This window comes from Bacillus sp. m3-13 (assembly GCF_000175075.1).
In the GTDB taxonomy this organism is placed as follows: Bacteria; Bacillota; Bacilli; order Bacillales; family Bacillaceae_I; genus Sutcliffiella_A; species Sutcliffiella_A horikoshii_C.
This window is the reverse complement of record NZ_ACPC01000019.1, coordinates 115,344-576,716: the sequence shown is the minus strand read 5'-3', so window position 1 is coordinate 576,716 and position 461,373 is coordinate 115,344. Positions and strand designations below refer to the sequence as shown.

Here is a 461,373-nt window from a genome sequence, read left to right as displayed (position 1 = left end):
ATTCCAACGGGTAGGATAGAAGTGGAACAATTAACGTTACATGTTCAGGAGAAAGGAATAGGACAAAAAAGAGCAGAAAAGAAATGGGCAGTACATAAAGGGAATAGAAGGGAACAAAAATAACATTAAGAAGTGGACTCCAGAAAGAAAACTGATAAAAATGATGAAGAAGTAAAGGCAAAGAGGCAACTTGAGCAATCATGGAGACGATAAATAGTTGAGCAATTCCATTTTGCATTTTTTGAAGGATACCAGAAGCTAATAGCAAGGACAGGCTGACAGAAAAGGAGAGCTGAAAACCAATATGATAAAGGTAATATGGGTTTAGAAGCAAAATAAAGATGCACGCCAAACCAATTGTATCGATAGAGAAGACCTTCTTTTTCAAAAGCATTAAGGTGAGTGCCACCCCTGTCATCGTTGCTGCTCTCATCACAGAAGGAGCACCTCCTGCAAGTAAGACATAAAAAGGCAATAGGCCGATTAATATTACATTCATCCACTGCCTTGTTAAACCGATCCTTATTCCTATGTAAAATGTCGCCGCAGTGATGATTCCGACATGCAGCCCGGATATTGCCAACAGATGCACAAGCCCCAACTGCTGATAAGCATCCAGAATGTCCTCGTCAAGCTTGCTCCGATCGCCAAAAATTAAAGAGATCATAAAACTTGAAGTTGGCTGATCTACATACTGATTGATTAAATTTATTCCTTGTTGTCTGTATTGTTTTATGGATGTTAAGAAGGTTGTTTCGGATGGGGAGAGGCATGCTTCTGGAAGTGAATTCAGCGAAAATATCCAGTGGATTTTCTGTTCATATAAATAGTTTTTGTAGTCAAAAGCGTGAGGGTTGCTTGCTTGTTGAGGTTGTTTTAAGCTTCCTGACCAATTACAGCTGTCGCCAAGCGTTAGTTCTCTAAGCTGAAGTGCTTCTGCTTCTAACTTCATATAATATTCCACCATTAACACTTCATTTTGCAGGCTTTTTATTTGGAAGCTTGCCTTATTTCCATCTATGATTACGGGAGAATGAACAGTGGCTGAAAATTGAGATTCACTTTCATGATGCAAGGAGACATTATTATTTTCTACATACGTCATATAGCCGTAGAAGCCTGCTGTGAAGAGAATGGTTAGGTAAAACAACTTTCGTGATTTGTCGTTTAGACTGTAAATCATATAAAGATACAACAGAGAAAGGGTGAGCAGCCCCCAATGGAAGTTCGACCTGGAGACTGCAACGCCCAAACAGCATGCAATAGCTAAATAGGCATAAAAGCCTGTCATAGGTTTCACCGCACGCTATCCTTTTTTACTGAATAAATCGGTAGAACGCTCGTACCAGCTCTTTATTTCTTCATCACTTGCACCAGACTCCTCCAGCCTTTCAATCAGACTGTTTATGAATCCTATTTTCTCAGGGTCATTCAAACTAACTGCCATTTCGTCCAATTCCACCTGTTCCACTCTCACATCGGCTTGCTCAAACATTTCCAAAGCATATGGATGGTTCTTGTATTCCATTGCGTAGTAAACGGTTTTGATCCCCGCCTGAATGATGGCTTTACAACAGTGCAGGCAGGGAAAATGTGTGACATAAATTTCTGCACCAGTTGTAGGTACACCAAACTTAGAGCATTGAAGCAACGCATTCATTTCTGCATGAATGGTGCGTACACAATGGTTGTCAATGACATAGCATCCTTCATCGATGCAATGAACACCACCTGCTATGGAGCCGTTATACCCACCTGCGATAATTCGTTTGTCGCGGACAATGGTAGCTCCAACGGCAAGTCTTGTACATGTACTGCGTAATGCAAGCAAATGGCTTTGTGCCATAAAATATTGATCCCATGAGATTCTCGTCGTCATCCATCTGTCCTCCAGTTTCTAAAACATTTACAATACCTCTAGTGTATCGGCTATCCTTTCATTTCGTCAATTCAATTAGCAACCGTTATTTCATTTCTTAATTTTTCAAAAGACTTTTGACCGATGCCAGTAACCTGCATGATATCTTCTTCTTTCTTAAACAGCCCATTTTCGTTTCTATAATCCACAATCGCTTTAGCTTTTGAAGGACCAAATTCCAGTTAAGCTTGTCAGCTCATCCACAGATGCTGTATTAATATTGACTAGCCCGCCAGAGTTTCCAGTAAGATCGTTTTCATTTGTCACTGGTTGCTGAACTACTTCATCAATCACTTCGCCCTCCTTTGGAACAATAATCACCATTTCATCGGCTAACAAACGCAGCCAAGTTCACCTTATCTGAGTCAGCTCCCTCCATAAATCCTCCTGCTTTTTCTTACCGCATCGATAATCCTATCCCCTATTTTCATTCGATAAAACGCCGGGCTGCATGACATGACCTTTTATATCAATAAGAACTTCTTGAGCGGCAACCTCTACTTCCTCAAGTTCTTCTATTTCTTCAGAGCTGTTTCCTCCCACTTCCTCCCCTTGCACTTCCTCGATAAAGCTTATCTGCTGCATGGAAGAGTCAGATTTACTTTCATTCAGACTAGACCAGCCAAGGACGGAGATCAGCGTTAATACGCTGATAGATACCAATACTTTCATTTTATGGACAGACCATATTTCTTTCATTGATTTCACCTTCTATTCATATTAGTAAGCCTGAAAACATATAGTGTATGAGAAACTTTTTTGGATGGAGGAGGGAATAAACATGAAGATTGGAATGATCGGCACAGGCAACATGGGGAGAATCTTGGTTGAATCATTTGTCGACTCGAAGGCAGTACCTCCTGAAAATATCACCATAACTAATCGCTCAATAGAAAAGGCGTTTAAAATACAAAGTAAATACCATGATCTACATGTTGCAGAGACTGCCGAAGAGGTGGTTAGAGCTTCTGATATTATTTTTTTATGTGTAAAGCCATTGGATATTCACCCCCTTTTAACAAAGATAAATAAAAACCTTACGTCTGATAAATGTGTCATTTCCATCACAAGCCCAGTTTCTGTCATACAACTTCAAACTTTGGTCACGTGCCAAGTGGCTAGAATTATCCCGAGCATTACCAACCGTGCACTAGCGGGAGTCACTTTAGTCACATTCGGAGATAATGTGGAGGAGCACTACCGAGAATTCCTGCTTTCCATTTGTTCGAAAATCTCTACACCGATTCATATTAAGGAAAACGTTACGAGAGTTGCCTCTGATATAGTGAGCTGCGGACCTGCATTTTTCAGCTATATTTTACAAAGGTTCATAGACGGAGCGGTAAGTGAGACGGCCATTTCCAAAGAACAGGCGACAGATTTGGCAAGCCAGATGATCATCGGCATGGGGAAATTAATTGAAAAGGATATTTATACATTACAGACTTTGCAAGAAAAGGTATGTGTTAAGGGTGGTGTCACCGGAGAAGGTATCAAGGTGTTAGAAAACGAGCTTGGTGATGTGTTCCATCATGTTATACAGAAGACGCATGAGAAGTTTGATGAAGATATTACAGAGGTTAAAAAACAGTTTCACTAATAAAGGTATTCGCTATTACTCGACAAAATCCTTTAAGTTTTTATAAATTTCTTCACCAAAAAGGCGCCCTATTAAAGGACGCCTATTTTTGTGCAACAAAGAACACTCTTTCTGCGTGGTCAGCCATATGGTCGGTTGAATAATCGCCAGTTATGGACTTGACGGAAAACCCTGCTTCTTCTAACCACTTTTTATATGTTTCCACATCGAAAGTCCGTTGGAAATGCAGTTCGTCAAAACGCAAATAGCGGTCTGTTTCTTCTTCTTTTACAAAAAAGGATAGCTCATGTTCCACACTATTTGGATGCTCTCCAGGAAAGCTGTTCCAAATATAAGATACATCTTCTTCGACACTTGTAAAAGTATTGTTCATAAACACTTGTGTCATTTTATAAAGGGAGTGAACATCAAAAAGCAGCAGTCCGTCCTTTTTCAGCTGGTTGAAAGCGGATTTAAAGGTGTTTTTTACGTCTTCTTCTGACTCCAAATAATTTAACGAGTCACAGAAAATCGTGATACAATCCACACCCTTAAAGCCTTCAAGTTCTGCCATATTTTGCTCATAAAAAGGAATGGAAAGTCCTGAAGCTGAAGCTTTTTCATGAGCAATGGCCAACATACTTTCCGAAAGGTCAACACCTGACACTTCCCATCCTGCTTGAGCAAAACGAATAGCAAGTTCTCCTGTCCCACAACCAACATCTACGACAGAAAAGCGATCAGAATCATCAGCCATATACCTTTGTTTAACGGTTTGGACAAAGGAGACCCACTCGTCGTAAGGAACGTCCTGCATTAATCGATCATAAATATAGGCAAATTGACCGTATGCCATGTTACGTTAACTCAAGTTGAATATCTTCACGAGGAGCGTCTCCCCAAAGACGTTCAAGATTGTAATAGCCACGCTCATCTTTATGGAACACATGGGCAACGACATCTCCAAGGTCCACAAGGATCCATCGAGCTTCATCAAAGCCTTCCATTCTGCGTACATGTTGACCGTTTTCTTCTGCCACTTCTTTAATCGCACGAGCAATAGCCTGGACTTGTTTGTCTGAGTTACCGTGGCAAATCAAGAAATAATCTGAAACAAGGGAAATCCCCTGCATATTTAATGCAACCAATTCTTCTGCACGTTTATCATCTGCAGCCTTTGCTGCGAGCTGTAATAGTTCGTTTGACATTTATGTTAACTTCCTTTCTTTTACCTTCATAGTCATATCGTTATAAGCATGGAATGTATCTGGGTAGACTGGTTGATTACGCGTTAATAAGTATGTAATTGTATTCTTCATAGCCTGGATAACGGCAATATCAAGCGAGGACTTAGCAGATTCCCTAACTTGTTCAACTCCTGGAAAGTCCCGCCCAGGTTCGATATAATCGGCTACATACAAAACCTTATCCAACGTACTCATGTTTATTTTACCCGAAGTATGGCAGCGTATCGCTTCAAGAACTTCGTCATCTGAAATCCCAGCTTCTTTTTCCACAAGATACGCACCAACAGGGGCATGCCATAGTTCATCATGAAACTGCAACAAATCCTGCGGCATCTTTTGATCGATGATAATCCTGCGCATTTCCCCTTTATCGCGAAACTTGGCGTAATCATGGAAAATGGCAGCAAGCTCTGCTTTGTCTTTATCAACGCCATATCGCTCCGCAAGTTCTATCGCAGCTTCCATGACTCCGATTGTATGAACATAACGCCGCTCTGTTAATTGCTCTTTCACCAGTCTTAACGCTTTTTCTCTATTCATATAGGCGTTTCTCCTCTATGATTTCTTTTACCTTATCAGGCACTAGGTATTGAGAAGTCCATCCCTCTTGCACACGCTTCCTTATTAAGGTCGAACTAATGTCCATTTGAGGGGTTTCCACCTCTAGCACTGGGTATTCTGATGAGAAAGTATAGCCAGGGCGTTTTACCCCAATAAATGTGATGATTTGAAGCAGTTTTTCTATGTTGTGCCATTTAGGCAGGTATTCCACCATATCTGCCCCTATTATAAAATAGAAGCGGGTATCGGGATACTTTTTTGCTAATAACAACATTGTATCATATGTATAGGAGGGACCCTCCCTTTGAAGCTCAATGGTTTCCACCCGGAAGCTGCTATTTGACCTAACAGCAGCTTCAATCATTTTAACCCTAATGGGCGTCGGAGTTACGGATTTATTTTGCTTATGGGGAGGAATATGATTTGGCATAAACCAGATTTCATCTAATGACAGCTTCTGCCGTACATCGTTTGCAATCAGAAGATGACCGACATGTGGTGGATCAAATGTTCCGCCGATTATGCCCACTTTATTCATGATGATCCCTCCATCCATTTATCTTGGTAAGACGATTTGTTTATTTTCTTTCGATTCTTTATAAAGTATGATTGTACTTCCGATAACTTGTACTAGTTCAGCCTTCGTACCTGCAACAAGTTCTTGAGCCACATCTTTACGGTCTTCATCACAGTTTTGCAACACACTGACCTTCAATAGCTCTCTTACTTCTAAAGCTTCTGAAATCTGCTTTGTCATATTCTCATTTACTCCGCCTTTTCCTACTTGAAAAATTGGATCAAGATGATGTGCCTCTGCTCGTAAAAATCTCTTTTGTTTACCTGTTAACATGTTTTTCCTCCTAGATGTTCTTCTACTAATTTTTTCATTCTAACTGTATCTGGGAACTTCCCTGTCCAGATTTCAAATGCTAAAGCTGCCTGATAGGCAAACATATGAATCCCATTTTGAGTAATAGCACCGATCGCTTTTGCTTCTTGCAATAACTTCGTTTCTATCGGGTTATAAATGATATCAGTAAATACTGCATGTTGTTTAATCGATTTTAATGGCAACGGAATGTCATTGATCTTCGGGTACATTCCCACCGAAGTGGTCTGAACTACCACATCATAACGTTGGATCTCCCTTGCGGCTTGATCGACAGTTATACTTCGTGTAATCCGCTCCAATGAGAATTCTCTAATTAAATCCTCTGCCTTGGATACGGTCCGATTACAAATATCGATTTGCACCCCTTTTTCCAATGCCAATGTATACAATATGGCCCTGGCAGCCCCACCGGCACCGATAATAAGTACATGCTTATCCTTAAGCTTCACCACTTCTTTTAAAGCCTCAACGAATCCTCTGCCGTCAGTATTGTAACCGATGAGCTCGCCATCTCTATTTACCACCGTGTTAACAGCGCCAATTTGAAGAGCAGCATCGTCTACACTATCTAACAATGGAATAATCGCTTCTTTATGAGGAATGGTTACATTGAAGCCATTGATACCAAGGACACGCATACCAGCTACCGCCGTCTCTAACTGATCAGGTTCCACATGAAATGCATGATAATGTGCGTCCATCCCATTTTGAAGAAAGGCATCATTATGGATGAGTGGAGACATCGAATGTGCAATGGGAGACCCGATTACTCCGTAAAGACTCTTCATCAGCCTTTCCCCCCTTTTAGATCAACGATTTTCTAACCATGACTCCTACGCCTTTAGGTACGTGAGCCACTACTTTAATTCCAGGCTCATTGATTGTTACCCAGCCAAGTCCTGAGAAAACAATATCGGTTTTCTCTTCTTTAATTGTAAACTCATGTGCGACCAGTTCAGGGAATGATTCTACAACGTCTTGTCCAGGTGGCTGCAGTAAATCACCTAAGTGTTCTTTATAAACATTGTCAGCATTTTCAAGCTTTGTACGATGGATATAAAGATCATTGGAAACGTAGCATGTAAAAGAATTACGCCCGCCTTTTACATAATCAAATCGTGCCAATCCGCCAAAGAATAACGTTTGACCTTCATTTAATTGAAAGATCTTTGGTTTGATTTCTTTTTTAGGCGAAATAACTTTAAGTTCCGTTTTATCTATAAAATGCGCCATTTGATGACGATTGATAATCCCAGGTGTATCAAACAATGATGCGCCATTATCCAATGGAATGTCAATCATATCAAGCGTCGTACCAGGGAACTGGGATGTTGTGATGACATCTTCTTCACCAGAGAACTCTCGAATAATACGGTTAATGAAAGTCGATTTTCCCACGTTTGTACAGCCAACCACATATACATCCTTGCCGTCGCGATAATCTTCAATAGCCTGAGCCAATTCTTTCACACCAGTTCCTTTATCCGCACTGATCAGAAAAACATCCTCTGGTTTCAAGCCAAGCTCTTTTGCTGCTTGTTTCATCCAATTGATTACTTTATTAGGCTTTACTGACTTTGGCAGCAAGTCTACTTTGTTACCAACGAGCAATACCTTGTTATTCCCGACAAAACGGTGTAAGCCCGGCAACCAACTACCGTCAAAATCAAAAATGTCAACAATCTTTACCACTAGGCCTTGGGTCTGGCCAATTGAATTTAATATACGGATAAAGTCATCATCTGTTAGGGAAACATCTTGTATTTCATTGTAATGCTTCAGGCGAAAGCACCTTTTACAGATAACCGCTTCCTTATTTAATGAGGAAGGTGGCGCATAACCCAAACCTTCTGGGTTTTCTGTCTGAATAGCGACTCCACACCCGTAACATACTATTTGTTCTTCCATATTCGTTAATCCTCCCAATTGATCATACCTTTTCGTTTCATCCACGATAGGATTCGTCTTTCTACACGTCGATTGAACTTTGTAATAAAACCGTCCGTTTGAGCAACAGGAACAACAAGGATTGTATGTAACCCAATCCGATTGCCTCCGAGCACGTCTGTTAGAAGTTGGTCTCCAATCACTACCACTTCTTCTTTTTGAAGTTTCATATCTTTCAACGCTCTTCGAAACGCACGTCGCATTGGCTTTCTTGCTCCATAAATATAATTGATACCAAGCGGGTCGGAAAACATCTTCACTCTTTTTAACTTTATTATTGGAAACAATCGTCACTAAGATGCCTACCTCTTGCATTTCTTTTAAACCATTCAATCAATGCAGGAGTCGCTTCCGGTCGATCCCATTCGACAAGCGTATTGTCTAGATCTGTAATGATCCCTTTGATTCCCTTTTCTTTCAAATCCATTGGCTTTTATTTCAAACACGCTCTTTACGTGTTGCGCAGGCAGAAAATATTTAATCATTTAATCACCCTCAATTTGTTTCTATAGTTGGAATTGTTAACATATTTAAATGAACGTTTCACGGTCAAAATTAACACTTTTACCATCTTACCTAAATATCTTCTCCGTGTTAAGCATAATATTGATATTTCTAGTGTTAGCATGCTTCTATTTTCTAATAAAAAGTAACGAAAATAAAAAATTTTTCGACAATTTCTCATCACTTTCAACACCTGTGGATAAACTTATCTACAATATACATTATGCCCTGTAACGTTTACTGGTAATTATAAACAATATACCCACATGTTATCCACTGTTAACTGTGGATAACAGAACGGTTGTTCTAAAAAAAAATACGTGGTAGAGTAATCGTACAACCTAACAGAACTTACAATTATATGCGCAACATATAGAGAAAAGACCTAACCATAAAACATAATGCATACAATCATACATAGTGACGTAATAATAGGAGGTGTAGGGCAGAGGCCAATCTGATGAGAAAACTTTCCGATGAACTTTTACTAGAATCCTATCACAAAGCGACCGAATTAAAATTAAGCACAGATTTTATTCTACTGATCGAATTAGAAATTAAACGCCGTTCCCTAAGCTACAAAATAAAAGCAACATCCTAAAAGAGCCAGTCATCTGGCTCTTTTTTGTATTAATAAGTTTCTAGCTGTTGATTGGAGCAAAAGGCGAAGACTCCAACGGGGGAGTAGCGACATTGTTGAGACCCCTGAAGCCGTTGTGAGGAGGCTCAAGGTCGCCCCACGGAAAGCGAAGCCATTTGCGGAAATCAACAGCGGTATAAAAAGAAAGAAAGCTAGTGCTCTCACTAGCTTAGCCAAGTACCGATTCTTTGACCGACCTTTACCTCTTCCTTCTCTTTCAATGTATCCTCCATCATAAAACCGTCTTTCTCAAACAACAAAATAACCGTGGAGCCAAAAGAGAAATACGCCATTTCTTCCCCTTTTACAAGTTGCTCACTTTCATGCGTCAACTCAATACTATTAACAAACATCGCCCCAACTTTCACCACCACCACGTGTTTCCCGTTATGTTCGATTTCCGTTAACCTGCGATAGTTTTTGGCAAGCGGTTCCTTTCCATACTTTAATCCCATTTGATTAACAGGATAGGATTTCCCACCTAGTGTCCACTGTTTTGTAACCTTCCCGGAAATAGGTGTATGAATTTTATGATAGTGGCTTGGACTTAAATAAAGGACCATATAGGAACCACCCATATATTTTTTTGCTAATTCCGGATCTGAAAGCATTTCCCCAACAGAATAATCGATTCCTTTTGCTCTCAGTTGAAGAGAATCGGTAATTGCCCCTTTCTTTTCAATGACGGCATCAACTGGGCTTACTACTGAGTTTTTCCCAGAATCTATCGGCCTAACATGAGGCTTTAAGTTTCGGATGAAGAATTGTTGCAGAGTAGGGAACGTATCCATCTTTTCCTGCATTTCCTCTATATTAATATTGTATACCTTGGCAAACGACGGGATAAACCGCTTGCTAAGTTTCGAACTGGCAAAATGCTTAACAGCCATGGAAGAGAACTTATGATTGGTCAATTCTATAGCAAGTCTGTATATACTTTTCAACAAATTGCATTCCTCCTAGCTAATATTTCTTCTATATAAACGAGATAATCTGTTGTGTGTGATAGTCTACTAAACTCCATGAGTGATATTATAACATTTCAACATAAGAAAAGGCATCCCCATATTCAGGAATGCCTCTGCTTCTACCTATTTGCTTGTAAGTTGTAAAAACTCTTCCACATCTTCAAGCGATTTTTTGACAGCTTTTTCCCAGAAGTCTCTTTGTGTCAAGTCGACACCTAAATGCTTCATCGCTAATTCTTCCACTGTCATGGATGCTGTATCTTTTAATAGTGCAATGTATTTTTCTTCATAATTCGTTCCTTCTTCTAATGCTTGGGAATAGATGCCCAATGAGAACAAATATCCAAACGTATAAGGGAAGTTATAAAAAGGAACTTGTGTAATAAAGAAGTGCATTTTGGATGCCCAGAATGTTGGATCGTACTCCCCTAGTGCGTCACAATATGCTTCTTTTTGCGCTTCTACCATCAGTTCGTTTAACTTTTCCACACTGACTAGTCCATTTTTGCGTTCTTCATAGAATCTTGTCTCGAAAAGGAAACGAGCATGTATATTCATGTAAAATGCAACACTGCGTTGGATCTTGTCTTCTAGAAGAGAGATTTTTTCTTGCTCATCCTTCGCATATTTAACAGCAGCGTCCGCAACAATCATTTCTGCAAACGTGGACGCTGTTTCTGCCACATTGCTTGCGTAAAAACGGTTCAAAGTCGGAACTCCATGCATAGCATGCTGGTGGAAAGCGTGTCCTAATTCATGTGCCAAAGTGGATACATTTGACAGGGTGCCAGAGTACGTCATGAAAATTCTTGATTGACCGGACACTGGGAAACTCGTGCAGAACCCACCAGGTCGCTTCCCTGCTCTGTCTTCTGCCTCAATCCAGCTGTCTTCAAATGATTTCTTTGTAAATTCCGTTAGTTCTGGACCGAACTTGGAGAACTGTTCAATGATGAAATCAGCGCCTTCCTGATAGGAAAGGATGGTTTCTTCTGCAGAAAGAGGGGCAGAAACATCATACATATTCAATTTTTCGAGTCCTAAAAGCTCCGCTTTGCGTTCTAGGTACTTTTTCAATGTGCCTTTATGGTCGGTGATCACTTGCCACATCGTATCTAATGTTTCTTGTTTCATTCTATTATTCTCAAGCGGTTCCTTTAGCACAGAGTCCCAGCCTCTTTGTTCATATACTTGCAGGCGGAATCCTGCAAGATGGTTCAAAGCAGCGGCGATGGTTTCTGCCTGGCCTTCCCACGCTCTTTTCCATGCATCCGAAACTTTCTTTCGAACACTGCGATCACCATTTGAAAAACGATTATGTGCTTGGCCGACAGATAGCTCTTTCACTTCTCCGTTTTCCTCAACCGGTATCTTAATAGTACCAACGATGGAGTTGTATAATTTCCCCCAAGCATGATAACCGTCAACAGCTAACGAAGTTACCAGCTTCTCTTGTGCTGCAGGTAATTTGTCACTAGCTCTTCTTCTTCTCTCATTTAAAACATATTCTAATGGTTGGAACACTTCTCTTTGAATAAGACTTTCCCATGTCGCTTCATCCACTTCAACTAGCTTCTCATCCAATGCACCTAGCTGAACCTGTAACTTGGCATGCAATTGTGCTACTTTACCTTGAAGTTGAGAAGCAGCTTTATCCTTCACGTCCTGTGCAAGCAAACAGCTGATAAACGCGGAAGCTTGTACTACTTTCTTAACGACATTTTCATAAGAAACCAAGATTTCCTCAAGATTATCAGTCGAGAATGATTCTATTTGCTTTTCAAACTCACCAAGTTCTGTTTGTATTTCTGTTAAATATGTATGGAATTCTTCTGAATTGCTTCCTCCTTGGAAAAATACATCTAAATCCCAAGTTTCACTGTATGTTTTTGTTGTCACGTTGTAATTCCCCCTTTTAGCATTATGAATCTATTATATACGAAGAGTGTAAATATTTCTACAATTCCAAACTATTTGGTTTACGTAATTTTCGCATCTCGAAATTTATTTGCCATCACTCAAAAAAAGCCTATGCCAAAAAGCATAAGCTTATCTGTATAAGTGGTTTTTGCAATAATAAGCGCCGCCAATAAGCAACAAGATAAACAAAATTACTAGAAGCCCATATAACCATCCACCATAATATCCAGGTCCATATGGCCCAGGATAAGGAGGAGGACAACACCCAAAACCTCCAGGGTACCCGTACATACCAACAACCCCCTTCTCAAACTAGGTATCTACACTACTACCATATGCACATCCCACAAAAGAGACAGGGCAAACGCGGAGAAAACCCCAATTAATTTCGGGAAAGTTCATTATAATTGTGTTACAGGTATATTAAAATCCTGTGTGGGGGTCAGACCCCCCACAGGATTTTCCCCCTTGATGTCGAAACCCCCTGGCAGGTTTGGTAGCCAAGGGGTTCGCTTGTTTTATTGTTTTTTCTTTTCCTTTTCGGCTCGGTAGAATTCGTGGAACATTTTCATGAGCGCACGCTTTTCAATCCGTGATACATAGCTTCTGGAAATGCCTAGTTCTTTTGCTATTTCGCGTTGCGTCTTTTCATCTTTAAGATCAAGTCCAAATCGGCCGACAATTACCTCTCGTTCCCTTTCATCCAGCACATCAATGTATACCTTTATCTTTTCCAATTCCATATTTAGCTGGATGGTATCGATGACATCCTCAGATTCGGATTTCAGCACATCTATTAAACTGATTTCGTTCCCTTCCTTATCTTGACCAATGGGATCGTGTAAAGAAACATCTTTTTTCGTTTTCTTAAGCGCCCTTAAATGCATCAGTATTTCATTCTCAATACAACGAGCAGCATAGGTTGCTAGCTTCGTCCCCTTTCCGGAGTGGAAGCTTTCAATTGCTTTAATCAACCCAATCGTCCCGATCGAAATCAGATCTTCTGAATCTTCTCCTGTATTCTCGAACTTTTTCACAATATGCGCCACAAGTCTCAGGTTATGCTCAATAAGTAGATTCCTTGCCTCTTCATTCCCTTCTGCCATCAATTTCAGGTATTTCGCTTCATCCCCTGATGACAATGGTTGTGGAAATGCATTGTTCTTGACGTAAGAAACTAGGAAAACAAGTTCTTTGATTAAGTATCCTACCGATGCTAATATGCTTGACACACTTTCACCTCCATAGAAATGCTTAGGCAAGAGCCTAGTAATAATTCTTATGTAGGAAAAGGCATTCATGTGCAAGTACACTTCAAAATTAATCCAAATAAAAATGTCATATCAACTCGTCATCAAAATGTTATATTTATGTTACAATTCTGACGATTAATGGTACAATTTCATTTAGAAGAACAAATGTTCAATTAATAGAAAAAAGACCTCCCCAGTAATTAGGGAGATCTTAATACTTAATATAAGGATACTTTTTCAACTTGGAAGGTATAGTACCTTTGCCGACTTTCACCACACTGTACTCTTGAAACAATGTTTCAAACCACCTAGAAACTTCTGCATATGTTTTATTCTTGTAATCTACAAGCTGGGCAACACGGTAACGCCTACGCGCCTTTTGCTCACGATCAACAACGATAAACCAAAAGCATGTAAGCTCAAAAGTGTTTGTACTAGCAGCTGACATGGTATCATCCTTCCTTTGTTAAATTATTTATTAATGTAGAGGTGGTAGCTCATTCGTTTTGTAATCATCAGAAGGACCTGCATGGGAAGTAACTGCATTTGCACCAAACAAAGTTAAGGAAACTACTAGAAACGTTAAGATAAACTTCTTCATTATCATTACCTCTTTCTACTTTTTATTTGGATTACTATTAAGCTATCTTTAATAAGTATTTTACACTATATTGAAAATTCGTATTTTCCTCAATATTGAATGTTATACCCAAAAAATCTATGGTTTCCTTCTGTTTTCTTTGATTTTCAATTCAAATTATAACTCTAGGAATATTTTATTAGTTAGGATGTGATATATTGTGGATTTTTCTTTAATCGGGAAAGAGATAAAAGTCCTGCGGTCTGCACTAAACTTATCACAAGCTGAGTTAAGTGAAGGAATCTGTACACAGTCACAGATCAGTAAGATCGAGAAAGGGGAAGTATTTCCTCTTGCTAATACCTTATATTATATAGCAGAAAGACTTGGAGTGGATATAAATTATTTTTATGATTTAGCAACCAACCCACAATTGTCCTATGTAAAAGAGGTTTTCACTCAGGTACGCGAGTTATTAAATCGTAGTCAATTTGAAGAAATTTCAATAATAGTTGAAAATGAAAGAAAAAATCCCCTGTTTGTTAATAATAGAAATAATAAGCAATTCCTCCTATGGACTGAAGGAATATGTGAATATCACTTAAAAAAGAATAAACGAGAAGCATTAAAGCTCATGCAGAGTGCTTTGGATCTGACAAAAATGACCTCAAAACTATTAGGTGAGAGAGAGATAGAAATTTTAAACAGCATGGCAATTGTTCATTTCGAGACAAAAAATTGTGAAGAAGCCCTAAGAATTTTCAACCTTGCAATTAATAGTTATATGAAAATCCCTTACCATCATGATCCTACTATAAAAACAAGAATTCTTTACAATAAGGCTAAAACATTAACAAGATTAAATAAACTTGAAGAGTCTAATGACACATGTAAACTTGCGGTTAAGTGGTGTGTAAAACAGAATAGTCTATATGGCTTAGGGAACTTATATTATCATATTGGTTATAATTACAGTCTATTAAGCCATAACGACATAGCCATCGAATATTACAATAAATCCATTCAAATCTTCATGATCCAAGAGAACAAGGTTTTCGTCAAGCACATTAAAGAAAAAATAGATGAACTATCTGTCTTAATTGACTAACAAAAAAACTAGGCCTTGCAGCCTAGTTTTTTCGTGTCTATTCCCCCAACAACCCTTTCTTCTCCAAAAACTCTTTGGCGGCTTCATATGTGGTCTTTCCTTCAACGGTTACCTGGTAGTTCATGTCACGCATTTCGTCATCATTTATTTGGTTTTCCAATTGATTTAGGATTTCTTCTAGTTCTGGATGCTCATCAAGGGTTTCTTTTCTGAGCAATGCCGCTCCTTGATATGGAGGGAAAAGGTTTTTGTCATCTTCCAACACTCGTAAATCAAATTGCTTGATTTCTGCATCTGTGGAGTAGGCGTCCACTAGGTTTACATCTCCATTTTCCACTGCCTGATAGCGCAATTTTGCTTGCATGGTGGTCAGGTTAGGGAACGTGATGCCGTACACTTCTTGAATGCCTAGATATCCGTCTTGACGGTCGGAGAACTCTAGGGTGAATCCTGCCTTTATTTCATTTTTTGCACCGTTCAGATCAGAGATAGTATTTATGTCGTTTTGTTCAGCGAAATCTACCGGGATAGCTAGAGCATATGTGTTATTAAAGCCCATTGGTTGCAAATAAACCAGCTCATCTTGTTCCATCAAACCTTTTTTGGCCTGTTCGAAGACTTCCTCATCATCAATGCTGACGGGTTCTTCTTCCAGTAAGGTGACAATGGCTGTTCCAGAATACTCCGGATAGATGTCGATGTCTTTATTCTTCAGCGCTCGGTACACAAAGCTGGTATTCCCGAGTGACGGACGTAATTCCACTCGAAGATCTGTCTCTTCTTCAATCAAGAGTTTATACATGTTGATGATAATATCAGGCTCTGCGCCTATTTTCCCACTGATAACTAGATCCGCTTCTGTTGCTTTCATCACTGCAAAAGGAGATAGGAAAAGTAGGACCACGACAATTCCAATGATGAGTGCTTTCTTTCCAGATCCTTTTCTTGCAGCCGTTTCAATCATACGTAAAATGATATCAAATAAGATGGCAAGAAGGGCTGCAGGAATTGCTCCTAGCAAAATCAACGCATTGTCGTTTCGGTCAATCCCTAAAAGAATGAGGCTACCTAATCCTCCCGCTCCTATTAAAGCCACAATGGTTGCGGTACCGATAATCAAGACCATGGCTGTTCGTATACCTGCCATGATAACCGGCAACGCAAGCGGGAGCTCCACACGAAATAATCTTTTCATCGAAGTCATTCCCATTGCTTTCGCCGCTTCACGCAAGGATGGATCTACTTCTTTTATTCCTGTATAGGTATTTCTTAATATTGGAAGTAATGCATAAAGAAATAGTGCAATGACAGCCGGAACGAATCCAATTCCTACAAGAGGAATTAACAGTCCTAGTAACGCAAGGGATGGAATGGTTTGCATGACAGCCGTTATTCCAATTATAGGCTCAGCAATTCGTTCTTTTCTCGTTAATAGCACACCAAGTGGAACAGATATAAAGACTGCTATCGCCAGTGCGATGACTGATATTTGAATATGTTCTAATAGGGCTGTCCAAAGTTGATCGCCGCGGGCTGCATATAGTTCTTGAAGGAATGTCATTATACAAGCCCCCCTTCTCCACTTTGCTCATGAAGAAAGTGAAGGACATCTTTTCGGGATAGAACGCCTAACGGTTGATTTGCTTGCATGACCGTAACAGCCTCTTCTTCTGCCAAGATGGCAAGAAGTTCGCCAATTGTCAATTTACTTTCCACTTCTGGGAAAGGCGTAACAGGAGAATCCATCTTTAATTTCTCTAATAATTCCTCAATCGTTTTCTGAAGAACACTGCGTCTATTTCCAATAAAACTCTTCACAAAATCGTCCTTAGGGTTATTTACAAACTCTTCTGGAGTTCCTACTTGTACTGCCTCCCCATCTTTCATCAGACAAATGCGGTCGCCAAGCGTTAATGCTTCATTCATATCATGGGTGACAAACACGATTGTTTTTTGGATTTTCTTTTTTAAACTCAGAAAATCTTGTTGCAACTGCTCTCTGCTAAGCGGATCAAGCGCACTAAATGGCTCGTCCATTAGAATGATAGGAGGATTGGCAGCTAAAGCTCTAGCTACTCCAACTCTTTGCTGTTGACCTCCTGATAATTCAGATGGCTTTCGTTTTTTATACGTAGACGGCTCTAAACCAACAAGATCGAGCAATTCGTCTACTCTTTTGGAGATATCGCCTTTTTTCCAGGATTTTAGCTCTGGAACGATGGATATGTTCTCCTCGATTGTCATATGTGGAAACAGTGCAATTTGCTGGAGAACATAGCCAATATTCCAGCGAAGTTCATGGATATTATGGTCAGAGATACTCTTCCCATCAATAAGGATATCCCCATTTGATACATTATGTAATCGATTGATCATTTTTAATGTAGTTGTTTTTCCACATCCACTCGGTCCTATCAGAACAAAGAATTCTCCCTCTTTTATTTCGAGATTAAAGGATTGGACGGCGGTCGTTCCGTCTTCATATGTTTTTGTTACATCTTGAAAGGTTATCAAAACCTTCTCACTCCCCATACAATTATTATTTCTCTACAGTATTTCCTAAAAGCACAAACTATAAATACCCCACTTTCAACTGTGTCAAACTTTGTTTTAAAAAACACCGTATTTGCATGGTATAATGAGTAATACTTTTTGCATGCGAAGGAGACATCCATGAAAATAAAATTTTATAGTTGGGTTTTGATTCTTGTTTTACTATTGGCAGGTTGTTCTTTAGATGAAGGCTCTGCCCCTGTAACCGAGAATGATCCACCTAAGACAGAACAAGAGCAGGTCGAACCACAACAAGTAGATGAGGAAGATTCAGCAGAGAATAATACAGAAATCTTTGAAAAAGAGGACACCGAATATGAAAGGGCAGAGGTTCCTCTCGTTCGTGTCATAGACGGTGATACGATAAAAGTGATAATTAATAATAAAGAAGAGAATATCCGGTTTTTACTTGTAGATACTCCAGAAACGAATCACCCTAGAATGGACAGTCCCCAGCCGTTTGGTCACGACGCGAAGAACTTCATGGAAGAGTTCATGGAAGGCGGTAAAGTAGAAATAGAACTGGATGTAAGCGAACGCGACCACTATGGACGAATTTTAGCCTATGTATATGTGAATGGTGTGTCAGCACAGGAGGAGCTTCTAAAGCGCGGGTTGGCACGAGTAGCTTATATTTTCCCACCTAACACCCGCTATGTAGATACTTATCAAGCTATTCAAGAGAAGGCTCAAGCAGAAGCTATAGGCATTTGGAGTGTGGAGAACTATGCGCAGGAAGATGGCTTTTACCCTGAATTTGTGGAGGATCCTGAGCTTAAAGCTACCGCCGAGGAAAATCCTGTTACAGACAATTGCACGGTAAAAGGTAATATCAGCTCAAGCGGAGAAAAAATCTATCACGTGGAAACCGGAGCCTACTATGACCGCACCATTCCAGAAGAGTGCTTCAACACCGAAGAAGAAGCAGAAACAGCCGGATACCGGAAGTCTATGAGATAAGATGCTACGGTGAAAGTAGTCCCTTGTTGATTGGAGTGGAAGGTGCGCAGACGCCCGCGGGCAAACGAAGCGCCTGGAACGGAAATCAACAAATTAAAAGAAGAGGAACCTTCGAGGGCTCCTCTTCTTATTGTTCATCCTGCTCTTGTAACAACTTCTTCAACTTTCTCGCTCTCAAAACAAAAAACATTGCTCCACCAAGTAAAACAACAGTGGCACCCATCATCGTAAAGATCTGCAAAGCTTCTTTCCCTGCATGCTGAAAAGCAACTCCTATATATAAAAACACACTGACGGTCGTTAATATTATGGCATATCTAGTATAATCCTGAATCTTCGCTTCTAAAACCTTCGTATTCATCTAGATTCCCCCCATCTATTATTCACTTTAACATAGATTCCTAGGTTTGCCGGTATGTAATTTCTTCCTTACGGTGAAGAAAGTAGCTAGCTATTGCCGTATTATTCCTGTACGGCGACCATATTCCCTATTACACACCATTAACTATATAGGCACTTCCTATCAATATACTTTTTTTCGCCCACTAAACTTTTTTCCTTAAGTATATCCCGTTATAATGGAACAATAAATTGTGAGCGAGGAGGAACTAAATGAAGAAATTAGTCACAGCCTTTTGCCTTTTAACCTTTCTTACAGCCTGTTCCTCTGGAAGCGAGAGCACAGAGGAAATCATCATTGTCGATAATCCAAGCACTTCTAACAATACCGAAGAAAATGTAAAAGATGGCACTCTTTATACCAAGAAGGATGAAAACGAAGACGAAAAAAATAACGAATGACCACGAAAAAGCCTTCTGCAGCTAAACAGAAGGCTTTTTCCTTTTCTTAAAATTGATAGATTGCGGAATACTTTTCTTCTAAGTATCTCACCAGATACTTTGCATCCAGTTCTTCTCCTGTCACTTTCACAATCAATTCGTTTGGAGAATAAAGTTTTCCATATTGATGGATATTCTCCCTTAACCACCCGCGGATAGACATGAAGTCACCGTGCTCGATTTTGTCATAGAAATCTGGCATTTCCTTGATAAACGTATAAAGGATTTGCGCTGCGTAAAGATTGCCCAATGAATAAGAAGGGAAATAGCCGAACCCACCAAAGGACCAGTGCACATCCTGAAGGACACCGAGCGTGTCAGTTGGTGGTGTAATACCCAGGTATTCCTCTATCTTTTCATTCCAGACCTTTGGAAGATCCTTCACTTCATAATCCCCGGCAAATAAACCTTTTTCGATTTCATAGCGAATCATGATATGAAGATTATATGTCAGCTCATCTGCTTCCACCCTAATGAAAGATGGATCGACCCTGTTTGTAGCAGCATAGAAATCTTCGAGTGAAACCTTTTGCAGCTGTTCAGGAAAATGTTCTTGTAAATCTTTATAAAAGTAAGTCCAAAATTCCTTACTGCGCCCCACCATGTTTTCTAAGAAACGGGATTGAGATTCATGGATACCAAAGGATGTCCCACGACGGATCACTCTTCCTTCAAATGCAGGATTAACTCCCTGTTCATACATTCCGTGTCCTGCCTCATGGATGGTGCCAAAAATGGCAGAACGGACATTTTCTTTTAAGTAACGGGTCGTGATACGAACGTCGCCCGTATTGACAGAAGAAGCAAAAGGGTGCACCGTTTCGTCTAAGCGACCACCTTCCATATCAAAACCGATTAAAGGCAGAATATATTGATTGAATTTCTTTTGAGCTTCTATATCATATTCCTGTGCGAAAATATCCTCACGCGGTTGGGACTGTGAAGCTTTTATTTTTTCTAAGAGCTCTACACTTTTTTCTCGAAGCTCTTTAAACAATGGATCTAGTTTTTCAACGGTCAATCCCGGCTCAAACTCATTTAACATCGCATTGTATGGGTGCCCTTCATAACCATAATATTCACCAAACTTTTTCTTGAACGCCAATACTTGTTCCAGTACAGGTGCGTAAGAGGCGAAGTCATTCTTCTCACGCGCTTCTTCCCATGCCTCATTCGCATCATTAACAAGAATGACATATTCTTGATACTCTTCTGCCGGGATTTTGATGGACTTGTCATAGTTCTTTTTCCTCTCGGCCACACACGCCTTTGTCGCTTCATCCAACTGCTCCCATACCTTCTCTTCTGTCAAGAAAGTAAGCAACTCTCCCATTTCACCTGAGATTGCCAGCTTGAAAGCTTCTGTCGACAATGTTCCTCTAGCTTTTCCAAACAAGGAACGTCCTTTTTTAGGAGCTTTCGTTTTAGAATCCCAGCTAAGAAGACCCAACACATCATTATAATGGCAAAGCTTCTCATCCAATCTATTGAAGGCATCCACTTTTTCTTGAACATTCTTTTCTAATACAGGTACTGTAGACATGATAATCCTCCTAGTAAAAATAGTATGAAAATTATGTATTATTCTTATATTATATCAGATTTCCCCCAGAACGCTAAGCAACTGCTACAAAAAAAAGCCCTATAAGAGTTGTTCTCTCATAGGACCTTTATTCTTGAATTAACCTTCAATTGCCTGCTTCAAATCAGCAATAAGATCTTCTACATCTTCAATACCGACGGAAATACGAACTAAACCATCCACAATTCCGAGTTCTGCACGTCGCTCAGCCGGAATGGATGCATGTGTCATTCGTGCAGGAACTGAAATTAAACTTTCCACTGCTCCTAGGCTTTCCGCTAACGTGAAGTATTTAATTCTTGCTAACAGCTGATCCGCTTTCTCGGCACTTCCGATGTCAAAGGACACCATGCCACCAAAACCGCCTGCTTGTTGCTTGGCAACCTCATGGTTCGGATGGTCTTCCAATCCAGGATAATATACTTTTCCAACAAAAGGATGGCTTTCTAGGAAATCAACGATGCGGCGAGTGTTCTTTTCCGTCGCCTCCATACGAAGCCCAAGCGTCTTGATTCCTCGCATTAATAGCCATGAATCTTGCGGCCCTAAGATGCCTCCCGTTGAGTTTTGAACGAAATGCAACTCTTCTGCCAGTTTCTCTGTATTAACAACAACAAGACCTGCCACCACATCACTGTGACCACCAATGTATTTTGTCGCACTGTGAAGGACGATGTCTGCACCAAGGTTGATTGGCGTCTGCCAATATGGTGTACTGAATGTGTTATCAACGATTGTTAAGAGATTATGCTTTTTCGCAACTAAACTCGCTTTTTGAATATCAGTCACTTTTAACAATGGGTTCGTCGGTGTTTCAATGAAAAGCGCCTTCGTATTTTCTTGAATGGCTGCCTCAATATTTTCCACCTTGCTAGTATCCACAAATGTGGAGCTGATTCCCATTCTGTTTAACACCTTCGTCATGACTCGGTATGTTCCGCCGTACACATCATCCGTTAAAACAACATGATCTCCACTGTCAAACAACATCATAACCGCCGTAATGGCCGCCATCCCAGAACCAAAAGCAAATCCTGCTTTTCCGTTCTCCAAGTCTTTTATCAATTCTTCCAACGCATGACGTGTAGGGTTACCCGTTCTAGAGTACTCATACCCTTTGAAATTCCCTACACTCTCTTGTTTATATGTGCTTACTTGATAGATTGGTGTAGAAACGGCACCTGTATGTGGGTCACCGAAGATTCCACCATGTATCAGTTTAGTTTTCTTATGCATATCAAATTCCTCCTTCATAAATCTTTTTGCTTAAATAGCGTTCGCTGCTATCGGCAAAAATCATCACAATGTTGGTTCCCGGTTGGGCTGTTTTTGCTTCTTCCAAAGCCGCATGCAGTGCAGCACCTGAAGAACTTCCTACCAACAGACCTTCTTTTTGTGCCAATTCCTTGACGCGGTCAAATGCATCCACATCATATACCGTGTGGATAGCGTTGAAATATGTCTTATCCATATAGCCTGGTAAGAACTCCATCCCAATGCCTTCTGTTTTATGCGGGCCAGACTCGCCGCCGTTTAAGATAGATCCCTCTGGTTCCACGATGACCGTTTTCACATCAGGATTCTTTTCTTTTAAAAACTTGGCAGTTCCCATGAAGGTTCCACCTGTTCCCGCTCCGGCTACAAACACATCTACCTGTCCATCCAACTGCTCCCAAAGCTCAGGACCCAGTGTTTTGTAATAGGTTTCTGGATTGGCAGGGTTTCCGAACTGCTGAGGACAATAAGAATTAGGAATCTCCTCGTTAAGCTCTTTGGCTTTTTGAATTGCCCCCTTCATTCCAAGCGGCGTTGGAGTGTGAACAATCGTAGCACCAAGTGCCTTCATCAGCTCCTGTTTTTCCACACTGAACTTCTCCGGCATACATACCATTACCTTGTAGCTAGTACCTACTGCAGCAAGCGCAAGTCCGATGCCAGTATTGCCCGCTGTTGGTTCTATGATGATTCCGCCTTCTTTCAGCTTGCCGGATCGAACCGCATCTTCGAGTAACTCTTTCCCCAAACGGTCTTTTATACTTCCGCCCGGATTATAAAACTCAAGCTTTGCAAAGAGGCGCACCCCTTCTGGCACCTCAAAATTACTCAATTCCACGACAGGTGTATTGCCAATCAAGCCATGGACATTTTTAAAAACGTTCATCCTTTATCCCCCCGCAGACATTCCTTCTGTGTGTTAAGCGTTTCTTAACTCACTTAGCATATTTTCAATTAACATGGAAGAATGCAATGCTGCTTTGCTTAAGAATTGATCGAAACTGATGTTGGACTCTTTCCCTGCGATATCAGACAGTGCACGTATTACCACAAACGGCACCTCAAACGCATGGCATACCTGTGCAATTGCCGCCGCTTCCATTTCCGCAGCCTGCAGTTCAGGCATCTTTTCACGAACCGCTTCCACACGGACCGGATCATTCATAAAGGAATCTCCTGTTGCGATAAGTCCTTCCACAACCTGCATCCCGCTCACATTTTCAGCCGCTTTTTTCGCTACCGCCATAAGCTTTGCATCTGCTTCAAATGCTGCCGGCAAACCCGGAACTTGTCCGTATTCATATCCAAAAGCCGTCACATCCACATCATGGTGACGAACTTCCGTAGAAATAACAACATCTCCAACATTCAAGGATGGCGAAAACCCACCAGCGGATCCAGTATTAATAACTACTTCCGGCTTGAAGCGTTCTAAAAGTAAAGACGTACTAAGTGCCGCATTTACTTTCCCAATTCCTGATTTAGATAAAATGACATCAACGCCATTCAATGTACCTGTATAATATTCACAACCTGCAACAGTTGTTGTTTCCATACCTTCAATCTTTTCACGCATGATGGTTACTTCTTCTTCCATTGCTCCGATAATTGCTACTTTCATTATGAGAATCCCTCTTTTCATAAAATTAGTGGACGGATCGACTCACTTTTTCAAAAAGAGAGAATGTGATTGCCCGCCTACTATTGTTTTGTCGCTTCCATTACCCAGACAAAATGGTTAAAACGCTGGTACTCCACTTCAAAGCCATGCTTTTCAAAAATATCAGTGAGTACACTTATCGTTGTATAGTATTCCGTTTTCAAGTCGTTTGCCAAATTCAAAAACGTATGCTTTTCTGCCTGTTCAATTGTCGCTCTGTACGCATCATCATTTTCAAAGACCGTATCAGCAAATACTATTTTACCACCTTTATCAAGCAACTTTCCATAGTACGCCACCGCTTCTTCTTTTTCACCATCTGTCAAATGATGAAACGCATAGGTACTTACAATGGATTGAACCTGATCTGCCGGTTCAGGAAAGCTCAAAAAGTCCCCATCCTCGATACTGACGGTCTGTGGTAGCTTTTCTGCCGCCTTTTCCCTCATTGTTTTAGAAGGCTCAATGGCATACACTTTTTTACCTTGTTTCAGCAGCTCGGCTGTGAGATTCCCTGTCCCCACTCCAAATTCAACGACAGGACTTAAAGCTTTAGAGGCTACATCTTTCAAAATATCATCATAGCCACGAAAAACCTCTGCATATTCCTGGTCCTTGCCACTTACCGTCGCATCATAATAGTTTGCCCAGTCATTAAACAGTTCGACGAATTCACGTCCCATTAATGATCACTCCACTTATAATTTATATAATTCCTATCAGTATAGTATGCTTTAATAAAATAACTGTTCTCAATCTAACACATCTTTCTATTTTCTTCAATGAAAATGTTTGGTAGGATATACATGGGACCCTTACAGGATAAGGGTGAGAGCGGTTGCAAACGTTCTGATTTTTCTGTAAAATAAACCCGATGAAAGGACTGGGAATTATTAATGAGGAACTTTGAATTTAGCTTATTAGAAGATAAAGTAGAGTTTTTTGAAGCGCTTGACTTGAAAACGTTAGAAAAGAAAATAAATGAACAGATTGATCATAACCGCGCCATCATGCTCGGCGTCCACTCCGTATCTCATCAAATGCATGTAGATGAGGAAGGCAGACGGTTTTACAGTGCTGTGGTGCATTTTAGGTTGAAGGGGAAATGATAGGGTTGTGTGAGACGCTCGGGAGGGGGCGTTTTTTTGTTTTGTTACAAGTGGTTTGGTGGAGGTTTCATAGAAAGTATCTCCTATTTTTAAAGCTGCCCTCAAATTTTAACCCCATAGAAACTAAATACTTAGATGTAATAGAAGCAGAATGTAATTTAAGATAACTCCTTAGCTCCTTGTTACTGATCGTCTCTCCAATTAAAAGCTTGTAATCTCTAATCGCCTCTATATGTGCATCCTTAGAATAGGCGCTGCACCTCAGACACCCCCAAACTCCCCTTCCCCTTAGCATTGGGGCATATGAACACTTTACGCAAATTACACCTGTTATCAGTTCATTAAAAGCAACTTCATAATGGTTAAGGAGTTGAAAATGGTCTGGTGTGTGCTTTTTTATTAGTGTCCTGGAGAGTTTATAGAGGTCTTTGTTACTTAACAGGATGTTCCTTTTAGAGATATTTTCATCTATCTCTTTCAGGCGATTTGGCAAATTAGTATGGAAGGTGACTTTTCTAGTGATGGAAGGAGTGGATTTTTAAGTGCGGCATTATTGTGGGTGAGTAGGTGAGTACTATTAACCTTGCAATAGGCATAGGTGGAAAACCATTCTTCTCTAACCAAAGGGATAGTTGATGGCGTTGTCTAGAAATCTGTGAGATAGAATCTCCTAGCTTTTCAACATCTGCGCTACCTGGCAAGTGTCTTAAAAGCTGGTTAGCACTTTCATCAAACTCCAACTTTCCAGACATATATTTTGAATCAAGGATTATACAGTGAGTTGGAGCCAACAACAAACTGTCAATTTGAAAATACCTGCCTTTTGGATCTTCTAGCCTGAGACTATTCAGAATTAGATAGTTGTCATTTGGCAAAAAGGTTAAGAAATAATCTAGAGCCTCTTCCCCTTTATGTCCGTATGATAATTTATCGTACTCTTGCTCTAAAATTGGATACTTTGGGTGATTTTTAGGAACTCTTCGCATCCCCGCTTCGTGGGTCATTAATTTATGAGACTTTTCTCGTTTCTTTTTAATCATTTTAGTCCTCCTTTTTTGTCGATTCTTGTTATTTCTCTTTGTGAAGGGTTGTTTCCTGCAGAAAAGTGGGTATTTTTTCGAAAGTTTAGTTTCACGCTTCATGCAAGAAATCCCCTCCTGAAAAATACTGTCGGAAAAGGCCTATTTACTGTCCAAGTCACATCAAATACAAGCGGAAAATCACCAAATACTGTCCAAGACTATTAAAATACTGTCCAAACTAAGTCAAATACATGCCAATTGACAAATCTCCTAAAATTTCGACAAACATATGGTTTTTCGGTAATCTGATCAGAACCCAAAGTCCAAACCCCTCAGTTACCTATTTCCAAAACCCCACCCCAGAACCTCATGCCAACCAGCCTCCCCCCCACCATAAGCCCTTCAACACTTCAATCCCTTGACCTTCCCCAAAGCCTCACACGAACCCCTAGCCCACAACAAAAAAGACCCACCCCAATGGGATAGGTCCGCACCACTATTTAATTCACACACTTTACAACGACTTAACCTGCTCCACCTTTGTTGGTTTCCAACCTTTGTTGGTCACCCACTCCAGATAGACTTTGAAGTTCTCACCGGTGGTTTTGTTTTTGATTGACGCTACAGATGAGTGCTCACTGCCGCCATTGCCTAAGAAAATCAATGTGTAGTCGCTGCTGCTCAAACGGGTAGCTGCTTCCACGGCTTTTAACTTTTCATCCCAATCCACATGGCCTTCGTCATAGACGGATGTATGTGGCTCAGATTGAGAAGTTCCAACAGGTCCCCAGCCTGGGTTAGTCATTGTTTTGATGACATTAGGGTCATCGGAGTTTTCCGAAACCTCTGTTTCGGAATCGTCCGCTTCGTTGGACTCTTCTTCTTTTTCCTCTTCTTTATCTTTTTCTTTATCTTTTTCTTTATCTTTTTCTTTATCTTTTTCTTCTTCCGCGTCTTTCTCTGCGGATTCTTCCGCTTCCTCAGATTCTGCTTCTTCCTCGTCAGTAGGAGCAGCTTCTTCGGATTCTTGTTCTGCTTCGTTCTCTTCTGTTTCACTTAATTCCTGTTCCCCTGTAGCCAGCTGATTTTCGTTATCTGTAGCTGGGTCATTCTTTCCAAAGAACAAGGAAGAAGCAAGAACGACGATAAATATGAATACAACACCAATCAGGATGTTCAAAATCATGTTTGTTTTTTTGCGTTTGGTTGTTCGGCCGTAACGTGAGCCACCTTTGTTAAAGTCTAAAGACACGACAGTCCCTCCTAGTCAAAGCCATATATAGTATAATTACAATAGCTTATTGTACCATCAATACTATAAAAAGCACAGTGAAAAGGATTGCCATTATCTTTCTTGGTTTTCCCAATTGTATATTTCTTGGACCATTTTTGAGTACACCGATGAGACATTGTTCTCATCGACAACATCTAATTCCACCATAACCATGGCATATTTAGGACTTTGGATTGGAAAATAACCTGCAAACCACCTATTCAATAATTCCGGACCGTCCTCTGTAAATTTTCCTGTCTGAGCTGTACCACTTTTCCCGGCAACTTCATAAGAGAGGCCTTTCATTCTCCATCCGGTCCCAGTATCGCCTTCCACTACTTCTCTTAAAAGATGTTGAAGCTGCATGACCGTGTAAGATGAAAGCTTGTCAACATCTCTTTCGTGCTCAGGAAATGTAAACAAGGTCGTCCCGTTTTTGTATAGGATGTCACTGACCAATTTAACTTCTTTCGACTCTCCCCCACGCGCTATCGTTGCCATCATATTCGCCACGGCAAGTGGGGTTACTTTGACATCTTTTTGTCCAATCGATGTCTGCGCTACAGCGAGCGGCACTCCTTTATCTTCAGCGTTCTCCCAGACCACATTCGCTTTTTCACGGGGAATCTGCACAAAGTCATCAAAACCAAACATATCCCCCTTCCAACCAACAGTTCCTGTTAGCCCAAGCATCCCAGCATACTTATCCAATGCGTCTTTATCTTTTTGCGCCAATTGCTTTCCAATCTCGCCAAACGTATAGTTACAACTTTGGGCAAAGCTTGTTTCGAGATTGATCGTACCCATACGCTTCTTTTCATCCTCGAGGAGATTCCCCCTAATATCCAAATCACAGTTAAACACCATTTCATTATCCACCACGTTCTCCTCGATTGCCGCTGCCGTTACGACCGTTTTGAAAACAGAACCTGGAAAATGCGGTTCTAGCATGAAGTTATGTGCACCCGCTCCCTTTGAAGGGTTCTCATGGTCCAAGGATGGTTTGGACACCATCGCGATCACTTCATTGGTTTCAATGTCAATGACGACCAGCCCACCCTTTTTCACTTGATATTCTTTAAGGGTTTTCTCCGCCAGTTGCTGGATATTCCGGTCAAGGGTCGTTTGGACAGTAAGAGGGTAATAAGGATTGGATGGTGACATATACCGAACATCGATTCCGAATAATGGACCGCCAAAACGGTCAACATGGTAAAGCAATTTTGTTGAGCCTTCCGGTAAAATAATTTCATCGAACGCTTCTTCCAACCCAGATACTCCAATCGGAGTATGTGGGGAATAGTTTTCTTTCTCGACTTTATCGGCATAACGTTTCATAAATGTATCAACATCTTCCCCAGTCAAACCTATGACGTGCTCTGCTATTTTCTCATCAAGTTCAAACTGACGATACAAGGCGACAATTCCAGGATAATCAAGCTCGTTAATTTGTTCCATTTTCTCATCTGTTAAACTTTCCGATAAAACGACTGGTTTATCCGCATCAACAAGCAGTCTGTCAATCTCAGATGCATTCATCTGCAAGATGCCAGCGAGCTCTTCTTTCGGCCAATCAAGCCCGTTCAAGAAAGGAAATAAGATGACACTTGGAAAATAGTCATGTGTTAATGGCAAGCCATTCCGATCAATGAATCTTCCGCGGCCTTCGTCAATCACTAGAGACTGTGTTCGTTGTTTGACGCTTGCTTCAATCAAGTTTATATGTTGGTCTGTGAAAGATTCTGTGCTGATGAGCTGCACTTGAACAAGCCTTCCGACAAGCAGGCTTAAGAGCAGTACGACACAGATTCCGAGTTTATTAATTCTCCCTTTTATTAACCGTTGCATAAAAAACACCTCATCAACATTGTTGACGAGGTGCGATCTTTTTAATCAAGTCGGCTGTTTTCTATAGAAACTGATGTTACCGCCTTGTAAGGTTGACCGTTTCTTTTCGCTTCAGTCACTCGCTTTCCGCGGGGCGGTGCTTGAGCCTCCTCACAACGCTTCAGGGGTCTCAAGTCTACCGCTACCTCCCGCCGGATTCGAGTGCCTTTCACTACAATCCACTCTTCCATCTATCTTTTAGATTGCAAGTATCTTTCATAAACAGCCTTGCTTATTTTACGGAAACAATCTTCACGTTCATTTCTCCGCCTGGAGTTTGGATGGTTACTTCATCGTTTACGCGTTTGCCCATTAGGGAGCTTCCCATTGGAGATTCGTTGGAGATGTTGCCTTCGAACGGATCCGCTTCGGCGCTACCTACGATGGTGTACGTTTCTTCTTCTCCGTCTGGCAGCTCAACAAACGTTACTGTTTTACCAAGTCCGACTGCATCTGTATCCTTGTCTTCTTGGATGATTTTTGCATTGCGGACCATTTGCTCAAGAAGCGTGATGCGTCCTTCTACGAATGCTTGCTCTTCTTTTGCAGAATCGTACTCAGAGTTCTCAGAAAGGTCCCCGAAGCTACGTGCTATCTTAATACGCTCTACCACTTCTTTACGTCTAACAGATTTCAGGTTTTCTAATTCTTGCACAAGCTTGTCTTTCCCTGCTTGTGTCATTGGATATACTTTCTCTTGTGCCATGACTTTTCACTCCTTCTAGTAATTGCATTCCCCAATTTACGTTGTATCTTTATGGCAATAAAGTTCAAAGCCTATGTAAATGTGGAAAAAGATGTACCCATTAAATGGAATACATCGTCGCTCCTTCCACAATTGGAAAATTCTCTAGCTTCTCATATGTTATTACAAAATCTCTTTTTGTTCAAGAATTGTTTGAATTTTTGTTACCATCAGGTCGATAGCAACATGATTTTGTCCACCTTCAGGGATGATGATATCTGCATATCGCTTCGTTGGTTCAATGAACTGATTGTGCATTGGACGAACAACCGTCACATATTGTTCGATGACAGAATCAATCGTACGTCCGCGTTCTTTAATGTCACGCAGCATGCGGCGGATGATACGCAAGTCTGCATCAGTATCCACAAATAGCTTTATATCCATTAAGTTACGCAAACGTTCGTCTTCTAATACCAAAATTCCTTCCACAATGATAACATCTTTCGGTTCTACTTCAATGACTTGTGTAGATCTTGTATGAAGGGTGTAATCATAGACAGGCTTATTGACGTTATCATAGTTTAATAAATGCTGAATGTGGTCAATCAATAAATCGTTATCGAATGCCAAAGGATGGTCATAATTTGTTTTTAATCTTTCCTCCATTGGCACATCTGTCTGGTCTTTATAGTAATAATCTTGCTCAAGCATTAGGATAGACTTTTCTGTAAAATGATCAAAGATAGCTTTTGTTACACTCGTTTTCCCTGAGCCAGATCCTCCGGCTACACCGATTACGATCGGTTTTTTCCCCATGGTATTACTGCCCCTTTCGCATCATGTTGTTCGGATAAATCGGCTTTTCCACTTTAAATTTCACGATTTGTAATGGATGGCGGGCAGCATCTAGTTCATTGCCTTTTTCATCCCAAACCTTCTCTATTTTTTGTGTGAAGTTTTCAATTTCCGGACCAAAAAATTCCACTTCATCGCCTGGTCTAAAAAAGTTTCGTTGTTGTAAGGTCACCATTTGAGTTTCCTTATCATAATCAAGCACCAATCCAACGAAGTCGAAGTCTGTCTTCTTGCTATGGTTGCCAAACATTTGCTCTTTATACCCCGGAACACCTTCAAAGAAAGCAGGTGCCGTCTCGCGGTTTGCACATTTATCAAGCTCTTCCAACCATTCTTGTTGAATCGTGAAGTTCTCAGGATCGGCACAATAAGCGTCGATTACTTTGCGGTACACACTTACTACTGTTGCTACATAGTGAATGGATTTCATGCGGCCTTCAATTTTCAAGCTATCGATTCCAAGTTCAATCATTCTAGGGATCGATTCAATAAGCTTTAAATCTTTCGGACTCATCGCAAATGGTGCATCACCTTCTGCAAAAAGTGCCTTTTCTTCTCCGCCATCCAATTCATACAAGTCATAATCCCAACGGCAAGACTGGCAGCAGCCTCCACGGTTAGAATCTCGTGCGGTCATATGATTACTTAGCGTACAGCGTCCAGAGTAAGCGATACACATGGCACCGTGAATGAAGGTCTCAATTTCGATGTCCACTTTCTCTTTCATCTCACGGATTTCTTCCGCGCTTGTTTCACGAGCAAGAACAACACGCTCCAAGCCTTCCTCTTTCCAAAACTGAACTGCTTTCCAGTTGGACAAGGATTGTTGTGTACTTAAGTGAACTTCAAGCTTAGGTGCCACTCTTCTGCATGTTTCAATGATGAGCGGGTCAGCAACGATGATTCCATGAACTCCTGCGCCTTCAATGCCGCGAAGGTAATCATCCAACCCGTCCATGTTTTCATTGTGAGCAAAAATATTGGTGGTAACGTAGATACGCGCGCCAAATTTTTCAGCAAATTGAACACCTTCTGCCATTTCTTCAAAGGTGAAATTTCCAGCATTAGAACGAAGTCCGTATTCTTGACCACCGATGAAAACAGCATCTGCACCATATTGAACAGCTATTTTTAATTTCTCTAGGTTTCCTGCCGGTGCAAGTAGTTCTGGTTTTTTAACAATTACCCGTTTTCCGTCAACTATCTTAGAAATCTTATCATTTACATAGGTTGTCATAAATGGCTACCTCCTTTTCACATTAATAGACTGTTTCTTTAAAGAAGAACCCTGTGTCGAGTGGACGGTGGTCTTGTTGAAGTTCTTCCATTTCATTTAACAGTTCCTCTTTGATATCTTCATAGGCTTCTCTGTCATCTGCACAAAGGTCTATTGCTTTTCTATATCTCTTTGTTACTTCAACGATATATTCCGGTGTTTGAAGTACACCGTCAATTTTAAAGCTGTCCACTTCTGCATCCATCATTTCTTCGAGTTCGTCAATGATGCACATGTCATTTGGACTCATGATATGGGTGCCATTTTCATCTTCATAGACAGGATATTTATTGCTTCGTTCCTTGTCATGGAGAAGCATGGCGCGTTCCTTGCCTTTTTCCACTTCCATTTGTTTGCCCTGGTATTCAAAATAATGCCCAAGCAATGAACGTTTGGATTGGAACATACAGGTCATGCCGTGCACTTGTACTTCTATTTCCACTTCTGCGTTTTCTTTGATCTCCACAATGGCATCCATGTTGAGCTCGCGGGCCAATACCGCACGTTTGGAGCCTTTTCTGCCCCAATAATTACAGGTGTAGTAGTTGGTTGCTGTGGTCTCTGTATTCCAATGCAGCGGCATGTTTGGAGCAACTTCTTTTGCTGCCATTAATACAGCCGGATCTCCGAAGATAACCGAATCTGCACCTGCTTCATTCAAGAATTGAAGATAGTCGGACAATTCGTCCACTTTTTCATTATGGAAAAGGGCATTCATTGCCACATATACTTTTTTCCCGTTCTCATGAGCAAGATCAATGGCTGCCTTTACTTCGTCCTTTTTGAATTCTCCAGCCAAGCGCAAGCCGTAGCGCTCTTCTCCGATAACAAATGCATCTGCACCCGCGTCTATTAAGTCTCTTAAATTCGTTAAGTCTAGCGGTGTCACTAATAACTCTGGTTTTTTCAACGTTCTTCACCTCTTTTTTTACTGATTGCGATCCCATCACCAACAGGCAAGATCGTGGTGATATAGTCTGGGTGTTCCATCAACCATCTATTGTATCGGTCAATCTTTTTGACCAGGTTTCTGATTCTTTTTGGTTCAATCCATTCGTGGTCCTCTGCTACCATCCCCCGAAAGAGGACGTTATCGGTGATGATGATACCCATTTCGTTTAACAGGGTTTCATACATCGTAAAGAACCGTTCGTATTGCCCTTTTGCTGCATCAACAAAAATGAAATCAAACGGTGCTTCTTTTTCCACTTGATCGAGCACTTCCAATGCGTCCCCGAATATCAAATGGATTCTATCTTGGAGCCCGGCTTGTTCTATATGTGATTTTGCTTGCAGGTATCTATGTTCGTCACGCTCTATGGTTACGATGGTCGCTTCAGGTAAAGCTTGTGCCATTCTGATAGCGGAGTATCCGATAGCTGCGCCTATTTCCAGAATTCTTTTTGGTGCGGAAAGCCTTAGGAGCTGAAGAAGTGTTTCCATTCCGACCAGGTCCATAATTGGGACATTTTCTACTTCAGCAAGCTTTTCCATGTTGCTGACTAGTTCATTCCTTTGGGGAGTGAGTGTATTTAAGTAGGATATTACTTTATTTTCATTGGCTTCCAACGGTGGACGCCTCCTTTAATCTTGCTAAAAACAAAGAAAATAGAGGTGACCTCAACGGAGGAACCCTCTTTTTACGTTAAAACATTTTAGTTCAAAACAACTCGATATATTTTACCACAAAAAAATAGGGAATGCGAATTAATTTCGCACTTCCCTATCAGACTTATCCGTTGTCCTGACTTGTGATATGTTCATTTTTATCAATGTTGTGTTCTTCTAACGTTTCGTTGAATAACACTTTACCATCTGGTGTTGCCAAGAAGTAGTAATACTCTGTTTCAGCAGGATTCAATGCAGCTTGAATGGATGTAAGACCGGCATTGGCGATAGGTCCCGGTGGCAGACCTTGGTTCTTATACGTATTGTAAGGTGAGTCCACTTCAAGATGCTCATATAATGTCCGCTCTTTATGTTCACCAAGCGCATATAACACAGTTGGATCTGTTTGAAGCGGCATTCCTACGTCAAGACGATTATAGAATACACTTGAAATGTAATCACGGTCTGTTTGCACAGTTGCTTCTGCTTCTATCAAACTTGCCATCGTCAGCAATTCATGTGGAGTTAAATCCATATTGCCCATCCCTATTCTTACTTCGTCATCTTGTAGAATCTCATCAGTCTTTTGAAGCATGATATCAATAACTTCTTCCGCTGTCGGATTTTCTACATAGAAAGGATAGGTTGCAGGGAATAGATAGCCTTCCAAAGCATACTTAACATCTTCATCGAACATTTCATCTGTAATAACTTTTGGATATTTCTCCCTCATCTTTTCGAGGAAATCCTTGTCATTTGCTTTTTCGAGGAATTCTTTTTCCGAAAGCCCCATTCTATTTTCCAGGATGACAGCAATTTGCTCCAATTGACGACCTTCAGGAATGGTAATCTGGAAGAGGACTTCCTGTTGAACTTTACCTTCTTTTAAGAAACCTATGATCTCATCAAGGTTCATGGAAGGACTTAGCTCGTATTCTCCCGCCATAAATCCTGATTCATTTTTAAACTTTACATAGTATCGGAATACTTTACCATTATTAATGATACCATTTTCCTCTAAAATACGACCGATGGATGTCGGAGAGGATCCTATAGGAATTTCCACTTTTTCTGTTTTGGTATCTTCTTCATTCACAGGCTGCAATGCATTTTTTATATAAAAATAACCGCCGCCAATAATACCAGTCAGGGCTAGCATAAGTAAGACAAATACTGTAAAGACAATGCGGCGCACAATCTTTGCTTCAAAATGTTTTTCTTTCAATTTTTCTTGAATATAGTCTTTGTTATTTTTTTCAGACAAAAAAATACCCCCTCTCGTACAACTAACAATTATACAACAAATTCATTAATTTTTTGACAAAAAAGCATGTATTTTCTCTTTTCCGACACATTCCCACATCATATTTTACCATTTTTTTCGCATTAATCATTACTTTTTTCCTAAATATTTTGAATTTATTAGGGTGAATGACATACAGTCATTTAGTAGTTTTACCATTTTCATTCAGAATAAAGGGTATGGTAAAATAAAATTGGAGGTAGATTATGAAACTTACACTGTACACTGACTACTCATTACGAGTTCTATTATATTTAGCAAGTGCGCCTGAAAACAACAAACTAATCCAAATAAAAGAAATAGCAGAAGCTTATGGCATTTCGAAAAATCATCTTATGAAGGTTACCTTTCATCTTGGAAAGTTAGGTTATGTGGAAACAATCCGCGGCCGTAATGGGGGATTATTGTTAGCCAAGGAACCAAAGGAATTGAATATTGGTGAATTGGTAAGGCAAACGGAGGAAGACTTTCATATTGTTGAGTGTTTTCAAGATCATGCGTCTTGTGTCATATCGCCACACTGTAAGTTAAAAGGCGTATTATATCAGGCGACACAGGCGTTCATATCTGTCTTGGATCAATACACTTTAGCTGATCTGATAACAAACAAAGAGCAATTGACCACTCTATTGTTTACAGATGAAAAAAACATGGACAAAAATAAAGAGAGCAAACAGGAGTAACCTGCTTGCTCTCTTTTTTCTTACTCTTCTTCTTCAGCCAAGAAAGTGTTTAACATTTCTTCAATCATGTCCCACTCTTCATCCGTTTCAACCGGTTGAAGGTCGCCACCTTCTTCTGATTCGCTAGGAACGAAGCTTGATGCATGGATTTCGATGTCATCCTGGTCATCATTTTCTGCACCTACTGGGTAATAAAGTACATAGGACTTTCCAAATTCCTCAGAATCAAATGTGAAAAGCACCTCACATAATTGCTCATTCCCGTTTTCGTCTACTACTGTAATATTTTGTTCTCCGTGTTCCATTATGCTCACCTCTAATTTATTGTTGGCTGTCAAGATATCCTTGTAAAATGACAACGGCAGCCATCTTGTCTATTACTTGCTTTCTTTTTTTTCTACTTACGTCAGCAGAAAGCAGAATCCTTTCTGCTGCTACAGTAGAAAGCCTTTCATCCCAATAGATGACCGGAAGTCCCGTTTTAGCAGTCAGCATTTCACCATAATGCTTGCTGGCTTCGCCGCGGGGACCGATAGAACCGTTCATATTCTTTGGTAAGCCAACTACGACTTTTTCAGGCTTATATTCAGCGATGATCTGCTTCAATCGCTTAAACCCTAAATTTTTTATTGCTTCATCAATTTTTATCGTTTCCAACCCCTGTGCTGTCCATCCCATTTCATCACTGATGGCAACACCGACTGTTTTGGAACCGACGTCTAAGCCCAAAATGCGCATGTACTACTCCTTGCGGTGCTGTTCTAGGTAAGACTTCACTAATTCTTCAATTAGCTCGTCCCTTTCAATTTTCCGAATAAGCGTTCTTGCTTCTTTATGACGCGGAATGTATGCTGGGTCTCCAGATAGCAAGTAACCGACAATCTGGTTGATAGGGTTGTACCCTTTTTCCTGCAACGCCTCATAAACTGTTATTAATACGTCATCCACATTAGCTTCCAATGCATCTTCCGGAAAGTTAAACTTCATTGTTTTGTCAAAGGAGCTCATCATTTGCACCTCTCTCTTAGACTTCTTTTTTTCTATCTGCTTGTCAATTGTTACCTTTATTGTACACCAAATGTCGGCAATGTTAAACGGATTTTATCCAATCTTCAACAGATTGTAATGCAGAATCGACTTGTTCCGGGTTTTTTCCGCCTGCTTGAGCCATGTCAGGACGACCTCCGCCGCCGCCCCCGCAACGTGTAGCCACTTCTTTTACAACCTTGCCGGCATGGTAACCTTTTTCAATTAGATCTTTTGTTACCCCTGCAGAAATATTCACTTTACCATCTTGGACGCTTGCAAGTACTATGATACCAGAACCAAGCTTATTTTTTAAATCATCCACCATCGTACGCAGATTATTCATGTCTGTACCTGCTACCTTGCTCACTAGCATTGTTACGCCATTAACGTCTTTCGCTTTGGAAGATAGGCTGGATGCTTCAATGTTTCCAAGCTTCGAAGCCAAGGATTGGTTTTCTCTTTGCAGTTCTTTCATATCTGATAAAAGAACATCGATTCTTGTTCCAACTTCCTGTGGTTTCGTTTTCAGCTTCGCCGCTGCATCTTTTAACAGTTGTACTTGATCATTCAGTAAACGGTAAGCCCCTTCACCTGTGACAGCTTCCATACGGCGTGTTCCTGCTCCTATTCCAGATTCAGAAACAATCTTGAATAAACCGATTTCAGATGTATTTGGAACATGGCAACCACCGCATAGCTCAAGGCTGTATTCTCCAACTTGGACAACACGGACAATATCTCCGTACTTTTCACCGAACAATGCCATTGCACCCATTGCTTTTGCTTCTGAGATGGATTTGTTTTCAATGACAACATTGATGCTAGCCCAGATCTTTTCATTAACAATCGCTTCGATTTTCTCGATTTCCTCTTGTGTCACTTGACCAAAATGAGAGAAGTCAAAGCGAAGACGATCTGCCGTCACTTGTGATCCCGCTTGGTTTACATGAGTCCCAAGCACGTCTTTTAATGCTTGATGCAAAATATGTGTAGCTGTGTGATTTTTAATAATTTGTGCACGGTTTTTCGCATGTACTTCTGCTTTAACGGCCTGTTCTCTATTTAACACGCCTTCTTCCACTACGATGGTATGAAGGTTTTGGCCGTTTGGAGCTTTTTGAACATCCTTTACAAATCCTCTGCCAGATTCGGTTACGATGTAGCCGTGGTCAGCAATCTGGCCACCGCTTTCCGCGTAAAAAGGTGTTTCCGCCAAAATTACTTGAACCTCATCACCTGTTACAGCTGAATCTGCTAGCTCGCCGTTTTTAACAATGATAGATAAAGTCGTTTCTGCAGTAAGCTGGTCATATCCGACGAAACTGCTTTCTGTACGGATTTCCCCAAGGACACCTGATTGAACTTGCATGGAATTAGAGTCTTGACGCGCGGAACGAGCACGATCACGTTGCATTTCCATTTCCTTTTCGAAACCTTCGTGATCAAGCGTCATACCCTGTTCTTCCACATACTCTTCTGTCAGTTCAACAGGGAAGCCATACGTATCATACAGTCGGAATGCGTCTGAACCAGAAACCACCGTACTTCCATCTTCTTTAGCCTTTGCGATGACAGTGGAAAGGATCGCCAACCCGTCATTCAGTGTTTCATGGAAACGCTCTTCTTCGGTTTTCACTACACGCTGAATGAAGTCTTGTTTTTCTTTTACCTCTGGGTAGAAATCAACCATGATTTCCGCTACAACCGGCACTAGCTCATACATGAAAGGACGGTTGATCCCAAGTTGTTTTGCGTAACGAACAGCTCTTCTTAATAGACGGCGAAGTACATAGCCACGTCCTTCATTAGAAGGCAGCGCACCATCACCAACTGCAAATGTCACGGTACGGATATGGTCAGCGATTACTTTAAATGCCGTATCTTTTTCTACGTTTGTGCGGTATTTTTCACCTGACACATTTTCAGTCGCTTCGATAATAGGAATAAAAAGATCAGTATCAAAGTTTGTTGGTACGTCTTGGATAACAGATACCATACGCTCAAGACCCATACCTGTATCAATATTTTTCTTTGGAAGCGGTGTGTATGTATGGTCTGGGTTGTGATTGAACTCAGAAAATACAAGATTCCAAATTTCAAGGTAGCGTTCGTTCTCTCCACCTGGATATAGTTCTGGATCATTCAGGTCATTTCCATAGCTTTCACCACGGTCATAGAAAATTTCTGTGTTTGGTCCACTTGGGCCTTCTCCAATATCCCAGAAGTTACCCTCTAGGCGGATAATTCTTTCCGCAGGAACGCCAATTACTTCATTCCAGTACTTGTATGCTTCTTCGTCTTCTGGATGAATGGTTACGGATAGCTTTTCCGCTTCAAAGCCAATCCATTTTTCGCTCGTAAGGAATTCCCAAGCCCAGTCGATCGCTTCTTTTTTGAAGTACTCTCCAATGGAGAAGTTACCGAGCATTTCAAAGAATGTATGGTGGCGTGCTGTTTTTCCTACGTTCTCAATATCATTGGTACGGATGGATTTTTGTGCATTGCAAATACGGGGATTTGCTGGGATGACACGGCCATCGAAGTATTTTTTTAGGGTTGCCACGCCACTGTTGATCCATAATAGGGATGGGTCTTCGTGTGGGACAAGGGATGCGCTAGGTTCAACAGCATGTCCTTTTTCTTTGAAGAAGTCTAGGAACATTTGTCTTACTTGAGCAGATGTTAAATGTTTCATTTGATTTTCCTCCTTTTGGTGTTACTGATTAAACTCCTGTTTCCCTTCGTTCCAGGTGGTCAACAGGGAAATTTGAAGAAAACAAAAAACTCCCGTCCCTAATAACAGGGACGAGAGTGTTCTCGCGTTACCACCCTGATTATGACAGAATGGTTCTGTCATCTCTCAGATTGCTTTAACGGTGCAAACCGGCAGGATTTCACCCTGCTCTCCGGATTAGCTTTCCATTACCCTTCACCCTGGAATCCTTTCAGCCGTGGAATTCCTCTCTTTTCAGGATGGTCTGTAATGTACTCAGATCCTTCTTTGAATTGGTTTATGTAGCTAGTATGTTTCGATTATATGCAACAGAAAGACCGTTGTCAATGTTTGATGAAATGAGCAGTAAGATGAGTTAAAGTAACCTTCAGCACAGCGAATACAGGTACTGCCAAAATCAATCCTACCACCCCTGCGACCTCTCCTCCAATTAATAGAGCCAAAATGATGAATACCGGGTGAATATGAAGGCTTTTGCCCACGATTAATGGCGATAAAATGTTCCCTTCTATAAATTGCAGACCAAAAATAATGACGATTACCAATAGTACCATCTTCACAGAAATAGTCGCAGCGATGATAACTGCCGGAAAAGCTCCGATAATCGGTCCAAAATAAGGGATGATGTTCGTGATTCCTATGATCACACCAAGCACGAGTGGGTATTTCATGCCAGTCAGCCAGAGACTTGCGGTTGCAAGTATGCCAATAATCAAACATACCGTCAACTGTCCTCTTATATAGCTACCTAGTGAGATGTCTACGTCCTTCAAAAAGGCAATTCCCGGTTCCCTCCATTTTCGAGGGGTCAAGTACCAGATTGTTTTTTTTACTTTGATCATAATCCTTCAAAAGGTAAAACACTATGAAAGGAATGACAATCAATATAAAAAAGGAGTTTAATACCCCTTTTAATCCGGCTACAACTTTTGTCAAGAGATTGGAGAGCATTGCTTCAAATTCATTAAAGGTTTGATCTACTCTATCGTGGATTCCGTCCGGCCAACTAGAAGTGGAACTATGAATTTGCTTGATCCAACCGCTATATGTTTGAGACAGTCGCGGGAAGTTTTCTGAAAGCTCCCAAAGCTGGTCAATGATGACAGGTATCCCTTTATAAGCTATGAGACCGATTCCACCAAAAAATAAGAGGTAGATGATTAAGATAGCAATTGGTCTAGGCATCCCTCGGTTGTGAGTGTATTCTACAACGGGATGCAGCAGGTATGTAATGAAAATACTGATGAAAAATGGGATGCTGATGATGAAGATAACCTTCAAAACAGGCGCCCACAATGGACTCAGTTTCATGAAAACATACAAAATGATCATAACGAGTAGAAGTGTACCTAGGCGTAACAGCCATTTCTTCTGATTTTCCAAGAGAAACGCCTCCTACTCGTTATTCTCTATTTAGTTAAAGGTATTTATACGTTATTTTACTTCAACTCAGAAATAGAATCGGCCACCGTTTTCATAATAAATTGCAGGTCTTCATCACTGATGGACAGAGGTGGTGAAAGAGTAAGGACATTATTAAATCCAGCCACGGTCGCTCCGTTTTTCCCAACTATTAAGCCCCTCTTTTTACATGAGGCAATGACTCCATTAATCTTGTCTATTTCAATCGGCTCTTTTGTTTCCTTGTTTTTAACAAGTTCCAATCCTATTAACAGCCCTTTTCCCCGGACATCTCCAACAAAGGGATGATCGGAAAGGCGGGATTTGAGTTCGCTTAATAATATTGCCCCTTTTTCTGCAGAACGCTCTATCAGCTTTTCATTTTCCATGATTTCAAGGTTTTTTAATGCCAAGGCACATGATGCCGGACTACCCCCAAAAGTATTCACATGGCGCAGGTAGTCGTATTCCTCAGATCCTTTGAATTTATCATAGATTTCTTTTTTCACTGCAGTGGCCGAAAGCGGCAGATAGGCACTTGTAATGCCTTTGGCCATGGTGATGATGTCTGGTTTTACGCCATAATTCATGAATCCAAATGGCTTTCCAGTTCTTCCAAAGCCGCAAATCACTTCATCTACAATTAAGAGGGCACCATGCTTTTTACAGATTTCAGAGACTGCTCCCATGTAGCTATCTGGTGGAGTAAGGATTCCTCCGCCTGTAATAATTGGTTCCATGATCATTGCTGCAATGGTCTCGCTTAGCTCCCACGTCATCACTTGATCCACGTCTTTTACGCATCTCATCTTCATGGGATCTTCTGTTTGCGCATCTTCCATTCTATATGTGTCGGGAGGCGGGATGTGTACAAACCCTGGTGCTAGTGGTTCATATTTATATTTTCGTTGCGCCTGGCCTGTTGCTGCTAATGAACCCATGGTGTTTCCGTGATAAGAACGGTATCTGGATACAATTTTATAGCGGTTGCTCTCGCCACGCTGAGCATGATATTGTCTTGCAATTTTAAAGGCTGTTTCATTTGCTTCCGATCCGCTGTTGGAAAAGAAAATGACATATTCTTCTCCAAGCCACTCGTTAAGTTTTTCAGCAAGTTTTATTGCCGGGACGTGACTTTGTGTTAGTGGAAAATAAGCGAGTTCTTTCAGCTGTTCGTACGCCGCTTCTGCAAGTTCCGTTCTGCCATAGCCGACGTTGACACACCAAAGCCCTGACATCCCATCCAAATAGCGGTTGCCTTCGATATCAGTGATCCAAGCGCCTTTTGCTTCTTTTACTACCATGGTGGAGGAGGGACTATAGGGTTTCATGGAATGCCATAGATAGCGGTCGTCTTGAGCCAATAAATTTTGTTCTTGCGTTTGATTTATTTTAGCCAACGGAAACACCCTTTCTATCTTCATTACACCGCTGGTGATTTCCGCAAATGGCTTCGCTTTCCGCGGGGCGACCTTGAGGCTCCTCGGTTGCCTGCGGGGTCTCAACATTGTCGCTACTCCCCCGCTGGAGTCTAGCCTTTTGCTCCAATCACCAGCTAGAAAACTTTTCTATACTCTACACCTTATTTTAAAAATCGTATCTTGATGTGATCATTTTTTTACGGGTGAAGAAGTTGACGCCGTCTTTTCCGTTTACATGAAGGTCGCCGTAAAACGAATCTTTCCAGCCGGAGAATGGGAAAAATGCCATGGTTGCAGGAACTCCTACATTGACACCGATCATTCCAGCATCCGCTTCTTCCCTGAACTGCCTTACCGCCTTGGCATCTTTTGTGTAGATGGTTGCCCCATTGCCGAATCGGGATTTCTCGATATGAGCAAGTGCCTCGTCAAGGTCTTTTGCACGCAAGAGACTGAGAACGGGTGCGAAAATCTCTTCCTTGGCAATCGTCATTTCAGGGGTCACATGATCAAAGATGGTTGGCCCAAGATAATTGCCCTCTGGCATTTCATCCATTTCTTTCCGCCCATCGCGAATCAGAGATGCTCCTTCGGAAACGCCCTGTTTAATATAGCCTAGTACTTTTTCTCTGTGGCTTTCCCTAATAACCGGTGTCAGCAATACGTCTTCATCCATACCATTTCCGATTGTCAGGGAATTTGATTTGTTTTTCAGCTCTTCCACAAATGAATCGTTATCACCGACCACCACTACTGCACTGCATGCCATGCAACGCTGCCCTGCACTTCCAAATGCAGAGGTTAAAATATGTTGAGCAGCTTTTTCTATGTTGGCATCCGGCATGACGACATGGTGGTTTTTCGCACCAGATAATGCTTGAACCCGCTTCCCATTTTTGGCGGCAGTCTCATACACATATTTTGCAACTGGCTGGGAGCCTACAAAGGATATAGCTTTAACATCCTCATGATCTAGCAAACCATTTACTACATCATGTGCACCGTGGACAATATTCAACACTCCGTCTGGCGCTCCTGCTTCTGTAAACAGCTCGACTAATCGATTGGCAAGCATCGGGGTCCGTTCTGAAGGCTTCAAGACAAACGTATTACCGCAAGCGATGGCGAGCGGGAACATCCAAAGCGGAACCATCATTGGAAAGTTAAAAGGCGTTATTCCGCCGACAACTCCCAGCGGATATCTGTACATGCTAGAATCAATATCTTCCGCAATATTGGATAAGGTCTCCCCCATCATCAATGTTGGTGCACCAGCTGCAAACTCTACACACTCCAACCCTCTCTGCACTTCTCCATGTGCTTCTTTGAACGCTTTTCCGTTTTCAAGAACAATCAACTTTGCCAGTTCGTCATGATTTTTTGTTAATAGGTGATGATAGGCATACATGATGCGTGCACGTTTAGGTACAGGCATATCCTTCCATGTTTTAAATGCCAGCTTAGCTGCCTTTACTGCCTCCTCAACATCTTCTTTGGTAGATATCGGCACCTTTGCCAAACATTCTTTTGTTGCGGGGTTGATGACTTCCATCCTTTCAGAACCTTTTGAATCCACCCATTTTCCATCTATGAAATTTTGCAATACCCTTGTGTCTTTTGAAGTAATTGTCATAATATTGTCCTCCTCATTCGTTAATAGAATATTTAGAACTTATGACTATTATCTGACAAAATAGAAAGGCTTTCATTAGACAAAATGTAAAATGGATAAGGTTTCGTTCCTGACATTTTGGCAGAAAAAAAGTTGGTCCCTTCAGGAAACCAACTTTGTCAACATTTTAAAGACTATATGTTTTACTATCTCCGTCTAGATACGAATTGGTTGTGTTCAAATATTCATATACCATCACCATGAACTCAATCACAAGCCTCTTTTCAGAAGTCATGAAGTCCTCCCCAAGTAAGCTTTCAAGTTTTTGAATCCGATGATAGAGAGTCTGCCTAACAATATAGAGCTTACTTGCCGTCTCTTTTTTTGAACCATTGCAGGAGAGATAAATCTTCAATGTCTCAAGAAGCTTCCCATTATGCTTTTGATCATAAATTATGACTGGCTCCAAATATTCCATCACAAAATCACGAAGATCATGATGTTTTTGCATGAACGAAATCAAGCGGTAAATATGAAGGTCCTCAAAAAAGGAGAAATATTCATCCTTCAACAGTTGCTCCTGAATTTGCATAGCTTCCCATGAAGACTGATAACTTTTGGAAAGTTGATCAAGAGGCAGAACATATTTCCCGACAGCAAAGCGGAGAGAATAATTGCCTTTGGAGTCCTTCTGTTTGCCGAGAATGTTGGCTACTCCTTCAGAAAGCCTTTCCTTCCAGCCTTTTTCCTCTCTTCTGTTAATCAAAATGACCGTTAGCGTATTTTTCATTTCTGTAAAGAACACAGAGAAACCTTGTTGTTCAAAGATGGAGCGAAATAAAAGGGTTAAATAGGTTTTGTCCAGCGCCGGGGCGTGTTGGTTTTTCTTTTTACAAAGAAGTACCACTCCGCCTTTATGAAGAACAGCCTCATTGCGACCAAGGAAATCCCGGATGGATTCTTTGCTCTGTCCACCTTCAAGCCAACTGCGAAGCCACTCGCTTTCTTCAAGTCTTCTTTTCTCCTCCACATACAACCCTCTTAAAATATGCTGAGCAAGCGCGGTGATAGTTCGATCTAATAGTAAATGATCAAACTCGCTCAATACGCGGTCGTGAGAAAGAATATGAATGACCCCATGTTGCTTGTCCATTACCTGAACAGACTCCCTCAAGTACCTTTCTGTTAAAAGATCAGCATTCATCGAGCATACGATTTTTTTCCGCTCGTGAATAGGAACGTCCGGTATGAAGAACCTTTCTCCTGATTTATTTTCGTATATAATTTGAGTTTCCAAATGTTCTTGTAGATAATGTAGTATTTGCATTTCATGGGTAATGGTCAATAGTTTCTTGTTCAACGTTTGAGAGTAACTTTCGAGTTGAGAGATCATTTGATATTGCTGGTTAATCAACACAGAATGAATATCTTGCGTAATATCTACAAATGACACTTCCTGATGAAAGAGAATGAGAGGGAATGCTTGTGCATTAGCTAAGTAAATAATTTCCTGTGGGATGGAGGGGATGTAGGCACCTTTTTCAATACATAATCCGGCAGCCTGACAGTTTATTAGCTGCTGAACAAACGACTTAAATTTCTCCATATTATTTCCAAAAGAAACCCCAGTGGATAAAATTAGTTCTTGTCCATTCAACAACTTCTCTATATTGGAGATTTCCACGACATGCACCCATTTTACTTGACGGTGGATGCCTTGTTTCCCTGCAACTACCTCGGATTTTTCAAATTGTTTCCGCTTCATGATCTCCTGTAGGGACAACATGGTTTTCATATATTCACCTCTTTTTCTATAATGGTTGCTACCTTTATGTATGACTAGGTCCTAAAACGATAATTTAATTATAACGTAATCAAGGGTGTTATTTAATTAAATATTCTGACAAAAATACACAAAAGATGACATGTTGGCCTTTTCTCCACATGTCATCTTTTGTCTCTTAATTATTTATCGGAAAATATAACTGAATTTCTTGGACCATTTCTTGAAATTCACCTTCATCATTAAAGTCGCTTGAATCCCAGTTTTCCAAAATCCAATTGACAAGTTCTTCAGGTGAATTAAAAAACTCGCCACTAGAATCTGCTTTGCGGATGGTGAACCTGTTGTTGTCTTCATCAATTGTTACCTCGCAAGGGTAGGCGCTCTCTTTGCATTTCAATTGATATTCCATATATAGAATACTCCTTTCACGATGCAGTTTACATGATTTTATTCGCAGCAAGATCAAACTATGAAGGTTTCGTTAATTTTCTTGCCGTTGTTGCTTAATCAATAGGGAGGCAAAGTACTTCCTGGAATCTGCATGCTTAATGTGTAGGGTCTCTTCATGGGAAATCTCTTTCTTGCCATCGTTTCGTTCTAGAACAAGAAAGGAGCCTTCTAAGTTCTCTTCTACATCTTTAATACGAAACCCTTTATTTATGAAAAAATCTATCTTTTCTTTTTCTGCTATATATTGTTGATAATCGCTCAAATTATATTCCTCCTAACAGGTTAACTTGAAAGTTCTTTTGGTTCGTCATAAGCTTCCGCTTCGTCCACGATAACCCAGTCTCTTCCAACTGTAATTCCAAGATACTTCTCATCATCAGGATCCTCAATTTCAGCCTGCTGATATTTTTTAAAGTACCAATACTTTGCAAGAATATAATATAGACCCCCACCCACTACAAAACCGACTATAAACGAATAGTTTGCAAGATAGTATGCTGCCGCTCCTCCTACAAACCAAGAAATAAATCCTGCTAGATTAAAGCCTTTTGTGTATTTGAACTGACCATCGTTTTCATAAAGGTCATGCACGTTCACGCGGCGTTTCCTCAATAGATAGTAGTCCGCAAACAAAATCCCTACGATTGCTGAAAGAATTCCACCAACAATCAATAAAACCGGAATTAATATTCCAAAAAGGTTCCAAGGTTGAACAACAGATCCTACTATCCCAGCGATGACAACACCAGCCCAAAACGGAACTTTTGGACCTCCAACATTGGAAAAAATGGTTGCAGCCGGAATAAGGTTGGCTGAAGCATTGGTAGACCATTGGGCAAAAATAATCATTAATAAAAGAACCCCTAGAACAATTCCACTGGCTGCCTCCTGCAACGCGACAACAGGATCATAGTTTGATACAGCGATATAAGAAACTCCTCCGATTGCTACCATGAATGTTTGTGTAATCGGCAAGGCAATGACGCTTCCTACAATGCTGGATTTGTTCCGTTTTAACCAGTTTCGTTCATACTTAGGTGCTTTAATGAAACGCGAGATAGATGGAATATCTGCTGCCAATGTTGCCCAGAATCCCATGTTACTGAATATGACGATCAAGAAAGCCGTTACGGCAGCTCCTCCTGTTACCGGGCTTTCGATCCACGACCATACTTCCCTGCCTTGATCCAGTGCTCTATCAGATAGAGTGGTGTACATCCAGGCAGAAATGATGATTATGATTGGTGCTGCAAGATCAGCAAAGCGCTCAACCGCTTTAATGCCAAGTGCGGTATTAAGTAGTTGAACAGCTGCAAAAATGAGAAAACACACAAACCAGTTATCAAACTCTGTTAATGTAAAAAGGATGGCATTCATTGCCGTGGCACCAAAGTAGGTGTTGATACCAAACCAGAAAGATGCCGCCAAGCCACGGATGATAGAAGGGATATGTGTCCCTATCGTTCCAAATGGCGCCCGCATGTAAACCGGGAAGGAGAGTCCGTGTTCGATTCCTATGTCTCCTGTAATGGTCATGAACAATCCGATGGCTATACTTCCGATGATGGTAGCAACGATTACCCAACCGAGCGATAAGCTTTGTACGCCGGCTCCTCCGATTGCGAAAGCAGCGAGTACGACTGCCATCCCGACCCACATGACTGCAAATCCGACTGTGCCTATTTTTCGGTTTGCGTGAGAGATTGGGAGTAGGTCTGGCGATTTTAAATAACTTTCATTCTTTTTCATCAAAACACCCCATTTTATAATATTTAAGGTATCCTTTAACTCTTGCAGATCTACATTCCGGGTGATTGCTTTCCGCAGGGCGTGTGCTTGAGCCTCACTTCGTTGATGGCCAGTGAAAAAGTCTTTGATGTTAGATTTTGTTAAGCCACCGCTGTTGATTTCCGCAAACGGCTTCGCTTTCCACGGGGCGACCTTGAGCCTCCTCGGGCTACGCGCTGCGGGGTCTCAACATTGTCGCTACTCCCCCGTAGGAGTCTCCGCCAATTGCTCCAATCAACAGCTATTAATTATCCAAAAGATAGGTTATTGGGTTTTTCAGTGGCCTCCTTCGTTGCGGGATATCAACCTACCGCTACCTCCCGCCGGAGTCTCTCACCCTGCACTCCGAACTGCAAGGGACTAACGCTTACTTTTGATATAACAAATGCTTGACCTAGTGTGATTGTGTAGGTCAAGCATACGGAGGTTGGTTGAATAAAATTGTTAGGTTTGTTGGGTTAGATGGACAAGGTCTCGTTCTGTTTCAGTTGGGATGCTGCTCCATATCTATTGCGTTTAATATATTGCCCGCTTCCGGCTTTTCCGACAAACTGCTTATCGCGAACGACAAACTCACCTCGCACGAGAACAGAAACAGGTTCACCGGTAATTTTCATTCCTTCAAATGCATTATAATCGACAGCCATATGGTGGGTGGATGCGGATATCACCCTTTCATAGTTTGGGTCAAAAATGACGATATCTGCATCAGCTCCAACGGAAATGGTTCCTTTTTTCGGAAACATTCCGAAAAGCTTTGCAACTCTTGTGGAAACAATGTCGACGAACTGATTGATGGATATCCGCCCTTTTTTCACACCTTCTGAAAACAGAATGCTGACTCTGTCTTCGATCATAGGTCCTCCATTTGGTATTTTTGTAAAGTCACCTTTTCCTAGCGTTTTTTGCCCTTCAAAGTCAAACGAGCATTGATCAGAGCCAAGCGTCTGAAGCTGACCGCTTTTTAAGGCATTCCATAACACTTCTTGATGCCATTTATCACGCAATGGCGGGGACCAGACATATTTGGCACCTTCAAAGTTCGGTTTTTCTAAATAGCTTTTATCAAGAGCCAGATATTGCGGACAGGTTTCTCCCCAAATTTCCACTCCTTTGTTTCTTGCTTCGGCAATCTTTTCTACCGCTTCCGCACAGGACACATGAACCACATAAAGCTGAGAATCTGCAAGCGAAGTAAGTTGGGCAGCCCTTCCAGTCGCTTCCCCTTCCACCTCAGGAGGCCTTGTTAAGGCATGGTAAATTGGGTCTGTATTTCCGTTTTCCAATGCTTCCTTTGTTAAGTAATCAATAACATCTCCATTTTCAGCGTGAACCATAACAAGAGCACCAAGGTCCTTCGCCGCCTTTAACGTACGAAAGAGGGTTGCATCATCTGCTTGAAACACATTTTTATATGCCATAAATACTTTAAACGACGTGATGCCTTCTTTTTCAATAACTTGTGGTAGTTCCTTCATGACAGCTTCATTCATCTCACCGATCATCAAATGAAAGCTATAGTCGATAACCGCTTTGTCCTTTGACTTGGCATGCCATGTTTTAATCGCATCCTGAAGCGGTCGGCCCTTTTCTGTCAGACAAAAATCAATGATGGATGTCGTTCCTCCAAAAGCTGCTGCCATTGTTCCACTTTCAAAATCATCTTTTGTAACAGTTCCCCCAAAGGGCATATCCAAGTGTGTATGGGGATCAATCGCACCAGGAAAGATATAACAACCTTTTGCATCAATCACTTCCGCATCAGCTGAGGAAAGATTGAGCCCGATAGAAGAGATTGTTTCCCCGTCAATTAAAATATCTGCTTCATATTGGTCGCTTGCTGTCACAATGATTCCGTTCTTTATTAGTTTTTTGGCTGCCATTTGTTCTATTCCCCCTTATTTAACCGTATCCACTTCGCATTGTTTCAATAAACCAAGAGCAGATTGCCTGTCATTCCATGTCATTGGTGGTTGTTCATGTGGAAGCTCCACCATGGTGATAGCATCTTCCACCGGACAGACAATAGAGCAAAGGTTACACCCTACACAATCTTCTTCTCTTACTTGCAAATAAGACTTTCCTGAGGAATTCTTCAACATATCAATACACTGATGGGAAGTATCTTCACAGGCGATATGGCATTTATTGCAGTTAATACAGGTATCCTGGTTGATTCTTGCGACGATTTTGTAGTTCAGATCAAGATTGCCCCAGTCCGAATATTTGGGTACAGATTTCCCTACAAGGTCCATGACCCTGGCAATTCCTTTTTCATCTAAGTAATTGTTGAGCCCATCCAACATGTCTTCTACAATTCGAAATCCATGATGCATAGCTGCGGTACAAATTTGAACACCAGTTGCCCCCATTAGCATAAACTCCACCGCATTTTGCCAGTTAGAGACGCCGCCCATTCCGGAGATTGGAACATTTATTCTAGGGTTTCTTGCACATTCCCCTACCATATTAAGTGCAATTGGTTTTACAGCTGGCCCGCAATACCCGCCATGGGCTCCTTTACCGCCCACATGAGGTATCGTGTTCCAACTATCAAGATCCACACCAGCAAGACTGTTAATCGTATTGATCATACTGACAGCATCTGCTCCTCCTCTTACTGCTGCCTCTGCCGTCACGGTGATGTCGGTGATGTTTGGTGTCAATTTAACGATGACAGGTGTATTTGCTGCTTCTTTTGCCCAATAGGTTTGCTTTTCGACAAGGTCCGGAACCTGACCGGATGCAGAACCCATTCCCCTTTCAGCCATTCCATGCGGACAGCCGAAGTTCAACTCAAGTCCATCCACCCCAACGGCTTCCACCTTTTTCACAATTTCATGCCATTTTTCTTGCTTTGGTTCTACCATCAAAGAGGCAATGACCGCTCGATCTGGAAACTTCTTTTTGGTTTCTTCTATTTCTCTTAAGTTCACTTCTAAAGGTCTGTCGGTAATGAGCTCAATATTGTTGAAACCCGCTACTCTCTGTCCATTAAAACTGACAGCCGCAAACCGAGAAGACACATTAATAATCGGGTCTCCAAGCGTCTTCCACACTGCACCTCCCCACCCTGCTTCAAAAGCACGCTGCACCTGATATCCGGAATTAGTTGGCGGTGCTGATGCAAGCCAGAATGGATTGGGTGCTTTAATTCCTGCTAAATTTATTGATAGATCTGCCAAATGCTTTCCCCCTCACACTTTTTTTCAGGCCGTCTCCACTTTGTTTTTTACCAATTTTTCATACAGAGCATACGCCGTAAGTTTTCCTTGTTCCGCAGCAGTTACGACCATTGCCTCCCTTTGGCCCTTACCGAACACGACATCGCCACAGGCAAATATTTTATCATTGGAGGTTTGATGGGTATGTTTATCTATCTTCACTACTCCATCGTCGTGAATAAGTCCGAATCGTTCAATAAGGTTGGTATATCTCGTCTGACCGATTGCCTTGATGACAGCGTCTACTTGCAGTATGTGTTCGGAACCTTCCACTTTCACCGGTCTTCTTCTGCCATCAGCACCTGGGGCTCCAAGTTCCATCCTTATGCATTCAATGGCTGCGACTTCGCCTTTTTCGTTTCCGATAATTTTACTTGGCGCTGTAAGCCAGCGGAATTCTACTCCATCTTGTTTTGCAAACTCATACTCAAAGTCATAAGCAGTCATCTCTTCTTGCGTCCTGCGATAAAGAATTTTTACATTTTCTGCACCAAGCCGGACTGAACAGGTCGCACCATCGATGGCAGTATTTCCAGCACCAATGACCACGACATTTTTCCCTTTGAATTTATCTGTAATGCTATTGGTTTTTGTTTCTTTTACAAAATCAATGGCATCATATACTCCACTCAGATCTTCTCCATCAATTCCAAGCATCGGAACACTGGCCATGCCGACAGCTAAAATAACACCATCATATTGAGTCAGAATATCATCTACTGATATGTCCACTCCCACTTTTGTATTAGTTCGTATCTCCACATCTAAGCTTTTAACCTGTTCCACTTCCCAAAAAGAAACACTTTTAGGTAGGCGGAAGGAGACAATTCCATACGTATTCAGGCCTCCTGCTTCTTTCTCTGCTTCAAATATGGTGACTTGGAATCCAAGTAGAGCCAGTTCACGAGCTGCAGAAAGCCCAGCTGGCCCCCCACCGACAATCGCTACTTTTTTTCCGTTGGATTTCCCTTTTTGGAAAAGAACCTGCTCGTTTCGAATGGCCCAGTCAGTTGCATAGCGTTGAAGATCGCCTATTACAATTGGTTTTGTATGATGATTAAGAACGCATGCCCCTTCACACAACTCCTCCGTCGGGCATACCCTCGAACAGCTTGCTCCGACAGGATTGGCACTCATAATCGTTTTGGCGGAACCTTTTAAGTTACCTGAAGCAATTTTTTTGATAAAAGAAGGAATATCAATACTTGTCGGGCACGCTACAATACAAGGTGCATCGTAGCAATATAAACAGCGGTTAGCCTCCTCCAACGCTTCCCGATCTGTTAGACCAGGTTTTGCTTCCATAAAATTCACCGTTAAATCTTCTAAATCGATTCGTTTCATTGCCCCTTTCACATACCCACTCCCCTTTATCCAAATCTCGCAAGAAAAAAAGGCAACTCATATCGACGGATGTGCCCAATATTAACTACTGGAATCAGGTTCACAAACTGCGAATGAATTACCTCTTGGCCTTTACGGCAAAAGTGCGGTCATTTCTTCATATGTCTCCGGTCTTCTGTCACGGTAAAATTGCCACACATCTCTCACTTCACGGATTAATTTTTTGTTCATTTCCCCAATGATTACTTCGTCTTGATCTCTGCTTCCGATGGAAACAAACGATCCTCTTGGGTCAACCAGATAGGACTGTCCATAAAACTCGCCCATTTTCCATGGACCTTCCACCCCAACCCTGTTGATGGCACCGACATAATAGCCATTTGCCACTGCATGTGCAGGTTGCTCCAATTTCCATAAGTATTCTGAGAGACCGGCCACTGTAGCGGAAGGGTTAAAGACGATTTCAGCACCTTTTAAACCAAGCAGTCTTGCACCCTCAGGAAAATGTCTGTCATAGCATATGTACACACCAACTTTTGCATATGCTGTATCAAAAATCGGATATCCAAGGTTGCCCGGTTTGAAATAAAATTTTTCCCAGAAGCCGTGGCCTTGATCTCCTACCCCAACTTGAGGAATATGTTGTTTACGGTATTTTCCGAGATACTTGCCATCTGCATCAATTACTGCTGCCGTGTTGTAATACGTGGCAATGCCTTCTCGCTCATAGATTGGAAGGACTATTACTACACCAAGCTCCTTTGCAAGGTCTTGGAATAGTTTTGTTGTAGGACCATTCGGTATTTCCTCGGCAGCCTCGTACCACTTCGCATTCTGTTCACTGCAAAAGTATGGACCATAAAAGATTTCTTGAAGACAGATAATCTGCGCACCCTTTGCTTTTGCTTCTCTAACAAGGTTGATATGCTTTTCAATGGCCGCCTTTTTATGGACCGCTACAGCCTCCGAGCCATCCACATCATTTGATGCTTGAATTAATCCTATCATCACTTTATCGGACATATAAGAACCCCCTTTTGATGATTGCGCGAAAAATAAATTGTTAGAATAATTAGAACTTTATGTATATTCTACTGTCTTTAGGCTTGTATTTCACTATACATAATGTCAAATGATAAAAGGTGAGGACTGTCCAAAGTGTAAAACGGCAGTAGTGGGAGGCGTGCAGACGTCAGCGGGAGACTTCTCATTACCGTTTTTTCTCGTCACTGAGATTTTCATCACCTCTATGAGGACATCTCTTCTCCTTTTTTCTCGTCACTGAGGTCTTCATCACCTCTATGATATGCTCCCTTTTAAGTAGACAGATTAAAAAACAAAAATCTGTTTCCGTTAAGGGGAGTATTTATTATGTCAAAAAAAGATAACTCTTTCGATATCAAAATCAACGTCATACGGGCTTGGGAAAATCGAACTCACACTATTACAGATTTAGCCCATATAAATAACGTTAGTCCATCCACAATATATAATTGGATCGATAGATATGAGAGTCTGGGGGAGAACGGTTTATACCCTATCTCGAATGAATATTCTAAGGAATTTAAGCTTAAGGTAGTCCAGGAATACCTTAAGGGGGGGTACTCTCAAAAAGAACTTGTTAGGAAGTATGAAATTTCAGGTAAATCTGTCCTCCAGAAATGGATTAAGAATTATAATAGTCATAGAGAACTAAAGGATACTTCAAAAGGAAGGAAGTTCACTATGACTAACAAAAGAAAAACTACCTTAAATGAACGAATAGAGATTGTGCACTATTATCTAGAGAACGGCTTGGATTTTCATAAGGCAGCTGAGACCTTTCAGGTCTCTTACCAACAAGTATATCAATGGGTAAAAAAGTATGAGAATGGTGGCGAAGAAGCCCTCCAAGATAAACGTGGGCGGAAGAAGGAAGAAGTGGAACTTTCTCCTGAACAGAAAATACAGCGAGAGATGCAGAGGCTTGAAAGGGAAAATGAACGATTGCGAGCAGAGAACGCATTTCTAAAAAAGTTAGAGGAGATCGAAAGGAGGCAAAAATAAGTCAGATACGCCATGAGGCGATATACATAGCTATTCAGGAACTGGAACGGGAAGAAGGGTTTTTTATCGTGATGCTCTGTGACATCGCGGAGATTGCCCGGTCTGCCTATTACAAATGGTTGAAGCGGGAGCCTTCCAAACGGGAACGGGAAAGTGAAAAGTTAATGAAAGAGATTACTACATTATTCGTAAAAGTGAAGGGGATTTTTGGTTATCGAAGTGTAACCATGACTTTGAATCGAAGGTTAGGAACATCTTATAACCATAAACGAATCTATAGATTAATGCGTGTTTTAGGCATTCAAAGCATTATTAGAAGAAAAAAGAGCCGTTACAAAAAAGTGACCCCTAATCATATTGCCCAAAACCTGTTAAACCGGGAATTTCAAGCGGAAAAGCCAAATGAAAAGTGGGTGACGGACGTTACAGAGTTTAAGTTCGGTAAAGCTACAAAGGCTTATTTAAGTGCCATTCGAGATTTATATGATGGGGCTATTATTAGTTATGTTATAGGACTTAAAAATAACAATCAGCTAGTGTTTAAAACCTTGGATCAAGCAACTGCCATGTTGAATGGCGAACAGCCGCTTTTACACAGTGATCGAGGGTTTCAATATACCCACCTCGAATTCAAAAGAAAAATTGATAAGGCAAACATGACTCATAGTATGTCCCGAGTCGGGCGGTGTATTGATATTGGTCCGATAGAGTCTTTTTGGGGGACATTGAAATGCGAGATGTATTATTTGGAGAAATATGAAACGTTTGAGGATCTCGAAGAGTCAATTGATGAGTACATTCATTTTTATAATCATGACCGCTATCAAAAACGATTAAACGGCCTTAGCCCTTTAGAATACAGGGCTAAGACAGCTTAGTCTTGTTTTATTATTTCAAGTGTCTACTTGACAGGGGGCAGTTCACTATGAGGACATCTCTTCTCCTTTTTTCTCGTCACTGAGGTCTTCATCACCTCTATGAGGACATCTCTTCTCCTTTTTTCTCGTCACTGAGATTTTCATCACCTCTATGAGGACATCTCTTCTCCTTTTTTCTCGTCACTGAGGTCTTCATCACCTTTATGAGGACATCTCTTCTCCTTTTTTCTCGTCACTGCTTCATCACCTCTATGAATAAGACCTCTCTACTCCTTTTTCCTCATCACTGAGGTCTTCATCACAACAATCTAGAATTACCCTAACGTTTATACCGCAATTCGATTATTTTATAATTTCATAAACAATAAAAAAACCCGCTCCTTAAAAGGAACGGGCTCACACATTAAGAAAACAATTTCTTTGCTTGCTTTCTCATTTTCTTCATATTACGTTTGGAAGTCATATCTCCCAAAAAGTTTTGCACATCATTATTTCGGCTAAGTCGAGTGGCAGCGGCTCCAAGGCCAATCATTAACAAGGATGTCATAGCTCTGTTCATGCGACTCACTCCCAAGTTTTAGTTACATACTAATTTGTCGATCGTCTTCATGAAACAAATCATCCAAAGAGCTCAACGTTCCATCCTCTTCCACCTGATGAGTATGGACCATTCCTTTGGATACGGAAAGCTCAATAAAACAACCCCAACAATAATACTGATTCACACCGATTTTACCGATATCTTTACTTTTGCAATTAGGACAACAAAAGACCATCATTGACACCTCGCGTTAGGATAGTACAGAAACGACGACGGTATCCTTTCCGATGATAAGATCTGAAGGATTCTTAACAATCTTCTTTCCTTCCGACAAATCTGCGAAGAAACCGTCCGTTACCTCATATCCTACGATTGTGCCCGTTTCCTCTTCAAAATATACATCATCTAACAGCCCAAGCTTATCCCCTTCTCCTGTTATAAAAGACTTTCCTTTTATACCGTGAAAGTGGTGATAATATACTTGTCCGTCCTTTTTGGCAATGGGTGTAAGAGCGTGTTCTCCCACCATGATTCCTTCTTCACCAAAAGAATGAATGTATTCAAAGGGTAGAAACTTGGCGCGATGGAACAGCCCTTTTCCATCGATGATCAGTCCTTTGATTTGCCCTGGTTCTTCAATGCAAAGATCTTTTACCCGGCCAATCTTATTCCCTGATGCCATATCGTAAATTAGCATCCCAATCACTCGAGAAAATGTTCTCAAAGAATCCACCTCTTTTCGAACATTACTAGCTTTTGTCTGATTGGTTCCCCTGATACCGCGAAAGGTTTTCCATTTTAAAATAGGTGTTTAAATTCAAAAACAGGCCAATTTACTCCACCTTTGACCAAGCAGTATTTCGTAAGCCGAATAGTATGTATAGAATTCAATGGAAGGAGGTGAAAATATATGCCTAAATATTATTATTACTACAAAAATGAACACAAAATGGTTATAGAAGATGACGCAGCAGAATTCGACTACAAAAAGCATGATAAAAAGGACCATTGTGACAAGCATGATAAGAAGCATGACAAGAAAGACCATTGTGACAAGCATGACAAAAAAGACCACAAGAAGGATCATTCAAAGTTAGTGGAATTTGCTTATCAAACATTTGATTCCATTACAGAACTACCGTTACCTCTAACATTCCCTCTAAGTACCCAACCACAAGTCGTTGCTACAGCCACTCTAAAGGATGTTGAAAAAGGGAATGTCGTATGGCTAAATGGTCTTTACCATGTGAACAACAACTCGGCAGAATTTGCAGATGTTTTTACAAGAATTTATCGGGGGAACATCTCTCCGGCAAATCTAATTTACCAAAGCATTGTAGAAATTGACGCATCAGGAAACGATGACGCAACAGAATCAGTTACTCAGTTTGTGGATGTGGTTCCTGCTGATGCAAAGGATGTGACCTATTATCTGACAGCTCAAAAAGGTCAGGGGTCTGATGACTTAAGTGTCTTTGCCTATGGCCCGATTACTTTTACTGCTGCAGAAATCAAACAGTAAGATAAACACTGTTTAACCGAAAGAAGCTTGCCCATTGGTGGACAAGCTTCTTTCCCATTGGTATTTACCTCTTTGATTACATACATTATTCTTCATCCATAAAGTCATATGGACTGACGTTTTCCATGCCGATGTTGGCGTCTTTCCAGAAAGGGACCTCTTGAAGAACAGGATCAATGACTTCATCATCTGGCAAAGCTTCAGACTGCTTCATTTGAAGTCTGTCTTTTTAACGATGTTTGCCTTGCCATCTCATCCGCGCGTTGCACGCCAAGCTTTAATGCTTCTTCTTCGCCGCAAAGAATTAAAAAACGCTTAGCGCGTGTCACAGCAGTATACAGTAGATTTCGGCGCAACATTCTGTAATAGCTTTTTACTACAGGCAACACCACAATCGGGAATTCACTTCCCTGGGACTTATGTATGGAACAACAATATGCGTGAGTTATTTGTCCAAGATCCTGCTTGGTATAAGTAACTTCATTGCCATCAAAAGATACGATGACCATGTCCTGTTTTTCGGTATTTTCCTTCGCGTAAAAGATGGAAACCACTTCACCGATGTCACCGTTGAAGACATGACTTTCCGGTTGATTGACAAGCTGAAGCACTTTATCTCCTGTCCGGTATACAACATTGCCAAAACTTAATTCACGACGCTGGTCACTTTTGGGATTGAAAAGTTCTTGGAGCATTTCATTAAGTTTATCTATCCCAGCTGTTCCTCTGTACATAGGTGCGAGCACTTGAATATCGCGTGCGGTATAACCTTTACTTTGCGCATTTGCACATACTTTTTTCACTACATCCAATATTTGCGACTGTCCGCATTTGATAAAAGAACGGTCCTTCTGTCCAGATGAAATGTCTGTTGGCAATGCACCATCCTTCATATCGTGGGCCAACTCAATGATTGAGGAACCATCTGCCTGTCTGTAGATATCGGTCAATTGGACGGTCGGAATCACTTTGGACGCGAGTAAGTCTTTTAATACTTGACCTGGACCAACGGAAGGAAGTTGATCTTCATCTCCCACTAATACAACTTGGATATCATCTGGAAGAGATTTAAACAGTTGATTGGCAAGCCAAATATCAACCATCGAAACCTCATCAACAATCAAAAGCTTACCTGGTATGGGGTTTTCTTCGTCATGCTGAAACCCTTCCGAACCATTCCAACCGAGTAGCCTATGTATAGTCAAAGAAGGCAGCCCAGTTGCTTCGCTCATGCGTTTGGCAGCACGGCCTGTTGGGGCGACAAGCATAATCGGAAAAGGATCATCCTTGCTGTAATCATTAGGTTCCAATGAACAACCATGAAGGTCTGCGTATAGTTCTACGATTCCCTTAATAACAGTCGTTTTACCTGTCCCCGGCCCTCCTGTTAAAAGAAGCATCGGAGTCATTAATGCTTGATGAATGGCTTCTTTTTGAGAAGGTGCATACTGTACCTTCAATCTGTCTTCTAATTCACCTAATGCAAGGAGGAATTCTGACTCAGGGAACTGGTCGGCATATTGGGTCTGCTCCAATACCCTTTTGATATTGGTAACCACACCTTGCTCTGAAAAATAGAGGCTAGGTAAATATACTTTCCCTTCTTCTGCTTTAAGCTTTCCTTCTTCCGTCAGTTGCATAATTTCCCGAGAAATGTCAGACTCTGCTACAAGGCCATGCTGCTTTTCATTTAAAAGTCTGACGACCGCTTCTGTAAGTTGTTCCTCAAGCACATAACAGTGACCTTCCTGCATAGAATGCTGTTCGAGCATATACAGGCAGCCTGCTCTGATGCGGTCAGGATGATTTCCGGATATTCCGAAATGATTTCCAAGCTCATCTGCTCTGGCAAAGCCAATACCCTCTACTGTTTCCACCAGCTCGTACGGATTTTTTTGAAGGGTTTCAATTGTCTGATCTTTATAAGCTTGATAAATTTTCATGGACAACTGCGGGCCAAAACCAAACTGGGACAGGGCAATCATGACCTGCTCCAACCCTTGATGTTCCATCAAAGTGTCATATAGCAGTTTGGCTTTATCGCCGGCAAGCTTTGGAATGGAGTCCAGTACAGAGGGGTTCTCAAGTATTTTGGAGATGGCATTTTCACCAAGTGCATCTGCAATTTTCTCGGCAGTTTTTCTTCCGATACCTGAAAACAGGTCGCTTGAAAGATATTGGACAATACCGTGTCGTGTTTGAGGAATGTCCTTCCGAAAGTGCTCTACATGAAATTGAAGGCCAAACCTGGGATGTTCCTTCATTTGTCCAAAAAATATGTAAGTCTCGTCTTCATGAATGCGAGGGAAATAACCAGTAACGACCGCTTCTTTTTCATCATACGCAACATTCGTCTCCGTCACTCTGATCCGCACCACTGAATACATATTGGATTCATTATGGAAGATGGTGACGAGATGCGATCCTTTAATAAACTTTTCATGTTCCTCGATCAAATCGAGGGAGGATTGCTGCTTTTGGTCCTTCATGGGATTTCCCTCCGTTCCCTAGTTTTCTTCTGTGAGAATTTTTTTCGCATGGGCCGCCAACATATGATCTGCCTGTACGTCCAATGCCTTATCCAAATTCTCCAATGCTTTTTCCCTGTTTTCTTGATATGCATATGCAACGCCTAAATTATAATAAGCATCCGCATGCATTGGATCTTCTTCTACTACCGTTTCAAACTCCGCTGTCGCTTCTTTAATAAGCCCTAGTCCAGCTAAACACAGACCGTATTGGAATCTTGCTTCTGCATCTTCAGGCTTTAATTCGACTGCACGTTGAAAATATGGAAGGGCAAGCTTTGGCTGATCAAATTGCAATAGAGTCATCCCCAGCATGAAAAAGATATCACTGTCATTAACACCTTTCTTCATCGCAAGTTCAAACTGATCTTTTGCTGCATTCCATTTTTCAAGCTGGTAATAGACATTACCAAGACCGTAGTGCGCTGTTCCGATGCTGTCGTCTTTTTCTAACGCACGTTCGAAAAACTTCATGGCTTTTTCTAGCTCCCCGACAGCACTTAATACATTTCCAAAATTCACATATGCTACCGCATTCTCCGGATTCTCTTCAATTTCTTTTGAAAAAGCGGCAAGTGCCTCTTCGTATTTTCCTTCTTGAAGGTATTGAATACCTAATGCATTATTATCTTTCATTTGTACGAACACCTCATCCATTTCATCAGTCTTTTTAGTATATCATAGAGAAAACCTCCATTCCTTATGGAATCGAGGTTTTCACTTTTATCCTACATACCAAAGTTTTTCGTTGTTTTTGAACACATGATCAATCGTTCCCCCACCTAGACATTCATCACCATTATAAAATACAACAGCTTGTCCAGGAGTAATCGCTCGAACCGGCTCATCAAAAATAACCTTCACTTTGTTATCTTCTAAATGCTGTATCGTCACCTTGTTATCTGCTTGACGATAACGGAATTTAGCCGTGCATACTGTACCATCCGCTGGCGGGTTGTTAGAAACCCAGCTGATATCTGTAGCAGTGATGGAATCTGAGTATAATAATTCGTTATGGAAGCTTTGTCCCACATAAAGGACATTCTTTTCTAGATCTTTTCCGATAACAAACCACGGATCCCCGCTTCCTCCGATTCCAAGCCCGTGACGCTGACCGATTGTATAATACATTAATCCGTCGTGCTTCCCTTTCACTTCCCCGTCCATTGTCAACATGTTTCCAGGTTGCGCTGGGAGATAACCGCTCAGGAATTCTTTGAAATTGCGTTCTCCGATAAAGCAGATTCCCGTGCTATCTTTTTTTGTTGCTGTTGCAAGACCTGCACGTTTGGCAATTTCACGTACTTCGGATTTTTCAATATTGCCAATTGGGAACATTACTTTAGACAGTTGCTCTTGTCCCAATTGATTCAAGAAATAGGTTTGGTCTTTGTTTTCATCAAGACCCCGAAGCATTTTGTATTCGCCATCGCGGAATTCCACTTGTGCATAGTGGCCTGTTGCCAAATAGTCTGCGCCTAGATCCAATGCATGCTCAAGGAAAGCCTTGAATTTGATTTCTTTGTTACACATAACGTCAGGATTTGGTGTACGTCCTGCTTTGTATTCATCTAAGAAATATTGGAATACTTTGTCCCAGTATTGTTTTTCGAAATTGACCGCGTAATAAGGGATTCCGATTTGGTTGCAAACACGGATGACATCGTTGTAGTCTTCCGTTGCGGTGCATACTCCAAATTCATCAGTGTCGTCCCAGTTTTTCATGAAAATACCGATTACATCGTAGCCTTGTTCTTTGAGAAGAAGGGCTGCTACGGATGAATCTACTCCACCAGACATTCCTATTACTACACGGGTATCTTTTGGTGCTTTAGTCATCTTGTTCACCCCGTATTTTTATTTGTTTCTTGTTAGTCTTTTTACGACTTTGGCTGTTTCTTTGGCTGCGTATGAGATGTCTTCTAGTGTGTTTCCCAGTCCGAAGCTGAAGCGGATGGAGGAAGCAATTTTGTCTGAGTCTTTTCCGAACATGGCAACAAGGACATGGGACGGGTCGATGGATCCTGCTGTGCAAGCAGATCCGCTAGAGACTGCGATACCTGCCAAATCCATGTTGACCAATAAGGACTCAACATTCGTTCCTGGAAAATAAACATTCAGCACATGTGGCAATGTTTCTGATCCGCTGTTAATCTGAAACGTAACATCTTCTTCCTGCCAAATTTGAAGCATCGTGTCTTTAAAATTCTTATACAATGCCACTTTTTCTTTTGCTTGCTCCATGCTTAATTCAATCGCTGTTTTCAATCCGACGATTCCAGCGACATTTTCTGTACCTGCCCTGCGTTTCCGTTCTTGTTCGCCGCCATATGTCAAGGTAGTGAAGGAGGCTCCCGCTCTTGCATATAAGAAGCCAACTCCCTTAGGCCCATTGATTTTATGGGAAGACATAGAGAGAAAATCAATGCCTAGTTCCTCCACATTGATTGGCAGAAGTCCGAAAGCTTGTACAGCATCCGTATGAAAATATGCTTGATGTTCTTGAACGATTCCCCCAATTTCCTTGATAGGCTGAACAGTTCCTACCTCATTATTGCCATACATGATGGTGACAAGAATGGTTTGGTCTGTAAGTGCATCCTTTAAATCAGCCAGTTTAATCTGACCGTGTTCATCAACAGGCAAATAGGTTACTTCGAAGCCTTCTTTTTCTAGTTGTTCACATGTATGAAGGACAGCATGGTGCTCTATCTGCGTTGTAATGATATGATTCCCACGTGATTTATTGGCGCGAGCAACCCCGATAATGGCTAAGTTGTCCGCTTCTGTCCCGCCGCTTGTAAAAATGATTTCTGTTTCTTTCGCACCGATGGAATTGGCTGCAACGTGTCTTGCTTCATCCACGAGATGCCTTGTTTTTCTACCAAATCCATGGATGCTTGAAGGATTTCCGAAATCCTCTCTCATAACAGGAAGCATACTATCGAGGACAGCTGGATGCATGGGGGAGGTTGCTGCATGATCTAAATAAATCTGTTTCAATTAGGACGCCTCCTTTCTAACTAATTACTATTCCTTGTTCTACTCCTTAGATGTAGAACATATATGCTTCTTGATCTCCGCCTTCATAATTGGCCAAATCATCAAGTGTTGTACTATCCAATACGTCTTTAACCGCATCACGGATTCTGATCCACAGCTCACGTTTTGCTGGTTCCTCATCTTCAATCACTTCAACCGGACTGATTGGTCCTTCTAGTACACGAATGATATCTCCAGCTGTAATTTTCTCAGGTTCATCTGCTAAAATATAACCACCATATGCGCCTCTTATACTTTTTACGAGCCCTGCATTACGAAGAGGTGCAATTAATTGCTCCAAATAATGCTCAGAGAGGTCATGTGTTTGTGCGATCGTTTTTAACGAAAGTGGACCTTCCCCCACATTTTTTGCAAGTTCAATCATGATGGTCAATCCGTATCGCCCTTTAGTTGAAATTTTCATCCACGAACACCTCTACTTTTTCTATTCTGATTCTATATTTGAAAGGTTACCTTTTTTTCTTTTTTATGTTGAATTTTATCAAGTAATGAGTCCGTTGCCCTTTGACAGGCAGGCAGCGTCAGGCCGACGATGCTCCCGATGGTAAGACTGAATAGAATGGTACCGATAAAGACAGGTCCACCTAAAAGCCAACCTAAACATAATACTACTAATTCCATTCCTAATCTAATATATTGCACTTTCCATCCTGTCACTTCCGTTAAGGCAATCATCAAGCTATCCCTTGGCCCTGCACCACATCGAGAGGAAATGTATACACCTATTCCGATCCCTATCACCAATACACCTATTAAGAGCATGGTCAGCTTTAAAATAAACAGGTCTGGTGTGTGTAACTGTGGGATCATCATATACAAATCAATGAAGATGCCGACCATCAGCATATTCAAAAAGGCACCTAATGGAGGAAGCTTTTTTGTAATCATGGAAGAGATCATCAAAATAAAAAAGCCCACAATGATGGACCAGGTACCAATCGTCAATCCGATTTGGTAGAAAAGTCCGATATGAAAGACATCCCATGGCGCACTGCCCAAGTCAGCACGTATCATTAAAACAATGCCAAAGGCCATAATCAACAGTCCGATAAAATAGATGGCCCATTTTGCCATAAACAACATTCTGCCTATACTCCGCTCTCCTTGCATGCAGCCTCTACCCTTCTGTCTTTACTCGTTTCTGTCTCTGATTTAAATCTATCCTATTATAGCATAATTTCAAAGGATTTACATTTTGTCTGTTTTGTTTTAATGCATGTTGATAATTGTGGTACAGTGGGTATGGGACACTAGATGTCATTGTATGCAGGAAGGTGTTTAGATGAACAATAAACCATTGGCCTTTCGTATGAGGCCACGCACAATAGATGAAATGGTGGGTCAGGAGCATCTTGTAGGAGACGGCAAAATCATTCAAAGAATGGTAAAAGCAAAACACCTCTCCTCTATGATTCTTTATGGACCACCTGGTATAGGAAAAACGTCCATCGCCACTGCTATTGCTGGCAGTACACAATATGCATTCCGGACATTGAATGCGGTGGTACACAATAAAAAGGATATGGAAATAGTAGCAGAAGAAGCGAAGATGTCAGGCAAGGTCATTCTTATTCTGGATGAAGTTCACCGACTTGATAAAGCGAAACAGGACTTTCTGTTGCCTCACCTTGAAAATGGACGGATTGTTCTGATTGGGGCTACCACAAGCAACCCTTACCATGCCATCAATCCTGCCATTCGGAGCAGATGCCAGATTTTCGAACTGCATCCTTTATCAGTAGCGGAAATCAAACATGTCATCATGCAAGCGTTAGAAGATAAGGAACGAGGTTTTGGCGATTATCAAGTCGATCTTGCTGAAAGAGCCATGGAGCACTTTGCAAATGGGTGCGGTGGGGATGTTCGTTCTGCGTTAAATGCATTGGAACTTGCGGTACTATCCACTACTCCAAATGAAGATGGAAAAATAGTGATTGGCGTTGAAACGGCTGAAGAGTGCCTGCAAAAGAAAAGCTTCTATCATGACAAAGACGGGGATGGTCATTATGACGTACTGTCCGCGTTCCAAAAGTCCATTCGAGGCAGTGACGTGGATGCCGCTCTGCATTATTTAGGACGCTTGATTGAAGCAGGCGACCTTGTGAGCATTGGCAGACGATTGCTTGTGATCGCCTATGAGGATATCAGCCTGGCCAATCCACAAGCAGGTGCACGGACCCTTTCTGCCATTGAAGCTGCAGAAAGACTAGGGTTTCCTGAAGCACGCATTCCTTTAGCTAATGCCGTTATTGAACTTTGCCTGTCTCCTAAGTCCAACTCCGCCTATAAAGCGTTAGACGAAGCATTGGCTGACATCAGAAAAGGACTTGTCGGCGAAGTTCCTGCCCATTTGAAGGACGCACACTATAAAGGTGCCTCCGCACTTGGCCGAGGCGTTGAATATAAATATCCACATGACTACCCAAGCGGATGGGTAGCTCAGCAATACTTGCCTGACAAACTGAAGCACAAATCCTATTATAAGCCCAAAGATACTAGCAAATTCGAAACAGCCCTTGGGCAAATATATGAAAAAACGAAGAAGAAAAGATAAGGGGAAGCGTTTCTCCTTATTTTTTTATGTTAATCTAGTAAACTTTCGTATACTCTTTCGCTTTTCTGGAAAAGATGGTAGAAAACGACCGTTTTAAGGAGTGGATTTTAAATGAAAGTTAGACAAGATGCATGGTCTCACGAAGATGATCTATTACTTGCAGAGACTGTTTTACGATACATAAGAGATGGTGGCACCCAGCTTGCTGCCTTTGAAGAAGTCGGAGATGCACTAAATCGCACATCAGCTGCATGTGGATTCAGGTGGAATGCAGAAGTGAGGAAAAAGTATGAACCTGCCGTCGCCATTGCCAAGAAGCAACGAAAAGAGAAAAAGCGAGCGCAAGAAAAGGTAGCAAAAATGCAACAAAAAGGCGAGTCATCTTCAACTAAGAAAGCTGTCAATCAACCATTGGAGATGGAATGGCTACCTGCACCTGCACCAAAAGTTGCTTCTGACGAAAAAGTCAGCCTGCCATTTGAATATGATATGGAAGATGAAGAGTACGCACCACTTCCAGTGCGTAATGCAACAACGACTTTTTCAGCTCCGTCGACTGCGTCTACTATTACCCTTGACGATTGCATTCACTTTTTGCAAAACTTCCAACAAAACCAGAATTCCGATTATCGTTTGCAGTTGGAAAGTGATAGGCTTCAAAAAGAAAATCAATTGTTGAAGCAAAAAAATCAATCTCTTGAAAAGCAGCTTAAGAATTTAGAAGAACAACAAGTTGCGATAAACGAAGACTATGAAATGCTCGTCCAAATCATGGACCGTGCCAGAAGATTGACCGGCAGCAGCATGCAGGATGAAGTGATGTAAAACTGAAAAGAAGGCCCCGTCTACGATTGACGAGGCCTTCTTTTTTATTATTGTTGTCCACCGACACGCTGGATTTTTACATCTTTCAATATATCATTGATGACATATCCACCAAGGATAAGTCCCGCTACAGATGGGACAAATGCATTGGAGGAAGGTGGCATTTTTGCTTTACGAATTTGTGCATTATCATTACCGACCGTTTTACGAATATCCTCACGAATGACAATTGGACTCTCATCAGAGAATACTACTTTGATGCCTTTGTGAATCCCTTCTTTACGAAGGCGAGTTCGGATGACTTTTGCGATAGGATCTGTATGAGTTTTGGAGATGTCCGCCATTTTGAAACGGGTTGGATCCATCTTATTTGCCGCTCCCATACTGGAAACCATCGGAATTTTGCGCTTTAGACACTCTTTCATTAAGTGAATTTTATAGGAAATTGTATCTGATGCATCAATAACATAATCGAGGCCATAGCTGAAGAACTCTTCGTACGTTTCTTCTGTGTAGAACATTTTTAGTGCTATTACTTCACAATCAGGATTGATGTCCTGAATTCGTGCTTTCATCAGATCAGCTTTTGGTTGACCCACTGTGGACATAAGTGCATGAATCTGACGGTTAACATTTGTAATATCGACATCATCTTTATCCACTAAAATAAGGCGGCCGACACCCGAACGTGCTAATGCTTCTGCTGAAAAAGATCCTACTCCGCCTATTCCTAATACTGCAACCGTGCTATTTTTAAGGGTTTCTAGACCTTCTTTACCTATTGCCAATTCGTTTCGTGAAAATTGGTGTAACACTGCATATCAACTCCATTTATCGCTTGTTTCATTTTTAATGTCTTTTAAAGATTGTACCCGAAATCGAATATAACATACTTTGGGTGAAAAGCAAGTAGTCGGATAGGAATTTTTCTTTTTTACGAATTGGGTTTCAATGCCTTATAATGAAGGGAATAGTAACTGAATATTATTTTTTTATTGAAAGCGGGGAGTTTGTATTGAAAAATCTATTAAAGGCCTTATCTTACTTCTTAGTTATTGGCAGTGGTTTAGTAACAATCTTTCGCTTGAACAAAACGAATAAACAGTTAATGGTACGGGAAACAACTTCATTTCAGGTGAGACAGACGCTTGAAGCGATTGCAGCGACGTTGCAGAAGACACAAGAAAGTGAGCGATCTACCCCGGCAGAAAGCAAGCAGCAAACGTTGGAGCTTGCTGAAAGTGGGGATTCGAGCGTGATGACTTCGGAATTGGAAGTTGAGGAAAATAGTCAAGAAGCTCCCCAGGAAAAACCTTTAATAAAAGCTAACAAGAATGCTCGTGGCGAATACATTTATCATGTTCCGGGCGGTGTTTTCTATAATCGGACGACTCCGGTGGAATGGTTTCATACGGAGGAAGAGGCGCAGGCAAAGGGCTACCGGAAGTCTGCGAGGTAAGGGTTAATTATGATACAACCTTCATTTTGTGTGAGGGTTGTTTTTTTTGTGTTCATTGAGGCATGCGAAGGTGAAATGAGGACAATGTTGGCCGGTTTTCACCTCCTCTAGGAGTCATACGCCACCTACGAGGACAATGTTGGCGTAGTTTCACCTTCTCAGGGAGTCGTACGATGCCAACGGGGACAATGTTGGCCGGTTTTCAACTTCTCAGGGAGTCATACGGCACCTACGAGGACAATGTTGACGCAATTTCACCTCCGCAGGGAGTCGTACGCTACCTACGAGGACAATGTTGATAGTTTTACACCTTCTCAGGGAGTCATACAATAAGTTTTAAGATCACTACAAAAAAACCGGCATCCCGCAATAATGCGAAATACCGGTTTTTGATCCGTATGTAGGCAAGTCCCAATCGTGCCGTCGTCAATGCCTTCGTTTTGATCCCCGCTCACAGCAGGTGGGTGCTCTGTTTCATGCATATAGTAAGTCCTCACGAGGAAGGCATGTACGCAGCAACGAAAACTCTGAGCTCCCGTATAATCTATTGTTCGGTCAAAACAATAGGTTATACGACGAACACATCAGGACTTGCGACTTCTTGAAGTAATCTTAACACACGGGAGTATATATTTTCAACTCTCACCGTATAGGAAAATCTACTCTTTTTTGACAGCTAACGACAAATGTAACTCGTCTAATTGCCCACCGGCAACTGGACTTGGTGCTTCTGTCAGGATGCAGCTTGCGCTTGCCGTTTTAGGGAATGCAATGGTGTCACGAAGATTCGTTCTTCCTGCCAACAACATAACCAAACGGTCCAAACCAAGCGCGATCCCACCATGTGGAGGAGTTCCATATTCAAATGCTTCTAAAAGGAAACCGAATTGCTCTGTTGCCTCTTCTTTACTGAAACCAAGTACTGCAAACATTTTTTCTTGTATATCACGTTCGTAAATACGCAATGAACCTCCGCCTAGCTCATAACCGTTCAATACTAAATCGTAAGCTTGAGCACGAACTTCACTTGGGTTTGTTTCCAGTAATGGAAGGTCTTCGCGAACAGGCATCGTGAATGGATGGTGAGCAGCAAAGTAGCGGCCTGCTTCTTCATCGTACTCAAGTAACGGCCAGTCCGTTACCCATAAGAAGTTGAACTTGCTTTCGTCAATCAGACCAAGTTCTTTTCCAAGTTTCATGCGAAGAGCACCTAGAGCATCTGCAACAACAGATTTTTTATCTGCCACAAATAGAATCAAGTCCCCTTCTGTAGCATCTAAAGATTGAATGAATCCTTGTTGTTCTTCTTCATTGAAGAATTTTGCGATAGGTCCTTTCAATCCTTCTGCTTCTACTTTTAACCAAGCTAGACCTTTTGCTCCGTAAACAGCAACAAATTCAGTCAAGGCATCAATGTCTTTACGGGAGTATTTGCTTGCCGCACCTTTTACATTAATGGCTTTTACTTGACCGCCATTATTAACGGCTGCGCTAAATACTTTAAATCCGCAGTCAGCTACCTGCTCGGACAGATCCACAAGTTCCATTTCAAAGCGAGTGTCTGGCTTGTCTGAGCCGTATCTGTTCATGGCATCCTGATATGTGATACGAGGGAACGTTTCTGGTACATCCACACTCTTTGTATTTTTCATGACCATTCTCATCATGTCTTCCATCATGCCGATGATCTCTTCTTGTGATAAGAAAGAAGTCTCAATGTCGACTTGTGTGAATTCAGGCTGTCTATCTGCCCGAAGGTCTTCGTCACGGAAGCAACGAGCGATTTGATAGTAGCGCTCTACACCGGAAACCATCAAAAGTTGCTTGAAGATTTGCGGAGACTGTGGCAACGCGTAAAATTCACCCGGGTGTACACGGCTTGGTACTAGATAGTCGCGTGCACCTTCTGGCGTGCTTTTAGTTAAAATAGGTGTTTCCACTTCCATGAATTGCTGGTCATTCAGGAATTCACGGATGGAACGTGTTACGTCATGACGCATTTTCAATGTGTCAAACATAACCGGACGACGAAGGTCCAAGTATCGGTATTTCAAACGAATATCTTCATTTACTTCTGTCTTACTGTCCAATACGAATGGTGGTGTTTTCGCAGCATTCAAGACTTCAATCGCCTCTGCCTGCACTTCGATTGCACCTGTTTTCAGGTTAGGGTTTACTGTTGCCTCATCACGCGCAACCACTTTCCCTTTAATATATAAAACGTACTCGTTACGTACATTTTCTGCTGTTTTTAAAGCTTCTGCGGACACGTCTGGATTGAAGACAATCTGCACAAGTCCTGTACGGTCACGAAGGTCTAAGAAGATAAGCCCTCCAAGGTCACGGCGCTTTTGCACCCAGCCTTTTAACTCAATTGTTTCTCCGATGGATGATTGTGGGACTTCGCCACAGTTATATGTTCTACCTTGCATCATTTATCTCTCCCCACTTTTCTTTGCTGTTATGAATGCTACTGCATCTTCAAATGCAACTTCCTGTTGTTCGCCTGTTTCCATTTCTTTGATAGAAACGACGCCTTTTTCTAACTCGTCATCACCAAATACGATGGTGTATTTTGCTTGCAGGCGGTCAGCTGCTTTGAACTGAGCTTTCATTTTTTTATCCTGATAATCTTTTTCCGCTACAATTCCTGCTTTTCTAAGGTCGAAAAGTAGCTTTACTGCTGTTTCTTTCGCTTTATCCCCAAGCGCGACCACATAACAATCGATGGAATCTTCGAATGGAAACTTTACATTTTCTGCTTCCATAGCAGATATTAGACGCTCAATGCTTAGTGCAAATCCGATACCAGGTGTTTCCGGCCCTCCAATTTCTTGGACAAGTCCGTTGTAGCGTCCTCCACCACATAGGGTTGTGATCGCACCGAAACCTTCTGACGTGCTCATGATCTCAAATGCTGTGTGATAATAGTAATCAAGTCCGCGTACCAAGTTTGGATCGATTTCATATTGGATGCCTAGAGCGGAAAGATAAGCTACCACTTTATCAAAATAAGCTTTGGATTCTTCATTCAAGTAATCTAGGATAGACGGTGCGGTTGCCATCAATTCGTGATCACGGTCTTTCTTGCAATCAAGGATTCTGAGAGGATTTTTCTCTAGACGCCCTTGGCAATCACCGCAGAACTCGTTGATTCTCGGTTGGAAGTGATTGATCAACGCATCTCTGTGTGCTTGACGGCTTTCCTTGTCCCCTAAGCTGTTGATGACAACTTTTAAATTATTGAGCCCTAAGCTTTTATATAATTCCACTGCCAAAGCAATTACTTCTGCATCAATGGAAGGGTCATTACTTCCTAGTGCTTCGATTCCGAATTGTACAAACTGGCGGAATCGCCCTGCCTGTGGACGTTCATAACGGAACATCTGGCCGATATAGTAGAGTTTTGTCGGTTGGGTTGGTGATCCGAACATTTTGTTGTTCACATAGGAACGTGCAACGGCAGCTGTTCCTTCCGGGCGAAGAGTAAGGCTTCTGCCCCCTCGGTCTTCAAATGTGTACATCTCCTTCTGCACCACATCCGTCGTATCCCCTACACCTCTTAAAAACAACTCCGTGCTCTCAAAAATCGGCGTCCGGATCTCCTTATAATTATATAACTCACAAATCTCCTTCGCCTTCGCCTCAATATACTGCCACTTCTCCACCGTACCAGGTAAAATATCCTGCGTACCACGAGGTATCTGAATCGCCATTTACGGTTCCTCCTTATAAAGGGGTCAGACCCCTCTTTCGTTATTTAAAGTGGTAAAGAGGGGTCTGACCCTCTCTACGTTAATTCATTACATCAATAAAGCATTTTACCTATTTTTACATATAAAAAACTCCCGTCCCTTGTTTATTTACTAAACAAGGGACGGGAGTTGTATGTCCCGTGGTGCCACCCTAATTGAAGTAGTTTGAAGGTTAAGCATGTTAATTGAGATGCTTTGTGCCTTTGGTTACTTCCACTCAAGCAGTTAACGCCTGCAACGTCCATCTCCTAGTAGGGCATTTTCAAGGCTTGCGGCTTTAACCCAGCGGCAAACGAGTGAAAGGATGCTTTTTCAGAGCGGATCCTACGGAGTGTTCATTCATTGAGTCATCAAGGGGAAATGCTTTCAGCCCAGGGCATTTCTTCTCTTTCCATGTGGTTCTCAACTACTGTTCTCCATCATCGGTATCTTGTATTTTAGTCCATTAACGCGACTAGTTGTTATGTAAGATACTTGCTAGTATATATACTTTCAAATCTAATTGTCAAGGCTTTATTGAATTCGATTCAATTGTTTTTTTAACGACTTCACATCACGCATCGTAATTCCGAACTCTGATGCCAGTTCCACGTAGGTGGAATCCTTCTCTTTTTCAATGAAATCATGAAAACTTACCCCAAATACATCTCTACTTCCATATGCACGATTATGTTTATCACTAAATTTCATCTTTTTACGCTCCTTTTTTGCTACACTAGTATCTATCCTGTCCCTTTTTTGCCTGTTTCTTTCAAAAATAGCAGGAATTTTTTTCACTTTTGTAGAAAAAGAAAGTTTGAACAAAAAATAAGGAGGACTAAATTTGGGTCACAAAGTACATATTTTTCTTATTGCCCTTTTATTATTTTCTACCATTTTTTCTTTTTTAGTATCCTTCCACCGTGCAGGCTAATAGAACGGTCGTTGTGGCAACCGATGTATTGAACGTGAGGGAGACCCCGGATGCAAATGGCATCATCATTTCGAAAGTGCAACGAGGTGAATCCTACCCTGTTGTAGAGAGCCAGGGTGAATGGCTGAAAATACAAGTCACTTCCTCAAAGGCCGGATGGGTTGCTTCCTTCCTTGTCACCGAAAGCAGCGAGGGTGCCCGTTCCACAGCATCTAGATCAAGCGATGGGGCCAATGTACAAGTTCTGACCGATGACCTTCGTGTTCGCTCAGGACCTGGTACAAACTTTTCTGTAGTCGGTTTTCTTCATGCAAGCGCGACATCCGTGCAATACTTGGAGGAAAATGAAAACTGGGTAAAAGTTCATTCCGACGGAGTAGAAGGTTGGGTCGCCAAGGAGTTTGTGACGATTCTGGCCAAAAAGAAGGAAGAGCAACAGGCTGAAACAGAAGAGTCAACCGAAGAAACCGAAGGACAAAGTGCCACAATCACAACTGACGGATTGAATATCAGGAGTGAACCGTCCACACAAAGCGAAGTGCTGGGTACTTTATCAAGTGGTCAGCAAGTAGAGGTTCTTGCAATCCGTGGAGAATGGTTGAATATTTCTTTTAACGGGACAGTCGGCTGGGTACATAGTGATTATGCGAATATTAGCCAATCCCCATCTGGTTCTGGAACTCATGGCTCAGGTTCAGACTCACCAAAAACGGAAGCAACCATCAAAGTGGCAGGTCTGAATGTAAGAAATGAACCGACACTGAATGGAAAAGTATTGGAGCAACTACCACAGGGTACAACTGTCAGCATTATCAGTGAGAGAAACAACTGGTGTGAAATAGAATATGACAATGGAAAAACAGGCTGGATCGCTGGATGGTTTCTTGAAAAAAGCGGTGTTTCAAGTCCTACTCCATCCCAAAGCAGTGATGGAACCATTGTAATTGTTGATGATGCCACTAATATCAGAAGTGCACCTTCCACCGATTCCAAAGTGATATTGCGTGCAGACGAAGGGGAAGAATTCTCCATTGTAGCTGTGGAAGACAACTGGTATAAAATAAAGCTGCATGACGGATCAGAAGGCTTTGTTGCCGGCTGGATAGTCGCAACGAAAGGAAACGCCACCAGCATAAAAAGAGCTGGTGCGGAACAATATTTATCTAATAAGGTAATAGTCATCGACCCTGGTCATGGCGGCAGAGATGTCGGAGCTATCGGTGCACAAGGAACCTTCGAAAAGGATTTAACCCTTAGAACTTCCCTTCTACTGCAAGACAAATTGAAAGCTGCAGGTGCAACAGTCTACATGACTAGAATGTCCGATACATCAGTCCCATTGCAAACAAGACCGCAAATGGCGAACTATCATGGCGCAGACGCTTTCCTGAGTCTCCATTATGATAGTATTGATGATACGAGTGTAACCGGAACCACTACATACTATTATGGCCACTCTGATAAGGACTTGGCAGACAGTGTGCATTCCTCTCTTGTACAATTTACAAATTTACGAGACAGAGAAGTACGCCAAGAAAACTACTTAGTATTGAGAGAAAGCATGCAACCTTCCCTGCTTTTAGAACTTGGGTATATCAGTAACCGCGGAGAAGAAATAACCGTCCTTTCAGGAGATTTCCAGGAACGGGCATCCACTGCAATATATCAGGGATTGGCTCAGTATTTTAGAGGGAATTAGCTAGATAAAAAGAATGAAGAGGACCTAAGAAGCTTAGGGTCCTCTTTTTGTTGATTATGAGTCCACAAAAAAAGCCAGCCACACACCTCCTAATAAAGGTATGCAACCCGCTCAAAAAATCATTTACTTTCCACAATTAATGTAACCGGTCCGTCATTGACGAAATCCACGTCCATCATGGCACCGAATCGACCAGTCTCAACCGTTATACCTTTTCCGCGCAACTCTTCGTTAAACGCTTCATAGATAGTTTCTGCGTGGTCAGGCCTTGCCGCGCTCATGAAATTAGGACGGCGGCCCTTGCGGCAATCGCCATATAAGGTGAATTGAGAGACAGACAGAATCTGACCCTTCACATCAAGCAAGGAAAGGTTCATTTTATCCTCTTCGTCTTCAAAAATACGGAGGTTGGCCACTTTTTCAGCAACATAAGCGGCATCTTCCGCAGTATCTTCATGTGTAACACCAACGAGCAGCATTAATCCACGATCGATTTTCCCCACTACATCACCAGCCACACGCACTTCCGCTCTCTTCGCTCTCTGTAATACAACTCTCATGTCAAAAGAACCTCTCTTACTGCATTATTCTACGTACAGCATAAATATCGGAAATCTGTTTGATACGCTCAACAACTTTATGCAAATGGTTGATATTATGAATCGCAATAGCCATATGGATCGTTGCCATTTTATTTCGATCAGAACGGCCGGAAACTGCTGTAATATCAGTCTTCGTCTCGTTAACCGCCTGCAACACTTCATTCAACAGGCCTCTGCGGTCGTAGCCTGTTATTTCTATTTCCACATTGTACTCGCGGTTGTCTTTCACATCGCTTTCCCAGTCCACATCAATAAGACGGTCGTTCGTGCCTTCCGCTTCAACGTTGGCACAGTCTGCACGGTGAACGGACACACCACGTCCTCTTGTGATGAAACCTACAATCTCATCCCCAGGAACAGGATTACAACACTTAGAAAGGCGAACAAGCAAGCTGTCTATTCCTTGCACGACCACACCTGCGTCTTTACGTTTTTTGACTGGTGCTGTTTTCTTTTTCTCGGCATTTTCCGTGATATCTGTGATTTGTTGTTCTTTATCACGCTGACGACGCTGCCTTTCAGTCAAACGGTTTGCCACTTGAAGCGCAGTGATTCCGTTATAGCCGACTGCGGCAAACATATCATCTGCTGTCATAAAGTTGAACTTTTCCGAAACACGGTTAATGTTTTCCGAATTCAAGATTTCCTTCAGGTCAAAGTCCATTCCCTTAATCTCTTTTTCAACAAGGTCACGGCCTTTTTCCACATTTTCCTCACGGCGTTGTTTCTTGAAAAACTGACGGATTCTATTCTTCGCCTGGGAAGTTTGAGCAAGTTTCAACCAATCCTGACTTGGTCCGTAGGAATGCTTGGAAGTCAGAATCTCAATGATATCACCAGTTTTCAATTTATAATCCAATGTAACCATCTTGCCGTTCACTTTGGCACCGATCGTTTTATTTCCGATCTCAGAGTGAATACGATAAGAGAAATCAATCGGCACAGAACCGCTAGGAAGTTCAATAACATCGCCTTTAGGTGTAAAAACGAACACCATATCAGAGAACAGGTCAATTTTTAAAGACTCCATGAATTCTTCAGCATTTGTGGCATCATTTTGCCACTCGAGTATTTCGCGGAACCATGTTAATTTTTCTTCAAAAGATGCACGATCATCGGCTTCTTTGTCCTCTTTATACGCCCAGTGTGCAGCAATTCCGTACTCTGCTATCTGATGCATGTCGCTTGTACGGATTTGCACTTCCAAAGGATCTCCCTTTGGTCCGATCACAGTTGTATGCAGGGACTGGTACATATTAGGTTTTGGCATGGCAATATAATCTTTAAAGCGCCCAGGCATCGGTTTCCAGCATGTGTGAATGATTCCAAGAACGGCATAACAGTCCTTAATGCTGTTCACGATGATGCGGACAGCTAATAAATCATAAATCTCACTAAACTGCTTGTTCTGTTTAGCCATTTTACGATAGATGCTATAAATATGCTTTGGACGACCAGAAAGCTCAGCAGTGATTTCTACTTCTTCAAGACGGTCGTTTACCTCATTCATCACTTCAGAAATATACTCTTCACGCTCTGCTCGTTTTCGTTTCATCAGGTTAACGATTCGGTAGTATTGTTGTGGATTCAAATAACGTAATGCTGTATCTTCAAGCTCCCACTTAATTTTACTGATTCCCAATCGATGGGCAAGTGGCGCAAAAATTTCAAGGGTTTCGTTTGAAATCCGGCGTTGTTTTTCTTGAGGAAGATGCTTCAATGTCCTCATATTATGAAGTCGGTCTGCAAGCTTAATTAAAATGACGCGGATATCCTGAGCCATCGCCACAAACATTTTTCGATGGTTTTCCGCTTGTTGCTCTTCTTGGGACTTGTACTTAATTTTACCGAGTTTCGTCACACCGTCCACAAGCATCGCCACTTCGGCATTAAAGGCTTCCTTGATCTCCTCCAAGGTAACGGACGTATCTTCCACTACATCATGAAGAAACCCAGCCGCAATGGTGGATGGATCTAGATCAAGGTCCACAAGGATTCCTGCGACCTGTATTGGATGTATGATATAAGGCTCACCGGATTTTCGATACTGTTCTGCATGAGCGTTTTTCGCAAACTCATACGCTCTTTCCAAAAAGGCAATGTCCTCACCTTTTAGATAGCGCCTCGCATTATCTATCACCTGGTCTGCAGTTAATACTTGCTCATTTGCCATATTTCTACTCACCTTTTTGACTTTCTTTTTTATTTTCTAAAACAATTCTATTAAATACGCTCAAGCGTCAATTGTAGTCATTTCAATTATCTTATCATTATGGACAGAAATCTTTCGTTCTTTACTTGAATAGAACAAAAAAGTATATTGTTTTTATTATCGTGAAATTTTATGTAGATGTAAAGAGATTATGAGAGAAAAATAAAGATTTGTCGACAGATTTTTCAGGAATTGGTGTAAAAAATATACTTTTCTAATAAAAGCAGTCTTTTTACCTATCATTTCATTTTATTTATGTTAACAGGAAATAGTACTAGGCCCTTATCATTATATATGAAAAAAACTAGAGCAATCCGTTTGCCCTAGTTCTTTTTTAAATATTAGTATTTCATTAATGTAAGAATATCGAATCCGTCTAGTTTGCTGCGTCCATCCAAGTAGGATAGCTCGATAAGGAATGCAATACCTGCAACTACTCCGCCCAGCTCTTCAACAAGCTTGATTGTTGCTTCGATTGTACCACCTGTAGCAAGTAGATCATCTGTAATCAACACGCGTTGACCAGGCTTGATTGCATCTCTATGGATAGTCAGTACATCTTTACCGTACTCCAAACCGTATTCCACACGAGCTACTTCACGTGGAAGCTTTCCTTCTTTACGAACCGGCGCAAAGCCAACTCCTAAAGAATACGCTACCGGACAACCGATGATAAATCCACGTGCTTCCGGTCCAACAATTAGATCTACTTCTTTATCTCGAGCATATTCAACGATTTGGTCTGTTGCATAACGGTATGCATCACCATTGTCCATTAACGTTGTAATATCCTTGAACTGTATACCAGGTTTTGGCCAATCAGGAACGATTGTTACGAATTTCTTTAAATCCATCTTCTATTTTCCTCCTATGAATGAACAGTGCATTGCTTGGTTAGATGCTGATCAAACCACACTTTTAATTGTTTATATGAAGAATATAAAAACAAGTTTTCAAGCATCACTTGCTGTTGCTTTTTACGATAAGTTGGAGACTCTTCAAAGTCCCTTTTTTTCGCTGCATGGTTTAATGCGATAAAACCCTTGTCTATTGTAACAAATTCTAAGTCAAAAAACACCTGTGATATGAAATCCACTGTTTCTTTTGACCAGCCGCGGTGTTTGGCAATATCTTCTGCATGTTTCTTAAGGTCAAAGGAACCCTTTTTAGCAAGTAATGCGTAAAACCATTTGAAGTGTTCTCTTGTCGGAATGGTAGAAAAGAAATGATTCTCCTTTTGATAAAAGGACGCATAGATTCGCTCAGGTGTACTGGTTTGTAATAAAGTGGACAGGTGCTCTTCCTCAGATGGAATATCAAGGATTACAACATACTTCCCTGTCAAATCCATATCAGCATTCTCTGTAAACATACTTGCATATGGTCGTAACTCATCATGGAGATTTATTTCTTCCAAAGTATTTTCATTAAAATATAGGATGTCGAGTTTTGCCTTATCTATTCCATTTAATGTCTGATTCAGTTGTTTAATCGAACGGATATCAAAAAGCTGCCAATCTGTCACTCTGATATCTTTCAGAAAAAGTTGAGGCTTGCGGAAATTGTTCCATTCATTGATAGAGAGTTCCCCCAACACATCAAGAGAAGCCCCTGGGGAGACGTGATGATACGTTTCTCCAAAGCCAAAGCCTACACAATCTAGTGAACTGCCTTCTTGTTCAATAACTAGTTTCAGATGGTTGCTTTTGTTTCCGATCTGGCGAATTTGCTGCGGCAATACATCTTTGACCAGCACTTTCGGTTTCGGATTGGCCACACCGAATGGGGCAAGCATTTCCAACTGCTCTATGGTAGCAAGTGTTACTTCTCCCACCGTGCATTCGATATCCACTTCCGTTATGGGAGTAAAATCCTCTTTTGTCAGAATTTCTAACGCCTTTTGATTCATTCTTTGTCTGAGCTCATTTACATCTTCTATTTTCAATGTCATTCCGGCTGCCATTGGATGTCCTCCAAAATGAGGCAAAATATCCCGGCATTCCGAAAGGTTTTCAAAGAGATCAAAGCCGACGATGGAACGGGCAGACCCTTTTGCCAACCCTTTATCTTCATCAAGGCTTAGTACGATAGTCGGTCTGTAAAAGCGGTCCACAAGGCGTGATGCGACAATCCCAATCACTCCTGCATTCCAATTGTTGCCCTCCACAATAATGAAACCATTATCTTCCGGCGGGTATTTCTCTTCCACCTGTTGAATGGCTTCTTCGGTAATTTGGGTCACAATTTGCTGTCTCTCTTTGTTGTAACTTTCCATTTCCTCCGCAAGCATTTTGGCTTCTTCCTGATCATTTGTCATAAGAAGATGAACCGCCGGGTCTGCATTATCCAGTCGTCCTACCGCATTGATTCTCGGTCCGATCGAAAACCCTACAGTTTCTTCTGTTACCGTATGCAATTCCACTCCGCATTTTTGAAGTAGCGCCTTCAGTCCGACCCGTGTGGTCTGTTGCATCTTTTTGATACCTTTAGACGCTAGTAATCTATTCTCGCCGACTAACGGGACTAAATCAGCAATGGTACCGATGGCCGCCACATCTAGAAGGTGCTCCGGATTTTTCCCTAGAAGTGCATGCGCTACCTTGTAGGCAACCCCAACACCAGCCAGATCATCAAATGGATAGGAGCATGTTTCTTTTTTAGGGTGGATGATTGCATAAGCATCAGGCAATTCGGGGCCTGGCTCATGATGATCGGTGATGATAAGATCTAAACCTAGTTCTTTCGCCACTTTAGCCTCATAGAGGGCGGAGATTCCAGTGTCGACTGTGATAATGACAGAATATCCGTTTTCTTTTGCTTGTTTGAAGGCATTTTCATTTGGTCCGTATCCTTCTGTAAAGCGGTTTGGGATATAAAAATCGACAAGTGCGCCAACTTCTTGTAACGCAGTCACCATGACGGTGGTAGAGCTGACTCCATCTGCGTCATAGTCGCCAAACACAAGGATCTTCTCTTCCTTTGCAATCGCTTGATTTACTCTTTCTACAAGCTTGTCCATATCTTCCATTAAAAAAGGATCATGAAACTCTTGATCATTTGTATATAAAAATTCTTTTGCTGCATCTATCGTGTCAAACCCTCTGTTTACCAAAAGGGAAGCAATAAGAGGGGCAATATCCAAAGATTCTGCTAGTTGATCAACCAGCTCTTTATTCGATTCACTTACATTCCATCTCGATTTAGAAGCTAACACACAAATTCCTCCCTTAGCCTATCTAATTATACAAGAGAGTCGTTGTTGCTTCAATGGGTGTAAAAAAGGGTACAAAGGGTACCTGACCCCAAAAACCAACAACCTAAGTACTTACCACACACATTGATGGGGTCTGGTACCGCCCTTAAGCTCTTAGTCTCTCATCACCGTCTGTCCGTGTATATTTTTGCAAATGTCCAAAGATTTTCCAAAATTGACCGAAGTTTTTCGAAAGTTGACCGAAGATTCCGCTTAATTGACCATAGTTTTTGAAAAGTTGACCGAACCAAAATTTCAATTGGCCGAACCCCCTACCATTCTTGACCGAACCTCGCCTCAAAATGTCCGAACCCTCAAAAATTTCAACAAAAATTGACCGAACCAACAATATAAATGTCCGAACCAAATTTCCACAACAAAAAAAGGCGTGTTTTTTAAGAAAAACACACCTTTTTTGCAAACCCCCAGGTACCTGACCCCAAAAACAAACACACTATGTAACTTACCACACACACTGCTGGGGTCTGGTACCGCACTTAAGCTCTTCTACCACACTCAACAAAAAAACACAGGCCCACTACCGCGACCTGCGTCTCTCCCCAACTGAACCTAACGTATTTTCCTTATCCTTAACCACCGGGTCCCCTGCAGCTGTTTCCCCAGAAACACCAGCATGCTTCTGCTGCATCTGCCGTTTAACTTTGATCACCTGGTAAATCCCGATAGACCCGGCAATCACAATACCCATCAAAGTCGAAAATAAAATGACTAACACCAACGGCCATTCCGCTGTACCAAATAAATAGTTCACCTCAACCGGCGCTACATTCAATACCGCAAAAATAGCGACTACGATTGTGAAAAGAACACCTGCTAAAAGATACCATTGTGTTTTCAATTTTAACTCCCCCTTCTGAAATTATTCAGAGTATGGATTGATATGCACAAACACATCCTGAACTTCTCTATTTTCAACGAGTTTCGCCTTTACGTTTTTACCTATTTTATGACCATCTTCCACCGTAATGTATGGATCAACGGAAATTTTTAAATCAATGATGACATAGTGGCCATGTTCCCTTGCATGCAGACTGTCAATTTTCATGACACCTGGCACAGTTAAAACAACCTCACGAAATTCTTCTGTGTCTTCCTCGTGCATGACATGGTCCATCGTATTGTGAATGGATTCCGAACCAAGCTGCCAAGATATCCTTATAATCATAAGAGCTACGACAATTCCAGCAACAGGATCAAGATATACGAGCCAGTCAACACCGATATACCCTCCCAAGACAGCACCGGCAATACCTATTAGAGCTGCGATGGAGGAGAAGACATCTGATCTATGTTCATATGCATTGACGATGATGGCGTCACTCTTTATTCTTTTTCCCAAATTATACTTATATCGAAACATTATTTCTTTAACGATGATGGAAAAGACAACTACATAAATGGCTAAAGCTTTTGGTGCCTGGATTGGTTCAAAGAAAGCCTGAAAAGACGATTTACCAATTTCAAACCCGACAATTAATAAAAGAACTGCGACAATAATGGCAGCAATATTCTCCGCCTTGCCGTGTCCATATGGATGATCTTCATCAGGTGGTTGCTTAGCTGCTCTTAAACCTATGTATACTGCCAAAGATCCTGCAACATCAGATGCAGAGTGAACCGCGTCCGCAACAAGTGCCCGACTGTTGGCAACTACTCCAGCCCAAGCTTTTAATCCGGCCAACACAATGTTACCGACCACCCCGACCAATGCTGCAAATTCGGCCTTCTTAAATCGCTCATTATGTTCCATTACGACACCCCTTTGCATTCTCTACTTTCTATTGTACCCGAAATAAGGCAAATCCTTCTAAAAAACATAGAAATAAAAATGTCACAGCGCATGTATCTTACGCTGTGACAAATCTCCTTATACTTCTGGCTCCGGATCTTCTACAGAAGCTTTTTTAGGTCTACTAATTTGTTTGTATTTCCATTTCATCCATAGCTGTGCTGCAATGAATAAAGAAGAATACGTACCGACAATCAACCCTACCAATAACGCGATGGAGAAGTTGGTAATCGATTCACTGCCGAAAATAAGCAAAGCAAGGACTGCAATGACTACCGTTCCAACCGTATTAAGGGATCTGACAAAAGTTTGCTGCAAGCTTTTATTTACGATTTCTTCAAGGTCTTCATATGTTTTAACCCGCTTTTTCTTTTTCAGATTCTCACGGATTCGGTCAAACGTAACTATTGTATCATTGATCGAGTAACCCACAATGGTCAACAGGGCTGCAATGAAGGTGATATCCACTTCCAGCCTTGTTAAACTGAAGAACGCAACAATAAAGAAAGCGTCATGGAACAATGCCACGATGGCAGCAAGTGCAAACATCCATTCAAATCGGATAGTTACATAGATAATGATTCCGACAGCAGCTATCAGAATGGCAAAGAAAGCATTCCTTGCAAGTTCTTGACCAACAGTTGGAGAAACCGTGCTAACACTTGGTTCAGAGCCGTATTTATTTTGCACATACTCTTTAACTTCCGCTATCTCTGTTTGTGAAAAATCATCCACATATCTTGCAACGGCAATTTCATTATCATTTCCTGCAAGAACCACATCTTTTGGTTCTAAACCAATGGAAGCCAGTTCTTCTGTAATTTCCTCAGCTGTCAGGCTTGTCTCACTTAATATCTCTACCCTTGTTCCACTAGCAAAATCAATTCCAAGGTTCAAGCGGAAGACAGCAAGCACTATAATCCCGACAACTATCAAAGCACCTGAAAGCATGAAGAACTTTTTACGATGCTTCATGAAATCCCAATTGTCAAATCGGTTAGGTGGTTCCGTATTTTCATCCGTCATATTGATATCAAGGATATCTTCTTTTTTCACACCGAATAGATGTGGTTTATTATTCATAAATCTGCTGTTCACCCACAGGCCGAGCAATAGTCTTGAACCAAAAACAGCGGTAATGAAGCTCAATAGGATACTCACAATCAACATCGTCGCAAATCCTTTAACAGAGCTTGTTCCATAAACGAACATAACACCTGCTGCAAGGAGCGTTGTCAAGTTGGCATCCAAAATGGTTGAAAACGAGTTTCTGCTTCCTGCACGGAAAGCGGACATGGCAGATCTGCCAAGTTTTAGTTCTTCTTTAATACGTTCATAGGTAATAATATTGGCGTCAACTGCCATACCTACACCAAGTATCAACGCGGCAATACCAGGCAACGTAAGTACCCCATTCATCAATTCAAACACTAGTAGAATCAAGAAAATATACGTACTTAATGTGATAACCGCCACAAGGCCTGGCAAACGGTAGTATACAAGCATAAAAATCAAGATAGCACTAATTCCGATAATTCCTGCAAGAACCGTTTTCTGGAGTGCAGTTTCTCCGAATTTTGCACCTACAGACGTGGAATAGATTTCTTCCAATTCAACAGGTAAGGACCCTGCTTTCAATAGCTCGGCAAGCTCTTTAGCAGATTCAATGGAAAAGTTCCCTGTAATCTGCACGTTTGTTTCATTTAATACCTGTGTTACCTGGGCTGCGGAAAGATATTTAGGATCCTCTTTTCCAGCTTCGGCTTCATAAGAATCCACACCTTCTTCAAAATCCAACCAAATAACCATCAGGTTGCGCCCAACACCCATATCGCGGACCTGACGGGTAATATCGGCAAATTCAGAAGCAGAACGAAGCGTCAGAGCCACACTTGGAGCGTTGTTTTGGTCAAAGGACTGACTTGCTCCCCCTTCTGCTAGGGCTGAACCATCCATTAGTAACTTGTCATCCACATCACGGAAGGATAATTTTGCTTCTGTGGATAGAAGTTCCCTTGCCTTGGACTGGTCTTCCACTCCGGCAAGCTGGACACGAATACGATCATCGCCCTCGATTTGGATGTTCGGTTCACTAACACCTAAAACGTTGACACGCTTATTTAGAGCACTGACCGTACTAACAAGCAAATCACGATCCACTTCACTATTTTCATTGATAGGTTTTACTTCATAGAGGACCTCAAAGCCCCCTTGAAGATCAAGACCAAGTTTAATATCTTTTGTAATTGGATTCGTAAACACTCCAATTGTGCTTCCAATTAGAATAAGAAGTAAAAAGAATGCTACTATCCGTCCTCTTTTGACCATTCGTGAAAAATCCTCCTTCTGCACTTACAATCGATGAAATGTCTTCCGTTTTATGGACACTTGGCTTCTTACATGCTTCACGTAAAATTATGTAAAATAGTTAATTAAAGCCGTTGCAATGCCATCATGTACCATTATGATTCATCCATTAATGCCTGTCAATTTTTGCTGAAAATTTAATCTTTTTGTGACGTGAAATAGTTTGGTGCTTTATACGCTTCGATGGTGACGTAACTCATATAGTCGGTGATCGATAAGCTATACACATCATTGACCAGTTCAAACAGTCTTTTGGTTTCGGGGCGCTTCCATTTCTTTTTAGTCAAGCACTCCCACAATTCATCCTCAGATACGGTGTCATAGCCGAAAAGCTGAAATTCCTCCAGCTTGCTCTGCAAAATTGGACCCAGGTCGTACCGGAAAAGGTCATAAGCATGTTCATTGGTTTCTTTTTTCATTGTTGATTGAACCCCCATTCAATTCACTCTCTCATTATAATGCTTATTTCTAATAACCTTCTTTCCTTTCCTAGCACCTTGATAATACTTGTCATGCTTGGCCCACTCTTTTGCATATAGATAATTGTATATGATAAGTCAGTAATTGAGAAGGCAGGGAATGGCATGACAAAGCAAACATTTTTAAGAGGGACCTTAATTTTAATTATTGCCGGTTTGATCACAAGGGTGTTAGGGTTTGTCAACCGGATAGTGGTAGCCAGGTTTATCGGGGAAGAAGGCGTGGGACTTTACATGATGGCCGTTCCTACACTTGTACTGACGATAACCATTACCCAACTAGGTTTGCCTGTTGCCATTTCCAAATTGGTAGCAGAGGCGGAAGCCCAAGGGAATCATAGGAAGATCAAAAAGATTTTGGTCGTATCCCTTGCCACGACTGGAGCACTAAGCATTATCTTCACTCCCGCCATGATTCTCCTCGCTCCTTACTTATCCAATAATCTATTTACAGATCCAAGAACCTATTACCCATTGATGGCTATTGCACCTGTCGTTCCGATTATCGCCATCTCTTCTGTCCTACGCGGCTATTTCCAAGGAAGGCAGAATATGAAACCATCCGCCATTTCACAGGTCATTGAACAGGTGGTCAGGATTTCCTTAGTTGCCGCTTGTACAAAAGCATTGCTCCCATACGGAATCGAATATGCAGCAGCAGGCGCCATGCTTTCCGCAGTTGTTGGAGAACTGATGTCCTTGCTTTACATGCTCTTTGTTTTTAAAAATAAAAAATCTTTCCGTTTGCGTCGAAAGTTCTTTAACTATGTTGGCGAAGGAAAAGAGACATTCCGTGATTTGATGCGGATCGCCCTTCCAACTACGGGAAGCCGGATGATTGGTTCAGTTGCTTGGTTTTTCGAACCTATCGTCGTTGCCCAAAGCTTAGCTATTGCCGGTGTGGCAACTGCAATGGCCACCAAGCAGTATGGAGAGCTAGTAGGGTTTGCACTTCCATTGATGATGTTGCCGTCCTTTATTACTTATTCCTTATCCACTGCCCTCGTTCCTGCCATAAGTGAAGCAGCTGCGAAAAAAAACAGCATTCTTATTGAACATCGCCTTCAACAAGCTTTAAGGCTTTCCTTTGTCACAGGCGGACTGGCAGTGGTACTTCTTTTCGTATATGCGGAGCCTATCATGTTATTAATGTATGGTAGCAGCAAAGCGGCCATCTATATAAAAGTCATGGCCCCATTCTTTTTGTTCTATTATTTCCAGGGACCACTGCAGGCCACTTTGCAGGCATTAGACCTAGCAAAAGCAGCTATGATTAATAGCTTCATTGGTGCCGCAGTGAAAACAGCTGTGATCTTTGTTTTGGCGAGTAAGCCTGCTTTTGGGATTATGGGAGCGGCACTTGGAATTGTGATTGGAATGATGCTTGTTACCTTGTTGCATATGGCAACCATCATGAAAGCCCTAAACTACTCGCTGTATATCCGTGATTATGTAAAAAGTTTCATTACCATGGGGATTTGTGTCATAGCAGGAATGTGGATGGTCGACCATTTCCTGCTGGGTCTTGGGGTTGGGCAACGTAGCGGATTAATGATCATTTTGACATGCCTTCTGTATCTCGTTCTATTATTAGTCTTTGGATTAGTAAAAAGAGAAGAACTTGCAAGGCTGCCTTTCTTGAAAAAGTGGCTGGCGAGGTAGTGGGGTTTACCGTTTGGGGTGTCTGGAACTCTCAATTTCAGACACCCCCTTCCTTTATTCATCCATTAAATCGATAAAAAACACTCCATTATCATAGCTGCAATAGGAAATCTTTTGGATATCCTTGTAACCGAGTAATCTTAGTTGTTGCCTAAGCCAAAGGTTGGTTTTACCGATTCGTTTTAAATGATCTTCTTGAATGACTCCGTCCATCACAAGCGGAAGGTTCATGGAATCCTCTTCATCCGCAGGAGTCCCCTCTTCCTTCTTTTTCTCAAATACCGATAGTTTTCCTGAAGGTTCAAGAATGGCAAATTCTACATCAGCTACATTCTTCACGTTCTTTTCCCTTAGCTGGACAAGTAGGTCATCAAAGTTATATCGTTGTTTTTTCATTGCCTCTTCATCTATTTTCCCATTATTTATGATCACACTAGGTTTTCCATCAATCAGATCTCTGAAACGTTGGCTTTTTAGTGATACAAAGGCAAGCATTATTTGAATCCCCATTAACAAAAACATGGGAAGCAGCGAATGAATCAGTGGGTCTTTCGGATTTTCGATGGCCATGACAGCCATTTCGGCAATCATGATAAAGACGACCAAGTCCAAGACACTCAATTCCCCTATTTCTCTTTTTCCCATCACACGGAAGATGAAAAGAATAAGGAAATATAGAAAAATCGTTCTGGCGATAATCAACACGTATTCCTCCATCACACCCACCTCTTCCAAAAAAGACAATAATATCTTTAGCTTTCTCCCAAAAAATATTTATATTCTATTATGTCTTTCTTGTGAATATGCTTGTATTACTTAGCATGTACTAAGAAAGGGGAAAAGTACCTATGGAATCAAAACGACTTGGTTTAGCTATCATGTATGGCTTGATTACCGTTTTTATGTTGGCAATTGTCATCAGCTTTATATTTTCCTTGCTTTTAAGGTTCACTTCTCTTCAAGAAACTAGTGTGGCATGGATTATTGTGACATTATCATTTATTACGTTGTTTATCGGTGGGTTTATTTCTGGTGGGCGTGGAAAAGAAAAAGGGTGGCTGCTTGGCGGAGCAACAGGCGGCGCCTACACATTGGTCATTTTTCTTTTTCAGTATTTAGGAAATGACGCCTTGTTCAACATGCAGCAAATGTTGTTCCACCTTGGATTTATCGGAATTGCCGCTCTTGGGGGGATAATTGGAGTGAATGTTAGCGGGGGTTATACTTCAAAAGCCTAATAAAAAAGAGCATGAACCCATAAGGGAACATGCTCTTTATTCATTAGTCTTGAACTACATCTCTAACCGCTTGACGGTCGTATGTAAGACGAGATCCGTCACCTGCTTTGATGACAATTTTGTCCTCATCCAATGCATCCACGATACCGTGTAATCCACCGATTGTAACAACTTTGTCCCCTTTTTGCAGGCTAGTCTGCATTTCACGAACTTGCTTTTGACGCTTTTGTTGTGGGCGAATTAACAAGAAGTAGAAAATAGCAAACATTAATACTAAAGGTAAAATAGCACCAGCCATTCCTTCCATGTTGTAACGCCTCCTTTCTCATCAGTCATGTATGGGAAGAGATTTTAGAAGTTCTTTGCATTCGGTTTATTGAATCCATATTTCTCAAAAAACTCTTCTTTGAAGTCCCCCAGACGATCTTCGCGGATCGCTTGTCTGACATCCTCCATTAATTTTACCAGAAAATAAAGGTTATGGTAAGTTGTTAGCCTAATTCCCAAAGTTTCGTCACATTTGATTAGGTGACGGATGTAAGCTCTGGAATAATTTGTGCAAGTATAGCAGTCGCACTCTGGATCAAGCGGTCCAAAGTCACGTGCAAACTTCGCATTTTTGACAACCAATCGCCCTTCACTTGTCATTAATGTCCCATTTCGGGCAATTCTAGTCGGCAATACGCAGTCAAACATATCTATCCCGCGAATCGCTCCATCAATTAGGGAATCAGGAGATCCAACACCCATCAGGTAACGCGGTTTGTCTGTAGGTAACCAAGGCGTCGTGAATTCAAGCGTGCGGTTCATGACATCTTTAGGCTCTCCTACAGATAAGCCCCCAACTGCATATCCAGGGAAGTCCATAGATACTAGGTCTTGTGCACTTAACTTACGAAGGTCCTCATATTCCCCACCTTGAACGATACCGAACAGGCCTTGGTCTTGTGGACGTTGATGTGCTTCTAAGCAACGTTCAGCCCAGCGTGACGTACGTTCCACTGATTTTTTCATATATTCATGTGTTGCTGGATACGGCGGACACTCGTCAAATGCCATCATGATGTCAGAGCCAAGGTCATTTTGGATGTGCATCGCTTTTTCAGGTGAAAGGAAAAGCTTGTCTCCGTTCATATGGTTGCGGAAGTGTACTCCTTCTTCTTCTATTTTACGAAGGTCGCTGAGACTGAATACTTGGAATCCGCCTGAGTCGGTAAGAATGGCGCGATCCCAGTTCATGAATTTGTGGAGCCCGCCTGCTTCTTTGACGATTTCGTTTCCTGGACGCAGCCATAGGTGGTAGGTGTTGCTCAGGATGATTCCTGCTCCCATTGCTTTGACGTCTTCTGGTGACATTGTTTTTACTGTGGCAAGTGTACCTACAGGCATGAATACTGGTGTTTCAAAGCTTCCGTGTGGTGTGTGGACGATTCCAAGGCGTGCGCCTGTTTGTTTACATGTTTTGATTAGTTCGTATCTGATTGCTGTCATTGTATTCTCCTTAGGATTTCTATAAAGCATTTCATTGATTTGGCTTACTCCTGTAGATTTACGATCCGGGTGTTCGCTTTCCGCGGGCGGTCCGGAAGCCTCCTCACTTCGTTGGATGCCACTGAGAAAGTATGTGAATTATGCCGTTGTTTAGACACTGCTGTGGATTTCCGCAAATGGCTTCGCTTTCCTAAGGGCGCTGCTGGAGCCTCCTCGGCAAGCCTGCGGGGTCTCCACCTAGCGCTATCTCCCTCAGGAGTCTCCGCCTTTTTCTCCAATCCACAGCTAGAAATCACTCTGTACAAAATATTTCAGTTTTTCAGTGGCTTCTTTCAGTTCGGGTTATTTCCTGCCCTTTCCTTCCCCAGACGAAGAAAAGCTGTTAGCATTTTCGAGGAGTCTCACACCCTGCACTTCAATCTACAGGGGGCCTTTATTACAAAGAAACAGTCTTTTTCATTTTTATAAAATCAGCATGGCGTCGCCGAAGCTGAAGAAGCGGTAGCGTTCTTTGACGGCTTCTTCGTAGGCGTGCATGACGTTTTCGCGGCCGGCAAGTGCGCTGACAAGCATGATTAGGGTTGATTTTGGCAGGTGGAAGTTTGTAATCATGCCGTCAATGGCCGAAAAGTTGTAACCTGGGTATATGAATATGTTTGTCCAACCGCTCGCCTCTTTAAACTCACCATGATCTCGTGCAATCGTCTCTAGTGTTCGTGTGGAAGTGGTGCCGACTGTGATGATTCTTCCGCCATTGCTGCGAACTTCATTTAAAAGTCTTGCCGTGCCTTCTGACATCTGGTAAAACTCTGCATGCATATCGTGTTCTTCCACGGAATCCACGCTCACAGGGCGGAATGTTCCAAGTCCAACATGAAGGGTAATGAAAGCAGTATGTACGCCTTTATCCTTCAGTGCGTCAAGCAGTTCTTCTGTAAAATGGAGACCGGCAGTCGGAGCCGCAGCAGAACCAGTTTCTCTTGCAAAGACGGTTTGATAGCGGTCGCGGTCTTCTAGTTGTTCTTTTATATATGGAGGAAGTGGCATTTCTCCCAAACTATCTAACACTTCATAAAAAATGCCTTCATAGCGGAAATCAAGTTTTCTGCCGCCATGCTCGCTTTCGCCGGTGCAAATGGCAGTTAAACGGCCATCACCAAAAGAGACCACCGTGCCTTCTTTAACACGTTTGGCAGGCTTGATGAGCGTTTCCCATGTATCGCCTTCCAATTGTTTCAGTAATAGTACTTCAATTTTTGCTCCTGTTTCACTTTTGACACCAAAGAGTCTGGCTGGCAATACTCTTGTATCGTTCAAAACGAGGCAATCGCCTTCTTTTACGTAGTCGAGTATGGAACGGAAAGTAGGTTCGTGTGTTAGGTTGCCTGTTTTTTTGTTTAGTACCATTAGGCGTGATGCTTCTCGTTGTTCTAGTGGTGTTTGTGCGATTAGTTCTTCTGGTAAGTGGAAATCAAATAAATCTATCTTCATAGTGTCACCTTTTCTTGTTTGCTTTCTTAGAGTCTGGTTGACTCCTGTATCCTTGCGTTCCAGGTGTTCGCTTATCCAGAGGACGGGGCTCGCGCCTCCTCACTTCGTTGTAAGCCACTGAAAATATCACTAATTTAATATATTGTTATGACACCGCTGTTGATTCCCGCAAAGGGCTTCGCTTTCCTAGGGGCACTGCTGGAGCCTCCTCGGCAAACCTGCGGGGTCTCCACCTAGCGCTATCTCCCTCAGGAGTCTTCGCCTTTTGCTCCAATCAACAGCTAGAGATTACAGGCACATGATATTTCAGTTTCTCAGTGGCTTCCTTTGTTGTGTGCTCTCAACCAACTGTTACTCCCCCGCTGGAGTCTCACACCTTGCACTCCAGTCTACAGGTGGAATCTATTTTATCTAAATCGGCCGATGAAATAAAATATTAGACTAAGTACGATGCTGATGATGATGGAGGTTACGATTGGGAAGAAGAATGTTACGTTCCCTTTTTTGACGACGATGTCTCCTGGGATTTTTCCGACTACCTGCCAGAGGAATCCTACGATTAAAAGTACTGCTCCAACTACCATCAGCATTTTAGGCAGTTCCATTATTGTTTGGCACCTCCATATTGAAATGGCGGTACACCAAGTCTGTCACTACCCGACCTCGTGGAGTCCGTTGCAAAAATCCAATCTGAAGAAGGTATGGTTCATACACATCTTCAATGGTATGAGATTCTTCCCCGATGGTTGCTGCAATCGTATCCACGCCAACCGGACCACCACGGAATTTTTCAATGATGCCCATCAAGAGTTTATGGTCGATATGATCTAACCCAAGTTTATCAACCTGCAAGCGATCTAACGCCTCTTTTGCAAGCGAAGCACTAATCGTATCTTTTCCTAAAACTTGGGCAAAATCCCTCACCCTGCGTAATAGTCGATTGGCGATACGAGGGGTTCCCCTTGCTCTTCTGCTTATCTCTGTGGCTGCGTCTAGTTCTAGTCCAATCTCCAGGATTTGTGCAGTGCGCAGACAGATTTCTGTTAATTGCTCTTCGTTATAATATTCCAGCCTGCTGAGAACCCCAAAGCGGTCCCTTAAGGGTGCCGTCAATAAGCCCACTCTTGTGGTAGCCCCAACAAGCGTGAAAGGAGGAAGATCCAGACGTACAGACTTTGAAGTTGGTCCTTTTCCTATCACGATATCTAAACAGTAGTCCTCCATAGCAGGATAAAGAACTTCTTCTATGGACCGATGAAGACGGTGAATTTCATCGATAAAAAGAACATCACCCGGCTCTAAGGCAGACAAAATGGCTGCAAGATCTCCTGGCCGCTCAATGGCAGGTCCTGCTGTGGTTCGAAGCTGAACCCCCATCTCATTGGCTATGATGGCGGCAAGCGTCGTTTTCCCGAGTCCTGGAGGGCCGTAAAGCAAAACATGATCCAATGTTTCCTGGCGCATTTTTGCCGCTTGGATGAATACTTCCAGGTTTTCCTTCACTTTATCCTGGCCAATGTATTGTTGCAGGGTTTGAGGCCGTAAGCTATATTCTAAAGAATGCTCCTCTAAGGTTGCATCCTGCGATACCATGCGATCGTCCATTATGTGGTTCCCCCTTTCTTAAGAATGTGTTTCAAGTCCCATATTATTTTAACAGCAGTTGCAATGCCCTTTTTACATATTGGTCTGTAGATAGGTCTTCCTTTTGCAGGGCAGGAACGATCTTTTTAATTTCCCGTTCACCATATCCTAGTACCTTCAATGCTTCCAACGCTTCTTCCAAAGCCGAGCTGCTTGCTCCCGGGACACTAACTTCCACATCAGGTTGAAACAGATCTGGAAAGGCACTTGGAACAAGATCGTTCAGTTTTCCTTTTAAATCTAGTATGATCTGTCTTGCTGTTTTTTTCCCTACACCAGGGAACTTCACAAGGAATTTTTCATCCTCATTTTCTATCGCATGGACCACCTGTGCGGGCTGACCCGATGCTAAAATGGCAAGTGCTCCTTTTGGACCGATGCCTGTAACGTTCAAAAGCTTCATAAACAAATTTTTATCTTCTCTTGTTTTGAAACCATATAGTGCCAAAATATCTTCCCTGACATGTTGATATGTATAAATGGTCACTTCTTTGTCGCGGTCCACTTGATAGATGAAAGGGTTTGGTGCATTCACCTGATAGCCCACTCCCATCACTTCCACCACAACGTATTCCGGTGACACGTATTCGACAAAACCTCTAATAAAATCGATCAACGTAAAAATACTCCCCTTTTCGTTCAGCTTCTACTCTTCATTTTACCATGAATAGAAGAAACAATCGGCTCAAAAGAAAAAGATAGCATATTTTAGTACAATTGTTAAGGTATTTTGCCTTGTCTTGAATCAACGCGAAAAACAGACCAGCAGAACGCCGGCCTGTTTATTGTTTTTTGGTCGTATAAGGCTTGAAAGTCTCGAGTACCTGTACATATTCATCTTTGGTTCCCACTTTAATTCCACCCTTTAATTGCTCGTGCTGGTGGCTTTCGAGTTTCCCTACATCAATCTGGAAAAAAGATTGAATGATCTTAGATGCCTCTGTCGGCTTTCCTTCATAGATAGTAAGGATCCCCTCTTCTGAAATTCCAAAGTATCCATTGGATTTCAATAGTGGTGATATGTCATCGATGTATTGTTGGAACACAACTTGTTCCCCGTCCAGGTCAATAACTTGCCAGTCTTCGTATTGAGCCCAAAAGTCCTCCATTGCCCACACGGTCTGGTCCACAATCTCCTCACTTACTTCACCATCCAAGTAAATCCGCTCCAACACTACCTTCAATGTTAATGGACCGTTTACTTCAAACGCATCCTCCAATACTTCTTCATCCACATATTCATTCTCATCTGCTGCTCCTTCATAAGCGGCAAACGTATAAAGCAATCCAGATGCGGCAACGAACACAACTACCAGAAGGATCCACTTTTTAAGTATGATGGGTTTCATTGTTACATTGCCCCCTCACATTCTCATTAGTTTTATTTCTATTCCACTATTTAATTCTTCTTATCTTTTTTAGTTTGACCATATTTAGGAATATTAACCATGAGTATAAGGGAAATTTTAAACACAGAAAAAACAGCCCCCAGTTATTAGAGGCTGCTCATGAAAAGTTATCTTGGCATGGTGCGATAAATACCACGCATCGTTTGATCTAGATCTTGCAAATGCCATTCTCCATTACGCAGGTCATTGTCCACACTTCTTACTGTACTGTAAACACTTGCATCAATTGCAACGCGCAACTCTTTATTTTTCAAAAGCGGTTTGACTGCATCGCGCACCTCACGTTTTAGTTGACGGGCATCCTCTGTCCCATTGTCGGGATTTACCGCAACAAGAACATCATCCCCATTGATTAAAACACGGGCATCATCGACTCCATCCACCTTCGAAGCACGTTTTACGATTCGATCTGCCAGTTTTCCATCATAATTGTTGTAATAGGATGGATTCCCAACATTCTCGATTCCGTTAAGATGTCCATGATAATTCTTGTCTGTACGGCTGTAATGTGGAGTATCGTATCCGATATCCATCATACCGCCATTATTACGGTTTGTTGCATTTCTGACTCCATTATCTTTGTTACGTCTTACTCTGTTTTCGTCATAGACAACAGAACGGTCCAAGATTTCATTCAAAGGGCCATCATTATCTTCCAGAAGACGTGCATTGCCTCTTTCTTCTGGTTCGCGACGTGTACGGTCATTGTTTACATAAGGATTGTGTTCGCTTGTATAATACCCAATAGGTCTTGTTTCCTCATAATACCTATTGTCTGTTGCACTTTCCTTTTGGCCGCATCCTGCTAGACCGCCAACTAAAAGTGCCGCAGAGGTTACAGTGAATAGTGACTTCCTCAATGTAAAAACCCCCTAACGAGTCAGTTGAGTACAATAGATGTACTCTCCATTAGGGTGACAAGTTAAGGAATGTTTTATTTTGTCAGTTCTCTCCAAGCTTTTAAAATTTTGGAGGACCGTATGCCAATTGACGTTTATGTTCTGTACGTTTATGCATTCTATCAATGATTTGCTTATCTTGTTCGGGAATTTCCTCACTCTTCAGATAGCTATCAATCATATTGTAAGTTGTACCCATTTCGTTTTCATCTGTTTGGCCTTCCCAAAGTCCTGCACTTGGCGGCTTATTAATGATGCTGTCCGGTACTCCAAGTACTTTCGCCATTTCGCGAACTTCGCCTTTGGTGAAATTCACTAGTGGAACAAGATCTACTCCGCCGTCTCCGTATTTGGTAAAATAGCCAGTATGCCATTCCGCTGCATTATCTGTTCCTACAACCAAATAACCATAGTTGTTGGCCACTGCATAAAGGGTCGTCATACGAAGGCGCGCCCGTGTATTTGCATCACCAAGTCGGGATGTTTCCTCGTTCCATTCGCCTTTTTCCTTTAACTGTTTTTCCATTGCTGAGAAAAGCACAGTATGTGTTTCAGAAAGATCGATAGTCGTATGGGAAATCCCACAACTTTCGATAACCTCTAGCGCGTATTCCTCATCTTTGGGGTCACTTTTACAAGGCATAATGACACCAAGGGAATCTTCAGGGAATGCTCGTTTGATTAGATGGGCGACAACTGCGGAATCGATTCCTCCACTTACTCCAACAATTGCTCCATTCAGTCCAGAATCTTTTACTTTTTCTTGTATCCATTGTACCAACTTGGCAATTTTTTCTTCCATTACGTATTCTTCCCTCCATTTAGCAATATTGATTATTGTATCAGATTGTTGTAATTCGTCAAAAAATGTTTGCGCAATTCCCAAGTAGAAATGAAGTAGGATAGATTGGCAAAGCTGTTTGGCATCCTTTCATCGCCGATTGATTTTGAAAAATGATTCCCTTCTCGTAAAATGTCCATTGGAAAAGAAAGAGCCGTTCTGAACCATGAATGGTCTTTTCCCATATCAATTAGTTTGGAATGAATCTGAAACAAGCTACCACTCCATTTTATAAAAGGTAGAATTCTGCTTGCATATTGAACAAAATCCCATTCCGCACTTCCAACTGAAAGCAGGTCATAATCAATTAAATACACTTTATTATCTGCAGCTCTAATAAAATTATGACTTGCCACATCACCATGAAGAACCACTTCGTCTGATTCCACATAGTCTTTCGCAAGCGAGTTCAAGGAAAGATGACTATAGTATACAATTTCACTAATTACATGAGGGTTAAACCATTTTGTTAATATTGGGCCATGACTTTCGAAAATCCGAAGCCGATTTTGCCATTTTGCAACCGTATTTTCCTTTGGAAGATCATGTGGAAGGTTTGGTAGGATCGTTTTGCTGTGGTGATGAAATTTTTGCAGAGTAAGCAGCCCATCTTCTCGGTCCTTTTCCTTTGAAAAACTGAACTTTCTCTTAGGGGAAATATACTTTAACAGAACCCAAACTATCCCTTGTTCATTAAGAAGGAATGAACCGTCCTTAAATTTCTCGTACATAAGCCCCGTATGAAATCCGCTCTTATGTAAAAGTTGGCTAAAACGGATGATGGAGTCCAGATTACCAGGTTCCGTATAACCCTTTAAAATATACAGACCTTCTTCTGTAAGGATTTTATAGAGATTATGTTTTATTTTAGTGTAGGAATGGATGATGAGCTTTGTTTCTTCTGACAGACGAAAGAAAAGACGATTTCGATTGAAATCGTCTCTAAAGATCAGTTGATCAGTTTTCATCATCAATTTCCGGACCTTCAAAATCTGAACCTTCATTTCGTTCTTCATTTGATACACCGTACCCATAACCTTGAGGGTTATAATAGCCTGGAGCAACAGGGTAACCATAAGGTGCATAACCATAAGGTATATCATTTCGATAACCTTGAGGTGCTCCACAGCCACAATCTCCACCGGAGCTAGCTCCTGCGACTTGCTGCTGTTGCTGGTCACCATCCATTTGTCCGAATCCAGAACCTGGAGATACTGGCCCCATCGGATAACATGGATAGCCTCCCATCGGCATTCCTTGTGGCATCATTTGTGGCATACCCATTCCTTGCATTCCTGGCATCATCTGTGGCATGCCCATTCCTTGCATTCCTGGCATCATCTGTGGCATGCCCATTCCTTGCATCCCTGGCATCATCTGTGGCATACCCATTCCTTGCATTCCATTTTGAGCCATTTGGTCTTGAACACCCATTACTGCACTTTCCATTTCTTCGTTGCTCATGTTCGGCATTTGCCCCATTTGTTGCATTTGTTGCATTTGCTGCATCATTTGCTGTTGCATTTGACCGTAATCCACATCAGGAGATTCTTCACCTTGTTGAACTCCCATTACTTGTGATCCATCCATCCCTTGCATTCCTGGCATCATCCCCGGCATACCCATTCCTTGCATCCCTGGCATCATTCCTTGCATGCCCATTCCTTGCATCCCTGGCATCATTCCTTGCATGCCCATTCCTTGCATTCCTGGCATCATCCCTGGCATACCCATTCCTTGCATCCCTGGCATCATCCCTGGCATGCCCATTCCTGGTCCACCCCAGCCTGGTCCCCATCCATGATGATGGTGATGGTGTTTAGGAGGACATGGAGGGCATAAACCGCTTCCAGGCATTACAGGTGATACAGGATAGCATTCTTCCATTGCTGGTTGTTGCACCCCCATCACTTGTTCCGGACTTTCAGGACTTTCCTCTTTTGGTTTTGGTATGTTCACTGGCATGTTTTCATTAGCCATGCCAAGATTCGGCATATTCACATTTGGCATCTTTATGTTAGGCATTTTCGCATTTGGCATTTTAATGTTCGGCATCTTCGGCATTTTTTCATTAGGCTGCTTGTGAGGAACATTAACCGTCAAATAATTATTTACATCCACTTCAGGAAAATACGGCTTTAATTTGCGGCATTTTCGGTTTGTATGGAGTTTTTTTGAGCTTCTTTTACCGGTTTGCTCTTTAACTGCAGGCTTTTTCGGCATCTCCTTATAAGGATGCTGCGCTTTTGGCGCCTGTACTCCCATTACTTGCTTTGGTGCTTCTTTCGTCACACCCATCACTTGGCTTTCTTTCTTGACAGGTACCCCTGCCATCGGCACTTTTTATTTTCATTCCAGGCATAATCATGTCAGGATTGCTTAGTTGTGAATTCGATTTCTTTAGTTCTTCGAAATTCACATTGTATTTCTGGGCAATCTTCCACAATGTATCCCCTTTTTGGACAATATGGATTTTCAAGGATTTTCCCTCCTTAGCAAAGTCTTTACAGTCTATGAGTTGTGTAGGCATTTTGCCACTATTCTTCAACTCAACTTATGCGTCAAAAGGGAAGTTTATGATAAAAAACATGGACACCGCAGGGGAAAAATAAATTTTTCCTGCAGTGCCCATTTTTAAGATTGACTTAAACACCGCTGTTGATTTCCGCAAAAGGCTTCGCTTTCCGTGGGGCGACCTTGAGCCTCCTCGTTTCACTGCAGGGTCTCAACAATGTCGCTACTCCCCCACTGGAGTCTACGCCTTTTGCTCCAATCAACAGCTAAGAGTTTTATTATTAAACATTTAATATTTGTTGTTATTAAGCATGTTCAAGCATTTTGTTCAGTGCGGATATTGCTTGTTGTGCTACGTCTTGTTCAACTTGGATCCTATTGATAATTTCTCCGTTTTCGATGGATTCAAGCGCCCATAACAGATGTGGAAGATCGATACGGTTCATGGTAAGGCATGGACACATATTCGGATTGAGTGAAACGATTTCCTTGTCAGGGTGTTGTTGGATGATTCTGTTTACCAGGTTCATCTCTGTCCCGATTGCCCATTGACTGCCGGCTTCTGCTTTTTCGATTGTTTCGATGATATATTTTGTGCTTCCAGCCAAATCACTTTTTTGCACCACTTCCCACGTACACTCCGGATGCACAAGAATTTTCATCTCGGGTTTATCGACTCTAAGTTGTTCGATATTGCCAAGTGTGAATTTTTCATGAACAGAACAATGTCCTTTCCAAAGAATCACTTTCACATTGGAAGGATCACCATCATATTCCAGTTCATCTGTTATCGGATTCCAAACTGCCATTCCGTCAAGTGGAACTCCTAAATCATAAGCAGTGTTTCTGCCTAAGTGCTGATCTGGTAAAAATAAGATTCTTTCTTTTTGCGTGAAGGCCCATTCAACCATTTTATGTGCGTTGGAAGAAGTAACAGTGGCCCCTCCCCTTTTTCCGCAAAATGCTTTAATGGCTGCGGTAGAATTCACATAAGTTAATGGCAGCATACTGTCCCCAAAAACCTTTTCAAGCTTTTCCCATGCACGCTCGGTTTGGTGGATATCTGCCATATCCGCCATTGAACAGCCTGCCCTCATATCAGGCAATACGACCACTTGACTTTCCTTAGTCAAAATATCTGCCGTCTCGGCCATAAAATGCACGCCGCAAAATACGATATAGCTTGCTGTCGTCTCTGCTGCCGCTTGAGCAAGCTGCAAAGAATCCCCTGTCGCATCCGCAAATTCAATGACTTCATCTTTTTGATAATGATGGCCGGGAATAAACAGATCCGCTCCAAGCTTCTCTTTTATTTCTCTCACCCTTGCTCTCATCTCATCTGTCGTCATATCACGATATTTAGAAGGCAACAGCCCGTTATCTTTTTTCACTATATCTAGTATGTTCATCCTGTTAAACTCCTTTCGCCCCAACGTTAAAACTGATATCTAATGATTTTGCTGAATGGGTAAGCAATCCTAACGAAATATAATCAACACCAGTGTCCCGGTAGGTGGCGAGATTGGTAAGGGTGATGCCTCCCGAAGCCTCTGTAATAATATGTTTTGGTACATGCTGAATGAATTCTTTTATTTCATCTGGTGTCCGGTTATCAAACATAATGACGTCCGCACCCGCCTCGACAGCTTCCTGCACTTGAGCCAACGATTCCGTTTCCACCTCAATTTTGACCATATGACCGACATTTTCCCGCACACGTTGAACGGCGTTTGTGATGTTCCCCGCAAACTCGATATGGTTATCCTTAATCATCACGCCATCATACAATCCAAATCGGTGATTATAGCCACCTCCACAGGTAACAGCGTATTTTTCCAACATCCTTAATCCCGGAGTTGTTTTTCTTGTATCACAGATTTTTGTATGATTGCTATCAAGTGCTGAAACGGCAGCAGCAGTCAGCGTCGCAATTCCGCTCATGCGCTGTGTCAAATTCAGTGTCACTCTCTCTGCACCAAGTAACGCCCTCATTGTCCCTTCAGCTTTTGCAATCTCTTCCCCTTTTTCCAGTCTGTCTCCATCTTTTTTGAAAACAGTCACTTGAATTTCCGGATCGAGTAAACGCATGGCTTCATGGATAATCTGTTCCCCGACAAAAATACCGTTTTCTTTTGCTATAAAAGTTCCGGACCCTGTTTCATTTTCAGCAAACAGTGCTTCAGACGTTAAATCTTTTTCACCGATATCCTCTTTATAAAAATGACGCAGCATCTCTTGCAGCATGATTGTATTCATCGATACCTTTCTCCCTTCTCATTGCACTACCATCCTTTTGAACATGCAAAATCCGGACCTGTCGCCAAGATTCTTTTGCTACTGGAAAATCAGAACGAAAGTGAGCTCCGCGACTTTCCTTACGTTGCAGGGCAGCTTCTGTAATCAGGTAGCATAATTGAAGCATGTGGATGGTCTCTATTTCATCAATTCCTAATATATCTGTAAGTTGGGGCATCGCCTTGCAATATGGTTGGAAGAGTTTGAGCCATTCTTTTAACTCAACTAACCCTTCCTTATGTCGGACAATTCCTGCATGCTTCATCATCATGAGTTGAATTTCTTCTTTTGATGGAAGTGGCACAGCTCTGTACTGAAGTAAATCCTTATCCATTTTTTCAATAGAAGTTTTGTGCCAGAGAACATAATGGCTTTCTTTTAAAAGATGATCTGCAAGTGTCTTAGAGAAAACAATCGTCTCAAGCAATGAGTTGCTTGCTAAACGATTAGCCCCATGCACCCCGTTGCAGGCAGCCTCTCCAACAGCGTACAAGCCTTTTAGCGATGTTTCTCCATGAACATTTGTATAAATACCGCCCATATAAAAGTGAGCTCCCGGCACAACCGGAATGAGATTGGTCTTTAAGTCGATTCCGTTTTTTGTACATAACTTAGTGATAGCAGGAAATCTTGTTTGGAATTGCTTCACCTTGGAGATATTCAGGTAAACCTTTTCCCCTTGGTCAAGTTCTTGAAATATTGCCCGTGACACAACATCTCTCGGTGCGAGGTCTTTAAATGGATGAACATTTTCCATAAACCTGTGAGCTTTTCCATTTTGAAGAAATGCCCCTTCCCCACGGACTGCTTCCGAAACAAGCCCGACCGCTTTTCCGTCTATACAAAGCATCGTTGGGTGAAATTGCATAAATTCTAAATCTGTTAGAGTGGCTCCGGCCTGATACGCAAGCGACAAAGCCATGCCAGTGATACTTTCATTATTGGATGTATAAGGATAAAGAGAGCCCGCTCCACCGGTTGCCAGAATCACTTTATCTGCAAAATAATCGGTCCGTTCCCCATTGGAATTGAAAGTTTGCACCCCGCAGCATTGGTCATTTTGAACATGCAACTTGATAACGGTTTCATGTTCCACCATGAGAACTTTTTCAGACAGCCTCGATTGAAGCCATTCCATTAATTCCTTGCCTGTCTGATCTCCTCCGGCATGAAGAATGCGCCTTTTGGAATGGGCACCTTCCATACCAAGTGAATATTCACCCAAACCGTCCCGATCGAATTGCATTCCATTTTGGATGAATGCTTGCAGCTCGCCTGGTCCACATTTAGTAAGCAGTTCTACCGCATCTTCTTCATTGTGATAACACCCGGCGGCCATAGTATCTTCGTAATGCAATTGCCAAGAATCTGTATGTTCGATGGCACAAGCAACTCCTCCTTGTGCAAGAAAAGAATTATTATCATTTTTACTAGACTTTGTGAAAATAATCACATTCATATGCTCACTTAAATAATTTGCAGTCAACAAAGCGGATAGCCCACTACCGACTACAATGACATCTCGCTGTAAACTAGACACAAAAAAAACCTCCTGTGTATATAAGTGTCTTGACACCTATATTTACATATTTCTATACTAATGACAAGAGATTTTTTACAAGACCGAAAGTTTGCTAGTTTTAGCAGTCTTTTTAGGGGAAGGAGTTTTCAAACATGATCTATCTCGATTACGCAGCTACTACCCCAATGAGCAATGAAGCCTTGGATGCCTACCAGCATGTGGCACGCAATTATTACGGAAACAGCAGCAGTTTACACGACACAGGCACCACCGCATCTGACCTGCTCGAAACCTGCAGAGGCGAGCTTGCAAGGATGATTTCAGGGAAAAAGGAAGGCGTTTATTTTACAAGCGGCGGAAGTGAGGCAAACTTTCTGGCCATACGCACCTTATTGATAGGTTGTGGAGGTAAAGGAAAACACATTATCACCACCTCAACAGAGCATGCGTCCATTCATTCGCTTTGTAAGTCATTAGAAATAGAGGGCTATGAGGTTACCTGGCTGCCTGTGGACTCCAATGGAATCATTGCACTTTCGCAATTAAAAGCAGCTTTACGGGAGGACACTTGCTTAGTTTCTGTCCACCATGCCAATTCTGAGACGGGAATCTTGCAGCCGCTCGAAGCGATCGGTGCACTCCTAAAGGAGAAAAATATCCACTTTCATAGCGATTGTGTCCAGACATTTGGTAAAATACCAATAGACGTGGAGAAGCTCCACCTAACCAGCATCTCGATATCTTCCCATAAAATTTATGGACCAAAGGGTGTCGGGGCGTTATATATCAATCCAAAAGCTTCGTGGAAATCCGTATATGAAGGCGCGAGTCACGAAAAAGGGATGCGTCCCGGTACGATAGACGTCCCAGGAATCGCTTCTTTTCTAACCGCCGCCCAACAAATGGAGTCTTCCATGCAGGATCTAGTAGAAAAATATGAAACGATGCGAATTCATTTTTTAAGATTGATTCAGCAATCTTGGTTGCCTATTGTTGTGGAAGGGGAACACGTTCAAGGACTGCCACATATTATCGGCCTGAGATTATCTGGTCTCGAAGGACAGCATGTAATGCTAGAATGCAATCGAAAAGGCATTGCCATCTCTACAGGAAGCGCGTGTCAGATGGGATCCCAATCCCCTTCAAGAACCATGATTGCCACCGGAAAGACACCCGATGAAGCACGTGAATTCGTGCGCCTTTCATTTGGAAAACAAACCACCATCAAAGACCTTGAACTAGCTGTCGAGGCTCTTAAAGAAATTATAGAAGAACGGATAAAAAGGAGCGGCTAACTTATGACGCAAGAAAAGAAAGTACTTGGAGAAGAACGACGCAATCTCCTTTTGCACTGGCTGCAAACCGAAGATAAACCATTAACCGGCGGAGAGCTGGCAGGACGAACCAATGTAAGCAGACAAGTCATCGTCCAGGACATCTCCCTCTTAAAGGCAAAAAACGAACCGATACTTGCGACTAGCCAAGGGTACGTCTATATGAAACCTTTCGGCGAACAGGTTAAAAAAGAGCGAATCATCGTGTCTTTTCATGAACCCCACCGGACGAAAGAAGAATTATATATTCTCGTTGACCATGGAGTAACAGTCAAGGACGTGCGAATTGAGCATCCTGTTTACGGAGATTTGAACGCGTCAGTCATGGTGTCAAGCCGCGCGGAAGTGGACGCTTTTATCCGCAAAATAAAGCAAACGAATGCTTCATATTTGTCGCAATTGACGGACGGAACGCATTTGCATACGATCGAGGCCGATTCTGAGGAGAAGCTTGATGCAGCGTGTGCGGCGTTGAAGGAAGCTGGGATGGTCGTGGAGTAGGATGTGTGGAGCGGGTCTCTCTGTTACCGTTTGGCCGGGGGCCGGGTGGTTTCCGGCTCTGAGACAGCTTCTCTGTTACCGTTTGGTGGAGCACGAGGAAGTTTCGGGCTTTGAGACGGCCTTTCTGTTACCGTTTGGCGGAGTTCAGAGGAGTTTCGGGCTTTGAGACGACCTCTCTGTTACCGTTTGGCGGAGTTCAGAGGAGTTTCGGGCTTTGAGACGACCTCTCTGTTACCGTTTGGCGGAGTTCGGAGGAGTTTCGGGCTTTGAGACGGCCTCTCTGTTACCGTTTCGTCAAGCTCGTGGCGGTTTCGTAGCGGAGAGACAAGTTTCTATTAGACTTTTCAACCTACTTCTTCCCCGCTTCGGGCGTATAGAACCATTCTATTACACTTTTCAACCTACTTCTTCCCTGCTTCGGGCGTATAGAATGCCCGCCAACAAAAAAGCAAAAAACCTCCCAAAGGTGCCTCTTACTTCAGCACCTCTAGAAGGGTTTTCCAAACAAAACAACATTACCTCAACAAATAACTATTATATCTCCCCAACACTTTCACCGAACACCCCAACGCCTCCAGCTCCTCAATGGCTGGCGGAATCAATGGATGCTCCACTTCCTCATTAATATCAATTATGAAAAAATAGTTACCCAAACCCGTTTTCATTGGGCGGGATTCGATTTTCGACAGGTTCAGCTTTCTCCATGCAAATACAGATAAAACTTGGTGAAGTGCACCTGATTGGTCTGTGGGAAGCGACACCATCAATGTTGTCTTTTCCCCAATATTGTCGTGTTCTTCATTATGTAGCATCACTTTCTCATCACGATGCAGGATAATAAACTTGGTGTGATTGTTATCATAGTCGTGGATATTTTCCTGCAACACACTTAGGTTATACTCTTTTGCTGCAAGCGAATTGGCAATACAAGCTGCCTTTTTAGAAAGTCTGTGATCAGAGATTAGTTTTGCTGCAGCGGCAGTGGAGGAAGTGGTTTCATACACTGCGTTAGGATATTTTTTATGTAAGAATTTATGGCACTGGGCGATTGCGTGGGAATGTGAATAGATCACTTCCAGCTCTCCGCCATTTTTTATATGATCGGGATGCACTAATAAATGTTGGCTAATTGGAATGGTCAGCTCCCCTACAATCGGCAAGGGACAATCGTGAATAAGGTAATCAAGCGTAACATTAACTGACCCTTCAATTGCGTTCTCAAGCGGGACGACCGCCATGTCGACCTTGCCCTCTAATACCGCATCCATGCATTCAGGAATGGTGGAAAATGCTTTTTTAAAAGACTCTGGAAAAAACTTTGTTACTGCCATGTCAGTAAATGTTGCCTTCGGTCCTAAAAATCCAATTCTTGTCATGCTCTCTACTCCCCTATCTCCACTATGCTTCCTTAGGGTTGCACTTGTTCTAAAACTTAAGCACCTGTCCCTAAGATCTCTACTTTATCTACAAATTCTAATCGCTTCAGCATCGAAAGTAAAGCGTTGATATCACCTTTTAATCCAGACATATCAAGCGAAAGGGTCACATTCGCCTTCCCTTGTAGCGGGATAGTCTGGTGAATGGTCAATACGTTACAACCGACCGTTGCTACGGTTGCAAGCAATTGCGATAACGCACCTGTCTGATCTTCCAGGTGAAAAAATAAAGTCATGATTTTTTCTTTTACCATGGTGTGAAACGGAAAAACGGTATCACGATATTTGTAAAAAGCACTGCGGCTGAGGTCTACCTTTTGTACCGCTTCAGCAATAGAATCCACTTTCCCGCGTGCAAGCATTTCTTTTACTTCAATCGACTTTTTCATCGCTTCTGGCAGGACATCCTCCCGCACTAAAAAGAACTTCTCCTCTAACATCGGATCTCTCTCCTTTTTTTCGTATATGTAAAGAAGAGAGGATAAAATGAATTATCCCCTCCGGCAAATCTATTCAACAAATTCGAATTCGTATTTCAGTAGACGCACGATGTCGCCGTCTTTTGCACCGCGAGCACGCAATTCTTCATCTACTCCGAGACCACGCAGCTGACGCGCAAAACGTTTGATGGACTCTTCATGGTTGAAGTTTGTCATGATAAACAGTTTTTCAAGTTTTTCACCTGAAAGTACAAAGGCACCATCCGGATCACGTGTAATCATGAATGGGAGTTCTTCCGCCTCATGCTTGTAAACAACACGTTGCTCAATCGCTTCCTCTTCATATAATGGATATTCCGGAGCTGTTTCAAGCTCGTCTGCCACCGCATATAAAAGGTCACGAAGACCGCTGCGAGTTAGAGCGGAGATAGGGAAGACTTTCACATCTTCGCCAAGCTGCTCCTTGAATATTTCAAGGTTTTCCTCTGCATCAGGCATGTCCATTTTGTTTGCTACAACAAGTTGAGCACGCTCTGTCAGACGCATATTATATTCTTTCAACTCTGCATTAATTGTTAGGTAATCCTCATACGGATCGCGACCTTCCAATCCGCCCATATCGACCACATGGATGATAACTCTTGTACGCTCAATGTGGCGCAGGAATTGATGTCCTAGTCCCACACCTTCATGTGCACCTTGAATCAATCCCGGTAGATCGGCCATAACAAAGCTGCGGCCATCTTCGGTTTCCACTACACCAAGGTTAGGTACGATAGTCGTGAAATGGTATTCAGCAATTTTCGGTTTTGCTGCAGAAACAACGGAAAGAAGGGTTGATTTCCCTACACTTGGGAAGCCAACAAGACCGACGTCTGCTAGCACTTTTAACTCAAGAACCACATAGCGCTCTTGACCAGGTTCCCCGTTCTCAGCAACTTCTGGAGCCGGGTTTCTAGGTGTTGCAAAACGTGAGTTACCACGGCCTCCGCGGCCACCCTTTGCTACAACATACTGCTGACCGTGCTCTGTTAAGTCAGCCAATGTTTCTTTTGTATCGTCATCCATTACGACAGTTCCCGGTGGAACCTTTACAATCATGGCTTCCGAGTTTCTTCCGTGCTGGTTTTTGGACATTCCGTGTTCTCCACGGGTCGCTTTAAAGTGACGTTTGTAACGGAAATCCATCAGTGTGCGCAAGCCTTCTTCTACTTGAAGAATGACGTCCGCTCCTTTTCCGCCATCACCCCCGGCTGGTCCACCATCCGGTACATATTTTTCACGACGAAAGGCAACCATTCCGTTCCCGCCGTCTCCACCTTTTACATAAATCTTGACCTGATCGACAAACATTGATTACTCACTCCGATATGTCAAAAGGTAAAAAATAACCTTTTGCGTTCATTTTTTAAAGCTTGTAAGACACTTGAATGGAACTCTGCTCAGGATGTATTTCTTGTCCAACCACTGAGAAACCATCCGGCTGTGCTTGCAGCCACTCCGTTAAAAAGTTTGTATCTTCTAGTATTCCATTTATATCAAAAAAGAAACGAATTTCCGCTTCTTCTATATGCAAACTTAAAAACAAATGGTTATCTGCTTTTTTGTTTACCGCATTTTCCAAGTCGGTAAACAAAGAAGAAATCCATTTGCACAATAGCTTATCCGCTTTTGACAGATTTACAGGCTCTCCGATTACTTCGTATTCCATCGAAAATAGTCTCGGCTCCCAATGGAACGTAATCAGATATTCCGCAAATGCAGGGGCTTGTAAATTCGTCAAGTTGGATTCGTGATTGGCTTCAAGCACAATCTCCTCTATCAAATTATTCACTCGCTCCAAACGTCCAAGCGACAAATTCGCCTTAATCAACTGAATGCGATTAAGCCAATCATGCCTCGAATGACGCAACACATCCAACGTCCCTCTATTTCTCATAATACCGTACTCCTAGTCCCAACATTAATTCCAATACCTTCTTAACTATGTCGATTATAGCATAAATAAAGAAGAAAAGGGGGTCAGACCCCTAAAGGATTTTAGACCTTTATGTCGAAGGGGAATTGGTTATAATCACTTGCATTAAAAAAACTCTAACCTAAACATAGGCTAGAGTTCCTTTGGAATTATGCTTCTTGAGCAACAGGATATACGCTAACTTGTTTGCGGTCACGGCCTAGGCGCTCGAAACGAACGATTCCGTCAACCTTCGCGAACAATGTATCGTCGCCACCACGTCCAACGTTTGCTCCTGGGTAAATTTTAGTACCGCGTTGACGGTATAAAATAGAACCACCAGAAACTTGTTGACCGTCTGCACGCTTAGCGCCAAGACGCTTGGACTGAGAGTCACGACCGTTTTTAGTAGAACCTACTCCCTTTTTGGAAGCAAAGAACTGAAGATCTAATCTTAACATGTATTCCACCTCCTACTTAGAAATGGTTATATAATTTCCATAGTCACGTTCAATCGTCTCTAAAGACACAACCATACCTTCTAGCAACAGTTGTACTTTCTCATGTGTCGACTCATCCAAGCCGGATGGGACCGAACATTTTAAAAATCCATCTGCCCCTTGCTCAATATCAGGAGTGACCTGACATAATGACATGACCGCGTTCACCGCACCGAAAGATACGGCCGAAACACCAGCACACACAATGTCTGCACCCTTTTTGGCAAAGTTAGCATGTCCAGTTATGGTAAACGATTGGATCAGCTTGTAATCGTCTCGTTTAATTGTAACTTTAATCATCCGATCACCTTTAAATTACAGGTTGATTGCATCAACAGTAACTTTTGTGTAAGGTTGACGATGACCTTGTTTTTTACGGTAGTTTTTCTTCGCTTTGTACTTGAATACAGTAAGCTTCTTCGCACGACCTTGTTTTTCAACTTTAGCCGTTACAGTTGCTCCCGCTACTAGTGGGCTACCGACTTTAACATCGTCGCCACCAACGAAAAGAACCTTGTCGAAAGTTACTACATCTCCAGCAGCACCATCAAGTTTTTCGATGTAGATCGTTTGACCTGCTTCAACCTTGATTTGTTTACCACCTGTTTCAATAATTGCGTACATTCTCTTGCACCTCCTCAATAGACTCAGACTCGCCAGTATCAGGTATATGTAACGAATTCACGCTCATATTTCACGGAACCTGGACTGCGCGGTTGTAGCACGGGTGCTACAAACTAACAAAGAACATCTTAGCATATTCCAAACCCTTATGTCAATAAGGTTTCACAGCGTTTTTACCCTTTCTTTCGCATCCTCGACAGATCCGGCAAAACGTATGTCAAAACGTGGTACTCCGTCTTTTTTTATAAAATAAATCTGAAGACCACATCTTCCTATTATATCAGGCAACCCCATCAGTTTGTCCACCACTTCCGAACTTGCTTCCACAACAACTGCTTCCATATCGCTTCCTTTAAACTCCAACAGTTCCCGCTCTAACTGATAGGTGACGGTGTCCAATGAAAATACCACACCTTTCCCATCGCATGGCGAACACGGCTGCAACAACATCTTCGTCAACGGTTCCCTGACTTTCTTGCGCGTTAACTGCAACAAATTCAATTCCGTAAATCCAATCACTCTGACATGGGAGCGATCTTTCCGAGCCGCATCCTTCACCTTGCGCAACACCTGCTCTCGCTCACCGTCACTCGCCATATCAATGAAATCAACAATAATAATGCCGCCAATCTCCCTTAGACGCAACTGTCTGGCAATCTCGCCTGCAGCCTCTAAGTTGGTTTTCAACACGGTCTCTTGCAGGCCGGTCTTGCCTATGTATTTCCCTGTATTAACATCAATGACCGTCATCGCTTCGGTATGTTCGATAATGATATATCCTCCGCTTGGAAGCCACACAATCCGCTTTAACGCTTTCTCAAGCTCCTGCTCCATCCCTCTTCTTTTAAAGATACCTTCCTTGCCTTGAATAAAAACGAACAGGATAGCCTTTCTTTTTCAACAAACTGCGAAGTACCAGCATCGTCCACCTCTACAAGGCTCACCTCGGCAGGCGGGATTTCCCGAATTATTTTCGATAAAAAAATGATCTTCTTCATGAACAAGGGAAGGGGATCTTGACTGCCGCATCTTGTTTATCCTGCACCTCAAGGAACTGTCGCTGCAACTCCAGAAGTTCCGCTTCTACCACTTCGGAGGCAACATGCTCGCTTGCTGTCCGTAAAATAACCCCTTCATCCGAAGTCAGCCACTCCTGCAAAAGACTGCGCCATTCCTTCCTTTTAGCATCCGACATTTTCTTGGAGATGGCTTTGTACTTACCGTAAGGCTGGTACACAATATGCGTTCCGGGAAACTCAATTAGCCCCGTCAACTTGGCACCCTTCGTTCCCTCACCCTCCTTCACCACTTGCACGAGAATTGCTTCTCCCTGGTGAACAAAATGGGAAATCCCTTTGTGTTCCTTTTCCGCTTTAGAAAGATTGGAGGTTTGATAAGAACATAAATGGTCGCGATGAAGATATCCTGGCTTCTTTTGCCCAAAATCAACAAAAGCGGCTTGCATGCCTGGCAGGACATTCACAACGCGACCAATATAAATATTCCCCTCTATCGGATGCGTTGTCGGCCGATCAATCAACAGCTCGACAATTTTATCATCCTCTTTTATCGCGACTCTTTTTTCCGTCGCCTTCATATCCATAATTAACTCTATCAATGAATTAGCCTCAGCTTTCGAAATGAAGTTTTAGTATGAATACAGGATATCTCCTATATCAATTGTCGTCAACTTCTCCTTGAAATAAGCATGAAGCAGTTCATTTTCATCCAGTGGAGGCTGTTTGTCCTTCCCCTTCATCACAATGATATTGTGCTTGCAGTCTCGCTTAAACTTTTGAAGCACCTGATGAATCTTTTCTTTTTCATCCACGACAATCGGCGTTATGGTAGAAAACGTATTATTCTTCCCGTAATAACGCTCCATCAAAAAACGCATAAAGACAAAGTGCCGCTGCTTCCACTCTGTATATAAGGAAAAAAACAAGAACACGGTGATAATCCATATATTAATGTGCAACGGGTCAATGACCAGATAGGTTGCACAAAAAAGTGCTAGGAAAACAAAAGAAGCTTGCAATGTTCGCTCATGCGCCTGTGCAAATGCAGACGTGCGACTGAACAGCAACCCCATGATTTTCCCTCCGTCCAGAGGCCAGATCGGCAAAAGGTTCACAAGAAAAATCATAATATTAAAAGTAAAGAACATTTCCCACATGCCTGCCGAAAGATAGCCCAGCTTGAAAAGAAGAAAAGCACCTGCTGAAAGCCACACATGTTGCAACGGACCAGCAAGTGTCACAACCAGCTCCTCTTTCAACGGTCGATTTCCATGCTCCTCCATTTCGGCAACCCCTCCAAATGGCAGCAGCAACACTTGTTTGATACGCCAATTATAGTAGGTTGCCGCAACCCCATGGCCCAATTCATGAATAAATACAATAAAGAATAAGATAAGCAACTCCCGGAAATTTGCCGTTAAGATGGCCAATCCGGCGAGAAACCACATCAATGGATGTACATGAATCTTCTGTAATAGCCTCAGCCATTTATTATTCAAATGAGATCACCTGCATTGGATCGATAAATTCATTGTCTTTTTGGATGGCAAAGTAAAACATCCCCTTTGAACCATCCTCAAGCACCGTCGTTTTTCCAAGTACATCCCCTGTTTCAATAAAATCAAACAGCTTCACTTCCACTTCCCCAAGCTGCCCATACCATGTATAACTATCATCAGGGTGCTGAATAATCACCGTCTTGCCTGTATCCTCCCTGTTCCCTACAAACGACACAAACCCACCATTCATCGCCTCTACATTCGAATGAGCCATTGTTTCCACCAGCACACCTTGCCCATTCGCCTCAAAGCTTTCGAAAACTCGTCCAGAAGCCGGGATGACATAATCATCTGCATTGACATTTGGTTGCTCTGTATTTTTCGGCAATGGCAATAATGCCAACGACTTTCCGAATTTGTCCTCATACCAAGAAGTGAACGCTGCAAACTGAAAGCTCTGCTCCATTGTTTCTGAAACAAACTGCCGCGGCTTTTCAAAAGTACCCGTAGGATTTTGAAACATGATTGCCACCACCAGCACCAGAATCGCCGAAGCCAAAATCTTAAACAGGAAAAGCTCCTTGTTGAACAACGGATGCCCCCCACCTCCATCAGGTCCCCCTTCATAAGAGGTGTAACTAGAACCCCCATACCTTTCCTCATCACGCACCAACTGTTGCGTGGACCCTATGTTATTTCGTTTCGGCAACTGATTCTGCCGTTGCCGTCTTCTCTTTGCGGCCCTTCTTCTTATTTCCGCTATCCGATCATTCATACAAACACCCTTCCCGCAAATAGGTTTGTACCATTTTATGACTTGTCCCGGGAGGATATGACGGGGGTGTAAGTTTTTATTGGCAGTTAGCTGACTCTTTATTCATCTTCCTATTAAATCTATCCGGTTCGTCCATATATACCCCGAAAAGTTATCCTCAACTCTCTCCATATCTTCCACTGAATCAAATCCTTCTGAATATCCACCATCACCAGCAACAATAATCACTCTTGTATCCACTTCTTCCATTCTCTGCTGGAATTTTCCTGACCATCCCCATAAAAACGGACCTATCTTTTCAGGAATATGTAGTTGGGTTTTTTCACAGGCTTCAGGTACATAACCTGTCCAGCCGATTGCAATATATGGAATTAGACAGCTTTTGATTGTACCTTTGGACATTACTCTCACATCAGGCATTTTTTCTTTGAAACTAGAGATAGGCTGATCCCCGCCATAAACGGCTAAGCTTTTCATATTAGTTTGAGGATTACTTTTTAAATAATCTGCCAGTAGAACACCTTCTTCTGGGTGGTCGCTCTTTATATGAATTAGCAGTTCCTTATCAGGGAATTCTTCCAGTACTTCCCTAAGCGTTGGAATTAGTCCTACCCCGCTCCCTCGTAAGGGATACGTCTTCCCGTTATCAGCTGTGTAGCCGTACCCTACATCCAATTGACGCAGTTCTTCCATCGTATGTTCCCGGGTCACTCCTTCTCCATCTGTTCTGCACTCCAATGTCCAGTCATGAAAAACTGCGAACTCACCATCTGTTGTAGGATGCACGTCCAATTCCACCACATCTGCTCCAAGTCGGAAAGCTTCTTCCATCGATGAGATCGTGTTTTCAATATAAGAATGTTCTGGCTCATAAATTCTCTCGGCTGTACATGAGTCCCACTTAATTCCGTCCATTGAAAATGTTTGGTGAACACCCCTATGAGCTAAGAGCTTTGGTTCATTATCCTCTTTATCTAAAAAGAGAGAGGTGTTATTGAAGAACATGAAAACAATCAATATTAACATACCTATCGCTATATATTTAAATGCCTTTTTTATTTTTTTCATTCCTTAAGGCTCCTTCCCAAAACAAAACCGCCCCTTTAAAAGAGACGGTCTCAACATTTCCTTAGCGTACACCAAAGAATTTTTTAATTTTAAACATAACTCCCTTGTTCTCATCTTCAAGGGATTGAAGCGGCACGGATTCCCCAAGAATTCGCCTTGCAATGTTGCGATATGCAATGGACGCTCTACTTGTAGTATCCATGACGATTGGTTCACCGCTGTTGGACGCGCGGATGACACTGTCGTCATCTGCTACGATCCCGATGATATCAATTGCCAAGATGGATACAATTTCATCCACATCCAGCATCTCACCGTTCTTCACCATGTGGTTACGGATACGGTTAACGACAAGTCTTGGTGGTTCCATGTTCTCTTCTTTTTCAAGCAGGCCGATAATTCGGTCTGCGTCTCTTACAGAGGAAACTTCAGGTGTGGTCACGACAATGGCTCTGTCTGCGCCTGCGATGGCGTTTTGGAAGCCTTGTTCGATTCCTGCAGGACAATCTATAATAATATAATCATAGTCTTGTTTTAACTCTGCAACTAGTTTCTTCATCTGTTCAGGCTTTACTGCCGACTTGTCACTTGTTTGAGCGGCCGGCAGAAGCTTTAAGCATTCAAAGCGTTTATCATTGATTAAAGCCTGGTGCGTTTTACAACGTCCTTCGATTACGTCCACCAGGTCATAGATAATACGGTTTTCAAGCCCCATGACAACATCAAGGTTTCTTAGCCCAATATCTGTATCTACTAAACATACTCTTTTTCCTTGTAAGGCAAGAGCCGTTCCGATATTTGCAGAAGTTGTTGTCTTGCCGACCCCACCTTTACCAGAAGTAATTACGATAGCCTCTCCCACTTGTTACATTCTCCTTTCAAGCCGTGTTAACATCGGTCTTAGTTGTGAAAGCAATTGTAAGCGGTCTATGACAATTTGATCTGAATCATTTATATAGGCGCACTCCATTTCACTGCTTCCTTCTAGTTGCTCACTTAAATCTGGAGCGCGGTTTATCGTGTTATCGATAGAAAGCAAGGTTGGTTTCATCAAGCTCGCTGCAATGACGGCATCTTTTTTGCCTTGAAGCCCTGCATATGCGCTGCCGCGTAATGCGCCAAGGACAAAGACATTGCCGCCTGCCTTCACTGTTCCACCAGGGTTGACATCGCCGATAAGGAGAAGGTCGCCCTCTACCTCCAGCACTTGTCCTGAACGGATCATCCGAGCAACGGGAACGATTTCTGATTCCTTTTTCCACTGAATGGCCTGTTCTTTTGTGACGACATTGCTTTCGATGTCTTCCACGATAAAGTTTTTCTTGCTTCGTATTACATCTCGCAGTTTTTCTTGCTGCTTATTGGTTAGAAAACGATTCCCGACCTTTAATCGTACTCCAAGGAGCGGGGTTTCGTCTGGATTGCTATTCGACGTTAATTTTGCTTCTATTTCAGCTAAAAGCTCTTGAAATGAGCATGTATCATCGAGATGCAGGGTTAGCCCCTCTTTTGTGCCCTTAATGGTTACATACTGTTGTTTTTGTCTATTCACGACGTTCACCTCAACAAGTATATAATTCGACATCGTCCTTCTATTTCCTTTTTCCTATACTCATAAAATAAAAAAAGATTGCTAGAATTAGTATGTAATGGAAAAGCCCGTCTCTTTAACAGGGATTGGGCTTAATTAAACTTTAAAGATCCTCTAAAACGCATCTGTTGATTTCCACGCCAGGCTTCGCTTTCCGCGGGGCAACCTTGAGCCTCCTCGGCTTCGCCTGCGGGGTCTCAACATTGTCGCTACTCCCCCGCAGGAGTCTCAGCCTTTCGTTCCAATCAACAGCTGGTAATCTCATTTAACATTAAAATCTAATTACGTTAACTCATCTTTCTGCTCGATTGCAAGGCGTTCCATGAACAGTTTGATTGGGAAGAGCAGGAGTAATGCGATGATGGCATTAAAGACGAGTGTTGGTACCATACGTATGGATAGGAATTCGGAATGTGTCAGCTCGGTGGTTCCGATAAGTGAGTGAATACCAAATACGAGATGCTCTGTAATGGAGATGGATACCAGCACCATTAGAAATGAGATCAAGTAGTTTGTATTTACAAAACGTAAAATACTAGACACGATATATACTGATATTCCGAAAGCAAACAAATAGACACCTAGTATTTCAGTGTAGACCACATCATACAAAAAGCCGAAAAGCATCGCGCAGATTAAGCCAACATACGGACTTGTATAGATGGCACACAGTGCGATGACAATGAGCATGTACCGTGGCACAATAATCCAATCTTCATTGAAACTATGCAGTCCAAAGAAATCGACACTCATACTTTCTAGGATAAACAAGAAAAGAAGCAGGGCTGGTAAGACGTATTTTCTCACTCAGAGCCCCCCTCTTCATCTTCAGATGCTTCTTCTTCCGATTCGACTGGTTCATCACCTGATATTAGTGTTCGTTTAACAATCATCACTTGGTTGATGTCATAGAAATCAGCTGCAGGCTTCACATAGGCCATTTGCGTTAATCCATACTCATCTGCTACTACTTCCGTTACTTCCCCAATCATCAATCCTTCAGGGAATACACCACCAAGACCTGAAGATAGGACAGTTTCCCCTTCTTTTACTTCTGCTTGATGAGGAATCCGTTTTAATAACAGGGCACCTTTTTCTTCATCATATCCTTCAATCAATCCGAAGATATCTTCTTCTCCTTGTATGTAGGCAGAGATTCGATTCTTAGGATCCAATGAACTTAACAATTGCACAGTGGAAGTGAAAGCATTGGCCTGTTTGATTTTTCCGATCAGTCCGCCCGATGTGATGACGGCCATGTCTTTTTCCACGCCATTTTGCTTACCCTTATTCACTGTAATCTGTTCGACCCATTGGTCTGGATTTCTTCCGATGACAGTGGCTGGTTTTGGTTCATAATCGCTCAGTGAATCTAGCTCCCCGATCACTTCACGGAATTCTTCATTTTCTTGTTCTAGCTTTTGGACTTTTGTTTCTAAGAGAGCATATTCTTCTAGTCTAGCACGCAGCAGTTTATTCTCTTCATACGTATCCTTTAGATATCCTACATTATCAAAGAAACCCGCGACAACATGTGCGGGTCTATAAAAGATAGATTGGACAAAACCTGTCGAGTCCTTGACGAACTGTTCAGGCCATGTCAAATCGTCCCGTTCTTTTAAAGAGAAACCAATCAATGCCACTAGAAAAGTTAAGCTCACCAACAAAATAATCAACCTTTTATTGAGGAAAAATTGTGGCATGACTTAACACCTACTTAGCGATAATCTCTTGATTTCTTTTTAAACTCATCAATATAATCTAATGCTTTGCCTGTTCCGATAGCAACACAATCCAATGGATTTTCAGCAATAATGACCGGCATTTTTGTTTCTTCACTGATTACTTTATCTAGGTTGCGAAGTAATGCTCCGCCACCTGTAAGGACAATTCCACGGTCCATAATATCAGATGCTAATTCTGGTGGAGTGCGTTCTAATGTTGCTTTTACAGAGTCTACAATGGCAGTTACTGTATCCTTTAACGCTTCTCCCACTTCTTTAGCAGTAATTTCTACCGTTTTTGGCAAGCCTGTTAACAGGTCACGTCCACGGATATCCATTGGTTCAATGCCCTCTGGGTCTCCTGCAGAACCAACTTCAAGCTTTAATGCTTCCGCAGTGCGCTCCCCGATCATCAAGTTGTAGTTTTTACGGATATAAGCGATGATTGCATCATCCATTTCATCCCCGGCAACACGGATAGACTGGCTGGTAACAATTCCACCTAAGGAAATGATCGCAACTTCTGTCGTACCGCCACCGATATCAACGACCATGCTTCCTGTTGGTTCCCAAACTGGAAGATTGGCACCAATTGCTGCTGCAAAAGGCTCTTCGATTGGGTATGCGTCACGCGCACCTGCTTGACGAGTCGCATCGATTACCGCTCTTTCTTCAACCGCTGTGATTCCGGATGGTACACATACCATCACATAAGGCTTGCGGGAGAAGGAGCTTTTGTTTTTTAACGCTTGTTTAATATAATATTTCATCATCGTTGCCGTTGTTTCGTAGTCCGCAATAACTCCGTCTTTCATCGGACGTAATGCGACAACATTCCCCGGCGTACGACCGATCATGTTCTTTGCGTCGTTCCCGACCGCTACAATGGATCTTGTGTCGGTTTGCAGCGCCACAACCGACGGCTCACGCACAACAATCCCTTTTCCTTTAATAAAAACTAATGTATTGGCTGTTCCCAAGTCAATACCAAGATCTCTCGTTCCAAACATATAAGTGTATCTCCCTTTCTGATACTAATGCGTAATAGTGGTAAATGAAAAGTGATTAAACGGACGAAGCATGCCCATATATTTTCATCAACATGTGGATAAAGTTTATTGTAGAAATTTGATGGATTAAGAAGGTTGTCCTTCCAAACTCATGAGTAATATTATAGCGTAGGATGTCAAAAAAGCATAGTACTTACACGTAGCCTTTTTCTTTCAAACTGATGAATTTCTGATCACCGATGATTAAATGGTCCAAAAGCTCTATACCGATAAGCTTTCCACATTCACTCAGTCGTTTCGTCACATCTATGTCCTCACGACTTGGTGCCGGGTCACCTGATGGATGATTATGGATACAAATGAAGGACGCGGCAGACCGCCTGAAAGCTTCCTTGAACACCTCGCGCGGATGGACAATGCTTGCATTCAAGCTCCCAATGAAGACAGTCTGTTGATGAAGAACCTGATTTTTCGTATTTAAGTAGAGGCAGACAAAATGCTCTTGTGATAAAAAGCGCATGTCTTCCATGACAAAATTCGCTGCATCTTCAGGCGATCGTATGACATACCTGTCCTCATATTGCAACCGGTGAATTCTTCTCCCAAGCTCCACCGCTGCCATTAATTGAACAGCCTTTACCTTCCCAATACCCTTTGTATCCGTAATCTCTTCAATAGAAGCATCCTTTAACAATCGTAGCCCTTCAAAGTTAACCAATAACTTGTTTGCAAGCTGCAAGACCGATTCTTCTTTCGAACCTGTACGAAGCAGGATTGCTAGAAGTTCATGGTTGGACAGGCTTTTGGGCCCATCCTGAATCATTCTTTCTCTTGGCCGTTGATCTTCTGGGTAATCTTTAATCATCAGTGCAGTGGTTTTAGTGGACTCCAATTCTTTTTTCCTCCCCTTTGAATAGATGGAGGGTCATGCAACGGCCAATTTATTGAAAACTTTTCAATTCACGAACCGTTCTTGAAAGCGGAAGCCCCACAATAGAAAAGTAATCCCCTTTTATTTCTTTTACAAAAAGAGCTCCTACTTCTTGAATACCATAAGAACCTGCCTTATCCATCGGTTCTCCTGATTGAATGTAGAAATTAATGTCTTCATCTGTCAGTTCCCAAAATGTAACGGATGTCTTTTCATAAAAAGTTACTTCTTTTTCCTGACTGAGAATAGCCACCCCACTGATGACATGGTGTGTGTTTCCACTTAACGTTCGCAATGTGGCTCTTGCCTCATCTTCATTTTCAGGTTTCCCTAGCACTTTATCGCCAAGGACAACAATCGTATCAGAACCGATAACAATAGCGTCTTGATTTTCTTGGAAAACACTCTGAGCTTTTTGATGGGCAAGAGAAGTGGCGATTTCTTCTGGTGTTAATTCTGGGTCAAAGGTTTCTTCAATGTTGCTTACCTTTATTGTAAATGGGAGATGTACTTGTTGGAGAAGTTCCTTTCTTCTGGGGGATCCTGAGGCTAAAATAAGAGGTTTCATGTTTTATCACCTTCCGCTAGTAGTCAAAAATTTTCGAGAGATACAGGTTAATCCTATCATAAAAAATCTTGTAAGAACAAATATCTTATAGCGTTTTGAAAAGATTGTTTTTTGAGCAGAAAAAAAGCCCCAAAATCTGATTTTGAGACTTTCCATTTAAGTTTAACGTTACTTTCCGCTGCAGTCACTTGCTTTCCGCGGGCGGTCCGGGAGCCTCCCGCAGGAGTCAAGTGACTTTCGCTCCAATCCACTTATCTTTTAATATAAAAACGCTGTCGCGTCTAATAGTTTTTGTTGGGCATTCCATAAAGTTTCTGCGCTATTGGATTCTTGGTATGCCTTGATATCTTCGAAAGCACCAGCAAGTGATGTTTTCCATCCTTTTGTTGCGTCCGTTAGGTCTGCCTCTTTAATGGCTGCCACTTTTTCAAAGGAAGCATTTAGGCTTTCCACGGTAGCGCTGTCTAGAGAGCTCCCTTGAAGAAGTTGAGCTGTCGCCACTGTTAATTGACTGTAAAGCACTTGTCCTTCTTGCAATAATAGCGTGTCCTGCTCTGTAAGGGAGTCTATTGTTTTTTCTGATAGAGTCAGTTCTTTTGCAAAAGGTTCAAATCCTTTAGCTTGGACACCCGTTGCAATTTGTTTCATTCCATCCACACTATGCCCTACTGCCATTAAGACAAAAGTTGGTTCAGAGCCAACTGCGACTGCAGGAAAACCGGCAGCTTTCAATCTGTCCATTTCCGCATTGGCGCCGTCCTTTGTGGTAAAAGCACCTGCTTGAAGAACGGATATACTTTGGGCAGGTATCGTAGCAGTTCCATCTCCATTGACTGCAGCAGGGGTCTCTTGTGTGTCAGTTGTTTCTGTTGTTGCCGGGGTTGCTGCTGGTACTGAAGGATTTACTGGTGATTCTGACATGTTCATGACACCAAGAATGAGAAATCCGAGACATGTTCCAATACCAATTGCCATACCAATGGAAACTAACAACTGTTTAGAGAAGGATGGAGGGACTAATTTTTTCTTTTTTCCAAACGGGGCTGGCCGCACTTTGGAACTTTTTCCTTTTTCCTTGTTCATCTGGCGGAGATCTTCAATATAAGAGGGCTTAGTTGAAGTATCTTTACTGGATTTTGTTTTTTCTGGTGTTTCTTCTGGAAGGACCCATTCAAATTCTTCTTCTTTTTTCTCAGCTGCTGCTGCGGATTCATCCACAATAATAATTGGCAGTTCCTCTTCTTTGAGATCTTCCTTTACCGGGATCTCTTTTTGATGAGGTTGGACACTTTCCTTTCTATTCTTTTTCTTCTTTTTGCCGTGGCCGTATGAGCTTTCTTTTCCGTTAATTTTTATTTTCAGCTGGTGATTGTCCACTTTTCCCACCTCCGGGTACATTTGACAATTTTTGTCTTAGTCAGATTTGTTTCATCCTATCATAGGCCATAAAAAAAAGAACAAGACTTTTGTCGTCTTGTTCTAATTCTTTTCCGACACTTTCTTTGAAGGTCTTTTTATTTCGACCATTTCCACGGAAATAATTTAGTCATTGTCGATAAATGGATTTACCCGGTTCCCAGGTTCAGGAACGGATAAAGGCGGAAGTTCCTCGATTAAATCCTCCAACTCTGGATGGTAGAAAGCTGAAAGCGTAACGGAATACGTTAATGGTTGCAGTTCCTGTTCGGTTGAAGTCACTTCCGGCTGACCAGTAAAGCTGACCGATTCAACCTGGGTAATTCTAGTTAAACTCTCCAAAGAAGTTAAAAAAGCAGAGAGGTCTTCATAAGTTTCCGATTCAACAGACAGGTTGACCGACACTTTTTTTAAGCCTTCTGGAAGGTAAGCTTCTTCTTGCACTGTACCTTCTTCTTCATCATGCATCGTCTCATATTCTTCTAGAGTAGTTGTAGCGGGGACAAATTCCCCTTCCCCAAAAGACATATTGAGAATCGTACTTTCAGACAGCACTTCTGCTTTCTCCAATTCCAAGATGAGCTGTTCTAAAAAAGGGGTAACCGGAATCTTACGCTGTAATTCTACTGTTGTATTTCCATTAGCCTGCGCGGTTTCTTCTTGTTGCTCTAACACTTGAATAAGCTGCTCTTCAATTGCTTTTTCTTGTTGAAGCTGTTCAGCCCGAACTTCCTTTGGTGCATAGGATAAATAATAGAAGCCTGCAATTCCTAATACAATGAGGAGCACACAGGTGCTTAGAAGAACATAATGTTTTCGCTCTAGTTCAATCATCATAGTTCTTCGCCTCCATCCTCATCGGTTTCGGTATCAGTCTCTGTCTCCGTACCGTCCTCTGCTTCTTCCCCTTCTAATTCATCCATTGCCTGAAATGCAGCCTTGTCAAAACCAAGTGTGTATTGACCTACATACCTAGGCAATACATTCACTGTCTCTTCGTCCCCGACTTCAACAGTAGAAATAGATGAAAGATCGATAGAATGATATTGAGGAGATTCATTTAAATGATAGAGAAAGTAAGCTGCATCTCTTGATTCGTCAAACTGAACAGAAAGATTTAGAAGCCCTGTTTCATCATAAGAAAAACTTTGAATGAAACCGCGTTCTGGCAACAACCTAATTAGATCTTGCATGACGGGAACCATTTCCAGCGGATACTCCTCTGCCCATGCTACCGTATCTTCCAATCGCTGCGCGGAAGAAGAATTTTGCGGACGGTTCATTGCTTCTTCTTTTGCAATCCGTAATTGCTGCGTCATTTCGAGATCCTGTTCAGCCGTTTCAACATCATTATTTATCATATTAGAAAAAGTAAAAAGAATGATTGCCACAAACAATAGAAAAAAGGCACAAATGCCATACACAAGAGCTGTGGTGATATTTCGTGATTTTCTCTTTGGTAATAAGTCGATATCAACTAGCATCATTGCACCTCTTTTAATGCCAACCCTAAAGAATAGTAGTATTTCGGGTCAACCGTCTCTTGGTCTTGTGTATAAACATCCTGCTCAAACGTATCTACTTTTACTGAAATCTTTTCTCTCAGCTTTGATAATATTAAAGGAAGGTTAGGATGATCGCCATGAAGGAGTATTCGATTAATTTCTTCATTTCCTTGATTCAAGGAGTAACGGAAGAAACTCATGATACGCTCCACTTCGACGATAAAATCCTCTAAAAACACATTGAATTGAACAATATCCCCAGCCCACTCTAACTGCGTATTGCTAACCGATACTTCCCAAACCTTCATATCTTGTGGAAAGGCCACGGTCCTCATAAACACAGGAACATGATTCACGAAGATGCTCAGAGTAATACAGCTCACGTCAAAATGAACGACTAATAAATGATCCTGTTCATTACGCTGACCAAATTCATAATAAAGGCGATACAGACAAAGCGCAGAAACATCTGCTGCAGCCGGCTTAAGTTTACTTTCTTCAAGTAAGTTAGACATCTGTGTTACCACTTCTTCAGGAGATGCAAAGAGCACAAGCTCCGTTTTTTCCGAGCGATGAAGAACATGAACATCAAATACCGGATCCTCAAAAGGTAAGTGAATGGTGGAACCTAACTCCAAATACAAGTGACCAATAATCTCATCATCCATAATGTTAGACGGGATGGTCAATTTTCGAGTGACAACGTATTGATCTGGAACGACAAAACGGACATGCTTGCGTTTCAGTCCCCAGTCTTCCACACATTCCTCTAAAATTAGACGAAATATATTTTCATCGACAATCTTTCCATCACGGACAATATTAGGCGGCAAAAACCGCTCATTTGTGCGTTTAACAGTGAGAGGATCTAAACTTTTCAACTCTACCATTCGAATGACATGGTCACGGATAATAATATTTATGAAGTTGTTTTGCTTTGGTTGCAGAAACGAAAATTCCATCCAGAAAGCTCCTTATGTAAGATGATTTACTAGAAGAGTAAGCTAAAATACCAATGCAGTATCTGTTCCCCTTTAAAATAAGTGATTAGTGCTGCCAGTGCGATAGAAGGTCCAAATGGAAACGGGACACCTCTTTTTACTTTTCCCAACAGCATTCCTATAAGGGCAGCAATCATGCCGATTAGTGAAGATAGAAAGAATGTAAGTATTACTAATTCCCACCCTAAAACAAAACCTAAGACAGCAAACAGCTTCACGTCTCCTCCACCCATACCGCCTTTAGAAATGACGGCAACTAATAATGGAATTAGGAATCCTACAGCCATTCCAATCAGGTGATCAGGTATCGTTTGGAACGGAATAAAGAAGCGTTCAATAATAAAAAGACCTAAGAAAAATAGCAGAATCTTATTTGGGATAATCATATAATGTAAGTCTGATATGACAATGATGATAAGCATCGAAATAAAGGTCCATGCAACAATCAGTTCATAGGTCCATCCCATCAATAAGGGAGCTAGGACAAAAAGCACAGCCGTCAAAAGCTCGAATAATGGATAAATAGGAGACACGGACTTTTGACAGTGCCGACATCTCCCTTTAAGAAATACATATGAAAGGACGGGAACTAAATCTAGCCCCGTCAATGTGGTCTTGCAATTCGTACAATGTGATCTTGGTGTGACTATTGACTCACCCTTTGGAATTCGTAGGCCGACTACGTTGTAGAAGGAGCCTAGGAGGAGGGCGAAAGATAATATTAAAAACAAATGGCTTAATATCAATGTTTATTGCTCCGAATTGTCTTGATTATCTTGGACATTACTTCTAGTAACATTTAAATTATCTTCATCTTCACCAAGTGCAACAGAAACTGTTCTTTCAGTACCTACTAATGTTACTCCTGTGATTTTGCCTTCAGCAACCGTTACAGAACCACTAGCGTAATTTCCACCATCTGGATCTTCAATCTGTTCAATAAAATTTTTCTCTAATAAAGTTGCTAAAGTAATTGTATTATTCCCAACAGATAAAGTGGAATCATCTACAATAGCTAGACGAGCAGAATTTATAAGTTGTTGTGCATTGGCTACATGTGCATCTTTACGTGAATTATCAATAATATTCCCTATACTCGGCACCGCAATCGCAGCAATAATCCCCAAAATAACAACAACAGCAAGTAATTCGATCAATGTTAATCCTTTTTCGTTCCGAAGCATTTTTCTACATTTTTGTAACATCGTAATTTTCCTCCCTAAATGGAAATATGTAGTATATATTTCTACATATAATTCTATTATACTATCTTTCAAATTTCAATAAGATTTTACACGTTTCTACATTTGTATATGGTTAAAAATATCAAACATTGGTACTAGGATAGATGTGACTATAGTCCCAACTATGACAGCAAGCACAACAATCATCAATGGCTCGATTAAACTTTTCAATCTGTCGGTTGCATAATCTACTTCTTTTTCATAGAACTCAGCAATCTTATCTAACATGGAATCCAATGAACCTGTGCTTTCTCCTATGGTAATCATTTGGGTTACCAGTGGCGGAAACGCCCAATGCTCTTTCATTGGACCAGTCAAGGACTCACCTTTTTCTAGTTCTATTTTACTATCAGCAAGCACTTTCGCGATGACTTCGTTTTCGACAATCTTCTCAACAATTGATATTGCCTGTAGTATCGGCACTGAGCTGGAAAACAAGGAACTCAGCGTTCTTGTCAATCTGGCAATGACCGCTTTTTGAAGTAGTGGTCCGAAAATTGGTATACGTAATAGAGCATAGTCAATATAGTATTTTGTTTTTTTTTGTTTATTCATTGCTACCAGCCCGATAACTGCAGCTAGAACAATTAATAGGAACAACCACCAGAAACTTTGCATCCATTCACTCGCCCAGAGGACGAATCTCGTAATCAATGGCAAGTCTGCTCCAAAGTCACTAAACATGGCTACGAATGTTGGCACTACTCCTACAAGTAAAAAGATAACTACGCCAATAGCGATAACCCCGAGCACTAGTGGATAGGTTAATGCTGAGACAATTTTTTGTCTTGTTTCGTTCTGCTTTTCAAACTGGGTTGCAAGGCGGTCTAGGGTATCATCTAAAGCGCCACTCGCTTCTCCTGCTTTAATCATGTTAATGAACATGGAGGAAAAGACTTTTGGATGCTTGGCTGCCGCTTCTGATAGAGGATTCCCTTGTTTCATTTCTTCTTCTACATCAAACAACACCCTCTTCAAGGCCTTGCTGGAGGTTTGCTGCGCAAGAACATTTGTTGCTTCGACTACTGATATACCAGCTCTGATGAGGGTGGAAAATTGACGTAGGAAGATAACAAAGTCACGAAGTTTAACTGGATTTCCTAAAGTGATTTCTTTGGTGAAAATTGACTCTGGAATCTCCTCCAAGTTCATAACTCGGATACCTTTTTCTTTTAGTGCCACAAACGCTTCACGGCGTGAGCTGCTCGTGATGCTTCCTGTTTGCTTGCCGGCAGTATTTCTGCCGGTATAAGTGAACTTAGGCATGATGCATCGACTCCTGTAAAAAGCTTTCGGCTGACAATCTGCTTATGTCACCTTGTTGAATGAGCTTTTTAATGCTCATATCAAGTGTGTGCATCCCCTGTGCCTTGCTTGTCTGCATCACGTTTTGAATTTGATGAATCTTTTCGTTGCGGATAAGATTGGCTACTGCCGGTGTATTGACAAGAATTTCGGTGGCCACTTTTCTTCCCTGTCTATCAATGGTTGGAAACAATCGTTGGGAAATGATTGAAACAAGAACAGATGCAAGTTGAATGCGAATTTGCGCCTGCTGTGGGCCAGGAAACACATCAATAATACGGTCAATCGTGGATGGTGCGCTTGTAGTATGCAAGGTGCCTAATACAAGATGCCCCGTTTCCGCTGCGGTAATGGCTGTTTGTATGGTTTCTAAATCTCGTAATTCTCCGACCAAGATGATATCTGGATCTTGACGCAAGGAAGCACGTAAACCTGATGCAAAACTGTTTGTATCAATACCAACCTCACGCTGATCAATCATACATTGATTATGTCGATGCAAATATTCAATAGGGTCTTCTAGTGTTATGATATGTTTTTTCTGTGATTTGTTCATAAAGTCAATCATGGAAGCCAACGTGGTCGATTTACCGCTTCCTGTCGGGCCGGTTACCAGAATTAATCCTTGAGGCTTATCCATAAGAGTTTGCAGAATGGGTGGCAGTTGAAGCTCTTCCAATGAAGGAACTCTAGTCGGTATGATTCGTATCGCTATTGCTACAGAGTTTCGTTGTCTGTATGCATTTACACGGAAACGCGAGATTCCAGGGACACTATAGGAAAAGTCCAATTCGCCTTTTTCCTCAAAGCGCTCCAACATAAACTCAGGAATCATTTGTTTAGCCAAGGTTTCGGTGTCTTCAGGAGTGAGAGGATCTTCACCGTATCGCTTCAGCTCACCATTAACACGAAAGACAGGTGGCACTCCGACAGAAAGGTGAATGTCTGATGCCTTGAATTCATATGCGGCATGAAGCCATTTATTTATTTTTTCAATCATGGTCAACACCTACTCTGATAAAGCGACACGTAAGATTTCTTCTGTGGTCGTCAGTCCTTTTTTTACTTTTTCAAGGCCGTCATCAATTAGGAAAACAGTATCTATTTCATTTGCCAGATCTCTTATTCTTGAAAAAGGTTCGTTGTTCATAATTAGTTTTTTCATGTCGTCATTAATTACTAACAACTCATGTATTGCTAAACGACCTTTATAACCAGTCATGTTACAAGTTCCGCAGCCTCTCCCTCTGGAAATCATATCAATAGTTAATCCACGTTTCGCAAATATCTCTATCTCTCTTGCCGTAGGTTCCTCTTGTTTAGCACAATCACGGCATACCTTCCTTACGAGACGCTGTGCCAATACCCCATTAATTGAAGAGGCAACAAGGAAAGGTTCAACCTTCATATCTATCAACCTGGTAATGGTGCTGATTGAATCGTTAGTATGTAAGGTACTTAAGACCAAATGACCTGTTAAAGAAGCTCGAATAGCAACCTCTGCCGTTTCACGGTCACGAATTTCCCCTACCATGATGACGTTTGGATCCTGACGTAAAATTGCACGTAAACCTTTAGCAAAGGTCATTCCAACATTCGTATTTACCTGTATCTGATTTATACCTTCCAATTGATATTCCACGGGATCTTCAACCGTGATGATATTTACCTCTTCACTGTTTAAGTTGTTGAGCGCAGCGTATAAAGTAGAGGATTTACCCGAACCTGTAGGTCCAGTAATTAGAATGATTCCTGTCGGTCGATTTATCAGTTCTATGAAACGGTCATAGTTTTTTCCATTAAAACCTAGCTGTGATATATCATTCAAAGTACTGCTCATATCAAGAATCCGCATTACCACTTTTTCTCCAAAAACGGTAGGGAGAGTTGAGACACGTACATCTACAGGGTGAAAGTCTACATTTGTCTTAATACGGCCATCCTGCGGGACACGGTGCTCGGTAATATCCATTTTCCCTAAGATTTTTATTCTGGCAATCAACACATTTTGTGTATGCTTTGGTAAAGTCCTTTCTGTACGAAGAACTCCATCCACTCGATATCTGACAACAACCTTTGTTTCATGAGGGTCAATATGAATATCACTTGCACGTTGCTGGATGGCATTCTGCAATAATTGATTTACAATTCGTACAATAGGAGAATCATCTTCAGACAGGCTCTCCTCTTGTACTACTTTCACTTCCTCAGCGGCATCTAAGCCAATAAACAAATCGTCCATGGAATCAGTGGAATCATAATATTTGGTTATGGAACGTAAGATGTCATCTTTCGTTGCGATTACTGGTTCTACTTCAAATCCAGTGGATAACCTCAAGTCATCTATGGCAAAGAAATCCATCGGATCTGCCATTGCGACAAAAAGCTTATCATGCTCCTTCTTTAATGGAATAAGTAGATTTCTTTTGGCAAATTCCTTGGATATTACATGTATTAGCTTTTCATCAAATGGATAACGATACAGGCTGACATGTGGAATACCAAGCTGAAATTCCAATACCTCAATAAGTTGTTGCTCGGTAATATACCCTTTTTGAAGAAGCACATCTCCCAATTTTTGATCCTTCGTTTTTTCTTTAAGTGTGTTTTGCAGCTGAGCCTCAGTTATTATTCCCGCATCCACCAGGAGATCACCGAGGCGTTTTCTTATCTGAACCATTGTAATAAATCATCCTTTAATCTTATTTTCCTGTTTCCCCACTTGATGAGCCATGCCCAGGATTTGTAGGCGAGGTAGTGCCTGAGTTAGTTCCTCCGCTTTCATTATTAGAACCGGATGACGGCGTAGTATTCCCTGAACCTGCATTTCCTGGGGTGTTCGTTTGATTATTTCCCGGAGTAGCGGAATTGTTATTTGTGTTTGCATTTGATCCTGTATTCGATGAATTATTATTTCCTGCACCTGGGGTAGTAACTGTATTTCCACTAGTACTATTATTGTTTGTTGGTGGCCCTACATTCACAGGAGGTGTAACAATTGGATTGTTTACCACTGTTGGCTGCGATAGGCTATGCTGCTCTACTCTTTGAATAGGAGCATAGAAATCTTCACTATACACAGTAGTTTCTACCACGTTTCCTTCTGTGTCCGTTGCTGTTCTTATAAGCTGTATATATGTTCCGTCACGACCTTGTTCTTTTACATTTTTCCCGTTGCTTGGGAGAGTAGCAGAATACTGAACAATCGTTCTTGGAGCGAGAGCTTTTCTTTCCACCTCGGCTACGGCATATTCATATGAAAGTGGCCCACCACTTAACTCACCAGATATTAAAGAGGTACTTACATTAAAATTAAGTTTATAGTCATTGGGATTTGGATTATTGAAAACAAAATCCATTTTATCTTTTTGTACAAGAACTTCGTACCCTTCAACTGCCCATATAGGCATCTCATTGGAAATATGCCTCTCTGATACAAGGAAATTGGTAGGCCCTATAAGTTCATATACTAATGATCCAAAGATACTTGCTGCTTCATCAGATAGATTAGTATGTTCATTTTTTATCCATTCGTTTACAGAAAAACTTGCATTACCAGGGATAATTAATTCTGTATTGTTAAATGTCTCGGTCAATTCTTTTAAACTGGATATACCTGATAAAGATATTTCTGCAGTCGTGGTTATTTCTTCAGCTACACTTTCTTCTGTCAAATAATTTGCTAGAGAAAAAGTATGGTCTCCTTCTTTTAGTTGGGAAGCAACTTCTTCCATATCTTTCTTTAACAATTCTGAATCTAACGAGGAAAAAATATCATTGCTATGTGTAATAGCTTCAATTTGTTCTAGCAATTTCCCGATAGGTAGTTCTACTTTTATTCCGTTTACTGATCCATTTTCCGCATAATCAATTGTTTCAGGAATTTGATAGATAAATGCATCTTTAGGAAAAGGAAGGAGTTCTCCTGTCCATTCAAGGTAAATGGTATCATTAGAGATCCATTTGCTTTTTGCTTTATTTAGTTTAGCAGCCGCTTCCTCTTTTGAGTGGTTACTTACTTCTTCTGTCGCAATCATCGTCTCTTCTGCGAAAGAAGTATTCTCAGGTAGCCATTTTTCGGCCATTATCCCTCCTAATTGTGAGAATCCGAAGACAAACCCCGTACAACCTATTAGGATAATCAATAATTTTATACTCCGCATCCCGTTCCCCCCGCGTTAAAATTCTCTAGAAAAGATTCATCTAAAAAAATTATTGACCATTTAAAACTTATTATTTGATTTATTTTCATCATAAGGAGAAGTGTTAAGGAATAATGGTAACCGTTGAAGTAGAATTGCAGTTAATAGTAGAAGAAACACCATTAGAATTATACTGTGCCATAAAGTAAGTAGATTAAATATGTATATTCCAATTAAGCTAACTAGTAGTGAGATTCCCGGCAACAACCATTTACCTGTCTTAGTTAACTTTATTGGAACAAAGAAAAATACTAGTAACAACAAGATAAATGATAAAATTGCAAATCCATAATTATAAAGTTCCATAATCTCACCACTTTCTATCTATTTTTACAAAAATTGTAGAACTAAGTAGACTATTGTTATTGTATAATAAAGATAGGTATTTTGAAATAGGAGAATCATAGATGAAAAAACTTTTTAAGGAACAAAAAGGGTTCACTTTATTGGAGGTATTGCTTTCTCTTACAATCCTTTCTGTTGTTGTAATTGGATTGATGAGTTTCTTTCATAACAGTTACAACTATGTGAATGAAAATGAAGATAAGGCCATCGCAACGCAAATTGCCCGCAATGTGATGAACTACGTGGAGAAACAAAATTACAACAAACTTGAAGGTTATTTGTCGTATGAAGCTGATTCAAATGAAAATGTACATATCATCTCTCTTAACAAAGTGTATTGTGATAAAAAAGTTACCATAAAAAAGAACAATGATACTCCAGCAAGTGAATCCACCTCTGACGATATTATCCTTTTTGACAATGTAGACCGCTGCCTGTCCATCTTGAATCCGGTAATTAATAATGAAGTATATTCAGCCAACGCTACTATATCCATCTACTTGATGAAATACAATGATTTTGAAACATTATCTTCTTTATCAAATTTAATCTCTCAAGATGCTCTTAGTATTAGAAATCTTCCTTCAAGTATAAAGGATTTGATTATTCATGACCATGAGAACTTTGGGAATTTGTTACAGACTAATGAATATATTCGTGAACATCTATTAAAAGTTTACGTAGTACTAGAGTGGAAGGATCAAAGAGATGATGTCGTAATTCAAGGGGTACTAAGCCATGAAACTATTAGATGAATGGAAAAAGGAAGATGGTGTAACGTTATTTGAACTGCTAGCTGTCTTAGCAATCAGTGGCATTGTACTTAGCACGGTCTATGGGGTTTTCATTACCGGTATTAATCTATATAAAAAAATTGGCATTGAAAGTCAGATGAAAGAAGAAGCAGATTATATTCTGGCAAACGTATTAAATGAATTTTATGCCTTTTCTCCAGATGATTTGGTCTTTGAACGTGATCAAGAAAAACTTTCACTTTACAATAAAAACGAGCTGGCACTAAACAATAAGGACTTTGTTACCTCAAAAGAAAATGATATTGATAAAGTTCAAAAGGTTGTGCTTCAACTTGTAGATAACGATGATGCAGGGAAGGATATCATTCTTAACACTCACACGTTAGTGGAAGATACATTGTTGGAAAGATCTGTTCAAATTAATAATGATAATTATCTTATCAAAGCGGTTAAAGATGAAGAAGGTGCAGAATTGCCTATTTTTGATTTCCAATGTACTAACCTGGAAAAATCGTCATGTAAAGGTGGCATTATTACCTTTCGATTCATTCTTTCTCATGAAATATTTAGTCAAGAGACGAATAGGTTATATGTTGAACCTATAGAATTTTACAGCAAGTTTGGATATTAACTGTATGAGGTGTTCTGATGAATGAAAAGGGCTCTAGTTTATTAGTAGTTTTAATCACTGTGACTGTTTTTATGATATTGGGTGTTTCTCTCTTGACCGTTGCTCTTGGTGGTACTCTTCGTACACAGGTTCAACTTGATAGATATGAAAATATATACGAAGGTAAAGAACAGCTCGATTTCCTTATTACTACATTTAAAGAACAAGTGGTAGAGATACCACTTAAAGCGGAAGATTTACCTTTTAAATATCAAGAAACCTTAGATAATATTGTAGATGATCTTGAAGATTACCCTAACTTTATTGCAAATGATGTCACTCACCTTTATACAAATCAGCAGCAAGAGCTTTTTACAAGAATCTATGAATTCTCAGTCGTTTATGGAGAAGCACCAAATATCAAAACCGTGAAGAAAAGAGTGGTTCTATCTCCCGCACCAAGTTTTCTAGACTATGCCCTTGGTTCCTACAGTGTCGAAGAAGATGAAGGGCGACTTAATATCCAAGGTTCTCCTAATGTGGATGGTGATGTAATTGCTAATCATTTACTTATAAAGAATGAGGCAGAATTTATAGATTTAAATGGGCCTGGAACTACTTCTACTCCGTTTACCGCTATTAATGGAAAAGTTGATGTGCAAAAAAACATCAAGATCAAGGATACCCATACTGCCATGGAAGAGCTTAATATTCCAGCAGAATGGCTGCCAACAGATAAGTTGCTTCCAGCCTTTTTTTATCAATTGGCTAAGCCTGATGTTTATTCAAGTAATGAAGACTTTGTTCATGTTGATTTCAAACAAACCTATTTAAGAGTTCTCAATGACCAATTATCACTGCCAGAAGCTGTTTTAACCTCAGACCTTGATAACGGTGATTCTTTGCAAACCATTCGAGATAAGGTAGGTGTCTTGGATGAAAGCCCCTCTCCTCCAGGCATGCAAGGAGATAAGTTTCTGCTTGACATGGAAACGATAAATAGTATAAATGGACCAATTGTATACCATCATCCTGTTGCTATAAATAGTGCGGTCGGCCCTATTGTCATAGACAAGGAGATGGTGATTAACGGAGATTTAGACATAACTGCAGCGTTCAATAACTCCGTTTCCATTAAAAAGCCTCTGGTGGTTGTAGGAGATTTAACTATAGACCTGGCAGATACTCCCGTGGATATCAGCGGTACAGTTGTTGTACACGGAGATATAAAAATCAATGGAAATGAAGAAACTGCAGGTATAGGTAGTGAAAATGATACTATTAAATTTGATAGTGTCGTGTATGCCTATGGGGAAAGCTTTATTTCAAATACTAATATCGAAGGGATTGACGATACCAAACAACTCGTTCTTTTCTCAAATGGGCCTTTGACCATTACACGCATTAATGAGTTCAATGACTTCAACATTGAACAAGAAAATGAGAACATATACGACTTGTCTAATGAAAGTACACCGCTTAAAGCTTTCTTCTATACGGAAGACAAAGCAACCTTATACGGTGTTGGATCGATGTTTTATATCCATGGAGGGTTATTCGCAAAGAAGGAACTGACCGTGAATGCAGTGCGAGGAGATATCGGTCGCAGTACGACAATAACTCCTAGGGCTGCCTTTAATCAGGAAGGAATGAAAACACGTTTCCAAGTAGTTCATGACCCAAATGTACTTGTCAGTCAGGTATCAAGATTGCCTGTAGCAGACAGATTAAGAGTGATAGTAGATGATACAACAATAAAATAAACAAAGGAGCTCCTGAATTTCAGGAGCTCCTTTGTTTATTCGTCATTACCATCTATAGTCATTGGGAGGGTTGCTTCCGCTAGAACCTTCTTCTTCTACCATAACTATGGTAGTGGCACTTATGGAACTATCCTCTGCCGAAGTCACTGTTACCATTACAACCCCTTTAGATATACCCTCTCCATGTCCATTCTGTTCAATTGTATAGATGGAAGGGTCACTGGACTGCCAAACAACCTCCACTTTTATCCTTCCACTTAAATGTGGAGGGTTAATTCTCACTTGGCCTTGAAGATTCAAAGGCTGGCCCACTTTAGTAGTGTATAGGGGTTTCTTGAACTCAAGACTATACTCTGGAATTTCTACCACTCTAATGGTTGCCTGTTTCATTAAAGCCTGACCATCCAATGAAGCAGAGATGGTTACCACACCAGGACCTGTTGCAGTTACTTCACCTGCAGAGTCAACGGTAGCTACTTGAGGATTAGAGGTGCTCCAAGTCAAGCTTAAATCATTGGAACCCACTGACGCTTCGAAAATAGTCTCAATTTGTTGTGTTTCACCAATATACATCTCATCCTGATAGTTAAGAGTGAAGTCGCTCACTCCATTATAGTTAAGGATGACTATTTCATCAAAGGGAGTTCTTATAAATCCTCCATCTGCTCGAATTTGAACGAGTGTTTTACCGTATTCCTTTACGGAATAGATATACTCAGACGGATTTATAGTTTGCCAATGAGAATAATTGGATGATCCCGGTTTCTTAAAGCGAACTTCATATTGACTTTGAGTTGAAGATCCAGGAACTATTTTATCAAAATACACTTCTGCTTCCTGATTAAAAGTGTACTCTCCATTATCTCCTACAGATAACTTACTCTCTGAACCTATTAATCTGGTACCAATCACAGGAGTTAACGGGAATTCTCTTGCTACACCATTAGCATATTTTACAACGATTTGATTTTTTCTTTCCCCAAACTCCATGGAATAGATAGGATTAATAATGGAATTATTATTATCATCACGTAGGGTAAGGGAAGCCCACATTTGACCGGTTCCTTTATTATACTTACTTATATTCCCCGCATGATTTCCACGATATTCCACTATAGGATCGATATCCACATCTACTAATTTAATAATCATCTCTATTTTTTCAATTGGCCTGTTTGTAACAGCGACCGTTTTCATTTGATTTTCATTGTCAACAAAAGTGATAGTAGGATCGGGTAAAGGTTGTGCATTAATACTGTGTATTCCTTTTACTTTCAATGACAGCCTTTCGATTTCTTTTGAGAATTCTATTTTCCCTTGGTTAGAGTTATATTGATTGGTACCAAGATTATAGATGATTTCAGTAGAGCCGTCATTCAGTCGATTTTCTATCATACCATCTTTAAGCTCTACCTTTAAACCTGCAGGTAACTTCTGTTTAAGTTGTATGTTTTTCAAGGAACCCTTGCTCCCGTTTGCTAGCTTTCCATACGGTTTGATGGTGTAGTCTATTAAAAAACTGTCCAAGTTTTCATTATCCACATTTGATTTTTGCAATCTGATTATATCATTACTTTTTGGCGCATCACTTGATAAACTCATATTCAGTTCAAATGAAGGAGCAACTTGATCCTGTACAGATACTTTTACTTCCTGAGAATAGGTGTCCCCTGCTGGTTTGCCTTTAATGTCGGTATATTTCCACTTCACTTCAAATAAGTAATCCCCGCGGGCACTGAACTTTAACGGAAGATTAGGTACTGACACTACCCCTGGCGGCTCACCTACATGATATTGAACACGACCGTTAGATGGAGTAACCATTGCGTATGTATGTCCATCCCTATTTTCCACTCTGACTCCAGGAGCTTCTTCAACCGAAACGCTTTCTGGTATTTTGACTTCAATTACAACATTATTTAAAGAAGGTGTATCAATTTCATTCACCAATGCTTCGAATACTTGATTCAGGTCCGTGCCTCCCGCTTCAATGGCCATTGATTCACCATTGCTTGCTTTGCTTGCTAATTTATCCAAATAGTTGATACTTGCCTCACCGAAACCGACAGAGTACAGGGTGATCCCACTTTCAGCACTAGTAATAGTTTCTGCAACCCCAATAGCATGATTTTTAATATATTCTTCTGCGTGACTTGCAAATCTAATTTTTTTCCCTTCATGCTGGAATGTATCAGGAGTTATTTGGTATGTACTATTTTGAAATATAGTAAAATTTCTATCTTCAGCTTCTTTTCGATCTTTTATATGTTCATACTCATAATCAATCCAAAATCCATCCCATCCTCTATTTTTACAGCTGAAGATTTCTCTTAAACTACACTTTCTTTCATATGTTCCCTCTGGCATGTCTTTTGTGTTTAATACGGTAGGTTCTCCATCCGTTAGAAAGATAATAATCTGTTCCCTTGCAGGATCTTTATACTTCATTAATACTTCCTGCGCAGCTTGAAGTGCTGCACTATAATTAGTTCCGCTAGTTTCACTCATCGGAGCAGTAATTTTTTTCGTTACTTCAACTATCTGATTTATATCCGAGGTGAGTTCTTCTTTATTAAATTTCCGAACAACAACATTACTGTTGAATTCTATTATACTAAATCTATCTTTGTTCACTCTTTCTGAATTAGCAGTATTAAAGACGGTTGCTGCTGTCTGCATAGCTTCTTTAGCCCTTTTCCAGTCGTGTAACATTCTTCTTGAGATCAAATCCCATCGACCCCTGACTTATCAAAAACAAACACCACATCTAATGGTTTTCTTGGGTTTTTCAAGTAGCATTCCTTCCCGAAATAATTCAAAAATTCAATGACGTTCTTTGCAACGTTTTGATTCCCTTCTTTTTTGAAGGATCAATTCTTTTCTAGCTGGTTCCACTTTATTTTAAATTCAATGAGAGCTGGTCGTTGTTGGTTGGAGTGGTCGCTGAAACTGAATTCGGTGAAATCGAAGAAAAATAACAACTGCACTATCAGTATACAGACGGTAAAATGTATAATGTATTTCAAAACTCCCCATCCTCCTAGTAACATTTTCCTATATATCTACAATTATAGCAGAATGGTTTCTACAAAATACAACAATTATTATAGATTTTTCTAGATTTCCAAATTATATTTATTTTCCTTGAAACATTTTTAGACCTCGGCCGTTATTGTTGGTGAAAGGGGGGCCAGATGAAACAGTCTATTGATGATATTTTACGAAGAGCATATGCAGGATATTTTCCGGTACCTCCTTTCTTTATGTAGGGAGCATCATCTTGCGGAAGATCTTGTTCAGGAAACTTTTTTGAGGGCGTATTTATATTTGGAGAATTACCGGGGTGAGGATGTGAAGCCTTGGTTGTTCCGAATCGCTCATAATGTATTTATTGATCATTATCGTAAGCATAAGCGGACCATTGTGAAGGAACAAGGCTTTTTCCAACGACTATTTGGCAAAGGGAAAGGAACAGAGCAGGAAGTCCTCTTGAAATCAGAGGTTGCAGAAATCATGGATGCGATTAGCACTCTCAATGAGCAGCAGGCGCAAGCGATCCTACTCTATGATTATAACAGCTTCACTTATAAGGAAGCGGCCGAAGCCCTGGGCGTAACAGATACATATTTTAAAGTGCTGCTTTATCGTGCACGCCAAAAAGTAAGAAGTATTCAAGGAAAGGAGAACGAAATAAATGAATGATGACTTTAAGAAAAAATTAGAACGTTATGATAAAGACGAAATGACACCCGAAGAAAAGGAAGAGTTTGAAAAAGAAATGAGCGCTCAGGAAGAACAGTGGATGAAGCCCACCCTGGAAAAAACGAAGCAAAGGAAAATATTACGGGCAAGCAAATGGAAGGCGAGGATAAATACTGCACTAACAGTTATTCCTCTCTTACTATTGATTGTCATGGTTTCTTCTTTTTTAACAAACTTCTATTATTACGGATTTTCGGATGACTATAGTCGGTCGCAAAAATTAAGTGATGTTATTAATTTTTCACAAGTAATTACGGATCCTTACGCAAACAAGTACACTGCCGATACGAAAGTTGGAATGTTCTTGAATATGAACGCAACAAAGGAACTACGTAAAACAGTAGGGAAAGAATCCTACCCTATCGGGGAAATGGAAGTTAATTTTCTGTTCTCAAAGATGGGTAATGTAGATAAGAAATTTTATGGTAAAGACGACCAACTTCCGGAGATCCATCACCCTTCCTTACTGTCAGAGTACGGTATAGATTCATCCTCTGAATGGGAAAGGCTTGAAATGCTTCCAGAGGGGACTGTTTCCACCGCTTTCGTGACTTTTGATGAGGTTCTTTCGACTGAAAAGGTGTTTGAACATTTTAAAGGAAAAGATTTGGACATACTTTGGTTTCCCGTCGTAACATCTGAGGAAACAGGGGACCTTTATCCAATATCGAACATTGGTTTTCCTAATTATCCTATTTTCCATAGCGATGATTGGAAGCTTATATCCAAAACAGAAGAGAAATCGTTCTTAAGTTCTTCAAGCTCTGAAACTCGTGCCGCACCAAATTATGTGGAAGGCGATACAGAAATGCTGCACAAATACTTTAAAAAGACACTACGTTTCTTAGCTGACTATCAAGAAGAATTCGATGAAATTCAACAGATGCATGGAGACATCCAAATAAAAGAGGCTCTCTCCTACTTAGAAGATGATGGCATCTCCCATCATGGTGTAGTCATTACCGGACCAACAAAGGAAGTACTCTCATTGAAGGAAGAAGAGTGGATAGGAGCGATTCAAGTGGACGAAGTCGCCTTATGGAATTGGAGTAACTAATAAAAAACTCTCGCCAGCAAATTTCCGGCGAGAGTTTTTTATTTTTATGAAGTTTTCCGATATTCCGCTACTTTGTTCCGTCCAGCCTTCTTTGCCCCCACATACATCGCTCTGTCTGCGTGGCGGATCAAGTCAAGCGTGTCCTCGGCATCGTATGGTGCTGTCGCGAACCCTATGCTTGCCGTTACTTTCACCATTTGAGCTCCTTGCGTTTCTCGGATATGCTGCTTCAAAGCAAAGGATCTTGTGGCTAAGTTCACCCTGATGCGTTCGGCGAGTTCAAAGCATTGGCCACGTTCCATATCTGGAAGTAAAATAACGAATTCCTCTCCACCATAACGGGCAACCGTACCTTTATTGCCAACAAGGGCAGTAAGTCTATCAGCAACCTGCATGAGAATCTCGTTGCCACTTTGATGTCCATACACATCGTTTACTTTCTTGAAGTGATCCAAGTCTAGCATGATGAGTGAGAGAGATTTCGAATGACCTTTGTTTAATTTATCGTATTCTTTATCTAATACACTTTCAAAAAAGCGATAGTTGTAAAGTTTGGTTAATGCACAACGTTCACTTTTCTGTTTCGTTTCCTGATAGTGTCGTGCTTTTTCCATTGCCACTCCAAAGTATGAACAAAGGATATCCACAATCATTAATTGGGATTTATCATAAGTCCGCTTGGATGTGCTTGCTAACAATACCAGTCCTTCAATCTTGTGGTTTCTGATAACCGGAACACACATCAAACTCTCAATTTTTGCAGGAAGATGTGATTTGGACATATGCTTCCATTCTTTTTTCGTAAAATAACAGACGCTTTTTCCACGTTTTAGCATATAGGCCAAGAGCTCTTCATCATCAGTATGCAGGATAGCATTCGCCTCCACACTGTTCTCCTTGTCCATGACGCGAAGGACTTTCATGATTTTTTCGCCATTCACATCAATGATCGCAGCATAATCCACCTTAAAGAGCGTCGAAATTTTATCTAAGAAGACATCCAGAACCCCTTGTGTATCAAGTCTTTCCGTCAACTGATGTCCGACATCCGCAGCTTGCTGAAGATAAACATTTACCTTCTGACTGGAATGATAGAGTTGAAGAATGAGAGTTAGGATGACAAACGGTAGTCCAACATACAATAGTGCAACCGGACCGACTTGCTCATATAGCATGTAGAGAATCAGACCTACAGGCAAGACCATAATGCTTGTTACTGCGTCCCACTTGGTGTCAGGTGTGATGAATTTACTTTTACGTTCATAAATTTGCACCTGGATAAAATAAAGGGCTACTGTATTAAGTGTGAAATAAACGAATTCATGTGCAAGAATCGGTGTAATGACACCTATATTTAGAAGTCTCGTATCACCAGGTGTCCCTCCAAGGAGATAAAAGACGAACCCTGCAATTAAGGATATGCCGGAAAACATGAGCATATTGATAGGAATCCTGAGTCTATTGTCACTGTTGAAGCGCATATAAGCCATCAATGCTAGAACGGAGACTAAGGTCACGATCATTTCAATGAATAAACCGAAGGATAAGAGGGCCGCCAAGGAAACACCCTGCGCCAGAAATAATGGTACCTCTCCGACGACGATTGGAATAAGGGCGAGTATGATAGCTAACACCAGAAATCCAACTATGTGCCACATCGGCAAATCTTCTATCACAACAGGAGAAAGCTGATATCCCAGCCACAAAAAGATGGGTACCATGACAACAAAGCTTGTCCAGATTACCGCTTCTTTTTGGCGACTTACTGCTTGAACCACCAAACTTACCCCTCCCTTCTTTATCCTTTTTTCGACAGACTTTTGCAATAATTAAATATTATCAAATTTTCTAACATTTGTCACAATAAAAATAGGATAATTATCCCTCATTTCTTTTCCCTGCTTGATGTGAGTATAGTCCTAATATCAGAAATGAAATATAAAGAACCGGTTATCAGCAGCACAGAATTGCCATCTACCCTTGATATAGCAGTCTGCAACGCTGTTTTCCAATCCTCTTCAAACTCTTTTTCTTGAAGTTCGCTTACCTGAAAAACATCTTCTGCACGGGCTGCCCTCGGAAAATTAAAAGAAGTAAAAATTATTTCATCTGCGATAGGTTCCAATTTTCGCACCATCAGTTCTATTGGTTTATCTTTCAAAGCGCTGAATAAGACAACTACCCTTTTATTAGAAAAATTCATTTTTATCGTATTCACTAATGCGTCAACTGCCTCTTCATTATGGGCGCCATCAAGAATGATAGGCGGTTCTTTTTGAACTAATTCAAATCGACCAGGATGTTCTGCCTTCAGTAACCCCTCTTTTAACACCCGCTCATCATATTCCATGTCCCATTTATCCGTTAAAAGTAAATAAGCCATGATAGCCAATGATGCATTTGCACCCTGATGATCACCCTGCAAAGATAACTCTAGCTCCTCCAAGTTTTTCTTTGCAGATTGAAAAGTAAGCTTCCCTTCTTTTAAACGATAAGAAAATTCTTCTTCCATAAAATAGACCGGACTTTCTTTCATGAAAGCTTCTTTTTGAATGACCTCTTTTGCAGCTGGATTTTGTTCCCCGGAAATAACCGGAACTCCTCTTTTGATGATGCCTGCTTTATGATGGGCTATCTCCTCAACAGACGACCCAAGAAATCCAATATGGTCATGTCCAACGTTCGTGATGATGCTGAGCGCTGGTGTCATTACATTCGTGGAATCCTCTCTCCCGCCAAGTCCCACTTCAATCAACGCGATATCCACCTTTTTCATTGTGGCAAAATAATAAAACGCCATCGCCGTCTGCAGTTCAAATTCCGTTAAGCCGGCTTCTTCTAAACCATGATTATTAAACACGCGGATGATTTCCACCATCTCTTCATCTGTTATAGAAGTTCCATTGACAGATAGTTGGTCATTGATGAAACGATACGCAGGTGAATGGAAAACCCCTACCGCTAGTCCTGTTTCTTTTAATACGCTCTCTAAAAAGCGCAAGGTGGAACCCTTCCCGTTTGTCCCTCCGATATGTACAATCTGTATTTGATCTTGTGGATTAGCCACTTTTTCTAGAAACTGAAGAATCCTGTCCAGACCAAGATTTATTTCATTTTTTATCGAAAAATTCACTTTCTCTTGTAATTCTTTAAATGACAAAAACATATTAATCTCCTTTTTGCTTATCTGTTAGGTTAAAATGAAAAGTATTAATAACTTGAGGTGGAATTATGATTAATAAACTTCCAAATGCCTTCTCGGTTCCAGAAAACATACGGACAGATTTCTCCAAAAATAAGAGTATGCTTGTTAAACGTTCCATCATGTCGCCATTCAGACAATTAAAACTGTATAAAGGAACATCTCCTATCCTAATGGTCATTCCCTCCACTGACATCAACTTGCTGGCTCTCGGGATAACTTTGCAGCAAGTCTCAAATTGTCACTTGATGGTTCTGAAAAGTTTGACTCCAAAGATAGAAAACAAAATACAACGATATATCGCCCAATACAATATCCGAGGATTGATTGGCGTGGAAGAGAAAGAGAACAACGGGTATGAATATATGTTCAACGATCATTTTCATCCCCTCATAAACTATATAACAGAAAAATACATAGACACAACTGTTCCCAATACCATTTCAACGGAAGAAGATTACTGCCTCAAAGAAAATAAACCATCTGTAAAGTTTTTCATCAATAAAAACGATGCAACCTCTTTTTTGCCTGTACTTCTTTCCTTATTAAAAGTGTTGCCAACCCAAATCGAGCATAATCAAGAACCTTGGATTACAGCTACTGTGTCTGATGCCTTTAAGGTTAGCATGATCACCCCTTTTAACCGGTTGGAATTGACAAGGGAAACGAAAGATCAATGGGGACTCAATGAACATGATTATGTTTTTGTTCTGAATCCCATCACAGGTTTTTTTCGTAAATGCATGGTCTATGAAACGAAGAAGAATTTAGGTGCTAATGAAGTCATCCTAAGTTCCGGTGTTAAGAAAAGTTTGTTCGGTTCATCAGCTGTTGAGCCCATTCTTATCCAAAAGGCAGCAAGATTTCCCGTTCATCATATTCAAACACAGAGTGCCAGTGATGTTCAGTTAAATCGAATCGTTGTATCGGAAAGCATGATGAATAAATTGAAGAGTACGGAATCGCCTTATATCGAATTAATGAATCCTCATACCGGAGCATCGTTTGATTTTCATATTTCTCAGTTAGCTCAACAGACAGGTCTATCGGACGATAAAACGATTAAGCTGAACTATATACAAAGACAGTTTTTAGACTACGAGCAGCCACCAGATTTCATTCCTCCCACCGTCTTAAAGGACCTTTGTCTGAATGTGAGTTTGACAGAGTCCGAACAGGTTTTATTAAAAAACACATATGAGGAAGGAAAAGTTTTGGAGAGGATCAGCTATCAAGAATCCCTTCAACTGAAAAAAGCACTGAAAAAGGCTGGATATTATCATACATTTATGTATCCTGTTAACCATTATTATAAGGAAGCTAAGAGGCTATCCGTAAAAAAGCGAATCAAAAACAAACTACTTACTGCTTTTATCGGAAACAAGCAACTTTCCTTAAAGGTAATCAGGCCATATACATCAGATGAAACAAGCAACATCATCCGTTTGACGAAAAGCACCATGACCTTGCTTGGGATTGAAGAGGCCGATACGGTAATCTTATCTTATCGCAATAAAACCGCGAAAGCGCAAGTTTTGGAGATGAACGACCTGGAGTTAATTAAAGAAACAAACATCATGTCTTCTAGCAGCATGATGAATATTTCCGTTGCAGTTCCTTCCACCATCAGGACTCACTTAGGATTGAACAATATCGGCAAAGTCATCCTTGTGGAACGTGATATGACATTTCTTCTGAAGAAAAATTGGAACATTCAATTTGTCCCGATTATCGCGGTCATGTTCACCGTTCTATCCGTTTCCATTTTTACAACATGGACTCGAATCTTACTGCTCTTACTTTTCGTCCCATTATCAATGTATGTTACGCTATCAAGAGTTCGCTATAGCATCTCCAACAAAAAACAGAGTTAATAACCAAAAGGATGGAGCCCTCATGAATTTTAATCTATGGGAAAAAACATTCATTGAAGAAAGCTTTCAAGGCAATCAAGAAGGCTTTCACTATATCCAAGGCGACCTGCCAATTCTCTTATCTGCTCCACACAGCGTTACGCAGCAACGAAATGGAAAAGAGAAACAGGGAGAATTCCTGACAGGCCCAATGGTCATGCACCTTCAGCAACAATTAAACTGTCATGCCATCTTTAAAACGAAAAATCTGATGGATGATGCCAATTACAATCCTAAAAGTACGTATCGTCATTTTATAAAAAAGATAGTCAATGAACATTCCATTAACTTTCTATTGGATTTGCATATTATGGCACCTTCCAGACCTTATAATATCGACCTTGGCACCGGTAGAGGCAAAAACATCAGACACAGTCAAGGTCCAAAGATTGTTAACCATATACAAAAGACTTTGTTAGCCCAGGGCATCCATGATGTACTTATCGATCATATCTTTACCGCAGGCTACCCACACACGGTATCTGCCGATGTTTCAAAAAGCTGCAATATCTTTTGTTTGCAAATAGAAATGAATTGGAAGTTGCTTGAAAACCCTTCCGATTCACTTTACTTTAAAAAGATTCTTAACGCATTGGAGATCATCATTCATTATCTTGCATCAATGGAGGATTATACATGAAACAACTATTATGCTGGATTATCTATAACGGAAACCTCCCTCAGCAAAAATTTATTGAACTAGCTGAGTGGTTTGATAGGGAAGCTAAAAAACATAACATTTCTACTAAGCTCATGAAAAACAATGACCTGTTTCCAAGCGTGACGGATGGGAAGGCAACATTGGAAGGAGTTCATCACAAGCATGAGCTACCAGATTTCGTTTTTTTCCTGGACAAAGACGTGTTACTTGCCCGCCATCTAGAAAAAATGGGCATTCCCGTTTATAACAGTGCTTCCTGCATTGAAATTTGTGATAACAAATCCCTCACATTTCAAACACTTGCAGATCACGGAATACCGATGCCAAAAACTCTTTTAGCACCAATGGTATTTCATGCTCATGAAAATCTTGAGCCCTTTTACCATGCTGCTGAAACTCTAGGCTTTCCACTTGTTTTAAAAGAAGCTTACGGATCATTCGGAATGCAGGTTTTTTTGATTCAAACCATAGAAGAACTGCTCGCGAAAATCAAGGAAATAGGAAATCGACCTTTTCTCATGCAAGAATTCATCTCTTCTAGCAAAGGCAAAGATATCCGTTTAAATGTCGTGGGAGATGAGGTGGTTGCCTCAATGATGCGAATATCGGAAACTGATTTCCGGGCAAACGTGAGTAATGGCGGGAAAATGTTGAAATATGAACCGACGGCACTGGAAAAAAAAATACGCCATTCGAAGCGCGAAACTTGTGGGAGCAGATTTTGCCGGGGTAGATCTCCTATTTGCTGAAGACGGCTCCCCTCTTGTTTGTGAAATTAACTCCAATGCCCATATCAAAAATATCTTTGATTGCACCGGAATCAATGTCGCAACCTATATCGTCCCACATATTTTGAAGAAATGGAAAGAGACCCAAAATGAAAGCTAGAGGCTGGCTTATATATGAAGAAGAACACGCCAAAAAGAATAAAGCATTTATAGAATGGTTTCTTGGATGAAGCTAAAGAGTTAGACATTGAGCTGGATTTCATCTTGCAATCTCGAATCTCTTTTTGGAATCCAAAATAAATGAATTAGTGATATTACTGGACCAAGAATCCGTTGACTCACCAGACTTTGTCATCATGCGAAACATTGATCCACTTTTTTAATGAACAGCTAGAACGAATGCGCATCCCTTGCTACAACTCCCATCACGTTTCCACTATCTGTAACGATAAGGCGAGGACCCATCAATACTTAGCAGGCAAAGGTATATCGATGTTGGATACCTACTTCATGGAAGCTGACGAACTCCTTACAGGAAATCTGCCTCTTCCAATGCCATTTATCATTAAAACGCGGACTGGCAGAGGCGGTGGTGACGTGTTTATGGTGGAAAATATCGAACAACTGGAGGCAGTACATGCCCAACTCTCCGCTCGTTCCATTATCCTTCAACCACTTGCCGGATCACCTGGTAAAGATTTACGAGTGTATATATTAGGGAGTGAGGTCGTTTGGGCTGTGCTTCGCTCAAATAAAAATAGTTTTAAAGCCAACTATACACTTGGTGGACAAGCATCGGCTTATTCGCTGAACGAAACAGAATTGATTGTCGTGAACAAGATTATCGAGCAGTTTGATTTCGGTCTTGTTGGCATTGACTTTTTATTTGATGAAGATGGTCGTCTCCTTTTTAATGAAATAGAGGATGTTGTCGGTTGCCGGACATTATGCGTAACAAGCGACATCAACATTGTAAAAAGATACTTAGAATTTATTTTACAAAAGCTTGGATTGGGAGGGGAACCCACATGACTTTTCTGACCATGAAAGAAGCTGTTCCTTATATCTATTCCTCCTTGCTTAAAGCAAAGCCTTTTCAAAGCATGGAAAATGATGCGGTCACACGAGCACCACATTTAACGAAGGAATTGTTAAGTTGTCTTGACCTTATCCCTTCTAGTGAAAAAGTCATCCTTGTCACCGGAAGTAAGGGAAAAGGCTCCACTTCCCGGATGATGGCAGCAATCCTCCGCAAAATGGGGTTGAAGGTTGGGTTATTTACCTCCCCCCATCTGATTGATTATAACGAGCGAATCCGGGTGAACGGAAAAGCAATTTCAGACGAAATGTTTCTTACTTATTTGAATCAACATGAGCCTATCATTGATAAGATTACAGCTTCTATTGAAAATCCTCAGCATTATCTTGGGCCGACAGGAATCCTGCTATCTGTTGCACTTGCCCATTTTCAATCAGAAGCAACCGACATCAATGTTATTGAAATTGGCCGCGGCGGCACGTACGATGACACGAATGTTTTGGAAAATAAATGGGCTGTTGTGTCTAAAGTTATGCAAGAACATCTAGGGTTCCTTGGGCATTCTTTGGAAGATATTGTCCGGCATAAAGTTGGGATTGTGAAAGAGTCTACGGACCATATAGTGATTGGAAAGCAGTCAGAGGAAACGTTGGAGCTAATGCGTAGTTTGGTTGGTGATACGGCGGCTTTTTTTGGTGATGATTTCTCACCTACGCTCACCTCGGCTAGTTTAAAGGGCAGTACTTTTACTTTACAGACCATGCTTGAGCGGTACGACGACCTATCCCTACCGTTATTAGGATCCTTCCAAGTGGAAAATGCAGCACTTGCGATTCAGGCATGTGAAACAGTTAAAGGGCGCGCGCTCCCGTGTGACTTATTAAAAGAAGCATTATCGGAGTTAAAATGGCCTGGTAGACTTGAAGTAGTTGCTGAGAACCCGACGGTTGTGTTGGACGGTTCCATAAACCGTGTCTCTGCAGCGTATTTAAAAGAGGTGTTGCCACTCGTAAATTCCAAGAAGGTAGTTACTATCATTGCGGTTCCTACTAATAAAGATTACGAGGGAGTCATCAAGGTTTGCAGTGAGTTTTCAGATATACTAGTGGTGACACGTCCTGATAACTCGCATAAGATATTCCCAGATGATGCACTTGCTGTTGCCCGGAAATATCACTCAGATGCCGTGGAAGTGGGGTTGCTATCTGAGGCAGTCGAACTAGTGAGGACTTTTGAGCCTACTCTCATCTTTGTTGTTGGCACTCAGTCAATGATTGGTAGTGCCAAAGAGATATGGAAAGATTCGTTAATGGATATTGGTTAATTGACGCTTCGGCTACCTTTTATGAAGGTCGCTGGAGCTATTTTTAATTTCTGGAGAGGTGTTGGGTTCGTTTTTTTGGAATTCTTTTAGGAGATAGGTTTTGGAAATCAGTGTTGGCAGAGCTTGGACATTTCCCAGACGACCTTCTACATTTCCCAAAGCATCTTCTACCACTTTAGTGAAATCTTCTACCTTAAACGAGCGAGTTTCTACCGTTTAGCCGCCACCTTCGACCATTAATCATTTTTCGACACACTCATCCGTCAACACAGACCGCATTGAACCACCGACATCCCCCGGTCCTCCCAAAAACAAAAAATCCCAAGCAGACATCCCCTTCTAAAAGGACATCCACCCAGGATCTTTCTTACAAAAAGCCTTATCCCTTCAACTCATCAATGCGAGCTTGAACAGCATCACGCTTTTCAACATAATCTTGCTCTTTCGCTTTTTCTTCTTCGATGACATTTGCAGGTGCTTTCGCGATGAAGCCTTGGTTGGAAAGCTTCTTCTGCACGCGCTCTACTTCTTTATCAAGCTTCGCAAGCTCCTTGTTCAGACGAGCAATCTCTTCGTCAATGTTGATCAGGCCTAACAATGGAAGAATCAATTCTGCTCCAGTCACCACTGCTGTCATCGCCTTCTCGCCGCCATCTAATGCAACATCTGTTCCAATCAACAGCTCGCTTGGGTTACAGAAGCGCTCTAGGTAAGAACGGTTGCTCTCAAGCTTCGCGGCAATCTCAGAAGTTTTCGCTTTTACAAGCAATTTAACCTGCTTGCTCATTGGCGTGTTCACTTCTGCGCGAACGTTACGTACGCTGCGGATGATGTCTACTAGTAAACGCATATCCGCTGCCGCTTCCTTGTCTGTCAGTTCATCGCGAACTTCCGGCCATTTTGCAGTCGTAATGGACTCGCCTTCGTGAGGAAGCTGCTGCCAGATCTCCTCTGTGATGAATGGCATGAATGGGTGCAACAGACGCATGGTGTTATCCAATACGTAAGCTAAAATAGAGCGAGTTGTCTTTTTCGCCGCTTCATCTTCGCTGTACAACGGAATCTTCGCCATTTCGATATACCAGTCACAGAAATCATCCCAGATGAAGTTGTATAGGGCACGGCCCACTTCACCGAACTCATATTTTTCAGCAAGTTTCGTTACGGTCTCGATTGTTTCGTTCAAACGAGTGAGGATCCACTTGTCTGCAACGGACTTCTCCCCGCTCAAATCGATATCCTCGAACTTCATGTCGTCCATATTCATTAAAGCAAAACGGGATGCGTTCCAGATCTTGTTGGCAAAATTCCAAGTGGACTCTACTTTTTCATAGCTGAAGCGTAAATCCTGACCTGGTGAGCTTCCAGTAGAAAGGAAATAACGCAGGGAATCCGCTCCGTACTTTTCGATAACTTCCATTGGATCTACACCGTTACCAAGGGATTTACTCATCTTGCGGCCTTGCTCGTCACGAACCAGCCCATGGATGAGAACATCTTTAAATGGACGCTCACCTGTAAATTCTAAGCCTTGGAAAATCATACGGGAAACCCAGAAGAAAATGATATCATACCCAGTTACTAAGGTACTTGTTGGGTAGTAACGTTGGTAGTCCAGTGATTCTGTTTCCGGCCAGCCCATTGTGGAGAACGGCCATAATGCAGAACTGAACCATGTATCAAGTACATCTGTATCTTGCTCCCAATTTTCGATATCTTCTGGTGGGTTATGGTCAACATGGATTTCTCCTGTTTCTTTGTTATACCAAGCCGGAATGCGGTGGCCCCACCATAGCTGACGGGAAATACACCAGTCGCGAATATTTTCCATCCAGCGCATATATGTGTTCTCAAAACGGTTTGGTACGAAATTAACCTTGTCTTCTTCAGATTGAAGGTCAATCGCTTTGTCAGCAAGAGGCTGCATCTTAACGAACCATTGTGTGGAAAGATACGGCTCAACAACCGCTCCGCTTCGCTCACTGTGTCCAACAGAATGCATGTGCTCCTCAATTTTGAAAAGAACGCCACTTTCCTGCAAATCTTTAACAAGCTGCTTACGGCATTCGAAACGATCCATCCCATTGTATTTTCCGGCTTTCTCGTTCATGCTACCGTCTTCATGCATTACTAGGATACGCTCTAAGTTATGACGGTTTCCAATTTCAAAGTCGTTCGGGTCATGTGCTGGCGTAATTTTCACTGCACCGGAACCAAACTCCATGTCTACATAGTCATCGGCAACGATTGGAATTTCACGGCCTGTGATAGGCAGTGTTACCATTTTTCCGATCAAGTGCTTGTAGCGCTCGTCTTCCGGATGAACCGCAACCGCTGTATCTCCAAGCATGGTTTCTGGACGAGTAGTTGCAATTTCAATCGAACCAGAACCATCAGTCAGAGGGTATCTCATATGATAGAAGGCACCTTGAACATCTTGGTGAATAACCTCGATATCAGAAAGAGCCGTTTTAGTTGCAGGATCCCAGTTGATGATGTATTCTCCGCGGTAAATCAGGCCTTTTTTATAAAGCGATACGAACACTTCGTTCACTGCTTTGGATAGTCCTTCGTCCAATGTGAATCGCTCGCGGCTGTAGTCAAGGCCAAGACCTAGCTTGGACCATTGCTCTCGAATATGTTTTGCGTATTCGTCTTTCCACTTCCACGCTTCTTCCATGAATTTTTCACGGCCAAGGTCATAGCGGTTAATTCCTTGATTACGCAGCTTTTCGTCTACTTTCGCTTGTGTTGCGATTCCTGCGTGGTCCATTCCCGGTAACCATAGAACGTCAAAACCTTGCATACGTTTCATGCGTGTGATGATGTCTTGCAGGGTAGTGTCCCATGCGTGGCCAAGGTGAAGGCGGCCTGTTACGTTTGGTGGTGGAATAACGATTGTGTATGGTGTTTTGTCCTGGTCGTTTGTCGCTTCAAAAAAGCGGCCGTCCAGCCAGTATTGATAACGGTTTTTTTCGATTGTTTGTGGATCGTATTTTGTCGGAAGGTTTACTTCATTCATTTCCATCCTTTTTCTCCTCCTAGTTGTTCCAAAATAAAATAAAAAACTCCCTTCATCCATATAAAAGGACGAAAGGAGTTAAGTTTCGCGGTACCACCTTTTTTTACAGGGTGAAAAAGATAGACTTTTCCCTGTACACTCAAATCTGTTAACGGCTCTCCACCGGTTTCAACTACTGAACATAACGCGTTCGCTGAAACTACTCGAGGGCGACCTTCCAATCCGACTTTCCTGAGAAACCTTTCAGCTAATGGTTTCCCTCTCTAAAGGGGTCTGCAATTGTACTCTTCCCTGTCACTGTATTTGATCGTTATCTCATTACCTTACTATGTTACATAAAGGATATGCTAATAGTCAATAAGCTTCTCCAATTTTTTATTAAGTTATGCACAAAATCAAATAATTGTTCCAAATTGGGCACTATTTTCTGCACACAATCATATCTTAGGTATATATACATCGAGAAAAGTGTCTTAAGGAGGTACCCTTATGCGAAAATACAACCCTTATTCCTTGCCGCCATGGTTGAGACAGGTTCGAGGTGTATGCGCGCAATTTATTATTCCTATTTGTGTGTTTCAAGGAATACGTACCATCTTTCTTCCCACAACCTTCGACGTGCTCATTCTTGCCATTTGCATCGTGGTTGCCATTTGCTTTCATTTGGAATGGATCTAGGCGACCTGAAAAGCTGCCTCTTACTTAATGGTGAGGCAGTTTTTATTACGTCTTTCGACACATTATCTATAGCATATTTCCTAAAAATCATCCATAATACTACATAAAGCTAAGAATTTTCTACCAATTTCGACTTTAAAAGGAGACGTACATGATTTCATTTATGCAAAAACCTAAAAAGGTTCCTTATACTGCTGACATGCAGTTTCCGGACAGACAAGCTGTTGTAAGTCATTCAGAAGATGCAGATTTGGCAAGCCGCCTTTACTATATGGGCTTCACAAAGGAACATCTGCAAGCTTTACAAAATGCAAAACCGGTCATATTTGAAATACTAGATGAAGTACTTGAAAAGGTGCTGGAACATTTATATAAACAACCGCCGGTGAAACGGGTTGCCACAAGCAATTCCAGTAAGGAAAGACTTAAGGCAGTTTTTGTTCGCTATTTTCAAAGTCTTTTAAGTGGAAAACTTGATGAAGATTTCTATAAAATGCGGAAAAGAATCGGACAAACTCACAATGGTGTTCATCTGCCGGTTACATGGTTTTTGGCGACCTATTCCGCTATGCAGACCCTTCTGCTTCCAAAAGTAGTGGAGCTGCTTCAGGACAGTCCTAAAGATATGGTGACCACGTTAACTGCACTGACGCATATCATTAACTTAGACTCGCAGCTTGTTGTGGAAGAGTATATCCATGTTCGCATTGATTTGCTTGAGCAGGCAAATGAAGCAAACCGTACGTTGCAGGCGGAGCTTACCAAAATTAGTGAAGAAGTTGCTGGCACCGTGACGGAGACGGAAGAAACTATCCAGACCGTCACACTAAAAGCGGAAGAAGTCTTAAAAGATACCAATCTTACACAAAAAAGCAGCCAAAACCTGTTGCATTTAACCAATGACAATGAAATGCAAATGGAGAAGATGGTAGGGAACTTTGAGGAAGTCATGAAGGAAGTCAGTCAATCATTAGAAGAGATGCACACATTGAAGTCTGTCTCTGAAGAAATCATCACGATGACACAAGGTATTGATAACATTGCCGATCAAACGAACCTTTTGGCACTTAACGCTTCCATCGAAGCAGCCCGCGCCGGTGATGAAGGCCGTGGTTTTGCCGTAGTTGCGAGTGAAGTCCGGAAACTTGCCGAAAGCTCGAAGGAACTTAGCAGCAAAATCAAAGTACTTATCGACAAGAGTGACCAGCAAATCACCAATGTGACAAGCATGATGTCTTCCATGCACAAAGTGACCGCGCAGTCTCAACAGAATATCGTCCAAGTGAAAGGCGGCATTGTCACAGTCAAAATGGAGATGGATAACTACCTCGACCGTTTTAACAAAAACAAAGCAGATCTGGATATCATCGTTAATTCTTTTAAAGAAATTAATCAATCAGCTGTCAGTTTGTCGTTGTTGACGGATACTTTGTTAGAAAAAGCCGTAAATAAGTAATTTGTAAATGTTACACTTACCTGTTGATTTCCGTTTCAGGCGCTTCGCTTTCCACGGGCGGTCCGGGAGCCTCCTCACTTCGTTGCGGGGTCTCCCCTGTCCCTTCCTCCCGTAGGAGTCTGCGCGCCTTCCACTACAATCAACATTGTTACTGCATTTCAATTGGTAACAGTGAACCCAAATAATTATTAAAAAATCATTTATTGATCTTTAAAAAAGTCATAATCAATACTTTTTATAACAAACGTTTCGCTAATATCTACACCAACATTGTGATCAATCATAAGTTTTGCTAATTGTTTTCCGTCAATTAATATTATCTTTTTGCGTCTAAGCGTTCTGCATATTGCTTTGCATTATCTGTAAAGTAAGAAGTGGTGATGAACACCCCTTTTCTCGCACCTTTGCCGTCTAATGCTCCTGAAAAACTTTGTACAACGTCCCTACCAACTGAATTAGTAGCTCCATATCTTTTAGCTTGGACATAAATATTATCAAGACCCAACTTATCTTCTTTAATAACCCCGTCCAACCCCTCGTCATTTGTTCGTTGTGTAACTTTTCCATCACCGTATCCCATAACTGTCAACAACTCAATTACAATATCTTCAAACTTAATCCAATGTACATTGCGGAGTTGTTTTAGTAATGTTTCTGCTAACTCCTGTTTGAGTTCATCCAATTTTTCTTTCACTATAGTAAGTGGGTCAATAACCTTTTCAAGTTCTTCTATTTCTTCTTCAATCTCATTCATATTTTCAGTTAATAATTCAAGATCCTCAGATGTTATTTGATAGGTAAGCTTATTTACTTCTTCAATATAGTTTTCCTTTTTTAGACTATACCTAACACTTCGAACCCTAGATAAAAAGATGATATCAGATGTATTCTCATACTTCATTACTTGTTGTTCATCCGTTAATCGAAAGTGATTTACTAGTTTTTCTGTTATTTCACTTGCTGGGTAGGCTTTTCCATCCTTAATCATATGTAAATAAGGAATCATCATATCCTTAATTGAAGGAATAGATTCTTTAATATTCTTATTCGAACTATTGGAATTAAACTTATCAAACAAATTCTTTTCTTCATTTTTGTTCTTTGGTATTCCTTCATTTGAAAAAAATAGTTTTATTTCAGCCGTGCTTAACCCAGCTTCATTTAGCCTTTTTAATAGCTTCATAATTCTTAATGATTCAGAATTGTACATAACTCTAGTACCTGTTAATTCTTCAGGAATATAGTCCTTAAAATGCTTTACCCACCTTCGACCATTTGCTTCAGACCAGCCTACAATTTCTGACATTTTCTTTTTTGAGTATAATAGTTTATTCAAATTCTTCCCCCCTACTCTAACCAACCTACGGTATAAATACACTAACATGAATATACTGTATCTTATGTAAATTTATCCCTAAACTTCATTTTACTTTAGAACTATTCAAAATCAAACTTATAATTTAGAATCATATAAACTAATTTATATGTAAAAACCCATCCCAGCTTAACTGGTTTGGGCCTCTTTGTTTTTATTTTGCTCTTCAATCTGATTGATCCTGCCTGCTACATATTCAATATTTTTGGCAAGCCAGTAGCTTCCCTGAATTCTTTTCACCAATTCCCGTTCTGAAGGGGCGTTTCTTTGGTTTGGGTTTGGAGGCTGTTGAAACTGCCCTACTGCATGCATAAACGATGCGGGATGCGATAAATAACTTAGTGTAAGATCTTTTTCATATTCTTGCAGACTGAATCCCTTTTGATATTCATAAAACCAGTCAATACAGTCATCGCAAAAAAGTGGATACGTTCTTAAATATCGTTGATAAAAAGAAATGATATCGTTTGCAGGTGCCGCTTGTTTTGCTCTCTCCCAGCTGATAAAATAACCCCTGCCCTCTGAATCTTTTACAAAATGATGAAACGAGACCCTTCCATGGGTCATGGCGACACGATGTTTCTTCGTTTCCTTCACCGTCTCCTGCCAGTTTTCTAGCTTTTGCAGCGAAAATTTCTGGGCAAGCGATATTTCATGGGCGTACGTGCACACTTGAAGTTCAAACGGAGACATATACAGTTTCTTTTCACATACATCCACAAATTTTTCTAAGTCCTGTTGCTCTTTCGTCCATTCCTCTGAAACGCGGTCGTAAAAGGCTGTAATCTCTTCTTCTGGATACTCTTTCTCTTGGACCGTCATGCTATGAAGTTTGGCCAGTTCTTTAAACATCATGCTGTCTTTAAAATCCAGCTCCCGCTCCTCATTATCCTCAATCCACGGCATCAAGTAGTAAGCATCGGAATAACTCTCAATAAAATAATAACCCTGCCTTGTTTGATAGATGGGAACAACCGTCTTGATTCCACGCTGGAAAAGGGAATGAATATTGCGGAACAACGGATATGCCTGCTCTTTCTTAATTCTTTTTAGTGCATACGCACCTTTATTCGTTGCAATCCTCCATACCCCGTTATGTTGTTCTATATATTCAGGTACGATGCCATATTGATATACTAACTCTTCCACGCTTTGCTCATTTGTCTGCATCGCGAAAACTCACTTCCTCTAATATTTTCAGGTAAAAAAGAAGTGAGAAAAGGTCACCCCTTCCTCACTTTCCTCTCGAAGCCGGTTATTGACTCTTAGAGGAAGCCTTTACCGGAATATATAACAATTGTCCTTCATTGATGTGATCATCTGTGGAAAGCCTATTAACCCTGATTAGTTGTTGAATGGATACATCATATCGCTCAGCAATATGGTCCATGGATTCCCCTTGCTGCACAATGCATATTTTCAGCTTGGTGAAATCTTCTCCACCTTCATCCGCAAAGATTTTGGTGAGAGATAGATCATTTTCATCTCGAGGTTCATCGGAATAATCATCATTTTGTTGAGGATCTGCTACTGCTTGTTGTCCCTTCCTTTTATCAAAGAATGAAACAACATTTGATGCTTCTTCCTCTTCTTGGTAGTGGTTTCCTGCATGCAAGGAATGTAGTGGAGCATATGCATCCTCTGCCTTATTTTGATAAATATAGTCGGCAGGATTATATGGCGCTTCTTCCTCTACCGCAGGAGCTTTTCTTGCCTCCACATCAAATGGTGCGTACTCCCCATCCTCATTGTAATTGTATTGCATATTTCTATCTATCTCATCTTGATTGAGGATTTCTTCTTCCTCGTCATCCTCTTCCTCTGTATAGTATTGGTAGGTATCTTCTTCGTACTCATTATCGGAGTTTGCACTGCGATACATTGGTTCGTACTCGAATACTTCTTCCTCTTCTTCTGCTGCTGGTTCTTCTGCTTGAGCTTGTGCTTCTTGCTCGTATTGTGGCGCTAGATTTTGAGAAGCATATGCTTCTTCATGGTCCCGGTTAGGTTCCACTTCATATTCAAACGATTCTTCTGGACTGTCTTGATCCTCTTCCCAGGCAGGTGCGCTTTGTTGATGACCGTAAATACCAGAGATGGACAACTCCGCATCCAATTGCAGGCAGCCACGAGTTGGGACACTGTAGTCAAATGACTCAATGGCCACATAAATATCGTCTAAACTCTGGATCCTGTTCATCGGTATCGTAATATCGACTGGAAAGCGATGGTTCAATACGCAAACGCCATCCTCCCGCTGCTCTACTTCCTGTACAACACGGGCTTGAGGTTGATACTCCTCCTCATCGTCCGCCTCCGCATTCACATGATATTCCCCCGCTAATAATAAAGCTCCACGTATGGAAACATATTGGTCCTGCTCATAAATTTGTATATCAGGATCTAACGCAATGGAGATAAGCTCAGATACTTCCTGTCCCTTTTGAAACCATATAGATTCCTCTACTGAAAACCGCAAGCACGATTGCTGATCTGAAGACAAAGCGGTTCCTCCTTTCACACCTATCAAAAATTTACTATATCAATAAAGATGTATGATGAGATTTGGGAGAATATGAATGGTTGGAAGAAATTTATGAAAGGGGGTAAAAAAAGGGGTCAGACCCCTGCAGGAGATTTGAGGTGTATGTCGAAGGCGGCTTTGAAGTTGGAGGTTGTTAGTAGATTGTATGATTTTTTGTTTGATTTGATGATAGGTTGTTTGGTCTTGGTGGGATTTTGTTTGGGCGTGTGGGGGTTATGTGTAGAAGTTTTGTTTTAAATGGTAGAAGTGAGGTTGGGAAATGTAGAAAGTGGTTTGGGAAATGTATAAGATCTTCCGGAAATTGTAGAAGTTCACATGGGAAATGTACAACCAGCCGATTTCACCATATCATCACCAAAGTAAAACGTAAAAACCCGCCCTTATGCATTTTAACAATGCATAAGAGCGGGCAGAGAAAACAAATCATTATCCCTTAATCGCGGCAAACGATTTTTCAATCGCATCCAATGTCTTTTCAATATCCTCATCCGTATGAGCTGTGGACAAGAACAATCCTTCAAACTGAGAAGGTGGCAAGAATACTCCATTGTTTGCCATTTCGCGGAAAAACTTCGCGAAATAACCTAAATCCGAAGACTTTGCCACATCATAGTTTACAACTTCCTCACTATTAAAGAAGAAACCAATCATGGAACCTGCACGGTTTACAGAAACAGGGACATCATACTTCTCGCCTAGCGCGACGATCCCCTCTTCCAGGCGATCCGCTTTCTTTCCGAATTCTTTATACGTTTCAGGAGTCAGTTGGGCCAAAGTCTCATATCCAGCTGTCATAGCAAGCGGGTTACCAGACAACGTTCCAGCCTGATAAATCGGTCCGCTTGGAGCAATTTGTGCCATGATTTCTGCTTTTCCGCCGTATGCACCAACAGGTAGACCTCCACCGATTACTTTACCAAGACATGTTAAGTCTGGTGTTACGCCGTAATATCCTTGCGCACAATGGTAATCGACGCGGAAACCAGTCATTACCTCATCAAAGATTAGTACTGCGCCATATTCAGTCGTTACCTCACGCAAGCCTTCCAAGAAACCTGGTTGCGGCGGAACCACTCCCATGTTTCCTGCAACAGGCTCCACAATGACACCGGCGATATCGTCTCCAAATTCCTTGAATGCATAACGGATGCTCTCCAGGTCATTGTAAGGCACAGTAATCGTGTTTTGAGCCACACCCTCAGGAACACCAGGGCTGTCTGGTAAACCAAGTGTAGCGACCCCCGAACCGGCTTTAATCAACAGAGAATCACCATGGCCATGGTAGCAGCCTTCAAACTTGATAATCTTGTTGCGGCCTGTGTACCCACGCGCCAAACGAAGTGCACTCATCGTTGCTTCCGTACCGGAGCTTACCATACGGACTACTTCGATGGATGGTACTCTTTCAATGACAAGTTTTGCAAGTTCGTTTTCAATAAGTGTCGGAGCACCAAAGCTTGTCCCTGATTCTGTTACCTTTTTGATTGCTTCCACTACGCGGTCATTGGAGTGCCCGTGAATTAGTGGTCCCCAGGAAAGGACATAATCTATGTATTCGTTACCGTCTACATCGTATATTTTGGAGCCTTTTCCTCGCTCCATGAAGATTGGGTCCATATCTACTGATTTAAAAGCACGCACTGGGCTGTTCACGCCGCCTGGCATCAGCTTGGATGCTTCTATAAAAGCTTCTTTAGATTTTTCATAACTTCTCATTCTTCTATCATCCTTTCTTTTATCTGAAATGGATTACCTATACCGTTCCTTTACGCTACAGGCACTTGCTTTCCGCGGGCGGTCCGGAAGCCTCCTCGGCTGCGGCTGTGGGGTCTTCCCTATCCCTTCCTCCTGCAGGAGTCAAGTGCCTTCCGCTCCAATCCACTCATCCTAGGAAATCAGGTTATTACTTCTCATCCAACCAACGCGCCACGTCTTTTGCGTAGTAAGTGATGATCAAGTCAACACCGGCACGTTTCATGCCAATTAGTTTTTCCATGACAACTTCACGTTCGTTGATCCATCCGTTCATCGCAGCTGCTTTAATCATGGAGTATTCTCCGCTCACATTGTAGGCAACAACTGGTACGTTAAAGTTGTTTTTCACATCACGGATGATGTCCAAGTATGCCAAGGCAGGTTTCACGATCAGGAAGTCCGCTCCTTCAAGCATGTCTGACTCTGCTTCACGAAGTGCTTCTTGACGGTTGGCAGGGTCCATTTGGTATGTTTTTCTGTCTCCGAATTGAGGAGAGCTGTGGGCTGCATCCCGGAAAGGTCCGTAGAATGCGGAAGAGTACTTAACTGCATAGGACATGATTGGAACATCTTCAAAGTCGTTCTCGTCCAACCCTGCACGGATTGCCGCTACAAATCCGTCCATCATGTTTGACGGAGCAATGATGTCCGCTCCTGCACGCGCTTGGCTGACAGCAGTGCGCGCCAGTAAGTCCAACGTAGGATCGTTTAGAATCTTCCCTTCTTCCACAATCCCACAATGCCCGTGGGACGTATATTGGCACAGACATGTGTCTGCTATGACAACAAGTTCTGGGAAATGCACTTTGATTTGTGTGATCGCCTGTTGCACAATTCCGTGTTCATGGTAGGCTTGCGTTCCTACTTCATCTTTTTCTTTCGGCACACCGAAGACGATAACGGATTTAATGCCCAGTTCCGTCACTTCTGCCATTTCTGCATTTAACAGATCCAAAGATAGATGGAAAACGCCTGGCATGGAAGGAACTTCGTTACGGATATTTTCTCCTTCCACCACAAAGATCGGGTAGATAAAATCTTCCTTATGTAAATATGTTTCACGCACAAGTGAGCGCATGTTATCTGAATTTCTTAATCTGCGATGACGATTAAATTGCAAGTCTTTCATATTATGTATCCTCCCTTTTAAAATATTGCAGTATTTCTTCTAGCAGACCGTCCATTGTATACTCTGATGGACTGATTGCCACATGTATTCCCGCCTTTTCGGCAGCAGTTCTTGTTATCGGACCAATGGTTGCTACTGGACCATCTGGCAGTCCGAATAGTTCCAAAAAGTTATGTACAGTAGAAGGGCTGGTAAACGTGTATAGGTCAACCTTTCCCTCTTTTACCCATTTCCATTCCTTTTCCTCTGGTACTCGAATCACGTTTTCATATACGACTATCTGCTTAACATTGTACCCTATTCTACTAAGTTCTTCACGCAAAAGGGGTCGTGCAAGATTGCCCTGTATGAGCATGATAGAACTTACTTTTTCTTTTTTAAAACTCTTTATTAGATCTTCGGCTGAAAAACGTTTCGGTACTAGGTCCACATTAAAACCGAGTGACTCTAATGCTTGTTTTGTTTTTACTCCCACCACCGCAACCTTGTTTGGCAAAGGGCCTTGATAAAGTTCAAAGAAATACTTCACCCCGTTTACACTTGTAAACACAATCCATTCAAAGTCTGCTATATTGAATTCAATATCCGATATGACATCTTCAGAATCAGAAACATGCTGAAATTGAATAAGAGGGACTTCAAGCGAGGTCCCTCCGAGTGCTGCAATCTGCTTGGAAAAATACCTTGCCTGCTCTTTGCTTCTTGTAATAAGAATGCGTTTATCGGCTAAAGGCAAAGTACGATCCATTACTGATCCAGCTCCTTTTTCACATCATCAATTATTTTCTTTCCACCTTGCGCAGTAAGACTCTCGGCAGCTTCCAATCCAACCTTTACAGGATCTGTTCCTGTTATTCTTTCTTTATATAAAACAGAACCGTCTGGAGCCCCTACAAGAACCGTCAACGTGAGGTTGTCATCCTGGCCAACAGAAGCAAATCCCGCAATCGGTACCTGGCATCCGCCCTCCATTTTATGAAGGAAAGCACGCTCGGCGATAACAGCTTTTTCCGTAACAGAATCCGTAAACAACTTAAGTACTTCTAACAAATCTGCGTCATCTTCTCGGCATTCAATGGAAAGAGCACCTTGACCTACAGCCGGCAAACACAGATCTTCATCAAGGAATTCGGTCACAACATCTTTTGACCAGCCCATTCGTGCAAGTCCTGCTGCTGCTAAAATAATTGCATCATAGTCTTCGTTTTGAAGCTTTGCAAGGCGTGTATCAATATTTCCGCGAATCCACTTAATTTCTAAGTCCGGACGTTTTGCAAGGAGCTGTGCACCACGGCGAAGACTGCTTGTTCCCACAATTGAGCCGCTCGGCAGATCAGCAAATTTCACATGATCCTTAGAGATGAACGCATCGCGGTGATCTTCACGGAATGGGATGCATCCGATCGTCAAACCTTCTGGTAAAACAGCGGGCATATCTTTCATACTGTGGACAGCCATGTCAATATCTTTATCTAGCATCGCTTGTTCGATCTCTTTTACAAAAAGACCTTTTCCTCCAACCTTAGATAAGGTTACATCAAGAATTTGGTCTCCCTTTGTTACAATTTCCTTTACTTCAAAATCGAAGGGCGCACCTAATGCCTTCAATTGATCGATGACCCAGTTCGTTTGGGTTAAAGCAAGCTTACTTCTTCTAGAACCTACAATTATTTTTCTCATATTTCCTCCTTACCCAAAGCCAATGGGATTCCTATTTCCTATAAAATCCAAAAATGAAAATTTGATAATCTACCGAACAGGAAAAAGTTGATGAGGACGACTAGAAACGCCGCGATATTCCAACTCGCAATAGCCTTCCCGCTAATTCCTTTGGCAAGTCTTTGATAAAAATAATAACTGTATGCGGTAATGACAATGAAAGAGCCGATCACTTTCATGTCATACCATTGAAATTCGGACAGTTTCACAGACGCCCAAATGCTTCCTAAGATTAACGACAGCAATAACATCGGTACTCCGATTACATTCAATACATAGGACATATGATCAAGTTTCGCCAAATCCTGAATGCGCAATAACCGCTTGCCCCACTTTTTCTCCTTTAACAGCCGATATTGAATGACATATAGCAAGGAAAAAGCGAAGGATAGGGAAAAGGCACCATATGATAGAATCGCCATTGTGATATGTATGATGAGTAACTCAGATACCAACGCTTGTGCGACCACTTGTGATTCATGCTGTATAGGTGTGAATGTGTGCAGTGCCAATACCAGGAATCCTATTACATTTGTAAAGAATACGATGAAATCAACTCGTAAGATTCTATTAATGACAAGGGAAAAGGTAATCAATACCCATGTATAGAAATACATTCCCTCATAAAGCGTCAAAATAGGAAAACGTCCGGTATCAAGCATCCGTAAAAATAAGAAAACCGTTTGCAATACCCATACAATTGCAAGTAACCAGAAGGCTGTTTTATTTGCCTTCTGGTTATGTTGAAGAAAATCAATGAAATATAAGAGTACGCTTAAGGCATAAAGAAGAATCGTTAATTCATACAGCCTTGCGATTGTCATCTCTAGCATAGTTAACAGCCTCTCTTACGACCTGTATGTCGCAGCTTGAGGAAGCGGAATTCCTACCGGTGCAGAGGAACTCTTCTCCTTTTTCACAGTATAGTACTGTGTTTGAACTTCTTGTTGAACCGCCTCTTCAATATTAAAGATTTTAGTGAACAGTTCTAGAGATTCTTTTGCGTCAGATTCGGCTGAAAGTTCTTTCGCTCGTAAAATCGGGTCACGCAGCATCTGATTGATGATGCTTTTCGTATGTTTATTTAAGACCTTAATCTCACGTTCCGATAGATGAGGAAGTTTTCGTTGGATACTTTGCATCGTTTCGGATTGAATATCCAGCGCCTTTTGTCGTAATGCGGAAATGACCGGGACCACACCTAGTGTGTTCAACCAGTACTTAAATTCCACGATTTCCTCTTCTATGAACAGTTCAATCTCATCTGCCGCTTTTTTGCGTTCTGCCAAGTTGGCATTGACGATTCCCTCGAGATCATCAATATCGTATAAGAAGACGCTCTCTAGCTTATCCAGTTCTGGGTCCAAATCTCTTGGAACCGCAATATCCACCATGAAAAGTGGACGCCCTTTTCTCATACGCTCGACATAGGTCATATCGTCTTTAGTTAGAACATAGTCTTTGGCACCGGTAGAAGAGATAAGAATATCCGCTTCTACCAACGCACAGGAAAGTTCCTGCATGGACTTTGCCTGGCCAGCGAAACGATTCGCCAGGTTTGTTGCTTTTTCCAAGGTACGATTGATGACCGTTACCTTTTCTACCCCGTTGCTGTGAAGATTCTGGACGGCGAGTTCTCCCATTTTCCCTGCGCCTAAAATTAATACATGCTTGTTTTTCAAATCCCCGAAAATCTTTTTCGCAAGCTCCACCGCTGCATAGCTGACAGAAACGGCATTAGATCCAATATCTGTTTCAGAATGCGCACGCTTAGCTAAAGTGATAGCTTGTTTAAATAATTGATTGAAAATGGTTCCTACCGTTTTATGTTCTTGTGCGGCAAGAAAACTTGTACGGATTTGGCCTAGGATTTGCGTTTCCCCAAGCACCATGGAATCCAATCCACAGGACACTCGGTACAAATGCTCGATTGCCCCGTCATGTTCATATATGTTCAAGTAAGGAGAAAACTCTTCCTTGTCTAGACCGAACCAATCTGCAAGGAAAGCTTTAATATAATAACGTCCAGTATGCAACTGATCGACTACTGCATAGACTTCCGTACGGTTGCAGGTAGAAACAATGATGTTTTCCAAGATGGACTTTTGGTCCTTCAGAGCTACCATTGCTTTATTCAGATCAGCTGGATTAAATGTCAATTTTTCACGTATTTCAACAGGGGCCGTTTTATAATTAACACCGACTACTATGATATGCACTTGTTCGTACACCCCCACAAAAAATAATATCATCTACTAAAATTATAACATGACTAATGCTAGATACTTTTGTTAAAATGTGAACAAATAGTTTCCAATTAAGTAATTAGGATACATGAAAATATAGCGTTTTCATGGTTTCTCTTAGTTATATATTACAAACATTACAATTCTTTTATTCACCAACTTGTACATTAACAGAATTTCATTGTAGAATCAAGGTTTCAGCCTCGATCTTAAGGAGGAAAATATGAAGAAAAATAGCTTTCTACCTGGTTTGCTTTTATTATTTTTTGGTGCATATTTCCTGTTACAACAATTAAATATTGTGTTGTGGGAAGGGATGTTGCACTGGTCCACCATCCTCGTTATTACAGGAGCTGCACTTTTATTACAAGCTTATAAACAGAGTGACTATCCAAATATCCTTCCCGGCTTTGTTTTGTTGGGGATTGGGTTGCATTTTCAGTTAAAAGACATAGTCGCTGCATGGCCCGATCATTTCGCGATGATTATTTTGATTATTGGGATTGGCTTTATTCTTCGTTCACAAAAGACGAAGGGTGGCATGTTTGAGGGAGTCTTGTTGTGCATTCTTGCCAGTTTCTTTCTTTTCTATGATACATTTATGGAGATGCTGGGTGTTGTAGAGACTGGTGTTGCTAGTTTACATACTTTTTGGCCTGTTTTGTTGATTTTGATTGGTGCGTTTTTTGTTTTTAAGAAGAAATAAGTGAAGACCTACAAGCAATGGAGTGTTATTCCGTTGTTGTAGGTCTTTTTTGTTTCATGGTTATTGTTTTGACGCCGCTGGTGATTTCCGCAAACGGCCAAAAATCATCCCTGTACTCCCTGTTTCCTTTCGCTCCAGGTGTTCGCTTTCCGCGGGACGGTGCTTGAGCCTCCTCACTTCGTTGCGGGGTCTCAAGCTACCTTTATCCCCCCGCCGGAGTCTCACACCTTGCACTCCAGGAAACAGGGGAAATCTGAATCACCAAATTGATTACTGGTTACAGAACTGCTTCTAGGAAGTCTCTTGTTCGTTGGTTTTTTGGGTTGTTGAAGAGGTCCTGTGGGGGGCCTTCTTCGACGATTTTGCCGTCGTGCATATAGATGACACGGTCGGCGACTTCTTGTGCGAATCCCATTTCGTGGGTGACGACCACCATGGTCATGCCTTCTTCTGCGAGTTCTTTCATCGTTTTAAGAACTTCTCCTACCAATTCAGGGTCAAGGGCTGATGTTGGTTCGTCAAACAGCATCACTTCAGGTCTCATGGCAAGGGCACGGGCAATTGCCACACGCTGCTTTTGCCCGCCTGAGAGTTTTTCAGGATAAACATTCTCTTTGTCTGACAAGCCTACTTTTGCCAAAAGGTCGGATGCAATTTTTCTGGCTTCCTCTTTTTTCAGCTTCTCGACCTGGACAGGAGCTTCCATAACATTCTCTAAAACTGTTTTGTGAGGGAAAAGATGAAAATGCTGAAACACCATGCCGACTTTTTGTCGGACTTTATTTAAATTGTCTTTTTCTACGTCCACTTCCTTGCCATCTATGACCACGGTGCCGCTATCCTTCATTTCAAGGAAATTCAAGCAGCGCAGAATCGTACTTTTACCGGATCCGCTGGCACCAATCAGGCAGACAACTTCTTTATTTTTAACAGTCAAAGATATATCTTTTAGTACATGTAGGTCCCCGAACGATTTATTTAAGTTAACAACTTCTATTTTATTACTCATTACCCCTACCTCCTATCTATCACTAGCTGAGAATTTACGTTCTAACAGATTAACAAATATTCCGATCAACCCTACAAGGAATAAGTAGTAAACAGAAACTACCAACAAGTACGTCATATAGTCAAAGCTGTTTGCACCTTGTGTTTGCGCTACATTGAACAGTTCGTAGAAACCGATGAATGCCGCTAAGGATGAATCTTTTAAACAGATGATAAACTGATTTCCAAGTGGTGGCAGCGCCCTTCTGAATGCCTGTGGCAAAATAATTCTTCTCATCGCCAAATTGCGGGTCATACCCAATGAGCGTCCTGCTTCCATTTGTCCTTTGTCAATCGATTGAATAGTTCCACGAAATATCTCGGCAATATAGGCACCATTATGGAAGGCCAGCGCCAATGTGACGGACCAGAATGCAGTGATTCCCATCTGCACCAATCCATAGTAGAAAACAAAGATTTGAACAATCAACGGTGTTCCCCGTACAAGGTATATGTAAGTATTGGCGATCCATTCAAGTACTTTAATCTTGGATATTTTAAGGAAGGCGAAAAATAAGCCTACGAAAAGTGAAATAACAATTGAAATGGCTGTAATTTGAAGGGTTTTTAACATCCCTCTTAAAAACATGTCGTATGAACTGAAAAAAACATCGATAAAATGTGCTAAACTGGGCATACTTTGCTTCACTCCCTTATGCTGTTGTGTGCTATTAATGGTGGATAAAGCTGATAAAAAATGTGTGGTGAGTGAACACCACACATTTCAGAAACAGGATTGATTATTCTAGTTCGGTATTACTCACCCGGGTCTGAAGTAATGTCTTCACCAAAGTACTTTTCACTTATCTCTTTTAATTTTCCGTTATCACGTAAAGTTTCAAGCGCTTCATTAATCGCTTCCAGTAAAGCTTCATTTCCTTTGGCTACTGCCACAGCCTGTTCACTGCGATCCAATAGTTCACGTGCCTCCAGTTCCATTCCGGATCCGATTGCTTCACGACCGGTAACAAAATCTGTTACCACTGCATCATGGCGGCCATTGTTAAGTGCCTCTAACGCAACAACGTCGCTATCATAGTTTACGATATTATCAGATACACCCTCCACTAAATCCGCATAAGTGGATCCTCTGGAAACGGCAATTTCCACTCCCTCTAAATCATCCATTGTTTGGATTTCACTGTCAGGACGTACAAATATCTGGGCCCCAGAATAATAATACGGTGTGGAGAAGTCCACTTCTTTTAATCTCTCTTCCGTTATGGTATGACTCGCAACCGCCGCATCAAAGCGGCCATTCTTTACTCCTTCAACAATACTCGCAAATGTGTACTTTTCCTGCTCTGGTTCCAACCCAAGCTCAGCCGCAATAGCTTCTCCGACTTCAATATCAAAACCGGTCATGTTTCCGGAACCGTCTGTAACACTAAATGGCGCAAATTCTCCTGAAGAAGCAAATATAAACTTGTCTTCCTTTACTAATTCGTACCCTTCACTTGTTGTCGTTTTACCACCGCATGCTGCAAGAATGGTAGACAACAAAAATAACGTGACTAACAATACCCTTTTTTTCAATTTCCAAAATCCCCCTTAGTGTCCATTTTTTTCGTCTCCCTTTTATGTTAACAATTACGGAAAACTACCACAAATAAGCTCAGTAATCATATTTGAGAATTATTCTGTAAATTCTAACTTCAGAAGACCTGACTACCTGTGTATCTTATGTATGCGCGGAATTACTCCTTATACATTCTATTCCCTAATGCTTCACGCTAATAAACATTTTTTTCGAAATTTTTTACACTTTTTAAAAAACAAAAAAATAGATTCCACAGCCCATATCATGTAAGCTATGAAATCTATTCTATTTATTAATTCTTTAATAAAATAAGCATTATTCTTTCTATCACTTCTTCCCCTGTGAGTGTTGTTTCTCCTCCACCTTGGACGAAATTTTCTCTGCCGCCTCCCTTTCCGTTTATGAATGCAAAGACTTCATTGGCAATGAACTTCATATCGAGATCAGACTCGCTTCCCCTGGCCCCAACAAATTGCAGTTTGCCTGTATTTTCCGCTATAAGGAACACGTTGAGGTCCTCTCTAGTAGATACTAATTTTCGTGCCATACTTTGGAGTTCTGCCATTTCCCTATTTTGAAGGACAGATTTTATTATTGACCGACCTGAAACTAATTCGGTTTGAGAAACAAGAGCAGCTGCCTCGTATTCTAGAAGCCTTTCTTTCATGTCTTTTAGCTCTTTTGCCTGTTCTTTACTCTGGCCCAACATTCTTGTGACCGTATCACTCATGCCATTTTGAGGAGCGTTTAATAGGGAGGACAACTCTGATAGTACCTCCTGTTTTTCATGAAGTTGTTTTAACACTCGATTTCCTGCAACAAAGGATACACGGATCATGTTCTTTTGTTTTTCTAAGGATAGAATCTTAAGGGAAGCTACTCCTCCTGTTGAATGAGGGTGTGTTCCTCCACATCCGTTATAGTCAAAATCCGGGATGATGACAAGGCGGATATTTTCCGATACGGACAGCTCATTTCTTAATGGATAGTCTGAGAGTTCTTCCTTTGTGACCCACTTGGCCTCTATCTTGCGGTTTTCAAGAATAATTTTATTTACGAGTGTTTCAGTCTCCAGAATCTCCTGTTCCGTCAACCCTTTGGCATCAAGGTCAATGGTGGATGCTTCTTTCCCCAAGTGAAAACTTTTTGTTTTATAAGAAAATAGCTCTTCAAAAGCTGCTGATAAAAGATGCTGCCCTGCATGTTGCTGCATATGGTCATATCGTCTTTCCCAATTAATGTTGCCTGTGACGTCCTGTGTGGTTTCGGGAAGCGGTTGCTCCAGGTAATGCCTGATTTCACCGTTGATTTCTTGCACCTCGGTGACTTTATGGTCATCCAGTATTCCCGTATCATATGGCTGCCCGCCGCCTTCTGGGTAAAAGGCAGTTTGTTCTAAAACGGCATACCATTTTCCAGATTCGTCTTGTGATTGCTTTGATAATGTGGTGGTGAATGTCTGTATGTAAGGGTCTTGATAAAACAACTTTTCCATCTATATCACTCCTGGTTTTAAACTAAAAAACTGCGTTCAGAGGATTTCTTTCTCTGATTCGCAGTTTAGGTTTTACTTCATTCTTTTTTGCAGCATACCCCAGACTTCATCTTTGCCTTGTCCGGTTTCGGAGGAGAAGAGGATTAATTCGTCTTCTTTATCCATACCGAGGGTTTCTTTAATTACTTTTAAGTGCTTTTGCCATTTCCCTTTAGGGATTTTATCGGCTTTGGTCGCAATGACGACTACTGGAAGCTCATAATGCTTCAGGTACTCATACATCGTGACATCATCTTTGGATGGTGGATGGCGAAGGTCGACTATTTGCAGAACTGCCCGAAGCTGTTCTCTGTTTGTCAAATAGGTTTCCATCATTCTGCCCCATGCATCACGCTCGGATTTCGGGACTTTAGCGAATCCATAACCAGGTACATCGACGAAATGCAACATTTCATTGATTAGATAAAAGTTCAATGTCTGTGTTTTTCCTGGTTTGGAGGAAGTTCTCGCAAGGTTCTTACGGTTGATCATCTTATTGATAAAAGATGACTTTCCTACGTTTGAACGACCCGCCAAGGCGAATTCTGGTAAAAACTCACTAGGATATTGTTCTGGTTTAACGGCACTTATTACTATTTCTGCTTGTGTTACTTTCATTTTTTCTCTCCTGCTAATGCGTGTTCTAACACTTGATCTAAATGTGATACTAAAACAAACGTTAAATCTTTTCGCACACTTTCTGGAATATCATCCAAATCTTTTTCATTCTCTTTAGGTAGTATAACCTTTTTTAAGCCGGCGCGGTGTGCACTCAGTGATTTTTCTTTTAATCCTCCGATAGGAAGCACACGCCCTCTTAACGTTATTTCACCTGTCATTCCAACATCTCTTCTGACCGGTCTGCCTGTTAATGCTGAGATCAGGGCAGTGGCCATCGTAATCCCGGCGGAAGGACCGTCTTTTGGAACTGCACCTTCTGGGACATGTATATGGATATCATTTTTCTCATTGAAATCTGGGTCAATATTCAATTCGTCCGCTCGGGAACGGATAAAACTGAATGCAGCATGAGCAGACTCTTTCATGACATCCCCAAGTTTACCGGTCAACATAAGTTTACCTTTACCTGGTGATAGAGACACTTCAATCGATAACGTATCGCCACCGACGGTTGTATATGCAAGGCCTGTCGCCACACCAACCTGGTCTTCCTCTTCTGCTTGTCCATAACGGAATTTAGGCTTCCCAAGGAAATCAGCAAGGTTTTTATCTGTGATAACGACCCTTTTCTTTTCACCTGAAACGATAAGTTTGGCCGCTTTTCTGCAAATGGAAGCAAGCTGTCTTTCCAAACTACGCACTCCTGCTTCACGGGTATGATGGCGGATGATGGACATTAATGCCTCATCTCTTATTTGAAGCAGGTTCTTCTGTAAACCATGCTCCTTTGCTTGGCGAGGGAGCAGATGATCTTTTCCAATGTTTAACTTTTCTATTTCCGTGTAACCAGCAATTGTGATGATTTCCATTCTGTCTCGTAACGGGCCAGGAATGGTTGCCAGATTGTTTGCAGTTGCAATGAACATGACATTAGAAAGATCATATGGTTCTTCAATATAGTGGTCACTGAAGTTAAAGTTCTGTTCAGGATCTAATACTTCCAATAACGCAGAGGAAGGGTCTCCCCTGAAATCATTGGACATCTTATCGATTTCATCTAAAAGGAAAACCGGGTTAATAGTACCCGCCTTTTTCATCCCTTGGATGATACGCCCAGGCATTGCCCCTACATAAGTTCTTCTATGCCCGCGGATTTCTGATTCGTCGCGAACTCCACCAAGGGAGACGCGGACAAATTTACGATCCAGTGATTTTGCGATCGAACGTGCTAGAGAGGTTTTACCCACACCAGGAGGGCCTGCCAAACAAAGAATTGGGCCTTTTAAGGACTTTGTCAGTTGTTGAACAGCCAGGTATTCCAACACGCGTTCTTTCACTTTTTCCAATCCAAAGTGATCTTCGTTAAGAATTTCTTCCGCTCTGATAATATTCAATTGGTCTTCTGTTGCTTCCGTCCATGGAAGGTTCATTAGCCAGTCAATATAGTTGCGAATAACAGAGCTTTCTGCAGAACTGGATGGAATTTTTTCATAGCGGTCGATTTCCTTTAATGCGGTCTTTTTCACATTTTCCGGCATTCCAATCTTTTCAAGCTTCTCTTTCAGATCCTCAATTTCGCCGCCTTTTCCTTCTTTATCCCCAAGCTCTTTCTGGATTGCTTTCATCTGTTCGCGAAGATAATATTCCTTTTGAGTACGTTCCATGGAACGCTTCACACGCAGACCGATTTTCTTCTCCAGCTGCAGTACTTCTTTTTCATTGTTTACATGCTTGATTACTTTGTTCAAACGCTCTTTCACATCTCGTGTTTCCAGGATATCCTGTTTTTCTTTCATGTTCACAGGCAAGTGAGAAGTAATGATATCAGCCATTCTTCCAGGCTCTGTTATATCTGAAACGGTATGATATGTTTCGATTGTTGTTTTCTTGGAGAGCTTTGTGTATGTATGGAAATAGTCCAGCAAAGTTCTCATCAAGGCTTCATCTTCCGGGTCTTTCTCTTCTGTATCCGGATAGGTCAAAAGTTTGGCTTCCCAGTGTGTATCTTTTTCAATGAACTCTTCTATTTTCGCACGTTCCAGCCCTTCTACCAGGACGCGGACCGTACCATTAGGAAGCTTCAACATTTGTTTTACTTTTGTTAAAGTACCCCAAGTATATAGGTCTTCTTTTGCAGGATTGTCGGTTCCTACTTCTTTCTGTGTAGAAAGAACGACAATATCATCCCCAAGCATTGCTTGTTCTAACGCTTCTATTGACTTTTCCCTTCCGACATCCAAATGTAAAACCATTGTCGGAAAAACCATCAGTCCTCTTAAAGGCAATAATGGAACATGATATTCCTTATTTGTTGCCATGGTAACACCCCCGTACGCTCTTCCTTTATGTATCTTTGTTCAATTCTATCCTAATTAAATTGCCCTGTCTAATTAAAGAGACAGATTAACCTGCAAAAGAAGGGTTGTTCTATTATCTTTTACAAGTTTGCCTTCGTTAATAAAGAAACGGTAGTAAAAATTTTACCTTTTTCAAGACTTGAGTGCAATAAGTAAGCCTTAGTGTATGTAAAACAGGCAGACCGTCACAAGGCCTGCCCACCATTTACATGGATTCTGTTTTGGGAATGCTGATTGGTGCGTTTAAAATGCTTTCTACGTTTGTTTCAGTAATCTTTTCTCTGAGTAAGGTAAGATCGAGAACCTCTTGAAACTCTTTTACCGGAATAACTTCAATGCCGTCAATTTCTTTTATAATCGATTGCATATTATCAGCTGGAATGATGACCCTTTTTGCACCAGCCTGTTTTGCCGCTTTTATTTTCGGAATGACTCCACCAATTGGTTTCACTGTTCCATGGATGCTGATTTCTCCTGTCATGGCGACAAGATTGCTGACTGGAATTTTGAAAATAGCAGAATAGATTCCAGTTGCCATTGCAATCCCTGCAGAAGGTCCGTCAATTGGAATCCCCCCAGGAAAATTGACATGGATATCAAAGTCAGCAGCCGGTACACCAAGCTTTCTCAGTACAGTAATAACGTTCTCAATAGAGCCTTTCGCCATACTCTTTCTGCGAATGGATTTCCCACCTTGGTTGCCCATGCTTTCTTCTTCCACGATACCTGTGATATTGACAGTGCCTTTTTTCTCTTCGGTAGGGATCGCCGTCACTTCTATTTCAAGAAGAGCGCCAGAGTTCGGACCGAATACCGCCAGGCCGTTGACAAGTCCAGGTTGTGCCGCTTCTTTAATTTTGTTTTCGTATTTCGGTGCCAATTGACTAGAGTGTATCACCCACTCAATGTCAGCCACCTTTACAGTATCTCGGTCTTCTGTGATAGCCAGTCCACATGCAATCTGCATCATGTTTACCACTTCTCGTCCGTTTCTTGTATAAGAGGCAAGGAGGGTGATACCTTCTTCTTCGACCAACATATTGATTTTAGAAGCGGCATTTCTAGCCACAGCCTCCAGCTCCTCTTGATCTAATTCACGGAAAAAGACTTCCATACATCTAGATCTTATGGCGGGAGGTATTTCGTTTGGAGTTCTTGTGGTTGCCCCAACAAGACGGAAATCTGCAGGCAGTCCATTTTGGAAAATATCATGAATATGGGTTGGGATCTGGTTATTCTCTTCGCTATAGTATGCGCTGTCTAAGTATACCTTTCTGTCTTCCAACACTTTAAGTAATTTGTTCATTTGAATGGAATGCAACTCACCAATTTCATCAATGAATAGCATTCCACCATGCGCATGGGTTACAGCTCCTTGCTTTGGTTGCGGTATACCAGCTTGCCCCATAGCTCCAGCACCTTGATAAATCGGATCATGCACAGAACCAATTAACGGATCTGCAATTCCTCTTTCATCAAATCTAGCGGTTGTAGCATCTAACTCGATAAAAACGGCAGAACCTCTGAATGGTGACTTTGGGTTCTTTTTTTGCTTCTTCCAGAACAAGTCTTGCTGCAGCAGTTTTCCCTACTCCAGGAGGTCCATAAATGATGACGTGTTGTGGATTCGGCCCACAAATAGCAGCTTTTAAAGCCTTGATTCCATCTTCTTGTCCTACGATTTCTTTAAAGCTTGTTGGTCTAACTTTTTCTGCGAGTGGTTCCGATAAGGAAATACTTCTCATCTTTCTTAGTTGTTCCATTTCCTTTTTTGATTCTTTATCAATGGTTACTTTTTGCGTCCGTTGGTTTTTAAGCAGGTTCCAGAAATAAAGGCCGATGATGACCCCAAAGAAAAGCTGTATAAACAGTGCTATACCCGTGAAAGACATAGAAACCCTCCTGCATTCTTGATGTGATTATATGGTAGTATCTCCGTGGGATTGGGTAATAATCCAACAAAAAATATTTGGATAAAATAGGCTTCACACGAAAAGATTGGAGGGTATAACATAATTTTAGAAAAGGAATATATGAAACCTTTTAAGGGTTTCTTTCGTAAAAAAGGGAAAAGGAGGCAAAAAATATGATAGGACTTACCTTCACACTCCCACTATTTAAACATTCTGCTAAGCCAATACCCATACTTGACTCTCAAGGAAATCAAGTTGCATCTTTCAATCGAACATACAGAAAAAAGTGGGTGGAAGTAGTTTCCAAGCTACCTATCCCTATTCTATCGGAAGGGGTACAAGCGTTCTTTGAAAAAAAAGATTTAATTGGAGTTTCACATAATGGAGAAACGATAAAAGTAGAGGAGCGGCCATTTAAGGAAAACTTGTTTAAACCTAAATGGGATGTTACCCATACTAAAAATTCTGGAGAAGAAGAAACCTACTTTTTTCAAGATATAACTAAAATAAAGACCCATGGCAGGTTTATATACAACAAAAACAATCGTCAATTCACCCTTGAAAAAAATTTAATGGATGGAACCACTTACATAAAAGAAGATGGAGTATTAATAACTGAAATCGCAAGGGTTAGATCCCTCCCAAGTCCAAGCTATATCATAAAATCTAAGGAAATGTGTCAAATCTCTTTATTAGAAATTGCAGTTCTTCATCAAATATGCCATCTTCAATTAAAGGATTAAACAAAAAAGCACTCTCCCTTTAAGGAAAGTGCTTTTTATTTGTAGTTTTTATTTATGCAGAAGTCTTCTCGTCTTGTTTCAACTCAGACCCATCATCTAAAATCAACTTCGGCGCAACATTATCAGCAACCGTTTCAGCTGTAATCACACACTTCTTGATATCCTCACGTGAAGGAAGCTCATACATAACATCAAGCATAATTCCTTCAATGATAGATCTCAATCCACGCGCACCAGTTTTTCTCTCGATTGCTTTCTTCGCAATCTCAGTTAATGCACCTTCTTCAAACTCAAGTTCCACATTATCAAGATCAAGCATCTTTTGATATTGCTTCACAAGTGCATTCTTAGGCTTTGTAAGGATTTCAATTAGCGCATCCTCATCAAGTGGCATTAAGCTTGCTGTTACAGGAAGACGACCAATGAATTCCGGAATTAAACCGAAACGTAGTAGATCTTCCGGCAATACTTTGCCAAGCAATTCTTTTTGCTCTAGATCGTCCGCTTTCGTTTCCGCAGTACCGAAACCGATAACCTTCTTACCTAGACGGCGTTTGATTATTTGCTCGATTCCGTCAAATGCTCCACCGCAAATGAATAGGATGTTCGTTGTATCAATTTGGATGAATTCTTGATGCGGGTGCTTACGTCCACCTTGAGGAGGAACGCTTGCAACAGTACCTTCAAGAATTTTCAATAGCGCTTGCTGTACACCTTCACCAGATACATCACGAGTGATGGACGGATTTTCAGATTTACGCGCTACTTTATCAATTTCATCAATGTAGATGATTCCTTTTTCGGCTTTCTCCACATCATAATCAGCAGCTTGGATCAGCTTTAATAGAATGTTTTCTACATCTTCCCCAACATAACCAGCTTCTGTTAAGGAAGTCGCATCTGCAATCGCAAATGGTACATTCAGAATTCTTGCAAGTGTTTGAGCAAGAAGAGTTTTACCGCTACCAGTTGGTCCGATCATGGCAATATTACTCTTCGCTAGCTCTACATCATCAATCTTACTGTTGGAGTTAATACGCTTATAGTGGTTATAAACCGCTACAGATAAAGATTTCTTCGCAGACTCCTGACCGATAACATATTCGTCTAAAATATCGCGAATTTCTTTTGGTTTTGGAACGTCCTTAAATTCCACTTCTTCCTCTGTACCCAACTCTTCTTCTACGATTTCTGTACAAAGTTCAATACATTCATCACATATGTATACGCCTGGACCTGCTACAAGTTTACGAACTTGATCTTGTGTTTTTCCACAGAAAGAACACTTCAATTGTCCTTTTTCGTCATTAAATTTAAACAAATTGTTTCACCCCTTATCATTTCTCTCTTTTCCCATCCATCGGCTGGTTCCTAAAAAATGAGAAAAACTCATCACTTTTAAAAAATAGTTATGTACTGCATTTTACCACATTTTTGCCTAACATTTCTAATAATAATACTTTGGTTATGTATGGATATTTTAGAAGATGAGTCCGTACTATTGTATCCATGAATTCATTTTACTAACACAGTGATGAATGGAAAAAGCGGAAAACTTTGCTTTTAAAAAGGTCAAAATGGTACAAAACAAGGCACGATCAAGTCGCGCCTTGTCTCTTATACTCTATTATGCAACATCTTTGCTATTTTCTACAAGGAAATCAATTGCTTTTCTGATTTTCAAATCTTCTTTAAGACCTTCAAGGCTTCCTAATGCTTGCTTGATTTGGTCAACAGACATGTTGTACATGCCAGCCATTTTTTCGATTTCTTCGTTTGCTTCTTCATCAGTAACTTCGATGTTTTCAGCTTTAGAGATCGCTTCAAGCGTAAGGTTCATTTTCACACGCTTTTCAGCATCTTCTTTCATTTGAGTACGAAGAGCTTCTTCATCTTGACCGGAGAACTGGAAGTAAAGCTCCATGTTCATACCTTGCATTTGAAGGCGTTGTTCGAATTCACGAACCATGCGGTCTGTTTCAGTTTTCACCATTGCTTCAGGGATTTCCACTTCTGCATTAGCAGCCGCTTTGTCCACTAGCGTGTCGCGTAGGTGGTTGTCAGCTTCAGTTTTCTTCGCTTCTTCTAGGCGAGCTTTTGTTTTTGCTTTAAGCTCTTCAAGCGTTTCAACTTCTTCGTCTACATCTTTCGCGAACTCATCGTCAAGTGCAGGAAGTTCTTTTGTTTTGATTTCGTGTACAGTTACTTTGAAAACTGCAGGCTTACCAGCAAGCTCTTCAGCGTGGTACTCTTCAGGGAAAGAAACTTCTACTTCTTTCTCCGCTCCAGCTGCAAGACCTACTAATTGCTCTTCGAAACCTGGGATGAACGTGTTAGAACCGATTTCTAAAGAATAGTTCTCTGCTTTTCCGCCTTCGAATGCTTCGCCGTTAACGAATCCTTCAAAGTCCATAACAACAGTATCGCCGTTCTCTACAGTTCCTTCTTCTTTCACAGCAAGCTCAGCTTGACGCTCTTGAAGACCTTTCAGATCAGCTTCTACATCTTCGTCCGTAACGTTAGCGTCTAGACGCTCCACTTCTAATCCTTTGTACTCGCCAAGTTTAACTTCAGGCTTCACGATCACTTTAGCAGTGAAAACAAGCTTTTCGTTTTTAGCGATTGTTTCGATGTCGATTTCAGGTTGATCAACAGGCTCGATTCCAGTTTCAACAACTGCGTTAGAGTATGCAGTCGGAAGAATGATATCAAGAGCATCTTGGTATAAAGATTCTACACCAAAACGTTGTTCGAACATTCCACGTGGCATTTTCCCTTTACGGAAACCTGGTACATTTACTTTAGTAACTACTTTTTTGAATGCTGCGTCAAGACCTTTATTAACTGTTTCCGCATCAACTTCAACTGTTAATACGCCTTGATTACCTTCTAACTTTTCCCATTTAGCAGACATAATTTTCCCTCCAACATCTATTTTCAAAAAAGATAATGATTTTCACACTATCTATTCTGATGAACCACACATGGTGGTTGTTGTTTTCTACATTTTTGCTGCAAGTACACAGTCTTAAACACCCCTTGTTACAAGAGGTTAATCTAAGAACCTATATCGTATATACAGTTTACAACCCTTACATTATAACATAATCCCAGATGAGTTCAACACATAGCCTCATAATCGTAAATATGAAAAATCTTCAAGCTTATTGATTTCACGTGTGACTGACTTAACTTCGAGAGTGGAAATGTGGTATTGTGCTGCAAGCTCTTCATCGCTTGCTTCCAAACCAAACAATTCCACCCCGGCATGGTGTAGCCCAGCAGCCCATACTTCCGGTTTATCAGGGGTGAATGGCAAAGGAAACTGAACTGTATGTATTCGGACTAACATCTCTTTTAAGCCTTCAAAAAGAGAGGGATTATCACTTTCCACTGTATCTTCTAGTATAGAAATAATTTTATTTAAGAAAGGATCCTCTTCGCCACTTTTTAAGTTGGATGGAACAATGATGGTTCGTTGACCCATTTTACATACTTCTGTTTCCTTGTCCCAGCCTTGTTCAATCAGAAGGTGAACCAGGAAGGTTTTCAAAACGGGATGCTTGAGTTCATCCTTTAAGTATTTTTCAATTTCAGGAATTAGCGGACGAATGTTGCGGTGCTTCAACGATTGGATAAGTTCATATTGTTTTTGGACATTTCCTTCATGAAGCAAAAATAGTTCATCCTCTTGGTCGTTGTGATCTGGTTCAATTGATTCGTTTTCTTCTGAAGGAAGCATCTTTCTAGCAAACTCTAAAAGCTGATAGAAATTTTGCGCATATTGTGCAGGCAGCTTGTCTTCTTCAAGGATTGCTTCAATGGTCGTTTTGACTTCATCATACTCCTTTAATTGGATAAGAATTGTTATGTATATTTGAAGCACATGAAAATAATCGCCGATATCTTCGCGCAGCATTTTCTTGCAACGATTTCTAGCCTCTGTCAACTGGCCAAGTTCCATGTAGCAAACAACCATGCCAAGCTCCACTTCTGCATAGGCATACTCATTTTCACGGGCTTGCTCAAAAAGCTCCAACGCCTCGGAAAACCTTTTTTCTTTCATGGTCTGCATGGCTTTTTCGAGCAGTCTTTGTTTTAAATTAGGGAACTCTACGATCTTTTTCTCTTTTTTCATATGTAGGTAGCCGTCCTATTTTTATTGTTGTGAAATATTTGAAACAAGTTTATCAATGTTTAGAGGGGAGCACAAGCGAAAGGGTGGAGATTCGGAGCTGAGATAGTTCTATATGACCTTTTGTGTTTTTAGTGAAGAGCTTCGGGTGTATAGACTGCTTCTATTTGACCTTTGGACTTTCTTTCACGGCGCTTCGGGCATATAGACCGCTTCTATTTGACCTTTGGACCTTTTTTCACGGCGCTTCGGGCATATAGACCGCTTCTATTTGACCTTTGGACTTTCTTTCACGGCGCTTCGGGCATATAGACCGCTTCTATTTGACCTTTGGACTTTCTTTCACGGCGCTTCGGGCATATAGACCGCTTCTACTTGACCTTTGGACCTTCTTTCACGACGCTTCGGGCGTATAGACCGCTTCTATTTGACCTTTGGCGCTTCGGGATCATGGACCATTCCTAATCCCTCTATAAAAACTATACAACAAAAAACACCATGCCATCATTTTTATCAACACTCTTTTAGAGGAAGTGTTCATAAAAATGCACATAGTGTTTTTAAATAAGTGGCGTCCCAGGAGGGATTCGAACCCCCGACACACGCCTTAGAAGGGCGTTGCTCTATCCAGCTGAGCTACTGGGACATAATTTAAATTATGTACTCACCGATAAGAAATATTTACTAATTATCATCAGCGACAAGATTTATTATATGAGATATATAAATTAAAGTCAACACTTTTTAAAAAACTTTTCTCAAATAATTTTCACTCACTTATTTCTTTCTATAAAGGGAGGGGAAGTCCCTCCCTTCTGTTACTTTTCAAAAGTATGAGAAGAAAGTTTTTCTCCCTTTTCATTATAGTAATGTACAAAATAACAGGAATCTTTTGCATCCAGTATAGCATATGTTTTATTCCGTGTCATACGGGGAAGTTCAATGCTTCCAGGGTTGATAAAGAGGATCCCATCCAAATATTCCACACCTGCAATATGTGAATGACCGAAACATGCGATATTCGCATTTTCCTCTTCAGCAGCGTATTTTAATGGCAGTAAAGAAGATTTCACTTGATAAAGGTGACCGTGTGTAGCAAAAAGTCGTTGGTTGTCAATTTCCTTGGTTAATTGTTGAGGATAATCATCGTCAAAATCGCAGTTTCCCCTTACTCCATAAAAGCCTTTCATTTCTTCGCTTGTAGAAGGAAGTTCAGAATCACCACAATGGATGAAAAAATCCACTTCCCCTTGATGACGGGCCTTTATTTGCCGTAGCACCTCTGCTTGTCCGTGATTGTCACTAACAATTAAAACTTTCATGCTTCCACTCCTAGTTTTTGCGGGAGAGCATCTCCCACTGATTGGTTAATTGACTGATGGCATTTCCTCTGTGACTGATTTCACTTTTTTCCTCTTTAGATAGTTGGGCCATTGTCCGCTGTTTCTCATTCACATAGAAAATAGGATCATAGCCGAATCCATTCTCCCCTATTGGCTCTTGAGAGATGGTTCCTTCACATGTCCCGCGAACAGTAAACTTTTCTCCTTCAGGATCCACTACCGCAAGGACACATACAAACCGTGCCGTACGCTTTTCATCCGGAACGCCCTTTAATCCATCAAGTACCTTTTGAATATTTTTTCTATCATCCTTTTCCATACCCGCATAACGTGCAGAGTACACACCCGGTTCACCATTTAATGCATCTACCTCCAGGCCAGAATCATCAGCGAGCACAATCTTCCCAAGGTGGGCTGACACTGCCTCTGCCTTCAACAATGCATTTTTTTCAAAAGTTGTACCTGTTTCCTCTACGTCATGTATTTCAGGAAAATCAGCAAGAGATTTCACTTGGAATCCTTTTGGTTCCAAAATCACTTTAAAATCCTTTACCTTTCCAGGGTTATTGGTCGCAATAATTATTTCCTTCATCTTAATTTTCTCCTTTTCCACGAGCATTGATACTTTCTCCCAATGGTCCCAACGCTTTCTTTTGCACTTCTACTAAATGTAAAATACCTTCTTCAGCCATGTCCAACAGTTCATTAAGCTGCTTTCTTGTAAAAGTTGATTCTTCTCCGGTTCCCTGCAGTTCCACGAGATCCAACGAGCCGGTCATGATGACGTTCATATCCACTTGGGCAGTGGAATCTTCTATGTAGTTTAAATCAAGCAAGGCTTGGCCGTCTTTCATCACGCCAACGGATGTCGCTGCTAAAAAATCCGTTACAGGGAGACTTGCTATTCTCTTTGCTTCTACTAGTTTTTGAAAAGCTAGAACCATCGCCACAAAAGCTCCGGTGATAGACGCCGTTCTTGTACCCCCGTCCGCCTGAATGACATCACAGTCGATCCAAATTGTTTTTTCGCCTATTTTATCCAGCTCTACAACCGAACGGAGAGCTCGACCGATTAACCGCTGGATTTCCATTGTTCTGCCGGTGACTTTGCCCTTCGTGGACTCCCGCATGGTTCTTTTTTCGGTTGCCCGTGGAAGCATAGAATACTCTGCAGTGATCCATCCTTTTCCTCCACCGCGCATAAAAGGGGGGACTCTGTCTTCTATCGTGGCAGAACAAATTACTTTCGTGTTGCCAACACTAATTAATACCGATCCTTCAGGATGTGTAATGTAGTCCGTAATGATTTCAATCTCTCTTAATTGATTTTGCTCTCTACCATCTGTTCTTGACATTCTTACTAGCTCCTTTTATCTCCAATAAAAATAAAGAAGAGGCAGCATAGCACCTCTTCTAATCATTCTTCCCTTAGTATAACAAAATTCAGACGTTAAAACCTGCCTGTGTTTACTTTTTCAGGGCGTACGACAGGCTCAGAAATGTTTGTTCCATCCGTTGCCATCAAATCGCCTTCCCCATCAACCGTAATCGCAATGCTTTCAACCCCTGTTTGTTCAGTTAATGTCAAAACCAGTGAATCAACAATGGATTTTGATACAATTCTTCCTTCAAGGCCAAGGATAGCCTCATTGAAGTTCAATACCAGATTTCCATCGGCCAGTACCGGCTCATCCAGAAGGGCCACTTCATTTGACAAATCATTGGTTAAACCGGAAGTATGGGAAGGACCATTGATCAGCGCGTCTACAATTGCGGAAAACTTATCTTTCCCTTCCAAATTTAAACGTGAGGTAACAGGGACATAGTAAGGGTCTCCGTTACTGCTTTCTGCCATAAAGTACAATGTAACAGCACGGGAATTCATTAGATCTACCGCTTCAGCAGTATTAAAATTGATTCCATTTGCTCTGCTCACACCATCGCCAATCGGCGTTTGATTGACTGGCATTACTGTTTGCTCATGCCCGTTGACCATGATTTGCACCTTTTCCACATTTTCAAACTGGGTCAGTGTCCAAGTGATGGCTTGAAGGATTCTTTCTTCATCTGCTTTATCATAATTAGCAAATTCTTTCGAGAAGTCAGCGACAATCGTCCCATCCTCTTTAAGGTTTACGTCCACTTCCGTACCAGCCGGCAGAACGGCTCTAAAACCGTTTGGAAGCAAATCATCCACCGGACCTCCGGCAACTAAGTATTCTAAAGCTTGTTTCGCTACTTCATCTGTTCTTGGAAGTTCTAAGGTTTGCGAAACAACGTATCCATTACTATCAATTAAGTATAATTCTCTTTGTACATTTTCTGTAACTGCTGCTTCTTCCCCATCCGTTTCTTCACCTGTTGTATCCGTTTCTGCACCAGTTTCACTTGCAGCATCATCTACATATGATACATCTTGCGGAATATCCTCTTCTTTGCCCGCTTGCTCGTCACCTCCAAATAATCCGCATCCAGATAACAATACAGAAGAAGCAAGCACGGCAGCAGCAGTCAATTTTACTTTTTTATGAGACATAGGTTTCCCTCCTAAGACGGTTTGTACTACTATGTATACGAGCTATTCCCAAAAATAGACCGAGCTTTGGAAAAAGTTTTGTCCCACAAAATGAACGCAAAAAAACAGGGCGGAAAGCATCCGTCCTGTTTCCTTATTTCTTATATCCCAATCGGATCCAACACAATCGTCTGTACATTTTCAATAGGTTGTTCAAAAAGCTTGCTTGCTATCTTTTCAAAAAGCTCTTTGGAACCTGTTGTGTAAAATTGATGGTTTTCTGTACGCTGTTTTTTATTCAATAGTTTTTTGAAGTTAAGGATAGTACTTACTTCGCGAGCTGTTTCATCACCAGAACTGATCAATTGAATGCCATCCCCCATAACCGCCTGAATCGTAGGGGTTAACAGCGGATAATGCGTGCAGCCAAGAATTAGTGTGTCTATTTTCGACCCTTTAAATAGGTGAAGGGTATCTTCCACTATTTCTTTCGCACGCTCTCCTTCAAATTCGCCACTTTCCACTAATGGAACAAAGTTTGGACACGCCAAGCTTTCTACCTTTACTTCATTGTTAATGGATTTCAATGCATTGGCATATGCACCACTGTTGATGGTCCCTACAGTCCCAATGACACCAACCTGATAATTGGAAGTAACCTTCAAGGCCGTTCTGGCCCCGGGGTCCACTACTCCTATTACAGGGATGTCCAACTGCTCCCGTATCTCATCCAACACGACAGCCGTTGCTGTGTTACAGGCGATAACAAGCATTTTTATATCATGCGTCAATAAATACCTTGTCATCTCCCATGTATAGAGACGAACTTCATCAACAGGCCTAGGTCCATATGGGCAACGCGCTGTATCTCCTAAGTAAATAATGCGCTCTTTTGGCAACTGACGCATAATTTCCTTCGCAACGGTCAACCCGCCAACACCAGAATCAATAACTCCAATTGGTCTTTGCAACTAAATCCCTCATTCTTTCATTTCTAGATGTAATCGTGCTAAACACTTTTCTAACATGAAAATTTCATCTTTGGAATAGTTCTTTAGTATGTTTTGCAAATAGTCCTGACGTTTTTTTACCACTTCTGCAATGATACGCTCTCCTTCTTCTAAAAGGTGAATGCGCACAACACGGCGGTCGTTAGGATCCTTTACACGTTGAACCAATTCATTCTTTTCCATACGGTCCACAAGATCTGTGGTCGTACTGCAAGCTAAATACATTTTTGTGGACAATTCACCGATTGTCATATCTCCACCTTCAAGAAGCCATTGCAGTGCAACAAATTGCGGAGGAGTAATGGTGTAATTGCTTAAAATTTCGCGACCCTTCTTGTTTTACTAAAGTCGCTATGTATCTTAACGATTTCTCAATATCTGCTACCAATTGTGGATCCTGCAATACTGCTTCATTCTGATTCGTCATTCTCGACCCTCTTTCTTCCCTTTTTCTTTTTTATCTGAACATAGATGTCATGTAGTCTGTGTCTAGTATGTTTATTTTCTTATGTTTTCATATAAAAATGCAAGATGTAAAGGCTTATAAACATATTTACCCACATAGAAATACTTGGGTTTATTCAAAGGTAAATAACCGACTACCACTCTTAACTGTTTGGTCAGAAGATAGTCGGCAGTTTAAGTTTAAAGCTCTAATTCTCCCATGCGAAGAAGCTCGACAACTGCTTGGGAACGCCCCTTTACTCCCAGCTTTTGCATAGCATTTGAAATGTGGTTCCGAACTGTCTTTTCACTGATAAACAACTCACCAGCAATCTCTTTGGTTGTCTTATCCTGAACTAACAGCTCAAATACTTCTCTTTCTCTTTTGGTAAGCAATGGCTTTGGTTTGAAACTCTTTCTCCTTCAATAATTGTAACCCTCCTTGCCTTAGCCAGAGCTGAACTAGCGGATGGGTATATATTTAGTCATGGTATAATATGTTAGAAGGAGGGCGGGAGTTACATGTATTTATTCGTATTTTATATTATTTTTTCAATGTTTCTCGGGAAAGAAAGAGATTTCGTTGTTCTTCACTCCATGCTTCCCCTTTTCCAGTGTGCTTATTGAGTTGTACCATACGTCCTCTTCCGACAAAACAAGGCTCTCCATTCCCCTTTCTACCTAAGTAATGCAGATCAACAGAAGATGTTCCTACTTGCTGTGCTTTTACGGATACTTCAAGCTCTTCTCCAAAATAAACCTGCTGCAGGAAATCGCATTGCAGATCGGCTACGACTGGAATGGTATTACTTCCTGCCTGCGTCCAGTCTTGCATAAAGCCGAGACTTTTTAAAAAATTCAATTCTAGCTTCCTCGAAATAGACAAACGGTATGGTGTTGTTAAGGTGACCAAACATATCAGTTTCGGAGAATCTCACTCTCACTCCATGACTGAATGAGAACTCATTCATCCATTGTTGCAAATCTTCTATATAAGCTAGTTTTTTCATAACCTGTTCCTCCTCTAATTAAAAATATTGATGTTCGGTATAACTCCCTGTTTCTTTTCGTTCCAGATGTTCGCTTTCCGCGGGACGATGCTTGAGCCTCCTCACTTCGTTGCGGGGTCTCAACCTACCGTTACTCCCCCGCTGGAGTCTCACACCTTGCACTTCAGTCAAAAGGGGGAACTGCTTTAGTATTATAAAAATTGAAAGAAACAACCTAGTTGATTGTAGTGGAAGGCGCGCAGACTTCCGCGGGAGGAAGGGACAGGGGAGACCCCGCAGGCTTGCCGAGGAGGCTCCCGGACCGCCCGCAGAAAAGCGAAGCGCCTGGAACGGAAATCAACTGTCCTTTAAATCATTCTGAATTTTTAGACATATAGTTTTGTAAAAAAACGCCCCTTTTGCAAAGAGGCGTTCTGTTGGTTGTTTTAAGCTTGGTCGGAACCAAAGAAGTTTCTGAACATTTGAACCGTCGTGTCGCGGTTAAGCGCAGCGATTGAAGTAGTAAGTGGGATACCTTTCGGGCAAGACTGCACACAGTTCTGTGAGTTACCGCAGTTTGCAAGGCCTCCATCTCCCATGATTGCTTCAAGACGCTCAGACTTGTTCATTTCCCCAGTTGGATGCGCGTTGAATAGACGCACTTGGGAAAGTGGTGCAGGACCGATGAACTCGGACTTGCTGTTTACGTTCGGGCAAGCTTCCAAGCAAACCCCACATGTCATACATTTGGAAAGCTCATATGCCCATTGGCGTTTTTTCTCCGGCATACGAGGACCAGGTCCAAGATCGTATGTGCCATCGATTGGAATCCATGCTTTTACCTTTTTCAAGGAATCGAACATGCGGCTTCTATCCACTTGTAGGTCGCGAACAACAGGGAATGTGCTCATCGGCTCAAGTACGATTGGTTGCTCCAATTGGTCCACAAGCGCTGTACAGGATTGACGCGGCTTGCCATTGATGACCATTGAACATGCTCCACATACTTCTTCCAAACAGTTCATATCCCAGTTTACAGGAGTCGTCTCTTTTCCATCTTTATTGACGGGGTTACGACGAACTTCCATAAGCGCAGAGATTACGTTCATGTTCGGGCGGTATGCCAATTCAAAAGTTTCATAGTAAGGGGTTCCCTCGGGACCATCTTGACGCTTCACTTTAAACGTTACAGTTTTAGTTTGTTCAGCCATCATTCTTTACCCCCTTTTTTCTTAGAGTAGTCACGCTTACGCGGTGGAATCAAGCTTACATCTACCTCTTCGTAATGGAACTCAGGTGCAGATTTAGGACCTGTGAATTTCGCCATTGTTGTTTTTAAGAATTCCTCGTCATTACGCTCTGGGAAGTCCGGTTTGTAATGCGCTCCACGACTCTCATTACGGTTGTATGCACCAATTGTGATAACACGAGCCAATTGAAGCATATGTTGCAGCTGACGAGTGAACGCCGCTCCTTGGTTGCTCCATTTTGCCGTATCGTGGATGTTGATATTATCATAACGCTCAAGAAGTTCTTGAATTTTTTCATCCGTTTGCTTCAGCTTGTCGTTGTAACGAACAACTGTTACGTTGTCTGTCATCCACTCTCCAAGCTCTTTATGAAGCACATACGCATTCTCTGTGCCGTTCATTGTCATGATTTTGTTCCACTTTGCTTCTTCTTCTTTTACATAGCGATCGAAAAGAGAAGTGGATAGGGAATCGGTGGATTTTTCTAATCCATTCATGTATTCTACCGCTTTTGGACCAGCTACCATACCACCGTAGATTGCAGATAGTAAGGAGTTCGCTCCAAGACGGTTTGCACCATGCTGAGAATAATCACATTCACCTGCAGCAAATAATCCAGGGATGTTTGTCATTTGGTCATAATCGACCCAGATTCCGCCCATGGAATAGTGAACAGCAGGGAAGATTTTCATTGGTACTTTGCGTGGATCGTCACCCATGAATTTTTCATAGATTTCAATGATACCGCCAAGTTTGACATCCAATTCTTTCGGATCTTTATGAGAAAGATCCAGGTACACCATGTTTTCACCGTTAACACCAAGCTTCTGGTTTACACACACATCGAAGATTTCACGTGTTGCGATGTCACGCGGTACAAGGTTACCGTAAGCTGGGTATTTTTCCTCAAGGAAGTACCAAGGTTTACCGTCTTTATATGTCCAAACACGTCCGCCTTCTCCACGAGCTGACTCACTCATTAGACGAAGCTTGTCATCTCCAGGAATGGCTGTCGGGTGAATCTGAATGAACTCACCGTTTGCATAATAAGCACCTTGCTGATACACAATCGATGCTGCAGAACCTGTGTTGATCACAGAGTTTGTTGATTTACCGAAAATGATACCAGGTCCTCCAGTTGCCATGATTACAGCATCTGCTGGGAATGATACGATCTCCATGCTTGTAAGGTTTTGTGCGACAACTCCGCGGCAAACGCCATCGTCATCGATAACAGAACCCAAGAATTCCCAGCCTTCATATTTTGTAACAAGACCGGATACTTCGTGACGACGAACTTGCTCGTCTAGTGCGTATAGTAACTGCTGACCTGTTGTTGCTCCAGCAAATGCTGTACGGTGATGCTGTGTTCCACCAAAGCGACGGAAGTCTAGTAATCCCTCAGGAGTACGGTTGAACATAACTCCCATACGGTCCAATAGATGGATGATTCCTGGTGCCGCTTCACACATCGCTTTTACAGGAGGTTGATTCGCTAGGAAATCTCCCCCGTATACGGAATCGTCAAAGTGTTCCCATGGAGAATCCCCTTCTCCTTTAGTGTTTACTGCCCCGTTAATTCCACCCTGGGCACAAACTGAGTGAGAACGTTTAACTGGTACTAATGAAAATAGATCAACTGGTACACCGGCTTCAGCGACTTTGATGGTTGCCATCAATCCCGCAAGTCCACCGCCGACCACGATTACTTTTTTACTCATATGTAACTCACTCCTTAATAGTTGCTGTTTAGACGAATGCTAGAATTGCACGTACCCCTACGAAAGATAATGCAAAGAAAATCCCGATTGTTACGTAGGTTGCAATAAGTTGAGAACGAGGAGTTACTGTAATTCCCCAGCTTACACAGAAAGACCAAAGTCCATTTGCAAAGTGGAAGATTGTTGCAATTACCCCAACAATGTAGAACCAGAACATGAACGGACTGGACAGGATGTCTGCCATCATGTTGTAGTTAACTTTCGCACCAAGTGCAGCTGCGATTCTCGTTTCCCATACATGCCATACGATAAAAATTAATGTAACGATTCCTGTAAAGCGCTGAAGCATAAACATCCAGTTACGAACAAATCCATACTTGCTTACATTGTTCTTTGCTGTAAAAGCAATATATAAGCCGTAGATAGCGTGGAATAAGATTGGAAGAAAGATTACAAAAATTTCTAGTGCATAACGGAACGGCAAGCTTTCCATAAAATGTGCCGCTTTGTTGAATGATTCTGGCCCTTTTGTCGCAAAGTGGTTGATCACCAAATGCTGAACCAAGAAAAGACCCACAGGAATGACTCCTAGTAACGAGTGGAGCCTACGAAGTAAAAATTCACGTTCAGTTGCCATCACTTAACCCCCTTTTTCAAGTAAGAAAATAGATTAGATGTTTTGTAAGTTCTGCTTTTCACTATCTATTATAGTAAAAAATCATTGAACTCTCCATCTCGTTTTTTAAACTTTCAATATAATGAAAGCCTTTACAGATATATCGACAAATATGTGACATATTTATTTTACTCCCCTATATGTGTAGCGTCAAGAAAACGCGACCAAAAATTGTACTTTTAAAAATACTTTTACCATTGAATAATTTTCAGAAAAATATAAAAATATATTAATAGAATAAAATACTCCATACGTTTCATTTATTAACCCGATAGGATGGTATATAATGAACAGAGAGAAAGAGGGGAACTAAATGACTGAATCGAACAACCAACAACAAGTGATGGACACACAAATTCAAGTCCCTATCTTCGGGTACGAACTGATTCGCGATATGCTCCTACCTGACCTATTGGGGAAAGATCATACCCAGGTCATCTATTGGGCAGGAAAGCAGCTTGCACGCAAGTTTACCATTGATACTCAAGAGGGAATCGGCCAATTTTTTAAAGAAGCAGGCTGGGGAGAACTTGAGCTATTGGAACAGAACAAGCATGAAGTAAAGTACGTGATCCGCGGGGAAATGGTGACGCGCCGCCTTGACTTGAATAAAGACGCGACTTTCCAGCTTGAAGCAGGATTTCTTGCTGAACAGATCCAACGTCTAAAAGGCAAAACTGCGGAAGCGATTGAAGAACAGAAAAAGAAAAAAGAAATATTGATTACAGTGCAGTGGGATAAGTAATGGTGTTGCTGCCTCCAGGGTGGTTAGCCTGAGCTAGTTTAGTTTAGTTGCTGGGTTTTGGGTTATACTGCCTTACGGGTGGCAATTTAATAGAACATGTCGTTCCTTGTCGAACGGCATGTATTTTTTATTTTTCGGACAGTATTTGGGTGAGTTTGGCTCGTATTTTGCTCCGTTTGGCTCGGATTTCTATTTTACGGACAGTAAATCCCCCGCAGCACGTCCTCCAACAACAAAAAAGCACCCTCTCCACAGGAAAAGGGCACTCCACAAACAAAAACTACTATTCTTTTAGCTTAATACTCTCTCAACAGACTCTTCACCAAGCTTAAATGCCACATGAAGTGCCTCTACAGCTCGAACCATCTCAGCAACATCAACAACAGTAGAAACTTTGATCTCTGATGTGCTGACCATTTTGACATGAATGCCTTCTGTAGCAAGAACTTGGAACATTTCCGCTGCGACCCCGGGATTGGAAACCATACCAGAACCAACGATGGAAACCTTCGCCAAGCCGCTCTCCTGCTCGATACCCGTGAAACCTAAACGGCCTTGATGCTGCTCTAACACTTCAATCGTTTCTTTTACGTCCACTGTTTTAACAGAGAACGAAATATTTGTTGTATCTTTATCCATGCTCGTTTGAATGATAATGTCCACATTCAAACTGTGCTGAGCTAATGTTGTAAAGATGGTGGATAATGTATGTAGTTCATTTGGCAAGCCACATACGGTAATACGGGTGATTTGGTCTTCGAATGCTATTCCTCTGACAACTAGATTTTTTTCCATGGAAACTTCCTCCTCAATGATCGTTCCTTCTTCCTCTTCCATACTGGATCGTACAACCAGTTGCACGCCATAATTTTTTGCAAACTCGACCGCACGCGGGTGAAGTACACCTGCCCCTAAGTTTGCCAGTTCCAGCATTTCATCATAAGCAATTGCCGCAAGCTTTCTTGCCCCTTTTACATAACGAGGGTCTGTTGTGAATACTCCCGTCACATCTGTATAAATATCACACTTCTCCGCCTTCAAAGCAGCAGCCAATGCAACCGCTGTTGTATCCGAACCGCCTCGGCCTAGTGTAGTGATCTCGTTATTAGCAGTTATTCCTTGGAAGCCCGCAACAATGACAATCTTACCGGCATCCAAATAACTTTTTAACAAATCTGTTTCAATATGCGTAATTCTTGCGTTCCCGTGTACAGGCTCTGTGCGGATTCCTGCCTGCCAGCCTGTTAAGGATACTGCTTCATGGCCTCTAACTTGCAATGCCATCGCCAATAGGGAGATGGTGATTTGTTCGCCTGTTGTTAAAAGCATATCCATGTCGCGCTTGCTTGGATGGGGGTTAATTGCATTTGCTAATGTTAGCAATTCGTCTGTTGTTTTACCCATTGCTGATACGACGACAACCACTTTGTTTCCGTTTTCCACTTCACTGATGACTCGACTTGCAACGTGCTGAATTCGTTCAACCGAGCCCACTGATGTTCCTCCGAATTTCTGTACAACAATCGTTGACATGTGCACCATTCCTTTTTCATTGATTAGTCTCATCATAATGTTAGATAGTTCTCAGTACGCATTTAGCCATGGCAGCTTTTTTGGGATATAAAAAAACAGCAATGAGCTAATGTCTCATTGCTGTGATTGGTAAAATAAAGAATCCGTTCACGCGGTGAGATAGCTCTCCAGGCAGCACAAAGACAACCTGACAGTCCTACATTTCTTAAACGCAGAACCAGTAAAAAAAAGAAAAAGAGACTTTTTTTTACTTCGGCGATCCTCCCCTTTCCGTAATCATCTCGGAAGCTCTTTCTTCTCCGATTACATACTTTTGAAGTTCGCACCTCTATCATCACTTCATCGATTTGAAGTGGCACATTATGAAATTAATAGTGATTATATCAGACAATAAGAATCCTTACAACACCTATTCGCGAAGTTTTTTAAAAATTTCTTCAGCTATCGGCTTCGGTATTTTTGCAGCTTGTATTTCTTCCACTGTGGCTTCTTTCATCTTCGAGACAGACCCGAAGTGTTTCATAAGCGCTTTTTTCCTTGTTGCCCCAACCCCTGTGATTTCATCAAGTATTGATTGAAAAACACTCTTACTCCTAATTTGACGATGGAACGTAATCGCAAATCTGTGAACCTCATCTTGGATTCGCTGCAAAAGATAGAACTCTTGACTTGTCCTCTCAAGCGGAACAATCATAGCTTCTTCGCCTGCAAGAAGGTTGCTCGTTCTATGTTTATCATCTTTCGCAAGGCCGACAATCGGAACAAATAAATCCAATTCATTTTCAAGGACGTCCCTTACCGCACTCATATGGCCTTTGGCACCATCGATTACAATCAGGTCGGGTAGCGGTAATGATTCTTTCAACACACGCGTGTACCTTCTTCTGACTACTTCCCTCATGGATTCATAGTCATCAGGTCCTTGGACGCTTTTGGTTTTATATTTACGGTACTCACGTTTCTCAGGTTTCCCGTCGATAAATACCACCATGGCAGAAACAGGATCCGTTCCTTGGATATTCGAGTTATCAAACGCTTCAATGCGATGCGGGGTAATAATCCCCAGTATTTTCCCAAGGTTCTCGACAGCTTTTATCGTTCGGCTTTCATCCCGTTCAATCAAGGAGAACTTTTCTCCCAGGGCCACTTTTGCATTCTTGTTTGCCAAATCCACCAGCTGCTTCTTTTTACCACGTTGCGGCTGAAGGACATTGGTTTGTAAAAGTTCTTGTGCAACCGGCAGGTCAATTTGACTAGGCAGCATCACTTCTTTTGGTACAAAATGATTTTGCTTAGAATAGAACTGCCCGAGGAATGTAAGGAAATCCTCTTCCGGTTCATTATAAATCGGAAACAACGACACATCTCGTTCAATCAGTTTCCCCTGGCGGATGAAAAAGACCTGCACACACATCCATCCCTTGTCAAAAGCAAATCCGAAAACATCCCTGTCGACAAAGTCATTCATCTCCATCTTCTGCTTTTCCATTGTCGCTTCGATGTTAATGATTTGGTCTCGGAATTCTTGTGCCCGTTCAAACTCCAGGTTTTCAGAGGCTTTCATCATTTTTTCGGTAAGCTCGGTTTTGACTTCTTTGTAGCCTCCATTAAGAAAACGGACAATTCCATCGACCATTTGTTTGTTCGTTTCTTCAGATACATGTTCCACACATGGAGCCAGACATTGACCCATGTGATAGTAGAGGCAAACCCTGTCTGGCAGCGTCATGCATTTTCTTGAGCGGATAGATTCGGTCTAAAAGCTTTTTCGTTTCATTTTGCGGCTTGAACATTTGGGTATGGCCCAAAGTATTTCCCTTTTATCCTTTTGCACTTTGCGGGTAATTAATAGACGCGGATGCTTTTCCGCTGTAATTTTAAATAAAAGGATATCGTTTGTCATCTTTCAGCATGACATTGTACTTAGGATTATGTTTTTTTATTAAGATTGAGTTCCAATATCAGCGCTTCTATATTGGAGGACGTCACAATATATTCAAAGTCTACAATTTCATTTACAAGTCGTAGCGTTTTGCCATCGTGGCTTCCTGTAAAATAAGAGCGTACACGATTTTTTAGCACTTTCGCCTTTCCGACATAGATTATTGTTCCTTGACGGTCCTTCATCAGGTAACATCCCGGTTGGTCAGGCAGTATGGCAAGTTTTTCTTTTAATGATTCGTTCAATGTTTTTCCTCCCAACCAAAGATTTTTTTCGTATGTAACTATTATACCTTGTTTCGTACGTATGTTCCATTTGGAAGTTTTAGGATTAGTGGGGGATGATGGGATGGGATTTTGGGAGGGTGTTGGTTGACGGTTTTATTGATATATCGTGATTTTTCTTGATATATTTCATTTTTTCTTGATATATTTCATTTTTTCTCGATATAATCCAAATTTTATTGATAAATTGAGATTTTTCTCGATATCCCCACACTCATTCGCCTATCTATACCTCAAAACACGCAAAAAGCCCGGTCACAGGACCGGGCTTTCCCCAAAACGCATTAAGCGTGCTTGTTTAATAATTCAGCCAAAGCTTCTTTCGGTTGGAAACCTACTGCTTTGTCTACTACTTCACCGTTTTTGATAACAAGTAAAGTTGGGATGCTCATAACGCCGAATTTTCCAGCAGTTTCTTGGTTCTCATCCACATCAACTTTTACGATTTTCACTTTGTCACCCATGTCTTGATCTAATTCTTCAAGAACTGGAGCGATCATTTTACAAGGTCCGCACCATGGTGCCCAGAAATCTGCAAGAACTAGGCCTTCGCCAGTTTCTTGTGTAAAGTTTTGGTCAGTTGCATTTGTAATTGCCATAATAAATTCCTCCTAAGCCTTTTATCTCACAGTTAACAATATATGCTGTTAATGTGTTCTCTGACAGATGGAAAATCTTTCAGAGTTTTACTATAGCTAAAGTATAGCATTTACCACATAGTGTTGCTAATTATTTGCTTCGTTATAGGTTTACCCGTTTTCGGCCATTTTATTTCACATAAGGTTTCTCGTAAGCCGCTAGTGATTTCCGCAAATGGCTTCGCTTTCCGCGGGACGGTGCTTGAGCCTCCTCGCTGCGCTGCGGGGTCTCAAGCTACCGTTACTCCCCCGCAGGAGTCTTCGCCTTTTGCTCCAATCACCAGCTAGGTTATCTTTAATCATCAAAACAGCCAAGCACCTAAGTGCCTGGCTGTGATTTGGACTTAGTTCGTCACCAATAGCTTTTTAAATTCAGCTGTTAGCATTGGTACTACTTCGAACAGGTCACCGACGATACCGTAGTCAGCTACTTTGAAGATGTTTGCTTCTGGGTCTTTGTTGATTGCAACGATTACTTTGGAGTTGGACATACCAGCAAGATGCTGGATAGCTCCGGAAATACCGCATGCAATGTAAAGGTCAGGTGTTACTACTTTACCTGTTTGACCGATTTGCAAGGAGTAATCGCAATAGTCTGCGTCACACGCTCCACGGGAAGCACCTACTGCAGCTCCTAGTACGTCTGCCAATTCTTTTAATGGCTCGAAACCATCTTCAGATTTCACGCCACGCCCGCCAGCTACCACTACTTTCGCTTCGGAAAGATCTACACCTTCCGTTGCTTTGCGAACAACTTCTTTAATGATCGTGCGAAGATCCTTTACATCTACATCTAAGGAAGATACGTCACCTGAACGTGACTCATCTTTTTCAAGAGATGCGATGTTGTTTGGACGTACTGTTGCAAAGATAACGCCATCTGTTACGATTTTCTTTTCAAATGCTTTACCAGAGTAGATTGGTCTTGTAAATACAAGGTTTCCACCAACCTCTTCCACTTCAGTTGCATCAGAAATTAAGCCAGAGTTTAATTTGGACGCCAATTTAGGAGATAAGTCTTTTCCTAAAGCTGTATGGCCAAAAATAATTCCTTCTGGGTTTTCGGATTCAATTACCGCCATTAGTGCTTGGGAGTAGCCATCAGATGTGTACGCTTTCAAGTTTGCGTGTTCAATTGTAACAACACGGTCTGCACCGTAAGCGATTAGTTCTTGAGCAAGTGATCCTACGCCTTCCCCAACTAGTACAGAAACTACTTCTCCACCTTCTGCTACTGTTTTCCCTGCTGCAATTGCTTCAAATGATACATTACGCAATGCGGAATCACGCACTTCTGCTAATGTTAATACTTTTCTTGCCATGTTTGTCTCCTCCTATCCATGTATCTATCTATAAAATCTTCTTAACAACGCTTTTTGATTTCCGCAGCTGGCTTCTCTTTCCGCGGGGCACTTGCTGAGCCTCCTCGGCAAGCCTGCGGGGTCTCACCTAAGCGCTACCTCCCGCCGGAGTCTACGCCATCTGCTCCAATCAAACGCTAAATGTTTATATGACGTATTAAATTACTTTCGCTTCGTTTCTTAGTGCGGAAACTAGTTCTTTAACTTGTGCATCTAGTTCACCTTGAAGCACGCGACCTGCTTCTTTTTTCGGTGGAAGGTAGATTTCCAACGTTTTTGTTTTTGCTTCTACATCGTCTTCATCAAGGTCTAGATCATCTAGTTCTAGTTCTTCAAGAGGCTTTTTCTTTGCCTTCATGATACCTGGAAGAGATGGATAGCGCGGGTCGTTTAAACCTTGTTGTGCTGTTACAAGCAGTGGAAGGGATGTTTCAATAACTTCCGAATCACCTTCTACATCGCGCACGATAGTAGCTTTTCCGCCTTCGATTTCTAGCTTCGTGATAGTTGTCACGTAAGGAATATCCAATAATTCCGCTACACGAGGTCCAACTTGACCTGAACCGCCGTCAATTGCTACGTTACCGCCGATTATCAAGTCTGCATCTTTATCTTTTAAGAATTCCGCCAAAATTTTTGCCGTAGTAAATTGGTCTCCATTTTCTACATCATCTTCCGTGTTGATCAGGACAGCTTTGTCAGCACCCATCGCAAGTGCCGTACGAAGTTCTTTTTCTGCTTCTTCAGACCCTACAGTCACAACTGTTACTTCTCCGCCATGCGTGTCTCTTACTTGAATTGCTTCCTCTACCGCATACTCGTCGTATGGGTTGATAATGAATTCTGCACCATCTTCATTTATGCTGCCATTTGAAACCGTTAGTCTTTCCTCCGTATCAAATGTTCTTTTTAATAAAACAAAAATATTCATCACAGTACCTCCTGTTTAAACATTATTTTTATTAGTAATATTCAGATTTTATATTATAAAAAAATTACTTCCCTTTAAATTCGGGAGCTCTTTTTTCCATAAACGCTGTAATGCCTTCCTTGCCGTCTTCTGAAGTGAAGACTTTACCAAATAATTGTGCCTCTCTGTCTACCCCTTGATAAAATTCTTCATGCTTAGCAAAGCGGGACAATTCAATAACAGAAGCAACCGATATTGGTCCTTTTTGTGCAATTTTTTTCGCCATCTTCAAAGCTTCATCCATTAAAACTTCTTCATCGACGGCTTTATTCGCAAGTCCCCACTGAACTGCTTCTTCCCCAGTTAATGTGTCGCTTGTGAACAGCATTTCAAATGCCTTTGCGGAACCAACCAGTTTAGGCAATCGCTGTGTTCCAGCAAACCCAGGAATTAAGCCCAATTGCAATTCCGGCAGACCAAGCTTGGCTGTTTTTGTTACCAAACGGATATGACAACCCATTGCAAGCTCAAGGCCTCCGCCTAGGGCTGCACCGTGGATGGCTGCGATGATTGGTTTTGGAAAGTTCTCCATTCTTTCAAAAAGATCTTGACCAAATTTCGCAAGCTCTGCAAATTCTTCCCCAGTTTCCACCGTGGTGAATTCTTTAATATCCGCACCAGCCGAGAAGAATCTTCCTTCTCCGTGAAGCAGTACTACTCTTACATCTTCTTGCTTTTCCAGGTCATCCATCATTAATGAAAGCTCTTTCAAAACTGCGGATGACAAAGCATTCGCAGGGGCTTTGTTGATGGTGATGAGTGCAATTCGATCTTCTACTTTCATTTGCAAGAATTCCATTATTAACCCTCCTTATGTAAAGCGGAGAGCTACTTAAGGGGTAGCTCCAAACCCTTTGATTAATAATTCATGTACTCTTGGTGCGATGGATGTCAGCTCGTACTTTTGGTCATTCATAACCCACGTGGTGATTGTTTCATCAATCGTACCGAAAACCATTTGCCTTGCAAGGCGGACATCTAAGTCGGAACGAAGCTCACCGTTCTTTGTACCAGCCAGTAAAATTTCATCCACAACATGTAGATACCCTTTTAGCACCTCGTTAATCTTTAAACGAAGCTCTAAATTGGATTGCCTTAATTCCAACTGCGTAACGATGGCAAGATGGTGGTCTTCAGCAAGCATGGAAAAGTGTTTTTCTATCAACGTTAATAATTTCTCTGTTGATGTCGATTTTCCTGCAATTTCTTGACGAATCTTTTCGACGAAGAGTCCCATTTTCTCCTGAAACAGTGAAATAAGAATGTCTTCCTTATTTTTAAAATAAAGATAGATGGTCCCGTCTGCTACTCCGGCTTGTTTGGCGATCTTGGAAACCTGTGCCTGGTGGTAGCCGTTTTCTGCTATGACGATTACTGCAGCATCTATTATTTGTTTATATTTAGGCTTTTGTTGTTTCAAGCTTTTCGCTCCTTTTTGAAAATGAATGAATAATCATTCATATTTTCATGATACTGTACCATGAATGAACTGTCAATCATTATCTTATCATAATTTTAATGATCGTTACTATACAAAAAAAGAGAGAGAGGTTACTTTCTTCTCCCTCTCTTTAACTATCACTTCGCTATTTTTTGCTTTTCTTCTTCCACTAATGCTCTTCTGAGGATTTTCCCTACGGCAGTTTTTGGAAGTTCATCTCTGAACTCGTAGTATCTTGGGACCTTGTAGGCAGCAAGATGTTTACGGGTATATTGGTCCAATTCTTCTTCTGTCAGCTTGGATCCGGCCTTTTTCACGATATAGGCTTTAACGGTTTCGCCGCGGTAAGCATCTGGAATTCCTGCGACTACTACTTCTTGAATTTCTTCGTGTTCATATAATACTTCCTCAATCTCTCGAGGGTATATATTGAATCCACCGGCAATAATCATATCCTTTTTACGATCCACCACATAGAAATAACCGCGCTCATCCATATAACCTAAGTCTCCGGTCAGGAGCCAGCCATCTCTCAATACAGCTTCGGTCTCTTCTTTTCGGTTCCAGTACCCTTTCATGATTTGTGGACCTCTTACAGCAATTTCTCCAATTTCTCCAGTCGGAGCCAGTTCACCATTTTCCATGGAAAGTATGACGGATTCTGTATTTGGCCAAGGTATCCCGATACTTCCTGACACTCTTTCATCCCAAAGGAAATTGGCATGTGTTACAGGAGAGGCTTCTGAGAGTCCATATCCTTCCACCAGTTTTCCTCCTGTTACACGTTCAAACTGCTCTTGCACCTCAACAGGAAGTGCAGCAGATCCACTGATACAAGAATCTATGGAAGATAAATCATACTTTTTAATATCAGGATGATTTAAAAGGGCAATATAGATGGTCGGTGCCCCAGGAAATAAGGTTGGCTTTTCCTTTTGAATGGCTTTCAATGTGGTTTCAGGGTCAAACTTGGGTAAAAGGACCATTTCAAATGCCTGCATGATAGAAAGGTTCATTACCGCCGTCATCCCGTATACATGGAAGAACGGAAGAATACCAATCACCTTTTCCTGTGCCTTTTTGCATTTATACATCCATTTCACACTCATCATTGTGTTAGAAACAAGATTCATGTGTGTCAACATAACGCCTTTAGGAAAGCCTGTTGTGCCTCCAGTATATTGTAGCAACGCAAGATCTTCGTTAGGGTTGATCGCTACATCAATGGTTTGTGCTTCTGATTGTTTAATGATTTCGGTAAACAAATGGTTTTGTCCACTATGCTCCACCTTCACCACAATTCCGTACTGTTTTTTCTGAACAAAAGGGTAAAGCATGTTTTTAGGGAACGGAAGATAGTCCTTTATTCCCGTTACGATAACATGTTTTAGTTTTGTTAGCGCTTTCACCTTTGACACTCTTGGATATAAAATATCTAGCGTGATGATGATTTCGGAGCCGGAGTCATTGACTTGGTATTCGAGTTCACGTTCCATGTATAGTGGATTGGTTTGCACCACAATTCCGCCCGCTAAAAGAACGCCATAATAGCTGATAACAGCCTGAGGGCAGTTCGGGAGCATGATAGACACTCTGTCGCCTTTTTCAATTCCAAGTCCTTTTAAGTAGTTTGCCAGTTTTAAAGATTGATCATACACTTCTTCAAATGTTAATTTTTTGCCGAGGAAGCTGATAGCCGTTTTGGTTGGATATTCTTCCGCCGCTTGTTTCAAATAAGACTGCAGTGTTCGCTCTTCGAAGTTGATCTCATGAGGTATTTCTTCTGGATAAAGTGATAGCCACGGCTTATTCACTACTTGCTCCATTCCATTCCCTCCTCTTTATCGGCCTGTACTACTACAAAAGGCCCATATCTGTTTGTTATAGTATATCAGCAAATCCATAAAAATTATAACATTTTTTTGATTTTTGCAAAAAATGCTGAAAGATGACATCCTTAGCCAGGAACTTTCAGCTTTATATTCTTTTTAACTCTTTTCTTTTCATAGAATAGATTCGTCAATTTTGGCGCCAAAATGAAAATCAAAATCCCAAGTATCGCTGAGGTCAAGATAAACACACTGCTAAAAACCTTCGCCGCTCCAGTGGCAATAGTTGCAATCACAACGGAAAATTCTCCTCTAGGGGTTAATGAAAAACCAGCTCTCAACGCCACCCTTTTTGTGAGCCCGTACCATCTTCCACCAAGTATTCCGACGAAGATCTTTCCAAGCAAAGCCCATCCAACCAATGTAAACAATAACCCTACATACGGCACTACTTCCCCAAGGTCGATTGTCGTACCGAAATGCATAAAAAAAATAGGCAGCAGCAAATCTCTCACTGGCAAGGTAACCTGCTCTATAGCTTCAGAGCGCTTCGTTTCGGCAAGCATGATACCTGCCAAGAATGCTCCCAATACTTCTGACAGCCCAAGTAACAATGCCAAACCTGCATAACTAAGGGCAATCCCGACTGTTAGCATGATGAAGATATCACTTCCAACCAACCGCTCAAAGAATTTCTCCAAGCGAGTGAAACCGAAGCGACCAATTACCATCGCAACAAGTGTCAACAACAAGATCTTACCCAAAAGAATCATAAAGTCCATCCCTGTTATCCCACTGTCTGAGGCTAATCCAATTAGGACTGCAACAATGATTGGCGCTACAATATCCTCAAAGATGAGGATTGCCAGTATGTATTCGGACTCTGCATTTGCCAATCTTTTCGTACTTTCCAATAGTTTGGCGGAAATCGAAGAGCTTGTAGCATATAGGACCCCTCCTATAATGAAGGAAGTCAGTAGGTCTAGTCCAAAGAATAGACAAATAACTGCTGATATCCCAAAGTTTAAGACAACATCCAATAAGCCTGGTTTCCAGACCTTGATTGCCATTTTCTTTAGTTTTTTCAAGGGGAATTCCAACCCTAGTAAAAAAAACAAAAGAACAATTCCAATTTCACTTGCTGTATACAATAATTCGTTTTCTGAGATGAATGTTCCGATGCCTAGTCCTAAAAATATATATAGTATGACGCCAGGAATTTTTACTTTTCCCCCAACATACCCCATAACAAATAGAACGAGTAGTATGACTCCTATGCTTACAAGTATCGGAGTACTTTCATGCATCAGGTAGCATTCCCTCCCTCGCAAAGCTTGGTGAGTTTTTCAATTTGCGCTTGTTTGCCACAAACCATCAGCACATCCGCTTCATGGAGCTTTACATCAACGTCCGGTACAGCGATGTTATCTTCACCCTTTACAATACCAATAATGGATGCCCCTGTTTTGGTTCTTATTTTCGATTCTCCGATGGATTTTCCAATTAAAGAGGAACCTTTTTTCACTTCAATCCACTCAATGATGATTTGTTTCTTAAATATTTTCATTTTATCCATATCTACAGGTTGATAGATCGCACCCAGCAGCTGAGCCCCAAGTTCCCTTGTTTCGTCTGAGGTCAAGGAAATGGAGAAATCTGCTTCATCTTGATCAGGGTCTTCAAAAAAATACATCTCTCGTTTCCCCGAGTGGTGCACAACCAAAACCACCATATTCCCTTCAGCCGTAACAAATGATAGCTTCTTCCCAATCCCCGGTAGTTCCGTAGTCTTAAATTGCATCTTAAGAACCCCTCCCTTACCACCTATATTCTCTAAAACCACCTATTCTCCCTGCTCAACAATTTATCAGGGGTAAGAAAAACCGCCCCGTCTTTTTTTTTTAAAAAACATTAGTTAGTGGTTAAGCACCGCTGTTCCTTTCCGCAAATGGCTTCGCTTTCCACGGGACGATGCTTGAGCCTCCTCACTGCGCTGTGGGGTCTCAAGCTACCGTTACTCCCCCGCTGGATTCTACGTCATTTGCTCGAATCCACAGCTAAAGTATTTATAAAACGAAATTTTATAAATGTAACTCTATTATTTATATTTTAATAGCTTTTAAATGACCAACTGTATGTGAAATTACCCAGTTGATTGGAGTGGAAGGCGCGCAGACGCCCGTGGGAGGAAGGGACAGGTGAGACCCCGGAAGGCGAAGCCTGAGGAGGGGCTCACGGACCGCCCGCTGGCAAGCGAAGCGCCTGGAACGGAAATCAACCGGATTTTATACTTTCTTATCTTTAAAAAAAGGAAGAATCAGCAATGTGAAACTTGCTTCTTCTTCCTCACTGTTATTTACTCTTTATGCTACTAAAAGATAAAATAATGCCAACTACAATAAACAAAATACAGCATCCTATCAAAACTTTTGCTAATGTTTCCAACGTTTCTACTCCTTATCCAATACTTGCCCCGATAATAAACGATAACCCTACAGAAATGACAAAAGAAAATAAATCCGACGGCCCGATTTCCATTTCGTATTTCCTCGTCAATGTTAAAGCTTGGTGTTAAAAAACTCAAAGATAAAGTAAGCAAACAACAACAAGACAAACCCAGCCGCTCCCCAGCCGATCATCGTCAACAACGAATCATGATCACTGATAGAATACCTGAAAATGTTAGCGATTCCGAGTATTTTCCCGCCTGTTGCCATCGCTACTGCAAAATTTCCATTCTTAATTTCTTCCATGTTTTTATACTTTGTCACTAGTTCAAAAATAAGCCAGAAACAATACAAGACATAGAACCACCACACTAAAATTGGCAGCAGTTCTGACTAAGTCATTTTCCCAAAAAGCAGACATATCAGGCTCCCCTCTTATTTCAGTTCGACTACGGTAACACCAGTGCCACCTTCAGACGCCTCACCAAATCGATAATTCTTGACGGAACGATGATTCTTCAAGTAATTCTGCACCCCAACACGCAATGCTCCTGTTCCTTTACCATGAATGATAGAAACTCGGTGATAGCCTGCTAAAGTTGCGTCGTCTAAGTATTTCTCCACTCTCATGAGTGCATTTTCAAAACGTTCACCACGTAGGTCAAGCTCTATGCTTACATGATAATCTTTCCCTTTGATGGTAGCGAGTGGCTTTGTTTCCACGGGCTTCGGTCTGCTAACATATTGAATGTCTTTCGTTTTCACTTTCATTTTCATGATGCCGATTTGAACTTGCCATTCTTTGTCTCCCGTTTTCTGCACGAGATGCCCTTTTTGATTAAGACTCATCACTTTCACTTCATCACCAGGCTCAAGTGTTTGGTTGCTGACTTCCTGTTTTTTCGTGGCTGCAGATTTTTTAACGGTAGGCACAGCGCCTTCCAATCGTTTTTTCGCATCGATCAATTCATGCTCTTTTACATTGGCGTGCTGTTCCATGCGCATTTTACGCAACTCACGGATAACCTTTTCTGCTTCTTCTTTCGCATCCTCCACCATCTTCTCGGCTTTTTCGGCTGCTTTTTCGTACAATTTATCACGCTGTTCATTTAACTCCTGCATTTGCTGTTCGAGATCTTCATGTAGCTGTTGTGAGGTTTTTCTTATTTTTTCTGCTTCTCTCCATTCTTCTTCCGCTCGTTTTTGAGAAGCTTCCAAAGAAGCAATCATATTCTCCACTTTGTTGCTATCCTCACTGACAAATTCTTTGGCACGGTCAATAACTTCCATACTTAAGCCTAGTCGTTTGGATATTTCAAACGCGTTACTTCTTCCTGGAACCCCGATAAGCAAACGATACGTAGGGCTTAGGGTATCTACATCAAATTCCACACTGGCATTTACCACGCTTTCCCGGTTATAGCCATAAGCCTTCAGCTCAGGATAGTGGGTGGTCGCAATAACACAGGCTCCGCGTTGATAGACTTCATCCAAAATGGATATAGCAAGGGCGGCCCCTTCTTGAGGGTCTGTTCCTGCTCCAAGCTCATCAAATAGAACAAGACTGTCATGATCGACCTTTTTAAGAATATCCACAATATTAACCATATGCGAAGAAAATGTACTTAAACTTTGTTCGATAGACTGCTCATCACCGATATCTGCATAAACTGCGTTGAACACTCCCACTTCTGAGCCGTCTTGAGCGGGTACATGCAACCCGGATTGCGCCATAATTGTTAACAAACCAAGTGTTTTCAACGTTACGGTCTTTCCACCTGTATTCGGACCGGTTATAACGATAGAGGTATAATCTTTTCCAAGTTCAATGGTGTTCGGGACCACCTCATCCTCATTGATCAGAGGATGTCTTGCCTGAACAAGCCTGATATATTTTTCATTATTGATTTCAGGCTTTGTTCCGCGAATATGCTTTCCATACTTTGCTTTAGCAAACATAAAATCTATTTCTGCCAAAATATGAACGTTTTCAAGAAGCTCGCGGGCAACTTCTGCCACATCTGCTGAAAGTTCGGCAAGGATACGATCTATTTCAAGCTTTTCTTTTACCTTCGCTTCTTGCAGGACATTGTTTAGGTCTACCACCTGCTGGGGCTCAATGAACAATGTCGCACCAGATGAAGATTGATCATGAACGATTCCGCCATAAGAACTGCGATATTCTTGTTTTACTGGTATGACATAACGCTCATTACGAATGGTGATGATCGCATCTGACAACATCTTCTGTGCGTTGGAAGAACGGATCATGCTTTCAAGTTTCTCTCGTACCCTAGATTCAGTCGACCTTAATTGCTGACGTATTCCTCGCAGCTTATCACTAGCCCCATCAAGTACTTCTCCGTATTCGTCTATACAATTTTTGATATTGCGTTCAAGTTCAGGATAAATGATTAACTGATCCATATACTCTTTTAAAATAGGAATGGATATATCTTCATCTAATACAGATTCCACAAAACGGTCCAGCTTTCTTGCAGCATAGATGGTTCCCGCTATATCCAATAGTTCGTGGGTGTTCAATGTCCCGCCGATCTCCGCACGTTTAACATGTCCACGGATATCGGTGATTCCTCCAAGGGGAACTTCTCCTTTTAATCGAAGAACAGTTGCTGCCTCGTCTGTTTGCAGCTGTCTTTTTACCACCTCTTCATAATTAGTGGCAGGTGTCAGCTGGGCCACTTTTTCTTTTCCTAAGGAAGAAGCCGAAAAAGTAGCCAATTTATCTTTTACTTTATTAAATTCCAATACCTTTAAAACCCTCGGTTGCACGTTACCATAACTCCCTTCTGTCTTTACATTACGTATGGTGTCGTGTTAAAAATTTCTTTAACTCGTCCAGCGACCATGTATTGATCACATTGTCCTTTTTGATCCAGCCTTTTCTTGCCGCTGCCACTCCCACTTCCATATGTTCGAGCATGTCGATGCTATGGGCATCTGTGTTAATGACAAGCTTCACACCCGCATCCTGTGCAAGTCGAACATAATGACTCGCAAGATCCAAGCGGTTTGGATTGGCATTGAGCTCAAGCGCCGTATCTGTTTCTTTTGCCAGCTGAATCAACATTTCCACGTCCACATCATACCCTTCCCTGCGTCCAATAAGGCGTCCTGTAGGGTGTGCGATAATGTCTACATGATTATTTTCCAATGCTTTTCTTAAGCGGTCCATGATTACTTCTCTCTTTTGCGAAAAGCTTGAATGAATGGATGCGATGACAATGTCCATCTCTTCCAATAACTCGTCATCATAATCAAGAGAGCCGTCCGGTAGAATATCCATTTCCACACCGGATAATATCGTAATATCATCATACTTTTCATTAAGCTTCTTAATTTCTTCCTTTTGCTGTCTAAGACGTTCTGGCGTCAACCCGTTTGCCACTTTCAAATATTGAGAATGGTCCGTTATTGCCATATATTTATACCCTTTTGCACGGTTTGCTTCTATCATCTCTTCCATTGTGTGGGCACCATCACTGTAGGTGGAGTGCATATGAAGATCTCCTTGAATGTCATCCAGTTGCACCAATGGTATCTCCCCATGCTCCAATGCATAATCCACTTCTGTACCATCTTCCCTGATCTCAGGCGGTATGAAAGGCAGGTTAAAATGACGGAAAAAAGCTTCTTCCGTTTTGAAATGCTTCATTTCTCCCGTTTCCACATTTTCCACACCGTACTCACTGATTTTCTCTCCGCGGTCTTTTGCAAGCTGGCGCATACGGACATTATGATCCTTTGAGCCGGTAAAATGATGAAGGGTTGTCGGGAAACTTAATGGCTCGACCATGCGGAAATCAACCGACACATCATAATCATATTTTAGAATGATGGATACTTTTGTATCACCATTGGCGATAATTTCTGTCACTCTATCCATTTTCACAAGCTGCTCTCTTACTTTTGTTGGTTCTGTTGTGGAAATGATAAAGTCCAAGTCCTTAATCGTTTCCCTGTACCTGCGCAAGCTTCCTGCACGGGAGTATTCCTCAATACCATCCACGGTTGCAAGGAATTCTTCTATCTGCTCTGCTATTGGCGTCATGAAAGAAATAGGTAAACGATCTGGACGTTTTCCGACCTCCTCGATTGCAGCAAGGATTTTCTCCTCTGTCTTTTTTCCAAAGCCTGCAAGCGCCTGCACCTTTCCCGCTTCACATGCTTCTTTCAAGCTTGCCATATCTACTACGTTCATCTCTTGATAAAGTTTCGCTATTTTCTTGCCGCCAAGTCCAGGCAGCTTCAATAGAGGAATTAATCCTTCTGGAACTTCTTGTTGAAGCTCTTCTAAAACGGATGACTTTCCTGTTTCCAAAATTTCCCGGATAACAGCTGCCGTTCCTTTTCCAATCCCGCTTAATTTAGTAAAATCCTCTATTTGACTTAAGCTTCTCTCATCATTTTCAAGGGCCAGCGCCGCTTTTCGGAACGCCGAAACTTTAAAGCCGTTCTCGCCCTTCAATTCCATATATGTCGCAATCGTTTCAAGCCATTTCACGATTTGTTTTTTATTCACGTTTCTTCACCTGACCTTATGTAGACTTATCTTATTAAATCATACAAATAATTGAGGCAAATGTACAATCGAACAAACCAAATCAATAAAAAAACAGACCTAAAGAAGGCCTGTTTTTCGTTTGCATTATTGTTTGCTTGCCATATACCCGGACCATAACTCTTGTAGTTTTTCTGAGAATATCGGCGTATTTTCCACAATACCCTTCGCCATGGAAGAATCACTGATAGAGGATTGCACAATTTCCATGGGAACCAATGCTCCTATGTACAAGAAAATAAAGACAATCAAATAAACTTCCACAAATCCTAGCACTGCACCAGCCCAGCTGTTCACCTGCTTTAAAATTGGCAAGTGGGAAAGGAAATCCAGCATCGAACCAATAATTTGTGCCGCAACCCTGGTACCGAAGAAGAGGATGGCAAAAGCAATAGCTCTATAATAAGCTGTGTCCAGGCTGATTGTCTCAAAGAACATGGAAAACTCTGCGTTTCCAAAACTCGGCATCGGCACCCAAAGTTTTAATTTCGGTGCTAAATCAGCATAAAACATATATGCAACCACAAAAGCTGCTATAAAGCCGGAAAGATGGACAATCTGCATAATGAATCCTCTGCGGATCCCAACAATCAGACCCATAATAAATAGAAAGATAATAATTAAGTCTAACATCGTACTCAACCCTTTTTCTTTAATTCTCTCTCAAGCATATCGTATTCGTCTTTTAATTTGATATAATCATGTACAACGTTCACCGCAGTAAGAACCGCCAGTTTACTGATGTCCAGGTGTGAATTTTTACTATTGATTTCTCTCATTTTTTCATCGACAATGGAAGCAACAAGTCGTATGTGACTTATACTTTCCGTACCAACAATCGAGTATTGTTGTCCATATATGTCGACAGTTGTGCGAGTTTTTTGCTCTGACAACGTGTATGCCCCCATTCATTAAAATCCTAATCCTTATAATACCACGAAACTTTCTAAAGTGGAAAAGAAACATGGAAAAATGTAAAAATTTGTAGTAGGAGTGAATTAATTGTCATATCAAGTAATCCAGGTATCTGGAACTATTTTAAACAAAATCGAAAATTTCTATAAAGAACATAAGATAGATAAACTTCCAACAGGGGCTGTTTTCGTCGCCAAATCTCCCACTTGTAATATTACCGCATACAAGTCGGGAAAGGTTTTGTTCCAAGGAAAAGGAGCAGATGAGGAAGCGAATATTTGGAAGGGTTTCGGGGCAACGGCTGCTCCTTCTAAATCTAGCAAAAAGGCAACCACCGTGTCATCATCAGGAAATAAAGTGAAGTCCTCCCTGCCTGCAGGCTTTGCTTCCCTTTCTGTCATCGGTTCTGATGAAGTAGGGACAGGAGATTACTTTGGGCCGATTACGGTTTGTGCCGCTTATGTTAAAAAAGAGCAGATGGCCATGTTGAAAGAACTGGGTGTACAGGATTCAAAAGCATTGAATGATGAAAAGATAGTAAGGATAGCAAAAGCAATCTTACCGCATGTTCCTTATAGTCTATTGGTTTTACATAATGAAAAATATAATGAATTGCAACAGAGTGGTATGAGCCAAGGGAAAATTAAGGCGTTGCTGCATAATAAAGCATTGCAACATGTATTGGATAAGATTGCTCCGGAGAAACCTGATGCGATACTGATTGACCAGTTTGCAGAATCAGGGATCTACTATCGCCATGTCGCTCAGCAGAAGAACATTGTTCGTGAAAATGTCTATTTTCATACAAAAGCGGAAGGCCTTCACCTTTCCGTGGCAGCGGCGTCTATTATCGCTAGGTATTCTTTCTTAAAAGAGATGGATAAGCTAAGCGAACTTGCAGGTATTACAATACCTAAAGGTGCGGGGTCAAAAGTGGATGCTGCAGCTGCAAGGGTGATTGAAAAGCACGGAGAAAGTTTTTTGAACAAGGTGGCGAAAGTCCATTTTGCCAATACGTTGAAGGCAAAAAAGCTGGTCAGATAACTTTACCAATTGAAAGTTCGTTTACAGTTGGTTGTCTTGTGCTATAATTTGTGTATACACATGATTGAAGAAGCCAAAGTGTTGGACGCACTTTGACTTAACAGAGCTCTTTTCTCAAAGATTGTTGCTTACTACTAGTAAAAAGTCGGCACTTTGACTTTTTACTGTACTCTCAAACAAATTATTGCATGATACTTTTCTTGTCCATTCAGGAAAAGAGCACGACAGCAACAATTGTAACGAGGGTGTCAAAAATACGTAATAGCAACAAAGGATGCGAAAAGAACCCAACAGTATAAGTTCCGCAGAAGCACGGCTACTGTGGAGTCGAACGTAATAAGTAACTCACCCGACTGCCTAACAGCGAATTAGAAGTCACGGGTGGGTTATTTTTTTGTCATTTCTTTTATTAGCACGATTACTAGATTTACAAACGCAAAGAGGAATAGTCCTGATGTGAGGAAAAGCTGCATCTCGCTCATACGGTCACCCCCGTTCTCCACAGGGATTCACCGCACCACCCGTTCCTATTATACTGTCCACTCTATTATACCATTCTATCGGAAAAACAGAACATGCGTTCTTATAAATCGTTCAGAATACCTAGTTTTTGTTTGGGAAAAATCTTAGCGTTTACATTAAACAGTTGATCTCCGTTACAGGCGCTTCGCTTTTCTGCGGGCGGTCCGGGAGCCTCCTCGGCTTCGCCTGTGGGGTCTCCCTTGTCCCTTCCTCCCGCGGAAGTCTTCGCGCCTTTCACTGCGATCAACTAGGGGATTGCATTTTCAAATAGAACATAAAAAAGGGATCCCGTTTGGAATCCCTTTTTTGTTTATTTTAGCTTCTTAGTACAGCTTCGAATTTTTCTTCGACTGCTTGAAGTACTTTTGTGTGGACTTTTGTTACTTCTTCGTCTGTTAGTGTGTGTTCTGGGTGGTAGTAACGCAATGCGAAAGCGACTGATTTTTTGGATGAGTCGATTTTGTCTCCTTCATATACATCAAATACCTGAACCTCTTTCAATAAAGAACCACCAGTCGTTTTGATGACTGCTTCTAGTTCACCTGCTGGAGTTTCACGATCCACTACAAGCGCGATATCGCGGCTGATTGATGGGAAACGCGGAATTGCTTCGTATTGGATTTCTCCGATACTTTCTCCAAGAAGTGCTGTTAAGGAAAGCTCGAATACATATGTTTCAGGTAGATCTAGCTCATTTAATTTTTCTGGATGAAGCTGACCAATGAAACCGATGCTTTCTCCGTTCAATAAGATTTCCGCAGTACGTCCTGGGTGCAAGCCGTCTTTTTCAGAGCGAGTGTAAGTAATACCTTCACTCACACCAAGCATGGAGAAAACGCCCTCTAGAATTCCTTTAGCTACAAAGAAATCAACCGCTTTTTTCTCCCCCTGCCATGGGTGTTGCTGCCATAGACCTGTCAGGGCACCAGCAAGGCGTTCTTTTTCTTCAGGCAATACTGCATCATCTTTTCCAATGAACACAGAACCGATTTCATATACAGCATTTGCTTGCAGCGAACGAGCAATATTGTGTTGAAGCGCTTCTAGAAGGTGAGGAACCAAGCTTAGTCGCAATGTGCTTCTTTCTTCACTCATTGGCATGGCAAGGCGGATCGCTTTTCCATCTTCAAGGGCGAATTGCTTTGCGCGCTCATCGCTTGTCAGGGAGTACGTGATATTTTGGATTAATCCTGCACCCTCAAGGTAGCGGCGAACTTTACGACGTTTTGCTTGATAGGCAGTCAACACACCAGGAGTTGCAGCACTTACAGGCAATGTTGTTGGGATGTTGTCATATCCGAAAAGACGTGCAACTTCCTCTACAAGGTCTTCTTCAATTGTGATATCCCCACGACGAGTAGGAACGGTTACGGTGAAGCTTCCATTGTCTTCTGATACGTCAAATTGCAGCTTTGTGAAAATATTTTTCACTTCTGCAGCAGAAATGGAAGTTCCTAAAACAGAGTTTATTTTTTCTACAGTAGTAGTCACAACTGCAGGTTCTACTTTCAATGTGTTCACTTCAACAGAACCGCCGACCACTTCACCGCCAGCATATTCTGCCATAAGGGCAACTGCTCTTTCTGCCGCTTCATGAGTACGGTTAGGATCGATTCCTTTTTCATAGCGGGCACTTGCCTCACTACGAAGACCGTGGTCTTTGGAAGCTTTTCTGACAGTAACTCCATTAAAGTATGCGGACTCCAATAGGATCGTCGTTGTATCAGATTGAACCTCTGAATTCGCTCCCCCCATAACACCAGCAAGTGCAACAGGCTCTGAGCCATTTGTAATAACAAGATGTTCTTCTGTTAATGTACGCTCTGCATCATCAAGCGTCGTGATTTTTTCATCCTTGTGAGCACGGCGGACAAGAATCTCCTTGCTGCCAAGGCGATCATAATCGAATGCATGTAATGGCTGACCGTATTCTAGTAAAATGTAGTTTGTGATATCGACCACATTGTTGTGTGGGCGGATTCCCGCTGCCATCAGACGACCTTGCATCCAAAGTGGTGAAGGTCCGATTTTCACGTTTTTCACTACTTTAGCGACATATAATGGGTTATCTTCAGAAGCATTCACATTAACGGAAATATAATCTGAAGCTATTTCGCTGTTTGCTTCATAATCTGTGGATGGCCATTTTACGTCACGACCAAGGATTGCGCCGACTTCATAAGCCACTCCCAGCATGCTTAGTGCATCAGAACGGTTTGGTGTAAGCCCTAGTTCCATCACTTTGTCATTGCGGTTTAAGTATTCTAGTGCATCTGTCCCAACTTCCACCTCATTCGGGAATACGAAAATCCCTTCAGAGAATTCTTTGGCAACAAGCTTAGAACCTATTCCCAATTCCTGCAGGGAACAGATCATCCCATTGGACTCTTCGCCGCGAAGCTTAGCACGCTTTATTTTAAAATTACCAGGAAGCACTGCCCCAACTGTTGCCACAGCCACTTTTTGGCCTTTGTCTACATTTTTAGCTCCGCAGACAATTTGTACAGTTTCCCCTTTTCCAAGGTCCACTTGACATACGTTCAATTTGTCCGCATTTGGATGCTGTTCCTTTTCTAAAACATGGCCGACTACGACACCGTTGATTCCGTCGTTCAGCACTTCCACGCCTTCTACTTCAATACCGCTTCTTGTAATTTTCTCTGCCAAGTCTTCAGCAGAAATATCATCTATATTTACGTAATCTTTTAACCAATTGTAAGATACTAACATGATTTCCCCTCCTCTTAAACTCGATTGAATTGCTTCACAAAACGTTGATCGTTCGTATAGAAATGGCGGATATCGTCAATGCCGTAACGAAGCATCGCAATGCGCTCAGGTCCCATTCCAAAAGCAAATCCTTGATATTTTTTCGGATCATATCCGGACATTTCAAGCACGCGCGGATGAACCATACCCGCACCTAAAATTTCTATCCAACCAGTTCCTTTACACATGCTGCATCCTTTACCTCCACATTTCGCACATGTCACGTCGATTTCAACGGAAGGCTCTGTGAACGGGAAGAAGCTAGGACGAAGACGGATTTCACGGTCTTCACCGAACATCTTTTTCGCAAAAGTTTCAAGCGTTCCTTTAAGGTCACTCATACTGATGTTTTCATCAATAACAAGTCCTTCGATTTGCGTAAACTGATGGGAGTGAGTCGCATCGTCATCATCACGGCGATAAACTTTACCAGGACAGATGATTTTGATAGGTCCCTTTTCTTGATTCGCTTCCATTGTTCTTGCTTGAACAGGAGACGTTTGCGTTCTTAACAGTATCTCATCAGTAATGTAGAAAGAATCTTGCATATCACGAGCCGGGTGATCCTTCGGCAAGTTTAATGCTTCAAAGTTGTAGTAATCCGTTTCCACTTCTGGTCCTTCTGTGATCGTGTAGCCCATTCCTAAGAACAGGTCTTCGATTTCTTCAATGACTTTTGTTAGAGGGTGTGGGTTTCCAGTTGGTGCTGGACGGCCAGGCAACGTTACATCAATTGTTTCAGATGCAAGCTTCTTCGCTACCTCCGCTTTCTCAAGCTCAGCTTGTTTTGCTTCAATTTTCTCCGCAACATTTCCACGGACAACGTTAGCCAGTGCTCCCATTTTCGGGCGTTCCTCTGCAGAAAGCTTACCCATTCCTTTTAAAATTTCTGTGATGGGACCTTTTTTTCCAAGGTAAGCCACACGGACTTCATTTAGTGCCTTTAAGTCTTGCGCTTGTTCTACCTGCTCAATGGCAAGCGTCTCTAATTCCTTCAATCGTTGTTCCACATCTATTCCTCCTTGGTTCATTTTTGAGTGTGCAAATGATTAGGGTGTTAAGATTTCCAGCTGTTGATTGGAGCAATGGGCGAAGACTCCGGAGGGAGGTAGCGGTAGGTTGAGACCCCGCAACGGAGTGAGGAGGCTCAAGCAGCGCCCCTCGGAAAGCGAAGCCCAGTGCGGAAATCAACAGCGGCGTTTAACAGAGCCTATAAAAAAACAAAAAAACTCGCCCCTCAAAAAGGGACGAGATATTCGCGGTACCACCCTAGTTAACAAAGACAAAAATACTCTTTGTTCGCTCTGTTCCAGATAACGGCTATCTAACCGGTCCACCTTTACAGCAACTTCTGTGGGCTGCTGGTCCAAGTGTCACTCAAGAGGTGAAATCTTCACTCATTCTTCCTTTAAGATGCTTTCAGTCTGCGGCACCTTTTCCCTGATAAGGACTGAAACGAGCTACTTGCCTCTCTCATTGCTTTGTTCAGTATGTAACTATTGTTATATTATATTGAAAACACGTGCTGGATGCAACTCTATCCGCGTAAATAATACATTAAAATTCCCGCTGCAACCCCCACATTCAAGGACTCGCTCTGACCATGAATCGGGATGTACAAGTTCTGATCTGTCATCTCTAAATGTTCCTGAGCCATGCCTTTCCCTTCATTGCCAAGAATAAGCGCGAAGGTATTGGATGATTGGACTTCTTGAAATGGTACACCGTTTTGCAAAGAGGTTCCGTAAACAGGTGTTTGTAGTTCCTTACACTGCTTGATATAGGTTTTAAGATCGCCTCTCGCTATCGGCAGGTGAAATATCGATCCTTGTGTGGAACGGATTACTTTAGAGCTGTAAAGATCTGCGCATCCTTCTCCTAAAATAACCATGTCCATCCCAGCAGCGTCCGCTGTTCTTATCATGGTGCCCACATTTCCCGGATCTTGAACATTATCTAGTAAAAGAATTTTTTGGTTAGGCTGTAATGTAAGGTCGTGTTGCACTGGAATGCGACAAATTGCTGCGACTCCTTGAGGCGTTTCCGTTTCACTGATTTCTTTTAAGACATTCGGAACAGCGTAAATAAGTTCCACATGGTTGAGATCCCATTCGCTCGGTATGGAACGATCTTCAGAAATAATGATTTCTTCCACAAGGTTGTCCACTTTCAAAGCCTCTTCCACCAAGTGGAAGCCTTCAATAATAAATGTTCCGGACTGTTCACGTTCTTTCTTTTTCTGGAGTTTTTTCCACTGTTTCACTTTATTGTTCTTGATGGATTCTATATGTTTCAATGCTTGTTTCTCCTTTTCCGCTACTCAATACTGTTATTATACGCATATTGCACACATAATTAAACCATCTGTTGGACATGCTATGTGTTGATACTATTTTTCCTACGAGGTGATAAGGATGAATTTAAATTTACGTCATGCGATCCGTCAGAATGTGGAAGGAAATTCTCAAGACCAGCTTAGAGAGACAATCTTAGATGCCATCAATAAAGGCGAAGAAAAAATGCTTCCAGGTTTAGGCGTGTTGTTTGAAGTAATTTGGGAGAATTCTTCTGAGCAGGACAAAGCTGAAATGCTCTCAACTTTAGAGGATGGATTGAAATAGTATTGGATGAGGCAGCTCCTTTTTGAGGGGCTGTTTTTTATTTGAGTTTATAGGTTCTCCTATACCTTGAGCCGCAGTGTGTTAGTCCTAGAGAGTAGATAATTTTTGAAGTGGTTGAATTCGTTGTTAACCCTAGAAATTCTTTTAACTCTTGATGGGTGATGTTTGGACCGAATAGAAGTAGATAATCCTCTAAAGTTGCTTTATGGGCTTCTTTATATTTTGTATTACATCCATTACAAAACCATGAACCATTCTGCCTAGTCATTGGAATATTCGAACAACCTGGGCATTGAACTCCTTTTATTATTTCATCTGGGCTTATATCATACCGTTCAAGGATGTTAACATCTTCCTCGCAATGCTGCTTTAATAATTTCCGCGAAATCTTTAGTAATTCTTTTTCAGTAAATATGGACGAGTTGAATTGTTGATTTAGCTCTTCCAGTTTTGAAAAAAGATTATGTGCATGCATGACGGATTGGGAAGCTTTCACTCGTGAGTCTGATCTGATAATGGTTTGAGGATTAGTAAAACAAACAAGGGATTTTATTGGAGGACGTTTCATCTTTTGACTTTCTATAAAAGAATCTAATCTTAATTTCTGTTTTTTTACTTGATCTAGTGGATTATAGAAACCTTCTTCTATGCCATTTAATGTCCGAATAAATTGAGAGAAATGATTTTCAAATGTGACTTGGCCAATGATGTTTTTTATTTCAATGATGAGGAAGTATTTTGAGGTTAAGATAAGGACATCCATTTGGAAGTAGTAATTTGTAGGTGAATGTAACCTTAGTCCTTGCAAGATATAGTAGTTACGCTCATTTAAAAACGATAAATGATACTCCATTGACTGCTCACCTTTGTAGCCTGCCATTCTTTTTGCAAGATCTTGCTCAATTTGAGGTCTTTTGGGGTGATTTTTTATCAATTCTTCTCAACAATGCTTCTAGCTTTTTGATTGTTAACGGTTTTTCTAATGTTTTTATTATCATTTTTCCCTCCAAATAGTTTATTTGAGTTAATATTACCATAATATAACAATGGTGTGCGGAAACTTTACTAGAGTTGGTGCCGTTTGATAGTGAGTTCGTGCGGAAATGGACCAAGTTCGTGCCGAAATTGCTTTAGTTCGTGCCAAAACACATTGAGTTCGTTCCAAAAAGAATTTTTACCTAATTTCTACCAATAAAGAGCCCGATATCCCCTATCTTCGTATATAAAATATAAAAACGAAAGGCCCGCCGCGGCGAGCCTTCCAAAAACCTATCAATCAAACGTCAATCTGCTGACAGTATCAACATCTAACTTCTTAATCACTTCTGCAATCAATTTCACCGCGTTCTCATAGTCATCACGGTGCAACATTGCTGCGTGAGAGTGGATGTAGCGCGTTGCGATGGTGATGGATAGTGCTGGTACACCTTGAGCTGTCAGGTGGATCGCACCGGAATCTGTTCCGCCTCCTGCAACAGAGTCAAACTGATATGGAATTTCCATTTCGTCGGCTACACCTGTTACAAAGTCGCGCAATCCCTTGTGGGAGACCATGGATGCATCATAAAGGATGATTTGTGGGCCTTTCCCCATTTTGCTTAGTGCTTCTTTTTCCGTTACGCCAGGAGTGTCTCCTGCGATACCTACGTCTACGCCGAATCCGATGTCAGGTTGGATCAGGTTTGCAGAAGTTTTCGCACCACGAAGGCCTACTTCCTCTTGAACAGTTCCTACTCCGTACACCACGTTTGGATGGTCTGCGCCTTTTAATTGCTTTAACACGTCAATCGCGATGGCACAACCAATTCGGTTATCCCAAGCTTTTGCAAGCAACATTTTTTCGTTATTCATGACAGTGAATTCAAAGTAAGGGACAACCTGGTCGCCAGGGCGCACTCCCCATTCTTGTGCTTCTTCACGGCTGGATGCGCCGATGTCGATGAACATGTCTTTGATGTCTACCGGCTTTTTGCGTGCTTCTGGAGGCAGGATGTGTGGTGGTTTAGAACCGATCACACCTGTAACGTCGCCCTTAGACGTTACGATTGTTACGCGTTGTGCCAACATTACTTGGGACCACCAGCCGCCAACCGTTTGGAAGCGAAGGAATCCGCGGTCATCGATATGTGTAATCATGAAGCCTACTTCGTCTAAGTGACCCGCTACCATTACTTTTGGTCCGTCTGCTTTCCCGACTTTTTTAGCAATTAAGCTTCCAAGTCCGTCTGTGAATACTTCATCAGCAAATGGCGTTATGTATTTTTTCATTACGTCGCGTGGTTCTTTTTCGTTGCCGGGAATACCCTTGGCATCTGTTAGATCTTTTAACATTGTTAATGTTTCATCTAGCTTTGTCATGTATTTCGACCCCCTTAATAAATATCAATCCACCAATTATTATACAGAAAACTCTTACTAATGTAAAAAGGATTAGTAACCTTGCTGTTGTCTTTCGTGATTCACCTGATTTTTTTCTAAGTATGCCTGCTCTACTTCCTCCCATTCAAAACCTATCATTTCACCCAGTTGAATGTAGGAATCTAGTAATAGATAGTAGTTCTCTTCAGACAAATCTTCTTTAAAAGTAGAGACCAGCTGATAGGCTCTATTAAATTGCGCTGTTAGCGTGGCTTCTTCTTCCGCAAGTCCTCTTGAAGTTTCCGGATCGTCATATCCAAAGGTCAATCCAAGGGATAAAATAAAATGCACCCCGTCCACAAATTCTTCAAGTATTATTCCGCGTTCAGCAGGGGGCTTTACACTCCAAAACTTAAAGCAGCGAGTTTCATTCGCCAATTCCCCTAACTCTACAAGCAAAGCTAATATTTTTTCATCAACCAAATCCTCTTTTCTCAATCCGTGTTGTGATTCAATTTTTGCATCAAGCTCTCTTTGCATGTCGTATAAACGTCGTAAATTCAAAAATATCGCCTTCTTTTTAAAAAATTTTATAAAAAATGAAACTTTATGATACCTACACCCGTATATAAGGTATTTTATAATACAAACTGTATTTTTGCGAAGGAGTAGCAAATATGTTTATGATTCTCATTCGTCTTGCTTTACTTGCACTTTTTGCTTTTATTATTTATTCCATTTTTAAGTATCTCCTGAATCCAAAAAGGAAGCTTGAGATTGCGCATGAACAAAAGAATTTTTACCTTCTTGATCAAAAAAGTAATGTACGGAAGAATTTTCTCCTGACCTATAAAGGGGTCATGTTTGAAGGGGAAAAATATTTGGGGACGACAGACAGGGCTTTTGAGGTCATTTCCATTTTCATCTGGCCGAAGAATCCCGAAAAGTTGCAAGGATTGAATAAGCATGACTTTGAATTTATTCAAAAAGAGGTACGAAAGCAATACCCGAATGCTTTGATTGATTGGAAAAGTCCCATAAAAGAGTTTTTAAAAGAGGAAAGAGGTTAACGCTAAGTGGCGTTAACCTCTTTTATAATTCTTTTCTTTATGAAAAAATTGTTCCCATTTCATGACGACGACTTTTTGTCTCATTACTAGCATGAGTATTAGAAGTCCTATAAGCACAGCAACCATGGCAGTTGGAGAAAATTCTGTGATAAATTGGCCAAAGACGGTATAGATGATAGCGAGAGGAATATTAGTCAGGAGAGAAGCTTTTGCATAGTTAGAAAAGCTTTTTGTCGTTTCAATCAAGCAGAGAGAAAGTAAGTGGAAATGGATGAATGGGATCAGACGCATGACAGTTATCTGTCCAACCGAAAAGTTTGCCCGGTTGCCAAAGAGCCTTTCTTTCATTCTTAAAACTTTCCCGAATATGCTAGGAAACTGCTGGTATAAGAAGTAGAAAAATAAACTGGATAATGTTAAGCCTGCCACAGAGTAGATACTCCCGATTACCCCGCCGAACAAGGCTCCACCAGCAATGCAGATGATGACTACCGGAATAAACAAAACTTGTCTTAATATATGGAAAAGAATAAAACCTAGAGAAGCCAGCCACCAATGACTTTCAATCACGACAAAGAGTACGTTCATTTTTTCGTCCATTTTGGCTTGCCTCCTAGTATTAATATTAAAGCTTATTCAACTATCAATATTTTATGTTAACTTATCAGGCTGTGAGAAAATACCCCCCAAAACCCGATATGTAAAAATGTTATGAATGGTAGACCTATACGGAATAACAGGCGCTTAGTTTTATGACGGAAGGTTTGCATCCCCATCCACGCCCCTAGTGCGCCGCCAAGCAAGGCAATTCCCCATAGATGTAATTCAGGTATTCTCCAGCGATGTTCGATGGCTCTTTGTTTATCTACTTTCATAATAATGAAGCCTACAATGTTTATAAAGATATAATAACCGACGAGTACTTCCATCATATCCTCCGACGTTCGAATGTGTGCACACATTTTGTAGACTGACTTCCCTATCAGTCTCGATATTATTTTATCAAAACACAAAAGAGGCTACCAAATTGTTAGCCTCTTTTGTTTGGATAATTATTTATTTAAGCTGTTTTTCGCAGCAGTTGCCAATTCAGCAAATGCTTTTTCGTCGCTAACTGCTAGCTCAGCTAACATTTTGCGGTTTACTTCGATTCCAGCTACTTTCAAACCGTGCATTAGACGGCTGTAAGAAAGACCGTTCATGCGAGCCGCTGCGTTGATACGAGCGATCCAAAGCTTACGGAAGTCGCGCTTTTTCTGGCGACGATCGCGATAAGCGTACATTAGGGATTTCATTACTTGTTGGTTAGCTACTTTATATAAAGTATGTTTAGAACCGTAATAACCTTTGGCTAATTTAATGACTTTTTTACGACGTTGGCGTGTTACTGTACCGCCTTTAACTCTTGGCATTATGAATACCTCCTATAAAAAATATTATCTTAAGTTGTCTAACATGTGACGGATGCGTTTGAAATCACCTTTGCTTACCATAGCTGATTTACGAAGTTTACGCTTTTGCTTTTGAGACTTGTTAGCGAATAAGTGACTTGTGTATGCGTGAGAACGCTTTAAGCTACCAGATCCAGTTTTCTTGAATCTTTTCGCTGATCCGCGATGAGTTTTCATTTTAGGCATTGGAGTTCCTCCTCATATGAATTACTTTTCGTTTTTTGGTGCCAAAATTAAGAACATGCTACGCCCATCCATTTTCGGATGAGACTCAATTGTTGAAACTTCTGCACAAGCTGCAGAGAAACGATCTAGCACACGCTGACCGATTTCTTTATGCGTAATCGCACGACCTTTGAATCGGATCGATGCTTTTACTTTGTCTCCTTTTTCAAGGAACTTGATTGCATTGCGAAGTTTCGTATTGAAGTCATGCTCATCAATAGTAGGACTTAAACGAACTTCCTTTAAGCTGATTACTTTTTGGTTTTTACGCGCTTCTTTATCTTTCTTCTGTTGCTCGAAACGGAACTTTCCGTAGTCCATAATTCGGCATACAGGAGGTTTCGCATTAGGCGCAACCATTACTAAGTCAAGGTTAGCACGTGCTGCAATTTCCAGCGCTTCTACTTTTGACTTAATTCCTAGCTGGTCTCCATTTTGACCGATTAGACGTACTTCGCGGGCACGAATGCCATCGTTTACCATCATGTCCTTGCTAATAATTAGCCACCTCCAAGGTTTATTCCGAATACCGTTTGACGAACAATTTACTCTTTTGTACAAACAAAAAAGTGTGGGTGTACACATACACCCACACTTTACGATTACGTAAGTAAAAGATAGAATCTTTCTCGTAAAACCTGCCAACTGCATAAAATGCGTCAATCAGGTGAGAAGCGGGTGCTCCTTCTTGTCCTCAAACAAGTATTCAATTTGACCTTGTATAATATATCATTAATGATGATTGATTGTCAAGAATTCGTATCAAATGAAACAACGTTTTAAATGATATCAGATAAATTGCGATTGTGCAATAGTTTTTTTCTTTATGGCTAAACTCCCTGTCTCCTTTCGTTCCGGGTGGTCGCTTTCCGCGGGACGGTGCTTGAGCCTCCTCACTGCGTTGCGGGGTCTCAACCTACCGTTATCTCCCCGCTGGAGTCGACCACCCTGCACTACAGTCGACAGGGGGAATTTTTAATTACATTGTAACTAAGGCTTACTGTCGGAAAGTACCCATTTACTGTCGGAACGGAGTGAAATACTGTCCGAAATTTAAGAATACGAGCGAAAGTGAGGCATTTACTGTCCAAATTACCTCGAATACAAGCCAAACGACAAATTTAGTCAATTTTCGTCACCTCTAGTGGAGCAAGTTATCCCACTAATAAAAAATAGGAGTGCCCTGGCATCCTAAGCCAGGACATTCCCCCGTATCACGAAAAGCTTATCTCTTCGCTTCTTTCAACAAATCATCTACAAATTTCTCGAGTGAGATTGTTTCTGATTTTTGTTCGCCGTATTTACGGACGTTTACTGCGCGTTCTTGGATTTCGTTGTCGCCTAGCACTAGCATGTATGGGATCTTTTGCATTTGTGCTTCACGGATTTTGTAGCCGATCTTTTCGTTTCTTTCGTCCATTTCCACGCGGATTCCTTTTGATTTCAGAAGGTCTTGCACTTCTTTTGCATAATCAAAATGTGCATCAGGTGATACAGGGATCACTTGGACTTGTACTGGCGCCAACCAAGTTGGGAATGCACCTTTGTACTCTTCGATTAAGAATGCCACAAAGCGTTCCATAGTAGAAACGACACCGCGGTGGATAACAACCGGACGGTGTTGCTTGCCGTCTTCCCCTACATAAGTAAGGTCGAATTTCTCTGGTAGTAAGAAGTCTAGTTGTACAGTGGAGAGAGTTTCTTCTTTTCCAAGGGCTGTACGTACTTGAACGTCTAACTTAGGACCGTAGAATGCCGCTTCGTCGATTGCTTCGAAATAATCTAGACCAAGCTCATCCATTGCTTCCTTCAGCATGCCTTGTGCTTTTTCCCACATTGCATCGTCATCAAAATACTTCTCTTTATTTTCTGGATCACGGTAGGAAAGACGGAAAGAATAATCGTCCAGGCCGAAATCTTTATATACTTCAAGTACAAGGTTTACAACACGCTTCAACTCATCCTTAATTTGATCAGGACGTACGAAGATATGTGCATCATTTAGAGTCATTCCACGTACACGTTGCAGCCCTGCCAATGCTCCGGACATTTCATAACGGTGCATTGTTCCAAGTTCAGCAATACGTACTGGAAGCTGACGGTAACTGTGGATACTGTTTTTGTACACCATCATATGATGCGGACAGTTCATCGGACGAAGAACAAGTTGTTCATTATCCATTTCCATCGGAGGGAACATGCCGTCTTGATAGTGGTCCCAGTGCCCGGAAGTTTTGTATAGCTCCACGCTACCCATTACAGGAGTATAAACGTGGTCATAGCCAAGTTCTACTTCTTTGTCGACGATATAACGCTCGATTACGCGGCGGATTGTTGCACCTTTTGGTAACCATAGCGGTAAGCCTTGCCCAACTTTTTGGGAATTGAAGAAAAGGTCAAGCTCTTTTCCGATTTTACGGTGATCGCGCTCTTTTGCTTCTTCTAACAGGCGAAGGTGCTCATCAAGCTCTGCCTTTTTGAAGAAGGCTGTTCCATAGATACGTTGCAGCATTTTATTTTTGCTGTCGCCTCTCCAGTATGCACCTGCAATGCTTAACAGTTTAAACTCTTTGATTTTCCCAGTGGATGGTACATGGATTCCGCGGCAAAGGTCAAAGAACTCGCCTTGTTCGTAAATGGAGATTGTTTCTCCTTCAGGCAGTTCACGAATCAACTCAAGCTTCAGCTCATCGTTCAGCTCTTCGTAGCGACGCAAAGCTTCTTCTCTGCTTACTTCCACACGAACAACATCCAAGTTTTCGCTGACGATTTTCTTCATTTCTTTTTCGATCTTTTGAAGGTCTTCTGGAGTTAGTGATTCCTCCAAATCGATATCGTAGTAGAATCCGTTCTCGATTACTGGACCGATTCCTAGTTTTACATTGCCGTATAGGCGTTTGATCGCTTGTGCCATCAAGTGGGCAGTACTGTGTCGCATGATTCCAAGCGCTTCGTCGGAGTCTTGCATGATGATGCTGATTTCTCCGTCTATATTAATCGGGGAACGCAGGTCAATGAGTTCTCCGTTTAGTTTTCCAGCGATTGCTTTCTTTTTCAGACCCGGACTGATGGATGCAGCGATATCTTCTGTTGTCGTACCACGTTCAAACTCCTTTACCGCTCCGTCTGGAAATGTGATCTTCATTAATTCCGACATCTCTGTCACCTCTTCTTTAGAATTTTTGTTGGTTCATATAACGCCGCAATTGCTCTCCGCAAACGGCTTCGCTTTCCGCGGGACGGTGCTTGAGCCTCCTCACAACGCTTCAGGGGTCTCAACCTAACGTTACTCCCCCGCAGGAGTCTTCGCCTTTCGCTCCAAGCAATTGCTAATGGTTATTTGAACCAAAATAAAAAAACCCGCCCCTTATATAATATAAGGGACGAGTTTAATATCCGTGTTTCCACCCAAGTTCCCATCTTTTAAAGATACTAAAAGACGGCTTCATTTTTAGATAACGAGGGATTTCCCCGTCAACAGCTACTGCAATGTTCACCGTTGAAGTTCAGAGGTGGTTAGGGTTTTACTCGTGATAGGAAGCTTACAGCCGGTGACTTCCCTCTCTAACATCCGTTTTTAAAACACTCATGTCCTCATCGATACTTTTTGAGCTATAAAGTTAAAATTGATTATGTAGGTTATTATATTCTCCTGTTACAGGAAAATCAAGTGGTCACTTTAATCAATTTTACTTTTATTTTGCCCAAAATAGTGAAAAGGTAAAACAACGGCACGTTCTTCAAAAATATTGCGTATCGTCTCCACAAGTTGATGCTCCGTGTTATCTGTGTAAAGAAAGAGCTTTTTCGGCGCGATAGAAACTAATGGAGCAAGTACGACCGAGTCTATATAATACGAATAATTATTAAAATGAGTTCTATTCATAAATTTGATGAGCTGATTTTTGGGGATATGCGAGAAAGACTTATCATAAAAATCGAATTGATATTGATAGACAAGATGCAATTCGTCAAGCTTGGAATCTGTCGTCGTCAACAATCCCCTCAGCTGATGGACGAACGATTGGTACTCTTGTTCCAATTTATACTCATCAATTGCCGCTTCCACAAATACCTGCAACCCTTCAAAGTATTCTTTCAACCTGAACATAATGAAGGAGTCAAATGAAAATGAAATGGGCTGTTGAAAAAAAGACTGCATGACAGAATCCAATTGGGCATCACGCTGTTCTATAGCCGGGAGATTCGGAATATCAGAACGTTCCCCAAGTAGGATCGATTGCAAAATACATAGAATCTGTTCTTGTTCTTCTTCCTCTTTATAGTAAAACGTATTTTCCAATACTGATAAGATCCATTCTTTCTCTTTGGTACGGTGAATGTAATTCTTCAGCACTGGAACAATGGTATTTCTGTAAAAATGAACATCCTTTGATTCCACGACGATTTTTTCTTTATGTAAAGAAAGGATAGAATCACTCTCAGGATTTTTCTCTAATACCTTCATATATATCGCATTTGCGTCCGATTCATTTCGAAAGGAAATCTCAAACAAGTTTGTCCCCCCTTTGGTACACCTAATTCAATGTATATGGGAAGGAGGATGGAAAAATGAATAAATATAAAAAAATATGCGCCGGTCCATCAACTAAAAGGACTAGCGCATATTATTTTTCTTCACTCAAATGGATAATCGCCAATGATTACTTCAAGATGACCTGGAAGAATGGATACAGTAGAAGGGGTATGGTAGGTCTTTTCTCCGTCTGTATCGATTTCCTGATTTGGAGTGGCTTCAATTTTTAGCTTTCTCGCTCGGAAATAGATTAACTCGTCGTTTCCTTCTGCCGGAAGCTCTTTTTGGAGTCTTGTCTGCATCCATGTCCAAAGCTGGGCAATGGAGGTCTGCTTGATAATCAACACATCCAGTTCCCCGTCCTGTATGCTTGAAGAAGGAAAAAACGACTGAATACCACCCAAAAAAGAACCATTGCCTATCAGAAGCATGACAGCATCACCTTCATAAGATTGTGTTTCACTTTCTATCGTGAGCTGAAACGGTTCCTCTTCGATTACCGTTTGTCCGGCGCTGATGTAATAGGATAGTTTTCCAAGCAACTGTTTCGTCCCGCTGTCGATGTTGTCTGAAACCTTTGATACCAATCCAATTCCCCAAAAATTCAAGAAGTATTGATTATCACTTTTTCCGACATCCACCTTTTCTGTACGCTTTTCCATGATCTGTTCCACTGCTTTGATAGGATTCTGATTGATTCCAAGCGTTCGTGAAAAATCATTACAGGTTCCGCCTGGTATGATGGCAAAAACAGGCCTCTTTTCCAAAGGAGCCAACGCATTGATCAATTCAAAGATGGTTCCGTCCCCTCCGGCACCGATAAGAAGATCCACATGATTTGCCAGCTTCTCCACTAGCCTCGCTCCATCGCCTTCTTTTTCGGTTGGATGGATGGTTACTTCATCAAATGCACTTAAGAGCATTTTTTCTATTTGTTCAATGGAATTGATCAACTTTTTGTTCCCGGCATTGGGATTAACGATCACCGCTACTCTCTTCAAAGGTTATTTCCCCTTTTCTTTAGTCTTATAGTAGACGATACCCTTTTTTGGTAGTATTAACATCTTTTTGAGAAATAGCATCAATAAAAAGAAGGCCGCATCCCCCAAAAGGTATATGCAGCCTCTACATTATGGATCTAACCTTATCTTTTTCTCTTTCATTTTCGCCAAACGTTCCATCAGCTTCTGTTTTTCATCCTCTTCTACTTCCTTGAACTTGTCGGACTGACTACTTGCAACATCTGATTCCGTTGCCGTTCCGTCCGAACTGACAAAACGGTTGCGCACCACCTTACCTGCTTTCGCTTTAGAGGCGCTACCTCCACCGGTACTCTTAGCTGCTGGCTTGGTATCCGCCCAATTCTGATACTGGCGATGCTCTTCTTTGGCAAGTTCCATCGCTTCACTGACAGTTTTCACCTGTTTACGCGCCCAGTGACTTGCAATCTTCTCAACGTATTTACGATTTAGCTTCATATCTGTTTTCAACAACACATAATAAAGCAGGACATTCACGACTCCAGGTGTTAATTGTTGCTTGAACATGACATCTTCTACAATTAGGAGGTCTGAGGCAGAAGGTTCTGAACCGCCTGAAAGGTCTGTCAGCATTTGCTTTGGTGAGACATTCTCCAGCTGTTGGATTAGCTGTTCATCTTTAGTTGCCGGTTTTTTGTCCGTAAACTGTCTCAGGTTCAACGGTTGTGTTTTTTCCACAAGCCCCGGCAAAGTATCTTGGTATTCTAGCTGATACCAATCTCTTGCTGCCTTACGCAGTTTCTCTAAATCCACTTTTTCATCTACATCAATTACATTCATCATCAAATCGCGCATCGATATCGGATCAATGGTATAGATGAAGGATAGTTTGACAATCGCTTCCTTCACTTTGGCGGTAATTGATTTTTTTGGGATGACCACCTCAGACAGCCCTGCAAAAAACAAATCAAAGTCAAAGGTTTCTTGACTTACCCTCGGCTCGCTTCCCTTTTTGCGCTCCATCCATTCTTCTCCTTGTTCCAGTGGTAGTTCCTCCATCATCTCCTCATTTGCTGCATACGCCATGTTTTCTGACTGGACAGATTGGAAGACATCACTGAAATTTCGAGTCACTTCCTGGTATTCATCCGCAGGGATTACCTTATCGGAAAAGTATTTCTTCACACTTGCGTATTTATTTTTTCCTAGTCGATTGTATAAATAAATGGTTAGCATTGGTTCTGAAAAGAATGCTTCCGGGGAAAGGGGTGGTTGGAGTTCATAAATGAAGGTGCGCAGCTGATCTTCTTCCTTCACCCACGTCTTTAAAAGGCCGATGCCTTCCAGTTTTATTCTCTCCTGATGGATATCTTTTAAGTTGCATTGCATCGTTGTCATTATGCCGTGATGCGTTGTCTCCCCGCCCCACAAGCGATCTTGGTCCAGCTCACTCCAGAGGGTCATATATAGACTGTATCCCCTGAATCCCAGCAAAGGTTGATATAGCATTGTTAGGAGTTTACGGTCAAACTGTTGGAGCACTCCATTTGAACGGACAATATACCGGTCTACAGGGACCAGCTCTTTCCAATGGCGATCAGACATGAAACATCCAAACCTTTCTTATAAAAAAGTAATCGAAAAAGAGAGGCATATGTTTCCTCTCTCACTTAGTGTTCCTTATTTTCGTTCCTTATCAATGATTTCTTTTAATTCATCCAAAAAGACATTGATATCTTTGAATTGACGGTAAACAGAGGCAAAGCGGACATATGCCACTTCATCTATTTTTGATAGTCTCTCCATTACCATTTCACCGACCATATCGCTTTTCACTTCCGATATGCCGATATTTCTTAATTCTTTTTCCACTTCCATCACAATGTCTTCGAGTTGTTTTAGGGCAACCGGTCTTTTTTCACATGCCCGAATTAAACCTCTCAGCACTTTTTCCCTGCTGAACTCTTCTCGTATTCCTTCCTTTTTCACGACGATAAGCGGCATTTCTTCCACTTTTTCAAATGTCGTAAAACGATAGGAACAAGACTCGCATTCTCTTCTTCTTCTGATGGATTTTCCCTCTTCTACAGGGCGTGAATCTAATACCTTCGTCCCATTATGATGACAGGAAGGACATTTCATGATGGTTTCCACTCCGTTTCCAATCTACTTTTTCCCCGAATTCAGCCCGGATCCAATATAGATCATCGATTTATCAATCCGTTCATACATTTGTTTGATCAGTTGACGACTGTATCCAAAATCGAAAGGTAGTTTGGTTTCTGTTGTAACGGAAAAATCAACCGCTGTTTCAAAAGGTCGGACAGAGATAACTGTAACAATGACAAACGCTTTTCTGCCTTTGTTCACTTGCAATGCAATTTCCCCGTGCTCCTCAGAAACAGATTTTACCGTTACCCCTTCCATCTTGTTAAACAATTCTTGCAAGGCTTTCATTGCATTCTTATTGGTAGTTTTATAATAACGACTGCGTAAGGATTCTTCTGTATGATTTTCCCGCGTTTCCGAGTGATTGGTCAATATCCCTTTCAGCTTTTGTATCGCTCCCACTTTAGCCTGACAACCCCTTAATTTGTTGTTTTTTTATGTATAATATATTTTGAGTATAATAAAAAGAGGTGCATGCTATACACCTCTCTTTATTTTAATGCATTTAGTTATAATTTTAAAGAGCTTTTGCTTTGTTTACTTGAACAGGACCCATTCCACGTGGAAGTTCGATTGTTTCACGCGTCTGAGCATTTAAAGCAGTTGCAATATAGTCAGCTGAAATATTAGGATCTAATTCTCCGCATGTATAAACATCGATACTTGCATATCCGTGCTCTGGGAAGCTATGAATGGTTAAGTGGGATTCGGAAATAATAACTACTCCGCTTACCCCTTGAGGAGCAAATTTATGAAAAGCTACCTCTCTTACTTCTGCACCTGATTTTAATGCAGCATCGACAAATGTTTTTTCGATGTAATCCATATCATTCAATTTGTCAAAATCGCAACCCCATAGTTCTGAAATAACGTGACGACCTACTGTTTCCATCTCACGTTCCCCCTTTTCATTTTTTAAAAATACATGAATTCCTCAAAGGTGAAGAGTGATTGATGTATTACTACCACGGGGGAAAGTTAGTCCAGAGAGGTCCTAACCCTTTAAGTAGCCACATAATCGTTTCAAGAAGTTCACGAAAAATAGTATAATGCTTTTATTTTAGTTTTGCAACAGGCATTTAAGACTTTTTTTCTCGTAAACTATTAATTTATGAAAAAGGGAAATGTTAATCCACTCTGCGACAAATGCAAAAAAGCGATTAACAAAGAACGTTAACCGCTTACATTTATTTCACTATAGCATTGCCTTAGGCTAAATTAACCAGCCATTACCTCTTTTGCTTCTACCATTTTTACTGCTACGAATTGAACAAGATCTACTACTCGGCAAGAATAACCCCACTCATTGTCATACCAAGCTAATACTTTTACCTTTGTATCGCCCATCACCATTGTGGATAAACCATCGATGACTGCTGAATGTGGATTTGTGTTAAAGTCCACAGACACAAGCGGCTCCATTGTAACCCCTAATATGCCATCCATCGAGCCGATGGAAGCACTTTGGAACGCATCATTCACGTCTTCAACCGTAACCGGCTTTTTCAAGTCTACTACAAGGTCAACAAGCGATACGTTAGGTGTTGGCACACGTAGCGCCATTCCATGCAGTTTACCCTTTAAATGTGGAAGAACTAAGGATAATGCTTTTGCCGCTCCAGTTGAAGTCGGGATGATGGACTGTCCGCAAGCTCTTGCTCTGCGCAGGTCCTTATGCGGGTTGTCAATATTCTTTTGGTCATTTGTATAAGCATGAACAGTTGTCATTAATCCATTCTCGATGCCAAACTGTTGATCTAACACTTTGACAACCGGCGCTAAGCAGTTTGTTGTACAAGAAGCATTAGAGATGACAAAGTGCTCATTCATATCCAGCACTTCTTCATTTACTCCCATGACAATCGTTACATCTTCGTTTTTACCAGGCGCTGTCAAGACCACTCGCTTCGCACCAGCTTGGAGATGAAGTGCCGCTTTATCGCGGGAATTAAACTTTCCTGTCGCTTCAATTACGATATCTATGTTCATTTCTTTCCAAGGAAGTTCTTCTGGATTACGGTTGTTCACTAATTGAATGCGCTTACCATTTACAATTAACGCATTGTCTTCTGCGTAAACATCCGCGTCAAAGCGTCCATGGTTTGTGTCATATTTAATAAGGTGAGCTAGCGTTTCCGCAGGGTAGCTCGCATTGATTGCAACGATATTTAAGCCTTCTTCTTGGATGGCGCGTCTGAATACCATTCTCCCAATTCGTCCAAACCCGTTAATTGCAACCTTTGCCTTCATGTAAATTCCCCTTTTCTGTATATATGTTATACTTATTAATCTGTTATCCTGCAATTAGTATAACATATTTAATTTCTATATGTCATGTAAAAAATACAAAAAGGGCATATCCCTATTTTTGGATATGCCCTAGAGTTAGTATTTGGTTTTACGGTTGATCTCCGTTCCAGGCGCTTCGCTTTCCACGGGGCGACCTTGAGCCTCATCGGGCTACGCCCTGCGGGGTTTCAACATTGTCGCTACTCCCCCGTAGGAGTCTTCGCCTATTGCTCCAATCAACAGCTATAAATTATCCAAAAGATAGGTTTCTAGGTTTTTCAGTGGCCTCCAACGCTTCAGGGGTCTTCCCTGTCTGCGCGCTTTCCACTGCGATTAACTTGGTTTCATGCTTATACTTTAATTTTCCATTCTTTTAGTATTTGGTTTAGTTGTTGTTCTGTTTTGGTGACGGATCCGTTGTTGTCGATGATGGCATGGGAGAGTTTAACTTTTTCGGTAAGGGGCATCTGGGATCTTATTCTGTCTGTTGCTTCCTTTTCAGATAAGTCGTTTCTCTCCATTAAGCGTTTCAGCTGGGTTGCCTCCGTTACATAGACGAGTAATGTTTTATCTACAAGGTGAGTCAGCTTGCTTTCAAAAAGCAGGGGAATATCCATGACCACCACTTCATGGCCATCTTCCAAGAATTTTTGTGTCTTTTCTTTCATGCTTGTTCTGATGCTTGGGTGCATGATGTTGTTCAACTTTTGCCGTTTAGTCTCATCCTGAAAAATAATGCTACCTAGTTTTGGTCTGTTCAGTGTTTTGTCGTCGTTAAGTATTTCAGTCCCAAACTCTTTTACAAGTTCTTTATATGTATCTGTACCAATTTCCACGACTTCTCGAGCCACGATATCAGCATCCACAATCGGAATGTTTTTATCGCGCAGCATATTGGCCACCGTGCTTTTACCGCTTGCTATTCCTCCAGTTAGTCCTATAACCAATGGCATGTCCATTCCTCCTTTTCAAAAGAGAGGCTGCGCTACACAACCTCTAGTGTTTCTTCTTACATTTTAATAATTCCGATAACAATAAGTAATACGCCTGGTAAAAAGGAGAACTTGTTAATCCACGAAACGGTGGAGAACACCCTTCCTAATTTTATCCCGGTGATCACAAATAACGAACTCATCACAGCTACTGAAATGGCCATCACACCGGGAGAATAACCAAGCAAGGCTGCACCGATTCCCGCTCCAAAAGCATCAAGGGACAGGGCAATGCCAAGAAAAAAGGCCTCTAACCCGGTGATGGAGCCTGAACGGTCAAAGTCTGCTTCTGTTGGCTTTCTCAAAATGTTGATGACAACACCGAGTGATTTGATTTCAAGATTGAACAATATGCGTTCATCTGCAAAAGAGGTACTGTCTTCGGCTGTACTGGCACGGAAAAACTGATAGAGAACCCACATTCCTAATAGGATTAGAATGCTTCCACCAATTGTCTCTGCAAAAGCAGGGGAGAGAAATTTCATAAGTATGGTGCCTACTAACATGGCAAGCAAAAGCGAGACGGCCGAACAACACGCGATGATACTGATTGATTTAAGCGGCATATGCATTTTTCTTAGGCCATATGTCAAGCCAACACTAAAGCTATCCAGACTAACGGCAAAGGCTAGTAGGATAAGTGAGATGTATGGAATCATTAAGAGCTCCTCCCTAACTATCACTAGGATAGTATATGGCAGGAGCCCATTCGATGTGTTCTAATTATTTTTTACCTGACTCCCTTTTTCCTTACGATCCGGGTGTTCGCTTTCCGCGGGGCGTGTGCTTGAATTTCCCTCACTTCGTTGCGGGCCACTAAAAAGTTTTTCAATTTAGGTATTGTTGTATAGACACCGCTGTGGATTTCCACAAATGGCTTCGCTTTCCTAAGGGCGCTGCTGGAGCCTCCTCGGCTTTCGCCTGTGGGGTCTCCACCTAGCGCTATCTCCCTCAGGAGTCTTCGCCTTTTGTTCCAATCCACAGCTCGAAATCAGAAAGTACTATATGATATTGGTTTTTCGGTGGCCTTATTCGTTGCGGGGTCTCAACCTACCGCTACCTCCCGCCGGAGTCTCACACCCTGCTCTTCAGGCAAAAGGGGAGATAAAGTCTACTATAACGGTTTTGGCTGACATTTTGGGCAGGTGTGGGTGCCTCTGCCGGCTACGACTGTTTTTTCGATTTCATGGCCACATTTTCTGCATGGCTCTCCTTTACGGCCGTAGACGAAAAGCTCGAGCTGGAACATGCCGATTTGACCTTGTGAGTTTACATAGGAACGGATCGTGCTTCCACCTTTGTCGACAGCTTCTTGAAGAGTCAGGACTATTTCGCGTTGCAGCTCTATCAGCTCTTTCTCGTTTAAACTGCTTGAGATTCTCTCAGGATGGATACCTGCACGGAATAACGCCTCATCCACGTAAATATTCCCTAAGCCCACCACAACCGTTTGATCTAATAGGACCGCTTTGATATTTCGGTTTGTTTTGGCAAGTCTTTCTTTAAGAAGATCAAGGTTGAACTCATCCTCAAATGGTTCAGGTCCCAGACTTGCAAGCGATTTGGCTGCAAGTTCCTCTCCTTTTTTATAAAGATGAAGCGTACCGAACTTGCGAACATCCTGGTAGCGAAGTTCGGTGTCGTCCTCAAAATAGAAGAACACGTGGGTATGCTTATTTGCCGGCTCCTCTTTCTGAAAGAGGCCATATTTGCCCTCCATTCGCAAATGAGAAACCATGCAATAATCGGTAAGGTAGAAGAGAAGAAATTTCCCCCTTCTTCCGATTTTCACAATTTCCTGCCCAATGAGCATTTCCTCAAAAAGAGCGGCATCATCCGGCTCTTTAATCATTTTGGGCCATAAGACTTTCACCTGTTTGATTGTTTTCCCTTGTACAAGCTCAACCAGTGTTTTTCTGACCGTTTCAACCTCAGGAAGTTCTGGCATGGTAACACATCCTCATAAAAACAATTATTTCGCGTCGTACCATGTAGAGCCGTAGGAATAATCTACCTTAAGCGGGACCTTTAATTCCACTGCTTGCTCCATTACTTCTGGTACGATCTTCTTTAATTTTTCAATTTCATCTTTAGGAGCCTCAAAAACAAGTTCATCATGTACTTGCAAGAGAACTTTAGATTTCATATTTTCTTCTTCTAGTCTGTTTGCCATATCAATCATTGCTTTTTTGATGATATCAGCGGCACTTCCTTGAATAGGTGTATTCATCGCTGTTCTTTCAGCAAAGCTTCTTAAGTTGAAGTTACTGCTTGTTATCTCTGGCAGGTAACGACGTCGATGTAGAAGTGTTGTAACGTATCCCTTATCTTTTGCATCCAGGACGCTGTCTTCCATGTATTCTTTCACTCCAGGGAAGCTTTCCAAGTATCTGTCAATAAATGTTTTTGCATCTTTTCTAGTAATACCCAAGCTCTGTGATAGGCCGTAATCACTGATGCCATAAACAATTCCGAAGTTTACCGCTTTTGCTTGACGACGCATATTGGAAGTGACTTCATCTTCCGAAACATGGAACACATCCATAGCGGTTTTTGTATGAATATCCGCATCTTCTTTAAATGCTTCAATCAGTTTTTCGTCATTTGCTATATGTGCAAGAACCCTTAGTTCGATTTGAGAGTAATCGGCAGCAAAGATCACCCAATCCTCATGGGAAGGAATAAACGCTTCTCTAATCTTTCTACCTTCCTCCAAGCGAACAGGGATATTCTGTAGGTTTGGATCAATGGAACTTAATCGCCCTGTTTGGGTTAACGCTTGATTAAAGCGAGTGTGTATTTTATTAGAGTCCTCGTGGATCACCTTTAATAAGCCTTCAATATACGTCGATTTCAATTTACCTAATTGACGGTAGTGTAAGATTTGCTGAATAACTTCATGCTTTTCAGCAAGCTTTTCCAACACGTCTGCAGAAGTCGAATAGCCTGTTTTGGTTTTCTTAACAGGTGGTAAACCAAGCTTTTCAAAAAGGATGACTCCAAGCTGTTTTGGAGAGTTAATGTTGAACTTTTCACCTGCCAGGTCAAAAATTTTCTCTTCAATTTTTTCCAGCTTCTCACCAAGATCTGTTCCCATTTCTTCTAATCGAGCTTTATCTACTTTAATGCCAAGTGCTTCCATTTCGCCCAGCACCAATGTCAACGGCATCTCCAGCTCTTCAAATAACTCTAACTGTTCATTGTCCTTTAACTCGTGGATAAATGACTCTTTCATCTCTTGCATCGCGAAAGTCTTTCTCACCAAATGGTCTGCAACCTTTTGCTGATCAGGGACGGCACGCTTCGCACCTTTTCCGTAAACAGCTTCATCTGTTTCGATCTGATAATAGCCTTTTTTACGGGCAATTTCTGCAAGGTCCGTAGATGTCTCCGACGGATTCACAATATAAGAGGCAATAATAAAGTCGAAGTCAATTCCGTTCAGTTCTATTCCCTTCCACTTCAATGCTACGATCGCTCTTTTGGCATCAAAAACTGTCTTTTTCCTTTTATGATCTGAAGCAAATGCCGCAAATTCTTCTGACTGCAACGCTACTTCTGTCGGAATAAAATAGTTTCCGGTCTCATTTACAAGGGCAATTCCTTGGATATCTGCACGGTGATAATTTTCGTCCAGTACTTCCACCATGAAAAAGTTTTCCTTTGCAAAGTGCTCCTCTTTTACCTCTTCTAATATTTCAAAGGAAATATCCTCTAGATCCTCTGTCACTGTTTCTCCATCTTCTCCAAGCTTGTCTAGTAGGGAGTTGAAACTAAGTTCTTTGAAGATGTCGACCACTTTCTTTTTATCGAAGCCTTCATAAAGAAGCTCTTCTACGGTAACTTCTACAGGTGCTTCGGTCATAATGGTGGCGAGCTGCTTGCTCATAATTGCCTGCTCTTTATTATCTTCTAACTTCTCTTTCAGTTTCTTTCCACTGACCTGATCAATGGATTCAAGAAGTGTTTCGATGTTACCAAATTCCTTTAACAGTTTGATGGCAGTTTTTTCTCCAACGCCAGGAACACCAGGGATGTTATCAGAAGAATCTCCCATCAGACCTTTCATATCGATGATTTGATCCACATTCAATCCATATTTTTCTTCAATGAAAGCAGGAGTGTAAGAATCGACATCTGTAATACCTTTTTTCGTAATATCGACCGTGATTTTATCAGTTGCAAGCTGGGTTAAATCTTTGTCTCCTGAAATGATTTTCACTTCATAATCATCTTTGGCTGCTTGTTGAGCAAGTGTGCCAATAATATCATCCGCCTCATATTCAGGCAGTTCGTATCTTTTGATGTTGTATGCATCTAGTAGTTCTCGAAGGAAGGAAAATTGTTCGGATAGTTCTGGTGGCGTTTTTTGGCGTCCACCTTTGTATTCTCCGAACGTTTTATGGCGGAATGTTGTTTTGCCTGCATCAAATGCCACAAGCATATGTGTTGGTTTTTCTTCTTCTAAAATGCGCATCAGCATCATCGTAAAGCCGTAAATGGCATTGGTATGTATTCCTTTTTCATTGCTCAATAGTGGAAGTGCAAAGAACGCACGATAGGCAATGGAGTTTCCGTCGATCAGTACTAGTTTGTTTTTTGCCATGTTTGCTACTCCTCCTTTGTTTCTTTTTGATTTTTCGTATGTATAATCCTAACTAAAAAAAGCCACAATTCTTCTTCTATTCTATCATGGATAAGAACAGAAACAAAAATTGTGGCTTTGTGGTTTATAGTGAGGCTTTACTCTTAAGTTTAGTCGTTGCTTTTCGCTGCAGGCACTCGCTTTCCGCGGGACGGTGCTTGAGCCTCCTCACAACGCTTCAGGGGTCTCAACCTACCGTTACTCCCCCGCTGGAGTCGAGTGCCTTCCGCTCCAATCCACTCATCTTATTACATAAAAATATTTATGTTATTCCATTCCGCCCATTAGGAGTTTGGCGTATGGGGAGTCGGAAGGAAGGACAATGACGGTTTCTCCATCGATTGTCTTTTTATAGGATTCGAGTGTGCGGTAAAGCTCGTAGAATTCTGCATCTTTAGAGAATGCATCATTGTAGACTTTAGCAGCTTCCCCTTCCCCTTGACCACGTATTGTATCTGCATCAGCTTCAGCTTTTGCCAGTATTTCTTTCACTTCACGGTCTGTATTTGCCATGATTCTGTTTTTATCGGCATCTCCGCGAGAAAGGTATTCTTGAGCCGTTGACTGACGTTCAGAAATCATACGGGTGAACACGGCAGCTTCATTTTCAGGCGGCAGGTCGGTTCTTCTCATGCGGACATCCGTCACCACAATTCCGTATTTATCTCTTGCCAACAGTTCATTTACTCTCTCTGTTACTCTGTCATTCAAGCTTCCTCTTGATGACTTTTCATCGTTGATAATATCACCATAATTTAATTGTCCAAGTTCTGTTCTGACAACAGAGAATACAAACTCAGACATTTTTGTTTCGGCATTCACAAGACTTGCAAGGTTACTGATCATTAATTCTGGATCTTCTACTCTCCATACTACATAATTATCAATTAGCATTCGTTTTTTATCGCGAGTGTTTATTTCAGCACTTGCTTCATCATATAACATTTGATATTTTGGCACAGTCGTAACTGATTGGATGAAGGGTGTTTTAAAATTCAAGCCAGGCTCTTCCACAATTTTCACTACTTCTCCAAACTGTCTGACTACCTTATATTCGCCTTCTTTTACAATAAATACATTTGCAAGGATTATTCCAAGAACGATAAGGATCACTGCTCCAAATAATCCTCCACGGATAACGGTTTTCCATTGCATATCAGGCTTTTTCTTTTCAAGATTGATAATGTTTTGATCACTCATTGTTCCCACTTCCTTCCGGGTTCGCTGGTGGCTTTGGTGCTGGGTTTTCGGTTCGGAGCGGGAAATATTTCATTGTATTGCCGTCATCATTCATGATGTAGATTTCGGCATACGGTAATACTTCTTCCATCGTTTCTAAAATAAGACGCTTTTTCGTTAATTCAGGCGCATTCACGTATTCGTTATATAAGGAATTGAATTTCGCCACATCACCACGTGCGCGCTCAATTCTTTCCGCCTTTTCCCCTTCTGCTTTGGAGATGATGGCATCCTTTTCCCCTTCTGCCTCATTCATGCGTTGGTTTTGATATCTTTTCGCTTCATTGTTCTTCGTGTTTTCCATTTCACGTGCATCTGTAACATCTGTAAAGGCTTTGCGAACCTCTGCATTTGGCAATTCCACATCCTGAAGATTGACCGATGTAACGGAAATACCAATATCATAGGTTTCCATCAGAGATGTAAGTAGGTCAAATACCTCTACTTCAATCTGTGCTTTTCCTGAAGTCAATGCTTCATCGATCTGAGTGCTACCGATGATACTACGTAATGATGCGGATGTTGCATTGTATAGGACATCCTGTGGATCATCACTATTGAATAAGTATTTTCCCGGATCGGTTATTTTCCACATGACAACCATATCTGCCAAGACGATATATTCATCACCTGTTATCATTTTTGTATCATTGGTGAATTCAACTATTTCTCCATCTTTTTCTTCATAGCCGAATTGTAAACTGAATGTCTCCTTAGACATTGTCTCTACGTTTTGGATTGGCCAAGGCATTTTAAAATGCAGCCCCGGTTCACTGATTCCTTCTTCTACTTTTCCAAATGTCATGATCACAGCTTGTTCTGATTGATCTACCGTGTACCATGACGTTAAAGCAACTGACCCTATGACAGCAGCAAGTATTACAAGAAAAACGGTCGTGTAAATTCGCTTTAAACTCATCAAAGTTGTATTCTCCCCTTTTTATATTCTCTATAACTAATACGTATGAAGAAAGGGAAGGTTTCATTATTTATATGTATTTAGGAAAACCGTGCAAAAACCGTTCGGTACTTTTAATGTAAAACTAAGTAAATTGAATAGCTCCCGCTGTTCCTTTCCGCAAATGACTTCGCTTTCCGTGGGGCGACCTTGAGCCTCCTCGCTGCGCTGCGGGGTCTCAACATTGTCGCTACTCCCCCGTAGGAGTCTCCGCCTATTGCTCCAATCAACAGCTATTAATTATCCAAAAGATAGGTTATTGGGTTTTTCAGTGGCCTCCAACGGAGTGAGGAGGCTCACGGACCGCCCGCAGGCAAGCGAAGCGCCTGGAACGGAAATCAACCGAAATATATACTTTCTTAATCTTTAAACAAAAAGAAGGAGAGAGCAGGGTGGGCTCTCTCCTCTTCCAAAATTGGCTCCTTGGATGAAGGGGTTTTCATAGATTATAATAACAAAGGTTTGTAAAGGACCTATGAAAGACATGTAAAGCTATTGTAAATCTTCATTTTCCTTAGACAATTTCACCGTAAAGGCTGTCCCCTTATTCAACTCGCTCGTTACAGAAATACTACCATGATGAGCTTCCACGATATGCTTGACAATCGCAAGTCCTAAACCGGTTCCACCTGAATTTCGGCTCCTTGCCTTATCCACACGGTAAAAGCGCTCAAAAATTCTTGGAATCTCATCCTGCTCCATCCCAATACCAGTATCGGACACAACAATGACTACCTCTTTGTCTACCTCTTCTACTTTCACCTTTACTTCTCCACCGGCTGGTGTATATGCGATGGCATTGTTAATAAGATTTATGAAAACCTGTTTAATCCTGGAGGCATCTGCAAATAAATACAACTCTTTTTTAGGTTTGGATAAAACAAGGTCTATTTCTTTCTCCCGTGCCTTGCCTTCCAATATTACGAATATCTCTTCTAAAAGCTCGTTTATTTCTAAATACTGTGGGTTTAATCTAAATCCCTGTTTCTCGATTTTGGAGAGATCAAGTAGATCTTCAATAAGTGATTGAAGCCTGTCACTTTCTTTTAATATGATAGAAAGAAAATACTCCAATGTATCTTTGTCGTTCATCGCTCCATCCAATAAGGTTTCTGAGAATCCTTTAATAGATGTGATTGGTGTTTTTAATTCATGCGACACATTGGCGACAAAATCTTTTCTCATTTGTTCAAGCTTCTTCAATTCTGTAATGTCATGGAATACAAGGACAATCCCTTTCCACTCATCGTTAACGCCAATGATAGGCGCTCCATATACTTCAAAGTGTCTGCGTTCGATTGTTAACGGAAGCAAAATCTGCTTTCGAACACTTACCTCGGTCATGAAAATCTCTTCAATCATGGTGACAACTTCTTTTTGTTCTATGGCTTCATAATAAAGCCTGTACAAATATTCTCCAGGATCTGCATCAAATGTCTCTTTATAAGCGCGATTGATGAGGTTCACATAGCCTCTACCATCAATTAATATCAACCCGCTCCCCATGCTCTCAATTAGAGTCCGTAGGCGATCTTGCTGCATTTCTTGCGCTTTCGTCATATCTTGAAGGTTTCGTGCCAATATGTTGATGGATTGACTTAACATACCTGTTTCATCCACATGTTCCTCAAAGGTCCTGGCTTTATAGTTCCCTTTCGCAAGCTCCGTGGCCACTTTGGTTGCTGCTTCAATTGGCCTGGTGTATTGGGAGGTGATTCTAACTCCAAGAAGCAAAATAACCACAAACGCCGCACCAAGGCTTGCAATTAATAATCCCCAAATCTGTTGATTAATCCTTTGGAGAGAATCTATCGGAGTACTTAGCATTAGAAACCCATCTCGAACACCATTCCTGGAAATGGAATTCCCGTAATAATACATTTCATTATTCTGTTCATAAAATATTCTGTCACGATTCTTATTTTTTTGAACTGCCTCTTTTATTATCTCTTGATGTGAGTCTATGCCAGACACAGTCGGGCCTTTGGTTTCATATACTACCGTTCCATCCTTATCGGTAATGCTAATTCTTGCAGCTAAGGTCTTACTAACATCATTTAAATGTTTTTGCAGAACAGGTGTCACACTTGTCTCCTCTTCCACCAACATCGTGACAAGTTCTGTTTCTTTGATGAGCCTCTGATTAAAGGTGTTTAAATAAAAGGTTTTAAAGAGCTGCCCAAGCAAAAGCCCCAGGCACACAAGCACCACGATAATCAAGGTGATGAGTGCAAACAGCAGCCTTGAGCGGAACCTATTCATGTATTTTCGGTTCCTCCAGCTTGTACCCAAGCCCTCTAATTGTTTTTATATATGTAGGTTTTTTCGTATCGGTCTCTATTTTTTCTCTCAAGTGACTTATATGAACATCCACAATACGTGTATCCCCGGCAAAATCATAGTTCCACACCGCGCTCAAAAGTTGATCGCGCGTCAACACTCTGCCTTTATTCTTAGACAAGTAGACCAATAGCTCAAATTCCTTTGGCGTGAGTTCCAATCGTTCCTCACGGAAATAAGCTTCATAGTGTTCTGGCAATATCTTAACATCCCCGATGACAATCTTTTCAGAAGTGTCCTCTTCTACTTTAGGCGCCTCTGTATTACCTGTCATTTGTTGCATTCTGCGGAGAATCGCCTTTACCCTTGCAACCACTTCTCTTGGACTAAAAGGTTTGGTCATATAATCATCGGCGCCCAACTCAAGTCCCAACACCTTGTCAAACTCATCATCCTTTGCAGTAAGCATCAGGATTGGTGTATGGATTTTGTGCTGCCTTAACTCTTTACATACTTCTATTCCATCTTTTTTAGGTAGCATAAGATCTAAAACGATCATATCAAATCGTTCTTCCATTGCTTTATTCAGCCCTTCTTCCCCGTCCATTGCAACGGAAACATCGTAGCCAGCTTGCTGTAAATTATACTGTAACAAGGTCACGATTGATTGTTCATCATCCACGATAAGAATTTTTTTATTCATTCTTTTCCTCCACCAACTGTTTTGGAAAACCCATTTTTCATCCATTTGCCAATTCTTTTATATCTCTATCATTACTTTTCCATTTTACACGTTATCATTATTCACCACAATAAAGCAAAATAAAAAAAGAGCCTAGAACTAAGCTCTTCTTAAAAGTTTTCCATCGCGCTGCTCTCCATCGGTTCAAGACGATGAGGAGGACAGACTGTAATGGATCCTTTGGCAACAGTATGATTTTCTTCATTTGTACCATGAACACTCATTACGACACAATGGTCTTTTTCGTTGATTTCTACCACTTCAAAAAGAAATTGAACGCTTCCATAGTGGTAGACTGGTTTTGGAAAAGAAATATCTTGGTGTACGACATGACTTCCTGGTCCGGGTAAATATTTTGATACGGCGGAAGTTATGATACCTGTTAGCATGATGCTTGGTACGATTGGTTTTTTAAATGGCGTTTGGGACGCATAGTCGTGCTGAATATAGAGAGGGTTCGCGTCATTGGTTAACCCAAGGTATAATAGTAGGTCTTTGTCTTCTATTTTTTCGGTCAGTTCAAGTTTTTCGCCGACTTGAATTTCTGCAAGTTTTCTTCCGAGTTTTCTCTTTTTACCTAGTAACATACATACACCCCCTGATGATGTTGGAAAATACCCCTTGTTCTTTGTAAACGTTTTCAATAATGTTTTTAAAATTAGGAGACATAATCCCCGGATTAGTTACATTCTTCCAGAAGAGATCCCCTGTTAAATACCGCTGTTGATTTCCGCACCGGGCTTCGCTTTCCTAGGGGCGGTGCTTGAGCCTCCTCACTTCGTTGCGGGGTCTCAAGCTACCGCTATCTCCCTCAGGAGTCTACGCCCTGTGCTCCAATCAACAGCTATAAATCATTGATATTTTAAAGGTATTAGGATAGGACATTCATGACGCTTTTGACGGATTCGACAGATTTGGAAAGTGCCGCTTTTTCTTCTTCTGTCAGTTCTAGTTCGATGATTTTTTCGATACCACCTGCACCAAGGATTGTCGGTACACCAAGGTAGATTCCATCGTGTCCGTATTCTCCTTCAAGATAAGCGATGGAAGGTAGGATTCGGCGTTGGTCTTTCAGTATCGCTTCCACCATCTCCACCATTGATGCGGCTGGTGCATAATAGGCACTGCCGTTGCCAAGCAGGTTGACAATCTCCCCGCCGCCTTTTCTTGTTCTTTCCACAATTGCATCCAGTCGGTCTTTCGGAAGCAATGTTTCTAGCGGAATCCCACCTGCATAGGAGTAGCGTACAAGTGGCACCATGTCATCCCCATGACCTCCAAGCACGAACCCTGTAACATCTTTGACAGAAAGATTTAGTTCCTGTGACACAAATGTACGGAAACGAGCTGTATCTAGCACTCCTGATTGACCAATAACGTGGTTTTTCGGGAAGCCTGACTCTTTGAACACAGTATATGTCATAGCATCTACTGGATTTGTCAACACGATGATATAGCAATCAGGAGAATGTTTTACCACTTCTCTTGTAACACTTTTCATGATGTTTTGATTAGTGGTAACTAGATCATCACGGCTCATCCCTGGTTTACGGGCGATACCGGCTGTAATGACAACGATGTCGGAATTAGCTGTATCTTCATAGTTGGATGTTCCTGTAATGTTTGCATCAAATCCTTGGACAGGACCTGCTTCTAACATGTCTAAAGCTTTTCCTTTAGTAGGATTCTCCATTTGCGGGATGTCTACAAGTACAACGTCTGCGAGTTCTTTTTGCGCGAGTAAGAATGCAGTGGTTGCGCCTGTGAAGCCTCCACCGATCACCGATACCTTTTTACGTCTCATTGTCATATTCATTCCTCCCTAACCTATTAATGAACAACTTTTACACCGCTGTTGATTTACGCACTGGGCTTCGCTTTGCTAGGGGCGCTGCTTGAGCCTCCTCACAGCGCTTCAGGGGTCTCAAGCTACCGCTATCTCCCTCAGGAGTCTTCGCCCTGTGCTCCAATCAACAGCTCGAGTGCTGGTTTATTTTCAAAAAGCAAAAACCCTTCGAGAGTTTTTGCTTTTTTTTGAAATTACATGTTTTTGATTAGTTCGTCGCCGAATTCGGAGCATTTTACTTCTGTTGCGCCGTCCATTAGACGTGCAAAGTCGTAAGTTACTACTTTAGAAGCGATGGATTTTTCCATAGAATCTACTACAAGTTTAGCAGCTTCTGTCCAGCCAAGGTGCTCAAGCATTAATACACCAGAAAGGATAACAGAAGATGGGTTTACTTTGTCAAGACCAGCATATTTCGGAGCAGTACCATGTGTAGCTTCGAAAATTGCGTGACCAGTTTCGTAGTTAATGTTTGCTCCAGGAGCGATTCCGATTCCACCTACTTGTGCAGCAAGTGCATCAGAGATATAGTCACCGTTCAGGTTCATTGTTGCAACAACATCGAACTCTTTTGGACGAGTAAGGATTTGTTGTAAGAAAATATCAGCAATGGAATCCTTCACTAGGATTTTGCCTTCTGCTTCTGCAGCTTCTTGAGCTTTGTTCGCAGCATCTTTACCTTCCGCTTCCGCGATACGGTCATATTGTGCCCAAGTGAATACTTTATCGCCGAATTCTTTTTCAGCTAGCTCGTAACCCCAGTTTTTGAAAGCACCCTCAGTGAACTTCATGATGTTTCCTTTGTGAACTAGTGTAACGGATTTGCGGCCATGCTCGATTGCATAGTTGATTGCACCACGAACAAGACGGGAAGTACCTTCTTCAGATACAGGCTTGATTCCGATACCGGAAGTTTCAGGGAAACGGATTTTGTTAACTCCCATTTCCGTTTGAAGGAAGTTGATTAACTTTTCTACTTCTTCAGAGCCTTTTGCGTACTCGATACCAGCATAGATATCTTCTGTATTTTCACGGAAAATAACCATGTCAGTATCCTCTGGGCGTTTAATAGGAGAAGGAACTCCTTGGAAATAACGAACAGGACGTAAGCATGTGAAAAGGTCCAACTCTTGACGTAAAGCAACGTTAAGAGAACGGATTCCGCCACCGACCGGAGTAGTCAGAGGTCCTTTGATTGCAATTATGTACTCGCGGATATCATCAAGTGTTTGACTTGGTAACCATTCACCAGTTTGGTTGAATGCTTTTTCTCCAGCCAATACTTCTTTCCAGACAATTTCCTTTTCACCTTTATATGCTTTTTCAACAGCTGCTTCTAAAACACGGGATGCAGATGCCCAAATGTCAGGACCAATTCCGTCTCCCTCGATGAATGGAATAATCGGGTTGTTAGGTACGTTTAGTACGCCATCTGTAACTGTAATTTTTGTTCCTTGTGTCAAAGTAAAAACCTCCTAAGAAATATGATGACAATAGATGTTTGGGAAAGGGAATTCCCCTCCCCTTGTATTATAGCAAAAATTCAATCAATGTATCTTGTTGTAGCATCAAGCTAAATTAGCTACGCTTTTCAATTGGTACATAATCCTGCTTGCCAGGGCCAGTATAATCTGCACGAGGGCGGATCAGGCGGTTGTTGGAATACTGTTCAAGGATATGCGCCAACCAACCGGATACACGGCTCACAGCGAAGATTGGTGTAAATAAGTCATGATCGATTCCTAAAGAGTGGTACACAGATGCACTGTAGAAATCAACATTCGGTGGAAGCGGCTTCTCGGAAGTCACAACTTCTTCCACTTTCACAGACATTTCATACCATTTCGGTTGTCCGGTCAAATGTGTAAGCTTCTCAGACATTTCACGCAAGTGCTTCGCACGAGGATCTCCCTGACGATATACACGGTGACCGAAGCCCATGATTTTTTCTTTATTTGCAAGTTTTTCACGGATATAGCTTTCCGCATTTTCAACTTCACCGATTTCAGAAAGCATCTTCATAACCGCTTCGTTTGCTCCACCATGCAATGGGCCTTTTAACGCTCCGATTGCAGCAGTAACACCAGAGTACACATCAGATAATGTCGCTACACATACACGTGCAGTGAAAGTAGATGCATTTAACTCATGGTCAGCATGAAGAACTAATGCTTTATTGAATGCTTCAATTGCAACCTCAGATGGCTCTTCTCCAGTTAACATATATAAGAAGTTTGCTGCCATGCCAAGATCTGTTCTTGGAGCAATCGGATCCAACCCTTTGCGGATTCTTGAGAACGCTGTCACAATTGTCGGCATTTTAGCTTGCAGACGAACAGCCTTGTGGTAGTTTACTTCTGGATCCATGTTATCTGCTTCTGCATCGTATAAACCTAGTAATGATACTGCCGTACGTAAAGCAGCCATAGGGTGTACTTTATCAATTGGATAAGTTTTAAAGTGATTGATGACTTCTTCAGGAAGAGCAGCATTTTCCGCTAATTCTTTCTTCAGGGAAGCCAATTCTTCCTTGTTAGGCAATTTTTGATGCCATAAAAGATAGATTACCTCTTCGAAGCTAGCATAGTCTGCTAAGTCATCAATGTTGTAGCCAACATACGTTAGTGTGTCGTCAATAATAGAACTGATAGCAGAAGTTGTTGCTACAATTCCTTCTAGACCTTTAGTTGTTGTCATTTCAAACCTCTCCTTTATGTGAGAATTTCTTCAAATCCTTAACTACCATTGTCCACCCGAACGCTTGCTCACCATAATGATAAAAATCAATGCTCTGTATAAATATTTAGAGAAATTCATTAATTCAGAATCTCGCAAACTAAGAAAATGCTTACATTTCCATTCAAAAAAATAAGCGCCGTATCCATTATGTTCATGGGTGTGCGCGCATTTTCGGCGAACAATGTTTCTCTTGCTTAGTAGGAAGGAAATGTCCTTGTCCCTATTATAAACAATTATCTGACTTTTGTGAATGAAAAGAACGTAAGTCCTGCAAAAAATATTATCACGAAAAAATAATTTGTGAAAAATCCCCTATGTGAAATACTCCACTACCTTCATTGCAAGATAAGCTATTCCTGCACCAATCAATGGGCCTACCGCAACTCCATTGAAAAGGGAAACAGCCAGTATAGTTCCGAATACAAGTGCCGTTGTAATATGTGGATCAGTAGCAAGCAATGTTAATCCACTTTTGGCGATCAGCGCCACCGCTATCCCAGCACCTAACGCTACCCAGGCATAAGATGACTTCAACGCTTCTTGTAATTGCTTGAATCCTATATCTCCAGTTGCAATCGGGACTAAAACCGCAATGGTTATTATAGTAACTCCCCAATTAATGCCTTTAGACTGCAGATATGGGAATACTTTATTATCCAGACCAATAACTTTAATAACAAGCAATACTGCCACAGCAAACATCAAGGATGGATTCTTTGCAATAAAGCCGATTAATAGAAGTATTAGTAAAAACACGGTTGCTTGACTTATCATTCTGTTTCATCCTTCCAAAACCAGACCCTTTTTCCATACTACCATAATAAAAAGCGAAATAAAAAGAATTGAGTTCGTACAGAATTTTCCTAATTTTTAAATATAAAACTATGAAAACAATAAAGCAGGTTGTAAAATATGGAGTAAGGAAATTCCGATACTCATAAGGGGTGTTATGCTTGAATTGGAATTATGTACATATCGTTTTTCGTCTCCTGCTTGTGCTTCTCATCATCACGATTGGTCTCTTTTCATTTTTTTATCTCTTCTCCATTGCTTATCCTTTTATCATCGCATTAGTTCTAGCATTTTTAATAAACCCGCTCGTCAATTTACTTGAGAAGAATGGACGGCTCCCAAGAAGCTTGGCCGTTTTTCTATCCATCATGGCCCTGTTTGCGACTGTAGTCGGCGTCGTCACATTGCTGATTGTTGAAATTGTCTCAGGTACCGAGTACTTGGCAAAAGTAGTGCCGGGGCATTTTGAAACGTTAGTCGTCTATGTAGAACAATTTGTCGTAAACAATATACTCCCATTGTTTAATCAAGTCAGTACTATGTTTCATAGTTTGGAAGAAGGGCAGCAACAGTCCCTCTTAACCAATATCGAAAACATTGGCGGAACGGTTGCCACCACTGTCGGAGAATTCATCCAGTCCTTTTTAACCAACCTGCCAAAGCTCCTTACATGGATTCCAAGTGTTGCGACAGTATTGATATTCTCCTTACTGGCCACCTTCTTTATCAGCAAAGACTGGTACAAACTTAGAGGAAGATTTAAAAAAATTACTCCTGTCAAGGCACAAGGAAGTCTTACTAAAGTGTTTGTAAGCTTAAAGAAAGCTTTCTTCGGTTTCATGCGGGCACAGGCAACGCTTATTTCCATCACTACTATCATCGTATTAATAGGATTATTAATCTTACGGGTTGAATACGCCATCACCGTTGCGTTAATTATTGGATTGGTAGACTTAATTCCGTATCTAGGAACAGGGTTGATTTTTGTTCCGTGGATTATCTTTTTAGCCATAAGTGGAAATTTGCCATTAGCGATTGGTCTTGGCATTCTTTATTTAATTGTGATTGTACAGCGTCAGTTGATGGAGCCAAAGATTTTATCATCCAGTATTGGCTTGGATCCTTTGGCGACATTAGTAAGTTTATTTGTCGGGTTCCAGTTGATAGGTTTTCTTGGCCTGATTGTCGGGCCTGTGACGGTAGTTATTTTTAACACACTGTGGAATGCGGGAGTTATTAAAGACATTTACCTTTTTATCGTTGGGAAAAATAGAGTGGTTTAATTTTGGTTGTAAGGTTAATGACCGCTGTTCCTTTCCGCAAATGGCGTCGCTTTCCGCGGGACGGTGTTTGAGCCTCCTCGCTACGCTGCGGGGTCTCAATCTACCGTTACTCCCCCGCTGGAGTCTTTGCCATTTGCTCCAATCCACAGCTAGAGATTATTTTAAGCGACTTATTTTAAGAGACGTTAACGCTTTTTCAAACAACTCGATTGTTCTGATACCTGTCACAATAAAAGGAACCGCATATAGAAGTAACTAAGGGGTTTTCATGTGAGATCTAAAAAACCGAAGCAAATCAAAATGAAATCACAACATTTTACATATCAAAAAGGCTTAGAGAGTATTCTCCTCTAAGCTTTTTACTTTATTTCATTATAAGATAGTATGGTTATTAAGCACTGCTTATTTATAACATTATTATTTATATTCAAAAACAACTAAATTACAGTTTTCACATCTAAATGCTGGTGTTTTACTAATTTTAAAGATTGCATCTTTTATTAATATTTCACTTTCTAAATCAGCGATGATTGAATCAGACGAATCTGACCAACAAATTCTGCGAGGAGAAAAAATATATCCCCGCTTCCCCTCATTACTGCATTTAGGACATTTAACAAAATCGTTCATAATTAGTCACCCCTCCATTTTCTCTTTTATGTATTCCTTATCCTAGCACCCTCCCCATTAACACAATAAGAGAATTTTCTTCTTCTCCAATCGCTCCTAGATTACAGAATAGCTATTGTATGTTTTCGTCCACATAGTTCAGATAGAAATTAAGAAATATTCCTGTTAAAAACCCTAGCATAATATTTGTAATAAATAATCCTCCAAATCCTTCCCACCATAACGTTAAAGCTCCGCCTATAAAAGCTAAAACTATTCCTATCCACATAACCAAACCCCCATATATATTTTTTTATCTCACCTCATTAATATTTTGTTTTACTAAACAATCCTTCCCGTTTATAAGATAAATTTATCTTATTTTATATACTCAACGTCAAAGCTGCTAGGTGACTTGTTTGAATATGAAATCCAATAGTTAATTGCCTTGGAATATTTAATTTGTTTCGCATATTCACCGAAAACTTTTACACGATTTATCTCGGGGTCTTCGGGAATCATAACATTCACTATCAGTGGATCTGAAATATAAATATAACCACCAGTTATTTTGGGTCCACCCATACCTATTTCCCATTCTAATTTTCCTTTATTATTCTTTATGAATCCGATATTTAACTGCTCATCTGATTTGCTCGTATAAACTACCACTATATAATCACCTTTTATGTCGTAGTCTATAACTGTCTCATAATCCCTATTTTCACTTTCTTCCAAAAGATCCACAATTTTATCCTCGAGTGATACTTTGGGAGAACATCCCAACAATAATATTAATAGGACTAACGGATATGCAAAATATGTACTTGTTATTCTAATCACAGTTCCCCTCCCACCTTCTTCAAAAAAACCCGCCAAATAATTATGTGAGAATCGAGTTGTTTTCAACAAACGCCCTAGTTAGTTGAGTGACTCTTATTTAAGTATTTTGCTTAATTGTTTCTTCTACGTAACTAAGAAGATCACTGTATGGGGAGCTCCATTTTAAAAATTGTGATACCACATTTAAAAATTCTATCACTATATCTTTCTTTTTAGAATAAAGAACACCCTGAACTTTGTTATTACTAAACTCAACATTAGGATTGGAAGAATAATTACTTACCGAATCAGATTCGTACCAGTAAAAGTCTTGATTAATGTTATTTTTTATAACCTCACCTATGTATGCACCTATACGTTCCGCTAAATTATCATAATGCCTATTTAACAGTTTATTACCAAACTCCGTATTCATTAATCTTTGTGCATAGGTATCAATATAACGAACGCTTTCAATAGTGAAGTCTAAATTTCTTTTAGTTAGGTTTTCTTTATCCCAAGAATCATCTGAAACATCTTTATACATTAATTTTGCAATGCCTTTTAAATCATCTTTTTTTAATTTTTTCTTATGAAAAAAATTAAACATATAATGGGATTTCTCCTTTATCAATTGACTACATTTATGATTTATTTTGATAATGTTGTTTTTTATTCTACTCTTCTACCCAATTCTTAATTAAAGAGCTATACCTCTATGCTGCAATCGCTCCTAGATTGCGGAAGATCAAGATAATTATGATTGCAGCCATTTATCTTGTCGAAATAACGCATTCCCTTCTTTAATAAGAAGACTTCATTTTTCAAATCGCACTAGCGTTTTTTCTGGCATTTTAATTTGGTCAATATCAAAGCTGTTAATTTGCAGGGTTAATTCGCCTTTTCGCTTTTCTGTTTCTTCCCCCACCCAACAACTATACAGTACAAAAAAATCGCCATTTTCAAGATAACTGTCCATTATTTTACATAGTTCTATTAGCTTCTTTTTTGATTCAGCACACGTTTTAGGATTTATATATTCCGAAATTTCAATTCCCCAATCACTTGACACCTCATAAACATAAGGAGTTTTGAAATGATACTTCCGTACATTGCTTCGGTGTTCTTCATCTGAAAAACAACTACCTATTGTAACTAAATCATCATCTTCATCATTAATTGATATTTCTACGTTACAGCCAATATAGCTGGCTAAACTCATTTCCATCACTCCTTGTGCTTACCTTATACAGTTATAGGTCCTAGTTTGTTCAATAAAAGATTTCACTCACTATTCCTCTTTACTTAGGTGATAAGAAGGAAGGCTCCAAATATTATTAACATTGAACCCATTAAAATTAAAATAACTTTCATTAACCAATATGGAACAAACTTTAGTATAAAAGATAGGGAAAATAATACAATTGTTTCTACTATCCCAGCATTGTAAACAGCAGTATTGCCTATATATTCTTCTTTTTTATGCTTTTCTTTAGTAAGTTTAAATCCAAAAATTATTAGTGAAGAACCTATTAATAAAATTATTGCTATTCCTATATACATCCAAACCATTTTTCCACCTAACCTCTACTTATACTACTCCACAAAAAATAAATTCTTTTCTACAATCCTGCCCAATTCTTATGTAAGGAGCGATCCACTTTGCTACAATCGCTCCTAGTTTGTTGAATACTGGTGTTTAAATAATGTCTTATATATTTCTCTTAAATTTTAATTCAAACTGTGGCTTAGTTATATAGTCCATATAATGGACACTTCCGTTAAAATCTAAATATACTTGATAGCGTGTACGCAGTGCAGGAGCTGTGACCATATTTAGGACTTGCTCTTTACTAACCCAGCGACTTTCTGATGTTTCATCCGATGTTGTCAATTCCCCACCTATGGGTTCACATACAAAATCAAACATAACTTTTGTGGGTACTATCTTTACCCCGCTATGTCCTTCATATGTTGCTGTATTAGAGAAAACCCCTACCAAATGAGATACTTTAACATCAATCCCGCTTTCCTCTTTAACTTCTCTTATTACACCATCTATTAAATTTTCACCGACCTCCACTTGACCTCCTGGAAAGACCCAGTGACCACCTCGACGGGTTTTTACTAATAATATTTCACCTTTGTCATTTTCAACAAAGCCTCCCGCAGCTACAATATGTACTGGCATTTTCATTGTACATTCCTCCTATGATTTTCTTGCACAACCCTGCCATATTCTTACATAAGGAGCGAGCCATTGTGCTGCAATCGCTCCAAGATAATTGAATAACGCTTATACAATGAACTTTGTAAACCAAGCAATATATTTTGCTCCCCATATAAACAAGAATTGAGCAAGCAAAGTACCTAAAAGCCTTGAAGTAACCATCATTATTGAAATGCTTTTTAGCTTTTTATAACTTCCCCTTTTATTAACAACATCATCTGCGAGGACAGATATTTTTGGATCAATAAAGATTACCAAAAGTATTGTTGCTATTCCGTTTATTAAGCCTGAAGCCATAATAGCCGTAGATGCTCTTTCAGGAACTAATAAAGCAGCATAAAGTGCTGCTAATACACCTATTGTATATATTGCTGTTATTATCATATTTACAAAAAATAGTTTGATTGGCATATCCTTCACCTTGGTACCCTGCAAGTAAGAAAACTTCGGTAGACTAAAATGGGTAATGCCACGCTTTATGTACTGTATGGATAGTATTCTTTTCATTAAAGAGGGGACAGAACCTCTTTCCTCTGATAAATGAATAATCGCCCTTGAAAATAAGGCTATGAAACTTGGCAGTAGAATAATTCCAAATACTGTTCCAACGGTTGAAGCTCCAATAAGAATTCGAAATTGTATTTCTACAAACTCTAGAGCATTTTCATTAGGAGCAGTATCAATTAAACTACCAGTGAAAGGTTGTTGCATCATATTTGCTAACCTGGAGACTATGACCATTATGTTAAAAAGAGATAAAGCTGACGCTATCATTCTAACCCTTGCACCTGATAACCTCACAGCATATGCGAGTGTTTCTACAGAATGAATAATAAAAATAAATAAAGCTATAAATATTAACTTTTCTGTCAAGAACTCCATATAGATACCTTCTTTTTATGTATTTAGCACCTTAATTTCTTCTTCCATTAAACTGCCCTTAAATGGAATAAAATCTTTACCTTTATATTAACATAAAATACCATTGCCCTTTGCTACAATAATTAAAAACTACTATATGTCATTAACCTTAATAAAATGAAGTAACCTAGTTGATTGTAGTGGAAGGCGCGCAGACGCCCGCGGGAGGAAGGGACAGGGGAGACACCCCGCAGGCGAAGCCGAGGAGGCTCCCGGACCGCCCGCAGGCAAGCGAAGCGCCTAGAACGGAAATCAACAAGTTCTACCCAACACCCAAAAAAAAGGCTGTCCAGAGCGGACAGCCTTCTTCATATGTTTCTATTTAAACAAATCAGCAATGGACTGGAACAGGTTACGGAAAAAGTCTTGAACTCCTTGCCAGAAACCTTCATTCCCTACCACTTCATCAATTTTATTCTTAATGTCAGTAGAAATTTGCTCTAGCTGAGTTTTCACACCATCAAAATTGATATTCAATTCACGCATTTTTTCAAAAAGATCAATCAACAGTTGTCTATCTTCTTCACTTAACTCGATATTCAACTTAGCTAACTGTTCTTCTACGATTTGTTCAACATCTTCTCTTGTTGCAGGATTTTGCTCTGCAATTTGCTTTTTGATTTCCGTCAACAACTCACTGACTTTTTCACTGTCCATGCCTTCTTCTTCTGCAAGCTTTGTTGCAATGGACAACTCCTCGTTTGCGACTTCCATACGGTCTTTATTCAGTGCTTCTCCGCTTACTTCATAAGCTTTGTATATTCCCACAAGTGCAGAATGACCACTAACCTTCACTGGAGATGCAACGATTACTTCTGCATCCTCAATTCCTGCAGTTAAGAGGGCATTTGCATACATATCATCAGTTACTTGCGTGATATTTTCAGGAGTGGCCCTTTCAATGACAAGCCCTTCTCCTTTTTCTTTTCTGGTAATTTTAGCTGAGGAGAACATACGGGCATTTCTGTCTTCTCCCTCAATATAGGTAACAAGATCTTCCCCCGTTACTGTAATCTCCTCAACCATTTCAGGATTTTTCACGTTCAGATATTCGCGTACTTCCTGCTTTTGGTCATCATTCAAGGTACCGCCGTATACGACAATAGGAAGACCGAACCTTTCATTAATGCTCTCTTCTTCATCTTCCCCGCCAGCAGCTTGTACAACATTTGATAATGTAAGGCCAGATAAAACCAAGGTCAACACTAGCAACAATTTAAACCAAAGCTTCATTACATTTCCCCCAAACTAATATTATCAATTGCTTTCTCTTTATCTTCTGTTAATGACAATAAACTGCCCGCGATCCATTCTGTTTCTAATTGCGCGCATGATGGACGGTTTGATCAAATTTCTTGTCGGTGGTAAAAGCAAGGCAAAGCCAATAGCATCGGTGATAAATCCCGGAGTTAACAGCACAACACCACCAACTAAAATACACAGACCATCGATAATCACATCACCTGGCATCTGTCCGCTGTTCATTTTTTGCTGAGCGCTTCTAAGAGCAGAAACTCCCTGATATTTTGCAAGCCATGCTCCCAAAACTCCAGTAAGGATAATTAATATGATGGTCGGAATCGCCCCAATCAGCTTGCCGGCTGTAATAAGAAGCCAAATTTCCAATGCTGGTACAACTATAATTAAAGCTAATAAAATTCTGAACATAAGAGGACAACCCCATTTCTTTTAAAACAAGCTACCTGTTAATTATAGCAAATGTGAAAGAATTACTCTAATATAAATAAACCCCTCTTCCAGCATATGCCAGACAGAGGGGTTTAAGTCATAACTTATAATACGTTTGCGTGACCAGTGTAAATGGTACCGCGGGAAGAATCAACCGTGATCTCTTGGCCGTCTTTTAGAATAGAAGTAGCTTCTTCTACTCCAACAATTACTGGAATACCAAGGCTTAATCCGACTACAGCTGCGTGACTAGTAAGTCCGCCTTCTTCTGTGATAAGAGCAGATGCTTTTTCCAATGAAGGCATCATATCTTTGTCCGTACCTGTTGTTACGAAGATAGCTCCTTGCGTCATCTTTTCTGCAGCTTCCTCTGCTGTTTTAGCAATAACCACTTTTCCGTAAGCAGATTTTCTGCCGATGCCTTGTCCACTTGCAAGAACATCACCAACAACGTGGATTTTCATCAAGTTTGTTGTACCTTTTTCGCCAACTGGAACACCTGCTGTAATAACAATTAGGTCTCCGTGAGAAACGATACCTGTGTTCAATGATTCTTCTACTGCTACTTCCAACATTTCATCTGTAGAAGTTGCTTGACGACCGATGCGCGGGTAAACACCCCATACTAGCGCAAGTTTACGAGATACCGCCTCACAAGAAGTAACAGCAACAATCGGTGCTTTTGGACGGTATTTGGAAATCATGCGTGCAGTATGTCCACTTTCAGTTGGCGTTACGATTGCAGAAACATCCAAGCTGATTGCCGTGTATGCAACAGATTGTCCGATGGAATCCGTTACTGTAAGCGGTGACTGCTTGCTTTGCTTTGTAAGGATTTCTCCATATGCTAAAGCTTGTTCTGCACGGGAAGCGATGTTGTGCATTGTTTGAACTGCTTCGATAGGGTAAGATCCAGCAGCAGTTTCACCAGAAAGCATGATCGCATCTGTTCCGTCAAAGATAGCGTTCGCTACGTCACTTGCTTCTGCACGTGTTGGACGTGGGTTGCGTTGCATAGAATCAAGCATTTGAGTTGCTGTAATGACAGGCTTTCCAGCAAGATTACATTTTTTGATTAGATCTTTTTGTACAAGAGGTACTTCTTCTGCAGGGATTTCTACCCCAAGATCTCCACGAGCTACCATCAGTCCGTCGGAAACTTCCAAGATTTCGTTGATATTGTCAACACCCTCTTGGTTTTCAATTTTAGGGATGATTTGAATGTCTGTAGCATTGTGTGCTTCCAGTAATTCACGGATTTCAAGAACGTCAGACGCACGACGTACGAAAGATGCCGCAATGAAATCCACTCCTTGTTCAATACCAAAGCGAATGTCGTTCGCATCTTTGTCAGTGATTCCAGGAAGGTTCACTTTTACACCAGGAACGTTTACACCTTTTTTATTTTTCAATGTACCGGAGTTTAGGATCTTTGTTCTGATTTCGTTGTTTCCTACTTCAAGAACTTCCAATCCGATAAGACCGTCATCCAAAAGGATGCGGGAACCAGGATGTACGTCTTCCATTAGTCCAGGGTAAGTAATAGAGAACTTTTCCGTTGTTCCAATTACTTCTTCCATAGAGATGATAATTTCGTTTCCTTGTACTAATTCAATCGCACCATCTTGCATTGTGTGCGTTCTGATTTCAGGACCTTTTGTATCCAAAAGGATCGCAACATTTTTCCCAGTGCGTTCCACTGCTTCACGAATATTGCGGATACGAGCTCCATGCTCTTCATAGTCACCGTGTGAAAAGTTCAGACGGGTAACATTCATCCCTGCTTCCATCAGCTGAATTAGTGTTTCAACACTTTCACTAGCTGGTCCAATCGTACAAACAATCTTGGTTTTTTTCATGTAAAATTTCCTCCTAGTTATATACCGTTCTTTTCACTTCGTCCTTTTATATTATAAAGCAACAGAGAGGCATAACACCACCAATAGCCTTAGGTAACCTGGTAATGAAAACGATTCCAATGCGCTTATACTACTAAATGGAAAGCTCTTTTGAAAGGTCGTACATTTTCTCATCAATTGTATGTGTTCTAGATAGTGCCTCAATAATATCATGGTCAACTAACACATTACTTTGAATACCCACACATCTGCCGCCTTTGCCATCCATTAGCAATTCCACTGCACGTGCGCCTAATCGACTTGCCAAGACTCTATCGAATGCAGTTGGTGATCCACCGCGCTGGATGTGACCAAGCACACTTACTCGCGTTTCGAAGTTTGTCTCCTCTTCAATTTTCTTTCCGAACTCTACCCCGCTGCCTACTCCTTCGGCCACGACAATGATACTATGCTTTTTCCCTCGCTCTGTTCCGCGTTTTAGTCTTGCAATTACTTCTTGCATATCATCCTTCGCTTCTGGGATAAGAATCGTTTCCGCACCGCCTGCAAGACCTGCCCAAAGTGCGATATCTCCCGCATGGCGTCCCATCACTTCAATCACGTATGTACGCTCATGGGATGTCGCAGTATCACGAATTTTATCTATGGAATCGATAACTGTATTTAGCGCAGTATCGAAGCCAATGGTAAAATCAGTACCCGGGATGTCGTTATCAATCGTTCCTGGCACACCAATACATGGATAACCGTGCTCAGTTAATTTTTTGGCTCCTTGATAGGAACCGTCCCCGCCAATTACAACCAAAGCTTCAATGCCATGCTTTTTCAGGTTTTCAATCCCCTTAAGCTGACCTTCTTTAGTTTTAAATTCTTCACATCTCGCAGAATATAACATGGTTCCACCACGATGGATGATATCACCTACAGAACCAATTTCAAGCTTTTTGATATCTCCATCAATCAATCCAGCATATCCGCGATAGATTCCGAATACCTCGATGTCATGAAAAATAGCCTTTCTTACTACTGCACGTACCGCAGCATTCATACCTGGTGCATCTCCACCACTTGTCAGAACGCCTATTCGTTTCATTATATATTCACCTCTTGAGCTAATTTACCTATAAACGTATACCCAAACATATATTTTATTAGAAAAATGAGTACTATGTAAAGCCTCTTTATTCAAAATTAACATGAAGGTATGTCGAAAACAACAGAAAACTGTCGATGAAAAGTTTTGTATACGCTGTCATTTTCCATTGTTGACATTTTGGTCAATTTTATTATGTATATCTCTTCAAGGTAGTCGGCATTCGAACTTGTAGCTCTTTTTTTAAGATACCCAGCTTATTCCTTACTATCCAAAAGAAAACAGGAGGAAAATGCCTCATTCCCTCCTGCTGTAAATACTTTTTTATCAAATAGTCTATTGGTTAATTTTTTCTGCCTTAAGTTGTTCTTTAAAAGAAAATGCACCAATCCGTTTATATTTCGCATAGCGGTGTTCAATCAATTCCTCAGCAGTGAGTGGCATCAGGTCTTGAAGGGACTCTTTTAATATTTCTTTTATTCCCTTTGCTTGAACATCCACATTCTTATGGGCACCGCCCTTTGCTTCCGGAATGATTTTATCAATGATTCCTAAATCATGCAGATCAGGTGCAGTGATTCTCATGGATTCTGCGGCTTTCTTGGCGAGACTGGCATCCTTCCACAGGATAGCAGCCGCGCCTTCTGGGGAAATAACAGAATAGGTGGAGTTCTCTAGCATGTGCACATGATTTCCGACACCAAGTGCAAGGGCTCCCCCACTTCCGCCTTCACCGATGACGATGCAAATTACCGGGACCTTCAAACCTGCCATTTCGAAAAGGTTTTTGGCAATGGCTTCACTTTGGCCGCGCTCTTCCGCAGCCTTTCCAGGGTAGGCACCCTTCGTATCAATGAAACAAACGATAGGACGATTGAATTTTTCAGCCTGATACATCAACCTTAATGCTTTGCGATAGCCTTCTGGATGAGGCATACCGAAATTTCTGCGGATATTTTCTTTTGTATCTTTCCCACGTTGATGCCCGATGATGGTAACTGGAACGCCGTCAAACTTACCGATTCCACCTACTATTGCTTCATCGTCTCCGTAGTATCTGTCTCCGTGTAATTCTAAAAAGTTCGTGAAAACACGCTCTATATAGTCCAAAGTGGTGGGGCGTTCGGGATGTCTGGCAATTTGGACGCGATCCCACGGGCTTAAGTTCCCGTAAATATCTGTTTCTAGTTTTTCTAGCCTTACTTCTAGTTTCTCAATTTCGTTAGTAAGATCCATGTCGCTATTTTTCGTGAACTCTTTTAGTTCACCTATTTTCTTGCGAAGCTCTACCACTGGTTTTTCGAATTCCATTTCTCCTACCATCTCGTCTCCCCTCCTCCCTGATGTATATCTAATACGTTCGTTAAGGTTTCTTTCAACTCAAGACGAGGAATAACCGCATCTAGTTGCCCGCATTTCAATAAAAATTCAGCAGTTTGAAAGTCTTCCGGAAGGTCTTCCCGAATAGTTTGCTCGATGATACGTCTGCCGGCAAACCCAATCAAGGCTTTCGGTTCTGCAAAATTATAATCTCCTAATGAGGCAAAACTTGCAGAAACACCACCGGTCGTCGGGTGAGTCATCACGGAAATAATCAACCCGCCGCTTTCGCTATGAAGCTTCAATGCACTACTAGTTTTTGCCATTTGCATCAAACTTAAAACACCTTCCTGCATTCTTGCACCGCCAGAAGCTGTGAAAATGAGGAATGGCACTCTTTTTTCCTTTGCCTTTTCAATGGCACGGGTAATTTTCTCCCCCACTACCGATCCCATGCTTCCCATCCGGAAAGTAGAATCCATAACGGCAACAACAAGAGGAAAACTATTAATGGTCCCTTCACCTGTTACAACGGCCTCATTGATTCCTGTTTTCTTCCGGTCGCCTTCTAGCTTTTCCAAATAGTTCGGGAAATTAAGAGGATTTTCAGAAACCATATCCTCATCATATGCAGTAAAGCTGCCTTTATCTAGTAAGCTTTGGAGCCTTTCTTTTGCATTCATGGGATGGTGGTGGCCGCAGTGTAGACACACCTTTAAATTTTTCATTAACTCTTTTGTATACATTATTTTTTTACAGCTAGGACACTTGGTCATTATTCCTTCTGGTACATCTTGATTTGCTTGTTCCGATGGAATGGATGCGTATTTTTTCTTCTTTGTGAACAAATCCTTCAACAAAACAACAGAACCTCCCTTAATTACAGAAACTTGTTACTTAGTTTTGGTATTTGGTACTAATAACAGGTCAAAATATAGGTAAGCAAGGCTGTTAACATTATTTCAATAAACAAATTCCTTTACTTACCTTTATACTCATACTGTTAATGTAACGGAAACTCCACGAAGGATGTTGTAGATTCTTGTCTACTTTTTATCGACAATTTCCGTAAAATGTTTTTCATATAGCTTTATTACTTGTTCCGCCTGCTTTTCTCTCATCGCCTCTAGTAACTCTTCCAAAACACCACTCTCTATCATATTATCCTCAGAGATAATACGTGCATAACTATTTACAAGCGTCCATATCCTTAGCATCAAACTGTTATCCACTATCGTTACTATTGCTTTGAAAAGATCTGTCCTAGAAGTGGGAGCTGAAAGCATTTCTCTCAAATTCTCATATTCTTTAACAGAAGCTTTTTTCATAAATAGCTGGATGCATGATTTTTCTATCTCCAGTTTGGTTTCTAACAGATCGTTTTTGGTCTTGTCTTGCTCCAAAATGAACGTCCCTAATAGTTCTACCAGATGGTGCTCCTTGAAATCTTTTATGAATGTTCCCTCTCCGCGTCTTGTTTCGATAAGCCCCAAGAGCTCCAGTGCCCGAAGTGCTTCTCGAACAGAGGACCGCCCGACATTCAATCTGTCGGACAGTTCACGTTCGGAAGGAATCTTGTCGCCTGCTTTCAGACCGTCTGCTACAATGATGGCCCGAATTTTTTTGACAATCTCTAGATACATTTTCGTAGGTGTAGTCATAGACTATTCACTTTTTCCGATAATAGCGGTCCGTCTGGTTTTTTCTGCTACCTCTTCTGGATCAACCTTGATACGGGCAACTCCAGTTTCCATTGCAGCCTTTGCTACAGCCGCTGCCACAGCAGGTGCTACACGCGGATCAAAAGGTGCTGGAATGACATAATCATCACTCAGCTCATCAGCAGAAACCAGGCTTGCAATTGCTTCGACCGCAGCTATTTTCATTTGTTCATTAATGTGGGTCGCTCTAACATCTAGTGCACCACGGAAAATCCCCGGAAATGCCAAGACATTGTTTACTTGATTAGGAAAATCGGAACGTCCTGTCCCCACTACACTCGCACCTGCAAGCTTTGCTTCTGCCGGCATGATTTCCGGGTTCGGGTTGGCCATGGCAAAGATGATGGAATCCTTGTTCATGCTTTCGACCATCGCTTGCGTCAATGCTCCTTCTACAGATACCCCGATGAATACATCAGCATCTTTCATCACATCAGCCAATGTCCCTTCGACTTTGTTACGGTTTGTATAGGTAGCGACTTCCGCTTTTACACTATTCATTCCATATGGGCGCCCTTCATAGATCGCACCTTTTGAATCGCACATCGTAATATCTCTTACACCATATCGATATAATAGTTTGATGATGGCAATTCCTGCTGCGCCTGCACCGTTGGCCACCACTTTAATTTCTCCGATATTTTTTTTCACTAGTTTGAGGGCATTTACAAGTCCTGCAACCGTTACAATTGCCGTACCATGTTGATCGTCATGGAAAATAGGGATGTTCGTTTCTTTCTTCAGACGCTCTTCCACAACGAAACAATTAGGAGCAGCGATATCTTCCAAATTCACCCCTCCGAAAGTAGGCTCCAGAAGCTTTACTGTTTCCACGATTTTATCGACATCTGTCGTGTTTAAGCAAATCGGAAATGCATCCACTCCTGCAAAACTTTTGAACAATACCGCTTTTCCTTCCATAACCGGCAATGCTGCTTCAGGACCGATGTTTCCAAGGCCCAATACTGCTGTACCATCTGAAACCACAGCTACCATATTGCCCTTCATCGTATAATCATAGACTTTGTTTTTATCATCATAAATCGCTTTACACGGCTCAGCCACTCCAGGAGAATATGCCAGACTTAAGTCTTTGGCATTTCTTACAGGTACCTTTGATTTGGATTCCAATTTCCCTTGGTGGATCTTGTGCATATGTAATGCTTCTTCTTTTAAAGACATGATACATGTCCCCCCTGCTATTTTTGTCATCCTCACTGCCTTTATTACGTTAGGATCAAGTGATGACTTCCCATTAATATATTTTCCATTTCATTATACTAAAAAAAACAAGGAAAAGGTGGTCTGACCACCTCCTTGTTAACTATATCATAATATTAATCATTGTAAAGATTTTTTGAATACAACGTTCTCTTCTCCGAGGATCGTTTTAAGCTTCAGTAAACACTCTTCAGTAGGCGCTACATACAAGGTTGGCTGCAGCTTTATCGTCTTCTTCGCTTGCGTATAATGGACATACACCGTTGATGGACCATGATGCGTTTTCAGCACTTTTTGAAGATGTTGAAACACTTCTTGCTCATGCTTGTCTTCGTCTATTTGCAGAAAAAGATCACCAATAAGATGTGCATATTGTTCTATCAATGTATCAATTTCGATGATATTTTTGATAATCAGCTGAACTTTCCCTTCTCGTTCTTCCAGGTTTCCTTCCACCATTAACGTTTCCCCAGTCTTTAATACATGTGAAAAACGTTTATATAGTTCTGGAAACGCCACTGCTTCCAAGTCCCCTGATTGATCGGAAAGTGTAAGAAAGGCCATAAGGTCTCCCTTTTTCGTTCGAATTACTCGTTCATTAGAAATGAAACTTCCAACTCTCGCCTTTCTTGCCCCTGTGGAGGGAAGGTCAAGGATAAGGCAACCACCACCGAGCTGAAAGTAAGCTGCAAAAGGTTCTGTCGGATGTTTGGATAGATAAAACCCAAGGGCCTCTTTCTCCAATTGCAATTGTTCCGTCAGTTGTAACGGTTCCACCTTCACATACTTCGGTTTAATATTGAATTCTTCTTCCATGAAAAAGTCAATTTGATTATCGTCTGAAGGCATGACAAGCTCTGCATGCTGCATGGCAACATCTAACGTTGCAAGAAGTGTGGCCCTGTCTTCCTCAAACTCATCCATGCTCCCTCCAAAGATAAGCATTTCAATTGTTTTACGGTTGACTTTAGAAGAAGCCCTGTTACAAAAATCAAACAGGTCACTAAACTCCTTCTTTCTCCGCTCTTCTATCAGGGCTTTTATCGCCTGTACTCCTACCCCTTTAATCGTTAACAAACTAAAGCGGATGCCTGCCTCTTCCACTTGAAAAGCAATTCCACTTTTATTGATGGAAGGTGGCAGGACTTGTATGCCTTTACGCTTCGTCTCGGTGATATATTGAGAAAGCTTCTGCTCACTTCCCATCACGCTGGATAGAAGGGTTGCCATGAAAATTTTCGGGTAGTTCGCCTTCAAATAGGCAAGTTCATAAGAAATCATACTGTAGGCAACGGCATGGCTTCGGTTAAATCCATAGTCAGCAAATCGTACAATCAAATCATAGACAGAATTGGCAACCTTCTCGTCATAGCCTTTCTTTAAGCACCCTTCCACAAAATGCTCTCGTTCTTTCGCAAGCACGTCTTTCTTTTTCTTCCCAACCGCTCTTCTTAATAAATCCGCTTCGCCCAGTGAGAAGCCTGCCATCACCGCAGCGATTTGCATGATTTGCTCTTGGTACACAATAACCCCAAACGTCTTCTCCAAAATGGGGATCAGGTCTGGATGCGGATATTCCACTTTTTTCAGTCCATGCTTGCGTTCGATAAACAAAGGGATTTGTTCCATTGGCCCCGGCCGGTACAGGGCGTTGACTGCCACGATATCTTCTAGGTTCGAAGGCTTAAGCTTTGTAAGAACCTTTTTCATCCCAGGCGACTCTAACTGAAAGATCCCGGACGTATCCCCTTCACTTAAAAGGCGGAAGGTTGCTGCGTCGTCAAGTGGGATTTCTTCTATATGTTGTTTTGTTTCTCTTTTCACTTGATGGCGAATGCTTTGAATCATCGTTAAGTTTCTCAATCCAAGGAAATCCATCTTCAGCAACCCAAGCTCCTCAAGCGTTTCCATCGTGTATTGAGTAAGGTAGATGTCTTGTTGTCCCGCTTGGATCGGGATTAATTCCGTTAAAGGCTTATGGGTAATGACCACCCCTGCAGCATGTGTGGAGGAATGTCGTGGCAGCCCCTCAATCTTTTGCGCTGTTTGAAAGGCGCGCTTTCTTTCCTTTGTTTCGTTAATTGCGCTTTGCAACTTTTCATTTTCTTGATATGCCGCATCAAGGGTAATGCCAGGTCTTGATGGAATCATTTTAGAGATCATCTCAAGTTCTTTCCCAGAAAGGTTTAAGGCCTTAGCAACATCACGCCATGCAGCTTTTGCAGCCAATGTACCAAATGTAATGATTTGGGCAACATGTAGCTGACCGTACTTTTCGGCCACATAACGGATCACTTCATCCCGCTTATTATCCTGAAAATCAATATCAATATCGGGCATCGTGATACGCTCGGGATTTAGGAATCTTTCAAACAACAGGTCATGCTCAATCGGGTCCACATCTGTAATGAAGAGGGAGTAAGCGACCAATGAACCTGCGGCAGAACCACGTCCAGGACCGGTCAAAATTCCTGCATTCCGTGCATAATACATAAAGTCCCAGACAATTAAGAAATAGTCGCTGAACTTCATTCCTTTAATTACCTGAAGTTCATATTGAAGGCGTTCCTTATATTCTTGAGCAGGTTCCCCTACCCTTTTATGAAGTCCTTCCCAGCAGATTTTCTCTAAATACTCGTCTGCATTTTCCTCCTCGGGAACCGGATAACTTGGGAGAGCCGCTTGTCCAAACTCCAGTTCTACATGACATTGGTTACTGATCTTCCACGTGTTCTCCAAGGCATCCGGAATATCTTCAAACAACTGTGTCATTTCATTTGTTGCCCTTAAATAATCAGGAGCCTCTTTTGGCAGGGATTCCAGCTTGGTGCCTTGTTTGATGCTGCGTAAACATTCATACACAAACACATCTTCCTTGTGCAGGTAATGCACCTTGCTCATCGCCACAATCGGTAATTCGCTATGTCTTTTCCGGGTCGTTTCAGATTGTTCACGTGACTCGGCTGAATTTCGGTCAATCCCAAGGTACAAACAATCTTGCTCGAACATTTCCAAATAAGCTTCCGCAGTTTGCTCTTCATTTTGCGCAAGTTCGGATTCAGAGCCAGATAAAATCGCGATCAGCCCTTTTGTATAATGCTTCAGCCATCTTTTCGGAACCCCTTGTGGCGATTTGGTTTGAACGACACTCGATAACTTCATCAAGTTCGTAAATCCCTGGTTATTTTTCGCCAAAAGAATGACAGGGTACGTTGATTCCCCGTCCTCCCCGTCTGATAGGACCGATAGCGTCAGACCGATGATTGGCTTGATGTTTGCAGACTTACAAGCTTTGTAAAAATCAACGGCCCCATACATCACATCTTCATCTGTAAGCGCAAGGGAGTTTAAACCAAGCTCATTGGCACGTTCAACAAGCTTAGAAAAACGGACAGAACTGTTCAGCAGGCTGTAACTGCTTTTTATATATAAATGAACTACACTCATTAATCATCACACCTTATTTAACGCTTCCATTTTATATATTCATTATAGGGGCTATTCCGTTCCAAACACAATGAAGAAACTTCTCCATTAACGTCACATACTTACCACATCCTGTCCATATATATGAATAAGAACAGAAAGGATGATGAATATGGACGTTAAAGATCCATTCGTCGCTACCCTTATCTTCAGTTTTTTCATTGCTGTCGGGGTAATACTTGGAGGAGCAATCATCGGTGGAATTGCTGCTTTTCTAGTGGGGGACCCACCTTTGACTAGAATGTGGAGCTTGGCCAAAAGTTTGAAGATATGGGCGATTGTCGCTGCCATTGGAGGTACCTTTGACACTTTTTATAATTTGGAAAAAGGGCTGTTTAACGGGGAAACGAAATTTTTAGTAAAGCAATTGCTTTTAATCATCTCTGCAACCGGCGGCGCCCAAACCGGAGCACTCATCATCAGCTGGCTTACTCAGGAGACCTTATAAGATGAGGGTTCCTCCTTATAACCGCGATCCCGGGTGGCAGCGCTTTTTTTCCGGGGTGGTATTGGGTGCAATAGTAGGCTGGTTGATATTCATGCTTATGTACGGCGTCACTTTGGAAAAAAATATCGGCGATCTTATAAAATATAAGGAAGAAGTGAAAAGCTATAAAAACAGAATTCATATTCTGACAGAGGACAATGACAAACTAAAAGAGGAAAAAGATCAGTTGAAAATAGAAGACTTTAAGATATCCATCATCAATCACGAAAAATACATGCTCAACTCGTTCAGCCGCTCCTCCATCATTGCCAGAATTACAGAGGATCTCAACGACCAGGTGTCAAAAGACGTTGCAAGCATTAAAGACAATCGCCAATTGCTGATAAAAGTCATCGAAAACAAAAGCTACGCACTTGATGACAAACGCTACTACTTCGAGGTCGACTTTCTTTATATAGACACAACGATTGAAATGGACTTGTTGATTGTGAAAATGGATTGAGGAAGAAGCGACAGCCTGTTGTTGTAGCTTCTTCCTCTTTCACCTTTCTATTCCCCTTGCAATTGTGCCCTTGAAGCTTCAATCAGGTCAGCAAGTACATGGTCCGCTTCTTCCCATTTATAAATAGATGCCCCTGATGCCAACGGATGACCTCCGCCGTTGTACTTTTTGGCAATTTCATTGACAATAGTCCCTTTCGAACGAAGCCTCACCCTGATCTGATCTGCTTCTTCTATAAAGAATACCCACGCCTTAACGCCTTCAATATTACCAAGCATCCCCACCAACTGTGATGCCTCTGAAGGAAGGGCATTATATCGCTGCAAAATATCCGGTGTAATCTTCATGGAAGCAATCCCGTTCTCATGCATAGAGAAATTCTCCAATACATAACCGCTAAGCTTGGCAATGTGCAATTTGGTGCGATACAGCTCCTCGTAAAGATCCGTCATCGAGAAACCGTAGCTCAACAGTTCACTCGCATACAGGAATGTCTTCGTATTGGTGCTTTGGAAAAGGAATCTGCCCGTATCGCCGATAATGCCCGCAAAGATTAGTCTGGCAGCCTCTTTTGTCATCACCCAGCCTTGATTTTTCCCGGCCAGATACAATTCGTAAATCATTTCACTCGTTGAACTGGCATCCGTGTCCACCCACATCATATCCCCATATCTGTCCTCATTCGGGTGATGGTCGATCTTTATCCACTTAGCTGCCAGCTTGTAGCGCTTATCACAGATACGATCGGTATTCGCCGTATCACAGACAATCACAAGAGCACCATCGTAACTGGAGTCCGGTATCTCATCAAGCTTGCTCAAGAAGTTTAATGACTCCTCCGCTTCCCCCACGCGATACACCTTTTTCTCCGGATAACTTTCCTTGATCAACTCAGCCAACCCACACTGTGACCCATATGCATCCGGATCCGGCCTGACATGACGGTGAATGATAACCGTATCATGCGCCTTAATTTCATCTATTATCTGTTGCCTCATCGTATGTAACCCTCTTTCACCTGAATCTTTTCTTTTATTTAATCACAGTTTGCCTTGTTCTCAAAGGAATATCATTTTAGTGGAAAAGTAGAATTTTGTTCACGAACACGTTACAATATAGCTTGTATGCGTATGATAGAATAATAAATATCTTGTATGAACTATATAAAGGAGTGTGTCCTTTTGGCTATTTTTGTTTTTCTCATTATCTTTTCATTAATGTTCTATTTAATGTATAAAGTAAAATACTTCCGCACCCAATTACCGGCCGAAAAGAAATGGCTAAGCGCAAAATCCAGCATCGCGTTGGGTAGTTTTGTATTCTTTTTTGGCATTAATTCTATCATTAATCCACTATCCACTGTCGCCATCGTAGTAGGCATCATTTTGTTAGTTGTAGGTTTGGGCAGCATCTGGGCCGGCTACAAAGCCTACCGTTTCTACCTGCCATTTGCAATTGAAGAAGCAGAAGCAGTTAAGGAAGCAGAAATGAAAGAGAAGACGGTTACGGATTGAAGATTAGTTGAGAGAGTCGTTCCTTTTTTGGGGGACGGCTTTTTTGTTTACGGCGATAAAGAAGTTTTAAAATGTTCTAACGAGTAAATCCTCCCTTTTTTGTGGCCAACCGAGGGCAAATCAAGTGATACCAAGATATTATACGCTTCTGACGGAGAACTAATGAGAAAGAAATCCCTCAACTCTTTGTTCTGAATTGTAGTAGCAATTAATAGTTTATAATCTTCTAGCGCATATAGGTGCGCTGACAGCGATTGAATATTGCATCTCTTACAAGTCCAGTATTTTCTTTCTTTCTTCATCATGTTGAACCCGCAATTCTTACATATTACTCCTTTTATCAGTTCTTCCTGTTTAATGTTGTAGTTCTGAAGAAAATTAAAGCTATCTGGAGTATGTTTCTTTATTAGTGTTTTCGTAAGCTTGTTAAGATCTTTTTTATTCAGGACTGCGGATGAATGGAGTGCATTTATTTCATTTATTCTATTTGGGAGATTAGTTAGAAAAGTTACCTTTTTCATAAGTGAGGGAGAAGTTTTGACTAAATGGGATTTACTGTGAGTTAAGGCTACCAAACTCGCAATTGGTAAGCTAGGGAAGCCGTGGTGTTCTAACCATAACGAAAGTTGATAACGGTGGCGAGCTACTTGTGATAGAGGATCTGCCATTCTTTCCATTTCCCCATCTGCCTTATGCCGGATGAGTTGACATCCCACTTCGTCAAATTCTAATTTACCTGAAACGTATTTGGAATCTATTATTAAGCAATGGGTTGATGTAATGAGCAGCGTGTCTATTTGAAAGTATCTACCTTTCGGGTCCTTTATTCGGAGGCCATGAAGTATGTGGTAGTTTTCATGAGGGAGAAAGGTTAAATAGTAGTCTAATGCCTCTTCCCCTTTGTAACCGTATTTCATTTTGCCATATTCCTGTTCAATCAATGGGTATTGATGGTGGGAAGGTACCAGCCTCCTCAAGCCGGCTTCATGGATCAGCATCCTATTCGACTTTTCTCTATGCTTTTTTATCATTTAGTCACTCCTTTGTTAACTTTGTCTTGGTACTTTCGACTCCAGGGATTAAAGTTCCTGCAAATTCTACAAAATGAAACACCGAATTTTCACATATCCATTGGAAAAATGAAAATATCCATTGTAAATCAGATATATCCATTGTAAATCAGATATATCCATTGTAAAACACATATATCCATCCTAAAATCCATATATCCATTGTAAAATCAATTTATCCATTGATCCCCCATCCCTCCCAACAAAAGCCCTTCAACACTTTAGTCTTTGCACTTGAACTTGACCTTGCCTTTAGCCACCGTCCCCCAAAACCAAAAAAAAAAAGACGCCCCCACCCCAATCGAGGTGAGAGCGCCTGCTCCAAACAAACAATCCACTTACTGTATCAACTGCACCATCATCATCGCCTTGCCGACGACATTGCCGTCGTGGTACACTTCCACGTCCACTTTACCGAACTTGCGGCCGACCTCGAGCACTTTTGGCCGAATCTCGATGGTGCTGTCAATCTGCACTGGCTTAATAAAATAAATCGTAATGTTCTCCACGACCATGTCACTCTTTTTCAAATTGCGAATCACACGCTTTGCCGCTTCAGTTACGATGGTTGTAAATACCCCATAGGATATTGTTCCGACCGAGTTGGTCATCTGCGGGGTCACTTCGCTTTGGTAAGCCTCTTCCCCTTTTGATTCTGTGACATCCATGAACTGATTGGTCACAATATCATCCAGCGTTTCCCCGACTTGCGGCTGCCTTTGGATCATTTGCAACGCCTTCAATACATCCTGACGGCTGATGATTCCAAGAAGACGATGGTTCGGGTCGACTACCGGCAGCATCTCAATACCTTCCCACACCATGATATGGGCAGCAGACGCGACCGAAGTTTTACCATTAACGGTGATTGGGTTTTTGGTCATCACTTTTTCAATAAGCGTCCCGGAGTCCTTGCCGAGCACATCCTTGGAAGTAACCACACCCTGCACCTTCAAGTTTTTATCAATGATTGGAAAACGGCTATGTTTGATTTCTTCATTCACCTTATACCATTCCGCAATGGTATCTTCTGTCGTTAAGTAAGTAGTCGCTTCAATTGGTGTCAAGATATCCTCGACCAACACGATTTCTTTTTTTATCAACTGATCATAGATGGCACGGTTGATCAAAGTCGCAACAGTGAATGTGTCATAACTGCTCGAGATGATCGGAAGCTTCATTTCATCGGCTAACTTCTTAACCTCTTCGTCCGTATCAAATCCACCGGTAATTAACACAGCAGCGCCAGCCTCAATGGCAAGTTTATGTGCGTTGTAACGGTTACCGACAATCAACAGATTTCCTGCTTCTGTATAGCGCATCATCGCCTCAAGTTTCATGGCACCGATAACAAATTTGTTCAACGTTTTATGGAGTCCCTCTCTGCCGCCAAGAACTTGTCCATCCACAATGTTGACCACTTCAGCAAATGTCAGCTTTTCGATATTTTCTTTCTTTTTCCGCTCAATACGAATAGTACCAACGCGTTCGATGGTACTAACATATCCTTTATTTTCGGCATCCTTGATCGCTCTGTATGCCGTCCCTTCACTAACCGCGAGCGCCTTGGCGATTTGTCGTACTGATATTTTTTCTCCAATAGGCAGTTCTTCAATATAATGGAGAATCTGTTCATGCTTTGTCACACTCTTCACCCGTCCACATAATTATTTGTACCCTTATTATACGGGTGTTAGAGCTTGTATTCAATGTGTTTACGGATATTGACGCAAACGGACTTGTTTGACCTCTGCCAATTTCGCTTTGCGCACCATCCGCTTTCGCTTTGGCAAATACATGATTGCTGCAATATTGCCGCCGACTGCCATTAAGGCAAGCACCAACCATGCAATCCCGAACCACCATGCAAGTCCATCTTCTGTCACCGGCAATCGCGGTACAGCAATGTATAACATGGCACCGATACATAACAACGATAATAAAAGTCTATTCTTCAACACATGACACTCCTTCCAAACTCTATAGCTTGTATCATGTATATTCCAAACAACAAAAAAAAGAAGCAAATCCGCTTCTTTTCTTCGCAAAAGTCTATAATTCTAGGACCTCTCCCACTTCCAGCACTTTCCCGACACCTTCAGGAAGTTTGGAAACAAACTCATGAGGATTTTGTTCAATGACCGGAAACGTATTAAAGTGGATCGGCACCACCGTGGAGGCGTTCAACCACTTGGCAGCAAGTACCGCATCATCCGGACCCATCGTGAAATTATCCCCGATTGGCAGGAAGGCCACATCAATATTATTTAACTCTCCGATCATTTTCATATCAGAAAATAATGCTGTATCTCCGGCATGGAAAATCGTCTTCCCGTCAATAGTCAACAAAATCCCACTTGGCATTCCTGTATAAACGATTGTTTTTGTTTCATAATCTGTATAACTAGAGCCATGGAAAGCTTGCGTCAATTTCACCCTGCCAAAATCAAATTCATGGGCTCCACCGATATGCATTTCATGTACCTTCACACCTTGCCAGCCCAAATACTCTGCCAGTTCAAAAGGTGCTACGACTAGAGCGTCATTTTTCAAAGCCAGATCTACTGTATCGCCGACATGGTCATTGTGGCCGTGTGTTAAAAGAATGACATCCACTTTCAAATCATCTGCTTTTAAATCTGTCAGACCATTACCCGTAATAAACGGATCAAAAAGAATCGTTTTACCATTCGCCTCAACTTTTACTACGGAATGTCCATGATAGGAAACTTTCATTCTAACAACCTCTCCTTCTCCAGCTCAAATTCTCCATACCTGTTAATCTTCTCTTTTTTAATCAAAAATCCTTCTAATAAAATTTACACAAGTATGATTCCCTGATACTCTTAATGTAAACGTATTAAACTTCGTAACTAGAAGTAATTGACCAAAAAGGAGTGGCTGATTTGAAAGAACATCGTCTGCAGCAATTGGTAGAGTGGCTGAAACAGGAGGACTTGTCCGGTTGTTTCTTAACGTCTACCCCGAACGTATTCTACATAAGCGGTTTTTACACAGATCCACACGAAAGACTTTTGGGACTTCTCGCTTTTCCAAACAACGAGCCTGCGATTGTCTGCCCCAATATGGAAGTAGAACAGGTAAAGAAAACAGGTTGGAACTACGGAATAGTCGGATACAATGATACGGACGATCCGTGGCAAAAGGTTCAAGAGTATGTAAAACAACAAGGAATCCAAATGGAAAAACTGGCAGTAGAGCAGGAACATATGACTGTCGCTCGTTTACATAAGTTAGAGGAGGTCTTCCCGGGCGTAAAACTTGCCGCGGCAGAAGATAAAATGTATCAGCTTCGTCTAGTAAAGGATGAAGAAGAGGTATCCATTTTGAGAGAAGCAGCCAAGCTAGCCGACTTTGGAGTGGAAGTTGGGGTGCATCACCTAAAAAAAGGTGTGACAGAACAGGAGCTTGTTGCAACGATTGAGTATGAGCTGAAGAAAAAAGGCATCAGTCAAATGTCCTTTTCCACGATGGCACTGACAGGTTTAAAGACAGCAGCTCCTCATGGAAAGCCTGGTTTGGATCAAGTAAAGGAAGGCGACCTTGTGTTATTTGACCTTGGCGTTGTCTTGAATGGATATTGCTCAGATATCACAAGAACCGTTGCCTTTGGTAATGTGAACGAACAGCAACAGGAAATCTATGAAACGGTATTGAAGGCGCAGCTTGCTGCCGTGGATATCTGTAAACCAGGTGTCGAAATCGGGCAGATTGACCGTACAGCCCGCTCGATTATAACGGAAAGCGGCTATGGAGAATTCTTTACACACCGAATCGGCCACGGCCTAGGCATCGAAGTGCACGAGTATCCATCCATGAATGAAACGAACACGATGAAACTGCAAAAAGGAATGGCCTTTACGATTGAACCTGGTATCTACAAACCAGGAGTAGGTGGCGTACGAATCGAAGATGATATTTTAGTTACGGACAACGGAATCGAATTGCTGACAAGCTACCCGAAAGATTTACAGATCATTAAGCCATAAATAAAAAACAGGTATCCATGTCTCCCATGGGCACCTGTTTTTTTTATATAAAAATTTAATTAGCTCTTCACTAAAAGATTGCTTGCGCTCTCATACGCCAAACCGTGAGACTCTGCCACTGCCGCGTATGTTACATATCCGTCTAGCGTGTTGATTCCCTTTAGGATCGCTTCATTATCCAAGGAAGCTTGCTTGTAGCCTTTGTTTGCAATTTGCACCGCATAAGGAACCGTAACATTCGTCAATGCGATAGTGGATGTACGTGGAACCGCACCAGGCATGTTTGCAACGGCATAGTGAACGACTTCATGCTTCACATATGTTGGGTCGTCATGTGTAGTAATGCGATCTGTCGTTTCGAAAATTCCACCCTGATCAATTGCGATATCCACCACAACAGAACCCGCACCCATGGATTGAATCATTTCCTCTGTTACAAGCTTCGGCGCTTTAGCACCTGGAATTAGAACAGCACCAATAACAAGGTCTGATTCTTTCACAGCGATTTCAAGATTTAACGGGTTACTCATAAGTGTCTGGATGTCTTTACCGAATATATCATCCAGCTGACGAAGACGATCCGGATTTAAGTCCAGGATTGTTACATCTGCGCCAAGTCCGATTGCCATCTTAGCAGCATTCGTACCAGCGACACCTCCACCGATGATTGTTACTTTCCCTCGGCGTACACCAGGAACACCACCTAGAAGAATCCCTTTTCCGCCTTTGATTTTTTCAAGGAACTGCGCACCAATTTGAGTAGCCATACGACCGGCAACTTCACTCATAGGAGTCAACAATGGAAGGGATCCGTTTGGAAGTTGAACTGTCTCATATGCAATACCCACTACTTTGTTATCAATCAAAGCCTTTGTTAATTCTGGTTCTGGAGCAAGATGTAGATAAGTGAAAAGGATTAACCCCTCACGGAAATAGCTATACTCAGAAGGAAGTGGCTCTTTTACCTTCATGACCATATCCATGGACCATGCTTCTTCTGCCGTTTCCACCATTTTCGCACCAGCTTGTACATATTGCTCGTCAGTAAAGCCGGATCCAATACCAGCTTCTTTTTCTATGTATACTTCATGTCCGAAGCCAACAAGGTTTACTACACCTGCAGGCGTCATCGCAACACGGTTTTCGTTGTTCTTTATCTCTCTAGGTACTCCAATTCTCATGGATCAAATACCTCCTTCTTCATAATCACAAAGCGTTAAGACGTAACTAATATAACATTAAACTAGAAAATGTAAAATAGTTTTTTATGCATTTTTGTAAGCGCTTTAAAACAGGCGGAATTATCTATATTATCTAAATATAGAGGGAAATTCCCTTAAGTTATCGGAATCGGTTAATAACCTCTACTCCCCCTGTTACTTCCAGCACCGCTCCTGTGATCATATCCGAGTTTTCTTCACATAAAAATTCAATGGCCCTGGCAATATCTTCACCCGTGCCAGAACGGCCGACCGGGGTATTCTTGGAGTCCTCTAAGCCTCTCGCATGGTCAATCGTCGCCTCTTTCATTTCTCCCACAATATTACCTGGACAGACCATATTGGCCGTGATGCCATGTTCAGCTTCTTCGATAGCGATCGATTTTGTCAGCGAAACCAGTCCAGCCTTAGAAGCAGCAAACGCAGATCGGTAAATCCAACCTGGAGATGATTCAGCTCCCTGAAATCCGTATGTGATGATGCGCCCGAATCGCTGTTCTCTCATGAAAGGAATTGTTTTACGGAAAAGATGAAAAACAGCGCTAAGATTGCCTTCTATCATTTCATACCATTCCTCATCGGAGTAATCAGCCAATTTTTTTCGTTCAAAAATATAGGGCCCGGCGTTATTGACCAAATAATCAATCCTTCCGTATCGCTCCACTACTTCGTCTATAAATTGTTGCATCTGTTCTTTTTTTGTTACGTCTCCTTGAAAAAAGTGTAGTCTGTTTTCTCCAAAGTGACTCCATTCTTCTTTTAGTTTCTCGATGGTTTCTGTATCATTTCTATAATTTATCGAAACGGAACATCCTTTATTCAACAACTGTTCCGTCACTTTTTTTCCAAGTCCTTTGGAACCAGCTGTAATTACGGCATGTCTCAAACTGGCTTCCCCCTTAATAAAATTGCGTACTACTATATTTTCTTGTAAATTGATTAAATTTACAACATATAACCCGTTAAGATACGATAAAATGATTGTTAGGTACACGAAAGAAAGGAGTCTGACCTTCTTATGGCGAAAGCACAAACTGTGACATTGCCTCCTCAAAGCAAGATAGAGCGGTACGGTTTAGAAGCCGTGCCACAAGAATTAAGAAAAACACGATGGTATGAATATTTAATCATTCAGGTTGCATTTTCTGTGAATGCGGGGAACTTCCTTGTCCCGGCACTTGCAGTGATTCAAGGGGGACTCAGCTTTTATGCAGCCTTACTTTCCACTGTTTTTGGCGCAACACTCGCCTTTTTATTTGTATCTTACTTATCATTGCCTGGCGCTGAAAGGGGAATCCCCTCCCAATTTGCCATCCGCTCCATTATTGGGATTAAGGGATCAAGGTACATTTCCTCCCCCATTCGCACCATAACATCCCTCTACTGGTTTTCTGTTCAGACCATAGGTGGTACGTTGGTTATACAATTTATTCTTGAAAGAGCCTTTCAGTTTTCTCTGCCATTTTACATAATTGCTATGCTTTTAGCCTTAATCATGAGCGGCCTTGCACTTGTGGGATTTGATGCGGTAAAAAGGGCGACCAAGTATTTTATGCCATGGCTGATTCTCGGACAGCTAGTGATGCTGTATCTTTTGCTTATTAAAGGAATGAGTGTGAACTCTGCTGTCACCATTGAGGGTGGCTGGAATCTTCCCATCATGGGCTTTTTTGCTAGCCTTGCTTTTGTTCAATATGTATCAGGTGTGTCCTCTTCAGCAGATGTTACAAGGTACGCCATTACTTCCAAGCAGGGGTTCTGGGGCTTATTCAGCGGTAATGTTCTAGGATTTATTCTTACTGCTTTTTTTGGAGCTTACACAGCTAGTCTGACAGGGAATTTTAATCCGTTTATTGCAACAAGCGAGATGACCAACTCCGGCCTGTTTACCGCGATTATTTTAGGGGCGGCCATATTATCAATGGTTTCGATTAACTTAAGCAATGCCTATACCGGCGGATTCAGTCTGTTGAATTCTCTACCTCAACTTGGCAGGGTGAAAAGTAGCATTCTTTTTGGTGCTGCAGGAATAGTTTTATCTCTGTCACCCGCATTGGTGGAAGAAGCTGAACGCTATATTTCTTTGATTGGTGCTTTTGTCATTCCTTTATCTGCTGTTATTATAACTGACTTTCTTTTAATAAAAAGGAAGCAGATTGAAGTTAGGGAAGGATTACCTTCTTATAATAAAATTGCGTTTATTTGCATTGGAATTGGGATAGGTGTTTATTTACTCTTGCCGGAAGGCTTTTCTCCTGGTTTCTTGGCTTTCCTTTTTACAGGGGCACTTTATTTACTTTATAAAAAGTTGTCAAAAAAATAGGTGCCTTTGGTTGGCACCTGTTTTTGTTTATTCGTGGGAAGTTTGTTCGCTTTCGCCTTCTACCGGTTGGTATGCGTTTGAGCTGTATTGCTCGCCGACAACTCCGCTTGAGTATGCATCAGTAATTTGATTGTGAACCTCATTTACAGCATTATCATCATAAGAGAAAATTTCTTTTGGGTCTTTTTTCTTCATAGTGGGTTCCACCTTTCAACTAAGTATCCATCCTAGTTTGTGTCGAGTGTCATTCATTTAAAGGTGGTAAAAATTACAGGAGGAATGGATAGAATGTTTACCCTAGTTATTATACAATGAGTTAAAATGGGGAGAAAAGGAAGGAAGTAGCGATGTTTTCTTTTGTAAGAGATCCAAGGCTTGGAATATTTTTGCCACAGTTGGATTTAGAATGGGCTCAATATAACAAAGAAACACAGCAGGAAATATTATTGAAGTGGGAAAAAATACGCGGGAGCATCCCGGACCGGATTAAAGAGTTAGAAGAAGAAATAAATTTTAAGCAGGCTCAATTGAATGATGAAGCAGATTTTGAGCGGTCTTGCGAGCTAAATTCGGAGATTGCAGATCATGCTAGTGTTATTAATGATTTGTGGTTGTGGTATCGCATGAATCAGCATGTATCATCCTCAAAAGTCCACTCATAAAAGGCGAATATCCGTTTTGGATATTCGCCTTTTCGTTAAAACATCTCGCATTCTGATTCGTCTAGTTCTCCTTTTTCTACTAAGTGTCGCATCATGTAGTAGTAATGGGAGAATTCTGAGACTTCTTTGGTCCAGTAGTAGTTTGTTCCGGCAGCTGTTATCATTCCGAGAAATGGGACATTGTTTACTTTTTGGCGACCAATTATTGCAACAAACAATAGCTTAATCAAGTGCATTAAAGGCTGTTGAAGCCATACAGTCGGGTGATCTTTGTCTGTTAAGACATCAAAATAATGATCGATATCCTGTCCAAGCTCACTTTTCAATGTTTCCCAGCGTTCATGCTGATATTTCTTCGGTATGGTCGCACCATAGAATAATTGTAAGGATCTCACCATTTCTAAAGGCGTACTTGCCCTGTAGCCGTAAGACATCGCAACAAGCTGTGTAGTACGGATATTTAGCGCAGCAAAAGCTGGGATATCTATAGCAAGGGTTGAGACTTTGGCCGTCCCTGTCATTCCACCTTGGATCACCGAATAAAGCTTTTGTTTGGCAATCTGTTGCTCCGCGATAAATGCCTTTTGTGATAAAGGCAAATCACGTATATCTTCTATTCTTTCGATATGTTCCCTATAGCTTCGGGCCATATTGACGATCCGTTCTTCTGCTTGCTGTTGGAATGAGGACTGCTGGATAATACCGTGCAAATGAAACAACCATGTATCAATCTGGGCAAAAAATAAATCCTTTTTATCGTCTGACAGTAAATCAAAAGCCTTGTCCACCCAATGGTCCAACGTGTCTGAAAACTGGGATGGTTCGTATGTATATAGCTTTTCTTCCCATTGTGAAAGTTTATGTTTCCATTGTTCTTCCCTGCTTATATTAGACACAGTTCTTCCCCTCACTTTTCCATCTGCTAGTTTTCTCCATTATACCATAGCAGTTCCACACAAAAAAACAGTCCCAGATCTGTTGTGTTAAAACAGATCTGGGACTGCAGCTTATAATGCTATTTTCATTACGTCTCTAGCAATCATTACTTCTTCATTCGTAGGAATTACGATGACTTTAACAGGAGAGTGCGGGTAGTTAATAAATGCTTCTTTACCACGAACCTTGTTCAATGCAGGATCCCAGTAAACACCCATAAACTCAAGTCCTTGAAGCACTCTTGCACGGATTACATCACTGTTCTCCCCGATCCCTGCAGTAAAGATGATCGCGTCCACTCCGTACATTCTTGCAGCATAAGAACCAATATACTTATGAATACGACCTGCGAATACTTCCAATGCAAGTTCCGCGCGCTCGTTACCTTCTGTTGCAGCAGATTCAATATCACGAAGGTCACTGGAGAAACCAGATACACCAAGGATACCACTTCGCTTGTTCAGGACATCTAATACTTCGTCTGCTGTTTTTCCTGTTTTCTCCATGATGAATGGAATCAAAGCAGGGTCAATGTTACCAGAGCGAGTTCCCATTGCTACACCTGCAAGTGGTGTGAATCCCATGGAAGTATCGATGGATTTTCCACCTTCGATTGCAGCAATACTTGCACCGTTACCAAGGTGACAAGAAATCAGGCGAAGTTGCTCAACCGGTCTGCCAAGTAATTCTGCAGCACGCTCGGAAACATATTTATGAGATGTACCATGGAAACCGTATTTACGGATGCCATAGTCTTCATAGTACTCGTATGGCAAGCTGTAAAGGAAAGATTTTTCCGGCATGGATTGATGGAATGCTGTATCAAAAACAGCCACTGCCGGTACATTCGGAAGGATTTCCTTGAATGCTTTAATTCCCACGATGTTTGCCGGGTTATGAAGTGGTGCAAGCTCTGAAAGTTTTTCTAATTGGCCTAAAATTTCATCCGTAATCAGGACGGAATCATTGAACTTTTCTCCACCATGTACAACACGGTGGCCAATTCCTGTGATTTCATCGAAGCTTTGGATAATGTCAAGATCGATTAGTTTTTTCAATAAGATTTTAACAGCTACCCCGTGCTCTGGAATATCTGTGATTTCTGTTACTTTTTCGCCGTTCACAGAGATGGTGAAAACAGCATCGTTTAATCCGATACGTTCGACTAATCCTTTTGTAATAACATTTTCACTAGGCATTTCGAACAATTGGAATTTAAGAGAAGAGCTTCCTGCATTTATTGCAATAACTTTTGACATGACGATACGTACAACTCCTTTTATATGGTCACACTTGGGTGGATAATTAAATGTTTTTTACACTCTACCTATCTTGTGCAAAGTTCCGATATTATATATACCTTTTTCATTTAAACACCGTCATACTGCATTTGCAAGAGGCTTCCCTTTATGGTAACGCTTACCTTATATATTCGTTATTTTCTGAAGAATAGCATAGTTTTTTTAGACTATTAAATCTCCACTAACGGTTGATTTTCGTTGCAGGAGCTTCGCTTTCCGCGGGCGGTCCGGAAGCCTCCTCGGGCTGTGCCCTGCGGGGTCTTCCATGTCCCTTCCTCCCGCAGGACAAGAAAGGCTTCGGCAGCGAATCATCGCACGAAGAAAATGCGTTAGCATTTTCGAGGAGTTTCCGCTCCTTCCACTACGATCAACGAGGTTGTCTAATAATTACTTATTGTTTTTTTGCTCAGAAAACCAGTGGTTGATTTGGGTCATGATTTTTTCCATTGCCTGCATGTTGGAGAAGCTTGGCAAGTTTACTAATAGAGCTTCTTTAGGAGGTTCAATGCCTATTCCTTTTTTCTGCAGAACAAGGATGCTTTTGGCATGGTACTTGTTTTGGAACATGGTTTCCGGAAGCTGAAGCATTCCTTGAATATACGCTTCGTCCTTAATTAGAGCGTTGACTTTTTTTGCTTCCTCTTCTTCAAACATGGAGTTTGGAACCAAGAATAACAGGTGCCCGCCTGGTTTTGTGTAACGCAACCCTTGTTCGATGAACAGATAATGCGCATAGGAATGTCCTTCTTCCGCTTTTAGCTTGAAGTTGGCTGCATTGTTATCGTCTGGATAATAGCCGACCGGCAAATCGCTTACCACTACATCGACTGGTTCGATAAACAGGTTGCTTAAGCCGTCTTGATTGAAGAGACTGATTGCTTGCTCTTGCAAATTGGCGTTATTATAAGCAAGTTTCACTAACAGGTCGTCCACATCCACACCAAACGCCTCCAGCTTTTTGTTAGGCTGGTGGTTAAGGACAGCTGTAAGGAGGTTTCCAGTACCGATAGCAGGATCAAGCATGGTCAGCTGTTGCAGATGTGAGGTGTATTTTCCGACGAGGTATCCCATAAACATGGCGATCGCATCTGGAGTCATTTGATGGTTAGCTTGAACGGCATCTTTCATTCCTTTTAGGATGGCAAGTTGAAATCCTTTTCTAATTTCTTCTTTTTGAAGGGAAGTAAGATTTTGTTTGCTGTATTCTTTTTCGAGTCTTCGTTTGGTTACTTCTGATACTTCTTCTTGGATGACTGCTCCGTGGAAGAGGTTTTCTGCGGTTTCTGCTAGTGCTTCTAGGTATGTACAGTCTAGTTCTTCTTGTAGGATTTGCGCTGTTGTATCGAATAGGGAAAATGTATTTTCTAGTTTTGTAATGGACATTATGCCACTCCTTTTCTTTCTCCAATTTCAGTATTCCTATTTTACATGGAGTACGGGCAAAAATAAAGCAGACTGCTATTATCACAGTCTGCTCGTCTTGGTGCAATGGGTTTGAGTAGGGTATTATTCTGCAGATTTAACTGCTTCGATTGCCGCTTCGTAGTTAGGGTGGTCCGTACCTTCGCCTACGTATTCAACGTATGTTACTTTGTCGTTGGAGTCCACAACAAACGTGGAGCGGGCAAGTAGACGTAGCTCTTGCATTAATACGCCGTATGCTTCACCGAAAGAAGCGTCACGGTGGTCAGATACTACCTCAACATTGTCAAGTCCACTAGCTGCACACCAGCGTTTTTGCGCGAAAGGCAAGTCCATGCTGACTGTAATAACTTTTACGTTATCAAGCTTTGCTGCCTCTTCGTTAAATTTGCGAGTTTGTTGGTCGCATACTCCTGTATCAATGGAAGGAACTACGCTGATTAGTTTCTTGAATCCTTTGTAGTTTTCCAATGTTACTGCTGACAGGTCATTTGCAAGAACGGAGAAGTTTGGAGCCTGGTCGCCCACTTTCACTTCGCTTCCGACTAGTGTCATTGGGTTGCCTTTAAATGTTACGTTTGCCATGATAATTTCCCTCCTCATATTGTATGTACACTTGTAATAATAGCTATGTTTTGGAAGTTTTGCAATTAATCAAACTTTGTTGGTGTGTAAGGGAGAATAGCTGTATCTTACATGATTCAGAAGTTGTCGAAATGGGTAGATTTCTTGATATATCGTGGAATTTCTTGATATCCACCCTGAATTTCTTGATATATCACAAAATTTCTTGATATCCACCCTGAATTTCTTGATATACCACAAAATTTCTTGATATCCGCCACCGCCCCTCGCCACCTCCTTCACTCAAAGCAATAAAAAAGCCAACTGCTGTGCAGCTGGCGTTTTTAGAAGTCCAAATCCTGCTTATGTTCATTGTAGGAATGATCAGAGTGATTCGCTCTGTTATGTTTATTGTTATTCAGCATATGTTGCACTTTCTCAACCGCCTGTGGAGCCAAATCCAGTAGTCTTTCATAGATACTCGTGCTTTCATCAAGATGGAGCATTTTCACTCCCTGTGAATTCACAATCAAGAAAGCGATAGGAGTGATGGACACGCCACCTCCACTACCTCCGCCAAACGGAAGCTTTTGACCTTGGCTTTGGTGGTTGCCACCGCCATCATGCTTCTCCGGACCTGATGAGCCTCCGCCTTGAAACTCACTTCCACCTGCCGCAAAACCAAAGCCTACTTTGGAAACAGTCAAAATAACACTCCCATCCGGTGTTTCTACCGGGTCACCGATGATCGTATTAACATCAATCATATCTTTTAAATTTTCCATAGCTGTTGTCATTAGACTCTTAATTGGATGTTCAGACATATTGATCCTCCTTATCGCTATTACATGGATTTTTGATTTTCTTCTTTGGACAACACGGATAAAGGACGGGTTTTAAACTTAGGTCTACCGCCTTTCCAATATTTAACGATTCTTATTCCTGCTAACATAGCATACCCGATTCGAAACCGAATCATACACTTAAACATGGTCTGGGAAACAGTATATTGGAAATAGGGGGTGATGGAGAGTTCCGGTTTAGCTCGGAAGTCTGTATAATTGCTTAAAAACCCCACAATGCCCCCTTTGATTGACCATCCTGCCCCAACAAACATGCCAGTATGTGCTGCATCTCCTAACCCAATATTGCTATGCCATTCCAGGTGTTTCACTTCCATTCTTGAAAGCAATCTCCTGACTATCTCATGCATCCCGACAACATGACGCACCAGTTCATATGTATCTTCAAAACTCTGCCATATCTCTTTTGGAGAAAAATCTTTCTCTTTTTGTTTACCTTGAGAAGGATCTCCGCCTCCAACTTTGGTTTTTTCCTCGACATGAATGGATGCTGTGTCTTTATCTACACTGATCAATGGAACATCAATGGTGTACCGCAACAATCCGTACCATGCACTTAGTTTCACTGTCATCTGATCATTATCTTGTTGATGATGGTAGTAAAAATGGATGGTAATTTTAGTGACGAGAACCATGACTAAGAGAAAAATTATAATGGCAAAGATTATTATGGCCCAAATCACACTTTCACACCCTTTCTTTCCCCTTCCATTATCTCCTAGCATAAAAAAAATAAACCTAAAGTCACGATGGACTTCAGGTTTATTACTTATTTTTCATGAACCACTGTTGTGTCTGCAATAAAGTCGTGCACGCCTTGCTTTTTGCTCGTGAAAGCAGCAACAAGGAATACGATATATGTTATAGGCGCATAAACTAACGCTATATATCGGCCTACACCTTCTCTAAAAAGAATCGTTTTCCATGAAAGGTCATTAGCTTTAAGGTCTACCACTCGTAACCCAAACACCATCTTACCCAATGTCTGTTTAAAATACTTCGTCATAAGAATAAAATACCCATATAGCACAATGGTTGTGGCAATGGTTGCAGGTGAGAACATAAAGCTTTGGCTAGTGGATATCCCTAGTAGTCTAAAAATCGGATATATCACGATAGCTCCGATGCTCCAAATGATTAATAGGTCTAATAGAAATGCCCAAAGCCTCATCCAGAACCCTGCATAGCGATATTCGATGATTCCTACTTCCTTCGCAGGCAACATCGTATCATTGCTGATCCTGTCTTCCCCTACGTTCACGTCTTCATGTATTACGTTTTCGTTTGTATACTCGCTATTCTGCTCATCTCTCATTTTTTCTTCCTCCTACTCTGCATACAAGTACATTAGTCTTGGAGAATTAGGTTGATTGATAAGCTTTGCTAACATCTGCATTTCAGACTCTGGCTTTAATAGTGATTGTACATTCATGCTGAATAAGGAACCCCAGCCCAGGTTTTCTGTATATTGAACAACTTGGACGTTCCCCATCTCATGGTCTTTTTTCATTGCCTCAATAACATCTTCAAAATACCCCAGCTCATCCACAATATTAATGTCTTTGGCTTGTTGGCCGTCATAGATTCTTCCGTCAGCAATTCTTCTGACCTCTGATTCACTCATGCCCCGGCCATCTACAATCACTTTTACAAATTGATCATACATATTGTCTACCATTGATTGAAGAATTTGACGCTCTTCCTCAGACATGTCTTTCGTTGGAGACATAATATCTTTATATGGCCCACTCTTGATGGTATCGAATTTTACCCCATATTTTTCAGCAAGCTCACTGTAATTAATTCCCTGCATGATAACGCCGATAGAACCTGTGATTGTCTCAGGTGAAGCGAAAATTTTGTTCGCCGGTGCTGCAATATAGTAACCACCTGAAGCAGCCATAGTTCCCATAGAAATATAAATCGGTTTTTCTGTTTCTTCTTTAATTTCCACCAGTCTTTTATGTATCTCGGCACTTTCTGATACACCGCCACCTGGTGTATTGACGCGAACAATAATTCCTTGAACAGTATCATCCTCTTTTGCTTGATCTAGCATTCTTAAAAATTGACGATGATTATAACCTGGTGATTGGAACACAGATGTTACATCGCTTCCTGTGTCCTGAATAACACCGTTAACTTCTAGAACTAGAATCTTACGGTTTGGGCTACCGTCTTCAATGACTTCCTCAATAAACTCTTCTTCCCCTCCAAAAATATCTGAAAAAGAATCAGATGTGGAGCTTTCTGCAGGCTTAGTTGCCAGACTTGTAATAATCGACACAAAAAATAATAATGCCGCAATACCTAATGCGGCCCAACGCTTTCCACTCATATCTAAACCTCCTAGTTGTTCGTACAGTACCTATACGTTAAATCGTTTCAAAAAGTTTCATCAAAATGGTAAACTTATCACAATATAGAATTGTACTAAATTTTTTTCCAAAAGGATAATTTTTTTGGATATTTTTTGTTTAAGTTCCAATTTTTATTATAAAGAGGAGGAAAAACAATGACAGAACGTCGTAAAATATTTTTCTTTTATAAACGGGAAGAAGAGCTCGTGTCAAAAGTTGAAAAACTAGAGCAATTAGCAGTACAAAATAACTTTGAAATATTAAATGATCACCATAATGCCAACATTATCGTAGCAGTTGGAGGAGATGGTACATTCCTTCAAGCTGTTCAGAAAACAGGTTTCAAAGATGATTGCCTTTATGCAGGTATCAATGCTGGAGAAACTTTCTAGTTTTTATTTGCGACTTTCATATTGATGATACAGAGAAGATGGTCGAAGCGATGAAGTTTGAACAAATCGAGGTTAGGAAATACCCTACCATTGAAGTGACGATTGACGGTATTTCTTCTTTTCAATGTTTTAAACGAGTGCTCTATTCGCTCTGCTATCATAAAAACAATTCGCGATAGATGTTTACATAGATGAGCTGCACTTTGAAACATTCCGAGGAGATGGGATGATTGTTTCCACACCGACTGGTAGTACTGCCTACAATAAGTCAGTCCAGGGTGCTGTGGTAGATCCGATGCTCCCTTGTTTTCAGGTAAGTGAACTTGCTTCCATAAATAATAACAGCTATCGTACGCTTGGATCTCCGTTTATTATGGCAGGCGCTAGGAAGTTGACGTTAAAAGTTATTCAGGATGGAAATGATTATCCGACGATTGGGATTGATAATGAAGCTTTAAGCATTAAGCATGTGAAGCGGTTGGATATTCAGCTTACTGATAGGAAGATTAAGACTGTTAAGTTGAAGGATAATTCGTTTTGGGAGAAGGTTAAACGGACATTTTTATAAAATCCCTCGGTGCAACAACCAAAGGACACCGCATGAACGCGGTGTCCTTTTTGTATACTGTTTAACGCCGCTGTTGATTTCCGCAAATGGCTTCGCTTTCCGCGGGGCGACCTTGAGCCTCCTCACAACGCTTCAGGGGTCTCAACAATGTCGCTTCTTCCCCCGCAGGAGTCTTCGCCTTTTGCTCCAATCAACAGCTATAGATCATCATTCACTGTAGCTATTCTTAATCTCTTTCATACACTACCGTACCGTCGACGATTGTCTTTAGTACGTTTGTTTCTAGGATATCATCTTCTGTTGCTGTAAATAGGTCAGTGTCTAGTACTGTGAAGTCTGCGTAGTAACCTGTATCGATGACCCCTTGTTTATCCTCTTCGGAAATAGCTTGAGCACTACCTTTTGTAAACAGCCCGATTGCTTCATACATGGAAAGACGTTGTTCTGGTTGATAGACGATTTTATCCTCATCACCAGGGATTTGTCTTGTAACGGCAGCATGAATTCCTAAAATGGGGTCAACCGGCTCAATCGGAGCATCCGATCCTCCTGCACATATTAACCCTTCATCGAGGAGGGTTTTCCAAGCATACGAATAGTTCAGTCTTTCTTCTCCAAGGCGTTCAATAATCCAAGGAAAGTCTGTTGCCACAAAACGCGGCTGGATATCTAATATAAGTGGCAGTATTTTGGCGCGATCAATAAGATCCTTGGTTAAAATTTGAGCGTGAATGAGCCTGTCTCTTTCCCCTTTTGGAGCAGGATGTTTTTCAAGGGCATCTAACATATATTCAAATGCAAGATCACCTATTGTATGAACCGCAACCGTCATCCCATAGTCTCTTGCTTTTTTTACTAGACTGTCCAATTGTTCCTGTGTATGAATGGCCACCCCGGATGTTTCAGGAGCATCATTATAAGGTCGGCTTAACAGAGCAGTTCTTCCTCCGAGTGCGCCATCAGCAAAGATCTTCATGGCGCCAAGGGTGATAAAGCCAGTTGTCTCCTTAAATGTATGTCCCTCTTCATGCATATCATCCACAACTTCATGATGTACCAGCAAATGCGCGCGATATTTTAACTTATCCCGTTCAATCACATTTTCAAATGCTCCAAATGTTTTCGTAAAACTGCCATAATAGCTTAGGTCTTCACTATGACTTCCGACCAACCCAAGGCGCAAGCAATCCTCAATAGAAGTTTTCAAAGCATTGTACAAGTAACTTTCACTCGCTTTTGGTATCTTCCTTTTTACTAATTCCTGCGCTTGGTCAAGTAAGAATCCAGTCGGTTCACCATCGATATCTTTTACAATAACGCCTCCTGGAGGGTTTTCTGTTTCTTTTGTAATTCCTGCAAGTTCCAATGCTTTACTGTTGACCAGTACGGCATGGCGACAAACTCTTGACAGGATCATCGGATGATTTGATGTGATTTCATCAAGTTCTGTTCTATGGAATATCTTTCGATCGACAAAATTATTTTCATTCCATCCCTCCCCGAAGATCCATTCTCCTTCAGGCGTTTCTTGAACTTTTTTCATCAATGCCTGTTTCACATCTTGGGGAGATGTAAAATTTGACAAGTCCAGTCGCAGCAGTTTCTCTCCATGTCCAATCAGGTGCATATGACTGTCTGTAAAGCCTGGATACATGACTGCCCCTTGTAAGTCTTGCTTCCGTGCATTCGGATATGTAAAGAAAAGGTCTTCTTGAAGTCCCATATCTTTAATGATTCCATCTTCCGTATAAACAGCTTCCACTGTTTCCGTTTCTGCTTTCATCGTATAAATCTTTCCGTCGTACCAAATTTCTCCCATGGTGATCTTTCTCCTTCTTTTTGTAAAATTACATTAAGATTATCATTTGTGCAGGCCAGGCACAAAAAAATCGCATTAAAAAAGGCAGTATAGGTGGGGTCAAGGAATCTGATCCCCACCCATACTGCCTTACCTTTGTAAATTTTTCTTTATCAGGATTGTGCCGCTTGAGCCAATTCTTGTTGCCTTAGCTCTATTCTTCTTATTTTTCCAGAAGTAGTTTTCGGAAGCTCGGCAACATACTCGATTTTTCGAGGGTACTTATATGGGGCCGTCAATTCCTTGACATGCTCTTGAAGCATTTTAGTAACCTTATCTTCTTCCTGATCTACCCCGTCCTGTAACACAACAAAGGCTTTAACGATGTTTCCTCTTATTTCATCAGGACTCGCCACCACGGCGCATTCACGTACCATCGGGTGCTTTACCAACGCATCTTCTACTTCAAACGGTCCAATGGTGTAGCCTGAGCTGATGATAATATCATCGCTTCTGCCTTCAAACCAAAAGTAACCGTCTTCGTCCTTTTTGGCTTTATCACCTGTAATATAGTAGTCCCCTCTAAATTGTCTGGAAGTACGTTCAGGATCTTTGTAATAGTGTTTGAAAAGTGCCGGCGTTTCTACATGTACTGCGATGTCCCCGACTTCCCCCACTGCACATTCTTCAGCATCCTCATTGATGATCGTTACCCTATTGCCTGGTGTAGGTTTTCCCATGGAACCAGATTTAATTTCCATTCCTTTTAATACTCCAAGTAACAACGTATTTTCCGTTTGACCATAGCCGTCTCGAACATCAACTTGGAAATGTTTCCGGAAGGTATCTATTACTTCACGATTTAATGGTTCCCCGGCTGATACTGCACTGTGAAGATGCGGTAGCTGATAAGCGTTCAGATTATCCACTTTCGCCATCAGACGATACTCTGTCGGTGTACAGCAGAGGACGTTCACTTCATGTTTCTCCAGAAGTTTCAGATATGTGTTAGGATCGAACTTGCCATGATAGACAAATCCTGTCGCCCCAGAACAGAGTGTCGATAAGAACGGACTCCATATCCACTTCTGCCAACCAGGGCTTGCAGTTGCCCATACTACATCATTGTCTTCGATTCCTAGCCAGTTCTTGGAGGTCGTACGTAGATGCGCATAAGCCCATCCGTGAGTATGAACCACTCCTTTTGGATTGCCGGTTGTCCCTGATGTGTAGGATAGAAATGCCATGTCATCTTTTGAGGTGTTGGCAAAATCAAGTTGATCTGATTGTTTTTCCATCGCTTCGTGCAGGTTTGTCCAGCCCTTTTCTGCTAGTCCACCAACACTGAATCTTACCAGGTTGCCCACGTCCTCCAATTTATCTGCCTGTTCCACAAATGGTTGATATGTAATGATCCCTTTTACATCTCCGTGTTCAATTCGGTATGCAAGGTCTTTTTCTCTTAACATTTCAGAACATGGAATTACGACTACACCCGCTTTCAGTGCTCCAAGATACACCTGATAACTGTCAATCAGCCTTGGCATCATGACCAGGACCACATCTCCTTTTTGCAGCCCTTCCGAAAGTAAAGCGTTTCCAATTTTATTTGCAGCTTTCATTAATTGTTGATATGTTACTTGTTCTTTCTCCCCTTGCTCGCTTTCCCAAATAAGTGCGAGCCTTTCGCTGTCTTGTGCGTACTTTTCAACTTCTTCAACCAGATTGTACTTTTGCGGTGCTAAAAGTTCTTCTCTTTTCATATGAAGTCATCCCCTTTGTAATAGTACTATCTCTATATTACAAAATTTTTTAAATAATTTGAATTATTTTGCGGAAATTTATATAAAAATAAAACACCTTCCCAAAAGAAGGTGCCTCTAACAATAGTTATTGCTCATTCGATTTAACCGCATGTTTTGGTTCGTTGCGGCGTTTTCTTCCTTGTTTCTTCTGTTGTTTTTCCACTTGATTTTGCTCCTTCATAAAAAAGCACCTCCAAGATTAGAATAGAAGAAAGGTGGGGTTTCCCCCACCTCGTAGCCATTTTATATATTATTTTTGGTAACCGCCACTGAAGCTTTGTTCAGCCATTTGAACTAAGCGTTTAGTGATTTCTCCACCAACGGAACCGTTAGCGCGAGCAGTTGCATCAGGACCAAGTTGAACTCCGAATTCAGAAGCGATTTCGTATTTCATTTGGTCAAGAGCTTGTTGTACACCAGGTACAACTAGTTGGTTTGAACTGTTGTTTGCCATGTGTTTTCACCTCCTTGTGAATATAGAATGTGTAAAAACACATGGCATCATTCATGTTTTAAATATGGTAATTCTTCACAGTATCCATCAGTTAAAATAAATCGTTGATGACACTATCTTCTTCTTGCTTTTTCCCTGTTATTAGTAGCTTTTCAGTGCGATCGACTGCATCGTTCACCATCTTATCTATATCAAAAAAGCTTTCATAAAAATTGATTTTTTCCTTTTTCGGCTTCGTTTTAGGTGCAGAAGGAGTGAAAATGGTACAACAGTCTTCATAAGGACGGTTGGAAATTTCCAACGTATCAATATGTTTGGCAATATCCATAATTTCTATTTTGTCCATCGTAATGAGCGGACGAATGATCGGTGTGGAAGTAACCTCATTAATCGTCGACATGCTTTGCAAAGTCTGACTGGCCACTTGTCCCAAGCTTTCTCCAGTTATAATTGCAAGCCCTTGCTCTTTTTCACAAATTTTGTCGGCTATCTTCAGCATAAATCTTCTGGTGGATGTCATCGTATAGTTTTCAGGCACTTGCTTTTGAATCGCTACTTGGATATCTGTAAAGGGAACGATATGCAGATTAATGGAGTGTCCGAAATCTGTCAGTCTTTCTGTCAGTTCCACTACTTTCTGTTTCGCACGTTCACTAGTGTACGGAGGGCTGAAGAAGTGGACAACTTCTAATCTAATTCCACGTTTCATTGCCAAGTATCCTGCTACAGGACTGTCAATCCCGCCAGATAGCATGAGCACACCCGTTCCACTTGTCCCAACCGGAAGACCTCCTGCGCCTGCAATATCCTTACAAGTAATGTAGGTAGCATCCTCTCTCACTTCAACCCTGACATTAATATCAGGCTGTTTTACATTCACCGTTAAATCTTCGGTATTACGTAATAGGTGCGATCCAATTGCATGGTTTAATCCATTGGTATCAAGTTCAAAGTTTTTATAAGCCCGCTTGGCCGTCACTTTAAACGTCTTTCCTTTGTAAGGTAGTGCCTCGAGAGCAAATAATGCTCCATTTTTCATTTCTTCTAACTCTGTTTTCGTTTTTACTGCAAGGCTGAACGAGTGGATGCCAAAAATGCTTTGAAGTCTATCCAAAATCTGTTCATGAGGCTCTCCATTTAATTTAATGAACATTCTATCTCTGCTTTTTTCAATAGCGACCTTTGGGAAGTCTTTAATTTTTTCCAAAATATTGAAACTAAGACGTTGGACAAACTGCTTTCGGTTTCTCCCTTTAGTAGACAGTTCACCAAATCGGATTAATATGTGATCATAGTTCATGTTCTTTTACCTCGTTACTTCTTTTATAGTGGTGATGGCTTGGATAAACTCTTGTAAAAATAATTGTATCTCTTCTTTTGTTGTACTGTATGTCATACTTATTCGGATGGCACTTTCCGCCTGTGCCCTCGTCACTCCCATTGCCGTTAATGTCTTGCTGGGTGCTTTTCGCTTGGAAGAGCAGGCAGAGGTTGTAGAGACATAAATATTTTTGGTGCCTAATGCATGGACAAGAACTTCTGACTTTATGCCCGGAACGGAAAAATTGACAATATGCGGAGCGCTTTGATTTCTGTAAGAGTGGATAAAAACTCCCTTTATCTGCTCCAACTCATCAAGAAGATAGTGCTTTAATTGAAGTAAATTAGATAAGTGATTTTCACTTTTCTCCAAGGTCATTCGGAGCGCTTTCGTCATGGAAACAATTCCCGCTACGTTCTCTGTTCCAGATCGTAACGTCCATTCCTGGTCTCCTCCGCTGAGTATTGGATGAAGTTTGACTCCATTTTTGGCAATCAGGACCCCGTTTCCTTTTAATCCGTGAAACTTATGAGCCGAAAGAGAACAAAGGTCTATTGTGTCCATTCGTAATGGAACCTTGCCAATTCCTTGTATATGGTCAACATGAAAGCTTGCATTTAGGTGGTTCTTGAGCATTTCGCCGATTTCTTCTACAGGTTGGATTGCCCCGGTTTCATTATTTACATGAATGATGGAAACCAACACCGTTTCTTTTGTCAACGCTTCTTCTACTTGCTTTTTCGTAATTCTTCCTTCCTTATTAACAGGAAGAACTGTCACTTCAAATCCTTCCTTTTCCAAATCCTTTATCGCATTCGTTACAGAAGGATGTTCAATAGAAGTTGTAATGATATGGTTGCCTATATTTTTTTTACTCAGAGCACATCCTTTTACTGCCAAGTTGTTACTTTCTGTTCCACCTGAAGTGAAAATGACTTCCTTATGATGGACATGCAGCAAGGATGCAATTGTCTCCCTTGAACGGTTAAGCAGCATTTCTGCCTCGCCGCCAAGCGAATGAAGCGAAGATGGGTTTCCAAAATATTCTGTGGACACCTTAAGAAAAGAATCCACCACTTCTTTATATGGTTTAGTTGTGGCGCTGTTGTCTAAATAAATCATGGTCATCCTCCATAGTTCTGATGAGGAATTTATATCATCAATTAATATAGATAATATTTTCTTCTAAGCGAATATTAATGTTAGCACATTTTATAACCTTGGAAAAGAAATGCCGTCCTTTATATGACCATGAAAGAGGTATTTATTAGAAATATTACCTTTTCCCTTTCTATACATGTATAGACATGTTACACTAATAATTGTTTTTCTAATATATTGAATTGTTGAACTTTTATGTTATTCGACAAATTTCATCAAAATTATGGTAGGATGAAAACGTATTCATTTCATTTTCTCATCAGGAGGATTTTCATGCATAAAAAAATATATACAAATAAGGATATATTGGTATTGGGACTAATGTTGTTTGCCTTATTTTTAGGTGCCGGGAATATGATTTTCCCTCCATTACTTGGACAAGCAGCCGGTGATAACCTTGGAATATCTGTTATAGGTTTCTTGATTACAGGCGTTGGCCTTCCACTACTTGGAGTAATGGCCATTGCTTATACAGGTGGCGACCTTCAAACACTAGCTAATCGTGTACATCCAATTTTCGGAATTATTTTTACTATTATTATGTATTTAGCGATTGGGCCATTCTTTGGAATACCGCGTACAGGTACTGTAGCCTTTGAAATCGGTGCAACACCTTTCTTACCTGAATCCGTTAACCCACAAGGTTGGGCACTCTTTCTGTTTACTTTAGTATTCTTTGCTATTACGTATTATCTTGCATTAAATCCAGCAAAACTTGTTGATCGAATTGGGAAAATCCTGACCCCCCTTTTGTTACTTGTTATTGGCATTCTTGTTGTGAAGAGTATCGTCACTCCGATGGGTGCTATTGGTGCTCCAACCGAGCCTTACCAAGAATCACCTTTCTTTAAGGGCTTCCTTGAAGGCTATCTGACAATGGACACCATTGCAGCTTTAGTTTTCGGAATTGTTGTAATATCTGCAATTAAGGATAAAGGGGTAACAGATAAAAAAACGATTACTTCTCTTTGTTTAAAAGCAGGATTTATTGCCGCAATAGGTCTTACTATCGTTTACGGTGGGTTATCTTACCTTGGGGCAACAAGTCTTGATGCAGTCGGCGCTGCAGGAAATGGTGGACAAATTTTATCTGGCTCAGCCAATTATCTTTTTGGTTCTATCGGGGCTGTTATTTTAGGTCTTGCCATCACGTTTGCATGCTTGACGACATCTGTGGGACTTGTATCTGCGACAAGCAAGTTCTTTTCCAAAATCATGCCATCTGTATCTTATAAGATATTTGTTGCAATCTTATCTATCTTTAGTTTGGTTGTGTCAAATGTCGGTCTTGAGCAATTGATTACCATCTCGTTACCTATATTGATTATGATTTATCCATTAGCAATTGTACTGATTCTCCTTTCGTTCTATCGTTGGAGAAATGAGTCGTTTGTATATGGCTTTGCCTTACTATTCACAGGCATTGTAAGTTTTGTGGATGGATTGGCTGTGGCTGAAATTAATATCACATTTCTACAGGATATCTTCAGCATACTTCCTTTCTATAATGAAGGGGTAGGTTGGTTGGTACCTGCAGTGATTGGCGTGATTATCGGACTTGTCGTTGGGGCAGTAACAGCCAAGCAATCTAATGAAAGTATTGCTTAATATCTATAAAGAAAAAGGCTTGGATGCGAGTATCCAAGCCTTTTGTTTATAGATAAGAGAGTATAAAATACAGTTGATTTCCGTTCCAGGCGCTTCGCTTGCCTGCGGGCGGTCCGTGAGCCTCCTCGGCTTACACCTGCGGGGTCTCACCTGTCCCTTCCTCCCGCGGGCGTCTGCGCGCCTTCCACTCCAATCAACAAGGTGGCTTCATTCATCGAAGGGTCATGAAAAGCCAGCTAACCTAGATAATTGTATAAGCTTTAACCTCATTTACGTAACTTCCAGCTGTGGATTGGAGCAAATGGCGAAGACTCCAGCGGGGGAAGTAGCGGCATTGTTGAGATCCCTGAAGCGAAGTGAGGAGGCTCAAGGTCGCCCCGCGGAAAGCGCAGCCATTTGCGGAAAGGAACAACGGCGATTAACCACTAACTACTGTTTTAAGCTAAAAAAGACCGGGCGGTTTTGCCCGGTTTTTCTTATGGTTTATTTTTTTCTAGAAGGGAAAGCAGTTGGTCGATGCCGATTCGTTCATTCTCAATGTTCCACTCTTTGACCATTTGTTGAGTGAGCCCGTCTTGATGAATATGTGGGAACGTCACTTTCTCTTCCCTATCTTGCTCTACAGAAGGAAGAGGGCCTGTTTCTTCTTCCTTGGAAGGGGAAGAGATTGCAGGTTGTTGTGCAGCCTCTTCTTTCTTTTCCTGAAAGGATGAGTAAAAACTGTACCATATAAAGGTCCCGCTGATGAGCAGGATGGCTACAAGGAAAGTTTGCGCGTACTTCACTTGTTAACTTTCCTTTTCCAGTACTTTTTCTATTTTCATCAATACACCTGGTTCTACCTTTTCTAACGAAGTAGCTGCTTCTTCCAAAGCATTCTTATATTCATAATTTCTGAATAACTGCTCTGCTTCTACCAAGCTTTCATGAATGGAAGGATATTTGCTTCGATATCGGTTTCCATACTGGATGACACTTTCCGCCAAGTAGGCATGGTCAAGGATTTCCATAGCTTCTTCATGACATTTTTCAACACTTGTCACAGCTTCATAAAGCACCGTATTTACTTCTACGATATTTAACGGTTTTTCTTCCAATTTCCCCGTTACAGCCTTCAGCTGATCATTCGCCAAAGAAAGCTCTTGATACACGCTTTTTCGGCAACCCAGGTATGTTACTTTTTTTCTATAGAACGCTTTACTTCAAATAACATCTTTCTTAAAGAATTCAACTGCTCCCTTGCAGCCATTTCATCCTTACGCAATGCCATCAAGCTTTCTGTATATTGTTGATGGATCTCCTGAAGAGAGTTGATTTGCTCACAGATGTCCTCTAGCTCCTCTTTCAATATGCTGAAGGCAATGGTCTGATCAAGAAGGTGGCCACTGAGTTTCTCATACCTGTCATTGAGTGCTAGCATAGATTCTTCTATTTTCTGTTGTGTTTGAATGTCTTCCTGTTGAAGCTGATAGCTCTCTTGCACCACATAGGTTTCTTGTTTTGTCTTCTCACTTGCAGAAGACAAGGCAATCAGGATAGCTTCAACAGATGGAAGTTCTTTTACGACATAATGTTTTGCCAAGACTTCTTTTTCAATTAGGTCATACAGCTCATCCATTTCTGTTTTAATGAGCTCGATTCCTTCTTTTGCCTCTAAAGCTTTTGTTTCCATAAGCAACTTCGTAGACTGCTTCAGCTTATCTTGAAGGCTAGCAATGCTTTTTTCCAGATTTACATGATCAAGAATGTACCCTTCCGCAAGCATTTCCTTATAGCCCGTTTCCACTTCGGCAAGTTGACTAGGAATGACAGACTGACATTCAATCAAAAGTCCTGGAATATGTTCTAGTTTGATTTCAAAACCTTCTAATTCTTTCTCAATTTTCGTAATCAATTCTCTGGCAACTAGATAATCTCCATTGGAAATAGATTGATTAAATTCTGCGAAAAGCTGATGAATCTGTTCCAATTCTTTCTCCAATAAAGGGGTTGTGCTTCCATACTGATGGCGTTGGTTCAGTAGCTGCTTTTTAAAATTAGAATATTTTCCTTCCAATTTTTCATTTTCCTCTGCACTTTTTGCTTGGCTGCCGATCAGTTCATCTAACTCATCGTAAATAGCTTTAATTTTTAGTTCAATATCTTGAAGTTTGCTGTCAGCAATCGACAACACCTCTTTTGCTTTTTTGAAACGATACTTATCTACAAAATCTTCTGCATCAAAGAGGTATTCTTCGATGTTGATAAGCTCAGTTGATAAAATATTGTCCCATTGATAACGCCAATTCTCAAAAAGTTGTTCTGTTTGACCAGTCATGTTCAAATCTTTCACTTTGGAAAGTTCTTCTGATACGGGTTTATTCATGATCGACATTTTCCAGTTTTCCAATCGGTCCACTTCTGTATAGATTTTCTTTCTCCTAACAAAACTAATGCTGATAAAAATAACTACTAGTGCTAAAATCCCAATAATATATTCCATACCTAGTCCCCTTCTACCCGGATGGTGGTTCCTGTCTTCTATGTACATTTTTCATCTTAATCCATGATTCATCTATGTATAAAAAAGCTAAATGGGTTAATATATATTCCACGCCCATTTTATTTATATTTCAATGTTTTTATGATACCATGTAAACGACATTTTTTGACCAATATTTTTAATTTTTTTACATATTTCTTCTAGTATCGGAGGGTTTTTCTTGATTATCGACAAACATGTCCATACCCCCTATTGTCCGCATGGTAGCACAGATACGATTGAAAAGTATATTAAACAAGCTTTACAACTAAAATACAAAGAAATTTCCTTTACAGAACATGCCCCACTACCGAAGCCTTTTATCGATCCAGCCCCTGACCGGGACAGTGCAATGGATTGGGTAAGCATTCCTGCCTATATGGAAGAATTGAATAAAATAAAGTCCTATTATTCATCTGCCATCAAAATAAACATCGGATTGGAAGTTGACTATATTGAGGGGTATGAAAAAGAAACGCGAGATATTTTAGGAGAACTGGGACCGCTTTTGGATGACAGCATATTGTCTGTTCACTTTCTGAAAAGAGACGAGGCGTATTATTGCTTGGATTTCAGTGAAGAGGAGTTTGAAAGAATTGTTGGGGTCTTTGGTGGCCTTCCAGCGGTTTATGAATCTTATTTTTCTACTCTCTTAACATCCATTAACAGCGACCTAGGCCCGTATAAACCGAAAAGAATTGGCCATATCACCTTGGTGGAAAAGTTCAAAAAACGCTTTCCTCACACAAGACCCATCCAGGAGTATACCGTCCCTATCTTAGATGCCATCGCTTTAAAAGGGTACGAACTGGACTACAACGGTGCAGGATTTGTCAAACCTTTATGTGAAGATTCCTATCCTCCTGCATCCGTTGCAAAAGAAGCACAAAAAAGAAAAATCCCCCTCGTGTACGGATCCGACGCGCACACAGCAAAAGGACTCGGCCAAGGCTATGAATGGATTGATAAAGAATTATTATAAGAATAACCATGTTGATCTGAGCGGAAGGCGCGAAGACTCCTGCGGGAGGAAGGGACAGGGGAGACCCCTGAAGCGTTGTTAGGAGGCTCCCGGATCGCCCGCGGAAAGCGAAGCGCCTGCAGCGAAGATCAACAGTCAGTGGGAATTTTATAATGCAATTTTCTCCAGCTGCTCCTGCTCCACAAACACAGACTGCTCCAACCACTTAACAATCACCTTCTCATACTGATCCACAGCAGACGTCTCATACGGCATAATATGCCAAACCTCCGCCAAATACTGAGACTGCAAAAAAGGCGTACTGATCATGCTCTTCAATTGCATCACTGCCATCAGAACAGAAGGAACCTGAAACTCCTTCTTTTTATGCCCCTTTTCCAGAATAGCTTTAAAGTAATACTTTTCCTTCGTTAAATACGTAGACATAATCTCCCTGACAAGAGTAGTGTCAAACGTAAGCTCTCGATAGACGTATCTTGCCAATTGACGATTCTCACGATGAAACTGCATGGACTTTTCCACACATTCCAAAAGACATTCCCTAGCAGTGTAAGTGGACATTTTTTTGTAGACTTTTTCTAATATGGACACGTACTGATCAAAGAAACTAGATAAAAGATGTTCCTGTAGACCTACTTTATTATTAAAATAATAGGAGATGTGCCCCACGTTCACATTTGCCTTTTTAGTCAAGTTCCCGTACAGAGGTTCCATCATACCCTTTTGTGTTAAAAAGAATGATTGCAGCATCAATGATTCTTTGCTTTGTCTTTTCCATCTTCTTCACCCTTTCTGGTGATTTCGATTCTTAATTATTGATTTCGTGAAGATGAACGTATATCCTTTTATTAAATGTCGACAACTTCATTAGGGATTCTACTTTTGTTGTTGTTTTTCCACAATTAGTCATAAAAATGCGAGGGGATTATGATGTTTCAAGTCGAAAACTATAAAGGTTCGAGAGAAGAAAATTACGAACTTGTGCTTAAACAATTGCAAGCACTTATTGCCGATGAGCCTAATTTCATTGCCAATCTTTCCAACGCGTCCGCATTGTTAAATGTCTTTTTAACAGAAGTAAATTGGGTGGGCTTTTATTTAACAGATGAAACGAAACAAGACATGTTAGTATTAGGGCCGTTTCAAGGTTTACCTGCATGTGTAAGAATTCCATTCGGGCGTGGTGTGTGCGGAACAGCTGCATCTTCAATGGAAACACAGCTTGTGGCAGATGTGCATGCTTTCCCAGGGCATATCGCTTGTGATGCTGCATCACAGTCTGAGATTGTTGTTCCGATGGTAGTTGATGGGAAGGTTATCGGGGTTCTTGATATTGACAGTCCAATCAAGAATCGTTTTGATGAGCTGGATAAAATATATCTGGAGAAATTTATTTCTATTTTGCTTGCTGATGCATGAGAAAAATCCAGACAGAAAATGTCCGGTCTTTTCTAGTAAAAAACATTAATTGGTAGTTAATAGCCGCTGTTCCTTTCCGCAAATGGCTTCGCTTTCCGCGGGACGGTGCTTGAGCCTCCTCACTTCGTTGCGGGGTCTCAACCTACCGTTACTCCCCCGCTGGAGTCTACGCCATTTGCTCCAATCCACAGCTAAAAATAACGTAGACCTATGTAATACCTTTTCAAAAACCCTTCAATACATGAAGTCACCTTGTTGATTGGAGTGGAAGGCGCGTAGACGCCCGCGGGAGGAAGGGACAGGGGTGACCCCGGAAGGCGCAGCCTGAGGAGGCTCACGGACCGCCCGCAGGCAAGCGAAGCGACTGGAACGGAAATCAACAAACTTATATGCTTTTTTATTCATTAAGAAAGCGTCTAACCCAAATACTCAGGGTTAGACGCTTTTATAATGTTTCTTATAAACTATCTAGTGCTTGTTTGAGGTCCTGCCATATGTCTTCTTTGCCTTCTAGGCCGACTGAGAGGCGAAGTAGACTGTCTGTTATCCCCATCAGTTCTCGGTTTTCTTTTGGTATAACCGCATGGGTCATGGTAGAAGGATGCTGGATTAATGTTTCCGCATCTCCTAAACTTACGGCAATTTTAATCAACTGCAATTCATTTAATAGCCTTTGCGCTTCTTCTTTTCCACCTTTAATGGTAAAAGAAATAAGCCCCCCGCCCTTTTTCATCTGCTTTTGCATGATCGGATATGCTTCACTTTTCTTATCACCTGGATAAAAAACCTTCTCTACCATTGGATGTACCTCTAATTGTTCAAAAATATATTCGGCATTATCACAATGGCGGTCCAAACGGACATGCAACGTTTTCAGACCACGAATCAGGAGCCACGCATCAAATGGTGACATAACGCCACCAATATCTTTCAATGTAGTCATGGAGATTTCAGAGATCATCTCTTTGGAACCTACAATTAGGCCAGCTATTACATCCCCATGACCGCCGATGTATTTAGTCGCACTGTGAATCACAATATCACAACCAAGATCTAGTGGCTTCTGCAAATATGGCGAGCAGAATGTATTATCCACGACTACCTTAATATTTTTTTCTTTCGCTATAGAAACAATCAGTTCCAAGTCTATCAATGTCATCGTTGGATTGATTGGTGTTTCCACATAGATGCAAGTCGTCTCCGGTTGGATGGCTTCTCTGATTTCCGATTCTGTCTGCATGGTACAAAAACTGTGTGACACATTATATTTATCTTTCAATAATTGTAATAAGCCAAATGTACATCCATAAATTCCTTGTGAACAAAGAATATGGTCGTTACTTTTCGTTAATGCAATTAATACAGCGGACACTGCTGCCATTCCCGATCCGAACGCAAGACCCGCTTCCCCGTTTTCAAGAGCCGCTATCCGCTCCTCCAGCATTTTTACCGTCGGGTTTCCAAGTCTTGAATAAATATAGCCTTCTTCTTCCCCCGCAAACCTGTTTTCCCCTTGTTGTGCCGTTTGAAAGGAAAAGGTAGAAGTTTGAAAGATTGGTGGTGCCAAGCTTCCCTGATAAATGGAACTATCATACCCATGGTGAATAACTTCCGTCTCAAACTGCTGTTTTTTCTGCTTATCCATAAAAAAATTCTCCCTTCCAATTTCCCATCCATTACTAGCATATGGCAAACACCAGAAAAATGAAAGCGTTTTCTTTAAAGGTGAATAAAATTAGTTATATAATAAAAAACCCTTCATCTTTGACAGGTGAAGGGCACGGTTATGGCAATAGCAATTATCAATTCTTCACTTTTTCACTTATTTCAGAAGCACCTTCTATACATAATTGATCTTTCCCTTGATCCTTAGCTTTATAAAGAGCATAGTCTGCTCTGTGAAAGAGATCCTTCGGGGAATCCTGAGTATTCTTGTTCCAAAAGGAAAGGCCGCAAGAAACTGTTACACCCGGGTCAGTCTCTTCCCTGATCTTTTCTATGATTCTAACGACAATACTCTCCCCTAGATTTAAATCTACTTTCGGTAGATATATTGCGAGCTCTTCTCCACCCCATCTTGCTCCAATATCGGTCTCTCTAATATTTGTTTTGATAATATTGGCAACTTGGATGAGGATTTTATCCCCTACTTGATGACCATATGTATCGTTAACAATTTTAAAGTCATCAATATCCAACAGGATAAATGTACCAAAGGAATCATTTTTCATCGATTTCTTAATTTTATCATCCAAATATTTTCGAGAATAAAGTTTTGTGAGGTAATCTGTAATCACATATTTCTCCAACTCTTCTCGTAACATGGAGTTATTAAAAGCCAAAGTTGAATGGTGAATAAGTGACTGCAACAGCTTAAATTGTTCAAAGCTGAAAAAATACGGCAAGGGATGTGTCACGACACAAGCTCCCTTCCCCCCATTCGGTATGAGCATGGGAATCACCATACAAGAACAGAAAGGAAGGTCCGATAAACGTTTATGTACTCGAAGATCTCCGATGAAAAGCGGCTCCCCGTCAGAATATAAAAACTCCTTCATATGCGTTAGATATTCTTTCATATCGCTTTGCTGGAAGAATTCTGTAGAACCTGGCAAAATCTCCATCCCTTTTTCTTGATAAAAAACAAATGCTACTTCTTTTGCATGAAAAGACTGGAGGATTTTTTTAACCATAAAGGAGGTCACTTCGGTCAATCTTAAGTTTGTATTTAATTGATGGGAAGTTTCATTGATCAGTTGCAAATCGGTTATTACTTGCTTGGATTGTTCATACAGTTGCGTATTCTCCAGCGCTGCACCTGTTGCGTCTGCAAGTAGTTTTATAAATTTGATTTCTGATTCAGGAAGGGTCGCAGCGTCTAAGGAAATGATTTGCATGACACCATATACTCCTTGTCCACCTTTTATCGGAATATAGATATTCGCTCTTCTGTCCTTAATAGAGTTTTCAAATTGCACCTCACCTGTCACATAAGCATTCATGGCACAGATATTGTTATCATCAAAATCCAATTTTTTATAGGTAAATGTTTAAGGTCATCATTATCTGAAGTTAACAAGAGAAGATAAGAAAAGTCCTCATACATTCTTTGTAACAGTTTGATCACTTCAGATAAAATTCCGTCCACAGACATTGCCGAATGAAATTTGGATGTAATGGCATACAATTCCTCATATTGCTTTTCTTCGTATCTTTTAAATATGTATTGATTATAATGTTGAAAAATTATTGAGAGTTCTTTTGACATTTGATTGAAGCTATCTAATGGAAGAGGTACAGGAGAAAGAAAATGAAGGTCAATTTTGCCGATTGCATGTTCCTCATCAAAAAGAGGAATGACCACATTTTCCAAATTACTACCTTCACTTGAAGAAATAGTGTAGGAAACTGCCTGCTCACAAATAAGAGATTGATCTTGTGAAAGAAGATTCTCTTCCAACGTTACAATAGCCTGCTCTGCTTGGAGTTCTTCTTTCAATAACAGTTGCAACTGTGTGAGAAAGGTAGTTTGCGTTAGATTGGAAGACGAAAGGAAAAAATCAAATATTCTGCTTTTAATTTCGAGCATTTTGTTATTAGATTCCATTTTTTTCACCTTTTATATTACTTATTACCTATATTATAACTTTAACAGGTAACAATTTCCTAGTATTATTTTAAGGAACTAATAAAATCGTATTTTTCTCAAATACAACAAACCAAAGATCATTCTGTTCAGAGAGTCGAACGACAGACAATGGTTCTTCATCAAGTTCCTTTTTTAGCAAAGTACCATCTTCATTCTTAATTTGTAGTTCATACTGTTTAGAATCAACTTCGTTTATATCTACTGAAAATGTTGGCTGTTCCTTGCTGATATTTTTCTCTTCCCTTTTTACTTGCTCTAGCTCCCGATCATAATAAGTCCATTTGCTGTCTTCTGTCTTCAACCAAACTCCATCTGAGACGTCATCACGTTTTATATCGGTCGGAGCATCTGCTAGATTTATTGCGTACTGGGTTTCAAAGCGATAGTTACTTTCTACGTCCACTTCGTAAATAATCAGCATAGGTTGATTTTCATGTTCTTTTACCATGGCTAGCTTTGGTGCATGATATTCTTCATTGATTTCCTGGAGAACGACAGTCATTTGTTTTACCTGGTTCTGTTCTGGTTGAACAACGGCTGGATCGCTGGTTGGAGTATATTGACTCACAAATAGATAGAGCGTTACTGCAGCAATCGCTGAAATAATGCTGAATCGGATTATTTTTTCCTTGCCTGTCTCTTTATACATCTTCATTCCACCTTGATATAATTCTGAAAAAATTATATCATAAACTTCTGCTACTTTATCCTATTTAATAGTCCGCAATTTTTTTAAGTCCCCAACCTTTTCTAAACTATCCTTGACTTCTTATCCGTTTTTCCGATATAATAGCGTTTGTGTAAAATATTGCAGCCTATGTGGTATGCTATGTTGATTCATTTTGTTCCCCGTAACTAGTTTTCGGAGGTGTATCGTGTAACTCTTTGCTGCAGAGCGAGGATACATGAAAACAAAATGGTCAAGTAGATGAGTCACATCTGTTATTATTTTACAACAAATAATAACACGAAGGAGGAGTCATTCATGGCTCGTTATACAGGTCCAAGTTGGAAACTCTCTCGCCGTCTAGGCGTTTCATTAAGCGGTACAGGTAAAGAATTAGAAAAGCGTCCTTACGCACCAGGACAACACGGTCCTAACCAACGTAGAAAGCTTTCTGAGTACGGCTTACAATTACAAGAAAAACAAAAATTACGTCACATGTACGGCGTAAATGAGCGTCAATTCCGTAGCATTTTCGATGCTGCTGGTAAAATGCAAGGTAAACACGGTGAAAACTTCATGATTCTTTTAGAATCTCGTTTAGACAACCTAGTTTACCGTTTAGGTCTTGCTCGCACTCGTCGTGGAGCTCGTCAATTAGTTAACCACGGTCACATCACGGTTGATGGATCTCGCGTAGACATCCCATCTTTCCGCGTGAAGCCTGGTCAAGTAATCGGTGTTCGCGAAAAGTCTCGCAACCTAAGCTCTGTTAAGGAATCTGTAGAAGTAAACAACTTCGTACCAGAATACCTAACTTTCACTGCTGACGCTTTAGAAGGTACGTTCACTCGTTTACCTGAGCGCTCTGAATTAGCTGCTGAAATCAATGAAGCACTAATCGTTGAGTTCTACTCTCGTTAATAGTGATGACCAAGAAAACAGGACGGAATTTTCCGTCCTGTTTTTTTATTGCCTAAAAGGATTTTTCCATTCCATCAATGTGGCATGGTTACGTGAGTCTTCGTCTTCTAAGTAATTTCCGACCACTTTCACCGGGGTTCGTCCACAGTGTAAAAGGAACGTGAGGACGGGATCTTTGATATCGCCGTTAACCACTTTTTCCAGATAGCCTTCTGCTGACATTTCATCCTCATACTTATGAAAGTGCGGCATCCTTCCACCACCCAATAAACGTTCCATCCCATGTTGAATGACAACTTCATACATGGATTGCATGAGCCACTTTCCAAGCCCTAGTTTGCGGTAAATTGGACTTACGCTTATATCCACCACATACAAGGTGTTGCCTTCAGGTTCATGGTTTCTGATGTAGCCATTATCCGTAATGTGTTCCCAGGTATGGTCAGGCTCACCTGGAGTATAATGGACACGCAAACCTGTCATGGATCCAGCAATCCACCCATCAATTTCTACACACAGAGCCCCTTCTGGAAACAAATCCACATGGTTCTTCAGCTGTTCCTCATTCCACCACAACTCTGACGGAAAAGGTGGCGGAAAACATTCCTGCTGCACGCGGATCAATTGCGCGAAGTCCTTTTGCTGGTAGTTTCGGATAGTGGCTTTAACCGGCTGGTCTTGATTAAAAACGAAAACCTCTTTTTTATACAACACTAATCCCCCCTCGCTTTACTATTAAGTCTACCATCTATTAATCTTTTACGTTAGTGATCACTGATAGCTTTCATGAAGACATCTCTAACTCCATTATAGCGTCACGGACGTCTTTACACCGTCCATGAAGACATCTCTCACTCCATTTTCACCTCACGAACGTCCTCATACCGTCCATGAAGACATTTCTCCGTCCAATTTCATCTCACGGACGTCTTCATACCGTCTATGAAGACATCTTTCCATCCAATTTCACGTCACCGACGTCCTCATACCATCTATGAAGACATCTCTCACTCCATTTTCACCTCACAGACGTCTTCATACCGCCTATGAAGACATCTCTCACACCATTTTCGCATCGCGGACGTCCTCATACCGTCCATGAAGACATCTCTCACTCCATTTTCACCTCACGGACGTCTTCATACCGTCTATGAAGACATCTTTCCATCCAATTTCACGTCACCGACGTCCTCATACCATCTATGAAGACATCTCTCACTCTTTTTTCACCTCACGGACGTCTTCATACCGTCTATGAAGACGTCTCTCACTCCATACCGCCTCCTCTGAGGTCCTCATCAAGAAAGTTTTTGAGCTAATTTCCTACCACGCAAAAAAAAGACTGCCCAAACGGACAGCCCCTCACAAAAGATTAGTATTTAATAAGGAAGTATTTCTTCTTCCCTCTTCTTACCACAGTAAATTGCCCTTCAATACGGTCGCTTTCACCTAACACATAAGCAAGATCCTGAACCTTCTCTCCATTAATGGAGATGGCACCATTTGTAATATCTTCACGCGCTTGACGCTTAGAAGGTGCGATCTTACTTGCCACCAACAGTTCCACTAATGCCAGCTGCTCTTCATTTTCCACTGTAAAAGAAGGCACATCTGCAAAACCTTGTTTAATTTCATCAGCAGAAAGTTCAGAGATGGATCCACTGAACAATGCTTTAGAAATGCGGATTGCTTGTTCTAGAGCAGCCTCACCGTGTACCAACTTCGTAACTTCTTCTGCAAGACGTTTATGTGCAGAACGTTTTTCCGGTGCTTCTTGCAATTCTTTTTCAAGTTCCAAAATCTCACTGTGAGACAAGAACGTAAAGAACTTTAAGTATTTCACAACGTCACGATCATCTGTATTGATCCAGAATTGGTAGAACTCGTATGGAGACGTCTTCTCACGGTCTAACCAGATTGCTCCGCCTTCTGTTTTACCGAATTTCGTGCCATCCGCTTTTGTCACAAGAGGAATCGTCAGACCAAATGCTTTGGCATTTTCTTCAGATTTACGGATTAACTCCATTCCTGCAGTGATATTTCCCCATTGGTCGCTTCCTCCAATTTGAAGCTTACAATTTTGACCTCTGTATAAATGCAAGAAGTCCAAAGATTGAAGAATCATGTAACTGAATTCCGTGTAAGAGATACCAGATTCAATGCGAGATTGAACGGAATCTTTTGCAAGCATGTAATTAAGACCAAAGTTCTTCCCAACATCACGAAGGAAAGAAATAACATTCATTTCCCCAATCCAGTCATGGTTGTTTGCAATCACTGCTGGATTTTCCGCAGCTGTGAAATCCAAGAACTGAGAAAGCTGCCCTTTAATTCTGTTAGACCACTCGACTACGATGTCGGATGTATTCAGAGTACGTTCCGCTTTTTTTCCACTAGGATCCCCGATTAATCCAGTTGCTCCACCTACCAACGCGATTGGATGGTGACCTGCCTGCTGGAATCTTCTCAAAGTAAGAATCGGCAGTAAATGCCCGATATGTAAGCTGTCCCCTGTCGGATCAAAACCAGAGTACAACTTCACCTTTTCCTCGGATAATAGCTTCGTCAAACCCTCTTCATCCGTTACCTGATTCACTAACCCTCTAAACTGTAAATCCTCTAATAAACTCATGATAGACACTCCTTTTATGCTTCTTAAATTAATAAAATTTAGTGGATTTCGCAGCTGATGCTCGGAGCAAAAGGCGTAGACTCCAGCGGGAGAGTAGCGACATTGTTGAGACCCCGCAGGCTTGCCGAGGAGGCTCAAGGTCGCCCTCTGGATAAGCGAAGCCATTTGCGGAGAGCATCAGCGGTGTCGAAGTACCTAAACACAAAAAAACCCATCCCTCCTGTAAAAGAAGGGACGAGTTTATACGCGGTACCACCCTAATTGAAAAGCAGACAAATCCGCTTTCCCACTCAAAAATATAACGGTTCTCACCGTCTCCTGCTACTAAGCCCAAAACTTGGCCGTTCCCAAAAGATGCTCGAGGAGGTAATTCATCCAAACAGGTGTACTGATTCTCACCAACCATCAGCTCTCTTTAAGCATGCCTATTTGTACTACTTATTCCTGTCTTAGCACATTCTATAACTAATCAAAAATTTATATAAAGTCTTTTTACCATAAAAAAGCGTATCATGTCAACTGAAAGATCAAGAAAATTTTGGAAGAAAACAAAAAGTTTGTCGCTATAAAACCTCAATATGCTATAATTAGTATGATTTGCCGGGGGGTAGATAAAATATGTCAAACTACGACAAGTTCAAAGAAAAATCACAGACCTTTTTTCAATTTTTTATAAATAATAAGACGAAAAAAGGCGCCAACATTACATATTTAGTAGTGTGGAATCTCATTCTTGTTTTTCTCGTGATCGGCGTGATCGGCGTTTCATTCGCTGGCGGTGCAGGTGCAGGTTATTTCGCAGCACTCGTCAAAGAAGAACCTGTTCGTTCTTACGAAGATTTGAGAAAAAACATTTACAACTACGAAGAATCTACAGAAATGTATTTTGCAAACGACGTTTATTTAGGAAAATATCGAGCAGATCTACTTCGTGAAGAAGTGTCCCTAGATAACGTATCGGAGCATTTAATTAACGCACTTGTCTCTACAGAAGATGAGTACTTCTATGAACACGAAGGAGTCGTACCAAAAGCGATTGTCCGTGCCGTTGTTCAAGAAGTAACAAACTCCGCCAACCAAACTGGTGGTAGTACGTTGACACAACAGTTGATCAAGAATCAAATTTTAACAAATGATGTTTCTTTTGACCGAAAAGCAAAGGAAATTCTCCTTGCCCTTCGATTGGAGAACTACTTCTCTAAAGAAGAAATACTTGAGGCCTACCTAAATGTTTCTCCTTTTGGTAGAGACTCAAACGGCCGAAACATAGCTGGTGCTCAGACTGCAGCGGAAGGGATCTTCGGCGTGGATATCAGCGAATTGTCCATTCCACAAGCTGCCTTTATAGCCGGGCTTCCACAAAGTCCTTTTGCCTATACACCTTTCACTCGTGCAGCGGAAGTGAAAACTCCAGAAGGATTGGAACCAGGTCTTGATAGAATGCGATATGTACTTCTCCGTATGCATGAAATGGGGCATATTGATGAGAAACAGTATGAAGAAGCTCTTGCTTATGACATCACAAAAGATCTAGCAGAGCCTACTAGCAGTGCCATCGAAGAATACCCGTATGTAGCTTTTGAAATCGAAGAACGAGCACAAGAAATTATTGCACAGCAACTGGCAATTAACGACGGTTATGAACAAGAAGAATTAGATAACAATGAAGAATTGCTTAGAGAATATTTACAGCTAGCTGATACCACCCTTAGACAAAAAGGCTATGTTATCAAAACAACGATAGATAAAGATATCTATTCGAAAATGAGACAGCTTACAGAGGAGTTTCCTTATTTTAATGAAACAAAGGTTTATTCTTATGAAGAAGAAACCAACCCTGATACAGGAAAATTGGTTGCCAAAAACGCCGAGCAAGTTGGTGCCCTATTAATGGACAACAAAACGGGAGCAATTATCAGTTTTGTTGGAGGTCGGGACTTCAAACTGAAGGATCTGAACTTCGCAACCAACACTTGGCGCCATAACGGTTCTACCATGAAGCCTTTACTTGGCTATGCACCTGCTTATGAAATGGGGACACTCCAGCCGGGTAGCATACTTGCGGATACACCGTTGACCGTCAACCTTCCTGGACAAGACCCTTGGTCACCGAACAACTGGAATAACCAGTTCAATGGGCTTCAAACAGTACGCCAATCTGTGGCGTTATCGCACAACTTAGCGGCTATTCGTGGATATATGGAAATCCTGCCTCAACGTCCAATGGAATACCTTTTCAAGCAAAATTTTACGAAGTTAACCCAAGGGGATGCTGCAAACATTTCAGCTGTTCTTGGCTCTCCATCGGTTGGGGTTAGTGTAGAAGAAAATACGGCAGGCTACGTAACATTTGCAAACGGTGGAAATTACGTTGAACCATATCTGATTGAGAGTATTAAAACAAAAGATGGCGATGTCATCTATGAACACAAAGTGGAACCTAAAGAAATTTACTCTCCACAAACAGCTTATTTAATGATAGATACAATGCGCGACACTTTCAGAAGAGGAACAGCTAACGTAGCAAGGGACCACCTCCAATTTAATTCTGACTGGGCAGGTAAAACGGGAACTACCCAAGATACCCATGATATCTGGATGATGGGATCCAACCCAAATGTTACTTTCGGATTATGGATGGGTTACGATGAGAGGCATGTGTTAACAGCCAACAGTGGTAGAACCCCTACCCAAAGAAGCCAGATACTCTGGGCTCAATTACTAAACGGTGCCTACGATATCAACCCAGAATTAATTGGTCCATCCGGACAGTTCCAAATGCCAGGCGGAATCGTTCGCCGTAGCTATTGTAAGTTGTCAGGATTACTACCATCCGACCTTTGCCAAAAAGCAGGTCTAGTTGGAGAAGATATTTTCAATGCAAAATATGCTCCAACAAAAACTGATGATAGTTTAACAACAGGTAAATATGTTCAAATCGGGGACGTTGCTTATGCACCTTTAAGTTCAACTCCATCCGAATTTGTTAAAGAAGGGCCGATGATTAAGCCGGATTTCTTGAAGAAACTTCAACTTGATAGCTTGGAAGAACTCGCTAAGTACATGAAGGATAAAAGCATCTTTGATGGGCTGACGGTACTTTCAGAGGATCCTCTTCCAGCTAACGGGTCGGCACCGAAACAAGTTGGCGGTGTAAACGTATCCGGGTCGACTTTAACGTGGGCCTCAAGCTCAGAAAAAGATGTGATTGGATATTACGTCTACTATAAATCAAACAGCTCAAGTTCCGCTCGAAAAATTGCATCCGTGCAAGCTGGTGAGAACACGAGCACGAAGATATCTCAAAAATCCGGTTTCTTTTATGTAACAGCTATTAATGCTAGTGGAAAAGAATCATCTCCATCAAGCTCAGCAAAACTAGGAGACCCGGATAAAAAAGAAGAACCAAAACCTAAGCCAAAGCCAGATCCTAAACCACCTTCCAATGGTGGAGGTAATGGAAACGGCGGTGGAAACGATGGTGGAGGAAATGATGACGGCGACGATAACTCTACAGATCCTCCGCCAGATGATAGCGGAGATGACGGGGAAGATTGATTTCCTCTCATAAACCACTTAAAAAGGCACTTGACCCGCGAAGGTCAAGTGCCTTTTACATTTACATCAATGCTTCTGCCTGCTTCTTTTTACTACTCCATATGGTTGCCGCAATAAGGATACCAAGTGAAGTTGTTATAAGCGTCCCATGCAATATCCAAACCATCTGTGGCATAGTAAGAGCTTTTAACAGGATTGGTGCAATGATAAACCCAAGTGCAAAACCTAATGATTTCAGCAGCATCCCTACCGCAAAAACTCTTCCTCTTATGTAATTATCCGACTTCTGCAGTATGCTTGCATGTAAAGTGGTAAAACAAGCATCAAAGATTCCTGTTAAAAAAGCAAAAAATAAAATGATACTAACAAATGTATTTGATAAAAAGATAATAAAGCCAAGAGACATGAACATAGCGGATATGAAAAATACGGAATAGATTTTCTCACTTCTAATGATTTTAAGTTTTGGTATGGTGTAGGTCGCAAGGACGGAACCAATTCCCCATACACCCCAAATCATCCCGTAATAGAAGCTTTGACGCTCCCCGTCAATCTGTTCAGCCAATAAAGGAATCCCCAGATTATGCGAACTACCTGCAAAAGAACCAACCAAAAATACTACATTAATCATGAGAAGCATTGGAGCTAACTTCAGGTAATTGTACACTTCTCTTGTATCCCTGAAAACGGATATAATATTATTTCTAAATCCACTGACTAGCTCTCTGTTTTTCTTAGCTGCCGTAGCATCCCATTTCATTCTCCAAAGCACAAAACCAGATAACAAATAGGTTCCGGCATCAATCATCAAGGTATATTTATATCCTAAAATTTCTGTAATAACCCCTGCACCAATAAATCCGGTCACAAGGCTGATGGATGTCAATCTCGCAATAAGCGAGTTCGTTTCAATGATTTTGTCCTGGCCGAATATTTGCGGAACCTCCGCACTGAAACTAACCATAAAAAAGCTATTAATAAAACCGATTAAAGCGGATACCACAAGGATCATAACTGGATCTGGAAAAGGTATCAATAAAAGAATTAGCCCCGCTCTTAAGATATCTGTCACAAGCATGATGGTTTTTCTATTCCATTTATCTGCCGCAACACCACTCACTAAACTTGCCAGAACACCCCCGATTGTTCTGGCTGCCATCGTTGCAGCCAACCATACAGGGCTCCCCGTTGCTGCATATACGACTACATTCAATACAATTAAGTCCATAAAAGAACCAAAGTCAGATAATGCTTTTGTGTATAAAAATAATTTGTGTTTTCCCATCGCTATGTCCCCTACTCTCTATGTATGTATATATATTACTCTTGTAGGGTATTATTTCGCAATACGAAATTTTGAAAAGTATGATATTTCCTAGATCAAAAAAAACAACAACCCACCGCAAAAACGGCAGATTGTTGTTTTCAAGACAAAATTCATTAGTCTTCCATCGTAGACAAATCACCAGTAGGCAGATCCAGCTCCCACGCTTTTAACACGCGACGCATGATCTTACCACTTCGAGTTTTCGGAAGTTTATCACGGAATTCGATTTCACGAGGTGCAGCATGTGCTGCAAGCCCGCGTTTAACGAACTGACGAATCTCTTCTTTCAGTTCGTCACTTGCTGTATGACCATCACGAAGCGCAACGAAGGCTTTAATGATTTCGCCTCGTACCGGGTCAGGTTTTCCAATAACGCCGGCTTCTGCAACAGCAGGGTGTTCCACAAGCTTGCTTTCCACTTCAAACGGGCCGACACGCTCACCTGATGTCATAATAACATCATCGATGCGTCCTTGGAACCAGAAGTAACCTTCTTCATCCATATAAGCAGAATCCCCTGAAACATACCAGTCACCTGGCATGAAATAGGACTCATACTTTTCTTTGTTGTTCCAGATGGTGTGCATCATGGACGGCCAGCCTTTTTTAATGGCAAGGTTGCCCATGCGATATGGCGGAAGTTCGTTTCCTTGATCGTCCACAATCGCCGCCTCTACTCCCGGGATAGGTTTGCCCATGGAGCCCGGCTTTATTTCCATTGCTGGATAGTTACAAATCAATTGTGCTCCTGTCTCGGTCATCCACCATGTATCGTGGACGCGTAGATTGAACACTTTCACACCCCAGCGGATTACTTCTGGGTTTAATGGCTCCCCGACACTCAAGATATGGCGAAGTGAAGATAAATCATACTTTTTCACCACTTCGTCTCCCGCTCCCATCAACATACGAAATGCTGTTGGTGCGCTGTACCATACAGATACGCCATAATCCTCAATGGTCTCATACCAGGCTTCTGGTCGGAAACGACCGCCAACGATAACATTGGATGCTCCTACAAGCCAAGGACCAAAGATGCCATATGCCGTTCCTGTTACCCAACCTGGGTCAGCTGTGCACCAATACACATCTTCTTCTTTAAGATCCAATACCCATTTAGCTGTTTGATAGTGCTGAACCATGGCATTATGGACATGCAGCACTCCTTTTGGCTTGCCAGTGGATCCGCTTGTATAATGAAGCACCAAGCCATCTGTCTTTTCCACCCATTCGACTTGAAGCTTTTTGCTTGCTTCCTTCATACGGGAGTTGAAATCGATGAAAGGTCCTTCTTCTTTGACATTTTCCCCTACGAGTACAACATGCTTTATTGCAGGCAGGTCATCAAGTGGAATACGATTAAGCAGTGCCGGTGTGGTAATGATTACTTTTGCTTCACTATCTTCTAGGCGGTCTTTTACAGCGCCTTCCATGAAAGCTTCAAACAGTGGTCCGACAATTGCTCCAAGCTTGATAGCTCCAAGTGCTGCAAAGTATAACTCAGGTGAACGTGGCATGAAAATAAAGACACGGTCTCCCTTTTCTACATCGCAAGTCTGTTTCAAAATGTTACCTGCTTTGTTGGACATATCTTTCATTTCCTTGAACGTATACTTTTCATCACGTTCTGGATCACGGTAATATAGTGCTACTTTATTTTTTCGTGCTGAATCTGCGTGACGGTCGATGGCTTCATGAGCAACATTCACTCTTCCCGTTTCGGAAAAACTGAAGTTCTTCTCTACCTCTGACCAGTCAAAATTTCGGTAGGTTTGTTCATAGTCTTCTAGATTGTAGTTCCCCTTCGTTACTGGTAACGCTTCCACTTTCATCCACAAACACCCCTTATGTATATTTCTACAGTTCTATTATAGTACAGATAGAATTTTTTCTCAATTTTTTAAAAATTAATAGTATTGCATGAATAATTTTGTTTTTTCTAGTAGACTAGAGGTAGAGTGAGATGAAAGCGTTTTAATTCGCTTGTGTTTTTCTAGTAAAATGAGAAAATATAATTAGAAGATTACTATTATTCTTGTAGGTAAAAGTAGGTGGAGAGTTAGATGGAGCACAGAAAAACGTATAATGCAAAGGAAATTAGAACGAAAAATAGCCGCTTGATCATTGAAGGACCAGTAACACCAGAGAAGCTGGCAAGCTATGAATTTCATAAAGACCTTGTTGCATTTAGACCTCCGGAACAACAGCGTAAGGCCTTGATTGAAATTGCAGGCCTTCCAGAGGGAAGAATCATCATCGCAAGAACACACGATACAATTGTTGGGTATGTTACCTATCTCTATCCTGATCCAATGGAAAGATGGTCAGAGGGGAAAATGGAAAACCTTATTGAACTTGGCGCCATTGAAGTAGTACCGGAAGTTCGCGGTAGTTCGGTTGGCAAATCCCTGCTTCAAGTTTCCATGATGGACGATATGATGGAAAATTATATTGTCATAACAACAGAATATTATTGGCACTGGGATTTAAAGGGCACAGGACTTAATGTTTGGGAGTATAGAAAGATAATGGAGAAAATGATGAATGCCGGCGGTTTGGAATACTATGCAACCGATGATCCAGAAATCAGTTCCCATCCTGCGAACTGTCTGATGGCCAGAATCGGCAAAAACATCGACCAGGAATCTATCCAGAGATTTGATCAACTGCGCTTTCACAACCGCTTTATGTACTAGCATATAATGTTTAAACGGAACTTCTTTTACAAGGAGGAAAGACTATGATTGTAGAAAGAATTATGAAGAAAAATGTCCATACATTACTTCCAACAGATACGGTGGAGCATGCGCTTCATCTTATGGAAGAAAAAAACATCCGACATATTCCTATTGTAAACAATATGATGCAGTTGGTCGGAATTATTTCTGATAGAGATGTCCGTAACGGTTTGCAGGCAGCTTTATATGAAAACAGTGCGCAAGAGGACTTGCAGCAGCCCCTTTCCAAAGTAATGAAAACAAATTTATTAACAGGTCACCCCCTGGATTTTGTTGAGGAGGTTGCTGCGACTTTTTACGAATATAAGATTGGTTGCCTTCCGATTATACAGGACTCCAAACTCGTTGGGATTGTTACAGAGACAGACCTTCTTTATACATTCGTACAGTTAACAGGAGCAAACCAACCCGCCTCACAATTTGAAGTGAAAGTCGAAAACATTTCCGGCAAGCTTGCGGAAGTGACATCCATATTAAAAAAGCGAAAGTTAAATATACTCAGTGTGCTTGTCTACCCTCATCAAGACGAGCAGTTTAAAATTCTTGTCTTCCGGGTTCAAACGATGAATCCTACAGGTGTCATTCATGACCTCCAGGAGGAAGGCTATGAAGTATTATGGCCGAATTTGCCGGGTGTGACATCATGAAAAAAGCAGTCTTTGTGTATTCGGATGATTTTCAGACTTATAAGTTCAGTGAGAATCATCCATTCAATCAACTAAGAGTCAAGCTCACTTATGATCTGCTTCAAAAGAGCAAGCTTCTTTCTGCTCAAGATATTGTTCCACCGAGAATGGCTACTGATGAGGAATTAGCGCTGATTCATGATCCGCGCTATATAGAGGCTGTTAAATTGGCTGGAAAAGGTTTATTGCCAAAAGAGAAAGCAAACAATTACGGACTTGGTACAGAAGATACACCTATTTTTCCAAATATGCACGAGGCTAGTGCCCTGCTCGTCGGTGGGACATTAACAGCTGTTGACCAAGTAATGACAGGTAAATCTGAGCACGCCTTGAATTTAGGCGGCGGTCTGCATCATGGTTTCAGAGGGAAAGCATCCGGATTTTGTATTTATAATGACACTGCTGTGGCCATTAAGTATCTTCAAGAAAAGTATGGTGCCCGCGTTCTATACGTCGATACGGATGCCCATCATGGCGACGGTGTTCAGTGGGCTTTTTACGAGGATCCCAATGTCTGTACTTTATCTATACATGAAACGGGCCGGTATCTATTCCCTGGGACCGGCAATGTGAATGAACGGGGGCAGGGAGATGGATATGGTTATTCTTTCAATATTCCCATCGACGCCTTTACTGAGGATGACTCTTTCTTAGAGGTTTATGAACAGTCCCTTACAGAGGTGGCCAACTTCTTTAAACCAGATGTCATTTTAACGCAAAATGGTGCGGACGCCCATTACTATGATCCTCTCACCCATCTGTCCACTTCCATTAAAGTGTATAGGGAGATTCCGAAGCTTGCTCATAAAATTGCCCATCAATATTGCAATGGTCGCTGGATTGGTGTTGGAGGCGGAGGCTATGATATTTGGAGAGTCGTTCCGCGGGCATGGTCTCATGTTTGGTTAGAAATGATAGAAAAGAACAATGTGCACGGTGTATTATCAGAAGATTGGATAAACGAATGGAAAGACAAGGCACCTGTGGAATTGCCTGCTGCATGGGAAGACCAGCCGGACCTATATAAACCCATTCCACGAAAACAGGAAATTACGGAGAAAAATAAACAGCTTCTCTCAAAAGCTTTATACCCTATTAGCCATCTGCGCACCGATAATTCACAGATTGGCTAAAGAAAAACCAGCACTACGCCGTTTAGCGTGAAGAGCTGGTTTTTCGCATTTTCAGTTCACTATTTCTTCTTTTTGAGGATCGGAAATGACTATTTCTACTCTTCTATTCTTTTGATAGTTAGCATTGGAAGTATTCTCTACAATCGGTCTTGTATCGCCATAACCTACGGCAATAAATCGCTCAGGATCCAAGTCATGAGCGTCAACCAGATATCGAATCACACTACTAGCCCGGGCTGCAGATAATTCCCAGTTGGATGGGAACTTTTCAGTTGAGATTGGTCTGTTATCGGTATGTCCTTCTACTTTAACCAGGTTCGGAATCTTCGTTAATAACGTTCCGACTTTATCGAGAAAAGGATGTGCAATTGGCAGGATTCTGGCTTCAGCCGTCTCATATAAAACCTTTTCTTCTAGCACAAGGACGATTCCACGCTCTGTTCTGTTAGCAACTACTACATCCTCGAGGTCATTTTCGGCTAAAAACGTTTGTACTTCAACAAGCAGCTCTTGCAAGCTATCCTCATTCTCTTGTGTTTGTTCCTCGTTTTCCGCTACATCTTCTTGGTTATTGGTCGACTCCGTATTTATAGAGAAATCTGTAGGGTGCTCAAAAGGAACGGCAGATGGATTATAATCTAAAATATTCACTTGCTTGAACGACTCTGCTACAGCTTTAAATTTCACCAAGTCTATTTGGGACATGGAGAATAGTAAGATGAAAAATACTAAGACAAGCATAAAGAGGTCGGAAAACGTGACCATCCACTTTGGTGCACCACTTTCAACAGACATCTTCTTTTTACGGCGCTTCATTGGAAGTTCTCCTCCAACGTTTCAGCTACCGCTTCATCTTTTCTTTCCCGATCTTGATTAGAAAGGAATGCAGATAGCTTCTCCTCCAAAATCTTTGGATTCTGACCAGACTGAACGCCGATTACACCTTCAATAATAATTTGTTTTAAAAATACTTCTTTTTCTGTTTTATTTGCAAGTTTACTAGCCATCGGGAGAAATACAAGGTTTGCTAAAAGGGTGCCATACAATGTTGTCAGAATAGCAATGGCCATATTTGGTCCGAGGGTAGTTGGGTCGTTTAAGTTTTTTAACATTAGGACCAATCCGATTAGCGTACCGATCATCCCCCATGAAGGAGCATAATCTCCGGCTTTTTCCAGAATGCTTCTTCCCTTCATATGTCTTTCTTCCATTGCTGAAATTTCTGCGTTCATGATGTCATGAATCACTTCCGGTTCCACACCATCCACTGCAAGCAGTACGCCCTTTTTAATAAAATCATCCTCTACATCTTCAAGTTCTGCTTCCAGAGCCAATAGCCCTTCTCTTCTGGCTCGGTCTGATAATCGGACAAATGTTTGGATTAAGTTGGGCAGTTCATTTTCTTGTCGGGAAAATGCCGCTTTAATTACAGTAGGCATTACTTTTAACTCTTTTAAGTTAAAGGTTATTAGTAGTGCTCCCAGGGTCCCTCCAATTACGATTAGAAAGGAGGGAAAATGCAAGAAACTGCTTGCACCGCTTAAACCAGAGTTGTTAATGATGCCGAATAATATCATTGCTAGACCGAGAATGAGACCTATTGGTGTTAACATATCAAACTTTTTCATACTTTCTCCCCTGACCTTAAACGCTCTTGTTTGTTTTTTAATTTGACTTACTACACTAACTCCCAGTTTCCTTCCGTTGCAGGTGGTCAACTGGGGATAGTTGAATAATCAATTGATTGTCGTTTTTAGATAAAGAAAGAGGACAAACGTTTTGGTGGTTGTCCTCTTCTTTTACTATCTATATCGACAGTATTTTTATTTTGTTGAGCGTCTAAATTCAATTCTATGTGGAAGTACGACAGTTTGGTCTTCTACTTTCTCTTTGTTCATAAATTTCGTTAATAGTCTCATGGCTACTGCCCCGATATCATACATCGGTTGTACAACTGTAGAGAGCTGCGGACGGACCATTGTTGCCAGTCTAGTGTTATCAAAACCGATTACTTCAATATCTTCTGGGATGTTTAGTCCGTTGTCCTGAGCACCATGAATGACTCCCAAAGCCATTTCATCCGTTCCAACAAAAATGGCTGTTGGACGATCCTTCATTCCGATAAGTTTTTCCACAGCTTCTATACCGGAATCGTAAGAATAGTCACCTTCTATCACGATCTCCTTATCATAAGAAAGACCTGCTTCTTCAAGTGCACGTTTATAGCCAGTCAGTTTTTTCTCACCGTTGATTGGTTCTTCAAAAAGACCTGACACGTAGCCCACTCGTTTATGCCCTTTTTCAATTAATGCCGTTACAGCGTCAAAAGAAGCTTGAACATAATCAATGGTCACTGATGGCACTTTATTGTCTTTTTCAATCGATGCTGCTAATACAATAGGAACTGGTGATCTTTCAAATTCTGCAGCCAGTTCTTCTGTTATATTACCACTCATGAAAACAATTCCATCTACTTGTTTGCCAAGCATCGTGTTTAACAGGTGTAATTCCTTGTCCACATTTTGATCGGAATTGCTTAAGATAATATTGTATTTATACATCGTTGCAATATCTTCAATGCCGCGAGCAAGCTCTGCGTAGAAGATGTTGGAGATATCAGGGATGATAACCCCTACTGTTGTTGTTTTTTTGCTTGCAAGTCCTCTTGCTACTGCGTTTGGACGATAACCAAGACGTTCAATTGCTTCCAATACTTTTTTTCTTGTGGTTGGTTTTACATTCGGGTTTCCATTTACTACCCGGGAAACCGTTGCCATGGAAACATTGGCTTCTCTTGCAACATCATAAATTGTTACATTCATTCACAAACACTCTCCTTCTATATACATGCATCTATGTAAGGCAATATTTAATAAGATAAATTTGGCAAAATAACGCATTTATCTAATAATCATACGTTATTCTACGCAGACAAGCAATGAATTTACTATACTCCTGCTTATATCTTTTGCTAAATGTAAAATTTTTATGAAAACTTATGAAAACAGACAAAGACGAGCGTTCTGCCCGCTCGTCTTTGGTGAAATCTTATTATGATTTGTATGCGTAGTGACTGCGCAATTCAGTGATGAACTCATTGAACTCATCGATGTCCATCTGCTGTGCCGCGTCGGAAAGTGCTACTGCCGGATCAGGATGGACTTCAGCCATCACTCCATCCGCACCGATTGCAAGTGCTGCCTTTGCTGTAGGCAATAGAAGATCTTTTCTACCTGTGGAATGTGTTACATCCACAAATACAGGTAAATGAGTTTCTTTCTTTAAAATTGGTACAGCAGAGATATCTAGTGTATTACGTGTAGCTTTCTCATACGTTCTGATTCCACGCTCACACAAAATGATTTGGTCATTACCTTGAGAGATAATGTACTCAGCTGCATTGATGAACTCATCAATCGTTGCTGCAAGTCCTCTTTTTAGAAGAACTGGCTTTTTCACTGCACCAGCAGCTTTCAGTAGTTCAAAGTTTTGCATGTTACGGGCACCGATTTGGATGACATCTACATAATCGCATGCGACTTCAATATCAGCAGGGTTGATGATTTCACTGATGATTGCCATATCGAACTCATCACCAACACGTTTTAATATCTTTAAACCTTCTAATCCAAGTCCTTGGAAGTCGTATGGAGATGTTCTTGGCTTGAATGCCCCACCACGCAGAAGTTTAATTCCTTGCGCTTTTGCTGCTTGGGCAACTTGGGCAACCTGTTCATAACTTTCAACTGCGCAAGGGCCGACGATGAAGTTTTGAGATCCATCACCAATTTTTACTCCTTTTACTTCAACAACCGTATCTTCCGGTTTTTTCTTACGGGATACCAGCAAAGCTTTTCTATGATCATCTTTTTGCAGTTCAAGACCTGCTTTGAAAATCTCTTTGAATAAATGCTGTAAAGTGGAAGTTTCGAAAGGTCCATCGTTATGTTCCGTGATCAGGTCCAACATTTTTCTCTCACGGACAGGGTCATATCGATTTACACCTTGCGCCTCTTTAAGCTTTCCAATTTCTTGGACAAGCTCACCGCGCTTGTTGATAACCTCTAATAGTTGTAAGTTTAGTTCTTCGACTTGTTTTCGCAAGGCATCTAATTCGTTATGACTCATATAATTTCATCCTTTCTGTATTTATAACAGTACCGAGTTGTGGTACATTTCTATTAATTAGTTATTATAAACGATGACTTTCTGATTGTCACGGATTTTTTCTTTATTAATTAAACGCTTTTAAGCGGTAAAGTATTATATGATGCTACATAGGGATGGTGAATCTTTTTTGATTTTCGCATTGGATATTGGAACAAGGTCAGTGGTAGGACTACTGTTAGAACAAGATAGGAGCAAGTTCCGCATCAAGGATATAGTAGTAAAAGAGCACGAAGAACGTGCCATGTTGGATGGTCAAATTCATGATATTTTGGCAGTTTCTAAAGTAATAACATATGTGAAAGAAAAGTTAGAAGAAAAACATGGACCATTAAAAAAAGTATGTGTCGCTGCAGCAGGAAGAGCCTTAAAAACACAGACGGCCTATGCGATCCAAGATATTAAAGGGAAAGCACTTTTTACAGAAGACGATATATTTTTATTAGAACTTTCCGCTGTTCAGGAAGCTCAAAGGAAGTTACTCCAAGAAAGTGAAATTGACTCAGCAAACCAATATTTCTGTGTAGGATATTCCGTTCTAAGGTATTACTTGGATGAAGAAGAGATTGGCAGCCTGCTCGATCAAAGAGGGGAAAAAGCATCTGTTGAGATCATTTCGACATTCTTACCTAAAATCGTAGTAGAATCATTGATCTCAGCCCTTCAACGGTCGAACCTTCAACTTGAAGCCCTGACACTTGAACCGATTGCAGCGATAAATGCCCTCATTCCTCCTTCTATGCGAAGATTGAATATCGCCTTAGTAGACATTGGTGCTGGTACATCGGACGTGGCCATCTCCATGGAGGGTACTGTTACTGCATACGGAATGGTCCCTGTTGCTGGCGATGAAATTACAGAGGGTTTGAGTGATGCTTTTCTACTTGACTTCCCACAGGCGGAACAAGCAAAACGCGACTTGCTCCATAAGGAGGATATTACCTTTACCGATATTCTTGGTTTTGAACAAACTCTCTCTAAACAAGAAATGGTAGATCAGATTTACTCTTCTATAGAGAAACTAGCTTCCTCTATCACTAAGGAGATTAAGAGGCAAAATAACCAAATAGCCCCTAAAGCTGTCATGCTTGTGGGAGGTGGAAGCCTTACCCCTTCTCTCCCTTTGCTCATTGCTGAAAAACTGGGCTTACCTGAAAATCGTGTAGCAATTCGAGGCGTAGACGCGATTGGGCAATTGGATCAAACAAACCTCCCTGTAAAAGGACCTGAATTTATTACGCCTATCGGGATTGCCATTGCTGCAAAGGAAAAACCAATCGAATACGTTTCTGTCACCGTCAATGAGCTTCCCGTTCGTTTATTTGATGTGAAAAAGCTGACCATTGGAGACAGCCTTTTAGCTGCGGGGATTAGCATCAACAAATTGGTTGGGAAGCCAGGCTTGGCAATAATGGTTGAGGTGAACGGGAAAGGAATTACATGTCCAGGAAGTTTTGGAGAAGCACCGAAGATTTTAAAAAATGGACAGCCAGCACAAAGTTTTGATCCTATTGAAAATGGTGATGCCATTATGGTGGAAAAAGGCGTGGATGGAAAAGCAGCCGCTATTACTGTCCGTGAGGTTGTAGGAACAACGTTACCTATCGTTTCCGTAGCTGTAAACGGCAAAGCTGAAGCTATCAATCCAAGTATACTCCTTAACGGTCATCCAGTCTCATTGGACCAACAACTTGTAGACCGCGATAAGGTTACATTCACCTACCCGGAAACCATAAGGGACCTTCTGTTGCAGAGCAATGAAATTGCAGAAAAGGATCTTGAGCCATTTCACTTATTCATAAACGACGAGAAAACCAACCTTTCACCATTTTCTGTCCAAGTGAAGAAGAATGGAAAACAAGTCACTTTACATGACCATTTTTCCAATGAAGACAGTATTGTCTGGGAAAAAGGAAGCACTCCTACAGTAAAAATGCTTGCTATCATTCAACAGTATGAAACCAAACAAGAAATAGCCGTCACTTATAAAGGGCAAAGAGTTGTCTTGAGTAAGGTGTTGCTTGAATTTTATCGCAATGGGAAGTTGCTTGGAGATGAGGATATCCTACATAGAGGCGACCACCTGCAAGTGATGATCAGGCGCAAGGAGCCATTCATTTTTCAAGATATGTTCCGCTTCGTCGATATAGACAGACCAAAAGGCGCTGGATCCTTTATGTTAAAGAAAAATGGCATGGAAGCCTCTTTCTACGACTTTATCGACCATGGGGATGAACTAGACATAGAGTGGAAAAGTAAAGTCCTAGAAGCAAACTTGGAAGATAAGGCTTGATCCAAAATAAAACGAACGTGCATAGTTGCACGTTCGTTTTATTTTACGTTCTCTTGAAGGGAAGAATGGGTAATCTTCCAGTGGGTTGCACTCCAAGCAACTTTTCCATTTTTAAATAATAACGCTTGCGGAGATTCATGCTTTACATCAAATGTCTCCGCGATATGATTGGAGAGTGGTCTAGCTTCTTGGACATTTAGATAAAAACATGGAACCTGATCTTGGTCTGCTACAAAGTTTTCGAATTCTTCAAATGCTGCATGACTGATTGGACATGTTGTGCTGTTTTTGAAGAATAAAAAAGTATCATTTTCTTGAACGATCTGATCGAATTCTTCTACAGATTGAACGATGGTTTTGCTCATACTATTACACCCTTTTCTGCTTGTTTTAAGAATATGGCGGCTGACACCGCTCTTGATTTCCGCAAATGGCTTCGCTTTCCGCGGGGCGACCTTGAGCCTCCTCACAACGCTTCAGGGGTCTCAACATTGTCGCTACTCCCCCGCTGGAGTCTTCGCCTTTTGCTCCAATCTACAGCTATAAATCTCTCAGGAAATTAAAAACGGCGAAGTTATCATACCACTTCGCCGTTTTATTCTCAAGTTATGAGATTGTTTATTTTTCTTCTTTGTCTTCTTCGCTTGCAGATAGCTTTTTCTCTACGTCTTCTAACGCAGCTTTTGTATCTTCAAGGCGCTTTTTCACTTCATCTGTCATTTCATCAGATTCCGTTTCAATAGCAGTAGCGGCTTCTGAAATAATATCTTGAACCTGCTCTTGCAGCTCCATGGATATATCGCCATTTTTCTCGCGCAATTGTTTAACTTTGTCCATCACTTGTTGTGTTTGATCCGTAATGGCTTTAGTTAATTGGTTCTTCTTATCTTTAGCAGTTTCAGCTAATTCAGAAGTATATTCAGTAGCTTGAACTTTCCAGTTATCTGTTCTTTCTTTTAATTGAGTCGCCTGGTCCGTGATATCTTCACGAAGCTCTCTACCGGATTTAGGAGCTAGGAACAATGCAGTTGTAGCTCCCACAATTCCACCAATTAATGTACCAATTAAAAAGTCTTTCGTGTTAATACCGTCAGTGTTCGTGTTCATCTCTTTCTTGTTCTCTTCGCTCATTTCCGATTCCTCCTCAAATTTTGTTGATTTTGTTTTTCTGTTTTCTCTCATTCCATTTGTCGACAATTTCCATAGCCACATTAGACCATTGAACAACTTGCGACACCTTATCCTGGTTTTGATCTAGTTGATGTGCAACATTATTAGATAAACGTGAAACGGAATGATTAAATCCTTGAATGGAAGTTCCAACATCCTTTACAGCAGTTACAACCGTATTAAGTTGTTGCGACTTATCTTGAATGTCGTCCATTAATACATTGGTTTTATGTAGGATCTGCTCTGTCTCGGATGTGATCCCTTGCATCTGTTTTTCAATTCCACCTAATGTACCGGCAACTTGATTTAAAGTGCCTTGCACGGAAAGAAGAGTTTTGGAAACAAATATAACCAATATTAAAAAAGCAATAGCTACAATAATTGCGCTAATGTAAAGCAATTCACTCAAAGCGACACCTCCTGGCTGCTGACGTACATACTTACTATTTACCCCACATACTACAGTTTAAACATTCTATACTCTGTTTTATTCTAGGACAATGAGAAAATCCCTTCAAAAATTTAAAGAATTTTTAAAAATATTACTAATATTTTTAGACAAATAATTCAACAAAATACGCGTAATCGGTTACAATAATGATGATACATAACCAATCTCTTAGGGGGCAATACAATGAAGGATCCTCGGATTCAAACACTTGCAAAAAATTTAATCAACTATTCTGTTCGTCTTCAAAAAGGCGAAAAGGTATTAATCGAGAACTTCGGACTGCAAAGAGAACTTGTAGTAGCTCTTGTCGATGAAGCTTATAAAGCTGGCGGATATCCATTCGTTTCATTAAAAGATGTTCAGGTAGACCGCGCCTTGTTAATGGGAGCTCAAGAAGAACAATATAGCATGAAAGCTGATTTTGAAGCAAATGTCATGAAAAACATGGACGCGTATATCGGGCTTCGTTCTGGCGACAACATCGCTGAATTATCCGATGTTCCGGATGACAAACAAAAAATCCAGGGCAGCACGGTTGGAAAGAAAGTTCACCGTGACATCCGTGTTCCAAAAACCAAATGGGTGGTTCTGCGCTATCCGAATGCCAGCATGGCACAGCTTGCAAAAATGAGTACGGAAGGTTTTGAGAACTTCTATTTTGATGTATGTAATCTTGATTATGGGAAAATGAGCAATGCGATGGATGCTCTTGTTGAGCTGATGAATAAAACCGACAAGGTACGAGTTACAGGAGAAGGAACAGATCTAACATTCTCCATTAAAGATATTCCTGCCATTAAATGTGCAGGTGAAATGAATATCCCTGACGGTGAGGTATACACAGCACCTGTTAAGGATTCTGTTAACGGTACAATAACTTACAACACCCCATCTCCATACCAAGGCTTCACATACGAGAATGTGAAATTGACTTTCCGCGACGGAAAAATTGTGGAAGCAACTGCCAATGATTCAGAACGTATCAATAAGATTTTTGATACGGATGAAGGGGCACGTTTTATCGGGGAATTCGCAATCGGTGTTAACCCTTATATCCAACACCCAATGCAAGATATCCTTTTTGATGAAAAGATTGACGGAAGCTTCCATTTCACACCTGGCCAGGCATATGAAGATGCTTGGAACGGCAACAATTCCGATATTCATTGGGATATGGTAATGATCCAACGTCCTGAATATGGCGGAGGAGAAATCTATTTTGATGATGTATTGATCAGAAAAGATGGAAAGTTTGTTGTTTCAGAGCTTGAGGGATTGAATCCGGAGAATTTGAAGTAAGGTATAATTTGAACCATCCGCAAGGGAATTGCGGATGGTTTTTTATTGTTTGAGTTAATCTTAAAGACCTCATTCCACCCGTTTTCACGCCACTGATGTCTTCATACCTCTTCTCAAGACCTCTCTCTACCGGTTTTCACGCTACTGATGTCTTCATGCTCTCTTCTCAAGACCTCTCTCTACCCGTTTTCATGCTACAGATGTCTTCATGCCTCTTCTCAAGACCTCTCTCTACCGGTTTTCACGCTACTGATGTCTTCATGCCTCTTCTCAAGACCTCTCTTCACCCGTTTTCATGCTACAGATGTCTTCATACCGCTTCTCAAGACCTCTCTCTACCGGTTTTCACGCTACAGATGTCTTCATTTCCATTCTTGCCAAAATAAAAACCGGCTCCCCTCTACAAGAAGGTAAGCCGGTTCTCTATATCATTCCACTTCGTGCTGAAGGGACTTTTCATATGCTTCTTGGAACTTGGTGACATCACCGGCACCCATGAAAATAATGACGCTATTTTCATGCTTCGCCAATAATGCAGTTCCTTCTTCTGACAAGATTTCTGCACGGTCTATTTTATCCAATAAATCATTGATCGTCAGCTTTCCTTGATTTTCACGGGCAGAACCGAAAATATCGCATAGGTAAACATGATCAGCACCGCTTAAACTTTCCGCAAATTCATTTAAGAATGTTTGAGTTCTTGTGAAAGTATGCGGTTGGAATACAGCAATCACATCGCGGTCTGGATACTTTTGGTTGGCAGCATCAATAGTCGCACGGATTTCAGTAGGGTGATGCGCATAATCATCAATCAATACTTGAGAGCCTATTACTTTTTCAGAAAATCTTCGTTTAACTCCTTCAAATGTAAGCAACTGGCTTTGAATCACATCTACCGGAATCTCCTCATAGTGACACAATGCGATTACAGCCAAGGAGTTCATAATATTATGATCACCATAACCATTTATTTTAAAAGTAGCATAATGGTTATTACGTACATATACATCAAATGTGGTACCTTCTGTCGATTTTTCCACATGTCGTGCTTGAAAATCATTTTCTTCGCCAAAGCCGTAGTAAATCACGGGAACTTTTGCTTGGATTTTTTGCAGGTACTCATCATCTCCACAAGCGATGATTCCCTTTTTCACTTGCATAGCCATCTCCTGGAATGCAGAAAACACATCATCGATACTGCCGAAATAATCTGGGTGATCGAAGTCAATGTTTGTCATGATCGTGTAATCTGGATAGTAAGACAAGAAATGTCTCTTATACTCACATGCCTCGAATACAAAGTATTCACTATCCTCTACTCCACGACCAGTCCCATCTCCAATAAGATAAGACGTAGGCTTTGCTCCTTGTATGACATGGGAGAGCAAACCAGTAGTAGAAGTTTTTCCGTGTGCTCCCGTAACAGCAATACTGGTGTATTTCTCCATAAACTGACCCAGGAATTGCGGGTAGCGAATAACTGGTATATTAAGTTCTTTTGCCGCTTCTATCTCCTCATGTGTGTCAGGAAATGCATTACCGGCAATAACCGTCATATCTTCCGTTATGTTGTCCTTGTCAAAAGGAAGGATGGTGATTCCTTTTTCTTCGAGACCCTTTTGGGTAAAGAATCTCTTTTCAATATCTGAACCTTGTACTTGAAAGTGCATATCGTCCAATATCCCGGCAAGGGCACTCATTCCTGAACCTTTAATACCAACAAAATGATAAATGGTCATGAAAAAACCTCCAACATTTATCTATATATAATTCGCTTATTTTCTGCAAACGAACTGAATAATAGTTTTATTTTTGTAACATACCAAACGTAGTTTCTCCGCATAGATAATCCATTATATGATTAGCGTCTAAAAATGCTAATTCCTTTATTCCCTTAAGTTTAAGGATTCAAACCATATGTAGAAAAGACTTTTCTTAACAACGACCTATTATAGCACTAATTCAACATTTCCTCTACCGTACCTTTATAAACCGGAAAGTCACAGGAAAAAACTGATAGACCTTTCTCCTACCAGTTTCTCCATATACCAATTACTGCTATACTTTAATCCACTTTTTCTAGTCGTTCATTAAAGCGGTATTTTCTACCGGCCTTCGCTTGAGGTTCCCCGTTTAACACAACGTTATCTCCAGTAAACCCTATATGAATTTTCAGCAGGCTTCCACCCACACCATAAATATCGACCGGCACGTGCTGCTCTTCGAATTCTCTGATGCGTTGCTCACTGAAACCACCGCTTACCACAATCTTCACATGGTGAAAACCTTCATTATCCAGTGCTTCACGAAGTGCGAAAACAAGCGGGGCATTTACCCCACGCGGGTCAAAGGTTCCCAGTACATCTTGATGGCGGATGAAATGCTGATCAATCATGGTTCTCGATGTATCAACACGGACTCCCTTTAACTTATCACCGAATTCTCTGGCCACTTTCAATGCATCTGTAATGACATCGTTGTTGTAGTCTACCAGCACCAATAGGTCATCCTCAGGGAATTTTGCATGATAAGCTTTAGAAGCTTCTACGACATCCCCGTTAAATAGCTGGATGAGGGCATGTGGCATGGTACCCATTCCTTTTTTCCCCCACCACTCATTCATCGCATGGGTTGCTTGCGCTGTGGAACCTCCTATATGCGCGGCATATCCGTCCCCAGCTTGTTGCGTATAATGATCATCACGATCTCCCATGAAAATGACTGGCTTTTGCCCTGCGGCTTTCACTACATTATAAACATTCGTAGACACCGACGTTCTTCTGGCCAGAATGCCATCAATAACTCCTTCTAAGAATCCAAAATTCTGATATGGGCCAGTTATAGTTAAAACCGTTTCAAACGGCGCTATTTTGTCCCCATCTTTTAAAGAATAAATTTCAAGTGATTCCGGGTCATCAGCGAAAGTTTTGATCAATGCAATGACTTCATCTGTTCCGCATAAGACCGCATGCTCTTTTTGAAAAAATTGCATCGTCACAATGTTATCTGGTTTAAACGCTCTCACTATTTCTCTTGTTTTTAAAAAATATACAGCTGAGAACCATCCTTCTTTTACACGCTCGTCAAATTTGAACGTGCGATTGGTCAGCCTTTTAATTTTCCCTTGCAGCTTCAACTCAATTTCTTTCATCCTCTTAAAAGCTCCTTAAGACCCTGTTTTCGGGTTACTTTCTTGCCGGATATGCCGACTCCTATTGTTTACTAGTATTAATAATAATAGAAGATTGTATCCATTTACAACAACTTCAGTATTGGAGCATTAATAGTCAGAATCTTGCATACTTACAAGCTCCTCTTCTGAAACAAGTACATCTCTTGGTTTACTACCCTTTGGACCGGATATAACACCCTGGACCTCCATCATTTCCATTAAGCGGGCAGCTCGGTTATAACCGATACGGAACCTTCTTTGCAAACTGGAAGTGGATGCCCCATTTTGATCAATTACATATTGGCATGCTTCTAAAAAGAGCTCATCTTCATCTTGAATGGTGCTCTCTTTTAACAATTCGCTCTGCTCAAACAAATAGTTAGGTTTTTGTTCTTTTCGAACATGGTTAACCGCTCTCTCTATTTCTTCATCTGATACAAAGTTTCCTTGCACCCTGATAGGTTTTGGAGCACCATTTTCAAGCAACAGCATATCACCACGCCCGAGAAGGCGCTCAGCCCCACCGATATCAATGATTGTTCTGGAATCGACTTGGGATGAAACAGAGAATGCAATCCGTGTAGGAATATTTGCCTTGATCAGTCCTGTAATAACATCAACGGACGGACGCTGTGTGGCAATCAGCAAATGCATCCCGCAGGCACGTGCTTTTTGAGCAATACGACAAATGGCCTCCTCTACATCACTAGGAGCAACCATCATCAGGTCAGCCAATTCATCTATGATGATGACCATATATGGTAAGGTTTCTTGGTTATGCTTTTTCGCCGTTTCATTGTACTTTCCAATATCTCTAACGCCCGCATGAACAAATAATTCATAACGACGTTCCATCTCTTCCACTGCCCATTTCAACGCAGCGGTTGCTGCCTTTACATCTGTGATAACCGGGCTAACCAGATGAGGAATATGATTGTATGGTGTAAGTTCCACCATTTTAGGATCAATCAATAAAAGTTTCACTTCGTCAGGTGTACTTTTATACAACAAACTCATAATAATAGAGTTCACACAAACACTTTTTCCGGATCCAGTTGCACCTGCAATCAATCCGTGCGGCATTTTCTGCAAATCCAACACGACAGGTTGACCTGAGATATCCAAACCTAAAGCTACCGTTAATGGAGAATTATTCTGAATAAAAGATGGGTGTCGAATAATTTCTCTTATAAATACCGGCTTGCTTACACGATTCGGTACTTCTATTCCTATCGTGTTTTTCCCTGGAATAGGTGCCTCCATCCGGATATCCCGGGCAGACAGACTCAATTTAATGTCGTCACTTAAATTGGTGATTTTGTTTACCTTTACTCCAGGCTCTGGTTGTACTTCGAATTGGGTAACAGCTGGACCTTGTGTTGCTTTTACCACTTTTGCACCGACCCTGAAATGATGTAACGTCTCGTCTAGCAATTGCTTTTGCGCTTCTACCCAGTCCTGATCTCCCTGAGAATGCTGTGGTGGGATGGCAAGCATCGTAATTGGCGGCTTTCTGTAAAAAGGTTGTGTCGCTTCCTCTTTGGACATCATTTGCTGTTTTCTTTCTAATGAACGTTTATCCTGTTTAAGCATAATGACATTAAACGGTATGTTCTGTTTTGAGGAAGAATCCTTTTTTTGAGTTACTTCAGCTTTAGGAGTTTCTACCCTCTCCTCTTTAGGCTCGCTGTAATCTAGAGTTACTGCGGATTCCTGTTCATAAACAGAAGCATCCTCTTCCACTTCGTTAACTTCAACAATTTCTTCTTTTACATCAATAGCTTTCACTTCTATTATTTCTTCTTGGAATTGTTCTTCGTTAATTACTCTGTCTATCAATGAGGTTATTGGGTTTTCTCTTTCCCAGCTGTTTCCTGAAGATTCGTTTTCTTCTTCTAGCAGCTCATCACTAAAAGCCTGTACCTTTAATTCATCTTTGTTCGTAATTTCCTCAAAGTTTGCACTAGAGTATCCCTCAAGTGGGTTTAATTCCGCTATCTCATTAGAAAGTGATTCTTTACTCATCAGCTCGATCTCAGGTATATATTCTTCTTTCTTTTCCGGAAACGGACGTGGTTTGTATCCATAAATAGGGGACACCACTTCTGTAGGATGGAAAGGTTGTTTATTTTTATTGGTTACTTTTTCAAAAGCTCTAGGCGTGTTTTTCTTTTTTGCAGGTTCTTGTTTTTTCACCGGCTCTTCTGTCGGTTTTTCTATTTTTACTTTTATAGTTTCAGGCTTATTTTGTTCTGTTGGTTTACTAGATTGATGGACTTTTGACTGTTTTCTTTTTTCCTGTCTCAGCTGTTGTTCTTGTTTACCTTCATCTGGTATTAAGGGAAAACGAAATTTCCCTGTAGGATACTGATAAGCCACTTTTGCTGTTGGTTGTTTTTGTTTATTTTCCGGTTTCTTAGCGTAATCTTGCTCAATGGTTGTTTCTTCCTCATCACTTAGCTGAGCAAACAGCTTTTTAAACCAGTTCACATTCATCACACTCTTTCTTTGTTGTTCGTAACCTGTTCTATTAACAGGTTCAGTAGCCAAAAAACCACTAGAGATCGTCTAGTGGTGAAAATAAATAGGCATCTAGCAGTTAACCTGAAAACGGTTGTCCCGCTTCATATTTCCCAGCTTCTAAAACAAGGATGCCTTTTTCAGCAGGGGCATTCGGAAGGTCAAGTTCTTTCGCAGAACAAATCATTCCTGAAGATGCAACGCCCCTCAGTTCTGCATCTCTAATGACAAGTCCACTAGGCATCACTGCTCCAACCTTTGCCACTACGACATATTGTCCGCTATCTACATTTGGGGCACCACACACAATCTGAAGCACTTCTGTCCCTACATCCACTTTACATACGCTTAGTTTGTCTGCATTTGGATGTTTCTCTTTTTCCGTCACATGTCCTACGACAAATTTGGGGCTGAGGTCGGGATTAAGTGTTTCCTTTACGCCATTTTCATTCAAAGCTTTATTAAGTTCTGCAATCAAGTCTTCTGTCAGGTTGACTGGGCCTTTAAAGTCGTTGACTGCTACATATTTGGATGCGTTGAAAAGGTTGTATCCTGCTATTTCTTTTGTTTCTTTATCTATAATCTTCGCAATGTCTCCGGTTTTTTCTACCATTCGATTGTTTAAATTGATTTCTTTTATGTAGATTAGTAGTGTGTCGCCTATGCCTTCTTGGTTATAGTACACGTTAATGGTCATATTTTTCTTCCTTTCTATTAGTAAGTTAAGAGTAGCTTTGACACCCAGTTTCCTTGCGTTCCAGATGTCGCTTTCCGCGGGAAGGTGCTTGAGCCTCCTCGGCTACGCCAATGCCACTGAAAGAACCCTTGATTTTAAATATTGTTTAGTCCACCGCTGTTGATTTTCGCAAATGGCTTCGCTTTCCTAGGGGCGCTGCTTGAGCCTCCTCGGCTACGCCTTGGCCACTGAAAAAGTCTTTGATGTTAGATTTTTTTAAGACACCGCTGTTAATTTCCGCAAACGGCTTCGCTTTCCACGGGGCGACCTTGAGCCTCCTCGGGCTACGCTCTGCGGGGTCTCAACATTGTCGCTACTCCCCCGTAGGAGTCTTCGCCTATTGCTCCAATCAACAGCTATAAATTATCCAAAAGATTGGTTACTAGGTTTTTCAGTGACCTCGGCTACGCCTGTGGGGTCTCAACCTAGCGCTATCTCCCTCAGGAGTCTCCGCCTTTTGCTTCAATCAACAGCTAGAAATTATTAAGTACATGAGATCTCAGTTTTCCAGTGGCCTCGGCTACACCTGTGGGGTCTCAACCAACCTTTTCTCCCCCGCTGGAGTCTCACACCTTGCACTTCAGTCAACCGGGGAGATTTATTTATTCTTTTTGTTATCTTTTCCCAGGATGAATATTGGTTCTAGTTCGCCTTCTTCATATAAGAAGGAAAGCGCGGTAATTGGGATTTTTCCGTTTACGAAAAAGCTCATGGTCAGTTCGGCAAGAATATCATAGCCTACCTCGTTTTGAATATCTGAAAGTATCAACACATCCTGATGTGGAACTGATATAGTCATCGTCCCGGATACTTGTTTTTTAAACGAATCTAAGAAAGAATCGTTTAATATTCTGCTTGCGTCGTATCCATCATTGGAACGGACAAAATAAAAGGTATTCCCCGCGACCACATCTTCTTTCATAGTTGTCGGAAGCGATCTAACATTAAACATGGCCATTTCTTTGATGGTATTCTTCGTTAAATTCTCTCTTTGAAGAAGTTGCTCATCAATCAACTTATAGGACTTTCCTAAATCTACCGCGTAGTAAATCCTAGTTTCCGCTGTATGCTCATCATATACCAATGGAATGTCATTACTTGTCGTTGGAAATGAAGTAGAGCGAATAACAGGATAGATATGGCGTTCCGCACCATTCAATTGAACAGGCATTTTCATGCTTGTTAAAGCTTCTTTGACATAATACACATATTCTTCAATTGCATTTATATCATTTGTTTGTTCGTATTTTGATAGCACACCTTGTAGTGAGATAGAGATTCCCTTTTTTGTTTCCTTATCTTCAACCCGTAAAGATTCTTTTTCTCGGTCATATGTAAATACCCAGTTTGGATGGGATAATTTCTCTTCCAATAATCTTTTAATTTTAAGTACTGTCATTTTTCCCATGAGGAACAATCCTTTCTCTCCATTGCTTACCCTTTATTGTACAACAAATCATTGAAAGAATGTAATTGTCGAAGTCTGTTTTATTAAAAGAAGTCTAACATGTCATCTTCCAACTTCATTTTCACTACACATAGACTTCATACCCCTTTCTACCTTCCATTCATCCTCCAAAAGGCCTGACATGATTGGATAACAGCTGAAACTTAGTACTCAAATTGGCATCCTTTATTCTTTTAGGAATAGTGAGGCTAGTAGATTTTGCTTGTTTTTTCAAGGAGTGTCAAATATTGAAGCCTGCTAGGACATTTCCACTATTAACCACCACCTGTTAAATAATGACTATTTTTAACGACAAACCTTACTACATAGAATTATTTTACAATTTTACTTCGTTTTGTCACTTTTTATCCAACCTCTACCAATTCCCTATAATGAAAAACCTGTCTCAAACTAACGGACTATTTTTAGAATATTCTGATACTTTTCTTCTTATTTCGACACTATTCTTCTACACACTTTATTAATCTTTAATTGTCACCGAGATACTCCTACATAGCGCAAGACTCTACCTTCCCTAGTGGCAGGTGGATACTTTCTAAATGAAAAGGGGGGAAATTCATCGGTTTTTTTGTATTTAATTTTAAAGGGGGATGTTGAATGAGTAGGAAGAACAAGCGTAATTTTGCTAGAGTATTCAGTATCATTATGTGTTTATTACTGATCGCCCCAAGCTTTATCCCTGGTACAGCTTCTGCACAAGGGAACAAAGCTTCCGTCTCTTTGGGTGAATCTAAAGAAGTGATGGCAAGTAAGATAACGGATCGCCTATCGACACAGTTTTCTAAAGATGGGGAAAAAGTTACCTTCCTTATCAAATTTAAAGAACAGGTAGATACGCAGGCAGTGGCTGCTAAAGCTGTGGAAGCAGCCAAGGTACAAAAAGCTTCTGCTGGACAAGAAAAACTGATGAAACGTAATGCTGTTGTCTCTGAGTTAAGAGCAACATCAATCGAAACCCAAGCAAATGTAAAAGAGTATCTTGAAAAAGCGGTAGCAGATGGAAAGGCAAAGGATATCCAATCCTTCTATGTAGTAAACGGTATGGCCGTTACTGCTACGAAAGAAGTAATGGAAGAGCTTGCTAGATTCCCAGAAATCGAAAAGCTACTACCAAACGAAGTACGCCAGTTGGATCCGTCAGCTGAAGCAGCTGCGACAACTGAAATCGACGTAGAAGAAAAGCCTGCTGCAGGTCTTGAGAACATCGAGTGGGGCGTTGCTCAAATCGGTGCACCTCAAGCATGGGAAATGGGTGTTGACGGTCAAGGGACTGTAGTGGCGAGCATTGATACTGGTGTTCAGTATGATCACCCGGCCTTAATGGAAAAATATCGCGGCTATAATAGTGGTAGTGTGGATCATGAGTACAACTGGTTTGATGCTACTCCTGCAAACCAATCCACTCCTTACGATGATGACGGTCACGGTACGCACGTAACTGGTACGATGGTCGGTTCTGAGCCGAATGGATCTAACCAAGTAGGGGTTGCTCCTGGAGCAAAATGGATCGGCGTTAAAGCCTTTACTCCATCCGGTGGTACGGATGTTGCCCTCCTTGCAGCTGGTGAATGGATCCTAGCTCCAAAAGATGCTAGCGGAACTCCAAACCCTGCAATGGCTCCGGACGTTGTGAACAACTCATGGGGCGGCGGACCTGGTTTAGATGAGTGGTATCGTCCAATGGTTCAAGCATGGGTTGCAGCGGATATTTTCCCTGCATTCGCAGCTGGAAATACGCGTATTGGAAACCCTGGTGGTCCTGGATCTGTTTCCACTCCTGGTAACTATCCAGAATCTTTTGCAACTGGTGCAACAGATGTAGATATGAACCTTGCAAGCTTCTCTTTACAAGGTCCATCTCCTTACGATGAAATCAAGCCTGAAGTATCCGCACCTGGTGTTGGAATTCGTTCTTCCTTCCCTGGAAACGAGTATGGTGCTGCTAGCGGAACTTCCATGGCAAGCCCACATGTAGCAGGTGTGGTTGCGTTACTAAAGCAGGTTAACTCTAACCTGACTGTTTCAGACATTGAGGAAATCTTGATGACAACTGCAACGGAAAGAACAGATTCCAATTTCCCAGATTCTCCAAACAACGGATATGGACACGGTATCGTCAATGCATTTGATGCTGTATCTTCCATCATTTCCGGTCTTGGAAAAATCAAAGGGCAAGTTGCAAAAGATGGAGAAGATAGCGAAGCTCCAACTTTTGAGCATACAGCACCTGCTGAAACTTATGCTGGCATGAATCTTCCTTTAAGCATTCATGTTCAGGATGATGTAAGTATTTCTTCTGTTACTCTTCAATACCAAAATGCTGATGGTGAGTGGGTAGACCTTGCTGCAGATCGTGCTTCTGGATCTTACAATGACGCTACTTATACAGCATCCATCCCTGGTGAAGATATTGCAGAACCTTCCGTATCTTATCGCTTTCACATTGTTGACTTCGGTGGCAACGAAGTAACATCTGATACGTACGAAGTAAGCGTTCAACCTGGTATTACACTTGGATACTCTACTGATTTTGAATCAGATCCAGTGGGCTGGTACTCTTTCGGAGCTAATGACGTTTGGGAATGGGGTGTACCAACAAGTGGCCCTGAATCCGCAAACTCAGGCGAGAAAGTATTTGCGACAAATCTGGCGGATAACTATGGTAACAGTGCAAACATGACACTAGTAATGCCTCCTGTTGATCTTCCTGCTGACAGCCCGGCATACTTGCAGTTCATGAACTGGCATAACCTTGAAACTCGCTATGATTTTGGACATGTGTTTGTATCGACAGACCAAGAAAACTGGACGCAGTTATTGCGCTTTGACGGTACAACGACAGATTGGCAAGCACGTGAAGTCGATCTTTCCGAATATGCTGGACAGCGAATCTATATCGGCTTCAATGTAACAACTGACGGAAGCGTCGTACGACCTGGCTGGTACATTGACGATGTAGCATTATCTGCAGAATCTAATGCAACAGAGTCTGCTTCCACTCAACTTGAAGTAACGAAAGAAGAGAAAGTGGAAGTAAAAGCGGAGCAAGTAAATCCTGATAAAATTCATCCGGTTGCTACTCCTGAAAAAGAAGAAGCTGTGAAAGATGAGGTTAACCCGGCGGCACTTCCATTACATGCCCAAGTGACTGTATTAGAAACAAACCGCTCTGTTAACACAAATCCTGCGAACGGCTATTACGAGCTTTTACATGCAGCAGGCACATTCACAGTACAAGCGGAAGCTTATGGATATCATCCTGCTCAACAAACAGTTGACATCCCTGCAGACGGTGAGGCAACTGCAAACTTCGTATTAGACGAAATTGCACAAGGAACCGTTACTGGAACTGTAACAAACAGCGCTACAGGTGAACCTGTTGCCAACGCTACATTGATGCTTGTTGAGGATGCAGCTATTGCCCCTGTAACAACAGATGAAAACGGAAACTTCTCGATCACTGCTTATGAAGGCGACTACACGCTACGTGTTATGGCTCCTTCTTATTACAGTGAAACTGTGGAGATTTCCATTGAAGGAGATGCTACAACAGAACTTGACATCGAATTACGCCCATTCATCGGATACCCTGGTGAAATCGGCTATGACGATGGTACTGCTGAGAATGCTCGTGCATTCTATGATGCTGGAAACGGTTGGGCAGTAAAAATGTCCTTACCTGAAGGTCAAAACAGTGCGCTTGTCACTGGTGGATTATTCCGATTCTGGGATACTACATGGCCAGATCCTGGAGGGACAGACTTTAAAGTAGAGGTTTGGGATGCATCTGGCGCTGATGGAGCTCCTGGATCTAAGCTTGCTGGTCCATTTGATGGAACGGCACTTCGCACAGGCGAATGGACAACAGTTGACTTAGCTGAGCATGGAATCATCGTAGAACAAGACTTCTACATGGTTTACATTCAGTCTCAACCAAATCCGAATGCGCCTGGACTTGGAACTGATGAAGATGGACCAAACGCTGGACGCAGCTGGCAATATGTAGGTGGTGCATGGTCTCCTGCTCCTGAAGAAGAAGGGAACTATATGATCCGTGCTTTGGTTAATTTTGAAGTAACAGCACCTACTATTACTTCTCCTGCTGATGGTACTTACACAAATGAATCGACTGTAACGGTGGAAGGTAACGCATCCCCGACAACAACGGTTCATGTATTGAACAACGGCGAAGAAGTGGCAACTGCTACAGCTTCTGAAGAAGGAACATTTGCAGTGGATATTGAGCTTGCTAACGGAGAAAACGTGTTAACAGCTAAATCTTCTACTGAAACAGGCGAGACAGAGGAATCTGCACCTGTAACAGTTGTTCTTGATCAAGCTAAACCAGAGCTTGCCATTACAAGCCCTGAAGATGGTTCCAAAACGAACCGTGAAACGGTTACCGTAACAGGAACAGTAGCAGATGAAAACCTTGATTTTGTAAAAGTCAATGGAAAGAAAGCTTCTGTTGAAGATGGCACTTACTCTCTAAGAGTAATGCTTGAAAATGGAGAAAATAACATTCGTGTTGTTGCTCAGGATTTAGCTGGCAACCGTAAAAGACAAGATGTAACGGTATATGCTAACTACGATGCGCCTGAAATCTCTAACCTTAAACCAGAAGAAGATAAGCACTTAAGTGCTGGTGAATCTGTGAAGATTGAATTTAACAGTGAAGAAGGCCTACGTGCAACATTCTCTATCCGTATGCCATTAACAAATGCTTCCATGATGATGCAAGGAAACGACGTAAACAATGCAGTAAGCAATGCAGTTGAACTTCCATTGATGGAACAATCTCCTGGCTATTATGTAGGATATTGGACTGCTACTTCTAGCGTCGTGGCAAGTGGAGCAGAAATCGAGGTTAAAGTAGCGGATGACTTCGGTAATGTGACTCGTGCTATTGCAGACGGTAAGCTGTTCATCAATGATGAAAATGATGGTAATAAAAAAGGTAAAAAGAAAAAGAAAAAGAATAACTAGGTAAATGAGAAGGAGCAGGCATCCACGGGACACCGTGATTGCCTGCTCCTTTGTAAATTATAACGAAGCAACAAATGCCTCAATCTCTTCTTGCGTTTTGCGGTCTTTGCTTACAAAACGACCTGCTTCTTCTCCATTTTTAAAACCAACAAAGCTTGGAATTCCAAATACGCTCAATTCAGCACAAAGATCAATAAATTCGTCTCTATCCACGTAAATAAACGTATATTCCTTAAACTTCTCCATGATTTCAGGCAAAACTGGCTCAATGACGCGGCAGTCCGGACACCAGTCCGCAGAAAACATAAACACGACTTTTTTCTCACTTTTTAATTGGTTGAATTGCTCCAAGGATTGTAGCTTTTCCATCAAAACATCACCCTCCAATATTTATTTTCATATCGCCTTCTTTAATGAAAGCTTTCTTTCTCATCCATTCTGATATTGCTAAACTTACCACAGCAGGACCTAAAATGTGAAGTAACACGACTTTAATAAGAACAGAGACAGAGAACCCCATAGCTGAAAAAGTCATAATCTGACCAACCAATCCGCTCGTCCCCATCCCAGCCCCTTCTTTTACATTTGTCATTTGAAAAATTGTCGTACCAAGTGGAGCGAATATCATACCCGCAATGGTAGGCGGTATGATAATCAGAGGATTTCTGATAACATTTGGCACTTGAAGCATGGAAGTACCTATTCCTAATGCCAGCAGACCTGCCATTTTATTTTCGCGATAACTGCTTACTGCAAATCCGACCATTTGAGCTGCACATCCAATGGTTGCCGCCCCCGCTGCAATGCCTTCAAGCCCCAACATCAAAGCAATAGCCGCGCTTGATATAGGTGCTGTCAAAGCCCACCCCATCAGAACCGCTACTAAGATTCCCATCACAATAGGCTGTTGTTCAGTAGCCCACATGATTAAAGAGCCTAGTGAACTCATGCCAGCATTAATAGGAGGACCAATAAAGGTTGCAACAAGGAATCCCGTCAGTATCGTGACAAAAGGCGTAACCAGGATATCTACTTTCGTTTCTTTTGAAACCATCTTCCCCACTTCTGTTGCCAATAAAGCTGCAACGAAACTACCTGCGGGTCCGCCTAATTGTGCACCGGCAGCTCCTGCTATAAGAGCTGAAAACAGCACCAATGGAGGCGCCTTCAAACCATAGGCTACAGCTGCCCCTATCGCCGGACCCATCAAACTCATTGCCAAAATACCCATGTCTGTTAAGAATGTCCAACCTGCTTGATCCCCGATCGTTTTGATAATCAGTCCGATGATCAGCGAGGAGAACAGTCCGAGCGCCATAAAGCTCAGACCATCAATAAAGTAAACCCTTGGCGATAGTGATACTCCCTTTTTATGTAGAAAAGATTTCATATTCTCACTCATTCCTTATATATTTCCTACCAGCTTTACATTAATAATACCTAATCATGGTCGATATATACTAGTAGATATTCAAGCTTTTGTTAAAAGGTAGTTGTGAATTTTGTAGAATTATGTCTATAATTACTTTAAAATATCAGACTTTTAACAAAACATATAAAATTCGAAAGTCTTTTATGTTTTAGGGGGGTAACATGAAAACAATTAGAGGTAGAGTTAGATTTATTTTATTGACTGCCATAACAGGACTCATCATTGTACTATTATTCAATTTCTTTTTTTACTTTACTCAATCCGCGGAAAAAGAGCAAGAAGCAGCGTTGTTTGAAGCCGTAAATGGAAGTAAAGAAATTAAGTTCGCTTTTTCAGATACTCGAAAGAACGAACAAGAGTTTTTAAGAATACCCAGTGACGAAACATCCGTTGCTATAAAAGAAAACTTGGAAAACATTAAGCAGGATGCATCTAGGTTGCAACAACAATTCGCAGAATATGAGGAGATTGCCACTCGATTTGAACAAATTGAAACGGCAGCTACTAACTATCTGAACGAATTTGTCCCACTTGAAGAATTATATAAAGAAATAGGATATACAGAGTTCACAGGACTTCAAGGAGATATGAACGGAAATGTTCGAAACTTGGTTATTAATGTGCGCGGGGCCAATAGGGAAGAATTAAATGCAACATTGATGAACCTTCGCCTTTATGAACAGCAATACTTAGCCACAAAACAAGAAGCAAGATATAGAGATTTCATGAAAAGTGCCGAAACCTTCAAAGAGCAATTGGCTGAAACCGATTTGCCCGACTCACAAAAGAGTGGTCTGTTGGAGCTTTATAACCCATATGTTCAAGCTATGACTGATTTATATAATAACTACAATTCTTCTTACGAATTTGTGAGGAATTTTGAAGAAATAAGCAATAGCGTTGAGCAAAGTGTGAATGAGGTAGAAGCTGCGGTAACAGATTTGCAGTCAACCATACAGACAGAAGCCAATCAGAAGTTGCAGACTATTATGTTGCTAACATTAATCATTAGCGTACTGTTATTAGTGTTCTTAAGCACCACTGGCTATTTCTTAAATAGAAAAATAGCCTCCTCCATCCGTTCGTTAAAGGATGGTGCATCAAAAATCGGAGAAGGCAATTTCGCCTACAGGGTACCTATCACAACGAAAGATGAAATGGCGGACTTAGCGGTCACCTTCAATGCGATGGCTGAAAAGGTTCAGGTTTCACTTTTAAAAGTGATGGAAGCGACAGATAAGCTGCAGTCTTCCTCACAAAACCTTGCCGCGATTTCAGAAGAGACGACTGCCCAATCTACAGAAGTGAACGAAGCCATAAAACAAGTGGCCATTGGGTCAAGTGAACAAGCACTTCATCTCGATGAAAGTACAGATATCCTAAAGCGAGTGAAAAATGCAGTAGAACAGGCAAACCAATTGAGTAAAGACATTAAGACTAAGGCCGATCACGCAAGAACAATGGGAGAAGACGGACTAACAGTGGTAAAAGATTTATATAACTCTTCCGAACAATTTCTTGAACTTGCCAACCATCTAACAGAACGAGTGCAACAAGCCACAAAGCAGTCACAACAAATTAACTCCATCGTCGGCACCATCCAGGAGATTGCTGAAAACACGGACCTTCTTGCATTGAATGCTGCAATCGAATCTGCTCGTGCAGGTGAAGCCGGCAGAGGGTTTGCAGTGGTGGCACAAGAGGTTAGAAAATTGGCTGAACGCTCCAAACATGAAGCATTGTCTATTAAAAAGTTAGTAACAGAAATGGGCAAGCAAATGGGCAAGCTTTCAGACGATGCACTACAATTCAATGAATACAGAGATCTCCAACAGGAATCAGTCAATCAAACGAAATCATCTTTTGAAAAAATTGCCGGAAATGTTATGGAAATAAACCATAAAGTAGATGATGTGCAAGAAGCAATTGGCCATGTAACAGAATCAAACAAACAGCTTGAAGAAAAATTATCAGAAGTACATTATATTTCCGAAGAGGCAGCCGCAACTTCCGAACAGGTAAGTGCTTCGAGCGAACACCAAATACTTGCCATCGAACAAGTCAACGAAGCCGCAATTTCCCTATCAGATATCGCCAATGAACTTCAAGAAGAAGTCAGTCAGTTTACAGTTGAAGATGAGAATGCACTTCCTGAAGATGAAACAGATTATGTCGATGATCAACTTGATTCGGAAGAAATAGAAGATGAAACTTCATCCAACTATATCGATGACGAAGAAGAACTAAAAGAAAAAGTGGATACACGAAGAAGCTGCAGCCTCCACCGAACAAACCGCAGCAACGGAAGATAAAGAGAATAAGCTATAAAACAAATAAAGAACAAAATCGCTAACGCTACCTAAAACCACGTCCCAAGAACTTAATCTCTTGGGACGTTTTTTCACTTTTCGCATAGCTTTGAAATATAGGCCTTGGCCGGATCTTTCCTTTGCTCTCATCTTTGACCATTTCAATAAAATCCCTTGTCACCAAGGTCTTCATAACGGCGATGAGGACATCTCTTCTCCTGATTTCTCGTCACTGATGTCTTCATAACGGTGATGAGGACACCTCTCCTCCTGGTTTCTCGTCACTGATGTCTTCATAACGGTGATGAGGACACCTCTCCTCCTGATTTCTCGTCACTGATGTCTTCATAACGGCGATGAGGACGTCTCTTCTCCTGATTTCTCGTCACTGATGTCTTCATAACGGTGATGAGGACACCTCTTCTCCTGATTTCTCGTCACTGATGTCTTCATAACGGTGATGAGGACATCTCTCCTCCTGATTTCTCGTCACTGATGTCTTCATAACGGTGATGAGGACATCTCTCCTCCTGGTTTTTCGTCACTGATGTCTTCATAACGGCGATTAAGAATTATTCTGAAGACTATCCACAATCCAATTATTTTATAATTTACTAAACAATAAAAAAAGAATACTCCAGGTTTCCCCTTCGTATTCTTACTTACACTTATTTAATTTTCACAGAAGAAATAATCTCCATCATGCTCTTTGTACTAGCTTCCATATTGCTCGTATCTGTTACGGTGGTCATCTTTACTCCACCCAAGCCTACTGTCACCTCATAAAACTCTTCCTCTTCCCCATCAACCGGTGAAATCAGCAAGTAACCTAAGCGGTTGTCCTCATTGACAGTATGATCTACCAATAAATCAGAAAGATTCATCTTTGTAGAATCATATAATACCTCAGAATCTGTTGGCTCGAAAGGGTTTACAAACAAAAGATAAGTTTGCTTGTCCTGTGTAAGAACAATATTGTTCTCCGATTCAGAATCAATGGTAAACCCAGTGGGCAAATGATAAGCAAATATATCTGTATCCTCATAAGTCTCTAGTGGTTGTGCTTTAAATGTTTCCTCAAAAGTATCAACAGATTTTTGTGTGGCGTCTTCAATTGAGACAGAACATCCGGTTAAAAATAGTAAGGATAAAAATAAAATAGAAATAATGGCTCTTCCAAAACTCAAACTCTCCACTCCCTTTAGTACAATAAGACTAGAAAACACACACTAAACCTATCATACCTATAAATCTTTATCCTTGACAAGGATAAGTTGGAATTATCACTTAATTCCCCTATTTTATGATAGACTAAGAAATAGGCAAATAACAAGAGGTACTATTTGGAGGGATTGTCATGAAATTTACTGTTTACCTGGCTGGTGAAATCCATACTAGTTGGAGAGAGGAATTAATAGACAAAGCACAAGCACTGGATCTTCCGTTAGAATTCGTTGGACCAATGACAGACCATGAGCGCTCAGACAACATTGGGGAAGCGATCATGGGTACGCAGCCAAGCTCTATTGCGAAAGACGAAGCAGCATCTCAAATCAATAATCTTCGTACAGAACTCTTAATGAAAAAGTCTGATCTAGTCATTGCCCTATTCGGAGAAAAGTATAAACAATGGAACACCGCAATGGACGCAAGTGCAGCGATCAGCCTTCAAAAACCACTTATCTTAATTCGTCCGGAAAACCTTCATCATCCATTAAAAGAGCTATCCAATAAAGCAAATGTGACAGTTGAAACAGTCAACCAAGCCTTAAAAGTACTTACCTACGTATTGGAATAAAGCAGGCCCTAAGCCTGCTTTTTCACATTATATCTCCATTGACCTATCAATAGCTTACTTACATGCTGGAACATTTCCATCCTTGATACAGCACCATCAGTAAAGATCCCCAATGCCCCTTCATGTTTCCTGATGTCTTTCCGCTGATAGTACTCATCCATTAAATCACCAAGCTCTTTACCTGCTAGGAGTTCCTCTTTAAAATCATCAGGCAAAGGAATTCTAGCACCACCCGCTATGTATTCTTTGCCGTCTTTAGCAACTAGCGCCCCCCAATTACAGACCATAACTTCTGAGGATGGGGTTGAACCGAGGACAACGCCTCCTTCAAGTCCGATGGCAAAGTCTGCATCGTCGATTTCTTTTAGAGCCGCTCTAGCACGATGCAATGCCCCTTCAATCGTTTCTTGATCGGTCATTGGTTGTTTACTTACACCAGATTCTACTTCAAGTGCAATTGTTTCAGCTTCCATCTCAAGTTCTCTCATTGCATCCTGCACAGCCCCATATTTTGCAGGATTTTTTGAACCGACAATCACTTTCATCTTTACCTCACCTTTCCATTGAAAGTATCAAAAAGAAAAACGATGAGGTTTCCCCATCGCTTTCCAACATTATTTCATTATCTGCTTCTAATCGAGTCTACTGTAGATTGATCCGCAGATTTTACAAGTTTGACAATGAGCTCTCTTGCTGCAGCATAATCATCCACATGAACCATGGAAGCATGCGTGTGGATATAGCGTGAACAAATTCCCACCACCGCTGAAGGTACTCCCTCATTGGATGTGTGAACACGCCCTGCATCTGTGCCACCTTGAGAAATAAAATACTGATAAGGAATACTATTAGACTCTGCCGTATCCAATACAAAATCTCTCATACCAGTGTGTGTCACCATGGAACGGTCATAAATGCGCAATAATGCACCTTTGCCTAAATGGCCGAATTCTTTTTTATCGCCAGTCATATCGTTGGCTGGTGAAGCGTCCAGTGCAAAGAAGATATCAGGTTTAATCATGTTCGCAGCCGTTTGTGCTCCACGTAAACCTACTTCTTCTTGAACAGTAGCTCCTGAGTAAAGGACATTTGGTAATGTCTCACCTTGAAGATCTTTTAATAATTCAACAGCAAGTCCGCAACCATAACGGTTATCCCAGGCTTTAGCCAGAATCTTCTTCTCATTTGCCATTGGTGTAAATGGACAGATAGGAACAATCTGTTGGCCTGGTTTAATGCCGATGTTAATCGCGTCCTCTTTATTGTCGGCACCGATATCGATTAACATATTTTTAATGTCCATTGGCTTGGCGCGTTTCGCTTCATCCAAAAGATGCGGAGGAATCGATCCAATAACACCAACAACTGGACCATTGTCTGTCATTACTTGCACACGTTGAGCAAGCAAGACTTGGCTCCACCAGCCACCAAGAGTTTGGAATCTTAACATGCCGTTTTCTGTAATGGAAGTGACCATAAAGCCGACTTCATCCATATGGCCTGCAACCATGACAGTTGGGCCGGTTTCGTCGCCTTTTTTCACTCCGAATATACCGCCAAGACGATCTTGTACCACTTCATCCGAGTACTTTTCCAATTCACTGCGCATAAAGCGGCGAACATCATGCTCAAATCCAGGTGCACCTTGCAGCTCCGTTAACGTTTTAAATAAAGTCAATGTTTCCTGATTCAACTAAGTCAGCTCCTTTTTTTCCAAAACCTATATGTAGAATGATTACCTATACTTCGTTAGATTATCGAAATATTTTAACTATATTGTATCGAACTTTCTCTATTGTTTCCAGCTTTAGCATGACATTTATTTGTTTTACAAGTTATACTATTAGTAAGATAGGCAGAATCAATTTAATTCATCAGCTACTCCCATTTGAAAAGGCTTACGTAAAATAAGAGTATGATATATGGAAGGATGATACTATTATGAAATGGAAAGCACTTCTGATCGGTGCTGGAATTGGTGCAGCAGCCGCATATCTATTTACTGAAGCATCAAAGCAGCAAGCCATAAAACCTGAAAAAGCTTTAAAAATTGCCAAGGAAGCGTTTAAAAAGCGCGGCCCTGTTGACGGCTCCTGGATTCAGATGGTGCCTGAGACAATTTTACGAAATGATATGTCCTACTCCATCTACAGAGGCGGAATTTCCCGAAGAATTGACGACGTATTGGAGCAATATGAATTCATCGTCGACAAGAATACGGGAGTCATATTGGATGTAAATCAATTAAATTGACCACATGCCTGGCAGCTTAAAAACTGCCAGGCCTTTTTTATCTTTTCCGCTCTATTTTATCTTGTATTTCATAAGATTTATTCCATTTTACTGCCCGGTAAAATGCATCATGATAAAAGGTAAACCATGCATTACGTTTTATCCCCTCTTTGATCCACTTCTCTTTTGCTTCTATGGATGTCATCGGATAATCATCATAAGCAAGAACCCATAAAGACGGGGAATGGGCGTGGGTAGGCATGAGATCTGCCATATGAATAAGCGTTTCTTCCCCTTGTGTCATTTCAATGATGGCATGTCCATCACTATGTCCGCCTGTATGTATCATTTTGATTCCATTAATGATGGTTATCTCCTCTTGAAATGTTTTTACCCGTTCTTCGATGCCTTGCCAGTTCATTTCCCAATAGGTATTTCTTGAACGAATATTGGGGTTTCGCATTTCATTCCATTCGACCTCAGAAGCATAAATGGTTGCATTCGAAAATACAGATACATACTTATTTTGTGCCGCATCCCATTTTGTAAGTCCGCATACATGGTCAAAATGCAGATGAGTCATGATGACCGTATCAATGTCTTCTGGCGTCAACCCAAGCTTTTGCAAATCTTCTTCCACAGTTGACTCTTCCGTTGCACCAAAATTGCGTCTTTGTTTGTCGGAAAGCTTTCCTTTTCCAAGTCCAGACTCAATAAGGATATTGCGTTCTCCCGTTTGAATCAAGATCGGGTCCGTTCTTAGCTCTATTTGATTTTTGTCATTTACAGGATACCTTTTTGACCATAAAGCCTTCGGTACCACACCGAACATTGCACCACCATCAAGGTGAGTCACTCCACCGTTCAACCAAGTCAGCTTCCACTTACCAAATGTTAGCGTTTCCATTTTATATTTCTCTCCCTTTATGAAAAGTTATATGTATGAGTTTATTGTAACAAAAAAAACGCCCTCTCACTAACAGAAAAGGACGCTTCATCATTTATTCTGGATATTTAACCTCACAACGATAAATAGGGAATCCTTTGCTAGAAAACTTTTCCTCATATTCCGTCATGATATTGCCTTCAAACTCACTGTTATGAAGATCTAGACTAACGTACTTTAACAGTAACCCGTACTCTGAGAAGCTCATCAATGAATACTCAAAAAGACCACGGTTATCTGTTTTAAAGTGGATCTCCCCTTGTGGAACCAACACTTCTTTATACAGATTCAAGAACCCTTTGTAAGTTAATCTTCTCTTTTCATGTCGAGTTTTCGGCCATGGATCAGAGAAGTTCAAATAAACTCTGTCCACTTCACCGGCCTCAAAATATTCAGCTAGCTTTTGCGCATTCACATTCAACAGTTTAACGTTAGGGATATCGGCCGCTACTGCTTTTTCCAATGCTTTGACAATGACACTTTCAAACAATTCTATACCAATATAATTGATAGTCGGATTTGCTTTTGCCATTTCTGTAACAAATGTTCCTTTTCCCGTTCCCACTTCAATGTGAATAGGGTTCTTGTTACCAAAAATTTCATTCCACTTTCCTTTTTGGTTTTCAGGATCCGGAATGCAATAAAAAGAATTTTCAGCAATAAAATCTGTTGCCCACGGTTTGTTTCTGAATCTCATTTCGTATGGTCACCTCGGCGTTTTAATAGTTTATAGTCGATGACAGAAAAAAACCGATCGCGATGGACCGATTCTTTTGTCGTGTATAAGAATGATAAATAAACAAAGGCTAGTACATATATAAAATAAAGGAGTGCTGACAAATGCCGTTAAATTATCATGATCAAATACATCTTCTAAAGGATATTTTGGCGGATCATCAAATTGATTGTTGCGGTTCTGTTGCTGAATATGAGCAGTTAGAGCGAGTCATCAAATCATTAATGGTCAATAATGAAATTGATCAGAATGTAAAGAACATTCTACAAGACATCTATTCCTACAGCCAAGCTGGCATCAATTCCAGTAATGACCATGATCACAATCAACTTCATCAATCAAAATTCACCAATTGGATCGATAGCATCGACCAATACTCATAGTTCAACCGGTAAAAGTCTTTCCAAATAGTTCAACCAGTTTTGTTTCTCTTTTTCAATGTCTTTATGGTGATACCATTGTACGGAAAGAATAGTCTGGGCTATCACGTACCAATGCATACGGTGGCGCAAATCGTCTGTCAATGGTATCCCATATGTGGAAAGCCAGTCATTCCACTCTTGTTCTGGGATATACCAATATAATAACATGCATAAGTCAATAGCTGGATCCGCTATAACAGCTCCATCCCAATCAATTAAGAAAAGTTCCTGATTATCGGCAAGCAACCAATTGTTATGATTAAGATCACAATGACAGACTACCTTATCTTTGAACAGGACATTTTTAATTTCCTTCGTCAAGAAATCAAGTGATTTTTGAATCACATCCAAAGAAAAGAGTTCTAATGCCATCCCGCCTTTTATATCTTCCAATATAGTCGATGGCTCCACAGGTTCTTTTCCCAATCGAGTCAGCATATCAAGCAATTCTTTGGAGTGGTGGATCTTGTGTAGAAGCTGAGCCACTCTTTCCATATTCATATCGTTTGGTTTGAGCTCTCTCGCACTTATCCAATGTTGGGCCGTAATGACATCTCCATTTTCCAAGCGTTTTGTCCAGACCAATTTCGGGACAATCCCCTCTGCTGAAAGAACAGCCAAAAATGGCGATGAATTTCTTTTTAGGAAGAGCTTTTTCCCTTCATTTTGAGCAAAATATGCATCTCCCGTTAAACCACCAGCAGGACTGATTTTCCACTCATCACCTAATAAATGTTCCAACCATTTCACCTTCAATTTCAACACAACTTTTCATTATCAAATATTAGAAAAGCGCAAGCGCTATATATAAGAATTTTCATATTAACATCTTTTTTTAAGCAAAAAAACAGCTATTGAACAATTTCACAATAGCTATCTTTTAAATTTTATCGTTATTTCCCAATTAAATCAAGTCCTTGTGTAACAATTAATATTGTGCCAATACAACTGTGCTGATAGACGGGACTTGTATTTCATTGATTACTTTGCGGATTGGCGAATCGCCTGCTGAACTGCCTTCGACAAGGACATCCCACTCTCCTGACAATGGAATCGATACGTTTTCCGCATTCGTTCCGTTATGGAAAATAATAAGGATATGGTTGTACTTTCCATACTGTTTCACATCACCGATATGATACATGAGCATATTTCCTTTTTCAAAAGGAAAACGCACATGTTTTTTTATTTCCGCAGCAGTCGATAAGCGTAAAGCTTTATGTGCTTTTCGAAGGGAGATTAGACCACTGACAAAGTCCACATTTTCTGCGTAAAGCGCTTTTCTTTCCCAATCTAAATTATTGACCGAATCTGGAGATTTATAACTGTTTTCCTCCCCGCCTTTTGTCCGGAAAAACTCTTGCCCTGCATGAAGAAACGGTACCCCTTGAGATAAAAGGATGACGGAAGTGGCCAAGCGATGGCGCTTTATTCTCGTTACTTCTTCTTCATGACTATTGCAGACGGCCATTTTATCCCACATGGTGTGATTGTCATGGGATTCAACATAGTTGATTGATTGCACGGGCTCCAGGAACAGTCCTTTATGATTCGGATCGATTTGTACACTACCGGCAAGAGTTTGTTTCAATAAAGTTGTCTTGTGAGTATTTCCAAGCGCAAATCCCCTGTCAAACAAGTTGAACGTACTGCCTTTTATAGAATCGCGAACCATATCATTAAAGAATGAAATTCCCGGCATTTTCTTTGCATTCAGAATCATTGCTTTACGGTCAGCCGCTAAAGGGGTGTTCAGCTCCCACCCTTCCCCAAGAATTATGGCTCCTGGTTTAATGATGGATACGGCCTCTTTTACTGCATTCATGGTCTGAACATCTAATATACCCATCAAGTCAAATCGAAAGCCATCTACATCATATTCCTGCAACCAAAATCGAATGGAATCAAGGATAAACTTTCGAACCATTTTTCGTTCGGATGCAATGTCATTTCCTACTCCAGTCCCGTTTGAAGGCATACCATGCTCATCATGGCGAAAGTAATAACCAGGCACTATTTTTTCAAAAGAGGAGTCTTCGCGAACATACACATGATTATAGACGACATCCATAATCACCCTCAGGTCTTTCTGGTGCAAGGTATTGATTAGGTTTTTAAGTTCCAAAATCCGCGAGTAGGGATCATTGGCATCCAGCGCATAACTTCCTTCAGGCACATTAAAAAGAAGAGGGTTATAGCCCCAATTATAGTTCTTGTCAGGTTCTGTCTCATCTACTCCGCCAAAATCATTTAATGGTAATAGCTCAATATGAGTAACTCCGAGACTTTGGAGATAAGAAACCCCTGTAATACCAATTTCGGACTTTTCTACTTGATCTTCTCTAAAAGCGGCATATTTACCTTTATGTATCATTCCGCTTTTTGGGTGAGAGGAAAAGTCACGTACATGCAACTCATATATTATCGCATCTGTTGCATCCATAAAAGGAAGCATAGATACTTTTGGAATGTTTACTTTTTCTTTATCTACAATCACTGCAGCCTCACTATTAATGTTTGAGGAAATTGCATATGGATCGACTGCTTCTCTCCATACAAGGTTTACGCAAACAAGATAGGTATAAAGGAATCCTTCCAGATCTCCCTGCACTGTAATTCGCCATATCCCCTTCTCCTCCGGGATGAGGCTATAGAAAATGCCTTCCTTACTTTTGGGAGCCATCAGTTTTATTTTCACTGCAGATGCCGTCGGTGCCCAAAGGGTAAAGGTAGTTTCCCCTTTTTGATATTTCGCTCCAAGGTCATCTTTTTCATAAAAGAATGCTTCATCAAATGCTTCCGTCCGAATAACTGCCCCTATTTGCAAATCTGTTTTCCTGCCGTGTTCATCTATAATCATATATTTGGAACCGATGGAGATTGGCGTATTTGTTTTACATATATATTTAACCGTGTTCTGAAGCGTTTTTCTATCTATAATCTCAAGTGGGTAGGTAGATTCTTGGTTTGTAAGGGTAAAGAAAGCTGATTCTCCGTTATAACTTCCGCTAGGCAAAAGAATAGTGATTTTATCCATTTCATCTAAATAGGCGTCGAATTCTCTTTTGATGAAAATCATGCATTTCCCTCCCTTTCTTCTAAAGTTTGCTTCTTCTAGAACTGACCATTTTCTATCCTATTCAAACAAAGTCGTAAGCTTGACATCTATTCATATAATTCTCCATTATTGCCATTCCGGTCTGTCTATATAAGTGGACTGACAATGAGAAAGCAAAGCTCCAGCTGCTTTTAGCTGAGTATGTTTTAAAGGGAGTTTGTTCGCCCGCATTTTCTCAAACCATTTTTCATACGTACGTTTATCTACCACCTGTACATCTGTTGGTCCATCCGTTATGTCAATATATCCTTTTGGGTGTAACAAAATCTTGGTAACAGGCAGGCTTACATCATACAGCGGAAGGATATTTTTGATAATCGATCCCATCCGGTTCAAACTAATCGTGGGATTTACAATTTTTCTTTCTTTTTCCTTCTCACGGATAGACCAGAAGCGATCATTATTTCCTAGAACCACACTCTCTTCTTGCTCCTCCATATAAAAAAGAGCCATGATTTCGTTCGGAGTAATAAGGATAATTTCGAGTTCGACTGGCGCCTGTTTTACTAGAAAGATAGGTTTATACATAACAAAAAACGTATCTGGAAACCTCTGCAAAAAGTACTTTAGTAAGTTTTCACGTTTATAATTCTTCTGTAAATAAGACATTTCCCGGATGGTTGAACTTGCCCATTTGAGCTGAAGCGGAAGAATCGAATCAAGAAATTGCTGCTTTCTCTCTTCAGGTGTCTTATTGCCTGTAATGCTTGGAAGTTCCCACTCTTCATCGTGATTGGTATCAGTAGTAACGAGTTTTCCTGTAAACAGCTCTTCTTCTTGATCCTTTTTCTTGAAAGACTTCATGAGACTGATTAGCTTGCCTTCTTTTGAGGGAGTAGTATTTTCCAATCGAGCAATGTGGGAAGGACTCTGTGCATCAACCGGGTTTCTCAACATCTCTTCATAAGTCTTCCATTGTTGCTTTTTCAACCTGATATATTGATTAGGATAGCGATATATATCGGCTTCATACCGTGTGATATAATCTTGTAATTTGATTAATTGTGCCAATGGCGTTCACTCTTTTCTATAATAAATAATGAATAGCAACAGGCAGTATCAGTGCGTAAAGTAATGCAGAAAGTGTCATGCTGATGGAACTGAAAGCCGCTTCTTCTTCCCCATATTCCATCGCTTTAGCAGTTCCAATTCCATGTGCAGCACAACCAAGGCCCACTCCAATGCCTAAGTAATGGGTTATTCCAAGAAGTCTCATTAAGCCCGGGCCGAAAAGTGCACCAATGATACCGCTCAGGATAACAAGTGCTGCTGCTAAGCTTGGTAATCCACCGGTAAGATCAGCGATTTCCATGGCAATGGGGGAAGTCACGGACTTTGGAAGGAACGAAGAGGCATACATAGAAGATAAATTTGCCACCTTTACATAAATAAACCCAGTAACCATGCCGACAACTATTCCAGAAAATAATCCTGCAATTAATGGAACCCGATAGCGTAATATTTTTTTGCGTTGATGGTAAAGTGGGTAAGCAAGCGCTACTACCGCAGGGCCGAGGAGTTCTTGGATCCACCAACCTCCCAGCATATATGTATCATAAGATAGATCAGTCAAAAGTAATCCGACAATGATTAATAGAGTCGTAGTGGCAACAGGATTGAGTAACGGCATACGAAATCGATTATAAACATGCCTCATTGCGAGAAAAACTAGATAGGTGATAAGGATGAATGAGATACCAAACCAACTATTCATCATCCATCACTCCCGTTGCCTCTGCCTTATTATCGACAGATGCTGCCGTTTTTTGAGCAACCAACCCCGAACTTACCAAGACCATAATGGTCCCTATTAAAAGAGCAAGCAACATAATTAGCCCCTCTGTCTTAGAAAGAAACCCAAAATGATTCATGACTCCTACTGTGGCAGGGACAAAAAACAAAGGGAGATAGACAAGCAGCAAATTCGCCCCACCCTGCAAATATCTCTCCTTCATAAGTCCTGTCAAAAGTAAGACAAGCAACAAAACCATTCCGATAATACTACCAGGAACCGGGACCTCAAGCGTACTTTGTAGAACTACACCGATTTTATAAATAAAATAAAAAACTGCTACTTGAATTAATAGTTTCATTCCCCTCATTTTCTAATCCTACTCCTATACTAATGAAAAAATTTCCTTTTCTTCATATTTTGGCAATCTGTTTAAATGTGTTTCATATAAAATGATATCATTCACGGCAAACGTCTCTATTTGGGAACTGTGTACAGGAAGCAGACTGTTGTCAATAGATCCTGGTCCCTTCCACTTTCTTGCAATCGTTATATGCGGATGGAACGGCCGTGAGTCAAGCTGGAGTCCAACCATCTCACAGGCATCATATACTGACTTTCGAAGCTGATTGAGTTCCATTGATTTTTCGATACCGTACCAAAAAATACGTGGTGACTGGGGGTTCCCGAATGTGCCAAGTTCACTTAATGAGAGGGAAAATCGTTGATGATTTAAAGCTACTTTCGAAAGCAGAGTTATCAACTTTTCCTTTTGACCTTCTTCCAAATCACCTAAAAATGCAAGCGTAATATGAAGGTCTTCCGGATGCACCCATCTTGTAAAAGGAAAGTGGCTTTTTAATTCTTTCATATATAAATGAAACGCTTGCTTTAACGGTTGTGGAAGAGGTACCGCAACAAAATAATGAGTTTGTGTCGTCATTTTCTCACCCTTCTTATTTTACTAAATATCTTTTATAGTCTTGAATATTATCTTAGCACCAAACAGACGATATAGTTAGTTTAATCTTAATCCCATGATAAGCCATGTGCTTAGTCCGTTTTTATAATTTATGATACAATACGGATTATTAGAGTCATGTATAGAGAAAGGTTGTGCGTAGTTGTGAAGGTTGTTACAAATATGGCTGATTTGATAGGTGATACGCCACTTGTAAAGTTGAATCGCATTGTGCCAAAAGGAGCGGCAACAGTGTATCTAAAATTGGAATTCCAAAATCCCAGCGGCAGTGTAAAAGATAGAGCTGCGTTTAATATGATTATCCAGGCCGAAAAGGATGGCCTAATCAAACCTGGAGCAACCATTATCGAACCAACTAGCGGTAATACCGGAATTGGTTTAGCGATGAATGCTGCAGCAAGGGGATATAAGGCCATTTTGATCATGCCAGATACAATGTCAAAAGAGCGAATTAATCTACTAAAAGCATACGGTGCAGAAGTAGTATTAACACCGGGTGATGAAAAAATGCCAGGTGCCATTAAAAAAGCACAGGAACTTGTAAAAGAAATTCCAAACAGCTTCATGCCGATGCAGTTTGAAAACCATGCCAATTCAGATGCTCACAGAAAGTCGACGGCACTCGAAATCATGGATGGAATGAATCAAATCGGCAAGCCATTATCGGCTTTTGTCGCAACTGCCGGTACTGGCGGAACAATTACCGGAACAGGAGAAGAGCTGAAAAAGCATTATGAAGGATTGACGGTTCATGTTGTGGAACCTGCAGGATCACCAGTCCTTTCCGGCGGTAAGCCTGGGAAACATAAGCTTGTTGGTACTAGCCCTGGATTCATTCCCGATATATTGAATCAGGAAGTATATGATGAGATTTTTAAGATTGAAGATGAGGATGCATATGATATCACTCGAAAGCTTGCTCGTCATGAAGGAATTCTGGTTGGCCCATCTTCCGGTGCTGCTTGTTATTCTGCGATTGAAGTGGCGAAAAGGTTAACGCCTGATGATGTGGTGGTATGTATCGCATGCGATACGGGAGAGAGATATTTGTCTACGGATCTTTTTGATTTTGATAATGAATAAACGAAAAGACCCTTGGCTGCATGGTGCAGATAAGGGTCTTTTTAATTTAAGCCGTTCCTTTGCGCTGCAGACACTCGCTTTCCGCGGAGCGGTGCTTGAGCCTCCCGGCTGCGCTGTGGGGTCTCAAGTCTACCGCTACCTCCCGCCGGAGTCGAGTGCCTTCCGCTCCAATCCACTCATTCTTATAAATTTATGAAGCTTTTGCGAGTTGTTTTTTGTCGGCTTGGTTGATCATCATGATGAACACTAGTCCGCACATTGTTAAAACGCCAAAGAACAAATAAACGTGTGCAACAGAATAATACTCTGCAATAAAGCCGCCAAAGAATGTACAGAACCAACTACCCAGCCCGTTACCGACGGCAGTGTATAAAGAAACCGCCGTAGCACGCGCAGAGCTTGGGGCAATATCCCTCACAAACTGCAGCGCGGCAGGAATGAAAAGCCCCACAGAGAAACCTTGTGCAATCGTCGTCGCATACACCACATACAACGGGGGCTCAAAGAAATAAAGCACCCACCGTATCATCGCAATGGAAGCAGCACTAATCATGATCGCGTGAAGTCCGAAGCGTGCGATCCACTTGCCTGCCACCCTCATAAATGGCGCCTCACTACCGGCAGCGAGCAAGAATGCTATCCCTACTCCCGTAACAGTCCCTCCAATATCCGTAATGAACAGGCCAAAGTAAAAATTATTGGCGAAGACAGGACCGAATATTAGAAACGTTGTCACAAGGAACATTACAAACTTAGGCAATTTCATGAGCGTTCCAATGCCATCACGGACATTCACACTGATTGTCTGACTTTCTTTCGGTAGAAAAATTGATACCACCGTGCCCAGCAATAACGCGATAGCAAAGATAAAGAAGATTACTTTTAAGGAAAAGAAATCAGAAAGCCATCCTGCAACAAGCACGGCCACCGCAAAACCTATTGCCCCCCATAATCTGATGGAACCATAGTTTCCTTTGGTCCTCTGCACATAATTAAGGGTAATGCTGTCTGAAATGGGAACAAGGGCACTTTGTGTAACAGCCAACAAAAATGCAACGGCAAGCAATGCTCCATAGCTCTCCATAAATGAAAAGGCAATCCCTGTAACCGCTGTGAGAAACAGCGTCCAGAGCAGGATTTGTTTTGGTTTTTGGGTATAGTCGCTAAAAACACCCCACAACGGCTGGACGAATATCATCACTACAGGACTAATCGACATGATCATCCCGATTTGTGATCCACTCAATCCGACATCTTCTTTCAAATATACGGTCAGCAACGGGAATAACGCCCCAAAGCTGAAAAAGGTTAAAAAGTAAAAACTGTAAAAATAGCGAGTAGTTTTGTCTTTCATAGAGGCAGTACTCATCATATATCCTTCTTTCTTCTCGTCAAATAAAGGAAAAGGTAAAAGGTTACCGCCCCTTGGGGAAGTAACCTTTACATTCTACCACATTTAGATTTCGCATAAATATGTTATTTCGCTAATTCATAGATAGCTTGTGCATAGATGGCAGTCGCCTTGATGAGATCCTCAATGAAAATATGCTCATCTTTCTGATGCGCTACATCCTCCCTGCCAGGGAAAAGCGGACCAAAGGCCACCCCTGCTTCAAGCGATCTTGCATATGTTCCCCCACCGATAGACAATAACTCCGCTTTTTCTCCGGTTTGTTCTTCATAAACCTTTTGAAGAGTCTGGATAAGCTCATGATCCTGTGGAACATGATGTGCAGTTGAGACATTGAATTTATTCACATCAAATCCATAGGCCTCCGCCTCTTTACGCAACTGCACTTCCACTTCCTTTGTATCGCTTGTTACCGGAAAACGGATGTTTACCCCTAGAGCTCCGACAGCTGTTTCGCGATCATAACGGAAAACACCTGTATTGATGGTGAGATCATCCGTAATCTCATCGTGGAAATTGATGTTAAGCTTCTTCCCACGAGAATCAAATGCAAGCTTTTCACTAATAAAGCTGACATAGGATGCTCCTCTTGCATCTAGCTCTACAGAATGGAGGAAGTTTGCCAAATGGTATCCTGCATTCGTACCATTATCCGGCTCCATCGCGTGAGCGGACACACCTTTGATGTTAAGGAACAAAGCATTTCCTTCCTTCGTATACCCACCCTCTATTCCTTTTTCTGAAATGTATTCATTAAAAGCATGAGTGATTGCATCCATATCTTCCGTCACTTCAAGCGATGCTTTAGCATGATCGGGCACCATATTTAACCGGCGACCTGAATCAAACGTTAACAAGCTGTTTTGTCCTGTTGCCGTTTCACCGTTGAAATCAAGACGGAGTTGGATATCCCCTATTCCTTTTTCGGCATAGATGATTGGGAAGTCCGCGTCAGGCGCAAACCCCATTGTAGGCATTTCTTCATGTTTAAAATAATGGTCCACACACTGCCAGCTGCTTTCCTCATCTGTACCAATGATGATGCGTACACGTTTAGATAGAGGCAAATCTAGTTCTTTTACAATTTTTAGAGCATAATAAGCCGCCATTGTAGGGCCTTTGTCATCCATTGCACCGCGTGCGAAAATTTTGCCGTCACGAATGCTGGCACTGAACGGTTCATCTGTCCAGCCGTCCCCCTCTGGCACTACATCAACATGACATAGGATGCCGACAAGTTCTTCTCCTTGTCCATGTTCGATATGGCCGGCATAATGGTCGACATTTTTTGTAGCAAAGCCGTCTGCTTCCCCTTTATGTAATAAATATTGGAGTGCCTCTTCAATTCCTTTTCCAAAAGGAGCTTCTGTGCTTGCTTCCTCTTCATTCAACACACTATTGATTTGTAAAAATTCCTGTGTATCTTTTATTAAGGAATCTTTTCTTTTCTCTACTTCTTCTAACCAATTGAAATTTCCCATTTAATCATCACCTCATTAGAAAATGAAAAAGCGTATTCAACATAAGTACAAATCCGACCAATCCCACAGCCGGATAATACAACCATCTTGTAACAAGATCTTGATAGTGCTCTTGAATTAGCTTCTTCCCTTTATGCATATTCAAAAAGGGATGTCCCACCAATTCATCATATACTATATTTAACCATTCTTTTAGAAAAAAGAAAAACGCCATAAACAAGCCGAATGTCATCCACAACGGGAGATACCCCATGACAGCGATGGTGATACCAATCAGTTTCAAATACGAAAAAATATGACGGGAATTCCGCAACAAATATTTAAAAAACAATTCCGTCAAGGCACTATGAGGACTCCTGTCTTCTATTATCCTTTGCGAACGTCTGAAAAATAAAGGCTTGGTCCGCTCTGAGGAACGAGGAACATGCACATATTCTGACGCATAGAAAATCATCCCAACATACTTTTGCCGGATCTTCTCATTATGTGCCATATCCACCATAAAACTCTCCGTCCGCAAATAAAGGATAAAAAAGACTACCAACCCCAGCATAAGGAAAACCGTCGATACGATCCACATAGCTTGAACAACCGTAAGATAAACTAGTAGTCCAAGAAATAGAAACACGGTGAAATTAATTACTTTCCGCTTCCATCCAGACCAATGCAAATCTATTACTTTACTCAGTATGGTGATGAATAGGAACAACACAAGATAAAACATTATCCATTCAAACAACGGAAGGGTAGACGGACTGATTGCCTCCATCAACAAATATGTAAGAATAGCAATTAGCAAGGATTTTATAAGATTAAGGGCCGTGCTCGCTATCACACCCCACTTTTTCAACCCATACAGTAAATCTCGGCGGTGGACAAAAAAGTACGTATCCGCCTGTTGATAAAACACTCGAATGGTTCCAGTCCAAGCAAGATAATAAATAACAAAAAGGGTTAAACCGTATGGAAGTTTCTGAAGCAATGCAATGAAACTCGGAAACATATCATAAATCATGGCTGCAACGAATAATAATGTAAGGACAATATAGACCAGGATCGTCCAATCAATTACAGCTTTTGTGTTCTTCCACTGATACTGACGCTCTTGTTTAAGTCGTTCCTTGTATAAGTGGAATGCCGTCATTTTTCCTGCTCCCTTGCGGATAAGGTGTAGAAACAATCTAGCAATGAAGCACCAGGAAGTTGGCAATTTGTTTGAATGTCTTGTAGGGTCCCTTCTGCTTTCTTGCGCCCGTCAGCCAAAAGAATAAACCTGTCACAAATCTTTTCCGCCGTATCCAGAACATGCGTACACAACAAGATTCCGACACCCCTAGCCTGTTCCTGATGAAAAAGCTGAAGTAACTTCTTCGTTGCAATCGGATCAAGCCCAATAAACGGTTCATCCACAATATATAAAGAAGGCTTAGACATGATGGCAAATATCAACATAGCTTTTTGCTGCATCCCTTTTGAAAAGGTAGCCGGAGATTCATGGATGACTTTTTCCAAATCAAACAACTTCAATAGGTCCTCCACCCGATCTTTCCACACCTTTTCATCTATCTCTAGTAAAGACGCCATCAAATCTATGTGCTCCCATAATGTCATATCATAATAAAATACAGGTTTCTCAGGAATATAGGCATATGATTTATCAGGAGGAAGTGATATCTGTCCTTCAAAAAAAGGATTTAAGCCAAGCAAAGTTTTAATTGTCGTACTTTTACCAGCGCCGTTAGGGCCGATCAGACCTACCATTTCACCTTTTGAAACCGTAAAATCAATATTTTGCACGACAGACATCTCATCATCGTATCCTGCTTTTTCTAAATGTAGTGTTAGTAATTCCATACAGGTCCTCTCCTCTCACCTGTTTCATACGAAGTTTTAGGTCGAAAGTTTCATATTTTTCTAAAAATTACTAGCAGAATATTGTCGAGTAGTGTAAAATAATGTATATAGACTCATATTCTTTTGTTTTCCCTTAACACTTCATAGACTAAATGTTAATATTGTGTAAATTGCATCATTATTCTAGAATTTTTTCCACAAAATCGTGTACAATATAAACTAACTTAATACCTAACACCTATCATCAAGAATTTAGCGAGTAGTACCATGTTAAATACCGGATAAGGAGTGGTTTTTTGAAGCCTTCAACTAACCGTATGCTAACCCGTATTAAAGCCGTCTACATGTTTATTCATGAAAAGGGAACTGTCTCTACACAGCAGTTGGTCGATGAATTTGGGATTACACCCCGAACCGTCCAGCGTGATTTAAATGTGCTGGCATTTAATGACCTGGTTCAAAGTCCAACGAAAGGTAAGTGGACTACTACGCAGAAAAAAGTTAGGTTGACTTCATAAGACTACATATAAAATTAATCAGACAACAATAAAGCCCCATTCCTTTTCACTTGGAATGGGGCTCTTCGTTATTTTCATTATTATCTTCGCTGCAATAGTTCCAATTCTTCATCTGTCAGTTCACGATACTCCCCAAGCTCAAGGTCTTCATCAAGCTTCAGTTCTCCCATGCTCAGACGCTTCAAGTAAGTTACTGTCTTTCCAACCGCTTGAAACATTCTTTTTACCTGATGGAATTTCCCTTCAACAATGGTAATCTCAATTTGTGATTCTGGGCCAGCTTCAAGTATTACTAGTTCAGCAGGCAACGTTTCGTACCCATCATCTAAGGTAACGCCTTTTTTGAACGCTTCCATATCCTCTGTCGTCACTTCGCCATCAATTTTGGCATAATACGTTTTTGGCACGTGCTTTTTTGGTGATAACAACTGGTGTGCAAGCTGACCGTCGTTTGTCAACAACAGTAAGCCCTCTGTATCTTTATCTAAGCGTCCAACCGGAAAAGGTTCAAACATTTTATCCTCTTCCTGCAGGATATCCACCACCGTTTCCTGACGGTGATCTTCCGTTGCAGATAACAGTCCAGGCGGCTTGTGCATCATCAGGTAAATGAACTCACGGTATTCCACGATATCATCATGTACCGTTACCTCCTGCACCTCCGGATCCACATGCACCTTCGCATCCTTTACCACATTTCCATCCACTTTTACCACACCCGTTTTTAGAAGCTTCTTCACTTCTTTGCGCGTTCCAAAACCACTGTTGGCAAGCATTTTATCCAATCTCATACTCGTGCCGCTCCTTTCATAGGGAAAGAGGCCTCTCTGACTCGAGACCTCTATCCTCTTTCTTTTCTATTTAGAAACGAAAAACGATTTCCAAACAAATACATTAACAAGTTACTTCTGTAGCTGAGGAAGAAGTAGATGCCCGCTCCGACTAATCCGCTGACAGCCACTACGATGATGGCTTGTAAGCGGCCTTCGCTGTAAGGGACAACACCTTCTAATAGTTGAAGGACTACTAGGACTGCAGCAATCATGATGACGTTGAAGATGGTCATGAGAGTACCACGTCTTAGAACCATAGAGTAATCAAATTCAGTATATTTTTTTATTGCCCACAGATTCACCGCAACACTGGCAGTATATCCAATTGCCGTTGCCACGATAGATCCTTCCGCACCCATCAACAGTATAAGCGGATAATTGAGGACCAGTTTCAATAACAATCCGATCGCAAGTCCTACAACCGTATATTTCTGTCTATTGATGCCTTGTAAAACGGAGGCAGTAACCGTGAAAATTGCCAATGGTATTGCGGTCGGCGCATACCAAGTCAATAGTTGTCCCCCTAATGGATCATAAGAGAAGAATGCTGCATATGCTGGCCCTCCTAAAAGGGATAAGCCTATACAAGAAGGGACAGTCAAGAAAAGCAATATCTGCAAAGTCACACTAAGCTGTTTTTGCAAACTATGATGCTGCCCATTGATAAACGATTTTGTTATGGCAGGAAGCAAACTCAAGGCAAAAGCTGTCGCTAGTGTTATCGGAATCATGATTAATTTTTGACCGTAATTGTTGATGATACCAAAAGCTACCCTGGCATGATCTATAGCGTACCCTGCCATCACCATTGCCTTGTTAAAGGATAATGTATCTATCAACTGGTATAAGGGCATTGCCAAACCGACAAATACGAAAGGCATGGCATATGAAACCAATTCTTTGTACATGCTTTTATATGAAATTTCGACACTATCGGGATCTTTTTCCAGTAGAGTATCCAAATGGTTTTTCCTTTTGAACCAATACCCTACTAAAATCGCAAGTCCACCTATCGCTCCCACAAAAGCGGCAAACGTGGCGAATCCGATGGCAACCGTCATTTCTCCCTCTAAAACATTGAGGATTACATATAAGCTTCCCAAAAGGAATACGATTCTGACAAGCTGTTCTACAACCTGCGATATGGCGGTTGGTCCCATAGATTCATACCCTTGGAAAAACCCACGGATTAAACTCATGATAGGAACCAGAAGTAAAGCAACACTTACCATACGGACCACATAAGTAACATCTTCAAATGTGTACATTCCCTCTTCTCCACCCATTACGATGGGAGAGAGATATGGAGCCAGTATATATAGTGCTAGGAATGAAACGATACCGGACACACTCATTACATAAATTCCAGAACGGAATAATTTTCTACCTACACTATATTCGCCAAGTGCATTGTATTTGGCGACAAATTTGGAGACTGCCAAAGGAACACCAAGGGTAGCCGCACTTAGAAAAACAGAATATAAAACATATGCGTATGAATAAAGGTCTCCTGCATCATTTCCAACCATGGCATGAAAAGGAAAAATATAAACTAATCCGAGTACCCGTGACAGCATCGTTCCCACTGTCAAGATCAAGGTACCTCTCAATATATTTGATGTTGACATAAAATCCCTACCTACTATTTGTAACTTTTTGTCTAACCTTTGTATTTTAGCACACTTCTTATTGCGGAAGCACTATTTTACCATCCCGCAAGTAAACTTCTAGTTAGTGAAATCTTTGGAAAAGATAGATATGGCGTATCGTCTTTCAAGTTCTCTATGTGCTCTTTTGTTACCACTACAGTGAATTCACCGTAAGCATCCGCATCTAGTAAGAGGACTCCTGCTTCTTTTTGACTGAAGATAAGCCCGAATTCTTCTTGATTATGTAAACGGATGCAAAGAACATAAGCATTCATCTCTTTTTCAAAGAGCCATGTATACGAGAATTTATGTAAATTAGTGTTCATTTTGAATGGTATGGTTGGAACAGAAAGCAACAGGACCGGGGTTCCATCTTCTTCTGTCCAGCCACCGTCATATGGAATGTGTGCTTCTGAAAGCTTAGGTGAATATGTCATGAGATACCCCCTTTTCATTAATTTGTAATCTACTTGAAAATAATACGGAATGTTGCTCTTTTTGTCCAACAAGAGAATAGAGGGTATAATAGGCAACAGGTAAGCAAAATATAGTTGGTTGGTGAAAAAATGAAATATGATGTGATTATTATAGGCGGCGGTCCATCAGGGCTTATGGCCTCCATCGCTGCGGCAGAACAAAAAGCAAGAGTACTACTGATCGATAAAGGAAATAAACTTGGGCGGAAGCTTGCCATTTCAGGGGGCGGTCGCTGTAATGTGACAAACCGCCTGCCCGTAGACGAAATTATCAAACATATCCCTGGTAATGGGAGATTCCTATATAGCGCATTTTCTGAGTTTAATAATGAAGATATCATCAAGTTTTTTGAAAAGCTTGGGATACAGTTGAAGGAAGAAGATCACGGCCGGATGTTTCCTGTTTCAGACAAAGCACAAAGTGTGGTTGACGCGTTATTGAACAGGATGAAAGAGTTGCGGGTGGAGATGCGGACTAATACTTCGGTGGAAACGGTGGAATATGATGAGGACCGGACCCGTGGCGTGTTGTTAAAAACAGGCGAGTTTTTGGAATGTTCATGTGTAGTCATTGCTGTTGGTGGAAAATCCGTGCCACATACCGGTTCCACAGGTGATGGATATCCTTGGGCACGCAAAGCGGGGCATACGATTACGGACCTATTTCCGACTGAAGTTCCATTAAATTCACAAGAAAAATTCATCCGTGAGAAAAGGTTGCAAGGATTGTCCCTGCGCGATGTAGCTTTGAGCGTATTAAATCCAAAAGGAAAAGTGGTAAAAACACATCAAATGGATATGATTTTCACCCACTTTGGCGTCTCAGGGCCTGCTGTTTTGCGATGCAGCCAATATGTTGTGAAAACAATGAAGAAATTCGGTGTGAATAGAGTAACGATGAATTTGGATGTTATGCCATCTTTAAACGAAGAGCAAGTATTTCAACAGCTCAATATGGCATTGAAGGACGAACCAAAAAAAGCCATTAAGAATGTGCTTAAAGGGCTTGTACCTGAGCGTTATTTATTGTTTTTGTTGGAAGTTTGTAAGATTGACGAGCAGGAAATTGGTGCGACATTAGCCCATGAGAAAATAAGGGAGCTAGCGAAAATGTGCAAACAATTCCAATTTGAAGTATCCGGCACCCTCTCCATTGAAAAGGCATTTGTAACCGGAGGCGGCGTTTCGGTGAAAGAAGTGCACCCGAAAGAAATGGCTTCCAAAATGAAAGACGGATTATACTTTTGTGGAGAAGTACTTGATATCCATGGATATACTGGTGGTTATAATATCACCTCGGCCTTGGTGACAGGAAGACTTGCAGGCCTGAACGCCGGGAAAAAGGCGGCAAGCCTACGTCGTTACAATTAGTACGAATGACATTACAAAAGCTAGTCCTACTCCATACATGCCAAACTCGTTGATAAATGATTTACTTTCTTCTGGAAGTACCTCGTTTTGTGTGTGGTGATTCATAGTGAATACATCCTTTCTGATTTTTAGTTTCTGTTAATATAACCTGTTACTAATTAGACGAGTGATGTTACGAAAATGTTTCAATTATTTATAATTTGTTTCTGATAATTATCTATACCCACAAAAAAGAACCTGATAAACATCTTTCCGGTAAGTTTTCAGGTTCTAAATATTACCATTGCAGAGAAGCAATAGATCTGTTCTTCCTCATCGTTAATACATCCTACTTGATACTTAATGTCAATCACATCCCTGTCAGACAATCCCTTAAGAAAATCATTCACTGCATCCTCGAGGTCCCGCTCATGCTCCTCATCAAACACCCTAATTTGCACCAACCCCCACACCCTCCTTCTTAATAGTTTGCTTGTATTCTATTATTATTTATAGGAGGAAATATCGGGTTTTATACTTTTATTCAAAAAAAAACCCTTTTGGGGTCAGACCCCCAAAGGGTTTTTGCTCTTTACGTTGAATATAATAGAGTTAGAGTTTTAATGACTATACGGGTAAGGATGTGATTGCGTTTGTTGAAGGTTGTGCGGAGGAAGCCTGTGGTGGTTGGCTTGTTAGTGATTTTGTGTTTGGTATGTGCGTTTGTGTACCATGGGGTGAGCTGGGAATTGACTAAGAAATATAACGAGGAGCTCGATGCTTATTTTTATGCAGAGCTTGATGGGGAGTACTTAACCTTAACAGTACGTTTAGCAGACACCTTAAGAGATGAGCGTAACTTTCTTGTCATTGATAATCCATATGATGATTTATATGTGGATTTCCGTAGCTTGATTTCTTCCAACATAACTCTAGACTCTGAGCGTTCCTCTCGCGGAAGCCTAGTGTTTGAGATAAATGATTACAAGAATCTCACTTATTCGTTTCGCTTTATTCGGAAAATTATAGGAGAGCCCGAGTATGATAAAGCCTTGCCAATAATCTACATTTACTCAGAAAAGGATTGGATGGTAATGCAAGAAACTTCATCTATTCCTGTAAGGCATATTGAGCAAGATTAAGGAGGCATTAAGATGAAAGAAGTTTGGTTTTCAGAAGATGGGGATTTTAGTGAAATAGAGGATGATGGATTTTATCATTTTTATCTTTATAAATTTGAAGAGCAGGATTATCAGGAAGAAAATAAACAGTTACTTTTAGACTTTCTAGGAAAGCTTGATATTTTTCCTTTATATGTAATGGTTGAGGGGCATGATGAGGAAGAAGAGATGCGGCAGATTTTTGATCATTTAGGATTCTCCTATTCAGTTGACTATTTTACCGATAAGCGAATGTACTCTACTGGAGGAAATAATTTAACCTACCATCCCCCATTTTTTCAAATCAAAGCATCTTCCATGGAAGAGTTGCAATTAATCATGAGCGAAACCTACCACCTTGCAACTCAAAATCAATTTTACGGAATATCATTTATAAATAATGTTCAACTTACATCACGAGATGGTTATTCTTTTCCTAAGTTAAGTAGAAACAAGGATATTGCCGCGTTAAAGGTCGGCCATGACGGGCAAGGATTTTATTTTTATTTCAAATAAGAACTTTCTTCAAAATATGGAACAAGTGATTTCCATGCTTCCTGAAGAATACGTAGTAACCCAAATAAAATGATTGTGTGCTAGAAAAATAGAAGGAGCTTCGCTGTTATTGAGCGAGGCTCCTTCTTAATTTAGAATCCAAGCAACTGCATGCTTCCAATGAATAATGCGATTGCTGCAATAATCAGTGAAATTTTGTTTGAATTTGAACAATGAGATAGGTGGCCTTTCCTCACGAAGGTCCCCCACCCACTTCCTTTATAAAATCCTTATCGGCAAAGTTTTGGAACTCCACCTCTAGACCGCTTGTTTCAAGATCCTTCCACTTTATCTTGATGGTTTGATAAGGATCATCAAAATAATACATCGTGATATAGTTGCTGCTCATATAGTCTTCATTTGCTATGACATCTTTTTTATAAGAATATCTTTGGTCATCCAGGTTTCTCTCTAGAATATTCATGACAGTCTGGGGTTCATATTTCTTGATATGTATCTCGTCTTTTTTTCTTTGCATGATCATCATGATAAATGGCACAAGTACGGGGCTTAGCGCAAAAAAGAGCGAGTTAATGTTCCAATATTCATTAGAAGTCGTGTACACCAATAGGCCAAGAGCTATAAGCCCTGTCATTATGGTGCTTTGAAATCTATTACCAGTGGAGATCTTTGAAACTCCTTTTTGTTGGAAACTTGTAATTGCATCCAGAATGAGTAATACCCCTATCATAAGAAGAAAAAGTGAGAATATGTTTTGGTCGATGAAGTCCATGATTGATGTGGCCTCCTTCCTGGCTGATGGTCTGTATATATATATACGGATGAGTTTGGGAATGGTTTCAAGTTTTTGTAAGGAGTGGGGTGAGATTGTAGGTGCGGGATTTGGTTTTTCCTACAAATTCAATATTAAGGTTTTTCAGCAGACTGATAATTGTCAATCTATTTTCTAATCCTAAATACCTCTTTAACTCTCTCATAGAGATGAACGGACTTATTAATAGGGCATAATCCACTAGTGCGGCTCTATGTGCGTCATCATATTTCCCTCCACAATAAAGGCACTCCCATGTACCGTAAATTCTTTTCATAACTTTATAGGGACTACAACAGGGACATAATACACCTTTTATTATATCTGAAGGCAAGACCCCATACTGAAGTATGGGAGAAGAGTTATCTGGTGTATGATCTTTAAGTAATTGTTTTATTAGCTTTTTTATTAAACTTTTTGTCTAGAGGCTGAGAGAAATGTCGCTTTAATAGCATACTTACTTTAGCAGAGAGGGCGGGGCTTTTCACTACATTTCTATCCACCTCGCTCGGAGAGGAAAGTACTTTCGTAATAACTTTAGGGTTAGTTAGTACTGCTAGCTTTTCACAGGGCACATCAGTTAATTGCCTCGTTCTTAGCCATGACTGTAATTTGGAGCATTGATTAGAAGCTTGCAAGATAGGGTCTGGATATACTTTAAGTGGATTATCATCTACTTCTTGTAAAAGTTGATAGTTTTTCGGGTCAAAGTAGAGAGTTCCTTTAAAAAATTTCACTTCTAATACTAAAAAGAAATTTGAAAATAAGATGAGGGTATCCATTTGAAAGAAGGTATCCCTAAACGGTAGTCTTAGTCCGTGGAATATGTAAAAAGGGTGGTCAGTTTCTGGAAGTAGTTTTAAGTAATAGTCTAAAAATTGTTCACCGTAAATTCCTGCTTCTTTTCTACCTAATTCGTTAAGAAAGTCTTGGGTTTTTTCATGATTAGGTCGAACTCGCCTTTTCATTGCTCTCAAAATATGCACTTTTAAGGGGATGCATCTTGCTTTTTTTATCAAAAAATCACCTCTTTTATAGGATAAGAGTATCATTTGACATCTTTCTACATATCTCCTTCTTTTCTGCAAAAAATCTTTTAGGAAATTTCCTCTTTTTATTAAATAATATGGGGGACCCTCTTACACAATATGGATTCTTGATAATTTGAAGAGGTTTTTTGACTAATTGGAGGAGTTTTTCGTATAATTGGAGGGGTTTTTTGACTAATTCAGCTCGTTTTTTGACTATTTCCTTATTTGAGCTTTAAATTTGTTTCGCCACGATTAGTAACCCACTCCTTAGGCAGCTATTAATAGCAGCACCCCTCAATTACCCACTTTTGGAAAAACCCCAACCCTTAACCCCAATTACCTATTTTCGAAAAGTGCCAAGATCCAAATCAAACCCCAGTTACCAACTTTCAAAAAAACAAAAAACCACCAACCAGCGGCCCATTTCTCGCCCACTGGTCAGTGGTCACACTTATATTATTCTGTTTCGCCTTCCCACTCTAGCATGCCGCCGACCATGTTGCGGACTTTGTAGCCTTGGTCTTGCAGGTAGTGGCAGACGTTTTCGCTACGGCGTCCTGAGCGGCAGATAACGATGTATTCTTTGTCTTTGTCTAGTTTGTCCAGGTTTTCTGGGATATCGCCCATGCGGATGTGTTCTGCTTGTTTGATTTTGCCCATTTCGATTTCTTCGTCTTCGCGAACGTCGACTAGATAAAGTTCTTCGCCAGCGTCAAGTTTCTTTTTCAATTCATCAGTGGATATTGTTTGGATTTCAGACATGTGTGAAAACCTCGATTCTATGTAGTGTAAAACTAATTACCTCTATTTTAACAAAAAGAAAACAAGACTGCCAATTAGGACGTCGGCAGTCTTGCAATCAAATGCTAATTTTCCTTGCTACACTTAGTTCGCTACAATGTTCACAAGTTTACCTGGTACAGCGATGACCTTGCGTACTGTCTTGCCTTCGATGCTTTCTTTTACAGCGTCATCAGCAAGGGCGATTTCTTCCATTTTTTCGCGGGTAGCGTCAGATGGGACGTAAAGTTTCGCTTTTAGTTTACCATTCACTTGGACAACGATTTCGACTTCATCTTCGACTAGTTTGGATTCATCGAATGTTGGCCAAGCAGCGTATGTGATGGTTCCTTCGTTGCCTAGTTTCTCCCAAAGCTCCTCAGCGATATGCGGGCAGACTGGGGAAAGCATTTTAACGAAGCCTTCCACGTAGTCTTTTGCGATGGTGTCAGCTTTGTAAGCTTCGTTGATGAAGACCATCATTTGAGAGATAGCCGTGTTGAAACGTAGGCCTTCGTAGTCTTCTGTCACTTTTTTAACAGTAGCATGATATGTTTTCTCAAGTGTATCTTCCTCTGTTACTTCGGCCACTTTGGAGCTTAGTTTTCCGTTTTCTTCTACAAACAATCTCCAAACGCGATCCAAGAAGCGGCGGGATCCGTCTAGTCCGTTGGTGGACCAGGCGATGGACGCTTCAAGTGGTCCCATGAACATTTCGTATAGACGAAGGGTGTCGGCACCATGGGATTCCACGATGTGGTCAGGGTTTACGACATTTCCTTTGGATTTACTCATTTTTTCGTTGTTTACCCCAAGGATCATTCCTTGGTTGAAAAGTTTTTGGAATGGCTCTTTCGTTGGTACCACACCGATATCGTATAAGAATTTGTGCCAGAAGCGTGCGTATAGTAAGTGAAGTACGGCGTGCTCTGCTCCACCGATGTAGATGTCAACCGGCAACCATTCTTTTAGTTTTTCAGGATCTGCAAGCTGTTCGCTGTTTTTCGGATCGATATAGCGCAAGTAGTACCAGCAGCTTCCGCCCCATTGCGGCATCGTGTTTGTTTCACGGCGGCCTTTTTTACCTGTTTCAGGGTCTACGACATTTACCCAGTCCTCAATGGCAGCAAGTGGGGATTCGCCTGTACCGGATGGACGAATTTCCGTTGTTTTTGGTAATACAAGTGGAAGCTGATATTCCGGAACCGCTGTGGTCGTGCCATCTTCCCAATGGATGATTGGAATCGGCTCGCCCCAGTAGCGCTGGCGGCTGAACAACCAATCACGAAGGCGGTAGGATACTTTCTTTTCGCCTTTTTCATTGGCAGCTAACCATTCGATCATGTTGGCGATTGCTTCTTCTTTTCCAAGACCGTTTAAGAAATCGGAGTTAACGTGCTCACCGTCACCTGTGTAGGCCTCTTTAGACACATCGCCACCTGCAACCACTTCTACAATTGGAAGATCAAATTTTGTTGCAAATTCCCAGTCGCGCTCATCATGGGCAGGTACTGCCATAATGGCACCAGTTCCGTAGCTCATTAATACGTAGTCGGCAATCCAGATTGGCAATTTCTCGCCGTTTGCTGGATTTACTGCAAATGCACCTGTAAACTCACCGGATTTCTCTTTGGAAAGTTCCGTACGCTCAAGGTCGCTTTTGCTTTGAACTTTTGTGATATATGCTTCAACTGCGTCACGTTGTTCATCCGTTGTAATTTTTTTCACCAACGGATGCTCAGGAGCCAACACTGCATATGTTGCACCGAAAAGTGTGTCTGGACGTGTCGTGAAAACAGTGAAGTTCTCATCTGTACCGTCGATGCTGAAATGTACATTCGCACCTTCTGAACGACCGATCCAGTTACGTTGCATATCCTTTAAGCTTTCCGGCCAATCCAATTCGTTCAAGTCTTCCAATAAGCGATCCGCGTATTCTGTGATTCTAAGGATCCATTGTCTCATCGGACGGCGTTCTACGGGATGACCCCCACGCTCGGATTTTCCGTCGATTACTTCTTCATTCGCTAAAACCGTCCCAAGAGCAGGACACCAGTTTACAGGAACTTCATCCACATATGCCAAGCCTTTTTCGTAAAGTTTTAAGAAGATCCATTGTGTCCACTTATAGTACTCAGGATCTGTTGTGTTTACTTCGCGATCCCAGTCATAGGAGAAGCCTAAGGACTTAATTTGTCTGCGGAATGTGTTGATGTTTTGTTCCGTGAATTCTGCCGGGTCGTTTCCTGTATCCAACGCATATTGCTCTGCAGGTAGACCGAATGCATCCCAACCCATTGGATGAAGGACGTTTTGTCCTTGCATACGCTTCATGCGGGAAAGGATATCTGTTGCTGTGTAACCTTCCGGGTGACCTACGTGCAAGCCTGCGCCGGATGGGTAAGGGAACATGTCTAGTGCGTAGAATTTTTCTTTCCCTTTTTCTTCATGTGTTTTGAATGTTTTGTTTTCTTCCCAATACTTTTGCCATTTTTGTTCAATGGACTGATGTTGAAATGACATTTTGTCTTCCTCCTGTTAACTCAAATAAATACAAAAAACCCCTCATCCCAATAAAGGGACGAGAGGTTTGAATATACTTAACCTACCGCGGTACCACCCAGATTATTATCACAGTATAATTGTGATAATCACTCGAATCCTTAACGCGGATGATACGGCGAAATATTACTGCCTTCTAAAATGAAGGGTTCACAATTGCTACTCCAAGGCGAGTTCATGTCCGATCGTTTGTTGACTTCCACCACCCGTCAACTCTCTATGCTCGTTTCGTCCACTACTGATCCTTTTCAACGTATAAGTTTTAGTTGTTAGTTTGTATTGTAATGAATTTGCTTAAAAACTGCAAGGGGTATTTTCACTAATCATTATGAACGTTTTCCGGAAAAGTATTCAATGGTACAGTTGCTTTAGCAGCAAGATTGCTTTTCGTTCTGACTTTCATTGCAGCAATCCTCTGTTTCAACTTCATCACAACATGCCTGATTTTCTTTTACTTCTATGATTTCTACCCCACAACAGCCTTCTTCTTTCTTCTTTAAAAATGAAAACATAACTTTTCCTCCTTTTTCAAAATCAATTTTTTTTGATTAATAGTCCAAAAACTAGTTTTGTGTACAGCATTGTTGACTCTGATTTTGTCTGGCAACTTGGTTATACAAGTTTAGCAGATAGTTGATGATGTTTATTCTTCTGCCTTTTGAAGCCATTGCCAATCGACTGTCATATTGTAAGCTCTCTAATCTTTGTTCGTTTAATTTTGTAAGGGTATAAGGATGTGTATTCATGTTTTCTCCTCCTCTCTTGCATCAAATTTTATTGATTAATTAATTTCATTATATGTTCAGAGGAAAAAATATGCAACACATTAAATCAAAAATAATTGATTTAACTTTCGACATTTAATTTAAATATGGAACAAAAAAGCCCAGGTCCACTCTTCCTTAAAAGAGCGATAACCTGAGACTCCACTTTTCCACACATTATTGCACCGTATATCCACCATCAATAACTACTGCCTGACCTGTCACGCCCCTAGCTGCATCGCTGCTTAAAAACATCGCATAGTCGGCAATTTCTGTTACTTGCAATAGTCTACGTTGCGGAACCAATGGATAGATGACTTCTTCCAACACCTTTTCCAAAGGAACCTTCCTGGTTTCTGCTAGATCTTTCAGCTGTCCTCGGACAAGCGGGGTATCCACGTAGCCAGGACAAAGTGCATTGACGGTGATTCCATCTGCAGCTCCCTCTAAGGCTGAGACCTTCGTCAACCCGATCACTCCGTGTTTCGCACTGTTATATGCCGCTTTGCCGGCAAATCCCACCAAGCCATTGATGGAAGCCATATTCAAAATCCTTCCGAAACCTTGGGCTTTCATCACTGGAAAGGCATGCTTTGTCGCGACAAAAGGAGCTATGAGCATCACCCGGGTAAGAAGCTCAAATTTTTCAGTCGGGAAGTCCTCCAACATGGAGACATACTGCAGACCTGCATTATTAATTAAGACATCCAATCTACCGAATTCAGAAACCGTGGCATCAATCGCAGATTTCAATTCCTCCTCTGACGTTACATCACACTTTAGCCCCCTGGCAGTCAATCCAAGGCGATTCAATCCTTCTCCCGCCTTGACAACATTCTCTTCGTGCAAATCCGTTAGCACGACTTTTGCACCTGCTTCGGCAAATTGTTTTCCTATTTCGTATCCTATTCCTTGGGCTGCTCCCGTGATGAGTACAACTTTATCTTTAACCACTGCTTTAAACTCCTTTCAGGAAAAAAATATTAGATTCCTAGTCCCATAGAGAACAATGCGATAGCAATTGCCAACCCAATCAGTGGAACGATGACCGTTACTGCTGCAACCGGCCCATATGCCGCCTGATGCGTTTCTCCACAGATTGCCCGGACGGTTGTTACAACATATCCGTTATGTGGCAAGGAATCGAGCGCACCGGAAGAAATGGCAACGGTACGATGAAGCGCTTCAGGATTGACGCCCATGTCCATGTAATGTGGGGCAATCAATGGCAAGGCGATAACCTGGCCGCCAGAAGCAGATCCCGTCATACCTGCGATGACGCTGACTGCAATTGCCGCTCCGATAAGCGGGCTGCCCGGAATGTTGGTCATAGCCTCAACAACCGTGCCGAATGCAGGTACCACCTTGGCAACTCCGCCGAATCCAACAACCGCCGCTGTGTTACCGATAGCAATCAAAGCACCCATTGTCCCTTCTGAAATAGCATTCCAGAAGTTCTTGAAGTATTTTCTTCCGAGTACATAAGTTGTGATGATACCTCCCAATAATGCGATAATTAGCGCAGATTGCTTCAAATCATCATGGAAAATATACGAGATTACTAGTACCACTACTAGTGGAATAAAACTCAAAAATGGGTTTGGCAATGGTCTTTCGCCATCGATCGTAGGATCGCTATCTCTAGAAACGAACGTCTCTCCGCGTCCCACTGCCTTTGAAATCATACGCTTCAACCACCAGTAACCGAAAATCATCATAAACACGGCAACTAGTGCACTTACTTCCGCTCCTGCATATGGACTTGTGCCCAGATATTCAATAGGAATCCAGTTCTGAATCTCCGGAGATCCTGCCGAAGTCATCGTAAAGGTTACAGAACCAAATGCCAGTGCTGCCGGAATGAAGCGGCGTGGCAGGTTAGCCTGTTTGAACAAGCTGATTGCCATCGGATAAACGGAGAATGCAACAACGAACAAGCTTACTCCCCCGTAAGTTAAAATGGCACAAGCTGCTACAATAGCCAGAACAGCGAATTTCATACCCAGTTTATTCACAACCAATCCGGAAACGGAATCTGCCGCACCGCTATCCTCCATTACTTTTCCAAAAATGGCACCAAGTAAGAACATTAGGTACCAGGAAGTTACAAAGGACGAAAAGCCGCCCATATAACTGCTGACAAAGTTTACTTCCCCTTCAGCGACCAGTTGTGGAAATAGCGGCATTCCACTTAAAAGAGCTACAAATAGTGCGGATAATGGACCAACTACTAGTAGGTTCATTCCCCTCATCGTTAAAAAAATTAATAATGCCAAACCACCGATAAGACCAATCATGCTCCACATTTTTCTTTCCCCTTTTTCTTCCTTTGGTAAACGCTTACAAAACACCTTAAGCTTTTTACCAATAATTTTTACGTTCCGCATTTATTAATGCAAGAAGCGTGCCAACTTGCAAGTTTAAATGTTTCAATATTTTGAACAAAAGGGTTTTCCGAGAATCTGGACAAAAACAGAAGAACTGCCTTAAAACAAAGGAGTCCAGATATCTGGAACATTTTCCGGATATCTGGACTCTGTTGCTTGTTTAGCTATTTTATTTTGTGTTTTTTTAACTTTTCATAAAGACTTGATTTACTGATGCCTAGTTGTTTTGCTGTCACTAATTTATCATTTTGGTACTTTTCCAGTGTTTGAATAATGGCCTGTTTTTCTGCATCCTCTAACGTTTCCTTCAATGATTTGGAGCCAATTGGAATCGAATAGGAATCCCTCATGTAGTCAGGAAGCACTTCCACTGTCAGCTTTTCACCTGTGGATAAATGAACGGCGGCTTGGATGACATTCTCGAGTTCCCTTATATTCCCCGGCCAACGGTAGCGCGACAATGCATCAAGGGCATCCTCTGTTACAGATGTAATCCTCCTGCCTGTCCGCTTACAGATCTTCTGAATAAAAATGTTCGACAAGCAGCGAAATATCTTCTATCCTCTCTCTTAGCGAGGGAATCTGAAAAGGGATAACATGAATGCGATAATAGAGATCATCCCTGAATCGCTTTTCTTCCATCATTTTCTCTAGCGGTCGGTTGGTCGCCGCAATGACACGAACGTTCACCTGTATCGGCTTTATCGCACCGACCGGTTCCACTTCCCCTTCCTGCAAAGCACGCAACAGCTTAATTTGCATCGGCAAAGACATGTCTCCAATTTCATCCAGAAATAATGTCCCTCCATCGGCAAGCATGAATTTTCCTTTTTTTCCCGCCTTTTTTTGCCCCTGTAAATGCCCCTTCTTCGTACCCAAACAATTCGGATTCAAGGAGATGTTCAGGTATAGCCGCACAATTCAACTTGATAAAAGGCATCTGACTGCGGTTGCTTAATTGGTGAATGCTGTGTGCAAATAATTCCTTCCCTGTTCCACTCTCCCCCCTGATCAGGATGGAAACATCACTGGCAGCAATCTGTTTTACCTTGTCTTTCAATAATTTGATGAGCTTAGAGTTTCCAATAATGTCTTCAAGCGTGTATTTCACTCCGGTCTGTTGCTCATACTCCTGCAGATAGTTTCTGATCCGTCCAAGCATGCTTTTGACATGACTGTTCATCTTGTCCCATTCACTCGTATCCCGGAAAATGACCGTTCCGTAAGCACCTATCACTTCCCCGTTTTTATTAAAGATCGGCACACGGTTAGCAATCATATAATTCCCTTTGATATATTGGAGATCGGCCAACTCTTCCTTCCCCGCCTTCACCACTTCATGCATACGAGTATTCTCTATCACTTCCGTCACATGCTTGCCGATCACCTCTTTATTATCCACCCCAATAAACTCGCAATAACTATCATTCATATAGATTATATTTCCCTCATGATTGACTACCACTATCCACTCAAACGCATTTGCAATGATAGTATCCATCATTTCTTCTGTTAGTAAGCTATCCTTTACTCCCATCCTATACCCCTCCTGCATAACTAAACTAAATATATCACAAAAGTCTGACAGTTATGAGAGCGATTACATAAACATCTATAGTACATTTTTACAAACTAAAAAGCAGCTGTCGGAATGATTTCTACTGACAGCTGCTTTTTCGGACCAAATTATATATAGTTTAAGAAGCACTATCTGATATCCTTCCTAAGAAAAACCCATCCACATCGCTTAATTTCCCTCTCCAGAGAATCTTCCCTTCTGAGGGAGTGGGTTTACTATCTCCACAATAAACCTTTGTATTTTTTAAATGGATGAAATTTGCTTCGGCACCTTTATTAGATTCAAAGCTTTCTCCTGTAGCTGCAAGTTGTTCACTTATCTTTTGGGCTATTTCATTTCCATCTTCAAAGGTCTCACTCATTGTTTCGAAATAATCTTTAGCTGATATAAGAGTACCTGATATAACAGCACCGTTTACATTCAAGCTAATATCCAGGGAAAAATCATAACTATTGGCTGCTTGCACAAAAAACTCTAAAATACTGTCTTTTCTGGCACCAAGCTCATTACTCATTTACACTACTCCTTTCATCAACAGAAAAGAAAGCCGAACTATTTTATACGTCTTGCCTTATTCGGATTTGGCTGTCTTTTTAGCAGAAGCTTTCTTTTTGGTTTTGGCAGAACCAGATTTAGTCCCTGAACGTTTTTTCTGACTCTTTTCTTTCTCTTCATCATCATTGGATGTATCTTCGCTTGAATCCTGTTTTTCATCGGATTCTGTCTCATCTTCAGACTTATCCTCATTTTTATTATCAGGGCTAAGTTTCGCTATCATCTCTTCTAATTTTCCGATTCGGTCTGTTAGTTTACTATTCTTCTCTTTCAATGATTGGTAATCGCCATTGTCTGATTCTTCCTCATCATCTTCTGCGCTATCCGGGATTTTATCTAAATAGAAACCGTTAATATCACTAAGTGCCCCTCTCCAAAGAGCTTCCCCCTTGGAAGGTGTCGATTTATTGCTCCCACAAAGTACTTTTGCATCTTTAAGATGGATGAAGCTTGCTTCCACACCATCTTCTGAATCAATGGATTCTCCTGCTTGAGCAAACTTTTCACTAAGTTGTTGAGCAACCTCGCTGCCATCCTCAAAAGTTTCGCTCAATCTAACAAAATAGTCCTTGGCTGACAGAATAGTTCCTGTAACAATGGCACCATTTACATTTAATGTGATATCAATGGATACATCGTGCTTGTTCGTTGCCTGGACAAGGAAAGCAAGAATATTGTCTTTCCCTGATGTCTGCTCTTTACTCATGTTAAAAGCTCCCTTCATTTATTAAGATGAAGTATCGTCATCACTGGAAAGAGTGGTGTCATTGCTTTCTTCATCTTTTTTCTTCTTAGAAGACTTTTTAGCTGTAGAACGCTTCTTTTTAGTTTTACTTTTCTTTCCCTTTTCATCATTACTATCGTCTTCCTCTTCGTCCTCTGTTTCTTCCTCGTTGTCTTCCTCTGATTCTTCCTCGCTATCTTCTACGTTGTCTTCTTCTCCATCCTCTTCTTTTTCCTCTTTGCTGTCTTCTTCGCTATCATCATCTTTTTCTTCTTCGCTGTCTTCTTCGGAACTACTGTCAGCTTCTTTTTCTTCCGTTAGTTTAGTCAGCATTTCCTCCAACTTGCCTAATCGATCGGTAAGGTTTTTATTTTCTTCTTTCAAGGATTCGTAATCTTCATTTGTGGAGTCCTTGGTAGATTCTTTTGTTGCAGCAACCTCTTGTTCACTTGAAGCATCTTCATTGGAAGCTTCATTTTCAGACTCATCTTCACTTGTTTCTTCCTTTTCTTTATTAAATAAACCTTTTGTTGAACCTTTAATAGATTCAAAAGCTTTCTTGGATTTTTCCTTGGCTGTTTCTCCAAAACTGGAACTCTTTGTTTTAAGAGCCTCTGTATCGATGCTATCCATTAACTTTTTACCGTTCTCCGGAGTAGCTAAATAGCCGACTGTTGCCCCGATGATTCCTCCTGCAATGGAACGAGTAATTGGACCTGTAAATGAAGTTTCTTCCTTATTCGTATTTTGTTCCTCTGTTTGATTTTCTGTAGTGTTTGTTTTGTTTTCTGCCATGTTAAAAACCTCCTATTAGTAGTTGAATTCCGTTGAATTTATTCGGTTTGAATCTAGTTTTCTTTCGAGAGATTCAAGTCTCTCCTGTAACATTTTATTTTCCTCTTCCAACGCTTTGGTGTTGTTATCCACCGCTTTAGAGCTTAGGTAAGGATCCGTCTCCCACCAATCCATACCAATCTCTTTCGCTTTATCAACAGAGGCGACAATGAGGCGTATCTTGATGGTCAACAGCTCCACATCTGCGATACCTACTGTGATGTCACCTGCAATTACAACACCTTTATCTAATATTTTCTCAAGTACATCCACTATCGTACTTGATTGTCCAGTCGTTTGAACTGCCATTATATGAACCCTCCTTAGGGTAATGAATGAAGGCAAGCTTCCTGAAAATAATCAATTAAAGTAAGCTTCCTAAAGGTCCTAGGTCCAGATTCAAGTCGTCTGCATCAAGGCCGAATATGTCTTTTAGTTCTTCCATCTTTTCTTCCAAGTTCATTAAAGCTTCGCCAAGATCTTCAATCTGCTCATCGGTCAAGGTTCCGCCTTCCACACGTCTCATTGCATGGCGTTCCACGATTTGCCTCAGCAGCTCCACCACAGTCAGGACGAGTTGAGCTAATCCATGTTCCGCTTTATCAGAATCTAAATTAATTCGTCCACTTGTCGGGTTGGCCGGTTGCATGTATTAATCCCTCCCTTTGTTGATCAAATTCTACGGAAGATACTGTCTTGCCATTTCCCTGCTGTGCCTGAACCAGGGATTCTACGGATGCAATCAGGACACGAAGATCCAAATAAACAAGATCGACACCCGCTATGGAAATGACCAAATCCGCTTTTATTGCCACACCTTTATCAAGTATGACGTCTAGAATATCTATTAGAGCTATATCCTTGTTTTCTATCGAATCTCTATGGGACATAATTAGTCATCCTCACTTATGAAAAGCTTGAAAAGTGATAAGCGGGCCATGGCCCAGTCGGTTCAAACTGCCAGCCCATATCCCCCATTTTCTTTTCAAATTGCTGGATTTCTTCCAAAAACTGTTCCACTTTTGAGGAAGAGATAAGATAGACGCTGTTCCAGGTCATGTTTTCTTTCCTGCCTGTCACATCTTTGCTCCAATTCCTCTTTACATTCCCTTGCAAAACAAAATCCTTAAGATGTGTATGAATTCTTTCACTCACACGATCCTTTTCGTTCTCGACTTCATCATCAATTAATTTATCAAGTTTTTTCTTTTCGAAAAATTGTTTCCCTTTAGATAGTTGACTGATTTCTTCTCTACGCTGCTCTATTGCAGGATTGTTCTGGCTTACTTGCTTCTTTAATAGTTCATCATTGCAATATATTTTAAGATTCCATTCTTCATTGCCTTCTAGAAGCGCAAAGGTGTCTGTCATCTTGGAATGATTTTGCTGCACAGTATCTGTTAAACTAGTTTCATTTTTATATAACGTACAAAACTTTAAAGGAATTACAGTATATAATTTGGATAATGCCATTACTGTCTCATGATGATGAAATGCCTTTTCTTGCAACCATTCCATATCACTATTGATATTCTCTTTAATGATTTCCTCTGAATACTCATTTGCATCCAGTGAACATACAATAGCTGTTATTTCCCCTATTGATATGGTGTATATATCACCTTTTCCATCAAAACCTTTTATGGATGGAACAGGCTGGCTTACTGATTCATTAGATGGGATGAGCCCATATAAATAAATTAATTCCCCCATACTCTAACCCTCACTTCTTTTTGGTCAAATGCTCCCATTGTTCCATTTCCAAATTCTTGGCTACTTCGTAACGGTGCAACAGTTCTGCTTCTTTCTCTTTGTATGCTTCATCCGGAATTTCACCAAGTTCGTACATCATCTGCAATTGAATAAGCTTTTTTTGAATGGTTGGAAGGTCATACAGTTCTTTTGTCCGCTTCCTCTTTCAACTTTCTCGCCGATTTTAATGACAAGATTGATAGGTGCAGCTACAATTTTGTGGAGCATTTAAGCATCCTCAACTGTCAATCTGATATTGACAAAGTTGTAAGCCGGCCATGGACCACTGTAATTGAAATCGACCTTATCCTTCCACTTTTCATGAGCTTCATTTACTTTCTGATCAAACTCTTCTTCTTTATCCCTATCAATAAGAAAAGAGGCGTTTAACAGCATTTTCTCCCCAATAGGGTCATTCACCTTAGATGCTTCTGCTGTATCCTTTAATGGTTGGAAGATTTCAGCTTGCATCTCTTCTTGCAGGGAAAGGAATAGTTTTTGAGCAGCCTCACCTAATTGGATGCGCTCATAGTAGCTTGCTGCTTCGGATTTCCCTCGAACCTTCTCAGCCATTTTTTCCATTTTTTCATTTCCGCCAGCCAGTTCTTCCAGCCATTCTTTTTTGCCAATTACTTTTAAGCCCAATTCAATTTTTCCTTTGATAGCCGGGAAAAGTTTTTCGAATTGAGGATACAAGTTTTCAAGCAGGACAGCTACATCTTCTTTTGAATGAAAAACATTACCGAAGCTTACAGGAATGACGGTATCATTTTGTTTCATCACAAGAGAGATTGCTTGTTGATGCATCATCAGGTTTTCTTTATTTGGATGGTAGATTTTCATTGGAACTTCTGCAGCTACCATTGCAGAGTCTTTATATGAAATAGTAAAGAGTTCTCTTTTCTCCCCTTCCAATTCAATTGGACCAAATTCCTCTTCCTTTTCTGTTTGAATTCCACAAATGATATAAATACCCATTTTTTCTTCTTGGCTCATCATAAGACTCTCCTTTATTACTAAGTGACCTTCATATTTTCACAGGCCTTTAAAATCATTTCCTCTGCTTCTTTCAGCGGCTGTTCGCCATCTAGACATCTGCTTAATTGATGTCCGAGTATATCCTTGCAAAGCCGCTTGAAATCTTCGTTATCCCCGTCTATTGGAATATCTCCCTCTGTTGCCAATTTGGCAATCATCAGGGAAGCACGTAAACTGGGACCGTTCTTTTTACACCCTTTACGGAGGTCTGCAACTAGAGCCGTGATGGCTTTCGCTTTTTCCTCTTTTATGTCGACTTTTTGTGAAACGATCTTTGCTTCCCTATCCACCTCTTTATAATCGACATGGATGGTAATCAATCGGTCCAACAGGGCATCCTGTGTATGAAAAACACCTGCATATTCATCAGGGTTGCTTGTAAAGATTACGGCAAAATCCGGATGAACCGGTACAAAGGGTTCTGTCAGCTTTGATCCATACAATGGAAGAACACCTTCCTCCAATATGGATAGGAAGATATTATTCGTTGTTGGTTGAGACCTGGTAAACTCATCGTACACAAGCGTGTAACCATTTTTCACAGCTTCCAACAACCGACCGTCCCTCCAAGTTTCTGTTATACTTTCATCTTTCTTATAGACGGAACGGATATAGTTATCTACCACTTTTTTACTTGTGTACCCTGTAAAGTCACCTATTAGATCCTTATTGTTCAACTCATGATTTCCGTGTATGAGCATAACAGGCTTTTTCCTCTTTTTTGCAAGAGCGAGTGCCATGGAAGTTTTACCTGCACCAGAAGGGCCAGTAAAATGAATAGGATATCCGGCCTTTAAATATTGCAGTGAGCGAGAAAGTAAATCCTTCGTCTCAGAATCTTGGATTAATGCCCTTGAATCTTTCTTTATTTTTTCTTTTAAAACCGTCACTCCATTCCCTCCTACTCACCACGTGCTATGCCTCATGTTTAATGGAACTTCTATACCTGATATCACGCCTTTTATAAGAAGTGACTTCTTTGTCTTTATTAAGATGGACGTCATATATACCTAACATTTCATCTTTTGCATACTTTTTCATATATTCCTTTTCTTCTATTACTTCTACTGTCAGTTTCCATCCCTCGTTGTCACTTTCTTCAACTGAGGTGATTTTATGAAGGGGTGCGACAAATTCATTGAAGAAATCGGCTACATTCCCCATGATCTTTTTAATTTCCATATGGACCTCCTGCATAAATAGAAGGGAAGGACCAAGTGGAGATCCCCTTGGTTGCTTCCCATTCTAATTTCTAAATACTAAAGCGCGGGCTGCGTTCATTCTGTTGTTCAGGTAGCCCGTTTTCTTCTACTTCATCCCGAAGTAATCCAACCGCTTCAGCGTATCGCAACCATGTGTCAACACTTGCAATTACGACTCTTGCCTCTACTGTTAAAATTTCAATTCCTACCACAGAGACCCTTACAAAGGCATCAATTACAATCCCTTTATCCAAAATACGGTCAATAACCTCTGCTAAACTTGAACTATCTGTACTTTTTTGAACGGACATACATCATTTCTCCTTTCATTCAGTCATCAAGATCCCATTGTCTTAATGTCATTTGAGGATTTTATTTTTGTTGAGCTTTTTATATTGCTGGCACCTTTCATATCCGTATAACCCTTGATGCTCTTCACACCTTTGATTTTGCGGTCATCGTCATCATCATTTGTCGAGGATATCTTTTCTTGGAAATCCTCTCCCGCTTCGACAACTTTACCTATCTTGTCACGGACTGAAAGTAATGCTTCCTGTGCTTTTTCTTTTCCTTCTTCTGCTTTATCATGAAATTTCTCAGCATTCTCTTCTGTTGTCTCCTGGAGGTTTTCCGTTGCTTCCTCCGCTTTATCTTGAACACTGTCCACAAATTTCTCTTTCGCTTTTTCCTTGACCTTATCTTTGATTTCATCTTTAATCGGCTCCGGAGTGTGTTCAAACACCTTCTTTGCCGCCTTGCCTAAAGTCTTTTTAATCTCTTTTCCCATCCAATTACCACCTTTGGATTCATCGAAAGAGGACTGATTATTTCTTTGAATCTACTAATTCACCCAGCATGTTTTCGATTTTATCAAGTCGGTTATTAATGCTTTTGTTTTCTTCCTTGATTTCGTCCAATTCAGAAGAAGCGTCATCGGCTTTTGATTTCTTTTTCTCATCACTTTTTAATGGACTCATAAGGCTTACCACATTTTTCCCCATATATCCGGAAGCCAATTGTTTGATTCCATTTTGCGCCTGTGCGGCCAGCATTTCTTGGGCTGATCTTCTTAGTTGGTTACCGGCAACCTTTACCACTTCTGATTGGCTAATATTTTTAAAAAGCTTTTTACTTGTTCCTGGACTTGACAGGAGACCGATGCCAGCACCTACCACTCCTCCAACAATTGCTAAATTGATAGAGTAATTGCTATTATCGTTCTTTTCTTCTTGTTGTTCATTCTGTTCTTCTTGTTGTTCATTCTTTTCTTTTACTGCCATGTAAATCAACCTCATCCCTTCTGTGTTTGTTCTTTATTGATTAAAAACTGAATTGACCTTCTTGATTTCTATTAGCAAGTCCTTCTTCCTGGACTTCATCACGTAAAAGGCCAACCGCTTCTGCATACCTTAACCATGTATCCACACTTGCAATAACCACCCGTGCTTCTACTGTAAGGATTTCTATTCCCACCAATGAAACTCTTACAAATGCGTCAATAACGATTCCTTTATCAAGAATCCGATCAATAACTTCTGCAAGACTGGAACTGTCCGTACTTTTTTGAACACTCATTTACGTATTGCTCCTTTCCATTTTTGGAATGTAGTCATATGATCAAAGTTTTCTTATTTAATTAGCTTAGTAGGTATATAACCCATTAACCTTTGTCTAAAACGGGGCTTAAGTTGTGATGTCTATAAAAATTCCAAGATATTCATTGTTTATGTCCCAACTAAAGACTTATGTAATATCAGAAAGTGATAGGTATCCGTATTCCTTGAAGAAAAAGGAAAAAAGTTGAAGTTATATTACAATAACAATACATTTGATAAATAGAAGTTTTGGACAACAAAAAGAGAACATGGAAAGACCACATTCTCTGTTATTGAACTATGAACGTTTTTAAGCTTACTTAATTATATAGGGTGACTAGGTACTTTATGGAACAGGAGGAGAATGACAGATTGATCGATTCCCACACTTTTCATCAGCAGTTACAGATCATCACCACGTTCCCATCAGGATCCTTGATATTAAACCATGCCGTATCTCCCACCCGTTCTATTTCACGGACCACTTCAATTCCTTTGTTCTGAATAAATTGATATGCCTCGTCAATGTCCGGGGAGTAAAAATTAAACAATGGTGCGCTGCTTGGTTCATGCTTAAACGTAGGATCAAATTTATGATCATCAAGTGTCAGGGAAGTCGTTCCCTTCAAGGGGATGTTATACACAGGAGACTCGACGGTATCAAGGTCCACTTCTACCCCCAACAGGTTGGTGTACCATTCTGCAGACTTTTGGAGATTTGCAACATGAATAAATACGCCGTTCATTTGATTTTTGATCGGAATGGTTTTTTGCATTTTTCAGTTTCCTCCTTCAAGTTTCCTTCTCTTATGTATTCTTGTTTGATGGGAGAATTCCTTTGAGAAAATTCTTTCGTGAAAATTACAGTTCAAGTCACACAACTACATCAACCGAAACCACATAATACAAAAAAGCCAACCCTACTCGTTAAAGAGCAGAATCGGCCTTTTTTATATAAACTATTTCTTATACCATCACTTTACAAACATCATTCGTAAACTCAACAGGATCCTCTAACGGCAATCCTTCAATTAACAGCGCTTGACTGTACAATAGATTCGTGTACAACGCCAGTTTCTCACGGTCGCCTTCATGCGCACTCTTCAACGACGCAAACACATCATGGTTTGTGTTGATCTCTAGTACCTTGTTAGCCTTGATATTCTGATTATCCGGCATCGCGCTTAGGATTTTCTCCATTTCAATGGTTACTTCTCCTTCTGTAGATAGACAAACTGGATGTGTTTTTAAGCGTTTGGATACCTTCACCGCTGAAACTTTATCAGCAAGGATTTCTTTCATCGCTTCAAACAGTTCCTTGTTTGCTTCCTGCTCGGATTCCGTTTGCTTGTCATCTTCTTCTGAATCAATGCCAAGATCTCCGCTTGATACATTTTTAAATTCTTTCTCTTTGTAATTCATCAACATCTTGATAGCAAACTCATCAATGTCCTCTGTGAAGTAAAGCATTTCGTATCCTTTGTCCGAAACAAGCTCGGTTTGTGGAAGCTTTTCTATTCTTTCTTTGGACTCACCAGTTGCATAGTAAATGTACTTTTGGTCCTCTTTCATGCGGGAGATGTACTCATCCAACGTCACAAGCTTCTTTTCTGTAGAAGAATAGAACATCAACAGGTCTTGCAACTGCTCTTTGTTAGCGCCGTATTCGGCATAAACTCCATACTTTAATTGACGTCCGAATGCTTCAAAGAATTTCTCGTATTTCTCGCGCTCGTCCTTCATCATGCCAAGTAATGCACTCTTGATTTTCTTAGCCAAGTTCTTCGCGATGAATTTCAACTGACGGTCCTGCTGCAACATTTCACGAGAGATGTTTAGAGACAAGTCCTCAGAATCTACTAGTCCTTTTACAAAACTGAAATGGTCAGGCAGTAAGTCCGCACACTTGTTCATGATCAGTACGCCACTTGAATATAGCTCCAGGCCTTTTTCAAATTCCTTGGAATAATAATCAAATGGAATGCTCTCCGGGATATATAGAATAGAGTTATAGCGAATCGTTCCATCTACACTAATATGAAGATGCTTTAACGGTTTATCGAAACCATAGTGCTTTTCATTATAAAACTTCTCATAATCTTCGTCTGTCAGTTCAGATTTATTTTTACGCCAAATCGGCACCATGCTGTTGATGGTTTGCTCTTCTGTCACTTCTTCCAGTTCTTCTTCATTGTCCGCTTTCGGTTTGGAAGTTGTTACATCCATCTTAATTGGGTAGCGAATGAAGTCGGAATACTTTTTGATGATGGACTTTAGTCTGTACTCTTCTAAGTACTCGTCATAGCTTTCGTCTTCTGTATTTTCTTTTATTTTCAGAACGATTTCCGTACCTATAGAATCTTTCTCGGCAGGTTCGATTGTGTAGCCATCTGCACCTTCTGATTCCCATCTGTACGCTTCATCGCTGCCAAGAGCTTTACTAGTCACCGTCACTACATCCGCAACCATGAATGCCGCATAGAAGCCTACACCAAATTGACCGATGATGTCATGTCCGTCTTTAATTTCATTTTCTTTCTTAAAAGCCAAGGAGCCACTTTTCGCAATAACGCCAAGGTTTGCTTCCAATTCCTCTTTTAGTCATCCCGATCCCTGTATCCACAATAGTTAAGGTTCTATTTTCTTTATTTGGGATGACTTTTACAAAGTAGTTGTCTTTATCAAATGTTAGAGAATCATCTGTTAATGCACGATAATAAATTTTGTCCATCGCATCACTTGCATTGGAAATAAGCTCTCTTAGAAAAACCTCACGCTGAGAGTAGATGGAGTTGATCATCATTTCTAGCAGTCGTTTTGATTCAGCTTGGAATTCTTTCTTTGTCATGTTCTGATTTCTCCTTCCAAATATGTATGATTATATTTTAGCACTCTCAGACTACGAGTGCTAATACTCAATAAAATAATTATCATATTTGGATATTTTATGTCAATAGAAATGGACGAAAAACGGTGCGATTCCTATTAAGGAATCGCACCGTTTAGGTTGTTTGTTTTAGGATGCACTTTTAGATAGTTCATGTACATTTGTAGCAGTTGCTTTTAATTTTCGATCATAAATAGACGTAGTAAAAATCGCGACCAACATGAAGGCCATCAACACTCCAAACAGCATCCCCATGCCGGAAAGATCCACCAATACTCCACCCATGAATGGTCCGAGCATTCGTCCTCCTGTTGCCGTTGAATTGACAATTCCTTGATAGAATCCTTCACGTCCCTTTGGAGCGAGCTGGTTTGCAACTGTCGGCACGGCCGGCCAAACGAACATTTCACCAATAGTAATGATAATAATGGCTGCAACAAAAGCCGTGTACTGCTCCGCAACTCCTACTACCGCAAAGGAAATAATGAAAATGACCAATCCGACGATAATCTGTGTTTTCAGCGTTTTTGTGTATTTTTTTACTATCCAAGAAATGATAGGTTGCGCTAACACAATCATCGCCCCGTTGATCGTCCATAAAATGCTGTACTGTTTAAGCGATATGCCAAGCGATTGCGTATGTGTCGCGATAGTCGTCTGCCACTGTACATAACCCATCCAGCAAAGCAAATAACCGATACATACCGTTAACAGAGCATAAAGTTTCGTGTGGTCTTTTACTTTCTTCTTCTGATCCAGAATGGAAGTCTGGCTTGTCGGGTTTGCCTGAATTTTCCTATACCCGAAAAGAGCTATAGCAAAAAAGACCGCATAGGTGACCGTATTCGCAAGGAATATGTAGTCAAAACGGATGTCGGCAACTAGCCCTCCTAGTGCCGCACCAATGGCAACTCCGAGATTCTGTGAGACATACATGGCATTAAATGCTTTGCGTCCGCCTTCCTTCCAGACAGAACCCGCCATTGCGTACATGGAGGGAAAAACAATTCCTGAACCAAATCCAATGATGGTGAGGTACACCACATAAAAAGTCCATGAGTGATTAATGGTCATTCCAATTAATGCTGTAATAGTGATGGAAATGCCTAACAAAATCGAACGGTAGCCACCGATTTTATCAAAAAGGATCCCACCCATCAGGTTGCCGATGACACTGGCACCAGCATTGACCATTAACACAAGCCCCGCTACAGACAGGGATTTTCCGAGAATGTCATGAATGTATATTGTATTTAACGGCCATAAAAAAGAAGCCCCTGTTACGTTTATTGCCATTCCAATAACTAATAACCAAAGGGCTCTGGGCATTTTTCGCATTTCTACATGCCCTCCTTCAACCAAATTATTTCGAAATCCAAAATAATTGTAATCCGTTTTGAAGGGAGTTTCAATATAAAAAACTTCAAATTTGAAAGTGTATGTATTCTGACTTTTGGGACGAACAAAAAAGCAGCACTTAGGCTGCTTTTTTATTCATTTTCGCTATGATTTTTGGAGCGGACAGGCTGGGACTTTTTAAGGTTTTTTTGCTTTACTTCTTTCACCGGATTATATTCTGCACCCATTTCGATTGCAGTGTTTTCGGCATTTCTCGTTTTTTGTTCTGGGTTATTTTGCTTAGAGCGTTTTTTCATAATTAGAAGCCTCCCTTAATGTCTTAATAGAGTCATTTCATTTTGCAGGTTTTGCAATTGAAGACGCATACGGTTCAATTGCTCACGTTGTTGTGCATTACAACTTTGGGAAAGGTGCATCAAGTCATTATAAGTTGCCTCAATCTGCTCTTGAGCGCTCGTAAACTCTGTATCATTGTAGTGTTCCAATTGTTTTGCTTCTGTGTACTGCGCATGTGCATTGCGCAGTGCATCTTCACATTGTTGTATAAACTGTTCAACAGATTCTCTAGTTGCCATGATTCCATTCACCCCACATTTTTTCTGTGTACTCGCCTTTATTTTGCTCATTTTTCTTAAGTCCATGCGAAAAAAATGGGCAGCATTGAAGCAGAAGCAATTTACATGCTAAAATGGTTTGTTAGCAATAATGGATAAAAAAGAGGAGGAGTACGGATGAACAACATGAAGAAGAAAAATCCGTTCCCATATTCCGTTGAAGATAAACGATATCACACCTGGAATTATCATCTTCGCAATCATTTTGGACATAAGGTGTTTAAGGTTGCGTTAGATGGCGGCTTTGATTGCCCGAACCGTGACGGCACAGTGGCACATGGCGGCTGTACGTTTTGCAGTGCTGCGGGCTCTGGTGACTTTGCTGGAAATCGAGCAGATGATTTAGTGACACAGTTCAATGAAATAAAAGATAAAATGCATCACAAATGGAAAGACGGTAAGTATATGGCCTATTTTCAGGCTTTCACCAATACTCACGCCCCTGTAGAAGTTCTTAGGGAAAAGTACGAAACGGTGCTAAAGCAAGAAGGGGTAGTCGGACTTTCCATCGGAACACGTCCAGATTGCTTGCCTGATGATGTGGTTGAATATTTGGCAGAACTGAATGAACGGACTTATTTATGGGTGGAGCTTGGCTTGCAGACAGTTCATGAACGTACCGCGCTCTTGATCAACCGTGCACATGACTTTGAAACATACGTGGAAGGCGTCAACAAACTTCGAAAACACGGTATTCGTGTATGTTCCCACATTATTGATGGTCTTCCGCTTGAAGATAACAAAATGATGATGGAGACTGCAGAGGCTGTTGCGAAGCTAGATGTGCAGGGAATCAAAATTCACTTGTTGCATCTTCTGAAGGGGACTCCGATGGTGAAGCAATATGAAAAAGGGATGCTTGAGTTTCTGTCCTTTGATGATTACATTCAGCTTGTTTGTGATCAGCTAGAAATCTTACCGCCTGAGATGATCGTACACCGTATTACTGGAGACGGTCCTATTGATATTATGATTGGTCCTATGTGGAGTGTGGATAAGTGGTCTGTATTGAATGCCATTGATGCAGAGTTGAAAAGACGAGATAGCTGGCAGGGGAAATTCTATGTTAGTGGTGACGTTGGTGGTGATGAACGATGAAGTTGGAACGAGTATTACCTTACAGTAAAAAAATCATGAAGCTTGCCTTAACTGAGGGGGATATAGCTGTGGATTGTACGGTCGGAAACGGCCATGACACCCTCTTCCTCTCAGAGCTTGTCGGAGAAAACGGTCATGTGTTTGGCTTTGATATTCAGGCGGAAGCACTATCGAATACGAAAACACTTCTGGCTGAGCATGGTGTAGAGTCCCGGGTAACCCTATTTGAAGATAGTCATGCCAAGGTTTTGGAGCGCATTCCATCAGAAAAACACCATCTGATCAGGGGAGCTATCTTCAACCTAGGCTATCTGCCCGGGGGTGACAAAGAAATTGTGACGGTTCCAGAAAGTACAATGGAAGCCGTCAACAGTCTATTAACGGTGATGGAAAAAGAGGCGGTCATCGTCCTTGTCATCTATCATGGCCATCCAGAAGGCCAAGTCGAACGCGACGCCCTGCTTGACTACGTTACCAAACTAGACCAGAAAAAAGCTCACGTCCTCCAATACCGCTTCATGAACCAAATCAACAACCCACCATTCATCATCGCAATCGAAAAAAAATAAAAGGAACCGGCTTGAGTGCCGGTTCCTTTATTGCATTAACGCATAGAGGGTCAGACCCCTCTTCTGTTCTCTAAATCACTAAAGCTCGCGTTCCTGCACTTTCTTTATGCGCCACGCCAGCTTTGGAATTTGCGGTATGCCCGTCCGTTCATGTAGAAAAAGTAGGCGGTGCCGCCACTTGCTTTAATGATGCTTTTGGCCATAGAGGAAATGTCTTTGCAGTCATGGACTTTACGGTCTGAAAGGTAGACGCCGAGCAGACCACGATTAATCAGGCGATGAAACTTCTCATATGGCAAACCGGCTGTATAAACGTCCGCCTGCTCCATAAAATGTTTCAATCTGTCCATGAACACAGACTCACTTTCATAATAGGTGCAGAAATTGAGGTCCCCGCCATCCATATCCTCTTCCTGGTCAATGAAATAATCCAAAAGAATATGCAGCCCCTGAATATAAGGAAAATAGCCACCTACTATTTTCTCGGCATGTTTGGAAGTAAAAGATTCACGGTATCCTTGAGAAACTAGACAGAATATACCCAGCGTGGACCCTGTACATGCCGAGAATTCATACCATTCCATTGGTGGGAGCTCTTCCTTATGATGTGCGAACCATTTTTCAAGCCTTGGCACCCTTTCTTCCTCGATTACATGCTTATGTACTTGCAAATCGCAATAATAACCGGCAAGTCTCACTAGGTGCGGAGCTATCCATTCATAATTACGATGAGACCCCAGCACTTCCTGACATGTCGTCACTAAGCTCGCCAGATACCCTCCATCATCCTGCTCTTCCCGAAATCGATAATATTCTTTCAAAGGTGCTCCTACAGTCAACGCATCCGGCATGGATTCATGCAGTGCAGCAAAGTCTTCAGGATCCAATGATGTGCTTCTGTCGCATAGATTATCCAAATAATCACTGATCGTCTGATAAGCAACGATAAACTTCATCGCTTCACGAAAATCAGCCCCTGCAAGCAACGATAGAATACCGCCACCTTCACAATGGAAAGCTTTCGTTTCAATACTTGCCAATGCCTGCTTGCGGAGCTCCTCGTCCGGAATGTCAGACGCTCTCTTTTTCCAATGCTCCAACTCCTGAAATACAACGGGAAACACATCTCGATACACTCTTTTCATCAAAGAAAAAGGATGGGTGGGTACCTTCAAATTTAATCACTTCCTTCTAATTGTAAGTCCACAAAAGCTTTTGCATACCGAAACACGCGGTCACGATCTGGTTCATTGAATATTTCATGGTATAGCCCTTCCCATTCCTTATACGTTTTCTCTTTAGCAGAAAGGGAATTAAACCATGTTTCTGATGCAAACTTATCTACAATCAAATCATCTCCTGCTTGCAAAAGCAAAACAGGAACATCCGGGAACTTCTCAATCCCCGTGAATGCCTGATTCATCGATTGAACAAGTTCACGATACCATCTAACAGATACTTTCGTGATATATAGCTCATCTCCTGCAGCTGTTCTTCTAATCTCTTCGTTCCTTGTCGCTTTATCAATCGTCAAACCTGTCTTGAACTTTGTTTTTGGCAGGATAAAGTTAAGACCTTTTGAAAGAACATCGAGCCCTTTAGTTGGATGATGCAACAGTTTCAAACACGGTGAAGATAAAATAACACCATCCACCATCAACGGTTTCTTTTCCTGCAGTGTTCGGATAACAGCAAGGCCTCCCATGCTATGGCCAATAACAAAGACAGGCGGCTTCAGGAGGTACGCCTCTTTGATCCACTTTTCTACTTCTTCTATATATTCATCAAAATTATCGATATGTCCTCTTCTACGTGTGGAAAGTCCTTGCCCGGGTAAATCTCCCATAATGACATTGAATCCGTTTGTTTTCCACTGGTCCATCAACCATGTGTATCTCCCGTGATGTTCCTGTGCGCCATGGACTATTACGATGGTGCCTTTCGGATCTTCCGCCTCCCACTTCCACATCTCTAAACACCCCTCAAAAATGAAATTCTTTCTGATATAATAAAATAAAACAACCATTTCTTACAAGCTGGAGGAACTTATGTATAAAATATACCCATATCTTGATAAAAACCCACAGATTGATGAAACTGCCTATCTGGCGGACTTTTCGGTGATTACAGGTGATGTGACCATCGGAAAAGAAAGCAGCATATGGTTTCATACCGTCATTCGCGGCGATGTTGCACCGACCATTATCGGAGACAGAGTAAACATTCAAGATCAATCTCTACTTCATCAAAGTCCCAACAAACCATTGATAATAGAAGATGATGTCACAGTTGGGCATCAATGTACACTACATAGCGCATTTGTTCGCAAAAATGCCTTAATTGGCATGGGTTCCATCGTTTTAGACGGAGCTGAAATTGGAGAGGGAGCCTTCATCGGAGCCGGCAGCCTTGTTCCTCCTGGAAAACGCATCCCTCCAAACTCTCTCGCATTTGGCCGTCCCGCCAAAGTAGTCCGAGAACTAACAGAAGAAGACAAACTAGACATGGCCCGCATCCGCAGAGAATACGTGGAAAAAGGTCAATACTACAAATCAATTCAAAAGTGATAGGAATAACCCTGTTGATCGCAGTGGAAGGCGCGAAGACGCCAGCGGGAGGAAGAGACTGGTGAGACCCCGCAAGGGCGCAGCCCGAGGAGACTCACGGACCGCCCGCAGGCAAGCGAAGCGCCTGAAACGGAGATCAACCGTTTATGCAAATCCCCACAAACACCGCCCCAAAATCCCGGTGGTGGTTTTTTATTCTAAAATTTCTGTAAATTTTCCACCACCAAATTCTTACCCATTCTTTACATAGACTTATAACTTCCTAAATATTTTCCATCTAAGATAAATAATAAGAATAAAACCTAGCTAAAAAGGAGCCCTGATGATGGTCAAATTACTAGCTAATTTCTACGAATTCGAATGCAATCTGTTTCGGAGTGTAAATCGTCATTTTGACAGAAAGTATGTGAATTTCTTTTTCCGCACCATCACACATGTAGGCGGAGCCACGTTTACCATTTGCAGCCTCCTACTGTTGATTATCTTCAGCAATCATTTCCCTTAAACATACAGCAATTGCAGCTGGCCTATCATTGGCGCTAAGTCATATTCCAGTAGCCATTGCAAAGAAACTTTATCCAAGACGCCGCCCATACCTTGCACTTGCTGAGATAAAAAGTGGCCACTAACCCGCTCAAAGATCATTCCTTTCCATCCGGTCATACAACAGCCATTTTCTCAAGTACTATTCCTTTTGTCTTATTTTTTACCAGCACTGGCAATACTCCTAGTTCCACTGGCTCTATGTGTAGGCATCTCAAGGATTTATCTAGGACTTCACTATCCATCTGATGTTGCCGTTGGAATGATACTCGGTAGCAGCACAGGGATTGTCTCTTATCTATTAGTTGTTCCCCTATTCTCATAAAAAGAAGGAGGTTCACTCACTATGAAAATTGCCATTTTCACAGACACTTTTGCACCTGATGTCAACGGTGTCGCCAAAACGCTAAAGCGATTCACCAATTACTTGGACAACAAAGGACTGGAATACCGCGTATTTGCACCAGAAAGTACCAACAAAGACCTTTTTTCCAGCCAGGTCCACCGCTTTGCAAGTCTTCCATTTTTTTTATATCCCGAGTGCCGTCTTGCATTGCCAAATATGCTGTCCGTGAAGGCTGAGCTTTTAAAGTTCAAGCCAGACCTCATTCATGTTGCAACTCCCTTTAATATCGGCCTTTGCGGACTTCACTATGCAAAAAAACTCGACATACCGGTAGTTGGGTCTTACCATACTGACTTTGACAAATACCTCGAATACTACGACCTTCAATTTCTGACAAAAGTGCTATGGAGTTATATGCGTTGGTTTCACCGACCATTGCGGAAAATTTTCGTTCCATCCACCGATACCCAGAATCACCTCAACAAACATGGAATCACCAATACTGCCATATGGCCTAGAGGAGTCGACTGTTCCATATTTTATCCACGGACATCCTCCCAACTTTTAAAAAACAAATTCAACATTAAAGAAAAACATATCCTAACATACGTGGGCAGGCTTGCCCCTGAAAAAGATGTAACCTTGCTTCCGAAAATTCAAGCTTCCCTGCCCCCGTCCATTCGTCATGATGTGCACTGGTTAATAGTTGGTGATGGCCCCTTAAAACAAGAATTGCATAAAGATGCCCCCGACAATATGAGTTTCGCGGGCTTTCAGTCTGGACAAAACTTGGCAGAAATCTATGCTGGATCGGATGTATTTGTCTTCCCTTCTCCTACCGAAACCTTTGGGAATGTTGTGTTGGAATCTTTAGCATCCGGAACCCCAGTTGTAGGTGCCAATGCAGGCGGTGTCAAAACGATTATCAATCAAGGGGTAACAGGCCATCTGTGCAACCAAAATGATGCTGTTTCGTTCGCTTCTGCCATCACCAGTCTTATAGAAGACGATGAAAAAAGAGAGCAAATGGGATATGCCGGGCGGCACTATGCTTTAGAGCAATCTTGGGACACTATTTTTGAAAGGCTCCTCCAGGACTACAAAGCCGCTTTGGAGCCACAAAAACTTCAAATACTTGCGTAAGAAAAGGAGGCCATTGCGCCTCCTTTTCCTATTGAAACAAATGAATTGCAAAAAAATTTGCAACATTAAAATGGAATATTATATAATAAATCTATCTTACTTGTTCGGAAGGAGGGAAAAAGATGTTACTATCTGTTAATGCTCGCACACAATACATGGCATATTTGCATATTTGTCGTGCAATTTTTCATGATTCAGCTATCAACGGGACACGTATGTCCTTTTTTAGACAGCTGAATAGAAAAGACAGATAGTAAGAATCTTTTACCCAACAGCACAAAGATGCATAGTTAGTATATTCTGCATCTTTATAGAACCATGGGAAAGAAGTCTTCTTCTTACTCATGGTTTTTTTGTGCGTTTAAATTCTGAAGGAGTGAACAAAACATGATGATATGTACATTAAATAATATAAGTAAAAGCTTTGCAGGCACGATGATTTTTGAGAACGTTTCAATGGAAATCCAGGCACACGACCGCATTGGACTTGTTGGTAGAAACGGAAGTGGAAAAACAACACTCTTTCAACTGATCAGTGGTTTGGAAGCTCCTGATAAAGGGGCTATTCATATAAAAAAAGGCGTTAAAATCGGTTACCTTGCTCAAATCCCCTCCTACCCGGATGGAACAACCGGAGAAGATGTGTTGCTTTCGGCTTTTAAGGAAACTGTGGAATTGCAACATAAGCTTCGGGCATTAGAGAACCAAATGGCGGAGGTTGCTGAAGAAAACCAATTAAACAAGATTATGAAGGAGTATGGCGTACTGCAAGAGCGGTTCGGTTTTATGGGAGGATACGAAATGGACTCCTCTATTCAGCGTATTGCAAATGGGCTAAAAATTACACACTTGCTCCCTCAGCCATTCTCAAGCTTGAGTGGTGGGGAGCAAACAAAAATATGCCTTGGCTTTATCCTATTACAAAACCCTGATGTATTATTGCTTGATGAACCGACCAACCACCTTGATGTCTTTTCGGTAGAATGGCTGGAGCAATATCTAAAAGATTACGATGGAACAGTTGTTGCCATCTCACATGACCGCTATTTCCTTGATGAAGTAGCGACTAAAATAATAGATTTAGAAGACGGGGAGATCCAAACTTATCACACCAATTACAGTGGTTTCCTAAAAGAGAAAGAAGAGAGATTGCTGTTGGAATTCTCTGCGTATCAAGAACAACAGAAAAAAATCAAGAAAATGAAAGAGGCAATCAAGCGCCTAAAGGAATGGGCGAATCAGAGCAACCCACCTAACGCTGCCATGCACCGTCGTGCGAAAAGCATGGAAAAAGCATTAAATAGAATGGAAAAGTTAAAGCGTCCTATCCTGGAAAGAAAGGCAATGGGTCTTCAATTTGATTCCGCAGATCGCAGCGGAAAAGATGTTGTCATTATGGAAAAGGTAAGTAAAGAGTTTGGTACGAAAACTCTTTTCCAAGAGATTGATCTTGCGATTTATTTTAGAGAGCGGGCTGCCATTGTAGGTCAGAATGGTACAGGTAAATCTACTCTGTTAAAGATATTACTTGGAGAACTAGATGCGGATAGTGGTTTAGTGAAACTTGGCAGTAATGCAAAAGTCGGTTATCTTTCTCAGCACATCAAGGCCAGTAATCCAAAACAAACATTAATAGAAGCTTTCCGTGAGGACATTTCCATCACATTGGAACAAGCAAGACATGTATTAGCAAAATTCCTATTCTATGGACCTGCTGTATTCAAAAAGGTGGAGAATTTAAGCGGAGGTGAAAAAATGCGCCTGCGCCTGGCACAGCTCATGCACCAAGACATCAACTTACTGATATTAGATGAGCCGACAAACCACTTAGACATAGATTCCCGCGAAGTGCTAGAAGAAGCTTTAGATGAGTTCGACGGTACCATCATCGCCGTCTCCCATGACCGCTACTTCTTAAATAAATATTTTGAAAAAACATGCTGGTTAGAAGATGGAGAGCTCGTTACTTTTGAAGGTAACTATCAATATGCCCGTGGGAAGCGGGAGGAATTGGAGAGGGAAAAGGCGGGAGGAATACAAAATAAATTAAACTCTCATTCTGAAAATGGACATAAAGGAAGGGCCAAAGAGAAAGCTGCTAACATAGGAACTGCCAAAAAAAACCATAAGTTTTGAGCAATTAGAGCAGAATCTACAACTCCTTGAAAATGCTATGGAACAACTTGAATTAAAAATGAATGATGAAAAAGATTTAGCCGCTCTTCAAAAATTACATGAGGATTATAATAATAAACTGGAAGAAAGTGAAAAAATATATAGCCAGTTAGACAATCTATATTGATCGTTTAAAAGCAGGGAACCGTAAGCGTCCCCTGCTTTTTTTAGTGAAAATAACAAGCTGAATACTATTTCATACCTGTCAAAGTAATACCTTTGATTATGTGCCTCTGTAATAAGAAGAATACCAATATCAATGGCAGTGCCGTTATAGTTGCCCCTGCCATAATCAACTCCCAGCGAGACTCAAACTCACCAGAAGCAAAAAAGGATAACCCTACAGGAAGAGTATAAAGATTTGGTGATTCAATGACTATCAATGGCCAAAGAAAAGCGTTCCAGTTACTTAAAAAAGAGAAAATGAATAGAGCCGATATTGCAGGCCATACTTGTGGAATTGCTACTCTGAAGAATATTTTAAATTCCCCTAAGCCGTCAATTCTTGCAGCATCAAGCAAATCATCAGGAATAGACTCCATAAATTGCTTCATTAGGAATACTCCGAATCCAGTCATTAAACCCGGAAATAGTAATCCCCAGTAATTATCGGTCCAACCAAATTCAGAACTCATCAGATACCATGGAATGATTAGCATTTCAGTTGGAACCATTAGTGTACTGAGAATCGCAATAAAAATAATAGATTTACCAATGAAATTGAATTTGGCTATTATATAACCAACCAAGGAATCGAAAAACACTACACTTATAGTTGTAACTATAGCAACTATTAAACTGTTGAGAAACCACTTTCCAAAAAGAGTATCCTGAAAGATTCTTGAATAATTTTCCATTGTCGGATTCTCAGGAATGATACCTAGCGAATAAACATCCAAAGCAGACTTTAAGGAAGTTGATACCATCCAAATGAAAGGAAAAATCATAATCAGCGATCCAAGTATTAAAAGTGTATATACAATAGTTGATTTCAATCGTTTATTCATATTTTCCTCCCCTTAATAGTCATACTTCTTAGATAATACTTTCATCTGGAAAATAGTTAAAGCCAAGATAAAAAGAAATAAAATAACCGTAGCAGCTGAGGCTAGCCCCATGCTGTATTGCCTGAACGCTAATTGGTATATATACACTACTAGAGAAATTGTAGAATGGAGCGGACCACCTGCACTGTCCACACTCATGTTTACTACTTGTGTAAAGGATACTTGTATAAAGTTAATACTACCAATGACAACCGAGAAAACGATGGTCGGGTTTAACATAGGTATAGTAATAGATATAAACTTCTGCCAACTATTTGCGCCATCCACTTCCGCAGCTTCATAAAACATTTTTGGTATATTCTCCAAACCTGCAAGGAAAATGACCATTTGGAACCCAAGTGCTTGCCATATCATCGTGGCAATAATTATGTAAATTGCTTGATCGGGGGAATTTAGAAAAAGCTGTGGAGGTAATCCAAGTTTTACAAGAGTTTCATTGACTATACCATTGTTCATAAACAACCAACGAAAAACCCAACTTACAGCAACGATACTAGTTACATATGGAATAAAATATATAACTCGGAAGACTCCTACAAACTTATTTATTCGTTGTAACAGCAACGCGATTGCTAAACCGATTACCACCTGACCTGATACACCAAAAACTATGAAAATTAGTGTATTTAAAAGTGACTTTTTAAATATCGGGTCATTTGCAAGTGCAACATAATTCTCTAAACCCACGAATGGCTTCTCCGGTGATAATATATCCCATTCTCTGAAACCGATATTAAATGTATATAAGGTTGGAATGAATCGTATTGAAATATAAAAGATTAATGGCAATAATAAGCATGAATACACAAACAAGTATTTACTCTGGTTCAAGGTCAAATTTGGCCTTTTTTTGTTATTCTTTCTTTTGATTGATTGTGATGGCTGATACGATGGCTCTGCCATATGAATGACCTCCTGTGAACTCAAATGATTAGCCCTCTTCTGTTAAGACAGCTGAATTAAAGAAGGGCGATATTCCATCACCCTTCTTTAATAATTATTTGTCTTTCCAATACTCATCAAATAAAGTTTGAGTCGATTCAACCAACTCTTTATAAGCTTCTTCCACAGGTACATCTTGTAGGAGTACTCTGTCTACTGCTTGAATAACTAAATCTCTCTCTCTAGCTTCATCCACAAAGAAATGAGCTTTTGCATCAGGTAATTGTTCAATAAATGCACCATACAATTCATGCTCCAAATATTTATCTTGTAATGCAACACTTTCTTTTGCAGGTAGTTCTCCAATATCATCTAACCATCTTTCCATTACTTCATCACTAGTTAGGAACTGGAGAAATTTTACGGATGCATCTAGTTTTTCTCCTTCTACTTTAGCTGTAATACCATTGCTCCAGAATGAAGCTGGTGTCGCTTTCTCACCTTTTGTAGGTAATGGAGCTATACCATAATTTAAATCAGGTGCATCAGCCTGCAGTGTTCCAATACGGAAAGATCCGTCGATATTCATTGCCGCATTACCAGTCTTAAATGCTGTTACATCATCAGTATAGAAGTTACGCTCTCCTACTTTATGAGTAGTTGCAAAGTCCATCCAGTATTTAAATGCTTCTAATCCAGCAGGAGATTCTGCCCATTGAATGGTTTTACGGTCTTCACTTAAACCTTCACCACCGGCTTGATACAATAAGGCATCCCTAAACCAATGATGACCTTGTTGACTTGGTTCCCATGCCATACCAGCCTGTGTTAAACGGTTATTTGAATCTCTCTTGGTTAGTTTTTTAGAATAATCAACCAGTTCATCCCAAGTTGTTGGAGGGCTCTCAGGATCCAAACCTGCCTCTTCGTATAAATCTTTATTGTAGAATAAAGCAATAGTCCTAACTGCTGTTGGGATAGTCCAATATTCATCATTTAATTTAACTGATTCCACCATAGGGAAAAACTCCGATTCTATCTCTTCATGTGGGAAAGCATCCTGCGGCAATGGTTGAAGATATTCAGAATCAACATATCTTGGCACCCACCCATAAAACAAGTTAATTACATCTGGACCTCTTCCTGCTGGTACTTGTGCTGCCACCCTTTCATTAAATTGATCATATGGAAAAGTAGTATGTTTTACTTTTATCCCTGGATTTTCCGCTTCGAATTCTTTTATTAGTTCGTCCACCAATTTAACTTTAGAATCAAAATGGTATTGCCAGTATTCGATTTCAATTACGTCACCATTTTGTTCACCCGAGCTTTCTTGATTACCACTACAGGCAGTAAGCACAATTATTGTAAGCGTTAACAAAAGCAGTAAAAACTTTTTCATCCTTTCTCTTCCCCCTCTAGTTTTCGTTTATATTGTTAATACTTGAAGCCACATTTTCATCCAATTCTTTTTCACACAGTTTGATTTTGTTTATAGTTTCATTTATCCACTCAGTCGTTTTTTTCATATGCTCGCTAGATAATTCCGCTTGAAGCAAGATTTCCCCCTGAGCCGGTCCACCAAAAACGCTTCTAACTCTTATGAAATTCTTAGGACATACAGCTTTTGTAAAGTCTTCTTCGGTCATGTTCAAGAGTATGTGAAATTCATTCTTGGCAATTCTATTTATTCTATCTGCACTACCAGCTGAAATTCCGGCACCTTCTGCCACCAGCTTTTTTACAAAACTACTCACTATTCCATGAGCCTGTCTGAAAGGTACATGGTGATTCCTTACCAAAACATCGGCTAACTCCGTGACAGTTGCAAATCCCGTTTGAGTTTGATAGTAAAGTCGAACTTTGTCAAAAGTTGCATATGTTAGGATTTCATTAAGTATAGACAAGACATCGTGTGTATGATGAAATCCAGAAAAGAGTGGAGGTTGGATGTCATCGCCGATATCCACTATATCCCCTAGGGGGACATTATGTGCTAATAGGATAGTGCCTTGCAAATCCCCTATTGCCTTGCTGATGGATGCACGCGTATGTTCGAGGGCTGAAGGGTTTCTCTTATTTGGCATAATGCTCGATGTTTGAACATGCTTATCATGTAAACGAAGAGTATTTACCTCGTTTGTTGTCATAAAAATCAAATCATAGACAAATCGTGATAGGGTAGAGAGCGAAATGGAAAGTACACTGTTTATTTCCATCATGAAGTCAGAAGATGAAATGGCGTCGTAGGAGTTGTTCATGGGTGATTGGAAACCTAATCTATTACTAATGTTATGCCGGTCAATTGGAAAACCACTTGTGGAAAGAGCCGCAGCTCCCATAGGTGACCGATTTATACGTTTAAATAATTCCGTTCCTCGTTCAATGTCACGTAATAAGTTATTTTCCACTGCAAGTAAATAATGACCAAGTGTTGTGGGTTGAGCTTGCTGGTTATGGGTATGGGCTGTCATGATAGTGTCTGAATGTTCCTCTACAAGAGTAAGAATCGTTTTGCGCAGGTTATTGATTTTTTCTAGCCATTCAAGAATTTTTTCCCGCCAGAACATTCTAAACATGGTCGTGTCCATATCATTACGGCTGAAAGCGATGTGCATATTCCCTACCAATTCAGCACCAATCAATTTGGTTAGATCATCTTCTATCATAAAGAACAAATCTTCAAATGTAGTATTATAATTTTTCGTATACCCTTCTTTGTAAAGTTCATTAGTAGCCTCCAATATCTTGGAAGCCTGCTCCTGGGGAAGGATGGCCTGATCTTTAAGCATCAGTACATGTGCCAAGTTAATTTGCATAATGTATTTATAGAAATGAAATTTTGTGAAGTTAAATGTCGGTTCTAATGTGTTCTTTATATAAAGAGTTGATCTGCTTGTCATTCAATAGCCCCCTTCCTCTTTAAGTAACGATTCATGCTCCCTTAAACACAGTGCCCCTGCACCAATCAGTGAAAGTCTATCAAGTTCTGTAATAAACAATTCAGTTTTCAATGGGAGATGTTTTGCCAGAATCTCCTTTACTCTTGGCAGGAACCATTCCCCCGACTTTGAAATCCCTCCGCCTAAAATTACACATTGGGGATTAAAAATGCATACAACATTCACTAAGGAAAAAGCAATATGATCAATAGTTTCATCAATTACCTCTTTTGCTGTCTGATCGTTATCCATTGCATATTGAAAAATCAATTTAGCGGAAAGTTTTTCTTTGGATAGCGGATGCTCAAATTCTAAATCTGATAGTTTCTTTTCCATTCTTTTTACAATGGAAGGACCACCCACATGACTGTCAAGAAAGCCATAACCCTTATAAATGTGATCGTAATCTTCCTTTGCTTCATTTTTATCTGTAACCATGTAACCTATTTCTCCAGCAGCGAATGAAGATCCACGGTATAACTGCCCGTTAACAATGATTCCGCACCCCACTCCTGTCCCAAGCGTTATAAGTATCACATGTTCAGCATCCTTTGCCTTCCCCTTCCACTGTTCTCCTAATACCGCAATGTTCACATCATTATCTACGTAAACAGGTAATTTTACCGCTTGTTCCATCTCGGATTTTAATTGAAAATCAACCCAGCCCAAACTTGGAGCTTCGACTACTACCCCTTCTTGTGAATCAGTGATTCCTGGTGCTCCAACGCCTACTGACATTATCTTGCTCATGGGGATATTTGATTCCTCTACCAACCTATTAACCTTTTGGATTGTCGCTTCTATCAATCCAGTTTCCAATGCATCACAAGTCTTTAATCTGTCAAAACCGACTACGTCGCCTTCTACATTCAAAAGACCAATTTCGATATTGGTACCTCCGATATCTATACCTATCAAATATTTGGCGTTGGGATTAAAAAACAAACGTATAGGCTTCCTTCCTCCAAGTACACTGGAAACTGGACTTTCCTCCTCCCGGACCCATTCCTCTGCAATAAGCTCCTCTACAATTAAAGATACAGTGGGTTTACTGATAGATAGAGCTGTAGCAATTTCTGCTCGGGATAGTCCGTTGTTCTTTCGAAGATATTGTAAGATTTTCTTCTTATTTAAATATTTTAAGTAGTTTGGTGTATTACTTCTTGTTTGAGTCATAAATAAGCCCCTTGAAATGATTTCGACGTTAGTTCGTAAACCTTACTTACCAACTTATTTACATATTATTTCCTATTACTTCTGTTGTCAACTGAAAATTTAGAAATTTTAAATAACTATACCTTTAAAAAATCGAGGCAACATTAGATATGTTGCCTCGACTACTATCTATTTTTGCAAAGGATAACTGATTAAGTTCGTGAAAATTCTGTATCCACCTGAAACCTGCCCCTGAATTTGACGGTACCATACAAGGTTTGTGTACATATAGGTCCCTTCACCATACTCAGCCATAAGTATTCCACTAGAAAATGGCTCTTCGCCTGGATCTGCCATACTGATGAACGTTTCATACCGATCATCCCATGCACTCGGGAAGTATAGTGCTCTTTCTTGAACCCAATTGTTCCAATCTGATTCTTCAATTTCATTCGGAAAATTGAAAAGCGGATGCTCAGGTTTCTGAACAGTAATTTCAGCATTTTGATCGGTTACCCTCCAGCGAATAGACGGTGTTCCGATTGTGATTGGAAATGGCGGATGTTCATCTCCATCGAAACTGTCACTTGGTGTATGGTATTGTGCAACCACATGACCACCTTGTTCCACATACTCTTTCAACTTATCACTTAAACTCGCTAGTCCTTCTTTTCTATAAGCACGAATACCAAGAACAATAGAATCATATTGTGATAAATCTCCGGATGCAATTTCTTCATTCGATAACTCTGTAATATCCATCCCTATATCTTTTAGATAGTCTGCTATCTGATCAAATCCACTGTCAATATATCCTACTTTCAAGTCTTCTGGAATTGTAAGCTCGAATGCAATTCCCTTTGAAACCGCCTCATATGGGTAATATTGCTTTCTTATATGATCATAAGAAATCGGCTGTACCGTAGTACCGAAGCTATCATTATCAACTTCCACCATCCCCGCTACTTCGAAAGCTTCCGGAATATCAGTACCAGGTGTTATGGTGAACGTGACGTTTTGGGTTTCTCCCTGCTGTTCAAAATAAACAATCTCTTGGGAAGCCGAAGCACTCCAACCCTCTGGAAGTTCAAGTGAAGGAATTGCTTCTGCTGATCCATTCACATAATTAGTCAACACCATTTCAACCTCTACCGTTTCTGGAACATCCAATTGGTTAATGGCAATTTGATCTGGATTGAGGTCAACAGATACATCTGGAAGTACTGCAACCGTATTGGTCGGTTCCACAATAAAGGAAGCGCTTTCTTTTTGTTGTTTGTACGTTGCCTTTCCAGAAATCATAGATTTCTCATATGGATGAAAATAACTGGCGTTTTCAGGAACTTCTACAGTAAAGTTGACTGATATCTGTTCACCTGGTTTTAGGTTTTTCTTTTTTCCAGGGGTGCTTACATGCCAGTTTTCAGGTGCATTAAGTTCAAGGAGTACATCTTGAATTGATACATCCCCATTATTTTTTGCAGTAACTTTCACAGTAGTTTCCCCGCCTTTGGTTAAGGTTGGGTTATCCACTTCTACCGTCACAGCTAACTCTGAGGATACTTGACTAACTTTAGATAGTTGTTCTTTCTTAACACGTAATTTAAATAGAATGTCATCCTTCAGCGTTGAATCAATCTTACTCTTTTCAACTTTTTTAATCGTTTTGGAAACTTCACTTAGAGCCTTATGACTTTCTTCAAAAGTGTTCGCTCTGGACGGGTATTGTTCAACTACTTTGTTTAGAGCCTTTTGAACTTTAAGAAGAGATCCGCGTACCTGGTTATCTTTTTTGTTTAAATGCTTTGCAGTATCCTCAAAGTTAAAGTCCAAACCGTCAAAAATGGTTTCTTCCTGCTCTAGAATATCACTTTCAGATTTGACCAATTCTAGGTTTACATAGATGGGCTGTACAGGAAGGTCACGTCCCATTCCTTGGCTTTTATGAAGATAGCGGGAATCCTCGCCCAGCTGTGCATATGTTTTTCCATATACTTCATCGATTTCATTCCCTACTTCGATAGAAATCGTTTGGCCGGCAACTGTTTGCTGATAGTTATTTGGCACTTGCCAAGATGCTCCGCTTACTGTTTGTGCAGGCAGGTACATTTTCTTGATCTGCCAAGGTGTAAGGCCTTCTTCCAAATGTTCCGGGAAGATATCCGGATTTGCTGCATCTTCATACGCTTTTAATGTTAGTACATTTATTGCTCTGTGGTGACCATGCTGCGAGTCAACGTTTAAAAAAGATGGAAACACTATTTCGGGGCGATACTCCCTTAATTTTCTGATTAACCGCTCGTAAACGATTTCCTCATCCCACTCTTCTAAAGTTTCGTCCGGAGATTTAGAAAAACCGAAGTCATAAATTGGATCTGATAAATCTTCACTCAAAATTATTAAATCTACATTTGTAACTGCAGATGCCTCAATCAATTCTTCCGAACGGATAATCCCCAGTCCATTACCTAGCTCCAATCCAATCTGGTTCTGTCCTCCTTCACCACGGTTGGCGATCAGGCTACCTGTTCTAACTCCATTACCCAAAGACAGGTAAGCAAGTAAATTACTTCGCTCATCATCAGGGTGCGCACCGGTATTCAAAAAGCTTGTTGTTGTCTTTAATGGATTAACAACTTTCCATAATTCGGGGTCATGTTCCACGGCATAGGTTTTATTATCTACATCTGGCATCAACAACGGAAATAGAAAAATCACTGACAACAGGACTAATGTAACTCTCCTCTTCAATACAAAACCTCCCAGATTTTTTCCATGTCAAGTCTTGTTGAGATGAAACTTGATTCATCCCTCCTTATATGTAGTTAGTAAACTTTCCTTACTATTTAAATATACATATAATTCAAAATAATTTGAACGGTCCTTATTTACTGTTTTTGGTATATAAACCGGTGCAAAAGTACTATTACTTGATATGGAATCATTGGGGAGAACTTAGACTAATGGAAATAAAAAAACGCCAAAAGACGTAAGCACTTTTGGCGCTCCAGTTCTTTGGCGTTTTTTATTAAATATATATTAATCGTTCGCTTGCTCTTTCAAAGCATCTGCTTTGTCTGTTTGCTCCCAAGGAAGATCCAGATCATTACGTCCGAAGTGGCCGTAAGCTGCAGTTTGCTTGTAGATAGGACGACGAAGGTCTAGCATTTTAATGATTCCTGCTGGACGAAGGTCGAAGTTATTGCGAACCAATTCAACCAATTTCTCTTCAGAAACTTTACCAGTTCCGAAAGTATCAACTGCGATGGATACCGGTTGAGCAACACCGATTGCGTAAGCCAATTGAACTTCACATTTGTCAGCAAGTCCGCTAGCTACGATGTTTTTAGCCACATAACGTGCAGCATAAGCACCAGAACGGTCTACTTTCGTTGCATCTTTACCGGAGAATGCTCCGCCACCGTGGCGAGCGTATCCACCGTAAGTATCAACGATGATCTTACGTCCTGTAAGACCAGCATCCCCTTGTGGTCCACCGATTACGAAACGGCCTGTTGGGTTGATGAAGTATTTTGTATTATCGTCAATCAATTCAGCAGGAACTACCGGCTTGATTACGTATTCCTTGATGTTGCGTTGGATACGATCCAAAGAAACCTCTGGGTGATGTTGAGTTGAGATTACGATTGTATCGATACGAACTGGTTGGTCGTTCTCATCATATTCCACTGTCACTTGCGTTTTACCGTCTGGACGTAAGTAAGGAAGAACCTCATCTTTTCTCACTTCAGTTAAACGGCGAGAAAGTTTGTGCGCCAGTGAAATAGGTAATGGCATTAATTCTTTTGTTTCATTACAAGCATATCCGAACATTAGACCTTGGTCTCCAGCTCCGATTGCTTCGATTTCTGCATCTGACATTTGACCTTCACGAGCTTCTAGCGCTTGGTCAACACCCATTGCGATGTCAGCAGACTGCTCATCGATGGAAGTAAGTACCGCACAAGTTTCCGCATCAAAACCGTATTTTGCACGAGTATAACCGATGCCTTGGATTGTTTCACGAACAATTTTAGGAATATCTACATAAGTGGAAGTTGTAATTTCTCCAGCTACCAATACCAATCCAGTAGTAACGGATGTTTCACACGCTACACGTGCATTCGGATCATTTGTTAGAATTGCATCCAGGATAGAATCGGAAATTTGGTCACAAATTTTATCCGGGTGGCCTTCCGTTACGGACTCAGAAGTAAATAAACGACGTTGTTTAGTCATTAAAAAAAGTTCCTCCTTTTTGTTTATGAAAAGCGTTTGACTTCTCTTCACGCACAGCAGTTATATTTGATACGGATCTCAGTTCCTATTGTGATGTTCTATGTTATCTTGTGTAAAAATAGAAAAAACCTTCCCACAAAGTTGAGGAAAGGTTTGATGTCGAGATTTAGCCTTTCACTCTTATCGGTCAAGGTCATAGCCTTGCTCAGGTTTAGCACCTTTTCTCAAGCGACCAAAGACTTGGCCTAATACAAAACAGCGGCGTGCTTTTTCGCGCTCGCTCATCCTTTGAGCAGGTTGCTGGGTTTCATAGGGCCTGTCCCTCCACCAGCTCGGAATAAGAGTATCCGTTCAAGGTTCTATATTAGCGCACTAAAACCTTTCATGTCAACAAAAAAGAGAAATAATTCGACATCAATTTACAGGAAATAATTGCTTCCTTATATGTAGATCTTCTATCTTGAAAAATCTCATTATCATTTTCTTTTACTTCTGGTTGGCAAGGTTTATAATAGGAGAGGACATTTGGTGAAATTTTAGTGGACAAGCATAAAAATGATAACGCTTTCAAACAGTCGATCTAATGCTATTCCACTTGGATAAGCCTCTTTTTCACAAAATGTTAACGAATTCCTATTAATTTTCATAAAATAAGCTAATTAGTATGGACTATTAAGTTAAATGTGTTATACTTTTTAACAGATGAGAAAATAAATAAGCAAATTATTTAATCAAAGGAGAGTTATCCATGATGAAAACGGTTGGGATTGATAATGGGTTAACAAAATTAATTTACGGAAGCAACACGCATGTTCAACTGTCTGTTCCTCAATTGGTAGAAAAGATATTAAACCGTAACGAAGGCTGCCTGACCTCAACTGGTGCAGTACTCGCAACGACTGGTAAATACACGGGTCGCTCCCCTAAAGATAAATTTATTGTAGAAGAAGAAATCAGCAAAGATAAAATTGACTGGGGTACCGTCAACGCGCCTATCTCTGAAGAAGTATTTGATCGCCTATATAACAAAGTTCTCACATACTTAGAAAACAAAGAAGAAGTATTTGTTTTCAAAGGATTCGCTGGCGCCGATGAAAAATATCAATTGCCAATCCAAGTAATCAACGAATTCGCATGGCACAACCTTTTTGCACAACAGTTATTTATTAAGCCAAATGAAGAGCAGTTGGCAAAACATGAAACCGCATTCAGCATTGTTTCTGCTCCGAACTTCAAAGCAGACCCTGTCATAGACGGAACAAATTCAGAAGCATTCATCATTATTTCCTTCAGCAAACGCATTGTTCTGATCGGTGGTACAGAATATGCCGGAGAAATGAAAAAGTCCATTTTCTCTGTAATGAATTATCTTCTTCCGGAAAACGGCATTATGCCAATGCACTGCTCGGCAAACGTAGGACGCGAAGGCGATGTAGCATTATTCTTCGGTCTTTCCGGTACAGGTAAAACGACGCTATCTGCCGACCCTAACCGCAAACTTATCGGTGACGATGAGCACGGCTGGTCTAACACAGGCGTATTTAACATTGAAGGCGGATGCTATGCTAAATGCATTGGTCTGACTCGCGAAAAAGAACCACAAATCTTTGATGCAATCCGTTTTGGCTCAGTACTTGAAAATGTGGTCATTGATGGTCAATCTCGTATTGCTGACTATGAAAACTCTACCTTAACAGAAAATACCCGTGCAGCTTACTCATTGGATGCAATGGACAATATCGTTCAACCTAGCATTGCCGGTCACCCGAATACCATCGTCTTTTTAACAGCGGATGCAACAGGCGTATTGCCTCCAATCTCTAAGCTGTCTAAAGAACAAGCTATGTTCCACTTCCTAAGCGGTTATACAAGTAAACTTGCAGGCACAGAACGCGGAATCACATCACCACAAGCAACTTTCTCCACTTGCTTTGGTTCCCCATTCTTGCCGCTACCTGCTACTACTTATGCAGAGATGCTTGGCAAGAAAATCGATGAGCACAATGTGCAGGTTTACCTTGTTAACACAGGCTGGACTGGCGGAGAATATGGCGTAGGAAACCGCATGAAGCTTTCATACACTAGAGCTATGGTACAGGCGGCACTTGAAGGCGACCTGACAAATGTGGAAGTAGAAAAGGATCCATACTTCGGCGTTTCCATTCCAGTACATGTTCCAGGAGTACCTGATGAAGTGTTACAACCGAAGAAAACATGGAATAATGAAGAGAAATACGACCAGTTTGCACGCGAGCTCGCAGGAAAGTTCAAAGCGAACTTCAAAAAGTTTGAAAATGTACCAGCGGAAGTCCTTGAGATAGGCGGACCTACGGTATAAGAAACATTTTAGGCCAACCAAGGCTATGATAGACTTGGTTGGCTTTTTGTTTTATTGGGGACATATAGAGCTGTTCTATTTGACCATTTTACTCTTTTTAACGGGCGTTCGGGCGTATAGAGCCGTTCTATTTGACCGTTTTCCTCTTTTTAACGGCCGTTCGGGCGTATAGAGCCGTTCTATTTGACTGTTTTCCTCTTTCTAATGTGCGTTCGGGCGTATAGAGCCGTTCTATTTGACCGTTTTCCTCTTTTTTACGGGCGTTTGGGCGTATAGAGCCGTTCTATTTGACCGTTTTTCTCTTTCTAATGTGCGTTCGGGCATATAGACCCGTTCTATTTGACCGTTTCTCTCTTTCTAACGAGCGTTCGGGCATATAGGAGGTTCGCTCTGTTACCGTTCTCCCTTTCCACTACACGTTTCGGGCTTTGAGAAGCCCTCTCTGTTACCGTTTTCCCTTTGTTCCTTCATCCACCTCGTCAACCGCGCAACTATCCTCCGGTTTTCCTGTGGGGGAAAATAATGCGTGTACTCCGAATAATACCACGCCTCCACCTTCTTCCCCATTTCCTTCGCACACTTTTCCAACCTATAAGAATGCTCAATTGAAACGTTCTTATCCTGCTCCCCATGAATAATCAATATAGGCGCATCCAGCCGCTCAAGCTCGAATAAAGGCGTCCTCCATTCATACCGCTCTGGATATTTATTCGGAGTCCCACCTATTACCCGCTTCATCATACGACGCAGATCCACTCTCTCCTCATAGGTGAGAAACATATCGGAAACCCCGCCCCACGACACAACCGAACAGACTTCAGGAAATTCAATCCCTGTCATCAGGGCCATTACACCGCCACGAGAGAAACCGAACACATGAATGCGATCTGCCTTCACTTTTTCATGTCCTACTAACAGCTTAAAAGCAGAAAATGCATCCTCCCTGTCATCTCCAGCAAAGTCCTCATTTCCTTCTCCGCCTTGATTTCCACGGTAAAATGGAGCCATCACCACAAAGCCTTCTGAAGCAAATTGAACAATGCGGCCAACACGAACCTGTCCGACATTTTTTATGCCGCCTCTTAAATATAAAAATCCATCATATTGTCCTTCCGCTTTCGGTTCTGCCATCAATCCCTTTACCTTCAGCCCATCGCTAAAATAGGTCACCGTAAAAACATTGATATGCGGACTTGGTGATGGATATGGAGTTTTTTTAACAATCATCCCGTCTTGCAAAATATTGCCCCCTTTTGACGCACTAGGCATTCACACATATTTAGCCCAAATCATACGCTAATCTATAAAAACATACAAAGCATATGCCCACAATTTCTGAGGAGGTTGAACATGAAAGGTTTAAGAATAGCATTAAGTATTTTATTATCCTTTGCTTTAATTGCTGCCCTTGCAGCTTGCGGTGGCGACAAAACAGAGAAGGTCCGGATTGCTGAAGTTACCCGCTCTATTTTTTATGCTCCCCAATATGTTGCGATTGAAAAAGGATTTTTTGAAGAAGAAGGATTGGAAGTGGAACTGACCACAACTTGGGGTGGCGACAAAACGATGACCACCTTATTGGCTGATGGTGCTGATGTGGCATTGGTAGGTTCTGAGACGTCCATCTATGTGTATGCCCAAGGCTCCAATGACCCAATCATCAACTTTGCCCAACTGACACAGACAGATGGAACTTTTTTAGTGTCCAGAGAAAAACTTGATAATTTTGCGTGGGATGATTTAAAAGGCAGTACCTTCCTTGGCCAGCGAAAAGGTGGCATGCCTCAAATGGCTGGGGAGTTCGTACTCAAAAAACACGGTATTGATCCGCAAAATGACTTGAATCTCATTCAAAACGTCGATTTTGCAAACATTCCTAGTGCTTTCGCTTCCGGTACAGGTGAATTCGTCCAGCTATTTGAGCCCCAAGCAAGTATTTTTGAAGCGGAAGGCATTGGATATATCGTCGCTTCCTTTGGAGAAGAGTCAGGTCATTTGCCATATACGACCTTTATGGCAAAAGAAAGCTATCTAAAAGAAAATCCTGAAACAGCTGAGAAATTCACCCGTGCGCTCTACAAAGCTCAACAATGGGTGGAAAATAACCCGGCATCTGAAACTGCCAAAGTCATTCTGCCATATTTTGAGGATACATCGGTAGAATTAATCGAAACCGTTGTGGACCGCTATAAGAGTCAAGGCTCTTTCGCTACTGACCCAATCCTAGATCAAGAGGAGTGGGATAACCTACAGAACATCATGGACACAGCCGGCGAACTTCCACAATACGTGGAATACGATACGTTAGTAAATACAACCATTGCAGAAGAGGTAATGGAAGAATAGGATGATGAACGATGAGTTTATTATCAATCAATAATATAGAACACATTTATTTTACACCGGAACGGGCTACAAAGGCTCTAGAAGACATCTCTATCTCCATTGAGGAAGGCGAGTTTATTTCCTTCCTCGGCCCTAGCGGCTGCGGGAAGACGACACTTCTATCGATCATTGCAGGGCTACTCCGGCCAACAGAGGGTGCTGTCTTATTAGGAGGCAAACCTTCTAAAGACTGCGTGGCGGACATTGGTTACATGCTGCAGCAGGATTATCTTTTTCCATGGAAGACCATTGAAGAAAATGTACTGCTTGGCTTAAATATCACTAATAAAAGAACGAAACCTAATATAGAAAGAACCTTGCAACTGCTAAAAGAGATGGGCCTGCCAGATGTGGAAAAATTGTATCCTTCCCAGTTATCAGGTGGAATGAGGCAACGCGCGGCACTTGTCCGAACGCTCGCCACTGACCCTCTGCTCCTCCTTCTCGACGAGCCCTTTTCAGCACTGGACTATCAGACGAAGCTAAAGCTAGAAGACCTAGTTTTCACCACACTCAAATCTTTCCAAAAAACTGCCTTGCTCGTCACCCATGACATAGGGGAAGCCATTGCAATGAGCGACCGAATCTTTCTGTTTAAAGCAAACCCTGGTCGATTGGCGAAAACGTTTATAGTCCCGGAAGAATTGAGAAACATGATCCCATTTGAAGCAAGGCAGCATCCGGATTTCTCCTCCTTGTTCCAAAAGATTTGGAAGGAGCTGGAGCAACTTGAACAAGAAAGCGAACATTAATCTCCTTCATCAAGGCTATTTAAAGCAGCGTAAAAAGGTGACCTATCAAGTAAGGTTATATCAACTGGTTATCTTCATCGTCTTTTTTTCCGCTTGGGAGCTTGCCGGAAAAAACAGCTGGATTAATCCATTGCTGTTCAGCTATCCAAGTCGAATCTGGAATCTATTCATAGATAAAATCAAAGACGGTACGCTACTTTCCAATATCAGCATCACCGTTACCGAAACTATCTTCGGATTTATTCTCGGAACACTTATCGGAACAATCATGGCTGCCATCCTATGGTGGTCACCCATGATTTCCAGAGTGCTTGAGCCTTATCTGGTCATTCTGAATGCGATGCCTAAAGTCGCACTTGGCCCTATTTTGATTGTTGCTATCGGACCTAATATGGGCTCGATCATCACCATGGGCGCCATCATTTCGGTTATCATCACGACAATCGTTGTTTATACCGCTTTTAAAGAAGTAGATGATAATTATCTAAAAGTACTGAGGACTTTCGGAGCAACCCGCAGGCAATTATTCCAGCAAGCAGTCCTCCCAGCGTCGTATCCTACTATTATTTCCACCCTGAAGGTGAACGTTGGTTTGGCTTGGGTCGGAGTCATTGTCGGGGAATTTTTGGTCAGCTCCAAAGGCCTTGGCTATATGATCATTTATGGCTTCCAAGTGTTCAATTTCACTCTCGTCCTATTGAGCTTACTGATTATCGCGGTGTTTGCGACAATCATGTATCAATTAGTTGAGTACCTTGAAAAAAAGCTAGTCAAACATACGTAAAAGTAAAGAGCAACCCCTCAAATGGAGTTGCTCTTCTTTATTTTATCAAGACAATGTGTCAAAACATCATCTTTCATAATGAAACTATAGCGATTATCTTTTCTTATGTTTCCGGGTATCTCCTTCATGAGGACAGGCCCATTCGTTTCAAAGTATGTAGACTGCTTTTCCAACTTATCAATTACGGCAAAATAAACATTCTTAATAATGACTTTTTCTCTTCCATCCACTTTATACTGCCCTATGTATTTCAACTTGGACACGTGTCCACCTGTTTCTTCCTTTACTTCCCTGATTGCACCTTGATCGGCAGTTTCCCCATCTTCCACTTTTCCCCCTGGAAACTCCATTCCCCTGTTCTTATGACTGGTCAACAGCCACTGATTCTGGTAACGGCAAATTACCCAGACGTGTTTGGGGTCTCGAGAAAAAGGATGGTCTTCAAAGGATAACATCACTCGGTTGTTATAAATATCTTCAAACTCATACATACTATCGAAACTCCAATATCTCTTTTTTCTTATTTATCTTATCATAGTAGCATCGAAAATGTGAGAGTCAAGTACCCCATTTAGACCATCATTTCTAAAAAAACTTATTCGATTAGATCATCCATAAGCCCCTGATCTTTAATATGAGCCTTTGTCGCTTCATCCCCAAGCTCATAAATCATCTTGAACGCCTGCTGTAATCCGTTATCATATGCATCATTTTCTCGGTCATAATGGTATTGGACAAACGGAATATGAGCCCGCCAAAACCCTTGCCAATCAGAGGAATAATTCTGGTCAAATATTTCCCTTAAATGCGTTATTTCCTCATCTGTTGCCTGTATTTGATAATCCCAAGAAGATGCTGTACTCACTTGTGAAATTGAACCCTCAGCTAGTGAAATGTAATACGTTTTACGCTCCATGTATCTTCACCCTTTCCAGTATCTTCTCTTATTTTCACACAAAACCGCCGCTTTATTCTTTAGTTTCTGTTGTTACGAATCCGCCTTTTTCTTAATGGCATCTATGACTTTCTTCAGTATGTTTGGTATCGGCACACCAATACGAGATGCATTTTCCATGATTGAAATGAATTCATTCACCAAATAAAATAAAATCGTAACATCTTTTATTAAATTTGCACCTAAAATAATGTCCAACACATGTGCAATACTGACCAATGCAAAAATAAATACTTTTTGTGCAATTCCCTTAAAACCCACTCGACTTGACAGCCGTTTTTCCACATATGCAGCCATAATTCCTGTTAAATAGTCTACGACGACAAATATAATTAAAAACAACAACAGTGAGCTGAAGCCTCCATACAAAAAAGACGCCATGGATCCCACAAATGATACAGATCCAAGATAGATTAAGTTGTACTTGTCCATGACAAATCCCCCTACAAACTAATTTTTTCTATATTGCATTGTATGCAAATTGCTAACTTCCCGTTACGAATTAGTAGAGTTTTGTGCATGAACTTATTAAATTTGAGGAAACTAATCATTATTTTACTAGAGGAGATAGAAGTGATATGAAATCATTTGAGACGTTTGTAAACAAATATCATAAAAGATGGATCAGGGATGATGAGGATATTGATGCAGTCGCGTATTCGATTGTTAACAGTTTTACACGAGAGCAATGTATCGATCTAATAGCGGAATTATCGGATGAAGAACTTCATCAAGTGGTAGCGGAATTGGTGATGGAACAGGTGAAGGAGTTATTGATAAGTGGAGATAACGGGGACCAGGGACTGCTACATTAAAAATTAACATTACTCATTAATAAAGCCTTGTGCCAGCACTCCGTACAAGTCTTGGCACAAGGCTATTTGTTTTATTTACCTAAGAATGCATGCAGCATCCAGTTGTGTTTCTCCACGCTCTGGTGGATAGCAAGAAGCATGTCACCAGTGGTTTCATCTCCCACTTGGTCTGCAATCTCCATGCCTTCTTTTAACTCTTCTATCAGCGTTGAAAAGTCACTTGCAATGGATTGAACCATTTGCTCTGCCGTTTCCTTCCCTTCCGCTTCATGGATGGTGGCTATCTCTAAGATCTCTTTCATCGTTCCAACTGGAGTTCCCTCAATTGCAAGTAGTCGCTCTGCCAATTCATCAATATGTGTGGCAGCCTCGCCGTATAACTCTTCAAACTTCTCATGAAGTGTGAAGAACTCCGGCCCTTTAACAAACCAATGATAATTATGTAACTTAATATAAAGAACGCTCCAGTTTGCTACTTGCTTATTTACTACATCCGTTAATTGATTAGACATTTTGTTTCTTTTACCTCCTTCAAATATATCAACATTTATATTAGGTTTTTTACCCCTTATAGCGTCCCCCTAAACAATGGACTTATGCCTTCATAAGTTTTTGATAGAGGGTTATAATGATAAAATAAGGAAAAATCATTTTATCTGGAGGTGGCCCTCACCATGAAAATTATCCTAATCATTTGCATCATTATTGTATTAGTCGTGCTTTTCCTAACCCTACTCTCCACCAACAAAGCCTACAAATACGAACACACCATAGATCCAATCGAACCAACCAAAAACGACACGGATCCTGCTGAAGAGGAGAAAAATAAAAAAATTTAAGAAAAGGGGTCAGACCCCTAAAGGATTTTCGCACTAAACGTCGAAGCCCCCTGAGCGATACGCTCAGGGGGTTCTTTTCATTTCGTTAGTAGTATTCGTAGATGTATGGTGAGTCTGGTTGTTCCACTCTTTCAAGTGTATCTACTTCGACGTATGGAAGGGTCCAGTTGTTGTATTGGGTGGTAGTCAGGGTTCCACTCACTTTCACCCAGTCATCATTCTGAAGATCCCCTGCCCCGCTCATAGTGGACAATGTCCCGTAAACACTGGCATCTGCTACACAGCAAGACAATCCAAAACGTGCGACAACAAACTGATTCTCTGAAAAGTCTGCTTCACGATAAACAAATCCAACCATCTCAATTTTCTTGCCGACAAATTCATCAATGCTCATATCAATGATGTTCATCATCGGAATGTATCTTTCATCATCCACGACAATAGTATCCATTTTGAGCATCTCAGCCTTCAGTTCTTCATAATATCCTTCTGGTGGTTCCTGTAGTTCAAACCCTTCCGGATGTTCTAATGGTGCATCCGCTAATTGTTCATCAATGGTCGGTTGCCCATTCTCCTGATCTTCCATATATCCTTCAGGATCATCCAAGTAAGCTTCGGCCCTAGATGTATTAGTGTCGGATTCCCCATTTGCACCATCAGCACCGCCTGATGGTCCATCAAATGCACCGGCCTGCTCACGTTGTTCCACAATCATCTTAGAATTCGTAAAACCGCGCTTATCAATAATGGAGCTATCCAAAATATTTTCCGGGAACATAAATCCTGTCACTACCGGCAACACAAACATCGAATAAATCAATATAGATTGAATGGGAGTGGAAGACTCCCCATGGTCAAACCCACAATTACACACCAGTTCTTCTTTATTTTTCGATCCGCTGCGCCAAATCTGTACAATACCAAGAATAAACAAAGTTCCTGCTGCAAAGTACATGAACGGCATCATCCGGGGAGCAATGAAATTTGTAATATTTCCTGTGGCCAGAAGCTTAAAAAACAAGAGAGTAAATCCTAGCAAAATAATTCCACGCAAGTAAATGTGAAATCCATAATCACGTTTGCTTTCCATCTGTTATCATCCTCTCTCCTACAGCACAAGCTGCTGGAAAATAAGTATGGCTGCGAACACAACGATTGTCACTACTGCCATGAATACAAGCACAAATTTTGTACGGAAATAAGCAAAAAGCATAAAAGTATTTTTTAAATCTAGCATCGGTCCATATACCATGAATGCTAACAACGATCCTACTGTAAAAGTTGATCCAAATGATGCGGCAACAAAAGCATCTGCTTCCGAACAGAGGGAAAGTACAAATGCAAAAGCCATCATGACAGCTGGAGACAACACTTCATTCTGTCCAAGCGCCATCAACACACTACGATCAAGGAACGTCTGGAATAAACTTGCAATAAACGCACCAGCAATCAGGTATTTCCCCATATCAAAAAATTCATCACTTGCATGGTAGAATGTTGCTTTCCATTTGTTCTGCTGAAGTGCCGGCTGCTCAAGCTCCAAGTCTTGTCTGCCCTGCAACTCACTTTTCGTCCAACGCAGCTGATTTTTATTATCAAAAAGCAACAACATCAAAAAGCCGATTACAATACACAAAATAAAGGCAAGTCCAAATCTACCGTATAAAATGGTAGGGTCTCCGTTAAAGGCAAAGTATGTAGAAGCTACAACTACCGGGTTAAGGATAGGTGCACCTACAAGCAAGACTACCCCAACATGAAGCGGCATACCTTTTTTAATTAATCTGCGAACAACAGGAATAATCGCACATTCACAGATTGGTAGGATGACCCCTAGTAACGCTGCCGGAATAATGGCGCCAATGGGACTTTTAGGTAGATATTTTTTTATTTTTTCCTCTGAGACAAATGTTTGAATCAATGCAGAGGCGAATACACCAAGTAAAATAAACGGTATGGCTTCAATGACAATACTAAGGAAAATCGTATTTACATTCAGCCATGAGCTTGGAATATCAAGAGAGATCTCCTTGAAGTCTATAAAAAAGAATAGGTATAGGAAAACCCCAATCAAAGCAAGCCCGATCAAATCTTTCAAAAGACTACTGCTTTTCCTCATTCTTCTTCTCCTATCATATTTTCTATTTTGTATTATAACATATCAAACTTTTAAAACTTTATCTTTGTTACTAGCAATATATGTCTAATCTATTAACAGTATGATAGAAAAGTTTGGTAAGTTGTTTCGTGTTTTTCCTTCTTGATTCCTTCTGCATATTCCTTTACTATATGAGTATTAATAATCGTAATGATTACTGTTTTCAGAAGGAGTGTTTAGGTATGCTTCAATGGATTATCATCGGCGGAGGAATTCAAGGTTCAACCGTTGCAACTTTTTTGCTAAAAAAGAACAAAACCACTATAAATCAATTAAGAATTATTGATCCCAATCCAAAGCCCTTGGAAAAATTGGAAAAGATGTACATCTACTATATCCATGCCATACTTGAGATCGCCCTCTGTTCATCATTTAGATACAGATCCATTTAGCTTGCAAACTTTCTCAAAAATAGAACATAAATATCAACCTAATACAGACCTTTATGGTAGATATAAAAGGCCCTCCTTACATATGTTCAATGACCACTGTGATCACCTTATCGATGATTTAAATATTCAACAAGCTTTTGTTCCTTCAAAGGTGCGAAATGTAGAAAAGGCCGATGGGTATTGGAATGTGTATCTTCAAAATGGAGAAATGTTAAAAACGGAAAAAGTCGTAATCGCTATTGGAATCAGTGATCAGTTGCACCTCCCTGAATGGGCTAGTCGTTTAAAGGAGGAAAGTTCAAAATCCTTATATCATGTCTTTGACAAAGAACTTCCTCCTTTTGAAAAGCAGGGTGGTCCGTTTGTTGTTATCGGCGGTGGGATAACAGCCACACATCTAGCAATCAAACTCGCTTCTTTGTTTCCAGGCGAAGTGACCATGTTAAAGCGTCATTCTTTTAGAATCTACGATTTTGACAGTAACCCCGAATGGCTTGGTCCAAAAAAGCGGCAGCCTTTCTTGAAATTAAAAGATTATGAACAAAGGCGTAATGCCATAAGGTCTGCAAGGCATAAAGGCTCCATCCCTTCAGAATTGAGAAACAAACTTAGTCATTTGGTCCGAACGGAAAAGTTGATCATGAAAGATGGAACGGTTATAGATTATATGATAGATTCCAACAGGATACAGCTGATTTTAGACAATGAAACATCTATTAAAGGTAAATCCATTCTTCTGGCAACAGGGTTTGAACAAGGTCTTCCCGGCAAGGACTGGCTAGAACCTGTCATCAAGCAAGAGAAGCTCCCATGTGCCAAGTGCGGTTATCCCATCGTTAACCACATGTTAGAATGGGCACCAAACCTCTATGTAAGTGGAGCGCTAGCAGAACTTGAAGTTGGCCCGATTGCCCGAAATATATCAGGAGCAAGAGTAGCCGCCAACATTATATCTTCCATTTAAAAAAGGATGACCCAAACGAGTCATCCTTTCCTTTTATCCAAATACTTTTTTCAAGTCTTCTTTATCCTGCTCTAACCAGAACTTCATCAAGCGCTTTGCACCTTCAAGATCATGAAGCTTTGCTTGACCGCACTGTTTTTCGTTGGAAGCCGGAATCTCTTCCACTTGGATACCATCCTTTAACGTGTCTTCCATCAAATCAACAATTTCATCTACTGTCGGTTCGCCGCTTACCACTAAATAGTAACCAGTTTGGCAGCCCATAGGAGAAATGTCAATAATATCAAAATGGCTGTACTTTTCCGCATGTGTACGGATGTTGAAAGCCAATAAGTGCTCCAATGTATGAATGGCATCAGGCTTCATCGCTTGTTTGTTCGGCTGGCAAAAACGAATATCATATTTATTTACAACACCATCTGTTCCTACTTTGTGTACTCCACAATGACGAACATAAGGAGCTTTTACCGCATTATGATCTAGTTCAAAACTTTCTACTGAAGGCATAATTGCACTCTCCCTTTATTTAAAAGTTATTTACAGTATAACACAGATTTAATTCCAATTAAATTCATCTGTTTTATACGAATTTAATAAATTTTTGGTTTCTCAAACTTTCGATTATAATTTACTTGAGGTGACAATAAATGAAACATGTTTTTTTATCCATCATACGTTTTTATCGAAAATTTATTTCTCCATTAACCCCGCCAACCTGCCGATTTTATCCGACCTGCTCCCATTATGGCATGGAAGCGATTGAACGCTTTGGTGCCATAAAAGGAGGTTGGCTTACGATAAAAAGAATATTTAAGTGCCATCCATTTCACCCCGGAGGCATCGATCATGTTCCCGAAAAGAAAGACAAACGTTAATTGTGTTCATACCCATTGACAACAAGGTCCAATTTACCTGTGTGAGGATCAATGACTAGTCCATGCACAGGTACTCCGTCTGGCATTAGTGGATGATTTGCAATCATGTCCACACTCTCGGTGACGCTTTGTTCCACACTATCAAAGCCTTTTAAGAAACCTTTAACATCAATGCCTGCATACTTCAAGTCATCAATTGTTTCTTTCGTTACTCCCCTTGCTTCCATCTTTTCACGCATGCCTTCTGGATTGATTTTCCCCATTCCGCAATCGTGGTGACCTACAACCAATACTTCATCTGCATTAAGCTCAAACACTGCAACCAAGATACTTCTCATTATACTTCCAAACGGATGCGACACAATCGCTCCGGCATTTTTTACGATTTTCATATCCCCATGCTTCAGGTTCATCGCCTTTGGCAGAAGATCCATCAGCCTTGTATCCATGCATGATAAAACCACTAATTTCTTATCAGGAAATTTGGTAGTCTGGTATTGAATATACTCCTCTTTTTCAACAAATCCCGTATTATGTTCTAAAATTTCATCCAGTAATTTCATCTGTTTTACCCTCTTTCTGAATAATAGTTTAGATTCCCTTCTTTCAATATGACAAACTCAAACCAAAATGACAATAAAAATAGCTTGTTTTATTTTTAGGTTTTTAGTACTATTTTAAATGTAAATCGTAAAGGTTACGCTTTAAACAAGAAAGGAAGTTTTATTTTATGAAAAAGAAGATACCTGTAACAGTGCTGAGCGGTTACCTTGGTGCAGGAAAAACAACCCTGTTAAATCATATTTTATCTAATAGAGAAGGTTTGAAAATTGCTGTAATCGTTAACGATATGAGTGAAGTAAATGTAGACGCCGCACTTATAAAACAAGGTGGGTTTTCCAGAACCGAAGAAAAGTTGATAGAAATGCAAAACGGCTGTATCTGTTGTACATTGCGAGAAGACCTAATGAAGGAAGTGGAGCGCCTTGTTGATGAAGGCAACATTGACTATATCGTTATTGAGTCTTCAGGAATCAGTGAACCAATTCCCGTTGCCCAGACTTTTACATACTTAGATGAGGAGTTCAATATTGACCTCACAGAAAAGTGCCGCTTGGATGCGATGATTACCGTAGTAGACGGTTTCCGTTTCTATGATGACTATCAATCAGGTGAAAGCCTTCTAGATCGCAAACAGGGAACAGATGAAACAGATATCCGTGAAATTTCCGACCTATTAATTGACCAGATTGAATTTGCAGATATTCTATTATTAAATAAAACTGATTTACTAGAACCAGAATATGTAGTGGAATTAGAGGCACTATTGAAGAAATTGAATCCTGAGGCAAAAATTATTCAAACGGTAAACAGCCAAGTGGAATTAGAAGCTATTTTAAACACCATGCTTTTCGATTTTGAGAAAGCGAGCCAAGCTGCCGGCTGGATTAAAGAACTGAACGAAGAGCACACTCCTGAAACCGAAGAATACGGAATTTCCTCCTTCGTATATCGTCGCCGAAAACCATTTCATCCAGAGCGATTTAAAGCTTGGCTAGATAATTGGCCTGGCGAGATTGTCCGAGCCAAAGGATTCTTCTGGCTTGCTTCAAGAAATGATATGGCTGGATTGATTTCGCAAGCTGGTGCATCTATTATGATTCAAGGTGCTGGTGAATGGGTCGCAAGTTACAGTGAAGAGGAGAAAAAACAAACATTAAAAGAAGAACCGGAATTGCTAGAAAGATGGGATGAAACATACGGAGACAGAATGACAGAACTTGTCTTCATTGGCATTGAAATGGAACAAAAGCAGATTGAACGCTCTTTAGACACCTGTCTTTTAACTGAAAAAGAAATGAATGAGGATTGGTATGAGCTTGCAGATCCTGTTCCCGCTTTTATCGTAGAGTAATTGTAAAAATTTTATAACATTAATCTTTTCAGTTCTCAAATCGTAATAGTTACGATATAATGTGTTGGGATACAAAATGAGAGGAGAAAATCATGAAAACTAAATCTATTTTTATCGCAATGATGCTAGTAGTTTTTACATTCCTAGTTGGATGTAATTCAGATAATAAGGCTTCTGACGGCAGTGAAAAATTGACCGTCTATACAACCATCTTCCCTTTGGAGGACTTTACAAAGAAAATTGGCGGCGATCATGTTGATGTAAAGTCTGTCTTTCCTGCAGGTGCAGATGCACATACTTTTGAGCCATCTACTAAAACAATGAGTGAAATGGCTTCTGCTGATGCTTTCATCTACTCAGGAGTAGGTGCGGAAGGTTTTGCAGATAAGGCTAAAGGCGTCCTAGAAAATGAAGATGTCACTATTGTTGCCGCAGGAGATGGAATTGAGTTACGCGGTGAAGAAGATAGTCATGAGGAAGAGCATAATCACGAGCATGAGGAAGAAGCTCATGAAGAAGAGCACGATCATGAACATGAAGAAGAAGCTCATGAGGAAGAGCACGATCATGAGCATGAGGAAGAAGCTCACGAGGAAGAGCACGACCACGAGCATGAAGAAGAAGCTCATGAGGATGAGCACGATCATGAGCATGAGGAAGAAGCTCACGAGGAAGAGCACGATCACGAGCATGAAGAAGAAGGACATGAAGAGCACGATCACGCTGATGGAGACCCTCATGTATGGTTAGACCCTACTCTTTCTATCACACTTGCTGAAAATGTTAAAAATGCACTAGTTGAATTAAAACCAGAAGCAAAAGAAGATTTTGAAGCAAACTTTGAAACGCTGAAAACTGACTTAGAAAAATTAGATGCAGAATTCAAGGAAACAGTAGATAGCGGGAAAACAAATAAGATTTTAGTTTCCCATGCAGCATACGGTTACTGGGAAAACCGTTATGGATTGGAGCAAATCAGCGTGACTGGTTTATCTCCAACGCAAGAACCTTCACAGAAACAACTGACTGAAATTATCAACACTGCAAAAGAAAATGAAATCAAGTATGTTATTTTTGATCAGAACATCAGCGGCAAGATTGCTGAAGTAGTGAAAAATGAAATTAAAGCAGAAGCTTTAGTTTTGCATAACCTAGAAGCTGCAACAGAAGAAGACGTAGAGAACGAAGAAGATTACTTCAGCTTGATGCGTCAAAACATAGAGACTTTGAAGAAGGCGTTGAACTAAATAGATATAGAAAGAGGCAGCCTTTGGTGGGCTGCCTTCTTTCACTTCCTCTATTCTCCCCGTAAAGCCTCACAAAACCTTTCCACTTTCCTATCATCAATATCTTTTCCTATCAGTATAATAGTGGGCTCTACGTCGGTTTTCTCGATTCTATTCAACACCAAAGTAGAAGCAGCATACTGAAACTCGTATAATCCAGGAGTTTCCTCCAGCCGCACAATCCCTTTAGACCTTACCACCTGTTTTGAGAGTTTCTTTAATTGTTTCTCCAATACCACTCGATTGATTGGCTCGGAAAACGCCACTTTGACAGCTTCGATATGGTGGTGATGATGATGGTGGCCATCGTGGTCATGTCCATCCACATGCTTCTCTACCCTCACTTCTCTCATTTGCATTCTCTTTTCCAAAAGAATCTCCAGAGGCACTTCACCATAACTCGTCCGATAAACAGGTACGTGGTCCTCTAGCTCATCAGCAAGTTTGGACTCCACTTTAATCAGCTCTTTTTCGGAGACAAGATCCATTTTATTTAGCACCAACAAATGGGCAGATGTGACTTGTTCCTTCAACAGGCCTCGTATTGCTTTGGAACTGTTGAAAAAGCTTTGATACTCGAGATAATGACTGGCATCCACAAGACTGATCATGGACTGCAATTCAAAATATTCCATATACATGGGTGTCAACAAAACATCTTTAATTTCCAGTGGATTGGCGACACCTGTACCTTCAATAATTAATACGTCCACTTTTTCGCCTACATACTGATCAAGCGTGGATTTTAAATCGTCTTGAATGGTACAGCAGATGCATCCATTAAGAAGCTCCACCACTCTCTCTCCCTGAAAAAGATGATTTTCCACATTCTCATCACCAAGTTCATTTAAAATGATTCCCGGCTTTAATCCTTCATTTTTAAAATGTTCTAGCATATGTAAAAGCACGGTTGTTTTGCCGCTTCCTAAAAATCCGCTTATAACGTAAACTGGTACCTTTTTAGACATCTTTTAAGCACTCCTAACGTTTCTACTTATTATCTTAATACCCATTATACAATTGGCTTAAAAGCAAATAAACCAAAAACAAATCGTAATCATTACGTTTTTATTTTATCTGTAATCCTGTTATCTTTCAACTTATTTCATTCCGGCTCTGGGTTATTTGTAAGTGCCGTTTTTTCTTTAGCAAATTATGCATATTTTGTGGAAAAATGTGGACTCTAACCGTATATAACAGCTTGAAGGGACGTAGCCAAAATGGAAGATGTAGTAATTGCACGGTCACTGTTCGGAACTACGATGGGATTTCATATCATATTTGCAACACTTGGCGTCGGGATTCCGTTAATGATTTTAATTGCAGAATTGATGTATCAGAAAACGCAAAATCGAGAATATGCCATTATGGCAAAAAGATGGACTAAAGCGAAAGCGGTGCTACTTGGAGTCGCAATCCCAACTGGGACAATCGCTGGAGTTCAACTCTCCCTTTTGTGGCCTGGATTCATGGAGGTCATTGGAAAAGTTATGGCACTCCCGTTTCAAATTGAAATTTACGCGTTTTTCATTGAAGCATTATTCATTTCCATATACGTGTATGCAGCAGACCGCATTTCACCGTGGATGCGAATCTTGAGTGTGACACTTGTAACGATAGGTGCGGCTGCATCAGCTGTCTTGATAACGAATGTCCATGCCTTCGAAGGAACACCCGCAGGCTTCCGAATTGAAAATGGCCAGATTGTCGATGTCGACCCATGGGCCGCTTTTTTCAACCCAAGCTTCGTCGTGACAGCTGCACATGTAGCGGTCTCCGCATTTATGACAGGTGCGTTTGTCATTGCCTCCGTTGCGGCTTATAAAATGTTAAGAAACAAACATGATGAAAGAGTATATAGATTTCACCGAAAGGCTCTGATTATGGGGCTTGTAGTAGGAGGAATCTTTTCGTTTATGACTGCTATTAACGGTCATGAATCTGCGCAACTTTTGCATCAATATCAACCAGAAAAGTTGGCAGCAGCAGAAGGCCTTTTTGAAACACAATCACACGCCCCGCTCGCAGTTGGAGGATTCACAGATAGGGAAACAAAAGAGGTAAAATGGGGCATTGAGGTACCATGGGCATTAAGCTTTTTAGCGGATGATCGTTTTGACACGGTTGTTGTCGGTCTCGATGACTTCCCTGAGGAGTATTGGCCACCATTATTTGTCCATACTCTTTTCAATGCAATGGTTGGAATCGGTTCTCTGTTGATCATGCTCTCTTTGTTTGGGTTCTTTTGGAGCAAGATTCTCAAAAAAACAACCTATCCAAAATGGCTTATGTGGCTATTTGTAGCTGCAGGCCCACTTTCCATGATGGCCATTGAATTTGGATGGATCTTTGCATGTACGGGTAGACAACCGTGGGTAATCTATCGAATCATGTTGACGGAAGATGCAGTAACTGGCAACCAAAACCTTGCCGCATTATTCATCGCATTTGCAGGGATCTATGTACTTCTCGGAGTCGCAGTTGTACTAGTCCTTCGCTATTACTTCAAGCGCCATCCGGTTGAGGACGAGTTGAACGATATTCCCCCATCATCTAATGGGGTTCAAGCATAAGGAGGATTACCTTCATGACAGATGTAATATTGGCAATAACCGTCCTATGGGGCTTCATTTTCATCTATGCCGTCATGGCGACGATGGACTTTGGTGCAGGCTTTTGGTCGATGCTCTATATCAAAAATGAAAAGACAAATGCCACCAATATCGCTAACAGATATTTATCGCCGACGTGGGAAGTGACCAATGTATTTGTTGTAGCCGTAGTGGTGGCGATATACAGTTTCTTTCCTAGCGCTGCCTATACGCTTGGTACTGTGCTCTTAATACCGGGAAGCATCATTCTTCTTTTGCTTGCCGTGCGAAGCGGGTTCCTTGTGTTCTCACATATTGTGGATGATTACCATAAACCTTTAACATATGTCTCGGGAATCAGCGGTATTATCATACCGGCCATTTTAATACTTGTATTGCCGATTACTCATGGCGGTTTTGTAGATAATATCGACGGTGTGGATACATTAATGCTGGGCCGTTTATTAACAAGTCCCAATGCACTCTCCTTCATCCTTTTTGCAATTAGCAGTACATTGTTCTTATCTTCTTTGTTGCTTGCAGACTTTTCTAAAGTTGCAAACGACAGACATGCGTATGCAATTTATAGAAGAGATGCCTTAATATTGGGGCCAGTGTCATTATTAGGTGCCCTGTTAATTATGATTACCATGCGATATGAAGCAACATGGCTCTTTAATGGAATGATGGACTATATTGTCTGGTTGTTCATTTCTGCTGGCATGTTTGTCGTAACAGGCGTGGCTCTTGTTATTCCTGGAAAAAATGGATGGACCGGACTGCCGAGATTAGGGGTTGTTTCTGCTTTTATCCAGTATGCCTTGGCAAGTTACGCATACGGACGAGCACATCTTCCCTATATCATCTATCCAAATGTCACGATTCAAAACGCATTTACAGACCCTGCTTCCTTTCGGGCGCTCTTCATCACGTATATTGTTGGTTTTATCATTTTATTTCCAGGCTTTATCTACTTCTGGCGATTGTTTATGAAGGACGAAAAGTACATCAAAAGCGAAAACTAAGGTCAGGAATTTTATGTTCCTGGCTTTTCTTATTTTGAAAAATTACAAAGAACTTTCTGGATCGAACTCCATGAACGCTTACAGTAGAAAACAGGTTTGTTGCTCTCTTTTGCTTTTTGCTTGATCACTTTAGCAAGATTGTGGTTGATGTAATCAGTAAGTACCAAAATAATATCAATATGCTCAGGAATGCTTCTTTTCACAACTTGCACCTTTCTTCCGTCAATATGTAAGACATTTTCAAATCCCTGTGTAACAAGCTTTTCTTGAATATTTCCTAAATGATCTGCGCCAACTACCATTAATGATGCCATAAAATACTACTTCCCTTCTATTGTTTAATTGAGAATCGTTCTCTTTTATAAGTTTATAATAATTGAGAATGATTCTCTTTGTCAATAAAATTATAAATTATACCTATTTTTTTAATGAAGTATGAAATTTTTTTTACGGCTAACAATAGAGATGTATCTTCTGTACAAAAAAGGAGGACGTAACAATGGCAAAAGAAGTTTTATGTGAAGTGGAAAACTGTAACTATTGGGGCCAAGGTAACCTTTGCCAAGCTGACGCTATCTATGTGGTAAGCCATAAAGGGAACACTGCACACGATTCTAAGGACACCGACTGCAAAACATTTAAACCAGCTCATTAATCGTAAAAAACAAAGAGCCCAAGAGCTGCGTGGCAGGCAGTTCTTGGGCTTTTCTATGTAAGAAAACCAGTACTTTAGTTGTTTGGTTAATCGCCGCCGTTCCTTTCCGCAAATGGCTTCGCTTTCCTAGGGGCGCTGCTGGAGCCTCCTCGGCTTCGCCTGCGGGGTCTCCACCTAGCGCTATCTCCCTCAGGAGTCTTCGCCTTTTGCTCCAATCCACAGCTAGAAATTACATGAACAAAAAGTTTATTTTTTCAGTAGTTAATTCAAATCTCTCTTCATAAACCCTACGTTGAATGAAGTAACCTAGTTGATTGGAGTGGAAGGCGCGCAGACGCCCGCGGGAGGAAGGGACAGGGGAGACCCCTGAAGCGGAGTGAGGAGGCTCCCGGACCGCCCGCAGGCAAGCGAAGCGCCTGGAACGGAAATCAACGGTATAATATACCAAATATTTTAAAAGCTCCCATTTACTGGAGGCCGTTGCTTTCCTTCGATAAACTTCTTCTAAAGAACCACTTCATCACCAATCCGTGCTTAGGCGATAAGAAAAAGGTTAAAATAAACAATATCCCAGCCATTGAAGCCATCATGCCTGATATTGAGACATTGAACAATGATGCTGCATAATATCCAAGAACTGCCGAGGCAACCCCGATACCAGCACTTAATAAAAGCATAATACTCAGTTTATCAGTCAGGAGATAAGCACTTGCCCCTGGAGCAATGAGCATCGCGACAACTAAAATTGCCCCTACACTATCAAAAGATGCAACCGTTGTGATGGAGAGCATCCCCATTAATAAATAGTGCATGAACATAACCGGTATCCCAATGGCAAGTGCCATTTCAGGATCAAAAGAGCAAATTTTCAACTCCTTATAAAAAAGCAGAATGATTGCCAGATTAATGATCAGAACTGCGCCAAGCATCCAAACTGCCCTCGGTCCCACATCTATACCTGCAATAGTCAATGTGTCCCAAGGAACAAAAGCGATTTCCCCCATCAATGCATGATCCACATCTAAATGGATTCTACCCGCATATAAAGAGACTAAAATCACGCCTAGTGCAAAAAGGGAGGTAAATACAACGCCGATTGCCGCATCCGATTGCACACCTGAAGAATGGAGCAGCTGAATGAAAAATGCGGTCAATAACCCAACAACTAATGCGCCTGCAAACATATAAATACCGTCTAAGCTGTTTGAGACTAGGTATGCGCCAACGATACCAAGTAATACAGTATGACTAATCGCATCTGCAAGCATGGCCATTCTTCTCAGGATAAGAAAACATCCGGTAAGACCGCAAGTAATGCCGACTAATGATCCAGTTAGAATAATCCACCCTTCATAACTCATCAGCCTTCACTCCCTTCTACTGCAGAATGGAAGCCTTTTTTCCCTATTTTTCTTTTCTTTTTATATAAAAATAAACCATTAGGTTCCCTTCCAAAATCCTTGAGCAAAGCTCGCAGCTCATCAATTATTTCTTTCGGTCCATTTAAAAGGTCCATGCTTCCCTCTCGCCAGTTTGAAACAGGGAATTTGCTTTCAAACATCAGATACATATCCAGTAACCTGTTTTTCAGAACAATTTCATGGGCCAACTCCATCCCTTTTTCCGTTAGCATCAATTGTTTATTAACTTGTTCCTCTGTTATTAATCCTTCTTTTTTCAATTCCTTTACCACCCCGAGCAGTGTAAGGGTGGACACAGGACGTAATTCGACCACTTGTTGGAAGGTATAGCTTCCGATTTCTTTCCCTTCTGACTCTTTCAAGGTGGTTTCACTCAACTCATACAGACTTGACAGAACATTTTCCCGTGTTACTAAGCGTTTGACTTTCCATTGCTTCACCATTTTAGGCAATAACCCTTTTTTGGCACCAAATATAAGGGAGATTAAAAACAATACCGTTGCTGCCAAAATTATTAAAGGACCTGTTGGCATTCCGCGTGAAAGTGTACTGAGCAATGTCCCAACAACTCCAGAAATTCCTCCGACCAGCCCGGCCAGCACTACCATATGATCAAGCCGTTCCGTCCAATACCTTGCAGCTATGGCAGGCGTAATTAACATCGCTGCCATTAAAATAACCCCAACCGCTTGAAGCCCGATAACAACTGCTCCTACAATCATCGTCATCAACAGCCCATTCAACCACTTGGTCGGTAATCCTATCCCTTGCGCAAATTGAGGGTCAAAGGTAATCAGCTTCAATTCCTTGAATAGGATGAACGTGATAAAAATCAACACAAAGGCAATCACACTGATAATTTGAACATCCAATCCGACAATCGCTGCCGCTTGCCCGAAAATAAAGGAATCAAGCCCAGCCTGATTTCCACTCCCATTTTGTTGAATGTAAGTCAACAGGACGATACCGAAGCCAAAAAACACTGAGAGAACGAGACCAATCGCAGTATCTTCTTTAATGCGAGAATGTTTAATAATGGCTTGAATACAATAAGTCCCGATTAATCCTGAAATGGATGCGCCAATGAGGAACCATGACATTGATTTCGCCCCATATATTAGGAAAGCGATACAAATACCCGGTAGGGCAGCATGTGCCATGGCATCCCCAAGAAGGCTTTGCTTCCTTAATAAAGCGAAACTTCCGATGACACCACTAGCTATTCCAAGCAGTATCGTTCCTAGCAGCACCCACTGCACGTTCGGATCTTGTAGCATATTGAGAACCGTTTCCATACTGTCACTCCTATTGTTCGACAATGGCATGATTTTGGTCTAAAAATGCCAACCGTCCACCATACGTTTTTTGCAAATTATCCATCGTGAATACTTCTTCTGTTGGACCTATCGCAATTTTCCTGAGATTAAGCAAGAGCACCCAGTCAAAATACTCCTTCACTGTCTGGAGATCGTGATGTACTACCAGCACCGTTTTTCCTTGTGCTTTCAGTTCATTAAGAATGGTTATGATCGCTTTCTCCGTTGCAGCATCCACCCCGACAAATGGTTCATCCATAAAATATACACTTGCGTCCTGTGCCAGAGCTCTTGCCAAGAACACTCGCTGTTGCTGACCACCCGAAAGTTGGCTGATCTGGCGAGTGGCATATTCTTTCATTCCCACTTTATCAAGGCACTCAAAAGCAAACTCCACATCTTTCTTATTCGGCCGTTTTAGCCAGCCAATATGACCGTATCTCCCCATCAGGACAACATCCAAAGCATTTGTTGGAAAGTCCCAATCAACCGACCCACGCTGTGGCACATAGCCGATTAATTTACGTTGTGATTTGTATGATTTTCCATAGATTGATATAGTACCAGACGCCTTTGGAATTAATTCCAAAGCCGCCTTAATTAATGTAGATTTACCAGCACCATTCGGTCCGATAATCCCGATAAGTTTTCCTTCCGGTACGCTGAAACTAATTTCTTTTAATACAGGTTTACGATGATAAGCTACTGTTAAATTTTCTATTTTGACCGGCTCCATATTCGTTCACCTTGCTTTCTAATTTGCTTTTTCAATTTAAAAAATAATTTATTTTAGCGAATTAACGATTGTTTCGATATTATGTCGGAACATTCCTAAATATGTTCCCGTTTCAGTTCCTGCAGCTCCCATCGCATCAGAGTACAATTCCCCACCAATTTTAACTGTGTGCCCTCTGCTTTCTGCACCTTGCACTACTGCATTGATGGAATCTTCAGAAATACTGCTTTCTACGAATACAGCCTTGATATCTCTTTCCACCAGTAAATCTACAATGGACCGCACATCATTCAACCCAAACTCTGCATCTGTACTTAATCCTTGCAGTCCAGTTACTTCCATATCATAAGCTTCACCAAAATATTGAAAAGCATCATGAGCTGTTACGAGCACTCTGCTCTCTGGTGGGATTGTAGCAATTTGTTCTTTTGCATAAGCATCCAATTCTTTCAATTCATTTATATAGGCTTCTGCGTTCTTTTCATAATACGCAGCGTTTTCTTCATCTTGTTCAACTAATGTATTTCTCACTTCTTCTACCGCATACAACCACAAAGTGATATCAAACCAAATATGCGGATCCATTTTGTCAGTTTCTCCTTCTGCTTTTAGAAGCAATTCGCTTGGAACAGACTCAGCTACAGGAATAGTTGGTTTTTCTTCTGTCATCTTATTCAGGATTTCGCCCATTCTCCCCTCTAGTCTAAGCCCATTGTAAAAAATAATATCCGCATCATTCAATTTACTTAAATCCCCTTGTGATGCTTTATACAAGTGAGGATCGATCCCTGGCCCCATGAGACTTTCCACTTTCACTTTATCTCCACCGATGTTCTCTACAATATCAGCAATCTGCGCAATCGTTGTAGTAACCTGGATAGTTTCTTTCTCATCACTGTTAGCCCCTGATGAACATGCAGTCAATCCAAAACTGATAGCCCCAATCAGGACCAATCTCCCCAATAACTTTCTCATTTTTTTATCTCTCCTTTTTAAACAAGTATTTGTACTAAGTAACAAAAGTTTCGCTTGTGCAAATTTTATGGTAAAAAAATACACATTTTTTACCTTACTCCTAGACCACTTTATGCAGAAGAAAATAAAAATGTGATTCAAACTTGACCAATTACAGTAATTTAACCCTCAACCTAAAAAGTTGCCCTCATACAAAACTTAAACCCTAAGCAAACTTTTGTCAAGAACAAAAAAGCTCGAAAAGAGTGAAAAAAAAGAAAGAAAAGGGGTCAAAAAGGGGTCAGACCCCTCTAGGAATTTGGCTATCCACGTCGAATATAAATAAGTTAATGTAAAAAGGCCCTGCAGTTATCTATGCTGCAGGGCCTTTTGTATACTTGTTAGTTCATTTAGTATTTTGTCGGAATTTTTTAGTGGTCTTTTGTCTTTGCATGAAAGGTAGCTTTTCGTTTAGTTATTTGTTCTATAAACGGTTCATCCACTTCAAAGCCGATGCCTGGTCCTTCTGGTACCTTTACTTTGCCATCCTCCACTACCACTTCCGGTATAATAACATCCTTTTCCCAATAACGGCTTGAGGCAGAAAGATCCCCTGGAATAGTAAAGTTTGGCAGAGAAGCAAGGGCGATATGAAAGGCTCTCGAAATCCCTGTCTCCAACATTCCTCCACACCAGACAGGAATGTCATGCTCCTCACATAAGTCATGGATGTCGATCGCGTTAGCCAGTCCGCCTACCCTGCCGATTTTAATGCTCATCACTTTACAGCTGCCAAGCTTTACGGCGTTTCTTGCATCATGGAGGCTCACGATACTCTCATCCAAACAAACCGGAGTGGATAAAACCTTTTGCAGTTCTGTATGCTCCACAATATCATCCGCGGCAAGTGGTTGTTCTATCATCAGCAGATTTAATGAATCTAACTTTTTTAGATGCTCCGCATCCTGGAGCGAGTAGGCAGAGTTTGCATCAACCAGTAAAGCAATATCAGGAAACGCATCTCTTATAATCTTAAGCATCTCGTAGTCGTTTGCCGGATCTATTTTCACCTTAATGCGTTCATAACCTTCTTTTATTCTACTTTCAATGGTAGAAAGCATCCTCTCTGGAGAATCCATGCTCACTACTACCCCAGCTTTCACCTCTTTGCGAACTCCACCAATATACTCAGCCAATGAAACACTCTTCCTCTTAGCGAATAGATCCCACATGGCCATCTCTATGCCGGCCTTGGCCATCTGATTTCGCTTCCAATGAGAAAGAGCTTCGCTCACTTCTCGCGGCGACTTCCATTCTCCCCGGATAATTGTTGGGATAAAAAACTCAGTCAACATATGCCAAGTAGTTTCAATGGTTTCCTCTGTATACCAAGGAGAAGAAAATGCAACCACTTCTCCCCACCCAGAGTGTCCTTTGTCATCCGTAACTTTAACTAAAATGCTCTCTCTATCTGTGACTGTTTCCTGGTGAGTTCGGAACGGTTGAACTAATTTCATAGATGTCAGGAATAAATCAACCTTCTCAATTTTCGTCAATGTCCTCCCACCCCACCAGGCAACATTTTCAATAGTTCTCTGCGCATTAACTTATTTGACGCATTTCTCGGCAAACGTTCCACCACATATATTTTTTTAGGTATTTTATAGCCTGCCAACTGCTCGCGCACAAATGAAAGTAAGGCTTCTTCCAAAAGCTCTTTTTCCCCATCGGAAACAACAAATGCCACTGGAACTTGTCCCCACCGATCATCCGGCATACCGGTAACCCCTGCGTCTTTTACAGAAGGGTGGGAAACAAGGAGCGCTTCAATCTCTGCAGGATAGACATTTTCTCCACCTGAAATGATTAAATCACTTCGTCTGTCCACGACATATAGAAAACCGTCCTCATCCAAAAACCCTAAATCCCCAGTGTACAGCCATCCATCTTTTATTGCCTCAGAAGTGCTCTCTTCCCTGTTGAAATACCCTGTGGTTACGTTTGGACCTTTCACAACGATTTCACCTGTTTCCAGAGGCCCCACTTCCACTCCATCAAGCATTATCTTTAACTGGCACGGAAACAGCGCCTTTCCAGCTGAACCTACCTTCGACATGGAAAAGTCAGGCGAGAGGGTGACAATTTGTGAGCAGGTTTCCGTCATGCCATAGGTCTGATAGACAGGAATAGATTTTCTCATGCACTCTTTCAAAGCCGATTTGGGTACAGGCCCGCCACCAACAAGCATGCATCGAAACGAGGGTGGATAAGATTCTGAACCAAGTTGCTCCAACAAGCCGCTTAGCATAGTCGTCACAACCGAAACAATGCTAACTTGCCGTTCCATCAAATCCTGATGTACTGCCTCCGCTTCAAAACGCTTATGGATAATCACTCTCATCCCATAAATTACACTTCTCATTAAGATGGACAAACCACTAATATGAAAAATAGGTACTGCCAATAGCCAGCAGTCCTCTTCATGCAATCCCATATTCAAAGCTGAGCCTGTAGCACTCCAAAAGTGATTGCCGTAGGTTTGCTTTACTCCCTTTGGAAAGCCTGTAGTACCACTTGTGTACATAATGGTATCAATCTCTTCCAAAGAAAATTCTTTTACTAAAGTCACTTCACTGCCTTCTAGCCTGAGAACCTTTGAAACAGGCACGATTTTCTGAGTTCCCATAAACTCTTTACTTTCCTTCAGCCCTAGTTCTCTTTCGTCATCGACCAAAATAAAGCGGGATTCTGCGTCCTCAACTTGATAGGACAGCTCATTTGAAGTTAATCGCAAATTATGTAATACAGTGATTGCCCCGATATTTTTCAGCGCAAACAACAATTCTACCATTTCTATGCTGTTAGCCATAAAGATAGAAACCCGGTCCCCACGCTTTACTCCCAACTCTACTAACTTACCTGCCAAGTTCAATGAATTTCTGTATAACTCTAAAAAAGTAACCGTTCTATCTTCCATTTCTAATGCTATACGATTAGGAGTCAAGGCAGCCCCGTTTCATTAAAAAGTTCGGCAATATTGTCATCACTATAATCCTCCTCACAACCATTTTCCCATAAAAAGAAGAGCAATCCAAAAGCCAAAAGCTCTTAGATTGCCCTCCAAACACCAAAAGTGTAATTATTAAGGGAAACGAGGGAATTGTCCAAAGTCCGGCTTTCTTTTTTCTTTTAAAAGCATCGCGGCCTTCTTTTGCCTCTTCCGTAGTGTAATACAATAATGTAGCATCTCCAGCGAACTGTTGAATACCTGCCAAGCCATCTGTATCTGCGTTCATGGCAGCCTTCAAGAAACGTAGCGCAGTCGGACTGTTATCTAACATTTCTTCACACCATTGTACTGTTTCATCTTCTAAACGCTCCAAAGGAACAACCGTGTTCACTAGCCCCATATCCAATGCTTCTTTCGCATCGTATTGACGGCATAGGTACCAAATTTCACGAGCTTTTCTTATGCCCAACAATACGTGCAAGGTATCCGGAACCGTAACCAGCATCAAAGCTTCCCACTTTAGGTCCAGTCTGTCCAAAGCGTGCATTATCAGCAGCAATGGTTAGATCACATACTACATGCAATACATGTCCGCCACCAATTGCCCAGCCTGCAACCATTGCTACTACTGGTTTTGGTGTTACACGGATTAGACGTTGAAGGTCAAGTACGTTCAAGCGAGGAATCTCATCTTCCCCAACATAACCACCATGTCCGCGTACTTTTTGGTCTCCACCGGAACAAAACGCTTTGTCTCCAGCACCAGTTAAAATAATGACGCCAACGCTAGAATCGTCACGTGCATACGCGAACGCTTCAATTAATTCCATTACTGTCTTCGGACGGAATGCATTATGTACTTCCGGACGGTTGATCGTAATTTTCGCGATCCCGTTATATGTTTCATATAAAATGTCTTCAAATTGTTTTGGTCCTGCTATCCATTCTCTTGCCATGTTTTATTTCCTCCCTAACATAAATTAGTTCGATAAAAACTCACTTACTATTTTACCAAACTTTCGCGGTTGTTCCACATGAATTGCATGTCCAGCACTATTTATTTTGAAAAAACCTGATTTTTCTATCCTTTTTTTCTATTTCCTGAGCAATAAGGACAAACTTTTCATCCCATTCCCCTGCGGCCAAAAGTACAGGACATTCAATTTTATCAAGGTAACTCCAATTGGAAGGTTGTACTCCTGTCCCAAGACCTCGCAAGCTATTGGCAAGTCCCAGAGGTGAGTTATTCAATCGTTGCTTATAAATAGACTCTTGTTTTACTGCAGGCAATGATTTTTGTGATTGAAAAAGAGGGATGTCTGTCCAAAAATCAACGAAGGATTTCACCCCGTCTTTTTCAATTCTCTCTGCAAGCTTTTCATCCGCTTCTTTCCTTGCGCTCCTGTCCTCCAGCTTTTCCAGGCCAGGAGACGCACTTTCTAGCACTAATTTCGATACCAGCTCGGGATAGGCAACCGCAAAAGAAAGCGCCACCCTTCCGCCCATAGAATATCCATAGATAGATACCGAAGAAATGCTTAATCTATCCAAAATAGATTTCAAGTCAACAAGCATCTTTTCCATTTTATAGCGCTCATGGTGAGCCGGTGCATCAGTTTTTCCATGCCCAAGCTGATCTACCAATATAAAAGTATAGTCTTCCCTATTTTCAAAACCTTCTATTACGTCTTCAAAACTTCTTCCGTTTCCAGTAAAACCGTGCAGCATAAGAACATGGTGGGCACCATCACCGATTTTCTCTACATGATAGTATACCCCGTTAATCTCCATCATTCTTCTTCTCCATAATCGAAATCATTTCCTGGGAAACATTTTTCCACAATTTCCGATGAATCTCTTCATTCTTTGCACGATTTGTCGGAACTTCGATTACTTTTAAGCCTTTATTGTTAATGGAATATGATACTGCCTTTTGGAAAGAAGGCCAATCTTCCGCTCTCATGTAATCGCCTTCGTATAATTTTACCGCATGTTCAAAATTCATACCTGTCGGAGTGCCAAACAACGCTTCAAAATGCTTTTCCACTTTTGACTGTGGAAGGAATGAGAAGATTCCCCCACCATTATTATTTACAAGCACAATGGTAATATTAAGCTTTAGTAGCTTAGCGGCAAGCAGGCCGTTCATATCATGATAGAAAGATAAATCGCCAATAACTAGTACCAGGTTTTCGTAAGCGTTACTTGCTGCAAGTGCAGTGGAAACTACACCATCGATCCCATTGGCTCCCCTGTTGGCAAGCACAGTAAGTTTTTTATCCTCTTTATATAAAAAGGTATCCACATCACGAATAGGCATACTGTTTCCAACAAAAATGGCCGAACTGTCAGGTAACATTGCTTGAAGTTCTGAAATAATTCTCCCCTCAAACATCCCGCTTTCCATCTGTTCTTCGGAAAGTATCTTTTTTGTCACGTCATTTAACGATTTGATTCTATCTACCCATTTAAAGGCATCTCGTGCTGTTAAACTCTCCAATACCTTATGGCAGAAAAACGTTTCTTCGGCATGAACCATATAGCTTGCTTGCAGGGTGGGATCTCTCCACCCACCTTCTCCGTCCACGACAATTTGTATTGCATTACTAGACTTGCTTATGTATTGCATCAAAAATTTTGATACTGGCATTGCCCCAAAACGGATAATGATCTCTGGTTCGAGGTTCTTTTTCACTTCATCTGAACGCAAAAAAGCATCATAGCCTTCTATTACGCAGTCTTTTTCATGCATTCCAGTTCTTAACCCTGATAATGGATCGGCGAAAATTGGATATTGCAAGGTTTGGGAGAGTTCCGTAATCGCACTAGAAAATGCTTCAACTTTTGACTGCGCCATCTCTCCACAAACAATAACTCCTTTTTTTCGTTCGCTCATGAGCATGGCAAAAAAACGAGCCTGATCATCAGAAATGGAATAATCTCCTACATTTACCTCCACGATCGATTCATTACTTTCTTTGTATTTGGACCAAAGCTCATCTGCTTCAAGGTCTGGTATCAAAGGTTCACGTAAAGGGAAATTAAGGTGGACTGGTCCTTTAGGAGCACTAAGGGAGGTACCCGCAGCTCGAGCCGCCATCGTTCTCGCGTAGCGGATCATGCTGCTCGTATCTTCTGGAAGGGACATCTCAACAAACCATTTCACATAGTCCCCATACATTTTTAATTGATCAATCGCCTGCGGTGCACCAACATCACGCAGCTCATGAGGGCGATCTGCTGTTAAGACAATAAGTGGAATTCTGGATTGATGAGCTTCCACAATGGCAGGGTAATAATTGGTTGCTGCGGTACCTGACGTACAAAGAATGGCAACCGGCTTATTCTTTGTCTTTGCGAGGCCTAGTGCATAAAAAGCAGCAGAGCGCTCATCAATGAGAACCGTAATATTGACCATTGGATGTTCCGCCAAGAGGAGAGCTATCGGCGTGGAACGAGAACCCGGGCTTATTACAGCGTCCTCCAGCCCACTTTTTACTAATTCATCTACAAATGCTGCAAGATAATAGGTCATGTCATTCGTTGAATTCATCGTGTTAAGTTGCCCCCTAGTGCTGATAACATTGGACGGAATTTGATCTGTGTCTCTTGATATTCGCTTTCAGGGTCAGAATCTCCGACAATTCCACATCCAGCAAACAAGGATGCTTCTCTTTCCTGAAGCAAACCTGAACGTATAGCGACCACAAACTCTCCATCTTCTTTCCAATCCATCCAGCCAAGCGGTCCTGCATACCAACCTCTATCAAGTCTTTCCACTTCTCTTATTGTTTGAAGGGAAATCTCTTGCGGAAATCCACCTAATGCTGGTGTTGGATGAAGTAGTTTTATTAGACCTGAAAGGCTGCAGTCATCGGTAGATTTCGCCGTTACAGGAGTGTGTAAATGCTGGATATGTTTCATTTTGTAAAGATTTGGTTCCGATGGTGTACGCACGTTTTCACAAACTTTTTCTAACGAAGCACGTATCATTTGCACTACAAGGTCATGTTCATGCATGTTTTTCTCATCCGTAAGTAAAGCGCTGCCTAGTTGTGCATCTTCTTCGACAGATTCCCCTCTGGCAATCGATCCTGCTAAACACATGGACTGAACCTTTTTGCCTTGTTTCTTCACCAACTGTTCAGGTGTCGCACCAAGGAAACAATCGGTCCCTCTTTCCACCGTAAATAAATAACTGTTCGCCTGCTCTTCCATCAGGTTTGCCAATACAGGTGTAACTTTTACCTTATCTTGGAATAGGACTCGCAACTCTCGTGCCAGTACGACTTTATCCATCTGCCCGTCAGTTATTTTCTCTGTAACTTTAGTGATGGACTCCTTCCATTCCATTGGATCCATTTCTAGACACTTTACAATGGAAGTAGTGTTAACATGCTTAATAGAAGAGCCACTCAAAAGCTCCTCTTCAAGACGAACCAATTCTTTCAGTACACTTTCATCACAATCACTCAAATAATTGATGGTAATATAGGTGTTTCCTTCTACTTTTGTAAGCATAAAGGTTGGTAATATAAATAGCGCGTCTGCAAATTGGTCCCATAGCTTTGTTTTCTCCTTTTTTGGGTCAAAGGAAAAGCCTCCATACATAACAGGACCAACCGAATGTGTATCTTCGTTGCAAATTGCCTGACGGATAAAACGCTTCCATTGTGTTTCAATGGCATGATACCTGTCATCTTCTCCATCTGCAGTGAATTCCGCTGTCACACCTGCACCGACCATCATATGCGAATGATCAGGGTTTGACCAAAAGAACCTTTGTCCTTCAAAGAATTGCTCACTTTTCTGAAAAAAATGCAGGGGATCTTGCTGTTCTATTTTTTTAGTATAACTAATTAAGACCGACTGGTTTATCGAGGCCGCTTTTACTTTCGCTTCCTCCCATAAACTCACTATATGATGAAATGGTATTGTAATCATGTAAGACTCCCCCCGAGGCCTTGTTACCGCAAGACTTTGTCTCGAAATTGCTTCCTTAAAGATACACCTCAAAACCTTTTTATGTCAACAAAATGAGCCGTTTTCTTTCGTGTTTCTTCCTTATAATAGATACATGTAAAATCTTCCTGTGTTTCTTCTGAAAAACCGTTGACACCTTTTGTCCCTTTACATACACTTATATAGTATTTATAATGTATTGTTTTCGTTTTTTATTTTGCCATAATAGATGGAGGGGTCACATAATGCAACCTCAGACAATTCAAACAGAGACAAGCTTTCAAGCACCTACAGAAAAAAGATGGAAGGTATGGTGGAACCTGCTGCGTCCACATACTTTAACTGCGGCGTTTGTTCCTGTATTTATCGGAACAGCACTTGCTCTTTATGACACCAGCATTGATTGGCCTTTATTTTTTGCCATGTTACTGGCCAGCCTGTTAATACAGGCAGCGACTAATATGATCAATGAGTATTACGATTATAAAAAGGGACTCGATAATGAACATTCAGTAGGTATCGGCGGTGCCATTGTAAGGCACGGGGTAAAACCGGCCACCGTACTTCAACTGGCATTCGCGTTCTTTGGGATCGCTACATTGCTAGGAGTGTATATTTGCATGAATAGCACATGGTGGTTGGCCGCCATCGGAACAGCCTGTATGGCAGCAGGGTATTTCTACACAGGAGGTCCCTACCCTATTGCATATACCCCATTCGGAGAAATTGTAGCAGGATTCTTTATGGGATTTGTTATTATTCTTATTTCTTTCTACATCCAGACAGGTACCATTTCAGATACTGCAATGTTAATTTCCATCCCGGTCTCCATTCTTGTCGGAGCCATTTTGTTAGCAAATAACATTCGCGATATTGTCGGTGACGAAGAGAATGGCCGTAAAACAGTGGCGATTTTACTTGGCAGAAAAAATGCTATTCTTCTTCTAGCGGCCATGTTCATTGTGTCTTATGCACTTATTGTACTCTTTATTGCACTCGGTTACGCGTCATTTTGGTTATTATTAGTTTTCTTATCTGTTGCTAAACCACTTTCTGCTATTAAAGGTTTCACAAACAATAACAGTAATGTGACGATGATGCCGGCAATGGTGGCAACCGCAAAAACGAATACTATTTTCGGCTTTTTGCTTGGAATCGGACTTGTGATTGGTTACTTTGTATAAGTTTTAAAAACTGACTCTCATGATTGAGTCAGTTTTTTTAATTGGTAATCATGATTTTCAGAATGAACGCTCATAATACAAATAGACAGGATTTGAAAGGAGTCTATCTGTATGTTATCCCCTGATAAAATTAATCAGTTAAAACAACAATTAGAAGATACAAAGCAAACACTTCAAGCCCACTTGGACCAGAATGATCATTACCAGATGGAACAGGAACATCCATATGAAACAGTAAGTGAGCTCTCCGCTTACGATAACCACCCAGGTGATCTTGGAACCGAATTGTACGAAAGAGAAAAAGATTTAGCATTAAATGAACATGCCGAAAAAGAAATGAAAGACATCAATCATGCACTTCAAGCCATGGCATCTGGCACGTATGGAGTATGTGAGGTGTGTGGAAAAGAAATAGACGAAGATCGTTTAGATGCTATCCCTACCACTACCTATTGTAAGGAGCACAGTCCAGATCAGGTTGTATCCCATGACCGTCCTGTAGAAGAAAAAGTATTGATGCCTCCTTATGGACGATTTGAATACGATGAATCAGAAGGCGTGGCATTTGACGCGGAAGACACATGGCAAATTGTTCAAAGATATGGAACGTCTGAGAGCCCTTCTGACTTTTCAGATGATGTGGAGAATTACGACCGCACCTATGTGGAAAGCGAAGAGAATGAAGGCTATGTAGAGGATTACGAAAACTTTGTTGGAACAGATATGTATGGTCAAAATGTTACCGTATACCCATCCATCAAACATGAGGCCTATGAAGATGCCCTTGATGAGGAAGGAATTATGACTTCCTTCGGTGACTTACACGGGTATGAAAAAGATCCTTATACTGATTAACTAAAAAGGAAACCTTAAAGCAATTTTGCTTTTTAGGTTTCCTTTGTTTATTTAGATGGATACATTTCTTGCAAAAATGTCACAGACTGCCTGATTAAATCCTTTAGTACCTCCACGTCAATATCCGCCACTTTATTTATGTACACACATGCCTTCCCAGTCGTATACTTTCCAAACTTTTGCAGCAGTTCTTCCCTTTTTGAATCACCTGTTGCAAAATATAAACTTATTTTGGCCTTCCTTGGAGAAAACCCGACAAGCATGAAATCTCCTTCATGGCCTGTTGGATATTTATAGTGATAAGAACCGAACCCAATAATGCTTGGCCCCCACATTTTTGCCTCATAACCTGTTGTTTCTGTGAAAATTTCTAACAGTCGATAAGCGTCCTCCCGCTTTTTAGGACTTTCCACCGTCTCAATAAATTCAATGACACTATTGTCCGTTTCTTTTGTTTTTAATTCATAGCCCATATTGAATTAACTCCTCCCATCTTTAATAAATCTTTCTTTATTAATTCCACATTTCTACTTGTTTCCCTTTCCCTTTTATCAAATAAGCACCACTTTATTGCCGAGTCCATACATTATCATAGGCCTTTATCATGAAAGTGAGGGATATGATATATGTACACTAGAGATATTTTCTCCAAGGATTGGGCAGTTTTCCTAGCAGAATGCTGTCAGCTCGCCTATGACCAGTATCATCAAAATGGCATTTTTTCTATACCTGAAGGCTTTAATTTGGTAAAAGAATTCAAAGGTGTATCTTTTCATAGCCTCGAATGGTTCGGGTTTATTTTAGAATCAGAAGACGCAATAATCGTCAGCTTCCGCGGCACCCAAACAGATCCTGACTGGATATCTGATGCGGAAATCTTCCAACAGCCTTTTTCTTATTGTGACTCGGGTAACCAGCTCCTTGTACATGGTGGTTTCCTTTCGGTGTATGAGTCCATGAGAGAAGAGTTGTTGAAGTGCTTCCACCAAGAGCTATCCGCCTCCAAGACGTTATTCATCACCGGTCATAGTCTAGGAGGAGCACTTGCCACCCTATTTTCATTGGATTGTGCTGTTAATACAAATTTCAGCTCGCTATATATGTATAGTTTTGGTGCCCCGCGTGTTGGGAATGAAGCTTTTGCAAACCTGTACAATGAATATGTTCCGGGTTCTATCCGATTCGTTAACCTAGCCGACCTCGTCCCTTTTGTACCACCAACAAAAGTCGTAGCACCCATAAGCAAAAGAACCTGGCACTATAAACACACCATGACCCCCTCCCGCTTCCTACTAACAGAAGGCTCCATTATCAAAAACCACAGCATCGAAACATACATCAAAGCCATGAGGGAAAAGTTTTGATACGACAAAAAACCGTGCAATAAATGCTCGGTCCTTTTTAAAACTATAGTTAATTGGTGAATCGCCGCTGTTCCTTTCCGCAAATGACTTCGCTTTCCTAGGGGCGCTGCTGGAGCCTCCTCGGCTAAGCCTGTGGGGTCTCCACCTAGCGCTATCTCCCTCAGGAGTCTTCGCCATTTGCTCCAATCCACAGCTAGAAATTACGAGAACGAAAAGGTTACAGTTAACTCTTTCAAATGCATTTTCGTTGATCTTTAGTGATTGAAACTACCTTGTTGATTGAAGTTGATGGCGCGCAGACGCCCCCGGGAGGAAGGGACAGGTGAGACCCCTTAAGCGTTGTGAGGAGGCTCACGGACCGCCCGCAGGCAAGCGAAGCGCCTGGAACGGAAATCAACAGTTTATACAGTTTCTTATCTTTTCCTCTTGCAGTCATCGTTTGCTGTAGCTTGGTTCTAGGCCCCAGATCTCGTTGGCGTATTGTCTGATGGTGCGGTCGCTTGAGAAGAAACCGGAATGGGCAATGTTTTTAGCGCTCATCGTCAGCCAGTGATTACGGTTACGATAGGCTGCATCCACCCGCTCCTGGGCATCAATGTACGACGCAAAATCCTTCAAGACGAAATACTCATCGTTTTGCATAAGTAAGGAATCATGAATTGGTTCAAAATGGTCATCCACATCCGGGAAGAATCCGTTGATTAGCTGTTCGAGAACCTGCTGTATCCGCTTATCATGATGGTAATACTCACTCGATCTATATCCACCATTTTGATAATAATTCAAGACCTGCTCTGCAGTAAGGCCGAAAATGTACATGTTTTCTTCTCCGACCTCTTCCTTAATCTCAATGTTAGCACCATCAAGTGTACCGATCGTCAAAGCCCCATTCATCATGAATTTCATATTTCCTGTACCGGAAGCTTCCTTACTGGCAGTAGAAATTTGCTCACTTACATCCGCGGCCGGGAATATATCCTCAGCCAACGATACTCGATAGTTTTCTAGAAAGATAACCTTTAAGCGTCCATTAATGGAAGGATCATTATTCACCTTATCCGCCAGAGAGTTTATTAATTTGATTACTCTTTTAGCATAATAATAACCAGGGGAAGCTTTAGCTCCAAAAATAAACGTTCTAGGATGTATATCAAAACTACTGTCCTCTTTTAACCTGTTATATAGATACATAATATGAAAAACATTTAACAGCTGACGTTTGTATGCATGCAGCCTTTTCACTTGTACATCGAAAATACTGTCTGAATCAATAACGATTCCTGTTTGTTTTCTAATACGCTCTCCAAGAATCTGTTTCCGTGCCCGCTTCACTTGGTCTAACTTCTCCAAAAAAGCGGAATCGTTTGCATATACATCAAGCTGTCGAAGTTGTGTCGTGTCCTTCATCCATCCATGACCAATCGTATCCTGTATGAGCGAGGTTAATTGGGGATTTGCTTTCAATAACCATCTGCGGTGTGTAATTCCATTTGTTTTATTATTAAACTTATCAGGAAAAGCCTCATAAAATAAACGCATTTCACGATTTTTCAATATCTCCGTGTGTATCTTTGCCACACCGTTGACACTGAAGCTACCAACCACTGCTAGATGAGCCATCTTTACTAATCCATGCGCAAGAATTGCCATGTCTTCGATTCGACTCCATTGACCGGGATACTTTTTCCATAAATCTGCACAGAAACGCTCATTGATCTCTTCTACAATCATATATATACGCGGCAGCAATGGCTGAAAAATATTGGTCGGCCATTTTTCCAATGCTTCAGAAAGAGTTGTATGGTTGGTGTAAGAAATCGTATGAGAGGTGATTTCCCAAGCCTGTTCCCAGCTCATATTTTCTTCATCCAAAAGAATCCGCATCAGTTCCGGAATTGCCAGCACTGGATGGGTATCATTAATGTGGATGGTCACTTTTTTATGAAAATCTATTAAACTACCATTTTTCTTTCGATAAGATCGGATAATGCTTCCGATACTTGCTGCAACAAGGAAATATTGTTGTTTTAAACGCAGTATTTTTCCTTCATCATGGGTATCATCCGGATAAAGAAATTCGGAAACTGCTTCTGTATCCCTTTTGTATTGCATGATATCCTTGTTTGTCGGAAAAGGAGCAGGCTCGGCACTCCAGAGCCTTAACATGTTTACCGTATCTGTTTGATAGCCGACAACCGGCATATCATATGGCACTGCTGTGATGGCCTCCCCTTTTGCATGCCTGAACTTCTCTTTTCCATCCTCTATATAAGACTCCACCTTGCCCCAGAAATTGATTTCCACAGCTTGATCTGGCTTCCTTACTTCCCAGACGTTTCCGTGCCTAAGCCATTGTTCAGGCAGTTCCACTTGGTAGCCGTCCACAAACTTCTGGTCAAATAAACCATGTTTATAACGGATGCCACATCCATGACCAGGAAGGTCTAAAGAAGCAAGGGAATCCAAGAAACAGGCTGCTAGTCGGCCTAGACCACCATTTCCAAGACCTGCATCTGCTTCAATCTCTTCAATGGCAGAGAAATCAAGCCCCAGTTCTTTCAGGCCCTCTTCCACCACTTCTTGAATTCCAAGATTCAAGAGATTACTTCCCAATAATCTCCCCAACAAAAACTCAATAGAAAGATAGTACACTTGTTTTTCATCAGCCGCGCGATTTCGTTCGTTAGTGGCAATCCAGTTGGAGCTGATATATTCTCTTACCATGTTACCGAGTGTATGATAATGATCTCTTGAAGTCGATTCCTGGAAGCTCTTTCCGTACATACTCTCCAATTTCCTTAAAAAAGCAGCCTTGAATTTCTCTTTATTAGAGAACATGCACTCCACTCCTAGCCATTAGTGTTGAATACAATTGATTGTATTTAAACGCCGATTTAGCCCAGCTATAATCGCGCTCCATTGCTTCTTTCATGATACCGTCCCACACTTTTGGCTGCTCATACATGCTTATGGCACGCCTGATGGTATGAAGCATATCATGGGCATTAAAGTTGGTGAAGGAAAATCCGTTTCCTTCCAACGTCGTTTCATCATAAGAATGTACCGTGTCATTCAGTCCACCCGTCTCACGTACAATTGGTATAGTACCATAACGCAAGGCTATTAGCTGACCGAGTCCGCACGGTTCAAACTTGGACGGCATTAAAAACATATCTGCACCTGCATAGATCTGATGAGCAAGCGGTTCATCAAAACCAATGAACGTTTTCACTTTTTCAGGATGTTGATATGATAACTCTCGGAAGTAATGTTCAAACTGAGGTTCACCTGTTCCAAGCACGACAATCTGTACATCCTCATTCAATACTTCATGCAGCACGCATGTAACAAGGTCCAATCCTTTTTGCTTGGTCAACCTGCTTACCATCGCAATGATCGGTGTTTCCTCTTTTACAGGTAATCCGCATAGTTTTTGCAAGGCTGCTTTATTCAACGTTTTATTTCCCATTTTACTTACGGAATAATTTGCTTCAATGTACTCGTTCGTTTCAGGACTATACAAATCATCATCAATCCCGTTAATGATTCCTACTAACGCATCATTTCTATGACGGAGAACTCCATCCAGCTTTTCGCCGAAATAAGCGGTCTGAATCTCATTTTTATAAGTGGGGCTTACCGTCGTAATATACCCGGATGAAACCAATGCTGCCTTCATGAAATTCACATTCCCGTAAAACTCCAACTCATCAGCATTGAAATGTTTACTGTCAATACGTAATAAATCATGCAAGATACTTGGCGGAAACACACCTTGAAATTGAAGGTTATGGATCGTAAATACACTTTGAATATGCTCAAACCTTGGATTCTGTTTGTATTCCCGCTCCAAGATAAAATTGACCATCCCTGTGTGCCAGTCATGACAGTGAATGACATCTGGAATAAAATCAATAGCAGTCATACTTTCCAATACGGCACGACAGAAAAAGGAAAAGCGTTCCCCGTCATCAAAGTGACCGTACAGGGAATCGCGGTTAAAGTAGTATTCATTATCGATAAAATAATAGGTTACATTATCGTGTACCAATTTTTCCACGCCGCAGTATTGATGACGCCAGCCCACATCCACAAAAGTGGTCTGTACTCTTTTCATTTTGTTTTTAAATACTTCGGGTATTTGACCATATTTAGGTAAGATAACTCGTACGTCCGTACCTAGTTTCTTTAATTCCTTAGGCAATGCACCCGCAACATCGCCTAAGCCTCCAGACTTCACAAACGGGACACATTCAGATACGACAAACAATACCTTCACGAATTCATCAGAGCTCCTTGTACCGATCCTTTTTTCACTAAATACGGGGAATCTGTTTTCCCTGTTAAACTTGTACCGTCTTCTACCTTTACATCTTTGTCTAAGATGACGGAATCTAAAACACAATTCTCTCCGATAACGCCTTTTTGCATGACAATACTGTTTTTGACTACCGTCCCTTTTCCGATTTTGACACCTCGGAAGATAATACTGTTCTCAACATGCCCCTCAATGATGGCACCGTTTGCAATCATGGAATTCTTTACATAAGCATCCTTGGAATAGCTTGTTGGAGGCTCGTCTTTAACCTTTGTGAAGACAGGATGATCTTTTACAAAAACCTGCTTCCAAACAACAGGATCCAACAATTCCAAGCTATGCTCATAGTAACTTTCCAGTGAATCAATTACGGCGGCATAATTGGTATATTCATAGTTGCAAATTTTATATCCGCTTGTAATATCCTCTACTACATCCATGATACTTCTATACCCCGTTTGTTCATGATTCATGAATAATTTCACCAAAAGGTCCTTCTCGAGGACATACATATCCAACGTTTCATCTTCTTTTACCACATGGGTTATATCGCATCTGTTTTGGATATGACGATCTAGAATCAATTTGTAATTCATATTGGATACGGTAAAACTATTTGCTATGACGACATATTTTTGATTGCTGCGCCCGAAAAAGTCCACATTTTCTTTGAAATGTTGGAACGAACCTGTGTTTTCATTTTCGGAACTTGGGAAAAAGAACAACCCATCGCGTTTACGATCCAGATCCCACTGCTTTCCTGAACCAAGGTGATCCATCAGGGAGCGATACTGATAACGGGGGAAAATCGCAACATTTTGGATACCTGAATTGACCATGTTGGATAGGACAAAATCAATCAGTCTATAGCGCCCCCCAAAAGGAACTGCTGCTATGGAACGTTTTAACGTTAACTCCTGCATTTCTTCATTATGGATTGTTGCATCGATGATTCCTAACATTGATTTACTCATAAATGGACACCCTTCCTGTGTTTGATTTTCCGTCTATTATCGGGCTGTAGAGAAAATCCCTTTATCCATCATTTCCTCTGTTACTAAAATAATCTCGTCTTCATTCTTCTCCGGACAAATGACTGCACCATCAGGAATTTTAATCCCTGAAGGAATGATTGCCTTATTCACATAGACATTTTCACCAATAATGGCATCTGGCATGATTACTGAGTTTTGGATTACTGAGTTTCTCCCTACATTCACACCTTGGAATAATACGGAGTGATCAATCTTCCCTTCAATGAAACATCCTTCGTTAACAAGAGAATCCTTTACATCTGCATATGGTGCAATGAATTGAGGAGGCTGATTTGGATTGACAGAATAGATACGCCAGTCATATTCAAAGAGATTTAATTCACAATCCTCTTTTAACAGATCCATATTTGCTTCCCACAAGCTCTTTACCGTTCCTACATCCTTCCAATAACCCTTAAAAGGATATGCTACCAAACTCTTATTCTCTTCCAATAACAAAGGAATGACATCCTTGCCGAAGTCATGACTGGATTCAGGGTTTCGATCATCCATTTCAAGATATTCCTTTAAAACGGACCACTTGAAAATATAGATTCCCATACTAGCCAGATTACTCTTTGGATGCGCTGGCTTTTCATCAAACTCCACCACTTCGAGCTTATCGTTCGTATTCATGATTCCAAACCTGCTTGCTTCTTCCCAAGGAACTTCCACCACTGAAATGGATACATCCGCATCCTTTTTAATATGGTAGTCTAGCATTTCCTCGTAATTCATCTTGTAAATATGGTCACCAGAAAGAATTAGGACATATTCAGGATCATATTGAGTGAGATAGTTGATATTCTGATAGATGGCACTTGCTGTCCCTGTATACCATTTCACACCTGAAGATTCGGTGTAAGGAGGCAATACCGTCACCCCTCCATTTTTACGGTCCAAATCCCATGTGCTACCAATACCTATATAAGAATTTAATACCAATGGTTGATACTGGGTCAGAACTCCAACGGTAGTAATCCCTGAATTGGTACAGTTACTTAATGCAAAATCGATGATTCTATACTTCCCTCCAAAAGGAACAGCCGGCTTTGCCAACGTTTTTGTTAAGGAACTGAGCCTGCTCCCTTTTCCCCCTGCCAATAACATTGCTACACATTTATTTTTCGCCATCGCGTTATCTCTCCCCTCTAATTTTCTTAGGACGCCATATACTTACGCCAAATGATGCAACATTGACCATCATATGATAGTCCTTTCCGTGATATGCTCCTTCTACAGCACTAACTTCCTGATCATTTATCCGGCCGTTTCCACCGAATTCTTGTGCATCAGAACTAAAAACTTCTTCATATTCTGTTAGATAAGGCACGCCAATTTTAAATTCATCGTAGGAAACTCCTGTGAAATTACAAACTACTACTAGCGTATCTGCAGGTTTTTTTCCTTTTCGGATAAAGGAAAAGACACTTTGCTCACGGTTATCTGCATCAATCCATTCAAATCCATTAGGGTCATGATCCAATTCATACAAGGCTTTATATTGCTGATAAAAAGCCAACAGTTCCTTGAAATAATGATGCATCTGTTGATGGGATTCATACTGGTCTACTAAAAACCAATCCAACTGTTCAAGGTCCTTCCATTCATCAAACTGCCCAAACTCCCCGCCCATGTAGAGAAGCTTCTTTCCAGGGTGTGTCAAGAAGAATCCGTACAGCAACCGTAATTGCGCAAACTTTTCTTCATAATTTCCAGGCATTTTGTTTAACAGAGATCTTTTGCCATGAACCACTTCGTCATGGGAAAAAGGCAAAATGAAATTCTCGGAAAATGCATAGACGATGGAGAATGTCACTTTATCGTGTAGATGTTTTCTTTGCTCAGGAGCAGTCTCCATGTACCGCAAAATGTCATTCATCCAACCCATATTCCACTTGTAATTGAATCCAAGCCCTCCACTAGAGGTAGGGGAGGTAACTAGTGGCCAATCTGTAGAATCTTCTGCAATCATAAGCGCACTATAATCCTGTTCAAATACCGCTTCATTCAGTTTTTGCAAAAATTCTTGTGCAAAAGGGTTCGCATGCTCTTCCTTTGAGTTTGGCCAATAAAGCATGTTGGCTACTGCATCCACTCTAAAGCCGTCAACATGGAAATAATCCATCCAGAACAATGCATTTGAAATTAAAAAGCTCCTTACCTCAGGCTTTCCTAAATCAAAGTTTGCCGTGCCCCATACTTCATTCTCGCGATCATGGTAGTTTTTATATTCAAACACAGGTGCCCCATCAAACATATATAGCCCATGAGCATCTTTACAGAAATGCCCCGGTACCCAGTCTAATATCACCCCTATGTCCTCTTGGTGGCATGCATCAATAAACGCCATTAACTCTTTAGGATTTCCATATCTGCTTGTCGCAGCATAATACCCCGTACCTTGATACCCCCATGAGCGGTCATATGGATGCTCCACTAAAGGAAGTAATTCTATATGTGTAAATCCATGTTCTTTAATATAAGGAATTAATTCCGTAACTAATTCTGTGTAGGAGTAAAGTTCTCCATCATTCTTTTTCTTCCATGAACCAAGGTGCAGCTCATAGATAAACATCGGTTTTTCATAAACCAGTTTTCGTTTCTTTTTCCTGCGCCAGTTCTGATCTTTCCATTTAAATCTTTCTAGGTCATACACAATTGACGCTGTTTTAGGTCTTACTTCTGCATGAAAAGCAAACGGATCCGCTTTATGTAGTATTTCACCCGATTGTGTAACAATCTCGTATTTATATAAATGACCCAATAGGTCTTCATCTATTTGGATACTCCAAACACCTTCTTTATTTAATTTTTCTAGTGGATGCACCTCACCATTCCACTCATTGAAAGAGCCCATTACACGCACCTTCTTGGCATTAGGCGCCCATACAGTGAACCTTGTTCCTACCACCTTTTTACGATGACGTACTAAATGTGAGCCAAAAAGCTCATAACTTTTATTCAATGTTCCCTCATGAAAAAGGTGCAGCTGAAAATCCGTCGCACTCGTAGCAATCAATTTTTTCACCCTTCCATCATTCCTTATAAAAAAGAATATTGTTATACACTACTATTCTCTTTTTTATAATATTCTCCTTTATCCGACAAGTCGAAATCGTATGACATAAATCAACAATATTTATTTTTAGAGACTGGTATGTAAAAAACAAGCAATTTAAGGAAACCGTTTTCATTGTTGCTCTACTTGAAATTGCGTTATATCAGCATTTATGGAAGGGTTTACAATGCAAGAAATTTAGCCTAAAAATTAGGAGGAGAAGTGTTGGTTTTTGTCGAAAAGTTTTTGTGCTTAATATAGCCCACAAGAATAAATGTACACGCTTACACAGATAGATTATATTGAAATAATAATTTTACTTTTCAAAATGAGGTTTTGTTTGTTTCGCAGAAGGGTATTGTATGAGTTAGGAATTTCCTATTTTTAAAATAAAATGCAAACAAATTTCATTATTTGGAGAGAAGTTTTGAAGTACTTACGAGGAGAATTTGGACAAATAAAAAAAGCCATAGTATTTATAAAATACCACAACTTTTGATGACCCGTACGGGATTCGAACCCGTGTTACCGCCGTGAAAGGGCGGTGTCTTAACCGCTTGACCAACGGGCCAGATATTCTGGCGGAGAAGGAGGGATTTGAACCCTCGCGCCGCTTACACGACCTACACCCTTAGCAGGGGCGCCTCTTCAGCCACTTGAGTACTTCCCCAGAATGGCTCCACCAGTAGGATTCGAACCTACGACCCTTCGGTTAACAGCCGAATGCTCTACCGCTGAGCTATGGTGGAATAAAACAAAACGGTGTATATAAAAAATGGTGGGCCTAAGTGGACTCGAACCACCGACCTCACGCTTATCAGGCGTGCGCTCTAACCAGCTGAGCTATAGGCCCACAAAAATGGAGCGGGTGATGGGAATCGAACCCACGACATCAGCTTGGAAGGCTGAGGTTTTACCATTAAACTACACCCGCTAAAAAGGGCGACTGATGGGAATCGAACCCACGAATGCCTGAACCACAATCAGGTGCGTTAACCACTTCGCCACAACCGCCATAATAATATTTACTTAGTAAAAGATGGTGCCGGCGATAGGAGTCGAACCCACGACCTACTGATTACAAGTCAGTTGCTCTACCAACTGAGCTACACCGGCATTTAAAATCAAAGTGGCTCGGGACGGAATCGAACCGCCGACACATGGATTTTCAGTCCATTGCTCTACCAACTGAGCTACCGAGCCGTAATATAATTAATAGTGTAAACCTTAATACAAAGCCAAACTATTAAGATAAAAAATGGCGGTCCCGACCGGGGATCGAACCGGCGATCTCCTGCGTGACAGGCAGGCATGTTAACCGCTACACCACGGGACCATTTGGTTGCGGGGGACAGGATTTGAACCTGCGACCTTCGGGTTATGAGCCCGACCGAGCTACCGGACTGCTCCACCCCGCGATAACAATATTACTTCTCTATACTCACCATATCATCTAAAATATTATGGCGGAGGAAGAGGGGATTCGAACCCCCGCGGGCTTTGACACCCCTGTCGGTTTTCAAGACCGATCCCTTCAGCCGGACTTGGGTATTCCTCCGCGTATAGAAAGAACTGGTGGACCTTGTAGGACTCGAACCTACGACCGGACGGTTATGAGCCGTCTGCTCTAACCAGCTGAGCTAAAGGGTCCTTTTTGGTAGCGGCGGAGGGGATCGAACCCCCGACCTCACGGGTATGAACCGTACGCTCTAGCCAGCTGAGCTACACCGCCAAAAAGATAAAGTATTTCATTAGATTTACTGGCACCAATGTTACTGGTCTGTGTCCCTTCCTCTGCAAGCAAATTCAGGGTGTAAATCCGTCGGGACAACTTGGAGCAAATTCATGTAGTAATGCTCGTCGCTACACCGCCAAAAAGATAAGTATTTCATAAAAAGTATTAAAGTGGAGCCTAGCGGGATCGAACCGCTGACCTCCTGCGTGCAAAGCAGGCGCTCTCCCAGCTGAGCTAAGGCCCCAAATTCTAAGGGATTTAATGGTCGGGAAGACAGGATTTGAACCTGCGACCCCTTGGTCCCAAACCAAGTGCTCTACCAAGCTGAGCTACTCCCCGATAATGGCGCGCCCGAGAGGACTCGAACCCCTAACCTTTTGATCCGTAGTCAAACGCTCTATCCAATTGAGCTACGGGCGCTTCATATAAGTTGTTTATTTGATGTCCCTCTCAGAGGCGACTTAACTATAATATCAAATCCAGCATTTTGTGTCAACACTTTTTTGAAATTATTTTTTCGGTGTTTTTGGTGCGGCCGAGAAGAGTCGAACTTCCACGGGGTTGCCCCCACTAGGCCCTCAACCTAGCGCGTCTGCCATTCCGCCACGACCGCGAAAATGAATGGCTAGTATAAATGTATGGTGCGGGTGAAGGGACTCGAACCCCCACGTCAAAGACACTAGATCCTAAGTCTAGCGCGTCTGCCAATTCCGCCACACCCGCATACATTTTATAAAGTTGGCTGGGCTAGCTGGATTCGAACCAACGCATGTCGCAGTCAAAGTGCGATGCCTTACCGCTTGGCTATAGCCCATCGAAGATGATTTAACTTTAGAAGGTTAGTATTAAGTCCCTCTGGTGGAGGATGACGGGATCGAACCGCCGACCCCCTGCTTGTAAGGCAGGTGCTCTCCCAGCTGAGCTAATCCTCCAGATAGAAATGGGAAACAAAACAAGAATGTTTTGCATCCCACTTTGTAGTGACCCGTACGGGATTCGAACCCGTGTTACCGCCGTGAAAGGGCGGTGTCTTAACCGCTTGACCAACGGGCCTTAATAGATGGCGGAGAAGGAGGGATTTGAACCCTCGCGCCGCTTACACGACCTACACCCTTAGCAGGGGCGCCTCTTCAGCCACTTGAGTACTTCTCCATTTGGCTCCACCAGTAGGATTCGAACCTACGACCCTTCGGTTAACAGCCGAATGCTCTACCGCTGAGCTATGGTGGAATAATGCTACGGTGTGTCGGATAACGTTGTCTTTCGTCGCAACCGACTGCTTTTATTTTAATAAGCTTGTACTTAAAAGTCAAGTTTTTTCGGAACAAAAATGATATATTATCATAATTGTCATCCAGCCGTTTTTTAAAACAGCGACTAGAATAAATTATCATATTTTATGGTTGTGTGTCAACACGCTTTTCTATTTCTCTTAACTTCCCTCTACATTTTCCACATCTATACTTGTTTGTATTCACTCTTCTTACTCTTTTGTATTGCAGGTGGCAATCCACACATTCATATATACGAAAAGTTTTCGGCTTGGATGTAGTTGTATGAATGGGCGTACAAAATCTTGGGGCCCCCACTTTTTTAAGTAAGAATCGGAAATCAGCATCTCGGTGTTTATAGCCTTTACCTTGAATGTGCAGGTGGTAGTGGCATAGTTCGTGTTTGATGATGCCTACTAGCTCGTCCATACCCAGGGCGTCGTAATACTTCTTGTTGATTTCGATGTTGCTTGTGGAGGTGAGGTATCTTCCTCCGGTTGTTTTCAGTCGGTGATTGAATGATGCTTTGTGAAGGAAAGGTCTGTTGAAATGCTTTAGGGAGATTCCTTCTATTAACTTCTGTAGTTCTTTGTCTTCCATGTGTCCTCCACCTTTCATTCGAACCCTCCCCATTATACTGCATAGTATAGAAAAAAATAAGTCATTTATGTTGGGCTGGTTTCTATAAGATTGTTGTTTTCCCTTTGAAGTTTTGCCGTTTCTTTCCGCTGCAGGCACTCGCTTTCCGCAGGGCAGTGCTTGAGCCTCCTCGCTGCGCTGTGGGGTCTCAAGTCTACCGCTACCTTTCGCCGGAGTCGAGCGCCTTCCGCTCCAATCCACTCATACACTCACTAACCTGCAACAATCTTTACCTAAACAGCCCCTCATTATGAGCCTTCAAGTTTAAAGGTTGAAGGGGGTAGTGAAAGATGCCGACTTGGTTTAGGAAGCAGATGCAACGCGCATACCTGGAGAAAGATCGATATCAGATAAAAATGTTGAATCAGTGCTGGTTTTTCTATCATAAGAAGAATACTTGAAGAACAAAATCGTTAACGCGAGCTAAAACTACGTCCCAAGATCATAATTTCTTGGGACGTTTTCTCGGTTTTGGCATACCTTTGAAACATTGAACTTGCCAGATCTTCCCTTTGATCTCCTCTTGACTATTTCGTTAAAATCCCTTGTCACCAAGAGCTTCATATTGCGATGAGGACATCTCTTTTCCAAATTTCTCGTCACTGATGTCTTCATAACGCTAATGAGAACTTCTCTCCTCCAAATTTCTCGTCACTGATGTCTTCATAACGCTAATGAGAACATCTCTCCTCCTGATTTCTCGTCACTGATGTCTTCATAACGCCGATGAGGACTTCTCTCCTCCAAATTTCTAGTCACTGATGTCTTCATAACGGTAATGAGGACCTCTCTCTTCCTAATCTCTCCTCACTGATGTCTTCATAACGCTAATGAGGACCTCTCTCTTCCTGATCTCTCCTCACTGTTGTCTTCATCCCGGCGATCAAGAACCCAAAAGAATGAAGAAGAACCCCCGACAACCTGTTCACTTGGTTGTTCGGGGGTTATTTTATCTTCCTATACTTCTTGCTTTTGGGGTTGCAGCATCGTTAGGGATACTCGCCCTTTGTTCACTTCCACTCCATCGACCCAGACAGTGACAATATCACCGACAGAGACAACGTCAAGCGGGTGTTTTACAAAGCGATCGCTCAGTTTTGAGATATGGACAAGGCCGTCTTGCTTTACGCCGATATCAACAAATGCGCCGAAGTCCACGACATTTCTGACTGTTCCTTCTAGTTCCATTCCTTTTTGCAGATCTTCCATTTTCAATACATCCTGCTTAAGTAGCGGGGTAGGCATATCATCACGAGGATCTCTTTCCGGTCTGATGAGAGAATCGATGATGTCCTGAAGAGTAATAGGACCGATGTTTAAGTCTTCGGCAAGCTTTGCCACATCTACATCTTTCAGGGCTTGCTGCAGCTTTTCCGTTCCGATTTCTTTTTCAGACGTTCCTAATTGCTTCAATAACTTCTTAACATCGCTATACGTTTCCGGGTGGATGCCCGTTCTGTCCAGCGGTTGTTTTCCGTCTATAATTCTTAAGAAGCCGATACATTGCTCATAGGTTTTCGCCCCTAGTCTCGGAATACCTTTTAGGTCTGACCTGCTAGCGAACTTCCCTTCTTCTTCCCGCTTTTTCACGATATTAGTAGCAACGGTCTTTGATAATCCTGCTACATATTGCAACAAAGAAGAAGATGCGGTGTTCACATTCACGCCCACTTGGTTTACAACGGTTTCTACAACGAAATTCAAGGATTCCGCTAAACGCTTTTGTGCCACGTCATGTTGGTACTGACCGACTCCAACCGATTTCGGGTCTATTTTCACAAGCTCCGCCAACGGGTCTTGCAGTCTGCGGGCAATAGAGACAGCACTTCTTTCTTCCACTTGAAGATCCGGGAATTCTTCTCTCGCCAAGTCAGATGCGGAATATACACTCGCACCCGCTTCATTAACGATCAAGTAAGAGATGCTCTTTCCGCTTTGTTGGATGACATCTGCTAATAATTGCTCCGTCTCCCTTGATGCCGTCCCATTTCCTATTGCCACTACTTCAATTTTGAACGTGGATAGTACGTCTAATAGCTTATTAATGGACTCTTCTCGTTTCTTCTCCCCGGATGTATGCGGGTAGATTACACTTATATGAAGAACTTTGCCTGTTTCATCGACTACCGCAAGTTTGCAACCTGTTCGATAAGCAGGGTCCACCCCTAAAACCACTCGTCCTTTAAGAGGTGGTTGAAGAAGGAGGTTTCTTAAGTTCTCCGAGAAAATATGGATGGCTTGCTCTTCCGCTTTCTCTGTCAGCTCTTTTCTAATTTCACGCTCGATCGCCGGTTCAATCAATCTCTTATATCCGTCCTCAATCGCTTCCTTTATGAGAGGTGTAGCAATGGAAGTTTCTCGTTTAATCACTTGGCGATTAAGGTATTCCACGATTCTTTCTGCTGGAGCAGCTATGGAAATTCGCAAGACTTCTTCCTTTTCTCCGCGGTTCACTGCTAAGATTCGATGCGGTAGGATTCGTGAGATCGCTTCTTCATACTCGTAATACATCGCAAAAACTTCTTTTTCGTCTTTTTCCGCTTTCTTAACGGCTGATACGACCTTGCCTTGTTTATAGGTAACGTCACGGATATATTGGCGATAAGTTGGTTCATCAGAAAAGGTTTCCGCAAGAATGTCCTTTGCTCCTTCTAATACCTCTTCAACGGTTGACACTTCTTTTTCCTCTGAGAAAAATTCTGCCGCCTTTTCTTCAAGTGAAGGAGAGGACGGGAATGTGAGCAGCCACTCGGCATAAGGTTCTAATCCCTTCTCTTTGGCAACTGTCGCTTTTGTGCGTCGTTTTTGTTTGTATGGACGGTAGAGGTCTTCCACCTGTTGTAGTTTGGTTGATTTTAGAATACTGGCTTTCAGTTCTGGTGTGAGTTTCCCTTGTTCCTCGATTAGGCGGGTAACTTCTTCTTTTCTATTTTCAAGGTTTTGTATGTATTGCCATTTTTCCATGATAGCTCTGATTTGTACTTCGTCTAGAGAGCCTGTTTGTTCTTTTCGGTATCTGGCGATAAAAGGAACGGTGTTGCCTTCTTCTAAAAGTGCTATTACTTTCTTGGCTTGTCCTTTTGTCACTTCTACGTCTTTCACTAATAGGTTGACCAATTGCTCGTTTTTATCGTTCCATTCCAATTTTGTAGCCTCCCAACATATTAACCCATCTTCTATTTTAGCAAATTATTCGGACAAAGAAAAAAGACTAACATGGAAATGTCAGCCTTGGCTTAATTGAAAACCCTAATATTTTTAAAATCCGTTCCAGGCACTTCGCTTTTCGCGGGCGGTCCGGAAGCCTCCTCGGGCATTCGCCATGCGGGGTCTCCCTTGTCCCTTCCTCCCATAGAAGTCTTCGTGCCTTCCACTGCGATCAACGAAAGTTTCCACAATCATTTGCAAAAAGCTAGAATACGATCTCCCTAGTGAATTTCACCTGAGATGATGGTTACATCGTCCATGCCATTGCCTGTGAACATTGCGGCTATTTCCAGCAATGAGGTGGCGGATGGGATGTCTTTGATGTATTTTTTTACGGATGGGATATTCAAACCATCTGAGTAGATGAAAAACTTCATTTTGGAACTGTAGGGAAAACGATGAGTTTTAAGTGTTTGGGGTTTTCCAGATAGGTAGCCTTTGACCGGCAGTGGGTAGATAAGCTTTTCTGTCGGAGGATATAGGAAAAATCGAATATTCCCAACACAGCTGTACACAACCTCTTGCTGGTCATAGTTGACTTTCAGCACAGAAACCGCTGCACCGCGCTTATTCCTCATCGCTTCGTTACAAGCTTTCATGATAACGGAAACGTCCTCAGTTTCATGGTCTTTGGCAGCGGAAATAACTGCTTGTGAAGCATCGTGTGCATATTCTCCGCTACCTAAACCATCTGCAACTACACATAAAAAGTAGTCATCCGTTGTATTTACGTAGTAGCTGTCCCCACAAAAATACATTCCGTTTTTCGCATTCTGGTAGGCATTCACGTTCGCTTTTTCATGTTTGAATTGTTCAATCATGAAAAAATCTCCGTGTTTGCATTATCTTCCATGAATGCTTGTTTCAGCTTAGTTAGCGCTTTGCGTTGCAGTCTTGATACATGCATCTGCGAAATACCCAACTTTTCCCCTGTTTCTTTTTGACTCATATTCTTGAAAAATGTGCATTCGATAATCTGTTTTTCTCTTTCTGAAAGCACATGGAAAATCTTTTGTAATAGAAGCTGCTGATCCACTTGATCAAACCCGGCATCTTGGTTTCCTACGATGTCGAGAATGGTTACCGTGCTTCCATCAGAATCAGCCTCGATGGCATTATCGACAGAAAGAGCTTGATAATTCTGGCTCATCTCCATCGCTTCCAACACTTCTTCTTCGGTAACTTCCAAGTAATCAGCGATTTCAAATACTTTTGGTGAACGTTGAAGTTCATTTGTCAATTCTTCCACAGCAGACTTTATCTTCGGTCCAATTTCCTTGATCCTGCGCGGAACATGGACACTCCAAGTTTTATCTCGAAGGAAACGTTTAATTTCTCCGATAATCGTTGGAACAGCAAATGCTTCAAAACTTCGGCCAAAACTTGCATCGAAACGCTTCATGGCACCGAGCAATCCAATCATCCCTACTTGAGAGAGGTCTTCATGAAAGGCTTTGCCTCTTGAATATTTTCGAGCGATGGATTCAACAAGTGCAGTATAATGCTCTACTAATTGCAACTGCGATACTTCACAACCGTCTTGTTGGTACCGCTCTAATAGCATATTAACATCCAGCTTACTGGACGGAGATTGATTCCGCATCCCTTTCCACCTGCTCTCCTTGTACATACTTTGTCATGAAGACTGTAACGCCCTGATTGCTGTGCACCTTCACATCATCCATCAGCGTTTGGATTAAGAATAATCCTAACCCTCCTTCTGGCAAAGTTTCTACTGGTTGCGACTCGGTGTATGGACCTAATTCTTCCCTTACTTTGTCGAAATCAAAGCTTTGTCCATTGTCAGCTACCACTAACTCGAGTCGGTCTTTGTAAATACCGAATCCGATTCGAATATTACCTTTTTCGTCCTGCTTATAAGCGTGCTCGACCGCATTGGTACAAGCTTCACTTAAGGCAATTTTGATATCTTCAATTTCATCGTATGAAAAGCCCATACGATTCGCAATTCCAGACAAGGTAAGTCGGATGACTCCGACGTACTCAGCCTTCGCTGGAAACGACATTTCTATATAATCATAAGCCCGGTTCATTGTTCCCCCACCTTTAAGTGAACTTATTTATCGACTGCTACATGCAGCCTATTTTATCTCCATGATTCCTGCTAAACCTGTAATATCAAACAATCTCTTTAAACGATCCGATAACCCTACCAGACGAAAGACACCGTTGTTTGCCTTTACGGTTTTAAAGAAACCTACAAACATCCCTAAGCCTGTGCTGTCCATATAATTAACACTTGATAAATCAAATACTAGTTCTCCTGAAAAATCTTCTAATAAAGGGGCTACCTTTTCCTTTACCTTTGGTGCAGTATAGGCATCTATTTCCCCTTCTAGGACGACAAGCGTCTGATTTAAATCTTCTTTTATCTGAATGTCCATATTCATTCTTTCGTCACCTCAAACATGAATTAGAATTCCATTTTTAGGTCATCCCAATACTAAATACCCGCTTCTCAAACATTTAAACCTTTCTTTTTAAAATAATTAAAGTAAAGTCATCTCTGAGCTGAAAGTCCTGGATTTTCTCAAGGTCTCTATATACAAGCTCGACAATGGCTTGAGGCGGTAAGTGGATATATGACCTGATTAAATCTATTATTTTATCAACCTCGATAAATCCTTCCTCTGTACGGCACTCTGTCACTCCATCAGAGAAAAGGATTACCATATCATTGACTTCTATGCTTTTTTCATACTGTTGATAGGTTGCAAGTCTATCGATACCAAGGACAAGCCCTCTCGCATCGAGTTCATAGAATTCATTTTTCTTCGCATCAAAATACAACGGTGGTTCGTGCCCCGCAGAAGAGAATGAGAAGAGATGTTTGTGAAGGTCATACATACCGTAGAACATCGTGATGAACATGCTCGCATCGACATTCTGCTCCACTACTCTATTTAAATTGCCAAGAACATAGCTTGGCGCAACTCTAGTATCTGGTAAACTGTCCATCGCATACTTGATCATACTCATACACATCGCAGCCGGAATTCCTTTTCCGATAACATCCGCAATAGCGACACTAAACGAATCCTTTTCGTTATGGACAAAATGATAATAATCCCCGCTCATGTGTTTGGCAGGAACACTTATCGCGCCGATCTCCACTGAATTCGTCTCAGGAATTTTCGTCTCAAGTAGTGTCTGCTGGACATTAGCTGCAATTTCAATCTCCGTTTGAATCTCTTGTTGCCTGTGGCGAAGGCTTTGATGCTCCCTGTAAGCAATCCCATAACCGATCATCACTTCAAGTAGGAAATCCAAAGAATGCAGGATATTATCCGGTATCTCTGGAGAAAGATCTTGCAGCATCGCTTTATGCACACTGATAATTTCTTCGGGAGAAACTTTCTCCCCAAGTATTCTGCGACTGAATTCCTGCCCTTTATAGAGGGCTTCCTCTGACTGGCGGTTCAGGTAGGCAGAAAGTATTTCTTTATATTCTGATTCTAATTTATCGTAATTCACGGGTTATCCCCCCTTCTAGCGAACCCACTTTACGGCATGGATTGTCGTTCCTTCCCCAGAAGAAGAATCTATCTGAAACGAATCCATTAACCTCTTTACTCCAGGCAATCCGGCTCCAAGGCCTCCTGATGTGGAAAACCCATCTTCCATCACCTGTCGAATGTCAGGAATTCCAGGACCATCATCTGTGGCAACCACTTTCAGTCCTCTTTTTCCATACTCATCCATTTCTTCAATACAAATTTGACCTGTACCTGCATACAAATAAATATTCCGAGCCAACTCCGAAATTGCTGTAGTTATCCTCGCTTGGTCTACTGTGCCGAAACCGAGGTCTTTGGCAACATTTCTACCCATTTGTCGGGCAGCTACTATGTCCCATTCGTTTCTTATTTTTACACAGGATTGGACAGTCATTGTTTACTCCCCCAGTTCCTGTTGTAATTTCTCTAGACCCTTTTCTAAATCTAGTGCCGTGAACACTTCATCCAATTGGATTCCGAGTTCCACTAAAGTGATGGCTACAGCAGGTTGAATCCCTGTCAGAACGACTTGCGCTCCCATAAGTTTCGACATGCTGATTACATCTCCAAGCACTTTTGCAATAAATGAATCAATCATATCAACAGAGGTCAAATCAATGACAACTCCATTTGCTCCTGTTTCATGTATTCTATTTAGAAGATCCTCTTGAAATTGCAACGCTGTTTGATCATCTAGTTCCCATTGAATAGAAATTAATAGGCAATTGTGAAGCTTTAATATAGGTATTCTCACTTTTGATCCCCCGCAGTCACAATTTTTCTGTTTGTCATTTCAAGCGCTGTTTCAATCCCTTTTTTCAGGGAGTTTTTCGTAATAATTTGATCCAGGTTAATGCCCAAATTAACTATAGTCTGGGCGATTTCAGGACGAATTCCAACCAATAAGCATTTTGCACCTACAAGTCTTACCGCTTCCGCTGCCTGAATAATATGGTGCGCAACCATCGTATCGACAACCGGTACACCTGTAATATCTATTAAGACCACTTCAGCACGGTGCTTTACAACACCTTGAAGAAGGTTTTCCATGATTTGTCTTGCGCGTTCTGTATCGATTGTACCCACAAGCGGCATGACAGAAATCTTGTCAAATACCGGGATAAGGGGTGCAGCCAATTCTTGTAATGCGATTTTCTGCATAGACACTGTATGTTCCCAAGACCCTGTATACGTTTTTACAATCTCGTTATAGACCGGTCGGAGCCATTGATCAAAATCATACATCAGGGCAACTTTTTGGCTATCGTCCGTTTCCTCTTTCGTCATTCCCTCAAATACAATCTTCCCGAATAATGAAAGACCTTCTGTCACATAAATGAGAGGCCAACCGAATCGAACAATTTTCTCGGCAAAATCGGTTAATATCACAGAAAGGTTGTCCAAATCTTTACTAATGTTGTTCAATAATAAATTGATGTATTCTCTGCTTGTGCTCAGGTACACCTTATCAGAAATGGCTTTCAATTCTTTCTTTTCACCGATTTCATCCATGCCTTCAATCCATTGGTTAAAAATAGTCTCTCG

The 461,373-nt window shown here is 41.2% G+C and carries 434 protein-coding genes, 24 tRNA genes, 1 other RNA gene, 17 pseudogenes, 2 riboswitches and 8 other annotated features (2 of these 486 running past the window's edge); of the genes and pseudogenes, 91 read left to right on the top strand and 385 right to left on the bottom strand.

Features of this window, described 5'->3' with window-relative positions; genetic code table 11:
- The 5 genes from M313_RS0113460 to M313_RS0113445 all read right to left on the bottom strand — a co-directional run.
- Positions 1–1,291 carry the 5' portion of a DNA internalization-related competence protein ComEC/Rec2 gene (locus M313_RS0113460; protein WP_029326500.1) on the bottom strand. The gene continues 1,010 nt to the left of window position 1, outside the view, so the window shows 1,291 of its 2,301 coding nt (coding positions 1–1,291); its start codon is at positions 1,289–1,291; its stop codon lies beyond the left edge, outside the window.
- Positions 1,292–1,306: 15 nt separating this feature from the next.
- The gene (locus M313_RS0113455; RefSeq protein ID WP_010196167.1) at positions 1,307–1,879 is read right to left on the bottom strand and encodes a ComE operon protein 2; all 573 of its coding nucleotides are present in this window, start codon (positions 1,877–1,879) and stop codon (positions 1,307–1,309) included.
- Positions 1,880–1,950: 71 nt separating this feature from the next.
- Complete coding sequence (locus M313_RS25290) at positions 1,951–2,067, bottom strand: ComEA family DNA-binding protein (RefSeq protein WP_010196165.1); 117 nt, start codon at positions 2,065–2,067, stop codon at positions 1,951–1,953.
- Between the two features lie 7 nt (positions 2,068–2,074).
- A complete protein-coding gene (locus tag M313_RS0113450) occupies positions 2,075–2,212 on the bottom strand; it encodes a ComEA family DNA-binding protein (RefSeq protein ID WP_157182469.1) in 138 nt (45 codons plus the stop codon).
- Between the two features lie 120 nt (positions 2,213–2,332).
- On the bottom strand, positions 2,333–2,617 hold the full coding sequence (locus tag M313_RS0113445) for a hypothetical protein (protein WP_010196162.1): 285 nt from the start codon (positions 2,615–2,617) through the stop codon (positions 2,333–2,335).
- Between the two features lie 82 nt (positions 2,618–2,699).
- Here M313_RS0113445 and comER point away from each other — a divergent pair, with 82 nt between their 5' ends.
- Positions 2,700–3,518 (top strand): late competence protein ComER, encoded by an 819-nt coding sequence (gene comER, locus M313_RS0113440; protein ID WP_010196160.1) that lies wholly within the window; start codon positions 2,700–2,702, stop codon positions 3,516–3,518.
- 82 nt (positions 3,519–3,600) lie between these two features.
- On the opposite strand, the gene M313_RS0113435 is transcribed toward comER, so the two are convergent.
- The 8 genes and pseudogenes from M313_RS0113435 to M313_RS23600 form a co-directional block, all read right to left on the bottom strand.
- Positions 3,601–4,353, bottom strand: a complete 753-nt coding sequence (locus M313_RS0113435) for a class I SAM-dependent DNA methyltransferase (RefSeq protein ID WP_010196156.1) — start codon at positions 4,351–4,353, stop codon at positions 3,601–3,603.
- 1 nt (position 4,354) lies between these two features.
- The gene (gene rsfS, locus M313_RS0113430) at positions 4,355–4,705 is read right to left on the bottom strand and encodes a ribosome silencing factor (RefSeq protein WP_010196154.1); all 351 of its coding nucleotides are present in this window, start codon (positions 4,703–4,705) and stop codon (positions 4,355–4,357) included.
- A complete protein-coding gene (yqeK, locus tag M313_RS0113425) occupies positions 4,706–5,284 on the bottom strand; it encodes a bis(5'-nucleosyl)-tetraphosphatase (symmetrical) YqeK (protein WP_010196151.1) in 579 nt (192 codons plus the stop codon).
- Positions 5,277–5,843 (bottom strand): nicotinate-nucleotide adenylyltransferase, encoded by a 567-nt coding sequence (locus M313_RS0113420; protein ID WP_010196149.1) that lies wholly within the window; start codon positions 5,841–5,843, stop codon positions 5,277–5,279. The genes yqeK and M313_RS0113420 overlap by 8 nt, the downstream gene beginning before the upstream one ends.
- Before the next feature lie 18 nt (positions 5,844–5,861).
- Positions 5,862–6,155: a ribosome assembly RNA-binding protein YhbY gene (gene yhbY, locus M313_RS0113415; protein ID WP_010196148.1), complete on the bottom strand. Its 294-nt coding sequence runs from the start codon at positions 6,153–6,155 to the stop codon at positions 5,862–5,864.
- Positions 6,149–6,985 (bottom strand): shikimate dehydrogenase, encoded by an 837-nt coding sequence (gene aroE, locus M313_RS0113410; RefSeq protein ID WP_010196145.1) that lies wholly within the window; start codon positions 6,983–6,985, stop codon positions 6,149–6,151. Before aroE ends, yhbY begins: the two co-directional genes overlap by 7 nt.
- A 16-nt stretch (positions 6,986–7,001) precedes the next feature.
- Positions 7,002–8,105 carry a ribosome biogenesis GTPase YqeH gene (gene yqeH / locus M313_RS0113405; protein ID WP_010196141.1) on the bottom strand — a complete coding sequence of 368 codons (1,104 nt, stop codon included), beginning with the start codon at positions 8,103–8,105 and terminating at the stop codon, positions 7,002–7,004.
- Positions 8,106–8,110: 5 nt separating this feature from the next.
- Positions 8,111–8,626: pseudogene (locus M313_RS23600) on the bottom strand (YqeG family HAD IIIA-type phosphatase).
- Positions 8,627–9,108: 482 nt separating this feature from the next.
- Here M313_RS23600 and M313_RS0113395 point away from each other — a divergent pair.
- On the top strand, positions 9,109–9,249 hold the full coding sequence (locus M313_RS0113395; protein ID WP_010196138.1) for a sporulation histidine kinase inhibitor Sda: 141 nt from the start codon (positions 9,109–9,111) through the stop codon (positions 9,247–9,249).
- A 203-nt stretch (positions 9,250–9,452) separates the two neighbouring features.
- On the opposite strand, the gene M313_RS0113390 is transcribed toward M313_RS0113395, so the two are convergent.
- The 5 genes from M313_RS0113390 to M313_RS26655 form a co-directional block, all read right to left on the bottom strand.
- The gene (locus M313_RS0113390) at positions 9,453–10,235 is read right to left on the bottom strand and encodes a phosphatidylserine decarboxylase (protein ID WP_010196134.1); all 783 of its coding nucleotides are present in this window, start codon (positions 10,233–10,235) and stop codon (positions 9,453–9,455) included.
- 144 nt (positions 10,236–10,379) lie between these two features.
- Complete coding sequence (locus M313_RS0113385; RefSeq protein ID WP_010196132.1) at positions 10,380–12,155, bottom strand: M3 family oligoendopeptidase; 1,776 nt, start codon at positions 12,153–12,155, stop codon at positions 10,380–10,382.
- 539 nt (positions 12,156–12,694) lie between these two features.
- On the bottom strand, positions 12,695–13,408 hold the full coding sequence (sigK, locus tag M313_RS0113375) for an RNA polymerase sporulation sigma factor SigK (protein ID WP_010196129.1): 714 nt from the start codon (positions 13,406–13,408) through the stop codon (positions 12,695–12,697).
- A gap of 232 nt (positions 13,409–13,640) precedes the next feature.
- Complete coding sequence (locus M313_RS0113370) at positions 13,641–13,877, bottom strand: hypothetical protein (RefSeq protein WP_010196128.1); 237 nt, start codon at positions 13,875–13,877, stop codon at positions 13,641–13,643.
- Positions 13,878–13,907: 30 nt separating this feature from the next.
- Positions 13,908–14,030, bottom strand: coding sequence for a hypothetical protein (locus tag M313_RS26655; protein WP_010196125.1), 123 nt, complete (start codon positions 14,028–14,030; stop codon positions 13,908–13,910).
- 199 nt (positions 14,031–14,229) lie between these two features.
- Here M313_RS26655 and M313_RS0113360 point away from each other — a divergent pair, with 199 nt between their 5' ends.
- Positions 14,230–15,117, top strand: coding sequence for a helix-turn-helix domain-containing protein (locus tag M313_RS0113360; protein WP_010196124.1), 888 nt, complete (start codon positions 14,230–14,232; stop codon positions 15,115–15,117).
- 37 nt (positions 15,118–15,154) lie between these two features.
- Here the strand turns inward: M313_RS0113360 and M313_RS0113355 are convergent, their stop codons facing one another.
- On the bottom strand, positions 15,155–16,678 hold the full coding sequence (locus M313_RS0113355; protein WP_010196122.1) for an ABC transporter permease/substrate-binding protein: 1,524 nt from the start codon (positions 16,676–16,678) through the stop codon (positions 15,155–15,157).
- Positions 16,678–17,631, bottom strand: coding sequence for an ABC transporter ATP-binding protein (locus M313_RS0113350; RefSeq protein WP_010196121.1), 954 nt, complete (start codon positions 17,629–17,631; stop codon positions 16,678–16,680). The genes M313_RS0113355 and M313_RS0113350 overlap by 1 nt, the downstream gene beginning before the upstream one ends.
- Before the next feature lie 159 nt (positions 17,632–17,790).
- On the opposite strand from M313_RS0113350, the gene M313_RS0113345 reads away from it, so the two are divergent.
- Positions 17,791–18,630 (top strand): thermonuclease family protein, encoded by an 840-nt coding sequence (locus M313_RS0113345; RefSeq protein WP_010196119.1) that lies wholly within the window; start codon positions 17,791–17,793, stop codon positions 18,628–18,630.
- Between the two features lie 127 nt (positions 18,631–18,757).
- Here the strand turns inward: M313_RS0113345 and M313_RS0113340 are convergent, their stop codons facing one another.
- The gene (locus M313_RS0113340) at positions 18,758–18,991 is read right to left on the bottom strand and encodes a YrhC family protein (protein ID WP_010196118.1); all 234 of its coding nucleotides are present in this window, start codon (positions 18,989–18,991) and stop codon (positions 18,758–18,760) included.
- Between the two features lie 251 nt (positions 18,992–19,242).
- On the opposite strand from M313_RS0113340, the gene M313_RS0113335 reads away from it, so the two are divergent.
- Positions 19,243–19,431: a putative periplasmic lipoprotein gene (locus M313_RS0113335; protein ID WP_010196117.1), complete on the top strand. Its 189-nt coding sequence runs from the start codon at positions 19,243–19,245 to the stop codon at positions 19,429–19,431.
- A gap of 46 nt (positions 19,432–19,477) precedes the next feature.
- Here M313_RS0113335 and M313_RS0113330 read toward each other — a convergent pair whose 3' ends face one another.
- The 5 genes from M313_RS0113330 to M313_RS0113310 all read right to left on the bottom strand — a co-directional run bounded on the left by M313_RS0113330 (position 19,478) and on the right by M313_RS0113310 (position 24,670).
- Complete coding sequence (locus tag M313_RS0113330) at positions 19,478–21,013, bottom strand: carboxypeptidase M32 (RefSeq protein ID WP_010196116.1); 1,536 nt, start codon at positions 21,011–21,013, stop codon at positions 19,478–19,480.
- A 138-nt stretch (positions 21,014–21,151) separates the two neighbouring features.
- Positions 21,152–22,288 (bottom strand): bifunctional cystathionine gamma-lyase/homocysteine desulfhydrase, encoded by a 1,137-nt coding sequence (locus tag M313_RS0113325; RefSeq protein ID WP_010196114.1) that lies wholly within the window; start codon positions 22,286–22,288, stop codon positions 21,152–21,154.
- 1 nt (position 22,289) lies between these two features.
- On the bottom strand, positions 22,290–23,213 hold the full coding sequence (locus tag M313_RS0113320) for a PLP-dependent cysteine synthase family protein (protein ID WP_010196112.1): 924 nt from the start codon (positions 23,211–23,213) through the stop codon (positions 22,290–22,292).
- A 33-nt stretch (positions 23,214–23,246) separates the two neighbouring features.
- Positions 23,247–23,948, bottom strand: coding sequence for a 5'-methylthioadenosine/S-adenosylhomocysteine nucleosidase (mtnN, locus tag M313_RS0113315; protein WP_010196109.1), 702 nt, complete (start codon positions 23,946–23,948; stop codon positions 23,247–23,249).
- Positions 23,949–24,028: 80 nt separating this feature from the next.
- Positions 24,029–24,670: a class I SAM-dependent methyltransferase gene (locus M313_RS0113310; RefSeq protein ID WP_010196107.1), complete on the bottom strand. Its 642-nt coding sequence runs from the start codon at positions 24,668–24,670 to the stop codon at positions 24,029–24,031.
- Positions 24,671–24,883: 213 nt separating this feature from the next.
- Between M313_RS0113310 and M313_RS0113305 the strand changes: the two genes are divergently transcribed.
- A complete protein-coding gene (locus tag M313_RS0113305; protein ID WP_010196105.1) occupies positions 24,884–25,096 on the top strand; it encodes a YrzA family protein in 213 nt (70 codons plus the stop codon).
- 515 nt (positions 25,097–25,611) lie between these two features.
- Here M313_RS0113305 and M313_RS0113300 read toward each other — a convergent pair.
- The 9 genes from M313_RS0113300 to mltG form a co-directional block, all read right to left on the bottom strand.
- A complete protein-coding gene (locus tag M313_RS0113300) occupies positions 25,612–26,136 on the bottom strand; it encodes a nuclease-related domain-containing protein (RefSeq protein ID WP_157182468.1) in 525 nt (174 codons plus the stop codon).
- A gap of 496 nt (positions 26,137–26,632) precedes the next feature.
- Positions 26,633–27,370: a YrrS family protein gene (locus M313_RS0113295; RefSeq protein WP_010196101.1), complete on the bottom strand. Its 738-nt coding sequence runs from the start codon at positions 27,368–27,370 to the stop codon at positions 26,633–26,635.
- A 93-nt stretch (positions 27,371–27,463) separates the two neighbouring features.
- Positions 27,464–29,239, bottom strand: coding sequence for a peptidoglycan D,D-transpeptidase FtsI family protein (locus M313_RS0113290; RefSeq protein WP_010196099.1), 1,776 nt, complete (start codon positions 29,237–29,239; stop codon positions 27,464–27,466).
- 271 nt (positions 29,240–29,510) lie between these two features.
- Positions 29,511–29,984, bottom strand: a complete 474-nt coding sequence (greA, locus tag M313_RS0113285; RefSeq protein WP_010196096.1) for a transcription elongation factor GreA — start codon at positions 29,982–29,984, stop codon at positions 29,511–29,513.
- A gap of 162 nt (positions 29,985–30,146) precedes the next feature.
- On the bottom strand, positions 30,147–30,782 hold the full coding sequence (udk, locus tag M313_RS0113280; RefSeq protein WP_010196095.1) for a uridine kinase: 636 nt from the start codon (positions 30,780–30,782) through the stop codon (positions 30,147–30,149).
- Positions 30,783–30,786: 4 nt separating this feature from the next.
- Positions 30,787–32,058, bottom strand: a complete 1,272-nt coding sequence (locus M313_RS0113275) for a peptidase U32 family protein (protein ID WP_010196092.1) — start codon at positions 32,056–32,058, stop codon at positions 30,787–30,789.
- Between the two features lie 22 nt (positions 32,059–32,080).
- Positions 32,081–33,007: a peptidase U32 family protein gene (locus tag M313_RS0113270; RefSeq protein ID WP_010196090.1), complete on the bottom strand. Its 927-nt coding sequence runs from the start codon at positions 33,005–33,007 to the stop codon at positions 32,081–32,083.
- Positions 33,004–33,666: an O-methyltransferase gene (locus M313_RS0113265; protein WP_010196087.1), complete on the bottom strand. Its 663-nt coding sequence runs from the start codon at positions 33,664–33,666 to the stop codon at positions 33,004–33,006. Before M313_RS0113265 ends, M313_RS0113270 begins: the two co-directional genes overlap by 4 nt.
- Before the next feature lie 163 nt (positions 33,667–33,829).
- Positions 33,830–34,969: an endolytic transglycosylase MltG gene (gene mltG, locus M313_RS0113260; RefSeq protein ID WP_010196085.1), complete on the bottom strand. Its 1,140-nt coding sequence runs from the start codon at positions 34,967–34,969 to the stop codon at positions 33,830–33,832.
- Positions 34,970–35,214: 245 nt separating this feature from the next.
- Between mltG and M313_RS0113255 the strand changes: the two genes are divergently transcribed.
- Positions 35,215–35,691, top strand: a complete 477-nt coding sequence (locus M313_RS0113255) for an Rrf2 family transcriptional regulator (RefSeq protein WP_010196083.1) — start codon at positions 35,215–35,217, stop codon at positions 35,689–35,691.
- 20 nt (positions 35,692–35,711) lie between these two features.
- Here M313_RS0113255 and M313_RS0113250 read toward each other — a convergent pair whose 3' ends face one another.
- The 15 genes and pseudogenes from M313_RS0113250 to M313_RS0113180 form a co-directional block, all read right to left on the bottom strand.
- Positions 35,712–35,996: a DUF1292 domain-containing protein gene (locus M313_RS0113250; protein WP_010196082.1), complete on the bottom strand. Its 285-nt coding sequence runs from the start codon at positions 35,994–35,996 to the stop codon at positions 35,712–35,714.
- 16 nt (positions 35,997–36,012) lie between these two features.
- Complete coding sequence (ruvX, locus tag M313_RS0113245) at positions 36,013–36,429, bottom strand: Holliday junction resolvase RuvX (RefSeq protein ID WP_010196078.1); 417 nt, start codon at positions 36,427–36,429, stop codon at positions 36,013–36,015.
- A gap of 3 nt (positions 36,430–36,432) precedes the next feature.
- Positions 36,433–36,699, bottom strand: a complete 267-nt coding sequence (locus M313_RS0113240; RefSeq protein WP_010196077.1) for an IreB family regulatory phosphoprotein — start codon at positions 36,697–36,699, stop codon at positions 36,433–36,435.
- A gap of 82 nt (positions 36,700–36,781) precedes the next feature.
- Entirely contained in the window at positions 36,782–39,415 is a 2,634-nt protein-coding gene (gene alaS, locus M313_RS0113235; RefSeq protein ID WP_010196075.1) for an alanine--tRNA ligase, read from the bottom strand.
- Positions 39,416–39,518: 103 nt separating this feature from the next.
- Positions 39,519–39,731: a binding site (T-box leader), on the bottom strand.
- Positions 39,732–39,777: 46 nt separating this feature from the next.
- A pseudogene (locus M313_RS23595) lies at positions 39,778–40,837 on the bottom strand (AI-2E family transporter).
- Positions 40,838–40,893: 56 nt separating this feature from the next.
- Positions 40,894–42,279, bottom strand: coding sequence for an aspartate aminotransferase family protein (locus M313_RS0113225; RefSeq protein ID WP_050780686.1), 1,386 nt, complete (start codon positions 42,277–42,279; stop codon positions 40,894–40,896).
- A 163-nt stretch (positions 42,280–42,442) separates the two neighbouring features.
- Positions 42,443–43,909, bottom strand: coding sequence for a CoA-acylating methylmalonate-semialdehyde dehydrogenase (locus M313_RS0113220; protein WP_010196069.1), 1,467 nt, complete (start codon positions 43,907–43,909; stop codon positions 42,443–42,445).
- Between the two features lie 166 nt (positions 43,910–44,075).
- Positions 44,076–45,683, bottom strand: coding sequence for a PucR family transcriptional regulator (locus M313_RS0113215; protein WP_010196067.1), 1,608 nt, complete (start codon positions 45,681–45,683; stop codon positions 44,076–44,078).
- Positions 45,684–45,849: 166 nt separating this feature from the next.
- Positions 45,850–46,083 carry a hypothetical protein gene (locus M313_RS0113210; RefSeq protein ID WP_010196066.1) on the bottom strand — a complete coding sequence of 78 codons (234 nt, stop codon included), beginning with the start codon at positions 46,081–46,083 and terminating at the stop codon, positions 45,850–45,852.
- Positions 46,084–46,155: 72 nt separating this feature from the next.
- Complete coding sequence (locus tag M313_RS0113205; RefSeq protein ID WP_010196064.1) at positions 46,156–46,386, bottom strand: hypothetical protein; 231 nt, start codon at positions 46,384–46,386, stop codon at positions 46,156–46,158.
- A gap of 20 nt (positions 46,387–46,406) precedes the next feature.
- Complete coding sequence (locus M313_RS0113200) at positions 46,407–47,873, bottom strand: NCS1 family transporter (protein WP_010196061.1); 1,467 nt, start codon at positions 47,871–47,873, stop codon at positions 46,407–46,409.
- 497 nt (positions 47,874–48,370) lie between these two features.
- A complete protein-coding gene (gene hydA, locus M313_RS0113195) occupies positions 48,371–49,795 on the bottom strand; it encodes a dihydropyrimidinase (protein WP_010196059.1) in 1,425 nt (474 codons plus the stop codon).
- A 15-nt stretch (positions 49,796–49,810) separates the two neighbouring features.
- Entirely contained in the window at positions 49,811–51,097 is a 1,287-nt protein-coding gene (preA, locus tag M313_RS0113190; RefSeq protein WP_010196057.1) for an NAD-dependent dihydropyrimidine dehydrogenase subunit PreA, read from the bottom strand.
- Positions 51,098–51,121: 24 nt separating this feature from the next.
- Entirely contained in the window at positions 51,122–52,480 is a 1,359-nt protein-coding gene (locus M313_RS0113185; protein WP_029326495.1) for an NAD(P)-dependent oxidoreductase, read from the bottom strand.
- A 132-nt stretch (positions 52,481–52,612) separates the two neighbouring features.
- A complete protein-coding gene (locus M313_RS0113180) occupies positions 52,613–53,503 on the bottom strand; it encodes a nitrilase-related carbon-nitrogen hydrolase (RefSeq protein ID WP_010196053.1) in 891 nt (296 codons plus the stop codon).
- A gap of 348 nt (positions 53,504–53,851) precedes the next feature.
- Here M313_RS0113180 and M313_RS25285 point away from each other — a divergent pair.
- Positions 53,852–55,404 (top strand): IS3 family transposase gene (locus M313_RS25285; protein WP_087942052.1). Its coding sequence is split into 2 segments (ribosomal slippage): positions 53,852–54,488 and positions 54,488–55,404, totalling 1,554 coding nucleotides; the frame shifts between segments, so codons are not numbered across the junction.
- Between the two features lie 403 nt (positions 55,405–55,807).
- On the opposite strand, the gene M313_RS25280 is transcribed toward M313_RS25285, so the two are convergent.
- From M313_RS25280 to M313_RS0113155, 3 genes are read right to left on the bottom strand one after another with little or no spacing between them, the layout of a single operon-like run.
- The gene (locus M313_RS25280) at positions 55,808–55,963 is read right to left on the bottom strand and encodes a YrzQ family protein (protein WP_010196047.1); all 156 of its coding nucleotides are present in this window, start codon (positions 55,961–55,963) and stop codon (positions 55,808–55,810) included.
- A 22-nt stretch (positions 55,964–55,985) separates the two neighbouring features.
- The gene (locus M313_RS0113160) at positions 55,986–56,180 is read right to left on the bottom strand and encodes a YrzR-like zinc ribbon domain (RefSeq protein WP_010196044.1); all 195 of its coding nucleotides are present in this window, start codon (positions 56,178–56,180) and stop codon (positions 55,986–55,988) included.
- A 15-nt stretch (positions 56,181–56,195) separates the two neighbouring features.
- On the bottom strand, positions 56,196–56,669 hold the full coding sequence (locus M313_RS0113155; RefSeq protein WP_010196041.1) for a PRC-barrel domain-containing protein: 474 nt from the start codon (positions 56,667–56,669) through the stop codon (positions 56,196–56,198).
- Positions 56,670–56,855: 186 nt separating this feature from the next.
- Between M313_RS0113155 and M313_RS23590 the strand changes: the two genes are divergently transcribed.
- Complete coding sequence (locus M313_RS23590; RefSeq protein WP_010196038.1) at positions 56,856–57,467, top strand: hypothetical protein; 612 nt, start codon at positions 56,856–56,858, stop codon at positions 57,465–57,467.
- 85 nt (positions 57,468–57,552) lie between these two features.
- Here M313_RS23590 and M313_RS26650 read toward each other — a convergent pair whose 3' ends face one another.
- The 7 genes from M313_RS26650 to M313_RS0113120 all read right to left on the bottom strand — a co-directional run bounded on the left by M313_RS26650 (position 57,553) and on the right by M313_RS0113120 (position 64,141).
- Entirely contained in the window at positions 57,553–57,681 is a 129-nt protein-coding gene (locus tag M313_RS26650) for a hypothetical protein (protein ID WP_010196035.1), read from the bottom strand.
- Positions 57,668–59,956 (bottom strand): SF1B family DNA helicase RecD2, encoded by a 2,289-nt coding sequence (recD2, locus tag M313_RS23585; RefSeq protein ID WP_010196032.1) that lies wholly within the window; start codon positions 59,954–59,956, stop codon positions 57,668–57,670. The genes M313_RS26650 and recD2 overlap by 14 nt, the downstream gene beginning before the upstream one ends.
- A gap of 18 nt (positions 59,957–59,974) precedes the next feature.
- Positions 59,975–60,631 carry a tetratricopeptide repeat protein gene (locus tag M313_RS0113140; protein WP_010196030.1) on the bottom strand — a complete coding sequence of 219 codons (657 nt, stop codon included), beginning with the start codon at positions 60,629–60,631 and terminating at the stop codon, positions 59,975–59,977.
- 87 nt (positions 60,632–60,718) lie between these two features.
- Positions 60,719–61,834: a tRNA 2-thiouridine(34) synthase MnmA gene (mnmA, locus tag M313_RS0113135; RefSeq protein ID WP_010196028.1), complete on the bottom strand. Its 1,116-nt coding sequence runs from the start codon at positions 61,832–61,834 to the stop codon at positions 60,719–60,721.
- Between the two features lie 18 nt (positions 61,835–61,852).
- Positions 61,853–62,998, bottom strand: a complete 1,146-nt coding sequence (locus M313_RS0113130) for a cysteine desulfurase family protein (RefSeq protein WP_010196026.1) — start codon at positions 62,996–62,998, stop codon at positions 61,853–61,855.
- A gap of 46 nt (positions 62,999–63,044) precedes the next feature.
- A complete protein-coding gene (gene cymR, locus M313_RS0113125; RefSeq protein WP_010196023.1) occupies positions 63,045–63,461 on the bottom strand; it encodes a cysteine metabolism transcriptional regulator CymR in 417 nt (138 codons plus the stop codon).
- Between the two features lie 32 nt (positions 63,462–63,493).
- Positions 63,494–64,141, bottom strand: a complete 648-nt coding sequence (locus M313_RS0113120) for a YczE/YyaS/YitT family protein (protein ID WP_234946566.1) — start codon at positions 64,139–64,141, stop codon at positions 63,494–63,496.
- A gap of 199 nt (positions 64,142–64,340) precedes the next feature.
- Between M313_RS0113120 and M313_RS0113115 the strand changes: the two genes are divergently transcribed.
- Together M313_RS0113115 and M313_RS26645 are read left to right on the top strand one after the other, a co-directional pair.
- Positions 64,341–65,612, top strand: coding sequence for a replication-associated recombination protein A (locus M313_RS0113115; RefSeq protein WP_010196016.1), 1,272 nt, complete (start codon positions 64,341–64,343; stop codon positions 65,610–65,612).
- 111 nt (positions 65,613–65,723) lie between these two features.
- Positions 65,724–66,437, top strand: coding sequence for an RsfA family transcriptional regulator (locus M313_RS26645; RefSeq protein WP_010196015.1), 714 nt, complete (start codon positions 65,724–65,726; stop codon positions 66,435–66,437).
- Positions 66,438–66,484: 47 nt separating this feature from the next.
- Here the strand turns inward: M313_RS26645 and M313_RS0113105 are convergent, their stop codons facing one another.
- Positions 66,485–67,252 (bottom strand): tRNA threonylcarbamoyladenosine dehydratase, encoded by a 768-nt coding sequence (locus tag M313_RS0113105; RefSeq protein WP_010196013.1) that lies wholly within the window; start codon positions 67,250–67,252, stop codon positions 66,485–66,487.
- Positions 67,253–67,452: 200 nt separating this feature from the next.
- Here M313_RS0113105 and M313_RS0113100 point away from each other — a divergent pair, with 200 nt between their 5' ends.
- Positions 67,453–67,896 (top strand): sunset domain-containing protein, encoded by a 444-nt coding sequence (locus M313_RS0113100; protein WP_148979832.1) that lies wholly within the window; start codon positions 67,453–67,455, stop codon positions 67,894–67,896.
- 404 nt (positions 67,897–68,300) lie between these two features.
- Here the strand turns inward: M313_RS0113100 and ssrS are convergent.
- The 4 genes from ssrS to M313_RS23580 form a co-directional block, all read right to left on the bottom strand.
- Positions 68,301–68,490: non-coding RNA, 6S RNA (ssrS, locus tag M313_RS25275), on the bottom strand.
- A 65-nt stretch (positions 68,491–68,555) separates the two neighbouring features.
- Positions 68,556–70,328 (bottom strand): aspartate--tRNA ligase, encoded by a 1,773-nt coding sequence (gene aspS / locus M313_RS0113095; protein ID WP_010196007.1) that lies wholly within the window; start codon positions 70,326–70,328, stop codon positions 68,556–68,558.
- 3 nt (positions 70,329–70,331) lie between these two features.
- A complete protein-coding gene (hisS, locus tag M313_RS0113090; RefSeq protein WP_010196005.1) occupies positions 70,332–71,612 on the bottom strand; it encodes a histidine--tRNA ligase in 1,281 nt (426 codons plus the stop codon).
- Positions 71,613–71,766: 154 nt separating this feature from the next.
- Positions 71,767–72,083, bottom strand: a binding site (T-box leader).
- Positions 72,084–72,164: 81 nt separating this feature from the next.
- Entirely contained in the window at positions 72,165–72,341 is a 177-nt protein-coding gene (locus M313_RS23580; RefSeq protein ID WP_010196002.1) for a hypothetical protein, read from the bottom strand.
- 212 nt (positions 72,342–72,553) lie between these two features.
- On the opposite strand from M313_RS23580, the gene M313_RS23575 reads away from it, so the two are divergent.
- A complete protein-coding gene (locus M313_RS23575) occupies positions 72,554–74,263 on the top strand; it encodes an N-acetylmuramoyl-L-alanine amidase family protein (protein WP_083800931.1) in 1,710 nt (569 codons plus the stop codon).
- A gap of 119 nt (positions 74,264–74,382) precedes the next feature.
- Here the strand turns inward: M313_RS23575 and dtd are convergent, their stop codons facing one another.
- The 9 genes from dtd to M313_RS0113030 form a co-directional block, all read right to left on the bottom strand.
- Positions 74,383–74,823 carry a D-aminoacyl-tRNA deacylase gene (gene dtd / locus M313_RS0113070; protein WP_010195998.1) on the bottom strand — a complete coding sequence of 147 codons (441 nt, stop codon included), beginning with the start codon at positions 74,821–74,823 and terminating at the stop codon, positions 74,383–74,385.
- A gap of 16 nt (positions 74,824–74,839) precedes the next feature.
- A complete protein-coding gene (locus M313_RS0113065; protein ID WP_010195996.1) occupies positions 74,840–77,038 on the bottom strand; it encodes a RelA/SpoT family protein in 2,199 nt (732 codons plus the stop codon).
- Between the two features lie 380 nt (positions 77,039–77,418).
- Positions 77,419–77,931: an adenine phosphoribosyltransferase gene (locus M313_RS0113060; protein WP_010195994.1), complete on the bottom strand. Its 513-nt coding sequence runs from the start codon at positions 77,929–77,931 to the stop codon at positions 77,419–77,421.
- Between the two features lie 14 nt (positions 77,932–77,945).
- Complete coding sequence (recJ, locus tag M313_RS0113055) at positions 77,946–80,291, bottom strand: single-stranded-DNA-specific exonuclease RecJ (RefSeq protein ID WP_010195991.1); 2,346 nt, start codon at positions 80,289–80,291, stop codon at positions 77,946–77,948.
- A 145-nt stretch (positions 80,292–80,436) separates the two neighbouring features.
- Complete coding sequence (locus M313_RS26165) at positions 80,437–80,589, bottom strand: hypothetical protein (protein WP_010195989.1); 153 nt, start codon at positions 80,587–80,589, stop codon at positions 80,437–80,439.
- 279 nt (positions 80,590–80,868) lie between these two features.
- The gene (locus tag M313_RS23570) at positions 80,869–81,189 is read right to left on the bottom strand and encodes a LapA family protein (protein WP_010195987.1); all 321 of its coding nucleotides are present in this window, start codon (positions 81,187–81,189) and stop codon (positions 80,869–80,871) included.
- 21 nt (positions 81,190–81,210) lie between these two features.
- A complete protein-coding gene (locus tag M313_RS0113040; protein WP_010195985.1) occupies positions 81,211–82,101 on the bottom strand; it encodes a cation diffusion facilitator family transporter in 891 nt (296 codons plus the stop codon).
- A gap of 117 nt (positions 82,102–82,218) precedes the next feature.
- The gene (gene secDF / locus M313_RS0113035; protein ID WP_010195982.1) at positions 82,219–84,468 is read right to left on the bottom strand and encodes a protein translocase subunit SecDF; all 2,250 of its coding nucleotides are present in this window, start codon (positions 84,466–84,468) and stop codon (positions 82,219–82,221) included.
- Between the two features lie 176 nt (positions 84,469–84,644).
- On the bottom strand, positions 84,645–84,926 hold the full coding sequence (locus tag M313_RS0113030; RefSeq protein ID WP_010195981.1) for a post-transcriptional regulator: 282 nt from the start codon (positions 84,924–84,926) through the stop codon (positions 84,645–84,647).
- 165 nt (positions 84,927–85,091) lie between these two features.
- On the opposite strand from M313_RS0113030, the gene spoVB reads away from it, so the two are divergent.
- Positions 85,092–86,648: a stage V sporulation protein B gene (spoVB, locus tag M313_RS0113025; protein ID WP_010195980.1), complete on the top strand. Its 1,557-nt coding sequence runs from the start codon at positions 85,092–85,094 to the stop codon at positions 86,646–86,648.
- 54 nt (positions 86,649–86,702) lie between these two features.
- Here the strand turns inward: spoVB and M313_RS0113020 are convergent, their stop codons facing one another.
- Complete coding sequence (locus tag M313_RS0113020) at positions 86,703–87,365, bottom strand: DUF421 domain-containing protein (protein ID WP_010195979.1); 663 nt, start codon at positions 87,363–87,365, stop codon at positions 86,703–86,705.
- Positions 87,366–87,496: 131 nt separating this feature from the next.
- Here M313_RS0113020 and M313_RS0113015 point away from each other — a divergent pair, with 131 nt between their 5' ends.
- Positions 87,497–87,886, top strand: a complete 390-nt coding sequence (locus M313_RS0113015) for a TIGR04086 family membrane protein (RefSeq protein ID WP_010195976.1) — start codon at positions 87,497–87,499, stop codon at positions 87,884–87,886.
- A 43-nt stretch (positions 87,887–87,929) separates the two neighbouring features.
- Here the strand turns inward: M313_RS0113015 and yajC are convergent, their stop codons facing one another.
- The 15 genes from yajC to nadB form a co-directional block, all read right to left on the bottom strand.
- Positions 87,930–88,193 (bottom strand): preprotein translocase subunit YajC, encoded by a 264-nt coding sequence (gene yajC / locus M313_RS0113010; protein WP_010195975.1) that lies wholly within the window; start codon positions 88,191–88,193, stop codon positions 87,930–87,932.
- A 44-nt stretch (positions 88,194–88,237) separates the two neighbouring features.
- Positions 88,238–89,377: a tRNA guanosine(34) transglycosylase Tgt gene (gene tgt / locus M313_RS0113005; RefSeq protein WP_010195974.1), complete on the bottom strand. Its 1,140-nt coding sequence runs from the start codon at positions 89,375–89,377 to the stop codon at positions 88,238–88,240.
- A gap of 462 nt (positions 89,378–89,839) precedes the next feature.
- Complete coding sequence (queA, locus tag M313_RS0113000; protein ID WP_010195971.1) at positions 89,840–90,868, bottom strand: tRNA preQ1(34) S-adenosylmethionine ribosyltransferase-isomerase QueA; 1,029 nt, start codon at positions 90,866–90,868, stop codon at positions 89,840–89,842.
- Between the two features lie 407 nt (positions 90,869–91,275).
- The gene (locus M313_RS0112995; RefSeq protein ID WP_034774776.1) at positions 91,276–91,476 is read right to left on the bottom strand and encodes a DUF2905 domain-containing protein; all 201 of its coding nucleotides are present in this window, start codon (positions 91,474–91,476) and stop codon (positions 91,276–91,278) included.
- Entirely contained in the window at positions 91,460–92,473 is a 1,014-nt protein-coding gene (gene ruvB, locus M313_RS0112990) for a Holliday junction branch migration DNA helicase RuvB (RefSeq protein WP_010195966.1), read from the bottom strand. The genes M313_RS0112995 and ruvB overlap by 17 nt, the downstream gene beginning before the upstream one ends.
- 43 nt (positions 92,474–92,516) lie before the next feature.
- A complete protein-coding gene (gene ruvA, locus M313_RS0112985) occupies positions 92,517–93,128 on the bottom strand; it encodes a Holliday junction branch migration protein RuvA (RefSeq protein ID WP_010195964.1) in 612 nt (203 codons plus the stop codon).
- Positions 93,129–93,294: 166 nt separating this feature from the next.
- Positions 93,295–93,861, bottom strand: a complete 567-nt coding sequence (locus M313_RS0112980; RefSeq protein WP_010195962.1) for an intercompartmental signaling factor BofC — start codon at positions 93,859–93,861, stop codon at positions 93,295–93,297.
- A 167-nt stretch (positions 93,862–94,028) separates the two neighbouring features.
- Complete coding sequence (locus M313_RS24630) at positions 94,029–94,781, bottom strand: YhcN/YlaJ family sporulation lipoprotein (protein ID WP_010195959.1); 753 nt, start codon at positions 94,779–94,781, stop codon at positions 94,029–94,031.
- Between the two features lie 100 nt (positions 94,782–94,881).
- On the bottom strand, positions 94,882–95,622 hold the full coding sequence (gene nadE / locus M313_RS0112970; RefSeq protein WP_010195958.1) for an NAD(+) synthase: 741 nt from the start codon (positions 95,620–95,622) through the stop codon (positions 94,882–94,884).
- Positions 95,623–95,654: 32 nt separating this feature from the next.
- Positions 95,655–96,635 (bottom strand): phosphotransferase, encoded by a 981-nt coding sequence (locus M313_RS0112965; RefSeq protein ID WP_442778100.1) that lies wholly within the window; start codon positions 96,633–96,635, stop codon positions 95,655–95,657.
- The gene (locus tag M313_RS25875; protein WP_157182467.1) at positions 96,619–97,959 is read right to left on the bottom strand and encodes a hypothetical protein; all 1,341 of its coding nucleotides are present in this window, start codon (positions 97,957–97,959) and stop codon (positions 96,619–96,621) included. Before M313_RS25875 ends, M313_RS0112965 begins: the two co-directional genes overlap by 17 nt.
- Positions 97,889–98,140: a SafA/ExsA family spore coat assembly protein gene (gene safA, locus M313_RS25870; RefSeq protein ID WP_029326492.1), complete on the bottom strand. Its 252-nt coding sequence runs from the start codon at positions 98,138–98,140 to the stop codon at positions 97,889–97,891. Before safA ends, M313_RS25875 begins: the two co-directional genes overlap by 71 nt.
- Before the next feature lie 340 nt (positions 98,141–98,480).
- Positions 98,481–99,584 (bottom strand): quinolinate synthase NadA, encoded by a 1,104-nt coding sequence (gene nadA, locus M313_RS0112950; RefSeq protein ID WP_010195950.1) that lies wholly within the window; start codon positions 99,582–99,584, stop codon positions 98,481–98,483.
- Positions 99,585–99,588: 4 nt separating this feature from the next.
- Complete coding sequence (gene nadC / locus M313_RS0112945) at positions 99,589–100,431, bottom strand: carboxylating nicotinate-nucleotide diphosphorylase (protein WP_010195948.1); 843 nt, start codon at positions 100,429–100,431, stop codon at positions 99,589–99,591.
- On the bottom strand, positions 100,388–102,010 hold the full coding sequence (nadB, locus tag M313_RS23550; protein ID WP_010195945.1) for an L-aspartate oxidase: 1,623 nt from the start codon (positions 102,008–102,010) through the stop codon (positions 100,388–100,390). Before nadB ends, nadC begins: the two co-directional genes overlap by 44 nt.
- Before the next feature lie 134 nt (positions 102,011–102,144).
- Between nadB and M313_RS0112935 the strand changes: the two genes are divergently transcribed.
- Positions 102,145–103,287, top strand: a complete 1,143-nt coding sequence (locus M313_RS0112935; protein ID WP_010195940.1) for an IscS subfamily cysteine desulfurase — start codon at positions 102,145–102,147, stop codon at positions 103,285–103,287.
- Positions 103,288–103,290: 3 nt separating this feature from the next.
- Positions 103,291–103,827, top strand: a complete 537-nt coding sequence (locus tag M313_RS0112930; RefSeq protein WP_010195937.1) for a transcription repressor NadR — start codon at positions 103,291–103,293, stop codon at positions 103,825–103,827.
- Between the two features lie 515 nt (positions 103,828–104,342).
- On the opposite strand, the gene pheA is transcribed toward M313_RS0112930, so the two are convergent.
- The 29 genes from pheA to M313_RS0112785 form a co-directional block, all read right to left on the bottom strand.
- Positions 104,343–105,203, bottom strand: a complete 861-nt coding sequence (gene pheA / locus M313_RS0112925; RefSeq protein ID WP_010195935.1) for a prephenate dehydratase — start codon at positions 105,201–105,203, stop codon at positions 104,343–104,345.
- Between the two features lie 56 nt (positions 105,204–105,259).
- Positions 105,260–105,703, bottom strand: a complete 444-nt coding sequence (gene thrR / locus M313_RS0112920) for a transcriptional regulator ThrR (RefSeq protein WP_010195933.1) — start codon at positions 105,701–105,703, stop codon at positions 105,260–105,262.
- 69 nt (positions 105,704–105,772) lie between these two features.
- A complete protein-coding gene (obgE, locus tag M313_RS0112915; RefSeq protein WP_010195930.1) occupies positions 105,773–107,056 on the bottom strand; it encodes a GTPase ObgE in 1,284 nt (427 codons plus the stop codon).
- A 55-nt stretch (positions 107,057–107,111) separates the two neighbouring features.
- Positions 107,112–107,642, bottom strand: a complete 531-nt coding sequence (locus tag M313_RS0112910; RefSeq protein ID WP_010195928.1) for a Spo0B C-terminal domain-containing protein — start codon at positions 107,640–107,642, stop codon at positions 107,112–107,114.
- 188 nt (positions 107,643–107,830) lie between these two features.
- On the bottom strand, positions 107,831–108,121 hold the full coding sequence (gene rpmA, locus M313_RS0112905; RefSeq protein WP_010195927.1) for a 50S ribosomal protein L27: 291 nt from the start codon (positions 108,119–108,121) through the stop codon (positions 107,831–107,833).
- Positions 108,122–108,133: 12 nt separating this feature from the next.
- On the bottom strand, positions 108,134–108,460 hold the full coding sequence (locus M313_RS0112900) for a ribosomal-processing cysteine protease Prp (protein ID WP_010195926.1): 327 nt from the start codon (positions 108,458–108,460) through the stop codon (positions 108,134–108,136).
- Positions 108,461–108,475: 15 nt separating this feature from the next.
- A complete protein-coding gene (gene rplU / locus M313_RS0112895; protein ID WP_010195925.1) occupies positions 108,476–108,784 on the bottom strand; it encodes a 50S ribosomal protein L21 in 309 nt (102 codons plus the stop codon).
- A 15-nt stretch (positions 108,785–108,799) separates the two neighbouring features.
- Positions 108,800–108,888: a sequence feature (ribosomal protein L21 leader region), on the bottom strand.
- Between the two features lie 58 nt (positions 108,889–108,946).
- A complete protein-coding gene (locus tag M313_RS23545) occupies positions 108,947–109,654 on the bottom strand; it encodes a ribonuclease E/G (RefSeq protein ID WP_268741881.1) in 708 nt (235 codons plus the stop codon).
- Positions 109,655–109,778: 124 nt separating this feature from the next.
- Positions 109,779–110,402: a ribonuclease E/G gene (locus M313_RS23540; protein WP_010195921.1), complete on the bottom strand. Its 624-nt coding sequence runs from the start codon at positions 110,400–110,402 to the stop codon at positions 109,779–109,781.
- Positions 110,403–110,432: 30 nt separating this feature from the next.
- A complete protein-coding gene (locus M313_RS0112885; protein ID WP_010195918.1) occupies positions 110,433–111,302 on the bottom strand; it encodes a M50 family metallopeptidase in 870 nt (289 codons plus the stop codon).
- Positions 111,295–112,077: a M23 family metallopeptidase gene (locus tag M313_RS0112880; protein WP_010195915.1), complete on the bottom strand. Its 783-nt coding sequence runs from the start codon at positions 112,075–112,077 to the stop codon at positions 111,295–111,297. The genes M313_RS0112885 and M313_RS0112880 overlap by 8 nt, the downstream gene beginning before the upstream one ends.
- A 102-nt stretch (positions 112,078–112,179) precedes the next feature.
- Entirely contained in the window at positions 112,180–113,145 is a 966-nt protein-coding gene (locus M313_RS0112875; RefSeq protein WP_010195912.1) for a glycerophosphodiester phosphodiesterase family protein, read from the bottom strand.
- 61 nt (positions 113,146–113,206) lie between these two features.
- Complete coding sequence (gene minD / locus M313_RS0112870; protein ID WP_010195909.1) at positions 113,207–114,007, bottom strand: septum site-determining protein MinD; 801 nt, start codon at positions 114,005–114,007, stop codon at positions 113,207–113,209.
- Positions 114,008–114,010: 3 nt separating this feature from the next.
- Positions 114,011–114,730 carry a septum site-determining protein MinC gene (gene minC, locus M313_RS0112865; protein WP_010195907.1) on the bottom strand — a complete coding sequence of 240 codons (720 nt, stop codon included), beginning with the start codon at positions 114,728–114,730 and terminating at the stop codon, positions 114,011–114,013.
- A gap of 288 nt (positions 114,731–115,018) precedes the next feature.
- Positions 115,019–115,543 carry a rod shape-determining protein MreD gene (gene mreD, locus M313_RS0112860; protein WP_010195906.1) on the bottom strand — a complete coding sequence of 175 codons (525 nt, stop codon included), beginning with the start codon at positions 115,541–115,543 and terminating at the stop codon, positions 115,019–115,021.
- Entirely contained in the window at positions 115,540–116,439 is a 900-nt protein-coding gene (gene mreC, locus M313_RS0112855; protein ID WP_010195905.1) for a rod shape-determining protein MreC, read from the bottom strand. Before mreC ends, mreD begins: the two co-directional genes overlap by 4 nt.
- A 14-nt stretch (positions 116,440–116,453) precedes the next feature.
- Positions 116,454–117,470 (bottom strand): rod shape-determining protein, encoded by a 1,017-nt coding sequence (locus M313_RS0112850; RefSeq protein ID WP_010195904.1) that lies wholly within the window; start codon positions 117,468–117,470, stop codon positions 116,454–116,456.
- Between the two features lie 193 nt (positions 117,471–117,663).
- Complete coding sequence (gene radC / locus M313_RS0112845; protein ID WP_034774828.1) at positions 117,664–118,335, bottom strand: RadC family protein; 672 nt, start codon at positions 118,333–118,335, stop codon at positions 117,664–117,666.
- Between the two features lie 76 nt (positions 118,336–118,411).
- On the bottom strand, positions 118,412–118,969 hold the full coding sequence (locus tag M313_RS0112840; protein WP_010195900.1) for a Maf family protein: 558 nt from the start codon (positions 118,967–118,969) through the stop codon (positions 118,412–118,414).
- A 258-nt stretch (positions 118,970–119,227) separates the two neighbouring features.
- Positions 119,228–120,346 carry a hypothetical protein gene (locus M313_RS26405; RefSeq protein WP_010195896.1) on the bottom strand — a complete coding sequence of 373 codons (1,119 nt, stop codon included), beginning with the start codon at positions 120,344–120,346 and terminating at the stop codon, positions 119,228–119,230.
- A gap of 165 nt (positions 120,347–120,511) precedes the next feature.
- Positions 120,512–121,222 carry a hypothetical protein gene (locus M313_RS0112825; protein ID WP_010195894.1) on the bottom strand — a complete coding sequence of 237 codons (711 nt, stop codon included), beginning with the start codon at positions 121,220–121,222 and terminating at the stop codon, positions 120,512–120,514.
- Positions 121,219–121,872, bottom strand: a complete 654-nt coding sequence (locus M313_RS0112820) for a PilN domain-containing protein (RefSeq protein ID WP_157182466.1) — start codon at positions 121,870–121,872, stop codon at positions 121,219–121,221. The genes M313_RS0112825 and M313_RS0112820 overlap by 4 nt, the downstream gene beginning before the upstream one ends.
- The gene (gene pilM, locus M313_RS0112815; RefSeq protein WP_010195890.1) at positions 121,869–122,852 is read right to left on the bottom strand and encodes a type IV pilus biogenesis protein PilM; all 984 of its coding nucleotides are present in this window, start codon (positions 122,850–122,852) and stop codon (positions 121,869–121,871) included. The genes M313_RS0112820 and pilM overlap by 4 nt, the downstream gene beginning before the upstream one ends.
- Positions 122,853–122,881: 29 nt before the next feature.
- On the bottom strand, positions 122,882–123,622 hold the full coding sequence (locus M313_RS0112810) for a prepilin peptidase (protein WP_087942053.1): 741 nt from the start codon (positions 123,620–123,622) through the stop codon (positions 122,882–122,884).
- A gap of 18 nt (positions 123,623–123,640) precedes the next feature.
- The gene (locus M313_RS23535) at positions 123,641–124,096 is read right to left on the bottom strand and encodes a prepilin-type N-terminal cleavage/methylation domain-containing protein (RefSeq protein WP_010195884.1); all 456 of its coding nucleotides are present in this window, start codon (positions 124,094–124,096) and stop codon (positions 123,641–123,643) included.
- A 96-nt stretch (positions 124,097–124,192) separates the two neighbouring features.
- Positions 124,193–125,401, bottom strand: coding sequence for a type II secretion system F family protein (locus M313_RS0112800; protein ID WP_010195882.1), 1,209 nt, complete (start codon positions 125,399–125,401; stop codon positions 124,193–124,195).
- Entirely contained in the window at positions 125,394–126,440 is a 1,047-nt protein-coding gene (locus tag M313_RS0112795) for a type IV pilus twitching motility protein PilT (protein WP_010195881.1), read from the bottom strand. Before M313_RS0112795 ends, M313_RS0112800 begins: the two co-directional genes overlap by 8 nt.
- 9 nt (positions 126,441–126,449) lie before the next feature.
- Complete coding sequence (locus M313_RS0112790; protein WP_010195879.1) at positions 126,450–128,120, bottom strand: GspE/PulE family protein; 1,671 nt, start codon at positions 128,118–128,120, stop codon at positions 126,450–126,452.
- A 22-nt stretch (positions 128,121–128,142) separates the two neighbouring features.
- Positions 128,143–129,603 (bottom strand): hypothetical protein, encoded by a 1,461-nt coding sequence (locus tag M313_RS0112785; protein ID WP_157182465.1) that lies wholly within the window; start codon positions 129,601–129,603, stop codon positions 128,143–128,145.
- Positions 129,604–130,049: 446 nt separating this feature from the next.
- Between M313_RS0112785 and M313_RS24615 the strand changes: the two genes are divergently transcribed.
- From M313_RS24615 to M313_RS0112765, 3 genes are read left to right on the top strand one after another with little or no spacing between them, the layout of a single operon-like run.
- Positions 130,050–130,742 (top strand): type IV pilus modification PilV family protein, encoded by a 693-nt coding sequence (locus M313_RS24615; protein WP_010195872.1) that lies wholly within the window; start codon positions 130,050–130,052, stop codon positions 130,740–130,742.
- On the top strand, positions 130,726–131,373 hold the full coding sequence (locus tag M313_RS24610; RefSeq protein WP_010195871.1) for a type II secretion system protein: 648 nt from the start codon (positions 130,726–130,728) through the stop codon (positions 131,371–131,373). Before M313_RS24615 ends, M313_RS24610 begins: the two co-directional genes overlap by 17 nt.
- A gap of 17 nt (positions 131,374–131,390) precedes the next feature.
- Positions 131,391–133,115 (top strand): hypothetical protein, encoded by a 1,725-nt coding sequence (locus tag M313_RS0112765; RefSeq protein WP_010195870.1) that lies wholly within the window; start codon positions 131,391–131,393, stop codon positions 133,113–133,115.
- 45 nt (positions 133,116–133,160) lie between these two features.
- Here M313_RS0112765 and M313_RS0112760 read toward each other — a convergent pair whose 3' ends face one another.
- Both M313_RS0112760 and M313_RS25860 read right to left on the bottom strand, forming a co-directional pair.
- On the bottom strand, positions 133,161–135,842 hold the full coding sequence (locus tag M313_RS0112760; RefSeq protein WP_010195869.1) for an Ig-like domain-containing protein: 2,682 nt from the start codon (positions 135,840–135,842) through the stop codon (positions 133,161–133,163).
- Positions 135,843–135,985: 143 nt separating this feature from the next.
- Positions 135,986–136,141, bottom strand: coding sequence for a hypothetical protein (locus M313_RS25860; RefSeq protein WP_010195868.1), 156 nt, complete (start codon positions 136,139–136,141; stop codon positions 135,986–135,988).
- A 184-nt stretch (positions 136,142–136,325) separates the two neighbouring features.
- Between M313_RS25860 and M313_RS0112750 the strand changes: the two genes are divergently transcribed.
- Together M313_RS0112750 and M313_RS0112745 are read left to right on the top strand one after the other, a co-directional pair.
- Positions 136,326–136,817, top strand: coding sequence for a sigma-70 family RNA polymerase sigma factor (locus M313_RS0112750; protein ID WP_010195863.1), 492 nt, complete (start codon positions 136,326–136,328; stop codon positions 136,815–136,817).
- Complete coding sequence (locus tag M313_RS0112745; protein ID WP_010195860.1) at positions 136,810–137,934, top strand: anti-sigma factor; 1,125 nt, start codon at positions 136,810–136,812, stop codon at positions 137,932–137,934. Before M313_RS0112750 ends, M313_RS0112745 begins: the two co-directional genes overlap by 8 nt.
- Positions 137,935–137,978: 44 nt before the next feature.
- Here the strand turns inward: M313_RS0112745 and M313_RS0112740 are convergent, their stop codons facing one another.
- Together M313_RS0112740 and M313_RS0112735 are read right to left on the bottom strand one after the other, a co-directional pair.
- Complete coding sequence (locus M313_RS0112740) at positions 137,979–139,712, bottom strand: sensor domain-containing diguanylate cyclase (protein ID WP_234946568.1); 1,734 nt, start codon at positions 139,710–139,712, stop codon at positions 137,979–137,981.
- A gap of 107 nt (positions 139,713–139,819) precedes the next feature.
- Positions 139,820–141,094, bottom strand: coding sequence for a bifunctional folylpolyglutamate synthase/dihydrofolate synthase (locus M313_RS0112735; protein WP_157182464.1), 1,275 nt, complete (start codon positions 141,092–141,094; stop codon positions 139,820–139,822).
- Positions 141,095–141,165: 71 nt separating this feature from the next.
- Between M313_RS0112735 and M313_RS0112730 the strand changes: the two genes are divergently transcribed.
- The 6 genes from M313_RS0112730 to M313_RS0112710 all read left to right on the top strand — a co-directional run bounded on the left by M313_RS0112730 (position 141,166) and on the right by M313_RS0112710 (position 146,801).
- The gene (locus tag M313_RS0112730; protein ID WP_010195854.1) at positions 141,166–143,010 is read left to right on the top strand and encodes a hypothetical protein; all 1,845 of its coding nucleotides are present in this window, start codon (positions 141,166–141,168) and stop codon (positions 143,008–143,010) included.
- Positions 143,011–143,032: 22 nt separating this feature from the next.
- On the top strand, positions 143,033–143,689 hold the full coding sequence (locus tag M313_RS0112725; RefSeq protein ID WP_010195852.1) for a hypothetical protein: 657 nt from the start codon (positions 143,033–143,035) through the stop codon (positions 143,687–143,689).
- A complete protein-coding gene (locus M313_RS23520) occupies positions 143,686–144,459 on the top strand; it encodes an ATP-grasp domain-containing protein (RefSeq protein WP_010195850.1) in 774 nt (257 codons plus the stop codon). The genes M313_RS0112725 and M313_RS23520 overlap by 4 nt, the downstream gene beginning before the upstream one ends.
- Positions 144,368–144,598, top strand: a complete 231-nt coding sequence (locus M313_RS26400; protein ID WP_234946565.1) for an ATP-grasp domain-containing protein — start codon at positions 144,368–144,370, stop codon at positions 144,596–144,598. The genes M313_RS23520 and M313_RS26400 overlap by 92 nt, the downstream gene beginning before the upstream one ends.
- A gap of 173 nt (positions 144,599–144,771) precedes the next feature.
- Positions 144,772–145,470, top strand: coding sequence for an ATP-grasp domain-containing protein (locus M313_RS24605; RefSeq protein ID WP_157182463.1), 699 nt, complete (start codon positions 144,772–144,774; stop codon positions 145,468–145,470).
- Positions 145,467–146,801 carry a bifunctional folylpolyglutamate synthase/dihydrofolate synthase gene (locus tag M313_RS0112710; protein ID WP_010195846.1) on the top strand — a complete coding sequence of 445 codons (1,335 nt, stop codon included), beginning with the start codon at positions 145,467–145,469 and terminating at the stop codon, positions 146,799–146,801. Before M313_RS24605 ends, M313_RS0112710 begins: the two co-directional genes overlap by 4 nt.
- A gap of 379 nt (positions 146,802–147,180) precedes the next feature.
- Here M313_RS0112710 and M313_RS0112700 read toward each other — a convergent pair whose 3' ends face one another.
- The gene (locus tag M313_RS0112700; protein WP_010195843.1) at positions 147,181–149,829 is read right to left on the bottom strand and encodes a valine--tRNA ligase; all 2,649 of its coding nucleotides are present in this window, start codon (positions 149,827–149,829) and stop codon (positions 147,181–147,183) included.
- A gap of 55 nt (positions 149,830–149,884) precedes the next feature.
- Positions 149,885–150,130, bottom strand: a binding site (T-box leader).
- Between the two features lie 182 nt (positions 150,131–150,312).
- Here M313_RS0112700 and M313_RS0112690 point away from each other — a divergent pair.
- The 3 genes and pseudogenes from M313_RS0112690 (at position 150,313) to M313_RS27000 (ending at position 151,957) form a co-directional block, all read left to right on the top strand.
- Positions 150,313–150,501 (top strand): YszA family small membrane protein, encoded by a 189-nt coding sequence (locus M313_RS0112690; protein ID WP_010195840.1) that lies wholly within the window; start codon positions 150,313–150,315, stop codon positions 150,499–150,501.
- Positions 150,502–150,652: 151 nt separating this feature from the next.
- Positions 150,653–151,189, top strand: a pseudogene (locus M313_RS27005) (protoglobin family protein); the annotation flags it as partial.
- A gap of 222 nt (positions 151,190–151,411) precedes the next feature.
- Positions 151,412–151,957, top strand: a complete 546-nt coding sequence (locus tag M313_RS27000; RefSeq protein ID WP_426881544.1) for a methyl-accepting chemotaxis protein — start codon at positions 151,412–151,414, stop codon at positions 151,955–151,957.
- 316 nt (positions 151,958–152,273) lie between these two features.
- Here M313_RS27000 and M313_RS23510 read toward each other — a convergent pair whose 3' ends face one another.
- The 9 genes from M313_RS23510 to hemA all read right to left on the bottom strand — a co-directional run bounded on the left by M313_RS23510 (position 152,274) and on the right by hemA (position 162,699).
- Positions 152,274–153,293, bottom strand: a complete 1,020-nt coding sequence (locus tag M313_RS23510; protein WP_010195836.1) for a restriction endonuclease — start codon at positions 153,291–153,293, stop codon at positions 152,274–152,276.
- A 168-nt stretch (positions 153,294–153,461) separates the two neighbouring features.
- Positions 153,462–154,502 (bottom strand): spore coat protein YsxE, encoded by a 1,041-nt coding sequence (gene ysxE, locus M313_RS0112675; protein WP_010195834.1) that lies wholly within the window; start codon positions 154,500–154,502, stop codon positions 153,462–153,464.
- Between the two features lie 85 nt (positions 154,503–154,587).
- Positions 154,588–155,835, bottom strand: coding sequence for a stage VI sporulation protein D (spoVID, locus tag M313_RS0112670; RefSeq protein WP_010195829.1), 1,248 nt, complete (start codon positions 155,833–155,835; stop codon positions 154,588–154,590).
- Between the two features lie 468 nt (positions 155,836–156,303).
- Entirely contained in the window at positions 156,304–157,593 is a 1,290-nt protein-coding gene (gene hemL / locus M313_RS0112660) for a glutamate-1-semialdehyde 2,1-aminomutase (protein ID WP_010195825.1), read from the bottom strand.
- Positions 157,594–157,780: 187 nt separating this feature from the next.
- On the bottom strand, positions 157,781–158,761 hold the full coding sequence (gene hemB / locus M313_RS0112655; protein WP_010195822.1) for a porphobilinogen synthase: 981 nt from the start codon (positions 158,759–158,761) through the stop codon (positions 157,781–157,783).
- Position 158,762: 1 nt separating this feature from the next.
- Entirely contained in the window at positions 158,763–159,509 is a 747-nt protein-coding gene (locus M313_RS0112650) for a uroporphyrinogen-III synthase (protein WP_010195820.1), read from the bottom strand.
- A complete protein-coding gene (gene hemC / locus M313_RS0112645; RefSeq protein WP_010195817.1) occupies positions 159,509–160,441 on the bottom strand; it encodes a hydroxymethylbilane synthase in 933 nt (310 codons plus the stop codon). Before hemC ends, M313_RS0112650 begins: the two co-directional genes overlap by 1 nt.
- Positions 160,442–160,479: 38 nt before the next feature.
- Positions 160,480–161,313 (bottom strand): cytochrome C assembly family protein, encoded by an 834-nt coding sequence (locus M313_RS0112640; protein WP_010195815.1) that lies wholly within the window; start codon positions 161,311–161,313, stop codon positions 160,480–160,482.
- A gap of 15 nt (positions 161,314–161,328) precedes the next feature.
- A complete protein-coding gene (gene hemA, locus M313_RS0112635) occupies positions 161,329–162,699 on the bottom strand; it encodes a glutamyl-tRNA reductase (RefSeq protein WP_010195813.1) in 1,371 nt (456 codons plus the stop codon).
- A 250-nt stretch (positions 162,700–162,949) separates the two neighbouring features.
- Here hemA and M313_RS0112630 point away from each other — a divergent pair, with 250 nt between their 5' ends.
- The gene (locus tag M313_RS0112630; protein WP_010195810.1) at positions 162,950–163,432 is read left to right on the top strand and encodes a LiaF transmembrane domain-containing protein; all 483 of its coding nucleotides are present in this window, start codon (positions 162,950–162,952) and stop codon (positions 163,430–163,432) included.
- 277 nt (positions 163,433–163,709) lie between these two features.
- Here M313_RS0112630 and M313_RS0112625 read toward each other — a convergent pair whose 3' ends face one another.
- The 7 genes and pseudogenes from M313_RS0112625 to lonB all read right to left on the bottom strand — a co-directional run bounded on the left by M313_RS0112625 (position 163,710) and on the right by lonB (position 172,423).
- The gene (locus tag M313_RS0112625; protein ID WP_010195808.1) at positions 163,710–164,441 is read right to left on the bottom strand and encodes an amino acid ABC transporter ATP-binding protein; all 732 of its coding nucleotides are present in this window, start codon (positions 164,439–164,441) and stop codon (positions 163,710–163,712) included.
- Between the two features lie 12 nt (positions 164,442–164,453).
- Positions 164,454–165,116, bottom strand: a complete 663-nt coding sequence (locus tag M313_RS0112620) for an amino acid ABC transporter permease (RefSeq protein WP_010195805.1) — start codon at positions 165,114–165,116, stop codon at positions 164,454–164,456.
- 119 nt (positions 165,117–165,235) lie between these two features.
- Positions 165,236–166,015, bottom strand: coding sequence for a transporter substrate-binding domain-containing protein (locus M313_RS0112615; RefSeq protein WP_010195804.1), 780 nt, complete (start codon positions 166,013–166,015; stop codon positions 165,236–165,238).
- 296 nt (positions 166,016–166,311) lie between these two features.
- Entirely contained in the window at positions 166,312–167,514 is a 1,203-nt protein-coding gene (locus M313_RS0112610; protein WP_010195797.1) for an alanyl-tRNA editing protein, read from the bottom strand.
- A 72-nt stretch (positions 167,515–167,586) separates the two neighbouring features.
- The gene (yihA, locus tag M313_RS0112605; RefSeq protein WP_010195796.1) at positions 167,587–168,171 is read right to left on the bottom strand and encodes a ribosome biogenesis GTP-binding protein YihA/YsxC; all 585 of its coding nucleotides are present in this window, start codon (positions 168,169–168,171) and stop codon (positions 167,587–167,589) included.
- Positions 168,168–170,492 carry an endopeptidase La gene (gene lon, locus M313_RS0112600; RefSeq protein ID WP_010195795.1) on the bottom strand — a complete coding sequence of 775 codons (2,325 nt, stop codon included), beginning with the start codon at positions 170,490–170,492 and terminating at the stop codon, positions 168,168–168,170. Before lon ends, yihA begins: the two co-directional genes overlap by 4 nt.
- A 244-nt stretch (positions 170,493–170,736) precedes the next feature.
- Positions 170,737–172,423 (bottom strand): annotated as a pseudogene (gene lonB, locus M313_RS23505) (ATP-dependent protease LonB).
- 194 nt (positions 172,424–172,617) lie between these two features.
- On the opposite strand from lonB, the gene M313_RS0112590 reads away from it, so the two are divergent.
- A complete protein-coding gene (locus M313_RS0112590) occupies positions 172,618–173,187 on the top strand; it encodes a tubby C-terminal domain-like protein (protein ID WP_010195794.1) in 570 nt (189 codons plus the stop codon).
- Between the two features lie 52 nt (positions 173,188–173,239).
- Here M313_RS0112590 and clpX read toward each other — a convergent pair whose 3' ends face one another.
- The 15 genes and pseudogenes from clpX to M313_RS0112515 form a co-directional block, all read right to left on the bottom strand.
- Complete coding sequence (clpX, locus tag M313_RS0112585) at positions 173,240–174,508, bottom strand: ATP-dependent protease ATP-binding subunit ClpX (RefSeq protein WP_010195793.1); 1,269 nt, start codon at positions 174,506–174,508, stop codon at positions 173,240–173,242.
- A gap of 306 nt (positions 174,509–174,814) precedes the next feature.
- On the bottom strand, positions 174,815–176,101 hold the full coding sequence (gene tig, locus M313_RS0112580) for a trigger factor (RefSeq protein WP_010195792.1): 1,287 nt from the start codon (positions 176,099–176,101) through the stop codon (positions 174,815–174,817).
- Between the two features lie 219 nt (positions 176,102–176,320).
- Positions 176,321–177,325: a tetratricopeptide repeat protein gene (locus tag M313_RS0112575; RefSeq protein WP_010195791.1), complete on the bottom strand. Its 1,005-nt coding sequence runs from the start codon at positions 177,323–177,325 to the stop codon at positions 176,321–176,323.
- Positions 177,326–177,891: 566 nt separating this feature from the next.
- A tRNA-Arg gene (locus tag M313_RS0112570) sits at positions 177,892–177,968 on the bottom strand.
- A 172-nt stretch (positions 177,969–178,140) separates the two neighbouring features.
- The gene (locus M313_RS0112565) at positions 178,141–178,644 is read right to left on the bottom strand and encodes a metallophosphoesterase (RefSeq protein ID WP_010195786.1); all 504 of its coding nucleotides are present in this window, start codon (positions 178,642–178,644) and stop codon (positions 178,141–178,143) included.
- A gap of 10 nt (positions 178,645–178,654) precedes the next feature.
- A complete protein-coding gene (locus tag M313_RS0112560; protein WP_029326487.1) occupies positions 178,655–179,257 on the bottom strand; it encodes an XTP/dITP diphosphatase in 603 nt (200 codons plus the stop codon).
- 1 nt (position 179,258) lies between these two features.
- A complete protein-coding gene (rph, locus tag M313_RS0112555) occupies positions 179,259–180,020 on the bottom strand; it encodes a ribonuclease PH (RefSeq protein WP_010195784.1) in 762 nt (253 codons plus the stop codon).
- A 95-nt stretch (positions 180,021–180,115) separates the two neighbouring features.
- The gene (locus tag M313_RS0112550; protein ID WP_010195783.1) at positions 180,116–181,201 is read right to left on the bottom strand and encodes a GerMN domain-containing protein; all 1,086 of its coding nucleotides are present in this window, start codon (positions 181,199–181,201) and stop codon (positions 180,116–180,118) included.
- A gap of 140 nt (positions 181,202–181,341) precedes the next feature.
- Positions 181,342–182,151, bottom strand: a complete 810-nt coding sequence (gene racE, locus M313_RS0112545) for a glutamate racemase (RefSeq protein WP_010195782.1) — start codon at positions 182,149–182,151, stop codon at positions 181,342–181,344.
- A 9-nt stretch (positions 182,152–182,160) separates the two neighbouring features.
- Positions 182,161–182,617 (bottom strand): annotated as a pseudogene (locus tag M313_RS23500) (MarR family winged helix-turn-helix transcriptional regulator).
- Positions 182,618–182,835: 218 nt separating this feature from the next.
- Positions 182,836–183,061 (bottom strand): annotated as a pseudogene (gerE, locus tag M313_RS0112535) (spore germination transcription factor GerE).
- Positions 183,062–183,178: 117 nt separating this feature from the next.
- Positions 183,179–183,644, bottom strand: a pseudogene (locus M313_RS23495) (acyl-CoA thioesterase).
- 425 nt (positions 183,645–184,069) lie between these two features.
- Positions 184,070–184,834 carry a succinate dehydrogenase iron-sulfur subunit gene (gene sdhB / locus M313_RS0112525; protein WP_010195759.1) on the bottom strand — a complete coding sequence of 255 codons (765 nt, stop codon included), beginning with the start codon at positions 184,832–184,834 and terminating at the stop codon, positions 184,070–184,072.
- Positions 184,834–186,594, bottom strand: a complete 1,761-nt coding sequence (gene sdhA, locus M313_RS0112520) for a succinate dehydrogenase flavoprotein subunit (RefSeq protein WP_010195757.1) — start codon at positions 186,592–186,594, stop codon at positions 184,834–184,836. Before sdhA ends, sdhB begins: the two co-directional genes overlap by 1 nt.
- A 28-nt stretch (positions 186,595–186,622) precedes the next feature.
- Entirely contained in the window at positions 186,623–187,231 is a 609-nt protein-coding gene (locus M313_RS0112515) for a succinate dehydrogenase cytochrome b558 subunit (RefSeq protein WP_010195756.1), read from the bottom strand.
- A gap of 352 nt (positions 187,232–187,583) precedes the next feature.
- On the opposite strand from M313_RS0112515, the gene M313_RS0112510 reads away from it, so the two are divergent.
- Positions 187,584–188,015, top strand: a complete 432-nt coding sequence (locus tag M313_RS0112510) for a YslB family protein (protein ID WP_010195754.1) — start codon at positions 187,584–187,586, stop codon at positions 188,013–188,015.
- A gap of 291 nt (positions 188,016–188,306) precedes the next feature.
- On the opposite strand, the gene M313_RS0112505 is transcribed toward M313_RS0112510, so the two are convergent.
- The 15 genes and pseudogenes from M313_RS0112505 to zapA form a co-directional block, all read right to left on the bottom strand.
- Positions 188,307–189,548 carry an aspartate kinase gene (locus M313_RS0112505; RefSeq protein WP_010195752.1) on the bottom strand — a complete coding sequence of 414 codons (1,242 nt, stop codon included), beginning with the start codon at positions 189,546–189,548 and terminating at the stop codon, positions 188,307–188,309.
- Positions 189,549–189,700: 152 nt separating this feature from the next.
- Positions 189,701–189,887, bottom strand: a riboswitch (Lysine riboswitch).
- A 70-nt stretch (positions 189,888–189,957) separates the two neighbouring features.
- Positions 189,958–191,735 (bottom strand): annotated as a pseudogene (gene uvrC, locus M313_RS23490) (excinuclease ABC subunit UvrC).
- Between the two features lie 323 nt (positions 191,736–192,058).
- Entirely contained in the window at positions 192,059–192,373 is a 315-nt protein-coding gene (trxA, locus tag M313_RS0112495) for a thioredoxin (RefSeq protein WP_010195744.1), read from the bottom strand.
- A 383-nt stretch (positions 192,374–192,756) separates the two neighbouring features.
- Entirely contained in the window at positions 192,757–193,734 is a 978-nt protein-coding gene (locus M313_RS0112490; RefSeq protein ID WP_010195742.1) for an electron transfer flavoprotein subunit alpha/FixB family protein, read from the bottom strand.
- A 196-nt stretch (positions 193,735–193,930) separates the two neighbouring features.
- On the bottom strand, positions 193,931–194,704 hold the full coding sequence (locus tag M313_RS0112485; RefSeq protein ID WP_010195739.1) for an electron transfer flavoprotein subunit beta/FixA family protein: 774 nt from the start codon (positions 194,702–194,704) through the stop codon (positions 193,931–193,933).
- Positions 194,705–194,768: 64 nt separating this feature from the next.
- Complete coding sequence (locus M313_RS0112480; RefSeq protein ID WP_010195737.1) at positions 194,769–195,542, bottom strand: enoyl-CoA hydratase; 774 nt, start codon at positions 195,540–195,542, stop codon at positions 194,769–194,771.
- A 33-nt stretch (positions 195,543–195,575) separates the two neighbouring features.
- On the bottom strand, positions 195,576–196,163 hold the full coding sequence (gene fadR, locus M313_RS0112475) for a fatty acid metabolism transcriptional regulator FadR (RefSeq protein WP_010195734.1): 588 nt from the start codon (positions 196,161–196,163) through the stop codon (positions 195,576–195,578).
- 158 nt (positions 196,164–196,321) lie between these two features.
- Positions 196,322–198,010: a long-chain-fatty-acid--CoA ligase gene (locus M313_RS0112470; protein ID WP_010195733.1), complete on the bottom strand. Its 1,689-nt coding sequence runs from the start codon at positions 198,008–198,010 to the stop codon at positions 196,322–196,324.
- 131 nt (positions 198,011–198,141) lie between these two features.
- Positions 198,142–199,320 carry a cation:proton antiporter gene (locus M313_RS0112465; RefSeq protein ID WP_010195732.1) on the bottom strand — a complete coding sequence of 393 codons (1,179 nt, stop codon included), beginning with the start codon at positions 199,318–199,320 and terminating at the stop codon, positions 198,142–198,144.
- Positions 199,320–199,814 (bottom strand): cation:proton antiporter regulatory subunit, encoded by a 495-nt coding sequence (locus tag M313_RS0112460; protein ID WP_010195731.1) that lies wholly within the window; start codon positions 199,812–199,814, stop codon positions 199,320–199,322. Before M313_RS0112460 ends, M313_RS0112465 begins: the two co-directional genes overlap by 1 nt.
- A 656-nt stretch (positions 199,815–200,470) precedes the next feature.
- Positions 200,471–200,881 (bottom strand): annotated as a pseudogene (locus tag M313_RS23485) (DUF350 domain-containing protein).
- Between the two features lie 14 nt (positions 200,882–200,895).
- Positions 200,896–203,253: an endonuclease MutS2 gene (locus M313_RS0112450; protein WP_010195722.1), complete on the bottom strand. Its 2,358-nt coding sequence runs from the start codon at positions 203,251–203,253 to the stop codon at positions 200,896–200,898.
- Between the two features lie 28 nt (positions 203,254–203,281).
- Positions 203,282–205,003, bottom strand: coding sequence for a DNA polymerase/3'-5' exonuclease PolX (polX, locus tag M313_RS0112445; protein WP_010195718.1), 1,722 nt, complete (start codon positions 205,001–205,003; stop codon positions 203,282–203,284).
- 126 nt (positions 205,004–205,129) lie between these two features.
- The gene (locus tag M313_RS0112440; protein ID WP_010195716.1) at positions 205,130–205,675 is read right to left on the bottom strand and encodes a CvpA family protein; all 546 of its coding nucleotides are present in this window, start codon (positions 205,673–205,675) and stop codon (positions 205,130–205,132) included.
- Positions 205,676–205,680: 5 nt separating this feature from the next.
- Positions 205,681–205,950: a cell division protein ZapA gene (gene zapA / locus M313_RS0112435; RefSeq protein ID WP_010195714.1), complete on the bottom strand. Its 270-nt coding sequence runs from the start codon at positions 205,948–205,950 to the stop codon at positions 205,681–205,683.
- 94 nt (positions 205,951–206,044) lie between these two features.
- On the opposite strand from zapA, the gene rnhC reads away from it, so the two are divergent.
- Entirely contained in the window at positions 206,045–207,001 is a 957-nt protein-coding gene (gene rnhC, locus M313_RS0112430; protein ID WP_010195712.1) for a ribonuclease HIII, read from the top strand.
- Between the two features lie 837 nt (positions 207,002–207,838).
- On the opposite strand, the gene pheT is transcribed toward rnhC, so the two are convergent.
- From pheT to M313_RS0112405, 3 genes are all read right to left on the bottom strand, one after another.
- Positions 207,839–210,253: a phenylalanine--tRNA ligase subunit beta gene (pheT, locus tag M313_RS0112415; protein WP_010195709.1), complete on the bottom strand. Its 2,415-nt coding sequence runs from the start codon at positions 210,251–210,253 to the stop codon at positions 207,839–207,841.
- A gap of 14 nt (positions 210,254–210,267) precedes the next feature.
- On the bottom strand, positions 210,268–211,302 hold the full coding sequence (pheS, locus tag M313_RS0112410) for a phenylalanine--tRNA ligase subunit alpha (protein ID WP_010195708.1): 1,035 nt from the start codon (positions 211,300–211,302) through the stop codon (positions 210,268–210,270).
- Between the two features lie 230 nt (positions 211,303–211,532).
- Positions 211,533–211,778 (bottom strand) — a binding site (T-box leader).
- A 51-nt stretch (positions 211,779–211,829) separates the two neighbouring features.
- Positions 211,830–212,588, bottom strand: coding sequence for a TrmH family RNA methyltransferase (locus M313_RS0112405; protein WP_010195706.1), 759 nt, complete (start codon positions 212,586–212,588; stop codon positions 211,830–211,832).
- Between the two features lie 118 nt (positions 212,589–212,706).
- Between M313_RS0112405 and sspI the strand changes: the two genes are divergently transcribed.
- Positions 212,707–212,913, top strand: a complete 207-nt coding sequence (sspI, locus tag M313_RS0112400; RefSeq protein WP_010195705.1) for a small acid-soluble spore protein SspI — start codon at positions 212,707–212,709, stop codon at positions 212,911–212,913.
- A gap of 37 nt (positions 212,914–212,950) precedes the next feature.
- Here sspI and M313_RS0112395 read toward each other — a convergent pair whose 3' ends face one another.
- From M313_RS0112395 to M313_RS0112380, 3 genes are all read right to left on the bottom strand, one after another.
- Positions 212,951–213,847: a nuclease-related domain-containing protein gene (locus M313_RS0112395; protein WP_010195703.1), complete on the bottom strand. Its 897-nt coding sequence runs from the start codon at positions 213,845–213,847 to the stop codon at positions 212,951–212,953.
- A 338-nt stretch (positions 213,848–214,185) separates the two neighbouring features.
- A complete protein-coding gene (locus tag M313_RS0112385; RefSeq protein ID WP_010195700.1) occupies positions 214,186–215,271 on the bottom strand; it encodes a M42 family metallopeptidase in 1,086 nt (361 codons plus the stop codon).
- A 72-nt stretch (positions 215,272–215,343) separates the two neighbouring features.
- Positions 215,344–215,835: a dUTP diphosphatase gene (locus M313_RS0112380; RefSeq protein WP_010195699.1), complete on the bottom strand. Its 492-nt coding sequence runs from the start codon at positions 215,833–215,835 to the stop codon at positions 215,344–215,346.
- Between the two features lie 113 nt (positions 215,836–215,948).
- On the opposite strand from M313_RS0112380, the gene M313_RS0112375 reads away from it, so the two are divergent.
- Positions 215,949–216,341, top strand: coding sequence for a hypothetical protein (locus M313_RS0112375; RefSeq protein WP_010195698.1), 393 nt, complete (start codon positions 215,949–215,951; stop codon positions 216,339–216,341).
- 12 nt (positions 216,342–216,353) lie between these two features.
- On the opposite strand, the gene M313_RS0112370 is transcribed toward M313_RS0112375, so the two are convergent.
- The 26 genes from M313_RS0112370 to M313_RS0112245 form a co-directional block, all read right to left on the bottom strand.
- The gene (locus M313_RS0112370) at positions 216,354–216,941 is read right to left on the bottom strand and encodes a TVP38/TMEM64 family protein (RefSeq protein WP_010195696.1); all 588 of its coding nucleotides are present in this window, start codon (positions 216,939–216,941) and stop codon (positions 216,354–216,356) included.
- A gap of 56 nt (positions 216,942–216,997) precedes the next feature.
- Complete coding sequence (locus M313_RS0112365; RefSeq protein WP_010195694.1) at positions 216,998–217,270, bottom strand: DUF1294 domain-containing protein; 273 nt, start codon at positions 217,268–217,270, stop codon at positions 216,998–217,000.
- Positions 217,271–217,393: 123 nt separating this feature from the next.
- Positions 217,394–217,753 carry a 50S ribosomal protein L20 gene (gene rplT, locus M313_RS0112360; protein WP_010195693.1) on the bottom strand — a complete coding sequence of 120 codons (360 nt, stop codon included), beginning with the start codon at positions 217,751–217,753 and terminating at the stop codon, positions 217,394–217,396.
- Between the two features lie 24 nt (positions 217,754–217,777).
- Positions 217,778–217,978, bottom strand: coding sequence for a 50S ribosomal protein L35 (gene rpmI, locus M313_RS0112355; protein WP_010195692.1), 201 nt, complete (start codon positions 217,976–217,978; stop codon positions 217,778–217,780).
- Positions 217,979–217,999: 21 nt separating this feature from the next.
- Complete coding sequence (gene infC / locus M313_RS0112350; RefSeq protein ID WP_083800939.1) at positions 218,000–218,518, bottom strand: translation initiation factor IF-3; 519 nt, start codon at positions 218,516–218,518, stop codon at positions 218,000–218,002.
- Positions 218,519–218,574: 56 nt separating this feature from the next.
- Positions 218,575–218,713, bottom strand: a sequence feature (ribosomal protein L20 leader region).
- 529 nt (positions 218,714–219,242) lie between these two features.
- Positions 219,243–221,174, bottom strand: coding sequence for a threonine--tRNA ligase (gene thrS, locus M313_RS0112345; RefSeq protein ID WP_010195689.1), 1,932 nt, complete (start codon positions 221,172–221,174; stop codon positions 219,243–219,245).
- Between the two features lie 522 nt (positions 221,175–221,696).
- Positions 221,697–222,533: a sporulation protein YtxC gene (ytxC, locus tag M313_RS0112340; protein WP_010195685.1), complete on the bottom strand. Its 837-nt coding sequence runs from the start codon at positions 222,531–222,533 to the stop codon at positions 221,697–221,699.
- Positions 222,534–222,655: 122 nt separating this feature from the next.
- On the bottom strand, positions 222,656–223,555 hold the full coding sequence (locus M313_RS0112335) for a diacylglycerol/lipid kinase family protein (protein ID WP_010195683.1): 900 nt from the start codon (positions 223,553–223,555) through the stop codon (positions 222,656–222,658).
- 129 nt (positions 223,556–223,684) lie between these two features.
- A complete protein-coding gene (locus M313_RS0112330; protein ID WP_029326481.1) occupies positions 223,685–225,139 on the bottom strand; it encodes a replication initiation and membrane attachment family protein in 1,455 nt (484 codons plus the stop codon).
- A gap of 75 nt (positions 225,140–225,214) precedes the next feature.
- Positions 225,215–225,676, bottom strand: a complete 462-nt coding sequence (nrdR, locus tag M313_RS0112325; protein WP_010195681.1) for a transcriptional regulator NrdR — start codon at positions 225,674–225,676, stop codon at positions 225,215–225,217.
- Between the two features lie 24 nt (positions 225,677–225,700).
- A complete protein-coding gene (locus M313_RS0112320; RefSeq protein ID WP_010195680.1) occupies positions 225,701–226,105 on the bottom strand; it encodes a hypothetical protein in 405 nt (134 codons plus the stop codon).
- A gap of 115 nt (positions 226,106–226,220) precedes the next feature.
- Positions 226,221–226,595 (bottom strand): adenosylmethionine decarboxylase, encoded by a 375-nt coding sequence (speD, locus tag M313_RS0112315; protein ID WP_010195679.1) that lies wholly within the window; start codon positions 226,593–226,595, stop codon positions 226,221–226,223.
- 326 nt (positions 226,596–226,921) lie between these two features.
- Positions 226,922–227,953 carry a glyceraldehyde-3-phosphate dehydrogenase gene (locus M313_RS0112310; protein ID WP_010195677.1) on the bottom strand — a complete coding sequence of 344 codons (1,032 nt, stop codon included), beginning with the start codon at positions 227,951–227,953 and terminating at the stop codon, positions 226,922–226,924.
- Positions 227,954–228,342: 389 nt separating this feature from the next.
- Complete coding sequence (gene coaE / locus M313_RS0112305) at positions 228,343–228,945, bottom strand: dephospho-CoA kinase (RefSeq protein ID WP_010195675.1); 603 nt, start codon at positions 228,943–228,945, stop codon at positions 228,343–228,345.
- Positions 228,946–229,001: 56 nt separating this feature from the next.
- Entirely contained in the window at positions 229,002–229,643 is a 642-nt protein-coding gene (gene ytaF, locus M313_RS0112300; protein WP_010195674.1) for a sporulation membrane protein YtaF, read from the bottom strand.
- A 455-nt stretch (positions 229,644–230,098) separates the two neighbouring features.
- Positions 230,099–230,932 carry a DNA-formamidopyrimidine glycosylase gene (gene mutM, locus M313_RS0112295; protein ID WP_010195672.1) on the bottom strand — a complete coding sequence of 278 codons (834 nt, stop codon included), beginning with the start codon at positions 230,930–230,932 and terminating at the stop codon, positions 230,099–230,101.
- A gap of 24 nt (positions 230,933–230,956) precedes the next feature.
- Positions 230,957–233,590 carry a DNA polymerase I gene (gene polA / locus M313_RS0112290; RefSeq protein WP_010195671.1) on the bottom strand — a complete coding sequence of 878 codons (2,634 nt, stop codon included), beginning with the start codon at positions 233,588–233,590 and terminating at the stop codon, positions 230,957–230,959.
- Positions 233,591–233,896: 306 nt separating this feature from the next.
- Entirely contained in the window at positions 233,897–234,829 is a 933-nt protein-coding gene (gene hflC / locus M313_RS0112285) for a protease modulator HflC (RefSeq protein ID WP_010195670.1), read from the bottom strand.
- A complete protein-coding gene (gene hflK, locus M313_RS0112280) occupies positions 234,822–235,787 on the bottom strand; it encodes an FtsH protease activity modulator HflK (protein WP_010195669.1) in 966 nt (321 codons plus the stop codon). The genes hflC and hflK overlap by 8 nt, the downstream gene beginning before the upstream one ends.
- A gap of 531 nt (positions 235,788–236,318) precedes the next feature.
- A complete protein-coding gene (pnpS, locus tag M313_RS0112275; RefSeq protein ID WP_010195668.1) occupies positions 236,319–238,088 on the bottom strand; it encodes a two-component system histidine kinase PnpS in 1,770 nt (589 codons plus the stop codon).
- Positions 238,081–238,809, bottom strand: a complete 729-nt coding sequence (locus tag M313_RS0112270) for a response regulator transcription factor (RefSeq protein ID WP_010195667.1) — start codon at positions 238,807–238,809, stop codon at positions 238,081–238,083. The genes pnpS and M313_RS0112270 overlap by 8 nt, the downstream gene beginning before the upstream one ends.
- 149 nt (positions 238,810–238,958) lie before the next feature.
- A complete protein-coding gene (locus tag M313_RS0112265; RefSeq protein ID WP_010195664.1) occupies positions 238,959–239,435 on the bottom strand; it encodes a MaoC/PaaZ C-terminal domain-containing protein in 477 nt (158 codons plus the stop codon).
- A gap of 284 nt (positions 239,436–239,719) precedes the next feature.
- Positions 239,720–240,658: a malate dehydrogenase gene (mdh, locus tag M313_RS0112260; RefSeq protein ID WP_010195662.1), complete on the bottom strand. Its 939-nt coding sequence runs from the start codon at positions 240,656–240,658 to the stop codon at positions 239,720–239,722.
- 230 nt (positions 240,659–240,888) lie between these two features.
- A complete protein-coding gene (icd, locus tag M313_RS0112255) occupies positions 240,889–242,157 on the bottom strand; it encodes an NADP-dependent isocitrate dehydrogenase (protein WP_010195660.1) in 1,269 nt (422 codons plus the stop codon).
- A 115-nt stretch (positions 242,158–242,272) separates the two neighbouring features.
- Positions 242,273–243,391, bottom strand: a complete 1,119-nt coding sequence (gene citZ / locus M313_RS0112250; protein ID WP_010195657.1) for a citrate synthase — start codon at positions 243,389–243,391, stop codon at positions 242,273–242,275.
- 354 nt (positions 243,392–243,745) lie between these two features.
- Positions 243,746–244,207, bottom strand: a complete 462-nt coding sequence (locus M313_RS0112245; RefSeq protein ID WP_010195654.1) for a DUF441 domain-containing protein — start codon at positions 244,205–244,207, stop codon at positions 243,746–243,748.
- Between the two features lie 179 nt (positions 244,208–244,386).
- Here M313_RS0112245 and ytvI point away from each other — a divergent pair, with 179 nt between their 5' ends.
- Positions 244,387–245,508 carry a sporulation integral membrane protein YtvI gene (gene ytvI, locus M313_RS0112240; RefSeq protein ID WP_010195652.1) on the top strand — a complete coding sequence of 374 codons (1,122 nt, stop codon included), beginning with the start codon at positions 244,387–244,389 and terminating at the stop codon, positions 245,506–245,508.
- A gap of 417 nt (positions 245,509–245,925) precedes the next feature.
- Here the strand turns inward: ytvI and M313_RS0112235 are convergent, their stop codons facing one another.
- From M313_RS0112235 to dnaE, 17 genes are all read right to left on the bottom strand, one after another.
- Entirely contained in the window at positions 245,926–246,138 is a 213-nt protein-coding gene (locus tag M313_RS0112235; protein ID WP_010195651.1) for a PF20097 family protein, read from the bottom strand.
- 112 nt (positions 246,139–246,250) lie between these two features.
- Complete coding sequence (locus tag M313_RS26160; protein WP_010195650.1) at positions 246,251–246,406, bottom strand: hypothetical protein; 156 nt, start codon at positions 246,404–246,406, stop codon at positions 246,251–246,253.
- Between the two features lie 89 nt (positions 246,407–246,495).
- Positions 246,496–246,960, bottom strand: a complete 465-nt coding sequence (locus tag M313_RS0112225; protein WP_010195649.1) for a hypothetical protein — start codon at positions 246,958–246,960, stop codon at positions 246,496–246,498.
- A 97-nt stretch (positions 246,961–247,057) separates the two neighbouring features.
- Complete coding sequence (locus M313_RS0112220) at positions 247,058–247,549, bottom strand: hypothetical protein (RefSeq protein ID WP_010195648.1); 492 nt, start codon at positions 247,547–247,549, stop codon at positions 247,058–247,060.
- Between the two features lie 207 nt (positions 247,550–247,756).
- The gene (locus M313_RS0112215) at positions 247,757–248,161 is read right to left on the bottom strand and encodes a hypothetical protein (protein WP_010195647.1); all 405 of its coding nucleotides are present in this window, start codon (positions 248,159–248,161) and stop codon (positions 247,757–247,759) included.
- 83 nt (positions 248,162–248,244) lie between these two features.
- On the bottom strand, positions 248,245–248,511 hold the full coding sequence (locus M313_RS0112210; protein WP_029326479.1) for a hypothetical protein: 267 nt from the start codon (positions 248,509–248,511) through the stop codon (positions 248,245–248,247).
- A 139-nt stretch (positions 248,512–248,650) separates the two neighbouring features.
- Positions 248,651–249,136 (bottom strand): NUDIX hydrolase, encoded by a 486-nt coding sequence (locus M313_RS0112205; RefSeq protein WP_010195645.1) that lies wholly within the window; start codon positions 249,134–249,136, stop codon positions 248,651–248,653.
- A 99-nt stretch (positions 249,137–249,235) separates the two neighbouring features.
- Positions 249,236–250,051: a lipid II flippase Amj family protein gene (locus M313_RS0112200; protein WP_010195644.1), complete on the bottom strand. Its 816-nt coding sequence runs from the start codon at positions 250,049–250,051 to the stop codon at positions 249,236–249,238.
- 357 nt (positions 250,052–250,408) lie between these two features.
- Positions 250,409–251,323: a DUF1002 domain-containing protein gene (locus tag M313_RS0112190; RefSeq protein ID WP_010195640.1), complete on the bottom strand. Its 915-nt coding sequence runs from the start codon at positions 251,321–251,323 to the stop codon at positions 250,409–250,411.
- Positions 251,324–251,362: 39 nt separating this feature from the next.
- Positions 251,363–251,758, bottom strand: coding sequence for an FxsA family protein (locus M313_RS0112185; RefSeq protein ID WP_010195639.1), 396 nt, complete (start codon positions 251,756–251,758; stop codon positions 251,363–251,365).
- A gap of 125 nt (positions 251,759–251,883) precedes the next feature.
- The gene (pyk, locus tag M313_RS0112180; RefSeq protein WP_010195638.1) at positions 251,884–253,638 is read right to left on the bottom strand and encodes a pyruvate kinase; all 1,755 of its coding nucleotides are present in this window, start codon (positions 253,636–253,638) and stop codon (positions 251,884–251,886) included.
- Positions 253,639–253,771: 133 nt separating this feature from the next.
- Positions 253,772–254,731, bottom strand: coding sequence for a 6-phosphofructokinase (gene pfkA, locus M313_RS0112175; protein WP_010195637.1), 960 nt, complete (start codon positions 254,729–254,731; stop codon positions 253,772–253,774).
- A 336-nt stretch (positions 254,732–255,067) separates the two neighbouring features.
- Positions 255,068–256,054 carry an acetyl-CoA carboxylase carboxyl transferase subunit alpha gene (gene accA / locus M313_RS0112170; RefSeq protein WP_010195634.1) on the bottom strand — a complete coding sequence of 329 codons (987 nt, stop codon included), beginning with the start codon at positions 256,052–256,054 and terminating at the stop codon, positions 255,068–255,070.
- The gene (gene accD / locus M313_RS0112165) at positions 256,048–256,911 is read right to left on the bottom strand and encodes an acetyl-CoA carboxylase, carboxyltransferase subunit beta (protein WP_010195632.1); all 864 of its coding nucleotides are present in this window, start codon (positions 256,909–256,911) and stop codon (positions 256,048–256,050) included. Before accD ends, accA begins: the two co-directional genes overlap by 7 nt.
- Before the next feature lie 186 nt (positions 256,912–257,097).
- Positions 257,098–257,712, bottom strand: coding sequence for a FadR/GntR family transcriptional regulator (locus M313_RS0112160; RefSeq protein WP_010195630.1), 615 nt, complete (start codon positions 257,710–257,712; stop codon positions 257,098–257,100).
- Positions 257,713–257,715: 3 nt separating this feature from the next.
- On the bottom strand, positions 257,716–258,954 hold the full coding sequence (ystJ, locus tag M313_RS0112155; protein ID WP_010195629.1) for an NADP-dependent malic enzyme: 1,239 nt from the start codon (positions 258,952–258,954) through the stop codon (positions 257,716–257,718).
- Between the two features lie 159 nt (positions 258,955–259,113).
- Positions 259,114–262,440, bottom strand: a complete 3,327-nt coding sequence (gene dnaE, locus M313_RS0112150) for a DNA polymerase III subunit alpha (RefSeq protein ID WP_010195628.1) — start codon at positions 262,438–262,440, stop codon at positions 259,114–259,116.
- 151 nt (positions 262,441–262,591) lie between these two features.
- On the opposite strand from dnaE, the gene ytrH reads away from it, so the two are divergent.
- Both ytrH and ytrI read left to right on the top strand, forming a co-directional pair.
- Positions 262,592–262,927 carry a sporulation membrane protein YtrH gene (gene ytrH, locus M313_RS0112145; protein WP_010195627.1) on the top strand — a complete coding sequence of 112 codons (336 nt, stop codon included), beginning with the start codon at positions 262,592–262,594 and terminating at the stop codon, positions 262,925–262,927.
- 1 nt (position 262,928) lies between these two features.
- Positions 262,929–263,429 (top strand): sporulation membrane protein YtrI, encoded by a 501-nt coding sequence (ytrI, locus tag M313_RS0112140; protein WP_010195625.1) that lies wholly within the window; start codon positions 262,929–262,931, stop codon positions 263,427–263,429.
- Positions 263,430–263,476: 47 nt separating this feature from the next.
- Here ytrI and M313_RS0112135 read toward each other — a convergent pair whose 3' ends face one another.
- Positions 263,477–264,427 carry a DHH family phosphoesterase gene (locus M313_RS0112135; RefSeq protein ID WP_010195624.1) on the bottom strand — a complete coding sequence of 317 codons (951 nt, stop codon included), beginning with the start codon at positions 264,425–264,427 and terminating at the stop codon, positions 263,477–263,479.
- A gap of 183 nt (positions 264,428–264,610) precedes the next feature.
- Here M313_RS0112135 and M313_RS0112130 point away from each other — a divergent pair, with 183 nt between their 5' ends.
- Positions 264,611–264,943, top strand: coding sequence for a YtpI family protein (locus M313_RS0112130; RefSeq protein ID WP_010195620.1), 333 nt, complete (start codon positions 264,611–264,613; stop codon positions 264,941–264,943).
- A 47-nt stretch (positions 264,944–264,990) separates the two neighbouring features.
- Here the strand turns inward: M313_RS0112130 and M313_RS0112125 are convergent, their stop codons facing one another.
- The 4 genes from M313_RS0112125 to M313_RS0112110 all read right to left on the bottom strand — a co-directional run bounded on the left by M313_RS0112125 (position 264,991) and on the right by M313_RS0112110 (position 268,749).
- The gene (locus tag M313_RS0112125; protein ID WP_010195619.1) at positions 264,991–265,974 is read right to left on the bottom strand and encodes a nuclease-related domain-containing protein; all 984 of its coding nucleotides are present in this window, start codon (positions 265,972–265,974) and stop codon (positions 264,991–264,993) included.
- A gap of 377 nt (positions 265,975–266,351) precedes the next feature.
- Positions 266,352–267,659 (bottom strand): CBS domain-containing protein, encoded by a 1,308-nt coding sequence (locus tag M313_RS0112120; RefSeq protein WP_010195617.1) that lies wholly within the window; start codon positions 267,657–267,659, stop codon positions 266,352–266,354.
- A gap of 69 nt (positions 267,660–267,728) precedes the next feature.
- Positions 267,729–267,971 (bottom strand): hypothetical protein, encoded by a 243-nt coding sequence (locus M313_RS0112115; protein ID WP_050780678.1) that lies wholly within the window; start codon positions 267,969–267,971, stop codon positions 267,729–267,731.
- 94 nt (positions 267,972–268,065) lie between these two features.
- Entirely contained in the window at positions 268,066–268,749 is a 684-nt protein-coding gene (locus M313_RS0112110) for a metal-dependent hydrolase (RefSeq protein WP_010195505.1), read from the bottom strand.
- Between the two features lie 170 nt (positions 268,750–268,919).
- Between M313_RS0112110 and M313_RS0112105 the strand changes: the two genes are divergently transcribed.
- Positions 268,920–270,023 carry a M24 family metallopeptidase gene (locus tag M313_RS0112105; RefSeq protein ID WP_010195503.1) on the top strand — a complete coding sequence of 368 codons (1,104 nt, stop codon included), beginning with the start codon at positions 268,920–268,922 and terminating at the stop codon, positions 270,021–270,023.
- A 59-nt stretch (positions 270,024–270,082) separates the two neighbouring features.
- On the opposite strand, the gene ald is transcribed toward M313_RS0112105, so the two are convergent.
- Entirely contained in the window at positions 270,083–271,204 is a 1,122-nt protein-coding gene (gene ald / locus M313_RS0112100; RefSeq protein ID WP_010195501.1) for an alanine dehydrogenase, read from the bottom strand.
- Positions 271,205–271,364: 160 nt separating this feature from the next.
- Positions 271,365–272,129 (bottom strand): SDR family oxidoreductase, encoded by a 765-nt coding sequence (locus M313_RS0112095; RefSeq protein ID WP_010195499.1) that lies wholly within the window; start codon positions 272,127–272,129, stop codon positions 271,365–271,367.
- A gap of 132 nt (positions 272,130–272,261) precedes the next feature.
- On the opposite strand from M313_RS0112095, the gene M313_RS0112090 reads away from it, so the two are divergent.
- Positions 272,262–273,566, top strand: a complete 1,305-nt coding sequence (locus M313_RS0112090; protein WP_010195498.1) for a purine-cytosine permease family protein — start codon at positions 272,262–272,264, stop codon at positions 273,564–273,566.
- A 27-nt stretch (positions 273,567–273,593) separates the two neighbouring features.
- On the opposite strand, the gene M313_RS26155 is transcribed toward M313_RS0112090, so the two are convergent.
- Entirely contained in the window at positions 273,594–273,761 is a 168-nt protein-coding gene (locus M313_RS26155) for a hypothetical protein (protein ID WP_010195497.1), read from the bottom strand.
- A gap of 152 nt (positions 273,762–273,913) precedes the next feature.
- On the opposite strand from M313_RS26155, the gene M313_RS0112080 reads away from it, so the two are divergent.
- Positions 273,914–274,228, top strand: coding sequence for a hypothetical protein (locus M313_RS0112080; protein ID WP_010195492.1), 315 nt, complete (start codon positions 273,914–273,916; stop codon positions 274,226–274,228).
- Positions 274,229–274,263: 35 nt separating this feature from the next.
- Here M313_RS0112080 and M313_RS0112075 read toward each other — a convergent pair whose 3' ends face one another.
- The 8 genes from M313_RS0112075 to sppA form a co-directional block, all read right to left on the bottom strand.
- Positions 274,264–275,124, bottom strand: coding sequence for an EcsC family protein (locus M313_RS0112075; protein ID WP_010195491.1), 861 nt, complete (start codon positions 275,122–275,124; stop codon positions 274,264–274,266).
- 111 nt (positions 275,125–275,235) lie between these two features.
- Positions 275,236–276,423, bottom strand: a complete 1,188-nt coding sequence (locus M313_RS0112070; RefSeq protein ID WP_010195490.1) for an acetate kinase — start codon at positions 276,421–276,423, stop codon at positions 275,236–275,238.
- Between the two features lie 429 nt (positions 276,424–276,852).
- Positions 276,853–277,848, bottom strand: coding sequence for a class I SAM-dependent methyltransferase (locus tag M313_RS0112065; RefSeq protein WP_010195489.1), 996 nt, complete (start codon positions 277,846–277,848; stop codon positions 276,853–276,855).
- Between the two features lie 123 nt (positions 277,849–277,971).
- Entirely contained in the window at positions 277,972–278,472 is a 501-nt protein-coding gene (gene tpx / locus M313_RS0112060) for a thiol peroxidase (RefSeq protein WP_010195488.1), read from the bottom strand.
- A 323-nt stretch (positions 278,473–278,795) separates the two neighbouring features.
- A complete protein-coding gene (ytfJ, locus tag M313_RS0112050; RefSeq protein ID WP_010195484.1) occupies positions 278,796–279,275 on the bottom strand; it encodes a GerW family sporulation protein in 480 nt (159 codons plus the stop codon).
- A 20-nt stretch (positions 279,276–279,295) separates the two neighbouring features.
- Positions 279,296–279,997, bottom strand: a complete 702-nt coding sequence (locus tag M313_RS0112045) for a DUF2953 domain-containing protein (protein WP_029326475.1) — start codon at positions 279,995–279,997, stop codon at positions 279,296–279,298.
- Between the two features lie 86 nt (positions 279,998–280,083).
- A complete protein-coding gene (locus M313_RS0112040; protein WP_010195482.1) occupies positions 280,084–280,629 on the bottom strand; it encodes an RDD family protein in 546 nt (181 codons plus the stop codon).
- A gap of 12 nt (positions 280,630–280,641) precedes the next feature.
- A complete protein-coding gene (gene sppA / locus M313_RS0112035; protein WP_010195481.1) occupies positions 280,642–281,652 on the bottom strand; it encodes a signal peptide peptidase SppA in 1,011 nt (336 codons plus the stop codon).
- A gap of 177 nt (positions 281,653–281,829) precedes the next feature.
- On the opposite strand from sppA, the pseudogene M313_RS23480 reads away from it, so the two are divergent.
- Positions 281,830–282,634 (top strand): annotated as a pseudogene (locus M313_RS23480) (NAD kinase).
- A gap of 226 nt (positions 282,635–282,860) precedes the next feature.
- Here the strand turns inward: M313_RS23480 and M313_RS0112025 are convergent.
- The 5 genes from M313_RS0112025 to M313_RS0112000 form a co-directional block, all read right to left on the bottom strand.
- The gene (locus tag M313_RS0112025; RefSeq protein WP_010195480.1) at positions 282,861–284,453 is read right to left on the bottom strand and encodes an amidohydrolase; all 1,593 of its coding nucleotides are present in this window, start codon (positions 284,451–284,453) and stop codon (positions 282,861–282,863) included.
- A 152-nt stretch (positions 284,454–284,605) separates the two neighbouring features.
- Positions 284,606–286,195 (bottom strand): acyl-CoA synthetase MbcS, encoded by a 1,590-nt coding sequence (gene mbcS / locus M313_RS0112020; RefSeq protein ID WP_010195479.1) that lies wholly within the window; start codon positions 286,193–286,195, stop codon positions 284,606–284,608.
- A gap of 292 nt (positions 286,196–286,487) precedes the next feature.
- The gene (locus M313_RS0112010) at positions 286,488–286,691 is read right to left on the bottom strand and encodes an alpha/beta-type small acid-soluble spore protein (RefSeq protein WP_010195477.1); all 204 of its coding nucleotides are present in this window, start codon (positions 286,689–286,691) and stop codon (positions 286,488–286,490) included.
- 91 nt (positions 286,692–286,782) lie between these two features.
- On the bottom strand, positions 286,783–287,991 hold the full coding sequence (gene thiI, locus M313_RS0112005; protein WP_010195476.1) for a tRNA uracil 4-sulfurtransferase ThiI: 1,209 nt from the start codon (positions 287,989–287,991) through the stop codon (positions 286,783–286,785).
- A gap of 6 nt (positions 287,992–287,997) precedes the next feature.
- Positions 287,998–289,134 (bottom strand): cysteine desulfurase family protein, encoded by a 1,137-nt coding sequence (locus M313_RS0112000; protein WP_010195475.1) that lies wholly within the window; start codon positions 289,132–289,134, stop codon positions 287,998–288,000.
- A gap of 312 nt (positions 289,135–289,446) precedes the next feature.
- On the opposite strand from M313_RS0112000, the gene brnQ reads away from it, so the two are divergent.
- A complete protein-coding gene (brnQ, locus tag M313_RS0111995) occupies positions 289,447–290,781 on the top strand; it encodes a branched-chain amino acid transport system II carrier protein (protein ID WP_010195473.1) in 1,335 nt (444 codons plus the stop codon).
- A 476-nt stretch (positions 290,782–291,257) separates the two neighbouring features.
- Here brnQ and M313_RS0111990 read toward each other — a convergent pair whose 3' ends face one another.
- Genes M313_RS0111990 through M313_RS23475 form a run of 3 tightly spaced genes read right to left on the bottom strand, consistent with a single transcriptional unit; the run spans position 291,258 to position 293,263 of the window.
- Positions 291,258–291,566, bottom strand: a complete 309-nt coding sequence (locus M313_RS0111990) for a hypothetical protein (protein WP_010195470.1) — start codon at positions 291,564–291,566, stop codon at positions 291,258–291,260.
- 3 nt (positions 291,567–291,569) lie between these two features.
- Positions 291,570–291,932 carry a septation ring formation regulator EzrA gene (locus M313_RS26640; protein WP_157182462.1) on the bottom strand — a complete coding sequence of 121 codons (363 nt, stop codon included), beginning with the start codon at positions 291,930–291,932 and terminating at the stop codon, positions 291,570–291,572.
- Positions 291,933–291,955: 23 nt separating this feature from the next.
- Positions 291,956–293,263: a septation ring formation regulator EzrA gene (locus tag M313_RS23475; protein ID WP_157182461.1), complete on the bottom strand. Its 1,308-nt coding sequence runs from the start codon at positions 293,261–293,263 to the stop codon at positions 291,956–291,958.
- A 220-nt stretch (positions 293,264–293,483) separates the two neighbouring features.
- On the opposite strand from M313_RS23475, the gene hisJ reads away from it, so the two are divergent.
- Positions 293,484–294,284, top strand: a complete 801-nt coding sequence (gene hisJ, locus M313_RS0111980) for a histidinol-phosphatase HisJ (RefSeq protein ID WP_010195469.1) — start codon at positions 293,484–293,486, stop codon at positions 294,282–294,284.
- Positions 294,285–294,431: 147 nt separating this feature from the next.
- Here hisJ and refZ read toward each other — a convergent pair whose 3' ends face one another.
- The gene (gene refZ, locus M313_RS23470) at positions 294,432–294,977 is read right to left on the bottom strand and encodes a forespore capture DNA-binding protein RefZ (protein WP_087942050.1); all 546 of its coding nucleotides are present in this window, start codon (positions 294,975–294,977) and stop codon (positions 294,432–294,434) included.
- Positions 294,970–295,062, bottom strand: a complete 93-nt coding sequence (locus tag M313_RS25600) for a TetR family transcriptional regulator (protein ID WP_087942049.1) — start codon at positions 295,060–295,062, stop codon at positions 294,970–294,972. Before M313_RS25600 ends, refZ begins: the two co-directional genes overlap by 8 nt.
- Before the next feature lie 152 nt (positions 295,063–295,214).
- On the opposite strand from M313_RS25600, the gene msrC reads away from it, so the two are divergent.
- Positions 295,215–295,703 (top strand): free L-methionine (R)-S-oxide reductase MsrC, encoded by a 489-nt coding sequence (gene msrC / locus M313_RS0111970; protein WP_010195466.1) that lies wholly within the window; start codon positions 295,215–295,217, stop codon positions 295,701–295,703.
- A gap of 457 nt (positions 295,704–296,160) precedes the next feature.
- Here the strand turns inward: msrC and megL are convergent, their stop codons facing one another.
- The 4 genes from megL to M313_RS0111955 all read right to left on the bottom strand — a co-directional run bounded on the left by megL (position 296,161) and on the right by M313_RS0111955 (position 300,001).
- Positions 296,161–297,348, bottom strand: coding sequence for a methionine gamma-lyase (megL, locus tag M313_RS0111965; protein WP_010195464.1), 1,188 nt, complete (start codon positions 297,346–297,348; stop codon positions 296,161–296,163).
- A gap of 157 nt (positions 297,349–297,505) precedes the next feature.
- Positions 297,506–298,681: a sensor domain-containing diguanylate cyclase gene (locus tag M313_RS23465; protein ID WP_157182460.1), complete on the bottom strand. Its 1,176-nt coding sequence runs from the start codon at positions 298,679–298,681 to the stop codon at positions 297,506–297,508.
- A gap of 20 nt (positions 298,682–298,701) precedes the next feature.
- Complete coding sequence (locus tag M313_RS24600) at positions 298,702–299,310, bottom strand: hypothetical protein (RefSeq protein WP_050780676.1); 609 nt, start codon at positions 299,308–299,310, stop codon at positions 298,702–298,704.
- 70 nt (positions 299,311–299,380) lie between these two features.
- Complete coding sequence (locus M313_RS0111955; protein WP_010195463.1) at positions 299,381–300,001, bottom strand: hypothetical protein; 621 nt, start codon at positions 299,999–300,001, stop codon at positions 299,381–299,383.
- Positions 300,002–300,337: 336 nt separating this feature from the next.
- Between M313_RS0111955 and rpsD the strand changes: the two genes are divergently transcribed.
- Positions 300,338–300,940, top strand: coding sequence for a 30S ribosomal protein S4 (gene rpsD, locus M313_RS0111950; protein WP_010195462.1), 603 nt, complete (start codon positions 300,338–300,340; stop codon positions 300,938–300,940).
- Positions 300,941–300,985: 45 nt separating this feature from the next.
- Here rpsD and M313_RS0111945 read toward each other — a convergent pair whose 3' ends face one another.
- Both M313_RS0111945 and tyrS read right to left on the bottom strand, forming a co-directional pair.
- Positions 300,986–301,651 carry a GNAT family N-acetyltransferase gene (locus tag M313_RS0111945; protein WP_010195460.1) on the bottom strand — a complete coding sequence of 222 codons (666 nt, stop codon included), beginning with the start codon at positions 301,649–301,651 and terminating at the stop codon, positions 300,986–300,988.
- A 661-nt stretch (positions 301,652–302,312) separates the two neighbouring features.
- A complete protein-coding gene (gene tyrS, locus M313_RS0111940) occupies positions 302,313–303,575 on the bottom strand; it encodes a tyrosine--tRNA ligase (protein ID WP_029326473.1) in 1,263 nt (420 codons plus the stop codon).
- A 224-nt stretch (positions 303,576–303,799) separates the two neighbouring features.
- Positions 303,800–304,032: a binding site (T-box leader), on the bottom strand.
- Between the two features lie 158 nt (positions 304,033–304,190).
- Here tyrS and M313_RS0111930 point away from each other — a divergent pair.
- Entirely contained in the window at positions 304,191–307,130 is a 2,940-nt protein-coding gene (locus M313_RS0111930; protein ID WP_010195455.1) for a transglycosylase domain-containing protein, read from the top strand.
- Positions 307,131–307,191: 61 nt separating this feature from the next.
- On the opposite strand, the gene M313_RS0111925 is transcribed toward M313_RS0111930, so the two are convergent.
- Positions 307,192–308,415: an MFS transporter gene (locus M313_RS0111925; RefSeq protein WP_010195453.1), complete on the bottom strand. Its 1,224-nt coding sequence runs from the start codon at positions 308,413–308,415 to the stop codon at positions 307,192–307,194.
- Between the two features lie 155 nt (positions 308,416–308,570).
- Positions 308,571–310,289: an acetate--CoA ligase gene (gene acsA, locus M313_RS0111920; RefSeq protein ID WP_010195451.1), complete on the bottom strand. Its 1,719-nt coding sequence runs from the start codon at positions 310,287–310,289 to the stop codon at positions 308,571–308,573.
- A gap of 231 nt (positions 310,290–310,520) precedes the next feature.
- On the opposite strand from acsA, the gene M313_RS0111915 reads away from it, so the two are divergent.
- From M313_RS0111915 to M313_RS0111905, 3 genes are read left to right on the top strand one after another with little or no spacing between them, the layout of a single operon-like run.
- Positions 310,521–311,153, top strand: a complete 633-nt coding sequence (locus tag M313_RS0111915; RefSeq protein ID WP_010195449.1) for a GNAT family N-acetyltransferase — start codon at positions 310,521–310,523, stop codon at positions 311,151–311,153.
- Between the two features lie 44 nt (positions 311,154–311,197).
- On the top strand, positions 311,198–311,842 hold the full coding sequence (locus M313_RS0111910; RefSeq protein WP_010195446.1) for an acetoin utilization AcuB family protein: 645 nt from the start codon (positions 311,198–311,200) through the stop codon (positions 311,840–311,842).
- On the top strand, positions 311,836–313,014 hold the full coding sequence (locus tag M313_RS0111905) for an acetoin utilization protein AcuC (protein ID WP_029326470.1): 1,179 nt from the start codon (positions 311,836–311,838) through the stop codon (positions 313,012–313,014). Before M313_RS0111910 ends, M313_RS0111905 begins: the two co-directional genes overlap by 7 nt.
- Before the next feature lie 51 nt (positions 313,015–313,065).
- Here M313_RS0111905 and motS read toward each other — a convergent pair whose 3' ends face one another.
- The 4 genes from motS to M313_RS0111885 all read right to left on the bottom strand — a co-directional run bounded on the left by motS (position 313,066) and on the right by M313_RS0111885 (position 317,142).
- Positions 313,066–313,830 carry a flagellar motor protein MotS gene (gene motS, locus M313_RS0111900; RefSeq protein WP_010195442.1) on the bottom strand — a complete coding sequence of 255 codons (765 nt, stop codon included), beginning with the start codon at positions 313,828–313,830 and terminating at the stop codon, positions 313,066–313,068.
- Positions 313,827–314,642 carry a flagellar motor protein MotP gene (gene motP, locus M313_RS0111895; protein ID WP_010195441.1) on the bottom strand — a complete coding sequence of 272 codons (816 nt, stop codon included), beginning with the start codon at positions 314,640–314,642 and terminating at the stop codon, positions 313,827–313,829. Before motP ends, motS begins: the two co-directional genes overlap by 4 nt.
- A gap of 195 nt (positions 314,643–314,837) precedes the next feature.
- A complete protein-coding gene (gene ccpA / locus M313_RS0111890; RefSeq protein WP_010195440.1) occupies positions 314,838–315,836 on the bottom strand; it encodes a catabolite control protein A in 999 nt (332 codons plus the stop codon).
- Between the two features lie 229 nt (positions 315,837–316,065).
- Positions 316,066–317,142: a bifunctional 3-deoxy-7-phosphoheptulonate synthase/chorismate mutase gene (locus M313_RS0111885; RefSeq protein WP_010195438.1), complete on the bottom strand. Its 1,077-nt coding sequence runs from the start codon at positions 317,140–317,142 to the stop codon at positions 316,066–316,068.
- 139 nt (positions 317,143–317,281) lie between these two features.
- Here M313_RS0111885 and M313_RS0111880 point away from each other — a divergent pair, with 139 nt between their 5' ends.
- Positions 317,282–319,474, top strand: a complete 2,193-nt coding sequence (locus M313_RS0111880; protein WP_010195436.1) for a cell division protein FtsA — start codon at positions 317,282–317,284, stop codon at positions 319,472–319,474.
- A gap of 38 nt (positions 319,475–319,512) precedes the next feature.
- On the opposite strand, the gene ytxJ is transcribed toward M313_RS0111880, so the two are convergent.
- The 3 genes from ytxJ to M313_RS0111865 all read right to left on the bottom strand — a co-directional run bounded on the left by ytxJ (position 319,513) and on the right by M313_RS0111865 (position 321,053).
- Positions 319,513–319,839: a bacillithiol system redox-active protein YtxJ gene (gene ytxJ, locus M313_RS0111875; protein ID WP_010195433.1), complete on the bottom strand. Its 327-nt coding sequence runs from the start codon at positions 319,837–319,839 to the stop codon at positions 319,513–319,515.
- Between the two features lie 253 nt (positions 319,840–320,092).
- Positions 320,093–320,605, bottom strand: a complete 513-nt coding sequence (locus M313_RS0111870) for a YtxH domain-containing protein (RefSeq protein WP_010195431.1) — start codon at positions 320,603–320,605, stop codon at positions 320,093–320,095.
- A gap of 13 nt (positions 320,606–320,618) precedes the next feature.
- Entirely contained in the window at positions 320,619–321,053 is a 435-nt protein-coding gene (locus M313_RS0111865) for a DUF948 domain-containing protein (RefSeq protein ID WP_010195430.1), read from the bottom strand.
- A gap of 225 nt (positions 321,054–321,278) precedes the next feature.
- Here M313_RS0111865 and M313_RS0111860 point away from each other — a divergent pair, with 225 nt between their 5' ends.
- Positions 321,279–322,394, top strand: coding sequence for an aminopeptidase (locus tag M313_RS0111860; RefSeq protein WP_010195429.1), 1,116 nt, complete (start codon positions 321,279–321,281; stop codon positions 322,392–322,394).
- Between the two features lie 428 nt (positions 322,395–322,822).
- Here the strand turns inward: M313_RS0111860 and murC are convergent, their stop codons facing one another.
- The 5 genes from murC to M313_RS0111835 all read right to left on the bottom strand — a co-directional run bounded on the left by murC (position 322,823) and on the right by M313_RS0111835 (position 330,230).
- A complete protein-coding gene (gene murC / locus M313_RS0111855) occupies positions 322,823–324,133 on the bottom strand; it encodes a UDP-N-acetylmuramate--L-alanine ligase (RefSeq protein WP_010195428.1) in 1,311 nt (436 codons plus the stop codon).
- Between the two features lie 326 nt (positions 324,134–324,459).
- Entirely contained in the window at positions 324,460–325,545 is a 1,086-nt protein-coding gene (locus M313_RS0111850) for a nicotinate phosphoribosyltransferase (RefSeq protein ID WP_010195427.1), read from the bottom strand.
- A 129-nt stretch (positions 325,546–325,674) separates the two neighbouring features.
- Complete coding sequence (locus M313_RS0111845) at positions 325,675–328,056, bottom strand: DNA translocase FtsK (protein ID WP_010195426.1); 2,382 nt, start codon at positions 328,054–328,056, stop codon at positions 325,675–325,677.
- A gap of 109 nt (positions 328,057–328,165) precedes the next feature.
- Positions 328,166–328,777 carry a YtpR family tRNA-binding protein gene (gene ytpR, locus M313_RS0111840; protein ID WP_029326466.1) on the bottom strand — a complete coding sequence of 204 codons (612 nt, stop codon included), beginning with the start codon at positions 328,775–328,777 and terminating at the stop codon, positions 328,166–328,168.
- Positions 328,778–329,420: 643 nt separating this feature from the next.
- On the bottom strand, positions 329,421–330,230 hold the full coding sequence (locus tag M313_RS0111835; RefSeq protein ID WP_010195424.1) for a DUF1444 domain-containing protein: 810 nt from the start codon (positions 330,228–330,230) through the stop codon (positions 329,421–329,423).
- Positions 330,231–330,887: 657 nt separating this feature from the next.
- Between M313_RS0111835 and M313_RS0111830 the strand changes: the two genes are divergently transcribed.
- A complete protein-coding gene (locus tag M313_RS0111830) occupies positions 330,888–335,276 on the top strand; it encodes a S8 family peptidase (RefSeq protein ID WP_010195423.1) in 4,389 nt (1,462 codons plus the stop codon).
- A gap of 57 nt (positions 335,277–335,333) precedes the next feature.
- On the opposite strand, the gene M313_RS0111825 is transcribed toward M313_RS0111830, so the two are convergent.
- Both M313_RS0111825 and M313_RS0111820 read right to left on the bottom strand, forming a co-directional pair.
- Positions 335,334–335,645, bottom strand: coding sequence for a thioredoxin family protein (locus tag M313_RS0111825; protein ID WP_010195420.1), 312 nt, complete (start codon positions 335,643–335,645; stop codon positions 335,334–335,336).
- A 7-nt stretch (positions 335,646–335,652) separates the two neighbouring features.
- Positions 335,653–336,666, bottom strand: a complete 1,014-nt coding sequence (locus tag M313_RS0111820) for a PTS sugar transporter subunit IIC (RefSeq protein WP_029326463.1) — start codon at positions 336,664–336,666, stop codon at positions 335,653–335,655.
- Between the two features lie 203 nt (positions 336,667–336,869).
- Here M313_RS0111820 and M313_RS26995 point away from each other — a divergent pair.
- Both M313_RS26995 and M313_RS26990 read left to right on the top strand, forming a co-directional pair.
- Positions 336,870–337,898, top strand: a pseudogene (locus M313_RS26995) (HAMP domain-containing protein); the annotation flags it as partial.
- Between the two features lie 378 nt (positions 337,899–338,276).
- A pseudogene (locus M313_RS26990) lies at positions 338,277–339,020 on the top strand (methyl-accepting chemotaxis protein); the annotation flags it as partial.
- A gap of 665 nt (positions 339,021–339,685) precedes the next feature.
- Here the strand turns inward: M313_RS26990 and M313_RS0111805 are convergent.
- Complete coding sequence (locus M313_RS0111805; protein WP_010195410.1) at positions 339,686–340,204, bottom strand: hypothetical protein; 519 nt, start codon at positions 340,202–340,204, stop codon at positions 339,686–339,688.
- 170 nt (positions 340,205–340,374) lie between these two features.
- Here M313_RS0111805 and M313_RS0111800 point away from each other — a divergent pair, with 170 nt between their 5' ends.
- Complete coding sequence (locus M313_RS0111800) at positions 340,375–340,815, top strand: YtoQ family protein (RefSeq protein ID WP_010195408.1); 441 nt, start codon at positions 340,375–340,377, stop codon at positions 340,813–340,815.
- A gap of 8 nt (positions 340,816–340,823) precedes the next feature.
- Here the strand turns inward: M313_RS0111800 and M313_RS0111795 are convergent, their stop codons facing one another.
- Entirely contained in the window at positions 340,824–341,360 is a 537-nt protein-coding gene (locus tag M313_RS0111795) for a DUF84 family protein (RefSeq protein ID WP_010195405.1), read from the bottom strand.
- Positions 341,361–341,437: 77 nt separating this feature from the next.
- A complete protein-coding gene (locus M313_RS0111790; protein WP_010195404.1) occupies positions 341,438–342,508 on the bottom strand; it encodes a M42 family metallopeptidase in 1,071 nt (356 codons plus the stop codon).
- 248 nt (positions 342,509–342,756) lie between these two features.
- Here M313_RS0111790 and M313_RS0111785 point away from each other — a divergent pair, with 248 nt between their 5' ends.
- The gene (locus tag M313_RS0111785; RefSeq protein WP_010195402.1) at positions 342,757–343,068 is read left to right on the top strand and encodes a PepSY domain-containing protein; all 312 of its coding nucleotides are present in this window, start codon (positions 342,757–342,759) and stop codon (positions 343,066–343,068) included.
- A gap of 37 nt (positions 343,069–343,105) precedes the next feature.
- On the opposite strand, the gene M313_RS0111780 is transcribed toward M313_RS0111785, so the two are convergent.
- Positions 343,106–343,954 carry a YtnP family quorum-quenching lactonase gene (locus tag M313_RS0111780; RefSeq protein WP_010195400.1) on the bottom strand — a complete coding sequence of 283 codons (849 nt, stop codon included), beginning with the start codon at positions 343,952–343,954 and terminating at the stop codon, positions 343,106–343,108.
- 94 nt (positions 343,955–344,048) lie between these two features.
- Positions 344,049–344,690 (bottom strand): tRNA (guanosine(46)-N7)-methyltransferase TrmB, encoded by a 642-nt coding sequence (trmB, locus tag M313_RS0111775; RefSeq protein ID WP_010195398.1) that lies wholly within the window; start codon positions 344,688–344,690, stop codon positions 344,049–344,051.
- Between the two features lie 143 nt (positions 344,691–344,833).
- Between trmB and M313_RS0111770 the strand changes: the two genes are divergently transcribed.
- Positions 344,834–345,112 carry a YtzH-like family protein gene (locus tag M313_RS0111770; protein ID WP_010195396.1) on the top strand — a complete coding sequence of 93 codons (279 nt, stop codon included), beginning with the start codon at positions 344,834–344,836 and terminating at the stop codon, positions 345,110–345,112.
- Here M313_RS0111770 and M313_RS0111765 read toward each other — a convergent pair.
- From M313_RS0111765 to thpR, 6 genes are all read right to left on the bottom strand, one after another.
- Positions 345,107–345,892 carry a phosphotransferase family protein gene (locus M313_RS0111765; RefSeq protein ID WP_029326461.1) on the bottom strand — a complete coding sequence of 262 codons (786 nt, stop codon included), beginning with the start codon at positions 345,890–345,892 and terminating at the stop codon, positions 345,107–345,109. The genes M313_RS0111770 and M313_RS0111765 overlap by 6 nt on opposite strands.
- A gap of 187 nt (positions 345,893–346,079) precedes the next feature.
- The gene (pulA, locus tag M313_RS0111760; protein ID WP_010195394.1) at positions 346,080–348,230 is read right to left on the bottom strand and encodes a type I pullulanase; all 2,151 of its coding nucleotides are present in this window, start codon (positions 348,228–348,230) and stop codon (positions 346,080–346,082) included.
- 105 nt (positions 348,231–348,335) lie between these two features.
- Positions 348,336–349,280, bottom strand: coding sequence for a hypothetical protein (locus tag M313_RS0111755; RefSeq protein ID WP_010195393.1), 945 nt, complete (start codon positions 349,278–349,280; stop codon positions 348,336–348,338).
- A 16-nt stretch (positions 349,281–349,296) separates the two neighbouring features.
- Entirely contained in the window at positions 349,297–349,986 is a 690-nt protein-coding gene (locus M313_RS0111750) for an LrgB family protein (RefSeq protein ID WP_034774750.1), read from the bottom strand.
- Positions 349,976–350,362, bottom strand: coding sequence for a CidA/LrgA family protein (locus tag M313_RS23460; RefSeq protein ID WP_162014427.1), 387 nt, complete (start codon positions 350,360–350,362; stop codon positions 349,976–349,978). Before M313_RS23460 ends, M313_RS0111750 begins: the two co-directional genes overlap by 11 nt.
- A 24-nt stretch (positions 350,363–350,386) precedes the next feature.
- The gene (gene thpR / locus M313_RS0111740) at positions 350,387–350,944 is read right to left on the bottom strand and encodes an RNA 2',3'-cyclic phosphodiesterase (protein WP_010195390.1); all 558 of its coding nucleotides are present in this window, start codon (positions 350,942–350,944) and stop codon (positions 350,387–350,389) included.
- A gap of 156 nt (positions 350,945–351,100) precedes the next feature.
- Between thpR and cysK the strand changes: the two genes are divergently transcribed.
- Positions 351,101–352,066, top strand: coding sequence for a cysteine synthase A (gene cysK, locus M313_RS0111735; protein WP_162014426.1), 966 nt, complete (start codon positions 351,101–351,103; stop codon positions 352,064–352,066).
- 190 nt (positions 352,067–352,256) lie between these two features.
- On the opposite strand, the gene M313_RS0111725 is transcribed toward cysK, so the two are convergent.
- The 4 genes from M313_RS0111725 to M313_RS0111710 all read right to left on the bottom strand — a co-directional run bounded on the left by M313_RS0111725 (position 352,257) and on the right by M313_RS0111710 (position 356,812).
- Positions 352,257–353,420, bottom strand: coding sequence for an MFS transporter (locus M313_RS0111725; RefSeq protein WP_234946563.1), 1,164 nt, complete (start codon positions 353,418–353,420; stop codon positions 352,257–352,259).
- Between the two features lie 122 nt (positions 353,421–353,542).
- Positions 353,543–354,958, bottom strand: coding sequence for a dipeptidase PepV (pepV, locus tag M313_RS0111720; RefSeq protein WP_010195382.1), 1,416 nt, complete (start codon positions 354,956–354,958; stop codon positions 353,543–353,545).
- Positions 354,959–354,965: 7 nt separating this feature from the next.
- Complete coding sequence (locus M313_RS0111715) at positions 354,966–356,102, bottom strand: ABC transporter permease (RefSeq protein ID WP_010195379.1); 1,137 nt, start codon at positions 356,100–356,102, stop codon at positions 354,966–354,968.
- The gene (locus tag M313_RS0111710) at positions 356,099–356,812 is read right to left on the bottom strand and encodes an ABC transporter ATP-binding protein (protein ID WP_010195378.1); all 714 of its coding nucleotides are present in this window, start codon (positions 356,810–356,812) and stop codon (positions 356,099–356,101) included. Before M313_RS0111710 ends, M313_RS0111715 begins: the two co-directional genes overlap by 4 nt.
- A 296-nt stretch (positions 356,813–357,108) precedes the next feature.
- Here M313_RS0111710 and M313_RS0111705 point away from each other — a divergent pair, with 296 nt between their 5' ends.
- Entirely contained in the window at positions 357,109–357,330 is a 222-nt protein-coding gene (locus tag M313_RS0111705) for a DeoR family transcriptional regulator (protein WP_010195377.1), read from the top strand.
- Between the two features lie 80 nt (positions 357,331–357,410).
- On the opposite strand, the gene M313_RS0111700 is transcribed toward M313_RS0111705, so the two are convergent.
- The 3 genes from M313_RS0111700 to M313_RS0111690 form a co-directional block, all read right to left on the bottom strand.
- Positions 357,411–358,121: a pseudouridine synthase gene (locus M313_RS0111700; RefSeq protein ID WP_010195376.1), complete on the bottom strand. Its 711-nt coding sequence runs from the start codon at positions 358,119–358,121 to the stop codon at positions 357,411–357,413.
- 50 nt (positions 358,122–358,171) lie between these two features.
- Entirely contained in the window at positions 358,172–359,791 is a 1,620-nt protein-coding gene (locus tag M313_RS0111695; RefSeq protein ID WP_010195375.1) for a putative polysaccharide biosynthesis protein, read from the bottom strand.
- 77 nt (positions 359,792–359,868) lie between these two features.
- Positions 359,869–360,249 carry a hypothetical protein gene (locus tag M313_RS0111690; protein ID WP_010195374.1) on the bottom strand — a complete coding sequence of 127 codons (381 nt, stop codon included), beginning with the start codon at positions 360,247–360,249 and terminating at the stop codon, positions 359,869–359,871.
- 129 nt (positions 360,250–360,378) lie between these two features.
- Between M313_RS0111690 and M313_RS0111685 the strand changes: the two genes are divergently transcribed.
- Positions 360,379–361,659: a BaiN/RdsA family NAD(P)/FAD-dependent oxidoreductase gene (locus M313_RS0111685; protein ID WP_029326458.1), complete on the top strand. Its 1,281-nt coding sequence runs from the start codon at positions 360,379–360,381 to the stop codon at positions 361,657–361,659.
- On the opposite strand, the gene M313_RS26635 is transcribed toward M313_RS0111685, so the two are convergent.
- Positions 361,642–361,764, bottom strand: coding sequence for a hypothetical protein (locus tag M313_RS26635; protein WP_262370684.1), 123 nt, complete (start codon positions 361,762–361,764; stop codon positions 361,642–361,644). The genes M313_RS0111685 and M313_RS26635 overlap by 18 nt on opposite strands.
- A 158-nt stretch (positions 361,765–361,922) precedes the next feature.
- Complete coding sequence (locus M313_RS0111675; protein WP_010195371.1) at positions 361,923–362,102, bottom strand: sporulation protein Cse60; 180 nt, start codon at positions 362,100–362,102, stop codon at positions 361,923–361,925.
- Positions 362,103–362,387: 285 nt separating this feature from the next.
- Between M313_RS0111675 and M313_RS0111670 the strand changes: the two genes are divergently transcribed.
- Together M313_RS0111670 and M313_RS0111665 are read left to right on the top strand one after the other, a co-directional pair.
- Positions 362,388–362,780 carry a hypothetical protein gene (locus tag M313_RS0111670; protein WP_157182459.1) on the top strand — a complete coding sequence of 131 codons (393 nt, stop codon included), beginning with the start codon at positions 362,388–362,390 and terminating at the stop codon, positions 362,778–362,780.
- 12 nt (positions 362,781–362,792) lie between these two features.
- A complete protein-coding gene (locus M313_RS0111665; RefSeq protein ID WP_010195369.1) occupies positions 362,793–363,314 on the top strand; it encodes a hypothetical protein in 522 nt (173 codons plus the stop codon).
- Positions 363,315–363,546: 232 nt separating this feature from the next.
- Here M313_RS0111665 and M313_RS0111660 read toward each other — a convergent pair whose 3' ends face one another.
- The 29 genes and pseudogenes from M313_RS0111660 to M313_RS0111515 all read right to left on the bottom strand — a co-directional run bounded on the left by M313_RS0111660 (position 363,547) and on the right by M313_RS0111515 (position 385,749).
- Positions 363,547–364,086 carry a hypothetical protein gene (locus tag M313_RS0111660; protein ID WP_010195368.1) on the bottom strand — a complete coding sequence of 180 codons (540 nt, stop codon included), beginning with the start codon at positions 364,084–364,086 and terminating at the stop codon, positions 363,547–363,549.
- Between the two features lie 419 nt (positions 364,087–364,505).
- Complete coding sequence (locus M313_RS0111650; protein ID WP_029326456.1) at positions 364,506–365,144, bottom strand: nuclease-related domain-containing protein; 639 nt, start codon at positions 365,142–365,144, stop codon at positions 364,506–364,508.
- A gap of 468 nt (positions 365,145–365,612) precedes the next feature.
- Positions 365,613–365,918, bottom strand: coding sequence for a rhodanese-like domain-containing protein (locus M313_RS0111645; protein ID WP_010195361.1), 306 nt, complete (start codon positions 365,916–365,918; stop codon positions 365,613–365,615).
- Positions 365,919–366,041: 123 nt separating this feature from the next.
- Entirely contained in the window at positions 366,042–368,459 is a 2,418-nt protein-coding gene (gene leuS, locus M313_RS0111640; protein WP_010195358.1) for a leucine--tRNA ligase, read from the bottom strand.
- 51 nt (positions 368,460–368,510) lie between these two features.
- Positions 368,511–368,759 (bottom strand) — a binding site (T-box leader).
- A 107-nt stretch (positions 368,760–368,866) separates the two neighbouring features.
- Positions 368,867–369,010, bottom strand: coding sequence for a hypothetical protein (locus M313_RS26150; RefSeq protein WP_010195356.1), 144 nt, complete (start codon positions 369,008–369,010; stop codon positions 368,867–368,869).
- Positions 369,011–369,061: 51 nt separating this feature from the next.
- On the bottom strand, positions 369,062–369,244 hold the full coding sequence (locus tag M313_RS0111630; protein ID WP_010195355.1) for a hypothetical protein: 183 nt from the start codon (positions 369,242–369,244) through the stop codon (positions 369,062–369,064).
- A 195-nt stretch (positions 369,245–369,439) separates the two neighbouring features.
- On the bottom strand, positions 369,440–370,216 hold the full coding sequence (locus M313_RS0111625; RefSeq protein WP_010195354.1) for a 3-hydroxybutyrate dehydrogenase: 777 nt from the start codon (positions 370,214–370,216) through the stop codon (positions 369,440–369,442).
- Between the two features lie 29 nt (positions 370,217–370,245).
- Positions 370,246–371,568, bottom strand: a complete 1,323-nt coding sequence (locus tag M313_RS0111620) for a GntP family permease (protein WP_029326455.1) — start codon at positions 371,566–371,568, stop codon at positions 370,246–370,248.
- A gap of 245 nt (positions 371,569–371,813) precedes the next feature.
- Positions 371,814–373,186: pseudogene (locus M313_RS26985) on the bottom strand (sigma-54 interaction domain-containing protein).
- A 160-nt stretch (positions 373,187–373,346) separates the two neighbouring features.
- Complete coding sequence (gene gvpU, locus M313_RS0111610) at positions 373,347–373,742, bottom strand: gas vesicle accessory protein GvpU (RefSeq protein WP_010195345.1); 396 nt, start codon at positions 373,740–373,742, stop codon at positions 373,347–373,349.
- A 57-nt stretch (positions 373,743–373,799) separates the two neighbouring features.
- Positions 373,800–374,489: a gas vesicle accessory protein GvpU gene (gene gvpU, locus M313_RS26380; protein WP_010195343.1), complete on the bottom strand. Its 690-nt coding sequence runs from the start codon at positions 374,487–374,489 to the stop codon at positions 373,800–373,802.
- 21 nt (positions 374,490–374,510) lie between these two features.
- A complete protein-coding gene (gene gvpT / locus M313_RS25855; protein WP_010195341.1) occupies positions 374,511–375,302 on the bottom strand; it encodes a YtxH domain-containing protein in 792 nt (263 codons plus the stop codon).
- 15 nt (positions 375,303–375,317) lie between these two features.
- Complete coding sequence (locus M313_RS0111595) at positions 375,318–375,650, bottom strand: gas vesicle protein (RefSeq protein ID WP_010195339.1); 333 nt, start codon at positions 375,648–375,650, stop codon at positions 375,318–375,320.
- 55 nt (positions 375,651–375,705) lie between these two features.
- Positions 375,706–375,990 (bottom strand): gas vesicle protein K, encoded by a 285-nt coding sequence (locus M313_RS0111590; RefSeq protein WP_010195337.1) that lies wholly within the window; start codon positions 375,988–375,990, stop codon positions 375,706–375,708.
- The gene (locus tag M313_RS0111585) at positions 375,956–376,231 is read right to left on the bottom strand and encodes a gas vesicle protein (protein ID WP_010195335.1); all 276 of its coding nucleotides are present in this window, start codon (positions 376,229–376,231) and stop codon (positions 375,956–375,958) included. Before M313_RS0111585 ends, M313_RS0111590 begins: the two co-directional genes overlap by 35 nt.
- 16 nt (positions 376,232–376,247) lie before the next feature.
- Entirely contained in the window at positions 376,248–377,054 is an 807-nt protein-coding gene (locus M313_RS0111580; protein ID WP_010195333.1) for a GvpL/GvpF family gas vesicle protein, read from the bottom strand.
- Positions 377,055–377,064: 10 nt separating this feature from the next.
- On the bottom strand, positions 377,065–377,193 hold the full coding sequence (locus M313_RS26980; protein WP_442778102.1) for a hypothetical protein: 129 nt from the start codon (positions 377,191–377,193) through the stop codon (positions 377,065–377,067).
- A gap of 128 nt (positions 377,194–377,321) precedes the next feature.
- Positions 377,322–378,089, bottom strand: coding sequence for a GvpL/GvpF family gas vesicle protein (locus tag M313_RS0111570; protein ID WP_010195323.1), 768 nt, complete (start codon positions 378,087–378,089; stop codon positions 377,322–377,324).
- Between the two features lie 20 nt (positions 378,090–378,109).
- A complete protein-coding gene (gvpN, locus tag M313_RS0111565; protein ID WP_010195321.1) occupies positions 378,110–379,021 on the bottom strand; it encodes a gas vesicle protein GvpN in 912 nt (303 codons plus the stop codon).
- Positions 379,022–379,046: 25 nt separating this feature from the next.
- Positions 379,047–379,313, bottom strand: coding sequence for a gas vesicle protein GvpO (gvpO, locus tag M313_RS0111560; RefSeq protein WP_010195316.1), 267 nt, complete (start codon positions 379,311–379,313; stop codon positions 379,047–379,049).
- A gap of 70 nt (positions 379,314–379,383) precedes the next feature.
- Positions 379,384–379,644 carry a gas vesicle structural protein GvpA gene (gene gvpA, locus M313_RS0111555; protein ID WP_010195314.1) on the bottom strand — a complete coding sequence of 87 codons (261 nt, stop codon included), beginning with the start codon at positions 379,642–379,644 and terminating at the stop codon, positions 379,384–379,386.
- Positions 379,645–379,670: 26 nt separating this feature from the next.
- Positions 379,671–380,120, bottom strand: a complete 450-nt coding sequence (gene gvpQ, locus M313_RS0111550; RefSeq protein ID WP_010195313.1) for a gas vesicle protein GvpQ — start codon at positions 380,118–380,120, stop codon at positions 379,671–379,673.
- 37 nt (positions 380,121–380,157) lie between these two features.
- Positions 380,158–380,613: a GvpT/GvpP family gas vesicle accessory protein gene (gene gvpT, locus M313_RS0111545; protein ID WP_010195312.1), complete on the bottom strand. Its 456-nt coding sequence runs from the start codon at positions 380,611–380,613 to the stop codon at positions 380,158–380,160.
- A gap of 40 nt (positions 380,614–380,653) precedes the next feature.
- Positions 380,654–380,908, bottom strand: coding sequence for a gas vesicle structural protein GvpA (gvpA, locus tag M313_RS0111540; protein ID WP_010195308.1), 255 nt, complete (start codon positions 380,906–380,908; stop codon positions 380,654–380,656).
- A gap of 415 nt (positions 380,909–381,323) precedes the next feature.
- Entirely contained in the window at positions 381,324–381,704 is a 381-nt protein-coding gene (locus M313_RS0111535; RefSeq protein WP_010195307.1) for a VOC family protein, read from the bottom strand.
- A gap of 190 nt (positions 381,705–381,894) precedes the next feature.
- Positions 381,895–383,776, bottom strand: a pseudogene (gene htpG / locus M313_RS23440) (molecular chaperone HtpG).
- Between the two features lie 168 nt (positions 383,777–383,944).
- The gene (locus tag M313_RS0111525) at positions 383,945–385,144 is read right to left on the bottom strand and encodes an MDR family MFS transporter (RefSeq protein WP_034774812.1); all 1,200 of its coding nucleotides are present in this window, start codon (positions 385,142–385,144) and stop codon (positions 383,945–383,947) included.
- A gap of 161 nt (positions 385,145–385,305) precedes the next feature.
- Positions 385,306–385,470: a hypothetical protein gene (locus M313_RS0111520; RefSeq protein WP_010195300.1), complete on the bottom strand. Its 165-nt coding sequence runs from the start codon at positions 385,468–385,470 to the stop codon at positions 385,306–385,308.
- A 15-nt stretch (positions 385,471–385,485) separates the two neighbouring features.
- The gene (locus M313_RS0111515) at positions 385,486–385,749 is read right to left on the bottom strand and encodes a YtzC family protein (protein WP_010195299.1); all 264 of its coding nucleotides are present in this window, start codon (positions 385,747–385,749) and stop codon (positions 385,486–385,488) included.
- 165 nt (positions 385,750–385,914) lie between these two features.
- Between M313_RS0111515 and mnmL the strand changes: the two genes are divergently transcribed.
- Positions 385,915–386,886 (top strand): tRNA modification radical SAM protein MnmL/YtqA, encoded by a 972-nt coding sequence (gene mnmL, locus M313_RS0111510; RefSeq protein WP_029326454.1) that lies wholly within the window; start codon positions 385,915–385,917, stop codon positions 386,884–386,886.
- Entirely contained in the window at positions 386,883–387,455 is a 573-nt protein-coding gene (gene mnmM, locus M313_RS0111505; RefSeq protein WP_010195295.1) for a tRNA 5-(aminomethyl)-2-thiouridylate-methyltransferase MnmM, read from the top strand. Before mnmL ends, mnmM begins: the two co-directional genes overlap by 4 nt.
- Before the next feature lie 104 nt (positions 387,456–387,559).
- Here the strand turns inward: mnmM and tbcS are convergent, their stop codons facing one another.
- Positions 387,560–388,630: a tetraprenyl-beta-curcumene synthase gene (tbcS, locus tag M313_RS0111500; RefSeq protein WP_010195292.1), complete on the bottom strand. Its 1,071-nt coding sequence runs from the start codon at positions 388,628–388,630 to the stop codon at positions 387,560–387,562.
- A gap of 2 nt (positions 388,631–388,632) precedes the next feature.
- Positions 388,633–389,424, bottom strand: a complete 792-nt coding sequence (locus M313_RS0111495; protein WP_010195290.1) for an alpha/beta hydrolase — start codon at positions 389,422–389,424, stop codon at positions 388,633–388,635.
- Positions 389,425–389,503: 79 nt separating this feature from the next.
- On the opposite strand from M313_RS0111495, the gene M313_RS0111490 reads away from it, so the two are divergent.
- From M313_RS0111490 to abc-f, 5 genes and pseudogenes are all read left to right on the top strand, one after another.
- The gene (locus tag M313_RS0111490) at positions 389,504–390,022 is read left to right on the top strand and encodes a gamma carbonic anhydrase (RefSeq protein WP_010195288.1); all 519 of its coding nucleotides are present in this window, start codon (positions 389,504–389,506) and stop codon (positions 390,020–390,022) included.
- A 322-nt stretch (positions 390,023–390,344) separates the two neighbouring features.
- Positions 390,345–390,890: pseudogene (locus M313_RS25250) on the top strand (phosphatase PAP2 family protein).
- A gap of 21 nt (positions 390,891–390,911) precedes the next feature.
- Positions 390,912–392,054, top strand: a complete 1,143-nt coding sequence (locus M313_RS0111475; protein ID WP_010195286.1) for a glycosyltransferase family 4 protein — start codon at positions 390,912–390,914, stop codon at positions 392,052–392,054.
- Between the two features lie 122 nt (positions 392,055–392,176).
- Positions 392,177–392,308, top strand: a complete 132-nt coding sequence (locus M313_RS26625; protein ID WP_010195285.1) for an RAxF-45 family protein — start codon at positions 392,177–392,179, stop codon at positions 392,306–392,308.
- 133 nt (positions 392,309–392,441) lie between these two features.
- On the top strand, positions 392,442–394,190 hold the full coding sequence (gene abc-f / locus M313_RS0111465) for a ribosomal protection-like ABC-F family protein (RefSeq protein ID WP_010195284.1): 1,749 nt from the start codon (positions 392,442–392,444) through the stop codon (positions 394,188–394,190).
- 230 nt (positions 394,191–394,420) lie between these two features.
- Here the strand turns inward: abc-f and M313_RS0111455 are convergent, their stop codons facing one another.
- The 7 genes from M313_RS0111455 to metK all read right to left on the bottom strand — a co-directional run bounded on the left by M313_RS0111455 (position 394,421) and on the right by metK (position 404,514).
- Complete coding sequence (locus M313_RS0111455) at positions 394,421–395,236, bottom strand: carbohydrate ABC transporter permease (protein ID WP_010195282.1); 816 nt, start codon at positions 395,234–395,236, stop codon at positions 394,421–394,423.
- 12 nt (positions 395,237–395,248) lie between these two features.
- Positions 395,249–396,199: a carbohydrate ABC transporter permease gene (locus M313_RS0111450; protein WP_010195281.1), complete on the bottom strand. Its 951-nt coding sequence runs from the start codon at positions 396,197–396,199 to the stop codon at positions 395,249–395,251.
- Positions 396,200–396,293: 94 nt separating this feature from the next.
- Positions 396,294–397,580, bottom strand: a complete 1,287-nt coding sequence (locus M313_RS0111445; protein WP_010195279.1) for a sugar ABC transporter substrate-binding protein — start codon at positions 397,578–397,580, stop codon at positions 396,294–396,296.
- 16 nt (positions 397,581–397,596) lie between these two features.
- Positions 397,597–399,081 carry an argininosuccinate lyase gene (argH, locus tag M313_RS23435; RefSeq protein ID WP_010195278.1) on the bottom strand — a complete coding sequence of 495 codons (1,485 nt, stop codon included), beginning with the start codon at positions 399,079–399,081 and terminating at the stop codon, positions 397,597–397,599.
- Positions 399,082–400,296: an ROK family transcriptional regulator gene (locus M313_RS0111435; RefSeq protein ID WP_010195276.1), complete on the bottom strand. Its 1,215-nt coding sequence runs from the start codon at positions 400,294–400,296 to the stop codon at positions 399,082–399,084.
- Between the two features lie 168 nt (positions 400,297–400,464).
- A complete protein-coding gene (locus M313_RS0111430; RefSeq protein WP_157182474.1) occupies positions 400,465–402,969 on the bottom strand; it encodes an NEW3 domain-containing protein in 2,505 nt (834 codons plus the stop codon).
- A 345-nt stretch (positions 402,970–403,314) separates the two neighbouring features.
- Positions 403,315–404,514: a methionine adenosyltransferase gene (metK, locus tag M313_RS0111425; protein ID WP_010195273.1), complete on the bottom strand. Its 1,200-nt coding sequence runs from the start codon at positions 404,512–404,514 to the stop codon at positions 403,315–403,317.
- Positions 404,515–404,691: 177 nt separating this feature from the next.
- Positions 404,692–404,858: riboswitch (SAM riboswitch) on the bottom strand.
- A gap of 407 nt (positions 404,859–405,265) precedes the next feature.
- Between metK and pckA the strand changes: the two genes are divergently transcribed.
- Positions 405,266–406,852 (top strand): phosphoenolpyruvate carboxykinase (ATP), encoded by a 1,587-nt coding sequence (pckA, locus tag M313_RS0111420; RefSeq protein WP_010195272.1) that lies wholly within the window; start codon positions 405,266–405,268, stop codon positions 406,850–406,852.
- Between the two features lie 393 nt (positions 406,853–407,245).
- On the opposite strand, the gene M313_RS0111415 is transcribed toward pckA, so the two are convergent.
- Complete coding sequence (locus M313_RS0111415; RefSeq protein ID WP_050780683.1) at positions 407,246–408,079, bottom strand: alpha/beta hydrolase family protein; 834 nt, start codon at positions 408,077–408,079, stop codon at positions 407,246–407,248.
- A 123-nt stretch (positions 408,080–408,202) separates the two neighbouring features.
- On the opposite strand from M313_RS0111415, the gene M313_RS0111410 reads away from it, so the two are divergent.
- The 3 genes from M313_RS0111410 to M313_RS0111400 are packed head-to-tail and all read left to right on the top strand — an operon-like array spanning position 408,203 to position 410,773.
- Positions 408,203–409,198, top strand: a complete 996-nt coding sequence (locus M313_RS0111410) for an ABC transporter substrate-binding protein (protein WP_010195268.1) — start codon at positions 408,203–408,205, stop codon at positions 409,196–409,198.
- An 11-nt stretch (positions 409,199–409,209) separates the two neighbouring features.
- Positions 409,210–409,989 carry an ABC transporter ATP-binding protein gene (locus M313_RS0111405; protein WP_010195267.1) on the top strand — a complete coding sequence of 260 codons (780 nt, stop codon included), beginning with the start codon at positions 409,210–409,212 and terminating at the stop codon, positions 409,987–409,989.
- On the top strand, positions 409,967–410,773 hold the full coding sequence (locus M313_RS0111400; protein ID WP_010195266.1) for an ABC transporter permease: 807 nt from the start codon (positions 409,967–409,969) through the stop codon (positions 410,771–410,773). The genes M313_RS0111405 and M313_RS0111400 overlap by 23 nt, the downstream gene beginning before the upstream one ends.
- A 17-nt stretch (positions 410,774–410,790) precedes the next feature.
- Here M313_RS0111400 and ytkD read toward each other — a convergent pair whose 3' ends face one another.
- The 3 genes from ytkD to M313_RS0111385 form a co-directional block, all read right to left on the bottom strand.
- Entirely contained in the window at positions 410,791–411,264 is a 474-nt protein-coding gene (gene ytkD / locus M313_RS0111395) for an RNA deprotection pyrophosphohydrolase (RefSeq protein WP_010195265.1), read from the bottom strand.
- Between the two features lie 104 nt (positions 411,265–411,368).
- Positions 411,369–411,689, bottom strand: a complete 321-nt coding sequence (locus M313_RS0111390) for a hypothetical protein (protein WP_010195263.1) — start codon at positions 411,687–411,689, stop codon at positions 411,369–411,371.
- 72 nt (positions 411,690–411,761) lie between these two features.
- On the bottom strand, positions 411,762–412,160 hold the full coding sequence (locus tag M313_RS0111385) for a phage holin family protein (protein ID WP_010195261.1): 399 nt from the start codon (positions 412,158–412,160) through the stop codon (positions 411,762–411,764).
- A gap of 146 nt (positions 412,161–412,306) precedes the next feature.
- On the opposite strand from M313_RS0111385, the gene M313_RS23430 reads away from it, so the two are divergent.
- Positions 412,307–412,543: a DUF6154 family protein gene (locus tag M313_RS23430; RefSeq protein ID WP_010195258.1), complete on the top strand. Its 237-nt coding sequence runs from the start codon at positions 412,307–412,309 to the stop codon at positions 412,541–412,543.
- A gap of 71 nt (positions 412,544–412,614) precedes the next feature.
- Here the strand turns inward: M313_RS23430 and M313_RS0111375 are convergent, their stop codons facing one another.
- The gene (locus M313_RS0111375) at positions 412,615–413,055 is read right to left on the bottom strand and encodes a Dps family protein (RefSeq protein ID WP_010195255.1); all 441 of its coding nucleotides are present in this window, start codon (positions 413,053–413,055) and stop codon (positions 412,615–412,617) included.
- Positions 413,056–413,217: 162 nt separating this feature from the next.
- Here M313_RS0111375 and ytzI point away from each other — a divergent pair, with 162 nt between their 5' ends.
- Positions 413,218–413,382 carry a YtzI protein gene (ytzI, locus tag M313_RS25245; protein ID WP_010195254.1) on the top strand — a complete coding sequence of 55 codons (165 nt, stop codon included), beginning with the start codon at positions 413,218–413,220 and terminating at the stop codon, positions 413,380–413,382.
- An 85-nt stretch (positions 413,383–413,467) separates the two neighbouring features.
- Here the strand turns inward: ytzI and M313_RS0111365 are convergent, their stop codons facing one another.
- The gene (locus M313_RS0111365; RefSeq protein ID WP_010195253.1) at positions 413,468–414,472 is read right to left on the bottom strand and encodes a TIGR03943 family putative permease subunit; all 1,005 of its coding nucleotides are present in this window, start codon (positions 414,470–414,472) and stop codon (positions 413,468–413,470) included.
- Positions 414,473–414,490: 18 nt separating this feature from the next.
- Positions 414,491–415,501, bottom strand: coding sequence for a permease (locus M313_RS0111360; RefSeq protein WP_010195251.1), 1,011 nt, complete (start codon positions 415,499–415,501; stop codon positions 414,491–414,493).
- A gap of 221 nt (positions 415,502–415,722) precedes the next feature.
- Here M313_RS0111360 and M313_RS26375 point away from each other — a divergent pair, with 221 nt between their 5' ends.
- Positions 415,723–415,932 (top strand): NAD-binding protein, encoded by a 210-nt coding sequence (locus M313_RS26375; RefSeq protein ID WP_010195249.1) that lies wholly within the window; start codon positions 415,723–415,725, stop codon positions 415,930–415,932.
- An 82-nt stretch (positions 415,933–416,014) separates the two neighbouring features.
- Positions 416,015–416,896, top strand: coding sequence for a Rossmann-fold NAD(P)-binding domain-containing protein (locus M313_RS23425; RefSeq protein WP_010195248.1), 882 nt, complete (start codon positions 416,015–416,017; stop codon positions 416,894–416,896).
- A gap of 33 nt (positions 416,897–416,929) precedes the next feature.
- Here M313_RS23425 and M313_RS0111350 read toward each other — a convergent pair whose 3' ends face one another.
- Entirely contained in the window at positions 416,930–417,403 is a 474-nt protein-coding gene (locus tag M313_RS0111350) for an S-ribosylhomocysteine lyase (protein WP_010195244.1), read from the bottom strand.
- A gap of 140 nt (positions 417,404–417,543) precedes the next feature.
- Between M313_RS0111350 and yidD the strand changes: the two genes are divergently transcribed.
- Positions 417,544–417,771 (top strand): membrane protein insertion efficiency factor YidD, encoded by a 228-nt coding sequence (yidD, locus tag M313_RS0111345; RefSeq protein WP_010195242.1) that lies wholly within the window; start codon positions 417,544–417,546, stop codon positions 417,769–417,771.
- Here the strand turns inward: yidD and M313_RS0111340 are convergent.
- Positions 417,768–418,334, bottom strand: a complete 567-nt coding sequence (locus M313_RS0111340) for a beta-class carbonic anhydrase (RefSeq protein WP_010195240.1) — start codon at positions 418,332–418,334, stop codon at positions 417,768–417,770. The two genes, yidD and M313_RS0111340, sit on opposite strands and share 4 nt — an antisense overlap.
- 167 nt (positions 418,335–418,501) lie before the next feature.
- Here M313_RS0111340 and M313_RS0111335 point away from each other — a divergent pair, with 167 nt between their 5' ends.
- Complete coding sequence (locus tag M313_RS0111335; RefSeq protein ID WP_010195238.1) at positions 418,502–419,686, top strand: GTP-binding protein; 1,185 nt, start codon at positions 418,502–418,504, stop codon at positions 419,684–419,686.
- Positions 419,687–419,778: 92 nt separating this feature from the next.
- Positions 419,779–420,933, top strand: coding sequence for a metal ABC transporter solute-binding protein, Zn/Mn family (locus M313_RS0111330; protein WP_010195233.1), 1,155 nt, complete (start codon positions 419,779–419,781; stop codon positions 420,931–420,933).
- 50 nt (positions 420,934–420,983) lie between these two features.
- Here M313_RS0111330 and M313_RS0111325 read toward each other — a convergent pair whose 3' ends face one another.
- Complete coding sequence (locus M313_RS0111325) at positions 420,984–421,940, bottom strand: CobW family GTP-binding protein (protein WP_010195232.1); 957 nt, start codon at positions 421,938–421,940, stop codon at positions 420,984–420,986.
- Positions 421,941–422,192: 252 nt separating this feature from the next.
- Between M313_RS0111325 and M313_RS0111320 the strand changes: the two genes are divergently transcribed.
- Complete coding sequence (locus M313_RS0111320; protein WP_010195231.1) at positions 422,193–423,545, top strand: cytochrome ubiquinol oxidase subunit I; 1,353 nt, start codon at positions 422,193–422,195, stop codon at positions 423,543–423,545.
- Positions 423,546–423,559: 14 nt separating this feature from the next.
- Positions 423,560–424,588 carry a cytochrome d ubiquinol oxidase subunit II gene (locus M313_RS0111315; RefSeq protein ID WP_010195230.1) on the top strand — a complete coding sequence of 343 codons (1,029 nt, stop codon included), beginning with the start codon at positions 423,560–423,562 and terminating at the stop codon, positions 424,586–424,588.
- Between the two features lie 29 nt (positions 424,589–424,617).
- Here the strand turns inward: M313_RS0111315 and M313_RS0111310 are convergent, their stop codons facing one another.
- Complete coding sequence (locus M313_RS0111310) at positions 424,618–424,902, bottom strand: DUF2325 domain-containing protein (RefSeq protein ID WP_010195229.1); 285 nt, start codon at positions 424,900–424,902, stop codon at positions 424,618–424,620.
- A gap of 185 nt (positions 424,903–425,087) precedes the next feature.
- Between M313_RS0111310 and M313_RS25240 the strand changes: the two genes are divergently transcribed.
- Positions 425,088–425,243, top strand: a complete 156-nt coding sequence (locus M313_RS25240) for a DUF1540 domain-containing protein (RefSeq protein ID WP_010195228.1) — start codon at positions 425,088–425,090, stop codon at positions 425,241–425,243.
- A 467-nt stretch (positions 425,244–425,710) separates the two neighbouring features.
- On the opposite strand, the gene M313_RS0111295 is transcribed toward M313_RS25240, so the two are convergent.
- The 10 genes and pseudogenes from M313_RS0111295 to M313_RS0111250 form a co-directional block, all read right to left on the bottom strand.
- On the bottom strand, positions 425,711–426,604 hold the full coding sequence (locus M313_RS0111295; RefSeq protein ID WP_010195225.1) for a metal ABC transporter permease: 894 nt from the start codon (positions 426,602–426,604) through the stop codon (positions 425,711–425,713).
- Positions 426,604–427,959 (bottom strand): metal ABC transporter permease, encoded by a 1,356-nt coding sequence (locus tag M313_RS0111290; protein WP_010195221.1) that lies wholly within the window; start codon positions 427,957–427,959, stop codon positions 426,604–426,606. The genes M313_RS0111295 and M313_RS0111290 overlap by 1 nt, the downstream gene beginning before the upstream one ends.
- A gap of 10 nt (positions 427,960–427,969) precedes the next feature.
- A complete protein-coding gene (locus M313_RS0111285; RefSeq protein WP_010195219.1) occupies positions 427,970–428,716 on the bottom strand; it encodes a metal ABC transporter ATP-binding protein in 747 nt (248 codons plus the stop codon).
- A 48-nt stretch (positions 428,717–428,764) separates the two neighbouring features.
- Positions 428,765–429,691 (bottom strand): metal ABC transporter solute-binding protein, Zn/Mn family, encoded by a 927-nt coding sequence (locus M313_RS0111280; RefSeq protein ID WP_010195216.1) that lies wholly within the window; start codon positions 429,689–429,691, stop codon positions 428,765–428,767.
- A 410-nt stretch (positions 429,692–430,101) separates the two neighbouring features.
- Positions 430,102–431,226, bottom strand: a complete 1,125-nt coding sequence (gene menC / locus M313_RS0111275; protein ID WP_010195213.1) for an o-succinylbenzoate synthase — start codon at positions 431,224–431,226, stop codon at positions 430,102–430,104.
- Positions 431,223–432,714: pseudogene (locus tag M313_RS23420) on the bottom strand (o-succinylbenzoate--CoA ligase). The gene menC and the pseudogene M313_RS23420 overlap by 4 nt, the downstream one beginning before the upstream one ends.
- 98 nt (positions 432,715–432,812) lie before the next feature.
- A pseudogene (gene menB, locus M313_RS23415) lies at positions 432,813–433,636 on the bottom strand (1,4-dihydroxy-2-naphthoyl-CoA synthase).
- A 97-nt stretch (positions 433,637–433,733) separates the two neighbouring features.
- Positions 433,734–434,474: a 2-succinyl-6-hydroxy-2,4-cyclohexadiene-1-carboxylate synthase gene (gene menH, locus M313_RS23410; RefSeq protein WP_326929601.1), complete on the bottom strand. Its 741-nt coding sequence runs from the start codon at positions 434,472–434,474 to the stop codon at positions 433,734–433,736.
- Positions 434,461–436,233 (bottom strand): 2-succinyl-5-enolpyruvyl-6-hydroxy-3-cyclohexene-1-carboxylic-acid synthase, encoded by a 1,773-nt coding sequence (menD, locus tag M313_RS0111255; protein WP_010195206.1) that lies wholly within the window; start codon positions 436,231–436,233, stop codon positions 434,461–434,463. Before menD ends, menH begins: the two co-directional genes overlap by 14 nt.
- Positions 436,230–437,624, bottom strand: coding sequence for an isochorismate synthase (locus tag M313_RS0111250; protein WP_010195203.1), 1,395 nt, complete (start codon positions 437,622–437,624; stop codon positions 436,230–436,232). Before M313_RS0111250 ends, menD begins: the two co-directional genes overlap by 4 nt.
- A gap of 263 nt (positions 437,625–437,887) precedes the next feature.
- Here M313_RS0111250 and M313_RS0111245 point away from each other — a divergent pair, with 263 nt between their 5' ends.
- Positions 437,888–438,826, top strand: a complete 939-nt coding sequence (locus tag M313_RS0111245) for a 1,4-dihydroxy-2-naphthoate polyprenyltransferase (RefSeq protein WP_010195201.1) — start codon at positions 437,888–437,890, stop codon at positions 438,824–438,826.
- 111 nt (positions 438,827–438,937) lie between these two features.
- On the top strand, positions 438,938–439,681 hold the full coding sequence (locus M313_RS0111240; RefSeq protein WP_010195199.1) for a yteA family sporulation protein: 744 nt from the start codon (positions 438,938–438,940) through the stop codon (positions 439,679–439,681).
- Positions 439,682–439,728: 47 nt separating this feature from the next.
- On the opposite strand, the gene M313_RS0111235 is transcribed toward M313_RS0111240, so the two are convergent.
- Positions 439,729–440,154: a DUF1801 domain-containing protein gene (locus M313_RS0111235; protein WP_010195196.1), complete on the bottom strand. Its 426-nt coding sequence runs from the start codon at positions 440,152–440,154 to the stop codon at positions 439,729–439,731.
- Between the two features lie 153 nt (positions 440,155–440,307).
- Between M313_RS0111235 and M313_RS0111230 the strand changes: the two genes are divergently transcribed.
- Entirely contained in the window at positions 440,308–441,045 is a 738-nt protein-coding gene (locus M313_RS0111230) for a lipase family protein (RefSeq protein ID WP_010195194.1), read from the top strand.
- Between the two features lie 432 nt (positions 441,046–441,477).
- Here M313_RS0111230 and M313_RS0111225 read toward each other — a convergent pair whose 3' ends face one another.
- From M313_RS0111225 to M313_RS0111085, 29 genes are all read right to left on the bottom strand, one after another.
- Entirely contained in the window at positions 441,478–443,883 is a 2,406-nt protein-coding gene (locus M313_RS0111225; protein WP_010195191.1) for a glycogen/starch/alpha-glucan phosphorylase, read from the bottom strand.
- A complete protein-coding gene (gene glgA, locus M313_RS0111220; protein WP_010195188.1) occupies positions 443,873–445,324 on the bottom strand; it encodes a glycogen synthase GlgA in 1,452 nt (483 codons plus the stop codon). The genes M313_RS0111225 and glgA overlap by 11 nt, the downstream gene beginning before the upstream one ends.
- Positions 445,321–446,337, bottom strand: a complete 1,017-nt coding sequence (locus tag M313_RS0111215; RefSeq protein WP_010195186.1) for a GlgC family sugar phosphate nucleotidyltransferase — start codon at positions 446,335–446,337, stop codon at positions 445,321–445,323. Before M313_RS0111215 ends, glgA begins: the two co-directional genes overlap by 4 nt.
- Before the next feature lie 36 nt (positions 446,338–446,373).
- Entirely contained in the window at positions 446,374–447,531 is a 1,158-nt protein-coding gene (locus M313_RS0111210) for a glucose-1-phosphate adenylyltransferase (protein ID WP_010195184.1), read from the bottom strand.
- 4 nt (positions 447,532–447,535) lie between these two features.
- The gene (gene glgB / locus M313_RS0111205) at positions 447,536–449,419 is read right to left on the bottom strand and encodes a 1,4-alpha-glucan branching enzyme (protein ID WP_010195183.1); all 1,884 of its coding nucleotides are present in this window, start codon (positions 449,417–449,419) and stop codon (positions 447,536–447,538) included.
- A gap of 538 nt (positions 449,420–449,957) precedes the next feature.
- Positions 449,958–450,029: transfer RNA gene (locus M313_RS0111200), tRNA-Glu, on the bottom strand.
- An 8-nt stretch (positions 450,030–450,037) separates the two neighbouring features.
- Positions 450,038–450,128: transfer RNA gene (locus M313_RS0111195), tRNA-Ser, on the bottom strand.
- Between the two features lie 4 nt (positions 450,129–450,132).
- Positions 450,133–450,207 (bottom strand) — tRNA-Asn (locus tag M313_RS0111190).
- Between the two features lie 27 nt (positions 450,208–450,234).
- Positions 450,235–450,311: transfer RNA gene (locus tag M313_RS0111185), tRNA-Ile, on the bottom strand.
- Between the two features lie 7 nt (positions 450,312–450,318).
- A tRNA-Gly gene (locus M313_RS0111180) sits at positions 450,319–450,392 on the bottom strand.
- 7 nt (positions 450,393–450,399) lie between these two features.
- Positions 450,400–450,472 (bottom strand) — tRNA-His (locus M313_RS0111175).
- A 26-nt stretch (positions 450,473–450,498) separates the two neighbouring features.
- A tRNA-Thr gene (locus tag M313_RS0111170) sits at positions 450,499–450,574 on the bottom strand.
- A 14-nt stretch (positions 450,575–450,588) separates the two neighbouring features.
- Positions 450,589–450,661, bottom strand: a tRNA-Phe gene (locus tag M313_RS0111165).
- A gap of 56 nt (positions 450,662–450,717) precedes the next feature.
- Positions 450,718–450,794 (bottom strand) — tRNA-Asp (locus M313_RS0111160).
- Between the two features lie 3 nt (positions 450,795–450,797).
- Positions 450,798–450,876 (bottom strand) — tRNA-Met (locus tag M313_RS0111155).
- A gap of 46 nt (positions 450,877–450,922) precedes the next feature.
- Positions 450,923–451,016 (bottom strand) — tRNA-Ser (locus M313_RS0111150).
- A 15-nt stretch (positions 451,017–451,031) separates the two neighbouring features.
- Positions 451,032–451,109 (bottom strand) — tRNA-Ile (locus M313_RS0111145).
- Between the two features lie 4 nt (positions 451,110–451,113).
- Positions 451,114–451,190: transfer RNA gene (locus tag M313_RS0111140), tRNA-Met, on the bottom strand.
- A gap of 174 nt (positions 451,191–451,364) precedes the next feature.
- Positions 451,365–451,437, bottom strand: a tRNA-Ala gene (locus M313_RS0111135).
- An 18-nt stretch (positions 451,438–451,455) separates the two neighbouring features.
- Positions 451,456–451,532, bottom strand: a tRNA-Pro gene (locus M313_RS0111130).
- 4 nt (positions 451,533–451,536) lie between these two features.
- Positions 451,537–451,613: transfer RNA gene (locus M313_RS0111125), tRNA-Arg, on the bottom strand.
- A gap of 107 nt (positions 451,614–451,720) precedes the next feature.
- Positions 451,721–451,806, bottom strand: a tRNA-Leu gene (locus M313_RS0111120).
- A 26-nt stretch (positions 451,807–451,832) separates the two neighbouring features.
- A tRNA-Leu gene (locus M313_RS0111115) sits at positions 451,833–451,916 on the bottom strand.
- 16 nt (positions 451,917–451,932) lie between these two features.
- Positions 451,933–452,007 (bottom strand) — tRNA-Gln (locus tag M313_RS0111110).
- Between the two features lie 42 nt (positions 452,008–452,049).
- Positions 452,050–452,125: transfer RNA gene (locus M313_RS0111105), tRNA-Val, on the bottom strand.
- Between the two features lie 49 nt (positions 452,126–452,174).
- A tRNA-Glu gene (locus M313_RS0111100) sits at positions 452,175–452,246 on the bottom strand.
- Between the two features lie 8 nt (positions 452,247–452,254).
- Positions 452,255–452,345, bottom strand: a tRNA-Ser gene (locus M313_RS0111095).
- A gap of 3 nt (positions 452,346–452,348) precedes the next feature.
- Positions 452,349–452,423: transfer RNA gene (locus M313_RS0111090), tRNA-Asn, on the bottom strand.
- A gap of 167 nt (positions 452,424–452,590) precedes the next feature.
- Positions 452,591–453,064: a SprT family protein gene (locus M313_RS0111085; RefSeq protein ID WP_029326275.1), complete on the bottom strand. Its 474-nt coding sequence runs from the start codon at positions 453,062–453,064 to the stop codon at positions 452,591–452,593.
- A gap of 329 nt (positions 453,065–453,393) precedes the next feature.
- Here M313_RS0111085 and cmpA point away from each other — a divergent pair, with 329 nt between their 5' ends.
- Positions 453,394–453,504 (top strand): cortex morphogenetic protein CmpA, encoded by a 111-nt coding sequence (gene cmpA, locus M313_RS25235; protein WP_010195181.1) that lies wholly within the window; start codon positions 453,394–453,396, stop codon positions 453,502–453,504.
- A gap of 556 nt (positions 453,505–454,060) precedes the next feature.
- Here cmpA and M313_RS0111075 read toward each other — a convergent pair.
- The 9 genes from M313_RS0111075 to rsbRA all read right to left on the bottom strand — a co-directional run.
- The gene (locus M313_RS0111075) at positions 454,061–456,247 is read right to left on the bottom strand and encodes a Tex family protein (RefSeq protein WP_010195179.1); all 2,187 of its coding nucleotides are present in this window, start codon (positions 456,245–456,247) and stop codon (positions 454,061–454,063) included.
- Positions 456,248–456,531: 284 nt separating this feature from the next.
- On the bottom strand, positions 456,532–457,131 hold the full coding sequence (locus tag M313_RS0111065) for a PP2C family serine/threonine-protein phosphatase (RefSeq protein ID WP_010195176.1): 600 nt from the start codon (positions 457,129–457,131) through the stop codon (positions 456,532–456,534).
- Entirely contained in the window at positions 457,128–457,913 is a 786-nt protein-coding gene (gene sigB / locus M313_RS0111060) for an RNA polymerase sigma factor SigB (protein ID WP_010195175.1), read from the bottom strand. Before sigB ends, M313_RS0111065 begins: the two co-directional genes overlap by 4 nt.
- Positions 457,888–458,364, bottom strand: a complete 477-nt coding sequence (gene rsbW / locus M313_RS0111055; RefSeq protein ID WP_010195173.1) for an anti-sigma B factor RsbW — start codon at positions 458,362–458,364, stop codon at positions 457,888–457,890. Before rsbW ends, sigB begins: the two co-directional genes overlap by 26 nt.
- 48 nt (positions 458,365–458,412) lie before the next feature.
- A complete protein-coding gene (locus M313_RS0111050) occupies positions 458,413–458,721 on the bottom strand; it encodes an STAS domain-containing protein (protein WP_010195171.1) in 309 nt (102 codons plus the stop codon).
- A gap of 76 nt (positions 458,722–458,797) precedes the next feature.
- Positions 458,798–459,805 carry a PP2C family protein-serine/threonine phosphatase gene (locus M313_RS0111045; RefSeq protein WP_010195168.1) on the bottom strand — a complete coding sequence of 336 codons (1,008 nt, stop codon included), beginning with the start codon at positions 459,803–459,805 and terminating at the stop codon, positions 458,798–458,800.
- Positions 459,806–459,820: 15 nt separating this feature from the next.
- Entirely contained in the window at positions 459,821–460,222 is a 402-nt protein-coding gene (locus tag M313_RS0111040) for an anti-sigma regulatory factor (RefSeq protein ID WP_010195167.1), read from the bottom strand.
- Between the two features lie 3 nt (positions 460,223–460,225).
- Positions 460,226–460,582, bottom strand: coding sequence for an STAS domain-containing protein (locus M313_RS0111035; protein WP_010195165.1), 357 nt, complete (start codon positions 460,580–460,582; stop codon positions 460,226–460,228).
- On the bottom strand, positions 460,579–461,373 hold the 3' portion of the coding sequence (gene rsbRA / locus M313_RS0111030) for an RsbT co-antagonist protein RsbRA (RefSeq protein WP_010195164.1). It continues 36 nt past the right edge of the window; 795 of the gene's 831 nt are visible here — the last part of the coding sequence; the start codon falls outside the window, past its right edge; its stop codon occupies positions 460,579–460,581. The genes M313_RS0111035 and rsbRA overlap by 4 nt, the downstream gene beginning before the upstream one ends.

Excerpts from the sequence above, each read along its gene's own strand:
- M313_RS0113455 (WP_010196167.1), bottom strand. The coding sequence starts at position 1,879 with ATGACGACGAGAATCTCATGGGATCAATATTTTATGGCACAAAGCCAT.
- M313_RS0113445 (WP_010196162.1), bottom strand. The coding sequence starts at position 2,617 with ATGAAAGAAATATGGTCTGTCCATAAAATGAAAGTATTGGTATCTATC.
- comER (WP_010196160.1), top strand. The coding sequence starts at position 2,700 with ATGAAGATTGGAATGATCGGCACAGGCAACATGGGGAGAATCTTGGTT.
- M313_RS0113435 (WP_010196156.1), bottom strand. The coding sequence starts at position 4,353 with ATGGCATACGGTCAATTTGCCTATATTTATGATCGATTAATGCAGGAC.
- rsfS (WP_010196154.1), bottom strand. The coding sequence starts at position 4,705 with ATGTCAAACGAACTATTACAGCTCGCAGCAAAGGCTGCAGATGATAAA.
- yqeK (WP_010196151.1), bottom strand. The coding sequence starts at position 5,284 with ATGAATAGAGAAAAAGCGTTAAGACTGGTGAAAGAGCAATTAACAGAG.
- M313_RS0113420 (WP_010196149.1), bottom strand. The coding sequence starts at position 5,843 with ATGAATAAAGTGGGCATAATCGGCGGAACATTTGATCCACCACATGTC.
- yhbY (WP_010196148.1), bottom strand. The coding sequence starts at position 6,155 with ATGTTAACAGGTAAACAAAAGAGATTTTTACGAGCAGAGGCACATCAT.
- aroE (WP_010196145.1), bottom strand. The coding sequence starts at position 6,985 with ATGAAGAGTCTTTACGGAGTAATCGGGTCTCCCATTGCACATTCGATG.
- yqeH (WP_010196141.1), bottom strand. The coding sequence starts at position 8,105 with ATGGAAGAACAAATAGTATGTTACGGGTGTGGAGTCGCTATTCAGACA.
- M313_RS0113395 (WP_010196138.1), top strand. The coding sequence starts at position 9,109 with ATGAGAAAACTTTCCGATGAACTTTTACTAGAATCCTATCACAAAGCG.
- M313_RS0113370 (WP_010196128.1), bottom strand. The coding sequence starts at position 13,877 with ATGTCAGCTGCTAGTACAAACACTTTTGAGCTTACATGCTTTTGGTTT.
- M313_RS26655 (WP_010196125.1), bottom strand. The coding sequence starts at position 14,030 with ATGAAGAAGTTTATCTTAACGTTTCTAGTAGTTTCCTTAACTTTGTTT.
- M313_RS0113355 (WP_010196122.1), bottom strand. The coding sequence starts at position 16,678 with ATGACATTCCTTCAAGAACTATATGCAGCCCGCGGCGATCAACTTTGG.
- M313_RS0113345 (WP_010196119.1), top strand. The coding sequence starts at position 17,791 with ATGAAAATAAAATTTTATAGTTGGGTTTTGATTCTTGTTTTACTATTG.
- M313_RS0113340 (WP_010196118.1), bottom strand. The coding sequence starts at position 18,991 with ATGAATACGAAGGTTTTAGAAGCGAAGATTCAGGATTATACTAGATAT.
- M313_RS0113335 (WP_010196117.1), top strand. The coding sequence starts at position 19,243 with ATGAAGAAATTAGTCACAGCCTTTTGCCTTTTAACCTTTCTTACAGCC.
- M313_RS0113330 (WP_010196116.1), bottom strand. The coding sequence starts at position 21,013 with ATGTCTACAGTACCTGTATTAGAAAAGAATGTTCAAGAAAAAGTGGAT.
- M313_RS0113325 (WP_010196114.1), bottom strand. The coding sequence starts at position 22,288 with ATGCATAAGAAAACTAAACTGATACATGGTGGAATCTTCGGTGACCCA.
- M313_RS0113320 (WP_010196112.1), bottom strand. The coding sequence starts at position 23,213 with ATGAACGTTTTTAAAAATGTCCATGGCTTGATTGGCAATACACCTGTC.
- mtnN (WP_010196109.1), bottom strand. The coding sequence starts at position 23,948 with ATGAAAGTAGCAATTATCGGAGCAATGGAAGAAGAAGTAACCATCATG.
- M313_RS0113310 (WP_010196107.1), bottom strand. The coding sequence starts at position 24,670 with ATGGGACGTGAATTCGTCGAACTGTTTAATGACTGGGCAAACTATTAT.
- M313_RS0113305 (WP_010196105.1), top strand. The coding sequence starts at position 24,884 with ATGAGGAACTTTGAATTTAGCTTATTAGAAGATAAAGTAGAGTTTTTT.
- M313_RS0113300 (WP_157182468.1), bottom strand. The coding sequence starts at position 26,136 with ATGATTAAAAAGAAACGAGAAAAGTCTCATAAATTAATGACCCACGAA.
- M313_RS0113290 (WP_010196099.1), bottom strand. The coding sequence starts at position 29,239 with ATGCAACGGTTAATAAAAGGGAGAATTAATAAACTCGGAATCTGTGTC.
- greA (WP_010196096.1), bottom strand. The coding sequence starts at position 29,984 with ATGGCACAAGAGAAAGTATATCCAATGACACAAGCAGGGAAAGACAAG.
- udk (WP_010196095.1), bottom strand. The coding sequence starts at position 30,782 with ATGGGGAAAAAACCGATCGTAATCGGTGTAGCCGGAGGATCTGGCTCA.
- M313_RS0113275 (WP_010196092.1), bottom strand. The coding sequence starts at position 32,058 with ATGACAACCTATGTAAATGATAAGATTTCTAAGATAGTTGACGGAAAA.
- M313_RS0113255 (WP_010196083.1), top strand. The coding sequence starts at position 35,215 with ATGAAACTTACACTGTACACTGACTACTCATTACGAGTTCTATTATAT.
- M313_RS0113250 (WP_010196082.1), bottom strand. The coding sequence starts at position 35,996 with ATGGAACACGGAGAACAAAATATTACAGTAGTAGACGAAAACGGGAAT.
- ruvX (WP_010196078.1), bottom strand. The coding sequence starts at position 36,429 with ATGCGCATTTTGGGCTTAGACGTCGGTTCCAAAACAGTCGGTGTTGCC.
- M313_RS0113240 (WP_010196077.1), bottom strand. The coding sequence starts at position 36,699 with ATGAGCTCCTTTGACAAAACAATGAAGTTTAACTTTCCGGAAGATGCA.
- alaS (WP_010196075.1), bottom strand. The coding sequence starts at position 39,415 with ATGAAACATTTAACATCTGCTCAAGTAAGACAAATGTTCCTAGACTTC.
- M313_RS0113225 (WP_050780686.1), bottom strand. The coding sequence starts at position 42,279 with ATGAAGATAGAAAGGGTGTTTCCGTTGGCTAAAATAAATCAAACGCAA.
- M313_RS0113220 (WP_010196069.1), bottom strand. The coding sequence starts at position 43,909 with ATGACAATTACTTCAAAAGACACAAGGGTATTGCAAAATTTCATAGAT.
- M313_RS0113215 (WP_010196067.1), bottom strand. The coding sequence starts at position 45,683 with ATGAAAACCATGTTGTCCCTACAGGAGATCATGAAGCGGAAACAATTT.
- M313_RS0113210 (WP_010196066.1), bottom strand. The coding sequence starts at position 46,083 with ATGGAATATCAATTGAAATGCAAAGAGAGCGCCTACCCTTGCGAGGTA.
- M313_RS0113200 (WP_010196061.1), bottom strand. The coding sequence starts at position 47,873 with ATGAAAAAGAATGAAAGTTATTTAAAATCGCCAGACCTACTCCCAATC.
- hydA (WP_010196059.1), bottom strand. The coding sequence starts at position 49,795 with ATGGCAGCCAAAAAACTAATAAAGAACGGAATCATTGTGACAGCAAGC.
- M313_RS0113185 (WP_029326495.1), bottom strand. The coding sequence starts at position 52,480 with ATGAAACGAATCGATTTAGAAGATTTAACGGTGAATTTTATGGAAGCA.
- M313_RS0113180 (WP_010196053.1), bottom strand. The coding sequence starts at position 53,503 with ATGTCCGATAAAGTGATGATAGGATTAATTCAAGCATCAAATGATGTG.
- M313_RS25280 (WP_010196047.1), bottom strand. The coding sequence starts at position 55,963 with ATGAACAGAGCTATGACATCCTTGTTAATGATTGGCCTTGGAGCCGCT.
- M313_RS0113160 (WP_010196044.1), bottom strand. The coding sequence starts at position 56,180 with ATGGTCTTTTGTTGTCCTAATTGCAAAAGTAAAGATATCGGTAAAATC.
- M313_RS23590 (WP_010196038.1), top strand. The coding sequence starts at position 56,856 with ATGCCTAAATATTATTATTACTACAAAAATGAACACAAAATGGTTATA.
- M313_RS26650 (WP_010196035.1), bottom strand. The coding sequence starts at position 57,681 with ATGAAGCAGTCTGAAGCTTTGCCAGATGATGAAGTCATTGATCCTGTT.
- recD2 (WP_010196032.1), bottom strand. The coding sequence starts at position 59,956 with ATGAAGGACCAAAAGCAGCAATCCTCCCTCGATTTGATCGAGGAACAT.
- M313_RS0113140 (WP_010196030.1), bottom strand. The coding sequence starts at position 60,631 with ATGAAAGATAATAATGCATTAGGTATTCAATACCTTCAAGAAGGAAAA.
- mnmA (WP_010196028.1), bottom strand. The coding sequence starts at position 61,834 with ATGACTAAAGCACCAAAAGATACCCGTGTAGTAATAGGAATGTCTGGT.
- cymR (WP_010196023.1), bottom strand. The coding sequence starts at position 63,461 with ATGAAAATTTCAACTAAAGGGCGATACGGATTGACCATCATGATTGAA.
- M313_RS0113120 (WP_234946566.1), bottom strand. The coding sequence starts at position 64,141 with ATGTTGTTTATGGCAAAATGGGCCATCTATTTTATCGGACTGTTGATT.
- M313_RS0113115 (WP_010196016.1), top strand. The coding sequence starts at position 64,341 with ATGAACAATAAACCATTGGCCTTTCGTATGAGGCCACGCACAATAGAT.
- M313_RS26645 (WP_010196015.1), top strand. The coding sequence starts at position 65,724 with ATGAAAGTTAGACAAGATGCATGGTCTCACGAAGATGATCTATTACTT.
- aspS (WP_010196007.1), bottom strand. The coding sequence starts at position 70,328 with ATGCAAGGTAGAACATATAACTGTGGCGAAGTCCCACAATCATCCATC.
- hisS (WP_010196005.1), bottom strand. The coding sequence starts at position 71,612 with ATGGCGATTCAGATACCTCGTGGTACGCAGGATATTTTACCTGGTACG.
- M313_RS23580 (WP_010196002.1), bottom strand. The coding sequence starts at position 72,341 with ATGAAATTTAGTGATAAACATAATCGTGCATATGGAAGTAGAGATGTA.
- dtd (WP_010195998.1), bottom strand. The coding sequence starts at position 74,823 with ATGAGAGTTGTATTACAGAGAGCGAAGAGAGCGGAAGTGCGTGTGGCT.
- M313_RS0113065 (WP_010195996.1), bottom strand. The coding sequence starts at position 77,038 with ATGGCAAATGAGCAAGTATTAACTGCAGACCAGGTGATAGATAATGCG.
- M313_RS0113060 (WP_010195994.1), bottom strand. The coding sequence starts at position 77,931 with ATGGATTTAAAGAAATTCGTAACAATCGTTCCTGATTGGCCAAAACCT.
- M313_RS0113040 (WP_010195985.1), bottom strand. The coding sequence starts at position 82,101 with ATGGAACATAATGAGCGATTTAAGAAGGCCGAATTTGCAGCATTGGTC.
- secDF (WP_010195982.1), bottom strand. The coding sequence starts at position 84,468 with ATGGTCAAAAGAGGACGGATAGTAGCATTCTTTTTACTTCTTATTCTA.
- M313_RS0113030 (WP_010195981.1), bottom strand. The coding sequence starts at position 84,926 with ATGAAAAAAGAAACCAATGAACATGCTTATGACCTTTTCCGGTACGAC.
- spoVB (WP_010195980.1), top strand. The coding sequence starts at position 85,092 with ATGACAAAGCAAACATTTTTAAGAGGGACCTTAATTTTAATTATTGCC.
- M313_RS0113020 (WP_010195979.1), bottom strand. The coding sequence starts at position 87,365 with ATGGAGGAATACGTGTTGATTATCGCCAGAACGATTTTTCTATATTTC.
- M313_RS0113015 (WP_010195976.1), top strand. The coding sequence starts at position 87,497 with ATGGAATCAAAACGACTTGGTTTAGCTATCATGTATGGCTTGATTACC.
- yajC (WP_010195975.1), bottom strand. The coding sequence starts at position 88,193 with ATGGAAGGAATGGCTGGTGCTATTTTACCTTTAGTATTAATGTTTGCT.
- tgt (WP_010195974.1), bottom strand. The coding sequence starts at position 89,377 with ATGACAGCAATCAGATACGAACTAATCAAAACATGTAAACAAACAGGC.
- queA (WP_010195971.1), bottom strand. The coding sequence starts at position 90,868 with ATGAAGATAGATTTATTTGATTTCCACTTACCAGAAGAACTAATCGCA.
- ruvB (WP_010195966.1), bottom strand. The coding sequence starts at position 92,473 with ATGGACGATCGCATGGTATCGCAGGATGCAACCTTAGAGGAGCATTCT.
- M313_RS0112980 (WP_010195962.1), bottom strand. The coding sequence starts at position 93,861 with ATGAAACCCATCATACTTAAAAAGTGGATCCTTCTGGTAGTTGTGTTC.
- nadE (WP_010195958.1), bottom strand. The coding sequence starts at position 95,622 with ATGGAAGAAAAAATTGCCAAGTTGGTACAATGGATACAAGAAAAAGTA.
- M313_RS25875 (WP_157182467.1), bottom strand. The coding sequence starts at position 97,959 with ATGGGTGTGACGAAAGAAGCACCAAAGCAAGTAATGGGAGTACAGGCG.
- nadA (WP_010195950.1), bottom strand. The coding sequence starts at position 99,584 with ATGAACATACTAGATATAGTGAAAAAAGATAACGGGCTGTTGCCTTCT.
- nadC (WP_010195948.1), bottom strand. The coding sequence starts at position 100,431 with ATGAATACAATCATGCTGCAAGAGATGCTGCGTCATTTTTATAAAGAG.
- M313_RS0112935 (WP_010195940.1), top strand. The coding sequence starts at position 102,145 with ATGATCTATCTCGATTACGCAGCTACTACCCCAATGAGCAATGAAGCC.
- M313_RS0112930 (WP_010195937.1), top strand. The coding sequence starts at position 103,291 with ATGACGCAAGAAAAGAAAGTACTTGGAGAAGAACGACGCAATCTCCTT.
- pheA (WP_010195935.1), bottom strand. The coding sequence starts at position 105,203 with ATGACAAGAATTGGATTTTTAGGACCGAAGGCAACATTTACTGACATG.
- thrR (WP_010195933.1), bottom strand. The coding sequence starts at position 105,703 with ATGTTAGAGGAGAAGTTCTTTTTAGTGCGGGAGGATGTCCTGCCAGAA.
- obgE (WP_010195930.1), bottom strand. The coding sequence starts at position 107,056 with ATGTTTGTCGATCAGGTCAAGATTTATGTAAAAGGTGGAGACGGCGGG.
- M313_RS0112910 (WP_010195928.1), bottom strand. The coding sequence starts at position 107,642 with ATGAGAAATAGAGGGACGTTGGATGTGTTGCGTCATTCGAGGCATGAT.
- rpmA (WP_010195927.1), bottom strand. The coding sequence starts at position 108,121 with ATGTTAAGATTAGATCTTCAGTTCTTTGCTTCCAAAAAGGGAGTAGGT.
- M313_RS0112900 (WP_010195926.1), bottom strand. The coding sequence starts at position 108,460 with ATGATTAAAGTTACAATTAAACGAGACGATTACAAGCTGATCCAATCG.
- rplU (WP_010195925.1), bottom strand. The coding sequence starts at position 108,784 with ATGTACGCAATTATTGAAACAGGTGGTAAACAAATCAAGGTTGAAGCA.
- M313_RS0112880 (WP_010195915.1), bottom strand. The coding sequence starts at position 112,077 with ATGAATGATCGGATAGCGGAAATAAGAAGAAGGGCCGCAAAGAGAAGA.
- M313_RS0112875 (WP_010195912.1), bottom strand. The coding sequence starts at position 113,145 with ATGAAAAAAATAAAAAAGGCATTTAAATATATAGCGATAGGTATGTTA.
- minC (WP_010195907.1), bottom strand. The coding sequence starts at position 114,730 with ATGTCGAATTATATACTTGTTGAGGTGAACGTCGTGAATAGACAAAAA.
- mreC (WP_010195905.1), bottom strand. The coding sequence starts at position 116,439 with ATGCCACAATTTTTCCTCAATAAAAGGTTGATTATTTTGTTGGTGAGC.
- M313_RS0112850 (WP_010195904.1), bottom strand. The coding sequence starts at position 117,470 with ATGTTTGGAACGAGAGATCTTGGTATTGACTTGGGAACAGCCAATACA.
- radC (WP_034774828.1), bottom strand. The coding sequence starts at position 118,335 with ATGATTAAAGATTACCCAGAAGATCAACGGCCAAGAGAAAGAATGATT.
- M313_RS0112840 (WP_010195900.1), bottom strand. The coding sequence starts at position 118,969 with ATGAAACCTCTTATTTTAGCCTCAGGATCCCCCAGAAGAAAGGAACTT.
- M313_RS0112825 (WP_010195894.1), bottom strand. The coding sequence starts at position 121,222 with ATGATGATTGAACTAGAGCGAAAACATTATGTTCTTCTAAGCACCTGT.
- M313_RS0112820 (WP_157182466.1), bottom strand. The coding sequence starts at position 121,872 with ATGATGCTAGTTGATATCGACTTATTACCAAAGAGAAAATCACGAAAT.
- pilM (WP_010195890.1), bottom strand. The coding sequence starts at position 122,852 with ATGGAATTTTCGTTTCTGCAACCAAAGCAAAACAACTTCATAAATATT.
- M313_RS23535 (WP_010195884.1), bottom strand. The coding sequence starts at position 124,096 with ATGTTACAAAAATGTAGAAAAATGCTTCGGAACGAAAAAGGATTAACA.
- M313_RS0112800 (WP_010195882.1), bottom strand. The coding sequence starts at position 125,401 with ATGCCTAAGTTCACTTATACCGGCAGAAATACTGCCGGCAAGCAAACA.
- M313_RS0112795 (WP_010195881.1), bottom strand. The coding sequence starts at position 126,440 with ATGATTGAAAAAATAAATAAATGGCTTCATGCCGCATATGAATTCAAG.
- M313_RS0112790 (WP_010195879.1), bottom strand. The coding sequence starts at position 128,120 with ATGGTTCAGATAAGAAAACGCCTCGGTGATCTCCTGGTGGATGCGGGA.
- M313_RS0112785 (WP_157182465.1), bottom strand. The coding sequence starts at position 129,603 with ATGCGGAGTATAAAATTATTGATTATCCTAATAGGTTGTACGGGGTTT.
- M313_RS24615 (WP_010195872.1), top strand. The coding sequence starts at position 130,050 with ATGAAAAAACTTTTTAAGGAACAAAAAGGGTTCACTTTATTGGAGGTA.
- M313_RS24610 (WP_010195871.1), top strand. The coding sequence starts at position 130,726 with ATGAAACTATTAGATGAATGGAAAAAGGAAGATGGTGTAACGTTATTT.
- M313_RS0112765 (WP_010195870.1), top strand. The coding sequence starts at position 131,391 with ATGAATGAAAAGGGCTCTAGTTTATTAGTAGTTTTAATCACTGTGACT.
- M313_RS0112750 (WP_010195863.1), top strand. The coding sequence starts at position 136,326 with ATGATATTTTACGAAGAGCATATGCAGGATATTTTCCGGTACCTCCTT.
- M313_RS0112745 (WP_010195860.1), top strand. The coding sequence starts at position 136,810 with ATGAATGATGACTTTAAGAAAAAATTAGAACGTTATGATAAAGACGAA.
- M313_RS0112730 (WP_010195854.1), top strand. The coding sequence starts at position 141,166 with ATGATTAATAAACTTCCAAATGCCTTCTCGGTTCCAGAAAACATACGG.
- M313_RS0112725 (WP_010195852.1), top strand. The coding sequence starts at position 143,033 with ATGAATTTTAATCTATGGGAAAAAACATTCATTGAAGAAAGCTTTCAA.
- M313_RS23520 (WP_010195850.1), top strand. The coding sequence starts at position 143,686 with ATGAAACAACTATTATGCTGGATTATCTATAACGGAAACCTCCCTCAG.
- M313_RS26400 (WP_234946565.1), top strand. The coding sequence starts at position 144,368 with ATGAACCGACGGCACTGGAAAAAAAAATACGCCATTCGAAGCGCGAAA.
- M313_RS0112710 (WP_010195846.1), top strand. The coding sequence starts at position 145,467 with ATGACTTTTCTGACCATGAAAGAAGCTGTTCCTTATATCTATTCCTCC.
- M313_RS0112700 (WP_010195843.1), bottom strand. The coding sequence starts at position 149,829 with ATGGAAATGAATGAAGTAAACCTTCCGACAAAATACGATCCACAAACA.
- M313_RS0112690 (WP_010195840.1), top strand. The coding sequence starts at position 150,313 with ATGCGAAAATACAACCCTTATTCCTTGCCGCCATGGTTGAGACAGGTT.
- M313_RS27000 (WP_426881544.1), top strand. The coding sequence starts at position 151,412 with ATGCAAATGGAGAAGATGGTAGGGAACTTTGAGGAAGTCATGAAGGAA.
- ysxE (WP_010195834.1), bottom strand. The coding sequence starts at position 154,502 with ATGCAGACAAATGAGCAAAGCGTGGAAGAGTTAGTATATCAATATGGC.
- hemL (WP_010195825.1), bottom strand. The coding sequence starts at position 157,593 with ATGAGAAGTTATGAAAAATCTAAAGAAGCTTTTATAGAAGCATCCAAG.
- hemB (WP_010195822.1), bottom strand. The coding sequence starts at position 158,761 with ATGAAAGACTTGCAATTTAATCGTCATCGCAGATTAAGAAATTCAGAT.
- M313_RS0112650 (WP_010195820.1), bottom strand. The coding sequence starts at position 159,509 with ATGGATCGTACTTTGCCTTTAGCCGATAAACGCATTCTTATTACAAGA.
- hemC (WP_010195817.1), bottom strand. The coding sequence starts at position 160,441 with ATGAGAAAAATAATTGTAGGTTCTAGAAGAAGTAAGCTTGCTTTAACC.
- M313_RS0112640 (WP_010195815.1), bottom strand. The coding sequence starts at position 161,313 with ATGCTAGAGATGACAATCGCAAGGCTGTATGAATTAACGATTCTTCTT.
- M313_RS0112630 (WP_010195810.1), top strand. The coding sequence starts at position 162,950 with ATGAAGAAAAATAGCTTTCTACCTGGTTTGCTTTTATTATTTTTTGGT.
- M313_RS0112625 (WP_010195808.1), bottom strand. The coding sequence starts at position 164,441 with ATGAGTAATAAAATAGAAGTTGTTAACTTAAATAAATCGTTCGGGGAC.
- M313_RS0112620 (WP_010195805.1), bottom strand. The coding sequence starts at position 165,116 with ATGCCCAGTTTAGCACATTTTATCGATGTTTTTTTCAGTTCATACGAC.
- M313_RS0112610 (WP_010195797.1), bottom strand. The coding sequence starts at position 167,514 with ATGGAAAAGTTGTTTTATCAAGACCCTTACATACAGACATTCACCACC.
- yihA (WP_010195796.1), bottom strand. The coding sequence starts at position 168,171 with ATGAAAGTAACACAAGCAGAAATAGTAATAAGTGCCGTTAAACCAGAA.
- lon (WP_010195795.1), bottom strand. The coding sequence starts at position 170,492 with ATGGCAACAAATAAGGAATATCATGTTCCATTATTGCCTTTAAGAGGA.
- M313_RS0112590 (WP_010195794.1), top strand. The coding sequence starts at position 172,618 with ATGATAGGACTTACCTTCACACTCCCACTATTTAAACATTCTGCTAAG.
- tig (WP_010195792.1), bottom strand. The coding sequence starts at position 176,101 with ATGTCTGCTAAATGGGAAAAGTTAGAAGGTAATCAAGGCGTATTAACA.
- M313_RS0112575 (WP_010195791.1), bottom strand. The coding sequence starts at position 177,325 with ATGAAAAAAGAGAAAAAGATCGTAGAGTTCCCTAATTTAAAACAAAGA.
- M313_RS0112565 (WP_010195786.1), bottom strand. The coding sequence starts at position 178,644 with ATGAAAGTTTTAATTGTTAGTGACAATCACGGACAAGCAGAGGTGCTA.
- M313_RS0112560 (WP_029326487.1), bottom strand. The coding sequence starts at position 179,257 with ATGAAGGAAATAATTATTGCGACCAATAACCCTGGAAAGGTAAAGGAT.
- rph (WP_010195784.1), bottom strand. The coding sequence starts at position 180,020 with ATGTCAAGAACAGATGGTAGAGAGCAAAATCAATTAAGAGAGATTGAA.
- M313_RS0112550 (WP_010195783.1), bottom strand. The coding sequence starts at position 181,201 with ATGTCTCATAAAAAAGTAAAATTGACTGCTGCTGCCGTGCTTGCTTCT.
- sdhB (WP_010195759.1), bottom strand. The coding sequence starts at position 184,834 with ATGGCTGAACAAACTAAAACTGTAACGTTTAAAGTGAAGCGTCAAGAT.
- sdhA (WP_010195757.1), bottom strand. The coding sequence starts at position 186,594 with ATGAGTAAAAAAGTAATCGTGGTCGGCGGTGGACTTGCGGGATTGATG.
- M313_RS0112515 (WP_010195756.1), bottom strand. The coding sequence starts at position 187,231 with ATGGCAACTGAACGTGAATTTTTACTTCGTAGGCTCCACTCGTTACTA.
- M313_RS0112510 (WP_010195754.1), top strand. The coding sequence starts at position 187,584 with ATGACTGAATCGAACAACCAACAACAAGTGATGGACACACAAATTCAA.
- M313_RS0112505 (WP_010195752.1), bottom strand. The coding sequence starts at position 189,548 with ATGTCAACGATTGTTGTACAGAAATTCGGAGGAACATCAGTGGGCTCG.
- trxA (WP_010195744.1), bottom strand. The coding sequence starts at position 192,373 with ATGGCAATTACAAATGCAACTGACCAAAACTTTACACAAGAAACTGGC.
- M313_RS0112490 (WP_010195742.1), bottom strand. The coding sequence starts at position 193,734 with ATGGCAAGAAAAGTATTAACATTAGCAGAAGTGCGTGATTCCGCATTG.
- M313_RS0112485 (WP_010195739.1), bottom strand. The coding sequence starts at position 194,704 with ATGAATATTTTTGTTTTATTAAAAAGAACATTTGATACGGAGGAAAGA.
- M313_RS0112480 (WP_010195737.1), bottom strand. The coding sequence starts at position 195,542 with ATGGAATTCTTGCAAATGAAAGTAGAAGATCGAATTGCACTCATCACC.
- M313_RS0112470 (WP_010195733.1), bottom strand. The coding sequence starts at position 198,010 with ATGGAGCAAGTAGTGAATAAGCCGTGGCTATCACTTTATCCAGAAGAA.
- M313_RS0112465 (WP_010195732.1), bottom strand. The coding sequence starts at position 199,320 with ATGCATGAAAGTACTCCGATACTTGTAAGCATAGGAGTCATACTACTC.
- M313_RS0112460 (WP_010195731.1), bottom strand. The coding sequence starts at position 199,814 with ATGCAATTTAAGACTACGGAACTACCGGGGATTGGGAAGAAGCTATCA.
- M313_RS0112440 (WP_010195716.1), bottom strand. The coding sequence starts at position 205,675 with ATGTTAGACTTAATTATTATCTTTCTATTTATTATGGGTCTGATTGTT.
- zapA (WP_010195714.1), bottom strand. The coding sequence starts at position 205,950 with ATGGGGGCATACACGTTGTCAGAGCAAAAAACTCGCACAACTGTCGAC.
- pheT (WP_010195709.1), bottom strand. The coding sequence starts at position 210,253 with ATGTTAGTATCTTACAATTGGTTAAAAGATTACGTAAATATAGATGAT.
- sspI (WP_010195705.1), top strand. The coding sequence starts at position 212,707 with ATGAATTTAAATTTACGTCATGCGATCCGTCAGAATGTGGAAGGAAAT.
- M313_RS0112385 (WP_010195700.1), bottom strand. The coding sequence starts at position 215,271 with ATGACAAAGCTAGATGAAACATTAACAATGTTAAAAGATCTAACAGAT.
- M313_RS0112375 (WP_010195698.1), top strand. The coding sequence starts at position 215,949 with ATGTTTATGATTCTCATTCGTCTTGCTTTACTTGCACTTTTTGCTTTT.
- M313_RS0112370 (WP_010195696.1), bottom strand. The coding sequence starts at position 216,941 with ATGGACGAAAAAATGAACGTACTCTTTGTCGTGATTGAAAGTCATTGG.
- M313_RS0112365 (WP_010195694.1), bottom strand. The coding sequence starts at position 217,270 with ATGGAAGTACTCGTCGGTTATTATATCTTTATAAACATTGTAGGCTTC.
- rplT (WP_010195693.1), bottom strand. The coding sequence starts at position 217,753 with ATGCCAAGAGTTAAAGGCGGTACAGTAACACGCCAACGTCGTAAAAAA.
- rpmI (WP_010195692.1), bottom strand. The coding sequence starts at position 217,978 with ATGCCTAAAATGAAAACTCATCGCGGATCAGCGAAAAGATTCAAGAAA.
- thrS (WP_010195689.1), bottom strand. The coding sequence starts at position 221,174 with ATGTCGGAATTAATGAAGATCACATTTCCAGACGGAGCGGTAAAGGAG.
- M313_RS0112330 (WP_029326481.1), bottom strand. The coding sequence starts at position 225,139 with ATGTCTGATCGCCATTGGAAAGAGCTGGTCCCTGTAGACCGGTATATT.
- nrdR (WP_010195681.1), bottom strand. The coding sequence starts at position 225,676 with ATGAAATGTCCTTCCTGTCATCATAATGGGACGAAGGTATTAGATTCA.
- speD (WP_010195679.1), bottom strand. The coding sequence starts at position 226,595 with ATGGAAACAGTAGGTCGTCACGTTATTTCAGAACTATGGGGTTGCGAT.
- M313_RS0112310 (WP_010195677.1), bottom strand. The coding sequence starts at position 227,953 with ATGAAGGCAAAGGTTGCAATTAACGGGTTTGGACGAATTGGGAGAATG.
- coaE (WP_010195675.1), bottom strand. The coding sequence starts at position 228,945 with ATGCCATTGGTTATAGGACTAACTGGAGGAATAGCAAGCGGTAAAAGC.
- ytaF (WP_010195674.1), bottom strand. The coding sequence starts at position 229,643 with ATGATTCCATACATCTCACTTATCCTACTAGCCTTTGCCGTTAGTCTG.
- mutM (WP_010195672.1), bottom strand. The coding sequence starts at position 230,932 with ATGCCAGAACTTCCTGAGGTTGAAACGGTCAGAAAAACACTGGTTGAG.
- polA (WP_010195671.1), bottom strand. The coding sequence starts at position 233,590 with ATGGCAAAAAACAAACTAGTACTGATCGACGGAAACTCCATTGCCTAT.
- hflC (WP_010195670.1), bottom strand. The coding sequence starts at position 234,829 with ATGAGTGATCAAAACATTATCAATCTTGAAAAGAAAAAGCCTGATATG.
- hflK (WP_010195669.1), bottom strand. The coding sequence starts at position 235,787 with ATGAGTTTAAAGCGAATTTACACGACCGTTTTTCTTGTAATACTTGCT.
- pnpS (WP_010195668.1), bottom strand. The coding sequence starts at position 238,088 with ATGAATAGGTTCCGCTCAAGGCTGCTGTTTGCACTCATCACCTTGATT.
- M313_RS0112270 (WP_010195667.1), bottom strand. The coding sequence starts at position 238,809 with ATGAATAAAAAAATTCTTATCGTGGATGATGAACAATCAATCGTGACC.
- M313_RS0112265 (WP_010195664.1), bottom strand. The coding sequence starts at position 239,435 with ATGTTACTAGGTAAAAAGAGAAAACTCGGAAGAAAACTTGCAGAAATT.
- mdh (WP_010195662.1), bottom strand. The coding sequence starts at position 240,658 with ATGACAATGAGACGTAAAAAGGTATCGGTGATCGGTGGAGGCTTCACA.
- citZ (WP_010195657.1), bottom strand. The coding sequence starts at position 243,391 with ATGACAACAACTAAAGGTCTAGAAGGAATTGTAGCAACAACTTCTGCT.
- M313_RS0112245 (WP_010195654.1), bottom strand. The coding sequence starts at position 244,207 with ATGATAAGTCAAGCAACCGTGTTTTTACTAATACTTCTATTAATCGGC.
- M313_RS0112235 (WP_010195651.1), bottom strand. The coding sequence starts at position 246,138 with ATGAACGATTTTGTTAAATGTCCTAAATGCAGTAATGAGGGGAAGCGG.
- M313_RS26160 (WP_010195650.1), bottom strand. The coding sequence starts at position 246,406 with ATGTGGATAGGAATAGTTTTAGCTTTTATAGGCGGAGCTTTAACGTTA.
- M313_RS0112220 (WP_010195648.1), bottom strand. The coding sequence starts at position 247,549 with ATGTTTAATTTTTTTCATAAGAAAAAATTAAAAAAAGATGATTTAAAA.
- M313_RS0112215 (WP_010195647.1), bottom strand. The coding sequence starts at position 248,161 with ATGAGTTTAGCCAGCTATATTGGCTGTAACGTAGAAATATCAATTAAT.
- M313_RS0112210 (WP_029326479.1), bottom strand. The coding sequence starts at position 248,511 with ATGGTTTGGATGTATATAGGAATAGCAATAATTTTATTAATAGGTTCT.
- M313_RS0112205 (WP_010195645.1), bottom strand. The coding sequence starts at position 249,136 with ATGAAAATGCCAGTACATATTGTAGCTGCGGGAGGCTTTGTTGAAAAT.
- M313_RS0112200 (WP_010195644.1), bottom strand. The coding sequence starts at position 250,051 with ATGGAGTTCTTGACAGAAAAGTTAATATTTATAGCTTTATTTATTTTT.
- M313_RS0112190 (WP_010195640.1), bottom strand. The coding sequence starts at position 251,323 with ATGAAGCTTTGGTTTAAATTGTTGCTAGTGTTGACCTTGGTTTTATCT.
- M313_RS0112185 (WP_010195639.1), bottom strand. The coding sequence starts at position 251,758 with ATGTTCAGAATTTTATTAGCTTTAATTATAGTTGTACCAGCATTGGAA.
- pyk (WP_010195638.1), bottom strand. The coding sequence starts at position 253,638 with ATGAAAAAAACCAAGATTGTTTGTACGATTGGACCAGCTAGTGAAAGT.
- pfkA (WP_010195637.1), bottom strand. The coding sequence starts at position 254,731 with ATGAAACGAATAGGCGTTCTGACAAGTGGTGGAGATGCACCAGGTATG.
- accA (WP_010195634.1), bottom strand. The coding sequence starts at position 256,054 with ATGGTAGGAGAAATGGAATTCGAAAAACCAGTGGTAGAGCTTCGCAAG.
- M313_RS0112160 (WP_010195630.1), bottom strand. The coding sequence starts at position 257,712 with ATGACTACACCTACGAAAATGTATCTAGAGATTGTCAAAAAAATTCGG.
- ystJ (WP_010195629.1), bottom strand. The coding sequence starts at position 258,954 with ATGTCTTTAAAAGAAGAAGCATTACATATGCACAAGATCCACCAAGGG.
- dnaE (WP_010195628.1), bottom strand. The coding sequence starts at position 262,440 with ATGAGTGTAGTTCATTTATATATAAAAAGCAGTTACAGCCTGCTGAAC.
- ytrH (WP_010195627.1), top strand. The coding sequence starts at position 262,592 with ATGGACGTTAAAGATCCATTCGTCGCTACCCTTATCTTCAGTTTTTTC.
- ytrI (WP_010195625.1), top strand. The coding sequence starts at position 262,929 with ATGAGGGTTCCTCCTTATAACCGCGATCCCGGGTGGCAGCGCTTTTTT.
- M313_RS0112135 (WP_010195624.1), bottom strand. The coding sequence starts at position 264,427 with ATGAGGCAACAGATAATAGATGAAATTAAGGCGCATGATACGGTTATC.
- M313_RS0112125 (WP_010195619.1), bottom strand. The coding sequence starts at position 265,974 with ATGATAAAAAAGCATAGAGAAAAGTCGAATAGGATGCTGATCCATGAA.
- M313_RS0112110 (WP_010195505.1), bottom strand. The coding sequence starts at position 268,749 with ATGAAAGTTTCCTATCATGGACATTCCGTAGTAAAAGTTGAGGCGAAT.
- ald (WP_010195501.1), bottom strand. The coding sequence starts at position 271,204 with ATGAGAATTGGAGTACCTAGAGAGATAAAGAACAACGAAAACCGTGTT.
- M313_RS0112090 (WP_010195498.1), top strand. The coding sequence starts at position 272,262 with ATGGCGAAAGCACAAACTGTGACATTGCCTCCTCAAAGCAAGATAGAG.
- M313_RS26155 (WP_010195497.1), bottom strand. The coding sequence starts at position 273,761 with ATGAAGAAAAAAGACCCAAAAGAAATTTTCTCTTATGATGATAATGCT.
- M313_RS0112080 (WP_010195492.1), top strand. The coding sequence starts at position 273,914 with ATGTTTTCTTTTGTAAGAGATCCAAGGCTTGGAATATTTTTGCCACAG.
- M313_RS0112070 (WP_010195490.1), bottom strand. The coding sequence starts at position 276,423 with ATGTCAAAAGTTATTGCAATAAATGCAGGAAGCTCTTCTCTTAAATTC.
- M313_RS0112065 (WP_010195489.1), bottom strand. The coding sequence starts at position 277,848 with ATGTCCATTACAAAACTAGAAAATACATTTTCCCTATTCGATACAACA.
- tpx (WP_010195488.1), bottom strand. The coding sequence starts at position 278,472 with ATGGCAAACGTAACATTTAAAGGCAACCCAATGACACTAGTCGGAAGC.
- ytfJ (WP_010195484.1), bottom strand. The coding sequence starts at position 279,275 with ATGTCTGAACATCCAATTAAGAGTCTAATGACAACAGCTATGGAAAAT.
- M313_RS0112040 (WP_010195482.1), bottom strand. The coding sequence starts at position 280,629 with ATGAGAGATGAGCAGAATAGCGAGTATACAAACGAAAACGTAATACAT.
- sppA (WP_010195481.1), bottom strand. The coding sequence starts at position 281,652 with ATGAGTGGAAAGCGTTGGGCCGCATTAGGTATTGCGGCATTATTATTT.
- M313_RS0112025 (WP_010195480.1), bottom strand. The coding sequence starts at position 284,453 with ATGGGAGAAATTTGGTACGACGGAAAGATTTATACGATGAAAGCAGAA.
- mbcS (WP_010195479.1), bottom strand. The coding sequence starts at position 286,195 with ATGAAAAGAGAAGAACTTTTAGCACCGCAAAAGTACAATCTGGTTGAA.
- M313_RS0112010 (WP_010195477.1), bottom strand. The coding sequence starts at position 286,691 with ATGGCAAACAACAGTTCAAACCAACTAGTTGTACCTGGTGTACAACAA.
- thiI (WP_010195476.1), bottom strand. The coding sequence starts at position 287,991 with ATGAACTATGATCACATATTAATCCGATTTGGTGAACTGTCTACTAAA.
- M313_RS0112000 (WP_010195475.1), bottom strand. The coding sequence starts at position 289,134 with ATGATTTATTTAGACAACAGCGCCACAACTAAACCATATAAAGAAGTG.
- brnQ (WP_010195473.1), top strand. The coding sequence starts at position 289,447 with ATGCATAAAAAAATATATACAAATAAGGATATATTGGTATTGGGACTA.
- M313_RS23475 (WP_157182461.1), bottom strand. The coding sequence starts at position 293,263 with ATGGAATATATTATTGGGATTTTAGCACTAGTAGTTATTTTTATCAGC.
- M313_RS25600 (WP_087942049.1), bottom strand. The coding sequence starts at position 295,062 with ATGGAAAAGACAAAGCAAAGAATCATTGATGCTGCAATCATTCTTTTT.
- msrC (WP_010195466.1), top strand. The coding sequence starts at position 295,215 with ATGTTTCAAGTCGAAAACTATAAAGGTTCGAGAGAAGAAAATTACGAA.
- megL (WP_010195464.1), bottom strand. The coding sequence starts at position 297,348 with ATGGATAAGCAGAAAAAACAGCAGTTTGAGACGGAAGTTATTCACCAT.
- M313_RS24600 (WP_050780676.1), bottom strand. The coding sequence starts at position 299,310 with ATGGAATCTAATAACAAAATGCTCGAAATTAAAAGCAGAATATTTGAT.
- M313_RS0111955 (WP_010195463.1), bottom strand. The coding sequence starts at position 300,001 with ATGTATAAAGAGACAGGCAAGGAAAAAATAATCCGATTCAGCATTATT.
- rpsD (WP_010195462.1), top strand. The coding sequence starts at position 300,338 with ATGGCTCGTTATACAGGTCCAAGTTGGAAACTCTCTCGCCGTCTAGGC.
- M313_RS0111930 (WP_010195455.1), top strand. The coding sequence starts at position 304,191 with ATGTCAAACTACGACAAGTTCAAAGAAAAATCACAGACCTTTTTTCAA.
- M313_RS0111925 (WP_010195453.1), bottom strand. The coding sequence starts at position 308,415 with ATGGGAAAACACAAATTATTTTTATACACAAAAGCATTATCTGACTTT.
- acsA (WP_010195451.1), bottom strand. The coding sequence starts at position 310,289 with ATGAAAGTGGAAGCGTTACCAGTAACGAAGGGGAACTACAATCTAGAA.
- M313_RS0111915 (WP_010195449.1), top strand. The coding sequence starts at position 310,521 with ATGGAGCACAGAAAAACGTATAATGCAAAGGAAATTAGAACGAAAAAT.
- M313_RS0111910 (WP_010195446.1), top strand. The coding sequence starts at position 311,198 with ATGATTGTAGAAAGAATTATGAAGAAAAATGTCCATACATTACTTCCA.
- motS (WP_010195442.1), bottom strand. The coding sequence starts at position 313,830 with ATGAAGCGCCGTAAAAAGAAGATGTCTGTTGAAAGTGGTGCACCAAAG.
- motP (WP_010195441.1), bottom strand. The coding sequence starts at position 314,642 with ATGAAAAAGTTTGATATGTTAACACCAATAGGTCTCATTCTCGGTCTA.
- ccpA (WP_010195440.1), bottom strand. The coding sequence starts at position 315,836 with ATGAATGTAACAATTTATGATGTTGCAAGAGAAGCCAATGTTTCCATG.
- M313_RS0111885 (WP_010195438.1), bottom strand. The coding sequence starts at position 317,142 with ATGAGTCATAACGAATTAGATGCCTTGCGAAAACAAGTCGAAGAACTA.
- M313_RS0111880 (WP_010195436.1), top strand. The coding sequence starts at position 317,282 with ATGATGCTACATAGGGATGGTGAATCTTTTTTGATTTTCGCATTGGAT.
- ytxJ (WP_010195433.1), bottom strand. The coding sequence starts at position 319,839 with ATGAGCAAAACCATCGTTCAATCTGTAGAAGAATTCGATCAGATCGTT.
- M313_RS0111870 (WP_010195431.1), bottom strand. The coding sequence starts at position 320,605 with ATGAGCGAAGAGAACAAGAAAGAGATGAACACGAACACTGACGGTATT.
- M313_RS0111860 (WP_010195429.1), top strand. The coding sequence starts at position 321,279 with ATGAAGGATCCTCGGATTCAAACACTTGCAAAAAATTTAATCAACTAT.
- murC (WP_010195428.1), bottom strand. The coding sequence starts at position 324,133 with ATGACCATTTATCATTTTGTTGGTATTAAAGGTTCAGGAATGAGTGCC.
- M313_RS0111850 (WP_010195427.1), bottom strand. The coding sequence starts at position 325,545 with ATGAAAGAAATTGAGTTGAAGCTGCAAGGGAAAATTAAAAGGCTGACC.
- M313_RS0111835 (WP_010195424.1), bottom strand. The coding sequence starts at position 330,230 with ATGGGAAAAATGACAGTACTTAAAATTAAAAGATTATTGGAAGAGAAA.
- M313_RS0111830 (WP_010195423.1), top strand. The coding sequence starts at position 330,888 with ATGAGTAGGAAGAACAAGCGTAATTTTGCTAGAGTATTCAGTATCATT.
- M313_RS0111825 (WP_010195420.1), bottom strand. The coding sequence starts at position 335,645 with ATGGAAAAGCTACAATCCTTGGAGCAATTCAACCAATTAAAAAGTGAG.
- M313_RS0111820 (WP_029326463.1), bottom strand. The coding sequence starts at position 336,666 with ATGAAATCTTTTCTACATAAAAAGGGAGTATCACTATCGCCAAGGGTT.
- M313_RS0111800 (WP_010195408.1), top strand. The coding sequence starts at position 340,375 with ATGAAATTTACTGTTTACCTGGCTGGTGAAATCCATACTAGTTGGAGA.
- M313_RS0111795 (WP_010195405.1), bottom strand. The coding sequence starts at position 341,360 with ATGAAAGTGATTGTCGGTTCAAAAAATCCTGCAAAATATGGGGCTGTG.
- M313_RS0111785 (WP_010195402.1), top strand. The coding sequence starts at position 342,757 with ATGAAATGGAAAGCACTTCTGATCGGTGCTGGAATTGGTGCAGCAGCC.
- M313_RS0111780 (WP_010195400.1), bottom strand. The coding sequence starts at position 343,954 with ATGGAAACGCTAACATTTGGTAAGTGGAAGCTGACTTGGTTGAACGGT.
- trmB (WP_010195398.1), bottom strand. The coding sequence starts at position 344,690 with ATGAGATTCAGAAACAAACCGTGGGCAACAGATTTTATTGCTGAAAAT.
- M313_RS0111770 (WP_010195396.1), top strand. The coding sequence starts at position 344,834 with ATGCCGTTAAATTATCATGATCAAATACATCTTCTAAAGGATATTTTG.
- pulA (WP_010195394.1), bottom strand. The coding sequence starts at position 348,230 with ATGATTTTCATCAAAAGAGAATTCGACGCCTATTTAGATGAAATGGAT.
- M313_RS0111750 (WP_034774750.1), bottom strand. The coding sequence starts at position 349,986 with ATGATGAATAGTTGGTTTGGTATCTCATTCATCCTTATCACCTATCTA.
- M313_RS23460 (WP_162014427.1), bottom strand. The coding sequence starts at position 350,362 with ATGAAACTATTAATTCAAGTAGCAGTTTTTTATTTTATTTATAAAATC.
- thpR (WP_010195390.1), bottom strand. The coding sequence starts at position 350,944 with ATGACGACACAAACTCATTATTTTGTTGCGGTACCTCTTCCACAACCG.
- cysK (WP_162014426.1), top strand. The coding sequence starts at position 351,101 with ATGTATAGAGAAAGGTTGTGCGTAGTTGTGAAGGTTGTTACAAATATG.
- M313_RS0111725 (WP_234946563.1), bottom strand. The coding sequence starts at position 353,420 with ATGAAAGACAAAACTACTCGCTATTTTTACAGTTTTTACTTTTTAACC.
- pepV (WP_010195382.1), bottom strand. The coding sequence starts at position 354,958 with ATGGGAAATTTCAATTGGTTAGAAGAAGTAGAGAAAAGAAAAGATTCC.
- M313_RS0111715 (WP_010195379.1), bottom strand. The coding sequence starts at position 356,102 with ATGACGGCATTCCACTTATACAAGGAACGACTTAAACAAGAGCGTCAG.
- M313_RS0111710 (WP_010195378.1), bottom strand. The coding sequence starts at position 356,812 with ATGGAATTACTAACACTACATTTAGAAAAAGCAGGATACGATGATGAG.
- M313_RS0111700 (WP_010195376.1), bottom strand. The coding sequence starts at position 358,121 with ATGAGATTGGATAAAATGCTTGCCAACAGTGGTTTTGGAACGCGCAAA.
- M313_RS0111695 (WP_010195375.1), bottom strand. The coding sequence starts at position 359,791 with ATGTCAACATCAAATATATTGAGAGGTACCTTGATCTTGACAGTGGGA.
- M313_RS0111690 (WP_010195374.1), bottom strand. The coding sequence starts at position 360,249 with ATGACATATTCACCTAAGCTTTCAGAAGCACACATTCCATATGACGGT.
- M313_RS0111685 (WP_029326458.1), top strand. The coding sequence starts at position 360,379 with ATGAAATATGATGTGATTATTATAGGCGGCGGTCCATCAGGGCTTATG.
- M313_RS26635 (WP_262370684.1), bottom strand. The coding sequence starts at position 361,764 with ATGAATCACCACACACAAAACGAGGTACTTCCAGAAGAAAGTAAATCA.
- M313_RS0111665 (WP_010195369.1), top strand. The coding sequence starts at position 362,793 with ATGAAAGAAGTTTGGTTTTCAGAAGATGGGGATTTTAGTGAAATAGAG.
- M313_RS0111660 (WP_010195368.1), bottom strand. The coding sequence starts at position 364,086 with ATGGACTTCATCGACCAAAACATATTCTCACTTTTTCTTCTTATGATA.
- M313_RS0111645 (WP_010195361.1), bottom strand. The coding sequence starts at position 365,918 with ATGTCTGAAATCCAAACAATATCCACTGATGAATTGAAAAAGAAACTT.
- leuS (WP_010195358.1), bottom strand. The coding sequence starts at position 368,459 with ATGTCATTTCAACATCAGTCCATTGAACAAAAATGGCAAAAGTATTGG.
- M313_RS26150 (WP_010195356.1), bottom strand. The coding sequence starts at position 369,010 with ATGTTTTCATTTTTAAAGAAGAAAGAAGAAGGCTGTTGTGGGGTAGAA.
- M313_RS0111630 (WP_010195355.1), bottom strand. The coding sequence starts at position 369,244 with ATGAATACACATCCTTATACCCTTACAAAATTAAACGAACAAAGATTA.
- M313_RS0111620 (WP_029326455.1), bottom strand. The coding sequence starts at position 371,568 with ATGTGGAGCATGATTGGTCTTATCGGTGGTTTGGCATTATTAATTTTT.
- gvpU (WP_010195345.1), bottom strand. The coding sequence starts at position 373,742 with ATGAGTAATGAGCTTGGTGCCAGAAAAGACAGTATTTTAGAGTTTTTT.
- gvpU (WP_010195343.1), bottom strand. The coding sequence starts at position 374,489 with ATGAGTAAAGAGCAGACATCAGGGAAAGACAATATTCTTGCTTTCCTT.
- gvpT (WP_010195341.1), bottom strand. The coding sequence starts at position 375,302 with ATGGCAGAAAACAAAACAAACACTACAGAAAATCAAACAGAGGAACAA.
- M313_RS0111595 (WP_010195339.1), bottom strand. The coding sequence starts at position 375,650 with ATGGCAGTTCAAACGACTGGACAATCAAGTACGATAGTGGATGTACTT.
- M313_RS0111590 (WP_010195337.1), bottom strand. The coding sequence starts at position 375,990 with ATGCAACCGGCCAACCCGACAAGTGGACGAATTAATTTAGATTCTGAT.
- M313_RS0111585 (WP_010195335.1), bottom strand. The coding sequence starts at position 376,231 with ATGTCCCATAGAGATTCGATAGAAAACAAGGATATAGCTCTAATAGAT.
- M313_RS0111580 (WP_010195333.1), bottom strand. The coding sequence starts at position 377,054 with ATGGGGGAATTAATTTATTTATATGGGCTCATCCCATCTAATGAATCA.
- M313_RS26980 (WP_442778102.1), bottom strand. The coding sequence starts at position 377,193 with ATGATGTACGAACTTGGTGAAATTCCGGATGAAGCATACAAAGAGAAA.
- M313_RS0111570 (WP_010195323.1), bottom strand. The coding sequence starts at position 378,089 with ATGAGCCAAGAAGAAAAAATGGGTATTTATATCATTTGTGGAATTCAA.
- gvpO (WP_010195316.1), bottom strand. The coding sequence starts at position 379,313 with ATGGAAATTAAAAAGATCATGGGGAATGTAGCCGATTTCTTCAATGAA.
- gvpA (WP_010195314.1), bottom strand. The coding sequence starts at position 379,644 with ATGTCCGTTCAAAAAAGTACAGATAGTTCAAGTTTAGCAGAGGTTATT.
- gvpQ (WP_010195313.1), bottom strand. The coding sequence starts at position 380,120 with ATGGGAAAAGAGATTAAAAAGACTTTAGGCAAGGCGGCAAAGAAGGTG.
- gvpT (WP_010195312.1), bottom strand. The coding sequence starts at position 380,613 with ATGGCAGTAAAAGAAAAGAATGAACAACAAGAAGAACAGAATGAACAA.
- gvpA (WP_010195308.1), bottom strand. The coding sequence starts at position 380,908 with ATGAGTGTTCAAAAAAGTACGGACAGTTCCAGTCTTGCAGAAGTTATT.
- M313_RS0111535 (WP_010195307.1), bottom strand. The coding sequence starts at position 381,704 with ATGCAAAAAACCATTCCGATCAAAAATCAAATGAACGGCGTATTTATT.
- M313_RS0111525 (WP_034774812.1), bottom strand. The coding sequence starts at position 385,144 with ATGCCCAGAGCCCTTTGGTTATTAGTTATTGGAATGGCAATAAACGTA.
- M313_RS0111520 (WP_010195300.1), bottom strand. The coding sequence starts at position 385,470 with ATGAAAAAACGCTCTAAGCAAAATAACCCAGAACAAAAAACGAGAAAT.
- M313_RS0111515 (WP_010195299.1), bottom strand. The coding sequence starts at position 385,749 with ATGGCAACTAGAGAATCTGTTGAACAGTTTATACAACAATGTGAAGAT.
- mnmL (WP_029326454.1), top strand. The coding sequence starts at position 385,915 with ATGAAGAAGAAAAATCCGTTCCCATATTCCGTTGAAGATAAACGATAT.
- mnmM (WP_010195295.1), top strand. The coding sequence starts at position 386,883 with ATGAAGTTGGAACGAGTATTACCTTACAGTAAAAAAATCATGAAGCTT.
- M313_RS0111495 (WP_010195290.1), bottom strand. The coding sequence starts at position 389,424 with ATGTGGAAGTGGGAGGCGGAAGATCCGAAAGGCACCATCGTAATAGTC.
- M313_RS0111490 (WP_010195288.1), top strand. The coding sequence starts at position 389,504 with ATGTATAAAATATACCCATATCTTGATAAAAACCCACAGATTGATGAA.
- M313_RS0111475 (WP_010195286.1), top strand. The coding sequence starts at position 390,912 with ATGAAAATTGCCATTTTCACAGACACTTTTGCACCTGATGTCAACGGT.
- M313_RS26625 (WP_010195285.1), top strand. The coding sequence starts at position 392,177 with ATGTTACTATCTGTTAATGCTCGCACACAATACATGGCATATTTGCAT.
- abc-f (WP_010195284.1), top strand. The coding sequence starts at position 392,442 with ATGATGATATGTACATTAAATAATATAAGTAAAAGCTTTGCAGGCACG.
- M313_RS0111455 (WP_010195282.1), bottom strand. The coding sequence starts at position 395,236 with ATGAATAAACGATTGAAATCAACTATTGTATATACACTTTTAATACTT.
- M313_RS0111450 (WP_010195281.1), bottom strand. The coding sequence starts at position 396,199 with ATGGCAGAGCCATCGTATCAGCCATCACAATCAATCAAAAGAAAGAAT.
- M313_RS0111445 (WP_010195279.1), bottom strand. The coding sequence starts at position 397,580 with ATGAAAAAGTTTTTACTGCTTTTGTTAACGCTTACAATAATTGTGCTT.
- argH (WP_010195278.1), bottom strand. The coding sequence starts at position 399,081 with ATGACAAGCAGATCAACTCTTTATATAAAGAACACATTAGAACCGACA.
- M313_RS0111435 (WP_010195276.1), bottom strand. The coding sequence starts at position 400,296 with ATGACTCAAACAAGAAGTAATACACCAAACTACTTAAAATATTTAAAT.
- M313_RS0111430 (WP_157182474.1), bottom strand. The coding sequence starts at position 402,969 with ATGCCAGATGTAGATAATAAAACCTATGCCGTGGAACATGACCCCGAA.
- metK (WP_010195273.1), bottom strand. The coding sequence starts at position 404,514 with ATGACTAAACAACGTCGTTTATTTACTTCTGAGTCCGTAACGGAAGGC.
- pckA (WP_010195272.1), top strand. The coding sequence starts at position 405,266 with ATGAAAACGGTTGGGATTGATAATGGGTTAACAAAATTAATTTACGGA.
- M313_RS0111415 (WP_050780683.1), bottom strand. The coding sequence starts at position 408,079 with ATGATTGTTAAAAAAACTCCATATCCATCACCAAGTCCGCATATCAAT.
- M313_RS0111410 (WP_010195268.1), top strand. The coding sequence starts at position 408,203 with ATGAAAGGTTTAAGAATAGCATTAAGTATTTTATTATCCTTTGCTTTA.
- M313_RS0111405 (WP_010195267.1), top strand. The coding sequence starts at position 409,210 with ATGAGTTTATTATCAATCAATAATATAGAACACATTTATTTTACACCG.
- ytkD (WP_010195265.1), bottom strand. The coding sequence starts at position 411,264 with ATGTATGAGTTTGAAGATATTTATAACAACCGAGTGATGTTATCCTTT.
- M313_RS0111390 (WP_010195263.1), bottom strand. The coding sequence starts at position 411,689 with ATGGAGCGTAAAACGTATTACATTTCACTAGCTGAGGGTTCAATTTCA.
- M313_RS0111385 (WP_010195261.1), bottom strand. The coding sequence starts at position 412,160 with ATGGACAAGTACAACTTAATCTATCTTGGATCTGTATCATTTGTGGGA.
- M313_RS23430 (WP_010195258.1), top strand. The coding sequence starts at position 412,307 with ATGAAATCATTTGAGACGTTTGTAAACAAATATCATAAAAGATGGATC.
- M313_RS0111375 (WP_010195255.1), bottom strand. The coding sequence starts at position 413,055 with ATGTCTAATCAATTAACGGATGTAGTAAATAAGCAAGTAGCAAACTGG.
- ytzI (WP_010195254.1), top strand. The coding sequence starts at position 413,218 with ATGAAAATTATCCTAATCATTTGCATCATTATTGTATTAGTCGTGCTT.
- M313_RS0111365 (WP_010195253.1), bottom strand. The coding sequence starts at position 414,472 with ATGGAAAGCAAACGTGATTATGGATTTCACATTTACTTGCGTGGAATT.
- M313_RS0111360 (WP_010195251.1), bottom strand. The coding sequence starts at position 415,501 with ATGAGGAAAAGCAGTAGTCTTTTGAAAGATTTGATCGGGCTTGCTTTG.
- M313_RS26375 (WP_010195249.1), top strand. The coding sequence starts at position 415,723 with ATGCTTCAATGGATTATCATCGGCGGAGGAATTCAAGGTTCAACCGTT.
- M313_RS23425 (WP_010195248.1), top strand. The coding sequence starts at position 416,015 with ATGTTCAATGACCACTGTGATCACCTTATCGATGATTTAAATATTCAA.
- M313_RS0111350 (WP_010195244.1), bottom strand. The coding sequence starts at position 417,403 with ATGCCTTCAGTAGAAAGTTTTGAACTAGATCATAATGCGGTAAAAGCT.
- yidD (WP_010195242.1), top strand. The coding sequence starts at position 417,544 with ATGAAACATGTTTTTTTATCCATCATACGTTTTTATCGAAAATTTATT.
- M313_RS0111340 (WP_010195240.1), bottom strand. The coding sequence starts at position 418,334 with ATGAAATTACTGGATGAAATTTTAGAACATAATACGGGATTTGTTGAA.
- M313_RS0111335 (WP_010195238.1), top strand. The coding sequence starts at position 418,502 with ATGAAAAAGAAGATACCTGTAACAGTGCTGAGCGGTTACCTTGGTGCA.
- M313_RS0111330 (WP_010195233.1), top strand. The coding sequence starts at position 419,779 with ATGAAAACTAAATCTATTTTTATCGCAATGATGCTAGTAGTTTTTACA.
- M313_RS0111325 (WP_010195232.1), bottom strand. The coding sequence starts at position 421,940 with ATGTCTAAAAAGGTACCAGTTTACGTTATAAGCGGATTTTTAGGAAGC.
- M313_RS0111320 (WP_010195231.1), top strand. The coding sequence starts at position 422,193 with ATGGAAGATGTAGTAATTGCACGGTCACTGTTCGGAACTACGATGGGA.
- M313_RS0111315 (WP_010195230.1), top strand. The coding sequence starts at position 423,560 with ATGACAGATGTAATATTGGCAATAACCGTCCTATGGGGCTTCATTTTC.
- M313_RS0111310 (WP_010195229.1), bottom strand. The coding sequence starts at position 424,902 with ATGGCATCATTAATGGTAGTTGGCGCAGATCATTTAGGAAATATTCAA.
- M313_RS25240 (WP_010195228.1), top strand. The coding sequence starts at position 425,088 with ATGGCAAAAGAAGTTTTATGTGAAGTGGAAAACTGTAACTATTGGGGC.
- M313_RS0111295 (WP_010195225.1), bottom strand. The coding sequence starts at position 426,604 with ATGAGTTATGAAGGGTGGATTATTCTAACTGGATCATTAGTCGGCATT.
- M313_RS0111290 (WP_010195221.1), bottom strand. The coding sequence starts at position 427,959 with ATGGAAACGGTTCTCAATATGCTACAAGATCCGAACGTGCAGTGGGTG.
- M313_RS0111285 (WP_010195219.1), bottom strand. The coding sequence starts at position 428,716 with ATGGAGCCGGTCAAAATAGAAAATTTAACAGTAGCTTATCATCGTAAA.
- M313_RS0111280 (WP_010195216.1), bottom strand. The coding sequence starts at position 429,691 with ATGAGAAAGTTATTGGGGAGATTGGTCCTGATTGGGGCTATCAGTTTT.
- menH (WP_326929601.1), bottom strand. The coding sequence starts at position 434,474 with ATGATGGAGATTAACGGGGTATACTATCATGTAGAGAAAATCGGTGAT.
- menD (WP_010195206.1), bottom strand. The coding sequence starts at position 436,233 with ATGAATTCAACGAATGACATGACCTATTATCTTGCAGCATTTGTAGAT.
- M313_RS0111250 (WP_010195203.1), bottom strand. The coding sequence starts at position 437,624 with ATGATTACAATACCATTTCATCATATAGTGAGTTTATGGGAGGAAGCG.
- M313_RS0111245 (WP_010195201.1), top strand. The coding sequence starts at position 437,888 with ATGCAACCTCAGACAATTCAAACAGAGACAAGCTTTCAAGCACCTACA.
- M313_RS0111240 (WP_010195199.1), top strand. The coding sequence starts at position 438,938 with ATGTTATCCCCTGATAAAATTAATCAGTTAAAACAACAATTAGAAGAT.
- M313_RS0111235 (WP_010195196.1), bottom strand. The coding sequence starts at position 440,154 with ATGGGCTATGAATTAAAAACAAAAGAAACGGACAATAGTGTCATTGAA.
- M313_RS0111230 (WP_010195194.1), top strand. The coding sequence starts at position 440,308 with ATGTACACTAGAGATATTTTCTCCAAGGATTGGGCAGTTTTCCTAGCA.
- M313_RS0111225 (WP_010195191.1), bottom strand. The coding sequence starts at position 443,883 with ATGTTCTCTAATAAAGAGAAATTCAAGGCTGCTTTTTTAAGGAAATTG.
- M313_RS0111215 (WP_010195186.1), bottom strand. The coding sequence starts at position 446,337 with ATGAGTAAATCAATGTTAGGAATCATCGATGCAACAATCCATAATGAA.
- M313_RS0111210 (WP_010195184.1), bottom strand. The coding sequence starts at position 447,531 with ATGGCGAAAAATAAATGTGTAGCAATGTTATTGGCAGGGGGAAAAGGG.
- M313_RS0111085 (WP_029326275.1), bottom strand. The coding sequence starts at position 453,064 with ATGGAAGACAAAGAACTACAGAAGTTAATAGAAGGAATCTCCCTAAAG.
- cmpA (WP_010195181.1), top strand. The coding sequence starts at position 453,394 with ATGCCGACTTGGTTTAGGAAGCAGATGCAACGCGCATACCTGGAGAAA.
- M313_RS0111065 (WP_010195176.1), bottom strand. The coding sequence starts at position 457,131 with ATGATTGAACAATTCAAACATGAAAAAGCGAACGTGAATGCCTACCAG.
- sigB (WP_010195175.1), bottom strand. The coding sequence starts at position 457,913 with ATGCGGAATCAATCTCCGTCCAGTAAGCTGGATGTTAATATGCTATTA.
- rsbW (WP_010195173.1), bottom strand. The coding sequence starts at position 458,364 with ATGAACCGGGCTTATGATTATATAGAAATGTCGTTTCCAGCGAAGGCT.
- M313_RS0111050 (WP_010195171.1), bottom strand. The coding sequence starts at position 458,721 with ATGAATATGGACATTCAGATAAAAGAAGATTTAAATCAGACGCTTGTC.
- M313_RS0111040 (WP_010195167.1), bottom strand. The coding sequence starts at position 460,222 with ATGACTGTCCAATCCTGTGTAAAAATAAGAAACGAATGGGACATAGTA.